General features: G+C 65.7%; 438 protein-coding genes, 4 tRNA genes, 12 pseudogenes and 1 riboswitch (2 of these 455 running past the window's edge). Of the genes and pseudogenes, 193 read left to right on the plus strand and 261 right to left on the minus strand.

Annotation, left to right across the window (positions count from 1 at the left end; genetic code table 11):
- The 3 genes in view from ACQY5A_RS19895 to ACQY5A_RS19905 are tightly spaced (at most 60 nt apart) and all read right to left on the minus strand, a layout consistent with a single transcriptional unit that may run on beyond the window.
- Positions 1–712: the 5' portion of an acyl-CoA dehydrogenase gene (locus ACQY5A_RS19895; protein WP_428342036.1), read on the minus strand. Its footprint begins 458 nt before the window's first position; the window shows 712 of its 1,170 coding nt (coding positions 1–712); the start codon lies at positions 710–712; its stop codon lies beyond the left edge, outside the window.
- Between the two features lie 35 nt (positions 713–747).
- The gene (purE, locus tag ACQY5A_RS19900; protein ID WP_428342037.1) at positions 748–1,260 is read right to left on the minus strand and encodes a 5-(carboxyamino)imidazole ribonucleotide mutase; all 513 of its coding nucleotides are present in this window, start codon (positions 1,258–1,260) and stop codon (positions 748–750) included.
- A gap of 60 nt (positions 1,261–1,320) precedes the next feature.
- Positions 1,321–2,493, minus strand: a complete 1,173-nt coding sequence (locus ACQY5A_RS19905) for a 5-(carboxyamino)imidazole ribonucleotide synthase (RefSeq protein ID WP_428343255.1) — start codon at positions 2,491–2,493, stop codon at positions 1,321–1,323.
- Between the two features lie 142 nt (positions 2,494–2,635).
- Between ACQY5A_RS19905 and ACQY5A_RS19910 the strand changes: the two genes are divergently transcribed.
- Positions 2,636–3,295: a GtrA family protein gene (locus ACQY5A_RS19910; protein ID WP_428342038.1), complete on the plus strand. Its 660-nt coding sequence runs from the start codon at positions 2,636–2,638 to the stop codon at positions 3,293–3,295.
- Here ACQY5A_RS19910 and ACQY5A_RS19915 read toward each other — a convergent pair.
- Entirely contained in the window at positions 3,250–3,768 is a 519-nt protein-coding gene (locus tag ACQY5A_RS19915) for a PH domain-containing protein (protein WP_428342039.1), read from the minus strand. The genes ACQY5A_RS19910 and ACQY5A_RS19915 overlap by 46 nt on opposite strands.
- Before the next feature lie 15 nt (positions 3,769–3,783).
- Positions 3,784–4,602, minus strand: coding sequence for a biotin--[acetyl-CoA-carboxylase] ligase (locus ACQY5A_RS19920; protein WP_428342040.1), 819 nt, complete (start codon positions 4,600–4,602; stop codon positions 3,784–3,786).
- Between the two features lie 110 nt (positions 4,603–4,712).
- Here ACQY5A_RS19920 and ACQY5A_RS19925 point away from each other — a divergent pair, with 110 nt between their 5' ends.
- The 8 genes from ACQY5A_RS19925 to ACQY5A_RS19960 all read left to right on the plus strand — a co-directional run bounded on the left by ACQY5A_RS19925 (position 4,713) and on the right by ACQY5A_RS19960 (position 11,654).
- Positions 4,713–6,359 carry an acyl-CoA carboxylase subunit beta gene (locus ACQY5A_RS19925; RefSeq protein WP_428342041.1) on the plus strand — a complete coding sequence of 549 codons (1,647 nt, stop codon included), beginning with the start codon at positions 4,713–4,715 and terminating at the stop codon, positions 6,357–6,359.
- Between the two features lie 59 nt (positions 6,360–6,418).
- Positions 6,419–6,682 carry an acyl-CoA carboxylase subunit epsilon gene (locus ACQY5A_RS19930; RefSeq protein WP_428342042.1) on the plus strand — a complete coding sequence of 88 codons (264 nt, stop codon included), beginning with the start codon at positions 6,419–6,421 and terminating at the stop codon, positions 6,680–6,682.
- A 4-nt stretch (positions 6,683–6,686) separates the two neighbouring features.
- The gene (locus tag ACQY5A_RS19935) at positions 6,687–7,331 is read left to right on the plus strand and encodes a Maf family protein (RefSeq protein WP_428342043.1); all 645 of its coding nucleotides are present in this window, start codon (positions 6,687–6,689) and stop codon (positions 7,329–7,331) included.
- Between the two features lie 58 nt (positions 7,332–7,389).
- The gene (locus ACQY5A_RS19940) at positions 7,390–8,280 is read left to right on the plus strand and encodes a sulfurtransferase (protein WP_428342044.1); all 891 of its coding nucleotides are present in this window, start codon (positions 7,390–7,392) and stop codon (positions 8,278–8,280) included.
- Positions 8,280–8,714 carry a SufE family protein gene (locus ACQY5A_RS19945; RefSeq protein ID WP_428342045.1) on the plus strand — a complete coding sequence of 145 codons (435 nt, stop codon included), beginning with the start codon at positions 8,280–8,282 and terminating at the stop codon, positions 8,712–8,714. The genes ACQY5A_RS19940 and ACQY5A_RS19945 overlap by 1 nt, the downstream gene beginning before the upstream one ends.
- A gap of 101 nt (positions 8,715–8,815) precedes the next feature.
- Positions 8,816–10,609 carry an acetyl/propionyl/methylcrotonyl-CoA carboxylase subunit alpha gene (locus tag ACQY5A_RS19950; protein WP_428342046.1) on the plus strand — a complete coding sequence of 598 codons (1,794 nt, stop codon included), beginning with the start codon at positions 8,816–8,818 and terminating at the stop codon, positions 10,607–10,609.
- Positions 10,610–10,637: 28 nt separating this feature from the next.
- Positions 10,638–10,973 (plus strand): hypothetical protein, encoded by a 336-nt coding sequence (locus tag ACQY5A_RS19955; protein WP_428342047.1) that lies wholly within the window; start codon positions 10,638–10,640, stop codon positions 10,971–10,973.
- A gap of 225 nt (positions 10,974–11,198) precedes the next feature.
- Positions 11,199–11,654, plus strand: coding sequence for an STAS domain-containing protein (locus ACQY5A_RS19960; protein ID WP_428342048.1), 456 nt, complete (start codon positions 11,199–11,201; stop codon positions 11,652–11,654).
- On the opposite strand, the gene ACQY5A_RS19965 is transcribed toward ACQY5A_RS19960, so the two are convergent.
- Positions 11,634–12,422 carry an RNA polymerase sigma factor SigF gene (locus ACQY5A_RS19965; RefSeq protein WP_428342049.1) on the minus strand — a complete coding sequence of 263 codons (789 nt, stop codon included), beginning with the start codon at positions 12,420–12,422 and terminating at the stop codon, positions 11,634–11,636. The two genes, ACQY5A_RS19960 and ACQY5A_RS19965, sit on opposite strands and share 21 nt — an antisense overlap.
- A complete protein-coding gene (locus ACQY5A_RS19970) occupies positions 12,419–12,838 on the minus strand; it encodes an ATP-binding protein (protein ID WP_428342050.1) in 420 nt (139 codons plus the stop codon). The genes ACQY5A_RS19965 and ACQY5A_RS19970 overlap by 4 nt, the downstream gene beginning before the upstream one ends.
- 83 nt (positions 12,839–12,921) lie before the next feature.
- Here ACQY5A_RS19970 and ACQY5A_RS19975 point away from each other — a divergent pair, with 83 nt between their 5' ends.
- Positions 12,922–13,068: a hypothetical protein gene (locus ACQY5A_RS19975; protein ID WP_428342051.1), complete on the plus strand. Its 147-nt coding sequence runs from the start codon at positions 12,922–12,924 to the stop codon at positions 13,066–13,068.
- Positions 13,069–13,184: 116 nt separating this feature from the next.
- Here the strand turns inward: ACQY5A_RS19975 and ACQY5A_RS19980 are convergent, their stop codons facing one another.
- A complete protein-coding gene (locus ACQY5A_RS19980) occupies positions 13,185–13,568 on the minus strand; it encodes a hypothetical protein (protein WP_428342052.1) in 384 nt (127 codons plus the stop codon).
- Between the two features lie 114 nt (positions 13,569–13,682).
- Entirely contained in the window at positions 13,683–13,817 is a 135-nt protein-coding gene (locus ACQY5A_RS19985) for a hypothetical protein (protein ID WP_428342053.1), read from the minus strand.
- 362 nt (positions 13,818–14,179) lie between these two features.
- On the opposite strand from ACQY5A_RS19985, the gene ACQY5A_RS19990 reads away from it, so the two are divergent.
- The 4 genes from ACQY5A_RS19990 (at position 14,180) to ACQY5A_RS20005 (ending at position 20,761) form a co-directional block, all read left to right on the plus strand.
- Positions 14,180–14,836: a TetR/AcrR family transcriptional regulator gene (locus tag ACQY5A_RS19990; RefSeq protein WP_428342054.1), complete on the plus strand. Its 657-nt coding sequence runs from the start codon at positions 14,180–14,182 to the stop codon at positions 14,834–14,836.
- Between the two features lie 69 nt (positions 14,837–14,905).
- Complete coding sequence (locus ACQY5A_RS19995) at positions 14,906–19,498, plus strand: ATP-dependent helicase (RefSeq protein WP_428343256.1); 4,593 nt, start codon at positions 14,906–14,908, stop codon at positions 19,496–19,498.
- Between the two features lie 3 nt (positions 19,499–19,501).
- Positions 19,502–20,257: an endonuclease VIII Nei2 gene (nei2, locus tag ACQY5A_RS20000; RefSeq protein WP_428342055.1), complete on the plus strand. Its 756-nt coding sequence runs from the start codon at positions 19,502–19,504 to the stop codon at positions 20,255–20,257.
- 201 nt (positions 20,258–20,458) lie between these two features.
- The gene (locus ACQY5A_RS20005; protein ID WP_428342056.1) at positions 20,459–20,761 is read left to right on the plus strand and encodes a DUF732 domain-containing protein; all 303 of its coding nucleotides are present in this window, start codon (positions 20,459–20,461) and stop codon (positions 20,759–20,761) included.
- A gap of 57 nt (positions 20,762–20,818) precedes the next feature.
- Here the strand turns inward: ACQY5A_RS20005 and ACQY5A_RS20010 are convergent, their stop codons facing one another.
- The 6 genes from ACQY5A_RS20010 to ACQY5A_RS20035 all read right to left on the minus strand — a co-directional run bounded on the left by ACQY5A_RS20010 (position 20,819) and on the right by ACQY5A_RS20035 (position 29,922).
- Positions 20,819–22,018 (minus strand): PPE family protein, encoded by a 1,200-nt coding sequence (locus ACQY5A_RS20010; protein ID WP_428342057.1) that lies wholly within the window; start codon positions 22,016–22,018, stop codon positions 20,819–20,821.
- An 89-nt stretch (positions 22,019–22,107) separates the two neighbouring features.
- The gene (gene pstS, locus ACQY5A_RS20015; RefSeq protein WP_428342058.1) at positions 22,108–23,220 is read right to left on the minus strand and encodes a phosphate ABC transporter substrate-binding protein PstS; all 1,113 of its coding nucleotides are present in this window, start codon (positions 23,218–23,220) and stop codon (positions 22,108–22,110) included.
- A gap of 555 nt (positions 23,221–23,775) precedes the next feature.
- Entirely contained in the window at positions 23,776–24,720 is a 945-nt protein-coding gene (locus ACQY5A_RS20020; protein WP_428342059.1) for a pseudouridine synthase, read from the minus strand.
- A gap of 89 nt (positions 24,721–24,809) precedes the next feature.
- Entirely contained in the window at positions 24,810–26,438 is a 1,629-nt protein-coding gene (locus ACQY5A_RS20025; RefSeq protein ID WP_428342060.1) for a hypothetical protein, read from the minus strand.
- Positions 26,439–26,643: 205 nt separating this feature from the next.
- Positions 26,644–28,401 carry a glycerol-3-phosphate dehydrogenase/oxidase gene (locus tag ACQY5A_RS20030; protein ID WP_428342061.1) on the minus strand — a complete coding sequence of 586 codons (1,758 nt, stop codon included), beginning with the start codon at positions 28,399–28,401 and terminating at the stop codon, positions 26,644–26,646.
- A 114-nt stretch (positions 28,402–28,515) separates the two neighbouring features.
- On the minus strand, positions 28,516–29,922 hold the full coding sequence (locus tag ACQY5A_RS20035) for an NAD(P)H-quinone dehydrogenase (RefSeq protein ID WP_428342062.1): 1,407 nt from the start codon (positions 29,920–29,922) through the stop codon (positions 28,516–28,518).
- A 64-nt stretch (positions 29,923–29,986) separates the two neighbouring features.
- On the opposite strand from ACQY5A_RS20035, the gene ACQY5A_RS20040 reads away from it, so the two are divergent.
- Entirely contained in the window at positions 29,987–30,469 is a 483-nt protein-coding gene (locus tag ACQY5A_RS20040; protein WP_428342063.1) for a gamma-glutamylcyclotransferase, read from the plus strand.
- A 62-nt stretch (positions 30,470–30,531) separates the two neighbouring features.
- Here the strand turns inward: ACQY5A_RS20040 and ACQY5A_RS20045 are convergent, their stop codons facing one another.
- From ACQY5A_RS20045 to ACQY5A_RS20055, 3 genes are read right to left on the minus strand one after another with little or no spacing between them, the layout of a single operon-like run.
- Entirely contained in the window at positions 30,532–31,704 is a 1,173-nt protein-coding gene (locus tag ACQY5A_RS20045; RefSeq protein ID WP_428342064.1) for a M20 family metallopeptidase, read from the minus strand.
- Positions 31,701–32,888 (minus strand): amidohydrolase, encoded by a 1,188-nt coding sequence (locus ACQY5A_RS20050; protein WP_428342065.1) that lies wholly within the window; start codon positions 32,886–32,888, stop codon positions 31,701–31,703. The genes ACQY5A_RS20045 and ACQY5A_RS20050 overlap by 4 nt, the downstream gene beginning before the upstream one ends.
- Positions 32,889–32,938: 50 nt before the next feature.
- Positions 32,939–33,577 (minus strand): TIGR03086 family metal-binding protein, encoded by a 639-nt coding sequence (locus ACQY5A_RS20055; protein ID WP_428342066.1) that lies wholly within the window; start codon positions 33,575–33,577, stop codon positions 32,939–32,941.
- An 87-nt stretch (positions 33,578–33,664) separates the two neighbouring features.
- Here ACQY5A_RS20055 and ACQY5A_RS20060 point away from each other — a divergent pair, with 87 nt between their 5' ends.
- The 3 genes from ACQY5A_RS20060 (at position 33,665) to ACQY5A_RS20070 (ending at position 36,587) form a co-directional block, all read left to right on the plus strand.
- The gene (locus tag ACQY5A_RS20060) at positions 33,665–34,060 is read left to right on the plus strand and encodes a MarR family winged helix-turn-helix transcriptional regulator (protein WP_428343257.1); all 396 of its coding nucleotides are present in this window, start codon (positions 33,665–33,667) and stop codon (positions 34,058–34,060) included.
- Between the two features lie 11 nt (positions 34,061–34,071).
- The gene (locus ACQY5A_RS20065) at positions 34,072–34,878 is read left to right on the plus strand and encodes a purine-nucleoside phosphorylase (RefSeq protein ID WP_428342067.1); all 807 of its coding nucleotides are present in this window, start codon (positions 34,072–34,074) and stop codon (positions 34,876–34,878) included.
- A gap of 128 nt (positions 34,879–35,006) precedes the next feature.
- Positions 35,007–36,587 (plus strand): phospho-sugar mutase, encoded by a 1,581-nt coding sequence (locus ACQY5A_RS20070; RefSeq protein WP_428342068.1) that lies wholly within the window; start codon positions 35,007–35,009, stop codon positions 36,585–36,587.
- Here ACQY5A_RS20070 and upp read toward each other — a convergent pair.
- Positions 36,584–37,207: a uracil phosphoribosyltransferase gene (gene upp / locus ACQY5A_RS20075; RefSeq protein ID WP_428342069.1), complete on the minus strand. Its 624-nt coding sequence runs from the start codon at positions 37,205–37,207 to the stop codon at positions 36,584–36,586. The genes ACQY5A_RS20070 and upp overlap by 4 nt on opposite strands.
- 114 nt (positions 37,208–37,321) lie before the next feature.
- The gene (locus ACQY5A_RS20080; protein WP_428342070.1) at positions 37,322–38,689 is read right to left on the minus strand and encodes a PE-PPE domain-containing protein; all 1,368 of its coding nucleotides are present in this window, start codon (positions 38,687–38,689) and stop codon (positions 37,322–37,324) included.
- Positions 38,690–38,929: 240 nt separating this feature from the next.
- On the opposite strand from ACQY5A_RS20080, the pseudogene ACQY5A_RS20085 reads away from it, so the two are divergent.
- Positions 38,930–39,750 (plus strand): annotated as a pseudogene (locus ACQY5A_RS20085) (alkaline phosphatase family protein).
- A gap of 37 nt (positions 39,751–39,787) precedes the next feature.
- Positions 39,788–41,056, plus strand: coding sequence for a protein export chaperone SatS (satS, locus tag ACQY5A_RS20090; protein WP_428342071.1), 1,269 nt, complete (start codon positions 39,788–39,790; stop codon positions 41,054–41,056).
- 16 nt (positions 41,057–41,072) lie between these two features.
- Here the strand turns inward: satS and ACQY5A_RS20095 are convergent, their stop codons facing one another.
- From ACQY5A_RS20095 to ACQY5A_RS20110, 4 genes are read right to left on the minus strand one after another with little or no spacing between them, the layout of a single operon-like run.
- A complete protein-coding gene (locus ACQY5A_RS20095; protein ID WP_428342072.1) occupies positions 41,073–41,903 on the minus strand; it encodes an oxidoreductase in 831 nt (276 codons plus the stop codon).
- 1 nt (position 41,904) lies between these two features.
- Positions 41,905–43,149 (minus strand): hypothetical protein, encoded by a 1,245-nt coding sequence (locus ACQY5A_RS20100; RefSeq protein ID WP_428342073.1) that lies wholly within the window; start codon positions 43,147–43,149, stop codon positions 41,905–41,907.
- On the minus strand, positions 43,149–44,327 hold the full coding sequence (locus tag ACQY5A_RS20105) for a sulfotransferase family protein (RefSeq protein WP_428342074.1): 1,179 nt from the start codon (positions 44,325–44,327) through the stop codon (positions 43,149–43,151). Before ACQY5A_RS20105 ends, ACQY5A_RS20100 begins: the two co-directional genes overlap by 1 nt.
- Before the next feature lie 4 nt (positions 44,328–44,331).
- The gene (locus ACQY5A_RS20110) at positions 44,332–44,775 is read right to left on the minus strand and encodes a nuclear transport factor 2 family protein (RefSeq protein ID WP_428342075.1); all 444 of its coding nucleotides are present in this window, start codon (positions 44,773–44,775) and stop codon (positions 44,332–44,334) included.
- A 70-nt stretch (positions 44,776–44,845) separates the two neighbouring features.
- Between ACQY5A_RS20110 and ACQY5A_RS20115 the strand changes: the two genes are divergently transcribed.
- Entirely contained in the window at positions 44,846–45,667 is an 822-nt protein-coding gene (locus tag ACQY5A_RS20115; protein WP_428342076.1) for a mycofactocin-coupled SDR family oxidoreductase, read from the plus strand.
- A 124-nt stretch (positions 45,668–45,791) separates the two neighbouring features.
- Here ACQY5A_RS20115 and ACQY5A_RS20120 read toward each other — a convergent pair whose 3' ends face one another.
- From ACQY5A_RS20120 to ACQY5A_RS20130, 3 genes are all read right to left on the minus strand, one after another.
- A complete protein-coding gene (locus ACQY5A_RS20120; RefSeq protein ID WP_428342077.1) occupies positions 45,792–46,880 on the minus strand; it encodes an adenosine deaminase in 1,089 nt (362 codons plus the stop codon).
- On the minus strand, positions 46,877–48,169 hold the full coding sequence (locus ACQY5A_RS20125) for a thymidine phosphorylase (RefSeq protein ID WP_428342078.1): 1,293 nt from the start codon (positions 48,167–48,169) through the stop codon (positions 46,877–46,879). The genes ACQY5A_RS20120 and ACQY5A_RS20125 overlap by 4 nt, the downstream gene beginning before the upstream one ends.
- Before the next feature lie 106 nt (positions 48,170–48,275).
- Positions 48,276–48,677 (minus strand): cytidine deaminase, encoded by a 402-nt coding sequence (locus ACQY5A_RS20130; protein ID WP_428343258.1) that lies wholly within the window; start codon positions 48,675–48,677, stop codon positions 48,276–48,278.
- A 302-nt stretch (positions 48,678–48,979) separates the two neighbouring features.
- Between ACQY5A_RS20130 and sdhC the strand changes: the two genes are divergently transcribed.
- The 7 genes and pseudogenes from sdhC to ACQY5A_RS20165 form a co-directional block, all read left to right on the plus strand.
- A complete protein-coding gene (sdhC, locus tag ACQY5A_RS20135) occupies positions 48,980–49,408 on the plus strand; it encodes a succinate dehydrogenase, cytochrome b556 subunit (protein ID WP_428342079.1) in 429 nt (142 codons plus the stop codon).
- Entirely contained in the window at positions 49,405–49,875 is a 471-nt protein-coding gene (locus tag ACQY5A_RS20140; RefSeq protein WP_428342080.1) for a succinate dehydrogenase hydrophobic membrane anchor subunit, read from the plus strand. Before sdhC ends, ACQY5A_RS20140 begins: the two co-directional genes overlap by 4 nt.
- Before the next feature lie 3 nt (positions 49,876–49,878).
- Entirely contained in the window at positions 49,879–51,633 is a 1,755-nt protein-coding gene (sdhA, locus tag ACQY5A_RS20145; protein WP_428342081.1) for a succinate dehydrogenase flavoprotein subunit, read from the plus strand.
- On the plus strand, positions 51,633–52,445 hold the full coding sequence (locus tag ACQY5A_RS20150; protein WP_428342082.1) for a succinate dehydrogenase iron-sulfur subunit: 813 nt from the start codon (positions 51,633–51,635) through the stop codon (positions 52,443–52,445). The genes sdhA and ACQY5A_RS20150 overlap by 1 nt, the downstream gene beginning before the upstream one ends.
- Before the next feature lie 245 nt (positions 52,446–52,690).
- Positions 52,691–52,990, plus strand: a complete 300-nt coding sequence (locus tag ACQY5A_RS20155; RefSeq protein ID WP_428342083.1) for a signal peptidase II — start codon at positions 52,691–52,693, stop codon at positions 52,988–52,990.
- Between the two features lie 15 nt (positions 52,991–53,005).
- A complete protein-coding gene (locus tag ACQY5A_RS20160; RefSeq protein WP_428342084.1) occupies positions 53,006–53,743 on the plus strand; it encodes a prolipoprotein diacylglyceryl transferase in 738 nt (245 codons plus the stop codon).
- Between the two features lie 27 nt (positions 53,744–53,770).
- A pseudogene (locus tag ACQY5A_RS20165) lies at positions 53,771–53,902 on the plus strand (retinol dehydrogenase); the annotation flags it as partial.
- 16 nt (positions 53,903–53,918) lie between these two features.
- Here ACQY5A_RS20165 and ACQY5A_RS20170 read toward each other — a convergent pair.
- Positions 53,919–53,981: pseudogene (locus ACQY5A_RS20170) on the minus strand (hypothetical protein); the annotation flags it as partial.
- Positions 53,982–54,100: 119 nt separating this feature from the next.
- Here ACQY5A_RS20170 and ACQY5A_RS20175 point away from each other — a divergent pair.
- The 6 genes from ACQY5A_RS20175 to ACQY5A_RS20200 all read left to right on the plus strand — a co-directional run bounded on the left by ACQY5A_RS20175 (position 54,101) and on the right by ACQY5A_RS20200 (position 60,642).
- Complete coding sequence (locus tag ACQY5A_RS20175) at positions 54,101–55,441, plus strand: aspartate aminotransferase family protein (RefSeq protein ID WP_428342085.1); 1,341 nt, start codon at positions 54,101–54,103, stop codon at positions 55,439–55,441.
- Positions 55,422–56,414 (plus strand): SMP-30/gluconolactonase/LRE family protein, encoded by a 993-nt coding sequence (locus ACQY5A_RS20180; protein ID WP_428342086.1) that lies wholly within the window; start codon positions 55,422–55,424, stop codon positions 56,412–56,414. Before ACQY5A_RS20175 ends, ACQY5A_RS20180 begins: the two co-directional genes overlap by 20 nt.
- Before the next feature lie 67 nt (positions 56,415–56,481).
- Positions 56,482–57,744, plus strand: a complete 1,263-nt coding sequence (locus ACQY5A_RS20185; RefSeq protein ID WP_428342087.1) for a D-alanyl-D-alanine carboxypeptidase family protein — start codon at positions 56,482–56,484, stop codon at positions 57,742–57,744.
- Between the two features lie 44 nt (positions 57,745–57,788).
- Complete coding sequence (locus ACQY5A_RS20190) at positions 57,789–59,192, plus strand: sugar porter family MFS transporter (protein ID WP_428342088.1); 1,404 nt, start codon at positions 57,789–57,791, stop codon at positions 59,190–59,192.
- A complete protein-coding gene (gene nagA, locus ACQY5A_RS20195; protein ID WP_428342089.1) occupies positions 59,183–60,340 on the plus strand; it encodes an N-acetylglucosamine-6-phosphate deacetylase in 1,158 nt (385 codons plus the stop codon). The genes ACQY5A_RS20190 and nagA overlap by 10 nt, the downstream gene beginning before the upstream one ends.
- Complete coding sequence (locus ACQY5A_RS20200) at positions 60,328–60,642, plus strand: DMT family transporter (RefSeq protein ID WP_428342090.1); 315 nt, start codon at positions 60,328–60,330, stop codon at positions 60,640–60,642. The genes nagA and ACQY5A_RS20200 overlap by 13 nt, the downstream gene beginning before the upstream one ends.
- Before the next feature lie 11 nt (positions 60,643–60,653).
- Here the strand turns inward: ACQY5A_RS20200 and yhjD are convergent, their stop codons facing one another.
- A complete protein-coding gene (yhjD, locus tag ACQY5A_RS20205; protein ID WP_428342091.1) occupies positions 60,654–61,703 on the minus strand; it encodes an inner membrane protein YhjD in 1,050 nt (349 codons plus the stop codon).
- A gap of 12 nt (positions 61,704–61,715) precedes the next feature.
- Positions 61,716–62,735, minus strand: coding sequence for a tryptophan--tRNA ligase (trpS, locus tag ACQY5A_RS20210; protein ID WP_428342092.1), 1,020 nt, complete (start codon positions 62,733–62,735; stop codon positions 61,716–61,718).
- Positions 62,736–62,933: 198 nt separating this feature from the next.
- On the opposite strand from trpS, the gene ACQY5A_RS20215 reads away from it, so the two are divergent.
- On the plus strand, positions 62,934–63,731 hold the full coding sequence (locus tag ACQY5A_RS20215) for an alpha/beta fold hydrolase (protein ID WP_428343259.1): 798 nt from the start codon (positions 62,934–62,936) through the stop codon (positions 63,729–63,731).
- 76 nt (positions 63,732–63,807) lie between these two features.
- Here the strand turns inward: ACQY5A_RS20215 and ACQY5A_RS20220 are convergent, their stop codons facing one another.
- Entirely contained in the window at positions 63,808–64,377 is a 570-nt protein-coding gene (locus tag ACQY5A_RS20220) for a PadR family transcriptional regulator (protein ID WP_428342093.1), read from the minus strand.
- A 117-nt stretch (positions 64,378–64,494) separates the two neighbouring features.
- Here ACQY5A_RS20220 and ACQY5A_RS20225 point away from each other — a divergent pair, with 117 nt between their 5' ends.
- Together ACQY5A_RS20225 and ACQY5A_RS20230 are read left to right on the plus strand one after the other, a co-directional pair.
- Positions 64,495–64,917: a nuclear transport factor 2 family protein gene (locus ACQY5A_RS20225; protein WP_428342094.1), complete on the plus strand. Its 423-nt coding sequence runs from the start codon at positions 64,495–64,497 to the stop codon at positions 64,915–64,917.
- 21 nt (positions 64,918–64,938) lie between these two features.
- Complete coding sequence (locus tag ACQY5A_RS20230) at positions 64,939–65,979, plus strand: LLM class F420-dependent oxidoreductase (protein ID WP_428342095.1); 1,041 nt, start codon at positions 64,939–64,941, stop codon at positions 65,977–65,979.
- A 4-nt stretch (positions 65,980–65,983) separates the two neighbouring features.
- Here the strand turns inward: ACQY5A_RS20230 and ACQY5A_RS20235 are convergent, their stop codons facing one another.
- Positions 65,984–68,221 (minus strand): NADP-dependent isocitrate dehydrogenase, encoded by a 2,238-nt coding sequence (locus ACQY5A_RS20235; protein ID WP_428342096.1) that lies wholly within the window; start codon positions 68,219–68,221, stop codon positions 65,984–65,986.
- Positions 68,222–68,361: 140 nt separating this feature from the next.
- Positions 68,362–68,480, plus strand: a riboswitch (SAM riboswitch).
- 100 nt (positions 68,481–68,580) lie between these two features.
- Between ACQY5A_RS20235 and ACQY5A_RS20240 the strand changes: the two genes are divergently transcribed.
- The 5 genes from ACQY5A_RS20240 to ACQY5A_RS20260 all read left to right on the plus strand — a co-directional run bounded on the left by ACQY5A_RS20240 (position 68,581) and on the right by ACQY5A_RS20260 (position 72,605).
- The gene (locus ACQY5A_RS20240; protein WP_428342097.1) at positions 68,581–69,951 is read left to right on the plus strand and encodes a bifunctional o-acetylhomoserine/o-acetylserine sulfhydrylase; all 1,371 of its coding nucleotides are present in this window, start codon (positions 68,581–68,583) and stop codon (positions 69,949–69,951) included.
- A gap of 11 nt (positions 69,952–69,962) precedes the next feature.
- Positions 69,963–71,120, plus strand: coding sequence for a homoserine O-acetyltransferase MetX (gene metX, locus ACQY5A_RS20245; protein ID WP_428342098.1), 1,158 nt, complete (start codon positions 69,963–69,965; stop codon positions 71,118–71,120).
- On the plus strand, positions 71,117–71,848 hold the full coding sequence (locus tag ACQY5A_RS20250) for a class I SAM-dependent methyltransferase (RefSeq protein WP_428342099.1): 732 nt from the start codon (positions 71,117–71,119) through the stop codon (positions 71,846–71,848). Before metX ends, ACQY5A_RS20250 begins: the two co-directional genes overlap by 4 nt.
- A gap of 134 nt (positions 71,849–71,982) precedes the next feature.
- The gene (locus ACQY5A_RS20255) at positions 71,983–72,228 is read left to right on the plus strand and encodes a type II toxin-antitoxin system Phd/YefM family antitoxin (RefSeq protein WP_428342100.1); all 246 of its coding nucleotides are present in this window, start codon (positions 71,983–71,985) and stop codon (positions 72,226–72,228) included.
- Positions 72,225–72,605, plus strand: coding sequence for a PIN domain-containing protein (locus ACQY5A_RS20260; RefSeq protein WP_428342101.1), 381 nt, complete (start codon positions 72,225–72,227; stop codon positions 72,603–72,605). The genes ACQY5A_RS20255 and ACQY5A_RS20260 overlap by 4 nt, the downstream gene beginning before the upstream one ends.
- A gap of 61 nt (positions 72,606–72,666) precedes the next feature.
- Here the strand turns inward: ACQY5A_RS20260 and ACQY5A_RS20265 are convergent, their stop codons facing one another.
- A complete protein-coding gene (locus ACQY5A_RS20265) occupies positions 72,667–74,097 on the minus strand; it encodes an FAD-binding protein (RefSeq protein WP_428342102.1) in 1,431 nt (476 codons plus the stop codon).
- A 160-nt stretch (positions 74,098–74,257) separates the two neighbouring features.
- Here ACQY5A_RS20265 and ACQY5A_RS20270 point away from each other — a divergent pair.
- Positions 74,258–74,638: pseudogene (locus ACQY5A_RS20270) on the plus strand (DUF732 domain-containing protein); the annotation flags it as partial.
- A 2-nt stretch (positions 74,639–74,640) separates the two neighbouring features.
- Here the strand turns inward: ACQY5A_RS20270 and ACQY5A_RS20275 are convergent.
- Positions 74,641–74,913 (minus strand): DUF3017 domain-containing protein, encoded by a 273-nt coding sequence (locus ACQY5A_RS20275; RefSeq protein WP_428342103.1) that lies wholly within the window; start codon positions 74,911–74,913, stop codon positions 74,641–74,643.
- 2 nt (positions 74,914–74,915) lie between these two features.
- A complete protein-coding gene (locus tag ACQY5A_RS20280; RefSeq protein ID WP_428343260.1) occupies positions 74,916–75,761 on the minus strand; it encodes a bifunctional methylenetetrahydrofolate dehydrogenase/methenyltetrahydrofolate cyclohydrolase in 846 nt (281 codons plus the stop codon).
- Positions 75,762–75,921: 160 nt separating this feature from the next.
- Here ACQY5A_RS20280 and ACQY5A_RS20285 point away from each other — a divergent pair, with 160 nt between their 5' ends.
- Entirely contained in the window at positions 75,922–77,115 is a 1,194-nt protein-coding gene (locus ACQY5A_RS20285; protein WP_428342104.1) for an NADH:flavin oxidoreductase, read from the plus strand.
- Positions 77,116–77,195: 80 nt separating this feature from the next.
- Positions 77,196–79,844 (plus strand): ATP-binding cassette domain-containing protein, encoded by a 2,649-nt coding sequence (locus tag ACQY5A_RS20290; RefSeq protein ID WP_428343261.1) that lies wholly within the window; start codon positions 77,196–77,198, stop codon positions 79,842–79,844.
- 4 nt (positions 79,845–79,848) lie between these two features.
- Here the strand turns inward: ACQY5A_RS20290 and ACQY5A_RS20295 are convergent, their stop codons facing one another.
- Genes ACQY5A_RS20295 through ACQY5A_RS20315 form a run of 5 tightly spaced genes read right to left on the minus strand, consistent with a single transcriptional unit; the run spans position 79,849 to position 84,653 of the window.
- Positions 79,849–80,406, minus strand: a complete 558-nt coding sequence (locus tag ACQY5A_RS20295; protein ID WP_428342105.1) for a pentapeptide repeat-containing protein — start codon at positions 80,404–80,406, stop codon at positions 79,849–79,851.
- Positions 80,406–81,008 carry a GTP-binding protein gene (locus tag ACQY5A_RS20300; protein ID WP_428342106.1) on the minus strand — a complete coding sequence of 201 codons (603 nt, stop codon included), beginning with the start codon at positions 81,006–81,008 and terminating at the stop codon, positions 80,406–80,408. The genes ACQY5A_RS20295 and ACQY5A_RS20300 overlap by 1 nt, the downstream gene beginning before the upstream one ends.
- Positions 80,989–81,372, minus strand: coding sequence for a DUF742 domain-containing protein (locus ACQY5A_RS20305; protein WP_428342107.1), 384 nt, complete (start codon positions 81,370–81,372; stop codon positions 80,989–80,991). Before ACQY5A_RS20305 ends, ACQY5A_RS20300 begins: the two co-directional genes overlap by 20 nt.
- A gap of 6 nt (positions 81,373–81,378) precedes the next feature.
- Positions 81,379–81,873: a roadblock/LC7 domain-containing protein gene (locus ACQY5A_RS20310; protein ID WP_428342108.1), complete on the minus strand. Its 495-nt coding sequence runs from the start codon at positions 81,871–81,873 to the stop codon at positions 81,379–81,381.
- Positions 81,870–84,653: an ATP-binding protein gene (locus ACQY5A_RS20315; RefSeq protein WP_428342109.1), complete on the minus strand. Its 2,784-nt coding sequence runs from the start codon at positions 84,651–84,653 to the stop codon at positions 81,870–81,872. Before ACQY5A_RS20315 ends, ACQY5A_RS20310 begins: the two co-directional genes overlap by 4 nt.
- Before the next feature lie 330 nt (positions 84,654–84,983).
- On the opposite strand from ACQY5A_RS20315, the gene ACQY5A_RS20320 reads away from it, so the two are divergent.
- A complete protein-coding gene (locus ACQY5A_RS20320; protein ID WP_428342110.1) occupies positions 84,984–85,448 on the plus strand; it encodes a tRNA (cytidine(34)-2'-O)-methyltransferase in 465 nt (154 codons plus the stop codon).
- A gap of 1 nt (position 85,449) precedes the next feature.
- On the opposite strand, the gene ACQY5A_RS20325 is transcribed toward ACQY5A_RS20320, so the two are convergent.
- Both ACQY5A_RS20325 and ACQY5A_RS20330 read right to left on the minus strand, forming a co-directional pair.
- Positions 85,450–86,094, minus strand: a complete 645-nt coding sequence (locus ACQY5A_RS20325; RefSeq protein ID WP_428342111.1) for a nitroreductase family protein — start codon at positions 86,092–86,094, stop codon at positions 85,450–85,452.
- Between the two features lie 109 nt (positions 86,095–86,203).
- On the minus strand, positions 86,204–89,485 hold the full coding sequence (locus tag ACQY5A_RS20330; protein ID WP_428342112.1) for an error-prone DNA polymerase: 3,282 nt from the start codon (positions 89,483–89,485) through the stop codon (positions 86,204–86,206).
- A gap of 222 nt (positions 89,486–89,707) precedes the next feature.
- On the opposite strand from ACQY5A_RS20330, the gene ACQY5A_RS20335 reads away from it, so the two are divergent.
- The 3 genes from ACQY5A_RS20335 to otsB all read left to right on the plus strand — a co-directional run bounded on the left by ACQY5A_RS20335 (position 89,708) and on the right by otsB (position 92,742).
- On the plus strand, positions 89,708–89,908 hold the full coding sequence (locus tag ACQY5A_RS20335) for a hypothetical protein (RefSeq protein WP_428342113.1): 201 nt from the start codon (positions 89,708–89,710) through the stop codon (positions 89,906–89,908).
- Between the two features lie 256 nt (positions 89,909–90,164).
- Positions 90,165–91,556, plus strand: coding sequence for a WS/DGAT/MGAT family O-acyltransferase (locus tag ACQY5A_RS20340; RefSeq protein WP_428342114.1), 1,392 nt, complete (start codon positions 90,165–90,167; stop codon positions 91,554–91,556).
- A 61-nt stretch (positions 91,557–91,617) separates the two neighbouring features.
- Positions 91,618–92,742, plus strand: a complete 1,125-nt coding sequence (gene otsB / locus ACQY5A_RS20345) for a trehalose-phosphatase (protein WP_428342115.1) — start codon at positions 91,618–91,620, stop codon at positions 92,740–92,742.
- Between the two features lies 1 nt (position 92,743).
- On the opposite strand, the gene ACQY5A_RS20350 is transcribed toward otsB, so the two are convergent.
- From ACQY5A_RS20350 to ACQY5A_RS20365, 4 genes are all read right to left on the minus strand, one after another.
- The gene (locus ACQY5A_RS20350; protein ID WP_428342116.1) at positions 92,744–92,938 is read right to left on the minus strand and encodes a hypothetical protein; all 195 of its coding nucleotides are present in this window, start codon (positions 92,936–92,938) and stop codon (positions 92,744–92,746) included.
- 3 nt (positions 92,939–92,941) lie between these two features.
- On the minus strand, positions 92,942–93,739 hold the full coding sequence (locus ACQY5A_RS20355; protein ID WP_428342117.1) for a helix-turn-helix domain-containing protein: 798 nt from the start codon (positions 93,737–93,739) through the stop codon (positions 92,942–92,944).
- Positions 93,740–93,832: 93 nt separating this feature from the next.
- Positions 93,833–94,093 carry a hypothetical protein gene (locus ACQY5A_RS20360; protein WP_428342118.1) on the minus strand — a complete coding sequence of 87 codons (261 nt, stop codon included), beginning with the start codon at positions 94,091–94,093 and terminating at the stop codon, positions 93,833–93,835.
- Positions 94,094–94,121: 28 nt separating this feature from the next.
- Complete coding sequence (locus ACQY5A_RS20365) at positions 94,122–94,994, minus strand: MaoC/PaaZ C-terminal domain-containing protein (protein ID WP_428342119.1); 873 nt, start codon at positions 94,992–94,994, stop codon at positions 94,122–94,124.
- 133 nt (positions 94,995–95,127) lie between these two features.
- Between ACQY5A_RS20365 and ACQY5A_RS20370 the strand changes: the two genes are divergently transcribed.
- The 6 genes from ACQY5A_RS20370 (at position 95,128) to ACQY5A_RS20395 (ending at position 103,034) form a co-directional block, all read left to right on the plus strand.
- Complete coding sequence (locus ACQY5A_RS20370) at positions 95,128–95,838, plus strand: histidine phosphatase family protein (protein WP_428342120.1); 711 nt, start codon at positions 95,128–95,130, stop codon at positions 95,836–95,838.
- 59 nt (positions 95,839–95,897) lie between these two features.
- Positions 95,898–96,518 carry a TetR/AcrR family transcriptional regulator gene (locus ACQY5A_RS20375; protein WP_428342121.1) on the plus strand — a complete coding sequence of 207 codons (621 nt, stop codon included), beginning with the start codon at positions 95,898–95,900 and terminating at the stop codon, positions 96,516–96,518.
- Positions 96,515–96,958 (plus strand): MmpS family transport accessory protein, encoded by a 444-nt coding sequence (locus ACQY5A_RS20380; RefSeq protein WP_428342122.1) that lies wholly within the window; start codon positions 96,515–96,517, stop codon positions 96,956–96,958. The genes ACQY5A_RS20375 and ACQY5A_RS20380 overlap by 4 nt, the downstream gene beginning before the upstream one ends.
- Entirely contained in the window at positions 96,955–99,852 is a 2,898-nt protein-coding gene (locus tag ACQY5A_RS20385) for an RND family transporter (protein ID WP_428342123.1), read from the plus strand. Before ACQY5A_RS20380 ends, ACQY5A_RS20385 begins: the two co-directional genes overlap by 4 nt.
- An 84-nt stretch (positions 99,853–99,936) precedes the next feature.
- Positions 99,937–102,699 carry a helix-turn-helix transcriptional regulator gene (locus ACQY5A_RS20390; RefSeq protein WP_428342124.1) on the plus strand — a complete coding sequence of 921 codons (2,763 nt, stop codon included), beginning with the start codon at positions 99,937–99,939 and terminating at the stop codon, positions 102,697–102,699.
- A gap of 47 nt (positions 102,700–102,746) precedes the next feature.
- Positions 102,747–103,034, plus strand: coding sequence for a hypothetical protein (locus tag ACQY5A_RS20395; RefSeq protein WP_428342125.1), 288 nt, complete (start codon positions 102,747–102,749; stop codon positions 103,032–103,034).
- Between the two features lie 116 nt (positions 103,035–103,150).
- On the opposite strand, the gene ACQY5A_RS20400 is transcribed toward ACQY5A_RS20395, so the two are convergent.
- Positions 103,151–103,471, minus strand: a complete 321-nt coding sequence (locus tag ACQY5A_RS20400) for a hypothetical protein (RefSeq protein WP_428342126.1) — start codon at positions 103,469–103,471, stop codon at positions 103,151–103,153.
- Positions 103,472–103,579: 108 nt separating this feature from the next.
- Between ACQY5A_RS20400 and ACQY5A_RS20405 the strand changes: the two genes are divergently transcribed.
- Both ACQY5A_RS20405 and ACQY5A_RS20410 read left to right on the plus strand, forming a co-directional pair.
- Entirely contained in the window at positions 103,580–103,813 is a 234-nt protein-coding gene (locus tag ACQY5A_RS20405; protein ID WP_428342127.1) for a toxin-antitoxin system HicB family antitoxin, read from the plus strand.
- A gap of 47 nt (positions 103,814–103,860) precedes the next feature.
- Positions 103,861–104,112, plus strand: coding sequence for a MazF family transcriptional regulator (locus ACQY5A_RS20410; RefSeq protein ID WP_428342128.1), 252 nt, complete (start codon positions 103,861–103,863; stop codon positions 104,110–104,112).
- Positions 104,113–104,211: 99 nt separating this feature from the next.
- Here the strand turns inward: ACQY5A_RS20410 and ACQY5A_RS20415 are convergent, their stop codons facing one another.
- From ACQY5A_RS20415 to ACQY5A_RS20425, 3 genes are all read right to left on the minus strand, one after another.
- On the minus strand, positions 104,212–105,768 hold the full coding sequence (locus ACQY5A_RS20415) for a hypothetical protein (RefSeq protein WP_428342129.1): 1,557 nt from the start codon (positions 105,766–105,768) through the stop codon (positions 104,212–104,214).
- 981 nt (positions 105,769–106,749) lie between these two features.
- Complete coding sequence (locus tag ACQY5A_RS20420) at positions 106,750–107,082, minus strand: hypothetical protein (RefSeq protein WP_428342130.1); 333 nt, start codon at positions 107,080–107,082, stop codon at positions 106,750–106,752.
- Positions 107,082–107,981 carry a metal-dependent hydrolase gene (locus ACQY5A_RS20425; protein WP_428342131.1) on the minus strand — a complete coding sequence of 300 codons (900 nt, stop codon included), beginning with the start codon at positions 107,979–107,981 and terminating at the stop codon, positions 107,082–107,084. Before ACQY5A_RS20425 ends, ACQY5A_RS20420 begins: the two co-directional genes overlap by 1 nt.
- A gap of 157 nt (positions 107,982–108,138) precedes the next feature.
- On the opposite strand from ACQY5A_RS20425, the gene ACQY5A_RS20430 reads away from it, so the two are divergent.
- Together ACQY5A_RS20430 and ACQY5A_RS20435 are read left to right on the plus strand one after the other, a co-directional pair.
- Positions 108,139–110,151: an SDR family oxidoreductase gene (locus ACQY5A_RS20430; protein WP_428342132.1), complete on the plus strand. Its 2,013-nt coding sequence runs from the start codon at positions 108,139–108,141 to the stop codon at positions 110,149–110,151.
- Between the two features lie 21 nt (positions 110,152–110,172).
- Complete coding sequence (locus tag ACQY5A_RS20435) at positions 110,173–111,210, plus strand: nucleoside hydrolase (RefSeq protein ID WP_428342133.1); 1,038 nt, start codon at positions 110,173–110,175, stop codon at positions 111,208–111,210.
- 259 nt (positions 111,211–111,469) lie between these two features.
- Here the strand turns inward: ACQY5A_RS20435 and ACQY5A_RS20440 are convergent, their stop codons facing one another.
- From ACQY5A_RS20440 to ACQY5A_RS20470, 7 genes are all read right to left on the minus strand, one after another.
- A complete protein-coding gene (locus ACQY5A_RS20440; protein WP_428342134.1) occupies positions 111,470–111,901 on the minus strand; it encodes a TA system VapC family ribonuclease toxin in 432 nt (143 codons plus the stop codon).
- Positions 111,891–112,118: a CopG family transcriptional regulator gene (locus ACQY5A_RS20445; protein WP_428342135.1), complete on the minus strand. Its 228-nt coding sequence runs from the start codon at positions 112,116–112,118 to the stop codon at positions 111,891–111,893. The genes ACQY5A_RS20440 and ACQY5A_RS20445 overlap by 11 nt, the downstream gene beginning before the upstream one ends.
- A 166-nt stretch (positions 112,119–112,284) precedes the next feature.
- Positions 112,285–113,832, minus strand: a complete 1,548-nt coding sequence (locus ACQY5A_RS20450; protein ID WP_428342136.1) for a DNA polymerase Y family protein — start codon at positions 113,830–113,832, stop codon at positions 112,285–112,287.
- Positions 113,833–113,864: 32 nt separating this feature from the next.
- Complete coding sequence (locus ACQY5A_RS20455; RefSeq protein WP_428342137.1) at positions 113,865–114,539, minus strand: hypothetical protein; 675 nt, start codon at positions 114,537–114,539, stop codon at positions 113,865–113,867.
- 226 nt (positions 114,540–114,765) lie between these two features.
- Positions 114,766–115,965: a cytochrome P450 gene (locus tag ACQY5A_RS20460; protein ID WP_428342138.1), complete on the minus strand. Its 1,200-nt coding sequence runs from the start codon at positions 115,963–115,965 to the stop codon at positions 114,766–114,768.
- On the minus strand, positions 115,962–116,579 hold the full coding sequence (locus ACQY5A_RS20465) for a TetR/AcrR family transcriptional regulator (RefSeq protein WP_428342139.1): 618 nt from the start codon (positions 116,577–116,579) through the stop codon (positions 115,962–115,964). Before ACQY5A_RS20465 ends, ACQY5A_RS20460 begins: the two co-directional genes overlap by 4 nt.
- A 28-nt stretch (positions 116,580–116,607) precedes the next feature.
- Positions 116,608–117,612: an NAD-dependent epimerase/dehydratase family protein gene (locus ACQY5A_RS20470; protein WP_428342140.1), complete on the minus strand. Its 1,005-nt coding sequence runs from the start codon at positions 117,610–117,612 to the stop codon at positions 116,608–116,610.
- 83 nt (positions 117,613–117,695) lie between these two features.
- Between ACQY5A_RS20470 and ACQY5A_RS20475 the strand changes: the two genes are divergently transcribed.
- On the plus strand, positions 117,696–118,505 hold the full coding sequence (locus ACQY5A_RS20475; protein ID WP_428342141.1) for an SDR family NAD(P)-dependent oxidoreductase: 810 nt from the start codon (positions 117,696–117,698) through the stop codon (positions 118,503–118,505).
- Positions 118,506–118,522: 17 nt separating this feature from the next.
- Here the strand turns inward: ACQY5A_RS20475 and ACQY5A_RS20480 are convergent, their stop codons facing one another.
- A complete protein-coding gene (locus ACQY5A_RS20480; RefSeq protein WP_428342142.1) occupies positions 118,523–119,311 on the minus strand; it encodes an SDR family NAD(P)-dependent oxidoreductase in 789 nt (262 codons plus the stop codon).
- A 57-nt stretch (positions 119,312–119,368) separates the two neighbouring features.
- Here ACQY5A_RS20480 and ACQY5A_RS20485 point away from each other — a divergent pair, with 57 nt between their 5' ends.
- On the plus strand, positions 119,369–119,929 hold the full coding sequence (locus tag ACQY5A_RS20485) for a carboxymuconolactone decarboxylase family protein (protein ID WP_428342143.1): 561 nt from the start codon (positions 119,369–119,371) through the stop codon (positions 119,927–119,929).
- 9 nt (positions 119,930–119,938) lie between these two features.
- Here ACQY5A_RS20485 and guaA read toward each other — a convergent pair whose 3' ends face one another.
- On the minus strand, positions 119,939–121,504 hold the full coding sequence (guaA, locus tag ACQY5A_RS20490) for a glutamine-hydrolyzing GMP synthase (protein ID WP_428342144.1): 1,566 nt from the start codon (positions 121,502–121,504) through the stop codon (positions 119,939–119,941).
- A 312-nt stretch (positions 121,505–121,816) separates the two neighbouring features.
- On the opposite strand from guaA, the gene ACQY5A_RS20495 reads away from it, so the two are divergent.
- The 3 genes from ACQY5A_RS20495 to ACQY5A_RS20505 all read left to right on the plus strand — a co-directional run bounded on the left by ACQY5A_RS20495 (position 121,817) and on the right by ACQY5A_RS20505 (position 125,981).
- The gene (locus ACQY5A_RS20495) at positions 121,817–122,707 is read left to right on the plus strand and encodes a TauD/TfdA dioxygenase family protein (RefSeq protein WP_428342145.1); all 891 of its coding nucleotides are present in this window, start codon (positions 121,817–121,819) and stop codon (positions 122,705–122,707) included.
- 154 nt (positions 122,708–122,861) lie between these two features.
- Positions 122,862–123,593: a beta-phosphoglucomutase family hydrolase gene (locus tag ACQY5A_RS20500; protein WP_428342146.1), complete on the plus strand. Its 732-nt coding sequence runs from the start codon at positions 122,862–122,864 to the stop codon at positions 123,591–123,593.
- A 9-nt stretch (positions 123,594–123,602) separates the two neighbouring features.
- A complete protein-coding gene (locus ACQY5A_RS20505) occupies positions 123,603–125,981 on the plus strand; it encodes a glycoside hydrolase family 65 protein (protein ID WP_428342147.1) in 2,379 nt (792 codons plus the stop codon).
- Here the strand turns inward: ACQY5A_RS20505 and ACQY5A_RS20510 are convergent.
- The 3 genes from ACQY5A_RS20510 to guaB form a co-directional block, all read right to left on the minus strand.
- The gene (locus tag ACQY5A_RS20510; protein ID WP_428342148.1) at positions 125,965–127,737 is read right to left on the minus strand and encodes an FAD-dependent oxidoreductase; all 1,773 of its coding nucleotides are present in this window, start codon (positions 127,735–127,737) and stop codon (positions 125,965–125,967) included. The genes ACQY5A_RS20505 and ACQY5A_RS20510 overlap by 17 nt on opposite strands.
- A gap of 84 nt (positions 127,738–127,821) precedes the next feature.
- Positions 127,822–128,949: a GuaB3 family IMP dehydrogenase-related protein gene (locus ACQY5A_RS20515; protein WP_428343262.1), complete on the minus strand. Its 1,128-nt coding sequence runs from the start codon at positions 128,947–128,949 to the stop codon at positions 127,822–127,824.
- A gap of 28 nt (positions 128,950–128,977) precedes the next feature.
- Positions 128,978–130,567 (minus strand): IMP dehydrogenase, encoded by a 1,590-nt coding sequence (gene guaB / locus ACQY5A_RS20520; RefSeq protein ID WP_428342149.1) that lies wholly within the window; start codon positions 130,565–130,567, stop codon positions 128,978–128,980.
- 167 nt (positions 130,568–130,734) lie between these two features.
- On the opposite strand from guaB, the gene ACQY5A_RS20525 reads away from it, so the two are divergent.
- Positions 130,735–131,142: a DUF5319 domain-containing protein gene (locus tag ACQY5A_RS20525; protein ID WP_428342150.1), complete on the plus strand. Its 408-nt coding sequence runs from the start codon at positions 130,735–130,737 to the stop codon at positions 131,140–131,142.
- A 43-nt stretch (positions 131,143–131,185) separates the two neighbouring features.
- On the opposite strand, the gene ACQY5A_RS20530 is transcribed toward ACQY5A_RS20525, so the two are convergent.
- Positions 131,186–131,998 (minus strand): hypothetical protein, encoded by an 813-nt coding sequence (locus tag ACQY5A_RS20530; RefSeq protein ID WP_428342151.1) that lies wholly within the window; start codon positions 131,996–131,998, stop codon positions 131,186–131,188.
- Between the two features lie 350 nt (positions 131,999–132,348).
- On the opposite strand from ACQY5A_RS20530, the gene ACQY5A_RS20535 reads away from it, so the two are divergent.
- Positions 132,349–132,657: a WhiB family transcriptional regulator gene (locus ACQY5A_RS20535; protein ID WP_428342152.1), complete on the plus strand. Its 309-nt coding sequence runs from the start codon at positions 132,349–132,351 to the stop codon at positions 132,655–132,657.
- Positions 132,658–132,682: 25 nt separating this feature from the next.
- On the opposite strand, the gene ACQY5A_RS20540 is transcribed toward ACQY5A_RS20535, so the two are convergent.
- The 12 genes from ACQY5A_RS20540 to ACQY5A_RS20595 form a co-directional block, all read right to left on the minus strand.
- The gene (locus ACQY5A_RS20540) at positions 132,683–133,903 is read right to left on the minus strand and encodes a CaiB/BaiF CoA transferase family protein (RefSeq protein ID WP_428342153.1); all 1,221 of its coding nucleotides are present in this window, start codon (positions 133,901–133,903) and stop codon (positions 132,683–132,685) included.
- A gap of 28 nt (positions 133,904–133,931) precedes the next feature.
- Complete coding sequence (locus tag ACQY5A_RS20545) at positions 133,932–134,939, minus strand: dihydrodipicolinate synthase family protein (RefSeq protein ID WP_428342154.1); 1,008 nt, start codon at positions 134,937–134,939, stop codon at positions 133,932–133,934.
- 15 nt (positions 134,940–134,954) lie between these two features.
- A complete protein-coding gene (locus ACQY5A_RS20550; protein ID WP_428342155.1) occupies positions 134,955–135,821 on the minus strand; it encodes a hypothetical protein in 867 nt (288 codons plus the stop codon).
- A gap of 90 nt (positions 135,822–135,911) precedes the next feature.
- Complete coding sequence (locus tag ACQY5A_RS20555) at positions 135,912–137,129, minus strand: cytochrome P450 (protein WP_428342156.1); 1,218 nt, start codon at positions 137,127–137,129, stop codon at positions 135,912–135,914.
- Positions 137,130–137,135: 6 nt separating this feature from the next.
- Complete coding sequence (locus tag ACQY5A_RS20560) at positions 137,136–138,134, minus strand: SDR family oxidoreductase (protein WP_428342157.1); 999 nt, start codon at positions 138,132–138,134, stop codon at positions 137,136–137,138.
- On the minus strand, positions 138,127–139,251 hold the full coding sequence (locus tag ACQY5A_RS20565; protein WP_428342158.1) for a spirocyclase AveC family protein: 1,125 nt from the start codon (positions 139,249–139,251) through the stop codon (positions 138,127–138,129). Before ACQY5A_RS20565 ends, ACQY5A_RS20560 begins: the two co-directional genes overlap by 8 nt.
- A 7-nt stretch (positions 139,252–139,258) precedes the next feature.
- Positions 139,259–140,377: an ABC transporter substrate-binding protein gene (locus ACQY5A_RS20570; protein ID WP_428342159.1), complete on the minus strand. Its 1,119-nt coding sequence runs from the start codon at positions 140,375–140,377 to the stop codon at positions 139,259–139,261.
- A 93-nt stretch (positions 140,378–140,470) separates the two neighbouring features.
- Positions 140,471–141,322 (minus strand): CbbQ/NirQ/NorQ/GpvN family protein, encoded by an 852-nt coding sequence (locus ACQY5A_RS20575; RefSeq protein WP_428342160.1) that lies wholly within the window; start codon positions 141,320–141,322, stop codon positions 140,471–140,473.
- A gap of 91 nt (positions 141,323–141,413) precedes the next feature.
- Entirely contained in the window at positions 141,414–143,111 is a 1,698-nt protein-coding gene (locus tag ACQY5A_RS20580; protein WP_428342161.1) for a nitric oxide reductase activation protein NorD, read from the minus strand.
- A gap of 241 nt (positions 143,112–143,352) precedes the next feature.
- Positions 143,353–143,631 carry a type II toxin-antitoxin system RelE family toxin gene (locus ACQY5A_RS20585; RefSeq protein ID WP_428342162.1) on the minus strand — a complete coding sequence of 93 codons (279 nt, stop codon included), beginning with the start codon at positions 143,629–143,631 and terminating at the stop codon, positions 143,353–143,355.
- On the minus strand, positions 143,628–143,885 hold the full coding sequence (locus ACQY5A_RS20590) for a hypothetical protein (RefSeq protein WP_428342163.1): 258 nt from the start codon (positions 143,883–143,885) through the stop codon (positions 143,628–143,630). The genes ACQY5A_RS20585 and ACQY5A_RS20590 overlap by 4 nt, the downstream gene beginning before the upstream one ends.
- Positions 143,886–143,960: 75 nt before the next feature.
- Positions 143,961–144,530 (minus strand): helix-turn-helix domain-containing protein, encoded by a 570-nt coding sequence (locus tag ACQY5A_RS20595; RefSeq protein ID WP_428342164.1) that lies wholly within the window; start codon positions 144,528–144,530, stop codon positions 143,961–143,963.
- 47 nt (positions 144,531–144,577) lie between these two features.
- On the opposite strand from ACQY5A_RS20595, the gene ACQY5A_RS20600 reads away from it, so the two are divergent.
- On the plus strand, positions 144,578–145,204 hold the full coding sequence (locus ACQY5A_RS20600) for a class I SAM-dependent methyltransferase (RefSeq protein ID WP_428342165.1): 627 nt from the start codon (positions 144,578–144,580) through the stop codon (positions 145,202–145,204).
- 85 nt (positions 145,205–145,289) lie between these two features.
- Here ACQY5A_RS20600 and groL read toward each other — a convergent pair whose 3' ends face one another.
- From groL to ACQY5A_RS20655, 11 genes and pseudogenes are all read right to left on the minus strand, one after another.
- Positions 145,290–146,906 (minus strand): chaperonin GroEL, encoded by a 1,617-nt coding sequence (gene groL, locus ACQY5A_RS20605; RefSeq protein WP_428342166.1) that lies wholly within the window; start codon positions 146,904–146,906, stop codon positions 145,290–145,292.
- An 87-nt stretch (positions 146,907–146,993) separates the two neighbouring features.
- Complete coding sequence (gene groES, locus ACQY5A_RS20610) at positions 146,994–147,296, minus strand: co-chaperone GroES (RefSeq protein WP_163779981.1); 303 nt, start codon at positions 147,294–147,296, stop codon at positions 146,994–146,996.
- Between the two features lie 178 nt (positions 147,297–147,474).
- Entirely contained in the window at positions 147,475–148,500 is a 1,026-nt protein-coding gene (gene tsaD, locus ACQY5A_RS20615) for a tRNA (adenosine(37)-N6)-threonylcarbamoyltransferase complex transferase subunit TsaD (RefSeq protein ID WP_428342167.1), read from the minus strand.
- On the minus strand, positions 148,497–148,949 hold the full coding sequence (rimI, locus tag ACQY5A_RS20620) for a ribosomal protein S18-alanine N-acetyltransferase (RefSeq protein ID WP_428342168.1): 453 nt from the start codon (positions 148,947–148,949) through the stop codon (positions 148,497–148,499). The genes tsaD and rimI overlap by 4 nt, the downstream gene beginning before the upstream one ends.
- A complete protein-coding gene (gene tsaB, locus ACQY5A_RS20625; protein ID WP_428342169.1) occupies positions 148,946–149,569 on the minus strand; it encodes a tRNA (adenosine(37)-N6)-threonylcarbamoyltransferase complex dimerization subunit type 1 TsaB in 624 nt (207 codons plus the stop codon). The genes rimI and tsaB overlap by 4 nt, the downstream gene beginning before the upstream one ends.
- Complete coding sequence (gene tsaE, locus ACQY5A_RS20630) at positions 149,566–150,012, minus strand: tRNA (adenosine(37)-N6)-threonylcarbamoyltransferase complex ATPase subunit type 1 TsaE (protein ID WP_428343263.1); 447 nt, start codon at positions 150,010–150,012, stop codon at positions 149,566–149,568. The genes tsaB and tsaE overlap by 4 nt, the downstream gene beginning before the upstream one ends.
- Before the next feature lie 67 nt (positions 150,013–150,079).
- Entirely contained in the window at positions 150,080–151,207 is a 1,128-nt protein-coding gene (locus ACQY5A_RS20635; protein WP_428342170.1) for an alpha/beta fold hydrolase, read from the minus strand.
- Positions 151,204–152,364 (minus strand): alanine racemase, encoded by a 1,161-nt coding sequence (alr, locus tag ACQY5A_RS20640; protein ID WP_428342171.1) that lies wholly within the window; start codon positions 152,362–152,364, stop codon positions 151,204–151,206. Before alr ends, ACQY5A_RS20635 begins: the two co-directional genes overlap by 4 nt.
- A gap of 103 nt (positions 152,365–152,467) precedes the next feature.
- Positions 152,468–153,847, minus strand: a complete 1,380-nt coding sequence (locus ACQY5A_RS20645) for a glutamate decarboxylase (protein WP_428342172.1) — start codon at positions 153,845–153,847, stop codon at positions 152,468–152,470.
- A gap of 23 nt (positions 153,848–153,870) precedes the next feature.
- Positions 153,871–155,292 carry an NAD(P)H-hydrate dehydratase gene (locus tag ACQY5A_RS20650; RefSeq protein ID WP_428342173.1) on the minus strand — a complete coding sequence of 474 codons (1,422 nt, stop codon included), beginning with the start codon at positions 155,290–155,292 and terminating at the stop codon, positions 153,871–153,873.
- Between the two features lie 61 nt (positions 155,293–155,353).
- Positions 155,354–155,797: pseudogene (locus tag ACQY5A_RS20655) on the minus strand (rhomboid-like protein); the annotation flags it as partial.
- Between the two features lie 88 nt (positions 155,798–155,885).
- Between ACQY5A_RS20655 and ACQY5A_RS20660 the strand changes: the two are divergent.
- Complete coding sequence (locus ACQY5A_RS20660) at positions 155,886–157,817, plus strand: flavin-containing monooxygenase (RefSeq protein WP_428342174.1); 1,932 nt, start codon at positions 155,886–155,888, stop codon at positions 157,815–157,817.
- 302 nt (positions 157,818–158,119) lie between these two features.
- Here the strand turns inward: ACQY5A_RS20660 and ACQY5A_RS20665 are convergent.
- The 5 genes and pseudogenes from ACQY5A_RS20665 to ACQY5A_RS20685 all read right to left on the minus strand — a co-directional run.
- A pseudogene (locus ACQY5A_RS20665) lies at positions 158,120–158,164 on the minus strand (hypothetical protein); the annotation flags it as partial.
- Positions 158,165–158,360: 196 nt separating this feature from the next.
- Entirely contained in the window at positions 158,361–158,756 is a 396-nt protein-coding gene (locus ACQY5A_RS20670; RefSeq protein ID WP_428342175.1) for a type II toxin-antitoxin system VapC family toxin, read from the minus strand.
- A gap of 5 nt (positions 158,757–158,761) precedes the next feature.
- A complete protein-coding gene (locus ACQY5A_RS20675; RefSeq protein WP_428342176.1) occupies positions 158,762–159,106 on the minus strand; it encodes a type II toxin-antitoxin system Phd/YefM family antitoxin in 345 nt (114 codons plus the stop codon).
- Positions 159,107–159,163: 57 nt separating this feature from the next.
- A complete protein-coding gene (glmS, locus tag ACQY5A_RS20680; protein ID WP_428342177.1) occupies positions 159,164–161,032 on the minus strand; it encodes a glutamine--fructose-6-phosphate transaminase (isomerizing) in 1,869 nt (622 codons plus the stop codon).
- 119 nt (positions 161,033–161,151) lie between these two features.
- Positions 161,152–161,439, minus strand: a complete 288-nt coding sequence (locus ACQY5A_RS20685) for a hypothetical protein (RefSeq protein ID WP_428342178.1) — start codon at positions 161,437–161,439, stop codon at positions 161,152–161,154.
- Between the two features lie 482 nt (positions 161,440–161,921).
- On the opposite strand from ACQY5A_RS20685, the gene ACQY5A_RS20690 reads away from it, so the two are divergent.
- Positions 161,922–162,764, plus strand: coding sequence for a hypothetical protein (locus ACQY5A_RS20690; RefSeq protein WP_428342179.1), 843 nt, complete (start codon positions 161,922–161,924; stop codon positions 162,762–162,764).
- A 1-nt stretch (position 162,765) separates the two neighbouring features.
- Here ACQY5A_RS20690 and ACQY5A_RS20695 read toward each other — a convergent pair whose 3' ends face one another.
- The 5 genes from ACQY5A_RS20695 to rplM form a co-directional block, all read right to left on the minus strand.
- Positions 162,766–164,103: a hypothetical protein gene (locus ACQY5A_RS20695; protein ID WP_428342180.1), complete on the minus strand. Its 1,338-nt coding sequence runs from the start codon at positions 164,101–164,103 to the stop codon at positions 162,766–162,768.
- 65 nt (positions 164,104–164,168) lie between these two features.
- Positions 164,169–164,471, minus strand: coding sequence for a type VII secretion target (locus ACQY5A_RS20700; RefSeq protein WP_428342181.1), 303 nt, complete (start codon positions 164,469–164,471; stop codon positions 164,169–164,171).
- Between the two features lie 38 nt (positions 164,472–164,509).
- Positions 164,510–165,847 (minus strand): phosphoglucosamine mutase, encoded by a 1,338-nt coding sequence (gene glmM, locus ACQY5A_RS20705; protein WP_428342182.1) that lies wholly within the window; start codon positions 165,845–165,847, stop codon positions 164,510–164,512.
- Between the two features lie 99 nt (positions 165,848–165,946).
- On the minus strand, positions 165,947–166,438 hold the full coding sequence (gene rpsI / locus ACQY5A_RS20710) for a 30S ribosomal protein S9 (protein ID WP_428342183.1): 492 nt from the start codon (positions 166,436–166,438) through the stop codon (positions 165,947–165,949).
- Complete coding sequence (rplM, locus tag ACQY5A_RS20715; protein WP_428342184.1) at positions 166,438–166,881, minus strand: 50S ribosomal protein L13; 444 nt, start codon at positions 166,879–166,881, stop codon at positions 166,438–166,440. Before rplM ends, rpsI begins: the two co-directional genes overlap by 1 nt.
- Positions 166,882–167,170: 289 nt before the next feature.
- On the opposite strand from rplM, the gene ACQY5A_RS20720 reads away from it, so the two are divergent.
- Positions 167,171–167,431: a hypothetical protein gene (locus tag ACQY5A_RS20720; RefSeq protein ID WP_428342185.1), complete on the plus strand. Its 261-nt coding sequence runs from the start codon at positions 167,171–167,173 to the stop codon at positions 167,429–167,431.
- Here the strand turns inward: ACQY5A_RS20720 and ACQY5A_RS20725 are convergent.
- The 5 genes from ACQY5A_RS20725 to eccCa form a co-directional block, all read right to left on the minus strand.
- Positions 167,428–167,817, minus strand: a complete 390-nt coding sequence (locus ACQY5A_RS20725) for a HicB family toxin-antitoxin system (protein WP_428342186.1) — start codon at positions 167,815–167,817, stop codon at positions 167,428–167,430. The genes ACQY5A_RS20720 and ACQY5A_RS20725 overlap by 4 nt on opposite strands.
- A 355-nt stretch (positions 167,818–168,172) precedes the next feature.
- Positions 168,173–168,478, minus strand: a complete 306-nt coding sequence (locus ACQY5A_RS20730) for a WXG100 family type VII secretion target (protein ID WP_428342187.1) — start codon at positions 168,476–168,478, stop codon at positions 168,173–168,175.
- Positions 168,479–168,490: 12 nt separating this feature from the next.
- Positions 168,491–168,790, minus strand: coding sequence for a WXG100 family type VII secretion target (locus ACQY5A_RS20735; RefSeq protein ID WP_428343264.1), 300 nt, complete (start codon positions 168,788–168,790; stop codon positions 168,491–168,493).
- A 114-nt stretch (positions 168,791–168,904) separates the two neighbouring features.
- Positions 168,905–170,122, minus strand: a complete 1,218-nt coding sequence (locus ACQY5A_RS20740; protein WP_428342188.1) for a type VII secretion-associated protein — start codon at positions 170,120–170,122, stop codon at positions 168,905–168,907.
- Positions 170,119–173,931, minus strand: a complete 3,813-nt coding sequence (gene eccCa / locus ACQY5A_RS20745; protein WP_428342189.1) for a type VII secretion protein EccCa — start codon at positions 173,929–173,931, stop codon at positions 170,119–170,121. The genes ACQY5A_RS20740 and eccCa overlap by 4 nt, the downstream gene beginning before the upstream one ends.
- Positions 173,932–174,053: 122 nt before the next feature.
- Here eccCa and eccD point away from each other — a divergent pair, with 122 nt between their 5' ends.
- Together eccD and mycP are read left to right on the plus strand one after the other, a co-directional pair.
- Positions 174,054–175,403: a type VII secretion integral membrane protein EccD gene (gene eccD / locus ACQY5A_RS20750; protein WP_428342190.1), complete on the plus strand. Its 1,350-nt coding sequence runs from the start codon at positions 174,054–174,056 to the stop codon at positions 175,401–175,403.
- 11 nt (positions 175,404–175,414) lie between these two features.
- Positions 175,415–176,773, plus strand: coding sequence for a type VII secretion-associated serine protease mycosin (gene mycP / locus ACQY5A_RS20755; protein WP_428343265.1), 1,359 nt, complete (start codon positions 175,415–175,417; stop codon positions 176,771–176,773).
- On the opposite strand, the gene eccB is transcribed toward mycP, so the two are convergent.
- The gene (eccB, locus tag ACQY5A_RS20760) at positions 176,729–178,135 is read right to left on the minus strand and encodes a type VII secretion protein EccB (RefSeq protein WP_428342191.1); all 1,407 of its coding nucleotides are present in this window, start codon (positions 178,133–178,135) and stop codon (positions 176,729–176,731) included. The genes mycP and eccB overlap by 45 nt on opposite strands.
- Positions 178,136–178,269: 134 nt before the next feature.
- Between eccB and ACQY5A_RS20765 the strand changes: the two genes are divergently transcribed.
- The 3 genes from ACQY5A_RS20765 (at position 178,270) to ACQY5A_RS20775 (ending at position 180,546) form a co-directional block, all read left to right on the plus strand.
- On the plus strand, positions 178,270–179,139 hold the full coding sequence (locus ACQY5A_RS20765; RefSeq protein WP_428343266.1) for a cutinase family protein: 870 nt from the start codon (positions 178,270–178,272) through the stop codon (positions 179,137–179,139).
- A 46-nt stretch (positions 179,140–179,185) separates the two neighbouring features.
- The gene (locus tag ACQY5A_RS20770; RefSeq protein ID WP_428343267.1) at positions 179,186–179,806 is read left to right on the plus strand and encodes a cutinase family protein; all 621 of its coding nucleotides are present in this window, start codon (positions 179,186–179,188) and stop codon (positions 179,804–179,806) included.
- A 71-nt stretch (positions 179,807–179,877) separates the two neighbouring features.
- Complete coding sequence (locus ACQY5A_RS20775; protein ID WP_428342192.1) at positions 179,878–180,546, plus strand: cutinase family protein; 669 nt, start codon at positions 179,878–179,880, stop codon at positions 180,544–180,546.
- Between the two features lie 8 nt (positions 180,547–180,554).
- Here ACQY5A_RS20775 and truA read toward each other — a convergent pair whose 3' ends face one another.
- The 8 genes from truA to infA form a co-directional block, all read right to left on the minus strand.
- Positions 180,555–181,427, minus strand: a complete 873-nt coding sequence (gene truA / locus ACQY5A_RS20780; RefSeq protein WP_428342193.1) for a tRNA pseudouridine(38-40) synthase TruA — start codon at positions 181,425–181,427, stop codon at positions 180,555–180,557.
- A 10-nt stretch (positions 181,428–181,437) separates the two neighbouring features.
- Positions 181,438–181,965, minus strand: a complete 528-nt coding sequence (gene rplQ, locus ACQY5A_RS20785) for a 50S ribosomal protein L17 (RefSeq protein WP_428342194.1) — start codon at positions 181,963–181,965, stop codon at positions 181,438–181,440.
- Between the two features lie 117 nt (positions 181,966–182,082).
- Positions 182,083–183,129 (minus strand): DNA-directed RNA polymerase subunit alpha, encoded by a 1,047-nt coding sequence (locus ACQY5A_RS20790; protein ID WP_428342195.1) that lies wholly within the window; start codon positions 183,127–183,129, stop codon positions 182,083–182,085.
- Positions 183,130–183,204: 75 nt separating this feature from the next.
- Positions 183,205–183,810, minus strand: a complete 606-nt coding sequence (gene rpsD / locus ACQY5A_RS20795) for a 30S ribosomal protein S4 (RefSeq protein WP_428342196.1) — start codon at positions 183,808–183,810, stop codon at positions 183,205–183,207.
- Positions 183,811–183,837: 27 nt separating this feature from the next.
- On the minus strand, positions 183,838–184,260 hold the full coding sequence (rpsK, locus tag ACQY5A_RS20800) for a 30S ribosomal protein S11 (RefSeq protein ID WP_428342197.1): 423 nt from the start codon (positions 184,258–184,260) through the stop codon (positions 183,838–183,840).
- A 4-nt stretch (positions 184,261–184,264) separates the two neighbouring features.
- Positions 184,265–184,639 carry a 30S ribosomal protein S13 gene (gene rpsM / locus ACQY5A_RS20805; protein WP_428342198.1) on the minus strand — a complete coding sequence of 125 codons (375 nt, stop codon included), beginning with the start codon at positions 184,637–184,639 and terminating at the stop codon, positions 184,265–184,267.
- A 192-nt stretch (positions 184,640–184,831) separates the two neighbouring features.
- Positions 184,832–184,945: a 50S ribosomal protein L36 gene (rpmJ, locus tag ACQY5A_RS20810; protein WP_003879483.1), complete on the minus strand. Its 114-nt coding sequence runs from the start codon at positions 184,943–184,945 to the stop codon at positions 184,832–184,834.
- A 49-nt stretch (positions 184,946–184,994) separates the two neighbouring features.
- Complete coding sequence (infA, locus tag ACQY5A_RS20815; protein WP_003418601.1) at positions 184,995–185,216, minus strand: translation initiation factor IF-1; 222 nt, start codon at positions 185,214–185,216, stop codon at positions 184,995–184,997.
- A gap of 252 nt (positions 185,217–185,468) precedes the next feature.
- On the opposite strand from infA, the gene ACQY5A_RS20820 reads away from it, so the two are divergent.
- The 7 genes from ACQY5A_RS20820 to ACQY5A_RS20850 all read left to right on the plus strand — a co-directional run bounded on the left by ACQY5A_RS20820 (position 185,469) and on the right by ACQY5A_RS20850 (position 192,472).
- Complete coding sequence (locus ACQY5A_RS20820) at positions 185,469–187,145, plus strand: FAD-dependent oxidoreductase (protein WP_428342199.1); 1,677 nt, start codon at positions 185,469–185,471, stop codon at positions 187,143–187,145.
- Between the two features lie 4 nt (positions 187,146–187,149).
- Positions 187,150–188,637: an ATP-binding protein gene (locus ACQY5A_RS20825; RefSeq protein WP_428342200.1), complete on the plus strand. Its 1,488-nt coding sequence runs from the start codon at positions 187,150–187,152 to the stop codon at positions 188,635–188,637.
- A gap of 179 nt (positions 188,638–188,816) precedes the next feature.
- Positions 188,817–189,668 (plus strand): LLM class F420-dependent oxidoreductase, encoded by an 852-nt coding sequence (locus tag ACQY5A_RS20830; RefSeq protein WP_428342201.1) that lies wholly within the window; start codon positions 188,817–188,819, stop codon positions 189,666–189,668.
- Positions 189,669–189,687: 19 nt separating this feature from the next.
- On the plus strand, positions 189,688–190,551 hold the full coding sequence (locus ACQY5A_RS20835; protein ID WP_428342202.1) for an LLM class F420-dependent oxidoreductase: 864 nt from the start codon (positions 189,688–189,690) through the stop codon (positions 190,549–190,551).
- A gap of 21 nt (positions 190,552–190,572) precedes the next feature.
- The gene (rfbB, locus tag ACQY5A_RS20840) at positions 190,573–191,568 is read left to right on the plus strand and encodes a dTDP-glucose 4,6-dehydratase (protein WP_428342203.1); all 996 of its coding nucleotides are present in this window, start codon (positions 190,573–190,575) and stop codon (positions 191,566–191,568) included.
- 1 nt (position 191,569) lies between these two features.
- Positions 191,570–192,172 carry a dTDP-4-dehydrorhamnose 3,5-epimerase gene (rfbC, locus tag ACQY5A_RS20845; RefSeq protein WP_428343268.1) on the plus strand — a complete coding sequence of 201 codons (603 nt, stop codon included), beginning with the start codon at positions 191,570–191,572 and terminating at the stop codon, positions 192,170–192,172.
- A 72-nt stretch (positions 192,173–192,244) separates the two neighbouring features.
- Positions 192,245–192,472: a deoxyribodipyrimidine photolyase gene (locus tag ACQY5A_RS20850; protein WP_428342204.1), complete on the plus strand. Its 228-nt coding sequence runs from the start codon at positions 192,245–192,247 to the stop codon at positions 192,470–192,472.
- 22 nt (positions 192,473–192,494) lie between these two features.
- On the opposite strand, the gene ACQY5A_RS20855 is transcribed toward ACQY5A_RS20850, so the two are convergent.
- The gene (locus tag ACQY5A_RS20855) at positions 192,495–193,919 is read right to left on the minus strand and encodes an HNH endonuclease signature motif containing protein (protein ID WP_428342205.1); all 1,425 of its coding nucleotides are present in this window, start codon (positions 193,917–193,919) and stop codon (positions 192,495–192,497) included.
- 134 nt (positions 193,920–194,053) lie between these two features.
- Here ACQY5A_RS20855 and ACQY5A_RS20860 point away from each other — a divergent pair.
- A pseudogene (locus ACQY5A_RS20860) lies at positions 194,054–195,330 on the plus strand (DDE-type integrase/transposase/recombinase).
- 242 nt (positions 195,331–195,572) lie between these two features.
- Here ACQY5A_RS20860 and ACQY5A_RS20865 read toward each other — a convergent pair.
- The 7 genes and pseudogenes from ACQY5A_RS20865 to ACQY5A_RS20895 all read right to left on the minus strand — a co-directional run bounded on the left by ACQY5A_RS20865 (position 195,573) and on the right by ACQY5A_RS20895 (position 200,328).
- Complete coding sequence (locus ACQY5A_RS20865) at positions 195,573–195,980, minus strand: hypothetical protein (RefSeq protein WP_428342206.1); 408 nt, start codon at positions 195,978–195,980, stop codon at positions 195,573–195,575.
- Positions 195,977–196,906: a metallophosphoesterase family protein gene (locus ACQY5A_RS20870; protein WP_428342207.1), complete on the minus strand. Its 930-nt coding sequence runs from the start codon at positions 196,904–196,906 to the stop codon at positions 195,977–195,979. Before ACQY5A_RS20870 ends, ACQY5A_RS20865 begins: the two co-directional genes overlap by 4 nt.
- Complete coding sequence (locus ACQY5A_RS20875) at positions 196,903–197,361, minus strand: cupredoxin domain-containing protein (RefSeq protein ID WP_428342208.1); 459 nt, start codon at positions 197,359–197,361, stop codon at positions 196,903–196,905. The genes ACQY5A_RS20870 and ACQY5A_RS20875 overlap by 4 nt, the downstream gene beginning before the upstream one ends.
- A gap of 69 nt (positions 197,362–197,430) precedes the next feature.
- Positions 197,431–198,128 (minus strand): annotated as a pseudogene (locus tag ACQY5A_RS20880) (Rieske (2Fe-2S) protein).
- Complete coding sequence (locus tag ACQY5A_RS20885) at positions 198,125–198,664, minus strand: RNA polymerase sigma factor (protein ID WP_428342209.1); 540 nt, start codon at positions 198,662–198,664, stop codon at positions 198,125–198,127. Before ACQY5A_RS20885 ends, ACQY5A_RS20880 begins: the two are co-directional and overlap by 4 nt.
- Before the next feature lie 88 nt (positions 198,665–198,752).
- Complete coding sequence (locus ACQY5A_RS20890) at positions 198,753–199,973, minus strand: tetratricopeptide repeat protein (RefSeq protein ID WP_428342210.1); 1,221 nt, start codon at positions 199,971–199,973, stop codon at positions 198,753–198,755.
- Between the two features lie 55 nt (positions 199,974–200,028).
- Positions 200,029–200,328 carry a PE family protein gene (locus ACQY5A_RS20895; protein ID WP_428342211.1) on the minus strand — a complete coding sequence of 100 codons (300 nt, stop codon included), beginning with the start codon at positions 200,326–200,328 and terminating at the stop codon, positions 200,029–200,031.
- 168 nt (positions 200,329–200,496) lie between these two features.
- Here ACQY5A_RS20895 and ACQY5A_RS20900 point away from each other — a divergent pair, with 168 nt between their 5' ends.
- The 8 genes and pseudogenes from ACQY5A_RS20900 to mmsB all read left to right on the plus strand — a co-directional run bounded on the left by ACQY5A_RS20900 (position 200,497) and on the right by mmsB (position 208,808).
- Positions 200,497–200,682 carry a hypothetical protein gene (locus ACQY5A_RS20900; protein ID WP_428342212.1) on the plus strand — a complete coding sequence of 62 codons (186 nt, stop codon included), beginning with the start codon at positions 200,497–200,499 and terminating at the stop codon, positions 200,680–200,682.
- Between the two features lie 288 nt (positions 200,683–200,970).
- On the plus strand, positions 200,971–202,296 hold the full coding sequence (locus tag ACQY5A_RS20905; protein WP_428342213.1) for a PPE family protein: 1,326 nt from the start codon (positions 200,971–200,973) through the stop codon (positions 202,294–202,296).
- A gap of 12 nt (positions 202,297–202,308) precedes the next feature.
- Entirely contained in the window at positions 202,309–203,718 is a 1,410-nt protein-coding gene (locus ACQY5A_RS20910) for a PPE family protein (RefSeq protein WP_428342214.1), read from the plus strand.
- A 9-nt stretch (positions 203,719–203,727) separates the two neighbouring features.
- A pseudogene (locus ACQY5A_RS20915) lies at positions 203,728–204,051 on the plus strand (DUF732 domain-containing protein); the annotation flags it as partial.
- Between the two features lie 383 nt (positions 204,052–204,434).
- Positions 204,435–205,172: an SDR family NAD(P)-dependent oxidoreductase gene (locus ACQY5A_RS20920; RefSeq protein WP_428342215.1), complete on the plus strand. Its 738-nt coding sequence runs from the start codon at positions 204,435–204,437 to the stop codon at positions 205,170–205,172.
- 38 nt (positions 205,173–205,210) lie between these two features.
- The gene (locus tag ACQY5A_RS20925) at positions 205,211–206,731 is read left to right on the plus strand and encodes a CoA-acylating methylmalonate-semialdehyde dehydrogenase (protein WP_428342216.1); all 1,521 of its coding nucleotides are present in this window, start codon (positions 205,211–205,213) and stop codon (positions 206,729–206,731) included.
- A gap of 2 nt (positions 206,732–206,733) precedes the next feature.
- Entirely contained in the window at positions 206,734–207,921 is a 1,188-nt protein-coding gene (locus ACQY5A_RS20930) for an acyl-CoA dehydrogenase family protein (RefSeq protein WP_428342217.1), read from the plus strand.
- Positions 207,922–207,935: 14 nt separating this feature from the next.
- Positions 207,936–208,808, plus strand: a complete 873-nt coding sequence (mmsB, locus tag ACQY5A_RS20935) for a 3-hydroxyisobutyrate dehydrogenase (protein WP_428342218.1) — start codon at positions 207,936–207,938, stop codon at positions 208,806–208,808.
- Here mmsB and ACQY5A_RS20940 read toward each other — a convergent pair.
- On the minus strand, positions 208,786–209,310 hold the full coding sequence (locus tag ACQY5A_RS20940) for an HAD family hydrolase (protein ID WP_428342219.1): 525 nt from the start codon (positions 209,308–209,310) through the stop codon (positions 208,786–208,788). The genes mmsB and ACQY5A_RS20940 overlap by 23 nt on opposite strands.
- A 93-nt stretch (positions 209,311–209,403) precedes the next feature.
- Between ACQY5A_RS20940 and ACQY5A_RS20945 the strand changes: the two genes are divergently transcribed.
- Both ACQY5A_RS20945 and ACQY5A_RS20950 read left to right on the plus strand, forming a co-directional pair.
- A complete protein-coding gene (locus tag ACQY5A_RS20945; protein ID WP_428342220.1) occupies positions 209,404–210,054 on the plus strand; it encodes a response regulator in 651 nt (216 codons plus the stop codon).
- On the plus strand, positions 210,051–211,274 hold the full coding sequence (locus ACQY5A_RS20950) for a GAF domain-containing protein (protein WP_428342221.1): 1,224 nt from the start codon (positions 210,051–210,053) through the stop codon (positions 211,272–211,274). Before ACQY5A_RS20945 ends, ACQY5A_RS20950 begins: the two co-directional genes overlap by 4 nt.
- Positions 211,275–211,292: 18 nt before the next feature.
- Here ACQY5A_RS20950 and ACQY5A_RS20955 read toward each other — a convergent pair whose 3' ends face one another.
- Genes ACQY5A_RS20955 through ACQY5A_RS20975 form a run of 5 tightly spaced genes read right to left on the minus strand, consistent with a single transcriptional unit; the run spans position 211,293 to position 216,283 of the window.
- Positions 211,293–211,799 (minus strand): MarR family transcriptional regulator, encoded by a 507-nt coding sequence (locus ACQY5A_RS20955; protein ID WP_428342222.1) that lies wholly within the window; start codon positions 211,797–211,799, stop codon positions 211,293–211,295.
- 36 nt (positions 211,800–211,835) lie between these two features.
- Positions 211,836–212,879, minus strand: coding sequence for an aminotransferase class I/II-fold pyridoxal phosphate-dependent enzyme (locus tag ACQY5A_RS20960; protein WP_428342223.1), 1,044 nt, complete (start codon positions 212,877–212,879; stop codon positions 211,836–211,838).
- The gene (locus tag ACQY5A_RS20965) at positions 212,879–213,901 is read right to left on the minus strand and encodes a 3-oxoacyl-ACP synthase III family protein (RefSeq protein ID WP_428342224.1); all 1,023 of its coding nucleotides are present in this window, start codon (positions 213,899–213,901) and stop codon (positions 212,879–212,881) included. Before ACQY5A_RS20965 ends, ACQY5A_RS20960 begins: the two co-directional genes overlap by 1 nt.
- The gene (locus tag ACQY5A_RS20970; protein WP_428342225.1) at positions 213,898–214,563 is read right to left on the minus strand and encodes an SRPBCC family protein; all 666 of its coding nucleotides are present in this window, start codon (positions 214,561–214,563) and stop codon (positions 213,898–213,900) included. The genes ACQY5A_RS20965 and ACQY5A_RS20970 overlap by 4 nt, the downstream gene beginning before the upstream one ends.
- Positions 214,544–216,283 carry a thiamine pyrophosphate-binding protein gene (locus ACQY5A_RS20975; RefSeq protein ID WP_428342226.1) on the minus strand — a complete coding sequence of 580 codons (1,740 nt, stop codon included), beginning with the start codon at positions 216,281–216,283 and terminating at the stop codon, positions 214,544–214,546. The genes ACQY5A_RS20970 and ACQY5A_RS20975 overlap by 20 nt, the downstream gene beginning before the upstream one ends.
- 12 nt (positions 216,284–216,295) lie before the next feature.
- Here ACQY5A_RS20975 and ACQY5A_RS20980 point away from each other — a divergent pair, with 12 nt between their 5' ends.
- Together ACQY5A_RS20980 and ACQY5A_RS20985 are read left to right on the plus strand one after the other, a co-directional pair.
- Entirely contained in the window at positions 216,296–217,546 is a 1,251-nt protein-coding gene (locus tag ACQY5A_RS20980) for a flavin-containing monooxygenase (RefSeq protein WP_428342227.1), read from the plus strand.
- Positions 217,504–218,844 (plus strand): FAD-binding oxidoreductase, encoded by a 1,341-nt coding sequence (locus ACQY5A_RS20985; RefSeq protein ID WP_428342228.1) that lies wholly within the window; start codon positions 217,504–217,506, stop codon positions 218,842–218,844. Before ACQY5A_RS20980 ends, ACQY5A_RS20985 begins: the two co-directional genes overlap by 43 nt.
- A gap of 4 nt (positions 218,845–218,848) precedes the next feature.
- On the opposite strand, the gene ACQY5A_RS20990 is transcribed toward ACQY5A_RS20985, so the two are convergent.
- The 7 genes from ACQY5A_RS20990 to secY form a co-directional block, all read right to left on the minus strand.
- On the minus strand, positions 218,849–219,592 hold the full coding sequence (locus tag ACQY5A_RS20990) for an anti-sigma factor family protein (protein ID WP_428342229.1): 744 nt from the start codon (positions 219,590–219,592) through the stop codon (positions 218,849–218,851).
- 82 nt (positions 219,593–219,674) lie between these two features.
- Positions 219,675–220,226, minus strand: a complete 552-nt coding sequence (locus ACQY5A_RS20995) for a sigma-70 family RNA polymerase sigma factor (RefSeq protein ID WP_428342230.1) — start codon at positions 220,224–220,226, stop codon at positions 219,675–219,677.
- A gap of 61 nt (positions 220,227–220,287) precedes the next feature.
- The gene (locus ACQY5A_RS21000) at positions 220,288–221,928 is read right to left on the minus strand and encodes a carotenoid oxygenase family protein (protein ID WP_428342231.1); all 1,641 of its coding nucleotides are present in this window, start codon (positions 221,926–221,928) and stop codon (positions 220,288–220,290) included.
- On the minus strand, positions 221,925–222,449 hold the full coding sequence (locus tag ACQY5A_RS21005; RefSeq protein WP_428342232.1) for a sigma-70 family RNA polymerase sigma factor: 525 nt from the start codon (positions 222,447–222,449) through the stop codon (positions 221,925–221,927). The genes ACQY5A_RS21000 and ACQY5A_RS21005 overlap by 4 nt, the downstream gene beginning before the upstream one ends.
- A 64-nt stretch (positions 222,450–222,513) precedes the next feature.
- On the minus strand, positions 222,514–223,314 hold the full coding sequence (gene map / locus ACQY5A_RS21010; protein WP_428342233.1) for a type I methionyl aminopeptidase: 801 nt from the start codon (positions 223,312–223,314) through the stop codon (positions 222,514–222,516).
- 2 nt (positions 223,315–223,316) lie between these two features.
- Positions 223,317–223,862 carry an adenylate kinase gene (locus ACQY5A_RS21015; RefSeq protein WP_428342234.1) on the minus strand — a complete coding sequence of 182 codons (546 nt, stop codon included), beginning with the start codon at positions 223,860–223,862 and terminating at the stop codon, positions 223,317–223,319.
- The gene (secY, locus tag ACQY5A_RS21020) at positions 223,859–225,184 is read right to left on the minus strand and encodes a preprotein translocase subunit SecY (RefSeq protein WP_428342235.1); all 1,326 of its coding nucleotides are present in this window, start codon (positions 225,182–225,184) and stop codon (positions 223,859–223,861) included. Before secY ends, ACQY5A_RS21015 begins: the two co-directional genes overlap by 4 nt.
- Before the next feature lie 313 nt (positions 225,185–225,497).
- On the opposite strand from secY, the gene ACQY5A_RS21025 reads away from it, so the two are divergent.
- The gene (locus ACQY5A_RS21025; RefSeq protein WP_428342236.1) at positions 225,498–226,412 is read left to right on the plus strand and encodes a class I SAM-dependent methyltransferase; all 915 of its coding nucleotides are present in this window, start codon (positions 225,498–225,500) and stop codon (positions 226,410–226,412) included.
- A 25-nt stretch (positions 226,413–226,437) separates the two neighbouring features.
- Positions 226,438–227,343 (plus strand): class I SAM-dependent methyltransferase, encoded by a 906-nt coding sequence (locus ACQY5A_RS21030; RefSeq protein ID WP_428343269.1) that lies wholly within the window; start codon positions 226,438–226,440, stop codon positions 227,341–227,343.
- On the opposite strand, the gene ACQY5A_RS21035 is transcribed toward ACQY5A_RS21030, so the two are convergent.
- Complete coding sequence (locus ACQY5A_RS21035; RefSeq protein WP_428342237.1) at positions 227,335–228,657, minus strand: xylulokinase; 1,323 nt, start codon at positions 228,655–228,657, stop codon at positions 227,335–227,337. The genes ACQY5A_RS21030 and ACQY5A_RS21035 overlap by 9 nt on opposite strands.
- Positions 228,658–228,687: 30 nt before the next feature.
- Between ACQY5A_RS21035 and ACQY5A_RS21040 the strand changes: the two genes are divergently transcribed.
- The 5 genes from ACQY5A_RS21040 to ACQY5A_RS21060 all read left to right on the plus strand — a co-directional run bounded on the left by ACQY5A_RS21040 (position 228,688) and on the right by ACQY5A_RS21060 (position 233,230).
- Entirely contained in the window at positions 228,688–229,659 is a 972-nt protein-coding gene (locus tag ACQY5A_RS21040; RefSeq protein ID WP_428342238.1) for an NAD(P)-dependent oxidoreductase, read from the plus strand.
- Positions 229,656–230,312 (plus strand): L-fuculose-phosphate aldolase, encoded by a 657-nt coding sequence (locus ACQY5A_RS21045; protein ID WP_428342239.1) that lies wholly within the window; start codon positions 229,656–229,658, stop codon positions 230,310–230,312. Before ACQY5A_RS21040 ends, ACQY5A_RS21045 begins: the two co-directional genes overlap by 4 nt.
- 154 nt (positions 230,313–230,466) lie before the next feature.
- On the plus strand, positions 230,467–231,405 hold the full coding sequence (locus tag ACQY5A_RS21050) for a class I SAM-dependent methyltransferase (RefSeq protein WP_428342240.1): 939 nt from the start codon (positions 230,467–230,469) through the stop codon (positions 231,403–231,405).
- Between the two features lie 11 nt (positions 231,406–231,416).
- Positions 231,417–232,319: a class I SAM-dependent methyltransferase gene (locus tag ACQY5A_RS21055; protein ID WP_428342241.1), complete on the plus strand. Its 903-nt coding sequence runs from the start codon at positions 231,417–231,419 to the stop codon at positions 232,317–232,319.
- Positions 232,316–233,230: a class I SAM-dependent methyltransferase gene (locus tag ACQY5A_RS21060; RefSeq protein WP_428342242.1), complete on the plus strand. Its 915-nt coding sequence runs from the start codon at positions 232,316–232,318 to the stop codon at positions 233,228–233,230. Before ACQY5A_RS21055 ends, ACQY5A_RS21060 begins: the two co-directional genes overlap by 4 nt.
- Positions 233,231–233,242: 12 nt before the next feature.
- On the opposite strand, the gene sppA is transcribed toward ACQY5A_RS21060, so the two are convergent.
- Positions 233,243–235,024 carry a signal peptide peptidase SppA gene (gene sppA / locus ACQY5A_RS21065; protein ID WP_428342243.1) on the minus strand — a complete coding sequence of 594 codons (1,782 nt, stop codon included), beginning with the start codon at positions 235,022–235,024 and terminating at the stop codon, positions 233,243–233,245.
- A gap of 38 nt (positions 235,025–235,062) precedes the next feature.
- On the opposite strand from sppA, the gene ACQY5A_RS21070 reads away from it, so the two are divergent.
- Positions 235,063–235,329 (plus strand): hypothetical protein, encoded by a 267-nt coding sequence (locus tag ACQY5A_RS21070; RefSeq protein ID WP_428342244.1) that lies wholly within the window; start codon positions 235,063–235,065, stop codon positions 235,327–235,329.
- A 127-nt stretch (positions 235,330–235,456) separates the two neighbouring features.
- A complete protein-coding gene (locus tag ACQY5A_RS21075; protein WP_428342245.1) occupies positions 235,457–236,689 on the plus strand; it encodes a serine hydrolase domain-containing protein in 1,233 nt (410 codons plus the stop codon).
- A gap of 8 nt (positions 236,690–236,697) precedes the next feature.
- Here ACQY5A_RS21075 and rplO read toward each other — a convergent pair whose 3' ends face one another.
- The 11 genes from rplO to ACQY5A_RS21130 all read right to left on the minus strand — a co-directional run bounded on the left by rplO (position 236,698) and on the right by ACQY5A_RS21130 (position 242,160).
- Positions 236,698–237,138: a 50S ribosomal protein L15 gene (gene rplO, locus ACQY5A_RS21080; RefSeq protein ID WP_428342246.1), complete on the minus strand. Its 441-nt coding sequence runs from the start codon at positions 237,136–237,138 to the stop codon at positions 236,698–236,700.
- Complete coding sequence (gene rpmD, locus ACQY5A_RS21085) at positions 237,135–237,332, minus strand: 50S ribosomal protein L30 (RefSeq protein WP_428342247.1); 198 nt, start codon at positions 237,330–237,332, stop codon at positions 237,135–237,137. Before rpmD ends, rplO begins: the two co-directional genes overlap by 4 nt.
- Positions 237,333–237,334: 2 nt before the next feature.
- On the minus strand, positions 237,335–238,012 hold the full coding sequence (rpsE, locus tag ACQY5A_RS21090; protein WP_428342248.1) for a 30S ribosomal protein S5: 678 nt from the start codon (positions 238,010–238,012) through the stop codon (positions 237,335–237,337).
- 49 nt (positions 238,013–238,061) lie between these two features.
- Positions 238,062–238,469 carry a 50S ribosomal protein L18 gene (gene rplR, locus ACQY5A_RS21095; protein WP_428342249.1) on the minus strand — a complete coding sequence of 136 codons (408 nt, stop codon included), beginning with the start codon at positions 238,467–238,469 and terminating at the stop codon, positions 238,062–238,064.
- Between the two features lie 2 nt (positions 238,470–238,471).
- On the minus strand, positions 238,472–239,011 hold the full coding sequence (gene rplF / locus ACQY5A_RS21100; protein WP_428342250.1) for a 50S ribosomal protein L6: 540 nt from the start codon (positions 239,009–239,011) through the stop codon (positions 238,472–238,474).
- A 12-nt stretch (positions 239,012–239,023) separates the two neighbouring features.
- Positions 239,024–239,422 (minus strand): 30S ribosomal protein S8, encoded by a 399-nt coding sequence (rpsH, locus tag ACQY5A_RS21105; RefSeq protein WP_428342251.1) that lies wholly within the window; start codon positions 239,420–239,422, stop codon positions 239,024–239,026.
- A 92-nt stretch (positions 239,423–239,514) separates the two neighbouring features.
- Positions 239,515–239,700, minus strand: a complete 186-nt coding sequence (locus ACQY5A_RS21110; protein WP_428342252.1) for a type Z 30S ribosomal protein S14 — start codon at positions 239,698–239,700, stop codon at positions 239,515–239,517.
- Positions 239,701–239,703: 3 nt separating this feature from the next.
- Positions 239,704–240,267, minus strand: coding sequence for a 50S ribosomal protein L5 (gene rplE, locus ACQY5A_RS21115; RefSeq protein WP_428342253.1), 564 nt, complete (start codon positions 240,265–240,267; stop codon positions 239,704–239,706).
- Positions 240,264–240,587, minus strand: a complete 324-nt coding sequence (gene rplX, locus ACQY5A_RS21120) for a 50S ribosomal protein L24 (protein ID WP_428342254.1) — start codon at positions 240,585–240,587, stop codon at positions 240,264–240,266. Before rplX ends, rplE begins: the two co-directional genes overlap by 4 nt.
- Positions 240,588–240,956 carry a 50S ribosomal protein L14 gene (gene rplN, locus ACQY5A_RS21125; RefSeq protein ID WP_428342255.1) on the minus strand — a complete coding sequence of 123 codons (369 nt, stop codon included), beginning with the start codon at positions 240,954–240,956 and terminating at the stop codon, positions 240,588–240,590. It lies immediately after the preceding gene.
- 286 nt (positions 240,957–241,242) lie between these two features.
- Positions 241,243–242,160, minus strand: a complete 918-nt coding sequence (locus ACQY5A_RS21130) for a DUF4436 domain-containing protein (protein ID WP_428342256.1) — start codon at positions 242,158–242,160, stop codon at positions 241,243–241,245.
- A gap of 339 nt (positions 242,161–242,499) precedes the next feature.
- On the opposite strand from ACQY5A_RS21130, the gene pstS (ACQY5A_RS21135) reads away from it, so the two are divergent.
- Positions 242,500–243,597 carry a phosphate ABC transporter substrate-binding protein PstS gene (gene pstS, locus ACQY5A_RS21135; protein WP_428342257.1) on the plus strand — a complete coding sequence of 366 codons (1,098 nt, stop codon included), beginning with the start codon at positions 242,500–242,502 and terminating at the stop codon, positions 243,595–243,597.
- On the opposite strand, the gene ACQY5A_RS21140 is transcribed toward pstS (ACQY5A_RS21135), so the two are convergent.
- The gene (locus ACQY5A_RS21140; protein ID WP_428342258.1) at positions 243,571–244,476 is read right to left on the minus strand and encodes a formylglycine-generating enzyme family protein; all 906 of its coding nucleotides are present in this window, start codon (positions 244,474–244,476) and stop codon (positions 243,571–243,573) included. The genes pstS (ACQY5A_RS21135) and ACQY5A_RS21140 overlap by 27 nt on opposite strands.
- A 92-nt stretch (positions 244,477–244,568) precedes the next feature.
- Positions 244,569–246,920 (minus strand): arylsulfatase, encoded by a 2,352-nt coding sequence (locus ACQY5A_RS21145; protein ID WP_428342259.1) that lies wholly within the window; start codon positions 246,918–246,920, stop codon positions 244,569–244,571.
- Positions 246,921–247,044: 124 nt separating this feature from the next.
- On the opposite strand from ACQY5A_RS21145, the gene ACQY5A_RS21150 reads away from it, so the two are divergent.
- Positions 247,045–247,935 (plus strand): bile acid:sodium symporter family protein, encoded by an 891-nt coding sequence (locus ACQY5A_RS21150; RefSeq protein ID WP_428342260.1) that lies wholly within the window; start codon positions 247,045–247,047, stop codon positions 247,933–247,935.
- Here ACQY5A_RS21150 and rpsQ read toward each other — a convergent pair.
- The 21 genes from rpsQ to mftA all read right to left on the minus strand — a co-directional run bounded on the left by rpsQ (position 247,928) and on the right by mftA (position 263,302).
- Positions 247,928–248,290 carry a 30S ribosomal protein S17 gene (gene rpsQ / locus ACQY5A_RS21155; RefSeq protein WP_428342261.1) on the minus strand — a complete coding sequence of 121 codons (363 nt, stop codon included), beginning with the start codon at positions 248,288–248,290 and terminating at the stop codon, positions 247,928–247,930. The genes ACQY5A_RS21150 and rpsQ overlap by 8 nt on opposite strands.
- A complete protein-coding gene (gene rpmC / locus ACQY5A_RS21160; RefSeq protein WP_428342262.1) occupies positions 248,290–248,523 on the minus strand; it encodes a 50S ribosomal protein L29 in 234 nt (77 codons plus the stop codon). The genes rpsQ and rpmC overlap by 1 nt, the downstream gene beginning before the upstream one ends.
- Positions 248,523–248,939 (minus strand): 50S ribosomal protein L16, encoded by a 417-nt coding sequence (gene rplP / locus ACQY5A_RS21165; RefSeq protein ID WP_285187325.1) that lies wholly within the window; start codon positions 248,937–248,939, stop codon positions 248,523–248,525. The genes rpmC and rplP overlap by 1 nt, the downstream gene beginning before the upstream one ends.
- 3 nt (positions 248,940–248,942) lie before the next feature.
- Positions 248,943–249,785 carry a 30S ribosomal protein S3 gene (rpsC, locus tag ACQY5A_RS21170; protein ID WP_428342263.1) on the minus strand — a complete coding sequence of 281 codons (843 nt, stop codon included), beginning with the start codon at positions 249,783–249,785 and terminating at the stop codon, positions 248,943–248,945.
- Entirely contained in the window at positions 249,785–250,384 is a 600-nt protein-coding gene (gene rplV / locus ACQY5A_RS21175; RefSeq protein ID WP_428342264.1) for a 50S ribosomal protein L22, read from the minus strand. The genes rpsC and rplV overlap by 1 nt, the downstream gene beginning before the upstream one ends.
- Positions 250,381–250,662 (minus strand): 30S ribosomal protein S19, encoded by a 282-nt coding sequence (gene rpsS, locus ACQY5A_RS21180; protein ID WP_008260806.1) that lies wholly within the window; start codon positions 250,660–250,662, stop codon positions 250,381–250,383. The genes rplV and rpsS overlap by 4 nt, the downstream gene beginning before the upstream one ends.
- 21 nt (positions 250,663–250,683) lie before the next feature.
- Positions 250,684–251,523, minus strand: coding sequence for a 50S ribosomal protein L2 (rplB, locus tag ACQY5A_RS21185; protein WP_428342265.1), 840 nt, complete (start codon positions 251,521–251,523; stop codon positions 250,684–250,686).
- Between the two features lie 25 nt (positions 251,524–251,548).
- Positions 251,549–251,851, minus strand: a complete 303-nt coding sequence (gene rplW / locus ACQY5A_RS21190; protein WP_428342266.1) for a 50S ribosomal protein L23 — start codon at positions 251,849–251,851, stop codon at positions 251,549–251,551.
- A complete protein-coding gene (gene rplD / locus ACQY5A_RS21195) occupies positions 251,851–252,525 on the minus strand; it encodes a 50S ribosomal protein L4 (protein WP_428342267.1) in 675 nt (224 codons plus the stop codon). The genes rplW and rplD overlap by 1 nt, the downstream gene beginning before the upstream one ends.
- A complete protein-coding gene (gene rplC, locus ACQY5A_RS21200; RefSeq protein ID WP_428342268.1) occupies positions 252,525–253,178 on the minus strand; it encodes a 50S ribosomal protein L3 in 654 nt (217 codons plus the stop codon). Before rplC ends, rplD begins: the two co-directional genes overlap by 1 nt.
- Positions 253,179–253,192: 14 nt before the next feature.
- On the minus strand, positions 253,193–253,498 hold the full coding sequence (gene rpsJ / locus ACQY5A_RS21205; RefSeq protein ID WP_003873519.1) for a 30S ribosomal protein S10: 306 nt from the start codon (positions 253,496–253,498) through the stop codon (positions 253,193–253,195).
- A gap of 484 nt (positions 253,499–253,982) precedes the next feature.
- Entirely contained in the window at positions 253,983–254,342 is a 360-nt protein-coding gene (locus tag ACQY5A_RS21210) for a nuclear transport factor 2 family protein (protein WP_428342269.1), read from the minus strand.
- A complete protein-coding gene (locus tag ACQY5A_RS21215; RefSeq protein WP_428343270.1) occupies positions 254,339–255,934 on the minus strand; it encodes a carboxylesterase/lipase family protein in 1,596 nt (531 codons plus the stop codon). The genes ACQY5A_RS21210 and ACQY5A_RS21215 overlap by 4 nt, the downstream gene beginning before the upstream one ends.
- 123 nt (positions 255,935–256,057) lie before the next feature.
- On the minus strand, positions 256,058–256,669 hold the full coding sequence (locus ACQY5A_RS21220; protein WP_428343271.1) for a TetR/AcrR family transcriptional regulator: 612 nt from the start codon (positions 256,667–256,669) through the stop codon (positions 256,058–256,060).
- A 92-nt stretch (positions 256,670–256,761) separates the two neighbouring features.
- Positions 256,762–258,207, minus strand: coding sequence for a mycofactocin dehydrogenase MftG (mftG, locus tag ACQY5A_RS21225; RefSeq protein WP_428343272.1), 1,446 nt, complete (start codon positions 258,205–258,207; stop codon positions 256,762–256,764).
- A 3-nt stretch (positions 258,208–258,210) separates the two neighbouring features.
- A complete protein-coding gene (mftF, locus tag ACQY5A_RS21230; RefSeq protein WP_428342270.1) occupies positions 258,211–259,623 on the minus strand; it encodes a mycofactocin biosynthesis glycosyltransferase MftF in 1,413 nt (470 codons plus the stop codon).
- Entirely contained in the window at positions 259,620–260,363 is a 744-nt protein-coding gene (gene mftE / locus ACQY5A_RS21235; RefSeq protein ID WP_428342271.1) for a mycofactocin biosynthesis peptidyl-dipeptidase MftE, read from the minus strand. Before mftE ends, mftF begins: the two co-directional genes overlap by 4 nt.
- Before the next feature lie 128 nt (positions 260,364–260,491).
- The gene (gene mftD, locus ACQY5A_RS21240; protein ID WP_428342272.1) at positions 260,492–261,691 is read right to left on the minus strand and encodes a pre-mycofactocin synthase MftD; all 1,200 of its coding nucleotides are present in this window, start codon (positions 261,689–261,691) and stop codon (positions 260,492–260,494) included.
- A 2-nt stretch (positions 261,692–261,693) separates the two neighbouring features.
- A complete protein-coding gene (mftC, locus tag ACQY5A_RS21245) occupies positions 261,694–262,878 on the minus strand; it encodes a mycofactocin radical SAM maturase (RefSeq protein ID WP_428342273.1) in 1,185 nt (394 codons plus the stop codon).
- Complete coding sequence (gene mftB, locus ACQY5A_RS21250; protein ID WP_428342274.1) at positions 262,875–263,204, minus strand: mycofactocin biosynthesis chaperone MftB; 330 nt, start codon at positions 263,202–263,204, stop codon at positions 262,875–262,877. The genes mftC and mftB overlap by 4 nt, the downstream gene beginning before the upstream one ends.
- 2 nt (positions 263,205–263,206) lie before the next feature.
- Positions 263,207–263,302, minus strand: coding sequence for a mycofactocin precursor MftA (gene mftA / locus ACQY5A_RS21255; protein WP_428342275.1), 96 nt, complete (start codon positions 263,300–263,302; stop codon positions 263,207–263,209).
- A 102-nt stretch (positions 263,303–263,404) separates the two neighbouring features.
- On the opposite strand from mftA, the gene mftR reads away from it, so the two are divergent.
- Together mftR and ACQY5A_RS21265 are read left to right on the plus strand one after the other, a co-directional pair.
- Positions 263,405–264,004 (plus strand): mycofactocin system transcriptional regulator, encoded by a 600-nt coding sequence (mftR, locus tag ACQY5A_RS21260; protein ID WP_428342276.1) that lies wholly within the window; start codon positions 263,405–263,407, stop codon positions 264,002–264,004.
- Complete coding sequence (locus ACQY5A_RS21265) at positions 264,001–265,044, plus strand: DUF2332 domain-containing protein (protein ID WP_428342277.1); 1,044 nt, start codon at positions 264,001–264,003, stop codon at positions 265,042–265,044. The genes mftR and ACQY5A_RS21265 overlap by 4 nt, the downstream gene beginning before the upstream one ends.
- 8 nt (positions 265,045–265,052) lie before the next feature.
- Here the strand turns inward: ACQY5A_RS21265 and ACQY5A_RS21270 are convergent, their stop codons facing one another.
- Positions 265,053–265,859, minus strand: coding sequence for an alpha/beta fold hydrolase (locus ACQY5A_RS21270; RefSeq protein ID WP_428342278.1), 807 nt, complete (start codon positions 265,857–265,859; stop codon positions 265,053–265,055).
- A 73-nt stretch (positions 265,860–265,932) separates the two neighbouring features.
- On the opposite strand from ACQY5A_RS21270, the gene ACQY5A_RS21275 reads away from it, so the two are divergent.
- Positions 265,933–266,286, plus strand: coding sequence for a DUF962 domain-containing protein (locus tag ACQY5A_RS21275; RefSeq protein WP_428342279.1), 354 nt, complete (start codon positions 265,933–265,935; stop codon positions 266,284–266,286).
- Entirely contained in the window at positions 266,283–266,855 is a 573-nt protein-coding gene (locus ACQY5A_RS21280) for a TetR/AcrR family transcriptional regulator (protein WP_428342280.1), read from the plus strand. The genes ACQY5A_RS21275 and ACQY5A_RS21280 overlap by 4 nt, the downstream gene beginning before the upstream one ends.
- A 1-nt stretch (position 266,856) precedes the next feature.
- Here the strand turns inward: ACQY5A_RS21280 and ACQY5A_RS21285 are convergent, their stop codons facing one another.
- Complete coding sequence (locus tag ACQY5A_RS21285) at positions 266,857–268,041, minus strand: NAD(P)/FAD-dependent oxidoreductase (protein ID WP_428342281.1); 1,185 nt, start codon at positions 268,039–268,041, stop codon at positions 266,857–266,859.
- Positions 268,042–268,079: 38 nt separating this feature from the next.
- Positions 268,080–268,532: an Lrp/AsnC family transcriptional regulator gene (locus ACQY5A_RS21290; RefSeq protein ID WP_428342282.1), complete on the minus strand. Its 453-nt coding sequence runs from the start codon at positions 268,530–268,532 to the stop codon at positions 268,080–268,082.
- Between the two features lie 113 nt (positions 268,533–268,645).
- Between ACQY5A_RS21290 and ddaH the strand changes: the two genes are divergently transcribed.
- Positions 268,646–269,497 carry a dimethylargininase gene (ddaH, locus tag ACQY5A_RS21295; RefSeq protein ID WP_428342283.1) on the plus strand — a complete coding sequence of 284 codons (852 nt, stop codon included), beginning with the start codon at positions 268,646–268,648 and terminating at the stop codon, positions 269,495–269,497.
- 30 nt (positions 269,498–269,527) lie between these two features.
- On the plus strand, positions 269,528–270,760 hold the full coding sequence (gene rocD / locus ACQY5A_RS21300) for an ornithine--oxo-acid transaminase (RefSeq protein WP_428342284.1): 1,233 nt from the start codon (positions 269,528–269,530) through the stop codon (positions 270,758–270,760).
- Here the strand turns inward: rocD and ACQY5A_RS21305 are convergent.
- The 7 genes from ACQY5A_RS21305 to ACQY5A_RS21335 form a co-directional block, all read right to left on the minus strand.
- The gene (locus ACQY5A_RS21305; RefSeq protein WP_428342285.1) at positions 270,757–271,584 is read right to left on the minus strand and encodes a mycofactocin-coupled SDR family oxidoreductase; all 828 of its coding nucleotides are present in this window, start codon (positions 271,582–271,584) and stop codon (positions 270,757–270,759) included. The two genes, rocD and ACQY5A_RS21305, sit on opposite strands and share 4 nt — an antisense overlap.
- An 83-nt stretch (positions 271,585–271,667) precedes the next feature.
- Entirely contained in the window at positions 271,668–272,513 is an 846-nt protein-coding gene (locus ACQY5A_RS21310; RefSeq protein WP_428343273.1) for an SHOCT domain-containing protein, read from the minus strand.
- Between the two features lie 175 nt (positions 272,514–272,688).
- Positions 272,689–273,879 (minus strand): elongation factor Tu, encoded by a 1,191-nt coding sequence (gene tuf / locus ACQY5A_RS21315; RefSeq protein ID WP_428342286.1) that lies wholly within the window; start codon positions 273,877–273,879, stop codon positions 272,689–272,691.
- A gap of 123 nt (positions 273,880–274,002) precedes the next feature.
- Entirely contained in the window at positions 274,003–276,108 is a 2,106-nt protein-coding gene (fusA, locus tag ACQY5A_RS21320) for an elongation factor G (protein ID WP_428342287.1), read from the minus strand.
- 74 nt (positions 276,109–276,182) lie between these two features.
- Entirely contained in the window at positions 276,183–276,653 is a 471-nt protein-coding gene (gene rpsG, locus ACQY5A_RS21325; RefSeq protein ID WP_428342288.1) for a 30S ribosomal protein S7, read from the minus strand.
- A complete protein-coding gene (gene rpsL, locus ACQY5A_RS21330; protein ID WP_285187242.1) occupies positions 276,653–277,027 on the minus strand; it encodes a 30S ribosomal protein S12 in 375 nt (124 codons plus the stop codon). The genes rpsG and rpsL overlap by 1 nt, the downstream gene beginning before the upstream one ends.
- 283 nt (positions 277,028–277,310) lie before the next feature.
- Positions 277,311–277,958: a TetR/AcrR family transcriptional regulator gene (locus ACQY5A_RS21335; protein WP_428343274.1), complete on the minus strand. Its 648-nt coding sequence runs from the start codon at positions 277,956–277,958 to the stop codon at positions 277,311–277,313.
- A 146-nt stretch (positions 277,959–278,104) separates the two neighbouring features.
- On the opposite strand from ACQY5A_RS21335, the gene ACQY5A_RS21340 reads away from it, so the two are divergent.
- The 3 genes from ACQY5A_RS21340 to ACQY5A_RS21350 are packed head-to-tail and all read left to right on the plus strand — an operon-like array spanning position 278,105 to position 280,120.
- On the plus strand, positions 278,105–278,482 hold the full coding sequence (locus ACQY5A_RS21340) for a DUF3060 domain-containing protein (RefSeq protein ID WP_428342289.1): 378 nt from the start codon (positions 278,105–278,107) through the stop codon (positions 278,480–278,482).
- 4 nt (positions 278,483–278,486) lie between these two features.
- A complete protein-coding gene (locus ACQY5A_RS21345; protein WP_428342290.1) occupies positions 278,487–278,936 on the plus strand; it encodes a DUF3060 domain-containing protein in 450 nt (149 codons plus the stop codon).
- A gap of 11 nt (positions 278,937–278,947) precedes the next feature.
- Positions 278,948–280,120, plus strand: a complete 1,173-nt coding sequence (locus ACQY5A_RS21350) for an FAD-dependent monooxygenase (protein ID WP_428342291.1) — start codon at positions 278,948–278,950, stop codon at positions 280,118–280,120.
- A gap of 9 nt (positions 280,121–280,129) precedes the next feature.
- Here ACQY5A_RS21350 and ACQY5A_RS21355 read toward each other — a convergent pair whose 3' ends face one another.
- The 10 genes from ACQY5A_RS21355 to ACQY5A_RS21400 form a co-directional block, all read right to left on the minus strand.
- Positions 280,130–280,897: a crotonase/enoyl-CoA hydratase family protein gene (locus ACQY5A_RS21355; protein ID WP_428342292.1), complete on the minus strand. Its 768-nt coding sequence runs from the start codon at positions 280,895–280,897 to the stop codon at positions 280,130–280,132.
- Positions 280,894–281,616, minus strand: coding sequence for a PaaX family transcriptional regulator C-terminal domain-containing protein (locus ACQY5A_RS21360; protein ID WP_428343275.1), 723 nt, complete (start codon positions 281,614–281,616; stop codon positions 280,894–280,896). Before ACQY5A_RS21360 ends, ACQY5A_RS21355 begins: the two co-directional genes overlap by 4 nt.
- A 16-nt stretch (positions 281,617–281,632) precedes the next feature.
- Entirely contained in the window at positions 281,633–282,571 is a 939-nt protein-coding gene (locus ACQY5A_RS21365; protein WP_428342293.1) for a crotonase/enoyl-CoA hydratase family protein, read from the minus strand.
- The gene (locus ACQY5A_RS21370; RefSeq protein WP_428342294.1) at positions 282,568–284,196 is read right to left on the minus strand and encodes an acyl-CoA dehydrogenase family protein; all 1,629 of its coding nucleotides are present in this window, start codon (positions 284,194–284,196) and stop codon (positions 282,568–282,570) included. The genes ACQY5A_RS21365 and ACQY5A_RS21370 overlap by 4 nt, the downstream gene beginning before the upstream one ends.
- A 47-nt stretch (positions 284,197–284,243) precedes the next feature.
- On the minus strand, positions 284,244–285,089 hold the full coding sequence (locus ACQY5A_RS21375; protein WP_428342295.1) for an alpha/beta hydrolase family esterase: 846 nt from the start codon (positions 285,087–285,089) through the stop codon (positions 284,244–284,246).
- 1 nt (position 285,090) lies between these two features.
- Entirely contained in the window at positions 285,091–285,849 is a 759-nt protein-coding gene (locus tag ACQY5A_RS21380) for a deoxyribonuclease IV (protein ID WP_428342296.1), read from the minus strand.
- Positions 285,850–286,071: 222 nt separating this feature from the next.
- A complete protein-coding gene (locus ACQY5A_RS21385; RefSeq protein ID WP_428342297.1) occupies positions 286,072–290,022 on the minus strand; it encodes a DNA-directed RNA polymerase subunit beta' in 3,951 nt (1,316 codons plus the stop codon).
- A 36-nt stretch (positions 290,023–290,058) separates the two neighbouring features.
- Positions 290,059–293,580 (minus strand): DNA-directed RNA polymerase subunit beta, encoded by a 3,522-nt coding sequence (locus ACQY5A_RS21390; RefSeq protein WP_428342298.1) that lies wholly within the window; start codon positions 293,578–293,580, stop codon positions 290,059–290,061.
- Positions 293,581–293,971: 391 nt separating this feature from the next.
- A complete protein-coding gene (locus ACQY5A_RS21395) occupies positions 293,972–295,078 on the minus strand; it encodes an ABC transporter ATP-binding protein (RefSeq protein WP_428342299.1) in 1,107 nt (368 codons plus the stop codon).
- Positions 295,079–295,165: 87 nt separating this feature from the next.
- The gene (locus tag ACQY5A_RS21400) at positions 295,166–296,680 is read right to left on the minus strand and encodes a carotenoid oxygenase family protein (RefSeq protein ID WP_428342300.1); all 1,515 of its coding nucleotides are present in this window, start codon (positions 296,678–296,680) and stop codon (positions 295,166–295,168) included.
- Between the two features lie 78 nt (positions 296,681–296,758).
- On the opposite strand from ACQY5A_RS21400, the gene ACQY5A_RS21405 reads away from it, so the two are divergent.
- Positions 296,759–297,430, plus strand: coding sequence for a TetR/AcrR family transcriptional regulator (locus ACQY5A_RS21405; protein WP_428342301.1), 672 nt, complete (start codon positions 296,759–296,761; stop codon positions 297,428–297,430).
- A 51-nt stretch (positions 297,431–297,481) separates the two neighbouring features.
- Here ACQY5A_RS21405 and rplL read toward each other — a convergent pair whose 3' ends face one another.
- From rplL to ACQY5A_RS21430, 5 genes are all read right to left on the minus strand, one after another.
- Positions 297,482–297,874: a 50S ribosomal protein L7/L12 gene (gene rplL, locus ACQY5A_RS21410; protein ID WP_428342302.1), complete on the minus strand. Its 393-nt coding sequence runs from the start codon at positions 297,872–297,874 to the stop codon at positions 297,482–297,484.
- Positions 297,875–297,904: 30 nt separating this feature from the next.
- Positions 297,905–298,534: a 50S ribosomal protein L10 gene (gene rplJ, locus ACQY5A_RS21415; protein WP_428342303.1), complete on the minus strand. Its 630-nt coding sequence runs from the start codon at positions 298,532–298,534 to the stop codon at positions 297,905–297,907.
- A 257-nt stretch (positions 298,535–298,791) separates the two neighbouring features.
- The gene (locus ACQY5A_RS21420) at positions 298,792–299,703 is read right to left on the minus strand and encodes an ROK family protein (RefSeq protein WP_428342304.1); all 912 of its coding nucleotides are present in this window, start codon (positions 299,701–299,703) and stop codon (positions 298,792–298,794) included.
- A gap of 6 nt (positions 299,704–299,709) precedes the next feature.
- Positions 299,710–300,339 (minus strand): DUF7158 domain-containing protein, encoded by a 630-nt coding sequence (locus ACQY5A_RS21425; RefSeq protein WP_428342305.1) that lies wholly within the window; start codon positions 300,337–300,339, stop codon positions 299,710–299,712.
- A complete protein-coding gene (locus ACQY5A_RS21430; protein ID WP_428342306.1) occupies positions 300,336–304,481 on the minus strand; it encodes an NEW3 domain-containing protein in 4,146 nt (1,381 codons plus the stop codon). The genes ACQY5A_RS21425 and ACQY5A_RS21430 overlap by 4 nt, the downstream gene beginning before the upstream one ends.
- A gap of 78 nt (positions 304,482–304,559) precedes the next feature.
- On the opposite strand from ACQY5A_RS21430, the gene ACQY5A_RS21435 reads away from it, so the two are divergent.
- From ACQY5A_RS21435 to ACQY5A_RS21470, 8 genes are all read left to right on the plus strand, one after another.
- Entirely contained in the window at positions 304,560–305,141 is a 582-nt protein-coding gene (locus ACQY5A_RS21435) for a DinB family protein (RefSeq protein ID WP_428343276.1), read from the plus strand.
- Positions 305,128–306,045, plus strand: a complete 918-nt coding sequence (locus tag ACQY5A_RS21440; RefSeq protein WP_428342307.1) for an alpha/beta fold hydrolase — start codon at positions 305,128–305,130, stop codon at positions 306,043–306,045. Before ACQY5A_RS21435 ends, ACQY5A_RS21440 begins: the two co-directional genes overlap by 14 nt.
- Positions 306,046–306,120: 75 nt before the next feature.
- Positions 306,121–307,470: an ABC1 kinase family protein gene (locus ACQY5A_RS21445; protein WP_428342308.1), complete on the plus strand. Its 1,350-nt coding sequence runs from the start codon at positions 306,121–306,123 to the stop codon at positions 307,468–307,470.
- A gap of 3 nt (positions 307,471–307,473) precedes the next feature.
- A complete protein-coding gene (locus ACQY5A_RS21450) occupies positions 307,474–308,376 on the plus strand; it encodes an alpha/beta fold hydrolase (protein ID WP_428342309.1) in 903 nt (300 codons plus the stop codon).
- 126 nt (positions 308,377–308,502) lie between these two features.
- Positions 308,503–309,366: a cyclopropane mycolic acid synthase family methyltransferase gene (locus ACQY5A_RS21455; RefSeq protein WP_428342310.1), complete on the plus strand. Its 864-nt coding sequence runs from the start codon at positions 308,503–308,505 to the stop codon at positions 309,364–309,366.
- 122 nt (positions 309,367–309,488) lie between these two features.
- Positions 309,489–310,385 carry a cyclopropane mycolic acid synthase family methyltransferase gene (locus ACQY5A_RS21460; RefSeq protein ID WP_428342311.1) on the plus strand — a complete coding sequence of 299 codons (897 nt, stop codon included), beginning with the start codon at positions 309,489–309,491 and terminating at the stop codon, positions 310,383–310,385.
- A 177-nt stretch (positions 310,386–310,562) separates the two neighbouring features.
- Entirely contained in the window at positions 310,563–311,261 is a 699-nt protein-coding gene (locus ACQY5A_RS21465; protein ID WP_428342312.1) for a YciI family protein, read from the plus strand.
- 7 nt (positions 311,262–311,268) lie between these two features.
- Entirely contained in the window at positions 311,269–312,492 is a 1,224-nt protein-coding gene (locus ACQY5A_RS21470; RefSeq protein ID WP_428342313.1) for an RNA polymerase sigma factor, read from the plus strand.
- A gap of 4 nt (positions 312,493–312,496) precedes the next feature.
- Here the strand turns inward: ACQY5A_RS21470 and ACQY5A_RS21475 are convergent, their stop codons facing one another.
- From ACQY5A_RS21475 to ACQY5A_RS21530, 12 genes are all read right to left on the minus strand, one after another.
- Positions 312,497–314,368: a fatty acyl-AMP ligase gene (locus tag ACQY5A_RS21475; RefSeq protein ID WP_428342314.1), complete on the minus strand. Its 1,872-nt coding sequence runs from the start codon at positions 314,366–314,368 to the stop codon at positions 312,497–312,499.
- 66 nt (positions 314,369–314,434) lie between these two features.
- A complete protein-coding gene (gene rplA / locus ACQY5A_RS21480) occupies positions 314,435–315,142 on the minus strand; it encodes a 50S ribosomal protein L1 (protein ID WP_428342315.1) in 708 nt (235 codons plus the stop codon).
- Positions 315,143–315,266: 124 nt separating this feature from the next.
- Positions 315,267–315,695, minus strand: a complete 429-nt coding sequence (gene rplK, locus ACQY5A_RS21485) for a 50S ribosomal protein L11 (RefSeq protein ID WP_428342317.1) — start codon at positions 315,693–315,695, stop codon at positions 315,267–315,269.
- Positions 315,696–315,763: 68 nt separating this feature from the next.
- Positions 315,764–316,498 carry a transcription termination/antitermination protein NusG gene (nusG, locus tag ACQY5A_RS21490; protein WP_428343277.1) on the minus strand — a complete coding sequence of 245 codons (735 nt, stop codon included), beginning with the start codon at positions 316,496–316,498 and terminating at the stop codon, positions 315,764–315,766.
- 122 nt (positions 316,499–316,620) lie between these two features.
- Positions 316,621–317,037, minus strand: coding sequence for a preprotein translocase subunit SecE (gene secE, locus ACQY5A_RS21495; RefSeq protein WP_428342318.1), 417 nt, complete (start codon positions 317,035–317,037; stop codon positions 316,621–316,623).
- 57 nt (positions 317,038–317,094) lie between these two features.
- Positions 317,095–317,167 (minus strand) — tRNA-Trp (locus tag ACQY5A_RS21500).
- 134 nt (positions 317,168–317,301) lie between these two features.
- Positions 317,302–317,802 carry a (3R)-hydroxyacyl-ACP dehydratase subunit HadC gene (gene hadC / locus ACQY5A_RS21505; RefSeq protein WP_428342319.1) on the minus strand — a complete coding sequence of 167 codons (501 nt, stop codon included), beginning with the start codon at positions 317,800–317,802 and terminating at the stop codon, positions 317,302–317,304.
- 2 nt (positions 317,803–317,804) lie between these two features.
- On the minus strand, positions 317,805–318,233 hold the full coding sequence (hadB, locus tag ACQY5A_RS21510) for a (3R)-hydroxyacyl-ACP dehydratase subunit HadB (protein WP_428342320.1): 429 nt from the start codon (positions 318,231–318,233) through the stop codon (positions 317,805–317,807).
- Positions 318,220–318,699, minus strand: a complete 480-nt coding sequence (gene hadA / locus ACQY5A_RS21515) for a (3R)-hydroxyacyl-ACP dehydratase subunit HadA (protein ID WP_428342321.1) — start codon at positions 318,697–318,699, stop codon at positions 318,220–318,222. The genes hadB and hadA overlap by 14 nt, the downstream gene beginning before the upstream one ends.
- A 51-nt stretch (positions 318,700–318,750) precedes the next feature.
- Positions 318,751–318,918, minus strand: a complete 168-nt coding sequence (rpmG, locus tag ACQY5A_RS21520; protein ID WP_428342322.1) for a 50S ribosomal protein L33 — start codon at positions 318,916–318,918, stop codon at positions 318,751–318,753.
- A 40-nt stretch (positions 318,919–318,958) separates the two neighbouring features.
- Positions 318,959–319,032: transfer RNA gene (locus ACQY5A_RS21525), tRNA-Met, on the minus strand.
- 53 nt (positions 319,033–319,085) lie between these two features.
- A tRNA-Thr gene (locus tag ACQY5A_RS21530) sits at positions 319,086–319,158 on the minus strand.
- 119 nt (positions 319,159–319,277) lie between these two features.
- Between ACQY5A_RS21530 and ACQY5A_RS21535 the strand changes: the two genes are divergently transcribed.
- From ACQY5A_RS21535 to ACQY5A_RS21545, 3 genes are all read left to right on the plus strand, one after another.
- Entirely contained in the window at positions 319,278–320,003 is a 726-nt protein-coding gene (locus tag ACQY5A_RS21535) for an MBL fold metallo-hydrolase (RefSeq protein ID WP_428342323.1), read from the plus strand.
- Positions 320,004–320,067: 64 nt separating this feature from the next.
- Complete coding sequence (locus ACQY5A_RS21540; protein ID WP_428342324.1) at positions 320,068–320,916, plus strand: hypothetical protein; 849 nt, start codon at positions 320,068–320,070, stop codon at positions 320,914–320,916.
- Positions 320,917–320,921: 5 nt separating this feature from the next.
- Positions 320,922–321,620: a crotonase/enoyl-CoA hydratase family protein gene (locus tag ACQY5A_RS21545; protein WP_428342325.1), complete on the plus strand. Its 699-nt coding sequence runs from the start codon at positions 320,922–320,924 to the stop codon at positions 321,618–321,620.
- Between the two features lie 4 nt (positions 321,621–321,624).
- Here the strand turns inward: ACQY5A_RS21545 and ACQY5A_RS21550 are convergent, their stop codons facing one another.
- The 4 genes from ACQY5A_RS21550 to ACQY5A_RS21565 all read right to left on the minus strand — a co-directional run bounded on the left by ACQY5A_RS21550 (position 321,625) and on the right by ACQY5A_RS21565 (position 325,293).
- Positions 321,625–322,644 carry a patatin-like phospholipase family protein gene (locus ACQY5A_RS21550; RefSeq protein ID WP_428342326.1) on the minus strand — a complete coding sequence of 340 codons (1,020 nt, stop codon included), beginning with the start codon at positions 322,642–322,644 and terminating at the stop codon, positions 321,625–321,627.
- The gene (locus ACQY5A_RS21555) at positions 322,641–323,981 is read right to left on the minus strand and encodes a DUF2254 domain-containing protein (RefSeq protein ID WP_428342327.1); all 1,341 of its coding nucleotides are present in this window, start codon (positions 323,979–323,981) and stop codon (positions 322,641–322,643) included. The genes ACQY5A_RS21550 and ACQY5A_RS21555 overlap by 4 nt, the downstream gene beginning before the upstream one ends.
- 52 nt (positions 323,982–324,033) lie before the next feature.
- Positions 324,034–324,501 (minus strand): cyanase, encoded by a 468-nt coding sequence (gene cynS / locus ACQY5A_RS21560; protein ID WP_428342328.1) that lies wholly within the window; start codon positions 324,499–324,501, stop codon positions 324,034–324,036.
- A gap of 234 nt (positions 324,502–324,735) precedes the next feature.
- Entirely contained in the window at positions 324,736–325,293 is a 558-nt protein-coding gene (locus tag ACQY5A_RS21565; protein WP_428342329.1) for a hypothetical protein, read from the minus strand.
- A gap of 256 nt (positions 325,294–325,549) precedes the next feature.
- On the opposite strand from ACQY5A_RS21565, the gene ACQY5A_RS21570 reads away from it, so the two are divergent.
- The gene (locus ACQY5A_RS21570; RefSeq protein ID WP_428342330.1) at positions 325,550–325,876 is read left to right on the plus strand and encodes a hypothetical protein; all 327 of its coding nucleotides are present in this window, start codon (positions 325,550–325,552) and stop codon (positions 325,874–325,876) included.
- 10 nt (positions 325,877–325,886) lie between these two features.
- Here the strand turns inward: ACQY5A_RS21570 and ACQY5A_RS21575 are convergent, their stop codons facing one another.
- Positions 325,887–326,339 (minus strand): universal stress protein, encoded by a 453-nt coding sequence (locus ACQY5A_RS21575; protein ID WP_428342331.1) that lies wholly within the window; start codon positions 326,337–326,339, stop codon positions 325,887–325,889.
- A 120-nt stretch (positions 326,340–326,459) separates the two neighbouring features.
- Here ACQY5A_RS21575 and ACQY5A_RS21580 point away from each other — a divergent pair, with 120 nt between their 5' ends.
- From ACQY5A_RS21580 to ACQY5A_RS21590, 3 genes are all read left to right on the plus strand, one after another.
- On the plus strand, positions 326,460–326,903 hold the full coding sequence (locus ACQY5A_RS21580; protein ID WP_428342332.1) for an SRPBCC family protein: 444 nt from the start codon (positions 326,460–326,462) through the stop codon (positions 326,901–326,903).
- Entirely contained in the window at positions 326,896–328,629 is a 1,734-nt protein-coding gene (locus ACQY5A_RS21585; RefSeq protein WP_428342333.1) for a sulfatase-like hydrolase/transferase, read from the plus strand. The genes ACQY5A_RS21580 and ACQY5A_RS21585 overlap by 8 nt, the downstream gene beginning before the upstream one ends.
- A gap of 137 nt (positions 328,630–328,766) precedes the next feature.
- On the plus strand, positions 328,767–329,564 hold the full coding sequence (locus ACQY5A_RS21590) for an SDR family NAD(P)-dependent oxidoreductase (RefSeq protein WP_428342334.1): 798 nt from the start codon (positions 328,767–328,769) through the stop codon (positions 329,562–329,564).
- A 60-nt stretch (positions 329,565–329,624) separates the two neighbouring features.
- On the opposite strand, the gene ACQY5A_RS21595 is transcribed toward ACQY5A_RS21590, so the two are convergent.
- The gene (locus ACQY5A_RS21595; protein ID WP_428342335.1) at positions 329,625–331,184 is read right to left on the minus strand and encodes a B12-binding domain-containing radical SAM protein; all 1,560 of its coding nucleotides are present in this window, start codon (positions 331,182–331,184) and stop codon (positions 329,625–329,627) included.
- Positions 331,185–331,345: 161 nt separating this feature from the next.
- Here ACQY5A_RS21595 and ACQY5A_RS21600 point away from each other — a divergent pair, with 161 nt between their 5' ends.
- Both ACQY5A_RS21600 and ACQY5A_RS21605 read left to right on the plus strand, forming a co-directional pair.
- Complete coding sequence (locus ACQY5A_RS21600; RefSeq protein ID WP_428342336.1) at positions 331,346–332,236, plus strand: SCO6745 family protein; 891 nt, start codon at positions 331,346–331,348, stop codon at positions 332,234–332,236.
- A 42-nt stretch (positions 332,237–332,278) separates the two neighbouring features.
- Positions 332,279–332,869 carry a DUF998 domain-containing protein gene (locus ACQY5A_RS21605; protein WP_428342337.1) on the plus strand — a complete coding sequence of 197 codons (591 nt, stop codon included), beginning with the start codon at positions 332,279–332,281 and terminating at the stop codon, positions 332,867–332,869.
- Here the strand turns inward: ACQY5A_RS21605 and ACQY5A_RS21610 are convergent.
- The gene (locus ACQY5A_RS21610; protein WP_428342338.1) at positions 332,823–333,191 is read right to left on the minus strand and encodes an STAS/SEC14 domain-containing protein; all 369 of its coding nucleotides are present in this window, start codon (positions 333,189–333,191) and stop codon (positions 332,823–332,825) included. The genes ACQY5A_RS21605 and ACQY5A_RS21610 overlap by 47 nt on opposite strands.
- Before the next feature lie 57 nt (positions 333,192–333,248).
- On the opposite strand from ACQY5A_RS21610, the gene ACQY5A_RS21615 reads away from it, so the two are divergent.
- Positions 333,249–334,094 (plus strand): NYN domain-containing protein, encoded by an 846-nt coding sequence (locus tag ACQY5A_RS21615; RefSeq protein WP_428342339.1) that lies wholly within the window; start codon positions 333,249–333,251, stop codon positions 334,092–334,094.
- A gap of 67 nt (positions 334,095–334,161) precedes the next feature.
- Here ACQY5A_RS21615 and ACQY5A_RS21620 read toward each other — a convergent pair whose 3' ends face one another.
- Entirely contained in the window at positions 334,162–335,109 is a 948-nt protein-coding gene (locus tag ACQY5A_RS21620; protein WP_428342340.1) for a class I SAM-dependent methyltransferase, read from the minus strand.
- Between the two features lie 45 nt (positions 335,110–335,154).
- Here ACQY5A_RS21620 and ACQY5A_RS21625 point away from each other — a divergent pair, with 45 nt between their 5' ends.
- Positions 335,155–335,868 carry a TVP38/TMEM64 family protein gene (locus ACQY5A_RS21625; protein WP_428342341.1) on the plus strand — a complete coding sequence of 238 codons (714 nt, stop codon included), beginning with the start codon at positions 335,155–335,157 and terminating at the stop codon, positions 335,866–335,868.
- A 6-nt stretch (positions 335,869–335,874) separates the two neighbouring features.
- Here ACQY5A_RS21625 and ACQY5A_RS21630 read toward each other — a convergent pair whose 3' ends face one another.
- The 4 genes from ACQY5A_RS21630 to ACQY5A_RS21645 form a co-directional block, all read right to left on the minus strand.
- A complete protein-coding gene (locus ACQY5A_RS21630; RefSeq protein WP_428342342.1) occupies positions 335,875–336,129 on the minus strand; it encodes a hypothetical protein in 255 nt (84 codons plus the stop codon).
- A gap of 134 nt (positions 336,130–336,263) precedes the next feature.
- Positions 336,264–336,815: a YceI family protein gene (locus tag ACQY5A_RS21635; protein ID WP_428342343.1), complete on the minus strand. Its 552-nt coding sequence runs from the start codon at positions 336,813–336,815 to the stop codon at positions 336,264–336,266.
- Positions 336,816–336,897: 82 nt separating this feature from the next.
- Positions 336,898–338,214, minus strand: coding sequence for a serine hydrolase domain-containing protein (locus ACQY5A_RS21640; RefSeq protein ID WP_428343278.1), 1,317 nt, complete (start codon positions 338,212–338,214; stop codon positions 336,898–336,900).
- A 40-nt stretch (positions 338,215–338,254) separates the two neighbouring features.
- Entirely contained in the window at positions 338,255–339,574 is a 1,320-nt protein-coding gene (locus ACQY5A_RS21645) for a lipase family protein (protein ID WP_428342344.1), read from the minus strand.
- A 145-nt stretch (positions 339,575–339,719) separates the two neighbouring features.
- Here ACQY5A_RS21645 and ACQY5A_RS21650 point away from each other — a divergent pair, with 145 nt between their 5' ends.
- Together ACQY5A_RS21650 and ACQY5A_RS21655 are read left to right on the plus strand one after the other, a co-directional pair.
- A complete protein-coding gene (locus tag ACQY5A_RS21650; protein WP_428342345.1) occupies positions 339,720–339,950 on the plus strand; it encodes a FitA-like ribbon-helix-helix domain-containing protein in 231 nt (76 codons plus the stop codon).
- Positions 339,877–340,344, plus strand: coding sequence for a type II toxin-antitoxin system VapC family toxin (locus ACQY5A_RS21655; protein ID WP_428342346.1), 468 nt, complete (start codon positions 339,877–339,879; stop codon positions 340,342–340,344). The genes ACQY5A_RS21650 and ACQY5A_RS21655 overlap by 74 nt, the downstream gene beginning before the upstream one ends.
- 6 nt (positions 340,345–340,350) lie before the next feature.
- On the opposite strand, the gene ACQY5A_RS21660 is transcribed toward ACQY5A_RS21655, so the two are convergent.
- Both ACQY5A_RS21660 and ACQY5A_RS21665 read right to left on the minus strand, forming a co-directional pair.
- Positions 340,351–341,277: an NlpC/P60 family protein gene (locus tag ACQY5A_RS21660; protein ID WP_428342347.1), complete on the minus strand. Its 927-nt coding sequence runs from the start codon at positions 341,275–341,277 to the stop codon at positions 340,351–340,353.
- Between the two features lie 214 nt (positions 341,278–341,491).
- Positions 341,492–343,048, minus strand: coding sequence for a PE-PPE domain-containing protein (locus ACQY5A_RS21665; RefSeq protein ID WP_428342348.1), 1,557 nt, complete (start codon positions 343,046–343,048; stop codon positions 341,492–341,494).
- Positions 343,049–343,151: 103 nt separating this feature from the next.
- Between ACQY5A_RS21665 and ACQY5A_RS21670 the strand changes: the two genes are divergently transcribed.
- A complete protein-coding gene (locus tag ACQY5A_RS21670) occupies positions 343,152–343,817 on the plus strand; it encodes a TetR/AcrR family transcriptional regulator (RefSeq protein WP_428342349.1) in 666 nt (221 codons plus the stop codon).
- Here ACQY5A_RS21670 and ACQY5A_RS21675 read toward each other — a convergent pair.
- Together ACQY5A_RS21675 and ACQY5A_RS21680 are read right to left on the minus strand one after the other, a co-directional pair.
- Entirely contained in the window at positions 343,803–344,762 is a 960-nt protein-coding gene (locus ACQY5A_RS21675; RefSeq protein ID WP_428342350.1) for an alpha/beta fold hydrolase, read from the minus strand. The two genes, ACQY5A_RS21670 and ACQY5A_RS21675, sit on opposite strands and share 15 nt — an antisense overlap.
- A gap of 88 nt (positions 344,763–344,850) precedes the next feature.
- On the minus strand, positions 344,851–345,612 hold the full coding sequence (locus ACQY5A_RS21680; protein ID WP_428342351.1) for a class I SAM-dependent methyltransferase: 762 nt from the start codon (positions 345,610–345,612) through the stop codon (positions 344,851–344,853).
- A gap of 104 nt (positions 345,613–345,716) precedes the next feature.
- Between ACQY5A_RS21680 and ACQY5A_RS21685 the strand changes: the two genes are divergently transcribed.
- The 5 genes and pseudogenes from ACQY5A_RS21685 to ACQY5A_RS21705 all read left to right on the plus strand — a co-directional run bounded on the left by ACQY5A_RS21685 (position 345,717) and on the right by ACQY5A_RS21705 (position 349,088).
- Positions 345,717–346,016, plus strand: a complete 300-nt coding sequence (locus ACQY5A_RS21685; protein WP_428342352.1) for a hypothetical protein — start codon at positions 345,717–345,719, stop codon at positions 346,014–346,016.
- 3 nt (positions 346,017–346,019) lie between these two features.
- On the plus strand, positions 346,020–347,204 hold the full coding sequence (locus ACQY5A_RS21690; RefSeq protein ID WP_428342353.1) for a colicin D domain-containing protein: 1,185 nt from the start codon (positions 346,020–346,022) through the stop codon (positions 347,202–347,204).
- The gene (locus ACQY5A_RS21695; protein ID WP_428342354.1) at positions 347,204–347,497 is read left to right on the plus strand and encodes a colicin immunity domain-containing protein; all 294 of its coding nucleotides are present in this window, start codon (positions 347,204–347,206) and stop codon (positions 347,495–347,497) included. The genes ACQY5A_RS21690 and ACQY5A_RS21695 overlap by 1 nt, the downstream gene beginning before the upstream one ends.
- Before the next feature lie 583 nt (positions 347,498–348,080).
- Positions 348,081–348,512 carry a TA system antitoxin ParD family protein gene (locus tag ACQY5A_RS21700; protein WP_428342355.1) on the plus strand — a complete coding sequence of 144 codons (432 nt, stop codon included), beginning with the start codon at positions 348,081–348,083 and terminating at the stop codon, positions 348,510–348,512.
- Positions 348,509–349,088: pseudogene (locus ACQY5A_RS21705) on the plus strand (zeta toxin family protein). Before ACQY5A_RS21700 ends, ACQY5A_RS21705 begins: the two are co-directional and overlap by 4 nt.
- Before the next feature lie 9 nt (positions 349,089–349,097).
- Here ACQY5A_RS21705 and ACQY5A_RS21710 read toward each other — a convergent pair.
- The gene (locus ACQY5A_RS21710) at positions 349,098–349,613 is read right to left on the minus strand and encodes a nitroreductase family protein (RefSeq protein ID WP_428342356.1); all 516 of its coding nucleotides are present in this window, start codon (positions 349,611–349,613) and stop codon (positions 349,098–349,100) included.
- 194 nt (positions 349,614–349,807) lie between these two features.
- Between ACQY5A_RS21710 and ACQY5A_RS21715 the strand changes: the two genes are divergently transcribed.
- The 3 genes from ACQY5A_RS21715 to ACQY5A_RS21725 are packed head-to-tail and all read left to right on the plus strand — an operon-like array spanning position 349,808 to position 352,368.
- Entirely contained in the window at positions 349,808–351,262 is a 1,455-nt protein-coding gene (locus tag ACQY5A_RS21715; protein WP_428342357.1) for an ADP-ribosylglycohydrolase family protein, read from the plus strand.
- 60 nt (positions 351,263–351,322) lie between these two features.
- Complete coding sequence (locus ACQY5A_RS21720) at positions 351,323–351,703, plus strand: hypothetical protein (RefSeq protein ID WP_428342358.1); 381 nt, start codon at positions 351,323–351,325, stop codon at positions 351,701–351,703.
- Positions 351,704–351,750: 47 nt separating this feature from the next.
- Entirely contained in the window at positions 351,751–352,368 is a 618-nt protein-coding gene (locus ACQY5A_RS21725) for a VWA domain-containing protein (RefSeq protein WP_428342359.1), read from the plus strand.
- 313 nt (positions 352,369–352,681) lie between these two features.
- Here ACQY5A_RS21725 and ACQY5A_RS21730 read toward each other — a convergent pair whose 3' ends face one another.
- The 4 genes from ACQY5A_RS21730 to ACQY5A_RS21745 are packed head-to-tail and all read right to left on the minus strand — an operon-like array spanning position 352,682 to position 357,838.
- Positions 352,682–354,022 carry a hypothetical protein gene (locus ACQY5A_RS21730; RefSeq protein WP_428342360.1) on the minus strand — a complete coding sequence of 447 codons (1,341 nt, stop codon included), beginning with the start codon at positions 354,020–354,022 and terminating at the stop codon, positions 352,682–352,684.
- Between the two features lie 2 nt (positions 354,023–354,024).
- Positions 354,025–355,791 carry an Hsp70 family protein gene (locus ACQY5A_RS21735; RefSeq protein WP_428342361.1) on the minus strand — a complete coding sequence of 589 codons (1,767 nt, stop codon included), beginning with the start codon at positions 355,789–355,791 and terminating at the stop codon, positions 354,025–354,027.
- The gene (locus ACQY5A_RS21740) at positions 355,788–356,960 is read right to left on the minus strand and encodes a hypothetical protein (RefSeq protein WP_428342362.1); all 1,173 of its coding nucleotides are present in this window, start codon (positions 356,958–356,960) and stop codon (positions 355,788–355,790) included. The genes ACQY5A_RS21735 and ACQY5A_RS21740 overlap by 4 nt, the downstream gene beginning before the upstream one ends.
- Positions 356,957–357,838, minus strand: a complete 882-nt coding sequence (locus ACQY5A_RS21745) for a hypothetical protein (protein ID WP_428342363.1) — start codon at positions 357,836–357,838, stop codon at positions 356,957–356,959. The genes ACQY5A_RS21740 and ACQY5A_RS21745 overlap by 4 nt, the downstream gene beginning before the upstream one ends.
- Positions 357,839–358,391: 553 nt before the next feature.
- On the opposite strand from ACQY5A_RS21745, the gene recC reads away from it, so the two are divergent.
- The 3 genes from recC to recD are packed head-to-tail and all read left to right on the plus strand — an operon-like array spanning position 358,392 to position 366,660.
- Positions 358,392–361,676, plus strand: a complete 3,285-nt coding sequence (recC, locus tag ACQY5A_RS21750) for an exodeoxyribonuclease V subunit gamma (protein ID WP_428342364.1) — start codon at positions 358,392–358,394, stop codon at positions 361,674–361,676.
- On the plus strand, positions 361,676–364,951 hold the full coding sequence (gene recB / locus ACQY5A_RS21755) for an exodeoxyribonuclease V subunit beta (protein WP_428343279.1): 3,276 nt from the start codon (positions 361,676–361,678) through the stop codon (positions 364,949–364,951). Before recC ends, recB begins: the two co-directional genes overlap by 1 nt.
- Positions 364,948–366,660: an exodeoxyribonuclease V subunit alpha gene (recD, locus tag ACQY5A_RS21760; protein ID WP_428342365.1), complete on the plus strand. Its 1,713-nt coding sequence runs from the start codon at positions 364,948–364,950 to the stop codon at positions 366,658–366,660. Before recB ends, recD begins: the two co-directional genes overlap by 4 nt.
- 124 nt (positions 366,661–366,784) lie before the next feature.
- Here recD and ACQY5A_RS21765 read toward each other — a convergent pair whose 3' ends face one another.
- Positions 366,785–367,240, minus strand: a complete 456-nt coding sequence (locus ACQY5A_RS21765) for a very short patch repair endonuclease (protein WP_428342366.1) — start codon at positions 367,238–367,240, stop codon at positions 366,785–366,787.
- A gap of 95 nt (positions 367,241–367,335) precedes the next feature.
- On the opposite strand from ACQY5A_RS21765, the gene ACQY5A_RS21770 reads away from it, so the two are divergent.
- On the plus strand, positions 367,336–368,331 hold the full coding sequence (locus ACQY5A_RS21770; RefSeq protein WP_428343280.1) for a DNA cytosine methyltransferase: 996 nt from the start codon (positions 367,336–367,338) through the stop codon (positions 368,329–368,331).
- A 288-nt stretch (positions 368,332–368,619) separates the two neighbouring features.
- Positions 368,620–369,579, plus strand: a complete 960-nt coding sequence (locus tag ACQY5A_RS21775; protein ID WP_428342367.1) for a NaeI family type II restriction endonuclease — start codon at positions 368,620–368,622, stop codon at positions 369,577–369,579.
- A 373-nt stretch (positions 369,580–369,952) separates the two neighbouring features.
- Here ACQY5A_RS21775 and ACQY5A_RS21780 read toward each other — a convergent pair whose 3' ends face one another.
- From ACQY5A_RS21780 to ACQY5A_RS21790, 3 genes are all read right to left on the minus strand, one after another.
- Positions 369,953–370,945 carry a PD-(D/E)XK nuclease family protein gene (locus ACQY5A_RS21780; protein ID WP_428342368.1) on the minus strand — a complete coding sequence of 331 codons (993 nt, stop codon included), beginning with the start codon at positions 370,943–370,945 and terminating at the stop codon, positions 369,953–369,955.
- Positions 370,942–376,362, minus strand: coding sequence for a DEAD/DEAH box helicase (locus ACQY5A_RS21785; protein ID WP_428342369.1), 5,421 nt, complete (start codon positions 376,360–376,362; stop codon positions 370,942–370,944). Before ACQY5A_RS21785 ends, ACQY5A_RS21780 begins: the two co-directional genes overlap by 4 nt.
- A 976-nt stretch (positions 376,363–377,338) precedes the next feature.
- A complete protein-coding gene (locus ACQY5A_RS21790; RefSeq protein WP_428342370.1) occupies positions 377,339–379,339 on the minus strand; it encodes a hypothetical protein in 2,001 nt (666 codons plus the stop codon).
- 795 nt (positions 379,340–380,134) lie between these two features.
- Here ACQY5A_RS21790 and ACQY5A_RS21795 point away from each other — a divergent pair.
- The 4 genes from ACQY5A_RS21795 to ACQY5A_RS21810 all read left to right on the plus strand — a co-directional run bounded on the left by ACQY5A_RS21795 (position 380,135) and on the right by ACQY5A_RS21810 (position 384,761).
- Positions 380,135–380,737, plus strand: a complete 603-nt coding sequence (locus tag ACQY5A_RS21795; RefSeq protein ID WP_428342371.1) for a hypothetical protein — start codon at positions 380,135–380,137, stop codon at positions 380,735–380,737.
- Positions 380,737–381,063, plus strand: a complete 327-nt coding sequence (locus ACQY5A_RS21800; protein ID WP_428342372.1) for a hypothetical protein — start codon at positions 380,737–380,739, stop codon at positions 381,061–381,063. The genes ACQY5A_RS21795 and ACQY5A_RS21800 overlap by 1 nt, the downstream gene beginning before the upstream one ends.
- Positions 381,064–381,139: 76 nt before the next feature.
- Entirely contained in the window at positions 381,140–382,795 is a 1,656-nt protein-coding gene (locus tag ACQY5A_RS21805) for an NERD domain-containing protein (protein ID WP_428342373.1), read from the plus strand.
- A gap of 292 nt (positions 382,796–383,087) precedes the next feature.
- On the plus strand, positions 383,088–384,761 hold the full coding sequence (locus tag ACQY5A_RS21810) for a GmrSD restriction endonuclease domain-containing protein (RefSeq protein ID WP_428342374.1): 1,674 nt from the start codon (positions 383,088–383,090) through the stop codon (positions 384,759–384,761).
- 188 nt (positions 384,762–384,949) lie between these two features.
- On the opposite strand, the gene ACQY5A_RS21815 is transcribed toward ACQY5A_RS21810, so the two are convergent.
- Positions 384,950–387,580, minus strand: coding sequence for a GH92 family glycosyl hydrolase (locus ACQY5A_RS21815; RefSeq protein ID WP_428342375.1), 2,631 nt, complete (start codon positions 387,578–387,580; stop codon positions 384,950–384,952).
- A 150-nt stretch (positions 387,581–387,730) separates the two neighbouring features.
- Between ACQY5A_RS21815 and ACQY5A_RS21820 the strand changes: the two genes are divergently transcribed.
- On the plus strand, positions 387,731–390,172 hold the full coding sequence (locus tag ACQY5A_RS21820) for an AAA family ATPase (protein WP_428342376.1): 2,442 nt from the start codon (positions 387,731–387,733) through the stop codon (positions 390,170–390,172).
- A complete protein-coding gene (locus ACQY5A_RS21825; RefSeq protein ID WP_428342377.1) occupies positions 390,169–390,519 on the plus strand; it encodes a hypothetical protein in 351 nt (116 codons plus the stop codon). The genes ACQY5A_RS21820 and ACQY5A_RS21825 overlap by 4 nt, the downstream gene beginning before the upstream one ends.
- 8 nt (positions 390,520–390,527) lie before the next feature.
- Here the strand turns inward: ACQY5A_RS21825 and ACQY5A_RS21830 are convergent.
- Positions 390,528–394,394: pseudogene (locus tag ACQY5A_RS21830) on the minus strand (DUF3320 domain-containing protein); the annotation flags it as partial.
- 111 nt (positions 394,395–394,505) lie between these two features.
- Here ACQY5A_RS21830 and ACQY5A_RS21835 point away from each other — a divergent pair.
- From ACQY5A_RS21835 to ACQY5A_RS21845, 3 genes are all read left to right on the plus strand, one after another.
- A complete protein-coding gene (locus ACQY5A_RS21835; RefSeq protein WP_428342378.1) occupies positions 394,506–394,901 on the plus strand; it encodes a hypothetical protein in 396 nt (131 codons plus the stop codon).
- The gene (locus ACQY5A_RS21840) at positions 394,898–395,857 is read left to right on the plus strand and encodes a DNA-processing protein DprA (protein WP_428342379.1); all 960 of its coding nucleotides are present in this window, start codon (positions 394,898–394,900) and stop codon (positions 395,855–395,857) included. Before ACQY5A_RS21835 ends, ACQY5A_RS21840 begins: the two co-directional genes overlap by 4 nt.
- A 69-nt stretch (positions 395,858–395,926) precedes the next feature.
- Entirely contained in the window at positions 395,927–397,384 is a 1,458-nt protein-coding gene (locus ACQY5A_RS21845; RefSeq protein ID WP_428342380.1) for a DUF1254 domain-containing protein, read from the plus strand.
- Between the two features lie 11 nt (positions 397,385–397,395).
- Here ACQY5A_RS21845 and ACQY5A_RS21850 read toward each other — a convergent pair whose 3' ends face one another.
- The gene (locus ACQY5A_RS21850; RefSeq protein WP_428342381.1) at positions 397,396–398,337 is read right to left on the minus strand and encodes a class I SAM-dependent methyltransferase; all 942 of its coding nucleotides are present in this window, start codon (positions 398,335–398,337) and stop codon (positions 397,396–397,398) included.
- Between the two features lie 224 nt (positions 398,338–398,561).
- Between ACQY5A_RS21850 and ACQY5A_RS21855 the strand changes: the two genes are divergently transcribed.
- The 4 genes from ACQY5A_RS21855 to ACQY5A_RS21870 all read left to right on the plus strand — a co-directional run bounded on the left by ACQY5A_RS21855 (position 398,562) and on the right by ACQY5A_RS21870 (position 403,649).
- Entirely contained in the window at positions 398,562–400,937 is a 2,376-nt protein-coding gene (locus ACQY5A_RS21855; protein ID WP_428342382.1) for a flippase-like domain-containing protein, read from the plus strand.
- Positions 400,938–401,141: 204 nt separating this feature from the next.
- A complete protein-coding gene (locus ACQY5A_RS21860) occupies positions 401,142–402,476 on the plus strand; it encodes a DEAD/DEAH box helicase (RefSeq protein WP_428342383.1) in 1,335 nt (444 codons plus the stop codon).
- A 50-nt stretch (positions 402,477–402,526) separates the two neighbouring features.
- On the plus strand, positions 402,527–403,042 hold the full coding sequence (locus ACQY5A_RS21865) for a hypothetical protein (protein ID WP_428342384.1): 516 nt from the start codon (positions 402,527–402,529) through the stop codon (positions 403,040–403,042).
- Positions 403,035–403,649, plus strand: a complete 615-nt coding sequence (locus ACQY5A_RS21870; protein ID WP_428342385.1) for an RES domain-containing protein — start codon at positions 403,035–403,037, stop codon at positions 403,647–403,649. Before ACQY5A_RS21865 ends, ACQY5A_RS21870 begins: the two co-directional genes overlap by 8 nt.
- On the opposite strand, the gene ACQY5A_RS21875 is transcribed toward ACQY5A_RS21870, so the two are convergent.
- Together ACQY5A_RS21875 and galT are read right to left on the minus strand one after the other, a co-directional pair.
- Positions 403,624–404,715, minus strand: coding sequence for a galactokinase (locus ACQY5A_RS21875; RefSeq protein WP_428342386.1), 1,092 nt, complete (start codon positions 404,713–404,715; stop codon positions 403,624–403,626). The genes ACQY5A_RS21870 and ACQY5A_RS21875 overlap by 26 nt on opposite strands.
- On the minus strand, positions 404,712–405,773 hold the full coding sequence (gene galT, locus ACQY5A_RS21880; RefSeq protein ID WP_428342387.1) for a galactose-1-phosphate uridylyltransferase: 1,062 nt from the start codon (positions 405,771–405,773) through the stop codon (positions 404,712–404,714). Before galT ends, ACQY5A_RS21875 begins: the two co-directional genes overlap by 4 nt.
- 147 nt (positions 405,774–405,920) lie before the next feature.
- On the opposite strand from galT, the gene ACQY5A_RS21885 reads away from it, so the two are divergent.
- Complete coding sequence (locus tag ACQY5A_RS21885) at positions 405,921–407,978, plus strand: FUSC family protein (protein WP_428343281.1); 2,058 nt, start codon at positions 405,921–405,923, stop codon at positions 407,976–407,978.
- Here ACQY5A_RS21885 and ACQY5A_RS21890 read toward each other — a convergent pair.
- Entirely contained in the window at positions 407,975–408,835 is an 861-nt protein-coding gene (locus tag ACQY5A_RS21890) for an alpha/beta fold hydrolase (RefSeq protein ID WP_428343282.1), read from the minus strand. The genes ACQY5A_RS21885 and ACQY5A_RS21890 overlap by 4 nt on opposite strands.
- Positions 408,825–409,562, minus strand: a complete 738-nt coding sequence (locus ACQY5A_RS21895; RefSeq protein WP_428342388.1) for a potassium channel family protein — start codon at positions 409,560–409,562, stop codon at positions 408,825–408,827. The genes ACQY5A_RS21890 and ACQY5A_RS21895 overlap by 11 nt, the downstream gene beginning before the upstream one ends.
- A gap of 266 nt (positions 409,563–409,828) precedes the next feature.
- Here ACQY5A_RS21895 and ACQY5A_RS21900 point away from each other — a divergent pair, with 266 nt between their 5' ends.
- From ACQY5A_RS21900 to ACQY5A_RS21910, 3 genes are all read left to right on the plus strand, one after another.
- Positions 409,829–409,972 carry a hypothetical protein gene (locus tag ACQY5A_RS21900; protein WP_428342389.1) on the plus strand — a complete coding sequence of 48 codons (144 nt, stop codon included), beginning with the start codon at positions 409,829–409,831 and terminating at the stop codon, positions 409,970–409,972.
- A gap of 375 nt (positions 409,973–410,347) precedes the next feature.
- On the plus strand, positions 410,348–411,982 hold the full coding sequence (locus ACQY5A_RS21905; RefSeq protein ID WP_428342390.1) for a fatty acyl-AMP ligase: 1,635 nt from the start codon (positions 410,348–410,350) through the stop codon (positions 411,980–411,982).
- A 15-nt stretch (positions 411,983–411,997) separates the two neighbouring features.
- Positions 411,998–412,807: a GAF and ANTAR domain-containing protein gene (locus ACQY5A_RS21910; protein ID WP_428342391.1), complete on the plus strand. Its 810-nt coding sequence runs from the start codon at positions 411,998–412,000 to the stop codon at positions 412,805–412,807.
- Here ACQY5A_RS21910 and ACQY5A_RS21915 read toward each other — a convergent pair.
- From ACQY5A_RS21915 to ACQY5A_RS21925, 3 genes are read right to left on the minus strand one after another with little or no spacing between them, the layout of a single operon-like run.
- Positions 412,798–413,547 carry a GAF and ANTAR domain-containing protein gene (locus tag ACQY5A_RS21915; RefSeq protein WP_428342392.1) on the minus strand — a complete coding sequence of 250 codons (750 nt, stop codon included), beginning with the start codon at positions 413,545–413,547 and terminating at the stop codon, positions 412,798–412,800. The two genes, ACQY5A_RS21910 and ACQY5A_RS21915, sit on opposite strands and share 10 nt — an antisense overlap.
- A gap of 18 nt (positions 413,548–413,565) precedes the next feature.
- Positions 413,566–414,273, minus strand: coding sequence for a GAF and ANTAR domain-containing protein (locus tag ACQY5A_RS21920; RefSeq protein ID WP_428342393.1), 708 nt, complete (start codon positions 414,271–414,273; stop codon positions 413,566–413,568).
- A 2-nt stretch (positions 414,274–414,275) separates the two neighbouring features.
- Positions 414,276–415,091 (minus strand): transglutaminase-like domain-containing protein, encoded by an 816-nt coding sequence (locus ACQY5A_RS21925; RefSeq protein ID WP_428342394.1) that lies wholly within the window; start codon positions 415,089–415,091, stop codon positions 414,276–414,278.
- 187 nt (positions 415,092–415,278) lie between these two features.
- On the opposite strand from ACQY5A_RS21925, the gene ACQY5A_RS21930 reads away from it, so the two are divergent.
- A complete protein-coding gene (locus ACQY5A_RS21930) occupies positions 415,279–415,722 on the plus strand; it encodes a DUF5994 family protein (protein WP_428342395.1) in 444 nt (147 codons plus the stop codon).
- Here ACQY5A_RS21930 and ACQY5A_RS21935 read toward each other — a convergent pair.
- Entirely contained in the window at positions 415,719–417,104 is a 1,386-nt protein-coding gene (locus ACQY5A_RS21935) for a wax ester/triacylglycerol synthase domain-containing protein (RefSeq protein WP_428342396.1), read from the minus strand. The two genes, ACQY5A_RS21930 and ACQY5A_RS21935, sit on opposite strands and share 4 nt — an antisense overlap.
- 216 nt (positions 417,105–417,320) lie before the next feature.
- Complete coding sequence (locus ACQY5A_RS21940) at positions 417,321–418,484, minus strand: hypothetical protein (RefSeq protein WP_428342397.1); 1,164 nt, start codon at positions 418,482–418,484, stop codon at positions 417,321–417,323.
- Between the two features lie 124 nt (positions 418,485–418,608).
- On the opposite strand from ACQY5A_RS21940, the gene ACQY5A_RS21945 reads away from it, so the two are divergent.
- Together ACQY5A_RS21945 and ACQY5A_RS21950 are read left to right on the plus strand one after the other, a co-directional pair.
- Positions 418,609–419,157: a TetR/AcrR family transcriptional regulator gene (locus ACQY5A_RS21945; RefSeq protein WP_428342398.1), complete on the plus strand. Its 549-nt coding sequence runs from the start codon at positions 418,609–418,611 to the stop codon at positions 419,155–419,157.
- A gap of 72 nt (positions 419,158–419,229) precedes the next feature.
- Complete coding sequence (locus ACQY5A_RS21950; RefSeq protein ID WP_428342399.1) at positions 419,230–420,279, plus strand: phosphotransferase family protein; 1,050 nt, start codon at positions 419,230–419,232, stop codon at positions 420,277–420,279.
- 26 nt (positions 420,280–420,305) lie between these two features.
- Here the strand turns inward: ACQY5A_RS21950 and ACQY5A_RS21955 are convergent, their stop codons facing one another.
- Complete coding sequence (locus ACQY5A_RS21955; RefSeq protein WP_428342400.1) at positions 420,306–421,118, minus strand: MBL fold metallo-hydrolase; 813 nt, start codon at positions 421,116–421,118, stop codon at positions 420,306–420,308.
- A 29-nt stretch (positions 421,119–421,147) separates the two neighbouring features.
- On the opposite strand from ACQY5A_RS21955, the gene ACQY5A_RS21960 reads away from it, so the two are divergent.
- Entirely contained in the window at positions 421,148–421,813 is a 666-nt protein-coding gene (locus tag ACQY5A_RS21960) for a nitroreductase family protein (RefSeq protein WP_428342401.1), read from the plus strand.
- Here ACQY5A_RS21960 and ACQY5A_RS21965 read toward each other — a convergent pair.
- The 3 genes from ACQY5A_RS21965 to ACQY5A_RS21975 all read right to left on the minus strand — a co-directional run bounded on the left by ACQY5A_RS21965 (position 421,810) and on the right by ACQY5A_RS21975 (position 425,447).
- Positions 421,810–424,710 carry an aminotransferase class I/II-fold pyridoxal phosphate-dependent enzyme gene (locus tag ACQY5A_RS21965; protein WP_428342402.1) on the minus strand — a complete coding sequence of 967 codons (2,901 nt, stop codon included), beginning with the start codon at positions 424,708–424,710 and terminating at the stop codon, positions 421,810–421,812. The genes ACQY5A_RS21960 and ACQY5A_RS21965 overlap by 4 nt on opposite strands.
- A gap of 195 nt (positions 424,711–424,905) precedes the next feature.
- Positions 424,906–425,199 carry a hypothetical protein gene (locus tag ACQY5A_RS21970; protein ID WP_428342403.1) on the minus strand — a complete coding sequence of 98 codons (294 nt, stop codon included), beginning with the start codon at positions 425,197–425,199 and terminating at the stop codon, positions 424,906–424,908.
- A gap of 113 nt (positions 425,200–425,312) precedes the next feature.
- Positions 425,313–425,447, minus strand: coding sequence for a hypothetical protein (locus ACQY5A_RS21975; RefSeq protein WP_428342404.1), 135 nt, complete (start codon positions 425,445–425,447; stop codon positions 425,313–425,315).
- A gap of 19 nt (positions 425,448–425,466) precedes the next feature.
- Between ACQY5A_RS21975 and ACQY5A_RS21980 the strand changes: the two genes are divergently transcribed.
- The 3 genes from ACQY5A_RS21980 (at position 425,467) to ACQY5A_RS21990 (ending at position 427,866) form a co-directional block, all read left to right on the plus strand.
- Complete coding sequence (locus tag ACQY5A_RS21980) at positions 425,467–426,099, plus strand: LuxR C-terminal-related transcriptional regulator (protein WP_428342405.1); 633 nt, start codon at positions 425,467–425,469, stop codon at positions 426,097–426,099.
- A 70-nt stretch (positions 426,100–426,169) separates the two neighbouring features.
- The gene (locus tag ACQY5A_RS21985; RefSeq protein WP_428342406.1) at positions 426,170–426,544 is read left to right on the plus strand and encodes a response regulator; all 375 of its coding nucleotides are present in this window, start codon (positions 426,170–426,172) and stop codon (positions 426,542–426,544) included.
- On the plus strand, positions 426,526–427,866 hold the full coding sequence (locus ACQY5A_RS21990) for a sensor histidine kinase (protein ID WP_428342407.1): 1,341 nt from the start codon (positions 426,526–426,528) through the stop codon (positions 427,864–427,866). Before ACQY5A_RS21985 ends, ACQY5A_RS21990 begins: the two co-directional genes overlap by 19 nt.
- Here the strand turns inward: ACQY5A_RS21990 and ACQY5A_RS21995 are convergent.
- Positions 427,854–428,513, minus strand: coding sequence for a DNA-binding response regulator (locus tag ACQY5A_RS21995; protein ID WP_428342408.1), 660 nt, complete (start codon positions 428,511–428,513; stop codon positions 427,854–427,856). The genes ACQY5A_RS21990 and ACQY5A_RS21995 overlap by 13 nt on opposite strands.
- A gap of 84 nt (positions 428,514–428,597) precedes the next feature.
- On the opposite strand from ACQY5A_RS21995, the gene ACQY5A_RS22000 reads away from it, so the two are divergent.
- Complete coding sequence (locus ACQY5A_RS22000) at positions 428,598–429,317, plus strand: TetR/AcrR family transcriptional regulator (protein WP_428342409.1); 720 nt, start codon at positions 428,598–428,600, stop codon at positions 429,315–429,317.
- 61 nt (positions 429,318–429,378) lie between these two features.
- Here ACQY5A_RS22000 and ACQY5A_RS22005 read toward each other — a convergent pair.
- A tRNA-Tyr gene (locus tag ACQY5A_RS22005) sits at positions 429,379–429,461 on the minus strand.
- Between the two features lie 81 nt (positions 429,462–429,542).
- Here ACQY5A_RS22005 and ACQY5A_RS22010 point away from each other — a divergent pair.
- The 3 genes from ACQY5A_RS22010 to ACQY5A_RS22020 are packed head-to-tail and all read left to right on the plus strand — an operon-like array spanning position 429,543 to position 432,631.
- Positions 429,543–430,034, plus strand: a complete 492-nt coding sequence (locus ACQY5A_RS22010) for a YajQ family cyclic di-GMP-binding protein (RefSeq protein ID WP_428342410.1) — start codon at positions 429,543–429,545, stop codon at positions 430,032–430,034.
- A gap of 42 nt (positions 430,035–430,076) precedes the next feature.
- Entirely contained in the window at positions 430,077–431,549 is a 1,473-nt protein-coding gene (locus ACQY5A_RS22015; protein WP_428342411.1) for a flavin-containing monooxygenase, read from the plus strand.
- A 59-nt stretch (positions 431,550–431,608) separates the two neighbouring features.
- Entirely contained in the window at positions 431,609–432,631 is a 1,023-nt protein-coding gene (locus ACQY5A_RS22020) for an NAD(P)H-dependent glycerol-3-phosphate dehydrogenase (RefSeq protein ID WP_428342412.1), read from the plus strand.
- Here the strand turns inward: ACQY5A_RS22020 and ACQY5A_RS22025 are convergent.
- The 3 genes from ACQY5A_RS22025 to grcC1 all read right to left on the minus strand — a co-directional run bounded on the left by ACQY5A_RS22025 (position 432,628) and on the right by grcC1 (position 435,101).
- A complete protein-coding gene (locus ACQY5A_RS22025; RefSeq protein WP_428342413.1) occupies positions 432,628–432,957 on the minus strand; it encodes a type II toxin-antitoxin system HicB family antitoxin in 330 nt (109 codons plus the stop codon). The genes ACQY5A_RS22020 and ACQY5A_RS22025 overlap by 4 nt on opposite strands.
- 204 nt (positions 432,958–433,161) lie before the next feature.
- Positions 433,162–434,025, minus strand: coding sequence for a zinc metalloprotease HtpX (htpX, locus tag ACQY5A_RS22030; RefSeq protein ID WP_428342414.1), 864 nt, complete (start codon positions 434,023–434,025; stop codon positions 433,162–433,164).
- A gap of 59 nt (positions 434,026–434,084) precedes the next feature.
- Positions 434,085–435,101, minus strand: a complete 1,017-nt coding sequence (gene grcC1, locus ACQY5A_RS22035) for a nonaprenyl/(2E,6E)-farnesyl/geranylgeranyl diphosphat synthase (protein WP_428342415.1) — start codon at positions 435,099–435,101, stop codon at positions 434,085–434,087.
- Positions 435,102–435,122: 21 nt separating this feature from the next.
- Here grcC1 and menJ point away from each other — a divergent pair, with 21 nt between their 5' ends.
- Positions 435,123–436,343 carry a menaquinone reductase gene (gene menJ / locus ACQY5A_RS22040; protein WP_428342416.1) on the plus strand — a complete coding sequence of 407 codons (1,221 nt, stop codon included), beginning with the start codon at positions 435,123–435,125 and terminating at the stop codon, positions 436,341–436,343.
- On the opposite strand, the gene ACQY5A_RS22045 is transcribed toward menJ, so the two are convergent.
- Both ACQY5A_RS22045 and ACQY5A_RS22050 read right to left on the minus strand, forming a co-directional pair.
- Positions 436,336–437,406 carry an LLM class flavin-dependent oxidoreductase gene (locus ACQY5A_RS22045; RefSeq protein ID WP_428342417.1) on the minus strand — a complete coding sequence of 357 codons (1,071 nt, stop codon included), beginning with the start codon at positions 437,404–437,406 and terminating at the stop codon, positions 436,336–436,338. The genes menJ and ACQY5A_RS22045 overlap by 8 nt on opposite strands.
- A 62-nt stretch (positions 437,407–437,468) precedes the next feature.
- Positions 437,469–438,161: a demethylmenaquinone methyltransferase gene (locus ACQY5A_RS22050; RefSeq protein ID WP_428342418.1), complete on the minus strand. Its 693-nt coding sequence runs from the start codon at positions 438,159–438,161 to the stop codon at positions 437,469–437,471.
- Positions 438,162–438,229: 68 nt separating this feature from the next.
- Here ACQY5A_RS22050 and ACQY5A_RS22055 point away from each other — a divergent pair, with 68 nt between their 5' ends.
- The gene (locus ACQY5A_RS22055; protein ID WP_428342419.1) at positions 438,230–439,054 is read left to right on the plus strand and encodes an SDR family oxidoreductase; all 825 of its coding nucleotides are present in this window, start codon (positions 438,230–438,232) and stop codon (positions 439,052–439,054) included.
- A gap of 4 nt (positions 439,055–439,058) precedes the next feature.
- Here ACQY5A_RS22055 and ACQY5A_RS22060 read toward each other — a convergent pair whose 3' ends face one another.
- The gene (locus ACQY5A_RS22060; protein WP_428342420.1) at positions 439,059–440,210 is read right to left on the minus strand and encodes a glycosyltransferase family 4 protein; all 1,152 of its coding nucleotides are present in this window, start codon (positions 440,208–440,210) and stop codon (positions 439,059–439,061) included.
- Positions 440,211–440,295: 85 nt separating this feature from the next.
- Here ACQY5A_RS22060 and ACQY5A_RS22065 point away from each other — a divergent pair, with 85 nt between their 5' ends.
- Positions 440,296–440,925, plus strand: coding sequence for a DsbA family protein (locus tag ACQY5A_RS22065; RefSeq protein WP_428342421.1), 630 nt, complete (start codon positions 440,296–440,298; stop codon positions 440,923–440,925).
- On the opposite strand, the gene ACQY5A_RS22070 is transcribed toward ACQY5A_RS22065, so the two are convergent.
- From ACQY5A_RS22070 to ACQY5A_RS22080, 3 genes are all read right to left on the minus strand, one after another.
- The gene (locus tag ACQY5A_RS22070; RefSeq protein ID WP_428343283.1) at positions 440,889–441,401 is read right to left on the minus strand and encodes a DUF3592 domain-containing protein; all 513 of its coding nucleotides are present in this window, start codon (positions 441,399–441,401) and stop codon (positions 440,889–440,891) included. The two genes, ACQY5A_RS22065 and ACQY5A_RS22070, sit on opposite strands and share 37 nt — an antisense overlap.
- A 26-nt stretch (positions 441,402–441,427) precedes the next feature.
- A complete protein-coding gene (menD, locus tag ACQY5A_RS22075; protein WP_428342422.1) occupies positions 441,428–443,065 on the minus strand; it encodes a 2-succinyl-5-enolpyruvyl-6-hydroxy-3-cyclohexene-1-carboxylic-acid synthase in 1,638 nt (545 codons plus the stop codon).
- Positions 443,066–443,164: 99 nt separating this feature from the next.
- The gene (locus ACQY5A_RS22080) at positions 443,165–443,953 is read right to left on the minus strand and encodes an alpha/beta fold hydrolase (RefSeq protein ID WP_428342423.1); all 789 of its coding nucleotides are present in this window, start codon (positions 443,951–443,953) and stop codon (positions 443,165–443,167) included.
- Positions 443,954–444,042: 89 nt separating this feature from the next.
- On the opposite strand from ACQY5A_RS22080, the gene ACQY5A_RS22085 reads away from it, so the two are divergent.
- Positions 444,043–444,870 carry an alpha/beta fold hydrolase gene (locus ACQY5A_RS22085; RefSeq protein WP_428342424.1) on the plus strand — a complete coding sequence of 276 codons (828 nt, stop codon included), beginning with the start codon at positions 444,043–444,045 and terminating at the stop codon, positions 444,868–444,870.
- Here the strand turns inward: ACQY5A_RS22085 and ACQY5A_RS22090 are convergent.
- Genes ACQY5A_RS22090 through ACQY5A_RS22105 form a run of 4 tightly spaced genes read right to left on the minus strand, consistent with a single transcriptional unit; the run spans position 444,867 to position 449,172 of the window.
- Positions 444,867–445,598 (minus strand): DJ-1/PfpI family protein, encoded by a 732-nt coding sequence (locus ACQY5A_RS22090; protein WP_428342425.1) that lies wholly within the window; start codon positions 445,596–445,598, stop codon positions 444,867–444,869. The genes ACQY5A_RS22085 and ACQY5A_RS22090 overlap by 4 nt on opposite strands.
- The gene (locus ACQY5A_RS22095; RefSeq protein WP_428342426.1) at positions 445,595–446,557 is read right to left on the minus strand and encodes a GlxA family transcriptional regulator; all 963 of its coding nucleotides are present in this window, start codon (positions 446,555–446,557) and stop codon (positions 445,595–445,597) included. The genes ACQY5A_RS22090 and ACQY5A_RS22095 overlap by 4 nt, the downstream gene beginning before the upstream one ends.
- 54 nt (positions 446,558–446,611) lie before the next feature.
- Positions 446,612–447,571, minus strand: a complete 960-nt coding sequence (locus tag ACQY5A_RS22100; RefSeq protein WP_428342427.1) for an o-succinylbenzoate synthase — start codon at positions 447,569–447,571, stop codon at positions 446,612–446,614.
- On the minus strand, positions 447,568–449,172 hold the full coding sequence (locus ACQY5A_RS22105; protein ID WP_428342428.1) for an amidohydrolase: 1,605 nt from the start codon (positions 449,170–449,172) through the stop codon (positions 447,568–447,570). The genes ACQY5A_RS22100 and ACQY5A_RS22105 overlap by 4 nt, the downstream gene beginning before the upstream one ends.
- Before the next feature lie 77 nt (positions 449,173–449,249).
- Here ACQY5A_RS22105 and fadD8 point away from each other — a divergent pair, with 77 nt between their 5' ends.
- The gene (fadD8, locus tag ACQY5A_RS22110) at positions 449,250–450,851 is read left to right on the plus strand and encodes a fatty-acid--CoA ligase FadD8 (RefSeq protein ID WP_428342429.1); all 1,602 of its coding nucleotides are present in this window, start codon (positions 449,250–449,252) and stop codon (positions 450,849–450,851) included.
- 108 nt (positions 450,852–450,959) lie between these two features.
- Here fadD8 and ACQY5A_RS22115 read toward each other — a convergent pair whose 3' ends face one another.
- On the minus strand, positions 450,960–451,511 hold the full coding sequence (locus ACQY5A_RS22115) for a TetR/AcrR family transcriptional regulator (protein ID WP_428342430.1): 552 nt from the start codon (positions 451,509–451,511) through the stop codon (positions 450,960–450,962).
- Positions 451,512–451,595: 84 nt separating this feature from the next.
- Between ACQY5A_RS22115 and ACQY5A_RS22120 the strand changes: the two genes are divergently transcribed.
- From ACQY5A_RS22120 to menE, 9 genes and pseudogenes are all read left to right on the plus strand, one after another.
- Entirely contained in the window at positions 451,596–452,522 is a 927-nt protein-coding gene (locus ACQY5A_RS22120) for an aldo/keto reductase (protein ID WP_428342431.1), read from the plus strand.
- A gap of 16 nt (positions 452,523–452,538) precedes the next feature.
- The gene (locus ACQY5A_RS22125) at positions 452,539–452,991 is read left to right on the plus strand and encodes a nitroreductase family deazaflavin-dependent oxidoreductase (RefSeq protein ID WP_428342432.1); all 453 of its coding nucleotides are present in this window, start codon (positions 452,539–452,541) and stop codon (positions 452,989–452,991) included.
- 2 nt (positions 452,992–452,993) lie between these two features.
- Positions 452,994–453,896: a 1,4-dihydroxy-2-naphthoyl-CoA synthase gene (locus tag ACQY5A_RS22130; protein WP_428342433.1), complete on the plus strand. Its 903-nt coding sequence runs from the start codon at positions 452,994–452,996 to the stop codon at positions 453,894–453,896.
- A gap of 99 nt (positions 453,897–453,995) precedes the next feature.
- Positions 453,996–454,868 (plus strand): annotated as a pseudogene (locus ACQY5A_RS22135) (SDR family oxidoreductase); the annotation flags it as partial.
- 121 nt (positions 454,869–454,989) lie between these two features.
- On the plus strand, positions 454,990–455,397 hold the full coding sequence (locus tag ACQY5A_RS22140) for a VOC family protein (RefSeq protein WP_428342434.1): 408 nt from the start codon (positions 454,990–454,992) through the stop codon (positions 455,395–455,397).
- 95 nt (positions 455,398–455,492) lie between these two features.
- Positions 455,493–456,731, plus strand: coding sequence for an anion permease (locus ACQY5A_RS22145; RefSeq protein WP_428342435.1), 1,239 nt, complete (start codon positions 455,493–455,495; stop codon positions 456,729–456,731).
- The gene (locus ACQY5A_RS22150; protein WP_428342436.1) at positions 456,728–457,021 is read left to right on the plus strand and encodes a hypothetical protein; all 294 of its coding nucleotides are present in this window, start codon (positions 456,728–456,730) and stop codon (positions 457,019–457,021) included. The genes ACQY5A_RS22145 and ACQY5A_RS22150 overlap by 4 nt, the downstream gene beginning before the upstream one ends.
- Before the next feature lie 60 nt (positions 457,022–457,081).
- Positions 457,082–457,384: a DUF3349 domain-containing protein gene (locus tag ACQY5A_RS22155; protein WP_428342437.1), complete on the plus strand. Its 303-nt coding sequence runs from the start codon at positions 457,082–457,084 to the stop codon at positions 457,382–457,384.
- Positions 457,385–457,443: 59 nt separating this feature from the next.
- Positions 457,444–457,807, plus strand: the 5' portion of a protein-coding gene (gene menE / locus ACQY5A_RS22160) for an o-succinylbenzoate--CoA ligase (RefSeq protein WP_428343284.1). The gene runs 728 nt beyond the window's last position; the window shows 364 of its 1,092 coding nt (coding positions 1–364); it begins with the start codon at positions 457,444–457,446; its stop codon lies beyond the right edge, outside the window.

Consider the following 457,807-nt stretch of genomic DNA (forward strand, 5'->3'; position numbering starts at 1 on the left):
CCGGCTCGCCGATCATCCGGTCGCCGGGAATCCGGCAGTTCTCGAAGTACAGCTCGGTGGTCGGCGAGCCCTTGATTCCGAGCTTCTTCTCTTTCGGGCCGATGGTGAAGCCTTCGTCATCGATGTGCACGATGAACGCCGAGATGCCGTTGGCGCCCTTGTCCGGGTCGGTCACCACCATCACCGTGTACCACGATGATTTGCCGCCGTTGGTGATCCAGGCTTTGGCCCCGTTGAGGATCCAGTCGTCGCCGTCGGCCTTCGCGCGCGTCTTCATGCCCGCCGCATCGCTGCCGGCTTCGCGCTCACTCAACGCGTAGGACGCCATCAACCCGTCCGAGGCCAGCGTCGGGAGCACCTGCTTCTTCAGCTCCTCGGAGCCGCGCAGAATCAGGCCCATCGTGCCCAGCTTGTTGACCGCCGGGATCAGCGAGGCGGACGCGTCGACCCGGGCCACTTCCTCGATCACGATGCACGCGGCCACCGAGTCGGCACCCTGGCCGCCGTACTCCTCGGGCACGTGCACGGCGTTGAAGCCGGACGCGTTGAGGGCTTTGAGTGCCTCGTCGGGGAAGCGCGACTGCTCGTCGACGTCGGCGGCGTGCGGCGCGATCTCTTTTTCCGCCAACGCGCGGATCGCGGCCCGCAGCTCGTTGTGCTCCTCAGGCAGCTGAAACATATCGAACGACGAATCTCCGGCCCACTGAGCCATCTCGGCCTCCTCTTTTTGTGCCCGACTGCGCGGTGCTACTCGTCGGTAACTTTACCTTGACGCTGTTTGAGAGCCGAATCCTTGACCAGCACCGCCTCCGCCAACTCTTTTTGGAAATCCACGATCCGGCTGCGTAGAGCGGCATCCGGCACCGCCAGGATGCGGACCGCGAGCAGGCCGGCGTTGCGGGCCCCGGCGATCGACACCGTGGCCACCGGCACCCCGGCCGGCATCTGCACGATCGACAGCAGCGAGTCCAGCCCGTCCAGCTTGGCCAGCGGCACCGGAACGCCGATCACCGGCAGCGGTGTCGCCGAGGCAACCATGCCGGGCAGGTGGGCCGCGCCACCGGCGCCGGCGATGATCACCTCGATGCCCCGGTCGGCGGCCTGCTGGGCGTAGTCGAGCATCCGCTGCGGGGTCCGGTGCGCGGAGTACACCCCGATCTCGTAGCCGATGTCGAACTCGGCCAGCGCATCGGCGGCGTCGGCCATCACCGACCAGTCGCTGTCGCTGCCCATGATCACGCCAACCCTGACGTGGGTCATTGGACGCCGCTCCTCCCGCGCTTTCGGATCGCACTGCGCTGTCTGTCGTCGCCGGCCGACTCACTCATCTGAATGCGGATCCCATCCGTCCGTCCATTCCCCATCTGACAACCAGTGTGCCGCGCGTTCGGCGCGTTCACGCAGGTTTGCCAACTCAGCCGGGTTGTGGCCGAGGAAATTGACGTGGCCGATCTTGCGGCCCGGTCGTTCGTCCTTGCCGTAGAGGTGAACCCGGGCGTCGGGCATCCGCGCGAACAGATGGTGCAGCCGTTCGTCGAGCGTCATCGCCGGGGTTTGCGCGGCACCCAGCACATTGGCCATCACGGTCAGCGGTGCGATGGCGTCGGTGGCGCCGAGCGGGTAGTCCAGCACCGCCCGCAGATGCTGCTCGAACTGGCTGGTGCGCGAGCCGTCCATGGTCCAGTGCCCGGAGTTGTGCGGACGCATCGCCAGCTCGTTGACCAGCAGCCCGCCGTCGACGGTTTCGAACAGCTCGACCGCCAGCACACCCACGACGCCGAGTTCGTCCGCCAGCCTCAACGCCAGCTGCTGAGCTGCGGCACCGACGTCGCCGGGCAGATCCGGTGCGGGCGCGATCACCGTCACGCAGATGCCGTCGCTTTGGACCGTCTCCACCACAGGCCAGGCCGCGCCCTGCCCGAACGGCGAGCGCGCCACCAGCGCCGAGAGTTCGCGACGCATCGCGACCCGCTCCTCGACCAATACGGCGACGCCGGAATCCAGATATCGACCCGCGATCTCGCGGGCCTGGGCCGCGTCTTCGGCCATCTGCACTCCGCGACCGTCATAGCCACCCCGGGCCGCCTTGACCACAACCGGCCCATCAGCGAAATCAACGATGCCGTCCAGGTCCTCGCCGCTCTCGACGACCACGTAGCGCGGCACCGGGGCGCTGAGCGCCTCCAGACGTCGCCGCATGACGATCTTGTCCTGAGCGTGCAGCAGGGCCTGCGGTGGCGGCGCAACGTTGACCCCCTCGGCGACGAGCTTTTCCAGCAGCTCAGAGGGCACATGCTCGTGATCGAAGGTCAGGGCGGCGGCACCGGCGGCCACTCGGCGCAAGGCGTCGAGATCGGTATGCGAGCCGATCACCACGTCGGGACTCACCTGCGCGGCGGGATCGGCTGCATCCTCGGCCAACACCCGCAGGCTCTGACCCAACGCGATCGCCGCCTGGTGGGTCATCCGGGCGAGCTGACCGCCGCCGACCATGGCTACCTTGGGCGAGGAGTTGGGGGTACTCGTCACAGCGACCAATGGTGTCATGGCCCCCAAGCAGGTGTGAACGGGCCATTCAGCGGCGCTGGCATAGTCACAGAGCACCCTTAACCACTAATACGTAGACTGCGACATTGTGTCCTTCGCCGATGCCACGATCGCCCGACTACCGGGGCCGATCCGCCCTTACGCCGAGCGCCATCACGAGCTGATCAAGTTCGCGATCGTCGGCGCGACCACGTTTGTCATCGACTCGGCGATCTTCTACACGCTGAAGCTGACGATTTTGGAGCCCAAGCCGGTGACCGCCAAGGTCATCGCCGGGATCGTCGCGGTCATCGCGTCCTACATCCTGAACCGGGAATGGAGCTTCCGCGACCGCGGCGGCCGTGAGCGCCACCATGAGGCCCTGCTGTTCTTCGCGTTCAGCGGCGTCGGGGTGATGCTGAGCATGGCTCCGCTGTGGGTCTCCAGCTACGTCCTGGACCTGCGGGTGCCCGCGGTGTCGTTGACCGCGGAGAACATCGCCGACTTCATCTCGGCGTACGTCATCGGCAATCTGCTGCAGATGGCGTTCCGGTTCTGGGCGTTCCGGCGCTGGGTGTTCCCCGACCAGGCCACGCGCGGTGCGGACAGCGCGCTGGAGTCGGCGCTCACCGCCGGCGGTATCGCCGAGGTGTTCGAGGACGTCCAGGAGAGCGGCAATGTCACGCTGATGCGGGCGTGGCGCACGCGCCGTACTCGGGTGAATCAGCTCGGTGATTCCTCGGAGCCGAGGGTGTCGAAGACTTCGTGATACAGCAGCGCGTGGACTTGCTCCACGCGCGGAATGTCGTGGAATTCCAACGGATCTTGTGACGCCGATTCGACGATCAAGGTGCCCGTGCGCAGTAGTCGATCGATCAGCCGGTGACGAAATTCGACGCTGTTGATCCGGGCCAGCGGGATGTCGATGCCGCTGCGGCTCAGCACACCGTGCCGATACATCACCCGCCGGTCGGTGATGACGAAATGGATTGTGAGCCAGTTCAGCAACGGCCACAACGTCAACCAGCCGATCAGCACCAGCCAGATCGCGCCGATCACCCAGTAGACGACCTGTTTGGCGTTCGGGTCCCACGTGGTGCCGTTGACCACCGCGCAGCCAAACGACGCCGCCGCGCTGGACAGAATCAGAACAACGACGGGCCAGAACAGCCGCTTCCAGTGCGGATGGCGGTGCAATACCACCTGCTCGTCGCCTGACAGCACGTTGTCGGGGTAGCCCACGCTGGCACTTTAGACTCACGCACGCAGGTGCGTGATGTCTCCGGCAGATATCGCCACAGTCTCGGCCCCGGTGTCGACGCACAGGCGGCCGGTCTCGTCGACGAATCGGGCGACCCCGACCACCTCCCGGTCGCCGGGCATGCTGGCGCGAACCCGAGAATTGAGAGTCAGGCTGTAGCGCTGATAGTCGGCGATCAGCGCCGCGTCGGCACCGCCCGCCGTGCGCCACGCATTGATGCGCAGCGCCAACTCACGAAGTATCTTGCGCGCCAATGTGTTTCGATCGGTGACCGATGAATCCAGCATCAGCAGCGAGGTGGCACGCGGGTCGGGCGCCTCGTCGGCGGTCAACGTCACATTGAGCCCGAGGCCCACCACGATCAGCGGTGTCGGCGCGGCCACCTCAGCCAGGATCCCGGCCAACTTGCCGCCGTCCACCAGCACGTCGTTCGGCCACTTCAGACCAGCCGCAACGTCCACCGTCGCCAGCGCGTCCGCGACGGCGACACCGACGGCCAGCGTCAGCCATCCCCAGCCCGGCCTCGGCACCGACGCGCCGGCCACTCCCACCGACAAGGCCACCTGTGTGCGCGGCGGCGCCGACCACTGCCGTCCGTGGCGACCTCGGCCGGCGTTTTGGTATTCGGCGAGCAAGACCGAGCCGTCGATGTCGGCCCCGCCTTCGGCCTGTGCAAGCAGATCGGCGTTGGTGGAACCGGTTTCGGCGACCACGTCGAGTTGGCGCCACGGCAGGCCCGGCCCGACCAGCCCGTCACGCAGGGCCGCGGCGTTGAGCGGTTGACGGGGCGGCTTTTCGACCGAGTGTGAGCTCAAGGCTTTCACTCTGCGCTGACGGCGTGATTTCCGCAAAAATTCCGCCGTGGACGCAGACTCGACGCTGTCGACGAGGATCACAATTTAAGGGACCGCTAAGATCGGGAGCCATGACGAGCACTTCCGAGTCCGACGCCCACGTTGAGGCCCGCGCCGAGCACGAGATCGACATTCACACCACCGCGGGCAAGCTCGCCGAATTGCGCAAGCGGAGCGAAGAGACGTTGCACCCGGTGGGAGAAGCCGCCGTGGAGAAAGTGCACGAAAAGGGCAAACTTACTGCGCGGGAGCGTATTCACGCCCTGCTTGACGAGGGATCGTTCGTCGAACTCGACGCGTTGGCCCGCCACCGCAGCACCAATTTCGGGCTGGAGCGCAACCGCCCGCTCGGCGACGGCGTCGTCACCGGCTACGGCACCATCGACGGCCGCGACGTCTGCATCTTCAGCCAGGACGCCACGGTGTTCGGTGGCAGCCTCGGCGAGGTCTACGGCGAGAAGATCGTCAAGGTGCAGGAGCTGGCCCTCAAGACCGGCCGGCCGCTGATCGGCATCAACGACGGCGCCGGCGCCCGCATCCAGGAGGGCGTGGTCTCGCTCGGCTTGTACAGCAAGATCTTCCGCAACAACATCCTGGCTTCCGGCGTCATCCCGCAGATCTCGCTGATCATGGGCGCCGCGGCGGGCGGCCACGTCTACTCGCCCGCCTTGACCGACTTCGTCGTGATGGTCGACCAGACCAGCCAGATGTTCATCACCGGTCCCGACGTGATCAAGACCGTCACCGGCGAAGACGTCACCATGGAAGAACTGGGCGGCGCCCACACCCACATGGCCAAATCGGGCACCGTGCACTATGTCGCCTCCGGGGAGCAGGACGCCCTGGACTATGTCCGCGATCTGCTGAGCTACCTGCCGCCGAACAACTTCACCGACGCCCCGAAGTTCGCGGTTCCTGTTCCCGAGGGTGCGATAGAGGACAACCTGACCGAGGAGGACCTCGAGCTCGACACGCTGATCCCGGATTCGGCCAACCAGCCATATGACATGCACGAGGTGATCCGGCGGATCCTCGACGACGACGAGTTCCTCGAGATCCAGGAGGGCTACGCCGGAAACATCGTCGTCGGCTTCGGACGCATCGAGGGACGCTCGGTAGGTATCGTCGCCAACCAGCCCACCCAGTTCGCCGGCTGCCTCGACATCAATGCCTCGGAAAAGGCCGCTCGCTTCGTGCGGACCTGCGACTGCTTCAACATTCCGGTAGTGATGCTGGTCGACGTGCCGGGCTTCCTGCCGGGAACCGGCCAGGAATACAACGGCATCATCCGCCGCGGCGCCAAGCTGCTGTACGCCTACGGCGAGGCCACCGTCCCCAAGATCACCGTCATCACCCGCAAGGCCTACGGCGGCGCGTACTGCGTGATGGGTTCCAAGGACATGGGTTGCGACGTCAACGTCGCGTGGCCGACGGCGCAGATCGCCGTGATGGGCGCCTCCGGCGCGGTCGGCTTCGTCTACCGCCAGAAGCTCAAGAAAGCCGCCAAGGACGGCGAGGACGTCGACGCGCTTCGGCTGGAATTGCAGCAGGAGTACGAGGACACCCTGGTCAATCCATACATCGCGGCCGAGCGGGGTTATGTCGACGCGGTGATCCCGCCGTCGCACACCCGCGGCTACATCGCGACCGCGCTGCGGCTGCTGGAGCGCAAGATCGCCCAAGTGCCGCCCAAGAAGCACGGGAACATCCCCCTGTGAGTCGAGTGAGCGGAACGAACGCAGTGAGTGACGGGAACGAGACGAACGATCCAGCCCCTGTGAGCGAGGACGCTGCGAGCGACGAGACCGCAACACCCGAGACCAACCAGCCGCACGCTCCGCACATCCAGGTGCTCAAGGGCTCGCCGACGCACGCGGAGGTGGCTGCGCTGGTCGCGGTGCTGAGCAGCGCCACGGGAGGTGCCGAACCGCCGACGCCGTTGTTCTCCCAGTGGGGAATGCCCGTCGACAAGTTGCGTTACTCGATCCACAGCTGGCAGCGCATGAGCCTGCAGCAACGGGCCCACATGCGGGGCAAGTGACCCGATGACCCGACTCGTCCTCGGGTCGGCGTCCGAAGGCCGGCGACGGGTGCTGCGGCAAGCCGGAGTCGAACCGTTGGTCGTGGTGTCCGGGATCGACGAGGACGCGATCGTCGCCGCATTGGGCGCCGATGCTGCACCCGGCGACGTGGTCCGCAGCCTCGCCGAGGCCAAGGCCGAGCACGTCGTCACCCTGCTCGATCCCGCCGACTCCGCGGATTGCGTTGTCGTTGGCTGTGATTCGATGCTCTACCTCGACAGCCGACTGCTCGGCAAACCCGCGTCGATCGATTCGGCGCGTCGGGAGTGGCAGTCGATGGGCGGTCGGTCCGGTCAGCTGCACACCGGCCACTGCCTGCTACGGCTGGCCGACGGCAAAGTCACGCATCGCGCGGCCGAATCCTTTCTCGCCACAGTTCATTTCGCCGCTCCGGCGCCGGCGGACCTGGAGGCGTATCTGGCCAGCGGCGAGTCGCTGGGGGTAGCCGGCGCGTTCACCATCGACGGGCTGGGCGGCTGGTTCGTCGACCGGATCGAGGGCGACCCGTCCAACGTCATCGGCCTGAGCCTGCCGCACACCCGGGCGCTGCTGCAGCGCGTGGGCGTGTCAATCGCCGATCTGTGGGCGGCCAACCCGGTCGAATCGTGAACTCCTCCCCGCGTCAACGCCGCAACGCCCGAAGCGGACCGGCGGGTAGGCTCGCGGTGTGCCTCTACCAGCAGATCCCAGCTCGACGCTGAGCGCCTACGCCCATCCGGAACGGCTGGTCACCTCCGACTGGCTGGCCGGCAATCTGGGCCGTCCCGGACTCGCCATCGTCGAGTCCGATGAAGACGTCCTGCTCTACGACGTCGGCCACATCCCCGGGGCCGTCAAAATCGACTGGCACACCGACCTGAACGATCCGCGGGTGCGCGACTACATCGACGGCAAGCAGTTCGCGAAACTCATGGACCGCAAAGGTATTTCGCGCGACGACACCGTGGTGATCTACGGCGACAAGAGCAACTGGTGGGCCGCCTACGCACTGTGGGTCTTCACCCTTTTCGGCCATCCGGACGTACGGCTGCTCAACGGCGGACGCGACCTGTGGATGCACGACGGGCGCGACACCACGCTGGACGTGCCGAGCCGCACCTCGTCGGGCTACCCCGTCGTTGAGCGCAACGACGCACCGATCCGCGCCTACAAAGACGACGTGCTGGGCGCCTTGGGCGCCGGGCCGCTGATCGACGTGCGCTCGCCCGACGAATACACCGGCAAACGCACCCACATGCCGGACTACCCCGAAGAGGGCGCGCTACGGGCCGGGCATATCCCGACGGCACAGTCGATCCCGTGGGCCAAGGCCGCCGACGACAGCGGGCGGTTTCGCAGCCGCGACGAGTTGGAGAAGCTGTACGGGTTCATCGAGCCGGACGACAAGACGATCGTCTACTGCCGCATCGGCGAACGGTCCAGCCACACCTGGTTCGTGTTGACGCATCTGCTGGGCATCCCCGGCGTGCGCAACTACGACGGTTCGTGGACCGAATGGGGTAACGCGGTGCGAGTACCGATTGTCGCCGGCGATACTCCGGGTGCAGTACCGGCCTGATGAGCATGCCCGCATCGCTGGCCGAGGTTGTCTCCGACTTTGCCGAACTCCAAGGCCAGGACAAGCTCAACCTTCTGTTGGAATTCGCCAACGACCTGCCGGCGCTGCCCACCGACCTCGAAGAGGCGGCCATGGAGCCCGTGGTCGAGTGCCAGTCGCCGCTGTTCTTACACGTCGACGCCGACGATCCAGCCCGCGTGCGGCTGTATTTCAGCGCCCCCGTCGAAGCTCCCACCACCCGTGGTTTCGCGTCGATCCTGGCCGCCGGCTTGGACGAGCAGTCCGCCGCCGACATCCTCGCGGTGCCCGAGGACTTCTATGCCGATCTGGGTCTGGCCGAGATGATCAGCCCGCTGCGGCTGCGCGGCATGTCGGCGATGCTCGCCCGAATCAAGCGCCGAGTGCGCGACGCCCCCGAGAACTCAGAGAAGTAGACACCGGGTCTCGTCGCTCTCGGCGCGCCGCATAAACTTCCCCCGAAACGACTTGTAAGAATTTCTCTTAGACATCACAGACGTGCTCACCAGGAGGCGAAGTGGCCAGTCACGCCAGCTCGACGATCTCGAAAGTTCTTGTCGCCAATCGCGGTGAGATCGCGGTGCGGGTCATCCGCGCGGCCAAGGACGCGGGACTGCCCAGCGTGGCCGTGTACGCCGAGCCAGACGCCGACGCCCCGCACGTGAAGCTGGCCGATGAGGCCTTCGCGCTGGGCGGCCAGACCTCAACCGAGTCCTACCTCGACTTCGCCAAGTTGCTGGAAGCAGCCGAAAAATCCGGCGCCAATGCGATCCACCCCGGGTACGGCTTCCTGTCGGAGAACGCCGACTTCGCTCAGGCCGTCCTCGACGCCGGCCTGATCTGGATCGGGCCCAGCCCGCAGTCGATCCGCGCCCTCGGCGACAAGGTCACCGCGCGACACATCGCCGCCAAGGCGCAGGCGCCCCTGGTGCCCGGCACCTCCGAGCCGGTCAAGGACGCCGACGAGGTGGTGGCCTTCGCCAAGGAGTACGGCGTGCCGGTCGCCATCAAGGCGGCGTTCGGCGGTGGTGGCCGCGGCATGAAGGTGGCGCGCACCATCGAGGAGATCCCCGAACTGTTCGAGTCAGCCACCCGCGAGGCCGTCGCCGCGTTCGGTCGCGGCGAGTGCTTCGTCGAGCGTTATCTGGACAAGCCGCGCCACGTCGAAGCTCAGGTGATCGCCGACACGCACGGCAACGTCGTGGTCGCCGGCACCCGCGACTGCTCGCTGCAGCGCCGCTTCCAGAAGCTGGTGGAGGAAGCGCCGGCACCGTTCCTCACCGACGCGCAGCGCAAAGAGATTCACGAATCCGCCAAGCGGATCTGCAAGGAAGCCGGCTACTACGGCGCCGGCACGGTGGAGTACCTGGTCGGCCAGGACGGGCTGATTTCTTTCCTCGAGGTCAACACCCGTCTGCAGGTCGAACACCCGGTGACCGAGGAGACCGCGGGCATCGACCTGGTGCTGCAGCAGTTCAAGATCGCCAACGGCGACAAGCTGGACATCACCGAGGACCCGACGCCCCGCGGGCACGCCATCGAGTTCCGGATCAACGGCGAGGACGCCGGACGCGGGTTTCTACCGGCCCCTGGCCCGGTCACGCGCTACGACATTCCCACCGGGCCCGGTGTGCGGCTGGACTCCGGCGTCGAGGCCGGCTCGGTGATCGGCGGCCAGTTCGACTCGATGCTGTCCAAGCTGATCGTGTACGGCGCCACCCGAGAAGAGGCGTTGGCGCGTTCGCGCCGGGCGCTGGACGAGTTCCATGTCGAGGGCCTGGCCACCGTCATCCCGTTCCACCGGGCGGTGGTGTCGGACCCGGCGTTCATCGGCGACGAGAACGGCTTCACGGTGCACACCCGCTGGATCGAGACAGAGTGGGACAACACCGTCGAGCCGTTCACCGGCGGCGAGGCAGGCGAAGAAGACGAAGCCCTGCCGCGGCAGAAGGTCGTCGTCGAGGTCGGCGGCCGACGGCTGGAGGTGTCGCTGCCAGGCGACTTGGCGCTGTCCAACGGCAGCGGCGGCGGTGGCGACGTGATCCGCAAGAAGCCCAAAGCGCGCAAGCGCGGTGCCGCCGGCGGCGGTGCGGCGTCCGGCGACGCGGTGACCGCTCCGATGCAGGGCACCGTGGTGAAGGTGGCTGTCGAAGAGGGACAAGAGGTTTCGACCGGCGACCTGGTGGTGGTCCTCGAGGCCATGAAGATGGAGAACCCGGTCACTGCGCACAAGGACGGCGTCATCACCGGCCTGGCCGTCGAACCCGGTGCCGCCATCACCCAGGGCACAGTGCTGGCCGAGATCAGATAGCGCTGGAGGCTTTCGGACGATCCGGCTCATGGATCCCATCGAGATCAACGCCGGGCAGTGGTATCTGCGCGGGCTTCGCGCCGACGATCGCATCGACGACCGGCCCGCGCTGGCCGAGCTCGGCGCGACCGATCCAGACCACGTTTCGCGCAGGGCTGCCGAATGGTCGGCGGACTCGCGTTACACGTGGGCGGTGTGCGAGCCCTCGACCGGTGAACTGTTGGCCGAGGTGACGCTGGATCCCGCAACCGGGGACATCGTCCGACGAGCACGCGCCGGCCACGAGGACGCGGCCGGCTCGGCTGCCGATTCCGTCCGGCGCTTCGCCACCGCAATCGTTGCGGCCAAACACAATTCACGTTAAATCTAAGTGCATCGACTTCGCTGACCTGGCAAGCTTAGAAACTTCGTTCTGCGTTGAAGGCGCGCAGTAGCCGGAGTAGTCTCGTAACGAGGTTGAGTTACCAGCCGCACGGAACAGCGTTAATCGACGTAGGGGGAGACTTGATCTCCCGGTCTCTCCTCGCGCGCGGCACCAATCCGCTGGACGTGATCCACAGAACGCTTTGTCGACTGATGGAGTCACTTGATGTCTGCTTTGCAACAACCCGAATCCGTTGCACCGGTTCGTGGAACGGACGGGGCAATTCCACCACCCGCGTGGCAAAACCATTCCGCCCGATTCAGCGCGGAATGGGACGTGGCCCGCGTGGTGATCACCGCCCAAGGTGAGCTCGACGCGTCCAACGCAGCCCAGCTCGCCGACTACTTCGATCTGTGCATCGCCCACTCCACCCCGCTGGTCCTGGACCTGAGCGGCCTGAAATTCTTTGGCACTGCCGGCTTTTCGGCGCTGCACCTGATCAATGTCAAATGCGCGGGCGCCAACCTGCGTTGGGCGGTAGTGCCGAGCAATGGGGTGACCCGGCTCTTGAGAATCTGCGACCCCGACCACACCCTGCCGCTGATCACGTCCGTGCACACGATGCCGGACGACGACGACGGCGACCCGGATCACGACCGGCTATTCCAACTCGTCCCGTAGCCGCGCGAGGGATTTCGCCAGCAACCGCGAGACATGCATCTGCGAGATGCCGACCCGCTCGGCGATCTGTGTCTGCGTCATCGAGTCGAAGAACCTGAGCACCAGCACGGTTCGCTCGCGTTCCGGTAGACCTTCCAGCAACGGTCGCAGTGCTTCGCGGTTCTCGATGCGCTCCAGGCCGGTGTCGACATCGCCGAGCGTGTCGGCGATGGCCCGGGCCTCCTCATCGCCGCTGCCGCCACCGCTGTCAATGGACAGCGTGTTGTAGGAGCTGCCCGCTACCAGGCCCTCGATGACTTCGGCGCGGTCCATCTCCAATTCTCGAGACAGTTCGGAGGCGGTTGGCGCGCGGCCCAGCTTCTGCGACAGGTCGGCGGTCGCCGTGCCGAGCCGTAGGTGCAGCTCCTTCAACCGTCGGGGAACCTTGACCGACCAGCTGTTGTCCCGGAAGTGCCGGCGCACCTCACCCATGATGGTGGGCACCGCAAACGACACGAAGTCGGAGCCGGTTTCGACGTCGAACCGGGCCACCGCGTTGACCAGTCCGACGCGCGCGACTTGAACCAGGTCGTCGCGGGGTTCGCCACGCCCTTCGAACCGGCGGGCGATGTGATCGGCCAGCGGGAGGCAGCGCGCGACGATCTTGTCGCGATGGCGCTGGAATTCCGCTGAATCGGCGTCAAGGGTCGCCAGTTCACGGAACATGTCGGGAACGTCGGCGTATTCGTTTGGACGAGATGACGAACCACCGCCAGCTCGCGGCGTCACCTGTGAGTGCCCGCCCTTCGGGTGGTCAGCGTGACACCGAAAACGCCTTGGCCGTTGTGGAATGTCTGGACGTCGTCAGCCAGTGATGTCAGGACGTGCCAGCTGAAGCTGCCGGGCGTGACCACGTCTTCGCTGGTGCACGTCGTGGATGCCTCAACCCGTAGTTCCTCACCGTGCGGGTCGATGACGATCTCGAGCGTGGCATCCGGCACGGCCGAGCGAATCAGGCGCGTACACACTTCGTCGACCGCGAGCCGCAGATCGGCGACCGCGTCGAAGTCCAGATCTTCGAAGGTTCCGACCGCGCCGACCAGCGTCCGCAATACCGCCAGATTCTCCAGCGTTGCTGCCACCCGCAGCTCGATGGCACGCTCGCCACGTTGCTGATCTTTCGCCGCCTTCGCAGCAACGGTCATCGGGCCTCCAAGCATAGTTTGACCGACAGTACCCTCGCGCTCGAGCTGATTAGTCATGACCGCCGCCGGGTAACCCCGGCGCCATGGATCCGAGCGAGACAGCGGAAAGCGAGCGATCGCGCCGCATTCGGCGGGTGGCACTGATCTCCGTCGTCACGCTGGTGATCCTCGTGTTGATCGCGGTGGGCATCTATGTTGTCGCATTCGTGATTTTGTCACCCAAGATCTGATGACCAGCGGTCCGTCCGCTGAACTGCTCATCGTGGCCCTGCTGATACCCATAATCGGCGCCCCATCAAACCAGGTTTCCGGTGCAGAAAGCCGTCGGATCTCCGACAGCGATGGCTCATCCGGCCAGTAACGGTCCGGCGATGGGAGCACCCGTCACAAGCGTGACGAACATCAAGACCATCAACAGCCAGCCGGCGCCCTGCCATGCCCACCAGGTTCCGTGGTCACGCCAGACGCGATACGTGCGAACGAACGCCCAGATGCCGGTAACTAGCAAGATCACCGGAGCACCGAGGGCGAGGACGGTAAGCTGCGGCGCTCCGCAAGCCGCGGTGTCGACGGACATCGCACCGGTGCAGGTGCTGTCCCACATCGCGGCCACGATCAGGAATCCGACCCCCGCCAGCGCGGCCAGCACGGCGAATCGCACGGCGTGGTGTACCTCGTTGTCTGCCTGCCCGAGGCGGTCACCCGTCGAGGAGTGCTGTTGTGTGGTCATCGGATTCCTCTATCGCCGTCAATCGCGCGTACTTGCGCTAGGTTGTTATACCCATCGACATACCGGCAATAAACCAGGTCAGGCGTTGTGCGTCACTCTGCGACCCGCGACGGGCTATACCGGATCACGAAGGTCGCGGCGGCTATCCCGATCACTAGGCAGCGTATTGACCTTGTGACTGACGGCCCGCACGACCGCCTCGCCAGAGCCGATCACCGCCAGCACCGCCGCTGCCACCAGCAGCAGCAAGGCAACGGCGTAGATGACCGTCTCGACGACGTCGACCAGGGCGCCGACCCGCTAGCTCAAGGCGTGGCGCACGGGTTCGGATTTGGCCTCCACAGCGCGTTGATTCTCAGACCCGCGAATCGCGCGCGGATCTCCCGTCAACGCGAATCGACGTTGCCCGTTGAGGGGCGAAGCGTCGCAGACAACTCCCCATTCGAAAATTCGCTGAGAGCCCAAAACCGCTGCTAGATCGGTATCTACATCGTCGCGGTAAGCACAGGTTGAGTCCCCGAAAATGGCTCGCGCACTGGCAAATGCAAGTTTGCAGGCGCTTCCCGGGCGTTGCGGGCCTGCGCATAGCATCGACAAGTACCATCTGGTCTATGCGAACGCCAAGGCGCCGGTTATCCCCGGAGGATCGCCGCGCCGAGCTGCTCGCGTTGGGTGCCGAGGTGTTCGGCCAGCGGCCGTACGACGAGGTCCGTATCGACGAAATCGCGGAGCGGGCTGGTGTCTCGCGGGCGCTGATGTACCACTACTTCCCGGACAAGCGCGCGTTTTTCGCCGCCGTCGTCAAGGGCCAGGCCGACCAGCTATTCGAGACCACCAACACCCCTCCTACCCCCGGTCAAAACCTGTTCGGGGAGGTGCGGGACGGCGTCCTCGCCTACATGCAGTACCACCAGGAACACCCCCATGCGGCCTGGGCGGCCTACGTCGGACTGGGCCGTTCCGATCCGGTCCTGCTCGGCATCGACGACGAGGCAAAAGACCGCCAGATGGAACACATCATGAGCCGCATCGTCGAGGTCGACGGGTCGGGCAGCCATCTGGAATCCAACGTTGAACGCGACCTCCGCATCGTCGTCCACGGCTGGCTCGCGCTGACCTTCGAGTTCTGCCGGCAGCGCATCATCCACCCGGAAACCGACGCGGACCACCTCAGCGATTCCTGCGCTCATTCGCTGCTCGATGCGATCACCCGGGTGAACAACATTCCCGAGCAGTTGGCCAAGGCGGTCGCGCCCGACCAGCGCTGACCGGCAACTGCGTAAGTTGTCGGTGCCCGCTGGCACGATGGCTGGGTGAGCATTGCACCCGACGATCCGTTGAAGGCGCTGGGGCTTTTCAGCGTCGTCACCCGCGACTGGTTCGCCGGGACGTTCGCCGCGCCGACCCCGGCGCAAGCCGACGCCTGGTCGGCCATCGCCGACGGTCGCAACACCCTGGTCATCGCCCCGACCGGATCGGGCAAGACGCTGGCCGCGTTCCTGTGGGCCATCGACGCGCTGGCCGGCGCGCCGCGCAGCGAGCGAGAGCCCGGCACCTGGGTGTTGTACGTGTCGCCGCTCAAGGCGCTGGCCGTCGACGTCGAGCGCAACCTGCGCACGCCGCTGGCCGGGATGGCCCGCGTCGCCGCGCAACGCGGCCTGCCCACGCCGGAGATCACCGTCGGCCTGCGATCCGGCGACACCCCACCGGCGCAACGTCGACAGCTGATCAGCAATCCCCCTGACGTGCTGATCACTACGCCCGAATCGCTGTTCCTGATGCTGACCTCGGCGGCGCGGGAGACCCTGGCCGGTGTCCAGACCGTCATCGTCGACGAGGTGCATGCCATCGCCGGCACCAAACGGGGGGCACACCTGGCGCTGTCCCTGGAGCGGCTCGACGAGATGCTCCCGAAACCGGCTCAGCGAATTGGACTTTCGGCCACCGTGCGTCCGGCCGAAGAGGTCGCCCGATTTCTCTCCGGCGCCGCTCCGACGACCATCGTGTCCCCACCCGCGGCAAAGACTTTCGAGCTCTCGGTGCAGGTGCCGATTCCCGACATGGCCAACCTGGAAAATGGCAGCATCTGGCCCGACGTGGAGGCGCAACTGGTCGATCTGGTCGAAACGCACAATTCGACGATTGTGTTCGCCAACTCACGCCGGCTGGCCGAGCGACTGACCGCTCGGCTCAACGAGATTCACGCCGAACGCACGGATGCCGACGGCCCGGTGATGCAGAGCGCGGAGCGCGATGAGAAGGAGCCGGGCAATCGAATCCGACCCGCTGAGGCCAATCTCAAAGTTGCCGGCGGCGCGCCGGCCCACGTGCTGGGCAGTGGCCAAACCTACGGGGCGCCAGCGCTGTTGGCCCGCGCCCACCACGGCTCGGTCAGCAAGGAACAGCGGGCCATCGTCGAAGAGGACCTGAAGTCCGGCCGACTCAAGGCGGTGGTCGCGACATCGAGCCTGGAGCTGGGCATCGACATGGGTGCCGTCGACCTCGTCATCCAAGTGGAGGCCCCGCCGTCGGTGGCCAGCGGCCTGCAACGGATCGGCCGCGCCGGACACCAGGTCGGCGAGGTCTCGCGCGGCGTGCTGTTCCCCAAGCACCGCACCGATCTGATCGGCTGCGCGGTAACAGTTCAACGCATGCTCGCGGGTCAGATCGAGACGATGCGGGTGCCGACCAACCCGCTCGACATCCTGGCTCAGCACACCGTGGCGGCGTCGGCGTTGGAGCCACTGGACGTCGACCGCTGGTTCGACACGGTCCGACGCAGTGCGCCGTTTGCGGCGTTGCCGCGCAGCGCATTCGAGGCCACCCTGGACCTGCTGTCCGGCAAGTACCCGTCGACCGAGTTCGCCGAACTGCGGCCACGCCTGGTGTATGACCGCGACACCGGAACCGTGACGGCGCGGCCCGGCGCGCAGCGGCTCGCGGTGACGTCCGGCGGAGCCATCCCGGATCGCGGCCTGTTCACCGTGTATCTGGCCACCGAATCCGAAACTCCCTCTCGGGTAGGCGAACTCGATGAGGAGATGGTCTACGAATCTCGGCCGGGCGATGTCATCGCGTTGGGCGCCACCAGCTGGCGGATCACCGAGATCACCCACGACCGGGTACTGGTGATTCCGGCGCCCGGCCAGCCGGCCCGGCTGCCGTTCTGGCGCGGCGACGACTCAGGACGTCCCGCCGAACTCGGCCGCGCGATCGGCGCTTTCACCGGTGAGCTGGCCGCGCTCGATCGGGGTCCGTTCGAGAGCCGTTGCGCTGAACTGGGATTCAACGCATACGCCACCGAAAACCTGTGGCGGCTGCTGGACGACCAGCGTGCCGCTACCACCGTGGTGCCGACCGACGCCACGCTGCTGGTCGAGCGGTTCCGCGACGAGCTGGGCGACTGGCGGGTGATCCTGCACTCCCCCTACGGATTGCGGGTGCATGGTCCGCTGGCCCTGGCGGTGAGTCGGCGGCTGCGCGAGCGCTACGGCATCGACGAAAAGCCGACCGCCTCCGACGACGGCATCGTGGTACGGCTGCCCGACACGGTGTCCGAGTCGGGGGCCGAGTCACCGCCGGGCGCCGAACTGTTCGTCTTCGACGCCGACGAGATCGATCCGGTCGTCACCGCCGAGGTGGGCGGTTCGGCGTTGTTCGCCTCCCGGTTCCGCGAGTGCGCCGCACGTGCGCTGCTGCTACCGCGGCGGCACCCGGGCAAGCGGTCCCCGCTGTGGCATCAGCGTCAGCGCGCCGCCCAGCTGCTCGATGTGGCCCGCAAGTACCCAGACTTCCCGATCGTGCTGGAAACGGTCCGTGAGTGCCTGCAGGACGTGTACGACGTGCCGACACTGGCCGGGCTGATGAACGACATCGCCTCCCGCAAGATCCGCATCGTGGAGACCGAGACGGCCACGCCGTCGCCCTTCGCGGCCTCGCTGCTGTTCGGCTACGTCGGGGCTTTCATGTATGAGGGCGACAGCCCGCTGGCCGAGCGCCGCGCGGCGGCGCTGTCGCTGGACCCCACGCTGCTGGCCGAGTTGCTAGGCCGGGTCGAACTGCGCGAACTGCTCGACCCGGATGTCGTCGCCGGCACCGGCCGGCAATTGCAGCATCTGACGCCCGACCGGGCCGCCCGCGACGCCGAGGCGGTCGCCGACCTGCTGCGCCTACTTGGGCCATTGACCTCCGACGAGGTGGCCGACCGCGCTGGCGGCGCCGATGTCGGCGGCTGGTTGGAGGCACTGTATGCCGCCAAGCGCGCGCTGCCGGTGTCGTTCGCCGGCGGCAGCTGGTGGGTGGCGATCGAGGACATCGGCCGACTGCGCGACGGCGTCGGGGTGGCGGTGCCGGTGGGCGTACCGGCCAGCTTCACCGGGGCGGTCGTCGACCCGCTGGGTGAGCTGGTCAGCCGATATGCGCGCACCCATGCGCCGTTCACCACCACCGACGTGGCGACCCGGTTCGGGCTGGGGCTGCGCGTTGCAGCCGATGTGCTGGGCCGCCTCGCCGCCGACGGGAAGCTGGTCCGCGGGGAGTTCTCCACCGACGCGCTCGGCGATGAGTGGTGCGACGCCGATGTACTGCGGATCCTGCGTCGCCGCTCGCTGGCGGCGCTGCGGGCCCAGGTCGAGCCGGTCAGCACCAGCGCCTACGCGCGGTTCCTGCCGGCCTGGCAGGGGGTGGGCGCCGGATCGGCGGCCAACGCCGGCCTGGACGGCCTGCTGGCGGTTATCGACCAACTCGCCGGCGTCCCGCTGCCGGCGTCCGCGATCGAATCGCTGGTGCTGGCGCCGCGGGTCCGCGACTACACCCCCGCGCTACTGGACGAGTTGCTCGCCTCCGGCGAGGTGATGTGGTCGGGTGCCGGCTCGATCTCCGGCAGCGACGGCTGGGTCGCTTTCCATGCCGCCGACACCGCGCCGCTGACGCTCGCCGTCGGATCGGAGATCGAGTTCACCGCGACCCATCGCGCGGTTCTGGACATGTTGGCCGGCGGCGGGGCGTTCTTCTTCCGGCAGCTGGGGCAGGAGGGTATCGGCGAGAACGAGCTCAAAACCGCGCTGTGGGAATTGATCTGGGCCGGCTGGGTCACCGGCGACACGTTCGCGCCGGTGCGCGCGATGTTGTCGGGTGCGCCGGGCCGTAAGCGTTCGGCGCCCGCGCACCGACAGGGCCGCGGCAAACGCACACCACGACTGAGCCGCTACAGCGTCGCGCACGCTCAGGCGCGGGCCGCCGACCCAACCGTCGCGGGCCGCTGGTCGGCGCTGCCGCCGGCCGAGCCCGATTCCACCACGCGCGCCCACCACCAGGCGGAGGTGCTGCTGAGCCGGCATGGGGTGCTGACCCGGGGCGCGGTCGGGGCCGAAGGGATCCCGGGCGGCTTCGCCATGCTCTACAAGGTGCTGACGGCTTTCGAGGACGCCGGCCGGTGCCAGCGCGGCTACTTCGTGGAATCGCTCGGCGGCGCTCAGTTCGCGGTGGCTTCCACCGTCGACCGGCTACGCAGCTACCTCGACGGTGTCGATCCCGAACGGCCCGAGTACCGCGCGGTGGTGCTGGCGGCCGCAGATCCGGCCAATCCCTATGGCGCGGCGCTGCCCTGGCCGTCGCGGTCGACCGAGGACGGACCGGCCCGACCGGGCCGCAAAGCGGGCGCGCTGGTTGTGCTGGTCGACGGCCAACTCGTGTGGTTCCTCGAGCGCGGCGGGCGGTCGATGCTCAGCTTCGCCGACGACAGTGCGGAGGCCAACCACGCCGCGGCAGTCGCGGTCGCCAATCTCGTCGCCGCCGGGCAGGTGAATTCGATCCTCATCGAGCGCATCAACAGCGCGACGGTCTTGGGTCCGCAGCTGCCCGGAACGGTGGCGACGGCCTTGACCGACGCCGGGTTCTCCCGGACTCCGCGCGGGCTGCGGCTGCGATAGCCGATGCCCGAAGGCGACACCATTTTCCGGACCGCAGACCGACTGCGCAACGTGTTGGTCGGCCACCCGCTGACCCGCTGCGACGTCCGGGTACCGCGGTATGCCACGGTCGACCTGAGCGGTCAGGTGGTCGACGAGGTACGCAGCCGCGGCAAGCATCTGTTCATCCGCGTCGGGCCGGCCAGCATTCACTCACACCTGAAGATGGACGGCGCGTGGCGGGTCACGCCGAAGAGCGGCCGACTCGACCACCGGGTTCGAATCATCCTGGAAACAACCGATATCCGCGCGATCGGCATTGATCTGGGCGTGCTGGAGATTCTGGAACGCGATCACGACGACGCCGCCGTTGACCACCTGGGACCCGACTTGCTCGGCGACGACTGGGATCCGAACATCGCCGCGGACAATCTGATCGCGAATCCGGATCGCCGCATCTCCGAAGCGCTACTCGACCAGCGCGTGATGGCCGGTGTCGGCAACGTCTTCTGCAACGAGTTGTGCTTCATCAGCGGACACCTGCCCACCGCGCCGGTGAGTGCTATCACCGACCCGCGCCGTCTGGTCGTTCGTGCTCGCGACATGTTGTGGGTCAACCGCTTCCGCCAGAATCGCTGCACCACCGGTGACACCCGGCCCGGACGGCAGCTGTGGGTATACGGACGCCGTGGCCAGAGTTGCCGTCGCTGCGGAACATCGATCAGCTACGACGACAGCGACGATCGGGTTGCGTATTGGTGCCCCGTCTGCCAACGCTGAACGCCCGGGGCATGTCTATTCGGTTAACGATCAGGGTTGGCTGCGTTGCCCGCAGTGCGCGCTGCAAAAGTCTGGGTACGGCATGCAATGATCGCAATGTCAGCGGCATTGCCTGCTGCCTCGATACTCGCGACTTCTGCTCAGCGGACCGGATGAGAAGGGACGACCACCCGAGTGCGCTTGATCAATGTGCGATTACTAGTGACCGGCCTGGTCCTTTTAGTCCTGGCGACTCTGTCTTTCGGTGTCATGGCGCCCAGCGCGCACGCTGACGCCGTCGACGCGAGTTTCTTGAAAGCGTTGGAGTCCAAGCAAATCACCTTCGCCTCCGGACAGGCGGCGGTCGTCGCCGGCCATCAGGTCTGCGATGCGCTCGACGGCGGCAGAGCCTCGAGCGACGTTGCCAATGACGTGATGCAGCAGAGTGGTCTCGACGGCTACCACGCCGGGTTCTTTGTCGGCGTGAGCATCGCCGCATTCTGTCCGCGGCACACCGGAGCCTGACGCCCGCCGCATCTGCTTCTGAGCTGTCGCAGGGGCTTTCGCGATAACGGCGAGCGCTCATCCCGCCGAGGGCGGGGGTTTCATCACGTTGCCCTTGAGCTCGGCACCGATCGAAATGTCTTCGTACTTCTGCGATTTGCGCTTGCGCCAGCCGCTGCCCGCCGAGATCGGGGGTGCCATCAGCGGCGGCATCATCGGCATTCCGGCGGCCTCGCCCGCGCCGAGCGGCGTTGCCGCCGAGGCGAGTTGAACGGGCGCCTGCGACGTCGCCAACAACGTCCCAGCGGCCGGCGGTGCCATCAGCCCACCCATCGGCACCGCGACACCGGTCGCCGCGGCCGCCGCGGGTGCGGAGAGCCCGGCAGCGCCCAGCGCTCCCAGTCCGCCCCCGCCGGCACCAAGCGCCCCCAGCGCTCCGGCCGCTCCGCCCAAGCCTCCACCGCCCAGCGCCTCTTCGCCCTCCGAGACGCCCGCGCCGACCTGAGCGCTGACGCCCTGCAACGCCTGCGCCGACTGGCTCTGCGCCAGGTAGCTGAGCAGGTTGATCGGAAATCCGGACGAGATGAACTGGTTGGCGTAGGTGTTCGCCTGTCCAACAAAGCCGACGTTGGGGTCAAAGGCAGGAGGGATGGCGTCGGCGGGGGTAGCCGCCGCGGCGGTCTTCGCCGCGGTCGAGCCTGCCGAGTTGGTGGCCGCCGCTGTCTGCGCACTGCTCTGGCTGGCCTGTGCCGACGGGTTCGTAGTCGAGCTGGGCGTGGTGAACTGCGGCAGGTTGGTGGCCTGCGTCGAGGCAGCCTGATAGCGGGTCATCGCCGCCGCGTTGTTCGCCCACATCTGCTGGTAGTTGGCCTCGGTGGCGGCGATGGCCGGCAAATTCCTGCCGAAGGTGTTGGTCGCGAGGAGTTGGGCCAGCTGCGTCCGGTTGGCCAGAACCGTCGCCGTCGGGACCACCGCTGCACTCGCGGAGTTGAACGCGACCGCCGCGGCCTGGGCCGACGCGGCGACCTGCTGGGCCTGCTGCGAGGTGGTGCGAAGCCAGGTCAGATATGGCGCGACCGAGGTTGACATCGCCGCCGCCGACGGGCCGTGCCAGCTCTCGGCCATCGACGACACCGCAGCCGTGTAGCTGTCCGCGGCGTCTTCCAGGTCGGCACCGAGCTGACGCCACGCCGCAGCGGCGTTAGCCAGCGATTCCGAACCGGGCCCCGAATGAATCAGTGCCGAAATCACTTCCGGAGGCAGCGTCGTGAACTCCATGATGGGAAAGATTTAGTACCGTGGGAAAACGCTTGGGACACCGGGTTGGCTACGGCGAAAATTGACCTGGAACATTGCGCTTCGTCCCCCTACGAGATCGCGTTGATGGAGTTCACCAGCCGGGGCTTGAACTCGTCGGGAATCGGGATGTAGCCGGCGCTGGTCAAGTCCTTTTGGCCTGGGCCGAGGGCGCTCTGCAGGAAGGCCCGCACGGCCTGGCCCACCTTGGGATCCGGGTACTTGGAGCACACGATCTCATATGTTGCCAGCACAATCGGATACGAGCCGGGCTGATTCGGCCGATAGAACGAAATGGTGTCGAGGGCGAGGTCATCGCCCTTCTTGATGAACCAGGCCTGAGAAATCGTCTTGCCCACCGATTCCGGGCTGATGGCCACCGGGTCCGGACCCGCCGAGGTGATGATGCTGGCCGCGTTCAGGTGTTCCGCCTGGGCGAACGACCACGCGAGGTAGGTGACCGAACCCTCGGTGTTCTTGACCTTTGCTGCGGCGCCGTCGTTGCCGACCGCGCCCTCACCGACTCCGCCGTTGAACTTCCGTCCGGCGGGGAACCCCCACGTGCCTTTGGAAGCGGTGTCGAGATATCGCTGGAAGTTGTCGGTGGTTCCGGACTCGTCGCTACGGAACACCACGTGGATCGGCTCGTTGGGGAGTTTCACGCCCAAGTTCTGCAGTCCGATCGCGCCGTCGTTCCACATGTTGATCTGGCCGTTGAAAATCTGGGCGGCGGTCAGGCCATCGAGGTTCAACGACGTCATACCGTTGACGTTGAACGCGATGGCGATTGGGCTGACGACCATGGGCAGGTTCCAGGTGGGCGAACCACACCGCTGCTGCGCCCGGTTGTACTCGTCGTGCGACAGCACCGAATCCGAGCCACCGAAATCGTTTTGGTTGTTCAAAAACTCGTTGATCCCGGCGCTGGAATCGTCTGCGGTGTAGTCCAGCGACTGTCCCGGGCAGGCGCTCGCGAAGGCCTTGACGAACTCGGTCATCGCGTTCTTCTGGGCCGTAGATCCGCTGGCCTTGAGGTCTGGCTTGCCGCCGCAGTTGACTTTCACCGGCGGGACACTCGTGCTGGTGCCTCCGCCCGAGGCGCTGTTGTGACTTCCGCATGCCGACAGGATCAGCACGCCGGTTACCAGCACACTCAGTGCGGCGCTAAATCGGTTGAGCTTCAATCCAATTCCTTCAGACGGTCAGCGGAGATAATCGCACCGGCGATTTGTACGCCACACTGCTGTGCGCTCCATGCATGTCGCATCGTAACAAGATTCGCACCGCGGTAATTATGTCCGGCTTCCGTCAAAGATGCGGGTTTCACGATTTCAGCCGGCGTTTGCCACCTGTTCATTGTCCTCGGTGGCGGCGCCCTAGAAAGTATTCACGCGTTGTTGACGTTCGCCTCCGGCCTCGATGGCAGCCAACACATATCGTGGAATATCAACCGTCGGCTTCCTGTTGCAGGTGAAGTGACCTACGTCGCATGCCCCAAACGAGGTGGGCTTGGTCACAAAAGCCGAATTATCCGAGCCAATGACGGCTCCCAAACGTTGACGTATTGCCCGCCACCCAAGCAAAGGACGGACCACCTTGTGGAAACGCTCCAAGACTTCGTCAGCGCACGCTTCGCTGACCTGACCGCCGCCACAGGCCTGACCGACTGGGCACGTCAAGTGCTCAACGCGGTCCGACCGGCGACGTCGTCGGTGCGCAGCGCGCCATCGACGATTGCCTCACCTCGGCCGGGACATGTCCTTGTCGGCCACGACCTGCCGCTCATCCACCCCGGCGTCGAGCGCTGCTGATATCGACGGCATTGCCAGCTGCCGCCGGCTGACGAACTCGCGCTGGGCGCCGGTGCGCGGATCGTCGAATTCGATGCGCTGCGCGACTAGCTGCAATGGCGTCGAGAAATCGTCGGCGGCAACGTCGATCACGTTGGGGTACAGCGGGTCCCCGTAGATCGGGATGCCCAGCGACGCCATGTGCACCCGGAGCTGATGGGTACGCCCGGTCCGCGGGGTGAGTCGGTACAACCCATCCGTCGTCACCAACTCCACCAAAGTCTCCGCATTAGGATCACCGGCTTCTTCGAGAGCCTGAAAGTTGCTGCGGTGCTTGATGATCCGGCTGCGTACTTCGCGCGGCAGCGTGAGGCGGGGTTCTACCGGCGCCGCGGCAAGATAGGTCTTACGCACCGATCCACGGGCAAACAGCGTCTGAAAGGCCCCGCGAACGGCGCGACGGGTCGTGAACAGCAGCACCCCGGCCGTCAGCCGATCCAACCGATGGGCCGGGCTGAGCTCGTCCAGCCCGAGTTGCCGGCGAAGCCGCACCAGCGCCGTCTGCGCAACGTGGCGGCCGCGCGGCATGGTGGCCAGGAAGTGCGGCTTGTCGGCGACGACGATGTCTTCGTCCTGGTAGAGCACCGGAATGTCGAAAGGCACCGGGACCTCGTCGCGCAGTTCGCGGTAGAGGTAGACGCACGCGCCGGCCGGCAGCACCGTCGTCTCGTCGACAACCGAGCCGTCAGCACATAACACCTCGCCGGCAACCACCTTCGTCCGTGCCTGTGTGCCGAATCGGTCGCACAGCTCGGCGGTTACCGATCCGCCACGCAACCGCACCCGCGCCGGTCCCAGCCCGTCGCGTAACGGCAGTGGGGCCGGGCGGCGCATGGGGCTCCTGACATCCGGGGACGCTGGCGGTCAAACTACTCCGCTGCATGCCCCGGTGGGAAGCCACCTGCGTTCGGGCTGCGGACCGCCTACAGGGAACCCAACAGAGCGGTGAACACCTGGTCCAAAGTGTCGGTTCCAAATCCGAGGTCGGTGACCAGCCCGCTAAGCGTCGTTGTCGTGCTGAGACCGAGGTCGCCGAGCAGCGTGTCCAGCGTGCCGGTGAGCCCCGCGTCAGAGAGCAGAGTGCTCAGTGTCGTCGTATCGCTCAGCCCGAAATCACCCAGCAGCGTGGCAACCGTCGCGCCGCCCAGCCCCACATCACCCAACAGCGTGCTCAGCGTCGTCGAATCGCCCAGCCCGAAATCACCCAACAGCGTGCTCAGCGGAGTCGAATCGCCCAGCCCGATGTCGGACAACAGCGTGCTCAGTGGCGTCGTGTCGCTCAGCCCCGCGGCGGACAACAGATCGGTGAGCGACGTGCTGCCGGGCAGACCGACACTGGTCAAAAGAGAGTCCAGCGTCGTCGTATCGCTCAAGCCGAAATCGGTCAACACCGTGTTCAGCGTCGTCGTGCCCGGCACTCCAACAAGGGCCAGCAGCTGATCGAGCGTCGTGGTGTCACTCACGTTCAACGTGCCCAGCAGGGTGCCGAGGGTCGTACTGTCGTTTACGTCGAACTTGTCCAGGAGCGCGCTCAGCGGTGAGCTGGTGCTCAGCCCTTCCAGGGTCAGCAGAGATGCGATGTCGGTATTTGGCGTTATCCCGAGCACCCCCGCAAGACTCCCCAGCTCGCTTTGGGTGAACCCGAGGTCGCCGAGCGTCACGGTGGTGGGTAGCCCGACATCAGTCAGCAGAGTGCCCACCGATGTGGTGTCGCTCAGGCCCACCAGGCCCAGCAGACTACTCAGCGGCGTGCTGTCGCTGAGACCGAAATCAGTCAGGAGCGAGCCCAGATGGGTTGTGGCGCCGTTCAACCCGATCTCTGACAACAGGCTGTCCAGCGACGTGGTGCCAGGGAGGCCCAAATCGGTGAGCAACGTGCCCAACTGCGTCGTAGCGCCGTTCAGCCCGATCTCTGACAACAGGCTGTCCAGCGTCGTAGTGCCTGGGAGGCCCAGATCGGTGAGCAGGGCGCCCAATTGCGTCGAGTCGCTCAAACCGAGAGCAGGCAACAGAGTGCCCAGGGTGGTCGAGTCGCTGAGACCCACGTCCGACAGCAGAGTGCTCAGCGGCGTCGTGCCGGGCAACCCCAAGCTGGTCAGCAGAGTGCTCAACGGCGTCGAGTCACTCAACCCCACGTCCGACAGCAGAGTGCTCAGCGGCGTCGTGGCGGGTACCCCCAAAGTGCCCAGCAGAGCGCTCAGGTTCGAGTTCCCAGACAATCCGAAGTCGGTCAGCAGGTCGCCCAAATTCGTGTTGCCAAGCCCGAGCTCGCTCAACAAATCGGGAACTGTGGTGCTGCCGACACCGAAATCATCGAACAGCTTCTGAAGGTCGGTGACGATGGTCTCGGGATCGGCGATCGTGGTCAGCCCGACGTCCCGGGTTTCTATCCGAGGAAGCGAAAGCCCGACCGGAACGCCGGCCGTCAGGGCGGCGCTCGCGATAGCGGTGCTGGCGGTTAATGCGCCGGCGCTCAACGCTAGCCAGCGCTGCCGGCTTGCCTCGCCCGAGCCGTGCTGCCGGCGATGCATACCCCTGAACAGATTCGACATTGGAGCCGTCCCTCGTAACGGGCGCATACAGCCTTGCTGAGAATCTCTCAGCAAGCGGAATTTATCCCGGTCTTCGGCTGGTGTCAATTACCAATTCAGGCGTGTGTGGAACTTTGCCGAACACGACCACGCGGAATGCACAACCTTGTGTAGACAGTGTTCGCAGGGCATCCATCCAGCCGATCGGACAGTTGCTCAAGTCAGGTCAATTTAACGGCACTGGCTCGAGGATCTCGGCACGGGCTTCCGGGGCGCTGGCCCGCAGCGCGTCGGCCGACGCGTCGTCGGGTTGAGTCTGGGACAGCACCTCGGCCTCCACGCGCGCTGTATACGTCTCGACCTCGCGGTCCACGTCGGCTGCGGTCCAGCCCAGGATGGGCGCGGCGATATCGGCCACCTCGCGGGCGCAATCGACACCGCGGTGCGAGTACTCGATGGCGATCCGGGTCCGCCGCGCGAGGATGTCCTCCAGGTGCAGAGCGCCCTCAGCCGCAACGGCGTAGGCCACCTCGACCCGCAGATAACCGGGCGCGGCCGCGATCGGGTTGAGCAGGTCGCGGTGGTCGGCAGCCATCGCCAGCACCTCGTCGATCAGCGATCCGTAGCGGTCCAGCAGGTGTCGAACCCGGTAGGAATGCAGCCCCTCCATCGCGCCGACGTGCTCGGTCTGGTTGATCAGGGCGAAATAACCGACGGCACCCAGCAGCGGCACCTTTTCCGTGATCGACTGCGCGATTCGGGCCGGAACATATTGCGCCGCAGCGTCTATCGCATCTGCCGCCATCACGCGATAGGTGGTGTACTTGCCGCCGGCGATGGCCACCAGGCCCGGTGCGGGCACCGCGACCGCGTGCTCGCGCGACAACGTCGACGTGTCCTCACTCTCGCCCGCCAGCAGCGGCCGCAGACCCGCGTATACCCCGTCGATGTCGTTGTGCGACAACGGAGTAGCTAGCACGGTATTGACAGTGGCCAGAATGTAGTCGATGTCGGCTTTGGTGGCGGCCGGGTGCGCGAGGTCCAATCCCCAGTCGGTGTCCGTGGTTCCGATGATCCAGTGGTTGCCCCAGGGAATCACGAACATCACCGACTTCTCGGTGCGCAGGATGATCGCGACGTCGCTGACGATCCGGTCGCGGGGCACGACGATGTGTACGCCCTTGGAGGCCCGCACCCGAAAACGCCCGCGCTGCTTGGACAATGCCTGGATCTCGTCGGTCCACACCCCGGTCGCGTTGACCACGACGTGGCCGCGGACGCTGGTGACGGCGCCGTCCTCGGAGTCGCGCACCCGAACCCCGGTGACGCGGTCACCTTCGCGGACCAGCGACACCACCTGGGTCGACGAGCGAACGACGGCGCCGTAGTGCGCCGCGGTGCGCACGACGGTCAGCGTGTGCCGGGCGTCGTCGACGACGGTGTCGTAGTAGCGGATACCGCCGATCAGCGCGCTGCGCTTCAAACCCGGCGACAACCGCAGCGCGCCGGCCCGGGTCAAATGCTTTTGCGCCGGAACAGATTTGGCGCCGCCGAGCTGGTCGTAAAGCAGCAGGCCGGCGGCGGTGTACGGGCGTTCCCACCACCGCTTGGTCAGCGGGTACAGGAACGGCAGCGGCTTGACCAGATGCGGCGCCAGCGTCGTCAACGACAGCTCGCGCTCGAAGAGCGCCTCACGGACCAATCCGAATTCGAGTTGCTCGAGGTAACGCAGCCCGCCGTGGAACATCTTCGAGGACCGGCTCGACGTGCCGGAGGCGAAATCGCGGGCTTCCACCAGCGCAACTTTCAGCCCGCGGGTGGCGGCGTCCAGTGCAGCGCCCGAACCCACCACTCCGCCGCCGATGACCACGACATCGAATTGCTCGCTACCGAGGCGATCCCAGGCGGTCGCGCGTTGTTCGGGTCCCAAAAACGAACCCTGCCGGGTGTGCTCGCTGGCCGGGACGCGAATCGGGTCGCTCACGGCGCGGTCTCCTGTCGGTTACTCGTCAGTAGATTCTTGACACCAAGGCTACCTGGCTCGATTGCCGCGCTCGTCCGCATCACCGCGCTCTGCATCGTCGCCGCGGCGGGCCGCTCAGTCCAGGTCGTCGTGCGCCATCAGCCGCCGCGCCGCCTCGGTGATAGAGCCGGACAGCGACGGATAGACGCTGAGGGTCTGGGCCAAGTGGTTCACCGTAAGCCGGGTCTGCACTGCCATCGCGATCGGCAGGATCAACTCCGACGCGATCGGCGCCACCACGACGCCCCCGATCACCACACCGGTGGCCGGGCGGCAGAACAGCTTCACGAAGCCGTGCCGTAGACCCGACATCTTGGCCCGCGCGTTGGTGCGCAGCGGCAACATGATGGTCCGAGCCTGCACCGATCCGTCGTCGATGGCGGATTGCGGAACGCCCACCGCGGCGAGCTCCGGCCGGGTGAACACCGCCGCGGCGACGGTGCGCAGCCGAATCGGGGTGACGGCCTCACCGAGGGCGTGCCACATCGCGATCCGGCCCTGCATCGCGGCGACCGAGGCCAGCGGCAGCAGCCCGGTGCAGTCGCCGGCGGCGTAGATATTGGACACCGAGGTCCGCGACACCCGGTCGACGGTCAGGTAGTTACCGGGCCCGAGTTCGATGCCGACCCGGTCCAGGCCCAGGCCGCCGGTGTTGGGCACCGAGCCGATCGTCATCAGCGCGTGGCTGCCTTCGACGGTGCGGCCGTCGGCGAGTTTGACCAGCACCCCGGTGTCGGTGCGGGTCACCGAGTCGGCGCGGGCGTTCTTGACCAGCTCGACCCCACGCTCGGCGAAGATCCGCTCCAGCACGGCGGCCGCGTCGGCGTCCTCGTACGGCAGGATCTGGTCGCGACTGGCGACCACCGTCACGTCGACACCCAGCTCGGTGTAGGCGTGCACGAATTCAGCGCCGGTGACCCCGGAACCGACCACGATCAGGTGTTCGGGCAGCGCGTCCAGGTCGTAGAGCTGACGCCACGTCAGGATGCGTTCGCCGTCGGGCCGCGCGGTCGGCAGCTCACGGGGGCTGGCACCGGTGGCGATCAGCACCACATCGGCGTCGTAGGTACTGGCGTCGCCGTCGGGCCCGCTGGCCCGCACCCGGTGGGTCGCTAGACCGGGGGTCGTATCGACCAGCTCGCCCTTGCCGGCGACCACCGCTACACCCGCGCTGAGCAGCTGCGCTTTGACGTCATCGGACTGGTCAGCAGCCAGCTTCTTGACGCGCTGGTGAATCTCGGGCAGCGAGATCTTGGCGGCTTCGATGTCGATGTCGAAACCCAGGTGCGGTCCGCGGCGCAGTTCGGTGCGCATTCCGGTCGACGCGATGAACGTCTTCGACGGCACACAGTCGAACAGCACCGCCGCGCCGCCGATGCCGTCGGAGTCGATCACGGTGACTTCGGCGCCGCGCGCAGCCCCGACGAGCGCCGACTCGTATCCGGCCGGTCCTCCCCCGATGATCACGATGCGGGTCGCCACCGCCTCAACCTAACGAACGTTGCGGATGCGCGCCGCGTCAGCGCACGCCGTCTAAGATTTCCCCGTGCCGCTCTACGCCGCCTACGGCTCAAACATGCATCCGGAGCAGATGCAGCAGCGTGCACCCCACTCGCCGATGGCCGGAACCGGCTGGTTGCACGGCTGGCGGCTGACGTTCGGCGGCGAAGACATCGGGTGGGAAGGCGCGCTGGCCACGGTCGTGGAGGATCCGACGACGAAGGTGTTCGTCGTGCTCTACGACATGACGCCGGCCGACGAGAGCAACCTAGACCGCTGGGAGGGCTCCGAACTCGGCGTGCACAAGAAGATCCGCTGCCGGGTGGAACGCGTCGCGTCGGACACCGATACCGATCCGGTGCTGGCATGGCTGTATGTCGTCGACGCCTGGGAGGGCGGTCTGCCGTCGGCGCGCTACATCGGCGTGATGGCCGATGCCGCCGAGATCGCCGGCGCGCCGAGCACATATGTGCATAAACTCCGCACTCGCCCGGCCCGCAATATCGGGCCGGGACACAGCGGCGATTAGCGCCGCCGCAGCTAGCCCGGGTGAGCGACCTGAGGCTTGGCAGTCCCTGCCAGCCGCGACGCTCAGCCGATCGCGGCGGACTGCTCGACGATGTTGACCATCAGCCGGACGCCGATTCCCAGGGCACGCTCGTCGAGGTCGAAGTTCGGCTGATGCAGGTCCAACTGCGGTCCTTGCCCCGACCACACGCCGAGCCGGGCCATCGCGCCCGGCACTTCCTCCAGATACCAGGAGAAATCCTCACCGCCGCCAGATTGCTTGGTGTCGGCCAGCGCGTCCGCCCCGAGCGCTTCGATGGCGTGGGCGAGGATCCGCGTCGACACTTCTTCGTTGACCACCGGCGGAACACCCCGGTTGTACTGCACGGTGTGTTCGATGTGGAGCGGAGCCAGCAACGCGGCCACCGCCTCACGGACGATGTCCTCCATACCCAGCCAGGCCTCGCGGCTGGCGGTACGAACCGTGCCGGCCAGCGTGCCGCTCTGCGGAATGGCGTTGGCGGCCGCCCCTCCGTTGACCGCACCCCACACCATCACCGTGCTGTGGCGGGGGTCGATGCGGCGCGACAAGATGCCGGGCACGCCGGTGATCAGGGTGCCCAGCCCGTAGACGAGATCGCCGGTGAGGTGGGGTCGTGAGGTGTGCCCGCCGGGCGAAGACAGGCTGATCTCGATCATGTCGGCGGCGGAGGTGATCGGGCCGGGCTTCACCGCGACCTTGCCGACCCGCAGCCGTGGGTCGCAGTGCAGCGCGAAGATCCGGCCGACCCCGGCCATCGCGCCCGCGGCGACCGTGTCGATCGCACCGCCGGGCATCAGCTCCTCTGCGGGCTGGAAGATCAGCCGGATCCCGATCGGCAATTCCGGTGCGCCGGCCAGGGCGAGCGCGGTACCCAGCAGGATCGAGGTGTGCGCGTCGTGGCCGCAGGCATGCGCGGCATTCGGCATCGTCGAGGCGTAGGGAGCGCCGGTCCGCTCGGCCATCGGCAGCGCGTCCATGTCGGCCCGCAGCGCAATCCGCGGCTCCTGGTCGGGACCGAAATCACACGTCAGCCCCGTTCCACCAGGCAGCACCTTCGGTTTGAGCCCCGCGTCGATCAACCGTTCGGCGACGAACTGCGTGGTGGCGAACTCCTGCCGACCCAGCTCGGGGTAGCGGTGGAGGTGCCGCCGCCAGCCGACCAGATCGTCGTGGTGCGCGGCCAGCCAGGAGTCCACGATCTCGGAGAGGCTCACGACACTGCCCGCCGCTCGGAGTGGGCGGCCAGCACTCGGTCGCGTTGTTCGGAAGACTCGGCCAGCCGAACGACTGTGCGTGCCAGCATGATTGCGCCGTCCAGCACCGCCTTGTCGGCAGTGGGCGCGGCGGCCGCCGCGGTGAAATCAGGCTGATGCAACGACGCGCCACCGGCGTCGATCGCGACCATCGGATGGATGCCGGGCATCAACTGGGTGACGTTGCCCATGTCGGTGCTCCCCAGCGGCAACGCCGCCTCCAGCGCCTGATCGACCGGTGCGCGACCGAGCCTGGTCATCTCGGCGCGGACGGTCTCGGCCATCCAGGCGTCCGGCTTGAGGGCGTCGTACATCGGCTCGGTCTGCTCGACGCTGTAATCACAGCCGGTTGCGACCGCGCCGGCCAGAAAGCAGTCGCCCACTTTGGCTTCCAGGTCCGCCAGCGAGAACGCATCGGCGGCGCGCATCGTGTACTGCAGCTCGGTCCGGCCGGGAATCACGTTGGCGACCTGGCCGCCCACGGTGACGATGCCGTGCACCTGCTGCCCCGGGGCCAGTTGCTGACGCAACAATCCGATCGCCACCTGCGAGACGGTGACGGCGTCCGCGGCGTTGACGCCCAGGAACGGCGCTGCTGAAGCGTGGGATTCCTTCCCGCGGTAGATCACCCGGACTGCGGAGAGCGTCAGCGAACGGGCGGCCGCGATGTCCACCGGACCGGGATGCACCATCACCGACACCGTCACGTCGTCGAACACGCCGGCGTTGAGCAGCAACACTTTTCCGCCACCGAACTCTTCGGCGGGGGTGCCCAGCAACGCCACCCGCAGCCCCAGCTCGTCAGCAAGGTCGGCGAGCGCGAGTGCGGCGCCCACCGCAGCCGCGGCAATGATGTTGTGGCCGCAGGCATGACCGATCTCGGGCAGCGCGTCGTATTCGGCGCATACGCCGACGGTCAGCGGCCCGCTGCCGAAGTCGGCGCGAAACGCGGTGTCCAAACCGCCCGCCGCCGAGGTGATCTCGAATCCGCGCTCAGCCACCAACTGTTGCGCCTTCGCGCAACTGCGATGCTCGGCGAATGCGAGCTCCGGCTCGGCATGGATCGCGTGCGACAGCTCGACGAGGTCAGTGCTGCGCCGCCGCACCGTGTCGTCGACACGATCCAGCGCCGGGGTCGAAGCCATCGACGCAGTATCTCACCGCCGATCACCGGCGGGCACAACGAGCCTCACGACTAGCGGCGATCGCCCGCCACGACGGGTGGCGTCCACTGCGGGGAGCGGCCGAGGTGGGCCAGGATGCGGTCGAGGTCGCCGGATTGACCGGGCGATTTGACCACCGGGCCGAACACCGCGCCCTCGGCGGTACGGAAATCGCCGTCGGGCACCACGAACGCCATCGGCAGCGCGGCGACCACCACGTCGTCCGGGAGCTCGTAGGACCGGCCCAGGGTGCGGGCCACGTCCCAGCCGTGCACCACGTAGTCCACGTGGTGGAAGCCGATCGCCATCGCCCCCGGGAAAGCCGCGACGGGCCCGAGTTCCGGCAACGCGAACGGCGCATCGAGCACGTCGGCGCCTGCAAACGCGTCAAGCACCTCGGTGGCGGCCTCGGCGTAAGTCCCGGCGGGATCGGCGGCCACCGCGGCGGCAACGGTGTCAGTCCGCCAGACCGCCTCGTCGTCGCCGTGCCCGCGCGCGGCAGCGGCGAAGCCGCGGTGTTGGACCGTCATGTGGGCGAGGAGGTCAGCGAGAGTCCAGCCGGCGCATGGCGTCGCCAGTGCCAGGTCGTCGGCGGTGACCAGCGAGACAACGTCTACCGAGGCCTGCACCGCGATCCGATGGAGCGGACGGATGTCACGATTTGTATGCATTAGCTTATAGTAAGTGGACGCATACTATATGTCCAGCCTTATCATCACCGGGTGGTGCGGAAGGCGACGCGACGCGACCTCGCGGAGATGCTGGCGGTGTTGGCCCGCCGCACGGTAGCCGCCGAGCAGCCGGTCCTGGATGCGCACGGCTTGTCGATGTGGGGCTACGTCGTTCTCAGCGCGCTGGATCACTCACCGATTCGCACCCAGGCGGCACTCGCCGAGGCGATCGGCGCCGACAAAACCCGCATCATTCCCACCCTCGACGAGTTGCAGCAGCACGGCTACATCGAGCGGATGCCCGACCCCGACGACCGCCGCGCGCGCCTCCTGGCGATCACCGAAGCGGGCCGCTCCGTCAAAGACGCCGTGCAGGTGGACATCCAGCGCGGCGAGGAGCGCTGGCTCGGTCAGCTATCCGGAAACGAGCGCGACGTGTTCCTGCGCGCGCTGAACCGACTCAGCGTCCGCGGTCCCGATTAAGCTGGGAGACTGTGAATGACGGCCGGCCCGACGCGAATGCGCTCGCGCACACGGCGGCACAGTTCATCGGCGAACGCATCGGGATCGCCGACCATGATGTGGCGATCGTGTTGGGGTCCGGCTGGGCTCCGGCCGTTTCCGAGCTGGGCCGGCCGATCGCGACGCTGCCGATGGCCGACGTGCCCGGATTCAGCCCGCCGTCCGCGGCCGGCCACACCGGCCACGTGCTGTCGGTGGGCGTCGGAGAGCACCGCGTGCTCGTGCTCGCCGGCCGTGTGCACGCCTACGAAGGACACGATCTGCGGCACGTCGTCCATCCCGTGCGCACCGCGTGCGCGGCCGGTGCACGCGTCGTGGTGCTCACCAATGCCGCCGGGGCGGTGCGCGAGGACTTCACGGTCGGCCAGCCGGTCATGATCAGCGACCACCTGAACCTAACTGCGCGATCACCGCTGGTCGGGGCCCAATTCGTCGACATGGTCGATGCCTACGCCGCGCGACTGCGAGCGCTGGCTCAGCAGGTCGACCCGGGGCTGGCCGAAGGCGTGTACGCCGGGCTGCCCGGCCCGCATTACGAGACGCCGGCCGAGATCCGGATGTTGCGCACGCTGGGCGCCGACCTGGTCGGCATGTCCACCGTCCACGAGGCGATCGCGGCGCGGGCCGCCGGTGCCGAGGTGCTCGGCGTCTCGCTGGTCACCAACATGGCCGCCGGGATCACCGGCGAGCCGCTCAGCCACGTCGAGGTGCTCGAGACCGGCGCCGCGTCGGCGGCTCGGATGGGTGCGCTGCTGGCCGACGTGGTCGCACGGCTGTAGCGGGAGCGGCGCCATGACCGCGCCGGCGACGATGCAGAGCTAAAGCGATGAGGAGGAGCGGCGCCATGACCGCGGCGGCGACCTGGACTCGCGCCGCATGAGCGGCGCCAATGAGGAGGTGCGGCGCCATGACACCGGAGGACTGGATCGCGCACGATCCCGACCCGATGACGGCCGCCGAACTCGCCCGCTGCGACGCGGCAGAGCTGGCGGCGAAGTTCGCCCGCCCGCTGTCGTTCGGCACCGCCGGGCTGCGTGGCCCGGTTCGCGGCGGCCCGGATGCGATGAACCTCGCCGTGGTGCTGCGCGCCAGTTGGGCGGTGGCCACCGTGCTCACCGGCCGCGGGCTGACCAACTCGTCGGTGATCGTAGGCCGCGACGCGCGGCACGGATCAGCGTCGTTCGCCACCGCGACCGCTGAAGTGTTTGCCGCCGAAGGCTTATCGGTGACATTGCTGCCGCATCCGGTACCCACGCCGGTGCTCGCGTTCGCGGTCCGGCAGACCGGCGCGGCGGCCGGCATCCAGATCACGGCGTCACACAATCCCCCTGCCGACAATGGCTACAAGGTGTACCTGGACGGCGGAATGCAGATCGTCTCCCCCACCGACCGCGAGATCGAAACCGCAATCGCCGCAGCCCCGTTCGCCGACCAGATCGCCAGATCCCCGGTCACCGCCGACGACCCCGCACTGGTGCAGCGCTACATCGCCCGCGCCGCCCGGGTACGGCGCTCGTCGTCGAGTCCGGTCCGAGTGGCCCTGACCCCGCTGCACGGCGTGGGCGGCGAGGTCGCCGTCGAAACGCTGCGCCGCGCCGGCTTCACCGATGTGCACACCGTCGCCACCCAGTTCACCCCCGACCCCGACTTCCCCACCGTGACGTTCCCCAACCCCGAAGAACCGGGGGCCACCGATGCACTGCTGGCGTTGGCCACCGAGGCCGACGCCGATGTGGCCATCGCCCTGGACCCGGACGCGGACCGGTGCGCCGTCGGCATACCGACGCCGACCGGCTGGCGGATGTTGTCGGGAGACGAAACCGGTTGGCTGTTGGGCGATTACATCTTGTCGCAGATCGACCCAGCCGATCGCACCAGCAGCGTGGTGGCCAGCACGGTGGTGTCGTCACGAATGCTCTCGATGATCGCCGCACACTGGGGCGCGCGGCACGTCGAGACCCTGACCGGTTTCAAATGGCTGGCCCGCGCCGATGCCGACCTGCCGGGCAGCACGCTGGTGTACGCCTACGAAGAAGCCATCGGACACTGTGTCGACCCGGCGGCGGTTCGGGACAAGGACGGCATCAGCGCCGCGGTGCTGGTCTGCGATCTGGTCGCGACACTCAGGGATGCCAACCGATCGGTTGGCGATGCGCTGGACGACCTGGCGCACCGCTTCGGTGTGCACGCCGGCGCCGCGGTGTCGCGTTCGGTCTCCGATGCCGGCGAAGCGGCCGCGCTGATGCGCCGCTTTCGGGCCGCGCCCCCCACCCGCCTTGCCGGGTTCGACGTCACGACAACAGATCTGATCCCACAGACCGATGCGCTGATCTTCGCCGGCGGCGATGCCGACACGAGGGCCCGGGTGGTGGTCCGGCCATCGGGTACCGAGCCGAAGGTCAAGTTCTACATCGAGGCCACCTCGGGCGACCGTCATCGTGCCACCGCGCTCCGTGACGAACTGACCGCAGCCGTGCGGGACCTTTAGCGCGGCCCGAATTGGCGGTCGCCGGCGTCGCCGAGACCCGGAACGATGTACGCGTCACCGTTGAGCCCGTCATCCACGGCCGCGGTGAACAGGCGCGCGTGGGGCGCTGTTTTCTCCAGCGCCGCAACGCCTCCCGGTGCCGCCACTACACACAGCACGGTGATGTCGTCGGCGCCGCGGCGTTGCAGCAGCCCAACGGCATGCGTCATCGAACCGCCGGTGGCCAGCATCGGGTCGAGCACGATCACCGGCCGGCCGCGCAGGTCGGCGGGCAGCGACTCCAAATACGGTGTGGGCCGGGCGGTTTCCTCGTCGCGGGCGACGCCGATAAAGCCCACCAACGCCTCCGGTAACAGCATGTGCGCCTGCTCGACCATGCCCAGCCCGGCGCGCAATACCGCCACCAGCAGCGGGGGTGTCACCAGCCGCGTGCCGGACGTCTCGGTCAATGGTGTTCGCACAGTGACGCTTTCGTGCGGTGCATCACGGGTGGCCTCGTAAACCAGCATCGACGTCAGCTCACCCAACGCGGCGCGGAACGCCGCGCTGCCGGTGTTCTCGTCGCGCAGCGCGGTCAACCGGACTGCGGCCAACGGGTGGTCAACAATACGCACGTCCATCAGGCGATCCCACCAGTCTCAGCAGTCCCTCGGCAAGGGATAGTGCGTGTCTCGAATTGTGACCATTGCGATATCACCATGCCCGGTCGCTGGCACGGATGTGACGTCAGTGCCTCAGGCCCCGAAGGAGTTGAAGAGGTCGAACCCGTATCCCACCAGGTCGATCAGCGGCTGCGCGGAGATCATCGGTGACCCGTCGAAAAGGACGTCTGGAGCCAACGACGGAATGCTTGCCGAGAGGGTGGTCAACTCGGCGAGCAGCGCGACGTCGAGTTGGTTGGTGTAGTCGTAGCCCGCCAGCAGCGAGTCGACGAACGACGTCGGCAGCGCCGGCTGGCCGGCGTCTTTCAGCAGGTCGTTGATTGGGTCGATGAAGGATTGCACCCCGGCATATTCCATCCCGGCGAGCATCTGCAGCGGGTCCATCCTCGGGATGAACCCAGCAACACCGGATTCGACCAGTTGACCCGTCGCGTCGACCTGCCACGGGCCTATCGCATCGGTGCCGTTGACACCGACGAACGGGTCGCCCGGGTTGCCGTAGGCCCAGTTGTTCGTCAACGTCGCGTATGGGCTGAAGCTGTCGTAGAAGAACCGCCCGGCCTGCCCGCCGTCGTACAGAAACGCCAGCGTCGGAAGCGGCGCGGGAATGGCATAGAAGTTGGTGTCGCCGATGGTCCCCAGATCGATGATGTTGGTGGTGTCCAGGTTCACCAGCGGATCAGGGTCCGGATAGTACGGGTGCACCGTCTCGATGCCGATCAGCGCGTTGATGTCGGCAGAGATATTGCTCGGGTCCAGCGGGAAGTTCGCGTAGCCGTCGTACTCGGCCGTATAGACGTCGGTGTCGATGCCGCTCGTCGGCGTCGGGGCCAGGTCCAGCGGAATGTTGAGGAACGGAACGTGCTGACCGTCAGCGAATTGGAAGCGGTCGAGAATGCCGCCGATCGCGCTGTTCGGATCGCCGAGCAGGGTCACGTGAAGGTTGTCCAGATTCGGGTTCGGGTTGTTGGGGTCGAGAAGCTGATTCATCCAGACGGTCGCAACGGTCGCGCTCTGCGAGTAGCCGAGCACTGAAACCGGGCCATGAGCCAGCGCGTCAGTCGGCGCGCCGTCCAGTGCGGTGACGCCGGCGTTGACCGAGTCGCCGAAAGTCAGTGGAGCCTCGGTGGGATTGCAGATGATCGGGCAGAACTGCTCGGGCGTGGGGAGGCCCTGATAGCCATACCCGTCGAAGGTCGGCTGGCCGGGAAACAGCGGCGTTTGCGGCTGCAGGTAAAGCTGCTTGACGGCGTCGATGTAGCCGGAGTCGGGCATCGGGTTGCCGGTACCGCCCATGATGAAGCCCTCGCCGGCGACCAACGACACCTCGGCCATCAACGCCCGCACCCCGGACTGAAAAGCCGGCGTCATGGCAACCCCGGTGGCACAGGCGGCCGCCATCAGAAGTGCGCTCGCGCGCGTCTGCACCGCAACAGTCATCGAAAGACCTCTCTGCCCGCGGGTGGCACCCCCGACCCCGCGGCGTGGCTGAATCGTAATGCAACACGGCGAACTCACAGTTATTTTTCATCGGATAGCCAGCCGACACGTGTAGAGCGGCGCCCACGGTCGCGGCGACACCGGTCATATACTCCGGCCATGCAACGCCGATCTGGGCGCAGCGGCAGGCAAAATCCGCTGTTAAGCGTCTTCGGAGTACTGGCCATCGCGACCGGTCTGATGTTGTGGTCAGTCTCTGTTCAACGGCCGTCTGACAGGCCGATCGACATGACAGCCGCGGCGGTTCCGACCCCCGCTCACCTCGTCATCGTGGTCGAAGAGAACCGCTCGCAGTCCAACATCATCGGCAACCGGGCGGCCCCCTTCATCAACCAGCTGGCCGCCAACGGCGCGATGATGTCGCAATCCTTCGCCGAGGTGCATCCCAGCGAACCCAACTACTACGCGTTGTTCGCCGGCAACACGTTGGTGAAGGAAACGTCTGTCCGGTCAATGCGGGCAACGCACCCAACCTCGGCTCGCAACTTCTCGGGGCCGGCTACACGTTTGCCGGCTTCGCGGAGAGCCTGCCCGCGCCGGGCTCGGAAGACTGCCGGGCCGGTAAATACGCGCGCAAGCATGTGCCCTGGGCCAGCTTCACCAATATCCCCGGGTCGCGGTCAATTCCGTTCTCGGCGTTCCCGGCTCCGGCCAATTACGCCAGCCTGCCGACCGTCTCGATGGTCATCCCCAACCTGGACAACGACATGCACGACGGGTCGATCGCACAGGGCGACCAGTGGCTCTATCAGAACCTGTCGCAGTACGCCTCGTGGGCGCGGACCAACAACAGCCTGCTGATCCTGACCTGGGACGAGGACGACAACACCTCGCGCAATCAGATTCCGACGGTGCTCTACGGCGCAAACGTCCGGCCCGGCAACTACGACGAGCCGATCAGCCACTACAACGTGCTGTCCACGATCGAGCAGATGTACGGGCTGCCCAAGCTAGGCCTCGCGACCAGAGCGCCCGCAATCATCGACATCTGGGGTGCCTGACCCGATCCGGTGAGTGGTCGTCGCTATTGTGAGCCGCATGGCTGCTGACCTCGTGCCTATCCGCTTGAGCCTGACCGACGGCGATCGCTACACGGTGTGGGCACCCCGTTGGCGCGACTCCGGGGACGAGTGGGAGGCGTTTCTGGGCCGCGACGATGACCTCTACACCTTCGAGACGGCGGCTGATCTCGTCGCGTTCGTGCGCACCAACTCCGACAACGACCTGGTCGACCACCCGGCGTGGCCCGACCTGACCGAGGCCAACGCCCACAAGCTGGAGCCCGCCGACGACAAACACTTCGATCTGGTCGCGGTCGAGGACGTGGTGTCGGACAAGCCGACTGCGGAGTCGCTCGCAACGCTGGCCAACGCCTTGACGATCGTCTCGTCAATCGGGTCGGTGTGCGAGCTGCCCGCGGTGATGAAGTTCTTCAACGGCAACCCGACGCTGGGAACGCTGAGCGGCGGCATCGACCACTTCACCGGCAAGGCCGGGCTCAGGCGCTGGCACGCCATCGCCGACGTCGTCGGGCGCGGCTGGGATGAGGTGCTCAAGGCCGTCGACGAGATCGTCAGCGTCCCCGACGTGGACGGCACGGCGTCGAAAGCCGCCGAGGCCGAGTTGGCCGAACCGTTCGAAGAAGAGGTGCCCGAAACCGAGCCAGAGACCACCGACGAAACCGAACCCGAGCCCGGGGCCGCAGTCGAGGAGGACGCCGAGACCGACGCGGCGGACGACGTGGTGGTGCTCGGCGGCGACGAGGACTTCTGGACCAAGGTCGGCATCGACCCGATCCGGATCATGACGGGCACGAGCACGCTCTACACCCTGCGCTGTTATTTCGATGACCGCCCTATCTTCTTGGGCCGCAACGGAAGAATCAGCGTGTTCAGCTCGGAGCGCGCGCTGGCCCGCTACCTCGCCGACGAGCACGACCATGACCTGTCCGACCTGAGCACCTATGACGACATCCGCACGGCGGCCACCGACGGCTCGCTGCAGGTCAACGTCACCGACGACAACGTCTACGTGCTCAGCGGTCTGGCCGACGACTTCGCCGGCGGCCCGGAGGCGGTGGACCATGAACAACTCGACCTGGCCGTCGAGTTCCTCCGCGATCTCGGCGAGTACTCCGAGGACGCATCCGTGGTCAAGGCGCTCGACATCGATGAGCCGCTTGGCACCCTGATCGCCTACGTCCTCGACCCCGACTCGACCAGCAAGCCGCCCGCGCCGTACGCCGATGCCGTGCACGCCTGGGAAGAGCTCGAGCAGTTTGTCGACACGCGCCTGCGGCGCGAATAACGCCGCGGCCGACGCGTCACGAGCCCGGGAAGTTCACGTCCTTGGTCACGGCTTTCCATTCCTCGATGGACGACGACACCGCGGTGATCTTGTCGCGCATCGCCTTGAGGACATCGCGGCCCAACAGCAGGTGCAGCGGCGGATCGTCGAGTCCGGTCACCATCAGCACCGCCTCGGCAACCTTTTTGGGGTCGCCCGGCAGGTGGTCGGCGAACTGTTTAATCAGGTCCTTGCGAGCCGCCACGTCGGTGTAATCGGCGATCGGAGTGGCTGACTCCTTCATCGATCGCGTCGCCCAGTCGGTGCGAAAAGCTCCCGGCTCGATCGCGGTGACTTTGATGCCCAACGGCCGAACCTCGGTGGCCAGCGCTTCGGTCACCGCCTCGAGCGCGAACTTGGTCGACGAGTAGTACGCGTTGGGCGGATTGGCCACCAGGCCTGTCATCGAGGAGATGTTCACGATGTGGCCCGAGCCCCGCGCCCGCATCGCCGGCAACACCGCCTTGATCATGTTCACCGCGCCGAAGTAGTTGACGTCGAACAGCTTTCGGACCTCGGTATCCTCGCCTTCTTCAACAGCCGACAGATAACCGTGCCCGGCGTTGTTGACCAGAACGTCGACGCCACCGAACGCGTTCTCGGCCGCCGACACCGCGGCGGCGATCTGGCCGGCGTCGGTGACATCGAGGGCGACGGCCAGCGCGCGGTCCCCGAATTCATCGGCGAAGTCCTGCACCGCCTCGGGCCGTCGCGCGGTGACCACCGCGCTGTGGCCGGCTTCGAGGACCGCGCGGGCGATCTCGCGTCCGAAACCGGTCGAGCATCCGGTGATCAGCCACCGCGCCACCTCAGGCCGTCCCTTCCGGTAGCCGCCGCAGGTAGGCCGCACGCCGATCGGTGAGTTCGGCCTTGCGCTGCTCGGGAGTCACCTGAGGCAGGTCCGGCACTTCGGTGTCGAGCCGGTCCAGCTTGACGACCCGGCCGTGGGCGCCGAGGTCTTCGCTCGGGCCGGCCTCGCCGAACTCGGCCATCCGCAGCGTCAGGATGGCTTCGTGCAGCCCGTCGGAGTCGATCCAGTTGGCCACTCCGGGATCGCTCGGGGACATGACGAAGGTGTAGCTGCCGTCCCCGTTGGTGACCGACTGCGCCTTGTTCAAACTGCTGGTGCGGTCGACGATGTCCAGCGTGGTGCCCCAGATGTTGCTCAGCGGCACGGTGAAGTATTCGGCGCCGCCGTCATGGACGTCGACTACGAAGGCCTCGTCCGGGGCGAGCTCGAAGCGGCCCATGACGTAGACCTGGTTGCGCATCGCACCGACCTTGTCTGCCGACCACGCGAGGTTGAAGTGGTTGGGCGGCATCTTGTAGACGCCGTGGCTGAGCTTGCCGGTGAAGTTGGCGAAGTACTCCATCATCGCCGCCGTCGCGTCGGCCTGCTCGTCGCGCGTACGCGCCGGTGTCGCGCGTGGTCCGCCGATCCGTTGCACCTCAAAGTAATTGGGGTCGTCGCGGCTCCAGTCCAGTAGTACGTCGCGGACGTAGAACTCGTGTGCTGCGGAGGTGGTCTGCACGTGGTTGGGCCGCCCGTTGGCGGCATCGGCGTCGACGGTAATGGTGAAGCTGCCGTCGGAGTCCGCCCGCATAGTTCGGCCGTTGAGCACGTCCACGGTGCCCATCTGGGCATCCCAGAGCGTGAAGTAGTTCTCGGTCATCCGGTGCTCGCCGACCCGGCCGTGGATCTCGTAGCGCTCGTCCCCCGATATCGGGATTACCCGATAGACACTGTCGGGATTGTCGATGCCCCAACGTGATCCGGGGATCCGGTGGCCCTCCACCGGATGCGCCAGCCGCGTGATGCAACTGACCTTGGGCCGCAGCTTGTCCTGGTTGGACGACCAGATCGCCGCCGAGAACATCACCTCGGCGAATGCGTCCTCGAACCGCTCGCGCATCGGCGGCGTCGCTTTCGCCCGTCCCAGCCAGGTCTCGGCCACGGACTGATACGCCGCTTTGACGACTGGGTGCTCGATCAGCTCGAGTGCCGCCACTTCCTGCTCGTGCTGAGCCGCCGTCGCGACGGGGTTTGATGCCATTAGCTCTCCTCACTCCCGACGTACTGGTCGAAACGCTTGTTGTACTGGGTGAACCGCTCATCGACCTGCTCGGGTCGCAGGCCGTAATCCGCCAACTCGTACGGCGGGCGCGCCGCTTCGCGGGGCCGTTCCTCGAGCCAACGTCGCATTGCCGTTTCTGCGTCGACGGTAAATGCCAGCCCGATGGCGTCGTAGACCCGGGCCACTTGGCCGATCGGGTCGGCAACCGCATCGTCGAAGCCGATGTCGGTGACCCGGGCAGACTCGTCGGACCAACTATCCCGCACCGCCATCGCGCGATCATTGGTCCAGCCCATCCGCTGCAACCACTGCGCGCCGACCTGATCGGCGTCGACCGTGTCGGAATGCATCGCGTGCAGCGTGGCGTTCAGGCTGGCTCCCGAGGCGATCGTGACGCGCGGGTCGCGATGCATGTGCACGATGTGCAGGTCGGGAAACTGTGCGCGCAGCTGACCGAGATAGCCGAGATGGGCCGGTGACTTGAGCACCCAGCGCTGGGCGTCGACTCCACAGCGGCGTTTCTGCCACTGCAGGAACTGCAGCATGCGGTGCAGATGGCGGAAGGCGGGCGCGAAATCCTGTGTGTCGAGCCAAGATCGGTAGTTCGGGAGGTGCGCGCCGGACTCCGGGACGTGCGACAGAAATGCGTCGGCCAGGAAAACGATCTCCTCCTCGGCCTCCCGCGCATACATCGGATGAATGGCGAACAAGTCGGGCGCCAGTTCACGGGATTTGGCTTCGCGTCGTTCGCTGACGGCGATACGCGGATCGACGCCGACGAACGGGTAGTCCAGGCGAGGCGCCGCTTCGACGACTTCCCAGCCGTACGCGCACTGGAAGCGCGGGTCCGCGGCCAGCAGCCGCTGCAGCAGCGTGGTTCCGCTGCGCATCATCCCGACCACCACGACCGGCGCCGCCACCCGCTCCTCGAGAATGTCCGGGTGCCGGCGGATCCACTCTTGGGCGCGCAGTCGCATCCGCAGGCTGTGCACGATGCCCGCGCGCAGAATGAGCACCCCGATGGCGTTGAGGTCGGCGGTCGCGTAGTCGGCCAGCAGCACCTCCAGCGGATGCTCGAAATCGCCTGGCCCCCAGTCGCTCAGAGATTCCTTGCGCTGGGCGTCGGCGAATACGGCAGTCAGATCAAAGGGGTCCACGAGATCAGAACTTTAGATGCTGGCTGACATCGCCGAGCTGGTCGACGAACATGATGCGGCTGTCGAACCACCACACGCCGTCCAGCCGGTGGAACGTGTCTTTGTAGTGGCCGGTCACAATCACCTGTAACGGCAAGTCGGGGGTGGCCTGGGTGACGCAGTAGTAGGACCTGCCGCGAGCGGTGCCCTCGGCCTCGTCGATCCAGAGTTGCACGTTGCTGGTGTGGTGCCTGGTCTTCGGAGTGCCGTCCTCGTAGATCCGGGTGGCCATCTCATAAATCCGCCGCACTCCGGCGGCTCCCTCGAACACCGTTTCCGGCGGCCCGTTCTCGACACCGCAGATCCGCCCGTGCGCGAATAGTTCGGCTACACCATCCAAGTCACCGGCATCGAGGATCTCGGCGTAGTGGTAGATCAAGTTGGTGATTTCCCGTCCGCTGTCGGTCACCCGGAAATCCTGGCAGAACCGCCCCGGGTCGCAGGCCTTTTGGGTCGAATCGGGCGGTACGTTTCCTCCCATGGGTGAACTAGACAACTCGGTCGCGGTCATCACCGGCGCGGCGCGCGGCCAGGGGCGCAGCCATGCCGTCGCCCTCGCCGAGCAGGGGGCCGACATCATCGCGATAGACATCTGCGCCGATGTCGAGACCATTCCCTACCCGATGGCCACGAAATCCGACCTGGACACAACCGCCGAGCTGGTTCGGGCAACCGGCCGGAAGGTGGTGCCCGTGATCGCCGACGTCCGTGATCTTGCCGCGCTGGAGGCCGGGGTGCAGTCGGGAATCGATGCGCTCGGCGAGATCGACATCGTCATCGCGAACGCCGGAGTCGTGGCTATCGGCGACACCCAGACTCGTGCCCAACCGCTCTTCGACACGATCGTCGACACCAACCTCAAGGGCGTGTGGCACACGTTGTTGGCGACGGTGCCCTCGATCGTCCGCAGGGGCACCGGCGGGTCCGTCGTTCTGGTCAGCTCGTCGCAAGGCCTGGTGGGCCGCGGCGGTGACGGCAGCACCGCGATGTTCGCCTACGCCGCGTCCAAACACGGCGTGGTCGGGCTGATGCGGTCGGCGGCAAACGCGTACGCGCCGAACAAGATTCGGGTCAACTCCGTCCATCCCAGCGGCGTTGCGACACCGATGATCCTCAACGACTTCGTGATCAACCGGATGTTGGAGAACCCCAACCCGGCCGTCTCGCAGATGCTGCTGCCCGACGTGCCGTTGGTCGAGCCGCACGACGTCTCCGAGGCGGTGCTGTGGCTCGTCAGCCCGCGGTCGCGCTACGTGACGGGCATAACGGTTCCCGTCGACGCCGGTCACGTCGTCATGTAGCAGCGGCCTAATCCACCAGACAGGCATTGCGAGGCTAACGACGCGCGCCCAGTGTGCATCCTGCGACGCCCAATCGGCTTGTCGCGTAGTCAGATTCACACTCGGCGCCCGAACCGGCGCCGTCTCAACCCACCAGAACGGCGTAGCGCGGCTTGATCACCTCGTCGATGATCGCCAGTCGCTCGTCGAACGGGATGAACGCGGACTTCATCGCGTTGACCGTGAACCGCAGCAGATCGCTCCACCCGTAGCCGAAAGCGTCGACGAGAAGCGCCATCTCACGCGTCATCGTGGTGTCGCTCATCAGCCGGTTGTCGGTGTTGACGGTGACCCGGAAGCGGGTGCGGGCCAGCAGGTCGAACGGGTGCTCGGCGATGCTGGCGGCCGCTCCGGTCTGCACGTTGGAGCTCGGACACATTTCCAAGGGAATTCGCTTGTCCCGCAGGATCGATGCGAGCCGGCCGAGCCGCACCTCGCCGTCTTCGGCGACATCGATGTCGTCGACGATGCGCACCCCGTGGCCCAGCCGGTCCGCGCCGCAGTACGCGATCGCCTCCTGGATGGACGGCAGACCGAACGCCTCCCCCGCATGGATTGTGAAGCGGGCATTGTTGTTTCGCATGTATTCGAAGGCATCCAGGTGCCGGGTCGGCGGATAGCCGGCTTCCGCGCCGGCGATGTCGAATCCGACTACGCCCTTGTCCCGGAATCGGATGGCCAACTCGGCGATCTCCCGGGACACCGCTGCGTGCCGCATCGCCGTGACCAGGCAGCGCACCACGATGGGACGCCCGGCGGCGGCCGCCGCCCGCTCTCCGTCGGCGAATCCCGCGAGCACCGCATCGACCACCGCGTCGAACGACAGGCCCCCATTGATGTGCAGTTCGGGGGCAAAGCGGACCTCGGCGTAGACCACCGAGTCCGCAGACAGGTCTTCGACGCTTTCGTAGGCAACGCGGTGCAGCGACTCCGGCGTCTGCATCACCGCGACCGTGTGCGAGAACGGTTCGAGGTAACGCTCCAGCGAGCCGCTGTGCGAGGCGGTCCGAAACCACTTGGCGAGTGTGTCGACGTCGTTCGCGGGCAGGCCGTCGTATCCGATCTGACCGGCGATGTCGAGCACGGTCGCCGGGCGCAGACCCCCGTCGAGATGATCATGCAGCAGCGCCTTCGGCGCCTTCTTGATCGTGTCGATGTTCAGCGGCGTGGTCATGGGGTGATCCGATCGATGATCAGGGGCCTTTCGGCCGGGGGCGAATCGGCGACTGTGAAGCCCGCATCCAATTCGGTCAACGCGCCGGGAAGGAGCTCCGGGGTGTCGGTGTACAAGGTGAACAACGTGTCACCGGCCGCCACCGGGCTGCCCGAACGGCGATGGATCTGGATCCCGGCGCCGGCCTGGACCTGTTCGCCCGGACGGGATCTGCCCGCTCCGAGCCGCCATACCGCCAGCCCCACTGCCTTTGCGTCGATGTCACCCATTGTGCCGTTCCGGTTGCTGGTGACGGTTTCGGAGTACCGACCAACCGGCAAGGGGACGGACAAGTCCCCGCCCTGAGCGGCGATCAATGCCCGGAACCGGTCCATCGCCGTCCCGTCGCGCAACGTCTGCGCGGGGTCGCGCCGGTCGATGCCCGCGATGTCGAGCATCTCGCGAGCCAGCCCGACGGTGAGGCTCACCACGTCCGGCGGACCGCCGCCCGCCAACACCTCCAGCGCTTCGGCGACTTCGAGCGCGTTGCCGACGGCCGCGCCCAATGGGCGATTCATGTCGGTCAGCACCGCACAGGTCGGCAGCCCATGCGCGGCGCCCAGCGCGACCATGGTCTCGGACAGGTCGCGGCATCTCGCTTCCGAGCGCATCAGTGCGCCGGAGCCCACCTTGACGTCGAGCACCAGGGCGCCAGTCCCCTCCGCGATCTTCTTGCTCATCACCGAGCTGGCGATCAGCGGCATGGATTCGACCGTGGCGGTGATGTCGCGCAGCGCATAGAGTTTCGCGTCGGCAGGCGCCAGCTGCCCGGCCGCGAAGATGGCCGCGCCGACATTGCAAAGTTGTTGCCGCACTTGCGTATTGGTCAGCGATCCGGTGAATCCCGCGATCGACTCCAGCTTGTCCAGAGTGCCACCGGTGTGGCCGAGCCCGCGGCCGGAGGCCTGTGGCACCGCGCCTCCACACGCGGCGATCACCGACACCAGCGGCAGGGTGATCTTGTCGCCCACCCCGCCGGTCGAGTGTTTGTCGACGGTGCGCATGGGGCGGCCGTCGCGCCGCAAGTCGGTGAAGTCCAACCGGTCGCCGGAGGCGACCATGGCCGCCGTCCAGCGCGCGGTCTCGCAGTAGTCCATGCCGCGCAGGAACACTGCCATCAGCAGCGCCGACATCTGCTCGTCGGCGACCTGCCCGCGGGTGTACGCGTCGATGACCCAGTCGATCGCGCCGTCGGACAGCCGGCCCCCGTCGCGCTTGGTTCGGATTACCGTCGGCGCGTCATAATTCATGGCGACACTCCTCGACCCCGGCTGCGCCGGCATCTTCGTCATCGTCGCGATTCATGGCGACACTCCTCGACCCCGGCTGCGCCGGCATCTTCGTCATCGTCGCGATTCATTCGCGGCCTCGATACGCGGTAAGGTCCTGCGGGCCAAAGGCTTCCGGCAGCAGGTCGCCGAGCCGCCGGGGGGCGTCGGCATGATCGATCAGCAGTTCCGGTCCGCCGTGTTCCAGCAACACCTGACGGCAACGGCCACACGGCATCAGCGGCGCGCCCCTGCCGTCGACGCAGGACAGCGCGAGCAACCGGCCGCCGCCGGTCGAATGCAAAGCGCACACCACCGCGCACTCCGCGCAGAGACCTAGGCCATATGAGACATTCTCCACATTGCAGCCGGTGACCACCCGGCGATCGTCGACCAGCGCAGCCGCGCCCACCGGGAAACCAGAGTAGGGCGCATAGGCCCCACGCGCTGCACCAATCGCACTGTCGCGCAGCGATTTCCAGTCGATCACGTCAGCCACAGTCCCAATTCCACGCGCTGCTGCAATGCATCCGAACCACCCCGTCCGCTGTTGCCTAATTCACATGGCCAGCCTAGATTCTGTGCGGGCTAAAGCGTCGGTGGACACGAAGCGCGTCATTCGGTCGCAAGAATGGCGGCCGGGCAGACATTTGAGACTAAATTAGGCCATGAGCAGGCGTGGCGATCGCAAGGCCGGCGAAACCGGTCGCAGCGGGTTGCCACTGGAGAGCGTGGCGATCGCAAGGCCGGCGAAACCGGTCGCAGCGGGTCGCCACAGGAGAGCAGGCGCCGATGACGACGACATCCGCGAACGCGGCTACGCCGGAGGGGTCTTCGAGAGTCCGGCGGTTGCGGCGCACCCTCTATCGCGGCGATCCGGGCATGTGGTCCTGGGTACTGCACCGGATCACGGGCGCCACCGTCTTCTTCTTCCTGTTCATCCACGTGCTCGACACCGCCCTGGTCCGGATCAGCCCGCAGGCCTACGACGAAGTCATCTCGACCTATAAGACGCCAATCGTGGGCCTGATGGAGCTCGGATTGGTCGCCGCAGTGCTCTATCACGCGCTCAACGGCATCCGCGTCATCCTGATCGACTTCTGGGGGCAGGGGCCTCGCTATCAGCGGCAGATGCTATGGACGATCGGCATCGCCTGGGTGCTGGTGGTCGTGCCCGCCGCGGTGGTGGTCACCATCCACATGATCGGACACTTCCGATGAGCTCACCAGATCTGCAGTTGGGTAGGGGCGAGGTCGCGCCGGTGCGGCAGCGCAGCCACGACCGTCCGGCCAGCCTGGACAATCCGCGGTCCCCACGCCGGCGCGGCGGCATGCCGAACTTCGAGAAGTACGCCTGGTTGTTCATGCGGTTCTCCGGCATCGTGCTGGTGTTTTTGGCACTGGGCCATCTATTCGTGATGCTGATGTGGGAGGACGGCGTCTACCGCATCGACTTCAACTACGTTGCGCAGCGCTGGCATTCGCCGTTCTGGCAGACGTGGGATCTGTTGCTGCTCTGGCTGGCACAGCTACACGGCGGCAACGGGCTACGCACCATCATCGACGACTACAGCCGCAAGGACTCCACCCGTTTCTGGTTGAACAGCCTGCTCGTCTTGTCGATGACGTTCACGCTGGTGCTCGGGACCTATGTGCTGTTGACGTTCGACCCCAATATCGGAGGTTGACCGGTGATTAGCGAACACCGATACGACGTGGTGATCGTCGGTGCCGGCGGCGCCGGGATGCGGGCGGCCGTGGAAGCCGGACCCCGAGTGCGCACAGCGGTTTTGACCAAGCTCTACCCGACCCGTAGCCACACCGGTGCCGCACAGGGCGGCATGTGCGCGGCGCTGGCCAACGTCGAGGACGACAACTGGGAGTGGCACACCTTTGACACCGTCAAGGGCGGTGACTACCTCGCCGACCAGGACGCGGTCGAGGTGATGTGCAAGGAAGCGATCGACGCGGTGCTCGACCTGGAGAAGATGGGGATGCCGTTCAACCGCACCCCCGAGGGCCGCATCGATCAACGCCGTTTCGGTGGGCACACCCGCGACCACGGCAAGGCGCCCGTGCGCCGATCCTGTTACGCCGCGGACCGAACCGGCCACATGATCCTGCAGACGCTCTACCAGAACTGCGTCAAGCACGACGTCGAGTTCTTCAACGAGTTCTACGCCCTCGACCTGGTGCTCAGCGACACCCCGGACGGCCGGGTGGCCACCGGCGTGGTCGCGTACGAACTGGCCACCGGCGACATTCACGTCTTTCACGCCAAGGCCGTCGTGCTCGCGACTGGCGGCTCGGGCCGGATGTACAAGACCACGTCCAACGCCCACACGTTGACCGGCGACGGCATCGGCATCGTGTTTCGTAAGGGACTTCCGTTGGAGGACATGGAATTTCACCAGTTTCACCCAACCGGTCTGGCCGGCCTGGGCATTTTGATCTCCGAGGCCGTGCGCGGCGAGGGCGGCCGGCTGCTCAACGGCGACGGCGAGCGTTTCATGGAGCGCTATGCGCCGACGATCGTCGACCTTGCACCCCGCGACATCGTTGCCCGCTCGATGGTGCGCGAAGTGCTGGAGGGTCGCGGTGCCGGTCCGCATAAGGACTACGTGTACATCGACGTGCGGCATCTCGGCGCCGACGTGCTGGCCGCCAGGCTGCCGGACATCACCGAGTTCGCCCGCACCTACCTCGGGGTGGATCCGGTCAAGGAGCTGGTTCCGGTCTACCCGACCTGCCACTACGTGATGGGCGGCATTCCGACCACGATCACCGGACAGGTGTTGCGGGACAACGCCATCACCGTACCCGGGCTGTACGCCGCGGGCGAATGTGCCTGCGTGTCGGTACACGGCGCCAACCGGCTCGGCACCAATTCACTGTTGGACATCAACGTCTTTGGCCGTCGAGCCGGAATCGCCGCGGCGGCTTTCGCGAAAGGCCACGACTTCGTCGACATGCCAGCCGACCCGGCGGCGATGGTGGTTGGCTGGGTCGGCGACATTCTGTCTGAGCACGGCAACGAGCGGGTCGCCGACATCCGCGGGGCACTGCAGCAGACGATGGACAACAATGCCGCGGTGTTCCGCACCGAAGAGACGCTCAAGCAGGCGCTCACCGACATCCACGCGCTCAAAGAGCGGTATTCCCGAATTTCAGTGCAAGACAGAGGAAAACGTTTCAACAGCGACCTTCTGGAAGCGATCGAGCTCGGCTTCCTGCTGGAGCTCTCCGAGGTCACCGTCGTCGGTGCGTTGAACCGCAAGGAATCTCGCGGCGGGCACGCTCGCGAGGACTACCCTAACCGCGACGACGTCAACTACATGCGTCACACGATGGCCTATAAACAGGGCAGCGATCTGCTCAGCGACATCCGGCTGGACTTCAAACCGGTGGTGCAGACCCGTTACGAACCCAAGGAGCGGAAGTACTGATGAGCTCGGACGTGGACACCCACGCCGCCCCGGCCGGTGACCCGCCGCTGCCGGCGATCCCTGGGGGCTCGGTGATGGTGACGCTACGGATCGCCCGATTCAATCCGGAAAACCCGGAGCAGTACGCCGATTCCGGTGGCTGGCAGAGCTTCCGGGTGCCGTGCCTGCCGACCGACCGGGTGCTCAACCTGCTGATCTACGTCAAGAGCTACCTGGACGGCACGCTGACCTTCCGGCGGTCCTGCGCGCACGGTGTGTGCGGATCCGACGCCGTGCGGATCAACGGGAAGAACCGGCTGGCGTGCAAGGTGCTGATGCGCGATCTGCTGCCGACGCCGAAAAAGAGCAAGCCCGGTAAGCCCCTGACGATCACGATCGAGCCGATCCGCGGACTGCCCGTGGAAAAAGACCTGATCGTCGACATGGAACCGTTCTTCGACGCCTACCGCGCTGTCAAGCCGTACCTGGTCACCAGCGGCAATCCCCCCACGCGGGAACGGATTCAGAGCCAGACCGACCGCGCCCGCTACGACGACACGACCAAGTGCATCCTGTGCGCGGCGTGCACCACCAGCTGTCCGGTGTTCTGGAACGAGGGCAGCTACTTCGGCCCCGCCGCCATCGTCAACGCGCATCGGTTCATCTTCGACAGTCGTGACGAGGCCGCCGCCGAACGCCTCGACATCCTCAATGAGGTCAACGGTGTCTGGCGCTGCCGCACCACGTTCAACTGCACCGACGCCTGTCCGCGAGGCATCGACGTGACCAAGGCGATCCAAGAGGTCAAGCGCGCATTGATGTTCACCCGCTGACGGCGGTGGTCCGCTGAGCGGACCACACGCGTGGTGGTTCGTCCCGTGCGCCCCGACCACTGCGCGGCGGGCCTGGTGTTTGACGCCGCGCCGCAGGCATACACCGCATCGCCGGAACCAAGGCACGGGCGCGCACGGCCATCGAGCAGATCTGGCGCGGTGATCCTGACCGCCGCCGAGTGACGAAAGAACTTGTCCTGAGCAAACCGGGTTTCGGGCAACGGCGACGTGGCATAGTGCGCCTGGTGTTCACTGAGCGCCCACAGCTCACCCGCGGGACTTCACTAGGCATCGAGGTGCTGCTGTGTTGTACGGCAGCGGCGGGCGGGGTCGGCGCTGTGCTGTGTGCCCCCGCGTTGCAGCACAACCTCTTTGGCACGGCCGGGCTCGCTGCCGCCCAGTCGGAAGCGTTCGGGAACCTCGCCGACCGGGTAATCCATTGCGCTGTGGTGGATTTCATCGCCATTGGCCGGTGGCCGGTGTTCAACCTCGCCGACGTGGCAATCGCCGGAGGGGTGGCAGTTGCCGGTGCATCCTTGGTCTGAGTCGCGGTAAGCCGCATGCGCAGAATCCTTTTCAACGTTCGCGGCATGCCGGTGTGGAGCTATCCGGCGCTGTTGTACCTCGGATTGGTCTGCGGCTTCTACGTAATGTACGCGGTTGCGCCCGAGGTGGGATTGCCACGCGCGCCTGCCGCCGACGCGATGCTGGTGCTGTTCGTGCCGGCCATCATCGGTGCCCGCATCTGGTTCGTGCTCGACCACTGGTCGATCTACTGGCACGACAAGCGGCGCATCTGGCGCCGATCTGACAGCGGCATGACGCTCTACGGCGGCCTGGTCCTCGCGCTGGCTCTGTCGCCGCTGGTGATCAAGGCTTTCGGACTCCGATTCGCGGCGTTCTGGGACGCTGCCACGTTCACCATCCTGGCGGGAATGACCTTCACCAGGGTGGGCTGCCTGCTCAACGGCTGCTGCTCGGGCCGACGTACCGGCGGCCGGTTCGGGCTGTGGCTCCCCGATCACCAGGGCAGCTGGCAGAGGCGCTATCCGGTCCAGTTGTTCGAACTCGTCGGCGCGCTGCTGCTGCTGGGCGCGGCGGCGGCACTCCTTGCGGTCGGTCCTCCCCGCGGGACCATCTTCGCGTTCGCGCTGCTGGGCTACGTCGCCATTCGCTTGGCCATCGACCCGTTGCGGGAGCGCCCGACCGGTGGCGGCGCGGGTCGCGCGACGGCGCTGGCCGCGTTCGTCGGCTGTTCGCTGCTGGCAGCCGGCCTGGGCTGGTTTGTCTCGAGGTGACGAGGCGCGGGCAGGCATCCTGAACCCGTGTACCTCGGCCTCGTCGTCAACCCCTTCGCCCAGAAGAACCGTGGGGCCGCGACTGACCGCGCCGCACGCTTGCGGCGTCTCGTCGGCCCGTGGGGCGAGGTGCACGAAACCAAGTCGGTCCACGCGCTCCCCGGATCGTCGATCGGCTCTCCTGCACGATGTCCTCGGCATCTGCCACCGTGCCGGTCAGCCGATAGGCGACCGACATGAGATGTGGGCGCAGCGCCTCGAAGTCGCTCACCTGTCTCGTGGAGGTCGCTGCCCGAGCGCAACGCCGCGGACATTTGGGGCGCCAAGAAGCGCAGGGGCGTTACGCTCGCGGACACCATGACCGAGAACCTCTGGCTGCACTTCGCCAGACACGGGCCGGGCATCACGGCACCGATCATCACCCGCGGCGACGGCGTGACGATCTTTGACGATGCCGGCAAAAGCTATCTCGACGGGCTGTCAGGTCTGTTCACGGTGCAGGTCGGTCACGGCCGCGCCGAACTCGCCCAGGCCGCCGCCCGGCAGGCCGAGACGCTGGCGTTCTTCCCGCTGTGGGGATACGCCACCCCGACCGCGATCGAGCTCTCCGAGCGGCTCGCAGGCTACGCCCCGGGTGATCTCAACCGGGTCTTCTTCACCAGCGGCGGCACCGAGGCGGTCGAGACCGCGTGGAAGGTCGCCAAGCAGTACTTCAAGCTGACCGGCAAACCGGGTAAGCACAAGGTCATTTCGCGGGCGGTCGCCTATCACGGCACCACGCAGGGCGCGCTGGCCATCACTGGCCTGCCGAAGTACAAGGCGCCCTTCGAACCGGTCACGCCCGGCGGTTTCCGGGTGCCCAACACCAACTTCTATCGCGCCCCCGAACCGGTCAGCACCGACATCAAGGCTTTCGGCCGGTGGGCCGCCGACCGCATCGCCGAGGCGATCGAATTCGAAGGACCCGACACCGTCGCCGCGGTGTTCCTCGAGCCCGTGCAGAACGCCGGCGGCTCGATCCCGCCACCACCCGGATACTTCGAACGGGTACGCGAGATCTGCGACCATTACGACGTACTGCTGGTGTCCGACGAGGTGATCTGCGCGTTCGGCCGGATCGGATCGATGTTCGCCTGCAGCGATTTCGGCTACGTGCCCGACATGATCACCTGCGCCAAGGGAATGACGTCGGGGTACTCGCCGCTGGGGGCGATGATCGCCGGCGAGCGGCTGTTCGAGCCGTTCAACGACGGCGCGACGATGTTTCCGCACGGCTACACGTTCGGCGGCCATCCGGTCTCCACCGCGGTCGCGCTGGCCAACCTCGACATCTTCGAACGCGAAGGGCTCAACGACCGCGTCCGACAACTGTCGCCCGCGCTGCGCGCCACCCTGGAAAAGCTCTACGACCTGCCGATCGTCGGCGACGTCCGCGGCGAGGGGTACTTCTTCGGCATCGAGCTGGTGAAAGACAAAGCGACCAAACAGACCTTCGACGCGGACGAGAAGCGCGCGCTGTTGAGCCGGGTATCCGCTGAGCTGTTCGCGGCCGGGTTGTATTGTCGCACCGACGATCGCGGCGACTCGGTCATCCAGCTGGCGCCGCCGCTGATCAGCGGCCAACCCGAGTTCGACACCATCGAAGCGATCGTGCGCCAGGTGCTCACAGAGGTGTCCGATGGCCAAGCCGCCCATTGACCCGATCCGGTGGCAGCCACCGCCGTCGCGGCCGCTTCCGGAACCCGATTTCACTGCGACACTGCACATCATCGACGTGCCCGGCACCGCCGCCGAGGACGTCGTCGCCGATGCCGACGGCAACATCTTCACTGGGGTCGAGGACGGTCGCATCGTTCGGGTCAGCCCCGACGGCAATTCCGTGCAGGTGGTCGCCGACACCGGCGGGCGACCGCTGGGCCTGGCGGTCGCGCGCGACGGCCGTCTGCTGATCTGCGACAGCCACCGCGGGCTGCTGCGTTACGACCCGGCCGGCGGGACGATCGAGACGTTGGTCGCCGAGATCGATGGCCGCCCGCTGACCTTCTGCTCGAATGTCGTCGAATCATCGGCCGGCACAATCTTTTTCACCGAGTCGACGAGCCGCTTCTACTACGAGTATTACAAGGGCTCGATCATCGAGGGACGCTCGAGCGGGTCGCTGTTCCGGCGCGATCCCGACGGCACGGTCACCGAGCTGGCCGACGGGCTCTCATTCGCCAACGGCGTCACGCTGACCGCCGACGAGTCCGCGGTGGTGTTCGCCGAGAGCGCCGGATGCCGGGTGTCGAAGTACTGGCTGACCGGAGACCGGGCCGGCACCATCACCCCGCTGGTCACCGAGCTGCCGGGCTATCCCGACAACATCTCCACCGGCCTAGACGGCCGGATCTGGGTGGCGCTGGTCTCGGATCGCAACGCGCTCAACGAGTGGCTGGGCCCGCGTGCGCCGATCATCCGCAGCCTGATGTGGAGACTCCTGCCCTACCGGTGGCTGCCCGATCCCACGTCGACGGTGTGGGTCGTTGGGTTCGACGCGGACGACGGACACGTGGTGGCCCAGCTGCACACCCAGCACGCGGATTTCGGTTTGGCCACCGGCGTAGTGGAAACATCAGGGCGGCTGTGGCTCGGCCGCATCGCCGGGCCCGGCATCTGTTACCTGGATTTGTAACATCCGTAACACCAGTCACAGCGCGGCTCACCGAAATCGGGCCGCCGATCGCCTACTCTGCTCACACATGCACTGCCTACGGCCGTTCTTCCGCTCAGCATCATGCCTGGCAGCGGCCAGTTTCATGCTGAGCACCCCCGCGTTGCTCGGCTTGCCGGCGGCCCGGTCCGAGCCCGGGCCCGGGCCCGGACCGGGCGTCGTGCACGACACGTGCCCCTACAAGGTCGCGACTCCGGCGGCGGTGGACTCGTCGGAAGTCCCGCAGGCCGGTGAGCCACCGTTGCCGCTGCCGGTACCGCCGTCGCCGATCGGCGGTAACGCACTCAGCGGTTGCGGCGTGGTCGCCGCGGCCGGCACTCCCCCGGTTCCCGGCGACATCTCGGCCGAGGCCTGGGTGGTGGCCGACCTGGACAGCGGCGCGATCGTCGCCGCTCGCGACCCGCATGGTCGGCACCGTCCGGCCAGCATCATCAAGGTGCTGGTGGCAATGGCATCGCTGCGCGAGCTCAACCTCAACAAGACCGTCAACGGCACGCCGGAGGATGCCGCCGCGGAGGGCACCCGGGTCGGCGTTGCCCCGGGCGGAACTTACACCGTGAACCAGTTGCTGCACGGCCTGCTGATGCACTCCGGCAACGACGCCGCGCACTCACTGGCGACGCAACTGGGCGGCATGCCGACCACGCTGGACAAGATCAACGCCCTGGCGGCCAAACTCGGAGGCAAGGACACCCGGGCCGCGACACCGTCGGGTCTGGACGGGCCGGGCATGAGCACCTCCGCATACGACATCGGGTTGTTCTACCGGTATGCCTGGGAGAACTCGACTTTCGCCGACATCGTGCACACCGAGATGTTCGACTTCCCCGGCCACGCCGACAGCCCCGGCTACCAGCTGGAGAACGACAACCAGCTGCTCTACCACTACCCGGGCGCGCTCGGCGGCAAGACCGGCTACACCGACGACGCCGGCCAGACGTTCGTCGGCGCCGCGAACCGCGACGGGCGCCGACTGATGGCGGTGTTGCTGCACGGCACCCGGCTGCCGATCCCGCCGTGGCAGCAGGCGGCGCACTTGCTGGACTACGGTTTCGCGACCTCGCCGGGAACCCGGGTGGGGACCTTGATCGAACCTGACCCGGCGCTGCTCGCACCGTCCGGCAAATCCGGCCCGGGTGACAACGGCGGCGGACCCGCCGCGGATGCGGCCGCGCTGCTACCCAGCGTTGACGCGTTGCCGGTTAGGGTCGGTGTCGCGGTCATCGGTACGGTCGTCGTGTTCGGCTTGATTATGGTGGCGCGCTCGATGAACCGACGGCCGCAGCACTAAGCAGCGGCCCGGAGACGGGGGCGGCCCACTCCGGAGGGGAGCTTGTGAGCCGCATCGGCGAATCACTGCGAACACGACGACAACTGCTGATCGGCGTGACCGCTGCGACTCTCGGCATCATCTGCGGCTACGACTTGTCCAACATCGCCGGCGCGCTGCTGTTCATCAGCAACGATTTCAACCTGACTATCCGCAAGCAGGAGCTGCTGACGACGATGGTGGTGATCGGGGAGATTTGCGGCGCGCTGAGCGGCGGATTCCTGGCCAACGCGATCGGCCGCAAACGCTCGATGATGACGGTCGCGGGCGGTTACGCGGTGTTCTCGCTGCTGGGCGCCGCGGCGGCGTCCATGCCGTGGCTGATGGCGGCACGCATGTTGCTCGGTATGACCATCGGCTTGTCCGCCACCGTGACGCCGGTGTACATCGCCGAGTCGGCGCCCACCCGACTGCGCGGCTCCCTGCTGGTCACCTACCAGGTGGCAACCATCCTGGGGATCATCGGCGGCTACCTGTCGGCCTTTGCGCTGGCCGACTCGGGCAGCTGGCGGTGGATGCTCGGATTGGCGGCGATTCCGGCGCTGCTGGTCCTTCTGTTGCTGGCCACCATGCCGGACACCGCGCGCTGGTATTTGTTCAAGAACCGCGTCGACGACGCCCGCAAGGCGCTGCTGCGAGTCGAGCCGAACCGGGACGTCGAGGCCGAACTCGTCGAGATCTCCGAAGCGATGCGCGAAGAGCGCGGCGGGTCGTTGCTCGAGATGCTGCGCCTGCCGTACCTGCGGGCCACCGCCTTCGTCGTCGGCCTCGGGTTCTTCGCCGAGCTGAGCGGCATCAACGGGATCATCTACTACAGCCCGCTGCTGTTCCAGGCCATGGGATTTGAGGGTAACTTCTCGTTGCTGGTGCTGCCCGCGCTCATCCAGATCGCTTCGCTGGTCGCCGTTCTGACCTCGCTGGTTCTCGTCGACCGGATCGGTCGACGGCCGATTCTGCTGTCCGGCATCGGCGCGATGATCTGCGGTGACCTGGTGCTGATCGGCGTGTTCGCGGCCAAGTCAGACGCGGTCTCCGGGCTCGGCTACGCCGGGCTGTTGATGTTCACCATGGGCTTCACCTTCGGCTTCGGGGCGCTGGTCTGGGTCTACGCCGGCGAAAGTTTCCCGGCACACCTGCGGTCGCTGGGCTCCAGCGCGATGCTCACCGCCAACCTGAGCGCCAACGCGCTGGTCGAAGCGGTCTTCCTGACGATGCTGAACACGCTGGGCGGCGCGGGGATGTTCACCGTGTTCGCTCTGCTCGCGACCCTGGGTTTCTTTCTGGTCTACCGGTTCGCCCCGGAGACCAAAGGACGCCAACTCGAGGACATCCGCCATTTCTGGGAGAGCGGTGGCCGCTGGCCCGACGAAACCCCCAGCACCGCAACGAATGTGCCGGCATGCCGCTGATCGCGGCCGGCACTGTGGTACTCGAAGAAGGCATCTGCCGTCCGGGCTGGGTCCACACCTCCGGCACCGCGATCGCGGGTTGCGGCGCCGGCGCGCCGCCCCGATCCCCCGACCTCGATCTGCCCGACGCGGTGCTCGTCCCCGGATTTGTCGACATCCACGTGCACGGCGGCGGCGGGGCGTCCTACCTCGGCGGAGACGACTCAGAGGTGCTGCGCGCAGCCGGTTTTCACCGCGGATACGGCACCACCACGACGCTGGCCAGCCTGGTCACCGCGTCCCCGTCCGACCTGCTGGCGGCGGTGCACGGACTCGCCAGGGCCACCCGCGACGGCGTGATCGCCGGCATCCATCTCGAGGGGCCGTGGCTGAGCACCGCGCACTGCGGCGCCCACGACCACACCCAGATGCGTGACGCGACGCCCGAGGAGATCGACGCGCTGCTGACCGCCGGCGACGGGGCGATCCGGATGGTCACCCTGGCACCCGAACGCCCCGGTAGCGACGACGCGATCACCCGCCTCGTGGACGCCGGAGTGGTTGTGGCGGTGGGACATACGGACGCGACGTACGAGCAGACCCGGCACGCCATCGACCTGGGCGCCACCGTCGGTACTCATCTGTTCAATGCGATGCGGCCACTGCATCACCGCGAGCCGGGCCCTGCATTGGCGCTCCTGGAGGATCCACGAGTGACCGTCGAGCTGATCGCCGACGGTGTCCACGTCCATCCCGCGGTGGTGCACACGACGATCCAGGCCGCCGGGGCCGGCCGGGTGGCGCTGGTCACCGATGCCACCGCCGCGGCGGGCGCAGCGGACGGCAAGTATCGGCTCGGCTCGGTGCCGATCGACGTGATCGAGGGTGTGGCGCGCGTGCAGGGCACCTCCACCATCGCCGGTAGCACTGCGACCATGGACCAGCTGTTCCGCGCGGCGGCCGGTCTCGGCTCGGATCGCGATGCCGCGCTGATCGCGGCGGTGCTCCTGACGTCCACAACTCCGGCGCGGGCGCTCGGCATCGACGATGCCGGCGACCTGCGGGTCGGTGGGGATGCCAATCTTATTGTCCTGGAGCAGGATTTGAGGGTGCAGGCCGTCATGACCGGCGGCAGCTGGGGGGCAGGAGGTGTGCGATGGCCTGGCTGATTTTGGTGGCGTCCGGGGTTCTAGAGGCGGTGTGGGCGACCGCGATGGACCGGTCCGACGGATTTTCCCGGCTGATTCCGTCGCTGATTTTCGCTGTGTCGCTGCTCTTTTCGATGGCGGGGCTGGCCTTCGCCATGCGCAGCCTTCCGACCGGGACCAGCTATGCGGTCTGGGTCGGTATCGGCGCGGTGCTCACCGTCGGTTACGCGATGCTGACCGGCGAGGAGACGGCCTCGGCGGTCAAGGTGCTGCTGATCGCCGGTGTCGTCGGCTGCATCGCGGGATTGAAACTGGCGAGCTAGGTGTCTGCGGCCTATTCCTCGTCGTCGCGCCGGATGAGCCGCAAAAAGCCAAGAGCCCCAATGGCGCCCACGGCAACGGCAGCCAGTGCCTGTCGCGCCTTGAGACCGTCGGCCGACGGCACCCTGGGGAGGATGACGGCGGGCTCCGGCGCCTGGTCCGGCACAGTCGGCACCGCCACCGGCGGGCTCGGTCGCGGCGTCGACGTCGCCGCCCAGGCGGTCGCGAAAAGCAGCAGCCGCGCCGTCACGTAAGCGAACACCATCAGACCCAGCACCGGCCCGAAGGTGGCCCCGGCCGGACTGTGCAACACCGACTTCAGGTAAATCGACCCGACCAGCTTGAACACCTCGAAGCCGATCGCCGCAAGCAACGCCGCCCGAACGGCGCTGGAGAAGTTGACCGGATCCCTCGGCAGCCGCGCGATCATCCAACCGAACACCAGCCACGACAACAGCAATGACACCAGCACTGAGGCCGATCGCAGGATGGCATCCAGCACCGGAAGGTCGTGTACACCCAGTATCCGCAACAGCCTGGCCATCGGCCCCGCTCCGGCCAGCGCGCTGAGCGCCAGCGTGGCGAAGATGGCCACGAACGACGACACCATCGCGAAGAGATCTGAGAATTTGGTGCGGATGAACCCCTGCGAACCGTCGGTCTGCCGCGACAACTCGGTCAGCGCGACCCGCAGGTTGCTCATCCAGTTCAGCCCGACCCACAACGCGACGGCCAACCCGATCACACCGACCGACGCGCGCGCGTCGATCGCCGAGTTCATCAGGTCGAGCATCTGTTGTCCCAGAGCGCCGGGCACTGCGTGCCTGACCTTGTTGTCGATCGCGGTCAGCACGGCGGGCCGTCGGGACAGCAGAAATCCGGCGACGCTGAAACCGACCATCAGCAAAGGGAACAACGCGAAAATCGTGTAGTACGTCAGCCCGGCCGCGAAGAAATTGCCCTGACACTCGTCGAACCAGTCGTTGGCCCGCATCGCGTGGTCGAACCATGCGTACCGCGCCCGCAGTCGATCGAGGATCCCTGGTTTGGCCGGCTCGCTCATAACACTCGGCAGCTACGGACGTCTCGGGAGCAGCCCGAGCCGGTCATAGACCCGGTCGACGGTTTTGGCGGCCACATCGTCGGCGCGCGCCGCCCCGGCGGCCAGCACTGCCTCCAGTTCGGTTGGATCGGCCAGCAATTCGTCGACCCGGGTCTTGATCGGCGTCACGAATTCGACAACCGCCTCGGCGGTGTCCTTCTTCAGGTCGCCGTAGCCGCGTCCGGCATACCCGTCGACCAGCTTCGTGATGTCGACCCCGGTGACCGCGGATTGAATGCTCAGTAGGTTCGAGACGCCGGCCTTTGCTTCCGGGTCGAAGCGGATCTCGCGCTCGCTGTCGGTCACCGCGGAGCGAATCTTCTTGGCGGACAACGCTGGAGCGTCGAGTAAGCCGATCAGGCCCGCGTCGGTGGCCGCGGACTTGCTCATCTTCGACGTCGGGTCTTGCAGGTCGTAGATCTTCGCGGTGGCCTTGGGAATCAGGACCTCGGGAACCACGAGGGTGTCCGGGTAGCGGCTGTTGAACCGCTGCGCGACGTCGCGGGCCAACTCCAGATGCTGACGCTGGTCTTCGCCGACCGGCACCAACTCGGCGTCGTAGGCCAGCACGTCGGCGGCCTGCAGCACGGGATAGGTGAACAGGCCGACGGTGGTCGCGTCGCTTCCCTGCCGCGTCGACTTGTCCTTGAACTGCGTCATCCGTGACGCCTGACCGAAGCCGGTGAAACAGCCCAGCACCCAGGCCAGCTGCGTGTGCGCGGGAACATGGCTCTGCACGAAGATCGTGCTGCGGGCGGGGTCGACCCCGAGCGCCAGGTATTGGGCGGCGGTGACCAGGGTGCGCCGGCGCAGCGTGTCCGGATCCTGCGGAATGGTGATGGCGTGCAGGTCGACGACGCAGAAGAACGCGTCGTGGCCATCTTGCAACTGGGCCCACTGGGTGACGGCGCCCAGCGCATTTCCGAGGTGGAGCGAGTCGGAAGTCGGCTGCACACCGGAGAAAACCCGGCTGGATCCAGGGGCGTTGCTCATCGCCGCCGCTCCTCGTGTCTCTCCCGGATCGCGCTGCTTTGTTGATCGTCGTCGGCGGAGCTCATGGTCCCGCAATCTTTCCATGCGAACGCCGCCGCTTCTTGCGGTACCGGCGGTAACGGCTTTAGTGTCGGGCCTGTGACTCCTAGTCCGGGCGCCAACCGCGCGCCCATCCATCTCGGATCTGGCGAACCCGTCTTGCTGCTGCATCCGTTCCTGATCTCCCAGCTGGTGTGGGAGACCGTCGCCTCGCAACTGGCCGACACCGGCTCCTACGAAGTGTTCGCCCCGACGATGGCCGGCCACAACGGCGGCCCCAAGTCCGGTACCTGGTTTCTGAGCTCCTCGGTACTGGCCGACCACGTCGAGCGTCAGCTCGACCAATTGGGTTGGGAGACAGCCCATATCGTCGGTAACTCGCTCGGCGGCTGGGTGGCGTTCGAACTGGAACGCCGCGGACGGGCGCGTTCCGTCACCGGCATCGCGCCCGCCGGCGGATGGACCCGCTGGACGCCGGCCAAGTTCGAGGTGGTCGCCAAGTTCGTCTCGGGTATGCCGTTCTGGATGTTCGCTCGCCTCCTGGGACCCCGCGCGCTGCGGCTGCCCTACACCCGCCAGCTGTCCACGCTGCCGGTCAGTGGGACGCCCGACGGCGTCAGCGACGAACAGCTGGCAGCCATCGTCGATGACGTCGCACACTGTCCTGCGTACTTCCAGCTGCTGGTCAAAGCGCTCCTGCAGCCCGGACTACGCGAGTTGGCACAGACCGCAGTTCCCGCCCATCTGGTGCTGTGCGGAAAGGACCGGGTGTTCCCCGCGCCCCGATCGCACCGCTACTTTCAGGCTCACCTGCCGGCCAGTACCCGGATCACGACAATCGACGGCGTCGGGCACATCCCGATGTTCGAGGCGCCCGGCCGGGTCACCGAAGTGATCTCCGGTTTCATTGCCGAGCACAGCTCGCAGCAGCGGGCCGTCGACCCACCGGCCAGCTAGCGCCCGATGCAGCCGTCGGGCCGAACCAGCACTGCGGCCGATCCGACGTCGATCGGGCCCGCCCGGTGCTCGCCCACTACTTGACCGACCCGGCACCCTGACGTTGCTCGACGATCGCCAGCGCCCGCTTGGCCCATCGAACGTTCTCTTCCTCGTAGGAGATGCCGCGCATCAGCGTCAGGTACGGACCCACCCGCAGCGCCGTGGCGAGGAACTCCTCTTCGCTGCGGCCATCGAGAATCCGGCTGCGCAGCCGCTCGTAGCGCTGCACCTTCGCTTCGGCCCGGTCGCGGCGTTCGCCGATCAGGTGGAGAACCGCCGCGGCGTCGCCGACATCGACGGCCTGGACCTTGATCAGCAGCTCGTCGCGGATCGCCGACACCTTCGCCGGCCGGCCGGTGAACTCGCGGATCGCCGCGTAACCGGCTTCGGTCAGCGAGAATATCCGCTTGTTGGGCCGGCGCTCCTGCTCAACGATGCGAGCCTGGATCAGTCCCTCGTCGGCGAGACGTTCCAGCTCCCGGTAGAGCTGCTGCGGTGTGGCCATCCAGAAGTTGGCCACCGACGCGTCGAAGCCCTTGGCCAGGTCGTAGCCTGAGGACTCCCCCTCGAGGAGAGCGGCCAGCACGGCGTCATGCAACGACATTCGATGATCATACCCGAGTTATAGTCAACAAATTGATTAATCGCCTATCGACATTCCGCGCCGAAGGCTCTAATGTCGAATACACCTACTCAACAAGTTGACCATTCGAGGTATCTGATGCATCCCTTCCGGAAGGCGGTCGAAGACCACGACGAGGCGGCCATCCAGGCCTTGCTGGCCAATGACGTCGTGTTCACCAGCCCGGTGGCGTTCAAGCCCTACGCCGACAAGCCGATCACTGCGGCAATCCTGCGCGGCGTGCTGCGGGTCTTCGAAGACTTTCGCTACATCCGCGAAATCCACGACGGCAACAGCGGTCACCACGCGCTCGAGTTCGAGGCCGGGATCGCGGGTGCCCCCGGCGTGACCGTCAACGGCTGCGACTTCATCCACGTCAATGACGACGGCCTCATCGATGACTTTAAGGTGATGGTGCGACCGCTCTCCGGTGCCCAGGCCTTGTCCGAAGCGATGGCCGCACAGTTTCCGAGAATCCAGCAGGAAGCCGTCGAACTGGCCGACCAGTTCGCTCGGGCTTAGAGCAGCAGGGAGCAGCCAGGCATGCGAATCGGATTAGGGATCAATTACGCGGGCGGCTTCAAAGAGGTGGCCGCCGAAGTGGCCGACCTGGAACGCGCCGGCTTGGACATCGTCTTTGTCCCCGAGGCGTATTCGTATGACGCGGTGAGCGCGCTCGGCTATCTGGCGGCCAGTACCGAACGGGTCGAGCTGGCCTCGGGCATCCTGCAGCTCTACACCCGCACACCCACCCTGACCGCGATGACCGCCGCCGGGCTGGACTACGTCTCCGACGGCCGCTACACCCTGGGCCTGGGCGCGTCGGGCCCTCAGGTGATCGAGGGTTTTCACGGCGTTCGTTACGACGCACCGATTGCGCGCACCCGCGAGGTCATCGAGATCTGCCGTCAGGTGTGGCGGCGCGAGAAGCTGCAATATCAGGGCGAGCACTACGAGATCCCGTTGCCCGCCGGCAAGGGCACCGGCCTGGGCAAGCCGTTGAAGCTGATCAACAAGCCTGTGCGGGAACGCATCCCGATCTTGATTGCCGCACTGGGACCCAAGAACGTCGAGCTGGCCGCCGAGCTCGCCGAAGGATGGCAACCCATCTTCTTCCTGCCGGAAAAGGCGCAGGACGTCTGGGGTGAGGCGCTGGCCGCCGGCCAAGCCAAGCGCGACCCGGTTCTAGGCAATCTCGAGGTCTACGCCGGCCCCACCCTGGCTATCGGCGAAAACGTCGAGCCGCTCAGGGAAATCGTGAAGCCCCATCTCGCGCTCTACATCGGCGGCATGGGCGCCAAGGGGAAGAACTTCTACCACACGCTGGCCACCCGCTACCGCTACGGGGCGCAGGCCGACCGCATCCAGGAGCTCTACCTGTCCGGCGAGAAGGAAGCGGCTGCCAAGGCGGTCCCGGACGAGCTGGTGCGCGACATCTCGCTGATCGGGACGCCCGGATTTGTCAAGGAACGGATAGCCGCTTTCCGCGAGGCCGGTGTGACCACCCTGAACGTCGTGCCCGTAGCCGCGACCGCCCACGAGCGGGTCAAGCTGATCGAGACGCTCCGCGGCCTGGTGGACTGACCCCTCAGTCGCCGGCAGCGGACAATGCGTCGTTGAGCGTCTTGCTCGGCCGCATCACCGCGATCGTCTTCTCGTCGTCGAGCCGGTAGTAGCCGCCGATGTCGACGGATTCGCCTTGCGCCTTCGCGAGTTCGGTGATGATCGTGTCCTCGTCCTTGCCCAGCTCGTCGGCCAGTGCGGCGAAGTGCTTGCGCAACTCTTCGTCGTCGCTCTGCTTCGCGAGTTCCTGCGCCCAATACAGCGCCAGGTAGAACTGGCTCCCCCGGTTGTCGAGCTCACCGGTCTTACGGGACGGACCCTTGTTGTTGTCCAACAGTTTGCCGATCGCGTCGTCGAGCGTCGTGCCCAGGATCTTGGCCCGCTCATTGCCGGTCTTGATCCCGATGTCTTCGAAACATGCCCCCAGGGCCAGGAATTCGCCGAGCGAATCCCACCGCAGGTGGTTCTCCTCGACCAGCTGGTGGACATGCTTGGGCGCCGAGCCGCCCGCACCGGTCTCATACATTCCCCCGCCGGCCATCAACGGCACGATGGACAGCATCTTGGCGCTGGTGCCCAGCTCCAGGATCGGGAACAGGTCAGTCAGGTAGTCACGCAAGATGTTTCCGGTGGCGGCGATGGTGTCCTGCCCGCGCATCGCACGCTCGATCGTGTGCCGCATGGCGCGTTCCTGCGACATGGTCTGGATGTCGAGACCCTCGGTGTCGTAGTCGGACAGGTAGGCGTTGACCTTCTTGCGCAGTTCGTTCTCGTGCGGACGCTCCTGGTCCAGCCAGAACACCACCGGCATACCCGAGTTCTTCGCCCGGGTGACGGCCAGCTTGACCCAGTCGCGGATCGCCGCGTCGGTCACGATGGGCATCCGCCAGATGTCGCCCTCTTCAACGTTTTGCGTAAGCAGTACTTCGCCGGTCTCGAGGTCGACGATGTCGGCGACCCCGTCCTCGGGGATCTCGAACGTCTTGTCGTGCGAGCCGTACTCTTCGGCCTGCTGCGCCATCAAGCCGACGTTGGGCACGGTGCCCATCGTGGTCGGGTCGAACTGACCGTGGGTCTTACAGAAGTTGATGATCTCCTGGTAGATGCGGGAGAATGTGGACTCCGGGTTGACGGCCTTGGTGTCCTTCTGTCGTCCGTCGGCGCCGTACATCTTGCCGCCGGCGCGGATCATCGCCGGCATCGACGCGTCCACGATCACGTCGCTGGGTGAGTGAAAGTTGGTGATGCCCTTCGCCGAATCCACCATCGCCAGCTCGGGCCGGTGCTCGTGGCAGGCATGCAGGTCGCGAATGACCTCGTCATGCAGCGACGCGGGCAGCGTCTCGATCTTGTTGTACAGATCAACCAGTCCGTTGTTGACGTTGATGCCGAGCTCGTCGAACAACTCCTGGTGCTTGGCGAAGGCGTCCCGGTAGAAGATCTTGACCGCGTGGCCGAAGACGATGGGGTGACTGACCTTCATCATCGTCGCCTTGACGTGCAGCGAGAACATCACGCCGGTCTCGTAGGCGTCCTCGATCTCCGCCTCGTAGAAGTCGCAGAGCGCCTTGACGCTCATGAACATGCTGTCGATGACGTCGCCGTCGCGCAGCGACACCTTCGGCTTGAGCACAATCGTCTTGCCGCTCTTGGTTTTCAACTCCATCTTCACGTCGCGCGCGCGGTCCAGTGTCAGCGACTTCTCGCCGTGGTAGAAGTCGCCGTGCTTCATGGTCGCGACGTGCGTGCGCGATGCCTGCGACCACTCCCCCATGCTGTGCGGGTGCTTGCGGGCGTATTCCTTGACCGCATTCGGCGCGCGGCGGTCGGAATTGCCCTGTCGTAGAACGGGGTTCACTGCACTGCCGAGGCATTTGGCGTAGCGGTCGCGAGTTTCCTTGTCCTCGTCGGTTTTCGGGTGCTGCGGGTAGTCGGGGATCTTGAATCCTTTGCCCTGCAGCTCCTTGACCGCCTCCACCAGCTGCGGCACCGAGGCACTGATGTTGGGCAGCTTGATGATGTTGGTGTCGGACTCTTTGGTCAGCCGGCCCAGCTCGGCCAGGTTGTCGGGCACGCGCTGCTCGTCGGTCAGGTAGTCGGTGAACTCGGCGAGGATCCGCGCGGCCACCGAAATGTCACTGGTCTGGACCGTGATGCCGGCGGGTTCGGCGAACGCGCGCACGATCGGCAGGAAAGCATAGGTCGCCAGCAGCGGCGCCTCGTCGGTCAGCGTGTAGACGATGGTCGGCTGGTCGGCGCTCACGGTGTGTCTCCCGGTATCGGTTAGATCCTGACGGGCTTCGCGGTGAATCTGGTTGTCACGTTATCAAGGGTGTTTCCGCTGTTGTCGACCTCGATCCGGCGGTTGGCACCCGTTCGACTTGATGAGCTAAGCTTTGTTTCGGTCATGAGCGCCAGCGTCAAGCCCCGGCTTGCTGGCCGGCAACCCTCCAACCGCGGTGGGGTGCTCCGGGTGAAGACCAGGTTTCGTAGCCACAGTGGCTACGCGGCAAGCGCGGGTCCGCCGTGATGGGCCCCCCGGAGTAGACAGGGAAACTTGATGCGCACCTACGTGGGCCGGCCCATCGTTCGTCGCTGACGCTTCCCGGAAAGCAATCGATCGTGAGTTCCGACAACACCCCCGACGCCGATCCGACCGCACACTGGTCGTTCGAGACCAAGCAGATCCACGTCGGTCAGCAACCCTGCCCGACCACCGGCGCCCGCGCGCTGCCGATCTACCAGACCACGTCCTATGTCTTCGACGACACCTCGCACGCGGCGGCGCTGTTCGGCCTGGAAGTCCCGGGCAACATCTACACCCGCATCGGCAACCCGACCACCGATGTCGTAGAACAGCGCATCGCAGCTCTGGAGGGCGGGGTGGCCGCGCTGTTCCTGTCCTCAGGGCAGGCCGCCGAGACATTCGCGATCCTCAACCTGGCCGCCGCCGGTGATCACATTGTGTCCAGCCCCAGGCTCTATGGCGGCACCTACAACCTGTTCCATTACACGCTGCCCAAGCTCGGCATCGACGTCAGCTTCGTCGACGACCCTGATGATCTGGACTCGTGGCGGGGCGCAGTGCGTCCCAACACCAAGGCGCTCTTCGGCGAGACGATCTCCAACCCGCAAATCGACATCCTGGACATCCCCGGTGTTGCGGCGGTGGCCCACGAGCACGGTGTGCCGTTGATCGTCGACAACACCGTCGCCACCCCGTATTTGATCCAGCCGATCGCCCTGGGCGCCGACATCGTGGTGCACTCGGCCACCAAGTACCTCGGTGGCCACGGCGCCGCGATCGCCGGTGTGATCGTCGACGGCGGCACGTTCGACTGGACGCAGGGCCGCGGCTTCCCTGGGTTTACTAAGCCGGACCCCAGCTACCACGGGGTGGTGTACGCCGAGCTGGGGCCGCCCGCGTTCGCCCTCAAAGCGCGGGTGCAGTTGCTGCGTGACCTGGGCTCGGCGGCGTCGCCGTTCAACGCGTTCCTGGTCGCCCAGGGTTTGGAGACGCTGAGCCTGCGGGTCGAGCGGCACGTCGCCAACGCGCAGCGGGTCGCCGAATACCTGGAGGGCCACGACGACGTGTTGTCGGTGAACTACGCCGGGTTGCCGAGCTCGCCGTGGCACGAGCGGGCAAAGCAGCTGGCGCCCAGGGGAACCGGGGCCGTGTTGTCCTTCGAGCTGGCCGGCGGTGTCGACGCCGGCCAGGCGTTCGTCAACGCGCTGAAGCTGCACAGCCACGTCGCCAACATCGGTGACGTGCGCTCGCTGGTGATTCACCCGGCGTCGACGACCCACGCCCAGCTCAGCGCGGCCGAGCAGCTGTCGGCCGGGGTGAGCCCCGGTTTGGTGCGCCTTGCGGTGGGTATCGAAGGAATCGACGACATTCTGGCCGACCTCGAGATCGGTTTCACCGCCGCTCGCCCATACGGCGGCATCCCAGCCTCCGCAGCCGGCGACCCGCACGCCGTGGCGGCGTTCTGAGGAGTCGGCAGGTGACAATCTCGGACATGCCGACACAGACGCTGCCCGCCGAAGGCGAGGTCGGCATCGTCGACGTAGGCGCGCTGACGCTGGAGAGCGGTGTCGTGCTCGATGACGTGAGCATCGCCGTCCAGCGCTGGGGCGAGCTGTCGCCGACGCGCGACAACGTCGTCGTCGTCCTGCACGCGCTGACCGGCGACTCGCACATCACCGGACCTGCCGGGCCCGGACATCCCACGCCGGGCTGGTGGGACGGGATCGCGGGGCCCGGCGCTCCGATCGACACCAACCGGTGGTGCGCGGTCGCGACCAACGTGCTGGGCGGCTGCCGCGGCTCGACCGGGCCGAGCTCGACCGCGTCTGACGGAAAGCCCTGGGGCTCAAAGTTTCCGCTGGTGTCGATCCGCGATCAGGTCGAGGCTGACATCGCGACGCTGGCTGCGTTGGGCATCACCGAAGTCGCCGCCGTGCTCGGCGGGTCGATGGGTGGCGCGCGGGCACTGGAATGGATGGTCGGCCACCCCGACCGGGTGGGCGCGGGCCTGCTGCTGGCCGTGGGTGCGCGTGCCACCGCCGACCAGATCGGCACCCAGTGCACCCAGATCGCGGCGATCCAGGCCGACCCCAACTGGCAGGGCGGGGACTACTACGGCACCGGGCTTTCTCCGGACGCCGGCCTGGGGATCGCCCGCCGCTTCGCCCATCTGACTTACCGCGGCGAAGCCGAGCTGGATACCCGCTTCGCCAATAGAGCTCAGGATGCGGAAGATCCAGCAGATCCCTCGGATCCGGCGTCCGGCGGCCGGTACGCGGTGCAGAGCTACCTGCAGCACCAGGGCGGCAAGCTGGTGTCGCGGTTCGACGCCGGCAGCTATGTGGTGCTGACCGAGTCGCTGTCCAGTCATGACGTCGGCCGGGGCCGCGGTGGTGTCGAGGCCGCGCTGCGCGGCTGCCCGGTGCCGGCGGTGGTCGGTGGGATCACCTCCGACCGGCTCTACCCGCTACGCCTGCAGGCTGAACTGGCCGGTCTGTTGCCCGGCTGCGAGGGGCTCGAGGTGGTCGACTCGATCTACGGGCACGACGGCTTTCTGGTCGAGACCGATTCGGTCGGCGAATTGGTGCGACAGACGCTGGATCTGGCCGCGGCGAAGGGTGCGTGTTCGCGGTGACTCAGTCTTCACAGGCCCGCTCATTGTCGTTTGGCTCTGAAGCGACCGCATACGAGCGCGGCCGTCCGTCGTATCCGCCGGAGGCGATCGACTGGCTGCTGCCGCCCGACGCTCGCGATGTGCTGGACCTCGGCGCCGGGACCGGAAAGCTGACCAGCCGCCTGGTGGAACGCGGGCTGGACGTGGTCGCCGTCGACCCCATCGCTGAGATGCTGGAGATGCTGCGCGTCTCACTGCCGAATACTCCGGCGCTGCTGGGTACGGCGGAAGATATTCCGTTGGCGGACAACAGTGTTGACGCTGTTCTTGTCGCGCAGGCGTGGCATTGGTTCAATCCGGCGCGCGCGATTCCCGAGTTGGCCCGGGTGCTGCGGCCCGGCGGTCGGCTGGGATTGGTGTGGAACACCCGCGACGAGCGATCCGGGTGGGTGCGCGAACTAGGCCGCATCATCGGCCACGACGGCGACCCAATGCGCGACCACGTCACACTGCCCGAGCCGTTCACCGATGTGCAGCGACACCAAGTCGAGTGGACGAATTACCTGACGCCGCAAGCGTTGATCGACTTGGTCGCATCCCGCAGCTACTGCATCACCTCGCCGACGCAGGTTCGCACCAAGACCCTGGATCAGGTGCGCGAGTTGCTGGCCACCCATTCCGCTCTGGCCAATCGGGGAGGTCTTGCGCTGCCGTACGTCACGGTGGGAGTGCGGGCGAAGCTGTCCTGACCTCGACGTTGCGCATGGCGAACGTCGAGTTGTTGCGCATATTCTCGGGCGATTTTGCACAACGAGTCGACGTTCGACGTCCAGGGTTCCAGTACTCGTCCGCCCGAAGGTAGCAGAACTGCTACCCTGGGGTTGTGGACTCGATACCGCAGAAGGAACTGCGCAACCAGGTCGCCGAAGTGCTGCGCCGCGTGGAGGCGGGCGAAACCCTGACCGTGACGGTGGCCGGTAGGCCCGTCGCTGAACTATCCCCTGCCGCCCGCCGCCGCTGGGTCACCGGCAGCGCACTCGATGCCGTCTGGCGCGGTCCGTCGCCGCGCGGGTTCAACGAAGACCTGGGGCGCCTCGGCGCCGGCGTCGTTGATCCCTTTGCCCGATGAGAGCGATCCTGGATACGTCGGTGCTGATCGCAGAAAATGCTCCCCCCGCAGGGCTCGAAGCGGCGATTAGTGTCGCGTCTCTCACCGAGCTGCATTTCGGGGTGCTTGTCGCGACCGACGATGACGAACGCGCGCTTCGGACCGACCGGCTCGCCGCCGTCGAGGCGGCATTCGACCCGCTGCCCATCACCCCGGAGATCGCGCGCGCGTGGGGTCGGCTCGCGGCCGCGGTCACCAACCGTGGCGGCAACCCACGCCGCCGACAGATCGACCTCGCCATCGCCGCCACCGCTGTCGCCGAGCGCGTGCCATTGCTCACCTACGATGTCGCCGACCTACATATCATCGGCGACCTGATCGACGCGCGCCGCCCCTGAACTTCAGGCTCTAGCCGAGGCGCTGACACTTCGCCCGAGCGGCCGCTGACCTGGGCGACGGTCACACCGGCAGCCCGGAGAACATCACCCGCGCCGGGTCATACTTCTGCCGAACGGCGCTCAGCTGAGCAAGGTTCGGGCCGAAGTAGCGCGACACCGGCTGGTTTGCCTCGAGGTAATTCGCATATCCACCAACCGAATACGGCTGCACAGCCCGGTGCGCTGCACCCAGCCAGCCGAGCGCAGCCGATGGGTCGCCGGGTGTTTCGACATACCACTGCACCAACGATGACTGCCGGCGCCACGGGAAGGCCGACGCCCCTGTCGGCACATCGGCCAAGGCCCCGTCGAGCGCGTGCATGATGGCCAACATGCGGCCCGCGCCGCGCGGGAACGCGTCGACCGCCGCGGCGATCCCCTGTGCGGCCGCCGGCGTGATCGTCGTGAAAACGTCTGAGCCACCAACGTATCCGAGTGGCGACGGATGGAGATTCCCGACGGCAAGGTAGTTCGTCAGGTCCAAGTAGTTGAACGTATGGCTGTCCGTTGCGGTGGGCTGCAGGCCGACGGCCGCGGTGATGGCGGACGCAATGCTGCCACCCGATCCGGCCGGGCACGTGGCCAAGATGCGGCAGTGCGTGCCCATCGGGTCGACGGTGGCATCGGCCACCGCCCAACAACTTCGATCGGCGGCGCGCAGCCAGTTCTGCCACCCCACCAGTACCTGGGCGAACGACTGCGCGGGGAAGTTGAGATTCACTGCGTCGACATCGGCGGTCGGGAAAGTGGCGAAGGTCAGCGAGGTGGTGACGCCGAAATTGCCGCCACCGCCGCCGCGCAACGCCCAGAACAGGTCGGGCTGCGAACTAGCCGACGCGGTGACGGCCTGACCGCTGGGCAGCACCACGGTGGCCGACCGCAATGCATCCGACATCAGGCCGGCGTGCCGGGAATGCGCACCGAGGCCACCACCCAGGGCGTGACCCGCCGCACCCACCGATGGGCAGGTCCCGGTCGGGATACCGCGGCCCGCGGCCGCCAGGACCTGGTGCATCGCATACAGACTCGTCGCCGGCGTCACCGTGACCAGTCCGGTCGCGGCGTCGTAATTGACGTCACCGGGCAGTTGCCTCAGATCGAGCACCATCGTGCCGTTCGCGGTGGACGCCCCAACGTAGGAGTGCCCTCCGCCGCGCGGAGCGACCTTGAGATTGTTGGCGGCGGCGAACGTCATCGCCTTTTGCACATCGCCGGCCGATGTCGGGACGACGACCGCCGCCGGTGTCATGCCGTTGTAGTTGGTGTTGAAAACTGCTTTGGCCGAACCGAATTGCGGAGAGTCCGGCCGGATGACCTGCCCACCGATGGACAGTCCATCCCAGCCCGACGCTATCGGCGCGCCGCCGGCCCGCCCTGAGCCGACGAATGCGCCCGCGGCCAACGCCCCTACGGCGCCGCGCAGAAATGTCTGACGCGAGATGTCACCCGTCATGCCCGAATTGTCCTGTACGCGAACCCGAGACACGCCGCGATATCGCACTCTCGACCGCGTGTCGTCCCAAACGTGCGCGAACCTTAACCCCCCCGTGTTCTGAACGTGACTGCGGTCGACCAAAGTTCGATACGGACACATCAGACATCAGGGGGTGGGTATGGGCCGCAAGTGGATTCCGGCGCTGAGCAACCAACCGCTGGCCGTGCAAGCGCTGATCGGTGTCGGCTGCCTTTTGACAGTGGCCACCGCATTCTCGATACCGGGCGGCGCTGATCCCAGCGACGACAACTTCATCGACGCGCTCAGCCACGCGGGTATCGAGTACGGCGAGCCCGGAAACGCGATGGCCGTCGGTCAGTCCATCTGCCCGATGCTCGCAGCACCTGGCGGCAGCTTCGCCGCCGCGGCGTCCGGCGTCGCGCATCGCGGCATGTCACCGCAGGCCGCCCGGATGTTCACCACGATCGCGATCCGGACCTACTGCCCGGATCAGATGGCAAACCTGATGGGTGGCAACGGCGTAACGGGAGTCCCAGGCGTCTAGCGCGTTCCCAGTGGGTCGATCGTCCAGGCGATGTAGACCATCGCCGCGGCGACCGACGCCATCATGGTGAAGTCAATTGCCTTGCGGCGCACCACCAGTAGCCCGGCGCGGTCGTCGGTGAGCGCCAACCGCAGCACCGCGGCCAGGCCCACTGCAATACCGATCAACAGCGCGCCGCGGCGCCAGAAGTTGGCCGCCGCCAAGCTGAACGCCACCACGAAAATCAGCATGATCCAGACGATCGGCCACTGCGGTCGGAGTCGGCGCATGCTCAGCGTCCTTCGGCCAACTCGACGACGTTGGTCAACAGGAACGCGCGGGTCAACGGCCCGACGCCGCCGGGATTCGGCGACACCTTCCCGGCCACCTCCCACACATCGGGATGCACGTCGCCGGTGAGTTTCCCGTCGACCCGGCTGACACCCACGTCGATCACGGCCGCGCTCGGGCGCACCATGTCGGCGGTCAGCATGTGCGGCACGCCGACTCCGGCGACGATGATGTCGGCCTGCTTCGTCAGGGCAGCCAAATCACGAGTTCCGGTGTGGCACAAAGTCACCGTCGCATTCTCGGAGCGACGGGTCAGCAGCAGGCCGAGCGGTCGACCCACCGTCACACCGCGGCCGATGACCACTACATGCGCCCCGGCGATCTCGACGTCGAAGCGCCGCAGCAGATGCACGATGCCGCGCGGGGTGCAGGGCAGCGGGGCCGACTCCATCAACACCAGCCGGCCCAAGTTGGTCGGGTGCAGCCCGTCGGCGTCCTTGGCCGGATCGACGCGCTCCAGCGCCGCGTTCTCGTCCAGATGCTTCGGTAATGGCAACTGCACGATGTAACCGGTGCACTCGGGGTTGGCGTTGAGTTCGTCGATGGTCTCGCTGAGCTTGGCCTGACTGATGTCGGCGGGCAGGTCGCGGCGCAGCGACGTGATGCCCACCCTGGCGCAGTCGGCGTGCTTGCCGCGGACGTAGGCCTGCGAACCCGGGTCGTCGCCCACCAGGACCGTGCCCAGGCCCGGCGTCTTGCCCGCCGCGGTCAGCGCGGCCACCCGCTCCGTAAGGTCGACGAAGATCTCGTCACGTGTGATTTTGCCGTCCAACGTGATTGCACCCACGTCATCCAGTTTGGCATGTGAGCGCACAACGACGCTCAGCCCGATTGATGGCGACCCGCTGCGTTCGGCTCCGCCGACCTTGCGATCGCCACCGAGCCCGATTGATGGCGACCCGCTGCGTTCGGCTCCGCCGACCTTGCGATCGCCATAGGCTTCTGGCATGTCCGAAGCCCCGGACGTGCTGGCACCGGCAAAGCTCGGACCCATCACGCTGCGCAATCGCATCATCAAATCCGCCACCTTCGAGGCGCGCACACCCGGCGCCCTGGTCAGCGACGACCTGATCGATTACCACCGGTTGCCGGCCGCCGGCGGAGTCGGCATGACCACGGTGGCCTACTGCGCCGTCTCCCAGGGCGGTCGCACCGAGGGCAACGGGATCTGGATGCGCCCGGAAGCGGTGCCTGGATTCCGCAAGCTCACCGATGCGATCCATGCCGAAGGCGCAGCGGTCTGCGCCCAGATCGGACACGCGGGCCCGGTCGCCAACGCCCGCTCCAACAAGGCCACCGCCCTGGCGCCGGTGCGGTTCTTCAACCCGATCGGCATGCGGTTCGCCAGGAAGGCCAGCCGCCAAGACATCGACGATGTGACCGTCGCGCACGCCAACGCGGCCAAGCTGGCCGTCGACGCCGGATTCGACGCCGTCGAAGTGCATTTGGGCCACAACTATCTGGCCAGCGCGTTCCTCAGCCCGCTGATCAACCGCCGCAGCGACGAGTTCGGCGGGTCGCTGGAGAACCGCGCCAAGGTTGCTCGCGGAATGGTCCTTGCCGTCAAGCGCGCCGTCGGCGACCAGATCGCGGTGACCGCCAAGCTCAACATGTCCGACGGTGTACGCGGCGGCATCTCGGTCGACGAAGCGATCACCACCGCCAAGTGGTTGCAGGACGACGGCGCACTCGACGCGATCGAACTCACCGCGGGCAGTTCGCTGGTCAACCCGATGTACCTGTTCCACGGCGACGCCCCGCTCAAGGAGTTCGCCGGCGCGTTCAAGCCGCCGCTGAGCTGGGGCATGCGGATGACGGGCAAGAAGTTCCTCCGCGAATACCCGTACCGCGAAGCGTATCTGCTGCGCCACGCCAAGCAGTTCCGCGCCGAGCTGACGATGCCGCTGATCCTGCTGGGCGGCATCACCAATCGCGAGACGATGGATCTGGCGATGGCCGAAGGCTTCCAGTTCGTCGCGATGGGCCGGGCACTGCTGGCCGAGCCCGACCTGATCAACCGGATCGCCCGCGACGGCGCCGCCGTGCGGTCGGCGTGTACGCACTGCAACCGGTGCATGCCGACGATCTACACCCGCACCCAGTGCGTGGTCACCGGAGCCCCCGACCTGTTGGCGCACTGACCCGCTCGTGTCGGTTCGAGGGGATCGAACGGCCACCCGATACAGTCGGTGCAGTGAGCCAAGCAGCTAAAGTTGGGGCGATGAGTCATGCCGCACCGCCCGCGCTGACCGTCCGGTACGACGGTGCACAACGCACATTCGCCGCAGGTCACGACGTCGTGGTCGGCCGAGATCTGCGCGCCGACATGCGCATCACGCATCCGCTGATCTCCCGGGCGCACCTGTTGCTGCGCTTCGACCAAGGCCGCTGGCTGGCCATCGACAACGGCTCGCTGAACGGGACCTACGTCCACGGGCGCCGGGTTCCGGTGATCGATCTTCACGACGGCCAGACGCTCAATATCGGCAACCCCGATGGACCGCTGCTGAGCTTCGAGGTCGGACGCCACGACGGCATCGCTGGTCGGCCGCCGCAGACCGCGTCGATGCCGATCGCCAGGTCCGGTCCGTCCGCGCGGCCGGCACCTGCGCCGCAGCAGCCGCCCCGCCCACTGGCGGGACCGCGACAACAAGGGCCTCCCGGCCATGGTCCCGGCCAGGGACCGTCGCGCCCCTATCCTGGCGCGCCGCCGCAACAACCATTCCCGGGGCCGCGCCCGCCCGCCTACCCGGCGGGCCCGCAGCATCAGGCACCGCCAGTCCGCCAACCCGCGCCGGTGGCGTCGGCTCCCCCGGTGAACCCTGCGCCGAGGACCCAGATGGGGCCGGCGCCGGCGATGAGCACGCCGCCCGAATCGGGCAACCTGGCCACCAAGATGATTCAGGCGATCCTGCCCGGATCGCTGTCACCGGACAAGCCGGCCGGGTCAGCGACGATCGGTCGCGCCAACGACAACGACATCGTCATCCAGGATGTCTTGGCGTCGCGCCATCACGCGTTCTTGGTTCAGTCGCCGCTCGGCACCGAGATCCGGGACGCCCGCACTATCAATGGCACCTTCGTCAACGGGGTACGCGTCGGCTCGGCGGTGCTCAACCAGGGCGACGTGGTCACGATCGGAAACATCGACCTGGTCTTCACCGACGGCACCTTGGTCCGCCGCACCGAGGCCGCCACCCGCACCGGCGGCCTGGAGGTCAACGGCGTTCAATTCAGGATCGATGGCAAAGAACTGCTGAGCAACATCTCGCTGACGGCCCGCCCCGGCACACTGACCGCGATCATCGGCGGCTCGGGTGCGGGCAAGACCACGCTGTCGCGTCTGATCGCCGGCTACACCCGGCCCAGCGCCGGAAACGTCACCTTCGAGGGCCACGACATCCACGCCGAGTACGCGACGATGCGCAGCCGGATCGGGATGGTGCCGCAGGACGATGTGGTGCACCGCCAGCTGACGGTCAACCAGGCGCTGGGTTATGCCGCCGAGTTGCGGCTGCCGCCGGATACCAACAAAGAGGAACGCGCCCAGGTCGTCGCGCAGGTACTCGAGGAACTCGACCTGACCAAGCATGCCGACACCCGGGTGGACAAGCTGTCGGGTGGTCAGCGCAAGCGTGCATCGGTCGCGCTCGAGCTGCTGACCCAGCCCTCGCTGCTGCTGCTCGACGAGCCGACCTCGGGTCTCGACCCTGCGCTGGACCGTCAGGTGATGCTGATGCTGCGCCAGCTCGCCGACGCCGGCCGTGTCGTGCTGGTGGTCACCCACTCGGTGTCCTACCTGGACGTCTGCGATCAGATCCTGCTGATGGCCCCCGGCGGAAAAATGGCGTTCAACGGGCCGCCCAGTCAGGTGGGCGAGGCGCTGGGCACTACGAACTGGGCCGATATCTTCGCCAACGTCGGCGCCGACCCGGACGAGGCGAACCGCCGCTTCATGGAGCGCGGCGGCAGGTCGGAGTCCAAGGCACCCGACCGGGAAAGCCCGGCGGATCTCGGCGAACCCGTCCACTCCGACCTGCTGCGCCAGCTTTCCACGATCGCGCGTCGTCAGATTCGGCTGGTCATCTCCGACCGCGGCTACTCGGTGTTCCTGGCGGCGCTACCCTTCATCGTCGGTTTGGTGGTGCTGGCCGTCCCGGGCGCCAAACCCGGGCTCGGTTTCGCCAACCCCACCGGCGATGCGCCCACCCAGCCGCAGTACATCATGGTCTTCCTCAATTTCGGTGCCGTCTTCATGGGCGTCGCACTGACCATCCGAGATCTGATCGGCGAACGCCCCATCTTCAAACGAGAACAGGCAGTGGGCCTGTCGACGACGGCCTATCTGCTGGCCAAGGTCAGCGTATTCTGCGCGTTCGCAGTGGCTCAGGCGTTGGTCGCAACCCTGATCGTCAGGTTCGGCAAGGGCGCACCCACGGCGCACCCCCAGTTCTTCGACAACTCCACTTTCTCGCTGTTCGTCACCGTCGCCGGCACCTGTGTGGCCTCGGCGATCCTCGGCCTGGTGCTGTCGGCGTTCGCGCAGACCAATGAGCAGATCATGCCGCTTCTGGTGGTGTCGGTGCTGCTGCAGTTGGTGCTCTCCGGCGGAATCATCCCGATGGTGGATAAGGACGGGCACAGTAAAGCCCTCGACTACGCATCCTGGGCGACGCCCGCACGGTGGGGTTATGCAGGCGGGTCATCATCGATTGACCTGCCGTCGCTGGTGAAGGTTCCGCAGATCCACACCAAGGACCCGCTCTGGCAGCATTCGGACCACATCTTTCTGCTGGACATGTTCATGCTTATCATGCTGTCGCTGATCTACGCCGGCGTCGTGCGTTGGAAGATCCGGCTCAAGCGCTAGCGCGTCACTGATCAGCCCCGCCGTCCAGCCGTAATCCGTGGGCCGCGGCATAGGCGAGCGCCTGCTCGATATCGATACGCGCGCGGGTCAACGACGCCGTCGTCCACAGCGACGGGTCGACGGTGGCGCCGCGCAGATCGGCGTCGTCCAAACGGGTTCCGGTGGTGCGGGCGCCGGACAGGTCCGCCCCGCGCAACACGGTTTTGCGCAGGTCCGCTTCCACCAGGTTGGCCTCGCGAAGGCGACAGCCGCTCAAGTCGATGCCGCGCAGGTCATTTCCGCCGAGCACGGTCAGCGTGAAGTCCACCTCGTCGAGGATCAACGGTCGAAACCGGCACCGCGTGAAGACCGAGCCCAGCATGGTGCACTGACGAAACGTGCTGTGCCACAGCGTGGTCAAGTTAAAAGTGCAGTTGCGGAACGCCGACCCCAGATGCTCGGACTCAGCGAGATTGACGCCGCTGAAATCGCATTCGCTGAACACCACCCGCTCGGTGCGCAGGCGAGAAAGATCGTCGTCGCGGAAGTCACGGCCAACGAATTCGCAATCGGTCCAATCCACTACGCGGTGGGCGACAAGCTCGCCAGCGCGTATTCGCTCACCGCGATCAAAGCGTTGGTCGCCGATCGGCGGTCGCGGGCGTCGACGCTGATCACCGGGACGTGCGCGGGCAGCGTCAGCGCTTTACGTACCTCGGCGGCCGGATACCTTGGCGAGCCGTCGAATTCGTTGACAGCGATCAGGAACGGCAGGTTGCGATGCTCGAAGAAATCGACCGCGGCGAAGCAGTCCTGCAGCCGCCGGCAGTCCACCAGGATGACCGCACCGATGGCGCCGCGCACCAAGTCATCCCACATGAACCAGAATCGGCGCTGACCCGGTGTTCCGAACAGATAGAGCACCAGATCCTCGTCGAGGGTGATCCGGCCGAAATCCATTGCGACCGTGGTGGTCCGCTTGTCCGGGGTGGCGTCGACCATGTCGATGCCGGCGGAGGCGTCGGTGACCATCGCTTCGGTCCGCAGCGGCATGATCTCCGACACCGCGCCGACGAACGTTGTCTTGCCGACCCCGAACCCACCGGCGACGACGATCTTCGTGGACGCCGTGTCGCGCGACTTCGTATACGGAGCGGCCCCCGCGTCAGAGCGCTCGTAGGCCACGGAGCGTCCTTCCTATGAGTTCGCGGCGATCATCCCGGGTGGAGCGTTCGGTCAATGTCCGATTGACTTGAAGGTAACCCGAAGTCACCAGATCACCGACCAACACGCGCGTGACACCGAGCGGCAAATTCAGCCGAGCCGATAATTCGGCCACCGATGGAGTCTTGACGCACAACTGGACAATTCTGCCCCGCACATCGTTGGGCGGCCACCGGTGGAACATCGCCGATTGCAACGCCTGCAGCGGCGCTTCCAGCGGGATGTCGACGCTCGCCTTGGTCCGGCCTGCCGTCAGAGTGTAGGGGCGAACCAGGCTCGCCTCAGGAGGCGGCGGTTCGATTCCCGGTCGTTCGCGGTTGTCCATGGCGACTCACGAGGGCGAGGCGGTCGGCGACGATGCGGGCCGGTGACCGGCCCGAGGAGAAGCCGACCAATCGGACTCAGCACGACGGGACGATTGCACGACATTGCCCACCCGTTCGACGAGGACGGCCATCTCGTATCCGATCTGCCCGATGTCGCACGACGTCGAGGCCAGCGTCGCCAGATGGGATCCGTCGCCGACCTGCATCAGCAACAGGTAGCCGTTCTGCATCTCCACCACCGACTGCAGCACCTGGCCGCCGTCGAACAGCTGCGCGGCGCCGTTGGCCAAGCTGGCCAGACCTGAGGACACCGCGGCGAGCTGGTCGGCCCGCTCCTTCGGCAGACGCTCGCTGGCCGCGATCAGCAGCCCGTCGACGGATACCAGGATGGCGTGGGACACCCCACGGACTTCGCGGGCGAAATTCGACACCAGCCAGTCCAGTGAGTCGTCGGGGCGGGCAGGCGGACTGGGCTTTCCGGATGGAAAGGCAGAGGTCATTCGCGATCGGTTCCTTGGTCGTTGTCCCGGGCGTGCGCGCGACCTGCGCGGACGCCGCCGAAATGACTGCTGATCGAGGTGCGGATGGCCTCGGGGTCTCGCACCGGCGCCTGATGCGCGGGACGACGCCCTGATCCACCGTTGGGGGCCGTCCCATTATCGTCACCGCCGGCCCGGTGGTGCGCGTTTCCGTTCTGGTCAGCACCGCCGGGCACCAACCGGGCACCGGGTTCGCGCACCGGCAGGCCCTGTTCGGTGTGCGCTTGCACGGGGGTGTTCTCCACCTCTTCGGCGGCGGACCAGCCGCGGTCCCACACCGACTGCCAATCCAGATCCGGGCTGTGCGCCAGCTCGCGCGGGTCGACCAGCCATTCGGAGAGCATCCGCTGGTAGATCAGATCGTCCTCGGGCGGCTCCGTAGCCGGCGCGGCAACGTCGGCGACCCAGACGTCATCGGCCTCGGGGGGCTCGGAGTCGGCGGGCTGGGCCTCGGCGGACGGGGCTGTAGCTGCCGGGAGCGGCACGGGCGGTTCGGCTTTAGGGCGCTGGCGGTTCTCTTTGCCGAACCGGACCCGCGAGCCAAAGAACGACGACGTGTTCGAAACTGGTTGCGCGACAGGTTGTTCCGGGGTCGGCTCACCGGCTTCCTCCGGCGCGGCGGCCGGCGCGCCGGTGATGCCACTGCCGCCGGGCCTGCGCCGGGGCAGCAAGCTGATCGAGGAATCGGTCGAATCCGCGCCTTCGAGGTCGGCGTCGTCTTCCAGCGGCGCAAGGTCGGCCACGTAATCGGGCGTGGCGACCGGCGGCCCGGATGGTGCCGTGAAAGCCACCGGTTCCGCCTGGCGTGGCGCCGTTTGGCCGGCGTTCGCGCTTGCCAGCACGGTCGACGGCAGGTACACCTCCGCGGTGCTGCCCGACCGCGCGTCCTCCAGAGAGGAGCCGCGCAGCCGCACCCGGACCCTATGGCGATCGGCCAGCCGGGCGACCACGAACAGGCCCATGTGGCGGGCGCTGTCGGGGCTGACCTCTCCCCCGGCGCGCAGGCGCATGTTGGCGATGCGGCGGTCGCCGTCGGTCATGCCCAGCCCGGCATCGACGATCTGCAGTTGAACCGCTCCGTCGCTGCGGAATCCCGCCGACACCCGGACCGGTGACGAGGGCGGCGAGTAACGCAGCGCGTTGTCGATCAACTCCGCGAGCAGGTGAACGATATCGCCGGAGACCGCTCCGGCGATCGCGCAGTCCGGCACCATCGACGTCTCGACACGACGGTATTCCTCCACCTCGGAGGTCGCCGCGTGGATGACCGACGACAGCGGCACCGTCGTGCGCTGGTCGCCCCGCGAGCTCGGCGCGCCCGCCAGCACCAGCAGGTTCGCGCCATTACGGCGCATTCGCGCGGCCAGGTGGTCGAGTCGGAACAGGCTGTCGAGCCGTTCGGGATCTTCTTCGTTGCGCTCGAGCTGGTCGATCAGCGAGAGCTGCTGGTCGACCAGTGAACGGTTGCGCCGCGACATCGTCTCGAACATGTCGTTGACCAAATGCCGCAACCGGGTTTCGTCGCCGGCCAAAAGCAGTGCTTGCGTGTGCAATTCGTCGACCGCGTGCGCGACCTGACCGATCTCCTCGGTGGTGTGCACCGGCAGCGGTTCGGGCGGCGACTCGTCACCGGCCCGCACCCGGCTGATCTCCCGCTCGAGGTCCTCGTGCGCCACCTTCAACGCGCCGTCGCGCAACACGCGCAGCGGCCTGATCAGCGAGCGGGCGACCAGGAACACGATGACCAGCGCGGCAATGATGGCGCTCAGCACCAGCACGGTGTCGCGGATTGCCGCATTGCGGCGGTCGCGGGCCTGGTCCTCGACGGCCTTGATCACCTTCGCGGTGATGTCCTTGATGATCTGCGAAGCGATCCCGTCGGTGGTCTGCACCGATTTCAGCAGCGCCGGGTTGTTGACCAGCTTCTGCCCCGGATCCGACATCAGGCCCATCCGGGTCACCATCTGCTGCTGCAGGGACTTGGCCTCCGGTGAGCCGACGCCGAGCACCTCGGCCATCCCGAATAGCGTCGACGGCTCGGTACCGGTGAGGGTGATCATCGACGTGCGCAGCTCGGGTTCGGGCAGATCAGCGCCGCGAGCGCTCAGCAATTGCTGCATCATCATCTGGCCGCGGGCCCCGACCGCCCGGCTCAGGCCCTGCGCCTCGGCCCGGATCCGCTCGTCGTCGACGCGCACCGAGGCGTCAATTGCATTCTCAGCGGTCAACAGGATGGGCGCGTAGGAGATGACCCGGGGCCGTAGTGCGAGGGTGTTCGACGCGACTTTGTCCAGCAACGCCTGCCCGCCGTCCAGCATCGCGTCGACGCCGTCGCTCACGTCGGGCGCAACGTTGGTTCCGCGCAGGCGGGCCTCGAGCTCACTTTTGCGGGCGTCGTAGTTCTTCTTCGCCCCGTCGGCATCGCCACCGGTCGAGGTCGCGAGCAACGCGACATCGAGCGCCGACATGTACTTGGTGATCGCCGGAACCATCTCGGCCCGATCTGCCGCCAACCGAAGCCGGTCGGCATCGCTCAATGCACCCGCAATGCGAAATCCCCCGAAAATCATCGCCAGCACCAAAGGCAGCGCAACAATGGCGACGACTTTCCACCGGACCGGCCAATTCCGCAGCGACCACGACGCCGGCCGTTTCGTCGAGACGGATTCGGCGCCGTCGCTGCCGGCGGGCCGATTTTCGTCCGGCGAACTCGCCCGCGGGACGCGGGCAAACATCGTCACCGGAACAGCGCGGTGTTAGCGTCCGCTCCGCTGAATCGCAGTGTTAGCGCGTCGTTCATGAGACTTCCTGCTAATTGCGCTCACCCCGAGCGACGGGCAAGCGATATACGCCTGGCAATTCAGCGAGTATGCCAGGCTGCGGCTGGAGTGACCACAATTCTTACTGAACAGACAGAGTTCACCAACGCCCTTACGACCAGGCCTGGTATCGCCGAGCAAATTAGGTAAACACGCTTACCGCCTGTCGCGCTGGGCCGGACCGCGGGAGATCGTCAGCGCGTGCGCCGTTGGCACATCGGGAAAAAGGCGCATTTCCGGTTACGGTGTGTTGTGTTCAGGCTGCTGTTTTACTCACCGCGAATCGCGCCCAATACGGGTAATGCAATCCGCACCGCGGCGGCCACCGGAGCAGAACTGCATCTCGTCGAACCGTTGGGTTTCGACCTCTCTGAGCCCAAGCTGCGTCGGGCCGGCCTGGACTACCACGACCTCGCCTCGGTGACCGTTCATCCGTCGTTGGATGACGCGTGGACAGCGCTCGCACCGCAGCGGGTGTTCGCGTTCACCGCCCACGCGACGCAACTGTTCACCGATGTCAGCTATCAGCCCGGGGATGTGTTGATGTTCGGCCCGGAGCCCACCGGTCTGGACGCGGCGACACTGGCCGACCCACACATCACCGCACCTGTGCGTATCCCGATGCTCGACGGCCGGCGGTCGCTCAACTTGGCCAATGCCGCCGCGGTCGCCGTCTACGAAGCGTGGCGCCAGCAGAATTTCACCGGCGCGGTCTGATCTACCAGGTGTCCCAGTGCGTCAGCTGCTCAGCCGGTAGCCGCTTGGCCGGCTTGAAATCGGTGCCCTTGGTGTAAGCGATCGGGAAAAGCCCGGCCTGGCTGTACTTCTCGTAGGGGATGCCCAATATCTCGGCCACCTTTTCCTCGCCGCCGCGGATCAGGTGCAGCGTCGTCCAGCAGGTGCCCAGCCCTCGCGAGCGCAACGCCAGACAAAAGCTCCAGATCGCCGGGTGCAGCGACGCCCAGAATCCCGCCCCGCCCATCGGCTGCTTGTCCTCGCGGCCTTCGATGCACGGGATCAACAGCGCCGGCGCTTCATGGATGTGCTCGGCCAGGTAGGACGCGGAATCGCGGACCGCGCCCATCCGCTCGCCACGGGTGTCGCCCTCGCCGTATTCCGCTGCCGGTGACTTCAGGTAGCCGCGGGCGTTGTCCAGGTAGATCTCGCCAATCGCCTTCTTCTTCTGGTCGTCCTCCACGAAAACCCACTGCCAGCCCTGCGAATTGGAGCCGGTGGGCGCTTGCAACGCCAAGTCGAGGCATTCCATCAGCAGGTCGTGCGAGACCGGCTTGTCGAAGTCGAGACGCTTGCGGACCGAACGGGTGGTGGTGAGGAGTTCGTCGACAGAAAGGTTAAGGGCCATGAGCGCGAGATTACTCGCGCCGCGCGCTGGCTCCGGCCGGCCGCGAATGTGCATGTCACGACGCTTACTGGCGTGTCACGTCGGGTCATTCACGTTCGGCGCACAACGGTCACCGGAAGTCGCGGGACTTCGATCCGATCTTCAACGTGAGCTTGCCGATCCGCTCCGCCATCACAGTGACTGCGCCACTGGCATTTTGGACCTGGCCGCGGATCAGCAGCGCCGACGATGTCTGCGCCACCTTGCGGTGCCGCGCCCACACCCCCGGTGTGCAGAGCACGTTGACCATCCCGGTCTCGTCCTCGAGGTTGACGAACGTCACGCCCCGAGCCGTGCCCGGTCGCTGCCGATGCGTGACCGCTCCGGCGATCAGCACCCGCTCACCGTCGGGCACCGACAGCAGCGCGTTGGCAGGTATCACCCCCATCGCGTCGAGATCCGACCGCAGGAATTGAGTCGGGTAGCTGTCCGGCGAGACGCCGGTGGCCCACACGTCGGCGGCGGCCAGCTCTACCTCGCTCATCCCCGGCAACGACGGAACATGCGACGACGAGCCGACTCCAGGCAATCGATCCGGTCGCTGGGTGGCGGCCGCGCCGGCCGCCCACAGCGCCTCGCGCCGCGACATCTTGAAACAGCGCAGCGCGCCTGCGGTGGCCAACGCCTCGGTCTGCGGCACGGAAAGCTGAACCCGGCTCGTCATGTCCAGCAGAGAATCGAAGGGGCCGTGCACCTTTCGTTCTTCGACCAGCTTGTCGGCCAGATCCTCGCCGATCTGACGGACGCTGCCCAGCCCCAGCCGCACCTCGGTGCCGGCGTTCTCCAGCGTGGCGTGCACCGTGCTGGCGGCCACGCATGGACCGTGCACCGTCACCCCATGCCTACGGGCGTCGGCCACCAGCGACTGCGGCGAATAGAAGCCCATCGGCTGCGCACGCAGCAGCGCAGCGCAAAACGCCGCGGGGTGATGCAGCTTGAACCACGACGAATAGAAGACCAGCGACGCGAAACTCAGCGAATGACTCTCCGGGAAACCGAAATTGGCGAAGGCTTCCAGCTTTTCAAAGACCCGGTCGATCACCTCGTCGTCAGCGCCGTGCATGCTCCGCATGCCGTCGTAAAACCGGCCGCGCAGCCGCTGCATGCGTTCGGTCGATCGCTTGGATCCCATGGCACGGCGCAGTTGATCGGCCTCGGCGCCGGTGAAACCGGCGCAATCCACCGCGAGTTGCATCAGCTGTTCCTGAAACAGCGGCACTCCCAACGTCTTGCGCAATGCCGGCTCCATCGACGGGTGGTCGTAGACGACCGGGTCGAGGCCGTTACGCCGCCGGATGTACGGGTGGACCGATCCGCCCTGGATCGGCCCGGGGCGGATCAACGCCACCTCGACCACCAGGTCGTAGAACAACCGGGGCTTGAGCCGCGGCAGGGTCGCCATCTGTGCGCGGGACTCCACCTGGAACACCCCGACGGAATCTGCGCGCTGCAACATCTCGTACACCGCCGGTTCGGACAGGTCCAGCGCGGCCAGGTCGACCTCGATGCCTTTGTGCTCACCCACCAGGTCGATGGCGTAATGCAGCGCCGAGAGCATGCCAAGGCCAAGCAGGTCGAATTTCACCAAACCGATTGCCGCGCAATCGTCTTTGTCCCACTGCAACACGCTCCGATTTTCCATCCGGGCCCACTCGACCGGGCAGACGTCGGCGATCGGGCGATCGCAGATCACCATGCCGCCGGAATGGATTCCCATGTGCCGGGGCAGGTTCTGGATCTGGTCGGCCAGCGCGATCACCTGCTCGGGTATGCCGTCGATGTCCGACGGACGTCCACTCCAGTGGCTGATCTGTTTGCTCCAGGCGTCCTGCTGCCCTTGCGAGAACCCCAGGGCACGAGCCATGTCGCGCACCGCGATACGGCTGCGGTAGGTGATCACGTTGGCGACCTGGGCGGCGTAGTCGCGGCCGTACTTGTCGTAGACGTACTGGATGACGTTTTCGCGCAGATCCGATTCGATGTCGATGTCGATGTCGGGCGGCCCGTCGCGGACCGGCGACAGGAAGCGCTCGAACAGCAACTCGTTGGCCACCGGGTCGACCGCGGTGACGCCGAGCGCGTAGCAGACTGCCGAGTTGGCCGCCGATCCCCTGCCTTGGCACAGGATGTTGTTCTCCCGGCAGAACCGGGTGATGTCGTAGACCACCAGGAAGTATCCCGGAAACTTCAGTTGCGCAATGATTTCCAGCTCACGCTCGATCTGGGCATACGCCTGACGAGCCTGTGACCGCCGGCCGTAGCGGCGCTGGGCTCCGGCCATCGTCAGCTCCCGCAGCCAGCTGTCTTCGGTGTGCCCGGGTGGGACATCAAACGGCGGCAACTGCGGGGCGATCAGCGCCAGGCCGAAGGCGCACTGCTCGCCGAGATCGGCAGCGGCGGTCACCGCGCTGGGGTGCTGCGCGAACAGCCGCGCCATTTCCTCACCCGAGCGCAGATGCGAACCGCCCAGCGGGGCAAGCCAGCCGGCCGCCTCGTCCAGCGACTGCCTGGCACGTATGGCGCCCATTGCCATCGCCAGCTGCCGCCGCGACGGCGCAGCGAAGTGCGCTCCGGTGGTCGCCACGATGTTGAGCCCGAACCGCTGGGCCAACGCGGCCATGTCGGCATTGATGTCGTCATCGACCGGGCAGCCGTGGTGGGTCAGCTCGACGCTGACCCGATCCGAGCCGAACCGGTCCACCAGATCGGCCAACGCCGCCGAGGCCGCATCCGGTCCGCCGGTGGCCAGCGCGGAGCGTACGTGGCCTTTGCGGCAGCCGGTCAATATGTGCCAGTGGCCACCCGCCGCCTCGGTGAGCGCGTCGAAGTCGAAACGCAGCTTGCCTTTCTCACCGCCGGCCAGATGCGCGACCGCCAGCTGCCGCGACAGCCGACGATAACCTTCCGGCCCGCGAGCCAGCACCAGCAGATGCGGGCCCGCCGGATCGGGATCGTCGGTCCTGGCACCAGATCCCAACGACAACTCGGCGCCGAACACCGTCCGCATGTCCAACTCCACCGCCGCCTCGGCGAACCGCACCGCTCCGTAGAGGCCGTTGTGGTCGGTCAGTGCGATGGCCCGCAAACCCAGCCGCACCGCCTCTTCGACCAACTCCTCCGGCGCGCTGGCCCCGTCGAGAAAGCTGTACGCCGAATGCGCATGCAGCTCGGCGTACGGGATGGACGAGCGAGCCGGCCGGTCTTCGTCCGGCGGCTGGTAGGCGATCCGTTTGCGCGACCAGGGCGCCTCGTCCGCCGGAGTCCATACCGTTGGCGTGCCGGAGCGACGCGGTTTGCCGGAGAGCACCCGCTCCATCTCCGACCAGCCCGGCGGCCCGTTGCTCCACCCCATCGACCCAGTGTATCGAATATATGTTCGAATCGCTCTCTACTGCCTGTAGCGAGTAACGGTGAGGTTGGCAGGATCGGCCAGCCAATCAAAGACCCGGTCCGGCGATACGGCGATCGTTCGCTGAACGTGAAGCTGGACCACGAGTCGTACCCCTATCCATGCCTGTTACGTTGTCGCGCAACACTACTCCCAGCGCGACTCAATCACGCCTACGATCCCACTATGAGAAGCGCTTTCATCATCACATTCGCAGTCGGGTTGATCGTCGCAGCGCTCGGTCTGATCTGGGCCCTGCAGGGATTCGGAGTGCTCGGCGGCAGCCAGATGAGTAACACCACCACCTGGTCCATCACCGGTCCGATCACGGTGCTGATCGGACTCATAGTTGCACTAGTCAGTTGGCGGAAGCTCTCGTCGAAATAGTGTACGAGCAGCACAGTCTTGAATTGTGCTGAGCTAGAACATATTTGATCGACCTCAAGAAAACTCTCAGAAAATCTCAGGCGATGAGAGTTTTGCAGCCTTGTTCGGCACACGACTAACACTGCGACGCGTTTTCCAACTGCGTTGCCACACAACCGACTCCAGTTGTTTACACAATTTAATATCGACGCCACCTCTGACCAGTGGTCACCGCCGATACTCGAACGTAATCCAAGAAAGAACGCGGTGATGGCTCATGGAGCACCTCAACACGCTCGATGCAGGCTTCCTCATGGCCGAGGATTCCGACCGTAACGTCAGCTTGGCGATCGGCGGGATCGCCATCATCGACGGCGCGGCGCCCAGGTACGAAAAGTTCAAAGCTGTTCTGGCGGAGCGTGTTCAATCGATTCCTCGTTTCACGCAGATGCTGCGCACCCAGCCTTTCGATGTCGGTGCGCCGCACTGGGTCGACGATCCGGCATTCGACATCAGCCGCCACGTGCGGCGGATAGCAGTCCCGCGGCCGGGCGATGACACCGAACTTTTCCGGGTTATCGCCGACGTGCTGGAGCGCCGACTACATCGCGACCGCCCGCTGTGGGAGTGCTGGGTCATTGAAGGCCTCAAGGGCAATCGATGGGCGATCCTGATGAAGGTCCACCACTGCATGGCCGACGGGATCTCCGCGATTCGCATCCTTGCCCGCCTGTGCGACGACATCGACGGCGATGTGTTCGCACGCCCCGTCGCGAAGCGGACGGGACGGCGCCCGCACCTGACCCCGGTACCCGAGGGCGCCTCGCGCTCCAACCCGCTGAGCGACCTCTGGCGGACCGCCACCGGAATCACCAACACGGTGACCCGAACGGTCGGCGGCGCGACCGAGATCGCGGCCGGTCTGCTGCGCCCGACCGCCGGATCGTCGCTGGTCGGTCCCGTCACGTCGATGCGGCGCTACCGTGCGGTCCGCGTCCCACTCGCCGATATCGAGCAGGTCTGCCGCAAGTTCGACGTCACCATCAACGACGTCGCGCTGGCCGCGATCACCGACGGCTATCGATCAGTACTGCTGCACCGCGGCGAAGAACCCAAGGCCGATTCGTTGCGCACCCTGGTGCCGGTGTCGGAGCGTGCGCCCGACGCTGCGGACAAACCGGGCAATCGAATCTCGATCATGCTGCCCTACCTTCCGGTCGACGAGGACGACCCGATCCAGCAGTTGCGCGCCGTGCACAGCCGACTGACCCGGACCAAACAAGGCGGACAGCGCCAAGCCGGCAACATGGTGGTATCGATCACCGGATACATCCCATTCATGTTCTCCTCGTGGCTGATTCGACTGCTTACCCGCCTGCCGCAACGCGGCATTGTGACACTGGCAACCAATGTCCCGGGTCCGCACCGGCGCCTGGAGATGATGGGCCACACCGTCAGTCGGCTGCTGCCCATCCCGCCGATCGCCCTGCAGCTGCGCACCGGAGTCGCGGTGATGAGCTACGCCGACGATCTGGTGTTCGGTATCACCGCCGACTACGACGCGGGCACCGACATCGACAAGCTGGCCGACGGCATCAAAATCGGGGTGGCCCGGTTGGACATGCTCAGCCAGGACTCCATCTTGCTGTTCGACAAAAAATCGGTCTGACGCTCACCGACTAACCTGACTACCGGCGCCGCGACGGCGGGCCGGGAAGGCGGGACGGCGAATGTCGGTCATCATCGACCCGCGCCGCGTGGACGCCGTGCTGTTCGACGTCGACGACGGACCCGGCGCCACGATCGCGGCACAGCTACGGGACGCAGGCCTGCGCCTCGCTCGATCCGGCGCTTCCGCGTTGATCGAGACGGCCGACGCCTTGGCGGTGCGGCCGGGTCGCTGCGCCGTCGTCACGTCGACCGAGCAGGGCGTGGCGGACGCGCGGGCCGGCGGATTCGCACTGATCGTCGCGGTCGATTCGGCCGGGACACTGCGCAGTCGCAGCGCCGACGCAGTGGTCAAGAACCTGACCGACATCGACGTCCGGACCGGGGATCGCCGGATGTCCGAACTGGCCGACGGCTCAGCGGTGCTGGACCTGGCGTCCGACCGACAGCCCGCGGTGTTCTTCGATTTCGACGGGACGCTGTCCGAGATCGTCAACGAACCCGACTCCGCGCGGCTGGCCGACGGCGCGGCCGACGCGCTGACCTCGCTGAGCGCCCAGTGTCCCGTGGCGATCCTCAGCGGTCGGGACCTGGCCGACGTGCGGCAGCGGATCGGGCTGCCCGGACTCTGGTACGCGGGCAGTCATGGGTTCGAGCTGACCGGACCCGATGGTAAGCACCACCAGAACGCCGAGGCAGCCGCCAGCATCCCGGTGTTGGCGGAGGTGGCGGCCGCGCTGGCCGATCAGATCGGTGACATTCCAGGTGTCGCCGTGGAGCACAAGCGATTCGGTGTGGCCGTGCACTACCGCAATGCCGCGCGTGACCGCGTCGGCGAGGTTGCCGCCGCGGTCCGAACCACCGGGCAGCGAACCGCGCTGCGCGTGACAACCGGTCGTGAAGTCATCGAGCTACGTCCAGATGTCGACTGGGACAAGGGAAAAACATTGCGCTGGGTACTCGACTACATCCGTGACAACGAAGGGTCGACATCGTTGCTGCCGATCTACCTCGGCGACGACATCACCGACGAGGACGCGTTCGACGCGGTGGCCGACGATGGCATCGCGATCCTGGTCCGCCACAGCGACGACGGGAACCGCCCCACGGCAGCACGTTACGCGCTGGACGACCCGGACCGGGTGCGCGAGTTCACCGAGCTGCTCGCCCGCCGGCTCGCCGAGTAGATCACAGGACCGCTTGAGACTGAATGGTTTTGGCGGCCAGCTTGCCGTGTAGCACGTCTCCGCCGGTCGTCAAGCTCGGCGCCCAATCTAGGCTCAGCACAACCTCTTCCGGGCTGGCCGCGTCCGCGGTGATGCCCAGCGTTACGGCCAGCGGGACCAGTCCGTGGATCATCTCCGTGGCGGCAGTGTCGGTCATCGGTCACTTCCCCAATGCGTGCAGGGCCTCCGCGGTATCCGCATCGGCTGGATAAAACGATTCGATCGCCACTTCGGCGACGGTGACATCCAGCGGGGCACCGACCACCGCGGTCATGGAAAAGAACGCCAGCTCTTTTCCGTTGTGCCGCAACCGCAGTGGCACCGCGACATCGGTTGGCTGGGGGCGCTCGGTCTCGCCCCCCGGGTAGCCCGACAGTTCGGCGAGCAGCTCGGCCAGTCGCGGGTCGCGCGTCGCCCGGACTTGGCGGCGCAGCCGCTCGAGGACATGCGCGCGCCGCTCCGCCAGATTGACGATGCGCGACGCCATTCCGTCGGGGTGCAGCGAAACGCGCAGCGCGTTGATCGGTGGTGTCAATAGTGCGGGATCGCATCCCTCGATGAGCACCGTGACAGCGGCGTTGCCGTCCAGCATGTCCCACCATCGGTTGATCACCAGCGCCGGGTACGGCTCGTGGCCGGAGAGGATTTGGCGCAACGCGGCGCGCAGCCTGGTCAGCTCCGGCTCGTCGAGCGAATGTTCGGGATAGGCAGGCGCGTATCCGCCCGCCAACAACAGCGCGTTGCGTTCGCGCAGCGGCACATCGAGTTGTTCGCTGAGTCGCAGGATCAGCCCGGGGGTCGGTTGCGATCGTCCGGTCTCCTTAAAGCTGAGGTGCCGAGCCGAGATCTCGGCCTGAATCGACAGGTCGAGCTGGCTGATTCGACGTCGCTCGCGCCACTCGCGCAGCAGTTGACCGACCGCCGGTGTTGCCCGTGAGCTCCGGGTCAGGGTCGTCATCGCCCCGATGCTATCTGCGGCTCATCGGCAGCACGATTACCTGTCAGGTCAAGGCTGCGGTGCCGAAACGGCATTCAGAACCGCGCGATGCGGTCAGTCGTCTTTGTCGTCTGACTTCTTTTTGTCGTCTGAGTTCTTATCATCTGACTTCTTATCGTCCGACTTCTTGTCGTCGTCCGACTTCTTTTCGTCGCCGGTGCCCAGCTCGAGGGTTGCCCAGTGGCTCGGGGAGACGAACACCGTCCAGTCCCCCTCGTCGCGGCCCAGCTTGACGACCCCGTTATCGACTTCCCACTTGGTGCTGTCGTCGTAATCCGTCGATTGACCGTCGCTATAGGTGAGTTTGAATGCCATGCCCCCGACTGCCACGCTGGCCGCCCGATTAAACCTCGGCGTACTCGACTGCGCCGTCTTCGAGCACCAGCCGCGCGTTACTGCCGTCGGGCAAAGCCGCCTCGGTGCGGAACACCGCTTTGCCCGGCTCGGTGCGCCAGATCAGCGTGGTCAGCGTCTCGCCGGGAAATACTGGCTTGGTGAAGCGGGCGTCGATCGCCGTGATGGCGCCGGCGTTGCCGTTGCCCAGCTCGGCGATCAGCGCACGACCGGAGAACCCATAGGTGCACAGGCCGTGCATGATCGGCTCGGGGAAGCCGGCCAGTTCCTTGGCGAACCACGGGTCGCTGTGCAGCGGATTACGGTCACCCGAAAGCCGGTAGATCAGCGGCTGGTCCTTCCGGGTGGTCTGCGCGACCCGGGCATCGGGTTCGCGGTCGGGGATCTTCGGCGCGACGGGGCGCTCGCCCGACTGTCCCCCGAAACCGCCCTCGCCGCGGATCACCAGCGTGGTCAGCGTTTCGGCGAGTAGCGTGCCGGTGTCGGGATCGCTGCCGCGTCCGCGCAACATGATGATCGCGTTCTTGCCCTCGCCCTTGTCCTGGATGTCGGCCACCTCGGTGACCACCGAGAGTTTGCCCGCAGGCGGCAGCGGTGCATGCAGCCGAATGCCTTGGGAACCGTGTAGCAGCATCGCCCAGTTGAACGATCCGACCTTGGCGGCCGCACCGAACGCCGGGCAGCAGATCACCGCGTAGGTCGGCAGCACTTGCTGGTCGATGTCGTGACTGTTCTCGGTGGTGAACCTCAGATCGTCGAGGCCGGCGCCGACTCCGAGTGCGTAGAGCAACGTGTCGCGGTCGGTCCACTCGAACAGCATGGGCTCGGTGGTCGCACCGACGGCATTGGGGTCGATCGCCATTCGGGTCTCCTTTTGGATCGGCCGGTGATCTTTATTGGCCTCGCTATTCCATCACTCGCTCGCTTGTGTGATTTATTGACCCAACCCTGGCAAACGCGCCACGCCGGAGGCCTCGGCAAGGCAGGCTATCGCCATGCGCACTCGCACCCGCACCGTCATCTGGAAGGCCGCTGCCGTCCTCGCCGCCGTCATCACCGTCGGCGCCTGCTCGGGATCACCGCAGGTGCGCAGCATCACGCTGACCTTCATCCGGCATGCCGAGTCGCAAAGCAACGCCGAGCACATGATCAACACCGACATCCCCGGCCCGAGCCTCACCGAGGAGGGCCAGGGTCAAGCCGAACAGCTCGCTCATCAGCTGACGCGCAACAACTTCGACGGCATCTACGCCTCTAACATGGTGCGCACCCAGCAGACCGCTGAGCCACTGGCCCACGCGCTGGGAAAGCACGTCGAAATCCTGCCCGGACTGCGCGAAATCGATGCCGGCCGCTACAACAACTCTCCGGTCAAGCGCTCCGACCTGACCTATCTGGTCGCGCCATCGCTGTGGCTGAACGGCGACGTCCAGGATGCCGTGCCCGGCTCGATCAGCGGTCACGAATTCAACGACCAGTTCAGCGCGGCTGTTCAGAAGATCTACGACAGCGGTAACAGCAAGCCGGTGGCGTTCGCCCACGCCGAGTCGATCATGTACTGGACGTTGATGAACGTGACGAACCCAAAGGACAGCCTGGCGACCAGCCACCCGCTGCCTAACCTCGGCCGCGTGGTGATCACCGGCAGCCCGGCCGGAGGGTGGACGTTGATCGACTGGGACGGGATCCGGGACTTCAGCTACTGAGCTGAGCGAACTGGCCTCAGCGGTACGGTACTGGACAGTACTGCCCTGTTGGCCTTAGGGTGAGCGCTGTGACGCAGACTGCCCGTCCCGGAGCGGAGTGCTCGCCCTGGTCGCCGCGGGAAACCGAGCTGCTCGACGTCACGCTGCAGCTGCTGCAGGAGCATGGTTATGAACGGTTGACCATCGATGCGGTGGCGGCCAAGGCGCGCGCCAGCAAGGCGACCGTGTACCGGCGCTGGCCGTCGAAAGCCGAGCTGGTATTGGCCGCCTTCATCGAGGGCGTCCGCCAGGTCGCGGTGCATCCCCAGACCGGCACGCTGCGCGGCGATCTACTGCAGATCGGGGAAGCGTGCCGCGAGCAGGCCGCCGCCCAGGCCGCCACGATCCGCGCCGTGCTCGTCGAAACGTCGCGACACCCCGCCCTCAACGAAGCGCTGCAGCATCAGTTCCTCGATCACCGCAAGGCCCTCATGCAGAACGTGCTGCGGGACGCCGCCGATCGCGGCGAGATCGATGCCACGGTGATCGGCGACGAACTCTGGGATCTCTTGCCCGGTTATTTGATCTTCCGAATCGTCATGCCGAGCTCGCCCCCGACCCGAGCCACCGTGCAGGCTCTCGTCGACGACGTGCTTATTCCAAGCCTTACCCGGCCACCTTCACCAAAGGCGAACGGATGAGCCGTATTTCACGCCTGGTCCGGCGGCGCTGGATGGTTTTGGTCGCTGTCGTCGTAGTGACTCTCGCGGGATTCGGCGTCTATCGACTGCACGACGCCTTCGGCTCGGACAGCAACGCCGCGCACGGCGGCGGCGGCGCCTCGAACGAGATCGTGCCGTTCAGTCCCAAAAGCGTTGTCTATGAAGTGTTCGGCGCTCCCGGCGCCACCGCGACCATCAACTATCAAGACGTCCATGCCGCGCCGCAACGGGTTGACAACGCCCCGCTGCCCTGGTCGTACACGATCACCACCACCGATCCCGCAGTCGTTGCCAACGTGGTCGCCCAGGGCAACGGCAACACGCTGGGCTGCCGCATCACCGTCAACGGCGTCGTCAAAGACGAGAGGACCGTGAACCAATTGAGCGCGTACACCTTCTGCCTGGACAAGTCCGGATGAGCAATCACAGCGTCCGCCGGCCGCGCGTCCCGCACCTCATCCACCGCGTTGCGGTACCAATCCTGTTGTTCTGGATCGCCTTAGCTGCGGTGCCGAATATCCTTGTGCCGCAATTGGAAGAGGTCGGCCGACTGCACAACGTCGGCCTCAGCTCCCCCGATGCGCCGTCGTATCAGGCGTTCAAACACATCGGAAAAGTGTTCCACGAGTTCGACACCGATAGTTCGGCGATGATCGTGCTCGAGGGTGACAAGCCGCTTGGCGCCGACGCACACAAGTTCTACGACGAGCTGCTTCACAAGTTGGAGCAGGACACCAAGCACGTCCAGCACATCCAGGATTTCTGGGGCGACTCCCTGACCGCGGCGGGCTCACAGAGCACCGACGGCAAGGCCGCCTACGTACAGCTTTATCTCGCCGGAGCTCAGGGCGAGGCGATGGCCAACGAGTCCGTCGACGCCGTCCGCGCCACTGTCGACCAGATGAAGCCACCGCCAGGCGTCAAGGCCTACCTCACCGGCGCGGCCCCGCTGATCGCCGACCAGTTCACCGAGGGCAGCAAGGGCTCCAACAAGGTCACCGCGCTGACCGTCGCAGTGATCGCGGTGATGTTGTTCGTCGTCTACCGATCGTTCGCCACCACGGCCATGGTCCTGGCAACGGTCCTCATCGAAATGGCAGCGGCGCGTGGATTTGTCGCATTCCTGGGAAATATCGGGGTCTTGGGGCTGTCCACCTACGCGACCAATCTGCTCACGCTATTGGTCATTGCCGCAGGAACGGATTACGCGATATTTTTCGTCGGCCGTTACCAAGAGGCCCGCTCGGCCGGCGAAGAGCGCGAAGATGCGTACTACAGCATGTACAGCGGGACCGCTCATGTCGTGCTGGGTTCGGGCTTGACGGTCGCTAGCGCGGTGGCGTGCCTCGGCTTCACCCGGCTGCCCTATTTCCAGAGTTTGGGCTTACCCGCCGCGATCGGCATCCTGGTCGCGCTGACGGCCTCGCTCACGTTGGGTCCGGCGGTGCTAGTGGTCGCTAGCCATTTCGGTCTCTTCGACCCCAAACGTGTGCTGCAAACCCGAGGCTGGCGCCGGATCGGCACCGCGATCGTCCGGTGGCCCGGTCCCATCCTGGTGGTGTCCATCGCCGTCGCCTTCATCGGCCTATTAGCCTTGCCCGGATATAAAACCAGCTACGACACCCGCCCCTACATTCCGATGACCGCCGCGGCCAACGTCGGATACACCGCGGCCGAACGGCACTTCTCCCGCTCCCGACTCGAACCCGAGCTGCTGATGATCGAGGCCGACCACGACCTGCGCAATCCGGCTGACATGCTCGTCCTGGACAAGGTGGCCAAAGGCGTTGTCCACATACCCGGCATCGCCCTGGTGCAGTCCATCACCCGGCCGCTGGGATCCCCGCTGGACCACAGCTCGATCGCCTTCCAGATCAGCCAGCAAAGCGTCGGATCGGTGCAGAACCTGAAGTACCAATCGGACCGCGCGCAGGATTTGCTCCGGCAGTCCCAAGAATTCGACAAAACCATCGGCATCTTGCAGCAGCAATTTGTCCTACAACAGCAACTCGCCGGCGCCACGCACGAAGAGACCCAGAAGTTCAACGAGACCCTGGCGATCATTACCGAAATACGGGACAAGCTGGCGAATTTCGACGACTTCTTCCGGCCGATCCACAGCTACTTCTACTTCGAAAAGCACTGCTATGACATTCCAGCGTGCTTCGCCCTCCGCAACACCTTCGAGGCGATTGACAGCATCGACGAACTCACCGAGAAATTCGAAGATCTGGTCGTCAGCCTGGACAAGCTCGATAAGATCCAGCCGCAACTCGTCGGGCTGATACCGCCGCAAATCGCCAGCCAGGAAGTCAACCGCGAGCTGACGTTGAAGAACTTCGCCACCAACCTCGGGATCGCCAATCAATCGGCCACCGCGAACGACAATCCTGCTTCGCTGGGGCAGGCCTTCGACAAGTCCAAGAACGACGACTTGTTCTACCTGCCTCCGGAAGCATTCGACAATCCCGACTTCAAACGCGGTCTCAAGCTTTTTATGTCGCCTGACGGCAAAGCGGCTCGGATGATCATCACCCACGAAGGCGACCCGGCAGAGCCCGCCGCCATCTCCCACGTCGAACCGATCAAGCTCGCCGCGCACGAGGCCGTGAAGAACACCCCCCTGTCGGGCGCGCACTTCTATCTCGGCGGCACCGCCTCGACCTACAAAGATATCCAGGACATGGCGAACTACGACATATTGATCGTCGCCATCGCCTCACTGAGCCTGATCCTGTTGATCATGATGCTCATCACCCGAAGCCTGGTTGCCGCCATCGTGATCGTGGGCACGGTCGCGCTGTCTCTGGGCGCGTCGTTCGGCCTGTCCGTGCTGCTCTGGCAGTACATCCTCGGCATCGAATTGTATTGGGTGGTACTGGCTTTGGCGGTCATCCTGCTGCTGGCCGTCGGGTCCGACTACAACCTGCTACTGATCTCCCGGTTCAAGGAAGAGATTCACGCCGGACTCAAGACCGGCATCATCCGGGCAATGGCGGGCTCCGGGTCGGTGGTGACCGCCGCCGGTCTGGTGTTCGCGGTGACGATGTGTGGGTTCGTCTTCAGCGGTCTGCAGACACTCGGTCAGATCGGCACCACCATCGGTCTCGGTCTGCTGTTCGACACGCTGATCGTGCGTTCGTTCATGACACCGTCGATCGCGACGTTGCTCGGCCGGTGGTTCTGGTGGCCGCAACGGGTGCGCCCACGCCCGGCCAGCTCGATGCTGCAGCCCTACGGATCGCGTCCGGCCGTTCGTCAGCTGCTGCTGTGGGACGACGAAGACGAGGCGGTCGCCCCGAACGCGCGGTAATCGCGGCCGCAGCATAGGCCGCCCCTGGCCGACGGGACGGAGTTTGCTGTGGACTTGCAACCCGAATGCTGAGATTCTTCAGTCATGCCCGCCCACCTACAGAGCTCGGTGCAGGGGCGGGCGGCTTCGAATTTCCTGGACACCGCGACCATTGAGCCCGCAGCGTTGGTGGTGGAGGGTGAGGCGGGGATCGGTAAGACCACATTGTGGCTGGCCGCAATCGAGCAGGCACGGGACCGCGGATTCCGGGTGCTCTCGGCGCGGGCAGCAGCCGCGGAGTCGGTGCTGGCCTATGCCGCGTTGGGTGACCTGCTCGGCGGGGTGACCGACGACACCTTGGCGGGGCTGCCGGCGCCACAGCGCCTGGCGATCGACCGGGTTCTGTTGCGGGCGCAAACAGCGGGCGGTGCGACGGATCAGCATGCGGTGGCGGCGGCCTTTCTCTCGATCGTGACGGGCCTGGCCGCGCAGTCGCCGGTGCTGCTGGCCATCGACGACGTGCAGTGGCTCGATTCCTCCAGCGTGCAGGCGGTGGCGTTCGCGGCGCGACGGCTGGCGGGACCGGTCGGGGTGCTGGGCGCCGCACGCACCGATCCCGGCAGCACCGGTGCCGCCTGGCTGCAGTTGCCGAACCCCGACGCGGTGCGCCGCGTCGGGGTGACTCCGCTGAGCGTGGGTGCTTTGCATACCGTCCTGGGCGAGCGCCTTGGCCGTACGTTTTCGCGGCCGACGATGGTACGGATCCATGACGTCTCGGGCGGGAACCCGTTCTATGCCCTGGAGTTGGCGCGGGCCATCGACGGTCGGGGCGAAGCGGCAGCCGACATGCTCCTGCCCGGCACGCTGGCTGAGTTGGTCCGCGCCCGGATCGGCAGTCTGGGCAACGAGGTTCAGGACCTGTTGCTGGCGGTGGCCTGTCTGGCGGAACCGACGGTGGACCTGGTGGCGCGCGCGACCGGCGGCGACACCGCCGGCGTGGTGGCCGGGCTGGAGGCCGCCGAGAGCGCCGGGATCCTCGGATTCGAGGGTCCGCGGCTGCGGTTCGCGCACCCGTTGTTGGCCCGGGGTGTCTACACCGAGGCGTCCCCCGCGCACCGGCGCGCCATGCATCGGCGCCTCGCCGGCATCGTCGAGCACCCGGAACTGGCGGCCCGGCACCTGGCGCTGAGCGCCACCGGAACCGACCCGGACACGGTGCGGGCCCTGGATGTGGCGGCGAAGTCGGCGCGGGATCGGGGCGCGCCGGCGGCCGCGGCGGAGCTGGTCGAGCTGGCGATCGCACTCGGCGGGGACACCCCGAAACATCGGATCCGGTTGGCGGGCTATCTTTTTCACGCTGGCGATCTCGGGCGGGCCCGCCGGATGCTCGAAGACATCATTGACAGGTTGGAGCCGGGTGTGCTGCGCGCCGGGGTGTTGCACTTGCTGGCTGCGGTGCGGCTATCCAATGACAGCTTCGTAGCGGCCTGCGCGGCGTTGCAGCGCGCTCTAAGCGAGGTCGGCGACAATCTCGGCCTGCGGCTGGAGATGTTGGTCATGCTGTCGTGGGTGCAGGTCCACGCCGGTCACCCTGAGGCCGCAGCGGCCAATATCGCCGACGCCGTGGCCGGTGCGCAACAGCTCGGGGTGCCTCGGTTGCTGAGCCAGGCGCTCAGTTTGCGGGCATTCGTCGGCTTTCTGCGTGGCGAGGGCCTCGATGCGCCCGCCCTGCGCCAGGCGCTGGAGTTAGACGATCAGCAGGCTGGCGTGACCGTGGCGTACTGGCCGAAAATGCAGAACGCCCAGCTCGCGGGTTGGGCCGGGCAACTCGATCACGCCCGGCAGGAGATGGCGTCGATCTGGGAGCTCTGCACGGCGCGGGGCCGGGAAAGTGAACTGGATTATGTCGCGTTCTATTTCGCCCTGATCGAGATCTGGCGCGGCGACTTCACTGCTGCCACAGTCATTGCGGCCGACGCGGTGGACAGGGCACGCCAACTCGACAGCGACCTCTCACTTGCCGCTGTCCTGACCGTGCGGGCCCTACTGGCCGCCTACACCGGTCGGGTGGACGACGCCCGCGCCGACGCCGTGACGGCGCGGGCGGCCAGCGCCCTCGGCGGTGCGCCCCTGATGGCGATGTGGTCGGTGGCGGCGGCGGGCTTCGCCGAGGTGTCGTTGGGTCGCTATGACGCGGCCCTGACGGGGTTGGCACCGGCGCTGTCGGCGCTGGACGCCGCGCCGGAGGCCACCGAGATCTTCGTCGCCCCGTTTCTGCCCGATGCGATCGAAGCGCTGATCGGGGTGGGTCGGCTCACCGACGCCGAGCCGCTCATCGAGCGGCTGCAACGCAACGGCGCCCGCCTGGACCGCCCGTGGATGCTGGCGACCGGCGCCCGCTGCCGTGCCATGCTGCTGGCCGCCCGCGGCGACGCCGGCGCGGCGGGTCGTGTTGCCCAGCAGGCGATGTGCGCGCACGAGCGGCTGCCGATGCCGTTCGAACGGGCCCGCACCCAACTGCTGGTCGGCCAGCTCCAACGCCGGCAACGCCAGAAGAACGCCGCCGCAGCCACCCTGCGGGAGGCCTTGGTGACCTTCGAGGAATTGGGCACCCCACTGTGGGCTGCGCGGGCAAGCACCGAACTGGCCCGCATCCACAGCACCACCACCACCAAATCCGGCGTGCTCACCGCGTCCGAACACCGCGTCGCCGAACTCGCCGCCACCGGGATGACCAACCGCGACGTCGCCGCCGCGCTGTTCATCACCCCGAAAACCGTCGAAGCCAACCTCGCCCGCATCTACCGCAAACTCGGCATCCGCTCACGCGCCGAACTCGGCCGACACATGAGCCAACCCGGATCATAGGGAAACACCCGATTGCTCCGGGCTCCGCGCCGCCTAGCATGTAGTCGGTGAGCATTCCCGTCACCCGGGTGCCGTGCTATCTCGCCGAGTGGTATCAGCGCGAGGTCACCGAGGACGACTTGGACCGCACCGCGGCCACCCTGGACGCATCGGCCGCATCGGTGTCCGCCCAAGGATCCCCGGTGCGACTACTGACCATGGTGTCGGTGCCCGCCGACGAGGTGCTGTTCGGCGTCTTCGCCGCTAACTCACGGCAGATCGTCGCCCAGGCCTGCCAACGGGCGGGTCTCCCCGCCCAACGGCTCAGCGCCGCGTTCAACACCCAGCTCGCGTAGGTCAACCCCAGGGAAACACCCGATTCCTTGGTCCTTTGCGTAGCGGCGGAGATCAGAACATGCCCGGAACACCGAATGCGCTGAGGAGGCTGTCAGCCAGCGGGTCTAGCGCAGCGTCAAAGCCACCAGGCGCGAGCGCCGTATCCAAGGCCCGCAGCCAGGGTGCCAACGAAATCACTAGGAACGCCAGCGGTGGTAAACGCGTTCGGGTCGACCGCTTGGGCCAGGTCGGTGAACGCGTCAGCGTCCGTCGGCGGGACCGGTCCGTCAACGGCTGGATCCAGCCGGCCAGCCTGGGTGGGATTCATCGCCGCCAAACTGCTGTCAGCGCTCGCCGCGAGACTCACTATCGACGGGCCCGTGTTTGCCGGCAACGCGTCCTGGAACGGGTCGCGAGTGTGGTGTGGTCCGCCGAGGCGGCGGCCCGCGATGGACACTCTTCGCCCCGTTTTGTGGAGCAGAGAGATCTCAATCGACCTGACACCACCCTCGCCGCCGATGTACTACCAGCATTTAATGGAAGGGCCGAATGCTATCTTTTAGTGATGGCAAGAACGGTGACTCTGCGGCTCTCGGACAGCGCTTACGAAGCGGTGAAACGGTATGCCAAGGCCGACCAGATATCGATGAACGCCTGGATCGAGACAGCGCTCGACGCCGAGGACATGCGGCGACGATGCGAAGCCCACGACCACTGGATGCGACAACACCCCGATGTTGGCGCGTTCAGCGAAGCGTGGGCCGATCGCAATCTTGATGAGTTGACCAAGCGACGTTGACACCGCCACGCCGAGCCGATATCTGGGCCACGGGCACAGGAGTCGACGTGCTTGTCGTCTCCTCGACCGTCTACAACGAGATCCCGAGTGAGCCGACCATTATCGTTGTGCCGATATTCGCGCGCGACCCCGACACCGGATTCGGTGTGCCATTGGACGCCGAGGTGTGGGCCGCCCCTGGTTTGGTCACCAGCTTGCGCAAGACGGCCCTCACCGAGTTTCGCCGTCGCGTCGACGTCCAGGCCCTGACCGATGCGAACAATATGCTCTTCAGGATTCTCGCCACACCGGATCGATAGCGAGCCAGCACGGCTCTCGTTCCCACGTCGTGTCACGCCGACAGCCCGTTGCCCGGTCGCGGCATGCGCGAACGGGCAACGGGATCTCAAGCGCTGCGATCAGAACATGCCGTGAACACCGAATGCGGTGATGATGCTGTCAGCCAGCGGGTCCAGCGAAGCGTCGAAGCCACCAGGCGCGAACAACGTATCGAGACCCGCAGCCAGGGTGCCAATGAAGTCACTAGGAACGGCAGCGGCGGTAAATGCGTTCGGGTCGAACGCCTGGGCCAGGTCGGTGAACGCGTCAGCGTCCGTCGGTGGAACCACGTCAACGCCCGGATCCAACTGGGCGGCAAGGGTGGGGAACTCCGCATCAAGAGTCGTACCGTTGGTAAGCCCCGCATCTGAGAACGCGTCAGCGTCGGTGGGATCACCCGCCGGAAGTCCTGCGTCAACGGCTGAATCGAACTGGCCAGCAAGGGTGGGATTCGCCGTCGCCAAGGCGGTGTCAGCAGCCGTGGCTTGGGCCATTTGGGTAGCACTCGCGGTTGCCGGCAGCGAGTCCAGGAACGGGTCGGGCTCGGTGTCGACAGGTGGCGTAACCATTCCGTCAACGGTCGGGTCCAACTGCGCGGCAAGGGTGGGGTACGTCGCATCAAGAGTCGTACCGTTGGTAAGCCCCGCATCTGAGAACGCGTCAGCGTCGGTGGGATCACCCGCCGGGAGACCTGCGTCAATAGCTGAATCGAACTGGCCAGCAAGGGTGGGATTCGCCGTCGCCAAGGCGGTGTCATTAACCGTGGCGAGACTGACTATCGACGGGTCCGAGCTTTGCAACGGCGTCAGCGAGTCCAGGAACGGGTCGGGCTCGGTATCGGGCGGCGGCTGCGCGCTGTCGACCTGCGCGTCCAAGTTGCCCGTCAAGGTGGGAATGTTGTTGGGATTAAGGGTGGGATCGTTGGTATACAGCTTGTTGTCAAGAAGTATGGCTAGGGCGACTTGGGTGGTCGGCGCGTTCGCCGGTAGGAGGTCTTCGAATGGGTCGTTGTCGCCAGGAGGGATCAACGACCCATCAAACAACTGATCATCATTTAAGGCAGCGGTTGGGTCTTGCGCCGCCAAGGAGGCGTCAGCAGCTGACGCTTGGCCGAGTTCGGCAGCCGTCGCGTTTGGGCCGAGCAGGTCAGTGAACGGGTCAGGCTCCGTGTCGGTGGCCGACACAGGAGCGGTCGCTCCGGAGTCGATTCCCGCCTCTATATTTGTTTCAACGGAAACGGACGAGGAGATGTCGCCGTTTAGGGCTTCGGCGAGTTGGAGGGCAGTCGCGTTTGCCGGCAGCAGGTCCTCGAACGGGTCGACGTCCCCAGCAACAGCCGGCAGGGTCGAATAGACGTCATAGGTGTTATCAAGCAGCGTGGCAACGTCTGTATGCGACGTCGTTACGAATGTCATGTCCGCGGCCTGAGCGGTGGCGAGGTCAGTCGCGCTCGCGTTTGCCCCGAGCAAGTCAGTGAACGGGTCCGGTTCGGTATCAGCGACGTCGGCGGAAGCGGTGCCCATCGAGATAAACGCGGCTGCCATGGCGCCACCGACGGCGATGCCCAACCCGCTGCCGGTCACGCCCCGTCGGCGGCGCCCATCAGCGGTCCGGTGATAGCGAGACTTATTGCTCATCTGTTTTCCTCTCCCTGGACCGCACCCCAACCGGTTGCGGATTTAGTGCCGAGCAGACCAAACGCTAGGCGGCGGGACCCCTGGAGGAATCGGGTGTTTCCCTATGATTCTTAGAACTGGCTTAGCGCGATGTATGAAAAAGACCACAAAACTGTAATTTTTGCGGAGTATTCACTTACGTCCCGCTGGCTGATGTGGCTAGGCGCGCCGCGATGGGCGGTGGACACCCACAGTCGAGCGCTGATAGTGCTTGGCGTAGCCGACGCTCATCAACGGGCAGCTGCTGGAGAACCTCGAACCCCCGCACCGCGGGGGCAGCGCCGACTGTGGAGGGTGACGGATGCCTTACACAGTGAGGCCCTCGATGGGTGCAAGTCCTCCGGCGTCTGGCCCCGGGCTCACGGTGCGCAGCTGTACTTCGGCATCCCGGACCGTGGCCAGTAGAGCGGGCCGGTGCCATAGGCGAGCGTCGAGTTCGAGGTAGCGGACACCGACCCACCCGTCAAGTGGGAGCCCCGATCAGACAGGGGGGCGGAATAGGTTCACCAACGAATCAAAGACGCCCCCCGCTAGAAATGGGCCAAGCGCGGCGTCGATCGGGGCGCCAGCGGCTCCGAAACGTTGCTCGAATGGGTCGGCGTCGGCGGCAATTTGGTCAGCGATCAGGTCAAGCACGGTAGCTAGATTCGAGTCCGGCGACAGGACGATGCTGTTGAGGAATGTGTCAACCGGGTCCGACCCCATGTGATTCGGGGAGAGGTCCGCAAACGGGTCAGCGTCCGGCGGCGTAACCGGTCCGTCAACGGCCGGGTCCAACTGCGCGGCAAGGGTGGGGAGGTCCGCGTCAAGGGTCGTACCGTGGGTAAGCCCGGGCCGCTGGTAGTGACGGTCGCCCCGACCGGCAGGGCGTCATGCACCTCGATCGAGCCACCACCGCCATCGGGAATCCGCCGCACCGCGATCCGATATGCATCGGTGACCTCAGGGTCGCCGCACAGCGAGTATTGCCGCGTCAGTCCGCTCGGCAGATGGATGTCCAGATGCGAGCCCCGCACGCCACGGCACCAGTCGGCTGGCGTCGGGAGCAGTGAGAGTCAGGGCCACCACGTGTTGGTCGTGGGCGAGCACCTGGCGGTCCGCGACCGTCAGCGTCACAGTGCGGCCTAGTTCGCGTGGCGCCGCCATCTGCCGGATGTTTCCCGTCATCGTCCACACGCCGGACACGGCCGCGTCGATCAGACCGATAAATAAGTCGTGGCGGGACCGCCCGGACGTGCTTGGTGGCAGCCGCCGGTAGCGCTCGCGCAGCGACATCAAATATGCGCCGCGCGAGCGGCAGGGGACCGGGCCAGGTAGGCGACCGCCTGCGCCGTCGATCCCATCTGTTCGGGGGTGAAGCCGGGCCGGAAGTAAGCCAGCGTGTTGGAGCCAAAAAGCTTGCGGTACTTGGGGAGCAGACCCAACTTGGAATCGCGGGCGCGCAATCGCTGCGTTTTCCACCACCCGATGTCCACGTTCGGATCGGCCTTCATCAAGAACGAGGCGCCGCGCTGGAAGAACGAATAGATACCGATCATCGCCATCACCATGGCGCCGATGCGGTCGACATAACTGTCGTGGAAGTAGACCGCAACATCGTGGGCAACGCTGCGGTGCTCGACCTCCTCGCTGCCATGCCAGCGAAACACATCGGCCATTGTCGAATCGGCGCCGTAGTCGTCCCAGGTGCAGTTGAGTGCGAAGTCACCCATCACCGCGGTGTAATGCTCGAGGGCCGCGATGAACCACAGCCGGTCACACAAGTGGTTCATCCGACGCTTGGGATCCTCCGATGTTGATGGGGACAGCACCTTGGTGAAGACGTACTCCATCTGGTCGAGCATCAGCGTGGGATCTATGCCCCGTTGCTCCATGAATTCGTGCAACAGCCGCTCATGGACCTCGGCGTGAGCACCTTCCTGGCCGATGAAGCCCCGCATGTCCTCGGCCAGCTTCGGATCTTTAACCAGAGGAAGCGCCTCGTTGTACGTGGCGACGAACCAGCGCTCAGCCGCAGGCAGGATCAGGTTGAGCAGGCCGATCACGTTCGAGGCGACGGGGTGGCCGGGAATCCAGTGCAGCGGCACATCAGTGACGTCGAAGCGCACCTTGCGGGCTTGGATCTGAACCGGACCTGGATCTACCTCGTGCGCCAAACGGTCTGGTCGTGTCATCGCAGACCTCCCTCCCCCGAGCCTGGCCGAGTAATGCCGACGGAGTCAGTCTAAGGGCCGCCGTCAGCGTTGCGGGCCACTCACGGCGCCGCTTGTCCGCCGACGATCCCGTCACACTGCGTTGACGTGCAGCGCTACCAGGCGCACCATGACTGGCATGCGTTATGTCGTTACCGGCGGTACCGGGTTTATTGGGCGCCGTGTGGTGTCCCGTCTGCTAGACGCCCGACCGGACGCCGAAGTGTGGGTCCTGGTCCGCCGCGCCTCGCTCGGTCGCTTCGAGAGCCTGGCCGCCGACTGGGGAGACCGGGCTAAGCCGCTGGTCGGCGAGCTGACTGAGCCGGGGCTCGGCCTCACGGACGAGGCGATCGCCGAACTCGGAGACGTCGGCCACGTCGTGCACTGCGCGGCGATCTACGACATCACCGTCGCCGAATCCGAGCAACGCGCCGCCAATGTGGAGGGCACCAGGGCGGTCATCGACGTGGCGCGACGGCTCGATGCGACGCTGCATCACGTGTCGTCGATCGCGGTGGCCGGCGACTTCCACGGCGAGTACACCGAGGACGACTTCGACATCGGCCAACAGCTCCCGACGCCGTATCACCAGACGAAATTCGAAGCCGAATTGCTGGTGCGCTCGACATCGGGGCTGCGACACCGGATCTACCGACCGGCGGTGGTGGTCGGCGATTCGCGCACCGGCGAAATGGACAAGATCGACGGGCCGTACTACTTCTTTGGCACGCTGGCCAAAGTGGCCGTACTGCCTCGGCTGACGCCAATGATGTTGCCCGACGTCGCCCGCACCAATATCGTGCCGGTTGATTACGTCGCCGACGCCCTGGTCGCGCTGATCCACGCCGACGGACGCGACGGCCAAACCTTCCACCTGACCTCGCCGAAAACCATTGGGCTGCGCGGCATTTACCGCGGAGTCGCCGCCGCAGCGGGTTTACCGCCGCTGCGTGGGTCGCTGCCCCGGTCGGTGGCGGCACCGGTGCTCAAAGTGCGTGGCCGGCCCAAGGTGTGGCGCAACATGCTCGCCACCCAGCTGGGCATCCCCAGCGAGGTGCTCGACGTGGTGGACCTTGCCCCGACATTCATTTCCGAGCAGACGCAGAAAGCATTGCGCGGCACCGGAATCGAAGTTCCGGAGTTCGGCAGCTACGCGTCGACGCTGTGGCGCTACTGGGCCGAGCACCTCGATCCCGACCGGGCCCGACGCGACGACCCGGAAGGCGCGCTGGTCGGTCGGCACGTGATCATCACCGGAGCGTCCAGCGGTATCGGCCGGGCATCGGCGATCGCGATTGCCGAACGGGGTGCGACGGTATTCGCACTGGCCCGCAACATCGACGCACTCGACGATCTGGTCGCCGAGATTCGCGCCAACGGCGGCCAGGCCTACGCCTTCACCTGCGACGTCACCGATTCCGGATCGGTGGAACACACCGTCAAAGACATCCTGGGCCGTTTCGATCACGTCGACTACCTGGTCAACAACGCGGGGCGGTCGATCCGCCGATCGGTGGTCCACCAAACCGACCGGCTGCACGACTATGAACGCGTCATGGCGGTCAACTACTTCGGCGCGGTGCGGATGGTGCTGGCGCTGCTGCCGCACTGGCGTGAGCGGCGGTTCGGTCACGTCGTCAACGTCTCCAGCGCCGGGGTGCAGGCACGCAGCCCCAAGTACAGCGCTTACCTGCCGACCAAGGCCGCGCTCGACGCGTTCTCCGAAGTGGTCGCGACCGAAACACTTTCTGATCACGTCACATTCACCAACATCCACATGCCGTTGGTGGCCACCCCGATGATCAAACCGTCCCGGCGGCTCAATCCGGTCCCACCGATCACCGCCGAGCACGCCGCCGCGATGGTGGTGCGCGGGTTGATCGACAAGCCGTTACGGATCGACACCCCGTTGGGCACCCTGTCCGAGGCCGGTCACTACTTCACCCCCAAGCTGTCGCGTCGGATCCTGCATCAGGTGTATCTCGGCTACCCGGATTCGGCCGCAGCGCGCGGGGATGCCGCGACGGAAACCGTTGCGCGGCAACGGTCGTCGCGTCGCCCGAAGCGCCCGGCACGTGCGGCGTTGGCCCGGGCGCGGGTGCCCGGCGCGGTCAAGCGGGCCGTTCGTCTGGTTCCCGGCGTGCACTGGTAACTTCCCGGTATCGTCTCCGCAGTGGCCGTCGCACCAGTCTTCGCCGATGTCGACACCGGCGTCGACGACGCCATCGCGCTGATCTACCTGCTGGCCAGTCCGGACGCCCGCCTGGTCGGCATTGCGTCGACAGCCGGAAACGTTGGTGTGGACCATGTCTGCGACAACAACCTGGGCCTGCTGGACCTGTGCCGCGTCGAGGGCGTGTCGGTGTCGCGAGGCGCGGAGCAGCCGCTGAACTCCGTCGCAGCCGCCGACAGCCCAGTCCACGGATCACGAGGCTTGGGATATGCCGAACTGCCGCCGACCGATCGGCAACTCGACGGCGATGACGCCGCGACGGCGTGGGTGCGTGCGGCCCACGCGCATCCGGGCGAGCTGATCGGGCTGGCGACCGGACCGCTGACCAATCTGGCGCTGGCGCTGCGCAAGGAGCCGGAGCTGCCAACACTGTTGCGCCGCTTGGTGATCATGGGCGGCGTGTACGACTACCGCGGCAACACCAACACCGTCGCAGAGTGGAACATCGCCTTCGACCCAGAGGCGGCAGCCGAAGTCTTCGCCGCCTGGTCACCGACGGAAACTGTTGAGCCGCTCAGCCTTCCGATCCTGTGCGGGCTGGATGTAACCCGCAAGATTGTGCTCACGCCCGACATCTTGACCAGGCTGGCGATCGCCGCGGGCGCGACGACCGCCGAGATGAGCGTCAACGACAAGCCGGGCACCCGGTCGTCGTCGTCCAATGCCGTGATTCGGGTGATCGAAGATGCGACCCGCTTCTACCTGGAGTCGTACCACCGCCTGGGACACGGTTATCAGGCGCACTTGCACGATCCGCTGGCCGCCGCCGTCGCACTGGATCCCCACCTCGTCGCCACCCAGCAGGCCACCGTGGACGTCGAACTGACCGGTACCCTGACCCGCGGCATGACGGTCACCGACTGGCCGGGCCGTTGGGGACGAAAGCCCAACGCGCTGATCGGTGTTGACGCCGATCCGACCGTCTTTTTCGACCGGTTCATCGAGCGGGTGGGGCCGTTCGCCGGCCGGTTGGGCTGAAAGTTCTTTGCCACTCCGACTGTGAACTGGCTGGGGTTTTCGCGATTTTTTTGGCAGCGGGTGCCACGTTCGGCGTGACGGCTAACGGCTAGACGCGATCGGGCGGTTCCATCGGCACCGGGATGAGGTCGGCACCGCGTTGTGGTGACGCTGGGTGGTGACTCGTTCGACCATCACACAGTCACGTTGCGTGAGCGCGAGGCAATGACCCAGGACCGGGTCGGTTTTGATGCGGTCGCCGTTTGTCTGGCGCCGCAGCTCAGACACGCCCGAGGGGATTTGTCCAGCGCAGGCCGGGAAATCGCATGAAATCTGTGTCTGCGGAGGCTATTTCGACTCCATGTTCGACCGCGAGGGCGGCCAGTTGCGCATCTGGGACTAGGTTGCCGGTGATCTGGACCTGGGCGCATAGCCTGGCGTAAACCCGAGCGGTGATCTCCGTTGCGGGTGGAATCCACACCACCGGCACGGCGAGCCAGTCTTCGACGTATCGCCAGGCGTCGGCGGCAGGCAGTGGATTCTCGGTGACTCGCGGATGTGTGACGATGCGGAGGAACGCGCCGATGGTCTGCCAGGGCAGCCCGACGCGGCTATCGCCGTCGAGTGTTTCTTCTAGCCAGGCGGCGGCCGCTGAGTTATGGGCACTGTTCTCGTCCACTGCATACAGCAGCAGGTTCGCGTCAACGATCATCGCCGAGCAGGTCAAGCACGTCGGCGACATTTGTGACGTCGACCTTGAGGCCGATTTTCGAGGTGCGATGCTGATACTTGACCGTCTTGGAGGTGGCCTCTTTAGTCATGCCTCGCCGAGCCAGAAGGTTTAGAGCCTCACTGACGCCCAACCCTTCGCGGCGAAGACGCTCGATTTCGGCGGCTACATCGCTGTCGATCACAACGGTTGTCCGCATACTTCCCATAGTACCGCGGAGTAGCATCACAATGCGCGAGCAACGGCATTGCCGTGCTATACGTCTGATGGCCATGTGGCTGCCGTGTGAGGCTGTCGCAATGAACATTCTCGGCCAGGCCCGGCTAGGCCGCCTCAGATGGCCAACGACGGCTTCGCGAGCGCCGTTACTCGTAAATTCCCTCCAGATACCACCTCCTTTGCCGGTAGCACAGCAGCAGCGCGGCACCGGGATCGGACGCCCGCTCACCTTCGGCGAGCACCTGCACGCGGGCAGTTCGGCCCCCTGCGCGATCCGGGTCCCACCAGCGTTCATCGACCGGCCAGGGCCCAGCCCACCAGCGCAGCCGGTCGTCGCGGCCGCGGGCGGTCAGCCGGGCCGGGTCGGCGGAGAACAGCCCCCGGCTGGTCACCCGAATCGAATTGCCCTCGACATCAAGCAGTTCCACCGGATCGTCGAGTAGCACCGTCGGCGATGGTTCCGGCAGCTGACCGGGCCATGGCCGATTCGGGTCGGCGAGCGGCACCGGCTCGTCGCCCAGCGATGTCAACGTGATGCGTTCGGCCGGCCCACGGCCGCCGGACAGCATCGGTACCTGCACCGCCTCCGGACCCAGCAGACCCTGCACCCGGACCAGCGCTCGTCGGGCCCGCATCTGGCCTTCTTCACCGAGCCCGCCCCACAGCGGCAACTGCAGCGCCCCCGCCGAGACCACCTCCACCGCCTGCAGCCGCAACTGCACCACCGGTGCGGTGGGCCGATCCACCACGATCCGAGTGTTCAACCAGCCGTCCAGCTGCCAACGCACCCGATCGGCGGTGGCATCCTCGGTCAACGGTTCGGCGCATCGCCAAACCCGGCTCAGCTCTTCACCATTCGCGGTGACGGCATGGACGCCCAGCCGGGTGCATCCCACCCCGGCGGCCAGCAATGTCTGATGCAGCGCGCTGGCCAACGAGCGGCCGGCAAACGCCGCGGCGTCGACCCGGTCGATCGGCGGATCACACTGCAGCACCGCATCGAGCTCGGCCGGCAGCTCGCGCCCGGACGGTCCGCGTTCCGGCTCACCGCGGGCGAACTGGTGTGCGCTCACCGCGTCGGCGCCGAACCGGGAGGCGACATCCGTGCGCGACAGCGCGGCGAACTGACCGACCGTACGAATTCCCATTCGCCACAACAGATCCGCCAGATCTGACCGCCCCGGGCCGGACAGGCTGGGCTCGGTGGCGAGTTGCCGAATCGACAGCGCCGACAAAAAACGCGCGTCCTCCTCTGGCGTCACGATGCGGCCCGCGCGGGCGGCGAAGACCGCTGTCGACAGCCGATCGGCGATTCCGACCTGACACTCGGCGCCGGCCGCCGCCACCGCGTCGGTCAGCCGCTCGGCGACCTGCTGCTCGGATCCGAAAAAACGGGCCGCCCCGCGGACCGGCATGACCACCAGGCCCGGGCGCAGCACCTCGGCGCGAGGCACCAGGTCGTCTACCGCCGCGACAACTCCTTCGAAGTAGCGGGCGTCGCGGTCGGGATCGGCGGCGACGACGTGCAGTTGCGGGCAGCGGGCCGACGCTTCGCGCCGTCGCAGCCCTCGCCGCACACCTACCGAGCGGGCCGCCGACGAACAGGCGATCACTCGATTGGCCAGCGTGACAGCGACCGGTGACGTCGCGGGAAGCCCCGCTGCCGCCGCGGCGGCGACAGCGGGCCAGTCCATGCACCACACCGCCAATACCCGGGAGTCCACACTCACCCCGTTCGAGCTCGTCTGATCGCCCGACCCGCGGCGCACACCTCGAGGCGCACCTTGCTGATCCGCCCGAAACCGGGCTGCTCCGAGGTAGTTTCGTAACCGCAGACCCGAGCCTTGAGCCGTATCGACGCGCCCTGCCAGTCGCCGTCGGTGACCAGCAGCGTGCAGCCTTTCTGCTGAGCCCGGGCCACCACGGCCCGGGCTCGGGTCAGTGGCACCGAGCGTCCTTTCAGCGCCAGCACGATCAGGTCCATTCCGTCCATCAGCACCGCGGCGACCTCCACCGGGTCGGTCCCGGGATCCGGGATCACCGCGAGCCGGTTCAGGTCGGCTCCCATTTCGACCGCGGCCAACAGGCCCACATCCGGCTGGCCGACGATGGCCGCGTTTCCACCGGCAGCGGTCACCGCGGCCACCATGCTCAGCGACAGCGACCGGGCACCATAAAGGACCGCAACCGTCCCCTTCGGCAACGCATCCGGCAACACATCCGTCAGCAACTTCGGAACCGGGAGCCGGGCTTGCGAATCCGGAAGCAGGTCGTCCGTTTCAGCGTGGCCACGCTGAGCGGAGCCGATCTTCCCTGATACCGCCGCCATCTGCCGTCGCAGCTGTTTCAGCTGCTCAGCACGGTTGTGATGCGACTCCTCGGAAGCAAGCATCGCCGTCATCAACTACTCCTGCGGTACGGGTGTGACTACTGAGGTTCGAATGTATGTTCGAACGCTATTAGTCAATACCCACCCACCGACATCGTCAAGCGAATGCTTGCCGCAGGCGCCGGCCAGCTAACTCAGCTCACTGGCTGGAGTGTGACAGCGCGAGAGTGCAGCTGCCGAGATATTGCCCGACTAGACGTCTCGCTGAGCGCACTTTCGGCGGCGCCGCCACGATAACTCAGCTCAGCACCCGCACCGGGACGTTGTTCCAGCCGATGACGTTGGTCATCGCCACCCGCTGCAGCCCGTCCTGGACGATCGTGTAGCGCGGCATGTGATCCAGCAGCTTGTCCAACGCGATGGTGCTCTCCATTCGGGCCAGCGCGGCACCCAAACAGCTGTGCGTCCCATACCCCAGCCCCAGGTTCTGCGCCTGGCTGCGATCCCGGTTGATGTCGAAGGTGTCCGCGTCGGCGAAGGCTCTCTCGTCCCGGTTGGCCGAACCCAGACACAGCAGGACCGGATTTCCGGCAGGAATTGTGGTGCCATGCAGCTCAACGTCTTTCATGCTGTATCGCACCAGATACTGCGCGGGTGCCTCCCATCGCAGCAACTCCTCCACCGCGGCAGGTATCCGGCTGCGGTCATCGAGCAGCATCTGCCATTGATCTGGATGCTCGGCGAACGTGACCACTGCATTGCCCACCAATTTGGTGACCGTCTCGGCGCCTGCCCCGCCCAACATCGATGCGAAGGCGGCGATCTCGACGTCATCGAGCTTGGTCGCCACGCCTCCGCGCTCGACTTCGACGGCGATCAGATCGCTGATCATGTCGTCCTGCGGATCGGCCCGCCGTTCCTGAATGATGTTGTAGTAGAGCAGCCCGGTCTCGACACCGGCCTGAACACCTTCCTCGGGGGTCGCGACGTTGCCGTACTCCCGCTCCAGCATCTTGTCCAAGAGAAGACGGACCTTCTGGCGAAGCTCCGCAGGCACGCCGAGCATCCGGGTGATCACTTCTACCGGAAACAACGCCGAAAAGTCTTGCACGACATCGAACTCGGCGGGATTCGCCGCGGCGAGAAATTTATCGATCTGTTCGACGACCAATTGCCGCTGGCGCTCGACTGCGCGCGGGGTGAACACCTTGTTCACCAGGTTGCGCATCCGGCGATGCTCGGGCGGATCCATCATGATGATCAACGGCGGCACGGGATTTCCGGACTGCACCATCTCGAGATCGACTCCGCGCGACGACGAGAAGGTTTCGGAATCTTTGATGGCCGCAACGACATCGGCGTGCCGGGTCAGCGCATAGAAGTCGTAATTCTCGCTGTAGTAGACCGGCTCCTCGTCGCGCATTCGACGGTAGGTGGCATAGGGGGTGTCGAAGAAGTCGTTGGAAAACGGATCAAAGACAACTTTGGACGTGGTCAACGCCTTCTCCTACGTTTCGACTGGGGGCCAGCCATCCTGGATCGACCGTTCGGAAGACCGGCCGTAGCTCGGATCTCGCGACGCGCCGCCGCTGGATCCTTCTCGCGGAACATGTAGTGACTCATGGCAACTCGTGCGATCGCGCCGGCAAGGTCGCGGGCGTTCGCCGCGGCGTCGAGGGCACCCTCACGGACGCATTGCGCGAGTACGACCGACAGCCTGCCGCTGATCATCGGTAATGCCCTGGCCATCTGGTCCTGCGCGAAACCCGGATCCAGATCGAGCTGACGCCCGGGCGGCTGATCCTCGAGAAAAGACGCCACCACGTCGACCGCGGCTTCCAGTCGCGCGGCGCCGGTGACCCCGCTTGTCGCCTGTTCCATCGCCGCGTCGAAGCGGCGGCGTTCATGCTCTCCCAAGGCTTCGATCAGATCTTCCTTGGAGACGAAATACCGATAGATGGTCGGCCGTGACACCCCGGCCAGAGTTGCCACATCGGCCAACGACAACTTCCGCACGCCCGACCGAAGTACCAGCTGCCGGGCCGCCTCCAGTATCCGGTCGGCCAGATCGGGGCGCTCTGAACCGAATCCGCTCGGCTCGGCGATCGACACGACGGCAACCATTGCTTCTCAGTGGATTTCAGACGGCGACCGGATCGAGCCGGCCGAGTCCACGCAGCCATGGGATCAGCAGGCGCAGTCCGTCATCGAAGGACATAGGGTCGTAACCCAGGCGCGTGGTGGTGAGGTTTTCTTTCGATCTGGGCTTGCGAACGTCCTTGGCCGCGGCCTCCGCGATCGCCATCAAGGTGGGCCCGAACTCGGCTTTCAACGCCTCGGGATCCGACCGGTAATCGAGATCCTCGACGCGATGGCCGATTCCGGCGATCTCACAGGCCCGATTGATTCCGCCGGCTGTGCTGATGGTGTCCTGCGGCTGGCCGACCAACAGATAGCGCTCCCCAGCCGCGCCGCGGTCCAGCGCGGCAATCGAACCCTTCGCGACATCCCTGCCGGCCACCCATGTCACCGGGAATGCAAGGTAGCGCTTGATTTTTCCGCGCATACCGGCCAACAACACCCGGTTGAAACTGGTGCGATGCAAGGCCCGTTGCGCCACCAGGCCGGGACCGAAGATCGCGCCAGGGTGGCAGGTCAACACATCCTCACCCGCGGCGGCACGCCGGTGGGCGTCGCGGAACGCAGCAAGCTTGGTGACGGTATACGGATCATTCGGCGGGTTTTCGAGCAAAGGTGCCTCTTCGAACGGCAGCTCGGTACTCAGATTGACGAACGTGGCCGTGCTCAAGGCGACGACCCGTCGCATGCCGTGACGCTTCGCCGCGTCGAGCACGTTAGTGGTGCCCACCATGTTGACGGCCTTGAAGTCCTCGAGATCCTGGCTGGCCCCGCCCAGCAGCGCCGCGCAATGGATGGCCGCCTCGGCCCCCTTGGCCGCGCGCAACACATCGTCGGCATCGCTGATGTCGCCCTTGATCAATTCGACGCCGATCCCGGCCAGCGCCGTGGCCTCGTCCGGGTCGCGGACCAGCGCGCGGACGTTGTCACCGCGCTCGACGAGCTGTTCACAAACGTTGCCACCGGTCTGGCCGGTGGCGCCTGTGACGAAGATGGTACTGGCCATGGCCTGAGCCTCTCTGCGACTACATATCGAACACGAATAGTAAACCTTGTAATCCGTGAAGTGCAAGGATAGCCTTTTATTTCATGGCAATCGATCCGGCGAACATTCTATTGACCGACCGCGTAGCAGTGGTCACCGGTGGTGGCGCCGGCATCGGACGCGGTATCGCCGCGGGGTTGAAGGTATTCGGGGCCAAGGTGTCGATCTGGGAACGCAACCCCGAATCGTGTGCATCGGCCGCCGAGGAGATCGGCGCATTGGGCATCACCACCGACGTCCGCGACAGCGCCGAGGTTGACACCGCACTCGCGCAGACCGCCGCCGAACTCGGACCGGTCACGATCCTGGTCAACAACGCCGGCGGAGTCTTCTGGTCAGGGATCCTCGAAACCAGCGAGAACGGCTGGGACGCGCTGTACAAGTCCAATTTGCGTCACGTCTACCTGTGCACCCAGCGGGTGGCCCGCTGCCTCGTCGAGCAGAAGCTGACCGGCAGCATCATCAGCGTCACGTCGATCGAAGGCGTCCGTGCCGCGCCGGGTTACGCGACTTACGCCGCGGCCAAAGCAGGGGTGATCAACTACACCAAGACCGCTGCCCTCGAACTCGCGCCGCACGGCATCCGGGTCAACGCCCTGGCCCCCGACATCACCTTGACCGAAGGCATCACGAGCATCGCGCCACCGGGTTCCGAAGAGCGGTTCGGCCTCACGGTTCCAATCGGGCGTGCGGGTCACGTCGACGAGATGGCCGGCGCAGCAGTGTTTCTCGCATCTGACATGTCCAGCTATATCACCGGGCAGACGATCCACGTTGACGGCGGCACCCAGGCCGCAAGCGGCTGGTACCACCATCCGGAGACCGGTGCCTACGCGCTCGGCCCCAGCTCGTGACCGCAGCCCGAGCGCCTTTAATCCCCGGTGTCCATCATGACGTGTGCGGACATTCCGCCGTCGATCGCGATCATCTGGCCGGTGATGTAGCGAGACTGCTCGGAGGCCAGGAAGACGACGAGATCGGCGACGTCTTGCGGCTGTCCGAGGTACGGCGTCAGCGTGGCGTAACCGAGGCGACCGATGATGTCCTCGGGCAGATGGGCGCGTACGGCGTCGGTCAGGATCAATCCGGGCACGATGGTGTTCGCCCGCACGCCGCGCTTGCCCTCACTGGTCGCGACATACATCGTCAAGGTGTGCACGCCGGACTTCGAGACGCCGTAGGCCAAGCGGGTCCGGTCGCCCGAGAGTGCCGCTCCCGACGACATGTTGACGATGGAACCGCCACCGCTGCTTCGCATTTCGGGTACCGCATGCTTGCACATCAGCAGCTGGCTCCCGAGGTTGACGTCCAAAGACCGCTGCCACACGTCCAAGTCCATCTCGCTGACGGTGGTATCCCGCGACAGGAAGCTGCTGGTGGTCAGCGCCGCGTTGTTGTGCAGCACATCGAGGCGGCCGAACTCCGCCACGGTGGATTGCACGACATGTTCGGCGGTCCGCTCCTGGGCGAGGTCACCGCCAAGGGCGATCGCCCGAGCCCCGGCACGCCGAATCTCGTCGACGACCTCTGCGGCCTTCGCCTCGTCGATGTCGACGACCGCGACCGCAGCGCCTTCGCGCGCCAATTCGCGCGCCGCTGCCGCGCCGATCCCGCCGGCACCTCCGGTGACGATCGCAACCTTTCCGGCAAGTCTGGACATCGAGTCCTCCTCGGGCCGGTCCTTTTCGGTGACGATAAAGAAAGTTAGCCTGATTCGATGCCTCGTATTGCGCCAATCCCAATGCAAGAGCTCAGCTCACGTTCCCGCGAAATCGTGGAGGCCGGCGTCGCGGCCAGGCTTTACGCGACCCCGGTCCCCCTGCAGATCTTCGCGTATCGCAGCGCGCAACTCGAGCAGGTCAACGTGGCCCGGTCCCACCTCGGTGCAGGCACCCTGCTCGGCGGCCGGATCTTGGAGCTGCTGCGCATCCGCAGCGCCCAGCTCGGCGAATGCGAACCCTGCAGCCAGTCGCGCAAACACGAATCGATCACCGACGAGGACGTCGCGTGCCTACTCGCGCCGGGCCACGGCGCGCTGACGCCGCAGGAGCAGATGGCCGTCGAGTTCATCGACCTGCTTTCCGCGGATCATCACGCGATGGACGACGAGTTCTATCAGCGGTTGGGGGAGCACTTCAGTGCCGCGCAGATCGTCGAGCTCGGGTTCACCTGCGCCGGGGTGATGGGGCTGCACCGCTTCCTGCACACCCTCGACGTCTACGGCGACTCGGCACCCGTCATCGACTACTCCCCCGACCAGGTCGATTCGGCGAGGTGAACTGTCCAGCTACTCCCACTCGATGGTGCCGGGCGGCTTGCTGGTCACGTCCAGCACCACCCGGTTGACCGCGGCCACCTCGTTGGTGATCCGGGTCGAAATCCGCTCCAGCACTTCGTAAGGCACCCGGGTCCAGTCGGCGGTCATGGCGTCCTCGCTGGACACCGGACGCAGCACGATCGGATGCCCATACGTCCGGCCGTCGCCCTGCACTCCCACCGAACGGACGTCGGCGAGCAGCACCACCGGGCACTGCCAGATCTGCTGATCCTGACCGGCCGAGGTCAACTCCTCGCGGGCGATCGAGTCGGCCCGCCGCAGCGTTTCCAGCCGCGCCGCGGTGACCTCTCCAACGATGCGGATGGCCAGACCCGGCCCCGGAAAGGGCTGGCGCGCAACAATGTCCTCGGGCAGACCCAACTCGCGACCGACCGCGCGCACCTCGTCTTTGAACAACAGCCGCAGCGGCTCGACGAGCTTGAACTTCAGGTCGTCGGGCAGGCCGCCGACGTTGTGGTGGCTCTTGATGTTCGCGGCGCCCGTTCCGCCACCGGACTCGACGACGTCGGGGTACAGCGTTCCCTGCACCAGGAATTCAGTGCCCTTTTCGGGGCTATGGCCCTCTACAGCATCTCGCACAGCACCCTCGAATGCCCGGATGAATTGCCGTCCGATGATCTTGCGCTTGCCTTCGGGGTTGGTGACCCCAGACAGCGCCTCGAGGAACGTTGCTTCGGCGTCGACGGTCACCAGGTTGGCGCCGGTGGCGGCGACGAAGTCGCGCTGGACCTGCGCGCGTTCACCGGCGCGCAGCAGTCCGTGGTCGACGAACACACACGTCAACCGGTCGCCGATGGCGCGTTGCACCAGTGCCGCGGCGACAGCCGAATCCACCCCGCCGGACAGCCCGCAGATCGCGTGGCCGTCGCCGACCTGACTGCGCACCTGCTCGACCAACGCCTCGGCGATGCCGGCCGGGGTCCAATCCGGAGCGATACCGGCGAACTCGTGCAGGAATCGGGTGAGCACCTGCTGTCCGTGCGGGCTGTGCAAGACCTCGGGGTGGTACTGCACGCCGGCCAACCGTCGCGCGCGGTTCTCGAACCCGGCCACCGGGGATCCCGCGCTGGTGGCTACCACCTCGAAACCCTCCGGCGCGGACGTGACCGCGTCGCCGTGGCTCATCCACACCGGTTGCGTGACTGGCAGGTCCGAATGTAGTTCGCCGCCAACGATATTCAGCTCTGTCCGGCCGTACTCGCTGGTGCCGGTGCGCGCGACCGTTGCGCCGAGCGCCTGGGCCATCGCCTGGAATCCGTAGCAGATGCCGAAGACCGGGACGCCCAGGTCGAACAACGCCGGGTCGAGTTGCGGCGCGCCATCGGCGTACACACTGGCCGGGCCGCCGGAAAGCACCACCGCCAGTGGATCGCGGGCCTTGATCTCGTCGACCGCGGCGGTATGCGGGATCACCTCCGAGAACACCCGCGCCTCGCGCACCCGGCGGGCGATCAACTGAGCGTATTGCGCGCCGTAATCGACCACCAGCACAGGACGGGGCGATGCTGACTCCACGGGCTCAGTCTAGAGGCGAGCAGCAGCACCTTCGCCGCCACCGACCGCGGAAAGTCAGGACCCGTCCGGGGTGGGGGTCGGTGCACGTGTGCGGCGGCTTGGGTGCGGTTCTCGACACCGAGCTTGGCGAGGACGGCACTGACGTGGTGGCCGGATGGGAGAGCACCCTGCACTCCCGGACGCAGGGCCGTCAGTTGTCGTTTGGCGCGCCGCACCGCGCCCGGCATCCAGCTTGCGGACGGTGTAGTCATACGTCTACACTCGCTGTCAACCACTGTAGTCCATCGACTACATATCAGGAGAGGATGAATCATGGCAGTGACCGTGACCCAGCTGGGCAGCCGCATCGGCGCCCGCGTCGACGGTGTCCGGCTATCCGGCGATCTCGACGCCGACGCCGTCGCAGACATCCGAGCGGCCTTGCTGCGCCACAAGGTGATCTTCTTTCGCGACCAAGACCACCTCGACGACGCCGGGCAGCACGCCTTCGCCGCGCGCCTCGGCACGCCCATCGCCCACCCGGCGGTGCAGCAGCTGAACATGCCGATCATCACGCCGATCGACTCCGAGTACGGCAAGGCCAATCGTTGGCATACCGACGTCACCTTCGTCGCGAACTATCCCGCGGCCTCGGTCCTGCGGGCCGTCACACTGCCCAGCTACGGCGGGTCGACGCTGTGGGCCTCCACCGCTGCGGCCTACCAGGCGCTGCCCGAATCGCTGAAACACCTCACTGAGAACCTCTGGGCACTGCACAGCAACCGGTTCGACTACGTCGCCGCACCCGACGCGCAGACCGACGATCAAAAGCCGCATCGTGCCCGGTTCGAAAAGATCGACTTTCGCACCGAACACCCCGTCGTGCGGGTCCATCCCGAGACCGGCGAACGCTCCCTGGTGGCCGGCGACTTCGTCCGCGGGTTCGTCGGGCTTGACAATTACGAGTCGCACACGCTTCTGGAGCTGTTGCAACGGCGAATCACCATGCCCGAGAACACTGTTCGATGGAATTGGGCGCCCGGCGATGTCGCGATCTGGGACAACCGCGCGACCCAGCACCGCGCCGTCGACGACTACGACGACCAGTACCGGCTGATGAATCGCGTCACCGTGCAAGGCGATGTCCCCGTCGACGTGCACGGCCGACGCAGCCGCGTGATCAGTGGCGCACCCCTGCAGGCGGTGGAGCCCGCCGCGAGCTGAGCCTCAGCATCGATCGCCGGTCTGACGGCGCGCCACAATGTCGGCGCCGAACGACACGGAAACATTCGGTCGGCCGGAACGGATGGCGAACCGGGTTCGGGCATGGTGAGGTAATACCGACCACGGCCGAAATAATCCGGGAGGGGGGTCCGTCATGCTCGGTTTACCCAACGAGGTGCATGCATGCCTGTTCGATCTCGACGGTGTGCTGACCGACACCGCGAGCGTCCACACCAAAGCCTGGAAGGTCATGTTCGACTCGTTCCTCGAGCAACATGCCAAACAGAGCGGTGAGAAGTTCGTCCCGTTCGACGCGGACAAGGATTACCTGAACTACGTCGACGGCAAGAAGCGCGAAGACGGTGTGCGTTCGTTTCTGGCCAGCCGCGGCATCGAGCTGCCCGACGGCGACCCCGACGACGGCCCCGACAAGGACACCGTTTACGGGTTGGGTACTCGCAAAAACGATGCCTTCCAACAGACCTTGCACTCCGACGGGGTCAAGGTGTTCGAGGGTTCGCGCCGCTACCTGGAGAAGGTGACCGCGGCGGGTCTGGCCACCGCGGTGGTGTCGTCGAGCGCGAATACCCGTGAGGTGCTGGAGATCACCGGGCTGGAGAAGTTCATTCAGCAGCGTGTCGACGGCGTGACGCTACGCGAGGAACACATCGCTGGAAAGCCGGCACCGGACTCCTACCTGCGCGCCGCCGAACTGCTGAACGTAGAACCCGCCGCGGCGGCGGTCTTCGAGGATGCCCTGTCTGGCGTCGAATCCGGCCGGGCGGGCAACTTCTATGTGGTCGGGGTTGACCGCGTGGGCCACGCCGACGAATTACGCAGCCACGGAGCCGATGTGGTGGTTACTGACCTCGGCGAACTACTTTAGGAGGCCGTGATGATCCCCGACGACACGCTGCCCGTCGAACCATGGCAAGTCCGCGAACCCAAGTTGAACCTCGACGTGCTGGCCCAGTCGGAGTCACTGTTCGCACTGTCCAACGGGCACATCGGAATTCGTGGCAACTTGGATGAAGGCGAGCCGCACGGTCTGCCCGGCACCTATCTCAACTCGTTCTACGAGGTGCGCCCGCTGCCCTACGCCGAAGCGGGCTACGGCTACCCGGAGGCCGGCCAGACCGTCGTCGACGTCACCAACGGCAAGATCCTGCGTCTGCTGGTCGACGACGAACCGTTCGACGTTCGCTACGGCAAGCTGATCAGCCACGAACGGATTCTCGACCTCCGGGCCGGCACGCTGACCCGCGACGCGCACTGGCAGTCCCCGGTCGGCAAGCAGGTCAGGGTGACCTCGACCCGGCTGGTGTCACTGTCACAGCGCAGCGTCGTCGCGATCGAGTACATCGTCGAGGCTGTCGACCAATTCGTCCGTGTCACAGTGCAATCAGAGTTGGTCGCCAACGAAGAACTGCCGGCGACGTCGGGCGATCCGCGCGTTTCCGCCATCTTGGACAACCCGCTGGAGGCCGTCCAGCACGAGGAACACGAATACGGTGCGTTAATGATGCACCGGACGCGCGCCAGTGCGTTGATGATGGCCGCATCGATGGACCACGAGATCGAGGTCGAGGGCCGCCACGAGGTCAGCACCGACGCAAGCGACGACCTCGCTCGCACCACCGTGATCTGCGGGCTGCGGCCAGGACAGAAACTACGCATCGTCAAATACATCGCCTACGGCTGGTCGAGTCAAAGGTCCCGGCCCGCGCTGCGCGACCAGGCCGCCGCCGCGTTGCACAGCGCGCGCTACAGCGGCTGGAAGGGTCTGGTGGACGCCCAGCGCAAAATACTGGACGACTACTGGGACGGCGCCGACGTCGAGGTCGAAGGCGACCCGATCTGTCAGCAGGCGGTCCGGTTCGGGCTTTTCCACCTGCTGCAGGCCAGCGCGCGGGCCGAGGGCCGCGGCATCGCCAGCAAGGGCTTGACCGGCACCGGCTACGACGGACACATCTTCTGGGACACCGACGGGTTCGTCCTTCCGGTGTTGACGTACACCCTGCCGCACGCCGCCGCTGACGCATTGCGTTGGCGCGCTTCGACATTGGATCTGGCGAAGGAGCGCGCCGCCCAGCTGGACCTCAAAGGCGCCGCGTACCCCTGGCGGACGATTCGCGGTCAGGAGTGTTCGGCCTACTGGCCGGCCGGAACTGCCGCGTGGCACATCAACGCCGACATCGCCATGGCCTTCGAGCGCTATCGGGTTGTCACCGGCGACGATTCGCTGGAGAAAGACGTCGGACTCGAGGTGCTGATCGAGACCGCGCGACTGTGGCATTCACTCGGACACCACGACCGCCACGGCGTGTGGCACTTGGACGGGGTCACCGGGCCCGACGAGTACACCGCGATCGTGCGGGACAACGTCTTCACCAACATGATGGCGGCCCACAACTTACGGGTTGCGGCTGACGCGTGCGCCCGGCACTCGGAGCGCGCTCACGACCTGGGTGTGAGCACCGACGAGACCGCCGCATGGCGGGACGCCGCTGACGCCGCGCACATTCCGTTCGACGAAGAACTCGGCGTGCACCCGCAGTCCGACGGGTTCACCACTTACGCCGAGTGGGATTTCGACACCAGAAACAAATACCCGCTGCTACTGCATGAGCCTTACGCGTTGCTGTATTCGGCCCAGGTGGTCAAGCAGACCGATTTGGTGCTTGCGATGTATTGGCAGAGCCACAAGTTCAGCGACGAACAGAAAGCGCGCAACGTCGATTACTACGAGCGCCGCACGGTGCGCGACTCGTCGTTGTCTGCCTGCACCCAGGCGGTGATGTGCGCGAACGTCGGGCATGTGGAACTGGCGCACGACTACACCTACGAGGCGGCGCTGGTCGATCTGCGCGATCTGCACCACAACACCAAAGACGGATTGCACATGGCGTCGCTGGCCGGCGCCTGGACCGCTCTGGTCGCCGGCTTCGGCGGCCTGCGGGACGACGAAGGGGTGCTCGCGCTCAACCCGTATCTGCCCGACGCCATCTCACGCTTGCGGTTCCGGTTGCGCTGGCGCGACTTTCGGCTGACCGTGGATGTCATCCACGACGAGGTCACCTACACATTGCGCGATGGACCCGAGGATCAACAGCTGACCATCTCGCACGCCGGCGAGGAACTCGAACTCAGCACAGCCGAACCGACGACGGTCGCGATCACCAAGCGCGAGCCGCTATTGCCCGCGCCGCAGCAGCCACCGGGACGCGCTCCCCTGCACCGGAACGCGTACCGGTCGGTCAACCAGCTGAGCTGACCGAGCCGGGGCTCTGCTCCTGAGCTACCGCGCTGATCGATTCGATAGGTAGCCAGCGCAGCGCGCCGGGCGCCCAATCCGGCACCACCGGGTGAGCCGGTGCGATCGGGTCGAGCCGACGGTATGCCTCACCCTGCCGGGGGCGGATGTCGTTCTCCCCCTTGTTCGGCCACAGCGACGCCGCCCGCTCAGCCTGTGCGGTGATGGACAGCGACGGGTTCACCCCGAGGTTCGCCGAAATCGCGGCGCCGTCCACGATGGACAGCGTCGGGTAGCCGTAGGCCCGGTGGTACGGGTCGATGACGCCGGCGTCGCGGCTGTCGCCGATCGCCGCGCCGCCGAGGAAGTGCGCGGTGAGCGGGATGTTGAACAGCTCGCCCCAGGTTCCGCCGGCGACGCCGTCGATCTTCTCCGCGATGCGACGGGTGGCCTCGTTGCCGGCCGGGATCCAACTCGGGTTCGGCACCCCGTGGCCCTGCTTGCTGACGTAGCGGCGGCGACCCAGCTTGCCGCGCTTGGTGTAGGTGGTGATCGAGTTGTCCAGGTTCTGCATCACCAGCGAGATCATCGTGCGCTCGCTCCAGCGCCGCGGGTTTAGCAGACGCAGCGTGCCACGCGGGTCGTCGCCCGCGTTGTTGAACAACTGCCGCCACCGCGGCACGTCGCTACCGCCCGGGCCGGGGCCGTCGGTCATCAGCGTCTGCAGCAGACCCATCGCGTTGGAGCCCTTGCCGTACCGGCACGGTTCGATGTGAGTGTCCGACGACGGGTGGATGGACGACGTGATCGCCACCCCGTGGGTCAGGTTCAGGTCGGGGCTGACCTTCAACCGGCCCGCGCCGACGATGGACTCGGAGTTGGTCCGGGTCAGCTCACCCAGCCGTTCGGAGAGCTCGGGCAGCTTGCCCTTGTCGCGCATCTTGAACAGCAGATGCTGCGTTCCCCAGGTTCCGGCGGCCAGCACCAGGTGCTTGGCGGTAAAGGTGCGCTTCTTGCGACGCAGCGCACGGCCGGTGCGAGCCGTGCGAACCTCCCAGATCCCGTCCTCGCGCTGTTCGAAGTTGGTGACGGTCGTCATCGGAATGACTTCTGCACCTTGGGATTCCGCGAGGCCGAGGTAGTTCTTCAACAACGTGTTCTTGGCCCCGAAGCGGCATCCCGTCATGCAGCTCCCGCATTCCAGGCAGCCGGTGCGCTCCGGGCCTGCGCCGCCGAAGTACGGGTCGGGCACCGTCTCGCCGGGCGTCTTGGTGCCGTCGGGTCCGAAGAACACCCCGACGGGGGTGGGGACGAAGGTGTCGCCGCAGCCCATGTCCTCGGCGACCTCTTTGAGTATTCGGTCGGCGTCGGTGAAGGTCGGGTTGGTGACCACGCCGAGCATTCGCTTGGCCTGCTCGTAGTGCGGCATCAACTCCGATTGCCAATCGGTGATGTGCGACCACTGCTTGTCGGCAAAGAACGGCTTCGACGGCACGTACAGCGTGTTCGCGTAGTTCAGCGATCCGCCGCCGACTCCCGCACCGGCCAGGATCATCACGTTGCGCAGCAGATGGATGCGCTGGATGCCGTACATGCCGAGCTTGGGAGCCCACAGGAATTTGCGCAGGTTCCAGGAGGTCTTGGCCATATCCTCGTCGGCGAAGCGCCGACCGGCCTCGAGTACGCCGACGCGGTAGCCCTTTTCGGTCAACCGCAGCGCAGTGACGCTGCCACCAAAACCCGAACCGATGATCAGGACGTCGTAGTCAGGTTCCACGTCCCCAGCCTAGCCCAGCGAGCAGACGCAGAATCGCACAAAAGCAGCTGCGCTGACGCGACTCTCTGTCTGCTCGCGGGTGGCTCAGCTGCCGACGGTGAGGCCGACCTTCTGGAATTCCTTGAGGTCGCAGTAGCCGGACTTGGCCATCGAGCGGCGCAGACCGCCGACCAGATTCAGCGAGCCGAACGGATCGTCGGACGGCCCGTTGAGTACCTGGTTCAGGGACAGCCGCTCGCCGGCCGCGATCTGCAGCAGGGCACCCCGCGGCAGTGACGGGTGGGCCGCCGCGGACGGCCAGAACCAGCCCTCGCCCTGCGCCTCGACGGCTTCGGCGAGCGGGGTGCCCAGCACCACCGCGTCGGCGCCACAGGCGATGGCCTTGGCGAGATCTCCGGAGGTGTGGATGTCGCCATCGGCGAGCACGTGCACGTAACGGCCGCCGGTCTCGTCGAGGTATTCGCGGCGGGCCGCGGCGGCGTCGGCGATCGCGGTGGCCATCGGCACGCTGATGCCGAGAACTTCGTCGCTGGTGGTCACTCCGCTGGTCGAGCCGTAACCGACGATGACTCCCGCCGCGCCGGTGCGCATCAGGTGCAGTGCGCTGCGGTGGTCGATCACCCCGCCCGCCACGACCGGGACGTCGAGCTCGGAGATGAAGGTCTTAAGGTTCAGCGGCTCGCCGTGACTGTCGACACGTTCGGCGGAGACGATGGTGCCCTGGATGACCAGCAGGTCGATGCCGGCCGACAGCAGCACCGGCGTCAGCGCCTGGGCGTTCTGCGGGCTCACCCGAACCGCGGTGGTGACCCCGGCGTCGCGGATGCGGGCCACCGCGGCACCCAACAGCTCCTGGTCCAGCGGCGCGGAGTGGAACTGCTGGAGCAGCCGGACGGCCGCCGACGGTTCGGGTTCTTTGGCGGCCGCTTCGATCACTTGGGCGACCTTGGCTTCGACGTCGGCGTGGCGGCCGATCAGACCTTCGCCGTTGAGCACAGCGAGGCCGCCGAGCCGGCCGAGTTCGATCGCGAACTCCGGCGACACCAGAGCGTCGGTCGGATGAGCCACGATGGGGATCTCGAAGCGGTAGGCGTCGAGCTGCCAGGCCGTTGTGACGTCCAGCGACGAGCGGGTGCGTCGCGACGGCACAATGTTGATTTCAGCGAGTTCGTAGGTGCGTCGGGCTGTTCGGCCCATGCCGATCTCGACCATGTCACGCATGAGCGGTCCTTCGATCAGTTCACCGAGCGTAGTAGTTGGGTGCTTCGGCGGTCATCGTGATGTCGTGCGGATGGCTTTCCTTCAAGCCCGCCGCGGTGATGCGGACAAACTGCGCCCGCTGCAGTGCCTCGATGGTCTCGGCACCGGTGTAGCCCATCGCGGCACGCAGGCCGCCGGTCAGCTGGTGGATCACCGACGACAGCGGGCCGCGGAACGGTACCCGGCCTTCGATACCCTCAGGCACCAGCTTGTCCTCCGAGAGCGCGTCGTCCTGGAAGTAGCGGTCCTTCGAATACGACTTCGCCTCACCCCGACCCTGCATGGCGCCCAGCGAGCCCATGCCGCGGTAGCTCTTGTACTGCTTGCCGTTGACGAAGATCAGGTCGCCGGGCGCTTCGCCGGTGCCGGCCAGCAGCGACCCCAGCATCGTGGTGGACGCGCCCGCCGCGAGTGCCTTGGCGATGTCGCCGGAGTACTGCAGGCCACCGTCGGCGATCACCGGCACTCCAGCCGGACGGCACACCGCGACCGCCTCGAGAATCGCGGTGATCTGCGGCGCGCCGACACCGGCGACCACCCGGGTGGTGCAGATCGACCCGGGACCGACGCCGACTTTGACCGCGTCCGCGCCGGCCTCGACCAGCGCGGCGGCCGCGGACCGGGTGGCGACGTTGCCGCCGACCACCTCGACCCGGTTGCCGACCTCATTCTTGAGTTGGCGGACCATGTCGAGCACCAGCCGGTTGTGCGCGTGCGCGGTGTCGACCACCAGGATGTCGGCGCCCGCATCGGCCAGCGTCATCGCGCGCACCCAGGCGTCGTCACCGACACCGACGGCGGCGGCGACCAGCAACCGGCCGTCCTTGTCCTTGGTTGCCAGCGGATGTTGCTCGGTCTTGACGAAGTCTTTGACGGTGATCAGCCCGGTCAGCCGGCCGTGTCCGTCGACGATCGGCAGCTTTTCGATCTTGTGCCGGCGCAGCAGGCCCAGGGCCGCGTTAGCGCTGACGCCCTCTTGGGCGGTGATCAGCGGGGCCTTGGTCATCACCTCGACGACGTGCTTGGACTGGTCGACCTCGAACCGCATGTCGCGGTTGGTGATGATGCCGACCAGCTGACCCGCATCGTCGATGACCGGCAGCCCGGAGATGCGGAACCGGGCGCACATCGCGTCCACCTCGGCCAGCGTGTGGTCCGGTTTGCAGGTGACCGGATCGGTGACCATGCCGGCTTCCGAGCGCTTGACGGTTTCGACTTGTCCGGCCTGCTCGGAGATCGGCAGGTTGCGGTGCAGTACCCCGAGACCGCCGGCGCGGGCCATCGCGATCGCCATCCGGGACTCGGTCACGGTGTCCATCGCCGAGCTGACCAGCGGCACCTTGAGCCGGATGTTCTTGGTGAGCTGGCTCGACGTGTCGGCGGTGGCCGGCACCACGTCGGAGGCGGCAGGCAGGAGCAGAACGTCGTCGAACGTCAGTCCCAGCATCGCGATCTTCTGCGGATCGTCGCCGCCGGTTGGTACCGGATCTTCTGGGAAACCACCCACCCGGGGGTACGAGGCGACGATCAGGTCGCCACTGTTTTCGAGACGGGACAAGCCAGATGACATTGCCGGGGCCCTCCCATACGCGCGCGGAGTGAGAAACCCATCCTATCGGCTCCCCCGACCTCGGCTCGCGACGCGCGCCGACGACGCCCGCCGTAAGACTGCGACATGGGGGCTGCGCTGCAGGGTAGCGCTGGCGTGATAGCGGCGAGGCTGCGTAATGTGGACTCGTGCGCGACCACCTTCCGCCTGGGCTGCCGCCTGACCCTTTTGCCGACGACCCCAGTGATCCGTCGGCGGCGTTGGATGCCGTCGAGCCCGGTCAGCCGCTGGATGCCCAGGAGCGGATGGCAGTCGAGGCCGACTTGGCCGATCTCGCGGTGTATGAAGCCCTGTTGGCGCACAAAGGTATTCGCGGTTTGGTGGTGTGTTGCGACGAATGTCAGCAGGACCACTACCACGACTGGGACATGCTGCGGGCCAACCTGCTTCAGTTGTTGGTCGACGGCACCGTGCGGCCGCACGAGCCCGCCTACGACCCTGAGCCCGATGCCTACGTGACCTGGGATTATTGCCGGGGATACGCGGATGCTTCGCTCAACGAGGCGACCTCGGACACTTTCAGATCACGGGAATAGCCCGGCTCGCCGCTGAGTGGCAGCAATAGCGAACCGGCAGATTTCAAGGCCGTCGCCAGGTTCCGCCCCAGTGCTCGACACGGCCCGCGCAGTCGTCGCGGACCCCACGCAGGTCGGCGGTCCGTTCGTCCGTGTCAGCGAGGTCGACGAGCAGGCAGGCCAGCGCCCAGCGCAGCGGCACCAGACCCAGACTTTCAGTGAGTTCCAAGGCCGCCTCGGCGACGTCTCGCGCCCGCCCGAGCGCACCGGCGCTGCACAGCGCCGCGGCCAGCACCACCTGACTCTTCGCGCAATGCCGGGCCGCGCCGTCCATGGTGGTCGCGGCCAACTCCACCGCGGCCTCGGCGTGACGCACCGCCACGGCGCCGTCGGCGCTGACCATCGCCAGCTCGGCAGCCACCCACGCCCGCCGCACCGCCAGCCGCTGCGGAGCCCGCGTCGCGAACGGCTCCGCCCGCGCCAGCAGCGTCGCCGCGGCGGCCAGCCGCCCGACACCGAGCGCGTCGGCCGCGAGTCCCGTCAACGCATCGCCGGCCGCCTCGGGGTCATCGCCCGCCAGGGCCCAGGCGCGACCGTCCCAGCCGCGGGCCAGACCGTGCCAGCCCAGCTGGCGCAGAAACGAAGCACGTGCGCTGTGGGCAAGCGACGCCAGCCGGCCCGACGGTCTGGCTCGAGTGAGGGCCGCCAGGTCGGCGTACGCGCTGCCGTAGCGACCCTGTCCTGCGGCGGCGATCGCGCGCAACCACTGCTGATGCGGTGTGGTCGGTACGGGCAGCGGCCAGCGGCCCGGCTCGTCCCCGAATGCGGCAGCCAGTACGTCTGATTCGCCGGAAAACTCGTAAGAGATATGTATCACGGTCCGTTATCCGTTAAGACTTCATGGTTTCTGAGTTACACCGGTATTAAATCCAACGAGTACCGAATTTGATGTGCATGCCGTCCGATTGGGCCGCGAACTGCGACATTTCCGGGTTGCGAGCGGCCAACATGCACTCCTCGACTCTTGCGAGGCCATCACCTCTATGAACGCAGCGTAAATTCCCAAGCCGCAGTTCGGCATTCGCCTGACTTTAGCCTGTTGACGGCAATTCCCTAGCGCCCCTACGTTTAGTTCCGACGAGTAGTCACCGACGACCCGCTCGATTCAGTTGACGACCAACTAGATCGCGAACTGGCCTGATTAAGGGCGTGTAGAGAGGGACTTCAATGCCGCAACCGGAGCAACTACCAGGTCCCAACGCAGACATTTGGGACTGGCAATTACAAGGCCTTTGCCGCGGCGTGGACTCGTCGGTGTTCTTCCACCCGGACGGCGAACGTGGCCGGGCCCGGCTACAGCGCGAGCGTCGCGCCAAGGAGATGTGCCGCAGCTGCCCGGTGATGGCTCAGTGCCGTGCGCACGCCCTCGACGTGGGCGAGCCGTACGGGATCTGGGGCGGCCTGTCGGAAGCCGAACGCGAACTGCTACTCAAGCGCGACATCGGCCGATCACGCGGTATCCGCCGCAGCGCCTGAACGTACTTTCAGGACGGGTCGGCGCTTAGAGGATCGACCCGTCCTGCTTGTATTGCTCGATTTTGTCCCAGTCCACCCCGGCGTCGAGCAGGATTTCCTCAGTGTGCTGCCCGTGCTCGGGCGCACCGGTCGGCTGCACATGATGGCCGTCGAATTGCACCGGGTTGGTCGGCAGGATGTAGGGCTTCCCGTTCATCGCCTTGACCTCGGGAATGTATCCATTGGCGATGACGGCGGGATCTTCATGCAGCTCGCTGGTCTTCTGCAGCACGGCCCAGGCGCCTGACAGCGGCTTGAGGATCTCCCGCCATTGGTCGACGGTCTTCGAGGCGAATTCGGCGTCCATGATGTCGATGAGCTCGCCGCGGTTCGTGAAGCGCGCATGACCGTCGGCGAACCGTTCGTCGGTGATCAGGTCGGTGCGGCCGATGACCGTCATGAACTCGGGGTAGAACTTGTCACCCTGCAACATCATCAGCGTGATGAAGCGGTCGTCCTTGGTCTTGTAATTGCCCACCAATGGGTTGGGCATGTCGCGGTGGGTGAACGTCGGAATCGGGTCGCCGCCGTAGAGGTTCGCCGCGGTCACCTGCGGGGTCATCGCCCACGCCGCCAGGCCGAGCAGCGAGACGTCCACGATCGAGGTCTCACCGGTCGCCTTGCGTTTGTAGAGCGCGGCGGCGATCCCGCCGGCGATAGTCAGCCCGCCCATCAGGTCGCCGAATGCGGGGGTCTGCATCACCGGCTCGGGAAGCTCGCGGGTCAGCGCATCGGCGATCCCACCGCGCGACCAGAAGGACACGCCGTCATAGCCGGGCCGGTCGGCGTCGGGACCCTCTGGGCCGTAACCGGATCCGCGGACATAGACGATGTCGGGGTTGACGGCGCGGATCTGCTCGAGCCCGATGCCGAAACGATCGCGTCGACTCGGTAGATAGCTGGTGAGGAACACGTCGCTACTCTTGGCGAGTTCGTGAACGACCTCCTGCCCGCCCGGTGTCAGCAGGTCGATGCCGATGGATTTCTTTCCGCGGTTGGGCATTTCGATCATGTAGTTGACAGCGGTAGGACCGCCGGGAATGAGGCCCATCGTGACCAGCCCGCGCTGCGGATCGCCACCTTCGCGTGGTTCGACCTTGATCACGTCAGCGCCCCACTCGGCCAGCACCGCGCCGGCTGCGGGGACGAATGTCCATGCCGCAACCTCTAATACGCGGATGCCACTCAGTGGTTTGGCGTCAGTCATGCAATTCTCCGATCTTGTCGACGAGCAGTTAGTTGTCGATGATTCCGAACCGGCGATAGGCCGCGCGGATATCGGTGCGCGCCTGCTCGGGCAACTTCGCTTGGGGCGGGCGGGATTCCGGGTAGGACCCAATCGGCAGCCCGACCACCGACGCGGCGTATTTGAACGCGCCGCCCCAGTGAGTGAAGTAGTCGGGCCGCCCGGGGTAACGGGTGAACCAGCCGCGCATGTCGAGCTCGAACTGGTCGAGCCCGGACTCCTTCGCGAAATCCATTGCCTCGACCAACTTGTCGTTCCACACCAGATCCCAATACTGCGACAGTGCAGGCTTCTTCGGCGTATCGAACAGGTAGCCGGTGGTACCGAGCTGGCCTGGGCCGACGATTCCGGATCGCAGCCAACCGGCTCGGTACACCGTCGTATCGCATTCCCAGATAACCAGATCCGGCGCAAGCTCGTGCAGCATGCGGCTCTGATGTGGACGGAACGAGCCTTCTTTGGTGGCGCACACCGCGGGGATCTCCTCGACGATCCGAGCGCCCTCCTGCGCAGAGAGGACGTACCCCGAACTGGGTGAGTTGAACATTCCCAGCGCGATGTCGGTGCGGTCGGCGATGTAGGAGAAAAAGCTCAAAACACCTTCCCCGCCATGCAATTCCATCATTGGAGTCTGGATGTAGACGATGTCGGCGCCGGAGTCCTGGGCGTGTTGCGTCAACTCCAGGCAGTCTTTGGCGGACAGCGCCGCGGTGCAGGACTGGACCACCACCTCGGGGTTGATCCTCCGAGCCTCCTCGATGGCGACTTCCAGCAGCTTCTTTCGCTCTGCGATGGTCAGCGACCAGAATTCCGCGACGCCGCTGGTGACCCAGAGCATCGGGTGGTGCAGCGCGCCGACGCAGTGCCGGACCAGCGTGCGGTAGGCATCCCAGTCGATGTCGTCGCCGTCGCGTCCGCTGAACGGCGTGTAGAGCGAGTCGCCGATGCCGTGCAACGAGTTACCCGCCCACTGACGAGCGTCCCTGGCGTTAGCCACCATTCACTCCCTGAACTAGCCGACGATCTCGAAGATCGCGGCCGCTGATGTCACGGCTTTCTCGGCGTTGCCTTCGTCGTGCAGCAGCATGCGCACCCCGACCTTGCCAGACCCGCCCACGTGCGCGGTGCCCTCCACCCGGAACGGGCCGACCTTGCCGCGCGACATGAACATCACATGCCAGCTCACCGCTTGCAGCTTGCGGGTTCCGACGGCGTCGGCGGCCAGGTCTATCGCCGCGGTTTCCAGCAGCACATGCTGCGGGCCGATGTGCAGGGCGGCGTCCGGCGATGCCAGCTCCTCGCTCAGGGCCGGCAGCTGCCAACGTCCGTCGGCACGCTTGCACGCGCCGAAAGCCTGCCACAGCGGCGGCAGCTCGGGTGAGTCCTCGATCACCAGCTCGGTTCCCGAAACATCCATCTTGCCAAGGCCTTCGGGTGGAATGCCGATGATCGCGCCTTGGCCTTCGTTGAAAGCGATGACCCGGTCGGGGTTGTCGGCGTCGACGATCTTGCATCGCCCGTAGCCCATCATCCGGCCCTGGTGGACGTTGCCGGAGTCGACGATCTCCACCCTCGTCACGTCGTAGCCGGGATCGACGATCTGCACCGAGGCGATCACCGGGTTGGGAACGGCGACCATGTCGGTCTGGCAGCCCTCGGGCGAGGCGATGGCCAACGGCGCCACCATGATTCCGCCCGCCTCGTTACGCATATCGCGACGGATGACGACGGTGTCGTCGCTCTCGCCGAGGTTCATCGACGAGTGATTGCGCCCGATGTAGCGATAGCTCAGCAGCCCCGTCCAGCGCCGGTGCAGCTCGACCCGGTACGCGTCGGCGTCACCGGAGAATTCCCTGATGTCTCGTAACGGCCCGGTCAATCGCGTCGTTCCTCCTGAGCGGAAAGTTGAGCAGACGCCCAGTTAGGACTTTACGGCCGCCCCCGCCGATGTAAAGGCGATATCGGCGATCTACTGCGGATCGAAAAGCACCGGTACCGAGGTCGGCGACCGGAACACCTGCCCGCGGACGTGCGGGTCGTCGGCCTCGGGGTCGAGCCTCAGGCTGGGCAGTCGGTCGAGCAGCAGGTTGATGGCGGTGCGCATTTCCAGCCGAGCCAGGTGCATGCCGAGGCAGACGTGGACGCCGTGTCCCCAGCCCAGATTCGCCTTGGCCTGCCGGTGAATGTTGAAGGTGTCGGGATCGGAGTAGCGGTCCTCTTGCCGGTTCGCCGCGCCCAGCATCGGCATCACCGTGCAGCCCGCCGGAATCTTGACCCCGCCGAGTTCGGTGTCGCGCGTCGCTACCCGGGTGATGGTCAGCAGCGGAGGCTCCCACCGCACACCCTCCTCGATCGCCTGCGGAATCAGCGAGCGGTCCGCGCGGATCGCTTCCAGCTGCTCCGGGTCGGACAACAGACCGAGGAGCAGGCTGCCCAGCGACCGGTAGGTCGTCTCGACGCCGGCGGGCAGCAGCAGCCGAAGGAACGAGAAGATCTCCTCGTTGGTGAGCTTCTCGCCGTCGATCTCGGCGGCGCCGAGCGCGCTGATCAGATCGTCCTTGGGCTCCGCTCGACGGGCCTCCAGGATCGGCTCGAAGTATTCGCAGAGCGCGGCCGAGGCCGCCAGCCCGCGTTCGGGATTCATCAGCCAGCTCAGCAGCGAGATCGACCAGCGCTGAAACTGCGGGTAGTCCTTTTCCGGCAGGCCCAGCAGCCCGGCGATGATCTGGCTGGGGTAGTCGAAGGTGAATTCCTTGACCAGGTCCGCCTTGCCCTTAGCCGCGAAGTTGTCGATCAACCCGTTCGCCACCCGCCCGACCAGCTCGTCCTGCCACTTCGCCAAAGCCTTCTGGGAGAACGCCTTCGACACCAGTGAGCGCAGCCGACCGTGGATCGGTTCGTCCATGCCGAGCATCACGCCCGCACCGAGCACCGGACCGAACGCCGCGATGACGGCCGCCGAAGAGAACGTCTCGTTGTCGCGCAGCATCTGCTGGACGTCTTCGTGGCGGTACACGATGAACATCGGTAGCGACTCGTCGTGCGGCAGCGCTCCCGAGATGTCGAGTCGCTGCACCGGCTCCTCGCGACGCAGCCGCGCCAGCTGGGTATACGGATCGCGCACATCCCCGGAGATCGCGTCGTCGAACGCGCCGAAGTCGTCGAGGTCGTCGAAAAGTTGTTCCATTACTACCTACTCCTCAGTGTCTTCGCGACGCTTGGCCGCCAACGTCACCAGGCGTTGCATCACTGGCGCCGGAATGACTTTCGTCGCCGACAGCAAAGCCATTTGGGCCCTTTGGCCCCAAGTCAACGGCCACGCGCCGTCCCGCATCGATCCCTGTCTGGGTATGCCGAGCACGATCCGCGACATGTGGTGCATGCCGATGGCCGGAAGAATCCGGCTGGATATCAACAACATCGACGCGTCCGGTCCCACACCGCGACGCCTGAACGATCCGGTGTCGGCGAGTGCCTTGACCACTCCGTCGGTGAACTTCTCCGGGGGACGGGCGAGTTTCATCGCGGCCCGCCCACGACTGTTCATGGTGCTGTGTTGCCGGGCGTACGGACCGGCGAAATCGCGATCGTCGGTGGTACCCGCATCGGTGATGATCTCAGTGTCGTAGGTGCCGGCCACCAACACGGTGACGCCCAATCCGAACGGCGCGATCTCGACCGCCATCGACTCACCCCAGCGCTCCAGCGCCCCTTTGGCCGCGGAGTACGGGGCGGTGGCCGGTTGACCGCGCACCCCGGCCGCGCTGGACACCAGCACGATGCGCCCTTCGCCCGCTGCCCGCATCGACGGCAGCAGAGCTTGAGTGAGCGCCACCGGCCCGAGGACGCTGGTGGCGAAAAGCCGCTGCCACAACGCCATATCGGTCTCTTCCACCATTCCGGCGGCCGAGACGCCGGCGTTGTGCACGATCGCGAACGGTGTGCCGACGGCTTCGCCGATCGTCTTGGCGGCAGCCGTCACCGATGCGTGGTCGATCAGGTCGAGTTGAACGCCGATCAACCGATCGTCGTCGGCAGCGGCCCCGGTCTCGTCGCGCAGCGCCGCCATGCCTTGTTCGGGCGTGCGCATGGCCGCGACCACGCGCCACCCCTCGCGGTACAGGCGCGCCGCCGTTGCGAAGCCGAGCCCGCGGGACGCGCCGGTGATGACGACGCTACGCAGCTCAGCCATTCTTGCTCGCACAGGCGCCCTGGCCGGGTGGCGGTGCGTCGACGTGCGGCCGGCCATTCGGCTCTCCGCTGGCCCACGTCGACCAGATACCTACCGAGTACGGCCCCTGTGCTCCGGCTTTCTCGTAAAAGCCCTGCGGGTCATACACTTTGGCTTCCGGGTAGGGCCACGGACAGGCTACCGATGTAGCGGCGTGGCTGACCTTGATGACCCAGAACCAGGCACCGTAGGCGAAGTAGGACACGTTGATGATGGCGAACATCACCAGGAACGTGCCCAGCACCGGTCGGGTCGGGAACAACTTCGCTTTGGCGGCAAGCTTTTCCGCCACGGACTTACCGGTGTCGTCGCGGTAGCAGAGAATCGCGGCCGGCACCATCACGAAGCACACCGAGAACGATTCCCAGATCAGCGGGAACTGGAATGTGGTGCCGCTGAATACCGAGCCCCACGGAATCACCTGCGAGTAAATGTACATGCCGGTGTGCACCAGCTGGATCTCCAACCAGGCGTCGAAGACGAAGCCGATCACCAGAGCCAGCAGACCCAAGCTGACCAGAGGATGGCGCGCCACGTAACTCATCGGCCCGTATTTAGCCTGCAGCTTGCGCAGGATCCAGACCGCCGGGAAGTAGGGGCCGAAATAGAACATCGCGTAGCCGAAGACCACGAACGGTTCGACCGTCGGCGACAGCGACACCAACGGCCAGGACTCCGGCCAGTGGATCAGGTCGGGGTTGTAGACGGCGAATGGCGACCAGTTCATGACCGGGTCCTGCCACACGATCAACGTGGTGCACAGGAACATCAGCATCACCGGGCTGCCCGGGTTACGCCGCCAGCCCAAGGTGAACACGATCAGCAGGGTGATCAGCGCGACGCATGTGGCTACGTCGAGGAAGCCGATGTAGTCCAGGCCGAAGATGAACTTCACCGGGCGCGGACGGCCGTGCACGTTTGGGGTCGCGACGCGCGGGTCGAGCACCCAACGGCGGTTCGCGATGAAGAACAGCGCGAAGGCGGCCAGCGCGGCCCCGGCGATCCAGCCCCCCCATTTCCGTTGCGGCGCAGCTGGTTGTGTACCCGCCGCAAGCGGTGTGGATTGCTCGGTGCTCATTTCTTCCTCACCCTTCTTCCCCGAAGCGGTCGACGAGGTGGGAGTTGACGCCGTCGGCGTCGAGCGTGCGAGCCACCAGGTAGCCCGCGCCCATCCAGGCGCGACGCGTCCACTTGCCGAAAGACACGCGGGTGCCGGGGGCGCCGGACGCGGCGGGCAGCATTTTCACCCGCTCCAGCGCCTCCTTGACACCGCGCGGGCTGAGCGGATGGGCGTCGGTGAATGCCCGCACGAGTGTGGCGGCAACGTCGCGATTCACCACGGTGACGCAGAATTCGGGGCGGCTGCCGTTGAACTTCTTCGCGTAGCTGTCGAGGAAGTCCTGCCCGATCTGATTCGCCTCGTCGTACTGATCGACCCCGGTCCACCCCATGAACGCGTTCCACATGATCGGGTTGACCCAGGCGTTCTGCCATGCGGTGGTGGTGAAGCGCGGCGGGTCCCAGCCGATAGCCTCCAGCGCGGGGTTGATGAACACGATTCCGAATCCGAATCCCAGATGCACGATCGCCTCGGACTTCGCCTCGTGCAGCGTCTGCACCGCGGCGTTGATGTCCTGAGCCGTTTGGGCGATTGCAATTTCCGCCACGATCCGAATGCCCTTGCGGCGACACGCACTTCGCAAGTTCTTCAGATAGCTCTCGCCAATGAGGCTTTGCTCGACCAGAACACCGATCTCGGTGAGTCCTCGTTTGGCGATGAGGTCCGCGATGAAGATCGGCTCGTCGGTCATCGATCCCTGCGGGAAAGCGAACGTCCACTCGCCCAGCCAGTCGTCGGTGCCGGTCACGCTGATGGCCGGCACCTTGAACCGTTCCTCGATGGCTTCGCGCAACGGCACGCAGTTGTCGGTGATGTTGGGGCCGAAGACCACGAGGCAGCCCTCGTCGACCAGTTCGCCGTACGCGTCGATGACCGCTTTGACCGAACCCTTGGGCAGACCCTCCACCTCGCGATAGATCATCTGTACGGGACGGTCCATCAGACCCTGCTGGACCGCTTCCTCGAATATCAGGTCGAAAGTCTGAGTGAAGGAGGCGAAAAGCTCCTCGGGGAACCCCGGCGGGAGCTTGAAGTCCATCAGATAGCCGATCTTGATCGGCTCAGCAGTGCTTTCGTAGGACATGGGACCTCCACTTGGACGCGCTCACCGCGTTCAGCCGCCCGGCTTTGGCAAACCTAATATTTGTTCAGACCCTAGCGGCGCTGCTGATCCGCGTCAATCACCCGATCGGGCAGGCTCGCTCAGGTAGACGTTGATCATTTCTTTGAGGCTGCGGGTCACCGCGACGTCGTCGGTGAGAGGGCCGGCGATGGCCGCTTCGGCCGCCGCGTACATCGAGAGGCCCTCGGCAACCAGCCGGCCGGCCGCGATGAGCACCCGGGTCGATGCCACCTCGCGCAGTCCCCCGGATTCGAGACGGCGGATGGCCTGGCCGAACCGGACCAGCTCGGCCGCCGTCGCGGCGTCCACACCGGACTCATGCGCAACGATGCCCTCTTCGACTTCGCTTGCCGGAAAACCGAATTCGATGGCGATCATCCGCTGCCGGGTGGAGTCCTTGAGGTCCTTGAGCACGCTCTGGTAGCCGGGGTTGTAGGAGACAACGAGGCCGAATCCCGGCGCCGCGTCCAGCGTGACACCGAGTCGCTCGATCGGTAGCTGGCGCCGGTAGTCCGCGAGTGGATGCAGTACGACTGTGGTGTCCTGACGGGCCTCCACCACCTCGTCGAGGTAACAGATCGCGCCCTCGCGCACGGCACAAGTCAGCGGGCCGTCGACCCACTCCGTCTCGCCGCCACGCAGCAGATACCGGCCGACCAGGTCGGCAGTGGTCAGGTCGTCGTGGCAGGCCACGGTGATCAGCGGTCGGCCCAGGTCATGGGCCATCGCCTCGACGAAGCGGGTTTTGCCGCAGCCGGTCGGGCCCTTCAGCAGGATCGACAACCCTTGGTGGTAGGCAGCCTTGAAGACGGTTTCTTCGTTGCCGATTGCCGTATAGAAGGGCCGCATCTTGCCGGCAGTCGGCGATGCCCCGTTCGGGTGCGCGAGCGCGGGCTCGTTGGCCATTACTACCCTTCCGCCAGCCGCTGCGTTGCGGTCCATGGAGCGTAAACGGAACAGATGTTAGTTTCAACAACGCTGACGGAGCGACCGGTCGTCATGACACGCGCCGCTTCACCTCGGATGAGCGAATCGCCGAACGGAAAAGCGGCCCAACGACTCTCGTGAGTTCGTCTGGGCGGGCAATGCCGGCGTGTGCAGTACTTCCGAATACCCGGCGCAGCGAAGCGACGTCGGTCCCTGCCCCTACCGTCAGGCAGACGCAGCCGGTACCGCGGCGGCGCGCCTCGGTGAGTGCGCGGCGTGAATCCGCCGCGCCATAGGCGCGCTCGTAACCGTGGTCGTAGGCCAGTCCGTCGGACAGCACCACCAGGAGTCGGCGCGACGTTCCGCCCCGCGCCTCCAACACCGCCGAGCCGTGCCGGATCGCCGCGCCGAGCCGAGAGTAGGCGCCGGGCTCCAAACTGTTCAATTGTCTGAGCACAATGCTGTCGAGGTGATCGTCGAATCTCTTGACCGGCACCATGCTCACCGCGGAACGGCCCTGCGAGAAGTACGCATACAGCGCCACCCGATCACCCAGGTCGTGCAGAGCGACCATCAGGTTGGCGACCACGGTGCGCTGCTGCTGGTGCACAGTCCGCCCCATCGTGCCGGCCTCTGCCGTCGAACCCGAGATGTCCAGCAGCAATAGCACCGACAAGTCGCGTCGCCGGCGCAGGCTATCGAGATACACCGCCTCGTCGGGCACCGATCCGGCGATCGCGTCGACACGCGCTTCGACCACGGCGTCGATGTCGATGTCGTCGCCTTGTGTCTGTCGGTGCCGGCGGTGCAAGCCCATTCCGAGCCGGGCCAACGGGCGTCGCAGACCGATGGCCCCGTCGATCGTCGGACTCGCCGATGCCTTTGCCGCCGAATCGATTTCGACTACGGTGCACCAATCAGCCCGGTAGCTCCTGCGGTTGACATCCCACTCGGGATACGTCACACCGCGGGCGCTCAGATCGGCTGCGTGGTCGATGACATCCTCGCTCGCCGCGGTCGCCAGCGACGACACCGCATAGGCGCCGCGCTTCCCGGAATTGGTGCGATGCGTCGGGTTGTCCGCACCGGGCGGTCCTCCTCCGCTTTCGGTCTTCCGTGCCGACGACAGCATCTTCTTCAGCCATTTGCCGATGGATCCGCCGCCGCCCACCGGGCTGGTGAACAGGTCCGGGGCGTCGGTGTCGTCGACCTCGCCGTCGTCGAGCTCGTCCAATTCCTGACGCTGGGTGCCGCGCGGAATATGCGCGGGCGTCTCCTGCTCGGTTTGTTTCGCCGCACGTGCGCTTACCGCCAGCACCTTGGTGGCGCGGATGACGCCGAATTCCGGCGGCGGGTCGTCGACCGCTTGTTTTCCGGACGCCAGGCTCAGCGATTCCGCCGGCGAGTTGCTGCGACGGGCGATGTCCGCGTCACCGAGCGATGCCAGCACCCGGGGCAACACGTCAGCATTGGCGGCCAGTGCGCGATGCCCTTCGATCGTCAAATATCGCTTGGCCCAACGCGAACGGCGGGCCAGTGGACAGATAAACTCAGGGTCGAGGCTGCCCGCGGCGATCATCGACGCTTGTACGGCGATGGCCTCCAGGTTCACCCGGAAGGGCGCCGAGGTGTCGATGAAGACGGTCTGGCCATCCGTCCACGGCGAATCGCCGGGCGGCCCTCCATCGACTGTCACGAGTCGTCCGGCGAAGGCGGTGGCAAACATGCCGAAATGCTGCAACCGGTCGGCATCAGTGCCGTCCGCCACCCGCTACCTCCGCCATCTACTCTGACCAAATATCTGTTCCAGGGTAGCGGCCCGGCTTGATCGGCGTCAACAAGAATCTGGGTGGATGACAGCGGCGATCGATGTTGTGACCAGATATTTGGTTCCCGAATCGTAGGAGGCAGTTGGTGCCGGCTTGCCGGTGTCGTCGACTTCTTCGGTGGCGATCGGCGTTGTCCAGATTTTTCGGTGCGCTAGCTGCGAAACTTGTTGGCGCGTGGCCTCAGTGGAGTCGATATGCACTGGCCCGGTGGCGGATGTCGAGGACGATGACCGTGTGTTGGACATCGTCGATCTCGTACAGCACTCGCCAGTGGCGCGCCAGGCGTGCGCTGCGGATGCCTTCGAGTTCCTCGCCCAGCGGTTCGCCTACGCGGTACGGGTTGGCGAGCAAAGGGCCGGTGATGAACTCGACTGCTGCGGTGGCGACGTCGCGGGGCAGTCGATCCGCGATGGCCCTGCGCGCTGGAGGTGCTGTTCCAAGTTGGTAGGCCTCCGTCACGATGCGTGGTGGCGCTTCAACAGCGCCCGCGCCGCATCGGTGCCGTACACGACATCGCCTGAACGCACCGCCTCTCTCGCCTCGGCGAGGGCCCGCAGCGCCTCGGGCTCGGCCTTGATCTCTGCGGTCTCGCGCTGGGCAAGATAAATCTCGACGGCGTGCACGACCGCCTGATGCATACTGCGGTGATCTTCTTCGGCGGCCACGCGCAGTTCGGCGTCCAACTCAGCTGGAAGACGCAATGTCATTGCCATACCATTATGGTAGCAAATGACACCAAGATGGTGCATAACGCCGCATTTGGCGACGCGCAGTAGCCTTCCTCGGAATCAGCTGTGCAGATGTAGCCGTTCGCCGTGTGGACCGAACATCATGATCGCCTCCACCGGACCGTCGACGACGCCGAACCAGTGCGGCGTCCATGTCGAGAACTCCACGGCTTCACCGGGATTGATGGTGAAATCGCGCTTACCGAGGACCAGTCGCAACCGGCCTGACAGCACATAGATCCATTCCTGACCTTCATGCACCGGTAGCTCGGCGGGCAGCTTGCGACGGCGGGAACTGACCCGGATCTTGAACGCATGCAGCCCGCCGGCGGGGCCCTGCCGAGTGAGTGGCCAGTACGTGATGCCGTGGCGGGTCTGCGAGCTCCCGCGCACGCGCGGGTCTTCGGCCGTTGGTTCGCGGACCAACTCGTCGGTGCTGACAGACAGCGCCGCGGCCAGTCGCGGCAGATGATCCAGCGCGAGTCGGCGTTTCCCCGACTCCAGACGGCTCAGCGTGGAGACATCGATCCGCGCTGCTTGCGCGACGTCCTCGAGCGTCAGCCCGCGTTGCACGCGAAGCTCGCGCAGCCGACGCCGTACCAGCACATCGACGCTGTCTTTTGCCTCCATGGCAAGAAACCTTGCCACGATGCGTTCGCCGCGGGCAAGGTGACGTCATGGCAATGTCTGAGGCACAACAAAGCTGGGAAGAGCACTACGGCGAACGCGATCGGGTGTGGAGTGGCCGGGTGAACGTCATGCTGGCCGAGCTGGTGGAGCCGATGATGCCGGGGCGTGCGCTCGACCTCGGGTGCGGTGAGGGCGCCGACGCGATGTGGCTCGCCGAGCACGGCTGGCGCGTGACGGGGGTGGACGTCTCGGAGACCGCCCTGGGCCGGGCGTCGGCCGATGCAGCGGCCCGCAATCTGGCCGATCGCATCGACTTTCAGCGCCACGACCTGACGGAGAGTTTTCCGGCTGGCGCGTTCGACCTGGTGTCGGCGCAGTTTTTGCATTCGGCAGTCCCGCTGGATCGCACGCGGCTGTTGCGACGGGCGGCCGAGGCCGTCGCCGCGAGCGGCACGCTGTTAGTGGTGGATCATGGCGCTGCACCGCCGTGGGCGTCGAAGCTGGATCACCGTCGCCATGAGTTCCCGACCGCGGACGAAGTGGTGTCGTCGTTGAATCTCGATGAGTCTCAATGGGATCGGATCAGGGTCGGCGCGGTCGAGCGCGACGCGGTCGGACCGGAGGGGCAGCAGGCGGTCCTCACTGACAACGTGATGGTCTTGCGGCGGTGTTGACTAACGGCCCGGCGACCGAAAGATCATGCGCCGTAATGGATGAAGGGGCACGCCAATGTGCTGCGTGCCCCTTCCCTACCCGCTGTTAGTGAGCGTGGCCGTGGTGATGACCGTGCTCGTCCTCGTTGGCCGGCTTGTCTACGATGGCCGTTTCGGTGCTCAGCACCATGCGTGCCACCGATGCCGCGTTGAGCACCGCCGACCGGGTGACCTTGACCGGGTCGATGACACCGTCGGCGCCCAGGTCGCCGTATTCCAGCGTCGCCGCGTTCAGCCCATGGCCGGCCGCCAGCTCGCTGACCCTGCTGACCGCGACCGCTCCGTCGAGACCGGCATTGGTCGCGATCCAGAACAGCGGAGCGCTCAGCGCCCGGGAGAACACCTCGACGCCGCCGGCCTCGTCCCCCGACAGGGATGCCTGCAACTCGGTGAGCGCCTTACGGGCGTGCACCAGTGCGGACCCGCCGCCGGCGACGATGCCTTCTTCCACCGCGGCTTTGGCCGCGGCGACCGCGTCCTCGACACTTTCTTTACGCTTCTTGAGCGCCGTCTCGGTCGCGGCACCGACTTTGATCACCGCAACGCCACCGGACAACTTGGCCAACCGTTCCTGCAGCTTTTCGCGATCCCAGTCAGAGTCGGTCGACTCGATCTCGGCACGCAGCTGCTGGGCCCGGCCGTCGATGGCATCGGCGCCGCCGCCACCCTCGACGATCACGGTGTCGTCCTTGCTGACCACCACGCGACGAGCCGAACCGAGCACGTCGAGGCCGACCTCGCGCAACGAGAGCCCAACGTCGGGGTTGACCACCTGGCCGCCGGTGACGATGGCGAGGTCCTCGAGGAATGCCTTGCGGCGGTCGCCGAAGAACGGCGCCTTGACCGCGACGGCCTTCAACGTCTTGCGGATCGCGTTGACCACCAGCGTCGACAGCGGCTCGCCTTCGACGTCTTCGGCGATCACCAGCAGCGGCTTACCGGCCTCGGCGACCTTCTCCAGCAGCGGCAGGAGGTCTGGCAGCGAGCTGATCTTGTCGCGGTGCAACAGAATCAGGACGTCTTCCAACACAGCCTGCTGGGCGTCGAAGTCGGTGACGAAGTAAGCCGACAGGAAGCCCTTGTCGAAGCCGACGCCCTCGGTGAATTCCAGCTCGGTGTTCAGGGTCGAGGACTCCTCGACGCTGACCACGCCGTCGTGACCGACCTTCGACATCGCCTCGCCGACCAGCGCACCGATCTCCTCGTCACGCGAGGACACGGTGGCGACCTGCGCGATGCCGGTCTGGCCGGATACCGGGGTGGCTGATGCCAGCAGCGCCGCCGACACCGTGTCCGCGGCCTTGCTGATGCCCTGCCCCAATGCGATCGGGTTGGCGCCGGCCGCCACATTACGCAAACCGTGCTTGATGATGGCCTGCGCCAGGACGGTTGCGGTGGTGGTGCCGTCGCCGGCGATGTCGTTGGTCTTGGTGGCCACCGACTTGACCAGCTGGGCGCCCAGGTTCTCGAAGGGGTCTTCCAGGTCGATCTCACGGGCGACGGTGACGCCGTCGTTGGTGATGGACGGCCCGCCAAAGGCCTTGGCCAGCACCACATTCCGGCCACGCGGGCCTAGCGTCACGCGGACGGCGCCGGCGAGCTTGTCCACGCCGGCTTCCATTGCCCGGCGAGCGGTCTCGTTGAACTCAATCTGCTTGCTCACGTATATTCCTGCCTCTTACGACTCAAACGAGTGCCGCCCCGGAACTCACCCGTCGAAACGGGAAGCTCCGGGGCGGAACACGAGTGCTTACTTGTTGACGACAGCCAGCACGTCACGGGCCGAGAGGATCAGGTACTCCTCGCCGCCGTACTTGATCTCGGTGCCGCCGTACTTGCTGTAGATGACGGTGTCGCCTTCGGACACGTCCAGGGGAATCCGCTTCGAGCCGTCCTCATCCCACCGGCCGGGGCCGACGGCGACGACTTTGCCCTCTTGGGGCTTTTCCTTAGCGGTGTCGGGAATGACCAGACCGGATGCGGTCGTGGTCTCGGCCTCGTTGGCCTGTACGAGGATCTTGTCCTCGAGTGGCTTGATGTTCACGCTCGCCACGATTGGAGCCCTCCACTTTAGTTGGTAGCAGGTCCGGAGCGGCTGCCCCGATTTACCTAGGTGTTCGGCTTTCGTCCGCGCCTGAGCGTCGTCGTCGCGGGAGCCGACGCCGGGCTTGGTCGATTGCCACCTAGCACTCTATACATGCGAGTGCTAGCACTCAAGGGTGGGCCGTGCTTTAAGCGACTTGGCCTGTGACCACCGGCAGGCCGGGGTCACTGGCCACATCCAGCGGGGACGGCGACGCACCGGCAGCCACCAGGTGCGCGACGAAGGCGGCGATCATTGCCCCGTTGTCGGTGCACAGCCGCAACCGCGGGATGCGCAACGCCAGGCCGGCCGCCTCGCAGCGCTGCCCGGCCAGCTCCCGCAGCCGCGAATTGGCCGCCACACCGCCCGCAACCAGCAGCGTGGACACCCCCAACTCGGTGGCCGCGCGGACCGCTTTCATGGTCAGGACATCGGCCACCGACTCCTGGAATCCGGCGGCGACATCGGCGGTCGAAGCGTCCGGGTGGCTTTCGACGTAGCGCGCGACCGCGGTCTTGAGGCCGGAGAAGCTGAAGGAGTACGGCTCGTCGCGCGGGCCGGTCATGCCGCGGGGGAAGACGATCGCCTGCCGGTCGCCGGTCCGCGCCAGGTCGTCGAGCAGCTTGCCGCCCGGGTAGCCCAGGCCCAGCAACCGGGCCACCTTGTCGTAGGCCTCACCCGCGGCGTCGTCGACGGTGCTGCCCAGTTCGACGATCGGCTGTCCGAGCGAGCGCACGTGCAGCAGGTGGGTGTGGCCTCCGGACACCAGCAGCGCCACGCTTTCGGGTAGCCGGCCGTGCTCGTAGACGTCGGCCGCCAGGTGGCCGCCCAAATGGTTGACCGCATAGAACGGTACGTCCCATGCCGCCGAATAGGCTTTGGCCGCAGACACTCCCACCAACAGCGCGCCGGCCAGGCCGGGCCCGATGGTGGCCGCGACGACGTCGGGCTTCTGCAGGCCGGCGCTGGCCAGAGAGCGGCGCATCGCCGGCCCGAGCGCCTCCAGGTGTGCCCGCGAAGCGACCTCGGGCACCACGCCGCCGTACCGGATGTGCTCGTCGACGCTGGAGGCCACCTCGTCGGCCAACAGCGTCACGGTTCCGTCATCGTTGAGCCGTGCAATACCGACACCTGTTTCGTCACAGGATGTTTCGATTGCCAAGATCGTGGTCACGGGGCCTCCCGCCGCATCGTATACGCGTCGGCTCCGCTGATCCGGTAATACCGTTTGCGCAGGCCCACCTCGGCGAAACCCACGCTGCGGTACAACGCGATCGCTGTCGCGTTGTCGGTGCGCACCTCCAGATGCACGACGGAATCTCCGGCGATGTTGAGCAACTCGTCGAGCATTCGCCGGCCGATGCCGCGGCCCTGAAATGCGGGGTCGACGCCGATGGTGTGGATTTCGTATTCGAACGGCGGCGTGCGACCCAACCGCGAGATCCCGCCGTAGCCGATCAGCGTGTCGCCCTCGCGGGCCGCCACGTAGTGGTTGTGGCCGGCGGCAAGCTCGCGGATGAAGGCGATGGTGGGCCATGGGTCGTCGCCGGGAAACAGCAGAGCTTCCAGTTCGGCGCAGCGGGCGGCGTCGGATTCGGTCAGCCCGTCGATGGTCAGGGTCATTGGGCGGCCCGCTCGGCCAGCGTCTTGGCATCCGGTCGCCGCAGGTACAACGGCACCAGCGCGGCCGGCGGCTGCGACCAATCGGCCACCGCGGCAACGAGGCCCACCGAATTGGGATACAGCGGTTCCACGCATGGCAGCCCGAACAGCGCCGCGTGGTCCGGCGAGCCGGCGACCGACCGCGCCCGCCCGGGGTCGACGTCGGCCGGTGCGCTGACCGCCGGCCCCTCGATCCGCACGCCGTCGCGGTAGCGGGCCCAGTAGATCTCGCGGCGACGGGCGTCGGTGACGACCAGGACCTCGCCGCTGGTCTGCCCACCGATGGCATCGAGGCTGCAGACCCCGTGTACCGGAATGCCCAGCGCGTGACCGTAAGCCGACGCGGTCGCCATCCCGACCCGCAGCCCGGTGAACGGGCCTGGGCCGCAGCCGACCACCACCGCTTCCAGCTCGGCCATCGACCGACCGGCATCGGCCAACGCGACCAACACATTCGGGGTGATCCGCTCGGCATGTGCACGGGCGTCGATGCTGACCTGCTCGGCCAGCAGCCCTCCATCGGCGACCACTCCGGCGGTCACCGCGGGGGTCGACGTGTCGATGGCCAACACCAGCTTCATGGGCAGTTCCATCGCCACGTTGCAGTCCGGGTGTCGGAGTTACTGATTCGCTCGAGCCGGACGTCGAGATGGCGGTCCGACAACCGCTCGGCGAGGCCTTCGCCCCACTCCACCACGACGACGGCATCGTCGAGTTCAGTGTCGAGGTCCAGACTCTCCAGCTCGTCGAGTAGGTCGGCGCCGGTGTGGTCGAGTAGGCGGTAGACGTCGACATGGATCAGCGCCGGGCCGCCGCTCCGCCGTGCCGGATGCACGCGCGCCAACACAAACGTTGGCGAGGTCACCGGCCCGTCCACGTCCATCGCCGCGGCAATTCCCTTGGCCAGCACTGTTTTTCCGGCACCAAGCGGGCCGGACAGCACGACGACGTCACCGGCCCGCAATTGGCCGCCCAGCTGCGAGCCCAGCGCGACCGTGTCTTCGACATTCGGCAGCGTCGCGATGCCTTGTGGCGATCGCGAGCGCGGCGAAGCCGGGCGCGGCGGGTCGCCACCGACGTTGAAGCTGCCGTCAGTCACGGCGCAGCACCCGATCGCGCAGACGCTGGCTCAAGATTGCGAATCTTCCCGGACTCGCGTGCTTGACCAGCCGCACCAACCCGTCGTTGACCGAATCCGGCTTGTCCAGCAGGACCAAATGTCCTGCGCGAGCAACGATCACCAACTCGGATTCCGGCAACACCTCCGCCATCTTCCTCGAGTACTTCGCCGGTGTGACCAGATCGCGGTCGCCGCAGACGATCAGCGTCGGAATCTTGGCCAGCGTCGGCAGGGCCGCCGTCTCGTCGTGCACCTGCAGGGCGTGCAAAAACTCCACCATGGTCGGCACCGGGGTGTCGAGCATCATCTTCTCGGAGAACGCCACGATGGTGGGGCTGACGCGCATATCGGAGTACGACGCGGCCCGCAGAATCGGCCCGATCAGCGAACGCGCGGCGGTGCGGCCCCGTTGCACCAGCTTAGGCGCCGACCGCACCGCCCGCAGAACAGCTTCCAGCGCAGGGTTGTTCAAAATTTCGCCCAGCGGCGACTCGGCGACGCCTTCGGCCGCCGACGAGATCAATGCCGCCCCGCTGATCCGGCCGCCGTAGTGCTGCGGGAACTGCCGGGCGTGCGCGAGCACCGTCATCCCGCCCATCGAATGGCCGACCAACACGATCGACCCGCGCGGCGCGATCACCTGCAGCACGGTCTCCAGGTCCTTGCCCAGCTGGGTGAGCGTATAGGTCTCCGGAGGCGCTTCGCCGGACCGGCCGTGGCCACGCTGGTCGTAGAAGATCATCCGGACCTCGGAACCCCACTCCTCGGACAGCCGCATCCGCTGAAAGTGGAAGGAGCCCATCCGAAGACAGAAACCGTGGGCGAACACGACGGTCAACGCCGCGTCGGTGGGCCCGACTTCGCGGACCGCGAGATGGACGCCGTCGGGCATGGTCACCAGATAGCTGCGATCGCCATCGAGCGTCTCGAAATCTTCGTACTTGAACGGGTCGTCGACGACAGCGCGTCGGTTGAGCATTGAGCGGGCCACGGTCGCCCCGGCGATGGTGCCTAGCGCACCGACTCCGGCGGCACCGGCCAGCCATCGTCCACGCCCCCGCCTGCCGACATGAAAGACGTCAAAATGGTCGTCGCTCAATGCTTCTCAGCCTCGCGATAGGTTCGGATGATGCGTCCGCGCGGACTGGTCACCACCTCGTAGTGGATGGTGTCCAGCAGGTCGGCCCACTCCTGGGCAGTCGACTCGCCCCCAGTGCCCGGCCCGAACAGGATCGCCTCGTCGCCGTCGGCGACATCGACTGCTCCGGGGCCGAGGTCGACCAGGAACTGGTCCATGCAGACCCGGCCCACACCGGGGCGTCGCCGACCGTTGATCTGAACTTCCAGGCGGCCACCCAGCGACCGGAAGACACCGTCCGCGTAGCCGATCGGCATCAGGGCCACCGTGGTGTCCTGCTCGGCGATCCAGGTGTGCCCATACGACACACCCTCACCGGCCTGGATCGACTTCACCAGCGCAACAGTGCATTTCACCGTCATTGCCGGCATCAGGCCCATGTCACCGAGAGTGGGCACCGGGCTGAGGCCGTAGAGCGCGATCCCGGGCCGGACCATGTCGAAGGCCAGTTCCGGGCGCGTCATGGTGGCCGACGAGTTCGACAGGTGCGCCACCTCGAACGGCACGTTGTGATCGCGGGTCAGCGCCAAGATGTCGGTAAACCGTTGCGCTTGAAGATCATTGATCGGATTGTTGGGCTGGTCGGCGTACACCATGTGCGACATCAGGCCACGCACCCGGATGGCGTCCTCGGCGATCGCGCGGCCCAGCGCCGTCAGCATCGTCGGATACTGCGCGAGCGGGACGCCGTTGCGGTTCAGGCCGGTGTCCACCTTCAGCGTCACCGCAGCCGTACGCCCGGTGCGCCGGACCGCGTCCAGCAACTCGTCGAGCTGTCGCAGCGACGACACCGCGATCTGCACGTCGGCCAGCAGCGCCGGACCGAAGTCGATCCCGGGCGGATGCAGCCACGCCAACAAGGGCGCGTTGAGGCCCGCGGCCCGTAGCGTCAGCGCCTCGTCCACGGTGGCCACACCCAACTCGGCAGCACCCGCGGCCAGCGCAGCCTTGGCAACCTCGACAGCACCGTGGCCGTAGCCGTCGGCCTTGACGACAGCCATCACCTGCGCGCGTCCGGCGTGCTCGCGCAGCACCCGCACGTTGTGCTGGATGGCACCCAGATCCACGACGGCCTCAGCGAGGACGCCCGGCGTCAGGGAAATCGGCGTTACGGCCACGGTCGCCATTGTCCCAGAAGGTCGCAAAGCGCCCGCGAGCGTCGACTTGTTGCGGGTTTCCGGCGGGACTGGCCCAACGAGTCGACGCTCGGCCCCAAGAGCGTCAGTGGGCGAAGTGCTCGGCCCGGTAGTGCCCGCCCGGCTTGATCTTGTCCAGGGAGGCCAGTGCCGTACGAGCGTCGTCGTGCAGCGCGCGGGCCAGGTCGGCGGAGAGTCCTTCGCGGACCACGATCCGCAGCACCGAGATGTCGGTGGCGTTGTCCGGCATGGTGTAGGCCGGCACCTGCCAACCGAAGCCCCGCAGCTCGTGGGACACGTCGAACTCGGTGTAGCCCAGGCCGCGGGCCAGCCGGAAGGCGACGACGGGGATCGCCGAACCGTCCGAGATCACCTCACAGTGGTCGGCCTCGTGCAACTGTTGTCCCAGCCAGCGTGCGGTCGACGACAGAGCCTGCATGACCTGGGTGTAGCCCTCGCGGCCCAGTCGCAGGAAGTTGTAGTACTGACCGATCACCTGATTTCCGGCGCGGGAGAAGTTCAAGGTAAAGGTCGGCATGTCGCCACCGAGGTAGTTGACGTGGAAGACCAGTTCCTCGGGCAGGTACTCCTTGCTGCGCCACACCACGAACCCGATGCCAGGGTAGGTCAGCCCGTATTTGTGCCCGCTGACGTTGATCGACACCACCCGGGGCAGCCGGAAGTCCCATTTGACTTCGGGGTGCAGGAACGGCACCACGAAGCCGCCGCTGGCGGCGTCGACGTGCACCGGGACGTCCACCCCGCCGTCCGTGGCCAGCTTGTCGAGGGCCGCGCAGATCTCGGCGATCGGCTCGAGTTCGCCGGTGTAGGTGGTGCCCAGGATCCCGACCACCCCGATGGTGTTCTCGTCGACGGCGTCGATGACCTGTTCGGGAGTGATGACGTAACGCCCCTCCTCCATTGGCAGGTAGCGCGGTTCGACGTCGAAGTAGCGGCAGAACTTCTCCCACACCACCTGGACGTTGGAGCCCATCACCAGGTTGGGGGTGCGCTTCGGCCAATCTTTGCCGACCTTCGCGCGCCAGCGCCATTTCAGGGCCAGCCCGCCCAACATCACCGCTTCGCTGGAACCGATCGTCGACACCCCGATGGCGCTGGACGGGTCGTCATCGCGCAGACCGTCGGCGTGGAACAGGTCGGCCACCATGCAGACGCAGCGTTGCTCGATCGCTGCGGTCAACGGGTATTCGTCCTTGTCGATCATGTTCTTGTCGAACGTCTCGGCCATCAGCCGGTCCGCCTGAGGATCCATCCAGGTGGTCACGAACGTCGCCAGGTTCAGCCGCGAGCTGCCGTCGAGCATCAGCTCGTCATGAATGAAGCGGTAGGCGGCGTCGGGGTCCATCGACTCCTCGGGCAATCGCAACGCCGGGACCGGGGTGGTGAACATGCGCCCGGTGTAGGCGGGCGCGATCACATGGGCGGGCACGGATGGACGGCTCACGAGAAGATCCTTTCGGTTGACGGCTACAGGCTTGCTACGGCGGTACGGATGTGGCCGAGGATGCGTGACGCCGAGGTCGGCGCATCACCGGGCCCCGGGTCGGCAGCGGACAACGCCGCCGCGCGGGCATGCACGAACGCGGCGGCCGCCGCGGCCTGGACGGGAGGCAGGCCCGCGGCCAGCAGCGCGCCGATCATCCCGGACAGCACATCCCCGGACCCGGCGGTGGCTGCCCAGGACTGTCCGGCCGGGTTGAGGTAGACCGGGCCGCCCGGATCGGCGACGACGGTGACGTTGCCCTTCAACAGCACGGTCGCGCCCAGCGCGTCGGCGAGTTTGCGGGTGGCGCCGATGCGGTCGTCGCCGGGCGGGGCGCCGGCCAGCCGGGCGAACTCACCGGCGTGCGGGGTCAGCACGGTCGGCGCGCGCCGGGAGGCCAGCATGTCGGGGTGGGCGGCCAGGATCGTCAGCCCGTCGGCGTCGACCAGCACCGGCAGGTCGGCCTCCATCGCGAACCACAGTGCGGCAGCTCCGGTTACGTCGGTGCCCAGCCCCGGTCCGACGACCCAGGCCTGCACCCGCCCGGCAGCGGCCGGGGTGGGCGACGCGACCACCTCGGGCCAATGAGTGAGCACCTCGCCGTGCGCACTGCCGGAGTAGCGGACCATCCCCGACGTCGCCGCGACGGCAGCGCCGGTGCACAACACCGCGGCGCCCGGGTAGGTCGACGAGCCGGCCATCACACCGGTGACGCCCTGGGTGTACTTGTCGTCGTGCGGCCCCGGTACCGGCCAGCGGTCCGCCACGTCGGCCGCGTCGAAGCCGACGACGTTGGTGTCGGGCAGGTCGAGGCCGATGTCGATCAGTTGCACTCGCCCGCAGTCGCCCAGCGCGTGGGCCGGCTTGAGGCCGCCGAACGTGACGGTCAGCGCGGCGTGCACGGCCGGGCCGCTGATCGCGCCGGTCGCGCCGTCGATGCCGCTGGGTATGTCGACGGCCACCACCGGAATACGGGCATCGTCGACGGCTGCAAACACGTCGGCCGCGTCCGGCCGCAGGGGGCCCGAGCCGGAGATGCCGACGACCCCGTCGATCACCAGATCGGTGGTCGCGCCGACGCTGTCGAGGACGTGGCCGCCGGCTTTGCGGAACGCGGCCAGGCCTTTTTGGTGGGTGCGCTCCGGCTTGAGCAGGATCGCGTCGGCGGCCACGCCGCGGCGGCGCAGGTAGGTCGCGGCCCACAACGCGTCGCCGCCGTTGTCGCCGGATCCGACGACCGCACACACCCGCCGTCCGGCGACTCCTCCGGTGCGAGCGATCAATTCGGCAAGGATCGCGGTCGCCAATCCGTAGGCCGCGCGGGCCATCAGACCGCCATCAGGGAGGCTCGCCAACAGCGGCGCTTCGGCCTCGCGGATCGCGTCAGCCGAGTAGTAGTACCGCATTGTGCCCAGATTACGTGCCGAGCAGCGCGGGTACAGCCGATTGGGTTCAGCGGCGTGAGCGCTAGGCCGCAATAGCCGACCGTCGCCGGGCCGTCGGGTAGAACATCAAACCGATGAAGATGGCCGAAAAATGGTCGATCGCAGTGAAGTTCGCGGCGGCGATCGGCAACCGCCAGAGATGACGATCAGCACGGCGAGGTAGCCCCACCGCCACGGCGTGGCGATGCGATAGGCGAGAACCGCGATCACCCCGACGAGAAAATAGCAGACTCTGATGTCGGTGGTGTGGACCAGGCGCGGCGACGCGTAGTGCAACTCGATCGCCAGGTACAGCCAACCCACGCTGAGGTAGGTGGCGCCGACACGGGCGGTCAACCCGACTGTGAGCCAACGCTTTTGACCCAGCCAACACTCGGCCGGCCTGGGAACACCGTAACAGCACCAGATACGGCGTCCAGGCGCGGCCGTCGATCCAGAGCAGGCTTTCGAAGAGCACCCCGAGCGGGACCGTCGCCGACCCTTGATCCGGTGCGGCGCCGCGCGTATCGTTGAACCCCAATTACGAAACCCCGCGTAGCGAAAGGATCTCCTTGGTGCGCAGCCGTTACGCGGGCCAACCTTTCACCACCTCCACCACCGACATTGCCGCCGCGCTCGAGCAAGTCAGCATTCCCACGCTGCTCTTGTCACTGGTGCACATCACCGGCGACCCCCGCTTCGTGCGTGACTTCAAGCCCGCCGGGATCTTCCTCAACGAAGTCCAAGGCTTCATGTCCGAGGAAGACAAGGCCCGCGCCCGGGCGGAAGCACTATCGGTCATCGCCGACCACCGCGACCGCGGCTGCCCCGAGCCCGCTGCGCTGCCACCGGAGCTCATCAGGGAAATGATGGACTGGGCGGTCTGCGAGAGCGTTCCCGACGACTACCTGCCGCTGCTCTTCGAGGAAATGGACCTCGAGGGTGTCGATCCACGCCGGCCCGCCCCGCTGGATTCCGATCACGCCGCCCAGGTGCCGGTGGTCGTCATCGGGTGCGGTGAGTCGGGAATTCTGGCCGGTATTCGGTTGCGGCAGGCCAACATTCCGTTCACCATCCTGGAGAAGAACGACGGCCCTGGCGGAACATGGTGGGAGAACGACTACCCGGGCGCGCGAGTCGATGTCGCCAACCACTTCTACTGCTACAGCTTCGAACCCAGCAACGACTGGTCGCATTTCTTCGCCGAACAGGCGGAGCTGCAGAGCTACTTCAGTCACGTGATGGACAAGCATCACCTGAACGACCACGTGCGCTGGCAGAGCGAGGTCGTCGCGGTCGAATGGGACGACGAAGACGGTCTGTGGACGATCACCACGCGCGAAGACGACGAAGGCCTCATCACCCTGCAGGCGCGCGCCGTCATCACCGCGGTCGGTCAGCTCAACCGCCCACATGTACCAGAGTTCCCCGGCGCGAACTCTTTTCGCGGGCAAGCATTTCATTCGGCGGCGTGGGACCGCTCGGTCGATCTCACCGGCAAGCGCGTTGCGCTGATCGGCGCCGGCGCCAGCGGTTTCCAGATCGCGCCGGCCGTCGCCGACGACGTCGAGCATCTCACCGTTTTTCAGCGCACCGCGCAGTGGATGTTCCCCAACGCGATGTACCACGACAAGGTCGGCGACGGGGTGCGTTGGGCGATGGATCATCTGCCGTTCTACGGGCGCTGGTATCGATTCCTGGTGCTGTGGCCGGGATCGGACAAGGGCCTCGACGCTGCGCGGGTCGACCCGTCGTATGCGAACCAGGACTACGCGGTCAGCGAGATCAATGCCATTGCACGGCTGATGTTCACCGAGTGGATCACCGGCCAGGTCGACGGCGACCAGGAGTTGCTCGCCAAGGTGCTACCGGACTACCCAGCCACCGGCAAGCGAACGTTGCAGGACGACGGCACCTGGTTGCGCACGCTGCGCCGCGACAACGTCGACCTGGTGCGCACCCCGATCCAGCAGATCACCGCAGATGCCGTCGTGACCGACGACGGTCAACACCACGACGTCGACATCATCGTGTACGCCACCGGTTTTCGGCACACCGATGTGTTGTGGCCGATGGCGATCACCGGCCGCGACGGCGCCGACCTGCACAGCGTCTGGGGCATCAAGCCATTCGCTTACCTAGGCATCACGGTGCCGCAGTTTCCCAACTTCTTCGTCCTCTACGGGCCGGGCGCACACCTGGCCCACGGCGGCAGCCTGATCTTCAACTCCGAACTGCAGATGCGCTACGTCAACAGCTGCCTGGCGAAACTGGCTGAGGCAGGCGTGCATTCGATCGAACCCACCGCCGAGGCGGCGGCGGACTGGCACCAACGCACCCAGCACGAGATCAAGCAGATGGTGTGGGCGCACCCGTTGGTCAAGCACTCGTATTTCAAAAACGCCGACGGCGAGATCCACACGGTCAGCCCGTGGCGGCTCAACGAATACTGGGCGGTGACCCGCGATCCTGACTGGTCGAAGTTCACAATTCGAAGCAGCACATGATCAAGCGGAATGCCACTGCGCGAGGTATGCATCGACCTCGCCCTGCGGCCATGCTCGGGTCGAGTTGTTGACCCGAACGAAGAATAGGTACTCGCCCTTGCTGGTCTTCGACCAGACCCCCTCGTCGGAGCGGGCCACGTCGACACGACAGATCTCGTACTCTGGCCGAGAGCGTGAATTAGGTGAGTTGTCAGCCAGTTGACGAATCCGTCGCCATTTGACGGCTTTACACACGCGTAGTCGGGGTCGAGGCCGAGCACCACTCCTGCGTTGTCGATTCCGATCAGCAGAGTCCCGCCGTCGGCGTTAGAACAGCCTGCAACGGTTTTGACGACGGCATCTTCCATCGCCTTGTTCTTGCGGTTCTCTTTTACGTCCCAGCGCGCTGTGGACTTGAACTCGACAGCGAAATACTCGTCATTCGCGATCAGCTCCTCGACAGTGCGCAGCGGAGCGCTCGCGCCCTCACGGCTCGTTAGTCAGCGTTTCTTGACCGCGCCGATCCGATCGACGAATCGCTGCACTCGCGCTGCAGGCGCACCGTCAGCGCGTCACACCGGGCGATGCGACCGGCAACCCGCGCGATTGCGCCACATTCGCCATCCGGCGGTCGTACGTGATGAAGGTGATCAGGTCCGGGCCTAGTGTCTCGGCGGTCGCCACATGGATCGCATCGAGTGTCTTGAGTCCGCCCGGTAAATTGGCGGCCCGGTCTCGGATGTCGTCCGTTACGGCAAGCTCGCCGTAGTCACCCAGTAGTTGGGCCATCAAATTTGGGAAGCTGCCAACACGATCGCAGGTGCGGACCGTCTCGATCAGCCCGACAGTGCTCGTCGCCATCGCAGCGTCTTCATGGTCCCGGAGATACGCGCATAGGGACGCAACGTTTGAACGTTTAAGCACGTAGGTGATGATCGCTGACGCATCCAGGTAGAGCACTACGCCTATTCCCCGGCTCCCTTGCCGCGCCGCGCCGCCTCTTCCTTGAGCTCGCGTTCCCATTCCCGTTCGCCATAGCGATCTTCAAAGAGCAACTGCAGAGGGTCGACGTCGGTGTCTACGTCGAATCGGGTAAAGGTGTCAAGGTCGCTTGCCGTCTTGCCGGACCGCCTAAGCGCGCCCGAGGCCTCCAGCTCCTCGATCCGGCTCCGCTCTTTCTGCTTTCCGGGAACCAGCGTGGCGATGACCTCGCCGTGGCGGGTGATTTCAATCGTCTCGCCTTTCTCAGCCCGGGCGAACATGGCGCTGGGGTTGTATGAGAACGCGCGCACCGAAACCGTCGTCATCATGCACCCCGCCGAGTTGTGCCTACACGTACCCACAACAGCATAGCTCGGTCACCCGAGCTACTCGACGGTGACCGACTTGGCCAGGTTGCGCGGCTTGTCGACGTCGTAGCCGCGGGCCTGAGCCACCGACGCGGCGAACACCTGCATCGGGATGGTCGACAGCAGTGGCTGCAAAAGCGTTGACACTGCTGGAATCTCGAACAGGTGGTCTGCGTAGGGACGTACCGTGTCGTCGCCCTCCTCGGCGATCACGATCGTGATCGCGCCACGCGTCTGGATTTCGCGGATGTTGGACAGCAGCTTGCCGTGCAACATCGCCGAACTCTTCGGTGACGGCATCACGACGATCACCGGCAGGTTGTCTTCGATCAGCGCGATCGGGCCGTGCTTGAGCTCGCCGGCGGCGAAGCCCTCGGCATGCATGTAGGCCAGTTCCTTGAGCTTCAGCGCACCTTCCAGTGCGACCGGGTAGCCGACATGGCGGCCGAGGAACAGGATCGTTGATGCCTGGGCGAATCGGCGGGCCAACTCGGTGACCGGCCCGATGTCGGCGATCACGCGCGCCACCAGATCGGGCATGGCCTCTAGATCGCGGTATTCGCGTTCCACCTCGTCGGGGTACTTGGTGCCGCGAGCCTGCGCCAGCGCCAGGCCGACCAGGTAATTGGCGGTGACCTGCGCCAGGAACGTCTTGGTGGACGCCACGCCGATCTCCGGGCCGGCCCGGGTGTAGAGCACCGCGTCGCATTCGCGGGGAATCTGCGAGCCGTTGGTGTTGCAGATGGCCAGCACCTTGGCCTTCTGCTCCTTGGCGTGACGGACGGCTTCCAAGGTGTCGGCGGTCTCCCCCGACTGCGAGATGGCGATCACCAGCGTGCTGCGGTCCAGAACCGGGTCGCGGTAACGGAATTCGCTGGCCAGCTCGACTTCGACGGGCAGCCGGGTCCAGTGCTCGATGGCGTACTTGGCCAGCAGCCCCGAGTGATACGCGGTACCGCACGCGACGATGAACACCTTGTCGATCTCGCGCAGTTCCTGGTCAGAGAGCCGCTGCTCGTCGAGCACGATGCGGCCGTCGACGAAATGCCCCAGCAGGGTGTCGGCAACCGCGGTGGGCTGCTCGGCGATCTCTTTGAGCATGAAGTATTCGTAGCCAGCCTTTTCGGCGGCGTCGACGTCCCAGTCGATGTGGAACTGCCGGGCGCTGTCGGTCACGTCGTTGCCATGGAAGTCGGTGACCCGGAAGCTGTCGGCGGTGATCGCTACGACTTGATCCTGTCCGAGCTCGACCGCCTCGCGGGTGTGCCCGATGAATGCGGCGACATCGGAGCCGACGAACATCTCGCCCCTGCCGATGCCGACCACCAACGGTGTGGAGCGGCGTGCCGCGATGATCGTGCCGGGCTCGTCGGCGTTGGCGAACACCAGCGTGAAGTGCCCCTCGAGGCGGCGCAACACGGCAAGCACGGAGGCGGTGAAATCGCCCGCGGTCTCGCCGTGGTGGTAGTTGCTGGCGACCAGGTGGACGGCGACTTCGGTGTCAGTGTCACTGGCGAACTCGACGCCGGCGTTTTCGAGTTCGTGGCGCAGCGGCGCGTAGTTCTCGATGATGCCGTTGTGGACGACGGCGATCTTGCCCGCCGCGTCGCGGTGCGGGTGGGCGTTGCGGTCGGTGGGGCGTCCGTGCGTCGCCCAGCGGGTGTGGCCCACACCGGTCGTGCCGCGAAGGGCCGCGGGGTCGGCCTCGGCGAGCGCGCTCTCCAGGTTTGCCAACCCGCCGGCCCGGCGCCGGACCGTCAGGTCGCCCTCCCCGTCGACCAGCGCGATACCGGCCGAGTCGTAACCCCGGTACTCCATCCGGCGCAACGCGTCGACGACGACATCGAGGGCAGGCTGGTGCCCGACATAGCCGACGATTCCGCACATAGCCCTTCAGGGTAGTGCAGTCGGACGGTTGCCGACCTCTTCCAACGCGGTGCAGCCGCCCCCGATCGGGACGGCTGCACCGTTCTGACCTGCGTAAGGTCGGTTATCTGTCGATTCGCCTACCGGCCGCGGTCGTAGTCACCCGGACCGCGCATGTCGTGGTCACCGGGGCCGCCCCTGTCGAAGCCACCCCGGTCGCCTCGGTCGAAGCCACCCCGGTCGCCCCTGTCGAAGCCACCCCGGTCGTTGTCGTTGCGCCAGTCACCCTGACCGTGCCAGTGATCCCGGTCGTGCGGGTCCCCGTCGCCGTAGAAGTCATCGTGACAGCGGCCCTGGTCCCAGTTGTTGCCCCACGCTGGGTCGTAGAACTGGCCGGGACACCAGTGGTAGTCGGGAAGCGGGGCCATCGGCATGGCCTCAGCGACGCTCGCTGCGCCAACGCCGGCAAGTCCCAGACCCGCGGCGATAGCGGTCGCAGCTGCAATTTGTTTGATGTTTATCACCGACTCCTGGTACCACCCACACGCCCTGAGCTAAACCTTTAGCTGGCAAAACTTGTTATGAGTTGCTGTGAATAAGCTTGGTATTGAATAGGTTTCAATACCAAGCGAAACCCGCGTTGACGTTGACGTAAGTGCTCTGGTCTGGGACCGGGCGACCAGATGAATCCGTGAGCCATCGACCAGCAGCTGAAGCAGTCGTCCCGACCGAGGCGGCTGAACGCGATCCGCTTCAGATTCATGTCGCATGCCCCACCACGTCGTTCGGCGGGCAAAACGCCGTCCGCGGGCGTGTTAGCTGCAGATGTGCTGTCAATGGGCTTGATATTGACTGATTAACCTGGCCGCAGGGCGACGGCGCGGGTTTCGGGGTGCGCTACCGTCATCGGGTGGCAAAGACCGGCAAGCTCGTTGGCGCCCTGAGCCGTCGCGGCCCGCACCGGGTGTTGCGCGGTGACTTAGCCTTCGCCGGCCTGCCGGGTTTTGTCTACACGCCCGAGGCGGGTTTGCACTTACCTGCGGTGGTGTTCGGCCACGATTGGCTCACCGGCGCCGCCCGGTATTCGGGTTTGCTGGAGCACCTCGCGTCCTGGGGCATCGTCGCGACGGCTCCCGACACCGAGCGCGGAGTGGCGCCGTCGGTATTGAACCTCGCCTTCGACCTGGGCACCGCGCTGGACATCGCCGCCGGGGTGCGGCTGGGGCCAGGCAAGATCAGCGTGCATCCCGACAAGCTCGGTGTGATCGGCCACGGCTTCGGCGCCTCGGCAGCCGTGTTCGCCGCCGCCGGGATGAAGACCAAGCCCAAAGCGGTGGCCGCGGTGTTCCCGACGGTCACCACCCCGTCGGCCGATCAGCCGGCCGCGGCGCTGCGGGTACCAGGTGTGGTGTTCAGCGCACCGGGTTCGGCAAAGACACTGCGCTCCAACGCTATTGAACTCTGGCAGGCTTGGGACGCCGCGACGCTGCGCATCGTCAACAAAGCCCAAGCTGACGGGCTTGCCGAAGGACGCCGGTTGGCCACGGCGCTCGGCCTTGGCGGCCCGGATCGCAAGACACAGAAGATCATTCGGGCGCTGCTGACGGGTTATCTGCTCTACACGCTCACCGGCGACACGACGTATCGCGACTTCGCCGACCCTGACGTCCAGCTGCCGAAGACCTTGCCCATCGGCGAGGAAGCCGCACGATTGACGCCGGAAGAGAAGTTCGTCGCGCTGATCAAGGGCTGAGTCACTGGCCCACTTGTGGCAGCTGGTCCTCGGCGATCTCGCAGGGTGTTGACCCGTCGTCCGCCGGTGCCGTTGCCGGTGCGGACTGCTCGGCGGGCAACGGCGTATCCGCCGGCGGGTCGACCTGTTGCGCGGCCGGCTCGCCGACGACTTCGGCTGCGGCGGTTGGATTTTCGACCACCGGCGGCTCGGGCACGGCTTCCCCGGTGCTGGGCGGCCCGTCCGCGTCTGGCTTGTCGGTGTCTGCATTGTCGGCGTCATCATCGACCAGCGGATCGTCGGTATCGTCGACGTCGACAGGGTCATCTCCGGCGTCGGGACTTCCGCCCAAGCCGCCGGCCAACGAGCCCAGCAGGCTGCCGATACTGTCGACGATGCTTCCGACCACACTCCCGATGCCGCCTGTCATACCACCCAGCCCGCCGAGACCACCTGCGCCGGCGGACAACCCGGCAGCGTCGCCGAGTGGATCGGCCGGTTCCGGCGGCATCGAGGCAGCGGCGTCGGGTTCATCCGCTGAAGGCGCTTCGGGTATCGACGGCGATGGACTCGCAGCAGCCGCCGGAACGGTCGGCAATGGGCCGGCGGGCAGCGTTACCGCCGCCGGCGTCGCGTCACACTCGTCGTACGCCGGTTTCCAACTCGGTCCAAGATCGCCGGGGATGTCGAAACACACGTCACCGGTCGATGCAAGCGAATGGATGGCGGTGTCGTAGGACGACGCCACCGAGGCATTCGCCGAGCACATCGCGGCGAGCCAGTCATTGCGAATATCGTTGTCCACGTACGGAATGACCTGACGGTGCACCACCACTTCGGCCGCCGACCGGTCCCCCGAACCTGCCGTGACGGCATGCGCGGCGGCCAGCCATGCCGAGCGCTCCGCCGCCCGACGTTCGTCGATCGCGACTGTGGTCGCGACCTTGCCGTCGACTGCTTGCCACACGTCATCACGCAGTGTCGCGCAGTGCTCGGCGGCGGCGCGACCATGCGAGGCGACCTGCGCCGCGACGTCGCAGTGCCGCTGTAGGAATCGCATCGCCGACTCGGCGCCCGAACCTCGCCACGCCGCCGCCAGCTCGGTGACCTGCGTGCGCTGCATCCACAGCGCCTCCTCGATCGCGCTGACCGCGGCACGGAGTTCGGCGGCATCCCCGTCGAGCACCCGCAGGTCGAGTCCGGCTTCGGTGTCGTACCAGTCCCCCACCTGCGACGGATGCGCGGTCAGATCGGGCTGCTGATAACCCACCGACTGACAGGCCCGCACGTAGGTCTGGGTGTGCTCGACCGCCTGCCTGCCTTCGGCCAGCCGCGCGGCCACGTCATAGCTATCGGCCAATTGTGCCGCTCCTCCTCATAGGCACCGCCCCTGCGGCGCATGGTCAGGTCGCCGGCACGCCGCCATCAGGCGATCCGCGCGGCGGCCAGCTGATCGGCCTCCTCATAGCGATCCGCACTCGCCCGCAGCGCCGCCGCCACCTCCATGCTGGCCCGCGCCCACTGGGTCAGCTCAGCACCGAGGCGATGCAGGGCGAACCGCAATGCGTCGCCCTGGCCGATGTAAGCACGGCCGGAGGTGGTGCCGTCGAAGGCCAACCTGCCGAAATGGGTGCGCACCGCGCCGTCGATCAGATGTGCCGCGTCGTCAAATCGATTCGCGACGGCATGAACAGCTGCAGCGTCGACAAATGCGTCTCGTTGTGCCATAACAGTTTCGACGCAACGAGTCGCGCGAAGGTTCCGCTCTAGCGGGTGGCGCGCACCATGTCGGCGACGTGGGCGGCCAGCCGGTGCGCAACGTGCTCGTCGTCGGCTTCCACCATCACCCGGATCATCTGTTCGGTTCCCGAGGGTCGCAACAGGATTCGACCGGTGTCGCCGAGTTCGTCTTCGACCTGCTGCACCGCGGTTTGCACTGAGGGCGCGGCAACGGCGGCGGCCTTGTCGGAGACGTCGACGTTGATCAGCACCTGCGGCAGAGTGTGCATCGCGGAGGCCAAGCCGGCCAGCGAGGTCCCGGTCTGCGCCATCCGCGACATCAGCCGCAGGCCGGTCAGGATGCCGTCGCCGGTTGTGGACAGAGTGGGCAACACGATGTGTCCGGACTGCTCGCCGCCGAGGCTGAACTTTCCAGATCGCAGCTCTTCCAACACATATCGGTCACCGACCGCGGTGGTTCGGACCTTGACCCCGGCGGCGCGCATCGCCAGGTGCAACCCGAGGTTACTCATCACGGTCGCGACCAGAGTGTTGCCGGCCAGTTCGCCGGCTTCCTGCATGGCCAGCGCCAGGATCACCATGATGGCGTCGCCGTCGATGACCTCGCCGGCCGCATCGATGGCCAGGCAGCGGTCGGCGTCGCCGTCGTGCGCCAGCCCGAGATCGGCGCGGTGTTCCAGGACCGCCGAGCGCAGCACGTCCAGATGCGTCGAGCCGCAGCGGTCGTTGATGTTGAGGCCGTTGGGTTCGGCGTTGATTGCGATCACGCGCGCACCCGCGGCGCGGTAGGCCCGCGGCCCGGCGGTCGAGGCGGCGCCGTGAGCGCAGTCGACCACCACGGTCAGACCATGAAGCGGGACGGTGCTGGCTTTGCCGACCTGACGCAGGTAGCGGTCCAGCGCATCCTCGGCGTCGATCACGCGGCCGATGTCGGAGCCGACGGGACGCAGCCCGGGTCCGGACGCGACCAGATCCTCGATCTGGTCTTCGGTCGCGTCGTCGAGTTTGTGGCCGCCCGGCCCGAAGATCTTGATCCCATTGTCGGGCATCGGGTTGTGCGACGCGGAGATCATCACGCCGAAGTCGGCGTCGTATTCGTGCGTCAGGTAGGCCACGGCCGGGGTCGGCAGCACGCCGCAACGCAGCGCATGCACACCTTCGCTGGTGAGGCCCGCGATCACCGCGGCTTCCAGCATTTCGCCGCTGGCGCGGGGATCGCGGCCGATCACTGCGACTCGTCGTCTACCGCTGCCCGGCCTGGTCAGCCGGCGAGCAGCGGCGGCGCCGAGCGCCAACGCGAGCTCGGCGGTGAGTTCGCGATTGGCAACCCCGCGGACGCCATCAGTGCCGAATAGTCGACCCATGCGGTCAAACCTCTCACAGTTGGTGACCGCGCACACAAACGACAAAAGGATTCGCCGGAGTGCCACCCAACTGGTACGCGGCCGTGATCGCCGCCTGGATCAGCGCTTGCTGTACTGCGGCGCCTTGCGGGCCTTCTTGAGGCCGTACTTCTTGCGCTCAGTTGCACGCGGGTCACGCGTCAGGAAGCCGGCCTTCTTGAGCGCGGGCCGGTCATCAGGCTGGACGATGATCAGCGCCCGGGCGATGGCCAGACGCAGCGCGCCGGCCTGGCCGGACGGCCCGCCGCCGTCGAGGTGGGCGAAGACGTCGAAGGCGTCCACCCGGTCGACGATGACCAGCGGGGCCTTGATCAGTTGCTGGTGCACCTTGTTCGGGAAGTAGGCCTCCAGGCTGCGGCCGTCGAGGTCGAACTTGCCGGTGCCAGGGACCAGGCGAACCCGGACCACGGCTTCCTTGCGACGGCCGACGGTTTGGATCGGGCGATCGATGACGACGGCGTCCCCGCGCGCGGCCGGGGTTGCGGCGGGCTCGACGGTCTCAGTGGCCGCTTCGACGACGGTTTCAGTCTCAGTTGCTGCGGTCTCGGTCATTACTGGGCCACCTGCTTGATCTCGAACGGAGTCGGCTGCTGAGCGCCGTGCGGATGCTGCGGACCGGCGTAGACGTGCAGCTTCTTCTTGATCTGCCGGCCGAGCTTGTTTTTGGGGATCATGCCGACGATTGCCTTCTCGACGACCCGATCGGGGTGCTTTTCCAGCAGCTCGCCGATCGTGCGGCTGCGCAGACCGCCGGGGTAACCCGAGTGGCGGTAGGCCAGCTTCTTTTGCAGTTTGTCGCCGCCGATGGCGACCTTGTCGGCGTTGACGATGATGACGAAGTCACCGCCGTCGGTGTTGGGCGTGAATGTCGGCTTGTGCTTACCGCGCAGCAGAGTTGCTGCCGCGACGGCCAGGCGACCGAGCACCACGTCCTGGGCGTCGATGACGTACCACGTCCGCGTGGTGTCACCCGCCTTCGGCGCGTAGGTGGACACAGCGCTACCTTCTCTTTCTCGGGTGGATCCCGGTGACCCGGGTGCCGGTCAGACGTTTGCGGCTTTGAGATGTTCTCGGCGACCGACATTGACCCGAGTCCCGGCGTACCGCACGCCAACGGAGCAGCTTACCGGCGGATATCCGCGCAGGTCAAAACGCGACCTGGAGAGCTCGCGGGCAGCGCTGACGCCCCCGGAATGCGAATCCCCGAACCTGATATGCGCGCCATAACTTGGCACAGCACAAGGTACATAAAATCGCGGTGACTTTAATTCCGAGTAGGTCAAGATGCCAAACGACGAGACTATTGGGCCGCAGCAGGCTGACCGCGCGATCGTCGACAAGCTCTGGAGCAAGCGCGCGGAGCTTCTGTGGGGCCTCGTCGTCGCGATCTTGTCGCTGACCTTCGTCGACCCGGTGGTGTTGATCGGTCTCGCGTTGGTGCTCGCGACGATCGTCGCGGCCTGGGCGGGGTTTTATGAGCTCATGGACCGCGCAAAGCAAGACGATGCGCAACACACGCCGTGGCAAGGCCACCACGCCGCTTAAGAGTTGGCCAGTTGGCTGACGCGTTGAGGCGAAATGTCGAGAAGTGCAGCGATATCGCGAACGGGTACGCCTTGCGTGACCAGCCAATGTGCATATTCTCGCGCCTGATCGACGCTCGTTCGCTCTAGCTCGATGGCCTGCGCGCGCAGGTCCTTGATCTCGCGGGCAGGTTCGAGGAGTTCACGGTTAGCCGGCGCTTTGACTCGAACGCTGACGACTTCAACGATGACTTCCCCCAGCGGAATCCCGCGATCGAGTGCAATGTATTCGCGAGCCATCGTGGGCGCCTCGGAAAGCCGGCGGGCCTGAGTCAGGCCCTTGACCTCGGGGATGTGGACCATCCACCAGCGGCCTTCGCGCGTGATGTCGACCTTGTACTCATGCATCAGGAATCCTCTTTGCTGCGTTCTATCGCCTTATTCACTTGATGGACGACGCCTGCCGAGATCATGCGATGTCCTGTCGCTACGACCACGTACGCACCAGACTCTCGGTGGCTCCATTTGGTGTGACTGCCCCTACCGTCGGATTCACGAACCCCGCATTGCGCAACCGCTTCACGACCGAACGCGAGGGTTGATCACTCACCACGAGAATAGTCCACCTAGCTTGACTGTTTCTAGTCAACTTTCCTAGACGATGATGTTCGCAGGTCGGCTGCCCGCGCCTTCAGCCGCCGAAGTGAACTGCGCGGTCCCGCCGGTCTCTCCTACCGACGGAACCGCGCAGAGCTTTATGGGATCAGCGTCCCGGCTGGGTCCACACGCCGGCCGCCCGATGGTCCGCCGCAGCAACATCGTCGGCGCCATCCCTTACTGCGTTTCCCAAGTCGACCAAGATTTCATTGAGCGCGGTGGCGGCCTGATGCCACTTGACCTGCTCGATTCGGTACGCGGTTGCAGCTTCGCGGGTCCACATTTCTTGCAGCGGCGCGACCTGCGCCCTCAATTCCTGCAGTGCGGCGTTGAACCGCGCCGACGCGGTGTGGATCTCTCGGCGAACAGACCCTTCGATCTCGTTGAAGTTGTACGACAGTCGCGTATCCATTGGCGGCCGGCCTCACAAATTTCCGGCGGCAGCGCCGATATGCAACGCATGGCTGTCGGCCGCTTCCCGTAGCGCAACTTCGTTGTAGCGAATGGTCTCCGCGATGCTGTGCAGAGCTTGGTGCAGCCTCATCGACTCCGTGTTCCACCGTTGCACGACATCTTTGAATCGGGCCGCTGCAGTGCCACCCCACACGGATTGCGGCACACCGCTCACGCGGCCGATGAACGCCTGCAGCGCCGCGCGGATCTCCTCATTGCGGGTATCGATCACCGCAGCGACCGAGCGCATGAGATCGAAATCGGTGCTCAGTGCATTGCCGCCCGTCGGTGCGCTCACTGGTTCCTCTTCCCGCCGATGACCGCGGGCCCGCCCGCGCTGACAACAAGTAAGACTCAAGCCTGCGTGGGCTGGTTCCCACCAGATTCAGTTCACAGCCCGTGCCGATCGGACTGCCACATCACATTCCGGACGCACCATGTCGTCGCGACCGCTGCGGCTTTGGCAGCCGACGCTGATCCGTACCGCTTTGTCGACCCAGACCGTCCAACGGATGTCATGGGCCGCCCGAACCTCTCGATAGGTCACTGCCGGATGTCCTGCACTCCGGTCCGACGGGTTGAAGTCGACGAATACGCCGGCCGGCGCTGCGTCAACCGCACTTTTGAGGAACTCCGCCGTCGCGTCAAGACTGGACAGGGCGACCCGCGACTGGGTCACGTGCAAGGCCACCTCAGGATCTGTCGGCGATGTGATCTGCAACCGGGCGGAACCCGGGCCGGCGACAATGCGTCGCATCGTCCATCCGGTGGGGACCTCAACTGCAAGGTGCCCTTCCATCACCAACGTCGTCGGCAGGTCCTCGTGAGTGGGCGGCTCGGTGTGACGTTGCAGTGCAACAACACTGGTGATGAATGCAATGACAAGCACCAGCATTGTGAGCACCCGTCGACTGCGATGCGCTCCAGCATGTGCACCGGGATCGGTGTCGAGGCGTTGCTGGTCTTCCGATGTGAGCGCTCCAGCGAGCCGTGTCATTCGAGTGTCGTCTGCGAGTATGACGTTCATTCCGCAAGCGTCCCGCAGCCTTTCGGCTATGGACGCCGCCAGTGTCGCGGCGCCGGGCACCGTTAACGGTGCGTCGATGACCACGGTCTCCGTGGTATCGGAGGGCGGCGTTAGGACCGAACGCGCGACTGCCTCGGCGACCTCGACCTGGTCTCGACGACGGGTCTCGGCCGCAGTTGTGGTGCCCGTGAGAACAACGAAGTGTTCGGCGATTTCCACGACTAGGGTGGCACGCTCAGACTTGGATAGCGATGCGTGGGCAAGTAGCCACGACCGCGGCCGAAGCTCGCTGGCGCCAACAAGAGTCCGCGCGGCCGCGCTGACGACGCCGACGCGCGCCGGTGACCACCAAGACGGGTGAACGACGATCACATGCTCGGCAGTGCCGCAGTCGATCGACTCCAAGACGTCTTCCCATATCGACGCAACGGCGACGGGTCGAAGGTGGACCAACGCGACATGGTCGTCGATGCTCTCGAACGCGGCCCGTTCCGCCTCTAGGTCGACGACTGTGTCTCCGCCGCAACATAATCGACGCACCGACCTCGGTCCGACCTCGATGACATGCGACCTCACGGTTCCGGTATCCAACCGACCTGGATCGACTGTGGGCCGCCACGACGAGTGATCAATACACCGCGTCCGGGCGGTAGCTGAGACGGGCGCACCGGCCCGACAGTCAATCCCTCCTCCGGACTTGCACTCATCAGCAACGTCATGCAACCCGCATCGCGCATGCCGGCAAGCAGTGGCTCGAACATCGCTCGTGCCGCGCCGCGGGTGCTGCGCGCCACTAGAAGATGCAATCCCAGGTCTCGGCTGTACGGAAGCATCTCCAGCAATGGCGCCAGCGGGCTACCCCCGGTCGTGGCGAGCAGGTCGTAATCGTCGACCACGACGTAGATTTCCGGCCCCGACCACCACGACCTGCTGCGTAGTTGCATGGGCGTGGCATTCGGAGGAGGCATCCGCCGGCGCAGCATTTCGGTCAGCCGCGGCATCGATTCGCCGATCGCGTCGGCGGACGCCGTATAACCACCGAGCCGCCCGGCTTCAGGCTCGACGGTGCCGAGCAGAGAGCGCCGTGGGTCGACAATGAACAGCTGAACTGCGGGCCTTTTTCTCAGCAGCTCACGGCAGAAGACCCGAAGTGTCGCAGTCTTCCCGCACTCGTTCTCGCCCAGGACCAGAAGATGCAACTGATACGTGAAATCGATCGCCAACGGCTCGAGTTCGTTCTCGTCAATGCCGACGATAAGCCCGGTGTCGGTGGTGCCAACCCGCTCGATCACCTGGTTGTGCTCGATCTGCAGCGGTAACACCGCAATCGGAGGGGCGGTCCAGCCGTCGTGGCGCTGCCGCAGCATCTCCCCCAACCGTGAACCGGCCTCTGTGAGGTCCGAAGTGGAGTCATTGCCGTCGAGCCTTGGTAGAGCGATCAGCATGTGGAGGCCTTCAGGGGTCAGTCCGCGACCGGGTTCACCTTCTGGAACCTGCTGAGCGCAAGAGCGATTCAACTCGGAATCCGCCGGGTCCCCAAGGCGCAACTCGATCCTCGTCCCGATCTGATCCCTCAGCGCCGGCCGGATCTCGGCCCAGCGCGAGGCAGAGACCACGACATGCACGCCATAGGAGAGTCCCTCGCCGGCGAGCGCCGTGACCGAGGCTTCCGCCGTGTCGAGTTCCCTTTGTAGGCTGAGCCAGCCGTCGACAATCAAAAAGAGGTCGCCGAACCGATCGCACAACGGGTCCCGGTTCACCTTGAGCTGTCGGTAACGCTCGATCGATTCGATACCGTGCTCGCGGAACAATGCTTCGCGCGAACGGATGACAGCAGCGAGCCGGGCGAGCGTGCGGCGCACACGCTGCGGGTCGGCCCGTCCGGCGACCGACCCGACGTGCGGCCAGTCGCGCAGCGAAGCCAACATGCCGCCACCGAAATCGAGACAATAGAACTGCACCATTCGCGGATCGTGACTTACCGCCAGCGCGGTGATCAGTGTGCGCAACGCTGTCGACTTGCCAGACCGCGGTGCGCCGACAAGAGCGATATTGCCTGCAGCACCGGACAAATCGATCATCAGGGGCGTGCGTCGCTGCTCGAACGGCCGGTCGACGACGCCGATGGGTGCGGTCAACGCCCCGACCGGGACGGCATCCTGCAGGACGGTGTTCAGTGCGGGCGCCGATCCCAGTGGTGGCAGCCATACCTCGTGTGCTCGTGGGCCGCCGCTGGATACCCGTCCGATGATCGCTTGCAACACTGTGGGGCGCGTAGCCGGATCCCTCTCGACGCTACGGACACACTCGACTGGCCCGGTGGATTCGCAGGTGAACAGGCGGACAGGAGTCGGTCCCGTATCGCGTTGCGGCAGCATGAGCCTGGCGGCGTCGGAACGCTCCGCGAATTGACCGGAGACGAAAGCGGTCTGGAACCGCACCGGCGCATCCGTGCCCACCCGCAGGTAGGCAGCTCCCGGCGTGCCCGGTAGCTCGTAGGCCTCCGACGTGCCGAGCACTATTCGTGACTCGTTGACCGACAATGTTTTCAGGCAGACCCGATACGACAGGTGCGACTCCAGACCCCGCAGTCTGCCTTCGTCAAGACGCTGACTTGCCAGCAGCAGATGCACACCCAGCGAACGCCCCAGCCGGCCGATCGCGACGAAGACATCCGCGAAATCCGGCTGCTGGCTCAATAATTCGGAGAACTCGTCGACGATGATGAACAACGTCGGTAACGGGCCGAATCGCGGGTCCTCCCGTCGCCGGCGTTGGTACGCAGCGATCCCGTCGAGGTTGCCCGCCGCGCGCAGCACCTCTTGACGGCGATTCATCTCGCCCATCAACGCGTCGCGCATTCGACCGACCAGCGCCGCCTTGTCGGACAGGTTCGTGATGACAGCAGCCACGTGCGGCGCGGGCTCGAGCCCGGAGAACGTTGCCCCACCCTTGAAGTCGACCAGCACCAGGTTGAGTTCGTCCGACGAATGACCGACGATCATGCCCAAGGCGACCGTGCGAAGGAATTCCGATTTCCCCGAGCCCGTTGCCCCGATGCAAAGTCCGTGCGGCCCCATGCCGTCGGCGGCGGCCTCGTTGATGTCCAGCTCTACCGGCGTCCCGTCTGCCCTGGTGCCCACCGGCACGCGAAGACTTCTGATCCCCCGTCGAGCAACCGGCGAGTACGCAACGACATCATCGATGCCGACCAAGTCTAGCCACGTCTTCTCGTTGAGCGCTGTGTTCATGCGGGTCGCTCGGTAGCCTGCCAATCGTTGCGCGCACACCAGCGCCGCGGCATAACTCAGCTGATCAGGAAGTGCGGCAACGCCTTCACCCGACACATTGACGACCACCGGTCCGTCGTTGCGGCGTTCGACCGTCAGCATGATCACGCCGTCTGCGGCCCATTCCGGGTCCTCGCATTCACCGTCGACGACAACGACGACCTGCGGGGCGGTTGGGCCATTCCACCGTCCCATCACGTGGCTGATCTCTTCACGGGTGGCCGCCACGGACTCGTACACCATCCGGGACGGCCCGCAGTCGTCAAAAGCGTAGGGATGTCGGTTGTGCGGCAACCATTTCAACCACTCCCAATTCGGTCGGTTGCGGTCGGTCACCGCTGCGGCGATCAGGACCGTTGTCGGACTGTGCATGACGGCCACGTGGCAGATCATGGCGCGCAGAAGTGCCCGCGCCTGCTCTGGGTCGCCGACGACTCTCACGGCCGCAGAATCGCGCAGCGCGATCACGACCGGCGCGTTCGACACCATTGAATGTGTTTTCAGAAAGCGTTGCAACGCAGACGCACCCACCGGATCGATGCGGTTCACCGAGTCCGTGGTGGGCGCAACCAAGCGCGCGGAAAGCGGCTGGGATCCTGTGCCGATCCGCACCTGGCAAAATTCTGCGTCCGCCTGTCGTCGCTCCCACATCCGACGACCCCCTACCAGGGTCCACAGCGTGTCAGGTTCGGGATGGTGCCATACGATTGAAAGGTGCTGTGCTGCAGCGATCTTGAGAGTCTCGGCGCGCGCCATCGACAGATGGTCGAGAAAGTCTGCACGCCGGACATTGATCTCGCTCTGGCGCCGATCCACGCCCGAAAATACCGTCGCGACCGCAGACACAAGCATCATGACCGGAAACATCAAAAACGCCGGATTGCGCGCCACCGCTGACCGCGTGAAGTAGGCCGCCGCCATTGCCACCACCGTCGCGACGGCAGTAAGGATCGGCAGCAGGCGGAACAGATGATTCGGCTGCGGGTGACCGACCTCCGGCGGCGCGGCGACGGCGATGTCGCGGGTCTCGCATACCGGCGGCGGCAATCGCTCGAGTACCGGATACTCCACGGTCGCCTCGCTATCGAACGGCATCCAGCCCTCCATGCCTTGGGCACGGTAGACACGGAGGACACCTGCGGCAAGTCGCCTGTGGATCAACGCATACGGCGTGTCCACGCACTGGCTAGCGTCCGTGTAGGCGAATGGAGGTCGGCGTGCGACAAGCAGCGGGGGCGCCCGGAGACATCAGGCGATTATCGATTCACGCCGAATCCGCCCGCGTCGACGTGGTGGTGTCAGCCACGGTTGCCGTCGGGCTGTTGATCCCGGCGATCGTCGATGCGCTCGCGGGCGGCAGCGACGTCGACGCTGGCCGGACCGCTGTGAGGTACCAATTGTCCACCTTGGCCGGCACGCCGTTGCCAACGTCGAAGACGTTGCGAGAAATGAAGATTCGGGATGGAACGGCACTAACCCTGATCCATTCGTCGGCAGCATTCGTGGCGCCGACCTCTGACGACACGGCGGAGGCGGTATCAGCTGCGGTCGCCGCCACTGAGCTTCGCTGGAACCGGCGGGCAGCTCAGCTGGTCAGCGCTCTCGTCGCGAGCTGCTGGGCCGGCGTCGGCGCGGTTGTGCTGCTTCGAACCGCGCTCGATGGCGACGGGACACACCGCGCGATCTGTGTCGGCATCGCCGCAACGATCAGCTTCCTCTCCCTCCTGGCAGCGGTCGTCGCGTGTCGCGTGTTCAGCACGGGCGGCGCAGGTCTGACGCTGGGCTTGACGGCCACTGGATTCGCAGCGCTAGCCGGACTGCTTGCCGTTCCCGGCGGCCCGGGCGCACCGAACGCGCTCTTCGCAGCGGCTGCCACGGCCACCTCCGCTGCGATAGTCCGCATGATCGCCTGTCGCGCAATACTATTCGATATTCTGACATGCTTTGCAGCGACATGCCTGGCGGCTGCCATCGTAGGCGTGGTCACGGCAGAGCCGATGTCGATCATCGGCGCGGGGCTCGCGGCAATATCGTTGGCGATGATCGAAGCATCGCCCCAGGCATCGGCCATGCTTGCGCGCTTAACACCTGACGCGCCAGATCACCTGAACGAGAGAGCAATTCGGGCGCACGACTGGCTCGTCAGCTTCGTTGCGGCGTTCTCGGCCTCGGCCACGTTGGGAGCCGTGGGCGCCCTACTTCGATATTCCGCACCCAGCGTTGTGTTAGCCGCCGTCGTAGGCAGCGTCCTGATGTTGCGGGCCCGCACCCATCCCGACATCGCTTTAGCCGTGCCGACAGTTATCTGCGGAGCGGTTACACTCAGCGCTGCGCTCGTCGGGTGTGCAGCCCGATATCCACATCATGCGCTGTACATCGCGGTGCTGGCGGCCACCCTCGGGTGCCTCGCGCTGTATGTCGGCTTCGTCGGCGTTGCGGCGACGGGGTCTCCGTTCTGGCGGCGCGGGCTCGAACTGGTGGAATACCTCGCCTTCGCGACAGTGGTGCCCCTGACATTTTGGGTGGGCGGTCTGTTCGGCGCGGTTCGCAGCGTGAATTTGACGTGACGTCAGCGCGATTGGCCGTCGGGCGATGCGTGACGGCTGCAGCGGTAGCCGTGTTGCCACCTTGCCTCGCACCGCCGGCGCGGGCTGTGTCGCCGCCGGCGATTGACGACAGCCGGCTCCCGCAGTCTGCGCCGGCACGTCCACCTCAACCAACGGTGCAGCGCGAGATCTGCGCGATACCGTCCCTCGATCGAAAGGCCAATGCACCCAACGATGCCACCCAGCTGTCCGGGCTCGACTTACAACAGGTTTGGAAACTCACCCGCGGTGTGGGTCAACGCGTCGCCGTCATCGACACCGGCGTTGCACCACACCCGCGACTACCGCACGTGAGGCCCGGCGGTGACTATGTGTCCAACGGCGATGGCACGCAGGACTGCGACGGACACGGCACCGGCGTGGCTGGGATCATCGCCGCCACAGCGGATCCCCACCACGCCGACGACTTCCGCGGCGTCGCTCCGGAGGCAAGTCTGATCAGCATTCGACAGTCCAGCACCAGGTTCGGCGTCGCCGCCGATTCGGCAACACCGGGATACGGAGACGTTGACACGATGGCACGTGCCGTAAGAACCGCCGCTGACTTGGACGCCTCCGTGATCAACATATCTTCGGTCGCCTGCACCCCCGCCGACACAGTGCTCGACGACGGCGCACTCGGCGCGGCGTTGTCCTACGCGGTCGACACCAAGAACGTCGTCGTGGTGGCCGCAGCGGGGAATACCGGCGCCGGACAGTGCCCTGCGCAGCAGGCCGACGCGACCTGGGCATCTGCGACGGTCGTCGCGAGCCCGGCATGGTACGACGACTACGTGCTGACCGTGGGCTCGGTGAACGCGCGCGGCGAGCCATCGTCCTTCAGTCTCGCCGGACCGTGGGTCGACGTCGCCGCACCGGGTGAGGAGGTGATATCGCTCAGCTCGTCCGGTGATGGGTTGGCCAATGCGGTTGTGGCGAAGCAAGGTTCGAGTCCTCTGGCCGGTACGAGTTACGCCGCGCCCGTGGTCAGTGGGCTGGTGGCGCTGGTCCGATCCCGTTTCCCGACGTGGACGGCCCGTCAGGTGATGCAACGCATCAAGGCCACCGCGCATCATCCTGCCGACGGATCGGATCCGCGCGTCGGCGCCGGAGTGGTGGACTGCCTCGCCGCGGTCAGCACCGACAGCCCGACGGCCCCAGTTCCGCCGCGGACCCCGACGTCGACACCCGTCGCCGAACCCGCGCTTCCCCCGGCGCCGGATCACCGAGCGCAGCGTGTCGCTTTCACCGGCTCCGCGCTCTGTGGCGTCTTCCTGGCGGCCACCCTGTGCGTCTGCGCAATGCGGCTACGGCGACCGACTTCCGGAAGCCGGAACGTCCTGAGCGACTGAGGCATTGGCTCGACTCAACTCAGGCCCGGCAGGCAGCGCTGCCAACACGGACCAGGGTGCTGCTACCAACCCGGCCGGCAGGCCGAGGTCGTGGGCGGCATCGTCGTCGTGAACGGCGAAGCGGACGCCGGTGTCCGAGATCAGGTAGCGGGTGCCGGCCCGAACGTTGGCGCCCGACAAGCTGGTGGCGCGGACGTACGCTACGCGCCCCGGCGGCAGATAGACGGCGTCGACGGCAGGCCCCTCCGCGTCGGCCTGCACCAAGCGAACCGGCGCCTGTCCGGCCGAAATGGGTAGGCCGCCAACCGAGAACGAGACCGAGACTCTGCCCGATGCCGCATGTAACCAACTGACACAGACCGTCGTGCCGTCGGCAACCGTCAGCGTCTGCACCCGATCGGGGTAGTCGGCCACCGGCAGACGCGTCACCGACTTCGTGGTCTGGATGACGTCGGGTGCAATCGACAACACGGTGCGGGTGCCTTGCGAGTCGGCGAACCGCATGAGATCGGCGGCTACCTGCCCGACGCGCTGAACCCCTTCCCGCAACACGACGTAATACTCATCGCCGCCGCGCGTGCGGGCCACTCGCAGGACGCTGCCGACCGGAAATGCGGGAAGTGAGTCTGGCCCGCGTCTGCCGACGTCGGGAATCCGTGGCGTGACGATCGGCGGCGACTCGGGGATGAGGTTGAGCAGCACCGGTGATACCGGCTGCGGCGTCTGGCCGTCGAGCCTCAGCGCGCGCGCAACCGCAGCGTCATCCGGATTTACCACAGCTCGGTGACCATCGAATAAGACATAGGTCGATCCCCCGGAGGATGGCCGGACCAGCATGGTCTGCTCGCGCTGAAGAACACCGGATGGCGGTTCCCCACCGATGATCACCGTCGTACCGTCGCGGCTGTCGCAGACGGTCCACCGCGATTCGTCCTCGCCGAGCGGCGGTCCGAGAAGCTGCGGTGCACCAGGGATCCCGAGCAGCGGGCCCCTCTTGGTGCGACTGAATGCCGACGCGGCCATCGCCTGGGGGTCCGCGTTCGTCTTCGCGATCAACCTGGCAGACGCCAGATTCAACACCGGATGCAGCGTCTCGCCCAACCGGACGTAGAGCGCCCCAGACTGCCTTTCCATCACGATCGGTGCCGTCTCCGCGCCGGGTTGCGGACGCACCAGCGCAAGCACCAGGCATCCGGCCAGCACGACGATCGCGAGGACCAGGCCTGCCGTCAGCGACTGCGCGGGCGCGCGCATCGAGTCAGTGACAGCGCGAACATCTCTGCCCAGAAGCGCACACTCGATACGCCGCCGCAGGAATCGATGCCCGCTGATCTCCAGCCTGGTGGTCGGTTGCCATGCCATCCCGCTTCACGCTAAGCAGCGGCCGCGCAGGACGCGCTCCACGATCCACAGCCAACCCCTAAGACCGTTGATGTGACCGAAATGCCAAATATCCGTAGAATCACCTGGTGAGCATTAGCCGCAAGCGCCGTACCATGTCCCGTCGTGCCTGGTCACGCTGTTTCAGCCTGACCGCTGCCGCATTGCTGGGGGCGGGTGTACTGCTCGTCGCACCCGCTGCGGCCCCCTCCGCTAAGGCCGACAACTGCCCCGATGTTGCGCTGACCTTCGCCCGCGGCACCGACGAGCCGCAGGGCCTCGGACGCGTCGGCCAGGCCCTCGCGGACGGCATCAAGCAGACCACCGGCAAGAACGTCGACGCCTACCCGGTGAACTACCGCGCGACCCTGCTGCAGATCCACGGCAACGACGGCGCCAAAGACGCGATCAAGCACATCAAGGAGATGGCCGACAAATGCCCGGCCACCCCCCAGGTGCTCGGCGGCTACTCCCAGGGTGCATCGGTGGTCGACATCGTCACCGGCACTCAGATCGGGGGCGTCGGCTGGGGTGATTCACTGCCGCCGCAATACGCCACCCACGTCATCGCGGTGACCACTTTCGGTAACCCGGCCGATCGCAGCGGTGGCTCGATCGCCGCGCAGAGCGCGATGTTCGGCGCGAAGGCGATCGACTACTGCAACCCCGAGGACCCGATCTGCCACGCCGGCCAGGGCAACGAGTGGAAGGGCCACACCGACGGCTACGTGCCCGTCTACAGCAGCCAGGCCGCCAGCTTCGTGGCGACCCGGCTGCTGTCGGTGCTCCCCCAGACCGGACCCGACGGTTCGCCGCTGGGCCTGCCGCCCGGACCCGGCCCGCTAGCTGGACAGAGCCCGGTTTCCGGTCAGAGCCCGCTACCGGGTCAAAGCCCGCTGCCCGGACAGGGTCCGCTTCCCGGACCACCCCCCGCCGGCCCGGCCCCGTCTGTGGTCAGCCAGACCCAACCCATCGCGTTTCGCTGATTCTGTGACGACAATCCGGGCCGCGTCCGCCGCCGGCCTGTTGGTCATGGTGTTGACGCTCGCGCCGACCTTGGCCCCGGCGATACTTCCGACCGCATCCGCTGCCTGCCACGACGTCGAGGTGGTATTCGCCCGGGGGCGCCAGGAGTCACCCGGCCCGGGTGTTCTCGGCAACGCCTTTGTCAATGCATTGCGGTCCCGAGTCAGCAAAAATGTCGGCCTCTACGCGGTGAATTACCCGGCCGACACCGAGGTCGCCATCGGCGCCAACGACATGAGCGCACACGTCGGGTCGATCATCAACAGCTGCCCGAACACACGTGTGGTCCTGGGCGGCTACTCGCTCGGCGCCGCGGTCACCGACGTCGTTATGGCCGCTCCCGGCGCGATGTTCGGCTTCAACAACCCGCTGCCGCCGGGCGCTGACCAGCACATCGCCGCAATCGCACTCTTCGGCAACGGCACCAAGTGGGTAGGCCCGATCGCGAACTTCAATCCGATCTACGCCGATCGGACCATCGACCTGTGCCACGGCGCCGACCCGATCTGCAACCCGGCCGACCCGCACACCTGGCAGGACAACTGGAACCAGCACATGGCCGCCGGCTACATCAAGGACGGCATGGTCAATCAGGCCGCCGACTTCGTGGCCGGCAAACTCGCCTGACCCACATTTGCTGATAGAACGCACAGGTCGGTATCAGCGGGCGACTAGTTTTACCCGCTAATTTCTTTGTCATGCGATCTGGGCTGCTCCGGCTGGCATCAGTGGCGTTGTTCGCTGCCGCGTTGCTGGCCGCCCCGGCACTCGCGCCCCGACCCGTGTCGTCGATTCCGGCCGCATCGGCGGCCTGCCCCGACGTCGAAGTCGACTTCGCCCGCGGCCGCGAAGAAGCACCGGGCGTCGGCGCGGTCGGCCAGGCCTTCATCAACGCCCTGCAGCACAAGGTCCCGGGCAAGACGATCGGCGCCTACGGGGTCAACTACCCCGCGGACGTCAGCGTCACCAAGGGCTCCAACGACATGAGCGCCCACGCGCAGTCCATGGCGGCCAGTTGCCCGAACACCCGGCAGGTGCTCGGCGGCTACTCGCTGGGCGCCGCCGCGGCCGACGTCGTGATCGCGATGAACCAGCCGGGATTCGGCTTCACCAATCCGCTACCGCCGCCGGTCGATCAGCACATCGCCGCGGTCGCGCTGTTCGGTAACGCCACGCAGAAAGTGGTCGGCGCCGTCCCCGGCCCCAGCCCGGCGTTCGCGGGCAAGGTCATTGACCAGTGCGCGGCCGGCGACCCAATCTGCACCGGCGGCATCCAGGACCTGCACTGGCACTCGCATCTGCAGCCGTCCTACATCGACGGCGGGCTGGTGGATCAGGCCGCCAACTTCGTCGCCGGCAGGCTATAGCTGGTAGCTCAATCCCGGGTGCGAAGGTCACGGGTGATCAACGTGCGGGCCTGCAACTCGGCATCCGGCGGATAGTCCACTCGGACCAACGTCAAACCCCGTGCCGGTGCCGCGGCGTAATCACTGGAACGCCTTGTGTCGGTGAGCAACTCAGCACACCACTCGGCGGTGCGCCGATGTTCGCCGACCGTTAACAGCGCGCCGACCAGCGACCGCACCATCGACCAGCAGAACGCGTCGGCGGTGACGTGCGCGGTGATCAGATCGCCGTCGCCCTCCCAGTCGAATCGCTGCAGGTCGCGGATCGTCGTCGCCCCTTCGCGGTGGCGGCAGAACGCCGCGAAGTCGTTGAGCCCCAACAGCTTGCGCGATGCCGATGCCATCGCGTCGACATCGAGCGGCCGCGGCCAGCTGGTGATGTAGCGAGCCTGTTGCGGATCCACCCCGTAGTCGGCGGTGGACATTCGGTACACATAGTGTCGGCGCAGCGCCGAGAACCGCGAGTCGAAACCCGTTGGCGCACGGATGATCCGGCGCACCCGCACGTCGGCGGGCAGCAGCCTGCCCAGCCGACGGACGAGTGGTTGAAACTCCGGTAGGTTCGGCCGCGGCGTGCGCGGATAGATGTTGGGCAGTGCGTCGACGGGAACGTCGACGTGGGCGACCTGGCCAGTGGCATGGACGCCGGTGTCGGTGCGACCGGCGGCGCGCAGCCGCAGCGGGCTGCGGAACACCGTCGACAGCGACTCTTCGAGGACACCGGCGACGGTGCGCTGACCGGACTGACTGGCCCAACCCGCGAATGCCGTTCCGTCGTAAGCGATATCGAGCCGAAGACGAACGAACCCGCCATCGGTGTCGATGGCGGGCACGTCGTTCAACGTTGTATCGCTACTCTGCGCTGTCGGCCTCGAGGGCTTCGGACTCCTCGACGACCTCGGTCTCCGCGGTCTCCGCGACAGCTTCCGGCTCGGTGGCTTCCGGCTCAACAGCGTCCGGTGCCGCGGCGGCAGCCTTCGAGGCGCCGGCGCGACGTGCGCGGTTGGCTTCGGAGGTCACCGTCTTCTCCTGCACCAGCTCGATGACCGCCATCGGGGCGTTGTCGCCCTTGCGGTTCTCGACCTTGATGATGCGGGTGTAGCCACCGTTGCGGTCCGAGAAGAACGGCCCGATCTCAGCGAAAAGGTTGTGCACGACGTCCTTGTCGCGGATCTTCTTGAGCACCTCACGCCGATTGTGCAGCGTGCCCTTCTTGGCGTGGGTGATCAGCTTTTCGGCGTAGGGCCGAAGTGCCCGCGCCTTGGGCTCGGTCGTCTTGATCCGGCCGTGCTCGAACAGCGCCGTCGCCAAGTTGGCCAGGATCGCCTTCTGGTGTGCAGACGACCCGCCGAGGCGAGGACCCTTAGTGGGCTTGGGCATTGCGACTTCTCCTCAATGGGGCCGGCCCCCGTATCAGGTAGGACCGGGACGGACTTCTCTCAAATGTGTCCGATTCCTCAGCGGCCGCTGCACGGCCGCATCGTCACCGGACGGCCGTTAAAGCTGTTCGGTTTCGGCGTAGTCCTGGTCGTCGTAGGCGGCGGCCTCAGCGGACCATGTGCCGGTGGCGACGTCGTAGCCGGCGACCTCCGACGGGTCGAAGCTGGCCGGGCTGTCCTTGAGCGACAGACCCAACTGGTGCAGCTTGACCTTCACCTCGTCGATGGACTTCTGACCGAAGTTGCGGATGTCGAGCAGGTCGGACTCGGTGCGCGAGACCAACTCGCCGACGGTGTGCACGCCCTCGCGCTTGAGGCAGTTGTACGAGCGCACGGTCAGGTCCAGGTCATCGATCGGCAGTGCGAACGACGCGATGTGGTCGGCCTCGGCAGGCGACGGGCCGATCTCGATGCCCTCGGCCTCGACGTTGAGTTCGCGTGCCAGACCGAACAATTCGACCAGCGTCTTACCCGCGGACGCCAGGGCGTCACGGGGGCCGATCGAGCTCTTGGTCTCGACGTCGAGGATCAGCTTGTCGAAGTCGGTGCGCTGCTCGACACGGGTCGCGTCGACCTTGTAGGTCACCTTGAGCACCGGCGAGTAGATGGAATCGACTGGGATACGGCCGATTTCAGCACCCGAGGCCTTGTTCTGCACGGCCGGGACGTAACCACGGCCACGCTCGACGACGAGTTCGATCTCGAGCTTGCCCTTGTCGTTCAGTGTCGCGATGTGCATCTCGGGGTTGTGCACGGTGACGCCGGAGGGCGGCACGATGTCTCCCGCGGTGACCTCGCCCGGGCCCTGCTTGCGCAGGTACATGGTGACCGGCTCGTCCTCTTCGGAGGAGACCACCAGGCTCTTGAGGTTCAGGATGATGTCGGTGACGTCTTCCTTGACGCCCGGCACGGTGGTGAACTCGTGCAGCACACCGTCGATGCGGATGCTGGTGACGGCTGCGCCCGGAATCGAGGACAGCAGCGTGCGCCGCAGCGAGTTACCAAGCGTGTAGCCGAAACCCGGCTCCAGCGGCTCGATGACGAACTGCGAACGGCTGTCGCTGAGGACCTCTTCGGACAGAGTTGGTCGCTGTGAAATCAGCATGGTGTTCTTCTATCTCCTTCTCGGCACCCGCTATTTGATGCCGTTCAGTCCTACGCCGGCGGCGTAGGGGTCTAGCTACTTCGAGTAGTACTCGACGATCAGCTGCTCGGTGAGCGGCACTTCGATCTGAGCGCGCTCGGGAAGCTGGTGGACCAGGATGCGCTGCTGCTCGCCGACGACCTGGATCCAGCTGGGGATCGGACGGTCGCCGGAGGTCTCACGGGCGATCTGGAACGGCACGGTGTTCAGCGACTTGCCCTTGATATCGATGATGTCGTACTGCGACACCCGGTAGCTGGGGATGGTCACCTTGACGCCGTTGACCGTGAAGTGGCCGTGGCTGACCAGCTGACGGGCCATCCGACGGGTCCGGGCAATGCCCGAGCGGTACACGACGTTGTCCAGGCGGCTTTCCAGAATCTGCAGCAGCTCGTCACCAGTCTTGCCGGGACGGCCGGCCGCTTCTGCGTAGTAGCGGCGGAACTGCTTCTCCATCACGCCGTAGGTGAAGCGGGCCTTCTGCTTCTCCTGCAGCTGCTGGCGGTACTCGCTCTCCTTGATCCGCGCGCGGCCGTGCTGGCCGGGCGGGTAGGGGCGCTTCTCGAAGGACTGATCCCCGCCGACGAGGTCAACGCCGAGACGGCGTGACTTACGGGTCATGGGTCCGGTGTAACGAGCCATTGTGTGTCTACCTTCTCCTGTTCCCGACTAGACCCGGCGCCGCTTGGGCGGACGGCAGCCGTTGTGCGGCTGGGGGGTGACGTCAGAGATCGCGCCGACCTCGAGGCCAGCGGCCTGCAGCGACCGGATCGCGGTCTCGCGGCCCGAGCCCGGGCCCTTGACGAACACGTCGACCTTTTTCACGCCGTGCTCCTGGGCCTTGCGGGCCGCGTTCTCCGCGGCCAGCTGTGCGGCGAACGGTGTCGACTTACGCGACCCCTTGAAGCCGACGTGGCCGGACGACGCCCACGCCAGGACATTGCCCTGCAGGTCGGTGATCGTCACGATCGTGTTGTTGAACGTGCTCTTGATGTGCGCAGCGCCGTGCGGAACGTTCTTCTTTTCCCGCCGCCGGGTCTTCTGACCCTTCTTCGCGGACGCAGACTGCCCAGGCTTTTTGGTTGGTGGCATTGACTTACCTGGCCTTCTTCTTGCCGGCGATGGTGCGCTTAGGGCCCTTACGGGTACGCGCGTTGGTCTTGGTGCGCTGACCGCGCACGGGCAGGCCGCGGCGGTGCCGAAGGCCCTGGTAACAGCCGATCTCGATCTTGCGGCGGATGTCGGCCTGCACCTCACGGCGCAGGTCACCCTCGACCTTGAGGTTGGCTTCGATGTATTCGCGCAGATGGGTCACCTGATCGTCGGTGAGGTCCTTGGTGCGCAGATCTTTGTCGATCCCGGTGGCTGCCAGGATTTCGTTGGAGCGGGTCCGGCCAACGCCGAAAATGTACGTCAACGCGACCTCCATGCGCTTATCGCGCGGGAGGTCGACGCCCACTAGTCGAGCCATGGGTGGCATTCCTTCTCTATGCGGAGGTCTAAATCCCAGCCCGTTCCCTGGCCCTGAAAACAACTCAGAACTCCGGGGTCCGGCCTCCGTTCCGGACGTAGCTGAGCTAGCTCATCGTGAAAAGATGTCAGCCGCTCAGTGGTGCTGGGAGGTTCTTGTGCATTCAGTTGTGTGCCAGCAGGCCCGGACGAATTAGCCCTGGCGCTGCTTGTGGCGCGGATCAGAGCAGATCACCATGACTCGTCCATGCCGGCGGATCACCCTGCACTTGTCGCAGATCGGCTTGACGCTCGGGTTCACCTTCACGGCTGTTCAGATCCTGTTCTGTCTTCTCGTCGGTTGTCGTGTTCGGGCTCTACTTGTAGCGGTACACGATGCGGCCCCGGGAAAGGTCGTAGGGAGACAACTCCACCACCACCCGGTCCTCGGGCAGAATGCGGATGTAGTGCTGCCGCATCTTGCCGCTGATGTGGGCAAGCACCTTGTGGCCGTTCTCCAGCTCAATGCGGAACATCGCATTGGGCAGGGGCTCGACCACGCGGCCCTCGACCTCGATGGCGCCGTCCTTCTTGGCCATGACTTCTCTTCGAATCCTCGTCTTTTAGTTTCGTTGCATATGTGCCCGACGCAGCGCGGCACGCATTGGCCCTACAACGTGAGCCAGTGACAGGAAATTCCTAAGACAGGGCACGCGAGAAACCAGCGCGATGAAGCACCGTTGCTCCACGATACCCGCTCATTCGTGCTGGCCAAAATCGCTATTAGCGAATTCGGCGACCGCCACGGTCGGCCCCACGTGCCAACCCTGACAGGCGCATAATTGTCGCTGATGACTAGCCCCACACATGCCGACAACGCCTCCCGCAAACCGGTGATGCTGACCGTGGACGACGACCCCGCGGTGTCGCGTGCCGTTGCCCGGGATTTGCGGCGCCGTTACGGGGACGCCCACCGCATCGTGCGGGCCGAATCGGGTCCGGACGCGCTGGAAACCCTCAAGCAGTACAAACTGCGGGGCGAGACGGTCGCGATGCTGGTCGCGGACTATCGGATGCCGCAGATGACCGGCATCGAATTCCTCGAAGCGGCGATGGACCTCTACCCCGCCGCCAAGCGGGTGCTGCTGACCGCCTACGCCGACACCCACGCGGCCATCGACGCCATCAACGTCGTCGACCTGGACCACTACCTGCTCAAGCCGTGGGATCCGCCCGAGGAGAAGCTGTACCCCGTCATCGATGAGCTGCTGGAGGTGTGGAGGCGCGCCCCTGAGCGGCCCATCCCGCACACCAAGGTGATCGGTCACCGCTTCTCGGCGCGATCCTTGGAGGTCCGCGACTTCCTGGCCCGCAACGGACTGCACTACAACTGGTTCTCCTCCGACGAGCCGGTCGGCGAGCAATTGCTGCAGGCGGCGGGTGTGGACAGCAAGCGGCTCCCGGTCGTCGTCACCGAACACGGCGACCCGCTCGTCGAGCCCAGCGACTCCGAACTGGCCGACACGCTGGGCCTCACGACGACGCCGTCGCAAGACTTCTACGACCTGATCGTGGTCGGCGGCGGCCCCGCAGGGCTGGCCGCCGCCGTCTACGGCGCCTCCGAAGGTCTGCGCACGGTGCTGATCGAGACCACGGCGACGGGCGGTCAGGCCGGCCAGAGCTCAAAGATCGAGAACTATCTGGGCTTTCCCGACGGAGTCTCCGGCGACCAGCTGGCTACCAGAGCCCGCCGCCAGGCGGAGAAGTTCGGCGCCGAACTCATCACTGCCCGCACGGCCACCGCCTTGGAGATCAACGGACCAAAACGCACGATCCGCTTCGACGACGGCGGCTCGATCGACGCGCACGCGATCGTCGTCGCCACCGGCGTCGCCTACAACGAGCTGTCGGCGGAGGGCTGCGACAACCTCAAAGGCCGTGGCGTGCATTACGGAGCCGCGGTGTCGATCGCCGCGGAGTGCGAGGGCGAAGAGGTCTACGTGATCGGCGGGGCGAACTCGGCGGGCCAAGCCGCGATGTACCTGTCCCGCGAGGCGAAATCGGTGACGATCGTGGTGCGGGGGCCGTCGCTGGAGGCGTCGATGTCGCACTACCTGATCCAGCAGATCGAGCAGCGACCCAACATCACCGTCCGCACCTGCACCGAGGTGCATTGCGCCGTCGGCAGCGACTACCTCGAACGACTGACCCTGATCGACAACAAGACCGGCCAGACCGAAGACGTGACCTGCGCCCGGATGTTCATCTTCATCGGCGCCGCACCGCGCACCGAGTGGCTCAAGGATGTCCTCGCCCGCGACGACCACGGCTTCATCCTCACCGGCCCGGACCTGCGCAACGTGTGCGGCTGGACGCTGGATCGTCCACCACACCACCTGGAAACCAGCGTGCCGGGTGTGTTCGTGGCCGGCGACGTGCGCTCCGAATCCGCAAAACGCGTCGCGGCCGCGGTTGGCGAAGGGTCGATGGCCGTGATGCTGGTGCACCGTTACCTGGCTGAGGCGTAGCGTCATGAGCATCGAAAAGTCCTGCAACGCAGACGAATTGCGTACCCTGTTTCTGTTCGAGCATCTCAACGACGCGCAGCTGGCGACGTTGTGCGCGGACGGGGAGATCGAGCACTACGAGCCCGGACCGCTTTGCGTCGAAGGCGAACCCGCGACGTGCTTCTACGTGCTGATCGAAGGCGAGCTGGCGATGTCCAAGCTTTCCGGCGGCTCGGACATCGAGACCAACCGGACCTCGCATCGTGGCGTGTATTGCGGTGCGTGGCAAGCGTTTACCGGCGAGAAGCAGCAGCTCTACACGACGTCGGTGAACGTGACCAAGCCGTCGCGGTTCTTCGTCATGGACGCCCCGGCATTCGCCGCGTTCATGAAGGATCAGTTCCCGATGGCGGTTCACCTGCTCGACGGTATCGCGGTCGGCACCGAGCGAACCCGTCGCCTGATCGACAATCGCGAGAAGCTGCTGGCGCTGGGCCAGTTGTCGGCCGGCCTGACCCATCAGCTGAACAACCCGGCGGCGGCGATCTCGCGGGCCGCACAGGAGTTGCGCGGCCGGATCTCCAACATGCGCTCCAAACTGGCGATGCTGGCCGACGGCACTATCAGCCCGAAAAGCCTGAATGCCTTGGTGTGGCTGCAAGATGCCGTCGCCGAGCAGGTCGCCAAGTCGGCTTCCCAGCATCTGAGCGCGATCGAGACGTCGGACCGCGAAGACGCCGTCGGCGACTGGCTGGACGGCCACGGCATCGACGGGGGCTGGGAGATCGCGGCGACGTTCGTCGAGGGCGGCGTCGACACCGATTGGCTGGAGCGCATCGCCGCAACGGCCGACGAACTGGAAGAGGCGACGGCGCTGGGACAGGCGATCCGATGGATCAGCTACACCATCGAGAGCGAGCTACTGATGAACCAGCTCGTGGAAGCGAGTCAACGCATTTCTGCTCTGGTCGCCGACGCCAAGCAGTACTCGCAGTTGGATCGGGCACCCTTCCAGGTGGCCGACGTGCACGATCTGCTGAAGAGCACGCTGACGATGTTCGCGGACCGGCTGGGCAAGGACAGCACCTGCCATATCAAGGTGGCCAAGGAGTTCGATCACACCCTGCCGCAAATTCCTTGCTACCCAGGTGATCTCAACCAGGTATGGACGAACATCATCGACAACGCGATCGCCGCAATGGGCAGCGCGGGTGGCACATTGACGATCCGCACCTGCCGCGAGGCCAACGAGATGCTGCGCGTCGAGATCTGTGACACCGGTCCGGGTATCCCCGAGTACGTTCTTGAGCGCATCTTCGAACCGTTCTTCACCACCAAACCGGTGGGCGAAGGAACCGGTCTGGGTCTGGACCTGGCATGGAAGATCATCGTCAACAAGCACCATGGCGATCTTCGCGTGGAGTCCGCACCCGGAAACACACAGTTCATCGTGCTGCTGCCGCTGGAGATGCCGCCCGTCGTGGATGTGACACTGCCGGAAGACGGCGACTGAGCACCGAAAGTTGCGCTGCCGTTACCCCCGCACCTTCATTCCCCGCGCGGACGGCGAGCTCGGGTCTTGAAAGCCCGCAGCGCCAAGGTGTTCGGTGACGGTGGCGCCGAACGCGGCCGCCAGGGCCGTGCTGCGGTAAACCCGGAATAGCTGCGCCCCGGCGGTAGGTTGGAGCAACCATGACCGATTCAGCTGCAAGCAAGCCCAATCTCGACCGGTTCGGATCGTTCGGACGCGGCGTCACGCCTGCCCAAGCCAGAGACATCGAAGCCCTGGGTTACGGGTCCGTCTGGGTCGGCGGTTCGCCGCCCGCCGAGCTGGCGTGGGTGGAACCCATCCTCGAAGCGACCACGACGCTGCAGGTGGCCACCGGCATCGTCAACATCTGGTCGGACGCGGCCCAGCCGGTCGCAGAGTCGTTCCATCGCGTCGATCGGGCCTACCCGGGGCGCTTTCTGCTCGGTATCGGCGTCGGCCATCCCGAGGCGATTGCCGAATACCGTAAGCCGTATGACGCCCTGGTGGAATACCTCGATCAGCTCGACGAATATGGCGTACCCGCCAACCGCCGGGTGGTCGCGGCACTCGGCCCGCAGGTGCTGAAGCTGTCCGCGCGGCGCAGCGCAGGCGCCCACCCGTACCTGACCACCCCCGAGCACACCGCACAGGCACGCGAGCTGATGGGCCCGTCGGCATTTCTGGCGCCGGAGCACAAGGTGGTGCTGACCACTGATGCGGAGCAGGCGCGAGCCGTCGCCCGCAAGACGCTCCCGGTCTACTTCAACCTTGCCAACTACCGCAATAACTGGAAGCGGCTGGGGTTCTCGGCGGAAGAGGTAACCTTCCCGGGCAGTGACCGCCTACTCGATGCGCTGGTGGCGTATGGCACGCCGGAGGCGATCGCGGCGCGGCTGAACGAGCACCTGGACGCCGGCGCCGACCACGTGCCTGTGCAGGTTTTGACCAAAGATGAAAACCTGGTGTCTGCGTTGGCCGAACTCGCGGGCCCGCTTGGACTGACGCCGGCCTGACGAACCAGAAGGGATGTAGATGACCGAGGGCGTTTCGCTCATACCCGACCTGGGTCGATACGGGGTCTGGCTTCCCGGTCGATCGATCAGCGGAGGCGTGGCTCAGCAGATCGAAGCGCTGGGCTACGGCGCTGTCTGGGTCGGCGGCTCCCCCGACGCCGACCTCAGCTGGGTGGAACCGGCGCTGGCGGAGACAACCACGTTGCACTTGGCAACCGGGATCATCAATACCTGGTCGTCGCCCGCGGCCCAGGTGGCCGAATCGTTCCATCGCATCGAAAAGGCATACCCGGGAAGGTTTTTGCTGGGCGTCGGGGTGGGGCATCCCGAACACACCGACGTCTACAAGAAGCCCTACGACGCTCTGGTCTCCTATCTCGACGAACTCGACAGCGCGTCAGTGCCGACCAGTCGACGGGTGCTCGCGGCGCTGGGGCCCAAGGTGCTGGCTCTCTCCGCGGAGCGCAGCGCCGGCGCCCACCCGTACCTGACCACGCCGGAGCACACCGCGCACGCTCGCGAGCTGATCGGCAACTCGGTGTTCCTGGCACCCGAGCACAAGGTCGTCCTGACCGAAAACGCCAACGAAGCTCGCGAAATCGGTCGACGCACGGTCGAGTTCTACCTCGACCTGAGTAACTACGTGAACAACTGGCGCCGGCTCGGCTTCACCGATTCCGATGTGCACAAACCCGGCAGCGACAAGCTGATTGACGCCGTCGTCGCCCACGGGACCGCCGAGCAGATCGCGGCGCGCCTCAATGAGCACCTGGAGGCCGGTGCCGACCACGTGGCGATCCAGGTGCTCGGAGGACCCGACGGCAAGCTGTTGAGTGTGCTGCAGGAGCTGGCCGGACCGCTGGGGTTGACGCCCCCGAGCTGACCGCCGGGCTAGGGTTTGCACATGCGGCTGCTGGTTACCGGTGGCGCTGGTTTCATCGGCGCCAATTTCGTGCACGCCACCGTGCGTGACCACCCGGGCGACGCGGTGACGGTCCTGGACGCCATGACCTATGCGGGCAGCCGCGAATCCCTGGCTCCGGTCGACGGTCGGATCACGCTGGTCCAGGGCGACATCACCGACGCGGACCTGGTGTCTCAGTTGGTCGCCGGCTCGGATGCGGTGGTGCACTTCGCGGCCGAGACTCATGTCGACAATGCCTTGGCCGACCCGGCGCCGTTCTTACAGGCCAACGTCATCGGCACGTTCACCATTCTGGAGGCGGTGCGCCGGCATGGGGTGCGGCTGCATCACGTCTCCACCGACGAGGTCTACGGCGACCTGGAACTCGACGACACGCAGCGGTTCACCGCCGCCACGCCCTACAACCCGTCGAGCCCGTACTCGTCGACAAAGGCCGCCTCCGACATGCTGGTGCGGGCCTGGGTGCGGTCCTTTCGTGTGCACGCGACGATCTCCAACTGCTCCAACAACTATGGGCCGTACCAACATGTGGAAAAGTTCATCCCGCGCCAGATCACCAACGTGCTGACCGGACGACGCCCGAAGCTCTACGGCGCCGGGGCCAACGTCAGGGACTGGATCCACGTAGAGGATCACAACGTCGCGGTCCGGCGCATCCTCGACGACGGCCGTGCCGGCCACACCTATCTGATCGGCGCAGACGGCGAACGCGACAACCTCTCGGTGCTGCGTACCCTGTTGGAACTGATGGACCGCGATCCCAACGACTTCGATCACGTGGTCGACCGCGCCGGCCACGACCTCCGCTATGCTATCGACCCGTCTGCGTTGCGCAACGAATTAGGTTGGGCGCCAAAGTATACCGACTTCACCGAGGGCTTGCGCGCCACCATCGACTGGTATCGCGGCAACGAATCGTGGTGGCAGCCACTCAAAGATGCCGTTGAGGCTCGTTACGAACAGCGGGGTCAGTGACATCGACGTCCGTGAACTCGATATTGCCGGCGCGTGGGAGATCACGCCGAAGGTGCATGCCGATTCGCGTGGACTGTTCTTCGAGTGGCTCACCGACTGGGGCTTCACCGACATCGCCGGCCATCGGCTGGATGTCCGGCAAGCCAATTGTTCGGTCTCGGCGGCCGGCGTGCTGCGCGGTCTGCATTTCGCTCAGTTGCCACCGAGCCAGGCCAAATACGTGACGTGCCTGTCCGGCTCGGTGTTCGACGTCGTGGTCGACATCCGAGTGGGCTCGCCGACGTTCGGCCGCTGGGATGCCGTGGTGCTTGATCACCGCAGCCACAGGTCGGTGTACATTTCCGAGGGGCTGGCGCACGGTTTCCTTGCACTGCAGGATCATTCGACGGTGATGTACCTATGCTCCACGGCGTACCGCCCGGACCGCGAGCACACCATCTCCCCCACCGATCCCGCGTTGGGCATCGACTGGCCGAGCGGCCACGACCTGGTGATCTCCGACCGCGACGCGGCCGCGCCGACCCTGGACGAGGTGCACGCCGCAGGTCTGCTCCCGACTTGGGAAGAGGCTCAGGCGTTTATCGCGGGCCTCAAAGGCGATTGAACCCCGGCTGTTCGGGGTACCTCCACCCGGGGTTTCAGACGGAAGACCCCCTTCAGCGTTGAGGAGATCAATATGCTTCATCAACTTTTGCTGGCCAGCTATAGCCAGCCGGAAGCCGCGGGATTCATTCTGCGCAGCATCCACTTAATCTTTCTGACGATCGGCGGCGTGATCGCGGCAATCATCTCCGCGGTCATCGCAGGGACCAAGGGCCGCAACCCAATAGGTTGGGGCATCCTCGGGTTCTTCTTCAGCATCCTCACGCTGATCGTAGTGATTGTGATCCCGTCCAAGAAGTAGACATGGATCCTCAAGCCCAATCCTAAAACGGCGGGGGTTCATCGTCCCCCGAAGACGACAGATGTGTGGCGGCCTCGTATGTCCGTTGCCTGCCCAGGCGGTTGCGCCGGCGTTCGGCGGCAATGTATTTGGCCCGGTTCTGAGCGCGGGTACGCCGGCGTCTGGGCATCTTCACGGCCCGGTTCGCGCATTGCGAGCGCTCGGAGATCCGCACCGGCGCAACCCTCATCGGCGTCGGAGCGCAAAGACTGGGGAACAACAGGGCGCTGCCGGGGATAGTGATGTAGGTCTGCCCCGCCGGTGAGGTCCAGATCAGCGTTCCGTCAGGGAGCTGCTGGTCACGCCAGCCCCAGAAGGTTTTCATCAAATGATGAAGGCGGCACAGGGCTTTGAGGTTCGACGCGTGGGTGGGGCCACCGTCGCCGTGTGGCGTCGTGTGGTCGAGATCGCAACCCACGGCCGGTTCGTCGCAACCCGGGAACCGACAAGTCAGATCACGACAGCGAACGAAGTCAGCCAGCTTCTGGGACGGCATGTAACTGCATTCCGGGGGCGCGTCGGCGGGATGAACCAAGGGTCGCAGCTTGGCCGATTTCGCGAGCTCGGCGATCAGTTCGGCGGGCAGGAGCGCGTCGCTGCCGATCATCGAACCCAAAGTGGATGCGCTGCCGTCAAGGGTGGCCGCATTGGCGATCACGTGGATCACTACCGGGCCCGGCGCAGGTCTGGCCCCAGCCGGACAGTGGTTTTGCCCGCAGCGACATTGGAGTCGATCGGCGCCCATGGCCAGCGCACCCATTGCGTCCGCGCGGCGCTGATTGCGAGTGCGCGGATCATCGGCACATACGGTCGCCGCGAGGGCGTCTAAGCGGGCGTCAACCGCGTGGGCATCGGTCGTGAGCAGGCGTCCGAAGATCTCGGTGAGACCGTCGGCGTCACCCCAGATCGACAGCTCCCGATCGCCGCGGCGCTCGCGGCGGCGGCGCACCGCATCGCGATCGGCGCGCGCGACCACTTGGTCGACGTATCCACCGATGCGGCCCTGCGTGACCCCACGCCAGCGGGTGACTTTGACCGCCAGCGACGCATCGACACCGCCCAGCACGTCGGGATCGGCGATCAGATCGGTGCGGTAGACGATCGTCTGGAACGTGCGGTAGTCGATGTCGCCGGCCATCAACACCTCGCCTACCCGCGGCAGCCGTAGCCGCATCGCCCGGGAGTACTCCAGATAGCTGGTCGCCAATCCCTGGGTTATTCCAAGTGCCGCAGCCACTTCCACGGTGATCGCCTCTTGGGTGTCGGTACACCAGGTTTCGCGCTCGCCGAAGTGCCGCAACCACAACACGTCAAGCTCACCGATCACCGCCAACCGCTCACCCGCGGCTCGGTTCTCCGCCCGCGCCGCGGCACGCAACCGCTCCAAAACGACTGAAGAATCGAACATACATTCGATGGTACTCGGCCCGCCGACAAGAATCCCCTGTCATCTCCCAAGACATCGGTGACAGTTCTGCATCAGGACTTCGGTGACAGTTCGGGTGGTCTTGGTGGTGACACTTCTGCCCCAGGGTTTGGGCGGTGGCTGTCAATGAACCTATCGATCCTCGTGTGCGCCTCGCGATCTCGCAGTGGCCTGATGACGTACCCCGCGGGGCGGTCTCGACGTTCTGCGCCGAGCACGGCATTTCCCGAAAATCGTTCTACGAGTTGCGCAAACGTGCCAAGTCCGACGGACCGTCTGCGGTGCTCGAACCCAGGACCCGCCGCCCGAAGTCGAGTCAGTCGACGGTCAGCGATGAGGTCAAGGCGCAGGCCGTGGCAGTGCGTGCAGCTCTGGAGGCTTCCGGCCTGGACCATGGGCCGATCAGCGTGCACGACAAGATGCGCTCTATGGGCTTGGAACAGGTCCCTTCCACGGCGTCGCTGGCACGTATCTTCCGCGCGGCCGGCGTGGCTCGTCGTGAGCCGAAAAAGAAGCCCCGATCGGCGTGGCGGCGGTTCGTCTATCCGGCGCCGAATGCGTGCTGGCAGCTCGACGGCACCGAGTACGTCCTGACCGGTGGGCGCACGTGCGTAATCTTGCAGCTCATCGACGACCACTCCCGCTACGCCGTTGCCTCCCACGTGGCCTGGGGTGAGACCGCCGAAGCCGCGATCGCCGTCTTTGACAAGGCGGTGGCCGCCCACGGGGTGCCCCAACGGCTCCTGAGCGACAACGGGGCTGCCCTAAACCCGTCCCGCCGGGGCTACATCGGTCAACTCGTCGAACACGCACGTGCACTCGGGGTCGAAGCGATCACCGGCAAGCCCTATAAGCCGACCACTCAGGGAAAGAACGAACGCTTCCACCAGACGCTGTTCCGTTATCTGGACAAGCAGCCACTGGCCGACACGCTGGCCGGACTCCAAGCTCAGGTTGACGCGTTCGACCACATCTACAACACCGAACGCCCCACCAGGGGCTCCCTGGGCGCGTCACACCGCTGACCGCATGGGAAGCTACGCCGAAAGCCGACGCGCCACGCCCCAAACACGTTCGGGCGCTGTTCGACCGGCCCTCACCACTCCCGCGGCCCGCGCCACGAGCGTTGGTGGACCTGCCCGACGGCGCCCGCGTAAGAAGGGTGACCACCGCAGGCACCATCGGGCTGGACTCGGTCACCTACATGGTCGACGTGCAACGCGCCTTCGAGCGGGTCCTGGTCGTCACCGACGGCGACAAGATCATCGTGACCGATACTCAAGGCGAGGTCCTTGCCGAGCACACTCGACCCACACCCGGCACCAAATACGTCGGCAACGGACGACCCCGCGGCCAACGTCCCAAACCCGGGAAACCGTCACCGAAGTCCTGACACACAAACTGTCACCGATGTCCTGATGCAGAACTGTCACCGATGTCCTGAGACATCACACCGACAAGAATCCCCTGCCGCCGCAAAATACGCAGATCGACCTATTCCGCCGCGAGTTACCAGCGGAGAGGCTTTCGATATGGCAGAGCCAGCGACGCGGACTATGTGGAACGGCCTCGCCACGGCGTTTCTCGTAGCGCTCCTCGGGATCTGCGCCGTGAACTGCTTCTACGTCGGCCTCGTCAGCGGGTTTGGCCTGCTCGGCTGGGGCTCGGTTCGCCTCTGGAAGGCTGGGCGCGACGGCCGAGTGCATCAGCCGCCCAGAGTCCGACCGTCAGCAGCTCGGCGGCGACACTGATCGCCGCGTGCGGCGACGGCTGCCATCCCGCTTCGGAGAAGCCGAGAAGCCCGACGGTGCGTGACGACGCGAAGGCCACAAGTGCACCACCAGCCAGCGCCGCCGCAGCCCACCGCAGCCACCACCGACCACCGATGAGGATGAGCAGCGCGAGAGCGAACGAGATGCCGGCCTGGATCAGGAACGCCGTGCCAATCATCGGAATGTGGTGGTAGCCGTGGACATAAAGGTATGCGTGGCTCACGCCGCTGACGGCGATCGCGGCTGCCAGCGCAATTCGCATCACATTCATTGCAATGTCTTCTCTTTCAGTGCGAGCACATTCTGGCCTCGGTTGTAGCTGACCTCACGGACGCCCAGCGCGTCGTGCAGTTTGCCGGCCGGCACGGTGACCGGTTTGGGCGCCGGGCCGTCCCCGGGATGAGGTAGCGGGTAGGCGGTGGTCGTTCCGCTGTGGAATGTCACATTGCCCTCGGTCTTGGAGAACACTTGGTGCACATGGCCGTTGAGGCATGTCACCGACGAGAAGCGACGCAGGTAGCTCAGCGCCTGGGCGGCGTCGTCGGTACCCCATCCCCAGTCCGGGTACATGGCGAACAGCGGAATGTGACTGAACACGATGATGGGCGTGTCGCTGGGCAGCGGCGCGACATCTTGAGCGACGAAGTCCAACTGCTCGACACCAAGGTGCCCAAGCTTTTTCAGGTTCAACGTGTTGACCAACGCGATCACGTGCACGCCGGCGATATCGAAGCTGTACCAGCCGTCGCCCCGCGTTCCGGCGCCGAACGCGCTGCGGTACTTCTGCCCCGCGTCGTCGATCGAGTCATGCTCACCCGGAACGGTGAACACATGTTGGGTACGCAATCCCGACATCATCTGCTTGACCTGATCGAATTGACCGGGCGTGGCCAGATGAGTGAGATCGCCGGTGTGGATCACGAAATCCGGTGTGTAGCCGAGGTTGTTGATCTGGTCGATCGCCGCAGTGAACGAGCCCGCTACGTTCGGGTTGGCTTTACCCAGAAAGCCGATGTGACTGTCACTGACTTGAGCGAATCTCAGAGTGGGCCGGCCCTGAATGCGCGCGGCGTCCGCGGTGCTGGCGATGTGGGAGACGACTTCTCCACCCACTACAGCCAGGCCGACGGCGGCGCCGAACCATGCACTGTGCCGGATCAGCTGACGCCGGTTCATCGAATGCGGCTGGTCCGTCATGGTGTCACCACCACGGTGGCGTGCATGAACGGGTGAATCGAGCAGACGTAGTCGAACGTGCCCGCTTTCGCGAACGTGAAGGAAAACGTTGCCTGCGAACCCATTCCGGGCGAGTGGAACGAACCGTCGTTAGCGACGACGGTGTGCGGTTCCTCATCTTTGTTGGTCCAGGTGACCGTGCTACCGACCGGGACGGTCAGCTTCGCCGGAGCAAAAGCGAAGTTGTCGATGTAGATTGCGTCGCCCGAAGCCCGAGCCGCCGGCCCCGTCGCCGGGGCGGCCGGCTCGGCGGGCATGCTCGGCATCGAGTGCGTGCCGCCCATTCCCGGCATTCCGGGCGTCGTCGCCGCCGGGCCGAACGTCACCGACGGCGCCTTGACCGACGGAGGTGACGAGCACCCCGCCACCATCAACACCAATACCAAAACGCGTGCGCCCCAGGGTCGTCCGCGCATAACCGTGCACCTCCATCGTCGGCGGGAAAGTATGCCTCGCCAAGAGATAGGGCTGCGGGTTACACGTCGTCAAGCCGACTGGTTCGGCGAAGCCGGGACGAACACTTCGATGACGCCCCCCTGCTCGCGAATCATCAACGTGGGCAATGGCTTCGGGGTTATCGGAAGTTGATGGGTCAGCACCTGGCCTGCGGGCGCGAACGACGTCGAATGGCACGGGCAGCGCAGCCGGTCGTCGGGCGCGTCGAACCACAGTCGGCAGCCTTGATGGGTGCACACCCCCGACACGGCTCCGGTTTGCCGTCGACGCGGCGCACGAACCCGATGACGGACCCGACATCGAACGGCTTCATGCCGCCGTCGGTCACGTCCGCACTGGCTGCGACGCGCATCCAGCGCCCGCTATTAGGGGAGAGCTCTTGGGGTTTGTTGCCGCTGTCCGCGACCTGACCGCTGTCGATCAACGCCCGATCGATGGACACCGCCGCCACCGCGGCCGCCGCAGCCGCCGACGTGCCGACGATGACGGTGCGACGCGTCGCACTCAACGTCACCGCAGGCGGTGTGGCGCCGTCCTGTTGGCCCGCGAGCCGACGGTGCAGACCGGTCAGAAACTCCTCACCTGGAGCGTCGCTGCCCTCCCGCGCGGCCTGCAGATCAATGGCCGTCCGTATTTGCGCGGCCTCGAAGTCATCGGGCCGGAACGGCTTTGGGCGCCGGCCACGCAGCAGGTCATCGATGTACCTGCGCAACGCACGCGTGTTCATGATCCGCCCTCTTCGTTGACCTGCGCGGCCAGCCGCAGCGCCCGATGCTGAAGCACCTTGGCATTGGCGACACTAACCCCTAGTTCGGCTGCCGACTCCTTGATCGAACGCCCCTGCAGGAAACGGAGTTCCAGGATCCATCGATAGTTGTCCGGCAACTGCCCGAGCACGCCGGCCACCCGCTCGGGCGCGGTGCTGATCGCCTGCTCGCTCTCGGGCGGCTGCTCGATGTCGTCAATCGACGTGATCTTGCGCCCCAGGGTCTCGCGCCAGTGCGCAGCCAGCACGGTGCGCGCGGTGGCCCGCAGATAGCCGCGGACCTCACCGACACTGGCGGTCAACCGCATTGGTCGCAGCGCCGCGAGGAAGACCTCAGCGGTGAGATCCTCGGCATCGGCCCGGTTGCCGACCCGCGCGTAGATGGTGCGGTACACCCAGGTGGCGTTGTCTTGATAAACCGCCTCCCAGTTCGAGTAACCGTCACCGGGCACCAACCGCAAGGGCCGCGGGGCGGCGGAGTCGCCGTGTGCCGTCACATCCTGCCTGCCTGTTGAGAGCCTGGCTCCGCTGATGATTTTGCCTGCCAGTGGTCCATAGCGTCTCGGGTTACACGACAGCGGCGAATTAGGGCTTTCTGCGGCGAAACAGGAAGGTCAGGCTGCGCCGCCGATTCTCGAATCCCGGCGCGAAGGTGAACTCGTCGGTCTTGTGAAACAGGTGGCCTTCGAACAGGACGGCCCGGTTCGCGCGATGCGGGATGACTTGTGACTCGGCGTTGCGCTCGTCGAGGTAATTCCGCACTCGCTCGCCGCCAGAGTTGTACTCGTCGAAGCTCCAGTCGCTTGGTGCGGCCGCGTCCCAAATCACCAGGCCGCCTGACTCCGGATCGAGGTTCGCCGAGTCCGGAGTGATCCAGAGATTCAACGAGAAGTCGGCATCATCACCGTGAATGTCGGTTCCGGGCAGGTTGGCGTTGTAGACGAATCCCCACCATGCCGCGAACTGGTAGCCGTCGAATGCGTCGCCGAGCGCCGCGATGGTCTCCTCGGCGATGGCGAACAGCGACGTGCTGGCGAATCCGTCCTGGGCAAACCCGCCGACGTAGCCGAATTTGTACGGGTGGCGCCAGACGGTGGATTCCAGGCAGAACGTTCGCACCTGCTCCAGCGCCTCGGACGTCAGGAAGTCGTCGATCACATGAACCTTTTCACCGGCCAGGACGCCCTGCTGGATCGATCCGTAGTCGACGGCAGTGTTCACGTATCGGGGAAGCCGCTCCTCGGAGACGCGGACATACGGCGGGTCGGCCAGGAGCTGATTGCCCTTGCCGGGTACCGAAACCCACGGCGCTTCGCCGTCCGCCTCATCAATGACGTTCAACAGGCCGCGACGAAGAACATCGAGTTGCTCGGCCATGGCCCCGGCACTCTCGCCGTTTGCCGCCAGGATGTACTCGAGTTGCTCGATGTTGTGCAGCGCGAAGTGCGCCGGGATGGAGAACTGCGCGGGCGGCGCCTGCTGCTGTTCGCGGCAGAGAGCGGCCAGAGTGACGTACTCCGCCAAGGCAGAATCCAGTTGCCCAAGAGAAAGATTCGCTTTTCCCAGCAAGTCACGGGCCGGCGCCGACGACGGGTCTTTCTCCACCGCCGCAGTGGCATAGCGCAACGCGCTCTCGTTGCGCCCGATCTCCAGACACGAAGTCGCCAGCAGGTACAGCGCTTCGAGAGTGGGACTTTCCGCGACGACGCCCTCGAGGATCTCCGCCGCCGACTCGAAATTCCCGGCCTGCATCAGACGTTCGGCTTGGCTCACGGTGGTCGCAGCGTGCGGCACGTGTGGTCCCATCGAAAAGACTGTCGGCCGGACACCATCGCGGTGCCCGGCCGACAAGAGTCGTGATTTAGCCAGCGGCTGCGGCGTTCGCGGCTTCGGTAGCCGCGTAGGACCCAGCGCTGGTACCGAGCGTGTTGACGAACTGCTCGTGGATGGCGGCGGCTTGCGCGGCGACGGCCTGGTACAGCTGTGCGTGCGCGGCGAACTGGGCAGCGGTCAGAGCCGACACCTCGTCGGCCGCGGCGGGCACTACCCCGGTGGTCGGCGCGGCCGCGGCAGCGTTCTGGGCGCTGAACGACGAGCCGATGCCGCCGAGGGCCGTTGCCGCCGAGCTCAGTGCCTCGGGTTGGGTGGTCACGAATGACATGTGGATGTCTCCTCAGGTGCGAACTCCGCGGAAACGCGAAGTGGTAACCGTGGCTTGTGACGAAACTGTAGAACCAACTATGCCGGACGACGCTGCGATGGGTCGAGAACCGGTCGCAGTGACGACCGCCACAGGGCCGTTGCGAGCCGTCAGAAAACCCTCTGTGGCGTGCGGAAACGCCAGCTCGTCGGGATGCCGGGCCAGGCTCGTATTCGCGGTGGCGAGGAAAGAATCTCCCCGCACATAAACGCCGGCGATCTGCGGGTGGCCGAGTCCGGCATTTTGGATGTCCAGATTTTTAATCTTCGCTACCGGCCGTTCACCTCGACCGGGTGGCTCGGGGGCCACCGGTGAGCTGTGCATTCTTGCAGCTCACGGGCCTTTTCAGGCCTGCTTCGGGATTTCGCAACCAATCCTGACGCGCGTACGAAACAACGTCGCACGGGCGGCCGAGGGTCGTTTGCGCGAGCCGGGCTTCCGCGAACGTCGATAACCTTCCATCTGCGAAAAGATCCAGGTAGCTGCCAGCCAGTACGCACGGTATTGCCAGCTGTCGAGGGGGCGCTTCGTAAAGCCGATCACCGCGCGGCGCTGGGCAAGCGCCGCGTCTTGCCGACCACATACCCGGAGCGAGGGACACGGATGGTTTTCGATTTCGGAGCGCAACCGCCGGAGATCAACTCCGGCAAGATCTACACGGGCCCGGGTTCGGCGCCGCTGCTGGCGGCCGCGACCGCCTGGAATGCGTTGGCGAGCGAGCTGCAAAGCACCGCGGCCGGATACGCATCCACCATCACCGAGCTGGGCTCGAGCTGGACGGGACCGTCGTCGACGGCTGCGACCAGCGCGGCGGCGCCCTTCACATCATGGCTGTCCACCACCGCAGCTCAGGCCGAGCAGACCGCGGCTCAGGCGCAGGCCGCGGCGGCCGGCTACGAGGCCGCATTCGCTGCCAGCATCCCGCCGCCGGTGATCGCGTCGAACCGGGCGCTGCTGGCCGCGCTGGTCGCCACGAACTTCCTGGGTGTCAACACCCCGGCGATCGCCGCGACCGAGGCGACCTACGCCGAGTTCTGGGCCCAGGACGCCGGCGCGATGTACGCGTACGCGGGGGCCGCCACCACCGCGAGTCAGCTGACGCCGTTCGCCGACGCGCCGGCCACCACTACCGACAGCGGCCAGGCGACTCAGGCGGCGTCGACGGCGCAATCAGCCGCCGCATCTTCCGCCGACTCGACCAGCGACATCTTGGCGTTCCTGACTCAGCTGAACACCCAGCTGACGGCGCTGAACACCGACATCACCGGCTTCGGAACGCAGTTGACAGCTGCTGAGACCGCGTTCATCGGCTCACTGGGGATCACGGGGACGCTGCCGACATCCGTGACGGGCGGGTTGAGCAGCATCGGGGGGCTGTTCACTGCGTTGAACGGCAGCATCAGCACTTTCCTCGCCGGGCCGTTCACCCCGCTGGGGTTCACCTCCGGGTTCATCAGGAGCTTCTACCAGGCCGCGGTCAGTATCCCGAACCTCGGAGTCGGTATTCAGGGCATCGGGCCCCTGATCCACCCGACGCCGATCACCGGGGCGCTGTCCCCGTTGCTGCACAGCGGGCTCCTGAGCGGCTCCTACAGCGGTGCAGGCAGCGCCGAGACGCTGGCGTCGGTCGGCCGGGCCGGCTACATCGGTTCGCTGTCGGTTCCGCAGAACTGGGCGGCCGCGACGCCGGCCATCCGAACGGTCGCCGCCGAGATGGAAGCCTCCGCGGTCGACGCCGCTCCCGAGATGGGGCTGGCACAACCCGGCATGTTCGGCCAGACGGCGCTGTCGAGCCTGGCCGGTCGGGCGATCGGTGGTTCGGCTACTCGAGCCGCCGTCGGGCAGGGTTTCCGCGTGCCGGGCGCCGTCGCCGTCGACGAGATCGCCACCACCGCCACCATCATCGTCATCCCGCCGAGCGCGGAATAAGGAAGGCTGACAATGGTTTTTGATTTCGCAGCGCAGCCGCCGGAGCTCATCTCCGCGAAGATCTACTCGGGTCCGGGAGCGGAGTCCTTGACAGCTGCCGCGGCGGCGTGGGACGCCCTGGCCGGCGAGTTGCAGTCCACCGCAACCCAGTTCGAGTCGACGATCGCCGGCCTGGTCGGCGGCGACTGGACCGGTCCGTCAGCGGAGGCGGCCGCAGCGGCCGCCGCGCCCTTCGTGTCGTGGTTGGGGACGACGGCAGGACAGGCCGAGCAGACCGCCGGTCAGGCCAAGGCCGCCGCCAGCGCCTACGAGACCGCTTTGGCAGCCACCGTGCCACCGGCCGAGATCCTGGCCAACCGGACTCAGCTGTTGCAACTGGTGCCGGTCAACCTCTTCGGTCAGTACAACGCGGCGATCGCAGCGCTGGAGGCCGAGTACGCGCAGTTCTGGGCCCAGGACGTCGCGGCCATCACGGGGTACGCGGGTTCGTCGCAGGCGGCCACCACCGGATTGGGCTCCTTCACCGAGGCGCCACGAACCACCAACGACAACGGGACGGCAGCACAGGCGGCCTCGACCGCGCAGGCGGCCGCGGCGGACCCGCTGGATCCTACGGGCATCCTCGCCCAACTCGAGACCGACGTGAACTCGTTCTCGAAAGCCCTGACCAGCTTCAACAGCACCTACACGAACTTCTTCACCAATGGCCTCGGCCTTCTTCCGGGCGGCTCGAACCTGTCGTCGGCGTACCAAGGCGTGTTGAGTTTCGCGAACAGCGTGGGCAGTCAGGCGACCTACACCAACGTCGTCAACAGCACGACCAGCCTCGGCATCTCCCAGTTCAAGAACTTCTTCATCTACCAGCCCTGGAGCCACGGCATCGGCCTGGGATCGCTCGGCGCCGGGCTGTCTTCGCCGGGACATCTCGGCGGCCTGGGGGTCGGGGCCAGGGCGGCATCAGCGGCGCTCGGCAGCGCGCACACGGTGGGCAAGTTGTCGGTGCCGCCCAGCTGGGCCGGTGCCACCCCCGCGATCCGGCTTGCGGCTACGTCGTTGCCGGACGGAGCCTTTGCCGCGACAGCAGCGCCCACGCTCGGAGTTCCGCTGAGCGCGCTCAACCAGGCCAGCCTCGGCAGCCTGGCCGGTGGCGCGCTGGGCAGCCCGGCGTCGCGTGTGGTCACGTCGACCGGCGTGCGGGCCAAGGTGACTGCGCCCGCGCGGTCCAAGGGGCCGATCCCGCTCGACAAGGTCATCGCGAAGCTGCAGGAGTCGCCTGACGACGTCCAGCACTGGAACGTCGACGAGGCCGGACTCGACGACCTGGTCGCGAAGCTCTCGACCAAGCCCGGCATCCACGCCGTGCATCTGACCGACGGCAAGGCGACCGCGGCGGTCGCGAAGGCCGCCACCGAAACCGGATAAGGGGAATCGATGAAATCGCTGTTCGCTGTTCTAGGCGTATCACTGGGACTGATGCTTGCCGTGCCGGTGCACGCCGAACCTGGCGTGGACGAGGCGGCCAGCGACGAGGACAATCCCACTTTCCTCGCTGACTTGAACAAGGTGGGCATCGGCTTCTCCGACCCGGCGCAGGCTGTCAGCGCCGGGCAGGCGGTGTGCGGGGCACTCCACAACGGTATGGGTGGCCTGCACCTCATCCAGCACCTGCAGGAAAGCAACCCCTCCCTCACTGAGAGCGGCGCCGCTCAATTCGCGACCATCTCGGCGAAGGCGTACTGCCCGAAGCAGCTCGAAGAAGAAAAAGAGCCTGGCCACAAATACCTGAAAGGCAACGCCCCGGGCAAAGGCACCGGAGAAGGCGAGACGACCGTGCTCAAAGGCCCCGGCGGCGGCGGTGGTGGCGGCGACTAGGGCTCGGGCCTTGGTCGCCTCGACGAAGTAACCGCGCGGTGCGTTGGGGTACATCAGCCGGAACCGGCGGGTGTGCCCGACGTCTCGTCCAGCCGCTGCCCTCGACCAGCGCCGCCGGTGCCTCGCTGCTGAAAACCCATGGTGTACCCAGCTTTTCCAGGTATCCATCGTGGCCGCCGAGTACGGCGCCTCCAACAGCGCGGTTCCGACGACGTCGTAGAGCAGCACGGTTGCGAACCTCCGCGGCACGCGGCCAAGCTGGTGTCATGACGAATACATTGATCACAGGCGGCAACAAGGGCCTCGGGTACGAGACCGCGCGCCGACTCATCGACAGCGGCCATCAGGTCTACATCGGTGCGCGCGACCCGGAGCGCGGCCGGCGGGCCGCCACGGAACTCGGCGCACACTTCATCGATCTGGACGTGGCCGACGACGCATCAGTCGCCGCCGCCGCGGACGACGTCGCCCAGCAGGCTGGTCACCTCGACGTGCTGATCAACAACGCCGGCATCGTGGGCCCGCGCAAAGCGGTCGCGGATCTCACCGGACCGGACGCTCAGGAAGTCTTCAACACCAACGTCTTCAGCATCGTTCGGACGACCAACGCGTTCCTGCCTTTGCTGGAGAAGTCGCCAGCACCGGTGATCGTGAATGTGTCCAGCGGCCTAGGTTCTTTCGCGGTGGTGCACGACCCATCTCGCGTCGAGTACACCGTCCCGGGCGCGCTTTACCAGGCATCCAAGTCCGCGGTGACCATGTTGTCCGTGCAATACGCGCGGCAGCTTCCTAACTTCCGCGTCAACGTCGTCGACCCCGGCTACACCGCAACCGACCTCAACGCCAACAGCGGGCCGCAGACCGTGACCGAGGGCACCGACGCAATCGTGGCCATGGCGACCATCGGCGCGGACGGGCCGACCGGCACCTTTACCGACCGGAATGGTCGTGGTGGCTTGGTAGTCGCTTGCCAGCACCCCACGGCGGTTACTAGGATGTCCTAGTAAACCCACTTGCCTCTTATCCACCGTCCGAGGGACCCATGACTCAGAAGATTCCGCATTTCATCGACGGACGCCGCAGCAACCTCGCATCGACCCGGACCGCGGATGTGCTCAACCCGAGCACCGGCGAGGTGCAGGCGCAGGTACTGCTGGCGTCGGCTGCCGACGTCGACACCGCGGTGGCCTCCGCCAAGAAGGCGCACAAGGAGTGGGCGGCGTTCAACCCACAGCGCCGGGCCCGCGTGATGATGAAATTCGTCGAGCTGGTCAACGCCAACATGGACGAGTTGGCTGAACTGCTTTCCCTGGAACACGGCAAGACGGTCCCAGACTCCAAGGGCGACATACAGCGCGGCATCGAGGTCATCGAGTTCGCCATCGGTATCCCGCATCTGCTCAAGGGTGAGTTCACCGAGGGCGCCGGCACCGGTATCGACGTCTACTCGATCCGCCAGCCGCTCGGCGTGGTCGCGGGTATCACGCCGTTCAACTTCCCCGCGATGATCCCGCTGTGGAAAGCCGGCCCCGCGCTGGCGTGTGGAAATGCCTTCATTCTCAAGCCTTCTGAGCGCGACCCATCGGTGCCGGTGCGCCTGGCCGAGCTATTCCTCGAGGCCGGCCTGCCGCCGGGTGTGTTCCAGGTGGTCCACGGCGACAAGGAAGCCGTCGACGCCATCCTGCACCACCCCGACATCCAGGCTGTCGGCTTCGTCGGCAGCTCCGACATCGCGCAATACATCTACGAGACGGCGGCCGCCAACGGCAAACGGTCACAGTGCTTCGGCGGCGCGAAGAACCACATGGTTATCCTTCCCGACGCCGACCTGGACCAGGCGGTCGACGCGCTGATCGGCGCCGGCTACGGCAGCGCCGGGGAACGCTGCATGGCGATCAGCGTCGCCGTTCCCGTCGGCGAAGAGACGGCAAACCGGTTGCGCAACAGGCTCGTCGAGCGCATCAACCAACTGCGCGTCGGACACAGCCTCGACCCGAAAGCCGACTACGGCCCGCTGGTCACCGAGGCCGCGCTCAAGCGGGTGCGCGACTACATCGGCCAGGGCGTCGAGGCGGGCGCCGACCTGGTGGTCGACGGCCGCGAGCGCACCACCGACGAATTGACCTTCGATGACAACAGCCTGGAGAAGGGCTTCTTCATCGGCCCGACGCTGTTCGACAACGTCACCACCGACATGTCGATCTACACCGACGAGATCTTCGGTCCGGTGCTGTGCATCGTGCGGGCCAACGACTACGAAGAGGCACTGCGGTTGCCCACCGAACACGAATACGGCAACGGAGTGGCGATTTTCACCCGCGACGGCGACGCCGCCCGCGACTTCGTTTCCCGCGTGCAGGTAGGCATGGTCGGTGTCAACGTGCCGATCCCAGTGCCGGTGGCCTACCACACCTTTGGCGGGTGGAAGCGGTCCGGCTTCGGTGATCTCAACCAGCACGGCCCCGCGTCGATCCAGTTCTACACCAAGGTCAAGACCGTCACCGAACGCTGGCCGTCGGGCATCAAAGACGGAGCCGAATTCAGCATCCCGACAATGAGTTAGCGATGCCGTTCTTTGATCTGGACGACGACGAGCGGGTCATCACCGAGACGGCCGCCGCGTTCGCCGCCAAGAAATTGGCCCCGTACGCACTGGAATGGGATGCCGCACAGCACTTTCCGGTTGACGAACTGCGTGAGGCGGCCAGCCTGGGGATGGCAGCGATCTATTGTCGCGACGACGTGGGCGGCAGCGGGCTGCGCCGGCTGGACGGGGTGCGGATCTTCGAGCAGCTGGCCATGGCCGACCCGACGACGGCGGCATTCCTGTCGATCCACAACATGTGCGCCTGGATGGTCGACGCGTTCGGCACCGACGCGCAACGCAAGGACTGGGTGCCGCGGCTGGCCTCGATGGAGGCCATCGCCAGCTACTGCCTGACCGAACCCGGCGCCGGTTCGGACGCGGCCGCGCTGAGCACGAAGGCGGTCAAGCAGGGCTCCGAAAAAGGCGCAGACTACCTGCTCGACGGAGTCAAGCAGTTCATTTCGGGTGCCGGCACCTCCGACGTGTACGTGGTGATGGCGAGGACCGGCGGCAGCGACAAGCCGGGTCCGCGCGGGATCTCGGCGTTCATCGTCGAAAAGGGCGCGGAGGGGCTGAGTTTCGGCGCCCACGAAGAGAAGATGGGCTGGCACGCACAGCCGACCGCCCAGGTCATTCTCGACGGGGTGCGGGTGCCGGCCGACGCGATGCTGGGTGGCACCGACGGCGAGGGCGGCGGCTTCGGCGTCGCGATGAACGGCCTCAACGGTGGCCGGATCAACATCGCGGCGTGCTCGCTGGGCGGAGCGCAGGCCGCCTACTACAAAGCCGGGACCTATGTCGCGCATCGCGAGGCGTTCGGCGCTGCCCTGCTCGACGAGCCCACCATCCGGTTCACCCTGGCCGACATGGCCACGGCGCTGGAGACGTCGCGGCTGATGCTGTGGCGGGCGGCCGCGGCGCTGGACAGCGGTGACGACGACAAAGTGGAACTGTGCGCGATGGCCAAACGGTATGTCACCGACTCGTGTTTCGAGGTCGCGGACAAGGCCCTGCAACTGCACGGCGGCTACGGCTACCTTCGTGAGTACGGTCTGGAGAAGATCGTGCGCGATCTGAGGGTGCATCGCATTCTCGAGGGAACCAACGAAATCATGCGGGTGGTCATCGGCCGAGCCGAAGCCGCCCGGGTCCGCGCCAGCGCCTAGGAGGGCCAGAGCAGATGTCAACCGTGGCGTTTTTGGGGCTCGGCCACATGGGTGGTCCGATGTCGACGAACCTGGTTGCCGCCGGCCACACCGTGCGGGGTTTCGACCCGGTGCCCGCGGCGGTCGAAGCCGCGATCGGCAACGGTGTCGCGGTGTTCGACAGCGGCCCCGAAGCCGTGACCGGAGCGGACGTCGTCATCACGATGCTGCCGCACGGCGATGCGGTGAAACGTTCCTATGCAGAGCTCCTGCCCGCCGCCGACGGCGACACGGTATTCATCGACAGCTCAACCATTTCCGTCGACGACGCCCGCGAGGTGCACGCGTTGGCGACTTCGCACGGCGTGGCCCAGCTCGACGCACCGGTCTCCGGTGGGGTCAAGGGTGCGGCCGCGGGGACGCTGGCCTTCATGGTCGGCGGCGAGAGCGCTGCCCTGGAGCGCACCCGCCCGGTACTGGAACCGATGGCGGGCAAGATCATTCACTGCGGCGATGCCGGCGCCGGACAGGCCGCCAAGGTCTGCAACAACATGGTGCTCGCCGTACACCAGATCGCGATCGGCGAAGCGTTCGTGCTCGCCGAAAAGCTCGGGCTCTCAGCGCAAGCGCTGTTCGACGTGATCACCGGCGCGACCGGAAACTGTTGGGCCGTGCATACCAACTGCCCGGTGCCCGGCCCGGTCCCCACGTCACCGGCCAACAACGACTTCAAGCCCGGTTTCGCGACCGCGCTGATGAACAAGGACCTCGGCCTCGCGATGGACGCGGTCACCTCGACCGGTGCGACCGCGCCGCTGGGCAGCCACGCCGCCGACCTCTACGCCAAATTCGCAACTACCAACGCCGACAAGGACTTCAGCGCGATCATCGAAACGCTGCGCGGCTAGGAGTCTGCTGAATCCACCAGCGGCGGTGCGCCTGCTGGCAACTGGCCGCCGACAACTCGTCGACGACCACAGCCGGCAACCCAGCGGCGGCCGACGCATCCGCGCCAACGGGACCGGTGACGGCCAAAGCACCGCGTGCCGTTATTCCCATCTCCCACAACGCCAGCCGGTACAACTCGCCGGTGCGGACCAGCCCGGTGTCGGGTTGGGGTAAATCATCGACGGTCACGATGGTCTCGACCAGCCCGTCACCGAGAAGTTGGCGCACCATCGTCTCCACCTGCATCCGCGGCCCGGCACTCACCACGCTCACCCAGATACCGGCGACGAACAGACTCATCACCGAGTCGATCAGGTCGGTTCGGGCCGTCGCATCGCTCTCGCGTTCGACGTGAGCCAGCACGGAATCGGCATTGAAGATCACCGCACGCAATTCGTCGGTCGGCAATTCCCGGTCCCACCAGAACGTCCGGGCCGGACGAGTCTGCACCTTGGCTCGCACGCCAGACAGGGTGCCCCGAATCGGGCCGGCCTAGCCTCCCCCATTAGGGGGATTCCGGGGATCAACCGCTTGTCTCCTCCTAGGGTGTTTGCCATGCCGGTACGTCTGGTGCTCGTCGATGACCACGAAATGGTCATCGAGGGCCTCAAAGCGATGCTGACCTCCTTCAAGGACCGAGTCCAGGTGGTCGGCCAGGCTGTGGGCGTCGAGCGCGCCGTCGAGGTCGTCGATGAGCTGCAGCCCGACGTCGTGCTGTGCGATGTGCGCATGCAGGGCTCCAGCGGCCTGGACCTGTGCAAGATGCTGCGCGAGCGGGAGGCCGACCGCACCGTCGTGATGCTGTCGGTCTACGACGACGAGCAATACCTCTTTCAGGCACTGCGGGTGGGGGCCAGCGGCTATCTACTGAAAAGCATCAACAGCGACGAGCTGGTGCGTCAGCTGGAAATGGCGCATCGCGGCGAAACCGTCATCGACCCAGGGATGGCGGCGCGCGCGGCCGACACCGCGGCCCGGATGCAGCGGGACGAGTTCTGGCCGGGCGCTCGGCAAGGGCTGACCCAGCGCGAGAGCGAGATTCTCTCCTGCATGGTCAACGGGCTGTCCAACCGCGGGATCGCCAACAAACTGGTCATCGGCGAAGAGACGGTCAAGAGCCACCTGCGGTCGATCTACCGCAAGCTCGGCGTCAACGACCGCACCGGCGCGGTGGCAACCGCTCTGCGCGAAGGGATCTACCATTGACCGCGTCGCCCCGCGGGCCGAACGCCGTTCGCGATCTGGTTGACACCGATCGTGAATTGGCGTTGCTGCGCGAACTCATTCAGGCCGCGTCGAGCGGACCCGGGGTGGAGCCGCTGGCCGCCGCCGCGGCGCGGATGATCACCGCGGCCACCGGGGCCGACGTGTGTTTCGTGCATGTGCTCGACGACAGCGACCGGTCGCTGACCCTGGCCGGAGCGACGCCGCCGTTCGACGCCTCAGTCGGAAAAATACGGCTGCCGTTGGGATCCGGCATTTCCGGCTGGGTGGCCCGGCACCGCGAACCCGTCGTCATCACCGACGACAAAGAGGCCGACCCCCGTTACCTACCGATCCAGTCCCTGCGTGGACGCGACTTCACCTCGATGGTGTCGATGCCGATGGAAACCGATCCCGGCGGTCTGGTCGGCGTGCTCAACGTGCACACGGTCGCCCGGCGCGAATTCACCGACGGCGACGTCGAGCTGCTGCGGGTCATCGGCCGTCTCATTGCCGGGGCCATGCACCAAGCCCGGTTGCACCGACAGTTGGTGGCCAGGGAGCGGGCACACGAGCTGTTCGTCGAGCAGGTGATCGAGGCCCAGGAGATCGAACGCCGCCGGGTCGCCGGCGATATCCACGACGGCATCTCGCAGCGCCTGATCACGTTGTCCTACCGGCTCGACGCCGCCGCGCGGGCGCTCGGCAGCGACCCCGCCGAAGCCTCGAACCAACTCGCCGAAGCCCGCACCATGGTCGGCCTGACGTTGGACGAAGCCCGGGTGGCGATCAGCGGCCTACGGCCGCCGGTGCTCGACGACCTGGGTCTGGCCGGCGGGCTGGCCAGCCTCGCCCGGTCCATACCGCACCTGGACGCCGAACTCGACCTGGCCGATGTCCGGCTGCCCGAACACATCGAGATCGCCTTGTACCGGATCGCCCAAGAAGGCCTGCAGAACATCGTCAAGCACGCGAACGCCTCGGTGGCGCGGCTGAGGTTCGCCGTCGACTCAGACGACATCGCGCGACTCGAAATCGCGGACAATGGAATAGGTTTCGACACTTTCGAGAATCCACTCGGCAGCGACGAGATGGGCGGCTACGGAGTGCTGTCCATGGCCGAACGTGCCGAGTTGGTCGGCGGCAGGCTGAACATTCGATCCCGGCCCGGCTCCGGGACGACGGTCACCGCGACGATTCCGGTGCCGTCGCCGATCGACTAACAGCTCGAGCAGTCGCGCTCAGAAGTCGCCCGCGCTGTGCCGCAATGTCTCGATGGACGACACCAGTGCCTGCGACTCACGCGCGGAGATCCCGATGTCGGCGAACACCTGCTCGTTGAGGGTGACCGTGGCGTCCTCGACGGTCGAGCGGCCCAGATCGGTGATCTGCACCAGCGTGGTTCGCCCGTCGGTCGGATGCGGGACCCGTTGCACCAGTTTGTTGGCCTCGAGTCGGCGGATGGCGTGGGTGACGCTGGTGACGTGCACCTGCAACCGGTCGGAGGCCTTGGTGATCGGCAACGCGCCGCTGCGGCTGAACGCGAGTAGGCGCAACAGCTCGAACCGGGAGAAACTCAAATCGTAAGGCCGCAAAGCATTTTCAACGCGGGCCAACAGGATCTGGTGGGCCCGCATCACCGACGTCACCGCCACCATGCCCTCGGCGACGCCGCCCCAGCCGGCGCGTTCCCAATTCGCGCGCGCGACGGCGATCGGGTCGCGATTGTCGGGATGAGAAGCGGCCACGCCCCTTTTCTTACCAGCAACCGGCCGTCAGCAGCCCTAGGCGAGCGACTTTTCCACCGCGGACAGCACCGCGAGCGTCGACGGTGATTCGCCGACGGTGATCCGCGCACCGCCGTCGGGGTAGCAACGGACCTGCAGCCCGACCTCGGCGAACACCTCCCGCCAGGGCCGCCGCGACTTCGGCAGGTAGACGAAGTTAGCGTGCGAATCCATGCTGTACACACCCATCGCCATCAGCCGCAGCCGCAGATGGTTGCGCTCGGTGACGATCCGGCGAATGCGTTGAGCAAGTTGCTTTTCGGCGTCGTAGGAGGTGGCAACGGCAGCCACGCTGACGTTGCTCATGCCGAACGGCAACTGCATGGTCGACAGCTTCGCGGCCAATTCGGGTGCGGCGAATCCATAGCCGATCCGCAATCCGGCAAGTCCGTACGCTTTGGAGAAAGTACGCAGCACAACAACATTCGGGTAACGACGGACCAGAGCAGGCCCGTCGATCCGGTACCGGGCCGCGACGAACTCGATGTATGCCTCGTCGAGCAGCACGATGGTGTCCGAGGGAATCTGGTTCAAGAACCACTCGACGGAGAACAGCGGCTCCAACGTTCCAGTGGGATTGTGCGGGCGACACAACACGACCACTTTCGCGTCCGCGGCGGCGTCGGCCATTGCCAACAGGTCCTGATAGCCGTACTGGTCGAGCGGAATGGTGACCGGTGTCAGCCGGGCCATCTCCGCGAAGATCGGATAGCCGTCGAATGTCGGTGTGCTCAGCACGATTCGGTCGCCGGCTTGGGTGACCGCGTGCAGGACCTGCATCGCCACCCCGGAGGCCCCCGCTCCGAGCACCACCTGGTCGTCGTGCAACCCGACCCGGTCCGCAATCATCCGTCGCAACTGGCCGGGCAGGAATTCCGGGTAGCGGTTCGCCGCGTCGAGGCAATGCACCAGTGCCGATCGCACTGCGGGCAGTGGCGGGAAAGGGCTTTCGTTGAGCGACAACGCGAACGAGTCGATCCCCCGCGGGAGTGAGGCGACGACTTCGGCTGCCACCGAAGTACCCAACGCCGGCTCGGCCATCAGTTGCGACCCCCCCAGCGCACCGCCGCGGCGCCGGCGAAGTCTCCGGCGTGCGCGAACGCGGCCATCATGATCATCTCGCCGGTCTCGAGCTGCCCGGTCGAGATGGCGCGATCCAGGTTGACCGGGATGCCGGCACCGAACAGGTTGCCGCACTCGTCAAAGGTGTCGCAGTGGCGTTCCTCGGGCACCTCGAGCGCCTCCCGCCAATTGCGCAGGAACACCCGGTTGGGCTGATTGGTGACGAGGAGGTCGATGTCTTTGGGCTTGAGCCCGATTCGGTCGCACACCGCGTATGCCACCTCGGGGACCTGACGGTTCCCGCGGGCCAGCACCTTGGCGATCTTGGTCTCGGTGAACCCGATGGACCCCTCGCCGGGACCCGGCTCCCAGTACTTGCGGGGCGGATCCATCGCAATCGTCATGTCGCCGGCGTACTCGCCGTAGGTGCGGCATTCGATGTCGAGAATCGGTGACTGGTCCGACAGGGTCACCAGGCCCACCGCCGCGCCGTCGCCGGGAACCGCTGACTGCGCCTTGCGGCGTACTCCTGGTTGGTTGAAGACCTGCCCGGCCGTATTCTGTGCGATCGCGATCAGCGCGGTGTGCCCTTCACCGGATGCGAGCAGCCGACGGGCCACGTTGAGCGACAGGACGAATGCCGCGCATCCGCCGTTGTGCAGATCGAGCACCCAGTTCGGACGCATACCGAGCCGATGCGCCATTCCCCCGCCGGCGCCATAGAACGGCACGTCCGGCAACTGCGTGTGGGTGATCAAAATGTCGATGTTTTCGATGACATCGCGACCGTGCCGCTCGATCAGTCCCTGCGCCGCACGCTCGACCATGTCGATCGCGGTCTCGTCCGGTCCGACGTGATGACGAAACGAGGGCGCGCGGAACATGAGACTGTCGCGTAATTCGTCCGATCCGGCGAACTCGGCGTAGTAGTCCGCGCCGATCGGCTCGCCGGGCAGATAACTGGCGACGTCGATGAGGCTGACGTCAGGATGGTTCGTCATTTCATCCACCTCGGGGTGACCGGCAGGCCGTGGCGGTGGCGGTATTCGGCGATGCTCTTGAGGTTGTTCAACTCAAGGGCATGACCCGGACCGAACAGGTCCCAGAAGTCGCCCACCCAACCGGTGCGTTCCGCCGGGGCGGTCTCGGGATAGGGGTTGCTCTCGTAGAACGGATGACGGCAATTCGTCCATAGCACAACAGAACCCGGTTTGCCGAGCACCACCTGCGCGTCGAGGACCCGCATCACGTAGATCATCCACAGGTGCTTGCCCTGGTCCCAGGCGCAGTGGTAGTCGATGGTGCGGGCTTGGGAGTTGGCGAAGGTACGGGTGTAGATCGTGGTGTCCGGCAGCAACCTGTCGTAGGCCGCCCACAGTCCCGGCTCGTCGGTCGGGGTGAAGTCACGCAGGGTGTAGGTCCACTCCTCCAGGCTGCGGGTGTCCGAAAGATATTCGTACAGTTCGTCCGGTGGGCAGTCGACGTAGTCGTTGACCGTGCAGTACTTCCCGAACACGTCCTCGTGCGGATACGCCGAACGTAACTGCGTGAAAAAGGTGGCGGCGGTGTCCTCGAGCGGCGTGGTCTCGATCCGGACCACGCCGGGAATCGGCTCGGTGGTGCCGGTGTGGGTGGCGATGTCGTCAAGCGCTGGCAGCGACATGGGCGTGATCCTCCTGTGCGAGTGAAACATGGTGATGAGTTGGGCGTTTGGTTACCGGCTCTCCGAGAAAGGGAGCAAAGGGCGGGATCTCGTCAGCGGCACATTCCACGCTGACCACCGACGGGCCGTCGGTGTCGAGCGAGGCACGCACTGCCGCAGCCAATCCCGCGCTATCGCTGACGTCGGTTGACACCAGCTTGGGGAACATCGCGGCCAGGCCGGCACCGAGATGACTGGGCGAGAACCGGTTGTAGCTGTATGAGTCGTCGTAGTAGAGCTGCTCGCGCGTCACACACATGGCGTGCGCGTTATTGTTGAGCAGCACAAACGTCACCGGAAGCCGGTAGTGCACTGCGGTGTGCACCTCCATGCCGTGCATGAAGAACGCGCCGTCCCCGGCGATCACCACCACTCGGCGGTTCGGGCCGTGAGCTTTCCTGCGGGCGAACGCCATTCCGATTCCGGCTCCGAAGCTGTAGCCCATGCCGCCCATGCCCAGGGCGACCGCGAACCGGCCGCGACGGCGCACCGGGAGGTAGTGAACGGCTGCCGCGCCGGTGTTTCCGGCGTCCACCACGATGTCGACACCGGCCGGCAGCACGTCATCCAGCTCGTTCATCGCGTCGCGGTAGCGGACTCCGGGACCTTCGAAGGGCGGCGGGGTGAGTTCGGTGTGGGTGATCCGGTCGGGCACCCGAAGCCCGGCGGGCCGGCCCGCGCCGACCAGGGCGTCGGTCAACATCCGCAGCGACGTCCGTAGATCGTCGGTGTAAACGTGGGTGCAGGCGAGGTACGGCGGCATCGACCCGATGGACATCGTCGGCGCCGCGGCCAGCGCCTCGTCGAGACCGGCCCGCGCCGTCACCGCTAGCCGGGTGCCCACCACCAGGCACAGCCCGCTTTCGCGGACGGCCTGGGCCACACCCGGGTGGCCCATCACACCGGTCACTCCCAGTGCCGACGACGCTCCGAAGCCGGGCGTGCCCGCGACGTCCTTCGCGTCCGGCACGCACGCAACGCGCGCACGGAGCACCCCTCGAAGCTCCGCGAGCTCGGCGCGCGCGTCGTCGCGGGCAACCTGCTCGCCGGCGATGATCGTGACCGGTCCGATGACTCGACGCAGCGCACGCACGATCGGGTGCAGATCGCCGACCGACCGGTGCCGGCCGGTGTCCAGCGAGCAGGCCCGGTTGATGACGGTCTGCTGAATGTCTTTGGGCAGCAGCAACACTGCCGGACCACCGGTGTGCGCCACGGCAATTGCGGCAGGCAGCACGGAGACGATGTCCGCGGCGTTGGACACTCGTTTGCAATACACCGATGTCTGGGAGAACAACGCCTCGGCGTTGATCGAGCCGTTACGTCCGCTGGTGTCCTGAAAGCTACCCCGGCCATCCATCGTCGTTGCCGGCTGACCGACCAGCGCCAACACCGGGATCCGGCTGGCGAACGATTCACCAAGGGCTGGAACGAGATTCAGCGCTCCCCCACCGGAGGTCGCGGCGACCACTCCCAGGCCGGCGCCGCTGCGGCTGTATCCGTCGGCCATCGTCGCGGCCGAGAACTCGTGCTTGGCCAGCACGGCCGTGATGTCCGGCCGGAAATAGGCTGCATCGTAGAGATCCTCGATGTTGGCACCGTCGACGCCGAAGATGTATTCGACTCCGGTTTCCGCAAGGTGTCCGACGATGTGGTCGACCACCCGGTGCTTTCTTGACATATCAGGGACACGATGTACATCACTCTTCGGTTCAACCCATCTGCCGGTGAACCGGCTGGCGGCGGCATACGTGTCATCGGAGTGCAGGACGTCATTGTGGTCGGAGCCGGGCCTGCCGGCTTGGCCGTCGCGCGTGAGCTCGGGCACCGCCACGCGATCTCGGCATTGGTCGTCGAGAAGGCCAGCGCGCCCGCGATCTCGTGGCGCAACCGCTACGACAATTTTCGGCTGAACACCAACGGGTTCATGTCGCACCTTCCCGGGCAGCGCATCCCGCTGCACGCCGGCCGTTGGCCGGGCAAAGACGACATGGTCTCCTACTTCGACAGCTATGTGCGGCGGCAGAACATCACGCTCGCACTGGGCTGCGAGGTGAACCGGATCGACCGCGTGGACGGATGCTGGCGGGCCGAGACGTCGACGGGCAACGTGCACGCGCCCGCCATAGTGCTGGCCACCGGCCGCTACCGCACGCCCGCCATCCCGCCGTGGCCCGGCCTCGACCGATTCACCGGCGAACTGGTGCACTCGGTGGACTTTCGCAACGCGTGGCCGTTCCGCGGCCGCGACGTGCTGGTGGTCGGTGCCGGCAATTCGGCCGCCGACATCGCGGTGCAGCTGGCCGGGGATGGCGCCCGCAAGGTCTGGCTGGCGGTGCGCACCCCGCCGCACCTGGTTTGCCGCGCCATCGGACCGATACCGTCCGACGTCTTCCTCGAGCTGTTCGCTCGCGTGCCCGCGCGGATGGTCGACCCGGTCATCGCGCGGCTCAATCGGCTACTGCTGGGCGACCTTTCGCCCTACGGCTTCGGTCGGCCACCGCTCGGGCTCAAGGCCACGGTGGAAACCCGCGGTCGAATTCCCACCCTCGCCGACGAGTTGGTCAGCGTCGTGCGAGCCGGCCGGATCGACGTGGTCGCCGCCGTTACCGCGCTCGAGGCGCACCGAGTGATCCTGGCCGACGACACCGCGATCGCACCCGACGCGATCATCGTGGCCACCGGCTTCGAACCTGACCTCGACGGTCTGGTCGGTCATCTCGGCGTTCTCGACGATCACGGCAATCCCCGCGGCGGCTTCGCCTCGGACCTGGGTGACGGGATGTTCGCGATCGGTCACGGCATCCCGCCCAACGGCCCACTGCGGGCGATCCGGCTGGCGGCGACGCCGTTGGCCGCCCGGATCGCGGACCACCTGGTGGCCATGACGAAGGGGAATCAATGGCATTACTCACCGCAAAGCGATTCTTCTACCGCGGTGTAGACGGATACGAGTCAGCCCGTCGCGACACGGTGTGGAACGGCATTTTGCCGCAACGCTTTCCCGATGTCATCGTGCAAGCCTGCGACGCCGACGACGTCGTCGCTGCGATCCGCTATGCGCGCGCGCAGGGCTACCGGGTCGGCATTCGCTCCGGCGGACACAGCTGGGCAGCAAGTCATTTGCGTGACGGCGGCATGCTGCTCGACGTCAGCCGGCTCGACCACTGCCGCATCGACACCGACGCGATGAGCGCCCACGTCGGTCCGGGCGTGGTCGCCAGCACCTTTGCCACCCACCTCGACGCCCAAGGCCTGTTCTTCCCGTCGGGCCACTGCGAAGGCATCCGCCTCGGCGGGTATCTGCTGCAGGGCGGGTACGGGTGGAACAGCAAAGTGGTCGGGCCGGCCTGCGAGAGTGTGCTCGGGTTGGAGGTCGTCACCGCCGAGGGCGACAAGATCTACTGCGACCCCGACCATCATCCCGACCTGTATTGGGCGGCCCGCGGCAGCGGACCCGGATTCTTCGGCGTAGTCACGTCTTTCACGTTGCGACTGCATCCGCGACCGGCCGTGCTGGGCACCTGCTTGTACATATATCCGATCGAGGTCGTCGACGAGGTGTTCAACTGGGGCCGGTCGATCAGCGGCGACGTCGACGACCGGGTCGAACTGCAGATCCTCACGTCGCGCAATGCACCGGAAGTCGGACCCGACGTGGCGACCATCGCGATCGCATCGCCGGTGTTCGCCGACTCCGACGACGAGGCCGCGAAAGCCCTTGCGATCCTTGGCACCTGCCCGGTCATCGACCGGGCGATCGCCAACCTTCCTTTCATGCCGACGACATTGGCGAACTGGTATGCGGCGGTGATGATGAAATACCCTCAGGGGCAACGCTATAGCGTCGACAACATGTTCACCTCGGCTCCGGCAGAAGACTTGCTGCCGGGCATCCGCACCATCATCGACACCTTGCCGCCACACCCATCGCATTTTGTCTTCGCCGGCTGGAAGCCGTCGGCGGACCGCGCCGAGATGGTCTACGGGGTGGAAGACGAGATCTACTTCGGGCTCTACACCGCCTGGGACGATTCGGCCGACGACGAACGGTACGGCGACTGGGCCCGGTCCAACATGGCCGCGATGTCGCATCTGGCCACCGGTATCTCGCTGGCCGACGAGAACCTAGCCCGGCGGCCGGCCACGTTCATCGCCGAGTCGAACATGGCCCGCCTGGACCGGGTCCGGGCCGCCTACGACCCGGATGGGATGTTCCACAGCTGGATGGAAAGCCGCTAGCGCTTCAGAGAGAGCGTTGCAGCAGCACGTCGCCGTTATCGGCGGATACCACCTGCACCTGGGCGATCTGGTCGACCGGTGTCGACGTGCTGCCGCCCAGCTTCGCCGTGTGCCCCGGGTCGGCGACCCAGGTGGCCAGCTGAGTGTGGCTGCCGTCGCGACCCACCACGACCATCGCGAGCCGGTCGTGGTGAGCGTTCACCGGAGCCAGGCAGACGCAGTTGAGGTCGATGTAGGTGCCCCAGTGCTGGCTGCTGAGCGACACCGTGGAGGCCAGTGCGTGCGTGCCGACCTGATCCATCGTCAGCGCCGACACGGTCGCCTGTGGAGGCGATGACGTCGGGTGAAGACCTGATACGCCGAGGAACAGGCCGACCGACAGCAGCACGGCTGCAGCAGCCCCCGTCGACCAGGTCACCATCTGGCTGCGGCGCCGGCGGCGGCGAACCTCGGTCATCAACGACGGCAGCAGATTCGGCGACGGCTCGGGCGCCGCGGCGTGGCCGTCGGCATCCATCGTGGTGACGGTGTCGCGGTCGAGTTTGGACAGCAGCGCCGGTATGCCGCTGAGTTCGTTGACGGACTGGCTGCAACTCGGGCAGACGCTCAGGTGCGCCTCGAACTCGCGGCGATCGGCGGGCGACAACGATCCGAGGATGTAGGCCGCATCCCAGGTTGCGTAGTCGTGGCTGTCACCGGTGGGCACGTCGCGGTCACCGGTCGGGCCGAAACCCCCGAGAACGCTCATCGTGTCTCTCCAGCAGCTGTCATACACAGGTATTCGGGGCCGACAGCCCCCCGGACGGTCCCGCCTATTGTCATTCGGGTCCTCATCGCGTCACTCCCATTTCCTGCAGAGTGAGTCGAAGAGCCCGTACCGCATAGTGTAACCGCGACTTGACGGTACCTTCTGCGATGTCCAGGTCAGCGGCTATTTGTGCGGTGCTCCAACCGCGGTAGTAGGACCGCTCGACAACGGCTCGATGGTCAACCGACATCTGCGCCATCGCGTCCGCGATCAGCAGCCGGTCCAGCGCCGAATCGACCTCGTCCGGAGTGGAGCGTTCCGGCACCCCCGAGTCGTCCAGTGAGCCAACGATGTTGCGGAACTTCGGGCTCCGTCGTTCGTCGATGATCAAGTTGCGCGCGACGGTGAAAAGCCATGCGCGCGAAGAGCGTTCGGTGTCACCGATCACCTCGGGATGCTGCCAGGCCCGCAGCAGCGTCTCCTGGACGACGTCCTCGGCACGGCTCGCGTCGCTGGTCAGCCGAAGTGCATAGCGCCACAACGGTCCGGCGTGCTCGTCGTAGAGCGCCTTCATCAACGCGGCCTCGTTACCACTGGCACCGGTGAGTCGACTCACTCGATCACCTCCTGACATGTGATACGAGTTGCGCCCCTTTCCAGTTCATCCGGGGAATACAGCATCATCATCATCGCGCTCAGTCCGGGATCCAGTTGCCGTGGAAGCCGTGTGGCACGCGGCGTGGCATCCGGATCCGGGCCACGGGTTCGGCCGCGAAGTCCGAGGCGTCGATGATCACCAGGTCACTGCTGTCGGTGTCGGCGTCGTAGACGTACGTCAGGTACCAACCGGAGAGTTCGTCGGGCCGCCCGGCCGCGGGTGCGAACACCGCCTCACTGGGCGCCCCCGCCGATCCAGGCCGACCCCGACCGAACCGATGCTCGATTGCGGTGTCGCCCTGCAGGTCGTAGCGGACCAGCGCCCCGCTGCCGACCGCAACGGAGTAGCGCGCGGCGGCGCCGGCCAGCCGATCGTCGACGCGCGGGAATTCCACGCCGCGGTCGTCGAGCTGACGCTCCTCGACCAGTCCGGTGTCCAGGTCGATCGTCCAGCGCCACAGGGCCGCGTCGCTGCCGAAGTCACTGTTTCGGCGCCACATTTCGTCGTACCGGAGCACCTCGAGAACGATGTCGTTCCCGCCGGCTGACGCGTTGTCGTAGGCGTTGGCGATGTGGAAGACGAAGCACGGATCGATGTTGAACCAACGCAACTGACCGTAGGGGTCGTCGCGGCGCAGCACGCCGAGCCGGGCCTGGTACCGGTCGTCCCAGCGGTACGGCAAGTCCCGCTGATAGGGACGCGTGAGCGCGATTCCCAGGTTGAACAACAGCGGAAGATCCAGGAAGACAACGTATTGCGCAGTCAACGCGAAGTCGTGCATCAACGTCAGCGCGGGCACCTCGATGGGCCGGCTGACAGTCAGCCGACCGTCGGCATCGGCACGGTGATAGTTGACATGAGGTTCAAAGATGTTGCCGCACCCGAAGAAATGCAGTTCACCGGTGCTGGGGCAGATCTTCGGATGTGCCGTCATCGAGTCCGTCAGCGTGCCGCCGAAGTCGTAGACGCCCAAGGTCTTCAGGTCGTTGCTGATCTCGTAGGGCAGCGAGAACTCCATCAAGGCCAAGGTCTTTCCGGCATGCCGGACGACGTGGGTGTTGGCGATGCTGGAGTGCAGATTTCGGCTGCCGTCATCGTTGTACGGCGGGAAGGGGTCGTCAAAGCTCTCGGTACGCACCCAGCGATTGCGGTACCAGGCGGCTCGACCGTTCTCCAATCGGACGCCGTGGACCATGCCGTCGCCGACACACCAATGACCTTCTCCCGAACGGGGATTGGGGCCATTACGCAGGTACCAGCCGTTCAATTCGGCTGGAATACTTCCCTCGACCGCCAGATCGAATTCGGTCAGCTCGTCGTACACCGGTGCGTAGTTTCCGTTGCGAAAGACCGGGAAGACCGTCTCCGCTTCCACGGTCGGCGCGGCCAACAGCTGCACGCTGTCCGACGCTGCGGCCAGTCGCTGGTCGGCCTTCGCCATCAGCGACGGCAGCAGGTCGGGGCACGGCGGCACCGATGCGTCGTCGCCGGCCAACGAGAGCAGCGGCGCGACGACGGCCAGCTCGGCGACCGCCTCCCGACACGACGCGCAACCGGCCAAGTGCTGTTCGTATTCAGCACGGTCGCGGTCTGAAAGTGCGCCCAGCACGTACGCGGCGTCCCACGTCTCGTACTCGTGGGCTCCCGGCGGCATGCTCCCGTTCCTGTCGTCCGTCATTGCGTCACACCCATCTCCACCAGTGCCTGGCGAAGTCCTTGCAGCGCATAGTGCAACCTCGACTTCACTGTGCCCTCGGCGATGCCGAGATCGGCGGCGATCTGCGCCGTGGTCCAGCCGTGGTAGTAGGACCGGCTCACCACCTTCCGATGATCTTCGGACAGCTGTGCCAGCGCGTCGCCGATCAGTGCCCGGTTCAGCGCCCCACTCGCCTCGTCGGGGCCTGCCTGTTCTGGCAGGCCTTGGCGGTCCGACGGGATGACCTCGTGGCGGAATGTCGCGCTGCGCCGGTCGTCGATGACCATGTTTCTGGCAACCGTGAAAAGCCACGCACGCGGGGACTGACCGTTGCGCAGGACGTGCGGGTGCTGCCACGCCCGCAGCAAAGTTTCTTGCACGACATCCTCGGCATGGGCATGATCACCGGTCAACCGCCAGGCGTAGCGCCACAAAGCAGCGGCATGCTGATCGCACAGCCGCTCCAAAGCGTTGGCATCACCGCCGGTGTCCGGTGTGTCCATCACCAGCCTCTCGGTGATGACACGGTGTGGGTGCCCGTTTGGTTCACCTCCGCCCGAGACGACGTCAGCCGAGGGTCAGAATGCGGGGCCCGTGTTCGGTGGCAGCCACGGTGTGCTCCCAATGTGCGGCGCGCGAGCCGTCGGTGGTGGTGACGGTCCACTCATCGTCGAGGATCACGGTCCTGCGCGTTCCCAGGGTCAGCATCGGCTCGATCGCCAGCACCGATCCGACGGCCAGCAGCGGCCCGCGTCCGGGGGCGCCTTCGTTGGGCAGAAACGGGTCCATGTGCATCTGCCTGCCGATTCCGTGCCCGCCATAGCCCTCGACGATGCCGAATTGCCGTCCGCAGCGGGCCGCGGCCACGTGTGTGGCGGTTTCGATGGCGTGCGAGACGTCGGTCAGGCGGTTACCGGGGATCATCGCGGCGATCCCGGCTTCCATGGATTCCTTGGTGGCCTGCGAGAGAAGTTCGTCGGCTGGGATGAGGGCGCCGACACCGAAGGTGATCGCGGCGTCGCCGTGCCAGCCGTCCAGAATTGCGCCGCAGTCGACGGAAACCAGATCACCGGCGGCGAGTTCGTCGGCAGCCGAGGGGATGCCGTGCACGACGCGATCGTTGACCGATGAGCAGATCGAAGCCGGGTAGCCGTGATAGCCGAGAAACGACGGTATGGCCCCGGCGTCGCGAATCACCGACTCGGCGATCTGGTCGAGGTCGCGCGTCGTCGCTCCGGGAACCGCGGCTTCACGCGCCGCCGACAACGCCGCAGCGACCACGGCGCCGGCTGCGGCCATCGCGTCGAGTTCAGCGGCGCTGCGTTGCGGCACCACCTTGCGACTGCGCAGGCCGGCCAGGCCGATCACCGTTAACGCCCGAGAGCTTGGAGCGCGCGAGCGAATACCTCGTCGACCGTGCCGACGGCCTCCACGGTCTTCAGCTCGTGGCTGTAGTACTCGATCAGCGGCGCGGTCTCGTCGCGGTAGACGTTCATCCGGTTGCGGATGACCTCGTCGGTGTCATCGGCGCGTCCGCGCGACTTGAGCCGCTCGAACAACGCGTCTTCGGGCACCCGGAGCTCCAACACCGTGTCGAGTTGGATCCCGCGGCGTTCGAGCATGTCGTGCAGCGCCTTGGCCTGCGCCACCGAACGCGGGTAGCCGTCCAGGATGAAGCCGGCGTCGGCGTCGGGGTTGCTCAGCCGGTCGTCGACGAGTTCGTTGGTCAGTTCGGACGGCACCAGATCTCCGGCGTCCAGGTAACTCTTGGCTTTGAGCCCTAATTCGGTGCCGTTGCGGATGTTTTCGCGGAACAGGTCCCCGGTGGACAGATGCGGCAACTCGAGCTTCTCGGCCAGCTTGACGGCTTGCGTGCCCTTACCGGCTCCGGGCGGCCCGAGCAACACGACTCTCACTTGAGGAACCCTTCGTAGTTGCGTTGCATGAGCTGACTTTCGATCTGCTTCACCGTATCCAGCGCGACACCGATGGCGATCAGCACCGCAGTACCACCGAACGGCAGGTTCTGGACCGACCCGCTGTTACCGATCTGAAGGAACAGGTTCGGCAGCACCGCGATGACACCTAGATAGATCGAACCAGGCAAAGTGATCCGGCTCAACACGTAGCGCAGGTAATCGGCGGTCGGCTTGCCCGGGCGGATACCGGGAATGAACCCACCGAACTTCTTCATCTCGTCGGCACGCTCGTCAGGGTTGAACGTGATCGAGACGTAGAAGTACGTGAAGAAGATGATCAGGCTGAAGTAGACGCCGATGTAGACCGGGCTACCCGGGTTCGACAAGTAATTGCTGACGAACTTGTCCCACCAGCTGTTGCCGAGTCCGCCGCTGCCGCTACGGATCAGCTGAGTGATCAGGTGCGGAATGTAGATCAGCGACGACGCGAAAATCACCGGGATAACACCGGCCTGGTTGACCTTCAGCGGCAGGTACGTCGACGTGCCCCCGTACATCCGCCGGCCCACCATGCGCTTGGCGTACTGCACCGGAATACGGCGCTGGCCCTGCTCGACGAACACCACGCCGACGACGATGATCAGCGCGGCCACACAGACGGTGGCCAGCACGACGCCGCCGCGGCTGTCCAGGATGCTCTTGCCTTCGCCGGGTATTCGGGCGGCGATACCGGCGAAGATCAGCAACGACATGCCGTTGCCGATGCCGCGCTCGGTAACCAGCTCGCCCATCCACATCACCAGCGCCGCGCCGGCCGTCATCACCAGCACGATGACGATCAGGGTGAAGATGCTCTGGTTGGCGATGATCTCCAGGCTGCAGCCCTGCAACAGCCCGCCGTTCGCGGCCAGCGCCACGATGCTGGTGGCCTGCAGCACGGCGAGCGCGATCGCCAGGTAGCGCGTGTACTGGGTCATCTTGGCCTGGCCGGACTGGCCTTCTTTACGCAGTTCCTCGAAGCGAGGGATGACCACGGTGAGCAGCTGCACGATGATGCTCGCGGTGATGTAGGGCATCACGCCGACCGCGAACACGGTCAACTGCAGGAGCGCCCCACCGGAGAACAAGTTGATCAGAGAGTAGATCTGCGCGGAGTCTCCGCCGCTGATCTGCGCGAGACACTTTTGCACGTTGGGATAGTTGACGCCGGGAGACGGCACCGTCGCGCCCAGCCGGTACAGCACCACGATGCCCAGCGTGACCAAAATTTTGCGTCTGAGGTCGGCTGTTCGCAGCGATGAGATGAAAGCCGAAAGCACTCTTCCTCCTGCGCAGCCGAGTTCTGGTCGCGGCATGCCTATTGGCTGGCGTATCCAGCACTGACCTGTCCTGCATGGTCTTGCGTCGCGCGCCGAGCACATGCAGGCAGAACGTGTCCGGGCGCGCGTCAGACAGTCTACGAGACTAACAGCGCATGACTCGCCCGCCCGCAAGTAGGTGGTATGCGGCGGCTGTCCGCCGACGCCCGTGCTCGCAGCGCGCACACAGCAAAAAGGCGTAAGGTTTCACTGGCTCTTTACCTTGGCTAAATATCAAAAGGCTACAGCTGAGTGTGGACACAGAAGGGTGATCATGACGCGCAGCGATACCGACAGTTGGGATCTTGCCTCCAGTGTGGGCGCCACCGCGACGATGGTCGCGGCGGCCCGGGCGCTGGCCACCGAGGACACCGACCCCATCATCAATGATCCGTTCGCCGGCCCGCTGGTCCGGGCGGTGGGCATCGACTTCTTCACCCGCGTGGTCGACGGGGCCATCGAACCCGGTGACGCCGGTGTCGATGGCACGGCTGAACTGCAGACCGAAACCGACTCACTGGCGGTCCGGACGCGGTTCTTCGACGAGTTCTTCACGGATGCGGCCGCGGCAGGCATCGAACAGTCGGTGATCCTGGCCGCCGGCCTGGACTCGCGGGCCTACCGGCTGACCTGGCCGGCCGGCAGCATCGTCTACGAGGTCGACCAACCCCAGGTCGTCGCATTCAAGACCGAGACCATGGCGTCGTTGGGTGCCGAGCCGACGGCGCAGCGCCGAACGGTCAGCATCGATCTGCGCGAGGACTGGCCGGCCGCATTGCGGATGAGCGGTTTCGACGACACCAAACCGTCGGCGTGGAGCGCCGAGGGGCTGTTGATGTATCTGCCGCCAGAAGCCCAGGACCGACTTTTCGACCACATCACCGCGCTCAGCGCGCCGGGCAGCCGGATCGCCACCGAGTACCACCCCGACAACGGTTCGACGATGGCCGAGCGCGGCAAGGCGATGAGTGACCGGTGGGCGAACATCGGCTGCGACGTCGACTTGTCCGGCTTGTTCTACGAGGGCGACCGCAACAATGTCGCCGACTATCTCAACGAACGCGGCTGGGACGTGTTCGCCCGCAACCGCCGGGACCTGTTCGGCGAATACGGCCGCGTCTACCCGGAGCACGACGACAAGCTCGCGGCATTCCGGAACATCGTGTCCGTCATCGCAACCCGCCGATAGGAGGCTCCGGATGACCGCAAGCGACATTGGACGACACGACGGGGACAGCTGGGATCTGGCGTCCAGCGTGGGCGCCACCGCCACGGCGGTGGCCGCTCGGCGCGCAATGGCATCCAGAGGACCTGACCCGCTGATCGACGATCCGTTCGCCGAGCCGTTGGTCAACGCGGTCGGCGTCGAGGCCTTCATCAAGATGATGAACGGCGAGATCGAGCTGGCCGACGAGGATCCTGCCTTCACGCCGCGGCGGCTGGCCGAGGGTATGGCGGTCCGGACGCGATTCTTCGACACCTTCTTCACCGAGGCCGCCGCCGCGGGCGTGCGCCAAGCGGTCATTCTGGCCGCCGGACTCGACACCCGCGCCTACCGGCTGCCATGGCCGGCGGGCACCACCGTCTACGAGGTCGACCAGCCGCAGGTCATCGAATTCAAGACCCGCACCCTGGCCGACCTCGGTGCGAACCCAACCGCGGACCGCAAAACGGTGGCCGTCGACCTGCGTGACGACTGGGTGGGCGCGTTGCGCGACAACGGGTTCAACTCCGAGCGGCCGACGGCGTGGATCGCCGAAGGGCTGCTGGGCTACCTGCCCCCGGACGCGCAGGACCGGCTGTTCGACACCATCACCACGGTCAGCTTCAGCGGCAGCCGAATCGGCACCGGATACGTACCGGACATGCACGATCGAATCGCCAAGCGCGGCAAGCAGATCAGCGAGCGCTGGCGCCGGCTCGGGCTCAACCTGAACTGGTCCGAGCTGGTGTACGACGGCGAGCGTAACGACGCCGTGCAGTACCTGACCGAGCGCGGTTGGCAAACAGCTGTGCACACCACGCCAGAGTTGTACGCCGCCAACGGTTTCGAGTTTCCGGACGCCAACTCGCTGGAGGGTTTGGGCGACATCCGCTACGTCTCGGCCGAGCTACCGTAGCGACGCCAGCTCGAGGAACCGGTGATAGCGCTCCTGCACCGGCTGCAGCCACGCTGGGCTGGGCTCAAGCATGCGCTCGGTGGCGGCCCAGCGGGCGGCATCGGTGAACGCCGATTCCCGGCCAACTGCCATCCGGCCCAGGAAAGCCGCGCCCAGCGCCGCGCCCTCGGCCACCCCGGACAGGTGCAGCCGTCGGCCGGTGGCATCGGCGATGGCCTGCATCCACGGCTGCACGCGGGTGCCGCCACCGGCGACCACAATCCGCGACACGTCCGCCCCGCTGAGGTCGATCAGTTGGCGCACAACGAATCCCGACGCCTCGTATGCGGCCCGTCGCAACGCGGCCGCATCGTGGCTGAGATCCACGCCGTCGAGCACGCCGCGCCGGTCGGGGTCGTGCAACGGTGTGCGCTCGCCGCGCAGATAGGGCGACCACACCGGCACCCGTCGCGGGTCGGCCGCGGCGGGGTCGCCCGGCCTCAGCACCCGATCGACCCAGCCGAGGAACAGGCCGCCGGCGTTGCTCGCCCCGCCGATCTGGCTCTTTCCGGTCATGGTCGGAATCGTCCACAAACCCGGCACCTGCCGGGCCTCGGGAATGGTCACCCACACGATCAACGTGGTGCCGCACAGCACGAGCACGTCGCCGTCCTGATCGGCGCCGGAGACCATCTGCTCACACACCGCGTCGATCGCCCCGACCGCCAGCACCGCGCTGCCCACCTGGCCGGCGGCCGCGCCCGGCGCCGCCACCTGCGGCATCTGATCACCCGTCGCGCCACGATCCGCGCAGGCTGCCGCATCCCAGCCGACGCCGTCGAACAACGGCGATGCCGTGAACGCGGTGGGAACGTCGACCACCGCGGTGCCGGCCAGCGCATGGTTGGCCACCGCAGGGGCCGGCCAGTACCCCGCCGCATCCGGTGCGTGCGCGGCAGTCCAGCGCAGGAACTCGGCGGCCTCGCCCACCGGGAACGGCCCGTCGGTATCAGCATCAGCCACCCGACCGCGGCTGTCGCCGTACAGCAGCCCTGGTGTGATTGGCCGGCCGGCGGCGTCGACGGCGGTCAGCGACGGGACCATCGCCGTCACCGCGACCGCCAGCGCATCGGGTCGGGCCAACTGCTCGAGCGCCGTCAACGGGCCCAGCCGCCACGCCTCGTCGGCGTTGTGCTCCAAGCGATCCGGCGCCGGCACCCGCAGCTCGTGCGGAATGCGCGTCCGCGCGACCACCCGGCCGTCCTCGTCGGCCGCCACCGCTTTGACCGCGGTGCTGCCGATGTCGATGCCGATTGTGACCGCTTTGCGTGACACGCGGGTCACCGTACGCCAGCATGGGCAACCATGACCCGTGCTTTGGTGACGGCACCGCTGCGTGGCGACGGATTCGAGAAACTGCGCCGGTTAGCCGACATGGTCTACGACCCGTGGATCGACCAAAGCCCGTTGCGGATCTACAGCGCCGAACAGCTGGCCGAGCGAATCTCCGCAGTGGGCGCGGATATCGTTGTGGTGGAAAGCGATTCGGTCAGCGGACCGGTTCTCGATCTGGGCCTGCGAGCGATCGCGTCCACCCGCGGCGATCCCAACAACGTCGACGTCGCGGGCGCGACCGCGGCCGGTATCCCGGTGCTGAACACCCCGGGCCGCAACGCCGACGCGGTCGCCGAGATGACGCTGGCGCTGCTGTTCGCCGCCACCCGGCAGGTGCTTGGCGCCGATGCAGACGTCCGCGCCGGAGAAGTGTTCCGCGACGGAACCATCCCGTATCAGCGCTTCCGCGCCTGGGAGCTGGCCGGGCGGACGATCGGGCTGATCGGCCTCGGCGCTGTCGGACACGCGATCCGGTGGCGAGTGAGCGGGCTCGGCATGCGGGTCATCGCCTACGACCCGTACAACGACGAGGCCCAGCACAGCCTCGACGAGCTGCTGGCCGAGTCCGACATCGTCTCCCTGCATGCGCCGGTGACCGCCGACACCGCCGGGATGATCGGCGCCGAACAGTTCGCGGCCATGCGCGACGACGTCGTCTTCCTCAACAGCGCCCGGGCCCAGCTCCACGACACCGACGCACTGGTCGACGCGCTGCGCAGCGGCAAGGTCGCCGCCGCCGGGCTGGACCACTTCGTCGGGGAATGGCTGCCGACCGACCACCCGCTGATCGCGATGCCCAATGTGGTGCTCACGCCGCATATCGGCGGCGCGACGTGGAACACTGAGGCCCGGCAGGCGCAGATGGTGGCCGACGACCTGGAGGCGCTGTTGTCCGGCGGGACGCCTGCCCACATCGTCAATCCGGAGGTGCTAGGACCGTGACGTTCGTAGCCGACACCGAGAACGCGGTCCTGGCGGCGGCCAAGGACATGCTGCGCCGCGGGCTGGTCGAGGGCACCGCCGGCAACATCTCGGCCCGCCGCGAAGACGGCAACCTGGTGATCACCCCGTCCTCGGTCGACTACGCCGACATGACACTGGGCGACCTGGTGGTGGTCGACCCGGACGGCGCGGTGGTGCACGCCGCCGACGGCCGATCGCCCTCGACGGAGATGAAGCTGCACCTGGCCTGCTACCAGGCGTTCGACGACATCGCCAGCGTCATCCACAGTCACCCGGTGTGGGCCACCATGTTCGCGATCGCCCACCAGCCGATCCCGGCCTGTATCGACGAGTTCGCGGTCTACTGCGGCGGCGACATCCGCTGCAGCGACTACGCCGCATCGGGCACACCCGAGCTGGGCAGCAACGCGGTGAAAGCGCTGGAAGGCCGCGCTGCCGCGCTGATCGCCAACCACGGCCTGGTGGCGGTCGGCCCCCGGCCGGACAAGGTCCTGCACGTTACCGCGCTGGTGGAACGGACCGCCCAGATCGTTTGGGGCGCAGGAGCTCTCGGTGGGTCCGTTCCGATCCCCGAAGACATCAACACCAATTTCGCCGGCGTCTACAGGTACCTGCGCGCCAACCCGCTGTAGTCGCGCGAGCACGGCCGTGAACCAGGCGACGCAACACGCCGTAATTGCGTCGCGGCGTTCACGTTCGAGCTCAACGGTGCCTGTCTAGACCCCGGTGGTAGCCTCGTTATATTGGCTAAGTAATAACCTGGTTGACCACGGCGAAGGGGTGGCTATGGCACGCACAGACGACGACACCTGGGACCTCGCATCGAGCGTCGGCGCCACCGCCACGATGGTCGCGTCGGCCCGCGCGATGGCCAGCAAGGCCGACCACCCACTGATCAACGACCCGTACGCCGAGCCGCTGGTTCGCGCGGTGGGGCTCGGGCTGTTCACCAAGCTGGCCAGCGGCGAGCTGTCCCCCGCCGACCTCGAGGACGACAGCGATGGTGCGCCGGGTGGCGTGCAGCGGATGACCGACAACATGGCGGTCCGCACGAAATTCTTCGATGAGTTCTTCGTCGATGCGACCAATTCGGGTATCAAGCAGGCGGTGATCCTGGCGTCCGGGCTGGACGCGCGGGCCTACCGGTTGCCCTGGCCCGACGGCACCACCGTCTACGAAATCGATCAGCAGAAGGTGATCGATTTCAAGTCCCGCACCCTGGCCGAGTTGGGCGCCCAGCCCACCGCACACCGCCGCGCGGTCGCCGTCGATCTGCGCGACGACTGGCCGGCCGCGCTGAAGGCCGCGGGCTTCGACCCCGGCCAGCCCAGCGCGTGGAGCGCCGAGGGCTTGCTGGGCTATCTGCCTCCCGATGCGCAGGACCGGTTGCTGGACACCATCACCGAGCTCAGCTCACCGGGCAGCAGGATCGCCACCGAAAGCGGACCGGCCCGCGCACCGGGGCACGAGGAGCGAATCAAAGACCGGATGCGGACCGTCTCGCAGCGCTGGAAAAAGCACGGACTCGACCTCGACATGACCGAGTTGGTCTACTTCGGCGACCGCAACGAGGCGGCCGTCTATCTCACCGATCACGGCTGGGAAATGGGCGGCAGCACGATCCGAGAGATGTTCGCTGCCAACGGGCTTCCGCCGATCGACGAAGACGACCTGCCGTTCGCCGACCGTCTGTATGTCAGCGGCACGCTGACCGACAAGAAATAGGAGCCCACTAGATGGCGCGTACCGAAGACGACAGCTGGGATCTGGCCTCCAGCGTGGGCGCCACGGCGACCATGGTGGCGACTTCGCGCGCGATGGCCTCGCGCGGCCCCGAGCCGCTGCTCGACGACCCCTACGCCGAGCCGCTGGTGCGCGCGGTGGGACTGGCGCCGTTTGTCCGCATTCTCGACGGGGACGTCAGCATGGAGTCGGACCCGCTGCTGAATCGCAAAACCCGGACCGAGCAAATGACGGTACGCACCAGATTTTTCGACGACTTCTTCACCGGCGCGGCCGAATCCGGCGTCCGGCAGGCAGTGATCCTGGCCTCGGGCCTCGACACCCGGGGATACCGGTTGCCGTGGGGTGACGGGGTGGTCGTCTACGAGATCGATCAGCCTCAGGTCATCGAATTCAAAACTCGCACATTGGCCGACATCGGTGCCGCACCGACCGCCGAACTGCGGACCGTCGCCATCGATCTGCGTGAAGACTGGCCGGCCGCACTGCGCGCCGCGGGTTTCGACGCCCGCCAGCCGACCGCGTGGAGCGCCGAGGGACTGCTGCCCTACCTGCCGGCCGATGCCCAGGATCGATTGTTCGACAACATCACCGCGCTCAGCGCAGCGGGCAGCCGGCTTGCCACCGAGCACGTCGCTGACCCGAATGCCTTCACTGGCGAACGCTTGCAAAAGATCAGCGACCGCTGGCGCAGCTTCGGTTTCGACCTCAACGCGGCCGACCTGTTCTACGTCGGCGATCGCGCCGTCGTCGCCGATTATCTGACCGAGCATGGTTGGCAGGTGAACGCACATCCGGCCAGAGAGCTTTACGCCCGCAACGGCTTTGAATTCCCCGAGGAATCGGCCATGGCGGTGTTTGGAGAGTTCAGCTACGTCGACGCGACGCTGATATGACACGCACCGACGACGACAGCTGGGATCTGGCTTCCAGCGTGGGCGCCACCGCGACCATGGTCGCCGCGGGCCGCGCGATGGCGACCAAAGATGCCCGGGCCCTGATCAACGATCCGTTCGCCGAGCCGCTGGTCCGGGCCGTCGGGCTGGAGTTCTTCGTCAAGATGATCGACGGCGATGTCGACGCGTCGCTGTTCCCGAACTCGTCGCCGGAGCGCATGGCCGCGATCGTTGACGGAATGGGCTTGCGCACCAAGTACTTCGACGAATACCTACTGAACTCGGCCGCCTCGGGTGTGCGTCAGGTGGTGATCCTGGCGTCCGGTCTGGACGCCCGCGCCTACCGGTTGGACTGGCCCGCCGACACCATGGTCTACGAGATCGATCAACCGCAGGTGATCGAGTTCAAGACCCGCACGCTGGCCGACCTCGGCGCCGAGCCCACCGCCACGCGCCGCACCGTCGCGATCGACCTGCGTGGCGACTGGCCGGCCGCATTACGAGACGCCGGCCTGGACACCGACGCACCGACGGCCTGGCTGGCCGAGGGCCTGCTGATCTACCTGCCACCGGAAGCGCAGGACCGGCTCTTCGACAACATCACCGCGTTGAGTGCACCCGGCAGCACGGTCGCGACCGAATACGTGCCGGGCATCATCGATTTCGACGCTGACAAGGCGCGCGAGATGTCCGCTCCGCTGCGCGCACAGGGCGTCGACATCGACATGCCCTCGCTGATCTACGTCGGCCACCGCAGCCACGTGGTCGAATACCTGCGCGGCAAATCGTGGGAGGTCACCGACACAACCCGGGCGGATCTCTTCCTCAGCAACGGGCGCGAGGTTCCCACGCCGGAGAACGACGACCCGCTCGGCGAGATCATCTACATCAGCGGAACGCTCGCGGGCTAGAAGCGGTACTGCCTAATAGCGAGACTGGCCCACCCACAGCACGCTGGCACCGGTCAGCGACCGCTCGGCCTGCTCGACCAGGCCCACCACCGACTGAATGATCAACCCGCCCAACGCATCCGGAATCGACGCAGCCGCGGGCTGGGACGAAGCGCGTGGCCGCAGCAGCTCCCACACCGACGAGCCCGGATAGCCGACCAAGCGAACCTTGGCGTCTTCGTCCAGCCCCGCCAGCACTTTTGCCTTGCGTACCGCGGTCCGCAGGCCGCCGAGTTCATCCACCAGGCCGTGGTCGAGGGCATCGGCGCCGGTCCAGACCCGGCCCCGGGCAACCGCGTCGACGGCCTCGACCGTCAAGTTGCGGCCGTGGGCAACCCGCTCGACGAAGTCGGTGTAGAACAGGTCTGCCTCGGCCTCGACCTGCGCCTGCTGCTCGGGGGTGAACGGCGCGTTGATCGACCACGCATCGGCATTGGCGTTGGTGCGCACCGCATCTGACCCGACGCCCAACCGGTCCTTGAGATCGCGGGCGACCAGCTTGCCGGTCACCACACCGATCGACCCGGTGATCGTCCCAGGGTTGGCCACGATCGCGTCAGCACTCATCGAGACGTAGTAACCGCCGGAGGCCGCGACCGCACCCATCGACGCCACCACGGGCTTGCCCCGCTCGCGGGCCTTGACGACTTCCCGCCAGATGGTTTCCGACGCGGTCACCGAACCGCCCGGCGAGTCGACCCGCAACACGATCGCCGACACCGAATCATCGTGCGCCGCTTCCCGCAGCGCCGCGGCAATGGTGTCGCCGCCGGCGTTGGACGAGCCGAACGGCAACCGCGACCCGCCCCGGCCGCTGACGATCGGCCCGGCGACGGTCACCACGGCGATCGTCGACTTGGGTCTGCGACCCGGTATCGACGGTCCACCCGGTCCGGTGGCGCGTGCGTAACGGCTGACAAACAGTCGCGGCGGGGCGTCATCGTCGTCAGCGTCACCGGAAGCCGGTGAAAAACCTTCGGCGTCAACGAGTTCCGCGATTCGCGCATACGCCTCGTCGCGGAAGCCGACCCGATCGATCAGCCCCGATTCGACGGCCACGTCGCGCAGCAGCGGCGCACGGTCGGCCAGACCGTCGAGCGCGTCCTGACTCATCGTGCGTGACTCGGCGATCGCCTGCCAGACCTGTCCGCGCAGGCTCTCCAGCAGCCGGGTATCGGCCTCCCGGTGGGCGTCGGTATAGCCGTCCTGGGTGAAAAGATTTGCCGCCGACTTGTATTCGCCTCGTGCGACGAACTGCGCTTCGATACCGGCCTTGTCCAGCGCGTCCCGCAGGAACAGGGCGTTGGTCGCGAATCCGATCAGCCCGACGGTTCCGGACGGCTGCATCCACACCTCGCCGAACGCCGACGCCAGGTAGTACGACAGCGTGCCCGGATAGGTCTCGGCCCAGGCCAGCGATCGCTTCACCGCGGTGAAAGCCGCGATGGCCTCGCGCAGTTCCTGGACCGGCCCCGCCGAGGCGGCCGGGAGCTCTACCCGGGCGATCAGGCCGGCGACGCGCGGGTCCTCGGCGGCCCGGTACAGCGCCGAGACGGCTTCGCGCAGCACCAGGGGGCGCCCGCCGCCGGTGACGATCGCCAACGGATCCAGCCCGCTGGTTTCCGGGGGTGCCACCCGCAGGTCGAGTTCGAGTACGCAGCCGCCGGGAACACCGTGGTGGCGGGCGGTATCCACCCGGCGGGCCAACGCGCGGACATCGTCGAGACCCGGCGGATCGGGCAGGAAAGAGAACATGTGACGAGCCTACCGATGGCCCGCCGTACCGTGATGGGGTGGCAGCCACGGCCGGCTGGACGTCGGTCCGGCACGGCGATGCGTTTCTGGCTGCGGGCTCGTCGACCACGGCGATCTTCACCGAGGCCGTGCGCAACGTGCGGCAGGAGTTCGCCGACCACGGCAGGGACCGCGCGCGGTTCCCGATCGGAAAGCCGCGTCTACCTGATGGTCGACGACGACCGGCGCGGGCGCGCAAAAGCCCTGCGGCAGAAGTTATTCCGCAGCTGAGTCGCAGCGGCCCCATCCTTCACTGTCCGACGTGACTTTCTTTGTCGATGTGTGACCATGGGCGATATCACTGACCTGGTGATATCGCACATGACCACATTTTCGAAAAAGGGCGCCACCCAACTGACGGTGCTGATGTGACTCGAGGTGTATAACCACTAAATGGTCCTGAAGGTCGCGGTATCGCCGGACCTGATCGGCGGGGACGTCGACGAGGGTTATGGCAAGGTCGCCGATGCATTCCGCGTCAACTTCGCCGCCGGTCACGAAGTCGGCGCCGCCGTTGCCGTCTATCACAATGGTGTGAAAGTGGTCGACCTGTGGGGCGGTTACCGCGATGGAATCGCCAAGTCGCCGTGGCAGCACGACACTATGGTCAACATGTTCTCGACAACCAAAGGTGTTGCCGCCCTTGCCGTTGCGTTGGCAGTGTCGCGCGGGCTGTTCGGCTACGACGACAAGGTTGTCAACCACTGGCCGGAGTTCGCCCAGGCCGATAAGGCTGATGTGACCGTCCGGCAGCTGCTCGGCCACCAGGCCGGATTGTGCGCGCTGAAACCAGTGCCAACGGTGCAGGATGTCACCGACCCGGCGCGGCTTTCGCCGATCCTCGCGGCCCAGAAGCCGGCGTGGCCACCAGGGACCCGGCACGGGTACCACGGGATCACTCTGGGCTGGTACGAATCCGAGCTGATCCGTCGCACCGACCCGAACGGCCGCACGCTGGGCCGCTTTTTCGCCGACGAGATTGCCGGGCCGCTTGGGCTAGACCTGCACATCGGACTTCCAGAGGAAGTGAGCCGCGAACGGGTGGCTCACGTGTACAGCTTCTCGCGCGCGGAAGCCCTACTGCACCTCAACGTGATACCACCCGCACTGGTGGCCGCGTCATTCAATCCGGTCGGCCTGCTCGCCCGTGCCGCCGCTCTGCCCCGCGGCGTTGTGCCATGGGCCGGCGACTACAACCGCGACGACGTCCGCGCAATCGAGATCCCATCGGCCAACGGGATCGGGACAGCCGGGGCCGTCGCGCAGCTCTACGGCGCTGCCGCGACCGGAGATGCCGCGCTGGGCCTGACGCCGACCGTGGTCAACGAGCTCATGGCCGAGCCGACCGCACCGAGCCGCGGATCGCGGGACAAAGTCCTGCGCGTTGACACCGTCTTTTCGTTGGGACTGTCAAAGCCGGGGCCGTTGTGCATGTTCGGTTCGTCCGACACGGCGTTCGGCACACCGGGACTCGGCGGCTCGTTCGGCTTCGCCGACCCCGACACCGGAATCGGATTCAGCTATGTGATGAACCGGATGGGTTTTCACCTGTGCAGCGACCCACGCGAACTGGCCTTACGGCAGGCCTTGTTCCGCGACGTGCTCGGCGCACGGCCGCAGCAGTAGCGAGCTGTCTAGAGCTCGGTCGCCGAACCGCCGGCCGCGGTGATCTTCTCCCGCGCGCTGCCGCTGAACTTGTGTGCGGTGACGTTTACCTTGGCGTCCAGCTTTCCGTCGCCGAGAACCTTGACGAGCTTGTTCTTGCGAACCGCTCCCTTGGCTACCAGCTCGTCCAGCCCGACCGAACCGCCTTGGGGGAAAAGACGATTGAGGTCGCCGACGTTGACGACTTCGTACTCGGTCCGGAACCGGTTTCGGAAACCTTTCAGCTTGGGCAGCCGCATGTGAATCGGCATCTGCCCACCCTCGAAGGTGGCCGGCACATTTTTACGCGCCTTCGTACCCTTGGTTCCTCGACCGGCGGTCTTACCCTTGGAGCCCTCACCGCGGCCCACCCGGGTGCGCTTGGTCTTGGATCCGGGTGCGGGGTGCAGGTCGTGCAGTTTGATCGTCATTTGGCGCTACCTCCTTCGACCGGCTCGACCTCGATGAGGTGATGGACGGCCGCGATCAACCCGCGGGTCTGCGGGTTGTCGTCACGGATGACCGAGTGGCGAATCCGCCGAAGTCCCAGTGTGCGAAGGCTTTCCCGCTGCTTCCAGCGAGCGCCGATCACGCCACGGGTCTGAGTGATCTTGAGTTGAGCCATCGTTACGCGCTTCCTTCACGGGCAGCGCTGGCGGCCAGCGCCTCACTTTCGCGGCGGGCGCGCAGCATGCCGGCCGGAGCCACATCCTCCAGCGGCAGTCCACGTCGCGCGGCGACCTCTTCGGGACGCTGCAGCATTTTGAGCGCAGCAACCGTGGCATGCACGACGTTGATCGCGTTGTCGCTGCCCAGCGATTTGGACAGGATGTCGCGCACGCCGGCACATTCCAGCACCGCACGCACCGCACCCCCGGCGATCACACCGGTACCGGGGCTGGCCGGGCGCAGCAGCACCACGCCCGCAGCGGCCTCACCCTGCACCGGGTGGATGATCGTCCCGCCGATCATCGGCACCCGGAAGAATCCCTTGCGGGCCTCCTCGACGCCCTTGGCGATCGCGGCCGGAACCTCTTTGGCCTTGCCGTAACCGACACCGACCATGCCGTTGCCGTCACCGACAATGACCAGGGCGGTGAAGCTGAAGCGCCGGCCACCCTTGACCACCTTGGAGACGCGGTTGATCGTGACGACGCGCTCCAGGTAGTTGCTCTTGTCGCCGTCGCGGTCACGACCGCCACGGCCACCGCCACCGTCCCGGCGACCCCGGTTGTCACGCGAGTCGCGACGGTCGTCACGGCCCTCGTTCGTCGGGCCGGCCGTTGCAGCCGGTTGTTCCGCCATTATGCGGTCCTTCCGCTCAGGTTTGATTCCCCAAAATCGTTGAATAACATCAGAATTTCAATCCACCTTCACGGGCAGCGTCGGCCAGAGCGGCGATCCGCCCGCCGTAGGTGTAGCCGCCACGGTCGAACACGACTGCGTCGACACCGGCCGCCTTGGCCCGCTCTGCGATCAACTGACCGACCCGCACGCTGTGGGCCTTCTTGTCGCCGTCCACACCGCGCACATCCGCCTCGATGGAGGAGGCGGCGGCCAGGGTCGTGCCGGTCAAGTCGTCGACCAACTGCACGTGGATGTGCCGCGACGAGCGGTGCACCACCAGGCGCGGACGCTCCGCGGTGCCCGCGATCTTCTTACGCAGCCGCGCGTGACGACGCAGCCGCTGCTTGCGGCGAACGGCGGACGCGCTCTGCGCATGCGGCTTCTGCGCGGTGCCTGCAGCTTGTGTTTGCGCCATGACTACTTACCTGTCTTTCCGACCTTGCGGCGGATCTGCTCACCTTCGTAGCGGATGCCCTTGCCCTTATAGGGATCGCTCTTACGAAGACGGCGGACGTTCGCCGCGACCTGGCCGACCTTTTGCTTGTCGATGCCCGAGATCGAGAACTTGGTGGGTGTCTCGACTGCGAAGGTCACGCCCTCGGGCGCGGTGATCAGCACCGGGTGGCTGTAGCCCAGGGCGAACTCGAGGTTGCTTCCCTTGGCCTGCACGCGATAGCCGACCCCGAAGATCTCCAGCTTGATGGTGTAGCCCTCTGTCACACCGGTGACCAGGTTGGACACCAGGGTGCGGGACAGCCCGTGCAACGAGCGGTTGTGCCGATCGTCGTCGGGACGGGTGACCACGATGGCGCCATCGTCGTTGCGCGCCACAGTGATCGGCTCGGCGACCTGTAGATCCAGGGTGCCCTTGGGTCCCTTCACCGAGACCTGCTGGCCATCGATGGAGACCTCGACCCCGGACGGGATCACAATCGGTTGCTTTCCAATACGCGACATGTCAGTTCCCCCTCACCACACGTACGCAAGGACTTCGCCGCCGACGCCCTGTCTGGCGGCCTGACGGTCAGTGAGCAAGCCCGAGGAGGTCGAGATGATCGCCACGCCCAGACCGCCGAGCACGCGCGGCAGGCCGGTCGACTTGGCGTACACCCGCAGACCGGGCTTGGACACCCGGCGCAGGCCGGCGATGCTGCGTTCCCGGCTGGGACCGTACTTGAGCTGAACGGTCAGCGCCTTACCAACCCGCGCGTCCTCGGTGTGGTAGTCGGTGATATAGCCCTCGCGCTTGAGGATCTCGGCGATGTTCGCCTTGATCTTCGAGTGCGGCAGCGTCACCTCGTCGTGGTACGCCGAATTGGCGTTGCGCAGACGCGTCAAGAAGTCTGCGATCGGGTCGGTCATAGTCATCGAGCGGTGTTGCCTTCCTCGCAGTGGTTCCCAGTCGGGGCCTGCTGCGCACCTTTTCTCTGAGTTGGTCTGGTGTGTTGTTGTGGCCGGGGTTACCAGCTGCTCTTCGACACGCCGGGCAGTTCGCCCGCATGTGCCATCTCGCGCAGGCAGATCCTGCACAGCCCGAACTTGCGGAAAACCGCGTGCGGGCGGCCGCACTTGTTGCAGCGGGTGTACGCGCGAACCTTGAACTTCGGCTTGCGCTGGCTCTTTTCGATCAGTGCTTTTTTCGCCATCGGTCACTTCTCCTTGAACGGAAAGCCAAGGCCGCGCAGCAGCGCTCGGCCCTCGTCGTCGTTGGTCGCCGAGGTGACGACGGTGATGTCCATGCCGCGGGGCCGGTCGATGTTGTCCACGTCGATCTCGTGGAACACCGACTGCTCGTTGAGCCCGAAGGTGTAATTGCCGGAGCCGTCGAACTGCTTGGGCGACAGACCGCGGAAGTCGCGGATACGCGGCAACGCGATCGACACCAGCCGGTCGAGGAACTCCCACATCCGGTCGCCGCGCAGGGTCACCCGCGCTCCGATCGGCATGCCCTCACGCAGTTTGAATTGCGCGATCGACTTACGGGCCTTGCGGATTTCCGGCCGCTGACCGGTGATCAACGCCAGGTCCGAGACCGCTCCGTTGATCAGTTTCGCGTCGCGGGCGGCGTCGCCGACGCCCATGTTGACCACGACCTTCACCACACCCGGGATCTGCATGACGTTGGCGTAGGCGAATTCTTTGTTCAGCGCCTCGCGGATCTCTTCGCGGTAGCGCGTCTTGAGCCGGGGCTGAACCTTCTCGGTCGTTGTCATGCGTTGATGTCCTTGCCATTACGCTTCGAGATACGAACCCGCTTGCCCGATTCCTCGTCGACCCGGTAACCGATCCGGGTGGGCGTGCCATCGGAGTCGACCACCATCACGTTCGAGACGTGGATGGGCGCTTCCTGCGTGACGATGCCGCCGGACTGGGCGCCGCGCTCGTTGGTCGAGACCGCGGTGTGCTTCTTGATCCGGTTGACGCCCTGCACGAGCACCTTGTTGCGGGTCGGGTACGCCTGGATCACTTTGCCTTTGGCGCCCTTGTCTTTACCCGAGATGACGAGGACGGTGTCGCCCTTGTGCACCTTCATTTACAGCACCTCCGGAGCCAGCGAGACGATCTTCATGAAGCGCTTCTCCCGCAGTTCGCGGCCGACCGGCCCGAAGATGCGGGTTCCACGCGGGTCGTTGTCGGGCTTGATGATCACGGCCGCGTTCTCGTCGAACCTGATGTAGCTGCCGTCGGCGCGGCGGCGCTCTTTGACGGTGCGAACGATGACGGCCTTGACGACCTCACCCTTCTTGACGTTGCCACCAGGGATGGCGTCCTTGACGGTCGCCACGATGACGTCCCCGATGCCGGCATAACGCCTACCCGAGCCACCGAGCACGCGGATGCACAAGATCTCCTTGGCACCGGTGTTGTCGGCTACCTTCAGCCGCGATTCCTGCTGAATCACTCGATCTCCTGACCTGGTTCACATATGCACGCCCACGCGTGGATGGGCCGGAGGACGCTGAATTGCATGGTCCACCAGACCTTCGTGCATGGTCTTTGTCGTCGAAAGGCACGCGGGGCTGACGGTAAAGATCGAAATGCCAGCCGAGGTCTGCCCACGGCAACCCCTAGAGTCTAGGGGAAGACCTGCTCAGAGCCAAATTCCTGGTCATCGCGGTGCCGAACCCACGCCCGGCACATCTGTCGGCCGTCCCGGCTGCGGCCCACCGATCACGAGTCGTGCGGGGTCAATCCCCTTGCCGGATATAGGAGTAGATGTACAGCGCCATCGCCGTTGCCAGCGCGAGTAGCACCCACTGCACCAGCGCTTGGTCGATCATCGAACCCGGCGGGGGCGCGCCGGGCAGAATATTTCGCAACGGAACGATCGCGAACAGGTTCGCCGCGTACCACGTTGCGAACGGCGGCACGAACTTTCGCCTACCCATCGCCATCGGAATGGCCACCACCAGCGCCAGGGTCGGCAGGCTGATCAGCACCAGAATGATGCCCAGGTCAAAGATCAGCGGCCCCTTGGCGCGGTGCAGGGTCACCACCACATTGCTGGTGTTGTGGCTGGTGGCCTCGCTGGTATCACTGTTTCGCGTGACCGTTGCGTCCCAACCGTCCATCGCTCCGGTGACCTGAACGAGGGCGGGCAGCCGCTTGCGTTCCGCACCTTCCCCGACGAAGACGTCCGCCGAAATCGGCTCGGTGCGATAGGAATCGAACGGCCAGTTGCCGGGATCGCCGTGCGCTTGGATCATGGTGCTGACCTGCGCCGGCGCCTTGCCTTTCGGGTATTTGATATCGCCGAGGTCATTCGGCGGGTACAACCGCACGGCGATGTCGGTGTTCAGCTCGTCGAAGCGCTTGTCCTCGAGTGACTCACCTGGATAGATGAGCACGTTGACCGTAAGGCGGTTCGTCGTGGACTTGAGCTCTTCGAGCCGGATCTGCACGACGGTCTCGTCGGCGCCGGCCTGGCTCAGGTCCAGCGGCGGCAGCGGGCCTTCGGACTTCTGCAGTAAATGGACGCCGAACAGCGACAAGCCGTAGGCAGCGAGGACGGCCATCAGGATGGCCACCCCGATGACGACGCGCGGCCGCTGCCGTTGCGGCTCCGGTGGTGCCGTCGAGGTCGCCGACGGCGTCTGAACGCTCATTGCTGGCCGCCGTCGGAAAAAATCGGGACCGCTTGCCTGAAGCGGACGCGGGTGGGGCGGTGGACGTCAGCCTGTCGGGGCAACACGGTCGTCACGTTAGCGAACCGAGGTGCCGAAAGCGCGGCGAAAGAATGATGATGGGCAGGGCGCCCGAATCTCGTCACCCGCTGGCCACCAGACAGTAACGCGCAGTTCAGGAAGGCTAACGGAAAACATGAATTCGCCCATGGGACGGGACAGTTCGCCCCTCGACCCGCTAATCTGACGTCGGTCATCGTGCTCGAAGGTGAGCCGTATTTCACAACAAGGTGTATCGAAGTCCGGGGTGAGGCAATCAACATGAAGCACAGACGACTAGCCGCTGCCGTCAGTTTGCTGGCCGCGGGTGCCACAGTGCTGTCGGGATGCGAGGTTCCGCACACCAGCATGGCCTACGCAAGCGTGGTGGTGAACTGTGGCGGCAAGTCGACGATTACCGCCAGCGGTTCCACCGCGCAGGCCAACGCGATGAAGCGGTTCGTCAGCGCCTACAGCAAGTCATGCCCCGGGCACAGCCTGAACTACACGGCCAACGGCTCCGGCGCCGGAATCACCGACTTCCTCGCCGGCAAGGGCGATTTCGCCGGCTCGGACACTCCGCTCGGTGACGACCAGGTTGACGCCGCCAAGCAGCGTTGCGGCGGCGCCGAGGCCTGGAACCTCCCGGTGGTGTTCGGTCCGCTGGCCATCACCTACAACCTTCCGGTCGACTTCCTGGTGCTCGATGCGCAGACGCTGGCCGGGATCTTCAACGGCAGCATCAAGCGCTGGGACGACCCGTCGATCACCGCACTGAACGCATCGATGCCGTCCGAGGACATCAAGGTCGTCTACCGCAGCGACAAATCCGGCAGCACCGCCAACTTCCAGGCCTACCTGCAGGCCGCCGCCGGCGGCGACTGGACCCAGGGCACCGGCAAGGAATTCAAGGGCGGCGTCGGAACCGGCGCCAAGGGCAACGACGGCACCTCGTCGACGGTGAAGAACACCGAGGGCTCGATCACCTACAACGAGCTGTCCTTCGCCATGGAGGAAGGCCTGTTCGCCGCGGAGATCAAGACCCCGGCCAGCCGCAAGACGAGGCGACCCGTGCGCATCGGCACCGACTCCGTCGGCAAGACCATCGCCGGAGCCAAGATCGTCGGCAAGGGCAACAACCTGGTGCTCGACCTCTCGTCGTTCTACAACCCGAGCCAGGACGACGTCTATCCGATCGTGATGGCGACCTACGAGATCGTCTGCTCGAAATACCCTGACTCGCAGACGGGTCTGGCGGTCAAGGCCGCTCTGCAGGCGACGCTCGGCCCCGGCCAGATCGACCTGGACAAGAACGGCTACATCCCGCTGCCGCCCGACTTCCAGGCGAAGGTGTCAGCCGCGGTTGAAGCGATCGGCTGAGCCGGCGAGTAGATCGCTCACACAGCGGAATCCGATGTGGGTGGTCGCGGTGTCCTGCGACTGCGGCGAGCGCGCCGCCGGCCGGTAGCGGTGGCAGTACTCGGGGGCACACAGGTGCGAACCGCCCTTGAGTGTCTGCATGATGGTCGGGTCAGCGGTTCCTGTTGGCGCACAACAGCTCTTGGGCGGCTGATCGAGTCGGTGGTGGGCGGAGAACTCGGTGCTCGTCCACTCCCAGACGTTGCCGATCATGTCGACGAGACCGAACCCGTTCGGCGGAAACGCGGCCACCGGCGAGGTGCCGGGCCAGCCATCGTTGCGGTAGGGAAAGCTGCCCTGCCAGGTGTTGGCCATCGGCTTGCCGTCCGGCTTCTCCCGCTCGCCCCACGCGTAGGTTGTGGCGGACCCACCGCGCGCGGCGTACTCCCATTCGGCTTCGGTCGGCAGTCGCCGGTCGGCCCAGCGCGCATACGCGGCCGCGTCGGGATAGGCCACCTGCACCACCGGATGGTCCGCCCGGTCGGCGACGTCGCTGCCCGGCCCCAACGGATGGCGCCAGCTGGCACCCGGTACCCAGATCCACCATTGCCGCCAGTCCCGCAGGTCGACCGGGCCGGATGTGGGACGGAATACCATTGCGCCAGGCTGTAATTCGGCCGGATCGGCGCCCGGGTAGAGCGCCGGATCGATGGCCTGCTCGGCGACCGTGACATAGCTTGTCGCGGCGACGAATTCGGCGAATTGAGCGTTGGTCACCGGATGGCGCTCGATGGCGAAGGGGTCGACGCTGACCGTGTGAATCGGCGCTTCCTCGGGGTAGAAACTGGTCGAGCCCATCCGAAACGATCCAGGTGGCAGGTCGACCAGCTCGGTAGGCATGAGTTCAGGGTATGACGACAGCGAAGTCCTGCATCAGCACGGTTTTCGCCGCGGCGAACGCCGGTGCGTCTTCTAGCACTCTTGACAGCCTCTCAGTCACGCGAAAAGGCTAGCGCCAATTCCTTTTCCACGTCTTGATATGGCCGCCCGGTTAGGTCGACGGTCACCTGCGCGATGGTGCCGCCGGTGAACGCGAACGGTGCTTTGTAGCGGCTGGACACCGGCGAGCCACCGTTGCGCCCGACGGTGAGGCCGGCGCCGGCCAGACCGAAGGTCCCCGGATGCGCCTGCACATCGGCAAGCGCGCCGACCGTCGCGTCGTCGATGAACAAGGTGATCTCACCAAGCGGTGTATGACTGTGCTCCACGGTGCCGGTGCGGTTGTAGCGAACGCCGAACATGTGCCGGCCCAGGGGCACCGCCTGCGACGACGCGACCTCCTGCTGACGCTCGCCGAGGAAGTTGTAGACGTAACGCAGCCGTCCGTCCTGGATGAACAGCACGTGTCCGCCATGACCTCCGCCCTGCTTGAACAGCACACCTTCGGCGCCGGTGGTGTCGACGGTGACGTCGGCGAGCACGGCGAACGAGCGACCCCGAATCTCGGCCGCGGCGCCTATCCCGACATCGGCAGAGCCGGGATAGTAGGTGTAGCTGCTCCGATCGCCGGCCAGCAGCGGCCGCGGCCGTGTCAGCGTCTCGAATATATTGAGGTCAGCCAAGGGCAGGCCGTTGTATTTGGCGGCCTCGGAGAACCACAGTGCCTTCAGTTCTTCGAGCTTGTCCGGGTGTTCGCCGGCCAGGTCGTGACATTGACTGCGGTCGGCCTCGATGTGGAACAGTTCCCACCGGTCGGCGTCGAAATGCGACCAGCCGGCCGGTGACGCGGCGTGGACGGTGTTGGCGAACCAGCCGTCGTGCCAGATGCCGCGGGTACCCAACATGGTGTAGAACTGAGTCTTCTTCGGTGTGTCGGCTGACGAATCCTGCAGCGCTGCTTTGAAACTCACCCCGTCCAGCGGCTTCTGCGGTACACCCCGTACGGTTGCCGGCGGCTCGATGTTCAACAGGTCATAGACCGTCGGGGTGATGTCGGAGACGTTGACGTAGTTGTCCCGGACCTCGCCGTGGGCCGCAATTCCGTTGGGCCACGACACGATTGCGGTGTCCGCGATCCCACCCTCATGCGAGGCGTACCTCTTGAAGAGCTTGTAAGGCGTGTTGAAGGCCATCGCCCACCCGATCGGGTAGTGGTTGTAGGTCTCCGGGCCGCCGAGGTGGTCGAAGAGCTTCATGCTTTCTTCGACGGTGTCGATGTAGCCGTTGAAGAACTTCCCCTCGTTCACCGATCCGTTCGGCCCGCCCTCACCGCTGGCACCGTTGTCGGAGATCACCACGATGATGGTGTTGTCCAACTGATCCGATTCCTCGAGATAGTCCAGGATTCGGCCGATCTGGGCGTCGGTGTAGCTCAGGAAACCGGCGAACACCTCCGCCATCCGGCTGAACAGTTTGTTCTCTTCGTCGTTCAGCGAGTCCCAGGGGCGCACGGTGTCCTGCACCGGCCACGGCTCGCCGTTGGGCCCCTTGGTGTCGAGGTAGGGGTTGACCGGCGACAGTTCGGTGTCCGCCGGGACGATCCCCATTGCTTTCTGCTTTTCCAGGACGACCTCGCGATACCGTTCGTAGCCCATATCGAACGTGCCGGCGTAGCGGTCGGCCCACTCCGTGAAGACATGGTGCGGCGCGTGGCCCGCACCGGGGCACACGTAGCTGAACCACGGCTTGTCCGGCGCGATCACCTTGGCGTCGCGAATGAACTGAATGGACTTGTCCGCGAGGTCTTTCGACAGATGGTAGCCGTCTTCCGGGGTGCCGGGCGGGTTCACCGGGTGGTTGTCGTACACCAGGTCCGGATACCACTGGTCGGTCTCGCCGCCCATGAACCCGTAGAAGCGTTCGAACCCGCGTGATGTCGGCCAGTGCCGTTTTGTCGCGGCCAGATTCGACTCTTCCAGCGGGGTCAGGTGCCACTTGCCGACGCAATAGGTGTTGTAACCCTGTTCGACCAATGCCTCTGACAGCAGCGCGGTTTCGAAGGGGATCCGGCCGTTGCAGTTGGGAAAACCGTCGGTGAACTCTTCGATGGTGGCCATACCCACGGTGGTGGCGTTGCGACCGGTCAGCAACGACGCCCGGGTCGGAGAACACAAGGCGGTGGTGTGGAACTGCGACAGCCGCACGCCCCGTTCGGCGATACGCGACATCGCCGGCATCTCCACCAGACCACCGAAACAGTCCCAGGTCGCAATCCCGGTGTCGTCCCACACCAGATACAACACGTTGGGCGCACCCTCCGGCGCGGTCGGTGCAGCGAATGGGCCCCAATCTGGTTCCGAATCACGGATATCCAGTTCGATCTTCCCGTTGAACTCGGTAGCCATTGCCGGCCTCACTCTCGTAGCGGCCCCCGGGTCATGCAGATTACACCGCTGCGGCGAACTGGCGGCCAACATCGCGACGGGCTGCCCACGCCGTACAGTTGGGTCCCCAGCGCTATGGAGAAATATGGACAACCGGTATCTGCCGTTGGTCGTCGGAGCGGTCATGCTCGCTCTCGGGTTGACGCTCACCATCGGCGACTTCTGCCGAGCAGCAACGGTGCGCCGGCCACTGGCGATCGCGCTGGTGTGTCAGTCGCTGGTGTTGCCCGCCCTGTGCTGGGCGATCGCGGAGTCGCTGCACCTGGCGCCCAACCTGGCGGTCGGTCTGATGCTGATGGCGGCTACCCCCGGCGGAATGCTGGCCAACGTGGTCAGTCATCTCGCCCGCGGCGACCTGGCGCTCAACCTGACGGTGACCGCCATCAACGCAGTGCTGTCGATCTTCGCCATACCGGCAATATTGGCGTTCTCGCTGACCTGGTTCCTCGGCGAAGGACGTTTCATCCCACTGCAATTCGACAAGTTTTTCGGCGTGTTCGCGATGGTGCTGGTGCCCGTCGCGATCGGCGTGGCGATACGTCACCGCTTTCCGGATTTCGCCCGGCGACTGCAGAAGTTCGTCAGGGTCGCCGCGGCGGTGCTCTTGATTCTCGCCGTCGTCGGCGGCATGGCCAGCGGCAAGTCGACGTTGTGGAAGGATTTCGGCGTCCTCAGCGCAGCGGTCGCAGCCTTCTGCGCGATCAGCCTGACCGTCGGATACCTGGTGTCGCGCCGGATGCGGCTGGCGCCGCCGCAGGCAATCGCCATCAGCCTGGAGATCGGATTGCACAATGCCGTGGTTGCGATCGGCATCGCCTTGAGCCCACAGTTACTGAACAATGCCGAAATAGCCATGCCCGCAACCGTTTACGGGATCATCGGGCCGCTGATCGCGCTGACGTTTGTCTTCGCGGTGCGCCGACTGGACCCTGCCTACCGTGAGCTGTCCAGCTCACGGGCAGGTGAGGTTACTTAGCCTTCTCCAGGATTTCGACGAGCCGCCAGCGCTTGGTGGCCGACAGCGGACGAGTCTCCATCAACGAAACCCGGTCGCCGGTGCCGGCGTCGCCGTGCTCGTCGTGCACCTTGACCTTCTTGGTGGTGCGGATGATCTTGCCGTACTTCGGGTGGCGCATACGGTCTTCCAGCTCGACCACGATGGTCTTTTCCATCTTGTCGCTGACCACGTAGCCGATGCGGGTCTTGCGGCGACCGCGCGGCTTGGGGGTGGCCGGAGTGTGCTTGGGCCCCTTGGCGCCGGCGTCTTTCGCCGCAGCCTTGGGCGCGGCCTTGGCCGCCTTCGCGGGGGCTGCTTTCTTCGCCTCTGCCATTACGATTCCTCACCATCGGGGCCTGCGGCAAGGCCCAGTTCGCGTTCACGCAGCACGGTGTAGATCCGCGCGATTTCCTGCCGGACCACACGGAGCCGACGGTTGTTGGCGAGCTGACCGGTCGCCATCTGGAAGCGCAAGTTGAACAGCTCTTCCTTGAATTCGCGCAACTTCTCGATCAGCTCTTTGTCGTCGAGCTCGCGCAGTTCGCCCGGCGAAGTTCCCACTGCCATCAGAACTGATCCTCTCGGGTGATGATGCGTGCCTTGATCGGCAGCTTGTGGATCGCCCGGGTAAGCGCTTCCCGGGCGGTCTGTTCGTTGGGGAAGCTGAGCTCGAAGAGCACCCGACCCGGCTTGACGTTGGCGATCCACCACTCCGGCGAGCCCTTACCTGAACCCATTCGGGTCTCGGCGGGCTTCTTGGTCAGCGGGCGGTCCGGGAAGATGTTGATCCATACTTTGCCGCCACGCTTGATGTGCCGGTTGATGGCGATACGAGCGGACTCGATCTGCCGGTTGGTGATGTAGGCATGCTCGAGTGCCTGGATGCCGTAGTCACCGAAGCTCACCGACGTGCCACCGCTGGCGATCCCGCGCTGACGCGGGTGGTGCTGCTTGCGGTGCTTGACTCTGCGGGGAATCAACATGATCTAGCTCTCCGTACTCTGCGCCTCGACCGCGGGCGCTTCGGCCGGCACAGCGACCGGCGAGGCGGTTGCCTCCTCGGCGCTGGACGCGGCGCGACCGGCCTCGGTGCTGGTCGCCGTCGTGCCCGCGGAACCGCTACGACGCGGGCGGGTGCCCGACGGACGTTCACGGCGCGGACGCTCGGCGCCGGCCGACGGCGCAACCAGTTCGCGCTTGCCGCCGACGATGTCGCCCTTGTAAATCCATACCTTCACGCCGATGCGGCCAAAGGTGGTCTTGGCCTCATACAGGCCGTAGTCGATGTCGGCACGCAGCGTGTGCAGCGGCACCCGACCTTCGCGGTAGAACTCCGAGCGGCTCATCTCCGCCCCGCCGAGACGACCGGAGCACTGCACCCGGATGCCTTTGACGTTGGGCTGGCGCATCGCTGACTGGATGGCCTTACGCATCGCGCGGCGGAACGCCACGCGGTTGCTCAGCTGCTCGGCCACACCTTGAGCAACCAATTGTGCTGTCGACTCAGGGTTTTTCACCTCGAGGATGTTGAGCTGAACCTGCTTGCCGGTCAGCTTCTCCAGGTCGGCGCGGATGCGGTCGGCTTCGGTGCCACGGCGACCGATGACGATGCCGGGACGGGCGGTGTGGATGTCCACCCGGACCCGATCGCGGGTGCGCTCGATCTCGACGTCGGCGATGCCGGCGCGCTCCAAGCCGGTCGACAGCAGCTTGCGGATCGCCACGTCTTCCTTGATGTAGTCCGCGTACTGCTTGTCCGCGTACCACCGGGACTTCCAGTCGGTCGTGATGCCGAGCCGGAAGCCGTGCGGATTGATTTTCTGGCCCACTATTGCGAGCCTCCCTTCGCGTCCGAAGTCGCTTCAGTCTCACTGGACTTCGCGGCGGGTGTCTTTGCTTCCGATGTCTTCTTGGGAGACGCCTTCTTGGCGGGCGCCTTCTCGGCCGTTGCTTTCTTGACCGGAGCCTTGGCGGCGGATGTCTTCTTGGCGGGTGCGGTACCCGCGGCCTTGCTGGCCTGGGCGCGACGTGCGCGGGTCGCGCTCGCGGACTGCGAGCCCCGCCCGTCTTTGGTCGGCCGGCTCTCCACGATCACGGTGATGTGGCTGGTGCGCTTGCGGATCCGGAACGCGCGGCCCTGGGCGCGCGGACGGATCCGCTTGGCGGTGGGGCCACCGTCGGCGTAGACCGTGGCCACCACGAGCGTCGACGGGTCGAGCCCATTGTTGTTCTGCGCGTTGGCCGCAGCGCTCGCGATGACCTTGGCCACCGGCTCGCTTGCGGCCTGCGGCGCCCAGCGCAAGATGTCCAGCGCTTCGGCCACCGACTTGCCGCGTACCAGGTCGATCACCCGGCGCGCCTTGGTCGGCGACACCCGCACGAACCGCGCCACGGCGGCCGCCGAAGGATATTCAGTAGCCGTGCTCATCGCCGCTTGGCCTTCCGGTCGTCTTTGATGTGTCCCTTGAAGGTGCGCGTCGGTGCGAACTCACCCAGTTTGTGGCCCACCATCGATTCGGTGACGAACACCGGCACGTGTTTGCGACCGTCGTGGACGGCGAACGTGTGGCCGATGAAGTCGGGAATGATGGTCGAACGACGGGACCAGGTCTTGATGACCTGCTTGGTGTTCTTCTCGTTCTGCGTGTCGACCTTCTTGAGCAGATGGCCGTCGACGAACGGACCCTTCTTGAGGCTGCGTGGCATATCTGTTGCTCCTGGCTGCGGCTAACGAGATTTCTTGCCGGTGCGCCGGCGTCGGACGATGAGCTTGTCGCTGGGCTTGTTGGCCTTACGGGTACGGCCTTCGGGCTTACCCCACGGGCTGACCGGGTGACGACCACCGGACGTCTTACCCTCACCACCACCGTGCGGGTGGTCGACCGGGTTCATCACGACACCACGGACGGTCGGGCGCTTGCCCTTCCACCGCATCCGGCCGGCCTTGCCCCAGTTGATGTTGGCCTGCTCGGCGTTACCCACTTCGCCCACCGTGGCGCGGCAGCGCACGTCGACGCGACGGATTTCACCGCTGGGCATACGCAGCGAGGCATACGTGCCTTCCTTGCCCAGCAGCTGAATGCTCGCGCCCGCGGAGCGAGCCATCTTGGCCCCACCGCCCGGCCGCAGCTCCACAGCGTGGACCAAGGTACCGGCCGGGATGTTGCGCAACGGCAGGTTGTTGCCCGGCTTGATGTCGGCGTTGGCGCCCGACTCCACCACGTCGCCCTGGGAAAGTCCCTGCGGCGCAATGATGTAGCGCTTCTCGCCGTCCAAGAAGTGCAGCAGCGCGATGTTCGCGGTGCGGTTCGGGTCGTACTCGATGTGCGCAACCTTCGCGTTGACGCCGTCTTTGTCGTTGCGGCGGAAGTCGATCACCCGGTAGGCCCGCTTGTGGCCGCCACCCTTGTGGCGCGTGGTGATGCGACCGTGCGCGTTACGTCCACCTTTGCCGTGCAACGGCTTGATCAGCGACTTCTCCGGAGTCGAACGAGTGATCTCGGCGAAATCGGAGACGCTGGCACCGCGGCGACCCGGAGTCGTCGGCTTGTACTTGCGAATTCCCATGTCTGTTAAGTCCCTCTATCCTCGACTACGCCGGAGCGCCGAACAGTTCGATCGGCTTGCTGCCGGGCGCCAACGTCACGATGGCGCGCTTGGTGCTCTTCCGTTGTCCGTACCCGCTCCGGGTGCGCTTGCGCTTGCCCTGGCGGTTCGCGGTGTTCACCGCGGCCACCTTGACCGAAAAGATCTTCTCGACCGCGATCTTGATCTGCGTCTTGTTCGAGTCGGGGTGCACCAGGAACGTGTACACGTTGTCATCGATCAGGCCGTAGGACTTCTCCGAGATGACCGGGGCCAGGATGATGTCGCGGGGATCAGTGACGGTCGCCATCAGGCCGAAACCTCCTCAGCGGTCTTGGAATTCGAAGCGATGAAGGCGTTGAGCGCCTCCACCGAGAACACCACGTCGTCGGCGTGCAGCACGTCGTAGGTGTTGAGCTGGTCCGGCGCGATGATGTGCACACCCGGAAGGTTGCGCACGCTCTTGAGGCCGGCCTCGTCGCTACGTCCGATGACCACCAGCACCTGCTTGCGCTCGGTCAGCGAGGCCAGGAAAACCTTGGCGCTCTTGGTCGACGGTGTTTGTCCCGTCACCAGTTCGGTGATCGCGTGGATACGGCCGTTGCGGGCCCGGTCCGACAACGCGCCCCGCAGTGCTGCGGCGATCATCTTCTTCGGGGTGCGCTGGCTGTAGTCGCGAGGCTGGGGACCGTGCACCACACCACCGCCGGTGAACTGCGGCGCGCGGGTCGAGCCCTGCCGGGCGCGGCCAGTGCCCTTCTGCCGGTACGGCTTACGGCCACCACCGCGAACCTCGCCGCGGGTCTTGGTCGAGTGCGTGCCCTGGCGTTTGGCGGCCAACTGGGCCGTGACCACCTGGTGCAGCAGTGCAATGTTCGCGGGTGCGTCGAACAGCTCGGCCGGCAGCTCAACGGAGCCTTCGGTTTTACCGGCCGGCGTCTTGACGTCGATCTTGAGGGCTTTTCCAGCCTTTTCGGCAGCCATTACTTCTCACCTCGTTTGATCGCGCTGCGAACCACGACGAGTCCGCCGGTGCGTCCGGGCACCGCGCCTTTGATCAGCAGAACGCCGTTCTGGGCATCGACCAAGTGCACCAGCAGGTTCTGGGTGGTCACCCGGTCGTGGCCCATGCGGCCGGCCATCCGGGTGCCCTTGAACACACGGGCCGGAGTGGCGCAACCGCCGATGGAGCCCGGCCGGCGGTGGACCGCCTGGGCACCGTGGCTGGCGCCCTGGCCCTTGAAGCCGTGACGCTTCATGGTTCCGGCGAAGCCCTTGCCCTTTGAGGTACCGGTCACGTCGACATAGGTTCCGGCAGCGAAGATCTCGGCCGTCAGCTCTTGCCCGACCTCGTAGTCGGCAGCAGCGCCCTCGTCGTCGAGACGGAACTCCGCCAGGTGCCGGCGCGGGTTGACCCCGGCGGCGGCGTACTGACCCGCCAGCGGCTTGTTGATCTTGCGGGGACTGATTTCGCCGTAGGCCAACTGCACCGCGCTGTACCCGTCAACCTCCGGAGTACGGATGCGGGTCACGACGTTCGGCCCGGCTTTGACCACCGTCACCGGGACGACGCGGTTGTTCTCGTCGAACACCTGCGTCATACCGAGCTTGGTGCCCAGAATGCCCTTTCTCGCCATTGCTCGCAGCTCTCCTACTGGATGTTGACGTCGACGCTGGCAGGCAGATCGATGCGCATCAGCGCGTCAACGGTTTTCGGGGTGGGGTCAAGGATGTCGATCAAGCGCTTGTGAGTGCGCATCTCGAAGTGCTCCCGCGAGTCTTTGTACTTGTGCGGTGAGCGAATAACGCAGTACACGTTCTTCTCAGTGGGCAACGGCACCGGGCCCACCACGCTGGCGCCCGTTCGGACAACCGTCTCGACGATCTTGCGCGCCGAGGCATCAATGGCCTCGTGGTCGTAGGCCTTGAGCCTGATGCGGATCTTCTGTCCCGCCACGCTTCCTCACTCTCCAGGTCGAGACCCGGTTTCCTGCCGGGCGCCATAGCTTGATCGGTCTGGCCGATCAGGCCGCGCGCCCGGTTGTTGCGCCGCTGTTTACCTGTCTTGGTCCACCGGCCCCCGCGGTCGGGTGTGTCACCCTCACGCAGCCTGGTCCGCGACCGAAAATGGTCACGCTCCAGATTGGGACCGGACGCGCCCGTGTGGGCGCTGGTCGTATGCCAGGCCAGGCGCGAACCTGGCTCAAGGCAACCCGAACAGTATGCCCTAGATCGCGGTGTCGGCCAAATCTCTCCGACTGGGCCGATGGCCGCGTGACTCTGCGTCCAGGGCGGCAAAGTCCGAGTAGGTGACGCCCTCAGCGCAGAATGAACGCCCAGGCATCCTTACTTCAGAGTAAGGTATCCTGCCGTCACGCGTCCGACCTGGACTTATGCCGCCGTCAGCTGTTCTCCCAGGCTAGGCGGCCCAGGCCGACCGGCTAGCTGCCCGACAGATACGTCCCGTGGCCGCGGCGCACCAGCGGGCCGTCGAACTCCAACACCTCGCACACGAGGTTGCCGCGCTGGTTGCGGTAATTGATCACCAGGACCGACGCGCCGCCGTACACGCCGACGATGTCGAAGCGCAGGTCGGGCACGACCGCCAATGCGGCGCACCAGTATTCGCGCAGCGCCGCTTTGCCGTGTACCACTCCTGCTGAGTCGGGCACTATTGCGGCCGCGACCGGTGAGGTGAACACGACATCGTCGTGGAAATGCGCGAGTACGGCGTCCACATCGCGACGGTTCCAGGCCGCTGCCCACTCGCGCGCGAAGCCGTGCGGCTCAGGGATGCTCACGACTGGCCCTTCAGCGTCGACCAGAACGGGCACTGATGTGCCGCTTCGAAGTCCGTGACGGCCTGACTTCCGCCGGGCCGCAACGACATCCAGAAGTTGTGGTCGGGGTTACCGTCTTGGGAGGGCCAGTCGGGCAGGCCGGCGGCCTTCGGTGCGCCGTTGGTGACGAAGTGGCTCCAATAGCTCATCATCTGGTCGGACAGAACCTGTTGCGCCAGGTCCAGCGGCGGCGTGCCGCCCATGCTGAACAGGTACCGCAGCTCGAGGGAGTGGCTGGCGCCGACCGGGAACGGCGCGTGTCGCAGGAAGTCCGGCTCCGGGGCGTTCGGGTCGTCGAACTCGTAGGCGTAGACCGGCGCATTGCGGCTCAGTGAATCGGCCATTCTGTCTGCGGCGCAAGCGAACACACCGTCGGTGGCCGCAGCCGAATAGGCAAGCGAGACGTCGCCGCCATAGCGATCGGGCGGGTAACGCGCCAGCACGGGCCCGCCGTCCGCGCCGAAGGTATCACCGAGTACGCGCGGATATTCGGCAGCGCTGATCCCCCGATGCACCCTTGAGGCCCGCAGGGCCGCGAACAGCGTGTACTCGTCGTGGTTGACCCCAATCAGCACCGGAACACGGGCCGCCCGATCGGCAGCGAATCCAGCGATTGGATTGTCCGGCAGCGCAGGCGTTCCGGTCACCGGGCCGGACAGCGCATTGGAGTCCCCCAGGAAGTAATACCAGGGCGGACGTTCGAGCCGGGTCGCCGGCAGAGCCCGCAGACACCGGGCGGTGGTGGCCGGGTTGCGGCAGCCCGCCGCGACCGCGTAGTCCAGGCTCTGCCGTTGCCCGAAGTCCACATCGGCTTGCGCTTGGCACGGCGCGCTCTGAATGATCGCCGCGCGGAACAGTCCCGCCGACCCCGGCGCGACCAGGTGATCGCACACCGACATTCCGCCGGCGGATTCGCCGGCGATGGTGACCTTGTTCGGGTCGCCACCGAACGCGGCGATGTTGTCGCGGACCCAGCGCAGCGCGGCCTGCTGATCGGCGAGACCGTAGTTGCCGACCGTGCCCGGCGGACCGAGTGACGGGTGAGCCAAAAAGCCCAGCGCACCCAACCGGTAGTTGATCGTGACGACGACGATGTGGCCTTTGGCCGCCAGCCAGCGGGAGTGATAGATGTCGCCGCTGCCGTTGACGAACCCCCCACCGTGGATCCACACCATCACCGGACGTTTTTCGACGTGTTGTCCGCGGGGCGGAGTCCAGACGTTGAGCGTCAGACAATTTTCGCTGGTGGGCTTGCCGACCCCCGGCTTGAGCCCGGTGTCTTGCATACATTGCGGGCCGGCCTTGGTGGCGTCCAGCATGCCCGACCAGTGCGCCGCCGGCCGCGGCTGTTGCCATCGCAACGGCCCCACCGGAGGCGCTGCGTACGGAATGTTTTGGAACACAGAGTAATCCGCGGCGACCTGGCCGCGCACCGAGCCCATCGCGGTATGCACGACGCCGGCATCCAGCGGGCCCGCGTAGGCCGGTTCAGCCTTGCGCGGCCTGACGGCGGCGTCCTGCCCGCACGCCGCCGCGAGCAGGGCCGTCGTCATCAGGACGGCCCACGCTCGTCGGCGACGAAGCGATCGGATCGGCACGGAATAACAGCCTACGGATTACCGGAAAGGGGTCGTCGATTAATCCGGGATCACGGAGTTTTGCTGAACCGCATACTTTCAGGCACCTGCCGATTCGTGAGCAGTCTGGTTGAGCGCGTCGATCTGGGTGCGCTGCACATGCAGAAAGCCGTCCACCGCGGCCTCCGCGCAATCGCGGTAGTCGAAGTCCGGCAGCGTCGACAGCCGGCCGAGCACTGCCGGGCCCATCAGCAGAGCAATCGCCCGGGTGCGGTCGATATCGCCTAGTTCGGCTGCGTCCGGGCTGTCGAAGATCGCGTCGAACGGGGCCGCGTATTGCTGGGCGATGCGCTCACGCAAGGTGCTGACCGCAGCGCTGTCGGAGGGGCGGCTGCGATCTGATTCCGGCAACTGCTCAAGGTCACGCCCGAGGGCCAGCCAGCTCATCGCCATCACCATGCCGGGGCGCTCGGCAATCGACTGTCCGAATGCCAGCACCACCGCGACCAGCCGATCACGCAGGGTGCCTTCTTCCGCCGGCATCGGCGGCGGCGGTATAAGGCCGTTGAATGCCGTTGCCAACAAGTCATTTCCGCTCGGGAAGTGGCGATACAAGGTGGCACGGGCCACGTTGGCTCCACGCGTCACGGCATCGACGGTCACCGCGCTCGGGCCACCCGCTCGCAGCAGGGCGGTGGCGGCCTCGAGCAACCGGGCCCGGGATCGCGCCGGGCGCGGATCGGTCTTGTCGGCGATGTGGACCACCTCCTCGTGTCCAACTCCACCAGCCTACGCAAACGCGGTCAGCCGACGAACTCCGCCGCCCGATGCCCCAGCATGGCAATGGTGGCGTGTGGGCCCCGGCGGGTGATCGCCGGCAGCACCGACCCGTCGATCACCCACAACCCGTCGATACCGTGCACGCGGCACTGGTGATCGACGACGGCGATCGGGTCGCCGGCGGGCCCCATCGGGGCAGTGCCACACAGATGCTGTGACGTCGACCAGACCGGTTCGCCGACTTGGGTTGTCGGACCGGCTATTTCGCGCGCCAGAGCACAGCCGGCCCGTAGTGCGGCGATGTCGGCCGGCTCGCTGTCGTAGCGCTGCTCGATGATCGGCGGTACGAGTGGGTCGGCCGAGGCGAGCGTGACCCGTCCGCGGGACAGTGGTCGCATCAGCGCCACTCCGAGGTGCGGCCAGTCCGGGTGACCTGGCGTTCCATCGCCGACCATCGCCACGAAGCCACCGGTATACGGTCGGATTTCGACATCATCGGGCGTGCTGAGCACCACCTCGAGCGCGGGTCGCTCCGGGGCGACCGCCCAAGTGGTCGGTAGCACCCATTCCGGATGGTCGCTGCAGCCCATCCCGACCGGCAGCGCGGCGAGCACGTCGACTCCTGCGGCGCGCAGTACCGTCGCGTCGCCCACCCCGGAAAGCATGAGGAGATGGGCGGATTCGATCGCGCCGGCGCTGAGCACGATGTGATCGGCGGTCATGGCGATTGGCCCGCCTGGGCCGATCGCGTCCACGCCGATGACGCGTCCGCGCGAGATACGCAGACGCACCGCGCGGGTCTGGGTCAGCAGCGAGAGATTGCCGCGGTCCAGCGCGGGCAGCAGATAGGCCGCCCCGGGGCCGATTCTCTTACCGTCGACGATGTTGAGCGGCACGGCGCCGACGCCGGATGGCAGTGCGTCATGGTCGGGCAGATCGTTGAGATCCGGCAGCCAGCCGAAACCGTGACGTCGAGCCGCATCGACGAATGTTGCTGTGCTGCCGACGATTTCCGGTGTCCGGCGGATCTGGATCGGGCCCGAGTCGCCGTGCGCGGGACCGGTGAAATCCAGGTCGGTTTCGATCGCGCGAAAGTGATCGACAACATCGGTCCACGCCCAGCCGGGTATTTTGAAGCCGTCGAAGTCGCACCGCAGACCACGGCAGAAGTACCCGCCGTTGACAGCGCCCGAGCCGCCGATTGTGGACCCACGCACGATCGACATCTGGCGGGGCGGCCGGTCGGTGAGCTGCGCCTGATAGCGCTGCACGAGCGGGCTGGCCGCGCCGATCGGCAGCCGTAGTCCGTTGGCGGTCTCGGCGCGCAGGGCCGGGTCGCTCAGGCCGGGCCCGGCCTCCAGGACGGTCACCAGGCGGCCCGGTTCAGCCGAAAGCCGGTTTGCCACAACAGATCCAGCGCTTCCGGCGCCGACGATGAGCACATCGCTGTGCAGCGCCGCTGCGGTCAGGGCTCAGACTCGAATCTGGGGCTTGAGCGGGCCGACGTTGCGCTCCCGCAGCACGCCGTACCAAAGTCCCAGACCGTAGGCCAGGTCGTCGATCCGCTTGAGCAGCAGGTAGGTCAGCAGTCCGATCGGCTGGGCGTCGTCGTCCGCGGTTTGCCGGCGACTGGCCCAGTCCACCACCCCGTCCACGACGGCGGCGACCAGGACGACACGACGGCACGAGCGGAACAGGATGGCAGCCAGCAGTGCGACCGGCCAGTAGTGCCGACAGATCGCCGACGCCAATTGCAGAGCCGCCGACCACAGGCTGCGGGCGGCCACTGTCACGACGTCCCATATCTGGGTCTCGGCGCCTTGCATGTTTTTCGCAACCCGGCGGCCGGTGAGCCCAGCAACGAACAGCGAAGCCAGGTAACCGAAGCTCGAGCCGAACGCCATCAGGATCCAGGCCGTCAACGCCCAGCCGGAGATCATCAGCGGCGCGATCTTGTCCGGGTGCCGAACCGACAGCGGAGCGGCCGAACCACCGTAAAAGGCTTTACGCGCAACCCAATCCCGCAATTCGGTCCGATGATCATGCGCCACTTGGGCAATCGGCTCGTAGCGGAGTCGCGCGCCGGCCTCGACCAGACGCCAGCACAAGTCGACATCTTCACCGGAACGCAGCGTTTCGTCGAAGCCACCGATATCGCGCAATGTCGCAGTGCGGCAGATGATTGCGGCGCTGGGCACATAGGAGACGCTGCTGTACGGAATTACCGGAGCTTCCCGGTGCCCGAGATCCAACGACGAACGCACCGCCTCGTAGCGGGCGACCAGATGATCGGTCTGCGCGAGCCCGACGATCCGTGGGGCGGCCAGGGCCACGGTCGGGTCGCAGAAGTGCCCGAGCAGCGCCTCCAGCCAGCCACGGCGCGGGACCACATCGGAGTCCAGGAACGCCACGTAGCCCGTCTTGCAGGCGGCGAGGCCGGTATTGCGGGCCGCCGCCGGGCCCTTGCTCTGCGCGTGCCGCAGAATCTCGATGTCGGTGTGCGCCCCGGCGAAGTCTTCGCTGCGAATCGGGGTCGACGACCCGTCGTCCACGATGAGTATGTGCAGGCCACGCAGCGAGGTAATTAGCCGTCGCAATCCAGAGACGTTGTCGCGCACCGGGATAACGATAGTCACATCGCGATGTGACGGACCGCCCGCGGGGCGTGGATGAGCTACCGTCGCGTCGAGCAGCGTCCGGGCCAGCTCGGCGCTCACCGCGTCGCGGACCTTCAACCGGCCGTCGGCAAGCATGTCCTGGGCGGCGGGCGCCAGCCGCAATATCCGGGTGGGCGATCCACCCAGCAAAGCCGAACCCTGGCCCAGCACTCTGACCCGGCGGTCGACCTGCACAGCAAACCCGTCGGGCAATCGCGTCTGAATCATCTGAGCATCCCGTCGGCTGCGGGCGTCCAGCGCAGGATCCGGCGCAGGCAGTCGTCGATCATCTCGGTCAGCATCCGCTGACCCTCGCCTGCTGTGGCGGTGGTCGGGTCGCCCAGCACGCCGACCTCGCTGACCGCGGCGACTCCCCCGCTGCGCATCGACGGCAGCAGCGCGGACAACGGCGCGCTGTTGCCCGCGCGCCACCGGTCGGTCCGGACGGCCGTCGGCGAAATATGCAGTAATAGTGAAGTTTCGGCGTGCCCGGCGTGGGCGTCGGCGCCAGCCACGACACACGGGCACCACGCGGTGTCCCGCCCCTCGCGCCGCAGTTGCGCGACGGCCTCGCTTAGCGCCGCGATGTTGCCGCCGTGGCCGTTGACGAACAGCAGGCGCTGCGCCCAGCAGGTCGCTGATCTGCCGTACTCCACCAGCAGCGCGGCCAGGACGTCGGTGCCGATGGAGATCGTTCCGGGGAAACTTTGGTGCTCACCGCTGGCGCCGTAGGCGATCGCGGGGGCGGCCAACCAGGTCAGGTCGCGGTCCTCCGACAGGCCTGTCGTGACGGCGCCGGCGACCGCTGTCGCGATCCGGGTGTCGGTGTCCAGAGGCAGGTGCGGGCCGTGCTGTTCGGTGGAGCCAACGGGTACTGCGAGCCCTACCGGCATGCTTTGCAGTTGGCTCGACGTAGAGCCCCCGAGGTCGGGCTGGACTACCACTCGGTGATGGTAAGACGAATTCACCTGTCGTGCATCGGTTGTTGGCGCTCTCGAAAAAACTTTTCCGGCCGACCGTTCACCAGAACCGGTCATCACCGCCACGCCTGCCACGTGAGTATCAACATACCCGCTGGTCTCGGGCCTGCGGCGGGTTACGCCCCGCCCGCCACGGGCGAGGCCGCCCCGAGCGTTCGGGTGAAGCCATCGGGCACCAGGACGTCGTCGCGGTTGAGGTCGTGGACCGAAGCGCGTCCGAGCCCCATCAAGGCTGAGTCGATTCCGCTGTGCAGAATATCGAGCACGTTTTCGACGCCCGGCTGCCCGGCGGCGGCCAGACCCCAGAGATAAGCGCGACCGATCATCACGGCGCGGGCGCCCAGCGCCAGCGCCTTGACGACATCACTGCCTCGCCGGATGCCGCCGTCCAGCAAAACCTCGACCTGGTCGCCGACCGCGTCCGCGACGGCGGGCAGCGCGCGAATCGACGCCGGTGTCCCGTCCAGGTTGTTGCCGCCGTGGTTGGACACCGAGATCGCCGAAACACCGGCGTCCACAGCCCTTTTCGCATCGTCAAGCCGCATCACGCCCTTGAGCATGAACGGGCCGCCCCACAGTTCGCGCAGCCAGGCGATGTCGGCCCAGGTCGGCGGGGGGGTCGACATCCACTCCCCGTAGGCAGCAAAAAACGGGGGACCGAGCTCGCCGCGGCCGGCCAGGTTGGGAACCCGCAGGTCCGGCGGACGGAATGTCTTGCCGAACCTCCACAGCCAGCCGGGCCGGACGATCACCTCCGGCGACATCCGCAGCATGGTGCGCAGGTTCATCTGCTCGGGAATCTTCGGGCTGCCCCAGTCGCGGCCGTGCGAGAACGACCAGTCGGTGGTCACGATCAGTCCGACCGCGCCGGCCTGCCGGGCCCGCTCGACGCGCTGCGCGATGACGTCACGCCCGCCCGACCAGTAGACCTGGAAGAACAGCTTCGGGTTGCCGGCGATCACGTCCTCGATCGGCTTGCTGGCAAACGACGACAATCCCATCGCTGTGCCCCGTGCGGCGGCGGCCCGCGCCACGGCCACCTCGCCGTCCGGGTCGACTGCCTGCACGCCCGTCGGCGAGATGATCACCGGCAGCGAAATATTCTGCCCCATAACGGTTGTCGACAGATCACGCTTCTCGAGCGCGCCGACCACATGCGGCGCGAAACCCAGCTCCCCGAACGCCTCGACGTTGTCGCTGACGGTCAGCCCTTTCTCGCTGGCGGCCACCAGCGCGGAATAGGACGACTTAGGCAGCCGCTTCTTCGCGCGCTGCTGGGCGATGGCAACAGTCTCGAACCAGAGGTCACGAGCCACGGCTAGACCGGGCTCTCGTTGCAGATTTTCTGCGGCGGCGTCCGGACCGGCATCGTCAGCGTCAGAGGCACGGGCCCGCTGTTACGCCGACCGTGCGAGTGGTCGCCGGCCGGACGCGGCTTGTCGCGCTCCTGGGCCAGTGCCGGCGCACCATAGCCCTGGACGCATTCCGGGTCGGGGCCGTCGAGCGGCAGGCCGGTGAAGAACTTGGCCGCCATGCAGCCGCCACGACAACTGTCGTAGTGCCCGCAGCTGCCACAGGCGCCTGCGGACTGCGGCTCGCGCAGCTCGTTGAACAGCGGGGCATCCTTCCAGACCTTGTCAAACCCGCCGTCGGACAACACGTTTCCGGCCAGGAAGCGGTCGTGAATGGCGAACGGGCAGGCGTAGACATCGCCGATCGGGTCGATCAGGCACACCACCCGTCCGGCACCGCACATGTTCAGCCCGGCCAGTGCGCCCGGTTGGCCCAGACCGGACAGGTGGAAGAAAGAGTCGCCGGTCAGCACCCGGTCACCGTTGCCGACCAGCCAGTCATAGAGCTGGACCTGCTGCTCGGAGGTTGGATGCAGCTCGTCCCAGACGTCGGCGCCACGCCCGGAAGGCCGCAGCCGGGTGATCCGCAGGGTGGCACCGTATCGGCTTGCCAGCGCGGCGAATTCGTCGAGCTGGTCGACGTTGTGGCGGGTCACCACCACCGAGATCTTGGCATCGGCGAACCCGGCGGCGGCCAGGTTCTCCAGGGCCCGGATGGCCATCGCGAACGAGCCGGGGCCGCGGACCGCGTCGTTGACCTCGGCCGTCGCGCCGTCCAGCGAGATCTGCACGTCGACGTAGTCGCTGGCCGCCAGCCGGTCAGCCACCTCGGGGGTGATGCGCACACCGTTGGTGGAGAACTTCACACCGACATGGTGAGCGGTCGCGTAGTCGACCAACTCCCAAAAATCGGGCCGCACAGTCGGTTCCCCACCACCGATGTTGACGTAGAACACCTGCATGCGTTCCAGCTCATCGATGATGTCTTTGCAGTCGCGGGTGGACAGCTCACGCGGATCGCGCTTGCCCGACGACGACAGGCAGTGCACGCACGCCAGGTTGCACGCGTAGGTCAGCTCCCAGGTCAGGCAGATGGGCGCGTCCAACCCGTGTTCGAACTGCTCTATGAGCCGTGGCACGGTCGATGTCATGTGCGCCGCTCCCCCTCATCGATATCGCTCGGTATCAACATGTTGGAGCCGGCCAGCACGCCGAGTGCATGCAAATACGGACCTTGCTGTGAATCCTCGACGCCGGCCGCCCGGAGTGCGGCACGGACGTCGGGGTGGTCGGCCAACGATTGCACCACCGTGAGGATGGTGCGGTTCTTCAGGAACGAGAGCTTGCGAGTTCCGAAGTGGTACAACAGCGCACCGAAGCTTTCGGGCCGCACGGCGACTTGCGGGTGCAATCGCCAGGCGTGGTCGGGATCGAAGTCGCCACGTCGGCCATCGAGCCCCTTCGCGGGGGCGGTCACGGTCAGTAGACCCCGCACATCCCGTCGATGGACACCTCTTCGACCAGTGCCTCGGTGACGAGCTCGGTTTCTGCGTCGGTCTGCTGGTTCGGCTCCATGACGTTGCCTTTCGTTCGGGCGGGGCTCGACAAGTCGCGTCGATGTGATCAGAATCTCAGACAGAATATGGCATCGAGTGCCGGAACGGAAGGGTGGGGACGATGGCGCAACAGCAGCCGCGGGTCGGCCGCCGCCGGTCCACCACGCGTGAACACATCTCCGGCGTCGCGATCGGGCTGTTCGCCGACCGCGGGTTCTCGGAGGTGAGCGTCGACGACGTCGCTGCGGCCGCAGGTATCGCACGCCGGACCGTGTTTCGCTACTACGCGTCAAAGAACGCCATTCCCTGGGGGGACTTCGACGCTCACCTGCAACACCTGAGCGAGCTGCTGAACGAGGTCGACCCGGACATGCCGCTCGGCGACGCGCTGCGGACCGCATTGCTGTCGTTCAACACTTTCGACGAATCCGAGACGGTCCGGCATCGGCAACGGATGCGGGTGATCCTGCAAACAGCGGAGCTGCAGGCATATTCGATGACGATGTATGCCGGATGGCGCGAGGTGATCGCGGGGTTTGTGGCACATCGGACCGGTGCCAAAACCTCCGACCTGCGACCGCAGACCGTCGCGTGGATGATGCTCGGCGTCGCATTGAGCGCCTACGAGCACTGGCTGGACGACGAGTCGGTCTCGCTGCCGCAAGCCCTGGGCGACGCTTTCGACGTCGTCCGCGCCGGCCTGAAGGATAGTCAGCCATGAGCCGACTGCTGCAGACCATCCAGGTGCAGGGTCAGGTCTGCGCGGGCATGGGTTCGGCGATGTACGGCGATCTGTTGGAATTGGTGGCCGGCGACGTCAAGGCCGACGGTGTGTTCGCCCAGATCTTCGCCGGACACGAAAATGATTCTGGCCGTATGGCTTTGCCGCTCCGGCTGCTGGGCGGGCTGCACCGGTTGGCCCTCGAGGGACGCGCACCGGCGCTACGCCACTGGTATCCCAGCGTTGGCGGATCGTGGGACGCCGAGGCCGCGTGGCCCGACATCGGGCAGGCCGCCGCCGAACACGCCGAATACCTGCGCGCTGCTCTCGACCAGCCGCCGCAGACCAACGAGGTCGGTCGCTCGGCCGCGCTAATCGGCGGTCTGCTGACGTTGTCCGACCGATTCGGTGTGCCGGTGCGGCTTTTCGAGATCGGCTGTAGCGCGGGGCTGAATTTGCGCGTCGACCACTACCGCTACCGCTATCCCGGCGGCGAGTGGGGTCCACCGGATTCGCCGGTCACCATCGACGATGCGTGGCGAGGCGCACTACCTCCCACGGCTGCCGCACTGAACATCGTCGAACGTCACGGCTACGACATCGCGCCGCTGGACGCCACCGGCACCGACGGTGAGCTGACGCTGCTGAGTTATGTGTGGCCCGACCAACAGGCCCGCCTCGACCGGTTGCGCGGCGCGATCAGCGTTGCCCGCCGGGTTCCGGCAGAGCTGCATCGCCGCAATGCCACCGAGGCCGTGGCCGGCCTAAAGCTCGCGGGCGGAGCGCTCACCGTGTTGTGGCATTCGATTATGTGGCAATACCTTTCGCTGCCCGAGCAGTCGACCATCGAGGCCTCGATCGAGCAGATCGGCGCGCGGGCGCGATCCGAATCGCCGTTCGCTCACCTGACGCTGGAACCGCACCGGCGAACACCTGACGCGGAGGTGGAGTTCGTGGTGCGGGCCCGTTGCTGGCCTGCGGGCGACGACCGACTGCTGGCCGCGTGTTCGCCGCACGGGCCGCCGGTCGTCTGGGAGTAGTTGCGGGACTACTGCACGCTGCCGCGACTGGCGGCCAGAAACGGCTCGGCGATGGCCAGGAACCCGCCGGGATCCGATGAGAACGCGACGTGGCCTGTCGGCAGGGTTTCCAGTCGCGCCCCCGGTATCGCGGCCGCCGTGGCCCGGCCGAGTCGCAGCGGGATCGCGGTGTCTTTCGATCCCCAGATCACCAGGCATGGCGCGGTGATCCGGTCGGCATGCGAGCGCAGGTCGTACTCGGGTGCCGCGAAACTGCGCCACATGGCGGCGGTCAGCGCGACCCCCTCTGGGGTGTTCGCTCGTGCCAGCGCGCGCTCTTGCACGGCGTGATCGTTGTCGCTCGTTGCACTCATATAGCTACGAATGAAGCGCGGCAGGGCGCGCTTCATCACCGCGGGCATGCCCAGTGCGCGGCAGTAGAGATTGGTCATCGGGCTCGCGATGAACCCGCCGCTGTTGACCAAGATCATTCGTGAGACCCGTTGCGGCTCAGCGATAGCCAGGTGAGCGGCGGCAAATCCACCCACGGAGTTTCCGACAAGTGTCACCCGTTCAAGGTGAAGGGCGGCAACAACATCGGCAAGAACACCCGCGAACGAGGCGGCGGTCGGCTGATAGTTCGACTCCGGCGCCGGCGACTCGCCGTGACCGGGCCAGTCGAGGGCGATCACCCGATGGTCGCGAGACAGCGTTGCCACGATTGGGTCGAAATCCCGACGATCGTGCAACGTGGCGTGCAGCAACACCACGGGCGGGCCGTCTCCGACGTCGTCGCATGCGACCTCTCCCACCCGCGTCTGAACCATCGTCGTCATCGGATTTCCTTTCATTGACCGACCGGTCAGTCAACTGTATCATCGCGGATACCCCAACTCAAGGAGTCACCTCATGACCGCTCCCGCCGCCAGTGCCCCGTTCGCCGACAAGATGGCCTACTACCGGGACCGCCACTCCAGTCGCGGAGTCCGGATCACGCATCTGCTCGGCACGCCGGTGATCGCGACCGGAATTCCGTTGCTATGGGCCAAGCCCCGGGTGGGAGTGCCGATGTTCGTCGGAGGATGGCTGGTCCAAATCGCGGGGCACGCACTGTTCGAACACAACCTGCCTTCGACTGACAAAGGCTGGATCACCTACCAATTGACCGGACTGATCCACGTCTGCGAGCAGTACGGCGAACTGCTTGCGCGACGTAGTCAGCGCAAAGCCGCACGCACGCCGGCGGTTAGAGTGCCTGCATGACCTCGACGCCGCCCGTCACGCCCAAAGGCGGCCGCAAAGAGGCCATGGCCCGAACCCGGAAAGCGTTGATCGACGCGGGACTGCGACTGGCCGAGCGGACCGGCCTGGCCAATCTGAGCGTCAACCTCATCGTCGCCGACGCCGGGGTGGCCAAAGGAACGTTCTTCCACCATTTCGGCGACCGCGACTCGTATCTCCTTGCGCTGCACCGGGAATTCCATGAGCGGCTGGCCGGCCAGATCCAGGCCGCGACCGACGGCATGCCGCCGGGGCGGGCCCGGCTGATCGCCGTCGCGAACACCTACCTCGACGGCTGCCTGCGCGACCGCGGGGTGCGCGCCCTGCTGCTGGAGGCGCGCGCGGAGCGGGCGATCACCGACGAGATCAGCCGGCGCAACCACGCGAGCGCCGAGGTGTGCCGATCCGACTTTGCCGCGCTGAAAAACCCGCATCCCTACGAGAGCGCCCAATTGTGGGTCGGCCTGGTCGCTGAGGCCGCGCTCATCGAACACCAAGCCGGCAAAGCGCTTCCCGCACTGCGCACGGCGGTTGCGCAGTTCTCCAGCTGACCTAGCCCAGGACTTCGGAGATCGGCACGGCGGCAGCGATTTTGGCGCGAGCTTTCATCACCTTGCCGGGCATGCCGCCGCCGACGACGCCGGCGACCGCGCCGTCCCGCTCGTAGTAGGCGAGAAACTTGCGACCGTCGTCCTCGACGATGTGCACGGTGTCGGTGGCGACGGGCTCGCCCAGGCACTGGATCTTGACGTCGTACTGATCGCTCCAGAAATACGGGACGACGACGTTCGACGGTGCGTCCTGTCCGAGCATCGCGGGCACCACAGCGCGGGCCTGCTCGGCGACGTTGCTCCAATGTTCCACGCGCACTTGGTGTCCCTTCGGGTCGCGCCACGACGCGACGTCGCCGAGAGCCCAGACGTTCGGCGCACTGGTCCGGCCGGCGGCATCGCAGATGACCCCGTTGTCGACCTCGATACCGCTGCCGTCGAGCCAGTCGGTGGCCGGCCGCGAGCCGATGCCCACCACGACCAGATCGGCGCTGAGCTCGGTGCCGTCGGTCAGCTCCACCGTCTCGACATGCTTACTGCCCCGCACCTCGGCTACTCCGACACCGGTGCGCACGTCGACACCTTCATCGCGGTGCAGCCGGGCCACGAGTCCGCCGATCTGCTCGCCGAGCACCGCTGCCAGCGGCGCGGGCTGCGGCTCGACCAGCACCACATTGACTCCCAGTCCGCGCAGGCTGGCCGCCACCTCGCAACCGATGAACCCGGCACCGACCACCACGGCGCGGTGCGCTTCCGATGCGTGCCGGCGCAGGGCCAGGCTTTCGTCGAAGGAACGCAGCACCCGGATTCCCTCCAGATCGGGAAACGCCGGAATGCGCCGTGGCACCAACCCTGTCGCGATGACGAGTTCGTCGTAGCTCAGCGTCGATCCGTCATCCAGTGTCACGGTCTGCGCACCGGTGTCGATGCCGGTGGCCGCCGATCCCAGCCGCAGCGTGATGTTCTTCTCGTCGTAGAACTCGCGCGGCTTTAGCGTGACGTCGTCGACTTCGCTGCGCAGGACCTCTTTGGACAACGGTGGCCGGTCATAGGGCAGGTGCACCTCGTCGCTGACGATGGTGATCGAACCGGTGAAGTCAGCCCGGCGCAATTGCTCGGCGGTCCGGGCCGCGGAAAGTCCTCCGCCGACGATCAGAATGCCGTTGTCCCCAGAGCTAGTGGTCATTGGAGAGTTCATACACGATTGCGGCAGTGAGTATTTGCTCACCCCTGCGCGCGTGACCTGTCGATCAGATTCGACAACACGACGATGCTTTCGCTGCGTTCGATGTCGGCGCTGGTGCGGATTCGCTCTAAGGCGTCTTCCAGGTGTTGCATGTCGCGCGCCAACACCCGCAGGATGGCGTCGGCGGTGCCGGTTACCGTTGCGGCACTGATGACTTCGGGGATATCGGCCCAGGCGCGCCGGAGTTCATCGGGTGAAATCCGGCCGTGGCAGAAGACTTGGACGTACGCCTCGGTGTTCCAGCCGACGGCATTGCGGTCGATGACGGTGGTGAACCCACGAATCACGCCGCTGTCAAGCATCCGGTCGACCCGCCGCTTGACCGCCGGGGCGGACAACCGCACGCGCTCCCCGATCTCGGCGAAGGTCGCCCGCGCGTGCTGAGCCAGCTCGGCCAGGATCTGCTCATCGATCCCGTCCAACCGATCCATAGCCCCTCCAACCACAACAGACATTCACTTTATGGCATTGCGCGCAATAAAAGCGCGGTATACACGCAACAGTCATCGATGTATTGCGCGAACGACTCCCCTACCGTTGATTTATGACGATCTTCGCCGAGTCGGGAACCGCAACCCGCCGTCGCGCCGCCGAACGAAAGGCCAGCCTTCGGCACTACGTCATGACGGCGCCACGGTTCTTCGCCGTGGACTACGCGATCAATCCGTGGATGGACACCAGCACTCCCGTCGATCCGGCGGTCGCGCTGTCGCAATGGCAGCGCCTGCAGGACGTCTATCTGCAACTGGGGCACAGCGTCGACCTGGTCGCCCCGATGCCCGGTCTGCCCGACATGGTGTACGCCGCCAACGGTGCGCTGATCATCGACGGCACGGCGCTGGTTGCCCGCTTCAAATATGCACAGCGCCAACAGGAGTCAGCGGCCTACGGGGCGTGGTTGCAGTCGCAGGGGTTCGACCCCGTTTATGCGCAACACGTCAACGAAGGCCAGGGTGATCTGCTACCCGTCGGAGACATCATTTTGGCCGGATACGGATTTCGAACCGCGTTGCGGGCGCACAGCGAAATCGCCGGGATCTTCAACCGGCGAGTGATCAGCCTCGAGCTGATCGATCCGCGCTTCTACCATCTCGACACCGCGCTGACTGTTCTCGACAACACGACCATCGCCTACTACCCGCCGGCATTCTCATACGTGTCGCGCGCGCACCTGGAGACATTGTTCCCCGATGCGATCGTGGTCGAAAGCGCCGACGCGTACGTGTTCGGCCTCAACGCCGTCTCCGATGGGCGTAACGTGATACTCCCGGCCGCTGCTACCGGCTTCGCCCAACAGCTGAGCGACGCCGGATTCGAACCGATCGGCCTCGACATGCCTGAATTGCTCAAGGGCGGTGGCTCCGTCAAATGCTGTACGCTGGAGGTGTATTCGTGAGACATGCCGGCACCGACGCCAAGTTCAGCGATGACACTGCTGGATAACCTGACCGGTCGCGGTGCGCTGACCGAGTCGGCTATCGCGATCGACGAGCGCTCCTGCGCGCACAACTATTCGCCGCTGCCGGTGGTCGCCGCCAGCGCCGAAGGGTCGTGGATCACCGACGTCGAAGGACGCCGCTACCTGGACTGCCTGGCCGCATATTCGGCGGTGAATTTCGGGCATCGCAACCCGGAGATCATTGCGACCGCCCATGCCCAACTCGACGTCCTCACCTTGGTCAGCCGAGCATTTCACGCCGAAGGACTGGGCCCGTTCTGCGCAGCGCTGGCGGCATTGTGCTCGAAGGACACCGTGCTGCCGATGAACAGCGGCGCCGAGGCGGTCGAAAGCGCGCTCAAGGTGGCCCGCAAATGGGGCACCGACGTCAAAGGCGTACCCGTCGACCAGGCCAATATTGTGGTTGCCGACAACAATTTTCACGGCCGGACCATCACCATCGTCAGCTTCTCCTCGGATGAGACTGCGCGCGCCGGCTTCGGGCCGTTCACACCGGGCTTTCGTTCGGTGCCGTTCGGGGATGTCACCGCGCTGGGCGATGCGATCGACGACAACACCGTCGCCGTCTTGCTGGAGCCGATACAGGGCGAAGCCGGCGTCATCGTTCCGCCGGACGACTACCTGCCGGCCGTACGCGAGATCTGCACGGCCCGACACGTTCTCATGATCGCCGACGAAATCCAGTCCGGCCTGGCCCGCACCGGCCGCACCTTCGCCTGCGACCACTGGGACGTGGTGCCCGACATCTATCTGCTCGGCAAGGCGCTGGGCGGCGGCGTGGTGCCGCTGTCCGCGGTGGTGGCCGATCGCGACATTCTCGGGGTGCTGCATCCCGGCGAGCACGGCTCGACGTTCGGCGGCAACCCGTTTGCGACGGCGATCGGACACACCGTGGTGTCGATGCTGGCTCGAGGCGAGTTCCAGGAACGCGCAACCCGGCTGGGGGCGCGGCTGCACTGGCGGCTGCAAGCACTGATCGGCCAGGGCGTGGTTGCGGTGCGCGGACGCGGATTGTGGGCCGGTGTCGACATCGACCCGGCACTCGGCAGCGGAAAGCAGCTCAGCCTGCGACTGGCCGAACGCGGTGTCCTGGTCAAGGACACCCACGGATCGACGCTGCGGTTCGCCCCGCCGTTGGTGATCACGATGACCGAAATCGACTGGGCCATCGATCGATTCGCCGAGACGCTGGCGAGCTAGTACTTCAGTACGCCCTTGTCGACCGGGATCTGCGCTCCGGTCAGCGTGCCGGAGCCGTCTCCGGCCAGCCACGCAATGACGTCGGATACCTCGGCGGCGCCCATGAATCCGTTGGGCTGCAGCAGCATTGGACCGAAGCTGTGGATGTAGTGCGGATGCTTGCCGAATACCTGCATCATCAGCTCCGGCTCGATCATCGGGGTATCGACCGAGTAGGGATGGATCGAGTTGACCCGAATGCCGTACTCGCTCAGCTCGATTGCCAGCGAGTTGGTCAAACCGGTGAGCCCGTGCTTGGACGCCGAGTAGTGCCCGTTGCCCGGAGTGGCCTTCAGCCCGGCCGACGAGCTGACCACCACGATGGACCCGCCGTTGCCGGCGTCGATCATCGCGGGAATCGCCGCACGCAGGGTGTGGAAGGTGCCGGTCAGGTTGACGTCGATCACGGTATTCCACTGCTCGTCGGACAACTCCCAGATCCGTCCCCAGCTGAGCACACCCGCGTTGGCGATCAGGATGTCGAGGCGGCCGAATTGTTCGACGCCGTCGGCGACGAGTTGGCGCACCGCGGCGTCGTCACGAATGTCGATTTGTCGGGCCAAGATCTTGCGCCCCTCGGCTTCGACCGCCCGGACCGTCTCCGTCAAATCCTCGGGGGTGGCCGCGGCGTAGGTGATGCTGTCGGACACCGGCGCGCAGATGTCCAAGGCGATGATGTCCGCTCCCTCGCGGGCCAGCCGGGCCGCGTGGGCGCGCCCTTGGCCGCGCGCGGCCCCGGTGATGAATGCCACCCGTCCCTGCACAGCTCCTGACGTGCCCGACACCCGCAGCCCCTTTCGCCAACTGCCGATCAGGCTAGCAGCGAAACTGAAACGTGTTCTAATCGGCCGCCGAAGCCGGCTTGCGGTCAGAGATCGGCGATGATTTTCTGCCGGCCCGCGGCGTACTCGGCATCCGAAATCGCGCCACTGGAGTGCAGTTTTTGCAGTTCGTCGAGCCGCTCGGCGACCGGTTGCTGCGGCGGCGCGGGCACCCCACCGGCCGACGCGGGCTGGTGCGCCTCGGCGGCCCGCCGGACCACCGCCACCACCTGCTGGCGCACCGCCGGGTAGTTGCGGATGTCGACGGTGCCACCGAACGGCAGGTTGTTGGCCTTGTAGATCTGCATGATCTCCATCAGCGGTCCGGCCTGACCGCTCAGGTCGTAGGTCTTGTTGTCCTCGCTGACGGTGATCTGCGCAGGCACCACACCCGCGACCAATGCGCTTGCTTGCCAATCGATCTCGTACTCACGGGTGTTCGGGTCGACCAGGACGACGAGTTTGCGCGACGTGACGATCGCCTGCTTGGAGATGTCGACGGTGACCCGCTTTTGATCGGCGAAGTCGAACCCGGGCCCGGTGATACGCAGGTCCAGCTTGACCACCGGACGTTCATTGATCCGCACCCCGGTTTCCGCCAGACCCTGGATCTGCGCTGTGGCAAGCACGCCGGTCTGCTGCAGGGCGGCCATTTTGGCCGAGGATTGCGCGCCGCGGTTGGCCAGCCAAATCGCGACCAGCACGTCGGCGACGGTGATCAGCAGCCCGGCCCAGAGCAACCACGACGTGCTCTGGGAGACGATCGAGTCCGCTTCGCTGCCAAAAGAACCCAGCATGCTGGGCAGCGCGAAGTACGTGACGAGAAAGATCGGGCCGACCAGACCCCCGCAGACCAAAACGATGAGTTGAGCTTTGAGATAGCGCGCAAACATGGCAAATCCCGTCGTCGGCAGGTCGATGACGCGGGACAACGCATCGCTACGCGCATGAGCATACTGGGTAAAAGTGAAACGGCGCCCACCCTTTCGGGTGAGCGCCGCTTGGCTGTGCACTCGGTCGAACTTCTTCGCCTCCTCCGCGGGGCAGCGCCCCACATCGTCGACGAAGTTATTTGATGATCTTGGTGACCCGGCCGGCGCCGACGGTGCGGCCACCTTCACGGATCGCGAACCGCAGACCGTCATCCATGGCGACGGGCTGGATCAGCTTCACGACGATCTCGGTGTTGTCACCGGGCATCACCATTTCGGTGCCCTCCGGCAACGTCACCACTCCGGTCACGTCGGTGGTGCGGAAGTAGAACTGCGGACGGTAGTTGTTGAAGAACGGCGTGTGCCGGCCACCCTCGTCCTTGGACAGGATGTAGACGCTGCCCTCGAAGTCGGTGTGCGGCGTGGTGGTGCCGGGTTTCACGACGACCTGGCCGCGCTCGACGTCCTCACGCTTGATACCACGCAGCAGCAGCCCGACGTTGTCGCCGGCCTGACCCTGGTCGAGCAGCTTGCGGAACATCTCGACACCGGTGACCGTGGTCTTGGTGCTGGCCGGCTTGATGCCGACGATCTCGACTTCCTCGTTGACGTTGATCACGCCACGCTCGACACGGCCGGTCACCACGGTGCCACGACCGGTGATGGTGAACACGTCCTCGACGGGCATCAGGAACGGCATCTCGGTCTCGCGGACCGGGTCCGGGATCGACTCGTCGACCGCGTCCATCAGCTTCTCCACCGACTCGACCCACTTCGGGTCGCCCTCGAGCGCCTTGAGCGCCGACACCTGGATCACCGGGGCGTCCTCGTCGAATTCCTGGGCGGCCAGCAGCTCGCGAACCTCGAGCTCCACGAGCTCCAGCAGCTCCTCGTCGTCGACCATGTCGGCCTTGTTCAGCGCGACCAGGATGTAGGGCACGCCGACCTGGCGGGCCAGCAGCACGTGCTCACGAGTCTGCGGCATCGGGCCGTCGGTCGCGGCGACCACCAGGATCGCGCCGTCCATCTGGGCGGCACCGGTGATCATGTTCTTGATGTAGTCAGCGTGACCCGGGGCGTCGACGTGTGCGTAGTGACGCTTCTCGGTCTGGTACTCCACGTGGGAGATGTTGATCGTGATACCGCGCTGACGCTCTTCGGGCGCGTTGTCGATCTGGTCGAACGCACGCGACTCGTTGAGTGCCGGGTATTTGTCATGCAGAACTTTCGTGATAGCCGCGGTCAACGTGGTCTTGCCGTGGTCAACGTGACCAATGGTCCCGATGTTGACGTGCGGCTTCGTCCGCTCGAACTTCGCCTTCGCCACTTCTGTGTCCTCCTGGACTAGTTGGTGCTTGTTACTGGATCTGTTTGTGCTTGTAGGAGTGTTGTTATTTCCGTTGCGCCGCGGTTCTGACCGGGCAAGGTTACTCCGTCACCTTTGGCTAGCTCACTCGCCGGTTGCCTTCGCGATGATCTCCTTCGACACGTTCGCCGGAACTTCGGCGTACGAGTCGAACACCATGGAGTAATTCGCCCGGCCCTGAGTCTTCGACCGAAGGTCGCCGACGTAGCCGAACATCTCCGACAGCGGCACGTGGGCTTTGACCACGCGCGCGCCGCTGCGTTCCTCCATGGCCTGAATCTGGCCACGGCGGGAGTTCAGGTCGCCGATCACGTCACCCATGTAGTCCTCGGGCGTGGTGACCTCGACAGCCATGATGGGCTCCAGGATGACCGGCTGTGCTTGCGCGGCAGCCTTTTTCATCACCTGCGAACCGGCGATCTTGAACGCCATCTCCGAGGAGTCGACGTCGTGGTACGCGCCATCGAGCAGCGTCAGCTTGACGTTCACCAGCGGGTAGCCGGCGAGCACGCCGTACTGCATGGCGTCCTGGGCTCCGGCGTCCACCGACGGGATGTACTCCCGCGGGATGCGACCACCGGTGACCTTGTTCTCGAACTCGTAGGTCGCGCCGTCCTCGCCGCTGAACGGCGCGAGGCTGACCAGGACTTTGGCGAACTGGCCCGAGCCACCGGTCTGCTTCTTGTGGGTGAACTCGACCTTGTCGACCGTGCGCTTGATGGTCTCCTTGTAGGCCACCTGCGGCTTACCGACGTTGGCCTCGACCTTGAATTCGCGGCGCATCCGGTCCACCAGGATGTCCAGGTGCAACTCGCCCATGCCGCCGATCACGGTCTGGCCGGTCTCGTTGTCCTGGTGCACCTTGAAGGTGGGGTCTTCTTCGGCGAGCTTCTGGATGGAGAGGCTCAGCTTCTCCTGGTCGCTCTTGGTCTTGGGCTCGATAGCGACCTCGATGACCGGGTCCGGGAACGTCATCGACTCCAGTACGACCTGGTTGTTGGGGTCGCTCAGGGTGTCACCGGTGGTGGTGTCCTTCAGCCCGATCACGGCGTAGATGTGACCGGCCGACGCGGTCTCCACCGGGTTCTCCTTATTGGAGTGCATCTGGAACAGCTTGCCCAGCCGCTCCTTCTTGCCCTTGGTGGAGTTGATGACCTGGCTACCGGAGTCGACCTTGCCCGAGTACACCCGGACGTAGGTCAGCTTGCCGAAGAACGGGTGGGTGGCGACCTTGAACGCCAGCGCGGAGAACGGTTCGTCGGTCGAGGGCTTACGGATGACCTCCACGTCCTCCTTGCCAGGGGCATGGCCCACGGCCGGCGGAACGTCCAACGGCGAAGGCAGGTAGTCGATGACCGCGTCCAGCATCGGCTGCACGCCCTTGTTCTTGAAGGCGCTACCGCACAGCACCAGGTAGGCCTCGGAGCTGATGGTGAGCTTGCGCAGGGCGCCCTTGATCTCGTCGATCGTGAGGGCCTCGCCGCCGAAGTGCTTCTCCAGCAGCGTCTCGTCGGTCTCCGCTACGGCCTCGAGCAGCTTGTTGCGGTACTCGTCGGCCTTCTCCTGCAGTTCGGCCGGGATGTCGATGGTCTCGTAGGTCTCGCCGAGCTTGGTCTCGCCCCGCCACACCTTGGCCTTCATCTCGACCAGGTCGACGATGCCCTCGAAGTCGCCCTCGGAGCCGACGGGCAGCTGGATCGGGATGACGTTGGCGCCGAGGCGGTCTTCCATCGTCTTCACGGAGAAGTAGAAGTCGGCGCCGACCTTGTCCATCTTGTTGACGAAGCAGATGCGCGGGACGTCGTACTTGTCGGCCTGCCGCCACACCTGCTCGGACTGCGGCTCGACACCTTCCTTGCCGTCGAACACCGCAACGGCGCCGTCCAGCACCCGCAGGCTGCGCTCCACCTCGACGGTGAAATCAACATGGCCAGGCGTGTCAATGATGTTGATCTGGTTGTCGTTCCAGAAGCAGGTGGTTGCCGCGGAGGTGATGGTGATCCCCCGCTCCTGCTCCTGCTCCATCCAGTCCATGGTGGCGGCGCCGTCGTGCACCTCACCGATCTTGTAGCTGATACCGGTGTAGTAGAGGATGCGCTCGGTCGTCGTCGTCTTGCCGGCGTCGATGTGCGCCATGATGCCGATGTTGCGGACCTTGGTCAGGTCGGTCAGCACGTCCTTCTGTGCCACGGGAGTTTTCCCACTCTTTCGATTGCTCGGTTATTTCGCTGTTTCACTTCGACCCGGCACGCTCGCCGGATGTCTCACCAGCGATAGTGCGCGAAGGCCCGGTTCGCCTCGGCCATCTTGTGGACGTCCTCGCGTCGCTTGACGGCGGCGCCCAGACCGTTGCTGGCGTCCAGCAGCTCGTTGGCGAGCCGCTCGACCATGGTCTTTTCGCGGCGCTGCTTCGAGAAGCCGACCAGCCAGCGCAGGGCCAGCGTGGTCGAACGCTCGGGACGGACCTCGACGGGCACCTGGTAGGTCGCACCACCGACGCGGCGGCTGCGGACCTCGAGGGCCGGCTTGACGTTGTCGAGTGCACGCTTGAGCGTGATGACCGGGTCGGTGCCGGTCTTGTCGCGAGCCTGCTCGAGCGCTCCATAAACAATGCGCTCAGCCAGCGATTTCTTCCCGTCCAGCAGAACTTTGTTGACCAACTGCGTCACCAGCTGCGACCCGTACACCGGGTCGTTGACCAGCGGCCGCTTCGGCGCGGGGCCTTTGCGCGGCATTAGCTCTTCTCCTTCTTGGCGCCGTAACGGCTGCGGGCCTGCTTACGGGACTTGACACCTTGGGTGTCGAGCGAACCGCGGATGATCTTGTAGCGCACACCGGGCAGGTCCTTCACACGACCGCCACGCACCAGCACCATCGAGTGCTCCTGGAGGTTGTGGCCCTCGCCCGGGATGTAAGCGGTGACCTCGACCCCCGTGGTCAGCTTGACGCGAGCGACCTTGCGAAGCGCCGAGTTCGGCTTCTTCGGAGTCGTGGTGTACACGCGGGTGCACACCCCGCGGCGCTGCGGGCTGCCCTTGAGGGCCGCGGTCTTGACCTTGGCGACCTTGTCGCGGCGACCCTTGCGGACCAGCTGCTGAATGGTTGGCATCTACCGGCTTTCTACTTCTTCGTTTTGCTGCTGTCTGATTCTGATGCTTCTAAAGTCTCTGTAGTGCAGTTATGTCCTTCAGCGGTCCCCCGCATCCGGGTGTGTCGCGCGCGCCCGCCGCAGAATTAATCCGTTGCGTAGTTGGCATGCGAATCGGCCCGGCGTGCGCGTCTTAGGTGAAGCGCCTAAAACCGCCAGGCACGAGGCTCCACAATACCCGCCGCGAGTCGGGCAGGTCAAAGCGGCGACATCGACGTCCGATGGTGCACTTCACCGGGCAACGTCACGGGGCGTCGTGGGCCGCGGATCCGCTGCGCAGCGCTATGCCCGCCGCCAGCCGGAGCACCATGTCGGAGAACACCGAATCGGTGTCGATGTCGTCCATCACGCCCGTCATTTCCAACAACACGAATCCGTGCATCGCCGACCAGAATTCCAGTGCCGCATAGAAAGCTTGCTCGAGGTCGAGTCCGTACGACGTCAACACCGCGATCACCGGCGCCGCGGCAGCACGGGTCGCGGCGGTGTACTCCGGGTCGTCGCCGGCGCCCAGCGGCATCCGGGTGAAGGCCGAGTACCGGCCGGGGTGGTGGTGGGCGTAGCTGCGGTAGGCGCTGGCCATCACCAGCACGGCGTCGTCGCGGAGGCGTCCCTCACCGACCCGGTTGAGCATGGTGATGATGTCGTCGATGACGCGGATCCGCACCGTGCGGCGCAGGTCCTCCAGGCTGTCGACGTGGTTGTACAGCGACGGACCTTTGGTTCCCAGCTGAGTTGCCAGGGCGTTGATGGTCAGGGCGTCCCAGCCTTCGCGATCCAGGAAGGTGAGCGCCGCCGCGACGATGATCTCGCGGCTCAGCCGGGCCCCGCGGGTCCCGGACCTCGCCCCCGCGCCAGACCGACCGGCCGGTGACTCCGGCGCAGCAGCCATGGCGATCACCCCTCGGTTGCGTTCACCGGGTTTGGCTACGGACTGTTGTTCGCGCTTCCCCGGAACGACGAACTCTAGTCTGCCGGTCACTGCAGCACGTACGCTCTTTCCGAGCAGATCGCGCGCCGTGGCGAGAGGAACTTGCGATGAATTGGTCGATCCCCTGCCGGGCTGTAGCGGCCAGCGCAATCGCGATCGCATTCACCTCCCACACCGGCGCCCCGAGCGGGCACGCCAAGAACGGTGACACCCACATCACCGGCATGGGTGTCGAGCAGACCATCGACTGCAACGGCGCGACGCTGTTGGTCGACGGCACCAGGAACACCGTCAACGCGCTCGGAACGTGCCGGGCCGTGACGGTAATGGGCTCGGGCCACACCATCGTTGCGGACAGCGTCATCCACGACATCACCGTCTACGGCTCAGGCGAGTCGGTCTTCTACAAGAACGGCGAGCCGTTCGTCTGGGACCGCGGCCGCGAACTCGGCATGGTCAATCGTGTCAGCCACGTGGAAAGTTAGCCGTATGCGCGCGAACAACTCTCGACGTCTGGCCTGCGGTCTGGCAATCACCGCGGTGGCGGCATTCGGGGTGGCCGGCTGCGGACGGGGCAACAACAACGGCACGGTTCCGTCGAGTGGCGCGCCCAGCTCGTCGACGCCGACACCGTCGACGACCAGCACGGGTGCCCAGTTCGATATCGGGAACACGATCAACTACGGATCACTGGGCACCACAACCACTCTCGATTGCGGTGACGGCAAATCGCTCAACGTGGGCGGGTCGAACAATACGCTGACGGTCAAGGGATCCTGCGGGACGGTCAGCATCGGCGGCGCGGACAACAAGATCACCATCGACAAAATCGACAAGCAGCTCAACGTCGTCGGGTTCAACAACACCATCAGCTATAAAGACGGTGCGCCCAAGGTCGAGAACCTTGGTAGCGGCAACACCATCAACAAGGCCGGTTAGCCATAGCGGCAATGCCTTTCGACATTCTGATCAGCGGCGGCGGTATCGCTGGGCCGAGCCTGGCCTTCTGGCTCACCAGGCACGGCCACGACGTGACGATCATCGAGCAGGCTCCCGAGTTGCGCACCGGCGGGCAGGCCGTCGACTTCCGGGGTCCCGCGCTCACGGTGCTCGACAAGATGGGTCTGCTCGACGAGGTCAAAGCGGCAGCCACCAGCATGGGCCCGCTCGCACTTGTCGACGGCCGGGGTCGAGAAATTGGGCGATTGCCCGCCGAGGTCGTCAGTGGGGAGGTCGAGATTCACTGGGGCACGTTGACCCACATCCTGTATGAAGCCGTCCGCGACGACGTGAATTACCGCTTCGGCGTGCGGATCAGCGCACTCGACGATGACGGACAGCGGGTCGACGTGACCTTCAGCGACGGATCCACCAGCCGCTACGATCTCGTCATCGGGGCCGATGGCCTGCATTCGGGCCTGCGCCGGCTGGTGTTCGGCCCCGAAGATCGGTACGTCGCACAGTTGGGTCAGTGTTTCGGCTTCTTCGACGTGGAAAACCTTGTGGGGCTTGACCATTGCGGTATGGCGTACATCGACGCGGGTCGAACCGTGGCGCTGCAGGGCATCGACCCCGACGGGCCGGCGCGAGCCAGCTTCTTTCTCAGCGACCCGCACCTGGAATTCGACTATCGCGACACCGAGGGCAACAAGCGGCTGTTTGCGCAGCGATACGCGGGGATGGGATGGGAAGTACCGCACCTGATCGCGGGCCTCGCCGCAGCGCCCGAGGTGTATTTCGATTCCATCGCCCAGGTCCATCTGGACTCGTACGCACGGGGACGGGTCTGCCTGACCGGTGATGCCGCCTGGTGCGCGTCACCTCGGTCGGGCATGGGCACCACCCTTGCCATGGTCGGCGCGTACCTGCTGTCGCACGAGTTACGCGCGGCCGGTACTGATTACGCGGCGGCATTCGACCGGTACCAGCGGCTGATGGAGCCTTTCGTCGCGCGATGTCAGAAGAGCGCCATCGACGCGCTGAAAACCGAGAGCTTCGGCTCGGGCCGGCTCGCCCCGCTACGCAACATCGCTCTGCGGATGCTGCGCATTCCCTTGGTCAGCAAGCTGGTTGCCCGGCAGTCGCTGGCGGTCGCGCGGTCGTTCACGCTGCCGGATTACTGAGCCGCCGAGTTACTGAGCTGCGGCGCCGTGGCGACCGGCACCGGCGGCGAACCGCCCGGCGCCTTCGTTCGCTTCGGCGGCCACCCGGGAGATGCTGGCGAATTCGTAGTCCAGCGCCTCGGCTTCGGGCAGCCCCCACTGGTGTAACGCCGACAGTCGATCCGACCTCATGCACTGCTGAGGCAACGCGGCCAGTTCGGCGGCCAGTTGCTCGGCCGCGTCGCGCGCCTGACCTTTGGGCACAACCCGATTGGCCAGCCCGATCGCCAGCGCCTCAGCGGCATCGACCGCGCGGCCGGTGAGGATCATGTCCATCGCCCGGCTCTGCCCAATCAGTCGAGGGAGGCGGATCGTGCCGCCGTCGATCAGCGGTACCCCCCAGCGGCGGCAGAACACCCCGAACACGGCATCCTCTTCGGCGACCCGTAGATCGCACCACAACGCGAGCTCCAATCCCCCGGCGACCGCGTAGCCGCTGACCGCCGCGATCACCGGTTTCGATAGCACCATCCGACTCGGCCCCATCGGGCCGGGACCGGTGCGATGCACGGCGTTGGCATCCGGCGTACCGAATGCCTTCAAATCAGCTCCGGCGCAGAAGGTTCCGTGGTCTCCCCAGAGCACGGCCACCGACGCGGACTCGTCGTGGTCGAATTCCTCGAACGCCTTGAACAATGCTGCTGCGGTAGGCCCGTTGACCGCGTTGCGCGCCTCAGGCCGGTCGAGAATCACGGTGGTCACCGGGCCCTGGCGTTCTACGCGTACCGGATCGTTCAAGTCGCCTCCACTAATCGGATGTCGTCGCGCCGCTCGAGCAGCTCGGCGGCGAAGTCGTTGTAGGTCGCGCGCAACCGCATGCCCGGCCACTGCGCGGGCAGCAACTCCCCAGGCAGCACTGGATCGGTGAGCAGGTGACGCACCATCGCGGCGGCCGTGACGAATCGTCCTGGCACGTCGGCTGCGCCGGCCATGTCGGCAAGCAGCCGTTCTCCGGTGCGCGCCCATGACGGCAGGTCCCACAGTTGGCCGGCCAGCTCGGCGGGCTCGTCATCGCGGGCGTGCACGATCCGCACCCGGGACCGGACGTCGGAGTCCAGGTCACGCTCGAGATTGTCCGGCCGCATCCACACTCCTTCGCGTAACTCGCCGAACCGCTTGTGGTGCAACGTGGTTCGTAATGCCGCCCGGGTCCGGGCGTCGGTGCCGACGCTGGTGACGACCAGCGTGGTCCAAGTTCCGTGCCAGGGCAGCAGTTTTGGCCGCATGGCATCGTCCTGCCGGCGCTGACGAGCCAGCAGGCGATCGGAGAGTCGGTAGCCGTCGGCGGAGCGCACCAGATCGCCGGCGCTGACCATTCGGGTCAAGGCAACCCGCAGCGTGGCCTCTTTGATGTCGAAGTCGTCAGTGAGCCGGATCAAATCGGCGGCGCTCGCCCAGGCCGGATGGGCACCGAGCATCACGCTCAGCACCACCGACCGAGCGGTCATGCGGGCCAGCGACTTTGGCATGAGGTCAGACCTGCGAAGCTCGCCGGCCGTAATCGCCGAACGGCTCGTCACGATGTTTGACCGCATCGCGGAAGCCATGCTCGACTGCGTCCGCGACGAATGCATGCCCTTCGGGGGTGTGCCGCGCAACCCCGTCGAACACCGTGCTGACCATCCTGCTGGTGGCCACACCCTGTTGCAGCAGAGCGGAATTGAGGGCGAGCTTGACCATGATCAGTTGGTTGACCGGGACGGCGGCGATCCGCTCCACCAGACGCTCGGTACGCTCGTCGAGGTCCTTCGGATCCGGCGCCTCGACCGCCAGACCCCACTCGGCCGCCTGCGCGCCGGTGATGCAATCGCCGGTCAGCAGAAGGCGTTTGGCGCGCTGGTCGCCCAACCGGTGCGCCCACATGCCGGCCGCCGGTACGCCCCAGACGCGGGTCGGCGGGTAGCCGATCTTGGCGTCGGCCGCGGCGATCACCTGATCGGCATGTAGCGCGATGTCGGTGCCACCGGCCACGCAGTAGCCGTGGATCTTGACCACCGTCGGCTTGTCTGCGTAGAGCAGGCTGGAGAACCCGCGGACGAAGCGACTCATCATCTGGTAGTCGATCATCGGATCCCACGGCTGATTCGGTAAGTGGTTGACCGCCTGGGTCTTACCGTCCAGCGAGGTGCCGTGATACGCGCCGGTGCCACCGGCCGAACCGGTGCGATCGGCATAAGCGCTGAGATCGAAACCCGCGCAGAAGCCTTCGCCGCGACCCGAGATCAGGATGACGTGCACTGCCGGATCAAGGTCGGCACGCTCCACCAGGGCCGAGAGCTCCAGCGGGGTATCGGCGATGATCGCGTTGCCCTTGTCGGGCCGATTGAAGGTGATTCGCGCAACCCGATCGGTGACCTCGTAGGTCATCGTCTTCAAATTGTCGAAGTCGACCGGCCTTATGGCGTGTGTCATCCCTTTACTAGAGCACGCTCGATGATCGGCGCGAGATCCAACCCGGCGGGCAGGGTTCCGAATGCCCCGCCCCACTGGCCTTCCAGTCGGGTGGCCAGGAACGCCTCCGCGACGGCCGGATGGCCGTGCCGGACCAGCAGCGAACCCTGCAGGGCTAGGCAGATGTCCTCGGCGACCTTGCGGGCCCGGTACTGAATCGTCTCCAGGTCGGCCAGCTGCGGGCGCAGTTGCTCGACATGGCGATCCAACCGGACGTCCTGCCCGGTGCTCTTGCCGAGCTCGTCGAACAGCACCTCGACGCACTCCGGACGAGTTGCCATGGCGCGCAACGTGTCCAGTGCGCTCACATTGCCGGAGCCTTCCCAGATACCCATCAACGGGGCCTCACGGTAGAGCCGCGGCATGCCGGACTCCTCGACATAGCCGTTGCCGCCCAGGCATTCCATCGCCTCGGCGGCGTGCGGTGTGGCGCGCTTGCACACCCAGTACTTGCTGGCGGCCAGGCCGATCCGACGCAGCAGGGTCTCGGTTTCGTCGCCGCGCACTGCGCTGTCGGTGGCGCCGGCCATCCGCATCGCGACCATCGTGGCGGCCTCAGCCTCGACGGCCAGGTCGGCCAGCACGTTGCGCATCAGCGGCTGATCGATCAGGTACTCGCCAAATGCTTTGCGGTGCTGGGCGTGGTGGACGGCCTGGGTGAGTCCGGTGCGCATGCTGGTGGCGCTGCCCAGCGTGCAGTCCAGCCGGGTGAGGTTGACCATCTCGATAATGGTCGGAACACCACGACCCTCCTCGCCGACCAGCCATGCGGTGGCGCCGTCGTACTCGACCTCACTGGAGGCGTTGGCGTTGTTGCCGAGCTTGTCCTTGAGCCGCTGCAGCCGCATCCGGTTGAGGCTGCCGTCGGGCAGCACGCGAGGCAGGAAGAAACAGGACAGTCCACCCGGCGCTTGAGCCAGCACCAGGAAGACATCGCACATCGGTGCCGAGGTGAACCACTTGTGACCGGTCAGCCGGTAGGTGCCGTCGCCATTGGGAGCGGCCTCGGTGTTGCCGGCGCGGACGTCGGAGCCGCCCTGCTTTTCCGTCATCGACATGCCGGCGGTAATCCCGAGTTTGGTTGTCGCAAGCTTCAATTCGGGGTCGTAAACGCGGCTGGTCAGCAGCGGCTCGTAGATGTCGGACAGCTCGGCGTTGAACCGCAGCGCCGGGACGACCGCATAGGTCATCGAAATCGGGCACACGTGGCCGGGCTCGGCGGTCCATACGCTGGTCTTGGCTGCGCGCACCACGTGCGCGCCCGGCCGGTCGTCCGCCCACGGCGCGGCGTGCATTCCGTGTTCGATCGCCACGCTCATCAGCTCGTGATAGGCGGGGTCGAACTCGACCTCGTCGATCCGGTTGCCGTACCGGTCGTGAGTGCGCAGGATCGGGCGGTTGCGCTGGGCAAGCTCACCCCAGCGCTGTGTCTGCCGCGCGCCGGAGATCGCGCCGACCGCGGTCACCTCGTCGAGACCCCATTGGCCGCCCTCGCGAATCAGCGCCTCGATGAGAACCGGCGACGAGGCCGGGTTGTGCTCCTCCAAGGGCGGCACCTGGTTACTGACGACATGGGTATCTGGCATGCCACCAATGTTACATTTTTTCTACAACCGCACAAGAGGTGTAATGCTCAGCGGTGATGGCCGGCGAAGAACTCCCACAGCTTGGCGGTGGCGAAGTCGGGCCAGTGGTGTCCGCCGTCGGCGACGGTGACCAGCGCCACGCCCCGCCCGTCGGCGCATCCTGCGGTCGAGGTGGTGACCTGGCCGTCGGTCGTCTCGGTGGGCGTTTGGCATTGATCGATCTTGCGCCACAACGCATTCAGCTCCGGCACCGGCGGGCCGTTGATGCGAGCGAAACCGTGGCCCGGCCCGCCACCGTAGGGAACCATCGGGTCGGCTGTGCCGTGAACCGCCATCACCGACACCGGACGCGGCGACCTGCACGGGTCCAGTTGGGTGCCGGCCACCGGGCCGATCGCGGCGAACAGCGTGGTGTCGCACGCCAAGGTGTAGGACAAGATGGCGCCGTTGCTCATGCCGGTCGCGTACACGCGAGAGGTGTCGATGCCGATGTTCTTGGCGACGTTTGCGACGACGGCGCTGATGAAGCCGACGTCGTTGATGTTTTCCTCGGCAGGCCGGCCGCAGCAGCCGCCGCCGTTGACGTTCCAGGCCCGCTTCACACCGTCGGGATAGACCGCGACGAATTTCGCCGAGTCAGCCAATTGATCCCAACCGTAAGATCTTTCGGCTTGCTCGGCGCTGCCGAACCCGCCGTGCAACACCACGACCAGGCTGGCCGATGCCGGCAGTCCGGAGGGCTTGTGCAGTCGATAGACCCGGTCGCGCCCGCCCACGCCGATAGTGTGGATGCTCGTACCGTCGACAAATCCCGACGGCGGCTTCGGATGCAGGACCGCGCATCCGGCGAGAACCAGCACGACGCTCAGCAGCATCGCAATTCGATGACGCATCTCAGGCGCTCGTCTTCTCCCGCAGGAAAGCGATGTCGTCTTTGCGGCCCTCTTCGGCCGTCTCGCAGATCACCGGCGCGTCGGCGGCCTTGACGACGGCCACCAGCAACTCGGGATCGATCTGCCCGGTACCGAAATTGGCATGCCGGTCGCGGCCGGAGCCCGCGGAGTCCTTCGAGTCGTTGCAGTGCACCAGGTCGATGCGCCCGGTGATGCCCGTGATCCGGTCCACCGCGTCGACGAGCGCTTCTCCTGCGGCCCAGGCGTGGCAGGTGTCGAGGCAGAAACCGACACCGGCGTCGCCGATGTGGTCCCACAACCGGGCGATAATGTCGAAGTGGCGGGCCATCGCATGGTCGCCGCCGGCGGTGTTCTCCAGGTAGACAGGGACTTTCGTCTCCAACTGGTCGAGCGCCTTGCGCCAGCGCTTGAAACCCTCGTCGAGATCCTCGTCGTCGGTGACGTGCCCGCCGTGCACGATGATCGCGGCTGCACCGATGTCGGCCGCGGCGTCGCAGGTCTGCTGCAGGATCTTGCGCGACGGGATCCGCACCCGGTTGTTCGCCGAGGCGACGTTGATCAGATACGGCGCGTGCACGTAGATCGGCAGGGCCGCGGCCTTGAGCTCCGCGGCGTCGTCGCGCGGCTTGGGGGCCTTCCAGCTCTGCGGGTTGCCGAGGAAGATCTGGACGACGTCGGCGTTCTCGGCCGCGGCGGTGGCCAGCGGATCTTGCGGACTGATGTGTGAACCGATGAGCACGTCGGCCAGTCTAGTGAGCCGGCCGGACGGCGACGAGCGCCCGGTCAGCCGGGCGCTCGTCGCCCGGCGTGCGGCTGGCCGGGCGCTCGGCGCACCCGGGCGGCCCGAGGCACGAAAAAGCCCCGGGAAGCCCGGGGCTTTTTCGTTGTGCGCCGATAGCGGGGACTATCGAAGTCTTGTCCGACTCCTCAGCGGCTCGTACCGAGCCGCATCGTCGTCGAACTACCGGTAGTCAGAGTATCCGTAATCGTCCAGCGGAACCGCAGCTCCAGTCGCCTGACCGAAGTCCGGGCTGTAGTACTGATCCTCGTAGGACGGGATCGTGTACGCCGCAGCGCGGGCTTCCTCGGTCGGCTGCACCTGGATGTTGCGGTACCGGTTGATGCCGGTACCGGCCGGGATCAGCTTTCCGATGATCACGTTCTCCTTCAGACCCTGCAGCTTGTCGCTGCGGCAGTTGATCGCCGCATCGGTCAGCACACGCGTGGTCTCCTGGAACGACGCCGCCGACAGCCACGAGTCGGTGGCCAGCGACGCCTTCGTGATGCCCATCAGCACCGGACGTCCGGCCGCGGGCTCGGTGCCCTCGGCCACCACGCGGCGGTTCGACGCCTCGAACTCGGCACGGTCGATCAGCGAACCGGGCAGGAACTCCGTCGAACCCGAGTCGATGATCGTCACCCGGCGCAGCATCTGCCGGACGATCACCTCGATGTGCTTGTCGTGGATCGACACACCCTGTGCGCGATAGACCTCCTGGACCTCTTTGGTCAGGTGGATCTGCACCTCGCGGGGGCCCTGCACGCGCAGCACCTCATGCGGGTCGGCGGAGCCTTCCATCAGCTGCTGACCCACCTCGACGTGGTCGCCGTCGGTGAGCAGCCGCTCGGAACCGTCCTCGTGCTTGAAGACGCGCAGCCGCTGACGCTTCGAGAGCTTGTCGTAGACAACCTCTTCGCCACCGTCGTCCGGGACGATGGTGATCTTGTAGAAGCGCTCGCCGTCCTCCAGGCGCACCCGTCCGGTGACATCGGCGATCGGTGCCTTACCGCGCGGCACGCGGGCCTCGAACAGCTCCTGCACACGGGGCAGACCGCCGGTGATGTCCTCACCGACACCACCCTGGTGGAAGGTACGCATGGTCAGCTGCGTGCCGGGCTCACCAATCGACTGCGCCGCAACGATACCCACGGCCTCACCGATATCGACCAGCTTGCCGGTGGCCATCGAACGGCCGTAGCACGTCGCACACACGCCGGTGCCGGTGGTGCAGGTCAGCACGGAGCGGACCTTCACCTGCGTGATGCCGGCCGCCAGCAGCGCCTCGATCTGCGGGTCACCCAGGTCCTCACCGCGGGCGGCCACGACGTTGCCCGCCTCGTCGACCGCGTCGGTACCCAAAGTCCGTGCGTAGGCCGAGGTTTCGATGTGCGGGTCGCGGATCAGCGTCCCGTCGGGCTGACGCTCGGCCAGCTCGACCATGATGCCACGCTCGGTACCACAGTCGGTCTCGCGAACGATGACGTCCTGGCTCACGTCGACCAGACGACGGGTCAGGTAACCCGAGTCGGCGGTACGCAATGCGGTGTCCGCCAGACCCTTCCGCGCGCCGTGGGTGTTGATGAAGTACTCCAACACCGTCAGGCCTTCGCGGAACGACGACTTGATCGGGCGCGGGATGAACTCACCCTTGGGGTTGGTCACCAGACCCTTCATGCCGGCCAGCGTTCGCGTCTGGGTGAAGTTACCCGTGGCCCCCGATTCGACGATCGTGATGATCGGGTTGTCGGCCGGGTAGTGATCACGAAGAGCCTCACCGACCTCGTCGGTGGCTTCCTTCCAGATCTCCACCAAGGCCTCGTTGCGCTCGTCCTTGTTCAAAGCACCACGCTGGAACTGCTTTTCGACCTTGTCGGCGCGCCCTTCGTAGGCGTCCAGGATCTCGGCCTTGTTCGGCGGCACCAGCACGTCGGCCATCGACACGGTGACACCCGAACGCGTGGCCCAGTGGAAGCCGGCGTCCTTGAGCTTGTCGACGGTCTGCGCGACCACGATCATCGGGTAGCGCTCGGCCAGATCGTTGATGATCGCAGCCTGCACCTTCTTGTGCATCTGCTTGTCGACGAACGGGTACCCGACCGGCAACAGCTCGTTGAAGATCACCCGGCCCAGCGTCGTCTCGGCAATCCAGGCATCGCCTGGCTGCCAACCGTTTTGACCGAACCGTTCGGCCTCGATCTCGACCGGCGGACGCAACTGGGTCAGCCGGACCTTTATCTTGGCGCGCACGCTCAGAGCGCCGCGGTCCAACGCCATGATGGCTTCGGACGGTGAGGAGTACACCCCAGACTCCGGCTGATCCTTGGCGGCAGGCGTGTACTCGCCTGTGTCACCGGCGATCTCGGTGGTCAGGAAGTACAACCCGGTCACCATGTCCAGTCGCGGCATGGCCAGCGGGCGACCCGAGGCCGGCGACAGGATGTTGTTCGACGACAGCATCAGGATGCGGGCCTCGGCCTGCGCCTCGGCACTCAGCGGCAAGTGCACGGCCATCTGGTCACCGTCGAAGTCGGCGTTGAACGCCTCACACACCAACGGGTGCAGCTGAATAGCCTTGCCCTCCACCAGCTGTGGCTCGAAAGCCTGGATACCCAACCGGTGCAGAGTCGGTGCACGGTTCAGCAGCACCGGGTGCTCGGCGATGACCTCTTCGAGGACATCCCACACCTGCGGACGCTGACGCTCGACCATGCGCTTAGCGCTCTTGATGTTCTGCGCGTGGTTGAGGTCGACCAGTCGCTTCATCACGAACGGCTTGAACAGCTCGAGAGCCATCAGCTTGGGCAGACCACACTGGTGCAGCTTGAGCTGCGGGCCGACCACGATGACCGAACGGCCCGAGTAGTCGACACGCTTACCGAGCAGGTTCTGACGGAACCGACCCTGCTTACCCTTGAGCAGATCCGACAGCGACTTGAGCGGGCGGTTGCCCGGCCCGGTAACCGGACGGCCGCGGCGGCCGTTGTCGAACAGTGCGTCGACCGACTCCTGCAGCATCCGCTTTTCGTTGTTGACGATGATCTCGGGCGCGCCGAGGTCGATCAGCCTCTTGAGGCGGTTGTTGCGGTTGATCACGCGGCGGTACAGGTCGTTGAGGTCGGAGGTCGCGAAACGGCCACCGTCGAGCTGAACCATCGGACGCAGCTCCGGCGGGATCACCGGAACGGCGTTGAGCACCATGCCCATCGGCGAGTTGCGGTTCGTTGCGAAAGCAGCAACGACCTTCAGCCGCTTGAGCGCGCGAAGCTTTTTCTGCCCTTTACCGTTCTTGATGACGTCGCGCAGGATCTCGGCTTCGGCGTCGATGTCGAAGGTCTCGATCAGCTTCTGGATCGACTCGGCACCCATGGCGCCGTTGAAATACTCGCCGTAGCGGTCGATGAGCTCGCGGTACAGGTTCTCGTCGACGATCAGCTGCTTGGGAGCCAGCTTGGTGAAGGTGGTCCAGATTTCCTCCAGCCGGTCCAGCTCGCGCTGGGTCCGGTCACGGAGCTGACGCATCTCACGCTCGCCACCGTCGCGAACCTTGCGCCGCGCATCGGCTTTGGCGCCCTCGGCCTCCAACTCGGCCAGGTCGGCTTCCAGCTTCTGTGCACGCGCTTCGAGGTCGGCATCGCGCTGGTCCTCGATCGCCTTGCGCTCGACGACCATCTCGGCTTCGAGCGTCGACAGCTCGTTGTGCCGCATCTCGGTGTCGACCGCGGTGATCACGTACGCGGCGAAGTAGATGATCTTCTCGAGATCCTTCGGCGCCAGGTCGAGCAGGTAGCCCAACCGCGACGGCACACCCTTGAAGTACCAGATGTGCGTGACCGGTGCGGCCAACTCGATGTGGCCCATCCGCTCACGACGCACTTTGGCGCGAGTCACCTCGACGCCACAGCGCTCACAGATGATGCCCTTGAAGCGGACGCGCTTGTACTTGCCGCAGTAGCACTCCCAGTCGCGAGTCGGTCCGAAGATTTTCTCGCAGAACAGGCCGTCCTTCTCCGGCTTCAAGGTGCGGTAGTTGATCGTCTCCGGCTTCTTGACTTCGCCGAAGGACCAGTTACGGATGTCCTCCGCCGTGGCCAGGCCAATACGGAGTTCATCGAAGAAGTTGACGTCTAACACGTAACTCCCTTTCCCCTTGCGGGACTAGAAAACAATTTAAGCAAGATCTTCCACAGAGGCAGATTCGTTGCGAGACAAGTTGATTCCCAGGTTCGCGGCAGCGCGCTCCAGGTCCTCGTCGTCGCCGTCGCGCATCTCGATCGCCGCACCATCGCTGGAGAGCACCTCGACGTTGAGGCACAGCGACTGCAGCTCTTTGAGCAGCACCTTGAACGACTCGGGAATACCCGGCTCGGGGATGTTCTCGCCCTTGACGATCGCCTCGTACACCTTGACCCGGCCGACAGTGTCGTCCGACTTGATGGTCAACAGCTCCTGCAGCGTGTACGCGGCACCGTAGGCCTGCATGGCCCAGCACTCCATCTCACCGAATCGCTGACCACCGAACTGCGCCTTACCACCCAACGGCTGCTGGGTGATCATCGAGTACGGGCCGGTGGAGCGAGCGTGAATCTTGTCGTCCACCAAGTGGTGCAGCTTCATGATGTACATGTAGCCGACGGTGATCGGGTACGGGAACGGCTCACCACTACGACCGTCGAACAGGACAGCCTTGCCGTCGTGGTTGACCAGCACGTCGCCGTCGCGGTTGGGCAGCGTCGAGGCCAGCAGGCCCGTCAGCTCCTCTTCCTTGGCGCCGTCGAAAACTGGCGTCGCGACGATCGCGTCCGGCTCGGAGGAGAGCAGGTCCTCCGGCAGGTTCGCCGCCCACTCGGGAGCACCTTCGATGCTCCAGCCGGCCTTGGCCACCCACCCGAGGTGGGTTTCCAGGATCTGGCCGATGTTCATCCGTCGCGGCACACCGTGCGTGTTCAGGATGATGTCGACTGGAGTTCCGTCCGGAAGGAACGGCATGTCCTCGGCGGGCAGGATCTTGCCGATGACGCCCTTGTTGCCGTGGCGTCCGGCCAGCTTGTCACCGTCGGAGATCTTGCGCTTCTGGGCGACGTAGACACGGACCAGCTCGTTGACACCGGCCGGCAGCTCGTCGTCGTCCTCGCGCGAGAACACCCGAATACCGATCACCTTGCCGGACTCACCGTGCGGCACCTTCAGCGACGTGTCGCGGACCTCGCGCGCCTTCTCACCGAAAATCGCGCGAAGCAGCCGCTCCTCCGGGGTCAGCTCGGTCTCACCCTTCGGGGTGACCTTGCCGACCAGGATGTCGCCGTCGCGGACCTCGGCGCCGATGCGGACAATGCCGCGCTCGTCGAGGTCAGCCAGCACCTCGTCGGAGACGTTCGGGATGTCCCGCGTGATCTCCTCGGCGCCCAGCTTGGTGTCGCGGGCGTCGATCTCGTGCTCCTCGATGTGAATCGAGGTGAGCACGTCCTCCTCAACCAGGCGGTTGGACAGGATGATCGCGTCCTCGTAGTTGTGGCCCTCCCACGGCATGATCGCAACCAGCAGGTTCTTGCCGAGCGCCATCTCACCGTTGTCGGTACACGGCCCGTCGGCGATGACCTGGCCGGACTCGACCCGCTCACCGGAGTCCACAATCGGACGCTGGTTGGCGCAGGTGCCGTGGTTGGACCGGGCGAACTTGCGCATCCGGTAGGTGTGCCGGGTGCCGTCGTCGGCCATCACGGTGATGTAGTCGGCGGACACCTCCTCGATCACACCGGCCTTGTCGGCGACGACGACATCGCCGGCGTCGATCGCGGCGCGCAGCTCCATGCCGGTACCCACCAGCGGTGCCTCACTACGCACCAGCGGAACCGCCTGGCGCTGCATGTTGGCACCCATCAGGGCGCGGTTGGCGTCGTCGTGCTCGAGGAACGGAATCATCGCGGTGGCCACCGAGACCATCTGCCGCGGCGAGACGTCCATGTAGTCGACCTCGGCTGAGGACACGTACTCGACCTCGCCGCCCTTGCGTCGAACCAGCACGCGGTCCTCGAGGAACTGGCCGCCCTCGTCGATCGGCGAGTTGGCCTGGGCGACGACGTGACGGTCTTCCTCGTCGGCGGTCAGGTACTGGATCTCGTCGGAGACCACACCGTCGTTCACCTTGCGATATGGCGTCTCGATGAAACCGAACGGGTTGACCCGCGCGTACACCGACAGCGAGCCGATCAGACCGATGTTCGGGCCCTCCGGCGTCTCGATCGGACACATCCGGCCGTAGTGGCTGGGGTGCACGTCACGAACTTCAAGACCGGCGCGCTCACGAGACAGACCACCCGGGCCCAGCGCCGACAGGCGGCGCTTGTGGGTCAGACCCGACAGCGGGTTGTTCTGGTCCATGAATTGCGAGAGCTGGCTGGTGCCGAAGAACTCCTTGATCGCGGCGACCACCGGTCGGATGTTGATCAGGGTCTGCGGCGTGATCGCCTCGACGTCCTGAGTCGTCATCCGCTCGCGGACCACACGCTCCATCCGGGACATACCGACCCGGATCTGGTTCTGGATCAGCTCGCCGACCGTGCGCAGACGACGGTTACCGAAGTGGTCGATGTCGTCGGTCTCCACGGGCACCTCGACGCCGCCGGGGACGGTCATAAACGCGGTCTGGCCAGTCTGAGCGGCTTCGTGCAGGCGCACTAAATACTCGACGGTCGCGACGACGTCTTCCTCGGTCAGCGTGGTCGCGGACTTCTCGGCCGGTGTGGCGCTCAGGCCCAGCTTCTTGTTGATCTTATAGCGACCAACGCGGGCCAGGTCGTAGCGCTTCTCCTTGAAGAACAGGTTCTCCAGCAGGGTCTGCGCGGACTCCTTGGTCGGCGGCTCGCCCGGACGCAGCCGGCGGTAGATCTCCAGCAGCGCCTCGTCGGGACCAGAGGTGGGGTCGCGCTCGAGGGTCTGCATCATGATCTCGGAGAAGCCGAAGCGCTCGCGGATCTGCTCGTTGCTCCAACCCAGAGCCTTGAGCAGCACGGTGACGGCCTGGCGGCGCTTGCGGTCGATGCGGACACCGACGGTGTCGCGCTTGTCGATGTCGAACTCCAGCCACGCACCGCGGCTCGGGATCACCTTGACGCTGTGCAGCACCTTCTCGGTGGACTTGTCGATGGTGTCGTCGAAGTACACGCCGGGCGAGCGGACCAGCTGGCTGACCACCACCCGCTCGGTGCCGTTGATGATGAACGTGCCCTTCTCGGTCATCATCGGGAAGTCACCCATGAACACCGTCTGGCTCTTGATCTCGCCGGTGTTGTTGTTGATGAACTCCGCGGTGACGAACAGCGGGGCCGCGTACGTCATGTCCTTGTCTTTGCATTCATCGACGGGGGCCTTGACCTCGTCGAATCGTGGGTCGGAGAAGGACAGCGACATCGAGCCCGAGAAATCCTCGATCGGCGAGAGCTCGTAGAGGACCTCTTCGAGGCCACCGGTCGGGTTCTCGTCGCCACGTCCCGCGGCAATTTCGCGCCAGCGGGGAGCACCGATCAACCACTCGAAAGAGTCCGTCTGCACGTCGAGCAAGCCCGGAACCTCGAGCGGTTCACGCAGCTTGGCGAACGAAACGCGATCAGGAGCCCCGGGTACGGAACTGTTGAGAGATGTGGAACCTGAAGAATTGAGTGGGGTTTTCTTGCTCTGGCGGGAGACTGCCAAGATGCATTCCTTCCAGCACCTCACGCGACTATAGATTCCGGAGGCCACCGGAGCCGTTCGCCGCTATGACTTTGTCGGGTCGGCTGGCGAACGATCTGTCCGTAACTCACGCACAGAGCTAATTCGCTGTATCAGCGGTAGCTCAAGCTAGGACCACGGGTTAGGTGGCGATGTGAGGTGGGCAGGAGGCAGCCAGCGCAACGTCCAACGATAGCGCAGGACGGCGCATTCCTCAACTACCCTGCTCGGGCCTCGTTTATCCTGCCCGGGAAGGCGGCGCTGGCTGGCGATTCGATTTCCCGTGCAGACATTCTGCCCAACAGAGTGACCCCTTCGGCGGTTTCCGTCAAGAGGTGACGCACCTTGTTTGTGGATCAAACTCCTTCCGGACTCAGAACCCGCGCTGAGTGGGAATCGATGCGGTGTCGGCGTCGTCGCGGTGCCGGGAGTGGTCGTCGGCGTCGTCGCGGTGCCGGGAACGGTCGTCGTCGTAGTCTCTGCTCTTCGCGTTTTCCCGCTCGTCATTCTCGAACGACTCGAGGATGGCTTCCTGGGCGTCCTTCGGCAGCAGGTGCAGGTTTTCCCGCACCCGGGCCTGCCGACGGGCTGCTCCCTTGCGCTCCGGCATGCCGGGGGTGGCGGAGATCTGCGGCGGCACGCCCTCGACCTCATCGGTGCCACCGTCGTGGTGGCCGGCCTCGATGTGGGCCTGCTCCTCGGCCATGGTCGCCTCGTCTTTTTCCTCCGACATACCGATCGGGCCGATACGGCGACCGTTGAGGAACTGTTTGACGACCGGCTCATCGCTGGTCAGCAGCACCTCGCGGGGGCCGAACATGACCAGCTTGCGGCGGAACAGCATGCCCATGTTGTCGGGCACCGTGCGGGCGATGTTGATGTTGTGCGTCACGATCAGGATCGTGCAGTCGATCTGGGCGTTGATGTCGATCAGCAACTGGCTCAGGTACGCGGTACGGACCGGGTCCAGACCGGAGTCGGGCTCGTCACACAGAATGATCTGCGGGTCCAGCACCAGCGAACGGGCCAGGCCGGCACGCTTGCGCATACCACCGGAGATCTCACCGGGGAACTTCTTCTCATCCCCGCCCAGACCCACCATCTCCAGCTTCTCCATGACGACGTCACGGATCTCGCCTTCCTTCTTCTTCGTGTGCTCGCGCAACGGGAACGCAGTGTTGTCATACAGGTTCATCGACCCGAATAGGGCGCCGTCCTGGAACATGACGCCAAACAGGGTGCGGATGTCGTACAAGTCTTTGGCCGAACATTCGGTGATGTCCGTGCCGTCGACGACGATCGAGCCACGCTCGGGACGCAGCAGACCGATCAGCGACTTCAGGAAGACGGATTTACCCGTACCTGACGGGCCCAGCAGAACGCTGACCTCGCCCTCGGGGACTTCCATCGTGACGTCTTCCCAGATTCGCTGGGAACCGAAGGACTTGGTCAATCCCTCAACCGAGATACCGATACCCACGCGAACCCTCCCGCTGATGTTGCTGATAGCAGCCCAAGCCCAGCTTGTGGCTTGAGTCACTGTAGCGCACAGGTAGGTCAGATTTGATCAGTCCTGCGGCGCCCAGTTTCCGTGAAATCCCATCGGTACGCGCTGCGGCAGATGGACCGTCGCCACCGACTCGCAGGTTTGCGCATCGAGCAGCAGCAGTTGGCCTTCGTCATGTCCGCGGTGGTACCCGTAACCGATCAGGATTCCGTCATCCTCAGACAAGCTAACCGAATCGGCGGCCGGGCGCGGGACGAATGACATCTCGCCGATCAGCAACTCGGGATCCAGCGGGGCGATCATGCTCGACCCGGTCGCGAAGTCGTGCTTGTAGAGCGCCGACGACATTTTGGATCTGCCTGAGTTCACGAAGCCGCCGTCAATGCCAACGGTGTAGCCGAAGCGATGCCGGCTACCGAGCAGCGTCTCGTTGATCCGGGGGAATTCCTGCGAGCGATCGTCGCGGCATTCGGTGCTCACCGTGCCGGTAACCAGGTTGACCGTCCACCGGTCCAGGGTGGGCGTGACGCCACCGGGTCCGCGCCGGTCGCGGTCGAACATCCGCTCGTACCGCACCACGTCGAGCACCAGAACTTCGTGGCCGTCGCGCAGCTCGGAGTAGGCGTTGAGCGGGTGGTACACGTAGCAAGGCTCGATCTCGAACCACCGCACGTCGTTGTTGTTTCCCTCACGGGGCATCACCCCGATGCGGGCCGGGTATTTCGGATTCCAGGCGTAGGGCATCTGGTAAGCCGGTTTTTCATTGCGGTTGAACAGCGCCGCGATTGGACCCGGCACCGGAACCTGCCCGACGACCGCCTCGGCTACCAAGCGGGCCGGATGCCGCATCCACCTGGGCATCTTCTTCGGCAACACCTGCATCGGATCCAGCGTCACCGGCAGGTCGTAGAGCACTACATATTTGTCGGTCAGCGAGAAGTCGTGCATCATCGGCGACCCCGAGACCTCGATGTCGACCGTGCGTCGCGCGTAGCCGTCAGTGTCGATCACCGAGTACTGCACGTGTTTGCCGCGCGCAAAGGAGTACGACACCGCATGCAGTTCACCGGTGTTCGGGTCGCGATGCGGATGAGCGGCGTACCCACCCGAGAGCGTGCCGTCGAAATCGCACGCCCCGACGGTGTCGAGTTCATCGGTGAGCTCGTAGTTGGCCACGCCGCCTTCGACGAGAGCCAGCGTCTTGCCGGCGTGAGCCAGCACGTTGGTGTTGGCGCCGAGCGATTGCAGCCCAGCGCGCAGGTTGCGGGCGCTGGCGGCAGGCTCTCCCAGAGCGCTGCGGACGGCAGCGCTGCGGACCCAGCGGTTGCGATACCAGCCGGCCTTGCCGCCCTGCAGCGAAACGCCGTGGACCATGCCGTCGCCGGTGAACCAGTGGTAGGTGGCCGGATCGACTTCGGCGACCGGGTTTGGCCCGTTGCGGAGATAACGCCCGTCCAGGAATTCGGGGATGTGACCGGTGACCGCCAGATCGGTCGCGGTCACCTCGGCGCTGACCGGAGCAAGGAAATCATCGAGGTACGGGTTCGCCGGCGGGGTGGTGACGGCACTACTCACTGCTGACTCCTAGCTCGGATAACATTGATATTCCATTGTTATACCGGTCGAGTGCACTATATGTCAAGATGTTGGGCGATGACTCCCCCGGCCGAACGCAACGTGCGCGACGAGTTGCTGCGCGTTGCCGTCGACATCCTGAACCAGGACGGCCCGGACGGATTGCAGACCCGCAAGATCGCCAGCGCCGCCGGCACGTCGACGATGGCGGTGTACACCTACTTCAGCGGCATGCCCGGACTGATTGCTGCGGTCGCCGACGAGGGTTACCGGCAGTTCGATGCCGCCCTGACGATGCCGTCCACGTCGGATCCGGTCGCCGATCTGATGGCGACTGGAATCGCCTACCGCCGCTATGCGATCGAACGTCCGCACATGTACCGCTTGATGTTCGGCAGCACCAGCGCCCACGGCATCAACGCGCCGGCACACAACGTGCTCACCCTGACGCTGGCCGAGATCAACGACCACTACCCCAGCTTCGCCCACGTCGTCCGGGGCGTGCACCGATCGATGCAGGCCGGGCGGATCAGCGGCGAACCCGACGACGATGCTTCTGTGGTGGCCACTGCCGCGCAGTTCTGGGCGGCGATCCACGGCTTCGTCATGCTCGAGCTCGCCGGATCCTATGGCGCGCAGGGCAGTGCTGTCGTGCCGGTGCTGGCCGGTTTGACGACGAATCTGCTTGTCGCGCTGGGTGATTCACCGGAGCTGGTCCGAGAGTCGCAGCAGGCGTCGGTCCAGCGCTAGATACGCGAAACCCCCGGAACCTGTTGGGCTCCGGGGGTTTTCGTTAATCGACTACTTGACGGTGACGGTGGCGCCGGCAGCCTCGAGCTTGGTCTTGGCCTCCTCGGCAGCCTCCTTCGGCGCCTTCTCCAGAACCGGCTTGGGCGCGCCGTCGACGAGGTCCTTGGCTTCTTTCAGGCCCAGGCCCGAGACGATCTCGCGGACAACCTTGATGACGCCGATCTTCTTGTCACCGGCGGCCTCGAGGATGACGTCGAATTCCGACTGCTCCTCGGCGGCCTCGGCGGGCGCGCCACCGGCGGCGGGGCCGGCGGCGGCAACGGCGACCGGGGCGGCCGCGGTGACCTCGAAGGTCTCTTCGAACTTCTTCACGAACTCCGAGAGCTCCAGCAAGGTGAGTTCCTTGAAGGCGTCGAGCAGTTCGTCAGTGGAGAGCTTGGACATGGTGTGGGTCCTTCCTGGGTGTTTCGGGGTTTATTCGGTGGTTTCGGCCGGAGCCGCAGGTGCTTCGGTCGGCTCGGCCTCGGCCGCGGGGACCTCGGCTGCCTCGGCGGCGGGTGCCGCTGCTTCGGCCGGGGCCGCAGGTTCTTCCGCGGCCCGCTTTTCTTGCAGCGCGAAGGCGAGCCTGGCGAACTGCGAGGCGGGCGCGTTGAACAGCCCGGCCGCCTTGGACAGGTTGGCCTTCATCGCTCCGGCCAGCTTGGCCAGCAGAACCTCCCGCGATTCCAGGTCGGCGATGCGGTCCACTTCGGCGACGGTCAGCGCGCGACCGTCCATGTAGCCGCCCTTGATGACCAACGCCTTATGGTCCTTGGCGAACTTCTTGATCGCCTTGGCAGCGTCAACGGCCTCGCCGCTGACGAACGCGATCGCGGTCGGCCCGACGAACAGCTCGTCGAGGCCTTCGACGCCGGCATCCGATGCGGCCCGCTTGATCAGCGTGTTCTTGGCGACCGAGTAGGTCGCGGAACCCGCCAGCGAGCGACGCAGCTCGGCCAGGTTTGCGACCGTCAGACCGCGATACTCGGTGATCACGGTCGCCGTTGAGCTCTTGAACTGCTCAGCGATGTCTGCAACGGCGGTGGCCTTGTCAGCCTGTGCCATGCATTCCTCCTTGGGTTCTCGGCCCAGAAACGACGAACGCCCCGACGCGGGAAGCGGCGGGGCGTGACGTTTCCGTTGGCTCGCGCCAAACGAAGGTCTGCCTCGTCCTCCTGCGTGGGCCGTCCGGCAGTTCCCGGACCTTCAACCGATTGCTCGGTGACCGACGGTCTTCGGTGGATCGCCGCCCACCATACCGTGGGCTGCCGCGATCAGCCAAAACGGCCAGTCTCAGCCGTCACAGTTTTCGGCTTAGTGGCTCACGTGACGGATGAGACCAGCGCGGCCGCACCGATCAGGCCGGCGTCGCCGCCGAGGGCGGCCGGCACCACCTGGAGGCCGCGGATGAAGCTCAGCCCCGCGTAGTCGGCCAGCGCCGCGCGTAACGGGTCGAAGAGGATCGGGCCCGACCTGGCCACTCCCCCGCCGATGACGACGAGGTCGAGGTCGCACACCGCGCCGACGGAGGCGATCATCGCGGCCAGTGCGATGGCGCTACGACGAAACGCCGTCAGCGCCAACGGGTCACCGGCTTCGGCCGCAAGGCCCAGCGCGGCGGCGTCGGCGCCGGGTGGCCCGGCCCAGCCGTTGGCCAGCGCCCATCGCGTCATCCACGGTCCGGACGCGACGGTCTCGACGCAGCCGCGGCCACCACACGGGCACGGCTGCCCGTCGAGTTCGACAACGACGTGGCCTACGTGGCCGGCGTTGCCGGTCCGGCCCTGATATGGCTTGCCGTCCAGCACCAGCCCGCCGCCCACCCCGGTCGACACCACCATGCCGAGGACAAAGGGGGCGCCGCGGCCGGCGCCGCGCCAATGCTCGCCCAACGCCATGCACACGCCGTCGCCGGCCAGCCGCACCGGCACATCGGGCATCGCGGCCGCCACCCGGTCGCGCAGCGGAAACCCGCGCCACGAAACGATATTGACCGGGCTGACTGTCCCCGCAGCCAGGTCGACGGGGCCGGCGGAACCGACGCCGACCGCGCGGATGGCGCCGTGGGCCACTTGGGCCGCGTCCCCGATCATTCGATCGACGACGCTCCAGACATGTTCTGCTTGGCGATCTTTCGGTGTCGGCTCGACAGCCCGGTGCACCAGCTCACCGGCCGGGTCGACGAGTCCGACGGCGATCTTGGTGCCGCCGATATCAAGAGCCAGGGTCAGCATCGGGACTCAGTGCCGGTGGGTGTTGTCGGGTTGGCGGGGGTCGCCGGGATGCTCGTAGCCGGGTGAGAGCCGCACCAGCTCGGCCCGGCGCCGATCCAGCCACAACCGGAAGGCCCGCCGCCGGGCGACCGCCCTCAGGTGCTCGGCGATCATCGGGCGGACCTCGGCAAGCGGCGGGACGCTCACTGCCGGGGCGCGCCAGCCGTGGTCATCCGATCGGGAGCCAGTGAACCGCAACGGGTTTCGTTCGTAGTAGGCGGCGACGTCGTCATCGCTGACGTTGACGTCGGCGGTGACGCACCCGAACAGCGCCCGCGCCCGGGGGTCCGCCAGCGCCGCGGCGGCGATGCTGCCGATCTCCAGTCGGGCCGTGATGTCGGGCAGCAGGTCGTCCTCGGCCGCGGCGTCGTCCGTGCTCAGACCGCGGGCCGCGAAATCGGCGCCCACCACGCGTTCGGTCACGATCAGCTGCGTCAGCCAGCGCCTCAGTTGCCTGCCTTCGCCGGTACCGGCGAACGGCAGCGCGGAGGCCAGCGGGCCGTCACGCAGTCGCGCCTCGCGGGCATCGAGTTCGTGGACCGGTATTGGAACACCGCCGACGACCGCGACCGGGCCGTGACGATGGGCATGCGTCATTGCACAATCACCTTCACTGCGGGCGAATAGACCAGCCGACCGGCGCAACCGATCCGGATCAGCGCCCACCACTGGCCGGGTTCGGCCCAGGCCGGCGGGCTCACCGCGAAGCCGACCTCGACGGTGCCCCGGGCCGGCACCACCGCGCCCAGCGCTGCGGGGCCGGCCCACTCCCACGTCCCCCACGGGCTGATCAGGTGCGCCTCCAGGCTCAGATCGCCACCCGCCTGGCTGCCGACGGTCGCGGTCAGCCGAGCCGAATCACCGGCCGCCACAGCGATATCGGCGGGCTCCTCGGCGAAATAGACCAGCCCGCCGTCGTCGGCCCCACCGACGGAAACCAGCGCGACGTCTTCGACCACCTGCCGCCACGACGCCGGGACGCCGGCATCGGCGAGCGCCAGCTGCGCCCGAACCGGATACACGCCGGGCTCGAGGTTCGCGGGCGTCGTCACCACGACATCGGCTTCCCGATGCTCACCGGCCGGCAACGTGAACGGCAGCGACGCGGGATCCGCCGACCAGCCGGGCGGGCAGACCAGCGACACCGTCCCGGCCAGCGGCGCGTCGGTGCTGTCGCTGGCCAGCGTCAGGCGCATCGGAAACGTCGAGCCCGCCACCGCGGTGAGTTGATGCGGGTCCAGGTGTGCGACGACGGGCAAGCCGCCCAGCGGCGCCGGCCCACGGTTGTGCAACCAGTAGCGCGCACACAGCGGCTGCGCGATCTCGGCATCCGGTGCCAGTACTGCGCTTTCGGCGTCCAGCAGACGGGGCAGGTCGAATCGCGCCAGTGCGGTGCCGATCTGGTGACCGTGCAAGGTGGTGAGGTGGTGGCGGCCCAGCGGCCGCTCCAACAGGTCGGCGGCCCGCAGATCTGACACCGTCCCCAACGGCGAGCTCACCGCGACATCGGTCTCGCCGCCGCGGGTTTCGACCAACCGGAGCGCGACGTGGCCGGTGTCGACGCGCTCGGCGCTGCCATGAGCCAACGGGTTGCCGGCCGCTTTCAGGGCGCCCAGCTGCACCACGCCGGCCGGGTCTACCCGCAACAGCGAGCCGGTAGCGGGTAGCCCCGTTAGCGAACCCGACGCCGTCACGGGCAGCAATGGATGCGAGAACTCAGCGCTGCGCTCCGGAATGTCGGCGTGCCGCCAGTCGCCGCCGCCGGACACCAACGCGTAGTCGAAACCGTGTGTCCAGTGCTGCAATTGGAAGTTGGAGCCGTCGGGCGCGGTGCGCCGCGGCTCGTCGATCCAGATACCGGATGGCCACCCCGTGCAGGACCGCATCAGCGCGGTGTGCAGCGTGCCGTCGGTTTCGACGGCGAAGCTGGGCACCCCGCGGTTGCACAGCGCGACGGTCCGGGATTCGAAGTCCGCCAACCCCGACGGCGTGTGTTGCTCGACGACGATCTCGGCGTCGGCGAGGTCGTCGGTCACCGCGGCGATCGCTGCGGCGAGGTGCGCGTTGTCGCGGCCGACGATCACCAGCACCGGTAGCGCCCGCGCATCGCGCAGGTCGGCGTCGGGAAGCCAGCCGTCCGCCAACGGCGCGGCGGCGGGCACCCAGACCGTGGCGTGACCGGTCTCGGCGAGCTGACGCTCGACCTCGCGGGCATACGCCGGGTCCGCGGCTGCCAACACCGCCTCGGTGAAGGCGTTTCGGCCCAACGTGATCCGGGTGTCGGGCAGGTTGGAGTCGACGCCGAGCAGCCCGTAGCGTGGCCGGTCGGCGCTGCTGCAGGTCGCGGTGACCCCGGCCCGCACCAGCGCGACCACCAGGTCGCGGGCCAGCTGGCCGGCCGCCGCCTCGGTCGGCGCGATCACCTCGGCCACCGACACCGCACACACGCCGTCACCGACGCGCACCCGCGCCGCCGACGACAAGCCGAACCAGCCGTAGGCCGGGTTGTCCAGCGTCCAGGGATGATCGGCGGTGTCTATCGACCTGGAGTCGTTGTGCAGCAACGCAAAACCACGACCGATGACGGCGTCGCCGACCTCGCTGACCGGCATGGCGCCCGGCACCGGGCACGGCCAGCGCAGCCGCAGCAGTCGGTCTTCCCCGACGAAGTCGTCGATGGTGGTGGCGCAGTCGACCCGGTCGACGCCACGCCAGAGCGTCAGGGTCTGGGTGTAGCGCAGCACGTCGCCGATCCGGCCGCGCACGACCAGCCGCCGGCCCAGCGGGCTGCGGTAGGCCTGCACCTGCGCTGCCGTTTCCGACGAGCCGACCACAGGCCCCTTGGGCAGCAGATGCCAGGGGCCTTCGCCGCCGGTCGGATGCGCCGGATATTCCTCGTAGACGGCCAGCTCGTTACCCACCCGGCCGTCGGCGATCAGCTGCCTACCGTCGCGCACCAGCGACGTCACACCGCCGCCGCGGGCGGGGTCGACGGCCAGGCGGTAGTGCTCGTTGGCGATTTCGTTGCCCGCCAACGACTCCCAACCACTTTCGGTGCCGGCGGCCACCACGCTGTACGCCCGCCACCCCAGCGACGGCACGTCGCGGGCCAGCCAGCTGACCGACCTGCCGCCGTGCTCGACCACCGCGGGCAACTCGGCGCCATCGTGATCCAGCACCCGAACGTGTGCGCCGACCGGATCGGCGAACCGGGCGGTGACGACATCGGTCCGGTTGTGCGCCAACGTATTCCAGACAACCAATTCGCCGTCGACCGCGCTGGACAGCAGCTCGAGCGAGTTGTCCCGGGCCGCCCGGCCCAGCTCCCAGGCGTCGCGCCATCCAGTCAGCAGGTCGAGGTAGACCTGGTCGGACTCCGAGCCGGTGATCGCGTCGTGATGGGCGCCGTACGCCAGCTGCACCCACGCCTTGGCCAACGCGGCCTGCGGGTACTCGGCACCGGCCACCAAACCGGCGAACACCGCGAACTTCTCGGCGTCCAGCACCGCGTCTTCGGCGGCGCGGTTGGCCTGCTTGGTGTCGATGAACGACACGTCCTTGCCGGTGTAGATCGGGTTCATGTCCCGGGTCTGCGGCGACGGCGACTCGCCGCGGTCAGCCAACTCGGCCCGCACCGCGGCGAAGAACTCACGCGGTAGCGCGCAGACGAACCGGGGCCAGGTGTACCGCGAGGCCCAGTCGCGGTGAATCTCGGTGACCCACTTGTTCGGTGGCGTGTAGTCGGTGCCGACCGGCAGCAACACGTTGCGGGTCAGCGCGACTTTCTTCAGTTCCGCGAATAGCTCGAACGCGGCCTGCTCGGCTTCGGCGACGGTGGTCGACTCGTCCATCCACCAGCCGGCCGAATAATGCGCGGGCATGTAGTGGGTGAGCAGGCCGCGGCCGGACGGCGAGATCCATTCGAACTCGCTGCTGAACTGCATCCCAGATACGCCGCCCTCGCTGTGCATCGGACCCCACTGGTGGTGCGGCCCGCGGGCCCACGAACTCGAGGTCAGCCCGGCGTCGGCGGCCATCCCGGGAAACTGCGGATCGTGGCCGAACACGTCGAGCTGCCACGCGGTTTCCGGGTCGCCGCCGAGCACGTCACGCTGAAAGCCGATGCCGTGCACAAAGTTTCGGATCGTCGTCTCGGGGCTGGTGAGATTGGTGTTCGGCTCGTTGTAGGTGCCGCCCATGATCTCCACCCGGCCGTCGCGCATCAGCCGGCGAAGGTCGGCGCGATCCTCGGGATGGGTGTCCCAATAGGGCTTGAGGTAGTCCACTTCGGCAAGGACGAACTTGTATTCGGGCTCGCGCCGGGCCATCTCTAAATGGGCGTGGACCAACTCGAAAGCGTTGGTCTGACGGGCTTTTCCGGGCGGGTCCTCGGTCCAGAGGCTGGTGTAGGCGCCCTGGGTGTTCCACCACACCGGGTCGTAGTGAAAGTGGCTGATCATGAACATCGTCCAGCCGGGCTCGGCGACCACGAAGTCCAACGGCGTCGACCTCGACGCGACCTGGACGTGCGCGGCGCGGCGCTGCCCGGCGACCGGGTCGGTGACGCTCACCGGCACCTCGACCACCCCGCGGCCGACCGCTGAACCTCTGAGCCCGTCGCCGTCGACGCGAACCCGCACCGGCTCGGTGGCCCCGTCCAACGTCACCCGAACCAGCTGTACCGGCGCATCCGCCGGGCCCACGAAAAGTTCCGTCGACTCCGCCGAAATGACCTGCATTCCTGCACCCTACGGCCGGATGACAGGCTTAGGCGTAAGCAACGGAAAGGTTCGGCCATGCCTGCTCTCGCTTCGCCCATCGCCGACGAACGCAGCGCACTGCGCGAGTATCTCGCCTACCACCAGAGCGCGTTCTTCGCGGTGGCTTACGGACTCACCGACGAACAGGCCCGACAGACACCCACGGTCAGTGAGTTGTCGATCGGCGGGCTGATCAAGCACGTCACCGATATGCAGCGCACCTGGATGTCACGGGTCGCGGCCGCACCGGATGCGCCGCCCAAAGACCCGCGCTCGTTCGACGAGGTCGCCAAGCATTTCGCCGACCAGCACGTCATGCGTGGCGACGAGACGCTGGACGGCCTGCTCGAAGCGTTCACAGCACAGAACGCCGAAACGCTTCGGCTGGCGGAGACGGCCGATCTGGGCACGAAAGTGCCAGTGCCACAAGATATCCCGTGGTTCCCAAAGGGCATCAAAGACTGGTCGGTGCGCTGGGTGATCCTGCACGTGATCAACGAGCTGACCCGGCACTCCGGCCACGCCGACATCATCCGCGAAAGCATCGACGGCGCCACCATGTACGAACTGCTCGCCGGGCTGGAGGGCTGGTCGATCGAGGGCTGGGTCCAGCCCTGGGCCAAAGATGCAGACTCGTAGCGGCCTGGCGCGTCGCGACACCGACGACGGTGTCGTCGAGCTGTATTACGAAGACCTCGGCGACGCAGGAAGCCCGGCCGTCCTGTTGATCATGGGCCTGGGCGCCCAGCTGCCGATGTGGCCGGACGGCTTCTGCGCCCAACTCGTCGACGCCGGATATCGGGTGATCCGCTTCGACCATCGCGACACCGGCCTGTCGGCCAAGATGCACGGCAAGCGCGCCGCGGGCTCGGTGCACCGGCGGGTCGCCCGGTACGCGTTCGGCCGTGGCAGCCAGGTGCCCTACACGCTGGTCGACATGACGCACGACGTGGTCGCGCTGCTCGACCAGCTCGTTATCGGCCGGGCACACATCGTCGGCGCGTCGATGGGCGGGATGATCGCGCAGATCCTGGCCGCCACCGAGCCGGACCGGGTCGCCTCGCTGGCCATCGTGATGTCCACCACCGGCAAGCCGTTCTCCCGGCTGCCGGCCTGGCGGGTGATCAGGCTGGCGTTCAACGCGCCGGCCGACGACGCGACCGAGGAGGAGAAGCTCGCGTTCGAGGTCCGCAACGTCGCGGTGTTCAACGGCCCGAACTTCTTGCCGCCCGAAGCAGAGCTGCGCCGTCGGGTGCAGCACCTCGCGGAGCGGTCCACCTACCCGCCGGGCATGCTGCGTCAGTTCGACGCGGTGCTGGGCACCGGCAGCCTGCTGGGCTTCAGCAAGACGATCACCGCGCCGACGGTGGTGTTGCACGGCTCGGAGGACCCGATGCTGCGGCCCGGCAACGGCCGGGCCGTCGCAGCAGCCATTCCCGGCGCCCGCTATGTGGTGATCGACGGCATGGGCCACGACCTCCCCCAACCGGTGTGGCGGCCGGTCGTGGAGACGTTGACCGAGAACTTCTCACGCCGAACGTGACGGTTCGAGGCCCGCCGCCGAGCCTCTGACCTGCGTGATTCGGTACCGACCTGGGCCATTTGAGAGACTGCAGCAATGAGTTCCAACAACCACCGCGGGGTTGCCAGGCTTGACCGGGTGCCGCTGCCGGTCGAGGCGGCGCGCATCGGCGTGACCGGTTGGCAGCTCACCCGCACCGCGGGCCGCATCCTGACCAAGCTGCCGGGCAAAGGCTCGGTGCAGCAAAAGGTCATCAAGCAGCTCCCCCAGACTTTCGCCGACCTGGGCCCGACCTACGTCAAGTTCGGCCAGATCATCGCGTCCAGCCCGGGCGCCTTCGGTGAGCAGCTGTCGCGGGAGTTCCGCAGCTTGCTCGACCGCGTGCCGCCGGCCGACAAGGACCAGGTGCACAAGCTCTGCAAAGAGGAGCTCGGCGGCGACCCGGCAGACCTGTTCGCCAGCTTCGACGAGCACCCCTTCGCCTCCGCGTCGATCGCCCAGGTGCACTACGCCACCCTGCACAGCGGCGAGGAAGTCGTCGTCAAGATCCAGCGGCCGGGTATCCGCCGCCGGGTGGCCGCCGACCTGCAGATCCTCAAGCGTTTCGCGCAGGCCGTCGAGGTGGCCAAGCTGGGCCGCCGGCTGTCCGCCCAGGACGTCGTGGCGGACTTCTCCGACAACTTGGCCGAGGAGCTGAGCTTCCGCCTCGAGGCGCAGTCGATGGAGGCCTGGGTCTCCCATCTGCAATCGTCGCCGCTCGGCAAGAACATCCGGGTCCCCCAGGTGTACTGGGACCTGACGTCGGAGCGGGTGCTGACGATGGAACGGGTGCAGGGCATCCGCATCGACGACGTCGCAGCCATCCGCAAGGCCGGCTTCGACGGCACCGCGCTGGTCAAGGCGCTGCTGTTCAGCCTGTTCGAGGGCGGCCTGCGGCACGGCCTGTTCCACGGCGACCTGCACGCCGGCAACCTCTACGTCGACGACGAGGGCCGGATCGTGTTCTTCGATTTCGGCATCATGGGCCGCATCGATCCGCGGACCCGCTGGCTGCTCCGCGAGTTGGTGCACGCGCTGCTGGTGAAGAAGGACCACGCCGCGGCCGGCAAAATCGTCGTGTTGATGGGCGCCGTCGGCACCATGCGGCCGGAAGCCGAGGCCGCCAAGGACCTGGAGCGCTTCGCCACCCCGCTGACCATGTCGACGCTGGGCGAGCTGTCCTACGCCGACATCGGCAAGCAGCTGTCCACGCTGGCCGACGCCTACGACGTCAAGCTGCCACGTGAGCTGGTGCTGATCGGCAAGCAGTTCCTCTACGTCGAGCGCTACATGAAGCTGCTGGCTCCGGCGTGGCAGATGATGTCCGACCCGCAGCTCACCGGATACTTCGCCAACTTCATGGTCGAAGTCGCCCGCGAGCACAACGAATCCGATTTAGAGGTCTAGCGCATGCAAATCCGCACCGGCACAGCACGTTCCGGCGATTTGGACATCTACTACGAGGACATGGGGGAACCGAGCGACCCGGCCGTCCTGCTGATCATGGGCCTGGGTTCGCAGCTGCTGCTGTGGCGCGACGGGTTCTGCGAGAAGCTGATTGCCCAAGGCCTGCGGGTGATCCGGTACGACAACCGCGACGTCGGGCTGTCCAGTAAGACCGAGCGACGCAGCAACGACGGATCGATGCTGCTCAACATGCTCAAGTTCTTCGTGGGCATTCCCGGCACAGCGGACTACCGGCTCGAGGACATGGCCGACGACGCCGCCGCGATACTCGATCACCTCGAGATCGACCGCGCCCACATCGTCGGCGCGTCGATGGGCGGCATGATCGCCCAGATCTTCGGGGCCCGGTTCACGCAGCGCACCCGCTCGCTGGCGGTGATCTTCTCCAGCAACAACCGGCCGTTCCTGCCACCGCCGCATCCGAGCGCCCTGCTCGCCGTGCTGCGAGGCCCGTCGCCCAACTCGCCGATCGACGTGATCGCCGACTATTCGGTGAAGGTCTGGCGGATCATCGGCAGCCCGCGCTACCCGGCTCCCGAGCAGCGGCTGCGCGAGGAAGCCATCCAGGGCTACGAGCGCTGCTACTACCCGTGGGGAACGGCCCGGCACTTCGACGCGATCCTCGCCAGCGGCAGCCTGGCCCGCTACGACCGGCAGATCACCGCGCCGACGGTCGTGCTGCACGGCAAAGCGGACAAACTGCAGCGGCCGTTCGGCGGCAAGGTGGTCGCCCGCACGATCCCCGGCGCCCGCCTGCGGTTGTTCGACGGCATGGGCCACGACCTGCCCGAAGAGCTGTGGGACGACATCATCGGCGAGCTGACCACAACGTTTACCGAGGCCTGAGCGGCAGTTTCGCGGATTCGGTCTGACCAGGCCGATCGACTAGCATGACTCGAGGATCGCCGGGGGGCGGGCAGTTCACCCAGTGCGGGTCGACGCCACGAAATATCCAGAAAGGCGCGTTGTGCGATGGCCGAAAAGCTCAGGCCACATTTCGAAGACGTACAGGCACACTACGACCTGTCCGACGAGTTCTTTGCGCTCTTCCTCGACCCGAGCCAGACCTACAGCTGCGCCTACTTCGAGAAAGACGACTACACGCTCGAGCAGGCGCAGCAGGCCAAGGTCGACCTGGCCCTGGGCAAGCTCGGCCTGCAACCCGGGATGACGCTGCTGGACGTCGGCTGCGGCTGGGGCAGCACGATGCGCCGCGCCGTCGAGAAGTACGACGTGAACGTCATCGGCCTAACGCTGTCGAAGAACCAGGCCGGCCACGTCCAGAAGACGCTGGACGCCATGGACAGCCCCCGCACCAAGGAAGTCCGCTTGGCCGGCTGGGAGGAATTCCACGAGCCGGTCGACCGGATCGTGTCGATCGGCGCGTTCGAGCACTTCGGCCACGACCGGTACGACGACTTCTTCACGATGGCCAACGAGGCCCTGCCCGACGACGGCGTGATGCTGCTGCACACGATCACCGGCCTGACCCCGGCGCAGATGACCGAACGCGGCATGCCGTTGACGTTCGAGCTGGCCAGATTCATGAAGTTCATCGTCGACGAGATCTTCCCCGGCGGCCGGTTGCCGTCGATCGAGATGGTGGACGACCGCTCCTCGAAGGGCGGCTTTACGCTGACCCGCCGGCAGTCACTGCAGCCGCATTACGCGAGGACGCTGGACTGCTGGTCCGCTGCGCTGGAGGCCCACAAGGACGAGGCCATCGAAATCCAGTCGCAGGAAATGTACGACCGCTACATGCACTATCTGACCGGGTGCGCTAAGGGATTTCGGGTCGGTTATATCGACGTCAACCAGTTCACCCTGGAGAAGTAATCACCACACGCACAATGAACAGCGACGTTATTGCGATGGCGGACGGTAACGCCGGGGTACTGTGCTCTCGCGACCTGGGTGCGGTTATTTCCCAGGCAGTAGGAAAGGGTTAAAGAACGCCGATGACTGAAAATCCAGTCGATCCGTTTGACAAGCGGACGCGTCCTGAGGACATCCAGGCGCACTACGACCTGTCCGACGACTTCTTCGGGCTGTTCCAGGACCCGACCCGGACCTACAGCAGCGCCTACTTCACCCGTGACGACCAGTCGCTGGAGGAAGCCCAGATCGCCAAGGTCGATCTGAACCTCGACAAGCTGGACCTCAAGCCGGGCATGACGCTGCTGGACATCGGCTGCGGGTGGGGCACCACGATGAAGCGAGCCGTGGAGAAGTACGACGTCAACGTGATCGGTCTGACGTTGTCCAACAACCAGCACGCCCGCGCTCAGCAGGTCTTGGACGATCTGGACACCGACCGCACACGCAAGGTCCTGCTGCGCGGCTGGGAGGACTTCAGCGATCCCGTCGACCGGATCGTGTCCATCGAGGCGTTCGAGCACTTCGGCTTCGAGAACTACGACCGCTACTTCAAGAACGCGTTCAGCATCATGCCCGAAGACGGGCGGATGACCGTGCAGAGCAGCGTGGCCTATCACCCGTACGACCTGAACGCTCGCGGCAAGAAAATCACTTTCGAGACGGCGCGGTTCATCAAGTTCATCCTCACCGAGATCTTCCCCGGCGGTCGGCTGCCGTCCACCGGCATGATGGTCGAGCACGGCGAGAAGGCGGGTTTTGTTGTGCCCGAACCGCTTTCGCTGCGGGAGAGCTACATCAAGACGCTGACGATCTGGGGTGACGCGCTCGAGGCCAACAAGGACAAGGCCATCGAGATCCAGTCCGAAGAGGTTTACGACCGGTACATGAGGTACCTGCGCGGCTGCCAGCACTACTTCGCCGACGAGGTCATCGACGTCAGCCTGGTCACCTACCTGAAGCCGGGCGCCGCCGCCTAGTTTTTGCCGTCGAGTGGCTAGTTATGACACGCCATAGCCCGAAATGCGTGTCATAACTAGCCACTCGGCCGCTTCACCCAGAATTTTTCTGCGGCGCTGTCGGATTCCGGCCGCGCCGTTCGTCGAACGGGTAGAGAGTGGAACACCGGGTTCTGCTCACTACCGGAGGTGACGACGATGCAGTACCTCGCTTTGCTTATCAGCCCAGAGCGCGATCTCACGCCTGACGAGCGCGCCGCCGAGATGGCGGCCTACGAGAGTTTCCACGCCAAGGTTCTCCCCTCGATCCGCTCCGGTGACGCGCTGTTGCCCGCGGCAACCGCTGTGCGTATCGACGGCGGTCCGGACGCGCCGACGATCACCGACGGCCCGTTCGCCGAGGGCGCCGAAGTCGCCGGCGGCTATTACGTGTTCGAGGCGGAAAACCTCGACGATGCACTGGAACTGGCTCGGGGTATCCCGGCCGCCCGCCACGGCGCCATCGAAATTCGGCCGGTTTTTCACACCATCGATGCCGAGTGGTCACGCTCGGACGCCCAGTGGCTGGCTCTGCTGCTGGAGCCGCCCGCGAACGTCAACACCCCGGGGACACCGGAGTGGCAGGCCGAGTCGGACCGGCATGCCGAATTCGCCGCCGCAGCACGCGATCACATCGTCTCGGGGGCGGCATTGCACGAACCGGCGACGGCAACGACGGTGCGCGTCCGCGACGGCGAGGTGTTGCTCACCGACGGTCCGTTCGCCGAAAGCGCCGAGATTGCGACCGGGTTCTATCTGCTGACCGCCGCCGATCGCGACGAGGCGGTGAAGCTGGCGTCGATGATTCCCGCTTCTGGTGTGGAGGTGCGGCAGCTGGCCAAGGTGTCGGCCATTTAGCCCACGAATGGTCAACCTGGACGGCGTTTTTCGGCGGGAGTGGGGTCCGGCAGTGGCCGCGCTGGCCCGGTGGTCGGGTGATCTGACCGTCGCCGAGGACGCCGTCCAGGAGGCCTTCGCCGAGGCACTGCGGGCGTGGCCGCACGACGGCATACCGGACAACCCCGGTGCATGGGTGCTCACCGTGGCGCGAAACCGCGCCCGCGACCGGTTGCGTCGCGAGTCGGTACGCCCGAGGAAGGAGTCAGCTGCTTTGGAAGGGTATGTGGAGCAGATGCAGCGCCGAACCGATGTGGACGTTCACCCGGTCCGCGACGACGAGTTGCGGATGATGTTCACCTGCGCGCATCCGGCGCTCGACCGGTTGTCTCAGTTGGCGCTGACGTTGCGGCTGGTGTCCGGGCTGACCGTCGCCGAGATAGCCCGCGCGCTACTGCAGACGGAAGCGGCTGTCGGGCAGCGCATTACCCGGGCCAAAGCCAAGGTCCGGCACGCGAACATCCCGCTGCGGGTGCCGCCCGCCGAGCTGCTTCCGCAGCGCACGACACATGTGCTCAGCTGCATCTACTCGGTGTTCACCGAGGGCTACTGGTCGACCGCCGGGCCGTCGGCCATCCGCGACGAGTTGTGCGACGAGGGCGTCCGGCTGGCGACCGAGCTGTGCGCGCTGATGCCCCGCGAGCTCGAAGCCCACGCGCTGGCAGCGCTTGTGCTGCTGCATGATTCGCGACGAGCCACCCGTGTCGACGCCGACGGCGCATTGGTCCCACTCGAGGAGCAGGACCGTAGCCGGTGGGACCGCGGCAGGATCGCGCGCGGCCTGGACCGGCTGCGGCTGGCCCACGGGTCGACCGGGCCTTACCTGCCGCAGGCGGTGATCGCCGCGCTGCATGCGACCGCGCCGTCATGGGAGCAGACCGACTGGCGCACGATTTGCGCGGCCTACGACAAGCTGGCGGCGATGACGGATTCTCCGGTGGTGCGGGCGAACCGGGCCCTGGCGGTAGGTTTCCGCGACGGCCCGGACGCCGGGCTGGCGGCACTGGAGCAGGTTGCACACGACCCGAGGCTGGCACGATCCAACCTCGTCGCGTCGGTACGCGCCGACCTGCTACGCCGGGCGGGACGGCGAGACGATGCCCTCACCTGGTACCGAGAAGCGTTGATGTCCAACGGTTCCGACCCGGGTCGCGACTATCTGCGCCGCCGGATCGTGGAGTGCGGTGGATGAGCCATCAAGAGTGGTTGCGGGCGCCCAAGTCTCCCTTGAGATACAGCGCCCGGGCCGCCTGACGCGCGAGCTTGCCGCTGGTGGTCCGCGGGATGACGCCCGCCGCGACCAGCAGCACATCGGCCAGCGGCAGGCTGTGGCGTCGGGATACCGCCGCGCGGATGTCATCGATCACCGGCTGCAGGTCGCCCCGGCCGGCCCCTGGCGCCCGTTCGGCGGCGATCACGACGCGTTCGCCGACCTCATCGGCAGCGGCGCCCGGTACCTCGTTGGCCGGCACCGAAAACGCTGCGACATAACCCGATCGGACTTTCGGCGATGCCTCGGCCGTGGTGGCCTCGACGTCCTGCGGGTAATGGTTGCGGCCGTCGACGATGATCAGATCTTTGATCCGCCCGGTGATGTAGAGCTCCCCGTCGAGGTAGACGCCGAGATCACCGGTCCGCAGCCAGGTGGCATCGCTCGGGGTTCCGTCGGCATGGCTGCCGACCGGCAGTCGGCATTGCAGCTTGTTGCCGAACACCCGCTCGGTTTCCTCGGGGCGTCCCCAATAGCCTTGGCCGATGTTGTTGCCGTGCAACCAGATTTCGCCGACCTCCCCGTCGGCGAGTTCCGCCTCGGCATCGCCGTCGACGATGACACCCCACTGGCTGCGGGCGATCCGGCCGCAGGACACCTGCGAGACGGCGTTCGGGGTGTCGCGCGGGACCTGAACAGCGCGCCCCGCGCCCAACTGTTCCCGGTCCAGGTACACCACGGTCGCCGCGGCGGAGAGGTCGATGGTCGAGACGAACAGCGTCGCCTCGGCCATTCCGTAGGACGGCTTGATCGACGTGTTCGGCAGCCCGTACGGGGCGAACGCCGTGTTGAACTTCTCGATCGAGGCGATCCGCACCGGCTCGGAGCCGTTGATCAGCGACACCACGTTGGTCAGGTCGAGCTCTTCGCCGGCGTCGGGACGCCCGCGGTCCACGGCCAGCTCGAACGCGAAGTTCGGGGCCGCCGCGAAGGTCGGGCCGTGCTGGGATTCGGCGGCCAGTTGTCGGATCCAGCGCTGCGGCCTGCGGACGAACGAGACCGGCGACATGAGCGTGACCTGCGTTCCGAATACCGCGACGCAGACGATCATCAGCAGGCCCATGTCGTGGTACAGCGGGAGCCAGCTGACGCTGCGGATGTCCCAGTCGATTCCGGTCGAGATCACCATCTGCAGCACGTTGGTGCCGATGGCGCGGTGGGTGATCTCCACACCAACCGGAGACCGGGTGGACCCCGAGGTGTACTGCAGGTAGGCGATGTCGTCGGTATCCAGGTGAACCGGAGCGAAGGTGGCGCCCACCGAGTCGGGAACCTCGTCGATCGCGATCACCCGCGGTCTGCTCTCGCGCGGCAGCGTGCGGACAAACTCCACCACTGCCGCGGCCGCGCCGGAGGTGGTCAATACCACCGACGGCTTGGCGTCGCCCAGGACCGCGTCGAGGCGCTCGGCGTGCCCCGGAAACTCCGGCGCAAACAACGGCACGGCGATGTCGCCGGCCTTGATCGCGGCAAAGAAGCCGACGATGTAGTCGATGCCCTGCGGCGCCAGGATCGCCACCCGATCGCCCTTGGTGGTGATCTGCTGCAGCCGAGCACCGATGGCCCGCAGCCGGGTACCCAGCTCGCCCCAGGTCAGCTCGATCATCGTGCCGTTGGCGTCGTGGGCGTAATCGAGGAAGCGATACGCGACGGCAGCACCGATGTCATCGATGTGGCGGTCCAGAAAGGTCACCAAGTTGACCCCTCCTGGCAGGACGATCTCGCCGTCCGCGTCCAGGTAGTCAGTCAACTCCGGCCGGCTCAGCCGACTGCCGTCGCTTTCCCAAGCACCAAGCATGAGGAGATTCTAAGAGATAACAGTTCTGTTGACCGCTACCAACCGCCGGTGGACAGCACCAGGCACTTACGCGTCGGAGAAGTTGCGGGTGACCGCCGGGTCGACCGGGATGCCCGGGCCGGTGGTCGTGGAGACCGTGATCTTCTTCAGGTAGCGCCCCTTGGACGATGACGGCTTGTGCCGCAGCACCTCGTCGAGCGCCGCGCCGTAGTTCTCCACCAGCTGCTTGGAGTCGAAGGACGCCTTGCCGATGACGAAGTGCAGGTTGGCCTGTTTGTCGACGCGGAAGTTGATCTTTCCGCCTTTGATCTCCGAAACAGCCTTGGTGATGTCCGGGGTGACGGTGCCGGTCTTGGGGTTCGGCATCAGGCCACGCGGGCCGAGGATGCGGGCGATCCGGCCGACCTTGGCCATCTGGTCGGGGGTCGCGATCGCCGCGTCGAAGTCAAGGAAGCCGCCCTGAATCTTTTCGATCAGGTCGTCGCTGCCAACCACATCGGCGCCGGCGGCGGTCGCCTCTTCGGCCTTTTCGCCGACGGCGAAGACCGCGACGCGCGCTGTCTTACCGGTGCCGTGCGGGAGGTTGACCGTGCCGCGGACCATCTGGTCGGCCTTGCGCGGGTCCACGCCGAGCCGGATGGCGACCTCGACGGTCGCGTCCTGCTTGGTCGACGACGTCTCCTTGGCCAACTTGGTGGCCTCGAGCGGAGAGTAGAGGTTGTCGTGGTCGATCTTCTCGGCCGCGGCGCGATATGCCTTGCTGTTCTTGCTCATTCGTTCAACCAATCTTCAGTGTCGGGTTGTGGTCGGCGGGCCGAAGCTGGCCCTCCCACGGGCACTACATTTGTCGGACTCCTCAACGGGACCACCCGCATCGTCGTCCGATGGGAAACCGTCCTTAGACGACAGTGATCCCCATCGACCGGGCGGTCCCGGCGATGATCTTGGCGGCTGCGTCGATGTCGTTGGCGTTGAGATCGGCCTTCTTCGTCTCGGCGATCTCGCGGACCTGGTCCCAGGTGACCTTGGCGACCTTCTCCTTGTGCGGCTCGGGCGAGCCCTTGGCCACCTTGGCGGCCTTGAGCAGCAGGCGGGCGGCCGGCGGCGTCTTCAGCGCGAAGGTGAAGCTGCGGTCCTCGTACACGGTGATCTCCACCGGGACGACGTTGCCGCGCTGGCTGTCCGTCGCCGCGTTGTACGCCTTGCAGAATTCCATGATGTTGACGCCGTGCTGGCCTAGTGCCGGACCGACGGGCGGAGCCGGGTTGGCCTCGCCGGCCTTGATCTGCAGCTTGATCAGCCCGGCGACCTTCTTCTTCGGGGCCATGAGTGTTGGTGTTCCTTCCTAGTTGCCGGACTCCTCAGCGGGACCACCCGCATCGTCGCCGAGCGGTTCTAAATCTTTGAGACCTGGGTGAAGCCCAGTTCCACAGGTGTTTCGCGGCCGAAGATGGACACCAGCACCTTGAGCTTCTGTTGTTCGGCGTTGACCTCGTTGATCGTCGCCGGCAGCGTGGCGAACGGCCCGTCCATGACGGTGACCGACTCGCCGACCTCGTAGTCCACCTCGACCACGGGACGTTCCAGACCGCCTTCGCCGACCGCGGCCGAGGTGCTCGAGGCACCCTTGGCGGGCTTCTTGGCGGCACCCTGCGGAAGCAGGAACTTGACCACGTCGTCGAGCCGCAGCGCCGACGGACGCGACGTGGCGCCGACGAACCCGGTGACGCCTGGGGTGTTGCGCACCGCCGACCACGAGTCGTCGGTCAAATCCATCCGCACCAGGATGTAGCCGGGCAGCACCTTGCGGTTGACCTGCTTGCGCTGACCGTTCTTGATCTCGGTGACCTCTTCGGTGGGCACTTCCACCTGGAAGATGTAGTCGCCGACATCCAGGTTCTGCACCCGGGTCTCGAGGTTGGCTTTCACCTTGTTCTCGTATCCCGCATAGGAGTGGATGACGTACCAGTCGCCGGGCTTGGCGCGCAGGTCGGCCTTCAGCGCGACGGCCGGGTCGACATCTTCGTCCTCAACCGGCTCCTCGGGCGCTGCGGTCGCTTCGGCGGCGTCGTCAGCCGCGTCGGGAGCCTGGCCCGCCTCTGAAACCGCTTCGGCCGTCGACTGATCCAACGACTCGGCGGTCCTGCTCGCAATCGTGGTCGTCGGATCCGCGGCCGCGATGCGCGCGTCGGACACTTCAGAGGGCGTCTGGCCCTCGAACGAAGTCACTTGTTCTGTCCTCTCATCACGTCTCAGCCGAACACCAGCAGCACTAGCTTGGCCAAGCCCAGATCCACCAGGCCGATCAACGTCACCATGAACACCAGGAACGCCAACACCACGGAGGTGTAGGAGCCCATCTGCTTGCGGTTGGGCCAGATGACCTTGCGCAGCTCGGCGACAACCTGCTTGAGGTAGGTGAGGACGAAGACGAATGGGTTGCTGGACTGATCGCCGGGAGACTTGGCTTTCTTCGGCTTCTTGGCTTTCTTGGGGGCGTCGTCGGAGTCGCTGTCGGTGAGTTCGACGGCGCCGGATGTTTCGGGCCGCTGACGGGACCGCTTGCCGGTGGGCCGCTGCGGCGTCACCACGGCGGTACGACCGCCTTGCGAGTCGCCGGGTTCGCCGCCGTCGGCTGCGGCGTCGGCATCGACACGTTCGTCGCTCACCGCATACTCCTTCGTTCAATCGTGTGCGTGGTGTTCACCTTCCAGTGTCCACCATTGCAGGGGCGACAGGACTTGAACCTGCAACCTGCGGTTTTGGAGACCGCTGCTCTGCCAATTGAGCTACGCCCCTATCGCTGGTTGGCAGGCCAACCTGCGCGTGTCGGGGCTCTCCACGACGCGCGCGCTCTCCACTGAAGGAAAACACGCTGGTAATGGGAAAACCCCGAGGTCCGAGTGTACATCGGAGCAAGTGTCAGGTACTAATCATGCCGTCCTGACGACCTGGCCGGTCTCCTTGTCCCATCTGAGGTTGATCGAGTTGTCGCCCTCGTGGCCCATCATCGTGGTGTAGGACTCCATGACGAGTTCGCCGGCGTCATTGGTCAGAGTGTTTCTGGTGACGACGATGTCGGCACCGAATCGCTCGACAACCGAGTCGACTTCCATTCGGGCGTGCAGCACGTCACCGGCCAGGATCGGCTTGTGAAAGACGAATCGCTGGTCGACCTGGACCATTTGCAGCGTCTCGTAGCCGGTGTCGACCTTGCGCATGAAGTCAGCCTGCACCAACTTCCCGAGGATGGTGACGAACGTCAACGGCGCGACCAGGTCGTCGTATCCGAGTTCGGCTGCCGCCGTTTCGTCCAGGCTGGCCGGATCGTTGGCCTTGACCGACCTGGTGAATTCGCGGACCTTCTCCCGGCCCACAACGTAGCTGTCCTCGTAGACCCACACCATCCCGCGGATATCGGAGTTGATCGCCACAGCTACGCCAACTTGGCCGACGCGATCGCGCGACCGAAGATCTTCTTGCCATCGGTGGTCGCGGTCAGCGCGATCGTCACCGATTTGCTGTCGGGATCGACCGACTTGACCCTGCCGCTGATGACGATCTCGGCACCCTTGCCGTCGTTGGGGACGGGGACAACCGCGGTGAACCGCACGTTGTACTCCGTGACTGCCCCGGGGTCGCCGACCCATGAGGTGACGAAGCCGCCGCCCAGACCCATGGTCAGCATGCCGTGCGCGATCGCGGTGTCGAGCCCGACCACCTTGGCGATCTCGTCGTCCCAGTGGATGGGGTTCAGGTCGCCGGAGACACCCGCATAGTTCACCAAATCCTGACGGGTCAGCGGGTAGATCTTCTCGGGAAGTTGATCGCCCACCGTCACCGAATCGAACTCACGCAGTGGCATCTCGGAAACCCTCTTCTCCGTCTTCACCTGCACGACCCGCCAAGGTCGTGTAGGTCTCCTGAATAACCTCACCTGCGCCGTTGGTGATGGTCTGTTTGGTCATGACGATGTCGGTGCCGTGGGCTCGACGTACCGACTCGATCTCAACATCGCAGTACAAGCGGTCCCCCACCTTGATGGGGGCGAAAAATGAAAGCGACTGATCGACCTGGACGACCTGGGCATCGTGAGTGGCGATGTTTGCCCACTCGAAGAACGCTGCCACGGCCTTGTAGCCGAACACCGAGATGAAGGTCAGTGGTGCCACCAACCCGTCATAGCCTAGTTCAGCGGCGGCGTGGTCCTCGAAGAACGGCGCGTCGTCATTTTTGACAGCGACGGCGTACTCGCGAATCTTTTCCCGCTCGACGAGGTAATAGTCGGGATAGCGGAACCGCTTACCGATGGCGTTCTTGCCCAGCGACATGGCTTTTGAATGTACCTAGTGCATCTGTGTAGATAGCTGACGGGTGTGTTGTCAGCGGGTTTCGCGGTGCGCCCGGTGCTCGCCGCAGTTGGGGCAGAACTTCTTGAGCTCCAACCGGTCGGGGTCGTTGCGGCGGTTCTTCTTGGTGATGTAGTTGCGGTGCTTGCACACCTCGCAGGCCAAAGTGATCTTGGGCCGTACGTCAGTACTTGAGGCCACGTCGGTTCTCTTTTCGGGTTCTCGTTCGTTGTTGTTCTTGTAGCGATGGCCGGACTCGAACCGGCGACCTAACGATTATGAGTCGTTCGCTCTAACCGACTGAGCTACACCGCCTCGGAGCTGCACTGCCTTCGTTCTGGGCCGCCTAACCTGCTCGGCGTCCGCCGAGCCCCCTAACGGAATCGAACCGTTGACCTTTTCCTTACCATGGAAACGCTCTACCGACTGAGCTAAGGGGGCCGCACCCGATAGCGACCGGTAGGTCATGCGTCGGGCCTAAAAAAGGGTACAGCCTGCGCCGCAAGGGCACCAAAACGGTGAGGTTCACCCCGCGCCGCGAGCCCGCTTAGGCTGTTCGAATGCCCGACACTGACCAGCAAGACCGGTTGTACTTTCGCCAACTGCTCTCCGGCCGCGATTTCGCCCAGGGCGACGGCATCGCCGAGCAGATGCGTAACTTCGCCTATCTGATCGGCGACCGGCAGACCGGCGACTGCGTCGTGGTCGACCCCGCCTACGCGGCCGGCGACCTGGTCGACACGCTGGAAGCCGACGGCATGCACCTGTCCGGCGTACTCGTCACCCACCACCACCCCGACCACGTCGGCGGGGAGATGATGGGCTTCGAGTTGAAGGGTCTGGCCGAGCTGCTCGAGCGGATCAGCGTCCCGGTTCACGTCAATTCGCAAGAGGCACTGTTCGTTTCGCGCATCACCGGGATTCCGATGAGCGATCTCACCACGCACGAGCACGGCGACAAGGTCGGCATCGGCGATATCGAGATCGAACTGCTGCACACCCCGGGCCACACGCCGGGCAGCCAATGCTTCCTGCTCGACGACCGGTTGATCGCCGGCGACACCCTTTTCCTCGAGGGTTGCGGTCGCACTGATTTTCCCGGCGGGGATTCCGACGAGATATTTCGCAGCCTGCAAAAACTTGCACAGTTATCGGGTGATCCGACAGTATTTCCCGGACACTGGTATTCGGCCGAACCAAGCGCCTCGTTGTCGGAGGTCAAGCGTTCAAATTACGTTTACCGCGTCGCTAATCTGGAACAGTGGCGAACGCTGATGGGCGGATAACCGTGTGGCCAGGGGGACTACAGCGGAATTTCACGCGACCAAGCGCGTGATTTAGGCGAAAGCGATGGGATCTTCGATGGATTGGATCCGCGATCGATGGCATGAGGTGGCGGGCGCCGGGTCGACGACCTGGTTGGCGTGGGCCGTTTGGGCTTTACTCGCACTCGGAGTTGCCGGCCTCATCTTCGCCAATGCGCAAATCCGCCGCAATCGTCGACAGGCGTCCGAAGAATCCCGCCCGCACGTCGGCATGTTCATGGAGCCACACGCCGCCGACTGGCACGTGATCGAACTAGTCGTCCGGAATTTCGGAAAAACCTCCGCCTACGACGTCTCGTTCACGTTTCCGCAACCACCGACCGTTGCCGAATACGAAAACGCCACCGACGGCTATGCCGACGTCATCGAACTGCAACTCCCCCGCCACTTGCCGGTGCTGGCCCCCGGACAGGAATGGCGCACGGTGTGGGATTCGGCGCTCGACCGCACCGAGCTCGGCGCGGGCATCGAGTCACGCTTCCCCGGCACCGTGACCTACTACGACCGGATCGAGATTCCACGTGGCTGGAAGTTTTGGCAGCGCCGCCGGCGAGCGCTGGAGACCAAGGTGGTGCTCGACTGGGCGTCATTGCCACCGGTGCAGCGGATCGAGTTGATGACCAATCACGACCTGGCCAAGCGGGAAAAGCAGAAGCTGGAGCTGCTACGCAGCCTGCTGACCTACTTCCACTACGCCACCAAGGAAACCCGGGTGGATGTGTTTCGCGCCGAGATCGAACGGATCAACCGCGCCGTGGACGAGACCAAGGACCGCTGGCGCACCCGGCAGATCGAGGCGCCCCCGACCGACGTCAGCCTGCGCTGGGGTAACGCCGAAGAGGAACTCGGCAAGCACCGGGGCGAACGGGTCTAGCGGCGATGAGCGACGGCCCGGTTAGTTACCGCCTCGAGGAGTCCATCGCGTTCATCACCATGGACGACGGCAAGGTCAACGTTCTCGGGCCGACCATGCAGCAGGCGCTGCAGGACGCGCTCGACCACGCCGACCGCGACGACGTCGGCGCCGTCGTGATCGCGGGAAACCACAAGGTTTTCAGCGCCGGGTTCGACCTCAAGGTCCTGACCTCCGGTGACGTCCAGCCCGCGGTCGACATGCTCAAGGGTGGCTTCGAGCTGTCGCACCGGCTGCTGTCGTATCCCAAGCCGGTGGTGATGGCCTGCACCGGACACGCCATCGCGATGGGTGCATTCTTGCTCGCCAGCGGCGACCATCGAATTGCGGCCCCCGCGTACAACATTCAGGCCAACGAGGTCGCCATCGGCATGACGATCCCGTATTCGGCACTGGAAGTGATGAAGCTTCGATTGACGCGGTCGGCGTATCAGCAATCGGCCACATTGGCGAAGACGTTCTTCGGTGAGACCGCGGTGGCCTCCGGCTGGGTCGACGAGATCGTGTTGCCCGACATGGTGCTCAGCCGGGCCGAGGAAGCCGCGCGCGAATTCGCGACTTTGAAGCGGCACGCCCATGTCGGCACGAAGCTGCGGACCCGGGCCGAAGCCCTGGCAGGCATTCGCGCCGGAATCGACAACATGGCAGCCGAATTCGAGGTTTAGCTACCTAGCTCGCCGGCCGGCGGAACCGCTCGACGTACTCGTCCCAGTTCCAATCGGACAGAAATTCTTGCGCCGCTTGGTAGCCGCTTTGGTAGAGCTCCTTCTTCTGCTTGTCGCCGATGTTGAAGTCGAGGAAGCCGACCTTTGAGGAGTCGACGCGGATCGCCCGCGAGCTGACCCAGGGCTGGTTCAGGTAGGCCTGGTCTCGGCCGACGATCATTGTGGTGATCAGCGCTTCGATCAGGGGCGGGCCGCCGAAGAGCCAATTCACCGGCGCCAGAGCAGGGATCACCTTGTCGTTGCCCTGCGGAAGGTTGGGTAACAGCGTGACGCCAAAGGTGGGCCAGCGCGGCAGCTTGCCGTCGCGGCGGTCGAACGAGTCGATCGGGAAATTCGACAGCATGCCGCCATCGACCAGTGTGGAACTCAGGCCTTCAGCACTGGTCAGCTTGGTGGTCTTGAAGAAGAACGGAATCGACATCGAGGAGCGAACCGCGTCGGCGACCAGTTGCTCGTCGGGGTCGAGACCGTAGATCCTGCGGTAGTCCCACGGCAGCCGGACCAGTTGCCCGCTGGTCACGTCGGACGCGGTGACCACCAACCGGTAGCGCTGCTCGGGTGGGACGTTGTCGTTCTTGATGGCCAAATCGCCGAAGGTGCGCACGCCCAGGTTGGCCAGCTCGGAGCGGATCCACTCGTGCGCGTAATCGCCTTTGTAGATACCGGTTTCGCTGAGCACACCCCAGGCGGGTCCGAGCAGCGGGATGCCGGTGACGCGCGTCGGATCGAGGAATTTCTTGTACGGCAGCGTCATGGTGAGCTGCTCGACCTGCTCGGGGGTCAGTTCGTCGGCGCCGGCCGCCAGGATCGCGCCGACGACCGAGCCGGCCGAGGTGCCCGAGACCCGCTGGATCGCGTATCCGGCTTCCAGCAGCGCGACGGCTGCGCCGGCCAAGCCGATGCCCTTGACGCCGCCGCCGGAGAGGACGAGATCCGCCTTGAGGCCGGTGGGATCGGTGGTCACGTCCCAACGGTAGCCGTTGGGGCGATCAGCGCCATGACCGCCTCGTAGCGCTGGCTCACGTCCTCGCGGTCCGCCGGGTCGGCGACCGTGGCGAGGTTCGAGCGCTGGATCGCCTCGGCTTGCCGGATGAGCGGGGTGCGCCGTTTCCTGTCGGGGACTTGTTCGATGACCTTGGTGATCGCGTCGAGCTGCCGAATCATCAGGGCCGGCATGCCAATTGACGCCTGGCGGATGGTGTCGAAGCTGCGCTCGACCAGTCGGTCGAAGTCGGGCTGGAACGCGATGACGCGGATGTTGCCGTCGTCGTCGCGCCGGACCCGCTGCGGATGCCAGAGCGGGGCGATCCGGCATAGACAGTCGGCGATCCAGTCGACGCAGGTCATGCCGGTGAAGGTGTCGTTGACCGCCGGGGACAATGCTCGCAGCGCAATCTCGACCAGTTGGTCGAGGCCGAACGAGACATCTTGCGGAAGTGTGCGATACGCGCCCGCGACGTGGCCCAGTGCCAAGCGCTCCGCCACAGATTCAGCGGCACCCGGTGGCCACACTCTCGCGATCACCTGGCCGGCGACCATGAAATGCCCTGGGCGGTAGGGTAACTGAACGACCGCGTCGGCCTTCGCGGCGATTTTCACCAGGATGTCGTGGCGGATGACTTGGAGGTAACCGCTGCGCGGTGTGCGGATCGGGGCGCCGTCCTCTGCCAGTCGCTGCAAAAGCTCGTCGTGGGACGGGCCGCGGGCCGCGGGCCACCCGTCAGCGCTTTCCATCGCGGTGACCTCGCTGACCAGCGTCGTGGCAATGTTGGCGATCACCACGGGAAGCTGAATCATCGTCGCGATGTGATTGAGGAAATAGATCAGCACCGCCACGTCGAACAGCGTGAAGAGCAGGGTGACGGTGATCGACAGATGCGGCACGAAGTCGCCGTGCGGCCCACCGCCGACCGAGACGAGCGCAATAATCGCGTAGCAGAAGCTCGCCACGAATGTGCCGAGAGACATCTGGGTCCCGGGGTCACGCACGAAGTTGCGCAGCATCCGCGGACCGAACTGCGTCGAGGCCAGCGTCAACGCCACGATGGTGATCGAGAAGACGATGCCGACCACGGTGATGATCGCCGCCGCGACAGTGGCAAGCAGGACGCGCGCGACATCGGCGGTGCCGCTGATCACCCAGGGCGGGAACTGGATCAACCCGTCGTAGGCGGCGCGGTCGAGGCTGTAGGTGACGACGAAAAGCACAACCACGGCGAAGGTTGCGACCACGGGGACGAGCCACAGGTTGGTCCGGAGGGCTTCGCGTCGCCAATCGGCCTCGAAGTACGGACCGCGCATTTAATGACACTAGGACTGTTGGAGCTTTGGCGCCTGGGTCTTGACAGATTCCTTACGGCTGGGCCGAAACCCAGTCGTAAGGAAGGAATTTCCCGTCGAACGTGACGACGACCCGGTCGCCGGACGGATGCGGCTTTTTCTGCATGTCGACGCTGAAGTTGATGGCGCTCATGATGCCGTCGCCGAAGTTCTCGTGGATGAGTTCCTTGAGCGCCGGCCCGTAGACCTGCAGGGCTTCGTAGAAGCGGTAGATCGTCGGGTCGGTGGGCACAGCGGTCGGTAGGCCGCCGCGGTACGGCACAGCGGCCAAGATTGCTATTGCCGACTCGTCGAGCCCGAGTATGTCGACGAGCACCTTGCCGATGTCGGGCGGGATCGGATGCTGGCCCAGCAATGCTGCGGTGGTCCATATGACCGGGCGGTCGACCGCGTCGGCCAGCTCCTGCCAGGTCAGGCCCTTCTGGAGCCGAGCGAGCACGATTTGTTCGGTGATCTCATGTCGTGTCACGGATACCAGCATTGCCGACGGCGTTCTCGCGTTCTAGTCCAACCCGCTGCCCCGGGCGCCCCGCACCATTTGTCACACCCGTACCGTCACCTGGGTGCCACTCTTTTTTGGAATCGTGGTCGCATGCGATATCAGCGCACCGGGTGATAGCGCCCGTGGTGCGAAAACGAAAAAAGACAGCCAATCAACTGAGCTACCGACTGCAGCAGAACCTCGTTCGATGAGACTCTGCTGCAGCGGCCAAGATCAAGCAGCTGAGAGCGAAGGTACCTTCGAGCGTGTCCGCCCAGCCAGTTTGCTACCTAGCCCGGTCAGGATCTCCCGCGGCCGTTGTTGCTCACCCTGCTGTGCGCCTAGCACGACGACGGTGCCGGTCAGAACGGGAAGCACCCACTGCAGGTACTTGAGCTGACGCTGCGCACTCGCGACATCGTCAGGCGTCTCCGAGGACGGTTCGGTTGCACCGTGAGCGGCGTGGCCGTCACCCTCGGCGGTCTTTGCGCCGAGCGCCCCGCTGTATGCGGTAGCGCCCAAAGCGGCACCGGTGGCGAGGATCTTTGTGACCGTGTTCGCCGTGACGCCGGCCTGGTGCTTGGCGCGCCTGCGGTTCGAGTACAAGATCGCGCCGCCGCCAATTAGATGGGCGGCTATCGCCGCGGCGTTGACCGGGCTCCATTTGGCCCAGCCGACCGAGGCGACCCGGGCGCGATCCTTGGAGTCGCGCACGGAAGCTGCGGCGCCATTGACGCCGATCGCACCCATGAGTGCGCCGCCAAACCAGGCAGCGGCACCGAGATCATGCATAGAGCGGACAACAGTATTTCGATTCGACATGAAAACCCTTCTCAACAGAATTGAGCCCGGGCAGATTGCGGGCCAATAAACTTCGGAATGTTCAACGCGACTGACATGGCGCTGTCCGGAGGGGATACACCGATGCCGGTGATCCCAAACGTCTCAACCGCAACGCTTCCGGCTGAAGTCGGCGATGGCCGCCTGCAGCAGCTGGTCGACCGAACGACCGGACGAAAGCTCACCTCCGACTGGGCCGACGATGTCGATGCGTGCCTGGCTCGATCAGTCGCAGCAGTCGATCGACGTTCTCGTCACCGCGCGAAATAACATCGCCGCTGCTGCGTCTCAGCGGGATATACGAGCCACGGGGGTGGCCTGCCAGACTGCTACCGACGCGGTTGCGGATCTCCGCGAGCACCTGCCGAGTCCTGAGGCAGCGGTCAATCAGTCTCTGCAGCAGGCTATTAGCAGCTACACCATCGGGCTTCCCGGCTGCTTCTCCGCGTCCCTAACTGTCGACGGCGAAGGGATGCAGCGCGCGGCAGGCAACATCCGTCACGGCGACGCGGCCATGCAGTCAGCCCTCGTCTAGCGACGAGCGGTCAGCCGGCGGTGTGAGCGATCAGGACGTCGATCTTGGCCCGCGTGGCGACAGCTCCTGGGATCGAGAACACCCGCCCGATGATCGCGGCTCCCGTGTCCAGTCCGACGTTGCCGACCACCAGCAGATCGGCGCCCACTTCCTCGGCGAGGTTCACCAGCGCATGAACCGGTGCGCCCTTGACCGGCCGATCCTCGATCTTGGTCGCTCCCGCCGCCTTCGCGCGGTCGTGGGCATCGTGCAGCAGCGAGTACACCGGCCCCCGACCGGTGACCTTGTAGGCCTCCTGCCCGAGCGCATCGGCCGCGCGGGGGTCGTCCTTCTCGGGCAGGTAGCCCGTCGCGATGATCAGCCTGGCGTCGGATTCGGCCGCGATCTTGCCCGCGCGCTCGACCGCGCGCAGTGACGACTCCGAGCCATCGGTGCCGACCACCACAGTCTTGTAAGTCGTCATGAGCCCTCCGCAGCGTTCGTTGGCAGCGTTCCCTGGGAAACCGTAACGGCTGCTCAACATCGGGTCCTACGGTTTGCGCAGAAATCTGTCCGGCCCCGCTTTATTGCGTACCGTGATGCGGTGGCCGACATTGACCGCAGCCGAACCATCGTGGCCGACCCGCAGGCCGTTTGGGATGTACTCGCCGACTTCGGCTCGATCAGTTCCTGGGCCGACAACGTCGACCACTCCTGCATCCTCATTCAGGGCACCGAGCAGGTCGGCACTACGCGGCGCGTGCAGATCGGCCGCAACGCCCTGGTGGAAACGATCACCGAGTTCGAACCGTTGCGCGCGATTGCCTACGACGTCGACGGCTTGCCCAAGCGGATACGCCGGTTCGCCAACCGTTGGAGTCTGCGGGCAAGCGCCGGCGGCACGCTTGTCACACTGACCAGCACCGTCGAAATCGGTTCTGGCGCTGTGAGAAAGCTCGCCGAGCAGGGCCTGTGCCGTGTTCAGATTCGACAATCCGACATCATGCTCGCCGGTCTTGCGCACCGATTGGAGAAGGCCCATGACTAGTCGGCCCGACGTCGTCATCCTGATGACCGACGAGGAGCGCGCCGTCCCGCCGTACGAGTCACCCGAAGTGCGCGGGTGGCGCGATCGAACTCTGCACGGCCGCAAGTGGTTCGACGATCATGGGGTCAGCTTCACCCGCCATTACACCGGCTCGCTGGCGTGTGCGCCCAGTCGCCCAACGATTTTCACCGGTCACTACCCCGATCTGCATGGCGTCACCCAGACCGACGGGCTGGGCAAGATGCCCGACGATTCGCGGATGCGCTGGCTGCGCCAAGGCGAGGTGCCCACCATGGGCAACTGGTTCCGCGCCGCGGGGTACGACACCCACTACGACGGCAAGTGGCACATTTCGCATGCCGATCTGCACGAGGCCGAGGGCGCCGTCGTCGCGACCAACGATGCGGACGGCGCCGTCGACCATGACGCGGTTCGGCGCTATCTCGACGCTGATCCGCTTGAGCCGTTCGGCTTTTCGGGCTGGGTCGGCCCGGAGCCGCACGGAGCCCTGCCAGGCAACGCCGGTCTGCGCCGCGACCCGTTGGTCGCCGACCGCGTCGTGACGTGGCTGATCGACCGGTACGCCCGGCGTCGCGCCGGCGAGCCCGCCGCGCAGCGCCCGTTCCTCTTGGTGGCCAGCTTCGTCAATCCGCACGACATCGTGCTGTTCCCGGGCTGGGTGCGCCGCAGCCCGATCAAGCCGTCGCCGGTGGATCCGCCACATGTAGCGGCGGCGCCCACCGCCGACGAGGACCTGGCCTCCAAGCCGGCCGCGCAGATCGCGTTCCGGGAGGCCTACGCCACCGGCTACGGGCCGGCGCCGGTGATCGAGCGGGCCTACCGCGGGAACGCGCAGCGCTACCGCGACCTGTACTACCGGTTGCATGCCGAGGTCGACGGGCCGATCGACCGGGTACGCCGCGCGGTCACCGAGGGCGGCTCGGACAATGCGGTGCTGGTGCGCACCTCCGATCACGGCGATTTGCTTGGGGCACATGGTGGTTTGCACCAGAAGTGGTTCAACCTGTACGACGAGGCGACCCGGGTGCCGTTCGTGATCGCCCGGATCGGCTCGGACGCGACGTCGCCGCGGGAGGTGACGGCGCCGACGTCGCATGTCGATCTGCTGCCGACGCTGCTGGCCGCGGCGGGTGTGGACGTCGATCTGACTGCGGATGACCTGGCCGAGTCGTTCTCCGAGGTGCATCCGCTGCCCGGCAAGAACTTGATGCCGGTGGTGGACGGCGGGCCGGCCGACGACGGTCGGGCCGTCTACATCATGACCCGCGACAATATGCTCGAGGGAGACACCGGTGCCTCGGCGGTGGCCCGTCGGCTGAGGCAAACGACGAATCCGCCTGCGCCGATTCGCATTCGGGTGCCCGCACATGTCGGGTCGAACTTCGAGGGTCTGGTGATGCGCGTCGACTATCATCTGTGGAAGCTGGTGCGCACCTTCGACGATCCGGCGACGTGGACCGAACCGGGCGTTCGTCATCTCGCGGCGAACGGGCTTGGCGGCGAGGCATATCGGATGAGCCCGCTCGACGATCAGTGGGAGCTCTACGACCTCACCGACGATCCCGTCGAGGCCGTCAACCGGTGGACCGACCCAAATCTGCACGAACTACGTCAGCAGCTACGGACCCAGCTGAAGCATGCCCGGGCCGACGCGATTCCGGAGCGAAACCGGCCGTGGCCCTACGCCTCTCGACGCGAGGATTAGCCCTTCGCGGTGATGAGTTTGGCGGCCATCTTGCTCCTCTACAACGCGGGATTGGTCCAGTCCGTGCACTGTTGCTGATACGCCTCGGCGAAGACCGCCATTGTCTGGTTGTTCGACTCCCATTAGGCTCGTGCCACATGACACTCCCACCACCGTCGACCGGTTCGGTCGCCGTGATCACCGGCGCATCCTCTGGCATCGGTGAACAATTCGCCCGTCAACTCGTGGCCCGGGGCTACCGCGTCGTGGTCACCGCCCGCCGGGAAGACCGGCTCCAAGCATTGTGTGCTGAATTAGGCGGCGACCAACACGCCGTCGCGGTTGGCACCGACCTTGCCGTCCCGGAGGACCGAGACCGGCTGGCCGCCCGCATCGACGAGCTGAACGTTCAGGTCGACATCCTGGTCAACAATGCGGGCCTGGGCATCTACACCAAGTTCGGCGCCGAAGGCCGCGACAAGGAGCTGCAGATGCTGCGCGTCGACGTCGAGGCGGTGGCCGACCTCACGTTGCGCTACCTACCGGGCATGGTCGAACGGCGCCGCGGCGCGATCATCAACCTGTCGTCGGTGTCGGGATTTCAGCCCGCCCCGTACAACGCCAACTACGCCGCGTCCAAGGCGTATGTGCTGTTGCTGTCCGAGGCGGTCAACGCCGAAGTCGCCGACAGCGGGGTGACGGTCACCGCGGTCTGCCCGGGCCCGGTGCCGACGGAGTTCCAGGCCACCAATGACGCCCAAGATCTGGTCGACAAGCTGCCGGGATTCACCCATGTGTCGGCCGAGCGGGTGGTTGCCGACGCGCTGAAGGCCGCCGAGCATGGTCGCGGTTCGGTGGTACCGGGCGGACCGCAGGTCCGGTTGACGCTGGGGTCGACCCGGTTAGTGCCGACCCCGTTGGTGTTGCCAGTTCTCAAGCGGATGTTTAAGCGTTAGTCAAGGTTTCCGCCGGCGACTGCGACCGCCGAGGTCACACCAGCCGCGGCACGAAAGACACTAGAACGTGTTGACCAGCTTTTGCGGTTCAGCCATCTGGTGGGACATGGTGTAGTGGTGGTAGTGCATCGCGCACTTGATCACGCAGATGAACAACAGGCTTGGGTCGGGCCGACGACGGACCATAGTGGCCAGCTGGCGGCGATAGATCCGCCGCAATTCCGGGTCGGGAACGTTCTTCATCAGCCGGAGAAACAGACCGGCCGCCAGCACACCATCGAGCGATTGCGACTGCAGCTTCCGCCACGGGTGTTTGCGCCAATAGGCATGACGAGTGCGCCCCCAATCGAATTTCCTTGTGAGGAACAAGTTTTGGAGTCGCTCGAAGTAGAAGTCGGGATCGTAGAGTTCCTGCATCAGGCCGACGTACCCGTCACGCAACTCTTCGCGCGTCATGCCGAGCGGAATGACATTGGTGCCAAACGGCTGTTCGTCGTCGAGATCAAGGCGGCCTTCGTTCTTCAGGCGAGCGTGCAGCGGCGTCTTAGGGATCGCCGAGAGCATGCCGACCATGGCGTGCATGATGTCGGTCTGGCGGAGGAACTCGTGCTGCGCCTTGAAGATCCGGGCGTCGTCGTGGTCGAAGCCCACGATCATGCCGCACCAGACTTCGATGCCGGAGTCTTGCACTGTGCGAACGCGATCCACGATGGAACCGGCCTTCTTGACGTTTTGATACTTCTTCGTCTCGCGCAGCGATTCTTCATTGGGGCTCTCGATGCCGATGAAGACGGTCACGATGTTGGCGGCGTCCATCAACTGCATCATCTCTTCGTCTTCGGCGAGGTTGAGCGACGCCTCGGTGAAGAACGTGAACGGGTAACCCTCGGCGGTTTGCCACGCGGCGAGGTCGCGCAGCAGTTCCTTCGCCGCGATCTTGTTGCCGATCAGGTTGTCGTCGACGATGAAGGCCATTTTCAAATGTTGCTTGCGCATGGCTTCCAACTCCGCGATCACCTGCGCACTCGTTTTCAGCCTGGGACGCCGACCGAACGTGACGATGATGTCGCAGAACTCGCACTGGAATGGACAGCCGCGGCTGAATTGGACACTCCCGAAGAGGTATTCCTTGGACTTCAACAAGTCGTAGCGCGGCACCGGCACCTGCGTCATGTCGGTCGGCTCGGCTTGCTGGTAGCGGTGCTGATGTCGTCCCTCGGCCCATTCTTCGAGAAACTGTGGCCAGGTCGTTTCCGCCTCGCCGACGAAGATCGCGTCGGCCAAGCCCTCGAAATAATCTTCCTGGACGCTCACCCACGGCCCGCCGACGATCGTAAAGACGCCGCGGGTTTTCAGTTCGCGGAGAATTTCGAGCATTCGAGCCCGCTGGACGGTCATGCCGGTGAGCCCCACGATGTCGGCCTTCGCCAATCGGTCGTAGTCGATCGGCTCGACGTTCTCATCGACGCAGGTCACGGAATGGCCGGCGGGCGTCAACGCCGCGAGCAGCGGCAGGCAAGCGGTCGGTATGTTGCACTTCTTGCCGAGCAGCGGAAGTGCATGCTCCAGACCCCAATAAGACACATCGAAGCGAGGGTTGATCAGGACGATATCGGCCATAGTGGGCTTCCTTCCGGTATCCCCCACGGACCACGCGCTCTGCAAACACATTTGCACACGCAGCGCCGTCGCGCGTGAGTACCGGACTACCTAAGACCATGTCCTGCCACTTCAGACCCGGTCGGCTTGGTGAAGGTCCGAGCGGCTGGTTGACTACAACCATGCATAGGGAACCAAAGCTTGCGAGACGCTTTCTGGATCGGTTCGAGCCGATCCATGGGGTGACGTACTTCGCGCCTGAGGTGCGCGAGGCGTTGGACAGATTGGGCTACAAGGGCTACTGGATGGGTTACTTCGCGGCGCGTTCGGCGCCGCTGGGCGCCGTGCCGCCGGAGGTGGTAACGGCGATCTTCTACAACTTCGCCCCTAGCCGCATCGCCAAGGCGTTGCCGGCGGCGTGGGAGATCGCCGGCCCGGACGAGGCATTGCGGGTCCGGTTGGACACCGCGGTGGCGGTGCTGCGCCGCTACGGTCTCTCGTCTGATGAAAACGTCACTACCGCAGCGGAATTGGCGGGCAAGGTGGCGCGCAGCGCGCCGGTGAGTGGGCGGCCGCTGTTCGCCGCGAACCGTTCCTTGCCGTGGCCGGACGAGCCGCTGGCCGCGCTGTGGCACGCCACCACGCTATTGCGCGAGCATCGCGGCGACGCGCACACGGCGGTGTTGAGCGCTGCGGGTGTCACGGGCCGGGAATCCAATGTGCTGCACGCCGCGTCGGGGGCGATCGGGCGCGACTACATCGCCCGCACCCGCGACTACGACGACGAGGAATGGCAGGCGTGCGAGCAAGCGCTGGCCGCGCGCGGATTGCTGGGTGAAGACGGGGCGCTGACCGCGGCCGGTCAGGAACTGAAGGACCACATCGAATCCACCACCGACGCGCTTGCGGTCTCGGTGCTCGACGTATTGAGCGACGACGAGGTGGAGACGCTCTTTCGCTCGCTGACGCCGATCACGCGAGTGGTGGTCGAGGCCGGCGATGTTCCCGCGAAGACGCCGATGGCACTGCGTCGCAACGAATTAGACGACGACAGCGCACATCTGGGCGGCTAGCGACCCAGCGATTTGTAGAAGACGATCCCGTTGCCCTTGTCAATGACACATTCGCGTCGCGCTGCCGTTGCCTGGCTGTCGGCCGGGCTGAGCTATCTGACTCTGGAAGCTGTTGCGGCAGGGGCTTTTCAGCCGACGTACAGCTACGCGCACAACTTCATCAGCGATCTGGGCGTGCCGCTGCACTCCCCGTTGGCGTGGCTGATGAATACGGCTTTCGCTGTCCAGGGCACGCTGTTTCTGGCCGGCGCCATCCTCAGCCGCGGGCCGCGACCGTTCCTTGCGTTCGCCGCGGCGAACGCCGTTGGCAATGTGTTAATCGCGTTATTTCACAGTGGATCAGCCGCACACGCCGTCGGCGCGGTGTTGGCGATCGTCGGCGGCAACGCGGCCATTCTTGCGGCCTCGTCGATGATCGGCGGACGGCACCGTGGGGTGTCGTTGACGCTCGGTGGATTCGGACTTGTGAGTTTCGCGGTGTTCGTCTTCGCGTTGCAGAACCCCGGCCTTGGTCCACTCGGAGTGTGGGAGCGATGCAGCGTTTATTCAATTACCGCGTGGGAGTTAGTCACCGGCGGGTGGCTGCTCAGCCGGCGGCCCACTCCTTCGCCCCATCGAGCTCGTCAAGCTTGAAGACGGCGAGTTCGCCGGGGATCAGCCACGCCAGCGCATGCAGGGTCAGGGAAACCCACTGCTCATCGGAGACCACCGCAATGCGTTTGAACGCCGAATGATGCGGCCAGACGGTGGTGAATGCCAGCTTCAGATCCTCCAACAGGCCGCCGGGCCCGAAGCCCTCGTAGTCAGGCGCGATGACTTCGACGATCCTGATCTCGTCGGTATTCATCATCTCCTCGATGGTGGGCTTGATCTCGCGCAGCTCATCGCCGCCGAGCCGGCCCGACACGCGAACTCCAGTCACTCCCTCAGGCATATCCGGCAGTAGTTCGATCATGCGACCCACTATGCGCAATTGGTGCTCGACAAGCCACCGATGGTCAAGACTGGACCGATGACAGATGCCGACGCGGACCGGGTTGCGGTGTACCTCGACTTCGACAACATTGTGATCTCGCGCTACGACCAGGTCAACGGGCGCAGCTCGTTCCAGAAGGACAAGGCCAAGGGTCTGGACAAGCACGCGGATCGGCTGGAGCGGGCCACCGTCGACGTCGGCGCCATCATCGACTTCGCCTCGTCGTTCGGCACGCTGGTGCTCACCCGCGCATACGCCGACTGGTCGGCCGAGGTCAATGTCGGCTACCGTGAGCAATTGGTAGGCCGCGCAGTCGATTTGGTGCAATTGTTCCCCGCGGCGGCCTACGGCAAGAACGGCGCTGACATCCGCCTGGCCGTCGACGCGGTCGAGGACATGTTCCGGCTGCCGGACCTGACCCATGTGGTGATCGTGGCCGGCGATTCCGACTACATCGCGTTGGCGCAGCGCTGCAAACGGTTGGGGCGATATGTGGTGGGGGTCGGTGTCGCGGGTTCGTCGAGCAAGGCGCTGGCGGCGGCGTGCGACGACTTCGTCATCTACGACGCGCTGCCCGGGGTCGAGGTGCCCGAGCCGGCGCCGAAAGCGCGCAGCACCAAGCCCGCCGACGAGGAGCCGCCCGCACCGGATCCGCAGCCCGCCGCGACCGCGTTGCTGACCCGCGCGCTGCGGATCGGCACCGAGAAGGACGACGTCGACTGGCTGCACAACTCGGCGGTCAAGGCTCAGATGAAGCGGATGGACCCGTCGTTCAGCGAAAAGTCCTTGGGATTCCGGTCTTTCAGCGACTTTCTCCGGTCGCGCGCGGACGTGGTCGAGCTCGACGAGAGTTCGACGACGCGGTTGGTCCGGCTGCGTTGAAGCAATGCACAAAATATCTGTGTAATCATGTAAACACTCGCTCCCAGAGAGGAGCATTGGCGCGCTGTCACAGGGAATTTCGCTGCGCGGAGATACACCAGTGCGTCGGCGAGGCCTCTTCGAGGCCCTCCGGCGACGGGCGTCCGTAGCTGGCCATGAGTTCGTCCGAGGGTGTCGCGGTGACGTCCCAGCCGTGACGTCTGAGCCAGTCGCCGACGTCTTCACGCTCTTCGAAGTACCACAGCTCGTCGGTGGTCGGGACCATCAGCGACGAGCCGGAGCTGGCCACCAGCTCCCGGACCCGGTCCATCCGCTCGCGGCGCTGCGCGCGAAGCTCGGGGACGGCGAACTCCGGCCCGAGCCCTTCAACGGCGACGCGGCTGCCGGGTGCGGTGAGGTCTTGGATGCGTTCGAACAGCAGGTCCTGGGCCGCAGCCGGCAGGTACATCAGTAGGCCCTCGATCGACCAGACACTCGGGGCTGTCGGGTCAAACCCGGCCTGCTGCAACGCCGTTGGCCAGTCTTGGCGGAGGTCGACTTTTACCTCGACCCGATTGGCCTTCGGTTCGGCACCGTGCTGGTGCAGGGTCTGCCGTTTGAAGTCCAGCACCCGGTCCTGGTCGAGCTCGTAGACCGTGGTGCCGTCCGGCCAGGGCAGCCGCCACGACCGGGCGTCCAGGCCGGCCGCCAGGATGATGGCCTGCCGGATGCCGGCGTTGGCGGCGTCGATGAATGAGGTGTCGAAAAACCTTGTCCGGGTGGCGAAATAGCTGACCAGCGCCTGCATCCGCTGCGGCATGTCCGGCTCGGCCTCGATGACCTCGGCGGGTAGCTCGGGGCTGCCGTACCAATCCCATACACCGGACCCGACGCGGTCGAGGAAGACCCGCGCGAACGGGTCGCTGATCAACGGGTCGGCGCTCTCGGTGTCCGCGGCGCGTGCGGCCGCCACACCGAGTGCCGTCGCGCCGACACTTTCGGTGATTTCCCAGCTGTCGTCATCAGTTCTCGCCACGCCTCGACCTTACCGAGGCCGCGATACGGAAGAATCACAGCCATCATGACCTCTTCGTCTCGGCGGCCCCACATCATCCGGCTTGCGGTGTTCGCCGCCTTTTTGGTCGTGATGTTTTATTTGTTGGCCATCAAGCACGTGGTGAACATCGAAGACGTGCGGCACTGGGTCAAGGCGACCGGGCCGCTGGCGCCGTTCACCTACATCGTGTTGTCGGCGGTGCTGGGTGCGATCTTCGTGCCGGGCCCGATTCTGGCGGCGACCAGCGGGCTGCTGTTCGGTCCTCTTCTGGGTGTGTTTGTCACGCTGGGCGCGACGGTGGGGACGGCGGTGGTGGCGGCGTTCCTGGGCCGTCGAGCCGGGCGCGAGAGCGCGCGGTCGCTGCTGGGCGCTGCGCGTGCCGACCGGCTCGATGAGCTGATCCAGCGCCGCGGGTTGTGGGCGGTGGTCGGTCAACGTTTCATCCCCGGACTCTCGGATGCGTTGGCGTCGTATGCGTTTGGGGCGTTCGGAGTTCCGCTGTGGCAGATGGCCGTTGGCGCGTTCATCGGATCGGTGCCGCGAGCGTTCGTCTACACCGCGCTGGGGGCGTCGCTGGGTAACAGGTCGCCGGCGTTGGCGTATGCGGCGATCGGGGTATGGTGCGTGACCGCTGTGGCCGGGGCCTTCGCTGCGCGGCAGGGGTTTCGGAAGTGGCGTTCGCACGGTTCCGACGAACCGAGCGACTCGCCCGCCGCCGAGGAGTCGGCGGCCGACTAGTTCCCGCTACGGATGAAGGTCGGCGTAGTCGATGCCCGCGTTCACCTGATCGATCGCGCGGTGGACCAGGTCTATCGCCTGATCGCGATGACCGCCTTTGTCTGGGTCGGCCGTCTGCAACTCAAACAGGGTCTCGTTCAGGTGCTGTCGGGCATTGATCATGTGCGGCTGGTAGGCATATGCGGCTCCCGCGCCGATGAGGCTGAAGCTGGCCGCCGTGATCACGCCGCCAACCGCGAGTCGAAGCTTCGAGATCTGCATGTCGTCCTCCTTGCGAAGTTTGGTCCAACATTCGGGACGATACCTCGCGGAGGTATGTGAATCGTAGATCCCCCAATCACGCCCGCCTCGCCCAAGAGGCGGGCACTCGACGTGCCCGCCTCTGAGCGAATTGGTCAGCTCTGCTTGAGGGCCTCGATCGCGAGCGTGATCGTCACCTTGTCGCCGACGATGGCGCCACCGCCGTCGAGCAGCAGTTCGCCACCGACGCCGAACTCTTTGCGGCTCAGCACAACCGAGGCGTCGAAGCCGGCGACCTCGCCGTGGCCCATGCCGGGGCTGACGCCGTTGAACGCCAGGGCCAAGGTGACCGGCTTGGTCACACCCTTGAGGGTGAAGTCGCCGTCGAGCAGGTAGTTGCCGCCGTCGGCGCGCACCGCGGTGGAGACGAACGTCGCGGTCGGGAATTGAGCGGCGTCGAAGAAGTCGGGGGCCTTGATGTGCGCCTCGCGCTGCTCGTTGCCGGTGTCGATGGAATTGACGTCGACCTCGGCGCGCACGGACGGGGTGCCGTCTTCGCCGATCGTGATCGCGCCGCTGAACTGGTCGAAGCGGCCGTAGGTCGTGCCGACGACCAGGTGGCGGACGGCGAAGTTGACTGATGAGTGGACTTGGTCGATCGCCCATACTCCGGCGGTGAGCTGGTCGGTGTCAGTGGCTGCGGTCATGGTGTTTGCTCCCTTGGGTTCGGACTTGCGTACAACACCCAAGGCTAACCGGACCGCGGTCCGAATTATTCCGGCGGCAACTTCAGAGCCGCAGGGCCTCGGCTGCCGCAGTGGCCACGTCACCGCGCAGACCTGAGATGGGTGGACTGCCGCGCAGATGAATCGAGTTCGTGAGCAGAACGACGTAGGTATCCGAGCCCGGGTCCAACCAGAGCGACGTTCCGGTGAAGCCGGTGGCGCCAAAGCTGCCGACGGGAAAGATCAGACCGCGCGGCTTGGAGAAGTCCGTGTCGATGTCCCAGCCGAAACCGAAAAGCTCCTGCCCCTCGATTGCCGGATAGTGCGGAGCGAGCAGCGGGTCCGTGGTGTTCGGCACCGTTGCGGCGGCTTTGCGGACGGCATCGTTGGCTGCTTCGACCTGCCCTGGTTTGTGTCCGGGCTGCTGAGGTGTCGTCATCACCGCCAGAGTCGATTGTCGCAGCGGAAAACTGCTGGGATGGTTGGCAAGCCGATCGAGCAGGGCCTGCGCATAGAGGCCGACGTCGTGCGCCGTCGAGAAAACGCCGGCGTGCCCGGCCATTCCTCCCATCCGCCGCGCCGTCGGGTCATGCACGGTGCCCCGAAGCAGACGACCAAAATCCGGGTTCTTGCCCGGGTCTGCGCTGCTCTCGTCGTCGATGGCCGTCGGCGCGATGCGCGGTAACAGACTGGCCGGCGGCAGGTAGCGGGTTTCGGTCATCCCCAGTGGCGCAAAGATGTTCTCCCGGGCGTATTCGTCTTCTGTGTCGCCAGTGAGCTTTTCGACCATTGCGCCGAGCAGGATGTAGTTGATGTCGGCGTAGCGGAAGACCTCACCGGGCGCCGACTGCAGCGGCATGGTGACCGCACGGCGAATGCCTTCCGCTTTGTCCGCCGTGTCCAAGCCCCACGGGTCTTTGAGGTCGACGTCGATCGGTTCGCCGGAGGTGTGGGTCAGCAGCATACGAACGGTAACCCGTTGCCGCTCTGCGTCGTTGGCCGCGTTGAAGTCGGGCAAGTAGCTTTGCACGGGCTCATCGAGTGCGACCTTGCCTTGTTCGTAGAGTTGCATGACGGCGGTCGCGGTGGCGAGAGGCTTGGTCAACGACGCGATGTCGAAGATCGTGTCTTCGGTCATCGGCTCGGCGGGTGCGGGCGATCCGTCCAATCCCTGTTCGCCGGCGAGTTTGCGCGACCCGTAGGCCTGGTGGAACACGACCTTGCCGCCATGTCCGATCACCACCACGCCGCCCGGCAGTTTCTCGGCCGCGATCGCATCGTTCATCAGCCTGGAGATCGGCGCGAATTCTGTTGCGGCCGAGTGCGTTCCCCCGCGGCTCACGACATACCTGGCCGAGGACGCCGTCACGAGCATCAGCATCGCGATCCCGACAGCGATGGTTGTCCGCACGTCGCCGGCTTCAGATGGCGGAGCTGGGTGTGGGCGGATCCGGAATCGGCGTGAGTGGGTTGCCTTCTCGAATCGATGGACAGTTCTGCGGGGCGGGCAGGCCGGCGAAGCGCTCTTTGATCCACTTGATCGAGTGGTGCAGCCAGATGGGGACGCTCCAGATGTGGCTGAGCGCCTCGTACTCCTCGTAGTAGACCGGTACACCTCTCGCGCAGTAGTCGCGAGCGAGGGTGCGCACATCTCCGGCGATCATCACGCCGTCACCGGGGCCGATGCCTGGCTTGTTCCCCGGGGTGCCCTCCAGTGCGCCGTCGGCGCCCTGCCCGATGAGCAGCGGGATCGTCGGCGTGCCGCCGGTACCCATGATCAGCTTGTTGGCGCACCGGACGTAGAGCGACAAGTCCTCGGGGGCCGGGTAGTCGGGGCTTACCAGATCGCTCCACTTGAGGCGGGGGTACTGACCCAGCACGTTGACGATCGACGCGGTCTGCATCTCGCGAAAGATCCTGGCGCCGTCGGGGCTCAGGTACTGCGCCAGCTCGGTCTCGATCTCGAACGCGCGCGCGATGCCGACCAGCGCCATCGCCAAGACGCCGGCCCAGAAGCCGGATTCCTCCACGTAATGCAGGTTGTGCGCCGGGTCGACCAGCACACCACCCATCGCGGCGCCGATCAGGTGCTTGTCGGCGTCGGGTGCGTAGGTGGGGGCCAGCTCGGCGGCCCATTCGGTGGCGATCGCACCGCCGGAGTATCCGAGCATCGCCACCTTCGCGTCGTTCGGGATGGTCGACGAATTGAGCGTGGCGCGAATCGAATCGAGCGTATTCATTCCGTACTCAGGACCCGCGGCGAAGTCGGCCCGCTGGCCTTCGGTGTCGGGCACGATGACCGTGTACCCCTCGGCGAGGAACGGGCCGAACACCGCCGCTTCGACACTGGTGATGACGCCGCCGAGCCGGAGTCCACCCCACAGTGCGTAGGACGGTTCGTCGTTGCGGTTCAATGAGTCGTAGGCGGACTGATACGAGATCACCCTTCCGGCGTGAAAAGTAAAGGGCGGCTTGATAATCGAGGTGACGTTGACGGTCGGTTTGCCGGTCTGGCTGGTCGACCGGTAGAGCAGTTGCGTCGTCTCGAGCAACGTCGGGAGGCCAAACAGGTGGTAATGAAAGCGACGCGTGTTCAACACCGTTCCGGGTGTGATGTTGTCCAGTGGCGTGGAACCGGTATAGGAGTAGAACGGATCATCGTGCGGCTGCGGCGATCCCACAGCGAGGCCGGGCGCGTTGCCGGCGCCCGGATGCCAAATCGGTAGCGGCGGTGTGGTCATGTCGTCCCCTGACCCATCGGCAGGATGTAGCGCATAAGGATGAACCTACTCACTAAAGGCGTTGCGCTCGCGAGCAGCGCCACGATCGCGGGGGCCGGATGCCCAGCGCCTTGTACTATGGCGCCAGTAGCGCCATAATGGCGCCATGCCGAGTGTGCAGATCAAAGACGTTCCTGAAGACACCCACCGAGTCCTGCGCGAGCGAGCGGCGCGTGCGCATCAGTCCCTACAGGAATATCTTCGAAGCCGTCTGATCGCCGACGCGGATCAGCCCACTCTGGACGAGGTTCTCGGCCGCGTCAATGAACACCGTGGTGGCCGCGTATCTTTCAAGACTGCTGTCGATCACGTTCGGGCAGAACGTGATCGTCGTTGACGCGAGTGTGTTGGCCGTTGCGCTGGGCGATGACGGAACAGACGGCGCGCACGCGAGGGAACGTTTAGCAGGCGAGACGTTGTCCGCGCCCGAACTCGTCGACCTCGAGGTGGTCGCTGTCTGGCGCCGCCACGTTGCAGCCAAACTGATGCCTGCCCGAAGGGCCGCGAGTGCGTTAGCCGACCTTGCAGATTTGCCTGTGCGTCGGTCATCACACCAGCCATTTCTGCACCGCATATGGGAACTGCGACATGCCATCACGCCCTACGATGCCGTCTACATTGCGCTGGCCGAAGTTCTGGATGCCGTACTGCTCACCGCGGATGCACGTCTCTCAGGTGCATCGGGCTTCCAGTGCAGGGTCGAGGTCATAAATGGGGGCCGCGGCTATTGACGACCCCTATCGCCGCGGTTGGTCGAGGTAGCGGCGCGCGCCCCAGTAATCCGCGTCCAGTCGAACCGCGGTGATGCGCACCGGTGCCGTCTTATCGAATGCCTCGATCATGTCGCCGTTCCCGAAATACATTGCCACGTGATAGATCGCGTCGGGATTGTCAGGATCCTTGCTGCGGTGCGAATAGAAGAGCAGATCGCCGGGTTGCAACGCGGATTTCTCTATCGCACGGCCTCGGCTGTCGGCGGCTTGCGGGCCGGCATCGCGCGGCAGGGTGATGCCGTGGAGCTGGTAGATGGTGGAGGTGAAGCCGGAGCAATCGAGGCCGAACCCGGCGCGGCCGCCCCACAGGTAAGGGACGTTCACGAACAGGGCGGCGTGCCGGGCCAAGTCGGCTCCGCTGGGATGCGATATTTCCGTGGGCTTTTCGTAGATCACGACCAATCGAGCATCCAACCACTCCGGGCCGTGGCCCGGGGTGGCCACCTGAATGGCCTTATCGGTGCGGCCGAGGACGGGCAGTCGCGTGTTGGCGCTGATCTCGAGATCCTGATCGGAGAGTCCGGAGTCGCGGTACAGCCAGGTGGTGATGCCGCGATCGGCCTGTGCGAAGGCAGCGTGTTCCTTCTGTGCGCTGTAGTCCGGGTCGGTTGTCAACTGCGCCTTGGGAATCCAGCCGGGGTAACCCTGGGCGTCCTTCGGTGTGGGCTGGTCGGGCACCCGTACCTCGTCCCAGTCGCCCTGCTCCCGCACCACCACCACGCGGTCGCCGAACAGTGCCTGAGTTTGGTCGAGATTGTCCGAGGTGAGCGCTTCCTGCTGGGCCGGCGTCATGGCGGCCAGCCAGCCCCGAATATCGACCGGGTTTGTCAGGGCAGGATGGTCGACCGGACGCGGACTCTGCGGCGTGGTCCACACCGTGGCAACCGACACGGCGACATAGGCGTTTCGAATCCCTGGCGACGCAGACGCCTCAGCGGTGACGGGTAGTGCCGTCAGTCCAATCGATAAAACGCAAGCAAGCGCTGTTCGGGTCGCCGCGCCGGTCATGTGCGTCGACGTTATCGGAGCCGCGTCGGTGAGCCCGGTTGGCGCGCGGCGACTGTTCGGCCGCTGTCGAGACCGCAAGACAGGCGCCCGAACCTGGTCAGAGGCCTGGGATCAGGTCCACCAGATTGATGAGCGTGCCCGCGGCCGCCTCCAGCACCGGCGCGGCGGCACCGTATCCGAATGCGAACGGGACCAGCGCCAGATCCGCCGCGATTGGATCACCCACCGCGGCAAGCAGATTCCCGGCCTCGAGTTGATCAGTGAACAGGTTCAGGTCGTAGGCGGGCAGGCTGGTCAGCAGCGCGTTGACGGTGTCGGCGACGGGCACCAGCGTGGCGTAGTCCGCCGACAGAGTGGCGCTCAGATCATCGAGGAGGTCGGTCGGTGACGAGAGCAGGTTCGCCGTAGAAATCGGGAAGTTGGAGAAATCGCTCAACGCGGTTTGCGCCACGCCGAGCAGCGACGGGATGGTCAGCAGCTGCTGCAGGTCTGTGGCGTCGGTGAAACCAATCGTGTGCGCGATGCTGATCAGCTGGTTGGTCAGCGGATTGTCCAGGATCGACGAAATGATTTGGTAATCAGCAGGATCCTGCAGGTCATTGACGGCTGCGGTGATGCCTTGCGGGATCCCGTTGACCAACGCGGTGAACACATCGCTCAGGCTGACGTCAGTCGGGAACAAGCCCATCGGGCTGGCCAGGTCGGCGTCGCCAGGGCTCCAGCCGTCGGTGATGCTGCCGTAGCCGTAATTGACCAACACGGACAGGTCGGGCTGCAGCAGATCCGCGAGCGGATTGCCGATGACGGGGATGAACCGCAGCACGTCCAGCAGCGGCAGATCCTCGGGAACCATGTAGTAGTTGGTCAGCGTGTCGGCCACCGACGTCGGAAGTTGGATGGCGTCGGCGAGCTGGCCGGGTTCCGGGTTGAGGTAGGTGATGTGGTCGAACAAGATACCCAGGAACGCGTTGAGGTCGGACAGGAAATCGATTGGGTACTTGGGAAAGTCGGCGAAGCCGTCGTATTCGTTGGTGTAGATGTCGGTTGGAAAGAGGTCGGCCGGTGTAGCGCCGTCGAACGTGATGCCCAGGCTCGGCACCGACGGGTCGCTGCCGACAGGGAGATCGAAACGTTCCAGCAGGCCGCCGTCGGGGTTGCTGGCGTCGCCCACCAGGATGAAGTGCAGGTCATCGCTGGGCACACCCTGGGCGGCGAGTTCCGGCATCGTCAGCCCGGAGAAATCCGCGCTCTGCGACCAACCGAACACCACCACCGGGTTGGCGGCGTCGACTCCCCCACCAGCGATTTGGCCCTGAATCGCGGAGTCCAGTATCTGCTCCTCCTGCGCGAAGGAGGTGTCGACGGGCAACGTGTGGACGCCGGTGACCGGATACAGGCCCTCGGGCGTAAACGGAGCTTGCACGGTGCCATCGAAGCCACGCGGCGCCAAGTACAACTGCTCGACGGCTTGTTGGTAGCCGGCGCTCGCGACCGGCGTCCCGCTGGTTCCGAAGATCAACGCCGTCCCGTCGCCTAGCCGCGAATCGGCATCGTCGACGCCGGCCAGGCGGACATCCGCGTGGCGCGCCAGAGATGGGACTGCGACGAGGGCAGCGGCGAATGCGAAGGTGACGATGGCTGCACGACCCGGCATGGCGTCTCCCTGCTTGCATAACTGTGACCGAAATTACAACACGGCGACCGGTTAGAAACAAGGGCTCTTGCTCATCAGGTTGTTCCGGCTAAAATTCCACATCATGGCAGCACCCACGCAGCCCCGGCCGCGCACGATCCGCGGTATGGACGCCCAGCAGCGGCGCGCGCAACGGCGCGAACAGCTCCTCGCGGCGGCCTTCGAGTTGTTCGCCCGCGACGGATACGCCAACACCTCGATCGAGCAGATCTGCCAGACCGCGTACGTGGGAAACAAGGCGTTCTACGACCTGTTCGACAGCAAAGAAGACTGCTATATCGCGCTGCTGCGTCAGGTTTCCGAACAGATCGAAGAGCAAGTGGCGCAAGCGATGCGCGAATCGCGCGACGCTCGCGAAGACGAAACCGTGCGCCGACTGTTGTCGGCGTTCGCGCACATCCTGGTCGACGATCCACGCGTGGCAATGGTGACGTTCGGTGTGGCCGCCGGTATTTCACCGGCGGTTGAGGCTCAGCGACGAGAGAACCGGCGTTGGGCGGCGGCGTTCATCGAAGCGTTCTGGCGTCGCAACCAGTCCGGCGACGAGCGGGAGAACGGGACCGACTATCGCGCGCTGGCGGTTGCCACCGTTGGCGGCCTGTTCGAGACCGTCACCGACTGGATGCATGAGGCGGATCCTCCTCGGGCGCGGACATTCGACGACCTGATCCGCGATCTGACAACGTTCATGTCCGTGGTCGAGGCCGGACTTCGGCTACGGGAAGACTGACCGAAGGCTGTTGCCGCCCAAAAGCTTCGCACGCATGTGCGCGAGCACGTCTTCGGTCATCGCGAAGCCACCCAGGTGGCTCTCGGAGCGCACGGTGAGTTCGCCATCCTGCAGGCGTGTGATGGCCGTGTGCACGCCGGCGATCGGAACGACGTGGTCGGTGACGCCGTGCCACCACCGCACCGGTGCCTTCACGTCGGCGAGCTGAAAGCCCCAGTCACGGCCCAAGAGTCGCGCATCGTCGACCATCGCCAGGCAGCGACCGCGGAAGGCGTTGACCATGTCGTCGACGAAGATCGCCTCGACTTCCGGATCGTTCAACACTTTCCGGTCGACCTCGGGCCACATGCGCATGTAGACGCGATAGGCGTAGTGCGCGAACGGTATCAGCGGCGCCAGCAGGATGGTGGCGATCACTGCCAGCGGGCGGCGCAGCTGCGTGAGGACAGGGCCGAAGCGTCGGGCGATCTCGGTGGCGCCGGCGCGGGTGGCCTCGGGTCCGACTGCGGGGACGGTGCCGTCGAGAACACCGACGGCTGCCACCAGATCGACCATCGGAGGCAGCGCGCCGCAGGCCAGTGCGTAGGGACCGCCACCGGACATGCCGACAACACCGAGCTTCTCGGCGTCGAGCGCGTCGGCCACTTGGGCCATGTCGGCAACCCAGTCGCTCACCGAGGTGTAGCGGTGCGAATCAGACAGCCCGGTGCCCGGTCGCTCGATGACGATCACGCGCAGGCCGAGTTGCTCGGCAGCGCGGCGCCCCTTGGCCAGGAATTGGCGCCGCGCGCCGAGGGTGCCGTGAAACCACAGCACCACCGGGCCGGTGGGGTCACCGAATTCTGCGTAGCCGAGTCGGCGGCCGTCGGCGAGGTGGAATTGCCCTTCCGCTCGCGGCTTTTCGACGCGCGGGACCCCGGGAGGATGCCGCAGTGGGTTGTCCATCGAGCTTCAGAGTAGGCGACCATCTGGCCCGGGTTTGATCATCAAATGACGAGTTAGACGCAGTGTTCGGCAGGAGTTCCCGCGTGATTCATCGCGGCTTTGTCGCGGTGACAAGGTGCGTCGAAATCCACGGTCCGCCGTACCACATCCGCCATCCGACGCTTTTGCGTTCGACCTGCCAGCCTTGGGCTCGCAAATGGTCGGCGTGCTGTTTGGTCTCCCACAGGTCGGCAATAGCGAGGCGGCCGCCGGGTTCTAGAACGCGAATCGCCTCGTTGAGAGCTGCGCGCCGTCCGTCGTGGCCCGGGATGTTGTGGATGGCGAGGCTGCTGACGATCACGTCAAAGCTGTTGTCCTCGAACGGAAGTGAGGTCATGTCGCCGGTGTGCAGTTCGATCCGGTCATTGACGCCTTCGACTTCCGCGTTCGCGAGAGTGGCCGAGGGCGAGTTGTCGGTTTGGTCGGCTCGCCAAAGGTCGACGCCGACCGCTTTGCCTTTGGGCAGTCGCTTGGCCGTGGCCAGCAGCACCGCGCCCCGGCCACATCCCATGTCGAGCACGGTTTCGTCACCTTGGAGTACGAGTTCGTCGAGGATTCGCTGCCAGACGTGAAACTTGCCGGCTTTGGTCGCGTAGATATAGAGCGCGGTGCTGGCGGCGATGCCGAGCGACGATGCGGCGGTCAATACTGCGGTTAGTAATTTACCGCGGTTAATGCTGACCCCAGACCAGACGGCGAGGGCAGCGGATCCGGCAGCGATGCTTATCGCCTGTCCGCGCGCGGAGATCGTGTGGAACGACCCGTCGATTCCGTAGTCGCCCTTGTGGTCTCGCGGCATCGCATGCGTCATTGCAGCATCTTCCTTCGTTTCCAGCCTTAATCGATGAACCCACACTATTCAGCGCACCTCACCGTGACTGGTTACGGGTGCGTCGTGTGCCTAAACTTCGGCTCGTGGGACAGGAATTGCGCGTCGACACCGCTGGTGTGCACGCCATGGCGACCCGCTGGGGCGCCGTAACGGGCGACCTGCGCGAGGTGGCAGCGCCGACCGGACTGGGATTGTCGTGCCAGGCCAGCGCGGCGGCAGTCGATGCCGCCCACGTCGACGTCGCGGCGTTCACCTCCGCGCTGGCATCCCGGGTGGGTGATCGCGCGACCGGCGTCGTCGGAGACACCACCAGCTACCTCGCCCAGGAAGCTGCTTCGACAGCCGCGGTGGCTGCTGTGTTCCCGCCCACGATCAGCGAGTAGGCAATGGCGGCCGTCGCGGGGACTCCTAACCTGTCAGCCCTCTTGGCGTGGCCCACTGACCACCTCACCGAAGCGGCCAGTCACTGGGAATCGGTCGGCGACCGCAGCTACGGGGTGGCCCACGGGGTGTGGAGCGACGCGCTGACTGTCGACTGGGACGGTGAGGCTGCCGACGCGCTACGCACCGACACCCACGCCGACCTGATGACCACCAGCGGAGTTGTCGATCAGTTGCAGGAAGCCGCGACAGTCGCGCGCCAAGGAGCTTCAGAGCTGACCGCGTCCCGCTCTCAGCTGCGCTACGCCGTGGAAGATGCTCGCTCTGCGGGATTTGAAGTGGGCGAAGACCTTTCGGTCACCGACCGGATGTCCGGCGGGTCAGCTGCGCAACGAGCCGCTCGGCAGGCCGCCGCTGAGGCCCATGCCGGCAATATCGGTGGTCGCGCGGCGCAGCTCGTCAGCGCCGACGCCCAGGTGGCGAGCAGAGTTACCGCTGCGGTGGCCGGCGTCGGGTCTACTTTTCCGCAGACTCCGTCGACGAACGGTCAGATTAGCGCCGTCGACAGCCGGACGTTCAAGCAGGATCCTTCGTTTCCGGTCAGCCCGAACGACATGACCAAGACAGAGGCACTCGCTGCATGGGAGGCCATTAATGCTGAGCAACGTGCATGGAACGCTCGATGCGGCGTTGAAAACGTCGGGCCGCTCCCGCCCGCGCAGTACAACGCCTGCCTTGCCTCACAGAGTTCAATTTCGGAGCGAAAGGCGGCGATCAGAGACCGGCTACGGCAGCTTGGCGTACCTGTAGAGGGCGAAGGACCTTCTTCTCCGGGCGAGAACACAGGCGGCGGGGCGCCACCACCAAAGATCGACAAAGTTCCGTTGCAAACTGACAGTGGGCAGATAGAAGCGAAGTACAAGCACGCCGAAGACTTCGGCGTGACAGATCCACGCGGGCGCGCTGGCTTCGACAAATTCGAGAACGCACTGAAGGCGGTCGTCGATGATCCTTCGACAGTGCACATTCAAGGTACTTATCGCGGCCAACCTGCGATCCTCAACTACAATCCAGACTCTGGAGTGTGCGTGATCCAATCTCCGGGCGGGCAATTCGTATCGGGATTTAAGCTGAGTCCGGGACAGGTTCAGAATGTGTTAGGTAGAGGCTCACTGGGTGGTGGCGATTGATGTCGTTGGACAGCACAGCTACGGCGCGGATGGTCGCGAAGTACCGAGACCTTATCTCTGACTTCACCAGTAACCGACTGTCTGCGCAAAGCTTCGAGTCGAGATATCTGCAAATTTTCAAAACCGACACAGATCAAGTCCCGAGCAATGAGTTCGATCTGCTTGAGAAGCTGTTCTTCGCTGTCGATGATTACGTTGCTGATCCTGAATTGCGCGAGAAGGTCGGCGGTCTGGACGATGATCAACTACGCGACCGTGCCGAAGAGGCTTACTCACAGCTGTACGGCAGCTGAGCACACTAGCGATGCTTTCGACAAGCCAATCACCTAACGGGTTTCGATCGGATTGAGCGGGCCGCCTTGCTTAGCAAACGAATAGATAGGCAATGAACCCAGTGCCGTATAGCTGATCTGCCCGGGGCGCTCGCACGGCGGCAAGGAGTCGTCAATGCTTTCAGATCGCGAGTTGCTCGCGGAAGTGGACAACTTGAACGATGTCGAGCTGGCCAACAGCCGGAACAGATCGAGGATTCATGAACAACGTTTTGGATGCCCTCCCGGCGGACGCACGCGCCGTGATCGTGGACGAATTGGACCGGAGTGACCCACCCCTTCTCGCCGAGCTCCACGGTGCACAAGAGCCGACTACCGAACAAAGTGACGCAGTCAATCTCCTGTTGGAGAGAGCGATCATCGAAAGCCTGGTACCAGATTGGACTTCCAACGAGCACGGCTTGGCGGTCGAACCCGCTGTGACGACTTACTTCGAAGTGTGGCCACGATACCGGTGAGAGCGGTAGCCCTACACCAACGGGCGTGGCTCAGTAATGCAGCACTTTGCTACATTTGTAGCAGAATGCTACGCAAAGGAGGGAACATGACGAACATCGCTGATCGGGTGACGCGCGTCGCGGCCGACCTTATGGACAGCGCGACCGCTGAAGGCGCGCGACAAAGCCGCTCGGCTAAGCAGCAACTCGACCACTGGGCACGGGTGGGACGCGCGGTGTCGAGCCAACAGACCGCGGCCCGTAGGCGAGTCGAGGCCGCGCTGAACGGCGATCTGGAACTCCGCGAACTCAACGCAGAGGAGGGCATCGTGTTCAATGCCGAGATCGCGGCGTCCGTTCAAGAGAAACTTGCGGAATCGAACTACGGGAAGCTGTTGGCCGAGCGAAGCATAACGACGGTGGCTCTCGACGAACACGGTGACATCATCGAGCATCGTCCTGACGGATCCTCAGTTCCGCTGGGCACGAAACGTCGGGTGCCACGCCGCCGGAAAGCGAGCGCCACGCCCACCCGATGAGGCGTCTAGATCTCGTCGTCGGCCCCAACGGAGCCGGTAAGTCAACTTTCGTCGAACTGACGCTGGCACCGCTGTTGTCCGGCAGCGCCTTCGTCAACGCAGATGAGATCGCCAAACAGCGATGGCCCGACGATCCCACCTCGCATTCGTATGAGGCCGCGCAGGTGGCGGCAAAGACAAGAGCCAAGCTGATTGAGCTGGGCACATCCTTCATCGCCGAGACTGTGTTCTCCCATCCCTCAAAGCTGGAACTGATCACTTCCGCCCGTGCGGCGGATTACACGATCGTTTTGCACGTGCTGCTCATTCCCGTGGGGCTGGCGGTCGAGCGGGTGCGGCACCGAGTCAAAGCCGGCGGACACGAAGTGCCCGAGACCAAAATTCGCGCCACGCTTCCAACGTCTTTGGGGCCTCGTCGCTGCTGCGATAGCCCGCTGCGATTCCGCGACAGCGTACGACAACAGCAGGCTCGAAGGACCGCGCATCGTGGCCCAGGTGGACCATGGCTTCCTCACCGGCTCGCCAGCCTGGCCTTCATGGACGCCTGAGGTCCTGCAGTCGGCCTTCTCGGCATAGCGGCACTGCTCACCAATGCTCTTGGTGCACAACCTCTTCGAACGGCCGGCGGTTTGGCTTGCGGATCGGCTTGAGCGGACGGTCAGCCGGATAACCAACCCCGAGCAGGTAGGCCACCTCGTAGCCCTCGGGAACACCGAGAATGGCGCGGGCTTTGTCTTGCTCCCCCACCGACGAGTGCCCAGTGCCGATGCCGAGGTCGGTGGCAGCGATCATCATCGCCATGGTCGCTTGTCCGACGTCGTACTGGTCGGTGACCCTGCGGCGCTCATCCGGCGGTTCAGGAATGACGAGGGCAATCGCAGCCGCAGCTCCGGCGATGTGCCCAGCGCCCCGCCACACCGTGGACAGCTCCTGCAGGTGTTCTTTGCCGGTGACGATGACGAAGTCCCAGGCCTGGCGGTTCTTCGCCGATGGCGCCCGCCACCCCGCCTCGGCGATGCGGTTCAGGTCCTTCTCTGCGACGAGCTGCTCGGTGTACTCCCGCACGTTGCGTCGAGCCGTGATCGCATCCCACGCTTCCATCGCATTCCTTCCGTCTGAGGTTCGTTCGCCATAGTGCCACCGGTTGCTTAGTGCAATCGCCGACGAAGTTGTCATACCCAGCAGCCACAATGAAGACGTGGAAGGTTACGACATCATCGGCGACATACATGAATGCGCACCTGACGACGACTAACCCCGCCATCCACTCATACTCATAACCGAGGGGGTAAGACATGACTTTGACTGCTGCACAACGTGATCGGGCCTGCGGCGCGCTGCTCGCCACGGCGGCCGGCGACGCCCTCGGCGCCGGATACGAGTTCGACCCACCGATGCCTTCCGACGCTATCATCGACATGATCGGCGGCGGGCTGGGCGCGTTCGAGCAAGGCGAGTGGACCGACGACACCTCGATGGCGATCGCGATCGCGGAGATCGCAGCCAACGGAGCGGACCTGCGCGACGAGCAGGCTCAGGACCATCTGGCCGATCGTTGGAGCTTCTGGGCGCAGACGGCCAAGGACATCGGTGTGCAGACCAGTTCGGTGCTGTCCGCCGCGGAGGCGCGAGGCATCTCCGCGCACACCGTCCGCGCCGAGTCTGAGGCTCTGCACAAGAGCAACGGCCGCACGGCGGGTAACGGATCGTTGATGCGGACCGCGCCGGTGGCGCTCGCCTACCTCGATGATGAGGACGCGCTGGTCGAAGCGGCCCGCACCGTCAGCGAATTGACGCACTTCGATCCGGAAGCCGGCGACGCGTGCGTGCTGTGGTGCGTTGCGATCCGCTACGCCATCCTCACCGGCGAGATCGACGTACGCCGCGGCCTGGACTGGATTCCCGCCGACCGGCGCGCGCTGTGGTCGTCTCGATTGGACGAAGCCGAGGCGTCGCAGCCGTCGGCGTTCGCCGACAAGAACGGCTGGGTGGTCGCTGGCCTGCAGGCCGCCTGGTCGGCGATCGTCAATACGCCGGTGCCCATGGATGATCCGGCATCAGAGGTATTCCGTGCCGACCATCTGCGGCTCGCGCTGGAGACAGCCGTGCGGGGCGGCAACGACACCGACACCGTCGCGGCCATCGCCGGTGGCCTGCTCGGTGCGGCGTACGGGGCATCCGCAGTGCCTGCGCGCTGGCGGTTGATGTTGCACGGCTGGCCGGGGCTAGATACCCGTGGCCTGATCGCGCTGGCCGACAAGATCATCGCGAAGGGTCAGCCCGACCGGTTCGACTACACCTATGGCGGATATCCCGAGTCCCGTCAGCTGGTCCAACATCCCTACGACGACGGGCTCTGGATCGGCGGTGTGACTGCGCTGCAGAAGCTGCCGGAGGAAGTCGACGCAATCGTTTCACTTTGCCGCGTCAACGATGCGCAGTTGCCAGAGGGCGCGACCCATCTGGATGTGCGGCTCATCGATTACGTCGGCGAAAACGAGAATCTCGATTTTGTGCTGCTCGACACCGTGCGTGCGGTGGAGCAGTTGCGCGCCGATGGCAGGACGGTGTTCCTGCATTGCGTGCAGGCCTACAGCCGCACGCCCACCATCTCGGCGCTCTACGGTGCCCGGAAGCGGGATGTCGACATCGAGACTGCGTTGCGTGACGTGGTCGAGGTGCTGCCCGGAGCCCGCGCGAACCCGGACTTCCGCGCGGCGCTGCGGCGGTTGCACCCGAAGGGTGGGTGATCGATGCGATGGTTATCCGCAGTTGTTGCGGCATCCGCAGATTATGCGGTACAGTGACGTGTGTCCGATCAATACAAGCTGATTCGCTCATTCCTTGACCAAGCGGAATCTTCCAAGTCCACAGCCGAAGTGCTGCAACATCTTCGGTCCATCCTCAACGAGGTCGGCCAGCTACTCGACGAGCAACTGGCCAATGCCGTCGTCGACGACGAACTGTCGATCGCGGCGGCCGGCAAGCACGCCGGCCTCACCGAAAATGCGGTGGGGCCACGGCTAGCCAACACGGCCAGACTGGGCCCATATTCCACGTCGGCCGGCCGCGTGAAGGCCGAAGACGTCAAACGCGCCCGCCAAGACAAGTACGCCCGCCAACCGCTGCCGCAGGCAGCAGCCGCTGAGCCGATGCGATTCAAACCGCGCCGAAAAGCCAATCCCTCCTAGCGATCTCGAAAGGACTACTCATGTCAAACCCGAAACTCACCCAACTGGTGTTTCTGCTCGACCGGTCCGGATCGATGCAATCGATCGCCTCCGATGTCGTCGGCGGATTCGAGGCATTCGTTGCCGAGCAGCGCACGGGCGAAGGCTTGTGCACCGCGACGCTGGCGCAGTTCGACAACGAGTACGAAGTGGTCTACCGCGGCATTGCCATCGGACAGGTGCCCCCGCTGGCGCTGTTTCCGCGCGGCATGACAGCACTACACGACTCCATGGGCAAGCTCATCACCGATACCGCCGCCGAAATCAACGCCCTGCCCGAGGACAACAAACCGGGCACGGTCATCGTGGCAATCATGACCGACGGTCTGGAGAATGCCAGCCGGGAATGGCGGCAGGCAGATATCAAAGCGCTTGTGGAGCAACAAACTAACGACCACGGATGGGAGTTTCTCTACATGGGCGCCGATCAGGACGCCGTCGAGGTGGGCAAGGGTCTGGGTGTCAAAGAAGGGCTGGCCGTCACTTACGCCAGGGGCAAATCTCGCGACACGATGCTGACCGTGTCCGAAAATATCCGCGGCTACCGCAACGCCAGGATGGAGGACGCGTGCGCAGTCATGCCCGAGTTCACGGACACGCAGCGCAAACGCTTGGCGGATGAGTGAGCCAAGCGCGGCAATTGCGCCTCAAATCCCGAGGCTGCCGACGGAATCGCAGCGACGAGGACTTCTGCGGTCCGGCCGCACCGAGACAGACTGACGCAGGGTACAACCCTCGAACGCACGGCCTGCGCCAGTCAGTCAGCGTCACTCCGCGCTCGTGGGCAAACTTCCTGGGCCGTGCGTTGCGAACTGTCGCAAATTTCACGCGGTGAAACCTTTTGTTAAACAACATGGTCGGTCAGCGCCTGGATGGTGGTCGGAGCTAACGGGTGTCGGACTCCGATGATCCACGCCGGGGGTGTACCTTTACACCCGCTCAGAAAGATCGAAGTCGCTCGATATGGCGACGCTGCTGTTTGTCGTTCTGCTTTATATCGACACTGACAAGTACGCGCTTGCCATCCGGTTTGTAATAGATCCGACCCATGTCCTCACTACCGGGAATCCCCGTGGCCAACTTGGAGACCTCGCGCCAACCGCGCGCGCTTTCAAGATCCTTACCTACGACCTCACCCATATCGATTTGAACGAGACTTCGCATCACTGCCGTAGGCGCCTCGAGGTTGGCTAAGACTTCAACGCTATCTAAAACAAACGTGAGTCGCGCGAAGACTGAGTCAAGGAAACCTGAAACGCCGCGCCGCGGAGCGATACGTGCTGTCGTCGTTCGACGCCGTTCCCGCTCTTGCTCTCCCAGCTCTTCCAGCCGCCCCTGCAAACCCAGAATGGTTGACTCCAAGGTCAAGATTCTCGAGTCGCCTTGCTCGGTCCGTTCACGGAAAGCTGACAATTGGTCGCGCAGCTCGGCGTTTTCGGCAAATGCAAATTCGAGCAACTCCTCGGTCTCGGACTGCTGCGCCAATAGAGCTTTCGTGTCGGCCGACTGCTCCGGCGCCCGACTCAGTTCAGCAATCTGATCGTGCAATGACTTCTGGTGTTCAAGAGCCCGATCGAGGTCTCCTGACAACTTGGACTCTCGCGAGGTGGCTGCCGTGAGCCGTTCTTGTAGGAGCGCTGCTTGGCTTTCGGAGGCGTCGAGACGTTCACGAAGACCGACAACCTGTTCCAGGAGTCTTTCGACCTGTGCCTCGAGATCCTCCAGGGGAGTCGGTGCCGCCGGACGCGAAACCACAGGCGCCATAACGTCAGCCGCTGCAGGACGCGAAAACGCGTTATCGACCAGGGACATCACCTCGGCGTGAGTTCCTTTGAAACGTACCCGCGCGAACCAGTCGTAGAACTTGTCGTCGCTCGCTGGGCGATGGCTAACGTCCCAGCGCTGGACCGAAAGACCCGCTATCTCTAAGGCGTCCACGACACCCGACGCGACGCGCTCGGATGCGTTGAACACCACGTAGTGTCCGAACTGATTGGTTTCGACGTTCCACTCGCCATCGAATCCCGCAAATTGTTGCGGCACGGCCTGGCGAGCGGCGTATGGAATCGCGGTGCCTGCCAAGAGGAATCGGTTGCAGTCCTCCACTTCCCACGAAGGGCCGGAGATGTCGACAAAGTTGTCGGCGAACAATGGATAGACCGCGCCGGCATAGACGACGCCCGCATATCCATCAGGGGTCAGCCGCACAGGTCGCCGAATTGCCTCGTCGACAGTCAGCGCGCCGTCAACGACGCGCACAACAGTCTGCTGCGCCGCCATGTCTAGGCCTCCGAAGCGCACCTACATGCGGGGTCTCCCCACGCAAGTCCACAGACGGAACACGGCTTGTAGTAAAGGTTTTCGATCAATTGTTCCTCGGTGGCCTGGATACGTCCGGGAAGTCTCGCCAAAGCTCCTCGCTTGTGTTTTTCAAACACATCCCCGGGTATGAGTTTCGGGTCCGCGCGGTCGGCAACATTGGCGCGCACTACGAGGCCTCCGGTTGCTCGCGCAGGGTCGGAGTCGTCGGTGACGTCAACCGGACCAAGGTCATCGCTGCCCGGCAGCCCGATGCCGAATTCGAGGTCAAAGTACGATGCTTCGGCGTGATCGTCTTGGCGAGTCGATTCGGCATTGATGGACAGAATCAGGTCGTCGTTAATTTCCAAGGCGAGCTCCAGTCGTTCGGCGAGCGGCGGCGCGTTCTTGTCAACGTTCACGGTGAACATGCCCAGCGAGGTCCTTGGATCGCTGGCCTGCGGTTGCTCGTGAAGATCAGTTGGGGCAACGATCGAAAACTTCGCAGACCCGTCGGTAGGGTCCGTGCAGAAGAGGTGAAATTGGTCAGAATGCACGAGTCCCAAGGTCGGCATATGCGTGCCCCGACGGAGGAGCGGAAGCCGGTAACCGCGTGCCATCTCCAATTCGATCTGCTTCGCAAGCACAAGCCGCTGTTTGTCATGAGCGATCCAAGCCGCTCCTTCGGAGATCAGTGTTGCACTGTTGTCTGGGATGACTACCTTTTGCGGACCAAAGAGTTCGTGTAGTTGGCTGCGGATACTCGGCATGGCGGCCATACCGCCAGCCATTACGCAGAGCGAAACCTCCGCGGCTGCCATATCCACGCTCTTCAAGAGGGACTCGACTTCGTGAATACCCGCAGCGACTAGTGGCCGGGTGATCTCCTCAAGCTCCTGGCGGTTCAGCGGATACTGAAGCGTGGTGCCGGACTCGGGAAAATAATTCGGTCTGTAAAACGTGACGCTGGCCCGCTCCGACAGCGCTATCTTGTTTTCTTCTGCGTCCTCCCGGAGTCGAAGCCGAGCTTCGCGGATTGGATGATCTGTCTCCGCAATCCCGTGCTTGTTCGAGAACCTAGCGACTACCTCGTCGCGAATCACCTCATCGAACTTGTCGCCGCCCACCTGATCGGTCCCGCCGTTCCGAAGCTGCACAACGTGACCTGGCTCGATTCGACACAGCGTCAGGTCAAGCGTGCCGCCGCCCCAGTCCACAACAAGCACGTTGCGGCGCATTAGAGCGCGAATCGCACTGTCGGGATCTTGCCCGCCGCGTAGGTACCCGTAGAGCGCCGCGAACGGCTCATGGACGAAGTGGACAACTGAGATACCAGCTCTTTGGAATGCTTGACGCAAAGCTGCGCGGCGAGGTCCATTCATGTTGACCGGAATGGTCACCACCGCTCGGTCTAAGTCTCCTAGCGCGTTTCGCTCCCGACTGCGTTTGGACTCAGCACGCACATGTCCAATAACGTCGGCCACAATGTCTACCGGGCTGCGCTTCACACCGCCAACGCTGATGTCCTCGCGTCCGAGGTACATCTTCGGTGACCGCACGGTATTACCGAACACACCGAGGCCTACTTCCTCCAATGCGTCCCTGGCCTCGCGACCGACGATGACCTCTTCGCCTTCGTACCGGACGACGGACGGATGTGGACGACCCCGGTCGAGTATGGGGAGTGCCTCATCGCCAACGACGACAGAGACCAGGCTGTTGGTGGTCCCGAAGTCGAACCCGACGATCACTGCGTTTCTCCTTCGAGCTCCGTGAGCCGCTTTACTTCTGAGTCGATCTTGGTCAGCGCGCGGTCGACGAATTCTTCTGCGACATCCGGGCTGCCGTTCCGCAAGGCGTGCAGCCCATCGGTCAAAAGATTTATTTGTGGTGCTAGCTGCCGGATGACCTGCGCGCGCAGGATCTCGTAGTCATGGGCGGCGTGGGTGCTCTCCACGAACCGGCGGCTCTGTTCAGTCTCTAGGAGCTGCCTAAGCTCAGCTGCCTGAGACTGCAGTTCGCGGGAACGCGACTTCTCACTCTCGAGGGCAGCATTCATCGACCTAGTTCTTTCTTCTGCCATCTCAGCGCGACGCACCTGCGCCGCCGCCCGCTCGTGGGCACCCTCCGTCGCTTGCTGTTGTTGGAGAAGACGGGATCTAAAGTGGCGAGCGAGTTGACTAAGAGGTTCAGTCTTGGCGGTAGCTAGCAACGCCGCCGCACTCGGAGCGCGCAGACTCGGCCCGTCCCATACGAATGCGCTCATGTCTTCGATGAACCGCTCAATTGTCCAGCCGTCCCTTAGAACTCGAAAGAGCTCGAACGCGGTTACAGCATTCACGCGAATCTGCTCGCGCTTGGCAGCGCGTCGTTCTAACCTCTGCTCTTGACTGACAATATCGGAGGTGAAAATTCTTGCGACGCTACTAATCTCGCGGGCAGTTAGCGTAGGCTCGACCCGCGGATCAACCAACTGCGCTATTGAGCCCTCGAAGACTTTGTGAACGGCGAGGGCAACCAATAACAGCTCAAGTATGCGCTCGCGGGTATGAGGCGCGATCTGAAGATCGGCAATATCCGCCAGCAGGTTCGGCGGCACGGCGAGTAACGGGTCCTCCGCAGCTAACGTTCGGACCAAATCCTTCTCCTGCTGCAACGAGTCGGGGTCCGCGACGAGGTAGGTCAAATCGCGCGATAGATTTAGCTGGCGCCCGGCTACCGCCTCGCGGTATGCGTACTGAAAGAGTGCAGCAACAGTTTCGGGTCGCTCAACCTTCTTTTTCTTCTTAGAGTTGGCGTCAGGTTTGGATTGAGCCAGATTCGTTTCCGTCAAATGCGCCGAGGGTGCGGGCGCTTCGCTCTTTGCTTTGCCCAACTCGCTATCCGGCGCGGTGTCTTCTGTCCGACCATCGGTGGTCACCTTCGCGAATCTCCCCGGAGTCGATGCTGGAAGCCTGAGAACCAGCTTTCCGTCGTGTGGCCATGGCGGAGCTTCTCAGCGTGCTGGGCCGCACCCGCAAGATTACCGGCGGCAAAGTAATGCTCGGCGGCAATCAAGTGCAGTTTGAGCGCGTCGGGTTGTCGCTGCATACCGATGCTTGCAACCAAGGTGGCGACGTCTCGAGCCGGCGCGGTGCCGTCAAGAGGCAGAGCGCTCCAAGCTAGCACCTCCTCAATCACAGAGTCACTCAGAGCGAAATCCAAACTCGTATGAGGAGAGAGGGCGAGGCTACCCCGTTCCCAGATCTCGCCACGCAGCATCGCCTGAAAGCGCATGGATACTTCGGCCACGCGTTGACTCTTAGTCTTGGTCATCGCGCGTTGAAATTGGTTGTAGTGAAATGCGACGATGCCACAGATGGCTTCTGCCGGTGGCCGGTCGAAGGCGCCGAGGATGTCCACGGCGCCGTTGAACCTGTCTTCGTAGCGCGTCCCCGCGCCGCCGACAACGGCCAAGCGCTCCGCGTCTTTTTCCCGCGCGAAGACCCCATAGAGATAGTCCGCGAGACCGGAGTAATAACGCCCCCCAGTCGAATATCGCTTTGAGCGCATGATGAAGTCGTCAATCGTTCGGGGGCTGAGTTCGGTGCCGCCGATTAGATGCTGTAGCGCTGCGTCGACTCCGTCGAGATCGTCAGCCTCCGCGAGAGTGAACTCGAAGTGGAAGTCGAGCTTGACGTTTCCGTTGCCCAAAGTGATGTCGATGACGCCGTTCCGCTGCGCCGCCAACAACTCGACCGCGTCCGAAACCGATATAGAGTGGCCGTTAATCCACACAGCGTCAGCGTTTTTGATCACCCAGTCGCTGTTCGCGGTTTTGTACGTGATCGTCAGCCTACCTCGGCCACACTCCCGGCCCTGAAGGACTAGTACCGGCCGCTCGGTCGGATGCCCCTCGAACGTGTGAATTCGGAGGTCAGCCTCAGTCGAAAAATTGACTCGGCAGATCGGACACGGGAAGTTGGGCGGACGGGGCTGTCGCGGCTCGCCGCTCCTCTGTTCTATCGGCTCGTGAAAGTCGAGATAGCCGGTGTGCCAGAATCCCATCAAATGCCTGCCTTGCAGCCAAGTGCGTCAGTACTCAATGTCCGCCAACGGCGAACATACTCTGACACGCCGACAACGATGTACTCATCGCGGCACAAGTTTGTCGACCGCCAGTCGTCCGCCTCCGCGCGGCCAAGTCCCATGTTCGTTGTGCGCGTTGGCGACTGCCGCGACTAACTTTGCGCCAGTAGCGGTCATTCGACCGGTCATCACCAGCTCCGTTTCTGCTGCAGATTAGTACGTTCGTACGACAAACTGCCGAACCGGTCGTCGGCATCCGCATCCCGTTCTAGGGTGGATTTTAATGGCACTCCACGTCCACCGTGCCGAGCGCACCGACCTGCTGGCCGACGGCCTCGGCGCACTGCTGGCTAACCCACTGCCAGACCCGTTCGCCGAGGAACTCGTCCTTGTGCCGGCCCGCGGGGTCGAGCGCTGGCTGAGCCAGCGACTGTCGCATGTCCTGGGGGCCGGCGGCAAGGGCGATGGGGTCTGCGCCGGGGTGGCGTTTCGCAGCCCGGCCTCGTTGATCGCCGAGATCACCGGGACCGTCGACGACGATCCGTGGTCACCGGACTCGATGACGTGGCCGCTGATCGAGACGATCGACGGCTCGCTCGATCAACCGTGGTGCACCACCCTGGCGAAGCACTTGGGTCATTTTGATACCGGCGAAGAACCCGAGTTACGAAGGGGCCGAAGGTATTCAGTGGCACGACGGCTGGCCGGACTATTCGCTTCCTACGCCCGCCAACGTCCGCAACTGCTTATTGAGTGGCTCGACGGCAACACAGCCGGAGTCGATCCCGATCTGCGTTGGCAGCCCGAGCTGTGGCGCGCGTTAGTCGATCGCATCGACGCAGATCCCCCACACATCCGCCAGCAGAAAACCGTGTCGCGGCTGCAAGAAGGACCGAGCGACCTGCCAGCCCGTCTATCACTGTTTGGGCACACCCGCCTGGCCTGCACCGACATCGAGCTACTGCGGGCGTTGTCGACCCATCACGATCTGCATCTGTGGTTGCCCCACCCCAGCGACGCGTTGTGGCGGAAGCTCGGCGGCCAGCACGGGGCTATCCCGCGTCGCGAGGACACCAGCCACCGCGAGGTCGACCATCCGCTGCTGGCCACCCTCGGCCGCGACCTGCGCGAATTGCAGCGCAGCCTGCCGGCCGATGTGCAGACCAACGAATACCTGCCCATTCGGGATCGCTCAGAGATCCTGCTGGGATGGCTGCAGTCCGACATCGCCGCCAATGCCGTTCGGCCACAAGGACGTACGCTCGCTGCAGACGACCGCTCAGTGCAGGTGCACAGCTGCCATGGACCGGCCCGTCAGGTCGATGTGCTGCGTGAGGTGCTGCTCGGTCTGCTGCAAGACGACCCGACGTTGGAGCCGCGCGACATCTTGGTGATGTGCCCGGACATCGAGACGTATGCGCCGCTGATCGTCGCCGACTTCGGACTCGGCGACGTGGTGCACGGCGCGCATCCCGCTCACCGGCTGCGGGTCAAGCTCGCCGACCGGTCGCTGATTCAGACCAACCCCCTGCTTGCCCTGGCCGCGCAACTGCTGGCGTTGGCTGACGGCCGGGTGACGGCCAGCGAGGTGCTCAACATCGCGGAGACCGCGCCGGTGCGAGCCCGATTCGGCTTCACCGATGACGACCTGGAGTCGATCACTCGCTGGGTGCGGCAGGCGAACATCCGGTGGGGATTCGACCGAGAACATCGCCAGCCGTACCACGTCGACTTCGTCCACAACACATGGCGTTTCGGTATCGACCGAATTTTAGCCGGGGTCGCGATGTCTGACGATGCCCACGCCTGGATCGACACCACGCTGCCCCTCGACGACGTCGGCAGCAACCGCGTCGAGTTGGCCGGCCAGCTCGCCGAGTTCGTCTGCCGTCTCGAACGTGCGGCCGACGCGCTGTCCGGCACGCGGCCGCTACGCGAGTGGCTCAGCGCTCTGGCCGACGGCGTCAGTGCGTTGACGCGGATCAGCGACTCCGACGCCTGCCAGACACGACAGGTGGAACGCGAGTTCGCGGAAGTGTTGGAGCAGGCCGGTTCTCGCGGCGACACGACGCTGCGGCTGCCCGATATCCGGGCGCTGCTCGACCAGCACCTAGCGGGTCGGCCGACCCGGGCCAACTTCCGCACCGGAACACTGACCGTGTGCACGATGGTGCCGATGCGATCGGTACCGCACCGGGTGGTCTGCCTGGTCGGCCTCGACGACGGCGTCTTCCCCCGCCTCGGCGTCGTCGACGGCGACGACGTGCTGGCCCGCGACCCGATGACCGGCGAACGCGACATCCGTTCGGAGGAACGGCAATTGCTGCTCGACGCGGTCGGCGCGGCTACCGAAAAGCTGGTCATCACCTATACCGGCGCCAATCAGTACTCGGGGCAGCCCCGTCCGCCCGCGGTGCCGCTGGACGAACTGCTGGACACGCTCGACGTGACCACTAGGGAAAAGATCCGGCAGCGCATCGTCGTCGAACATCCGTTGCAGCCGTTCGACATTCGCAATGTCATCCCCGGCGAGCTGGTGCCGAAAGTCCCGTTCAGCTTCGACCCGACGGCACTGCGCGCAGCACGGGCCAGCTCCGGCGACCGCAAGGAGCAACCGTTATTCATTTCCGGACCGCTGCCGTCTCCACCTGCCGACGACGTCATCCTCGCGGACTTGATCGGCTTCTTCAAAGACCCGGTGAAAGGCTTCTTCCGGGCGTTGGAATTCACATTGCCGCGTGACGTCGACGGCGTCCAAGACGCGATGCCGGTGGACCTCGACAACCTCGAAGAGTGGTCGGTCGGCGACCGGATACTTGGCGACGTCCTGCGCGGCATGACCGCCGACCAAGCACGCCAAGCGGAATGGCGCCGCGGCACACTGCCGCCGGGACAGCTGGGGTGGCGCAAGGCAACCGAGATTCGCGACCAGGCCAACCTGCTGGCGACCGAGGCGCAGCAATATCGCACGACGGATCCCACGCCGTACGACGTCGACATCGAGCTCGGTGGCGGCCGGCGCCTCAGCGGAACCCTCCCGGCGGTGTATGGCCACCGCCTGGTATCGGTGACCTACTCGAAGTTGGACGGCAAGCATCTGCTGGCATCGTGGATTCCGTTGCTGGCGTTGTTCGCTCGTGAATCCCGACAGGACTGGTCGGCCGCGTGCATCGGGCGACCAAAGCGAGGCATCACCCCACTAGTCGAAGAGTTGGGCCGACCAGATGGTGATGCTGTCGAGGTGTTGCGCGAGCTGGTGGCGATTTACGACGCGGGCCGCCGCGAACCGCTCCCCCTGCCCGTCAAGACTTCGTACGCGTGGGCGGTCGCACGGCATGAAGGCGACGACCCGGTACAGGCCGCGGATTATCGCTGGCGGAGCAATCTGTACCCGGGGGAAGACGCGTCGCCGGCGCATGTGCGCGCCTGGGGCAAGGATGCGCGGCTGTCTGACCTGATGACACCGCTGCGCGCGGGTGAGGAATTCGACAGCGAAGACACCCGACTCGGGGCCTATGCGTGCCGGCTCTGGCTGCCGATGCTGCGCGCCGAGAGGATCCCCACGTGATGGAGCCCTTCGAGCTGCTCGGTGCGCTGCCCGCCGAAAAGTCCACTACCGTGCTGCAAGCCAGCGCGGGCACCGGTAAGACCTTCGCGTTGGCCGGTTTGGTGACGCGCTATCTCGCCGAGGGCAAGGCCACGCTGGATCAGATGCTTCTCATCACGTTCAGCCGATCGGCCAGCCAGGAGCTGCGCGAGCGGGTGCGCCGCCAAATCGTCGACGCTGTAATCGCTTTCGACGACCCCTCGACGGTCGGCGAGAACCAGCTGGTGGCGTACTTGCGAGCCGCCCCTGACGACGAACGCAATGCCCGCAAGCAGCGACTGCGCGATGCGTTGGCCGGTTTCGACGCGGCGACGATCGCCACCACGCACCAGTTCTGCCAGCTGGTGCTGAAGTCGCTCGGCGTGGCAGGCGATACCGCCTCCAACGTCACCCTGCTAGAAAGTCTCGACGACCTCACGACCGAGATCGTCGACGATCTGTACCTCGCCCACTTCGGCCAGGAACGCGACGATCCCGTGCTGCAGTACGAGCCTGCGCTGAAGCTGGCCCGCGAGGTGGTCAACAACACCGCAGCCGAGTTGCGGCCCCGCGACCCGGACCCCGGTTCGGAGGCCGCCGCTCGTGTCGATTTCGCGAAAGACGTTCTGGCCGAACTGGAGAACCGCAAGCGGCGGCTCGGCGTGCTGAGCTACGACGACCTGCTGAGCCGCCTGGCTGCCGCGCTCGACACCGACGACTCTCCCGCGCGAGCGCGCATGCGCCACCGCTGGCCCATCGTCATGGTCGACGAGTTCCAGGACACCGATCAGATCCAGTGGCAGGTGATCGACCGCGCGTTCAGCGGGCACGCCACGGTGATCCTGATCGGTGATCCGAAGCAGGCCATCTATGCGTTTCGCGGCGGCGACGTCGTGACGTATCTGGCGGCCGCGGCGACGGCGGATGAGCAGAAGACGTTGGCCACCAACTGGCGCAGTGACTCCGCGCTGCTGGACCGGCTGCAGGTGATGCTGCGTGGCGCCCAGCTCGGTGATGCCGCCATCGTGGTGGATGACGTCGAGGCGCACCACCGCGGTCATCGACTGGTGGGCGCGCCGCGTAACGATCCGTTTCGGTTGCGGGTCGTTGCGCGATCGGCGTTGGGCCGCAGGGGGGTTCAGAATCCGCCCATCGGGGCGATACGGGAGCACATCAGCGCTGACCTCGCCGCCGATATCCGCGCGCTGCTGGCCAGCGGGGCGACGTTCGACGGTCAGCCGTTGCGGGCCCGTGACATCGCGGTGATCGTCGAGCGGCATCGAGACGCCGAGGTGTGCTTTCAGGCGCTGTGCGGCGCGGGCATCCCGTTGGTGTACACCGGCAATACCGACGTGTTCACCTCCGACGCCGCGGAAGACTGGCTCTGTCTACTCGAGGCCTTTGACCAACCGCACCGCCCTGGGATGGTCCGCGCGGCCGCGGCGACGGTGTTCTTCGGTGAGACCGCGGAAACCCTGGTGGCCGGGGGTGATTCACTCACGGATCGGGTTGCCGACACGTTGCGCGAATGGGCCGCCCACGCCAGGGAACGCGGAGTCGCCGCAGTATTCGAAGCCGCGCAATTGCGCGGCATGGGTGATCGGGTGCTGTCCTGGGAGGACGGCGAGCGACAGATGACCGATCTCGCGCACGTCACCCAGCTGCTGCAGGATGTCGCGCACCACGAACGGTTGGGTTTGCCGGGGCTGCGCGATTGGCTGCGCAAGCAACGCGAAGAGCGCAGCGGCGCAACCGAACGCAACCGTCGGCTGGACAGCGACGCCACTGCGGTGCAGGTGATAACGGTGTATGCAGCCAAGGGACTGCAATTCCCGGTCGTGTATGTGCCGTTCGCGTTCAACCGCAATATCCAGGACTACGACCTCGTGGTTTTTCATGACGAGGGCGAACGCTGCGTGTATATCGGCGGCAAGCACGGCCCCGGTGTCGCGGCCGCCAAGCAGCAGGGCCGCCGCGAGGACGCCAGCGACGTCAGCCGGCTGAGCTATGTCGCGATGACGCGCGCACAGTCGCAGGTGGTGCTGTGGTGGGCCCCGGCCTACGACGAGCCCAACGGCGGTTTGTCGCGGCTGTTGCGTGGCCGTCGCCCTGGTGAGCCACAGGTGCCCGACCGCTGCGATCGCCCGAAGATCACCGACGACGACGCGATGGCCCGGTTCCAGGAATGGGAGGCGGCCGGCGGTCCGGTCATCGAGGCCTCGGTGGTGGCCGCAGCACCACCAGTATCTGCCAAACCGGGGCTATCTGACTTGGAGATGCGGCACTTTCACCGCAGCATCGACACCGGGTGGCGGCGCTCCTCTTACTCCGGTCTCATCCGTGTCGCCGAGACGGTCGGGGTCACCAGCGAGCCGGGAGTCACCGAACTGGATGACGAGACCGGCGATATCTCGTTGATCGAGAATGCATCCGGGCCTTTGGTGGTATCCCCGATGGCGTCGCTGCCGCGTGGCGCGACGTTCGGATCTCTGGTGCACGCGGTGCTGGAGAACGCCGATCCGTCTGCCGCGGACTTTGCTTCGGAGCTCGAAACTCATGCACGACGAGAGCTGAACTGGTGGTCGGTGGATGTGACGGCCGCCGAACTGGCCTCGGCGTTGGTGCCGATGAACGAGACATCACTGGGCCCACTGGCGGACGGTTTGACGCTACGACAGATCAGTCTGGCAGATCGGTTGCGGGAGTTGGACTTCGAGATCCCGCTGGCCGGCGGTGATCTGCGTAGTGCGGCGCCGAACGTGTCAGTGTCCGATGTCGGCGAGTTGCTGCGCTCGCACCTGCCTGCCGATGATCCTGTATCGCCGTACGTTGATCGGTTGACCTCCGCCGCGTTGGGCAACCAGTCGCTCCGCGGATACCTGTCGGGCTCGATCGATGCGGTGCTACGGCTGCCCGGCCAGCGCTACCTGGTGGTCGACTACAAGACCAACTACCTCGGTGACAATGCAGCCGACTACAACCATGCACGTCTAGCCGAGGCGATGCTGCACTCCGACTACCCACTGCAGGCATTGCTATATGCCGTTGTGCTGCATCGCTTCCTGCGGTGGCGCGTACCGAATTACGACCCGGCTCACCACCTCGGCGGAGTGCTGTATCTGTTCGTGCGAGGCATGTGCGGCCCTGACACCCCACTGATCGACGGGCAGCCATGCGGAGTGTTCAGCTGGCAGCCACCGGCCGCGTTGGTGGTCGCGCTCTCGGATCTTCTCGACGAGGGAAGGCAGGCAGCGTGACGGTCACCGATGTGGATCTTGCCGTGGGCGCGAGCGGCTTGCTGCAGACGTTCAACGAGGCTGGCGTGCTGGATGTTTCGGACGTTCGCGTAGCCGACCGGATCTGCCTCCTCGGCAAAGAGGCCGACGAACGCGTAGCGCTCGCGGTCGCACTGCTGGTGCGCGGACTTCGCGGCGGATCGGTCTGCGTCGAGCTGGCGACCATCGCTTCCGACATAGGCGTCGACGACGTGCCATGGCCCGAGTCGGCGGGCTGGCTCGCGGCGGTACGAGACAGTGCGCTGCTTGACCAGGTTCTGCATCTCTACGACGAGCGACTGCTCTATCTCGACCGGTATTGGCGTGAGGAGAAGCAGGTCTGCGACGACTTGTTGGCGCTGCGGATATCCAAGTCGACCGGCAATTTGCCCACCTCAGAGCGACTTTTCCCGGCCGGTTTCGAAGAGCAGCGCGAAGCCGCGGAAATCGCTCTGGCACAAGCAGTAACTGTTTTAACCGGTGGCCCCGGAACCGGTAAGACCACCACCATTGCGCGGCTACTGGCATTGCTCGCTGAGGAAGCGCAGCTGTCCGCCGCGCCTCGGCCACGGATCGCGTTGGCGGCACCGACTGGCAAGGCTGCAGCCCGATTGCAGGAGGCGGTGCAGCACGAGGTCGCTGAGTTGGGCGAGTCCGACCGGGCGCGGCTCGGTGCGCTGCGGGCAATGACGCTGCATCGGCTGCTAGGCAGCCGACCCGACACGTCGTCGCGGTTTCGGCACGATCGCGGAAACCGGTTGCCGCACGATGTGATTGTTGTCGACGAGACGTCGATGGTTTCGCTAACGATGATGGCGCGGCTGCTTGAGGCGGTGCGCCCAGATTCGCGGCTGATCCTGGTTGGCGACGCCGATCAGCTGGCGTCGGTGGAAGCCGGTGCCGTACTGGCCGACTTAGTCGACGGCATTTCTGCGCGCACCGATATGCGGGTGGCGACGCTGAAAACGTCGCACCGATTCGGCGAGTCGATCGGCATTCTCGCCGAAGCGATCCGGGTCGGCGATGCGGATCGTGCGTTGGAGCTACTACACGCCGGCGGCGAGCATATCGAATTCATTGAAGCCGATGATGCGTCTGAGGCTCTGCGCTCGGTCTTGTTGCCGCACGCGATACGACTCCGCGACGCCGCGCAGTTCGGCGCCGACGATGTCGCGCTCGCGACGCTCGATGCGCATCGACTGTTGTGCGCACATCGGGAAGGACCGTTCGGGGTGCGCCACTGGAATCGGCAAGTCGAGCAATGGCTTTCCGAAGTGACTGGTCAGCCGCCGTGGTCGGAATGGTATCCCGGTCGCCCGCTCCTGGTAACCGCGAACGACCACGGACTGCACGTATACAACGGCGATACCGGTGTGGCCGTCGCCCGCGCCGATGGGCTTCGGGCCGTCATCGCGGGCGCCAGCGGACCGCTGGATTTCGCGACCAGCCGACTCTCTGACGTCGAGACCATGCACGCGATGACGATCCACAAGTCTCAAGGCAGCCAGGCCGAGGAAGTGACAGTGCTTATGCCAGGCAAGGATTCGCGGTTGCTGACGCGAGAGTTGTTCTACACGGCGATGACTCGGGCAAAGAGGAAGGTGCGAGTGGTGGGGTCGGAGGCCTCGGTGGCGGCGGCGATCGCACGACGGGCGGTTCGGGCGACAGGGTTGCGACTTCGCTTGCGGTAGTGACAGACACTCGATACTGGTTGCCCCTAGGCCGCATTCCGGGGCACTCCGGTGCGCCTCCGAATTATCATCCAATACTAAAATGGGTGCGCGGTTAGTGATGCGGCTGCTCGAACTTGGGCGGTCAAAGCGTTTCGAGTGCATGCTTGATAGTCGCGACAACCGATCCTTGCTCTTCGTGTTCCCAGAATCGCAGGACCATCCATCCGGCAGATTGCAGCGCGGTCGTCTGACCGCGGTCTCGCCTGACATTGCCCTCCAGCTTTGGGGACCAGTACTCGCTGTTCGCGCTGGGTTGTCGACCGTGTTCTGGACAGCAGTGCCAGAAGCAGCCATCCACGAATACGGCGACGCGGCGTTTTGTGAATGCGATGTCTGGGCGGATGAGCTTTTCATCAATCCGGATCGGGTGATCCTTGCGGAACCGGTAACCCAGCCGGTGGAGTGCCGAACGTAGCCTGACCTCGGGCTTTGTATCCCGTCGCCGGATCGCGGTCATATTCCGAGAACGGCCGGGAGTCGTGACATACGTAGGTCGCGGATTCGCCGTCGGCGCGCCGACGCCGCTCGGAATCCCCATGCAGATACCGTACGTCCGACGGGTTTGCCGACCTGGCCGGTGCAGCGGTAAAGTTAACTTTCGAACATGTGTTCGAAAGACTGCGAAAGGTGGAAATGGTCGACCGATTGAGCTGCCTGGAGATCTGCGCCGGTGCCGGTGGCCAGTCCCTCGGCCTTGACCAAGCCGGCTTCTCTCACGAGCTGGCGGTCGAGATTGAGCCCGAGCCTTGCCAAACCCTGCGTATTAATCGGCCGCTGTGGAATATCCATGAAGGCGATGTACACGAGATTGATGGCACCGACTACCGCGGCATTGACCTGCTAGCAGGCGGTGTTCCATGTCCTCCGTTCTCGATTGCGGGCAAGCAGCTCGGCGAAGACGATGAGCGGGACCTTTTCCCCGAAGCACTTCGCCTTGTCGAGGAAGCTAAGCCTAAGGCTGTCATGCTCGAAAACGTCCGAGGTCTTTCGAGCGTGAGGTTCCAGACTTATCGCAACTCCATACGGTCGCGGCTGACCGAACTAGGTTACGAATCGGACTGGCAAGTGTTGAATTCCTGTGAATTCGGGGTTCCACAGTTGCGGCCGCGATTCATTCTGGTCGCTACCAAACCTGAGTACTTTAAGCACTTCAAGTGGCCAGGTGCGAAGAGAACGCCTCCGACGGTCGGCGAGGTGCTTTACCCTCTGATGGCGCGTGACGGATGGCTAGGTGCCGAGGCGTGGGCTGGGAAGGCCGATGGTGTCGGGCCGACCCTCGTTGGAGGATCGCGCAAGCATGGCGGCCCGGACCTCGGGCCCACGCGAGCGCGCGCGGCATGGCTAGAACTTGGTGTGGATGGTAAGGGACTCGCCAACTTCGGTCCGGACGAGTTGACTCCGGTTGATCACACGCCACGTTTGACGCTGGAGATGGCGGCAGTATTGCAAGGTTTTCCGCAGGACTGGAAATTCCACGGACGAAAGACCGCTGCATATCGCCAGATTGGCAACGCTTTTCCGCCGCCAGTCGCAGAAGCCGTCGGAAAAGCGATCGCGAAAGCGTTGCGCGGCGTAGCGACTCGCCGCCGCCCAGAGCGTCCCCATTTGGCGGTCGTTCGCTCGGCCTAGGTGTTCGCCGGCACGGCAAGTTTCAGGATCGAGCCGTGCAATAAGGTCCTTCGGGTGTTTGCGAAGCTGCGAGCAGCGCACGAACTGTGCTTCTTCACTAATATTGACAACTCAATTCGGAAATGCGGCTCGGCATTTACAAATCAGCTTACCGGTTAATGAGAACTCGCCCGAGCCGCGCCACAGCCATTTGGGCACAACGGCACCAGCGGCAGGTGCTCTATTGCAACCTGTAGCGAATGATTAATATGGGTGTCGGTCGTGCCGTCGTTGGCAAGGAGTGCAGCCGTGATCCCGCCGCTCGATATTTCGTGGCCGCCCGCGGCGGATCCTGAGCTGGACAGTGTGGAAGCTGAGCTTTACCGGTTAGATCCCAGCGGGGATCGCATTGGTGCCGTGCTCCGCAACACATTCGATCAGCTCTACGACGGCCAGCACACGGGCCGATGGAACTTTAACGACCTGCACAAGACCGAGAAGACTCATATGGGCACGTTGGTCGAAATCAACCTACACCGGGAGTTTGGATTCGAGGACGGCAAGGAGACGGACTATCGGATCGCAGGGACGCAGGTTGACTGTAAGTACTCGATGAAGCCATTCGGGTGGATGCTGCCACCAGAAGTGATCGATGAGATCGTGCTGTTGATCACGGCAAATGATCAAGCCGCGACTTGGCGGGCCGGCATCATGCGCGTCGCGCCCGAAACTACGCGAGGTACGCAGAATAGGGACGCGAAAACGACGCTCGCATCGCTGGGGCGCGAGCGGATTCGCTGGTTGTGGCCGGAACACCCTGGCCTGCCCCCGAACCTGTTCTATCAACTCGACGCAGCGACCCGAGATGCCATTTTTGGGGCGCGGTCCAGCCGTGGTGACCGACACGGCCAGGTGCGAGTCAACGAGCTATTCCGTCGGGTGCATGGCCGCATCGTGCGCCGCGCGGAGCTGGCAACCGTCGCCCAGCAGGACGACTTCATGAAGCGTGCCCGTGGTAACGGGGGCGCAAGGACAGCCCTACGCCCCGAGGGGATCTTGGTCCTCGGTCACCAGGACAACGATCCGCTCGTCGCCCACGCCCTCGGGTTACCCCTGCCAAGCAAAGGTGAGTTAGTTGCCACACGGGTGGTGCCCGCGCATTCTGATCGGACGGACCCTGTCGCTGTGATCGATGATCAGCGCTGGGCGCTGGCGCGTCCCGGAGATCCGGTCGTGCCCGCGCCCGACGTAGGTAGGAGGAGGACATAGCAGTCGGCGTGCATATTCCCTTGCCCGCACTCCGCAGCCCGCTCCAATGAGTCGCGCCCGCCATCCGCCGTCGGGCGGGTATCTTGTTGCAGGTCGCGGCCGTCAAGTCAAGTTTGCGGCGGCGGCCGCACTGGTGGCGTATGCCCAGTTAGACGCTGAATCCGTCGGACGCCGTAAGACGCAAAGCAGGTACGTACTTCTTCAAATTTCTTAAAAGATGGTTCGCCAGAGCAGGTTAATCGCCAGCCGCGGCACATGTGGCTGGCCTAAGGCTGGTTGTGGTCAAACCCTGCGAACCGGCAGATGGAGTTGCCGCTCGATGAGGGCGTCGCCGATCGGGCTACATGAGTGTCCGTGCTTGAAGTCGCACGGTTCACAGGTTCATGGGCTCAACTGCCGAGGTCACGTTGGCATGCCACACGTTTGGTTCGTCCTCAAGTTGCTTAACCCGCAGGGCGGCTACCCAATCTCCGGCAACGACGTTGGGGACAGCGGACAGGCCAGTCACGAGTTGTCGGCCTTCAGGGGTCTGCAATACGACACTTACGTGCCCATTGGCCGACACGGTACATCGTTCCAGAGTGCCTGTTAGAGCGTCGGTGATTGAGCGCGCCTCGACGGCGGCCCAGTGCGCTGGGCACGCGCGCCGAAGAGGGCACCAGCGGCAGGTTTCAGGGGAGGCGACTGCGGGAGGAATTGCTGCGGCGACCGCCGCCTTACGTTTTTCTTCGAGGGTTTTGACAATGTCCTCGGCCGCCTGCGCAGTAAGTTCGCTGTCGTCGATTAGGCCGGTATCTAGGCTCAGTATGCTCACTGTCGCCGGTCGTTGCCATTTGCCTGTGGCGAGCACTGAGTAGACAGCCAATTGCAGGTGAGCAGCGGGTGGCATTGGCCGGGTGCGAATGTAGCCCTGCCCGGTTTTCAGGTCAAAGATGTGGATGACATCATCGCCGATGGCCACAAGATCCATGCCGCCCCGCAAGCGCCGGTGATCGTCGCTGACGAACAGCTCCGGCACTACTTCTTGGCAGCGTGCTGCGTTGAGGCTATGGGCAAGTTCGCGTCCGCGCACGGCCAGTTTTGAAGCAATGATTCTGGCCGCACCCACGCCTTGGCTGTTGGACTCTGTTAGAGCGTGGAAGCGTTGCTGTAACAACTCGCCCGGATTAGCTTTGCGCCAATCGGATTCAAGTACCCATTGTTCGAGGGCTTTGTGTGCCTGAATCCCCAGTGTGGCAGCAGACCACCCACCTCCGGTCGCCGACCGCCGCGAATTCGGGCCTGTTCTGGTCTCTGTTACCCATCGCAGTGCGCACGCGGCAAGCAGGTGAGCCTTACTGGCGTCGATCCACGGCAGTGCGTTCACCAGGAAACGCTGACCTGGCTGGCTAGCGCCGAGTCGATCAGGCTGAGCGCGTTGCGCGGCGTCCGGTCGAGTACGAGGGAGTCGACAACGACGATGGCATCGGGTGTCTCCGCGCCGTAGACCTGACCAGCGGTGTCGGATAGCCGGGCAGTGACGACACCGTCATTGCCGTCCTCATAGGCCTCCAATGGATGCCTAACGATGACCGCAGCGGCGCGTGCCCCACGGGTGATCATCGTGTAGGCACCGGCGGACGTCTGGGTTACCGGCGCTGCGCCATATGCCTGGGCCCAGGCAGTTAGCAGCTCGTTGCCGTAATCGGGGGAAACCGCCAGGCCCTGACCCAGCGACACCCGAAACAGATCGCGGGCCAGTCGCCAGTCCAGCAGGGCGTGGTAGGACATGTTGGCGTAGTCGCGCAGGCACTTGTAGCAGGAGGCAGAGCAGTTCTTGCCATGGTCGTCGTTTTCCCAATCGGAAATGAGGGTCTCAATCCGCGCGACGAACGCGGGAAACTCGCGCGCGCTTGCAAGGTGGGTGCTAAAGCCCGCACCGTTTTCGAGGGTGTCTGCGAGGAACGTCCACACGGCACGCTCGCTGCCGCGCCGGCCAATATGCACCTCCGCTGAGAATTCTTGAGGCTGCACATCTAGGTGTGCAGCGGCGGCAGTTCTGATGAGAAAGGCCAGCGAATACCACGCCGCTCGACGCCCGTCAGTAAGATCGGGAACGCGGGTGTCTGGCTGGTAGGCGCGGACGAGATTCGCGCGGATACCAGCAACCGGGTCCGCCTGGACGAGGCCGCCAAAAAAAGCGATGTCTGTGTGCTGGGCCGCTCCAAGCGCCACTTCGAGCACTGCGGATTCAAGGTGACGTTCGTCGATCACTCCTGGCCAGTCCAGCGCTTCCACAGCGTAGTAGCCAGGCCAGTACGCCTGATTGTTTTGGGTGCCGGGCTTAGCCTTTCTGAAGCGGAAATTCTTGCCGCCGTTGTCGTTGAGTACCAGGCGCATGCCGGAACCGCTCCGAGCCTCCATCTGTTGATGAGTCGTGCTGGGAAGCTTGATGGGGTCTCCGAGAGCTCTTACCGAACCGGCCCGGCTGGCCCAGGAAAAAGTGCCGTCGAAGTCTTCGCCTCGCCGGCTTCCGAAACCAAGAGGTTCGCGGACATCGATGCGGCCATAAAGCGTGGGGTCGGCTCCGCACTGGGGGCACACTGCGAGAGGGTCGTGGGGGATCGCCGTGTTGGCGTCGTCGACATGGAGGCACGCGCGGCATCGATCTAATTCTCGCGGCGGGCCCATGGGTTCGGCGACCGGGACGGGCCTGAAGCCGCCGCGCTGAAACGCGACTATCGCGGCAGACCGGTAAGTGCTGCCGTCACGCACGGTTTCCGCCCCTGGCGCGAACGCCGAAATGGCGAGTGACAGATCCCGATCGACTGTATTGGCAGGAGGCCAGGGATAGCTGCTGAAAGGCTTGTTGAGGTACATATACCGCACTCGCGTTGGGAATCCGAACATCGGCAGCATGCCGCGGTGGGCAAGACGTTCACTTAGCTCATCGGGGCCATGCGGATCTTGGGCTATGGTTCCCACCTTGTCGAGAAGTGTCTTCAGGAACGACGTGGGGTCGGGCGGGGTCACGGAGGTTCCTGCAGCAAGTGTGGACGCTGTGCGCGCGATTTCCGGGTGGTTTGCTGTTAGCCATGGCTCAATGAGTCTGCGATTAGCTGGCCACTCCGCGCATGGACCGAAATCGCCGTGGGGATTGAGGGTAGGGGCGTCGCCGGTTGCCGATCTGCTGGCGAGGAAGGCCCGCCGCAGAATCTCGGACCGCAGAACCCGCGAGTAGATCTCCTCACGATTGAAAGTCAGGTATGGCGCTGGGGTTTCGTCATTAGCGATGGCGTGGGGGCGTTCGAAGTAATACTCATCGTGAGAACGGCCCCTGCACACGGTGAGCGCGTAGGCAACGTTGGTTTCGCGGCGGCCCGCACGGCCGACGCGCTGCTGGTAGTTGAACCGAGTGGGGGGCATGTTGGCCATGGCGATTGCGTTGAGGTCGCCGATGTCGATTCCCGCCTCGAGGGTGGTCGTGACAGATAAGAGGTCAAGTTCGTCGGCTAACTTGACCGCGTCACTGTTGAGGAAGACACCCTGGAATCGCATCTGGCGGCTCTGTGCATCCGACCGGTCGGTTTGTCCCGTGAGTTCAGCGGTGCTGAAACGGAATCGGCCGTTTTTCGTCTGGGCTTTCCACGCGTAGTAGTCGTCGGTGCTTGCTGTGTAGGGCTCTGCCTGGGGTGGCAGCGGCTTCCGGCAACGTGTGCAGATGCCCGCGCCGAAAACCAGATGCCGGCGATGACACTTTGTGCAAATCCATTGTTGTGCAGGCGGTCTGACCGCGAGGTCGTTGGGCTTCACCACCCAGTCTGAGGTGACCGTTGAGCCCCACACCCGTCGGCAATCGTCCTCGATCGTGTTGGGGTCGCCGAGCGCTGTCCAGAATTGCGTGAGGAAGGCTGGGCGATGCGGTCCGGCCGGCCTATAGATGCCATCGAGCCGTTTGCGCAGGATCAGAAGCCGCAAGCTCGCCCGGGCAATTCCGATGTCGCCGGGGGTGTCGTCGCTGGCTGAGTCCGTAAGCTTAGCGATCCATCCTAAGCCAAGACTCTCAAGGTCGCGTCCGGCGCCTCCAGCAAGTGCGCGGTAGAGCTCTCCACGGCCATTGCCTTCAATTCCGCGCCGAAGCGAGTCCTGTTCTGAGGTCAGGTTTCCGCGCGCGGAGATGGGTTGCACTGAGAAGTCGAACACTGATGTCCAAGGTTCATCTGCCGCGGTCGTGGAGTAGCGCGGATAGGGGCCGCCGGGGTTGACGCCCATGGCCAGCAGCTGCTGCTGGACGCGCAGGTGGATCTGGGGGATGGCGGGAAGGCGTGTCAATGCGGCGATCAGCGGCGCTTCCTTGTCTGGGTCGCCACCACTTTCCCAGATGTCACGCAGCCGGACTCCGTCTGCGCCGGCCCTTTCCCGCAGCTCAGCGGCCGCGGCCTTTTCGTCCTCGCCGCCTTTGGAGCGGGTGTACCAGTCTCGTGCGCGCCAAACGGTGGCGCCGTCGAAAGGCTTCATAGAGTACATCTGTTCGACGAACACCGCGCGGATTAGGTCCTGATAGTGGCGGATTCCGAGGCCTGCGGACAGTTTCGCGGCGTCCTGGCGCGAATCTGAGAAGAGGATGAGCTTGCGGTCCTTCTCCCCGAGTGCGTCGGCGAGTTCGCCAACGAGAACCTGGTTGATTTTCTCAAAGCCGGTGCGCAAACCGCGAATTGGCGAGCGGTAGCGATCAGGATCCTCTTTTTTAAGAAATTTGAGTTCCCAGTCGGCGCCGCACGACGCACAGATCGTCGGAAATGCTGTCGATACGGTGGGGTCAACCTCGAATTTCCCCCTCCTCAAGTTGGGCGTCAGCTGAAAGACCCAGCCGGTAGGGGGATCTCCGGCGCGGGCGCCCAGGATGCTCAGATCGCCGGTCTTTGTCTTGAGATCCGCCTTGCGGTAACTGGACTTGAGAGCATTTATGCCCCACTCGGTTTCGACAGGGCGGCGGTCAGCGCGCGGCCAGTAGACGATGTAGTTCGTCGGTAAGCGCTCGATCTTGGCCTGATCGGGCAACCGGGCAAGGTCACCGACGTCAGCGAGGAGGGAGTGGACGGCCCCGGGCGATCTCACCGCGTCAGTGGAGCTAAATCCACCCAGATATACGTCTCCGCAGTCCTGGCAGTAGTGAAGTTCTAGAACACGAGCTCCGCAGCTGCAGCGCGTCTGCGGCTCGGCGTAGAGCCGGCCCACGGTCCGGTCCGCATCAGCGTAGGTTCCTTCGGCAGTGACCGCGGCGCAGGCGGGATCGGTGCAGGCCCAGATTCCTGGGACGTTTCTAAAGAAAAAATGCGTACGCATCCGCAGCGGGGCAGGACCAGTCGCGCTCCTCAGCGCCGCTGCCCGCAGCAAATTGCGGGTTGCGGTGTCGCGGTCCGCTGCTTCGGGAAACAGCCTTTCAGAGAGTTCTTCGCGCGTTGCCGCTGGCGCGGGCTCGGGGTTGCCCCGATGAAATGCGGACAGCAGCGCTTCCTCAGCTCCCGTGGTAGTAAATATCTCATCAGCGGCAGTCGTATCGGCGGCAGGCTGCTCAAACTGCCTGACGTATGTATCCAGTGTCACAGTTTGCGCAGGCACTGGAAGGTACTTGCCGTCAACAAAAGTGAACGCCTTATCCTTCGCGAACAGTTGCTGTAAAAAAGCCGCGTCGCGCGGGCTGCGCAGCGATGCAGAACCGGTCAGGATCTGCAGGCGCTCCGGGGCGGATGCGAGGCCGAGCCTTTCCCCCAGCAGGCGAATCATGTATCCGACTTCGCTTCCGGCGGTCCCGCGGTAGAGGTGGCTTTCATCGACGATGAGCGAAACGACGGCGCTGGGGTCGTCGTTAAGCCACGCGGCAGTCTTCTCGAACAGGGTTTGCTCATGGTCCCGCATGAGCATCACGTGCAGCATGGAGTAGTTGGTAATGAGGATATCGGGGGGATGGGCGAGGATGTCCCATCGCGAGATCATTTCGGCCCCGAGGGGGCGAGGCAGGAAGAACGATTTCTTCTCGCTTTCTGTGCGCGCCGCCGCGTAGAGCGAGGACGTGTCGCGCATGTACTCACGCAAGGTATTCAAGGCGGTCTTGTTTAACGGATCGCCAAGGACAGGAGTGGTACCGGTGTAGCGCCCGAAATAGAAGCGGTGCCCCTGTCGGTTCGCATCGAGCCATTGGTGAATGTCGTCGCTGTCGAGCGATTTGCGCAGCCGCACGAGTTGGTCATCAGCAAGAGCGTTCATCGGATAGAGCACGAAAGCCCGGACTGCCTGCGGCCGCCCGGCCTCAGCCTGCCGAAGTGGCAGAAACGGGTCACCAGCGCGGGCCCACCAGTCGTTGATGGCCCTCGTATTTGCCTGCCACCTTTGGGACTCCTTAAGAAGCCGGGCGATCACGGGCAAAAAGAGCGTCTCGGTCTTTCCCGATCCTGTGCCTGGGATGGCAGCTAAGTCTTCGCCGCGCAACGCGGCTTCCAGAGCCTTTTCCTGATGCCAGTACATCGAGGGAATATTTTTGAACATCCCAAGTGATATGAAATCTGCCAATTCTGGTTCGGCGCCGACGGTTTGGCATGAATCGGCAAGCGAGTGCCCGGTCGATTCATACCGGGGCCGCGCTTCGTATAGAGGTGGCTGCCACACGCCTCCGGCGCGGTCAAGCCGAGCCCGGCGCTCTTCGTTGAGCTTGTCGTTAGCGAGGCGAAAGGGCGTGTTGTAGTAGCGGAAGTAGGTTTCCTGAAGGCTCTCGAATAGCTCGATGGGGTCTGGTGTTGCCGTCATGAGTGTGTCCCTAACATCTCTAGATCCTGTCCGAGGCTGTCGGCGATTTTGCGGCCTGTTTCCGTCGGGATCCCCCGGTATTTCACTACTGTGATGCCCCGGGCCGGCCTCAGCCCTGTCGCCATCGTCGCAACCCTGTCGTGCATGGCAGGCAAACCGACTTTTGTGGGGACCAGCAGTGTGCCAGCGACGGCCGCTCCCACGTCTGGCTGCCATTTAAGCACGCTATTTCTAGCGACCGCCAGCCCGGCGTACAGCACGGCACTTCGCGGCCCGCCCAGCCATCCTTCAGAAGTTAGGAGCCCAAATCGCTTGCCGGAACGGCTATCCCACCGATGCACCGCCCCCTCCACGGGAACAGGTGCGATGTCCCACATAGAATCGTTCGCGACGCCTGGCACCGTCCACAGGTTCGCGGGGTTCATGACGTGAAGAGTTCCTCCTTCGTCGCCGACTGGGCTGGCGATGTCAGCTAACAGGCTTGCGACTTTCCCCAGCGTTACTGATAGAGCTATTGAGCTGCAACTAGTGAAGATCAAATCTGGTTCGACGGTTCTCAACTCGTCCGCGGCGTCGCGAACTGCTGTCTCGCTTCCAGGTTGCAAATACACCGAGCGAGGAAGGGGCAGCGCTGACCCGGGCGAAGGATTGGTGGACCACGTGTCGCAATTAGCCTCTAGACGATCAAGCGCGCGCGCGAGTCGGCCAGACCGTCCCCCGGTCATCAGTAGCAGCCCGTCTAACGCCGGAAGTCTGGTCAGTGTCGGCGGAGTGATCGACCAGCGGTTGCGGGATCCGGACACGTCCAGGCAGCCAAGCGCGGAAACGTCATCGATCCAGCTGAACTCAGCTCCTCGGTGCCTCTGCAACGGGATGCTGGCCGCAGAGGCGAACCACAAGAGTTTGTCGGTGAGCGCCGCGATCGTTCCGGAGCGCTCCCCAGTCGCCCACAGCAGTAAGGCGTCGCCGTCATCAATCACCATTGTGCCTTTGATTGCGCGACGAATGCGCGCCATTCGGGGGAGCTCGAGGACTCGGCCGCCTGAGCGATGATCATCCGCCACAGGGATACATCCGTGTTCGGGGAAGCGTCGGAGAATGCCCTGCTGCGCGTCCCCCCGACGGATTCGACGAGTGTGCGGGTAGCGCCAACCTGAACCATCCAGTATTCGGTGGGGCGAACGCTTACCGAGAAAGTTAGCGGTTCGGACGGACCGCCGACGAGGGTCCACAGATCGGTGCGTGCCGGCTCAGTGACCTTTCGGATGTGACCCTTGGGGCCAAGGAGATATGTCGCCATCATCTGTCGGCGGGCAATCGCGAAGATATCCCAGGGATCTGGCCGCGGACGTCCGTCGGGGTTGATTATGAGCCCACCTCGAACCCTAATCGCGTCAGTCTCGCCCGAGGCGTCCAGGGCAACTCCTTGCGGGGTGAGCTTCCGTGCGATGACTTGAGCGTCGGGTCGGCCAAGTGTTTTCTCTGGTTCGTCGGTGACTTCAAAATGCAAGGTGGTTTCGTCGGCAGAGATGCCGTACCAGCCAGGTTCCAGACCGAACGGTTTCAGGGGAAACGAAAGGCCGCTTCGCCGAAATGTGGTGACGCTTCCGTCAAGGGCTACGTCGACCATCTGACCAGGGTTGCCGGCAGGCAGTACCAAATCAGCTGCCCCACCGATGACGTACACGCGTTTGCCCAGGGCATTAGAGATTTTGAGACCGTCAACTAGGGCTAGGCGGGGCCGCTGCTGGGACTCGAAGACAAGGCCCTTCAGCGCCGCCTTCGACAGCGCTGCTTCTAGGACGTTGCTTTTGGTGAAGAAAATGCCGAAGGCGCCCCGGATTTTTGGCGAACCAGGCACCAGTCGGATCATGTTGAAGGAACCGTTATACGAGGAAGTGACGAACTCCTGCGCGGTTTGGGCCCATAAGTCGGAGTTCCAGATAAGCGCGTGTTCTTGGTTAAGCCGGAAATCCGTGACTTCCGCCCAACGCTGAAGCGCGGAATCGAATCGCATCACGATGACGGGAGCTGCAGGATGTATTTGAGCTCCGCCGGCATCACGAAAGCCCTTGAGCAGGTCGGCCTGCTGAAACGGCGACACCGATAGCTCGTCGGGATCCTCGGGTGGCCCGATCAGCCATTCCAGCTGTGCAACGTGGCCGTCTTCCCAGGCAGATAGTCGGCATCGCGGAAGTACACGTCCGGTTCGGTCGCGCACCCGGCCATCCCAATCGCGGGCGGCCTGTCGCAGGAGTTCCTGGAAAAGTTGCCCGACCTTGCCAGTGACTGTCGCGACCGTCTTCTGGAAGGGCTTTGTGAAGCCACGATATGGCTTCATCCACTCTCTCAGGTCCCGGAGCAGTTCGCTTCCTGCCGGCTGATCATCGCCAGGTTCAAGGCCCGCCCTCTCCCAGAAAAGCGTGAGTGCATCCTGGTCTGAGCGCCGGATCAGGGCTTGGGACAAGGGATATCCGATATACGCCGGATACGGAGTTTCAACGATTGTTGAGGTCCTTCCGCCCGGGCCGATGATCCATTGATGCAGATCGCGCCACGCGGCGGCGACATCTGGAAAGTGTGCTTCAAGCGCTTTTCGCCAAGTGGCCTGATTACCGTCAGGAGCAAGAAGCTGAGTCAGGCGGGTGTAGTAATCCTGCGACGACACACCGGCGGAAGCTTGCATGTCCGTGGCAGCCAGCACGGTTACTGCCAAAAGCGGAAGCGTCGGTGGTTGATCCGTCGCGTCCGGCGTCCATCCGGCCGCCCGCGCTAGCATGACTCCATACGGCGAATCAGCTGCCTGCAACTCCGCTGCGACGACGCTCACCAAACGGGCACGTGCACCGTCACCATCAATTCCTGTCAGCTCGACGTCATCAACGAAGAAGATTACTGGGTCTTCTACTAGGTTCGGCCTGAGAAAACGTCGGGCCAGCGCGAGCTGCCACCCATCCCAGGTGTGGAGATTAGGCAAGCCACCCTCCGTTAAGGATCGCAACAATGCGAAGGAACTCTACTCAGGCCGACCAACATATTGAGCACTTTTCAGGGGCATTAGGCAGCAGCGGCTGATGAGCTCGAGGTCCTTTGATGCCGCCGTAAGCTTGTTGGCACGGTCCGCCCCCTCCGCGCTACCAGGCGCACTCACAATCGGGCAATGCATCCTAATTGCGAGCCGTCATTCGCCTGCGCGCCGAAGGATCGCTGTCGCGGTAGACCGCCAGCGTTGCCGACACAAAGTTTGGATGATACGGGCAAATGACATGTGGGCCGCTCTTGCTACAGCACCCGCCGCACCGCCGCAACCATCGCCGCGCCATGAAATTGCCGAACCCGCTACGGGCAATGCATCCCGCGACATCCGGGAGCAGCAACGCTTACCCGCGCACTTCACCGATAACAACGCGGCTCACAGGCTGCTGCCGTGACCGTGCCAGCCCGCAGCCCAAAGCGGATATTTGAAGCGAACGCTAGCGGCATCACAGGTTCCTACCAATGTGGCGGCCGGCAGCTGGTGAAGATTTCGCCTTATCAGCTAGACCGCAGAAAGCCATTGCCTCTCGGAAAGTTCTGCCGCGGAAGCCCATTCGAATTCTCGTTGGTGCCGCGAGCTGTGAACTACCAACGTCGCGGAAGGAGGCCGCCGCACCGGTGGTGGCTGGGCCCAGAGACGGGGCGTCTTGGTGCCTGATCAGTTGATCGAACTCGGGGTCTTAGCGCCCGTCTGTTTGCCGCGAAAGGCGCTGTGAAGTCACCTAGGATCTCGGGCGTGAAAGGCGTTGACGCAACCGTCGAGATCATTGCCGAATTGAATCGACTGAGCGTAACCAGCACTGTTGCAAGCGAAGCTCCACGCTCCACCGCGCTTTACCGTTACCTCGCGGATGGCATGAAAGCGGAGACAAATGACGAATTTCTCGCCGTCACCTACGACCTAATTCTTCGACTGGGGGTTTGGTGGTCAGCAGAGGCTTACGCCCGGCTGCCGCTACTAACTCCGTGGTGCGTACGAGACCGATCCTGTCGATACGACCACGGCCCCGAGTCGTGGGGCGCACCGCGAATTGACGGCTACCTGCGTGATGACAACTCGATCATCAAGAAATTGCCGCTCTCATCCGCTATTTCTGCACCCCAGGGACATCCATACGACGGCCAAAGACCCTGGCGGGGCTTCACTGCGTGTCATATCTGGCGCGACTTGCCAGGGGCACAAGTGGCCGGAGAAGACCCATGGTTGTACTCCTTCGTGCCGAACCTGGTCTGGTTACCATCCTGGCTCGCGCCGCTGACTGACCGCCAAGGTTCGGTGATCCAGCAGATATTGCAGCGGACGAGCACGCTTTGTTCCGAGATGTTGCGATTCCGGTGATGTTGAAGCCTTACACCGAAGGCGCCTGGTCGCGGCTACAACCACCGCCCGTGATCGGCCGGATTCTTCCATTAGACCAATTGGCACTCTTTCAGCCTGATGACAGTTTTTTCGGCCGGCGCATCGCCTACCTCGATAAGTTCGTCGCCGGCTGCACTTCGGTGTTGAGTACCGGACGGCTGGCAACGAAGCTCATTTGCTCGCGATACACCGTTGGGCTCCCACTATTGGACCCGTTGGCAGTTAGCGCATTCAGAGAAGCGATGAGCGATTATCGAGAGGCAGTCGTCGCTGCTCGGGCTTCGGCAGCGATGGCAAACGAGTGATCTTGTTGGCCGTCACGGCAATGTCACCGATCCAACCGTCGCGAAATTTTGATGGCATTTCGAAAGGCTCCACGACGTGACAATCATCCAGGAAGAAACGCCCCGCCTAGCCAACGAAGCTGAGCGCAAGGTCTACCGGTCCCTTCAGGAGCAACTCCAAGCAAACGACCTGGTGATTCCCGGCCAGCGTGTCACCGACCATCTAAAGGACCACGAGGTCGACTTCGTCGTCGCGATCGAGGGTGCCGGCATCGTCTGCGTCGAGGTCAAAGGCGGTGACGTCTGGCACGACGGTGAAACATGGTGGCAGAAGCGAGGAGGCCAAGAACATAAGATCGATCCGGTCCGCCAGGCCCGCGATGCCTGTTATGCCTTGCGTGAATTCGTCGAGGCGGATGCGCGCTGGAGTCAGGGTCGGCTGCGCTGGGACCACGTAGTGGTCCTACCTAACACCGAGATAGCCGACGATTTCGCCCTACCGGAGTGCCCGCGATGGAAGGTCATCGACCGCAACGAGCTCCCGACGCTCCTCGACAAGCTCAAATACGTGATCTATAGGCACGAGCTAGAACGCCCACTACTGAGCCGGCAGGGCATCAAGCAACTCTCAACGGCCTTGAGCGGCAGAGGTTTACCGCAACGAAGTGTCGTCGCGCGTGCGCTGGCCAGCCAGGACGCCGCGGACGCACTGACTGAACATCAGGCCGTCATTCTCGACGCCATCCAATTGCTGAACCGGGTCGAGATACGCGGCGGAGCCGGTAGCGGCAAGACCTTCCTCGCTGTGGAACAGGCCCGTCGGCTTTCCGCGAAGGGCCAGCGCGTGGCCCTACTGTGCTATTCACACGGTCTGGCCTCCTACCTGGAGCGCATCACCGCCACCTGGCGGCGGCATCACCTGGCGTACGTCGGCGAGTTCCACGCACTCGGCCTACGGTGGGGAGCACCCAAAGGACCCGACGAGTCCTTACGCACCGAGAAGACCGTCCAATTCTGGGAACACGACTTGCCGCTTCAAATGGCTGATCTGGCAACACAACTCGATCCTGACCACCGATTTGACTCGATCGTCGTCGACGAGGCCCAAGACTTCGCCGACGCATGGTGGGATCCGCTCCTCGCGGCCCTCAAAGATGACGAGACCGGCGGCCTCTACGTCTTCACGGACGAGGGTCAGCGCGTGTTCAATCGGCACGGCTCTCCGCCCGTGCCACTCGTACCACTGGTCCTCGACCACAACCTTCGCAACACCCGCCAGATCGCGAACGCGTTCCAACCGCTCGTCGACCACCCCATGCGCTTCCTCGGCGGCGAAGGGCCCGCCGTGAAGTTCGTCGCCTGCTCGCAACATGATGCGATGAACGCCGGCGACGACGAGGTCGAGCTGCTCCTCGAGGAAGGATGGCGCCCGGAAGACGTCGCGCTGCTGACCACCGGCACCCGCCACCCCGAACAGAAGGAACGCCAAGCCGCCGGCAACGCTGCGTACTGGGACAGCTTCTGGGATGCCGACCAGGTTTTCTACGGCCACGTTCTGGGCTTCAAGGGACTCGAACGCCGCGCAGTCGTGCTCGTCGTCAACGAGAAGTCCGCGCTCGAACGGTCCCGCGAACGCCTCTACGTCGGCCTGTCCCGTGCGCGCGACCAACTAGTCGTATGTGCCGACCCGGACTTCATCCGAGAAGTCGGAGGACCAGATCTCGCCCACCGGTTGCACCTTCCATCGGACTAGGCGCCAGTTGTCGCTCAGCGGTGGGTCGTAATGGCCTCAGCGATTTCCGATTTGTTGCGGCGACACTCTAGGTTCCGCGCCTACTTACACAGCCTCGACGATCTCAGGTGGTCGGTCGCTGCATTCGGCGCTGAGCTGCTTCAGGATTTTCGGCATTTCTTGATGCTCTAAAACGTTCACCCTCAGCGGCCCGCATCAGCCGGCGTTCGCGACGGTTTCAGCGAAAGTTGATCGTCTCAGGTCGGCGGGAACACGCAAGGCGCGCGCATCGCTGGCGCTATCATCAGCCAGCATGGTGATCGCCCAGCCGAGCCACAACAACTATCCGGACCTTCTCAGTCAGATAGAGAATGGCACGATCAAGATCCCCCAATTTCAGCGCGACTTCGTCTGGACCAGAGCCAAGTCGGCTGCATTGCTCGACAGCATTGTTAAGGGCTACCCGGTCGGCACCTTCATCTTTTGGCATACCAATGAGCAGCTCCGCACCGTCCGCAGCATCGGCAACAAAAAGTTCAAGGACAAGCCCGGCGGCGACTATTTCGATTACGTGCTCGACGGCCAACAACGCCTAACCAGTCTCTACGCCGCGGTTAAGGGCGTCGCGGTCGCCCGGGCCAACGGCAAGGTTGATGATTTCTCGCAGATGTGGATCAACCTGGACGCCGACGAACACGACGATATCGTGACCATCGATCGGTCGGACGAGGACAAGACGTATATCGCGCTGACCGAACTTCTCAGCGGACAGCTGCTCACCCTGGGCACGAAGTTCAACATTGAATACCACCCCAAGCTCCAGCGCTACGTGAACGCCTTCACCACCTACAGCTTTCCCGTCGTCTCGGTTAGGGATGCCGAAATCGACGTTGCCACAGAAATATTCACCAGAATCAACGTTGGCGGCAAGCCCCTCACTCCTTTCGAGATCGTCGTCGCCAAGACTTACGACGAGAGACGCAAGTTCGACCTGGCCAACAAATACGGCCTGCTGAAGGCGAAGCTCAATAAACATGACTACGACATTGCAGATATGACGCCGCTTCAGCTGATCGCACTGCTGGCGAAAGGCGATTGCCGACGTCAGGCGATTCTCAAACTCGATAAGGCGACCGTCCTGAGGCTCTGGGATCCAGTCGAGGACGCCATCGAACAGTCCGTTGACTACTTCAAGGCGGTCTGCGGCGTGCGGGTGTCGCAGCTACTTCCGTACGGCGGCCTGGCGATTCCGTTCGCGTACTTCTTCCACAAGAACGCGGGCAAGAAACCCACCGCGGACCAGGCCCGCCTGCTCACCGACTTCTTCTGGCGGTGCGGCATTGGTGGCAGGTACTCATCCAGCTTCGAAAGCAGGGCGGCGGCTGATCTCGCAAAGATCGACAAGATCCTCAAAGGCGAGGCACCCACCTACGATTGGCCCACTCAAGTCGACCCCGAGTTTCTGCTTGCCAACGGTCGCTTCGCGCCATCGCGAGCGTTTGTAAAGGCGATCCTATGCATCTACGCCTCGTTTCAACCTCGCTCCTTCGATAACAATGGGATTGTCGCCATTGCCAACGACGCGCTCAAGCGCGCAAACAGCCGCAACTACCATCACTTCTTCCCACTCGCTTACCTCAAGAAAATCGGCGTGTCCGATTCGAGGGCAAATAACCTCTTCAACATCACGATGATCGACGCCCATCTGAACAAGAACCAGATCAGGGCTCGCCCGCCACTGAAGTACATGCAGGAGTTTGAGAAGTCAAACCCAGACATGTCCCAGACACTGAAGTCTCACCTGATGCCAGAAAGCATTTGGGCGGACATCCAAAACGACGATTACGAGCATTTCCTCGTGCGACGAGCAGAACGAATCAGCAAGGAGCTCAGAAAGCGCATCATTCCGCAGGAGGTCGACTCTCTGGCTCAAGCGGTTGACGACGACACAGATGGCGATGACGAGGTAGTCCTCGACCCCGAATAGGAGTTCCCCTTCGGGACCGCAACGGCCGCTGCGGACTGCGACTCATTTAGCGCAGGCCGTGTCGCGGCGGTTGGTGCACTGCCCACACCTAGAACTGAGCCGCGGGCTGGCCACCAACGTGTTCGACCAAACTCGATGACGCAGAGGCTCAACACCGCCGGTTCCCGAGCCGGCCCAGCCCTATCCGGTCAGCCACCCTCCCCCGCCGCAACCAACAACATGAACGTCCGCTCCCCCTCGCCGGCCTTGGTCGTCAACACCAGCGGGTAGTACCCATCCCGCACCGAGTCCGCCACCTTGACCGTCACCGTCGACGTCCCGGACCCGTCGTCACCGAACTTTCCCTCCACCGACTCCACGGAAATGCCTCTTTCAGAAGACCTTCCGCTGATCTCGTAATCATCAGGCCCGTCGACCATCCGCTGCACGTTGACAGTCACGTCCGTCGACGTCCCGGCATCCACCGCCACCAAGGCCGGCGACACGTTGACCGTCAACGGCAGACTCCCCGCACCAAACGACAGCGGCGCCGAATCAATAGCGGTCCCCCACGACTTGTTCGGCTTCGACGCAAGCGAGAACTGCAGCTCACCGCCACCAGCAAGCATCGACTCCGGCAGATACGTCTTGTCGGTCGACCGCCCGTCGACATGCAGCCCATTGATGTACTGCAGCCGGTGATGCCCAGACGCTCCGGGTGCCGAGATCCGAATGAATTTGTCTGCGGGAAGCGCGATTTCGACCTTGTCGAACAACGGCGCGTTCACCGTCAGCGTCGACGTCCCCGGGATGCTCGGATACAACCCAAGTGCGGACCAGACATACCACGCCGACATCGCGCCCAGGTCGTCATTACCGGGCTCGCCGTCAGGCGTGGGACTGAAGAGCGTGCCGCGTATCCGGTCAACCAATTCCTGTGTCTTCCAAGGCTGCCCGATGTAGTTGTACAGCCACGGCACCGAAAAGTTCGGTTCGTTGCCGGCCCACAGATACGGCTCCACCGGGCCGACATTCAGCTGCTCAGTGAACTTATCGAGCCGCTTCGAAACGGCATCGCGCCCACCTAAAGCGGTCACCAGGCCGGCAATATTCTGCGGCACGTACCAGACGTACTGTTCGGCGTTGCCCTCGTCAAACCCGATCTGGCTGAAGCAGCCCTTACCGGGCGGAAACACCGCAGGCCCCTGGGGAAAGAAACCTAACGCATTGCGCGGCGAGATGGAATGCGTGGTCGGATTGAACAGGTTCTGCCAGTACTGCGCCCGGTCCTGAAACTCTGTGGCACTGGCGGAATCACCTAAAGCCGAGGCGAATTGGGAGATGGCGAAGTCGTCGACCGACCACTCCAGCGAAATCGATGCCGCCGGGAAGGAACCGTGGCAGTTAGACGACGGCAACGGTAGGTACCCGCGTTGTCGATACGTCCCGATCTGTGGCCGCTCGACGTACCCGCGCCGCCCGATTCCGCCTTCCTTCGCGGCGTCGAGCATGAAGTGCAGCGCCCGGTCGACGTCAAAGTCCTTGGCGCCGAACGCATAGAAGTTCGCGATCAACGGCACCACGCTGTCGCCGGTCATCTCCGCGGTCGCGGTGTTGGCCAACGCCCATCGCGGGAACGACCCGCTCTGCTCGGCGTCGTTGACCAGCGACTGCGCCATGTCGCTGGCCTCCCGCGGGAACACCATGGCCTGCAGCGCCGCCACCCCGCGGTAGGTGTCCCAGTCGGAGTAGTTGGCGTACTGCGTGTGTCCGGGCGCCACGGTATGGATGTCGCCGTCGAACCCGATGTAGCGACCGTCGACATCGTTGAATGTGTTGGGGTTCAACAGCGAATGGTAGAGCGCGCTGTAGAACGTGAGGATGTCGTCTTCGGTGTAGCCGGCAACCCTGATGCGCGACAGCGCATCGTTCCACTGCTTGGACGCGGCAGTGCGCGCGTCGTCAAAGTTCACCGCGGCCTCGTCGAGGTTCTTGCGCGCCCCGTCAATGTCCACGTAGGACAACGCGGTTCGCACCTCGAGGTCCGAGCCGGCCGGGAACTCGACGTATCCCCCGGTGGACCCCTGGTAACTCGAATAGGCGCTGCGGCCGTCGGGGAATACCGAGAAGCCGTCCCAGGTGCCGAACGACGTGAACGGCTTGTTGAACTTCATCGCGAAGTACACCGTGTAGACGTTGTCCTTGCCGCAGAACCCGCCGCTGGTCGCCTGTCCGGTGATCGTGGTGTTGTCGTCTTCGATGCGGATCTTGGCCGCCGATGTGCCGCCCAGCGACCCGCCGGGCCGGACGAAGAACCGCGCCGCGCGATCGTTCGGGTAGTGGAAGCGGCCCACGCCGGTGCGGTTGGTGGCGGTGAGTTCGGCCGTCACGCCCGCCGACGGCAGTCGCACCGTGTAGTAGCCGGGCACGCCGCGCTCGTGTTTGTCGTGGGCGATTTCCTCCGAGGCGTTCCACGGCTCCGAGCCGATCGAGCTGGTCGTCGGCAGCATCGAGATGTCACCGAACGCCGGGCACCCCACCGAGGCGTGCGTCATGCTAAACCCGGTCGCGCGGTCGTTGGAGTGGCTGTAGCCCGCGTAGTTGCCGACGGTGTCCGGCGAGTACTGCACCATCCCGAACGGCACCGACGGGCCCGGGAAGTTGTTGATCTCCCCCACCGTCTTGCCGCCGTTGCCCGTGCCGATCAGGGTGTCGACGTGCTCGACCGGATTGGCCACCATGGGCGGGGGCTCATACGACGTCGGCGTGGCGCTGACCAGCATGGCGCTGACCAGCACAGCCGCCGCGATAAACGCCACGGCACCCCGACGTGACCGCATAGTCGAATTCTGCTCCTCAGCTGGTACTTCGTGTGGGAGGCCGATCGGAGGGGCGGCGTCTAGCCGGAAAAGCGCTGTGGCTGGCCGTGGCGATCTTTAGCATGCAACAAGGGGAACCCCGGAGCCACTGGCAAATTGATGGGTGAGGCGATGAGCGACGACCACCTGAAGAACTACGTACTGCAGCGGGCCGATGACGACGACAAACTGAGCGAGGACGCCAGGCTCGCGGTGCTGGCCGCGCTGGGGAGTGCTGGTGAACTGGCTGAGGTGCTGGGCGAGCAAGCCACGTCGCAGGGTCTGATCGACACGTTGACCGCTCCTGTTGAAACGGCCGAACAGCCCCTTGGCGCTTTTCTCAGTTCGATTGCTGTGCAGGGTTTTCGAGGTATCGGACCGAAAGTGACGGTTCCGCTGCAACCCGGTCCCGGGCTGATCGTGATCGCCGGCCGCAACGGGTCGGGCAAGTCGACTCTTGCCGAGGCTCTGGAAGTCGCGCTGACCCGCACCAACTCGCGTTGGAAAGACAAAGCCGCCGTGTGGTCGCAGAACTGGCGCAATCTGCATTCCGGTGAACCCGCGCAAATACGCATCGGCATTGCCGAAGAGAGCCCTGGCACCAGCACAATCGGGGTGGACTGGCCAGCCGGTCCCGATGTCGCGGTTACACAACTTAAGACCTGGGTTCAGCGCGCCGGTCAAAAGCAGGAAGACACGAGCGTTCTCGGTTGGGACGCTGCGCTGGATTTGCATCGGCCGTTGTTGAGTTACGACGAACTGAGCGGGATCTTGGAAGGCCGGCCCAGTGACTTCTATGACCAGCTCTACAAGTTGCTGGGCTTGGAGCAGCTGACCGAGGCAATCGCGCGACTCGAAGCTGAAGTACGGTCGCTCAAGCTGCCCGAATCCGACCTCAAAAAAACCCGTGACGTATTGAAGCCCGTTCTGCAGGAGCACGAAGATCCTCGCGCAGTCCAAGCATTCGCGGCGATCACCAAAAGGAAAGTGGACCTGGCGGCGGTCCGGCCGCTGATCACCGAAGGAGCCGCGTCTAGCGTGCCCGCCGCTTGGCGCGAGGCCGAACGGCTGGCCGCGCCCGCAGCTGACGAGGTCGCTGCTGCGTGCGACGCACTGCGGTCGGCTAAGGCGAGGGAGAACGGTGAAGTCGCGCGTTCCGACACGCTCGCCGCCGACCGCGGCAAGCTACTGGAACTCAGCCTGACGTTTCACGATCAGCACGGCGAGCAGCTCTGCCCCGTCTGCGGCGAAGGCATGCTCAACCAACAATGGGCAGCCGCCGCTCACGACGCCCTCCAGAGGGACCAGCAGGCCGTGCAAGCGCTGACCTCGGCCCGCGCGGAACTCCAACGGGCCCGCGCGGCACTCGTTGCGCTCGTGCGGTCAGTACCGCAGCCACCGGACGACGACGAACTCAACACACTGAGCGGAGCGCGTGAGGCATACGAACAGCTTCTCAAGCTGCCGGCTGACGGCGATCTTGCACTGGCAGATCATGTCGAACAAGCGATGCCCGCTGTGGCGCAGTCCTATTTTGCCGCCCGCCAACAAGCTGACGAGCTGATTCAGTCACGCAAGGACGCCTGGACCCCAGTCGCGCTGCAGCTAGCTGATTGGTTGTCGAAGGCCGAGCTGGCGGCGACAGCCGCGCCCAAGCTCGCAATCGCCGATGGGGCGTTGAAATGGCTGCAAGCCAACGCACGCGAACTACGCAACGAGCGGATCGCACCGCTGGCAGGCCACGCTAAGGACATTTGGGCAACTCTCCGGCAGGAGAGCAACGTCGACCTAGGAGCCATTCGCCTCGAGGGTCAAAAGACCACTCGCCGCGTGGAACTCAGGGCCGAAGTCGACGGCGTCGAGAGCGAAGCGTTCGGTGTCATGAGCCAGGGTGAGCTACAGGCACTGGCGCTCGCGATATTCATTCCCCGTGCGGCGTCGGACGAAAGCCCTTTCCGCTTCTTGGTACTCGATGACCCTATCCAAGCGATGGACCCCTCCAAGATCGATGGATTTCTCCAAGTGCTGACCACACTCGCGGAGAGCCGGCAGGTGGTCGTGCTGACACACGACGACCGATTGCCCGCGGCTATCCGACGTTCGCGAGCGCCGGCGCGGATCGTTGAGCTTCATCGCGGGCTCAACTCGAGTGTTTCAGTGGCCGAATCGACCACGCCTGCCAAGCGGCTACTGGACGACGCTTTTACGATCGGCGCCGACGAAGCGGTGCCCGACGCCATCAAGAGCGCGGCAATTCCGGTGTTGTGCCGCGAGGCCTTGGAGCAGACCGCCTGGGACGTCTACGTCCTCAAGGCGCTCGCTAAAGGGACGCCTTACGAAGAACTCGAACTCGAGTGGGACGGCGCCGAAGGAACCAGGAAACGCCTCGCTCTCGCACTCTCGCTGAATGCCGGCGACAACGATGCCGTCGAGAAGTGGCGCGGCGAGAATCCGGCGAGGAAAATCGCCTTCGCGGTTGCCACCAAGGGCATTCATGCCGGCGTCGACAATTTCAAGAACGTGGTCAACGATGCGCGTAGGGCCACCCGCGAACTCGCGCAATCGCTGTCATGACCGATCGCGCCGCCCTCCTCGACTACGCCGCCGACATACTCGACGACAAGGTAGCTCTCGGTGCCCGGGGCACCCGCACCGCCGCGTTACTCGCACGACGGGCGTTCGAGGACTGGCTCGACGAGCAGAGCTCGACATGGTCAGGGACCGGTTACTACGGACCAAGTACAAAGTCAAAACTTGTTGTCCTAGAGGCTCTTCAAGGTGTCGAGCTGGGCCAGTCGGTGAAACGAGCATGGCAGAGGCTCAGTGTCGCGTGCCATCACCACTCGTACGAATTGCAGCCACCGGCGACTGAGGTACGGGACCTGTTAGAACTAGTCCGCAGCCTGGACAATGCCAAGTAAGCGCGCGCTTAACCGCTCCCGCCGTCGATGACCACTCCGCTGCCCGACCGGCGTAGCAGGCCCTTCTCGAGCGCTCGCCCCAATGCGGCTTGCAATCGTTGATCAATCAAATCTGTGATCCTTTTTCCGCCAAGTAGATTGAGCGCATCGCGCTTCAACTCTTCGTCTGCACTTCCGCCGGACTGCTGCGCGACGACGATCATCGCGTTCCCAATCTCGACGAGCGAGACCTCGTCGAGAGGACGACTTGTGCCGGGCTCGGGGCAACGCACCACCCGCCATGTTTCAGGATCGGTGTTTGACGGCCAGAAAAACGAATCATCAGGTGGGCGCCGGAACTCTGGGCCCACCAGCCGTTGAATTTTTTTCCGACGATCAGTGCTGACCCGGCTCAAACCGAATGAGCTGCTGACCAGTCTGGCCAGCCGATCACGATGAATCGGACCCTCAGCCTCGATCACCTCAGCGATAGCAGCCTCGACTCGGGGGGAGGCCGACGGCATCGACGGCGTTATCTGGTCGAGTGCACTGATATCACCCAGTGTCCGCGGAACATATTCACGGAACGCACGAGCCATCGGATGCAGCTTGGGCCGAGGAATACTCACGGGTGCCGCGGCGATTTTCGCGAATACCGGCGTACTCGAGACGGTCTCGACTCGTTTCACAGGATCCGGCGCCCGGCGCGCAGGGTCCGGCTCGACCTCCCCACGCATCAGCCGCTGTTTCGCCTCGTCCACGGTCTGACGGATTCGGGCGATGATCTGCTGCCGGTCTTGCAACCAGCCAGGCAACCAAATGCGTTCCACCGCAGGCCAGTGCATCAGGTTCTGCAGCACATCGACCGGTAGGCCATCACGGTCGGCGACTGTCTTACGTGCCCGCCAATTCGGCCCGTCGAGTAAAGCGGCGACCAGCGGTTGCTCCGGCGCATCGGGATTGGCCACCACGATGTCGACACGGAAATCGGACAGTCCCACGTCCGTCTTCACCGGCAGGCCCTCGGCACGCAGCGCCTCGGCGATGTCATCCCGGTGGCGGTCGATCACGGAGAGACGTTTACCGCCTTGGATGATCTCCTCCACGCCACGAGCGGCCAACTCGAGGTATGCCCTGAGGTGCTTGGTACCGACCTGGGTAGTCTCCTCAGCTCTGAGTGCCTCCGGGTCGAAACTCGCGTACAGCACGACCTCACGGCGCGCACGCGTAATTGCGACGTTGAGCCGGCGCTCACCGCCCGGCTTCGACAGCGGCCCGAAGTTCAGTGGCACTACCCCTTTGTCGTTGGCGCTGAACGCAACTGAGAACAAGATGGTGTCCCGCTCATCGCCCTGCACGTTTTCCAGATTCTTGACGAACACGCCGTCGGGCTCGTCCAGCGCTTGGAGCACACGTTCGTCGCCGGTATCGCGCAGGAGATTCTCAATGAAATCACGCTGCTGGGCATTGAAGGTGATAACTCCCAATGACGGCGCCACATCGGGCGATGCGAGAAAGCGGTTACGGATGTCTGCCACGATTCGTTCGGCTTCCACGCGATTGGTACGCAGCGTCTTGCCGCGTCCAACCCGTTCAAATACGCCGTTGACACGAACCAGCGAGACGCCATGTCCCGCAGGGGCGGAGCCGTTTCGACCCAGCGGCGCCGGAAATGAGGCAAGTCGCCCTTCGTAGTACTGCTGATTACTGAATGCGATGAGCGACTCGTCTTGACTGCGATAATGCCAGGACAGCCACTGCCGCGGGACCTGCGCTTGGACGCACTCGGTCAAGATGGATTCCTCGTCGTAGACGACATCCGGGTTGTACTCGTCGTCGTCCTCAAGGCTTGCGCCGGCCTCGGCGAAGCTCGTCGGTGGCATCTGCTTGCTATCGCCAACCACGACAACGGAATTCGACCGTCCCATCGCACCCACTGCATCAGCGACCCTGACTTGCGAAGCTTCGTCGAAGACCACAATGTCGAAGATCCCAGGTCGCGCAGGAAAGAAGCGCGCGATCGAATCGGGACTCATCAGCGTGCACGGCAGAATCTGCGTGATCAACTCACCGAAATTCTCGATCAGGGCCCGAACGCCCATTCCGCCGCGCCGACGCTCCAACTGCCTACGCAGGCCGCCGATTTGGCCGCTGGCCGCGTTGGCGTAGAAAGTTCTGTTATTCACCAGACGTGCCGGGATGGCTCTGGGCAGTTCGCGTCTAATCGCGCGGGTGCTGTCGGCGAACCGGCGAATCGTGGTGGCCTGAGAGTTCGCGTCGAAATTGTCCAGTGCGCTGGCTTGAAGGCGCTCAGCGACCGAGGCGATAGCGGTCCCGCGATCGAAGGCCAGGGCGGCATCTTCCGCGACCACCTCGCCGTTTAGGATGGCGATTCGAGTGGGGTTCATACCCGCGCCGCGCAGCGGCTCGACGTGCCGAATCAAGTCGACCCAACACTCAATGCTGTCGGGGGTTTGCAGCCGACGCTTCGGCCGAGTCGCCCACCACCGCGCGATGAAAGAGGCGCCGTCGCCCCATACACGTTGTTGCCCAACCGAGGACGGCGCCACCTCATCTAGTGAACTCCAGGCCCCGGCGAGGCGAGCCAGTTGTGGGGCCAACGTTCCGACCGGCGTCTGCGTGTAGTACTGACGCAAATCACGAACGTGCGGATCGTGCGGCGTCGCGCACAACGCGTCGGCGGCCCGAGTGGCCGACGTGAGCCCATCCTTGAGTTGACGGCCGTCCTCCTCGACAAGAGGATTCCAGCCGTCGCGCACCAGGGTGACGGGCAGACCGGCAACGCTGGAACGTAGGTCACGAACTACTTCGTGCGTCTGCGCTATTTCGCCGGTTGCCGACGAGAGCGATTTAAGATCAACAGTTTTCGGGTCAACAGCCAGTACACTGGAGAGGCGTTTTAGCACAGCCCTGCGCCGTTTCTTTCGGCCGAAAAAACCAGACTCATCGGCGGCGAGGGCCGCGGCGTGGATCTCGGGGATGTCGAGGTCCATTGCAGCCGGTGTCGCCATCGCCAACCATCCAGGCGGCAGCTTCGACGTCTCCGCCAACGACCGTTGCACCGCCTTTGCCAGACTTTGGCCGGCATCACTGTGCAGCGTGTCGAGTCCACTGAGCGGATATCGTGGTGCCGTTGCGAGTGTCGCCCAGTCAGCCACTGCGGACGGTGATTCCGTTCGCCCGGCTTCATCCAGCTCGACACCTGCTTGCAGCAGGTCTTCGAGAGCCTTATCGAATTCCACCGCCGCGGTGTGGATCTTGTCGGCATCGAGGTTGGTTGTGGAGGGTTCGATGAACGCCCATGGATGGTCCCGACCAGGACGCGCTAGGTCGGTCTTTTCCGGTAAGCCGCGAAGAAGGCGCCCGATCGTATCGAACGTCTCCGGAGTGCCGCGGGCGACGAGTTCGTGAGGCACATCCAGCGGCGACACCGCTTGATCGGCTGCCAACTCCGCGGACCTCGCGGTGTACAAGGACTGCCCGGCAGCGTTGGGCGCATGAAGCCGATCTGCATAGCGGGCAAGACTTCTTCGGGCAGTCTCGGCGATCTCCTTTTGCACACGCGACAGGTCCGCGTCCTCACCGACCCGAAGATCCAGGGCCTCTTTGATCTGCGCGCGAACGACGGCTGGCCGAGCTGATTTGTCATGCAAATTGAGCGAAAGCTCGCCAAGACCAACTGCTTCCAATCGCTTCTTCACGACATCGAGCGCGGCCCTCTTCTCGGCAACGAACAGCACCCGTCGTCCCGAGGCCATAGCATGCGCCAGCAGGTTGGTGATCGTCTGCGACTTACCCGTCCCGGGCGGCCCCTCCAGGACGAATGTCCGACCGCTCGCCGCTTCTCTATCGAGCCCCGCAGGCAGTGGGCCGGAGATCGGTCGGGCAGGATCAGCCAGCCTATCGAACCAGGGCGGGCGGTCTGCTACTTGTCAGACCCTGGCTGGGGCGACGAACTCCTTGATGCAAAGCGCGCGGGCCGACGCGTGAGCGACGAGCTCGTCGTTGCTGCCGCTGAGGTCCTCGAGGATTGGCTGCCCGGGTTCGACGGCACCGTCGTTTATGTGCCGAGCCTGGATACCAATCGCATTCTGGTGGCGGACTTCGCCCGTCGATTAACCGACCTCATCGGTGCTCGTTTGTCCGACTGCGTCAAAAAGGTGCACCGCAATGAGCCCCAGAAGCTGATGGAGAACAGCGCCACGCAGCTCCGCAATGTCAATGATGCTTTTCAAATCCACGGCCATGCACCCACCGGGCCGGTGATCCTCGTTGACGACATCGTCGACTCCCGGTGGACAATCACAGTGTTGGGCGAGCTGTTGATGGCGGCGGGTAGTGGGCCGATCTACCCTTTCGCGTTGGCCAAGGTAAAGGGATGACGATGCTGGACGAAGCCGAGCTAGCGGCGGTGGCGCTTACCAGCCGCCTCGTCGATTCGCCCGCTAAGCCGTTGTCCGCGCGGGAGTTCTGGGGCCTTCGGCAACGTGTCGAACCATCGGCCCTGCGGGGAAGGTCCGCGCACCACATCGCCGCGGAGTTGGCTGCCTCAGAGCAAGAGGGCGAGCGGATTGCGAGGCTTTTCGATCGGGCGGCTGCTTTAGCAGTCGCGCTCGAGAATTTGGATCACGCTGGAATCTGGACTATTACCCGACTCGGTCAGCTGTATCCGCGACGACTGAGCGCCCGGCTGGGCAAGGCTGCTCCCGTCGTGCTGCACGGCGTAGGGGACGGCAAGCTTCTGGACACCGACGGAGTGGGGGTAGTCGGCTCCCGGAATGTCTCCGAAGAAGGCTCGCAAGTGGCCCGTGAGATCGCCCGCTTGGCAGCAACGTTGGCATTGCCTGTGATCTCCGGTGCGGCACGCGGCGTCGATCGTGATGCGATGAACAGCGCCTTCGACGTTCGCGGCGGAGTGGTAGGCGTGCTGGCAGATTCCATCGAGCGCACCGTCACGCGGCCCAGTACCCGCCGCGCCGTCCTCGACGGCCGGATCTGTCTGATCACTCCTTATGCGCCCAGCGCGCCGTGGACGGCCGGGAATGCAATGGGAAGGAACAAGCTCATCTACGGGCTCTCCCGGTGCACAGTCGTGGTAGCCAGCGAGCAGGAACACGGCGGCACGTGGAAAGGCGCAACCGAAGCACTGAAGAACTCTTATGGCCGCGTTGCCGCTTGGCTCGGGCCTGGCAGCGGCGCCGGCAATCGCGCGCTCGTCGAACGAGGGGCACTGGAACTCCGCGAGCCTGCTGGCCTCGCCGAGCTCCTCCGCGATGCTCACCCGGCCGAGGAGGTGAAGGATCAGACGGCCGACGACCAGCTGAAGCTCGACCTGTAGCGCCATCCCGCCCAGCCCGCAAATGTGGACGGCCGCGCGCCGCGCCAGACAGCGTGGAAGTATCCGGGTATGCCCTCAACCGTCAAACGGGTCGGCGTGCTGCTGGCCACCCTGATGATGATCACGTCGTGCGGCGGCAACGACCACCCGGCCGAACCGGTGAAAACATCTGCGGCGCCTGGCTTGTCACAGTCCGAGGCCACCGACATCGGGACCGAGGCCTACGCCTACGCCTATCCGCTGGTCACGATGGAGTACACCCGGCGCGAATTCACCAACGTCCCCGCGGGCGAGGACGTGAAAGCCCCGATGGGCCAGTTCGCCCGCCAGCGCACCTACCCTAACGCCGCCTTCCGCGCCGCCACCGCCCCGAACACCGACACCCTGTACACGCAGGCTTGGTTCGACGTGTCGAAGGAACCGTGGATCGTCACCGTCCCGGACATGGGCGACCGCTACTTCCTGCTGCCGATGATGGACGCCTGGACCAACGTCTTCGCCTCGCCGGGCACCCGCAACGGCGGCGGCAAGGCGCGGACGTTCGCGATCACCGGCCCCGGTTGGCACGGCAGCTTGCCGCCGAACGTGCTGAACTACCAGTCGCCGACGGCGTTGGTGTGGCTGCTCGGACGCATCTACTGCTCGGGCACCCCGGAGGATTACGACGCGGTGCACAAGTTGCAGGATCAGATCACCGCGACGCCGCTGTCGTCGTTCGGCAAGCAATTCCTGCCGCTGCTGCCACCACTCACTGCGTCCGTCGACATGGTGACGTCGGTGCGCCACCAAGTGAATTCCCTTGGCGCGCCGGAGTATTTCAAGCTGTTCGCCCGGCTGCTCAAGACCAACCCGCCGACCGAGGCCGACGCGCCGATCGTCGCGAAGCTCGCCCGCATCGGCATCGTCCCCGGGCAGGACTTCGACCCGGCCAAGCTGCCGGCCGCCGCGAACACCGGCTTGGCGATGTCGCCAAAGCTCGGTCAGGACAACATCAACGGCTGGCGCGAAGAAGGCGTCGTGGCCGGCGATTTCGTCGCCAAAAACGGCTGGGCCTACACCATCAAGGCGGGCAACTACGGGACCAACTACCGCCAGCGGGCATACGTGACCCAGGTCGGCGTCGGCGCCAACCTGCCCGAAGACGCTGTCTACCCCACCTCGGACGCGACGGATATCAAGCAAAAGTACAGCGGCGCAACCAAATACCTGATGCACTTCGACAAAGGCCAGCTGCCGCCGGCGAAGGGCTTCTGGTCGCTGACCATGTACAACGGCGACTACTACTTCGTCGACAACCCGCTGAACCGCTACAGCCTGAGCCCGCGTGACAAGCTGGTGCCCAACCCCGACGGCTCGACCGACATCTACATTCAGGCCGAATCACCCGGCCCGGATAAGGAATCCAACTGGTTGCCCGCGCCGAAGGAGCGGTTCAGCCTGATGCTGCGGCTGTACTGGCCCAACGAAAAGAAGCCGTCGATCCTGGACGGGACGTGGCACATCCCGCCGGTCAAGCCAATGCCCTAAACGTGTGCGCCCTAAACCCTTTGGGCGTTGACGAATTCGTTGCCCGGCACCATGTCCTTGACTTCCGGTGCGGCGCTGCGGCCGAAGTCGGCCATCAGCTCGGCGGCTGGGGTCACGGTGACATTCCAGCCGTGCCGGCCGAACCACTCGCCGACCCGTTCGCGCTCCTCGAAGTAGAACAGTTCTTCGGTCCGCGGAATGTCGCGATCAGGATCTGCCTTGGCCATCAAGTCGCGCACCCGATCCATCCGCGCACGACGCTTGGCGCGAATCTCCTCGTCGAGGAACGTCGGCCCCAACGCCTCCACCGCGACCCGGCTACCGGGAGCGGCCAGCTCGTTGATGCGCTCGAACAGCAGATCCTGCGCCGCGGACGGTAGATACGGCATCAGCCCCTCGGCTGACCACACGCTCGGCCGCGACGGGTCAAAACCGGCCTCCTGCAACGCCTTCGGCCAGTCGTGGCGGAGATCCACCGCGACCTCGACCCGGTTGGCGGCCGGCTGCGCGCCGTGCTCGGTCAGCGTCTTCAGCTTGAAGTCCAGCACCCGGTCCTGATCCAGCTCGTAGACCGTCACGCCGTCCGGCCACGGCAACCGCCATGACCGCGCGTCCAAGCCGGCCGCCAGGATCACGGCCTGCGTGATTCCCGAGTTGGTGGCGGTTTGGAAGAACGAGTCGAAAAACTTGGTCCGCGACGCCATGTAGCCGACCATCGCCTGCATCTGCAGCGGCAACTCGGGCTCGGCTTCGACGATCTCCGGCGGCAGAGCGGAACCCGCGTGCCAGTTCCATACCCCGTCGCCGGCGGCGTCGAGGAACACACGCGCGAACGGGTCGTGGATCAGCGGGTTGTCGCTCTCGGTTTCGGCTGCGCGCGCCGACGCCACGCCCAGTGCGGTAGCCCCCACGCTCTCGGTGATTTCCCAGGTGTCGTTGTCAGTTCTCGCCATGGGTCCGAAAATACGTGGGGCGGCTTGGTAGTGGCTGTGTGATATCGCATGTGGTCACGTTTCCGGAGACGGCCACATGGTCGGACTCTGGTGCGCGGGTGACGGCTGTGACTCGGCACGGCCTCTAACCAGCCACATCGGCCCCGCAATCCGGGTAAAGGCTGAGGTCACCGGTTATGTTGTCGGCGGAACGCTGACAGAAGCAGGCCGGAGGTGTGGGGACCATGCAGGTCGATGGTCGCGACGTCAGGGTTTCCGGCAGCCTGCTGCAGCCCCTGACTCGCCGCACCAACGACATGCTGCGGGTCGCGCTGTCGGGGGCGCTCCTGGCGGTGGTGATCACCAGTTCGCTGGTCACCCGCACCCGGTGGGACGGGCTGGAGATGTCCATCTCCCGCATCATCGGGTTGCTGACGCCGACTCAGTCCGACGTGGTCTACCTGGTCTACGGCCTCGCGGTCTTGGCGTTGCCGTTCATGATCCTGTTCGGCCTGATCCTGGCCCAGCAGTGGCGGCTGCTGATCCCCTACGCGGCGGCCGCGTTGATCGCGGTCCTCGCGTTGTCGATCACCGGCACCGGCTTGGCGGCCCCGCGATGGCATTTCGACCTCAACGACCGGTTGCGCACCGTCCTATCGCAATTCCTCGACGACCCGCGCTGGATCGGCATGCTCGCCGCGGTGCTCACGGTGTCCGGCCCATGGCTGCCGGCGCGCTGGCGGCACTGGTGGTGGGGCCTGCTACTTGCGTTCATCCCGATCCACCTGGTCGTCAGCGCCATCGTGCCGGCCCGATCGCTGCTGGGTTTGGCGGTCGGCTGGTTCGTCGGCGCGCTGGTGATCCTGGTCAGCGGCACCCCCGCTCTGGAAGTGCCGCTGGACGACGCGGTGCGCGCGATGGCCAAACGCGGGTTTGCGGTCACCGGGCTGCGAGTGGTCCGCCCCGCCGGATCGGGGCCGCTCATTCTTGCCGCCGTCACCGAGGAGCCCGAAGAGAACGCCGTCGTCGAGATGTACGGACCTCATCAACGCAGCGGCGGCGCACTACGGCAGGTGTGGCGAATCCTGCGGCTGCGCGAGAACGAGACCGCCCCGCTGCAGGCGTCGATGCGCCGCGCCGTCGAGCATCGCGCCCTGATGGCCATCGCGATCGGTGACCTCGGCATCGCCAATACCGAGACGATCGCCGTCGGCACCCTGGACCGGGGCTGGACGTTGTACGCGCACAAGCGGATTCGTGGTGCCCCGCTAAAGGACTGCCACGCGTCGACGCCGGTCGCCGAAGTGTGGGAGTCGCTGCACAAGTTGCAGGAGCACCAGATCTCGCACGGCGACCTACGCGACAAGGAGATCACCGTCAGTCACGGCGCGGTGTTCTTCGGCGGCTTCGGCAGTGCGGAATACGGCGCCACCGAGAACCAGCTCCAGGCCGACATCGCCCAGCTGTTGGTGACGACGACGGCGCTGTACGGAGCGGACGAGGCGGTGGCGGCGGCGATCGAGGTGCTCGGCCGCGACACCGTGTTGACCGCGTCGCGCCGGCTCACCAAAACCGCTGTGCCGAAACACATCCGCGACTCGGTCGTCGACGCGAAGGCCGTCATCTCCCGCAGCCGCGCGGCGGTCATGCGCCAAACCGGTACGGAGAAGATCAAACCCGAGTCGGTCACCCGGTTCAGCCGCAGCCAGTTGGTCCAGTTGGTGTTGCTGGTCGCGCTGGTCTATGTCGCCTACCCGTTCATCAGCACGGTGCCGACGTTCTTCAATGCGCTGTCCCGCGCCAACTGGTGGTGGGCCGTGCTGGGCCTGGCCATTTCAGCGTCGACGTACGTGGGAGCCGCGGCCGCGCTGTGGGCCAGCGCCGACAAGTCGGTGAATTTCTGGCGGCTGTCGATCGCACAAGTGGCCAACACTTTTGCCGCGACCACCACCCCGGCCGGCGTAGGCGGGCTCGCGCTGAGCACCCGCATCCTGCAGAAGAGCGGGCTCAGCACGACGCGCGCCACCACCGCCGTCGCGTTGCAGCAGTCGATGCAGGTGATCATGCACATCGTGTTGCTGATCTTCTTCACCACCGCCGCGGGCGCGGGCACCGATCTGTCCCACTTCGTTCCGAAGTCGACCGTCCTGTACCTGATCGCCGGTGTGGCGCTGGGCATTTCCGGTGTCTTCTTGCTGGTGCCCAACCTGCGACGTTGGCTGTCGACGTCGGTGACCCCCAAACTCAAGGAGATCATCACCGACATCATCGAGGTGGCCCGCGAACCCCGACGGATGGCGTTGATCGTCTTGGGTTGCACCGGAACGACTCTCGGCGCGGCGCTGGCGTTGTGGTCCAGCGTCGAAGCGTTCGGCGGTCACGCGACATTCGTCACCGTCACCGTCGTGACGATGGTCGGCGGCACCCTGGCCTCGGCCGCGCCCACTCCCGGCGGCGTCGGCGCCGTCGAAGCGGCCCTGATCGGTGGGCTCGCCGCCTTCGGCCTGCCCGCAGCGGTCAGCGTGCCCTCGGTGCTGCTGTATCGGGTCCTGACCTGCTGGTTACCGGTGTTCATCGGCTGGCCGGTAATGCAATGGTTGACCCGCAACGACATGGTCTAGCTCACACCATGACCAGAATTATCTGTTCGTGAGCTAGGCTGGGCTCAACGTTGGCATACGCCGACACGTCGTGGACTGCTCCGACATTCCCACTCAAGCTTTCTCGCGGCGATCGATTTTGCCCACCGGCAATCTCGCCACCTAGTGCTGAACGTCTCCTGATGACGCTGGCACACCTCGATGCCTGAAAGGCACCACACAATAATGACTTCCTTCTCTGAGCTCAGCGTGCCCGCGCGGTTGGTTACCAACCTCTCCGCGCGTGGCATTACCGAGCCCTTTCCCATCCAGGTGAAAACCCTGCCCGAAACGATGGCCGGCCGTGACGTGCTCGGCCGCGGGAAGACCGGCAGCGGTAAAACGCTGGCCTTCTCCATTCCGCTGGTGACTCGTCTCGAGTCGACCAAGCGGCGGCCGTCCACCCCGACCGGTCTGGTGCTCGCACCGACCCGTGAACTGGCGACCCAGATCTCGGCAACACTCGAGCCGCTGGCCGCCAGCTACGGCCTGAAAGTCACCACGATCTTCGGTGGCGTCTCGCAGGTCCGCCAGGTGTCCGCGCTGCGGGGCGGCATCGACATCGTCGTCGCATGCCCGGGCCGGCTAGAAGACCTGATGCGCCAACGGCTGATCAGCCTGGACGCCGTCCAGATCACCGTTCTCGACGAGGCCGACCACATGGCCGACCTCGGCTTCCTGCCCGGCGTCACCCGCATCCTCGCGGCGACACCCGCGGGCGGTCAGCGGATGCTGTTCTCCGCCACCCTGGACAACGGCGTCGACAAGCTGGTCAAGCGCTTCCTGCGCAACCACGTCATGCACTCCGTCGACGAGATCAACGCGCCGAGCCCGGAGATGACGCACCACGTCTTCCACGTCGCCAGCGCCGGCGCGAAGACCGAACTGGTGCACCGCCTGGCGTCTGGCACCGGTCGGCGCATCCTATTCATGCGCACCAAGCATCAGGCCCGCAAGCTGGCCCGTCAGCTCACCGACGCCGGTGTGCCGTCAGTTGACTTGCACGGCAACCTCTCTCAGCCTGCCCGCGACCGTAACCTGGCCGCGTTCACGTCTGGGGAAGCGCGCGTGCTGGTCGCCACCGACATCGCTGCCCGCGGAGTGCACGTCGACGACGTGCAGTTGGTCGTCCACGTCGACCCGCCCGCCGAGCACAAGGCGTACCTGCACCGCTCCGGGCGCACCGCCCGCGCCGGCAGCTCGGGTGACGTGGTCACCGTCGTGCTGCCCGAGCAGCGCCGCGACACCAACGATCTGCTGCGCCGGGCCGGTATCGCTGTTCGTCCGCAGCAGGTCACCGCGACCTCAGAGCCGGTCGTCGAGCTGGTCGGCGACATCGCGCCCTACCAGGCGCCGAAACCGGTGCAGGCACAACCTGCCCAGCAGCGGTCACAACAGCCACGGCGCCGCCCGAACCGCGGCGGCGAGCGCGCCAAGGCAGCTAACGGCGGCCAGCGCGCGGGTGGACACGGACGTCGCAGCAGTGCCGGCGCAGGAGCGTCGCGCCGGTCCTCCTACTAGGACCTGTTTCGATTGTTTCAATCGGCTGGGGCGGCTGGTAGCTTGGACTCATGTCCACTGCCGTCGCCCCACTGGTTCGTCAGGTCGTCGAACGGGCTCGCACCGAGCCCGGTTTCGCTGAGGTGCTCGACGCTATCCTCGGGGCACCCACCACGCCGCAAGGCACCCTGGAGCGGGTCGCAGCCCGCAGCCTGAACGACGAACGCCGCAGCGCGTTGGTACGTGAATTCGTCGAGGGCGCACTGGCCACACCGAAGGTGCAGCAGCGGCTTGCCTTGCAGTCTCCGCAGGCCGTGCACCGGCTCCGCAGCCGGGGCAAGCTACTGGGCTCGGCTGTCGGCAACCAAACCTATTTTCCCGCTTGGCAATTCGATACCGACCGGGTCCGCACCGATTTGCCGCGAATCCTCGAGCTACTCAACGAGTTCACCACCGACCCGCTGGCCGCCGACCGGATCATGCGGCTGACGCACGACGACCTCGGCGGCTCGTCGATCGCCGAGGCACTGCGCCGCCCCAAGACTGCTGACGCCGCGTGGCGGATGCTCGCCAGCATCGGTGCCTGACCTTCCCGCCGGCTACCGCACGCCGCTGCCCGACGCCCGACCGGTCGGCCTGCGACGACGAAGGGTCGACGCCGGAACCGAACTGTGGCGAGTCGAAGCGTTGGCGCCCTCCGCGTGGACCTGGGCCGGCTTCCTGACCGCCCGCTATCGCTTCGACCCCGAGTCGGGCGCATTCCGAACCCGTTACGCCGCAAGCGGTCTGGTGGGCGCCTTCCGCGAGCGATACCGCCCGACCGGGCTGATGATTCCCGCCGACCACGCCGAGCATCGGCTGGTGCGACTGGTCGCCGCCCGACACTTGAGCGTCTTCGACCTGCGCACCGAAGCCAATCTCGATGTGCTGGGTGTCGACGACCAGATCAGCACCGGCCAGCACCACGACGTGTGGGCCACCTGCCAACGGCTCGCCGATGCCGTGCGGCGCTGGTGGCCGGAGCTCGACGCGGTGGTGTACCGCCCGCGGACCACGCCGGAGACGTCGATCAACCACGCGTTCTTCGCCCTCGAGGCGTTCACCGTCGAGTCGTGGCCGCTGGCCGAGCGCACCGATGTGCTCACCGAGCTGGTCCTGCGGCACGACTTCACCGTCGGCTGGGAGCTACCGTGACGGCATGGACCCGATCACCCAATGCGCCGTCTGCGGCGTAAGTCTGGGTGATGACCGGCTGATTATAGGCGGCGACTTCCACCGCTTCACGCACAGCGTCGACGCGGTCGGCCGGCACCAACGCGATCACACAGCCGCCGAATCCCCCACCGGTCATCCGAGCACCCAACGCGCCGGCCGTTACTGCAGTGTCGGCGATCAGGTCGATGTGCGGGGTGGTGATGGCGAAGTCGTCGCGCATCGACGCATGCGAAGCGGTGAAGATCCGCCCCGCCTCCACATAGTCCAAATCCCCTAGCGCCGCAACGAAATCCAGTACCCGCTCGTTCTCGGTCAGCACGTGACGCGCACGACGGGCATCGACGGGATCGCGGACCTTGTCGAGGGCAGAGATATCGTGGACTTCCCGCAGCGACACCACGCCCACGTCGGCCGCGGCCCGCTCGCAGGACAACCGCCGCGCCGCATACTCGCCGTCGACGTGGCCGTGTCGCTCGCGCGAGTCGATCAGCAGCAACTCGACTCCCGATGACGACGGGTCGAAGTCAACCGGCAGCACGGTCAGGTCGCGAAAGTCGATCAGCAGCGCCGTCCCCGCCGAGCCGAACAGCGACGAAATTTGATCGAGTAAACCCGTTGGTGCACCGACGTATTCGTTCTCTGCGCGCTGGGCCAGCCGCGCCTGATCCATCCGGTCGATCTGCGGGCACAGTGCGCCCAAAATGGCGCATTCCAGCGCCGCCGACGACGACAAGCCCGAGCCCACCGGCACGTCGCTGGATACCGACATCGTCCCGCCCGGCACCGGGTGCCCAGCCTCGCGCAAGGCCCACACCACGCCCGCCACATAAGCCGCCCACCCAGTCACCTCACCGGGCTTGGTGGTCAACGGAATTCGCACCGAGCCGTCAGCCAGGTCGCTGGAAACGGTCAGATCGGCGGCATCGGACGGTTCGAAAGCCACAGACGTGCGCTGCGGCAGCGCGATCGGTAACGACCAACCCAGGTTGTAGTCGGTGTGCTCGCCGATCAGGTTGATTCGCCCGGGCGCGGAGTACGTGATCACGCGAGGTCCCACAGGCGCTGGGCCACGGCTTCGGGCACCACGTCGGTGATGAACGCGTCCATCGCCGATTCAGAGGCGGCCAGGTATTTCAGCGCGGTAGCGCTGCGACGGATCGACATCAGCTCGACGTGGAAGTAGCCGTCACGCAACTCAGGAGTGTCCGAGTACTGGTGCAGTGCCGAAATATACGGCAGCGGGCCGGAATACATCCGGTCGAAGCGCCGCAAGACATCAAGATAAATCGAGGCGAAGCCGTCAAGTTCAGCGGACGAAAGGTCAAGAAGGTTGTGCACGAACCTATTTGGATAGATGTGCACCTCGACCGGCCAGCGCGCGGCGAACGGCACGAACGCGGTGAACAGGTCGGTGCGGGCCACGATCCGGCTGCCGTCGGCGACCTCCGCAGCCAGTAGAGCGGCAAACAGGTTGCCGCCCTTGTGCAACGCAGCCTGCTCCATCATCGCCGCGGTCCGCGGCGTCACAAAGGAGTAACCGTAGATCTGGCCGTGCGGATGCGCCAGCGTGACGCCGATCTCCTCGCCGCGGTTCTCGAAGCAGAACACCTGCTGCACCCCCGGCATCGCGAGCAACGCGGCAGTCCGGTCCCGCCACGCGTCGACGACCAATCGGGCATGCGGCAGCGGCAACCCCGAAAACGAACCAAAATGGTCGCCGGAGAAGCAGATCACCTCGCATCGTCCGACCCCGGGCACGGGAACGAAGCCGTCCGGCAAAGAGGCAAACGCCCCCGCCCCGGACAACGACGGGAAACGGTTTTCGAAGACCACCACGTCGTAGTCGGGGGCGGGCACCTCGCTGGTCAACCCGGTCGGCCCGGGGCAGAGCGGACACTGATCGGCCGGCGGCTTGTAGGTGCGGTCCTGTCGGCGCGCGGCGATGATCACCCACTGCCCGGTGGCCCGATCGAACCGCAATTGCGACTGCCCGGGCTCGAATGGCGGCAGCGGCCGACGGTCAGAAACCGGGGCCACCGACCGCCCGGGCAGTGAGAAGAACAACAGCTCGCGGCCATCGGCCAACGTCGTTCGCGTGCTCATCGCGTCCCATCTTGGTCGCTGTGCCAGAGTCGAGTGCAAGAGACACGCGAGAGAGGCTGGCCACGGGTGGTGGGTGACGCAACCGCGCGGTACCGGCGGGCGCGTAACTGGGCGATCGGATCTGACCCCGGGCTGCTACGGCTGCGGATGGCGATCCGCACGACCGGCGCGCTGGGCATCTCGCTGCTGGTGCTGTTCCTACTGACCAAGGCCACCGGTCAGCCGCTGACGGTGGCGCTGCTCGGGGCGGTGATCACGATGATCTCGGCGCGCTCGGTGAACGAGCCGGATCCGCGCCAACGACGCATCACGTTGGCTCTGCTGCCGCTGCCCACCACGGTGGCCATCACCGCGGCCGCCCTGCTGTCGCCGCATCCGGTGAACGGCGACGTGATGTTCGTCGTGGTGGTGTTCATCGCGGTCTACGCGCGACGGTTCGGCCCGCGCGGCACGGCGCTGGGCATGGTCACCTTCATGTCGTACTTCTTCTCGCTGTACCTGCAGGCCAAGTTCGCCGAGCTGCCGTGGCTGATCGGATCGACCATCGTGGGCACGCTCTGCAGCTACCTGTGGAGTGCCTTCATCCTGCCTGACCGACCGGAAAGCGTTCTGCGCGAGAGTATTCGGTCACTGCGGGCGCGGATGGCGATCGTCGTCGACACCACCGCCGACACCGTGCGGCTCGGCAACCCCGACGAACGCCGGCAGCGTCGACTGCGGATCCGGACCCGACGGCTCAACGAGACCGCCTTGGCGGTCCAGGCGCTCATCGAAGACCAGGTCAATCCGAGTGCGCTGTGGCCGGGCGTCAGCGGCGAGGACCTCGCGCTGTGGCTGTTCGACGCCGAGCTGACCGTCGAACGCCTCGCGACCGCGGGCACCCGGGCGGCCCTGGCCGACCTGCCGGTCGCCACGCGTGCCGCGTTGGCCGACACTGTCGCCCTGTTGGCGCGCGCGATCCGCACACCCCACACCGACGCGCTCCGGCAGACCGCGCACGTCGCTCAGCAGCTCGACCGGAATCCCGATGACGTACCGGTGCGGCGCCTCGCGTTGGCCGTCGTCGACACCGCCAAGGCCACCGCCGAAGTGCGTAAGCAGGTCGAGGGGGTCGCGACCGAAACGACGCGACCCGACGGCCCGGCGCTGCCCGAGACGCAGCTGCGGCCGGGCATGCTGCCGACCACCCGGCAGGCCATCCAAGTGGCGGTCGCCGCGGCGTTGGCCATCGTCGTCGGCGAGATCGTGTCGCCGTCGCACTGGTATTGGGCGGCGATCGCCGCGTTCGTGATTTTCGCCGGCACCAACTCGTGGGCCGAAACCCTCGACAAGGGTTGGCAGCGGCTGCTCGGCACGGTGCTCGGGGTGCCGATGGGCGTGCTGGTCGCCACGCTGGTGTCGGGCAACCGCATCGCCTCGCTGGTGATGATCTTCGTATGTCTGTTCTGCGCTTTCTATTTCATGAAGGTCACCTACAGCCTGATGACCTTCTGGATCAGCACCATGCTGGCGTTGATGTACGGCCTGCTCGGCGAATTCACCTATGGGCTCTTGCTGTTGCGGATCGAGGAGACGGCGGTGGGTGCGGTGATCGGGATCGCTGCCGCGGTGTTGGTGTTGCCGATCAACACCAGGGCGAAAATCCGCGGCGACGCCCACTCGTTCTTCCTCACGCTGGCCGATCTCGTCGAGGCGTCGGTCGCCAGCCTGCTGGGCACTCCCGCGCCCGCCCGGTTGACCGAGACGGCGCGTCAACTCGGCCGCGACTTGGCGCAATTCCGGATCACCGCCAAGCCGATGAGCACCGGGGTCGCCGGACTGCCTGGACGCCGGACGATGCGGCACAGCCAACGGATGCTCACCGCGTGTGACCGTTATGCGCGAATGCTGGCCCGCAGCAGCGAGATCCACATCCAGACCTCGCCGGAACTGGCCGATGCGATCAGATCGACCGTCGGCCAGATCCGCCGCAACATCGACATGCTGATCACCTCGCTGGAGTTCAACCAGGCCGCGGCGGTCTTTCCGTCCACCGACTACATCGATGCCGCCGAGACCCTCGCCCGCCAGCACGTCGATCGGCCGCTGGCGCCAGACCATCGGCGGCTGATGAACGCCCTGCATGCGCTCCGCCAACTCGACCGCGTCATCATCAACGCCGCAACCGATCTCGGCGCCGAGAACGGCGTGCTGTCCTCCGTCTAAGATTGGCGGACAAGGAAATCCAGCACCGCGTCGGCGAACAGATCGTTGCGATCGCCGGCCACCATGTGTCCCGCGCCCTGGACGTCGACGAACTCGACCTGCGGGAAACGGGCCAGGAATTCGTCGGCGCGGTCCTGGCTGACCAGATCGCTCACCTGACCGCGCACCAACAGCATCGGGACGCCGCCGGCCAGGATCGCAGCGACGGCCGCGTTCATCCGGCCGACGTCGGTCAGCTCGTGGGGTGGCAGAGATGCGCTCTCGCTGATGAACGTTGGGTCCCAGTGCCAATACCACCGGTCGCCGCGAAGGCGCAGGTTGGTGCGCAGGCCGTTGAGGTCTGACGGCCGCGGCCGGTGCGGGTTGTATTCGGCGATCATGTCCGCGACTTCGTCGAGCGAGGAGAACCCGCTCTCCATCCTGCCGGCCATGAAGTCGTGAATACGGTTCGCGCCGGACTGGTCCATGTTCGGAACGATGTCAACCAGCACCACCGCCCGCGCAATGCCGGGCGAAATCTCCCCCGCCAGAAGCATTGTGGTGAACCCACCCAGGGATGCACCAACGAGCACCGGCCGGGCAGGCAGCTGGCGCAGCACCTCGGCCACGTCGCCGGCGAAGCTGGCCAGCCGGTAATCGCCCTCTTCCGACCAGTCCGACTCACCGTGGCCGCGGAAATCCACCGTCACCGCTTGCCAACCGCGCTCGGCCACCGCGGCCGCCGCCCTGCCCCACGAGCGGCGGGTCTGCCCGCCGCCGTGCAGGAACACCACGGCCGGCTTCGCCGGATCACCGAGTCGGTCCGCGACGATGCGGGTGCCGCCGACGCCGGCGGTGGTGAAGGTTTCAGGAGCGATGGTCACTGCTCTTCTCTCCCTGCAGTTCTCGTCCCAACGCCCGGATTTCGCTGCGAAGCTCCTCGATGTGCCCGACGGTCGCCGCTTGGAGAAGGGTCTCTTCTTCGGCCACCCGCTGGATGATCCACGACGCCAACGCGGCGGTCACGACGCCGACCAGGCTGATACCACCAATCATCAACAGCACGGCGATAACTCGGCCGGCGTTGGTGATCGGATAGACGTCTCCGTAGCCGACCGTGGTCACTGTGGTGATCGACCACCAGATCGCCTTACCGAACGAATCGATCTTGGTGCCGGGCAGATAGCGCTCTTTGTCGAAGACGGCCAACGCTGAGGTGTAAATCAACAGCAGCACACCCGATGCGGTGTAGACGACGATACGACCACGGAAGGCATCTCCCACCGCCTTCTGCAGCACCTCGATCAGAACCAGCATGCGCAACAACCGAAGTGGCCGAAGCAGGGGCAGCGTGATGATCGCGAAGTCGAGCAGGTGCCGGCAAAACCAGTGCCAACGATCGGCGGCAAGGCCCAGTCGGACAAAGTAGTCCGCGAAGAACAAGCCCCAGATGGCCCAGTCGATGGCCCAAATAATATGCGCTTCCCGGCCATGCGGTTCGGCAAGCACCTGCCTGGAAAACAGCACCAGAAATACGACGGCGGCGCCGGCCAGCGGCCACTCGGTATATCGCTCAAACCGCTGCAGCCTGGTTTCGCTGTCCATGCGCGAAGTATCGCCGGTGCGCTGAGCCCTCGTTCGCAGATCTAGAAAATCATCTGGTCCGCCGCGTTGGACCGCTCCAGCATGCCGAACGTCTATTCACCGTCCCAGCGATAGCGCGGCGTTGTCGCTGCTGCCGTTGCGCAGACAGAAGGCCTGGGTCTGCGTTCGCGGGCGCGGATGCCCGTCGGCACGACGCCCTGGACCGGTCAGTTGCAACCTCATCGTTACCGGACGCACAAAGGCGGGCACTGGCCGGCCTACTGGACGTGCTGTGGAGTCCGACCACCTACGAACGCCTGGTCGGCGGGTGGAACCTCGAGAACACCGAAGCCGTCGATGCGGTCCAGTGGCTGATCGCCAAAGTCGTTGCAGCGCTGGAGAATAACGAATCGCCGACTCTATTTCAGTAGCTGGTGCCGAAATTCAGTCACCCACTGATGACCGGCAATGACCGTGTCGCTGCCGTCAAATGCGGTATTTATGCCTAAAATTGCTTGTCAGTCGACGAACTGCTTGATTTGGCAAACAGTTTCATACGGAGTGCAAGCCGGGGGTAACACCCCAGCCGATTTACTGATGACTAGGCGTTCGGGCAGGTAACCTCATTCCCGGTTGACACTGCAGCCTCTCGGAAACGTCACGGTGGCGATCTGATTTTCCCCGCCGAAGTGCGCTCGCGCGCCGACGTAGCCGCCTGTCAGGTTCTGCTTCAGCGCTGGGGGTCCCCTTTTGGGTACCGATCCAATTATTTCCGGCGCGATCGCGCCGGAGCCAGGGGATGTGTCGTGAGCCGATTTACCCAGACCATGTTCCACAACGCCCAGAGCAGTAGTAAGGGCATGAACACCGGGGAGCCCGACTCCCCAGTCCGCCATACCTGGGGTCAGGTGCATGAGCGGAGCCGCCGCGTTGCGGGCGGTCTTGCCGCCGCCGGCGTGGGCCACGGCGACGCGGTCGCTGTGCTGGCCGGGGCGCCCGTCGAGATCGCACCGACCGCGCAGGGCATCTGGATGCGCGGCGCAAGCGTGACGATGCTGCATCAGCCCACGTTGCGCACCGATCTGCAACGCTGGGCCGACGAGACATTGGCCGTGATCGAGATGATCGGCACCAATGCGGTGGTGGTCTCCGACCCGTTCATGGCCGCCGCGCCGCTGCTTTCCGGGCTGGGCGTGCAGGTCCTGACGGCCGAACAGTTACTCGACGGCCGGCCGATCGACCCCGTCGACACCGACGACGACGACGTTGCGCTGCTGCAACTGACGTCCGGCTCGACCGGATCCCCCAAGGCGGTCCGGATCAGCCATCGCAATGTCGTCTCGAATGCGGAGGCGATGTTCGTCGGCGCAGACGTCGACGTCGAATCCGATGTCATCGTGAGCTGGCTGCCATGCTTCCACGACATGGGCATGACCGGCTACCTGACGGTCCCGATGTACTTCGGAGTCGAGCTGGTCAAGGTCACGCCGATGGACTTCCTGCGGGACACCCTGCTCTGGGCCCGACTGATTGACAAGTACCGGGGCACCATGACCGCGGCGCCCAACTTCGCCTACACGATGTTCGCCAAACGGCTGCGTAGGCAGGCTCAACCTGGCCAATTCGACCTGTCTTCGCTGCGGTGGGCGCTCTCCGGCGCGGAGCAGGTGGACCCGGCCGACGTCGAGGATCTGTGCGAGGCCGCCGCCCCGTTCGGGTTGCGTCCGGAAGCCGTGGTGCCCGCATACGGCATGGCCGAGACGACGGTGGCGGTGTCGTTCACCGAATGCGGCCGCGGGTTGACCGTCGACGAGGTCGACGCCGACCTGCTCGCCGTGCTGCACCGGGCCGTCCCGGCGACCAGGGGTAAAACCCGGCGACTGGCCTCCCTTGGTCGCCCGTTGAAGGGGCTGGAGATCCAGATCGTCGACCAGGACGGCGCGCTGCAGCCGGCTCGCTGCGTCGGCGTCATCCACGTGCGTGGCGAACCGGTGACGCTGGGATACACGACGACTGCCGGTTTCGTATCTGCGCAAGATCACGAGGGGTGGTACGACACCGGCGATCTGGGCTATCTCACCGAGACCGGCGACGTGGTGGTGTGCGGGCGGGTCAAGGACGTGATCATCATGGCCGGGCGCAACATCTACCCGACGGACATCGAGCGTGCCGCGACGCGCGTTCACGGCGTCCGGCCTGGCTGTACGGTCGCAGTCCGCCTGAAGGCGGGCCACCCACGGGAGACTTTCGCGGTGGCGGTCGAGGCTAATTGCTGGGCCGACCCGGACGAGGTGCGGCGCGTCGAGCGTCAGGTTGCCCACGAAGTGGTCGCCGAGGTCGACGTGCGGCCCCGCAACGTCGTCGTGCTCGAACCCGGAACGATTCCGAAAACACCGTCGGGAAAACTGCGTCGCGCCCACGCATTGGCGCTTGTCACCTAGATTTGTTTCCCGACTATGTCCGACTTTGACGCCCAGCTCGGTCGCAAACCACCGGAGCAGACCGAATTGTCCACTGCCCAGAAGGAAGCGGACGAGGGAGACCTGCGCGTCGGGCTGTGCAGCCTGTCCGAGATGGTGGCCGGCGCATTCGGCGTGTTCGAACTGCTGGGCAGGGTCGCTGGGTTTGCCGCTGATGCCATTCCCGGCGTCGACGGCGCCGGGGTCGCATTAATCGATTCGATCAAGGGCGTCCCGACACTGCAAACCACTTCCGCCACAGCCGAATTCGTTCACAAGATCGACACCGTGCAGTACGACGAGCTGCATGAGGGGCCGTGTATCACGTGCATGGAGACGCGGCGGCCCACCGTCAGCGGATCGCTCGGCGCCGACGGCCGCTGGCCGCGCTTCGGCGGCCGGGTCGCCCGGATGGGCGTGCATTCCGCCCTGTCGCTGCCGCTGATCGTTGGTGCACACGTGGTCGGCGCGATCAACTGTTATGCGATCGGCCAGGACGTGTTCGGCGAACACGCTGTCCGGTTGGGGTCGCGGTTCGCCGCGCCGGCGGCCGTGTCTCTTTACAATGCCGACCTGCTGGCCGGGGCCCGAGCCCGCGCGGCAAAGCTGGAGCAAGCGCTCGATCACCGTGCGGTGATCGATCAGGCGGTCGGCATCATCCGCAGCCGGTCGGGTGGCAGCGCAGAGGATGCGTTCAGCCGGCTCGTTCAGATGAGTCAGAACGGCAACGTCAAGCTGCGGGACGTGGCGGCGCAACTAGTCGAGGACGCCGTGCGACGCGCGCAAGCGCGGCGCATTCAATCGTGAGCTAGCTGGGTCATCTTCCGCACCAGATCCGGACGCGCGCCGGGATTGGACATCAACTCTCGTGCGATGTCGGTCAGGTGTTCACCTCGGGCACGCGCGTACTTACGCAACAGTGCGAAGGCCTCGTCGACGGAGATACCGAGTCGTTCGCGCAAAAAGCCCTTGGCCTGCTCGACGACGATGCGGTTGGTCAGCGCCGAACGCAGCTGCGGTAGCACCGTCGCAGGTGTGGGCGGGTGTTCCTGAAGTATCGCCACGCACGCGACATGCGCCAGCGTCTGGCCCACCAGCAGGTCCGACTCACTGAGCCGGCCGGTGTGGTTGCCGAAGAGGCCGAGCGAGCCCAAGACGATTCCGGCGGCCCGCATCGGCACCGCGTGCACCGAGACGATGCCCGCCCCGATTGCGGCGGGGACGAACCGCGGCCACCGTGGGGACTCGGTGTGCAGATCCGCCACCGAGATCGGCTGGCCGCCGGCGTAGCACTCGACGCAAGGACCTTCGTCGACCTGCAGCTGGAAAAGCTCCAGCTCACGGGTCTGCGTGGATGTCGCGGCCAGCAGCCGCAGCTGACCCAGCGGATCGGCGAGCAGGAATGCCGCCGCCCCGACGTCCAGCAGGTCCGCGCAGCGCTCGGTGAGTTCGGTCAGTAGGTCAACGACGTCGAAGTCGTCGAGCAGGCTGTCGACGAGCGATACCACCGCTTCGAGTACGCGAGCTTCACGAGGGGTGTCGGTCATGTTGCCCTCCTCATCGGGCTAGTCGGCATCAAGACGCAGCCTCCGATCCAGGATGTCGCGCGCGACATCGGTGGCGCTGCGGTTGGTCGCGTAGGCGTGAGCGCGCAGGCGCACCAACGCCTCGGCCGGGTCCATTTCGAGTTGAGCGACCAGCATGCCGGTGGCCTGGCTGACCTCCGTGCGGCTCAACGCATTGAAGTCGGCCCAGGAACTGCTGCTCGCGTCGTTGACAGCGGCCCGTAGATCGGAGGCCATCAGGTCGAGCAGCGGGGCCCCGGCCAATTCGGCCGCGGCGACAGCGCCGGCCAACTCGGCGACGGGCAACTCGCCAGGCTGAATGCGGAAAAGGTCAAGGGCGCCAACGAATTCGCCGGCCAATACAACCGGGACGGCGAAGACGCCGCGAATCTTGTATTCGAGCAACGCTGGACTGTACAGCGGCCACCGAACATTGCCGGGTGTGGCGAGGTCGGCGATCAGGACCGGACCGCGCGTCGCGACGGAGTCCAGGCAGGGACCTTCGCCGATGGTGAATTGCAGTTCGTCGTAGGCCCGTGCGGCCGCATCGCTGGATCCGAACGTTCCGCTGGCGACCCCCGAGAAGACGAGCGAAATGGCCGCCGCATCAATGCCGAACAGCGTGACGCAGGCCTCGCACAAGGAATCTGCCGCGGCGAGGCCTCGCCGGCCGTCGATGGCCGCGCGAAGCTGTGCGTCGATTGCCACCGTCAGCCGATCGACACGAGTTGATCGATCGAGTCGATGGGCAGGTCGCCGTTCACGATGGCCGTGACCGACAACTTGTGCAGGAATATCGCCCCGCGGTGATTGTCCAGGAACGCGATGTCGGCGGCGTCGCGCCCGGTCGCAATGCGAATCAGCGTCTGCCTCGGCGCCAGCAGGGTGCCGTCGACAACCCGCCACTGCCCGCCGACGAAAGCCTCGGCGACGGCATGGAAATCCATCGGATACAAACCGGGTGCGTAGACCGAAACCGCGCGGGCCGGCACCTTGACTGCCCGCAGCAAGGCCACCACCAGGTGTGCGAAGTCGCGGCACACCCCGGCGCCGGCTAGCAGTGTCTCCACCGCCCCGTCGATCGGATCGCTCGATCCCGGAACGTAATTCAGTCGAGTGCCGACCCACAGCGACACTCTCTCCAACAGCGTCGTCGAGTCGACGTAATTGCCGAATTCCCGCCCGGCAAAACCGTAGAGCTTGTCGGCCTCGGCATACCGGCTTGGGCGCAGATACATCGACAGGTCGGCTTCGGTCACCGGCGCCGGATCGGTCCGGCCGACGATCGTCGCGGCATAGTCGACGGTCAGGTAACCCACCGGTACTTCGAGTTTGTGGATGCGGTTGCCGTGGGTTCCGCTGATCTCCAGCGCTTGGACGGGCTTACCGTCTAATACGAACGACAGTCGTTCTGACACAGTAGTATTCGGGTGGGGAGCGACGGCTATCTGGAATTCCAGCGTCGTCGGGTCGGTGATCTCGACCTCGAGTTCGGCGGCCACCTCTCGTTCGAGCTGGCGCTCCATCAGCGATTCCTTGTCCTCGAATGTGATTCCGCGCAGGATCGCCGCTGGCCGAGCACGGTCCCCTCCCGACAGTACACGCGCGGTGTAGCGTCGAGGGGGTTGGCGATTTTCGCACGCAACCAGTTGAGATTGTGTCGTCGCCAACCTGAGTTATCTGGTCGATTCGCGGCCAAGACAGGAGCGTCGCATGACGCTACGTGCAACTGGTAGCGCGCCAGGTTCCACCCACAACGGACCGCAGCACACCCCCCGCCTGCGCCTCAAGCCGAAGGCACCCAGCACGGGTCATGTCGACGGCGCATGGTGGCCGCACAGCGATGATCTTCAGATCGAACTCCCAGATTTATTGGCGGTGCTGTCAGTACGACTCGGCCCGATCGACCGCGTCACCTACAACTTCGCGGATTGGGCGGCTGCGCCGGCCAAATTCTTGATCGGCGGTGAGACGGTTCGACTCAGCGGCTATTACCAACAACAAGGCAATACCCTCGAAGTCATCGGCAACAATCGCAGCAAGCTCGTTCTGCTGGTGGTACCCACTCGCACCGAAGCAGAACACGCGCACGAGATGATGATGTCGGCGGCGACGCCGAAGAACGCGTCCACGGTCGACGGTCTACTGCACAACTAACCGCGAGCCTGCCCCCGCTTGCTGGTCATCTCGGTGACGACCGAGCGGCCTTGCCCGCGAGGCGATTCATGTGCGGCCGCGACCAAAGTGCCGAGCGCACTGACGATTCCGCTCGCGATCTCATCGACCGCGGGCACATTGTCGGGGCACACGCAGACACTGAGATGCATCTCCTCACCGTGGATGGTCGGCGTGATGGTCAACCCACAACCCTCTTCCACCGGCGTCACCGTGTGCATACCGACGACTTCGGCGCCGGCACAATACGCGGACGGTGAGTCTGAAGGCACTGACGAGACACTGCCGTGCGAGACCGGTGTCAGCAGTTGCCGCAAATTCAGCTTTCTCGCAATGCGCACGCCGGCGTCCATCAGTGTCGATGGAATCAATGACGCGATAGCTCTGACATCCTCTGTGAGATAGTCGTTTTCGTCGTCGCGAGAATGTGCCGTGTTCATACTCTCGGTGGCAGTGTGCAGATTTGTCAGCACCTCGATGGGGTCGCCGAGCTGCACCGGGACGCGAATCTGGCCCACTGACTGCGCGAGCGGCATCCACATCACCAACGGATCGTCGGGCACGGTGTCGTGGCGCTGGAGCCACGCTCGCAGCGACAACGTGCAGGCCGCCAACAGCACATTGGTGGCGTCGCCGCCGAAGGCGTTGCTGACCGCGTCCAGGTCGGCCTGCCACACCGAGGCGAACGCGACGGCCCGCCGTTCGGTCAGGGGCGCGGTGAACGGGTTTCGTGACAGCTTTCTGCGCGTCGACGATGCCGCCGGAGGCGCTGAATCCTGTTCGGCGACAAGGTGTGTCCCGCCCAATTGGTCTCGCACCGCGCGCAGCAGGCCGGTCACCGTTCCGGCAACCAGCAGTAGGCTTTTGAATTGGAATTTGAGCAGTTCGGCGATCAGCTCGGCTGCCAATTCACCCGGCTCGGGCAGCTCTGGACTCGGTTGCCTGGGCTGATCGTCGCTGCCAATGTCACGTGGATCTGAGCGCAGCAGCTGCGACCAGATGGCTGCTGTGCCGACTCCACAGTCGCTCAGCACCGGCGACAGCCGCACCACCAATGCCCATCGGCCGGCCGAGAGCCCGTCGATACTCCATGCCTCCCAAGGTATTTCGGACCGATCGCGTGATCCTTCGCTCAGATCCGCGATCAGGTCGGCGAATTCGCGATGACCGCCGGGCACCTGAACCGTGGCACGGTGAATTTGTTCAGACGGGTCGTAGTTGTTGATCTCAGCCCAAAATGGCGGGCCCACGCCAAGCGGCCGGTCCACCAACGTGCTGCGAAAGCGAGTCAGATTCGGCAGTGACGAGGCCACCAGGTGCTGGAGCCGCTCGTGGCTGACGTGGCCGGTCGGCTCCATGACCACGAACGACAGGGTCGGTGCGTGGACCGTCGACCTCTGCATGAGAAGTCGTACGGTCTCGACTGCCGACGACCGGACAGTTGACAATATATGTGCGGGCACACCAACCAACCTCATAGACGGCAGCCCCGCTTCGGGGCCCGGTTGGCAGGTCGCCAAGACGCGGACAACACTACGCCGGTCCGGGCTAGATAGACACCCGCGAAGCCGGAACTGCTTTCACAGGAAAGAGTTCTCCGCGGTGAGCCCGCGCTCTGGGAAGGCGCCCATGGCGAAGGTCTCGGCATTGCCCAGCCCGGTGCCGCCGCCGACGGGATCGTCGATGCGTACCAGTACATCTCGCAACTGGTGCAATTCTCGCGCAACTTCCGGCTTGTCGCATTCGGTGATGTGACTGCCTTCGACCTTGAGGTCGCCCACCCATTGGCCGTACACCCAGTCGTTCCATCCGTAGTACCCGGCGGTGCCGAGGTGAAAGCCACCGGGCCCGGCCGCGGTGATCGTCAGCGGGCGCTTGGATCCGTCGGTGTCGACCAGGGTGATGGTTCCGTGGGTGAACCGCCGGTTGCCGTCCTCGAAGTGCATGTCCTGTTCCACCGACGGGAAGCGGTGCGAGGTGCCGTCAGGATGCTGTTGCTCAGCCTGGCAACGTATTTCGGTGAAGCCGTCGCCACGCTCCTCCTGATACATGACGAACAGCGAATAGGCCGATCCGTCCGGGCGGGTCAGTGTCATCGGCAGCCAGGTCATGAACATCTGCTTGATCTTGCGACTCGCCCGCGGCAGTCCGGGTATCGGCTTGCCGATCCCGGGCCGCAAACCCCAGGAGTGGTCGCGGATCGAAATCCATTGGTCGTCGGTGATTTCGGTGCGCTCACCCTCGATCTCGACCCAGCCGGACGCCACCCCGATCTGGTGATAACGCAGGATGTTGTGGGTCACCCGGTACCCGTCTGGGCTGCGGTCGGGCCACGGATCTTCCAGCGCCGCGTCGAACCGTCCGCGCATAACGACGTCGAAGGCGATCGGCTGGTGCTCGTTCGGGTCCAGGCTGACGCGGATGGCTCGCAGCGGCTCGACCACCTGATAGTGGACCGGCCCCACCTCGGTGCCCGCCGGAGCCGAGGACAGCCGCCGGCCCGCGCGCACGGTCCATTGTTCGGTGCCGCGACACACACCGGCGGCACCGTCGAAGACGCCGCGATTGGTGTACTTGCCTATTCCGAGGACGACCTGCAGCGAGTTGTCGCGCGCATGGGCGATCGTCCAGATCTTTTCCGTCCACGACGGATCTGACTGACTGACGGTGGCGAATGTGTCAACGATCTGGTGGGTGAGCAGTTCGTCCTCGGGTACCAGGGCGCCGTAATTCGTTGACAGCAAATCGTTTACCTTCCCAATGGGGGATCAGCCAGGAAAGAATTTGGTCACCGTCGCTACCTTCCCATCGATCAGGGCCAGCGGTAGGCTCAGTGTGACATTTGACCCCCTAGATGTAAAGGACGCGATGGTGGCTTCCGCGCCTGCCGGCGATGCCGAGCTGTCGACGCGCCGACGGATTCTTGCCGCCACATTCGTCGTGCTCGCACGCGATGGCCGCAGGCGGCTGCAGCTGTCCGACGTCGCCGCTCAGGCCAAGGTGTCGCGCCCCACGCTGTACCGCTATTTCGGCTCGAAGGAGGGACTGCTCGAGGCGTTCGGCCTCTACGAGCAGGACAATTTCGACGCCGGCATCGCCATCGCGATCGCGGGTTTGAGCGGGGCCGATCGGCTCGACGCCGCGTTGCGGTTCGTGGTCGACTTTCAGAGCAGCTATTCGCTGGGCTCACTGGCCGAAGTCGAGCCCGAATATGTTCTGCAGCAGATGAAGCGGGTGCTGCCGATCATGCGTGACCGCATCGCGCGGATCATCGGCGGCGACCAGGCCCACGTCGCTGCATCGGCTGTGGTGCGAATTGCGATGTGCCACTACGTCATCAGCGACGACACCCCGGGAGGTTTCCTCGCCGAACTGCGGCACGCGGCGGGGCTGAGCCGCGCCGCGTTAGACGCCTAGCCAGTCGCCGATCTTCGCCGCAACCAGAGTCGACCATTTACATCTGACCTGTCGTATGTAAATCTGGGTGGCGTGGCGGGAATCGCGCTCGTTCAACGCGACCTCACGGACACCAGAGCCCGGCTCGAGACGTGGTTCAGCCACCGATTCGACGCTGACGCCGCGGTGTCCGAGCTGAAAGCGGCCAACCGCGCGGCCGGCTGGTCAAGCGAAAGCTTGGTGTTCTCCGCCGAGATCGCCGGACGCGCCAGCGAGTACGTGCTGCGGATCCCGCCCGCCGGCGGCGGCATCTACCCGGATTACGACCTGGACGCGCAGACCCGGACCCAGGAGTTCCTGCACGAGCATGAGATCGCGACGCCGTCGCCGATCCTCTACGAGCCCGACGAGTCATGGATCGCCTCCAAGTTTCTGGTGATGCCCCGCATCGTCGGGCACACCCCGTCGGACACCACCTATGCCACGCGTGGCTGGTTGCACGACGCGGGCCCGCAGGTGCAGCGTCGCGCACACGACTCGTTCCTGGAGACACTCGCCGCACTGCAGCGCGTCCCGGCCGACGAGGCGACATGGCTCCACCGGCTTACGGGCACAGGCGTTTCCGCGGAGCTGGCCTGGTGGCAGGACTACGCGGCCTGGGGTACTGACAACCAGATCCCGGACGTCATGACCGAGACGTTCGATTGGCTGCACCGCCATCAGCCCGAAGAGTCCGGCGATCTCGCAGTGTGCTGGAACGACGCCCGGCTGTCCAACGCCATCTTCGACGACGCCGGGCAGATCGTCGGCGTGCTTGATTGGGAGCAAGCGTGCCTGTGTCCGGCTGAAACCGATTTCGCGTGGTGGCTGGCCACCCGTCGACAAATGTTGGAAGTCAACGGCATTGACGCCGATCCCGAGCTGCCCGGATTCGACAGCCGCGAGCAGGTCATCCGCCACTTCGAGGACATGATTGGACGCGAGCTGGTTGCGCTGGACTGGTACGAGATCTTCGCGATGGCGCGGATGGGCTGCTGCATCATGCGCACCCAGGCCCTGCTGCGCAGCATCGGCCAGGGCGACCACTTCCTCACCCGCGCACCGATTCTGCCGGCGTGGACCGTCGCCGCCGTGCGCGCTTAGCAGGTTTCTCACGCTGCTTTGACGTACTACAGCCAGGGCGGCACTATCCACTCGCCGTACGGGCCGACCGCGAGCCGATCGAGAATGCCGGCGTCGTCGAACGCCACCCCGACTTCGCCGACTCCCTCGCTGAAATGTGCCCACCCGTCGACGTGCGCGGGGATGACGAGCCGGGCGCCCAACACTTCGGCGGCCGCCGCGACGCGTTGACCCGTCATCGTCAGCGGACGCCCACGCTCCTTGGCCGTAACCCGGGCCGCGCCGGCGAAGATCACCGCCACATCGACCGGGCCGACCCGCTCGGCGATCTCGCGCACCGCCGCGATCGAGGCGTTGTCGCCGCTGAGGTACACCGTGGGCAGACCGGCGCCGGAGAGCACGAAACCCGTCACCTCGCAGTTGACGTGACCGTCGGCGTCGCGCTGACCATCAGCAGGGCCGTGTACGGCCGGAACCGCTTGCACCGTGACCGCTTTGGCCCCATCGACGGCGGGCAGCTCGAAGCTTTCGAACGGCTTGATGCCGACGGCAGGCTGGCCGAGCCTCGCGGCGGCGCCCGGATTCGTCAACAGCAGCGGGGCGGCGAACGCAACCCGCCGGCCCTCGTCGTCGAAGTTGTCCGGGTGATTGTCGTGGCTGACGAGTACCGCATCGATCGAACCCAGCGCGTCGGGTTGAATCGCCGGCCCGACCAACTTCTTCAGGTAGTCGTGTGGGCCGGGCTCGTCGAACGTCGGGTCGATCAGGAATCGTCGGCCACCGAGGTCGACGACGGTGGTCGGGCCGCCCAGAACGCTGAATGCGACGTCACGCCGTCGGGCGTCTACTCGAGTGCTCACGCCTTGGACTGTAGATGCACTATGGATGGGTGGACATCTACGACGTCATGCGCACCACCGCGGCGGTTCGCACCTATACCGACGATCCCCTGCCCGATGAGGTGCTGGCTCGCATTCTCGACAATGCGCGATTCGCACCCAGCGGGGGCAACCGCCAGGGCGCCCACATCGTGGTGATCCGCGACGGGGCGACGCGGGAAGCGCTCGCCGAGCTGACCAAGACCGGCGCGCGCCGATATGCGGCCCAGTTGGCCAACGGTGAAAGCCCGTGGAACCCGCTGCATCCGCCGGGGCCGACGCCGGATGAGATCGCGGCCACCGACGTGCCCGCTCAATTCACCGCTCCCCTGCACGATGCCGCCGTGGTGCTGGTGGTCTGCGTCGACCTCGAAGTGGTCGCCGCGATGGACCAGGACCTCGACCGGATCGGCGTGATCAGCGGCGCGTCGGTCTACCCGTTGGTGTGGAACATTCTGCTGGCCGCCCGCAACGAAGGCTTCGGCGGCACCATTACCACCATGGCGGTGGCAGAGGAGCCCGGGATCCGCGAATTGCTGCGAATCCCAGACTCATACGCGGTCGCCGCCGTCCTACCGTTGGGCAAACCGCGCCACCAGAAGACCAAACTCAAGCGCGCCAGCGTTGCCGACCTCGCCACTCGGGAGAGGTTCGACGGCGAGGCGTTCGGCAGCTAGTCGGCGATCACCGCGTCGCCGGGCTGCTGCTGGCCGAGCAGCTCGTCCTGGCCGACCTCCGGAAGCGACGAGTCGTGGCCGTTTCCACCGCGCTTGACCGGCTTCTTCTTCGGCGCCTTCGAGCTGTCCGCCGCGACGTGGTGACCGTTGGACGGCAAACCCGCTGCCGCGGCGACCATTTCGATCGCCTTTTCGGTGTACACCCGGTAGCCGAAGTTCGGCTCGTAGCCGTGGATCTCCTTGGTGTCCAGGTCGCGCATGAACTGCAGGATCTCGCGGCTGACCACCTGGCCGGGCACCAGCACCGGAAAGCCCGGGGGGTAGGGCGTCACGTAGGTTGCCGACACCACATCGATTCCGGCATCCAGCTTTTCGTCGATCTGCTCACCCATCAGGTATTCGCAGTTGCTGTCGTCGTAGGACAGGTAAAACGCGCGGCGGACATCGCCCTCTGGCGTGGGCTCGGACCCGCTGTGGTCCCGGAACGCCGGGTGGAATCCGCTGAAATTGCACAGCGGCACCGGACGGTCGGTCAGCCCGTACACCGCCTGCTCGAAGTGGGCGCGCTCACCCAGGCTCATCTCGGAGATCGACTGATCGAGTTCGGCGGCGATGCTGACCAACACTTCGACCAGGAACGCGACCGAGCTACGCGTGGTGCCGATGTTCGTCATGAACAGCACGCTGTTGCGGGAGGTCTTGTTGATCTGAATGCCGTAGCGGTCCATCAACTGTTCGCGTTTGAACGTGTCACCGTCATAGCCGGTTCGGCCGATGGACAACGTGATTCGCGACGGGTCGAGCACGAACTCGTCCTCGCGCCAGGCCGCCATCATGTTGCGCAGACCCGAACGTAGCGGCTGGTCGATCGCGGTCGGACGGAACCGGTCCGGGATGAGGTGCGACGTGCCAAGGCAATTCATGTACTTGCTCAGCAGCGGGTGATTGTCGATCGCGTCCCGCAACTGCATGGCGTTCTCGATCTGGCGCTGCACCAACTCGGCGCCCTCCAGGGCAACCTGACGACGGCCCAGGTCCAGCGAGGCAAGGATCTGGTAGTTGGGCGAGGTCGAGGTGTGCGCCATGTATGCCTCGTGGAACGGCACCGCGACCTTCTGATCGAAGTCCTGATCGTAGACGTGAATCATCGACCCCTGCCGCAGCGCGGTCAGCGTCTTGTGCGTGGACTGCGACGCGTAGACCCGCACCCGCGCCCGCGCCGGGTCGGGCATCAGGCGACTGTCGAGAAGGTCCTCGTCGCTGGGCTTTTGGGTATTCTGGTCGGCCAGATACTTCTCGAACTGCGCCTTGTACTCCGGGCTCTGCAGCCGTTCGCGCACCGCCGCCGCGGAGGCCATCGCGGTGCGGGTGCGATACACCGGGTGGAACCGGGCGAAGGCGAACCACGCCTCGTCCCAGAGGAACACCAGGTCGGGTTTGATCGCGAGGCATTCCTCCATCACCCGCTCGACGTCGTAGACGATCCCGTCGAAGGTGCAGTTCGTCAACGACATCATCTTGACGCGATCGAGCTTGCCGGCCCGCTTGAGCGCCAACAGCTTTGACTTGATCTCGCGCAGCGGCACCGCGCCGTACATCGAGTAGTCGTTCAGCGGATAGGCCTCGAGGTACACGACATTCGCGCCGGCCATCATCATGCCGTAGTGGTGCGACTGGTGGCAGTTACGGTCCAGCAGCACGATGTCGCCGGGCGCCACCACCGCCTGGGTGATGATCTTGTTGGCGGTCGACGTTCCGTTGGTGACGAAATAGGTGTGCCGTGAGCCATAAGCTTTCGACGCGAGCTGTTGGGACTCACGAAGCGGACCCGTCGGCTCCAGCAGCGAGTCCAGACCACCGCACGTCGCCGACGTCTCGGCCATGAATACTTCCAGGCCGTAGAAGCCGACCATGTCTTTGATCCAGTGCGAGTTGACAATCGACTTGCCTTGCGAGATCGGCAGCGCGTGGAAGACACCGGTGGGCCGGTGGCTGTACTGTTTGAGCGCGCTGAAGAACGGTGTGCGGTACCGCGCGGCGACCCCGTGCAATATCGACAGGTGCAGTTCGAGCATGCCTTCGCGGGCATGGAACACCCGGCGGAAGTACTGACCCAGCCGGCCGGCGATGTCCTCCACGTCGATCTCGGTCATCAAGTACAGGTCGAGTTCGGGCCGCAGCTTGCTCAGCGATGTCGCCAGAATCTGCGCGCGCTCCTCGGGCGAGTAATGGTCGGCCAATTCATGCGACACCCCGTCATCGACGAACTCCGACAGCGAGGACAGATCGCGGGTCGATTGGTGCGAGAAGCGCCGCCGGATCACCACCGCCTGCAGGTTCACGTTGAGCCGCGCAGCGATCAGCGCCTCGTCACCACTGGCCACCACGACAAGTTCGTAGACGAATTCATCGTCCGGGCGGCGCCACTTGCGGACCTCGTTACGCAGCGCACGTTCCTGGGCGTCGGTCATCTTCTCGACGACGAGCACCTCGAAGTACGGGCGTTCGCGCTCTGCCTCGGTCTGACCCTCGAGTTGCCGCGGGTCGGACGGGAACATGTCCAGTTCGTCGGCGCCGGCGTTCTCGACGTCGCCGGTGCGGTACGACTCCTGGGTCAGCGCCCGGTTGATCCGCGCAACCACCTGGGAGAACTTCTCGTAGCTGCCACCGGTGAAAAGCCTTTGCACGCGGGCGAATTGCGGCGAGCCCGGATATGCCCAGTAGGGTTCCAGAGTGCTCAACCGGCCCAGCAAGTCTTGGCAGGACGCCACACACTTCTCTTTCAGCTTTCCTGCGGTGTCCGGACGGGTCAGCCGATCGGCCGCTTCCTCCAACCGGCACCAGGAGTCACTGCGGACTTGCCACAGACTGTTGTAAGCGCGCAGGTGTTCTGTCATGGCGGCCGCTTCCCGATGTGTCGAGCCCGATGCGTCGAGTCAAGGTTCGCAGACCCGACGCGCGCCCTGGTGGCCAGAAGACAAACACTCGGCGTCCGTCGCGTGTCCGCCGCGCCGGGTTGCGGGGCAGGGCCCGCCCGAGCTCGTTGCGAGGGACATCGAGTCGGGCGAGCCCTGCCAGTCATGGGAACGCAGCTACAGGCGGTCCATCTCGCGGGCCATCCGTGACCGCTCCAGGTAGCCGAGATCCGTCGGGTAGTGCGGTCGGGGCGGCGGCAGCCGCAGCGAGGTCGCAGCGGTACGCACCGCACCGATGAACCGATGCGGCAGCGACGCCCGGCGCGGCGAGGTCGCCGCACTGGTACCGAACAGCACCTCCTGCTCGGTGATCAGAACGGGCGCCCTCGACGTTTCGTTCGTGCTCGCGGTCAGCGGCTCGACATCGCCGATTTCGCTGTGCGTCTCGGATGCCGTTGTCAATTGCGACATTTCGCCTCCTTCTATCAATGTGCCGTCCCTTGGCAGACGTGCCTGATAGACATCGAGTTTCGTCCGGAGGCAGATCGGCCACCAGAAGGCGGACACCACATCTGTGGTGGTGCCTACACCCGGGTGTCTGCATCGGTGCAGCGCGGCAGCAGAATGCCCGAGACGGCTTCCAGCCGCGATATCGGTTGGCTATCCTCATCATCGAGGAAGGACGGCGGTGCGATGAGTGGTCCAATTTCGGTCGTCATTGCCGAAGACAGTCTCCTGGTGCGAGACAGTGTCCATCGGGCGTTGTCTACTGATCCCGATATGAATGTCGTTGGAGTTGCCGATGATTACGACTCCGCCGTCGGACTCATCGAGAGGCATCACCCGACCATGTTGCTCACCGACGTTCGGATGCCACCCACGTCGACCGATGAGGGCATTCGCCTGGCCCGCTGGATGCGGACGGCGCACCCGGACATCGGCGTGATCGTCCTGTCCCAGTACGCCGATCCGCGCTACGCGACCGGCCTGCTGGATGGCGGCACCGCATCACGCGGCTATCTCCTGAAGGAACGCGTCTCGCATTTCGACCAACTCAGCGACGCCGTGCACCAAGTCGCCGCCGGCGGGACGGTGCTCGATCCGCTGGTGGTCGAGGCCCTGCTGGCTCAGCCAAGCTCGGCCGCGACGCTGAGCCGGTTGACCCCCAGAGAACGGGAGGTGCTGGCCGAACTGGCCACCGGGCTCAGCAACCGCACCGTGGCCAAGCGGCTGGTTCTCACTCAGCGGGCGGTGGAGAAACACATCAATTCGATCTTCGCCAAGCTCGGCCTGACCGTCGACGACTCGGTTGATCGGCGGGTCAAGGCCGTGTTGATGTTCCTCGACAACAACTCCGCACCCGAGACGTGATGTGCGCACCATGGAAAGTGTGGTGTGTACACCCCTGGCGGGCTGTGGCTTCGCGCCGCATCATCCGAAGATGGCAGACGAACGGGTACGTGTCTGGGTCGTCGACGATCAGGCTGGTTTCCGGCTCGCCACAGCTGAAACCGTTTCTGCCACAGCGGGCTTTGCTCTAGCCGGCGATTACGAGACCGGTGAATCCGCGATCGACCTCATTCCGGAGGGCAGTGCGGGGATCGTGCTGATGGACATCCACATGCCCGGAATGGGTGGCATCGAGGCCACCCGCCGACTCCGCGTCGCCCATCCAGATCTGATCGTCCTACTGACGTCGACCTATGACGTCGAGGATCTTCCGCCGGAGGTCGCAGATTGCGGTGCTGCGGCCTACTTACACAAAGAAGACCTGAGCCCTGAGCTGCTGACCCGGACATGGCGAACACACCACTGAACTCCGCGGCAGCGGCCGAATCGGTGCCCTACTGGCGGGCGCCGCAAGTGCTGTTGAACGCGGCGGTCCGATCGTCGTCGTTGCTGCCTCACGACCTCGTCAACCGCTTCACAGTCGAACGCTTTCAGCTGTTCCTCACCGGCTATCTGGCCATGTACGGCGGTGCCGGCGTGCTGCTGCCGCTGTGGGAATACCTGTGGGTGCTGCGATCCGCCTGGTTCCTGGCCATCGCCGCGATCTGCACCGGCCAGTGCCTGGTGCTGGCAGTTGCGTTGGCGTTGGCGCGTCGCCGCAGACATGCACAGTCGATCACCGTTGCCTGCATCGGTAACTGGGCCGCCGTCCTGCTCATCACGTTGGTCGCGCCGCACCTGCTGCCGGTGATGGTGCTAGCCGCCCTGGTGCCCGTCGTATTCGCCCAGCCCTACATCCGTTGGCAGCGGGGACTGGTTTTCGCGGGGATCACGGCAGGCTGCGTGTTGGCCCTGGCGGTGCTGGCCCGCTTCCAGCATTTCGTGCACCTGGCCGTGGAACCGCCTCGCTGGATCGAAAACGCATTCATCCTGGTGGCATTGCCGATGCACGCCTTTCACCTGCTGGTGATCGCGTTCAACAACGCCGGCGCTCTGGCGGTGTCCGAGCAGATGCTCGCTGAGCGGGCCGCCGAGGTCGAGGCGTCACGACGCCGGCTGGTCACCGCCGCCGACGAGGAACGGCGCCGCCTCGAGCGTGATCTGCACGACGGCGCCCAACAGCATCTCGTCGCGTTGGCGGTGCTCATCCAGCTCGCCCGCAGCGCTGAGCACACCAAGTCTGCGCCGCTGCTCGCCGAAGCGTCCGGCCTGTTGGAAAACGCAATCGCGGAGATCCGCAGGCTCGCCCACGGCATCTACCCGCCGTCGCTCGTCAGCGGGGGTCTGCCGCACGCCCTGTCTTCGGTGGCCGCTCATTCCCCGGTTGCGCTCCATCTCGACCTACCGGACCTGCAGCGCTATCCGGCTCCGGTCGAAGCCGCGCTGTATTTCTGTTGCAGTGAAGCGCTGCAGAATGCCGCCAAGCACGGCGGCCCGGGCACCGCGGTCACCATCGCCGCCCGTGCCGACACCGAAACGCTCACCCTCACGATCAGCGACACCGGCCGCGGGTTCGAGCCGGCCACCAGCGGCACCGGGCTGGCCAACATGACCGACCGAGTGTCAGCGATCGGCGGGATACTGACGATCGATACCGCGCCGGGACGCGGCACGCGCATCATCGCCGTCGTAGAGACTGCGGCACAACCGAATTCAGTGACATCCGTTGCAAACGGTCAGACGTCGTGAATGCCGATCAGACCGTCCTGGATGGCGCGGGCGAACAACGCCGCCTTCGACGGGGCGGGACGGTCGATCTCACTGTAGCGGCGCCGAATCCTCTGTAGATGGGTCCTGACGGTGCTGGGCGCGATATGCAGTTTCTTGCTGACCGAGTCCTTATTGTCGGTGAGCAACCATTCGATGAGGACCCGTCGTTCTTGCGCGGTGAGTTCCGGGCGCCCGAATTGCTTTGCCTCCTGCTCGGCGGCCGCGGCGAGTGGTCCGCGAGATTCCGTGCCGAGTTGAGCCGCGGTGATTGCCTCGATGAGGTGTCGCGGCGACTCAGACTTCACGATGTAGTTGGCCGCGCCGGCGTCCAGGCAGCTCAGGATGATCTCGGCGGACGCGATGCGTGAGTATGCCACCACCCGATGCATGAGTTCGCATAGCTGGTGCAGGCCAGCGTAATCGGGCCGTTGCTCGCCGCGCTCGGGGTCGTAGATGATCACTTCGGTTGCGGTCGACTGGCGCTGATGCTCGGTCAGGAATTCAGGAACCGAACGGTAGGCATGCACGGCGCCGGTCAGGATGGACGCCTCCGCGACCCAATTCCGGACACCGGTGTGAATAATCGGCTGGTCGTCGATCACGACCAGCGGGACGATGCGGTCCATCCGACCCCTTGAATAGGACATCCGATATCTGGTACGCCGAGTACCGGGTGCGAGATTAGCGGGACAACCCGTACCATGTAAAGCATGGGTCCTGGCGCGCCCGATGAGGCCGCATCCCCGCCCGTGGACGGGCGCGCCGCGCGCTGGTCGGGTCAGCGGGAGAAGCGACGGGCCGAATTCGTCGAGGCCGCGCTGGACGCGATCGCCCAGTACGGCCCGCAGGCGTCCATCGAGCAGGTCGCCGACCACGTCGGGGTCACCCGGACAAAGCTCTACCGGTACTTCGACAGTGCGGCCGACCTGCACCGCAGTGTCGCCCGGCGGGCCAGCGACATGCTCACCGTCAAGCAAACCCTGATCTGGGACGGGCCGCTCAGCCCGATGCAGGTGGTCAGAAGCACGGTGTCGATGCATGTGCGGTGGCGCATGGAGCACCCAAACCTGTACGAGTACCTGACCTGCCACCCGCTCAGCGACGATGACGACGGCGTCTCCGCGATCGACCAGGTGAACAAGACCGTCGCTGCGAATCTCGGCGGAGTGATCGCGGCGTTCTACCGCACCCTCGGGCTAGACGAGCGACCAGCATTGCCACTCAGCATCGGGGCGGTCGGGTTCGTCGAGTCCGCGGTGACGCACTGGCTCAAGGATCCCGCAGCTCTGCCCCGACGGGAATTCGTCGCCCAACTCGCCGAGTGGATGTGGTCGCTGCTGAGTTGCACAATGCTCAAAGGCGGGATCAACATCGACCCGCACGAACCCATTGCTCCGCTGAACCCCATCGTGGAATCTCCGGTGGCATAAGGATCGCGCCCGGCCCGCAGCTGAAAACTGTTGCTGCGGAACCGATTAACCGCTGACTCGGTGGCAGATCCAGGATTCGAACCTGGGTAGGCGTTAGCCGACGGATTTACAGTCCGCTCCCATTGGCCGCTCGGGCAATCTGCCGGTGTATTACGGGTAGCTAGCCTACAACGAAGATGTACTGAGATAACAAACGGCCAACACCGATGGAAGGAGACGTATCCGATGGCGGATTCATCGTTTGACGTCGTGAGCAAACTCGATCGCCAAGAGGTCGACAACGCTCTCAACCAAGCTGCCAAGGAACTCGGCACCCGATTCGACTTCCGCGGCACCGACACCAAGATCGCCTGGAAGGGCGACGAGGCGATCGAGCTGACCAGCTCCACCGAGGAGCGGGTCAAGGCGGCCGTCGACGTGTTCAAGGAGAAGCTGATCCGGCGCGACATCAGCCTCAAGGCGTTCGACGCCGGCGAGCCGCAAGCGTCCGGCAAGACCTACAAGGTCACCGGCACCCTCAAAGAGGGCATTACCAGCGAAACCGCCAAGAAGATCACCAAACTGATCCGCGACGATGGACCCAAGAGCGTCAAAACCCAGATACAGGGCGAAGAGGTCAGGGTGAGCAGCAAAAAACGCGACGACCTGCAGGAGGTTCAGGCGCTGCTGAAGAAGTCCGATCTCGACGTCGCGCTGCAGTTCGTCAACTACCGGTAACGTGATCGCTGCCACATCGCCGCCGGAGAAGCGAGGTTTGTGATGAGCGTGACCGACGTCGACGTCGTCATCATCGGTGCGGGCATCTCCGGCCTGGGAGCCGCGTATCGCATCACCGAGCGCAATCCGGGCACCAGCTACGTCATCCTGGAGCGCCGCGAGCAACTCGGCGGCACCTGGGACTTGTTCCGCTACCCGGGGGTGCGCTCCGACAGCAGCATCTTCACCTTGTGCTTTCCCTGGGAGCCGTGGACGGAGAAGGAACGGGTGGCCGATGGGTCCGACATCCGCGGGTACCTGAAGGACACTGCGCACAAGTACGGCATCGACGAGCACATCGTGTTCAACTCCCACGTCTGCGGCGCGGACTGGGATTCCTCGACCGACACCTGGACCGTCACCGCAGAGCAGAACGGCACCGAAAGGACCTACCGCGGCCGCTTCGTGTTCTTCGGGTCCGGCTATTACAACTACGACGAGGGCTACACCCCCGACTTCCCGGGCTTGAAGGAGTTCGACGGCATCATCGTCCACCCGCAGCACTGGCCCGAAGACCTCGATTACCGGGGCAAGAAGATCGTGGTCATCGGAAGCGGTGCAACCGCGATGTCGCTAATTCCGTCGCTGGCCCAGCGGGCGTCGAAGGTGACCATGCTGCAGCGCTCCCCCACCTACCTGTTCTCGGCGGCCAAGAGCAGTGGGGCGACGAACTTTGTGCGAAAGATTCTGCCGCGCAGACTTTCTCATTCGTATGCCCGGCAAAGCAATGCGTTGATGGAAGGCGTGATTTGGTTCTTGGCCCGGACTGTCCCGGGTTTTGTGAAGTGGTGGATCCGCCAGATCGCGGTGCACTCATTGCCTGAGGGTTACGACGTCGACACGCACTTCAAGCCGCGCTACAACCCGTGGGATCAGCGACTGTGCCTGATTCCCGACGCCGACCTGTATGTCGCGATCGGCGACGGCCGCGCCGAGGTGGTGACCGATCACATCGACCACTTCGATTCCACCGGAATCGCTTTGAAATCCGGCGGACACCTGGACGCCGACGTGATCGTGACCGCGACCGGTCTGCAACTGCAGGCGTTGGGCGGGGTGGCGGTGTCGATGGACGGCGCCGAGGTCAAGCCGCAGGACCGGTTCGTCTACAAGGCCCACATGCTAGAGGAAGTGCCCAATCTGTTCTGGTGCGTCGGCTATACGAACGCCTCATGGACGCTGCGCGCCGACATGACCGCCCGCGCGACGGCAAAGTTGTTGGACCACATGGCCTCTCACGGCTACACCCACGCCTACCCACATCTGGCCGGCGAGCCGATGCCGGAGAAGTCCGCCTGGGACATCCAGGCCGGCTACGTGCTGCGTGCCCCGCACGCGCTGCCGAAGTCGGGGATCAAGCGGCCGTGGAACGTTCGGCAGAACTACTACGCCGACGCCATCGACTACCGGTTCGACCGGATCACCGAGGCGATGGTGTTCGGTCGCGTCGAGCAGAAAACCGCGCTGGCCGGATAACCCCGCTCGATCTGGCCAACCGCCGGTAAAGATCAGCCGTCGGCAATACGCTGGTCGCCATGGCAGCTACGCGCGATCCCAAGGTCGTTGTTCTGGGCGGGGGCTCCTGGGGCACCACCGTCGCATCGGTCTGCGCACGCCGCGGGCCGACGCTGCAATGGGTGCGTTCGGAGGAGACCGCCAAGGACATCAACGAGAACCACCGCAACACCAAATACCTTGGCGAAGAACACGTCCTGTCCGAGAGCCTGCGCGCCACTACCGACTTCGCCGAGGCCGCGCAGTGCGCCGATGTGGTCGTGATGGGAGTGCCGTCGCACGGATTCCGTGGCGTGCTCACCGAGTTGGCGTCCGAACTGCGGCCGTGGGTGCCGGTGGTGTCGTTGGTCAAAGGCCTCGAGCAGGGCACCAACATGCGGATGTCGCAGATCGTCGACGAAGTGCTGCCCGGCCACCCGGCCGGCATCCTGGCCGGGCCCAACATCGCCCGCGAGGTCGCCGAGGGTTACGCCGCCGCGGCGGTGCTGGCGATGCCCGACCAGCACCTGGCCGCGCAGCTCGGTCACCTGTTCCGTACCAAGCGTTTTCGCGTCTACACGATCGACGATGTGTTGGGCGTGGAGATGGCCGGTGCGTTGAAGAACGTCTACGCAATCGCGGTCGGGATGGGCTACTCGCTCGGGATCGGTGAGAACACCCGCGCGATGGTGATCTCGCGCTCGGTGCGCGAGATGTCGAAGCTGGGCGAGGCGATGGGCGGACAGCGTGACACCTTCGCCGGTCTGGCCGGCATGGGCGATCTGATCGTCACGTGCACCAGCCAGCGCAGCCGGAACCGGCACGTCGGCGAGCAGCTCGGCTCGGGCAAATCCATCGACGAGATCATCTCGTCGATGAACCAGGTCGCCGAGGGGGTCAAGGCCGCCAGCGTGATCATGGAGTTCGCCGACAAGTACGGGCTGAACATGCCGATCGCGCGCGAGGTCGACGGCGTGGTCAACCACGGCGCGACGGTCGAAGACGCCTATCGCGGGCTGGCCGCGGAGACGCCCGGGCACGAAGTGCACGGCTCCGGTTTCTAGAACAAGCTGATGGGCGGCCGGTCCGCCAGCTTCGAGACCACCCACTGATTCAGCGACACGTTCTGCTCGGCGGCTTCGACGGTGAGCCGCGAGTGCAACATCGGCGAGGTTCGCACCAGAAACGTGCCGCTGAATTTCCGATCGGTGAGCGGTGGCGGGATATCGCCCTCGCGCTCGTCGACGTACTCGTCGACCGCTCGATCGATGGCCGCGATCGCGTCGGTGAGCGTCGGCGCATGTTCGGACAGCCACGGCAGTTCCAGGCATCGAGCGACGTATTCGCCGAATTCCGAGGACCATTCGGCGCGGTAGGTGTAGCGATTCACCTCTTGGGTGATACCAGTCAGGCGTCCGATTCGGGATTCGGCCTGTGGACAGTCACACAGACCCCATCTGCACCGACACCAGGGTGTGCGCCGTTTTTGGAAATCAACTCATATGCGATATCAGTCGGGGCAGTGATATCACATACGAGTCGTTTTCCAGATTCACCACACGCCTCGCTCAGGGGACTGCTGGGGCGGATGTGACTAACGGCCGGCCATCTCTTCGAGACGGCGAATCCGCTCTTCGATCGGCGGGTGCGTGGAGAACAGCGACCCGATCTTTTCGCCGGCGCGGAACGGGCTGGCGATCATCAGATGCGCCTGCGCAGCCAACTGTGGCTCAGGCGGCAGCGGCGCGACCTGCACACCGCCGGAGATCTTGCGCAGCGCCGAGGCCAGCGCCAGCGGGTCGCCGGTCAGCATCGCGCCGGACTCGTCGGCCTGGTACTCCCGCGAACGGGACACCGCCAGCTTCACCACCGTCGCGGCGATTGGGCCCAGTAACGAAACCAGCAGCAGCGCAAAGGGATTGCCGCCCTCACGATCGTTGCCACTCATCGACCCGAAGATGAAGGCCATGTTCGCCACGGCGCTGATCACCGACGCCAACGCGCCGGCCACGCACGAGATCAGGATGTCGCGGTTGTAGACGTGCGACAGCTCATGCCCCAGCACCGCGCGCAGCTCACGCTCATTCAGGATGCCGAGAATGCCGGTGGTGCAGCACACCGCGGCGTTGCGGGGGTTGCGGCCCGTGGCGAACGCGTTGGGCGCGGCGGTGTCGCTGATGTAGAGCCGCGGCATCGGCTGGTGCGCGGCGGTGGCCAGCTCGCGCACGATCCGGTAGATCGCCGGCTCCTGCACCTCCGACACCGGCTGCGCATGCATTGCCCGCAGCGCCAGCTTGTCGCTGTTGAAGTAGGTGTACACGTTCATGCCGACGGCGAACAGCACGGCCACGAACATCACGCCCCGGCCGAACAAACTGCCCACGAACACGATCAGCGCCGACATACCAACCAGCAACGCGAACGTTTTCGCCGTGTTGTGATGCGGATGCCAGGTCATCAGAGTCCTCCTACGGTCACCTGATCTAACGCCGAGGAGCCGCCGCAGAGTTCCGCTTATCAGCCGTGTCGCTGAATCGTGTAATCGACCAGCGTCGCAAGCGCGTTCCGTCCGGGGCTTTCGGGCAGCGCGGCCAGTTCTTCGCGGGCCTGCGCCGCGAACTGGGCAACGGTCTCCTTGGCCTTGGCCATGCCCGGCGAGGTCCGCAGCAACCCCAGCGCCTCGGCGAGCACCGCGTCGTCCTCGATCGGCCCGGTCAGCAGTTCGCGCAGCCGATCGGCGTCGGGTCCGGTGTCGTGCAGCGCGTAGAGCACCGGAAGGGTGTGCACGCCCTCGCGCAGATCGGTGCCTGGCAGCTTGCCGGACTCGTCGGGATCGCTGTCGATGTCGATGATGTCGTCGGAAATCTGAAACGCCGTGCCGACCAGATCACCCAGTCGGCTCAGCCGCTCGGTCTGCTCCTCGTCGGCGCCGGAGAACATCGCCCCGAACCGGCCGGCCGCGCCGATCAAGCAGGCCGTCTTCTCATGGACGACCTTGAGGTAGTGCGCGATCGGGTCAGCCTTGTCTACGGCCCCCTGGGTTTCGCGCATCTGCCCGGTCACCAACTGGGCGAAGGTCTCGGCGATGATTCGCACGGCGTTCGGGCCCAGCCGCGACACCAGCCGCGACGCGGTCGCGAACAGGTAGTCGCCGGCCAAGATCGCGACGTTGTTGCTCCACCGCAGGTTGGCGCTGGGGGCACCGCGTCGCACCTGCGCCTCGTCCATCACGTCGTCGTGGTACAGCGTGGCCAGATGCACGAGTTCGATGACTGCACCGGCGATGGCAACCTCATCACTGTCCGGATTCGGGCCCAGCTGGGCGGACAGCACCGCGAAAAGCGGCCGGAATCGTTTGCCACCGGCCTCGAACAGATGCAACACGGCGTCCGTCATCAGGTCGTCTGACCCGCGCAGCTCGGCTTCCATCAGTTGCTCGATGCGAGCGACACCGTCACGCACGTCGGTGGCGAATTCGGCGTCCCCGAAGGCACTGAGATCGATGCCCGCCACAACCGTTTCCGGAGTCCTCACTCAACCAACATACTGGTGAACATGGACTTCCATGCCGACGTGGTGGTAGTGGGCGCCGGACCGGCCGGCTCGGCAGCCGCGGCGTGGGCGGCGCGCGCCGGTCGCGACGTGCTGGTGATCGACTCGGCCAACTTTCCCCGGGACAAGGCCTGCGGCGACGGTCTGACGCCGCGGGCGGTCGCCGAACTGGAACGCCTGGGGCTCAGCGAATGGCTCGACGCGCGGATCCGGCACCGAGGCCTGCGGATGAGCGGGTTCGGCGGCGAGGTCGAAGTGCCATGGCCGGGCCCGTCGTTCCCGTCGACCGGCAGCGCAGTGGCCCGCGTCGAGTTGGACGACCGGATTCGCAAAGTCGCCGAGGAATCCGGCGCCCGCATGCGGCTCGGCGTCAAAGCTGTCGGCGTCCATCACAATGCATCGACCCGGGTGGTGTCGGTGACGTTGTCCGACGGCAGCCAGGTCGGCTGCCGTGAGCTGATCGTCGCCGACGGCGCCCGCTCGACCCTGGGCCGCGTCCTGGGCCGGCGCTGGCATCAGGAGACGGTGTACGGGATCGCCGCCCGTGGCTACCTGGCCACGGCCCGCAGCGACGACCCCTGGCTCACTTCGCATTTGGAGCTGCGATCGCCCGACGGCGCGGTGCTGCCCGGCTACGGCTGGATCTTCCCGCTGGGCAACGGCGAAGTGAACATCGGCGTGGGTGCGCTGTCGACGACCAAGCGGCCGGCCGAGCTGGCCCTGCGGCCGCTGATGTCGTACTACACCGACCTGCGCCGCGACGAGTGGGGCTTCGAGGGCCAACCCCGTGCCATATCGTCAGCGCTGCTGCCGATGGGTGGAGCGGTATCCGGTGTGGCAGGCCGCAACTGGATGCTGATCGGCGACGCGGCGGCGTGTGTCAACCCGCTCAACGGCGAGGGCATCGACTACGGGCTGGAGACCGGCCGGCTGGCCGCGGAGATGCTCGGGTCGGGCGACTTCTCCGCCGCCTGGCCGAACGTGCTCCAATCCCATTACGGGCGGGGGTTTTCCGTCGCCCGCCGACTGGGCCTGTTGCTGACGTTCCCACGGTTCCTGCCCGCGGCCGGCCCGCTCGGGATGCGCTCGACGACGCTGATGGGCATCGCGGTGCGGGTGATGGGCAACCTGGTCACCGACGAGGACGCCGACTGGGTGGCGCGGGCGTGGCGGGGCAGCGGGCGGATCTCCCGGTTGCTGGATCGCCGAAGGCCGTTCAGCTGACGGCGTTGCGCAGCAACGGAAGAACCTGCTCGCCGATCCTGGACACCTCGGACAGATACGGGGTGTCCGACAGCACGAAGTGTTTCACCCCGAGGTCGGCGTACTTCTGCAGGGCAGCCGCGACTTCCTCGGCCGACCCGACCAGCCACGTCGTCCCGGCTCCCTCGCCGCCGTATTTGCTCGGCGCGGTGTAGAGGCAGGAATCGAGCACTTCGCCGCGGCCGGCCAGCTCGCTCAGCCGTCGCTGTCCTTCCGCTGACTTGGCGTTGTGCAGCAACAACACCGAGGGTTTGCCGGCCAGTTCAGCGACCTTCTGCTCAGCGTCCCGCCACGCCTCTGCGGAGGTGTCGCGGACCAGCGTCGTGATGCGCAGCCCGTACTCCAGCGGCGCGTGTTCGCGCCCGAGTTTCTCGGACAACGCCGTGAGCCGTTCGATACGCTCGGCGATCCCGTCGAGTGGCTCACCCCAAAACAGTTGCACGTCAGCCTCTTCGACGGCCACCTCTTCCGCCGCGGCCGAGGCGCCACCGAAGTAGAGCGTGGGATGCAAGCCTTCCTCGGCGCCGAACGGGCGCGGCTGCAACGTCGAGTGTTCGACAGAGAAGTAATCGCCGTCGTAGGTCACGTCCTCTTCGGTCCACAACCGACGGACCAGCTGCAGGAATTCGCGGGTCCGGTCGTAGCGGCTCGACTTGTCCAGGTCGACATCGCCGTAGGCCAGGACGTCGTCGGCGCCGGTGACCACGTTCACCAGCAGCCGGCCCTGACTGAGCTGGTCGAGCGTGGAGGCGGCGCTGGCGAAATGCGCGGGATGCCAGTAGCCGGGCCGAATCGCGACCAGCGGTGCGAACGTCGTCGTCCGGGCGGCGATCGCGGTCGCGATCGTGAACGAGTCCGCCCGTCCCCAGCCCGCGCCGATCAGCGCACCACCCCAGCCGTTGCGCTCCGCGCGCTGCGCGAGCTCGACCGAATACTCCAGGCTGCCCCAGCCGTCGACGGTGTCGTCGCCCCGGTGACCGGACAGCACTGTATTCGGGATGTACCAAAGAAATTCGCGGCTCACCGGGCCCGATAGTGGCAGACCGGAGCGCACCGGGCCATACCGAGAATCAAGGCGAATGAAAGTCAGCGCGGCGCTTTGTAGGCGGCATGGAGCGCGACGATGCCGCCGGTGAGGTTGCGCCAGCGCACCGCCGACCAGCCGGCCCGGGTTATCTGATGGGCCAGGTCGGCCTGGTCCGGCCAGGCTCTGATCGACTCGGCAAGGTAGACATAGGCTTCCGGATTGCTCGACACCGCCCGCGCGACCCGCGGCAGAGCCTTCATCAGGTATTCCTTGTACACGGTGGCGAACATCCCATTGGTGGGGGTGGAGAACTCGCACACCACCAACCGGCCGCCGGGCCGCGTCACCCGGGCCAGCTCGGACAGAGCGGTCTCGCGCTCGGCGACGTTGCGCAGCCCGAAGCTGATCGTGACCGCGTCGAACACGTTGTCGGCGAACGGTAACCGGGTGGCGTCGCCGGCGACCTTGGGCACCTTGCGGGCCGCGCCTGCGCCGAGCATGCCGACCGAGAAGTCCGCCGCCACACACCACGCCCCGGAGCGGGCCATCTCCACCGTCGACACCGCCGTACCGGCGGCCAGATCAAGCACCTTCTCGCCCGACCCGACGCCCAGCGCCTTGGACGTGGCGCGCCGCCAGTACTGGTCCTGGCCCAACGACAGCACGGTGTTGGTGATGTCGTAGCGGCGCGCGACGCCGTCGAACATCGATGCCACCTCACGGGGGTCTTTGTCCAGCGTGGCGCGGTTCACGCCTCGAACTTACCGGGCCAATCAGGCCATGCGGGAATGAGCTGCCAACCTGTGCGTTAGAGACCAGCATGGCTGAAAAAGTTTGGTTCATCACCGGTACTTCACGTGGCTTCGGACGAGAGTGGGCGATTGCCGCGCTGGAACGGGGCGACAAAGTCGCCGCGACCGCGCGCGACACCGCGTCACTGGACGATCTCGTCGCCAAATACGACGACGCGATTCTCCCGCTGAAGCTGGACGTCACCGATCGCGCCGCTGACTTCGCCGCCGTCAAGCAGGCCCACGACCATTTCGGGCGCCTCGACATCGTCGTCAACAACGCCGGCTACGGCCAGTTCGGCTTCATCGAAGAGTTGTCCGAGGCCGACGCGCGGGATCAGATCGAGACGAACGTCTTCGGCGCGCTGTGGGTCACCCAGGCCGCGTTGCCGTACCTGCGTGCGCAGGGCAGCGGCCACATCATCCAGGTGTCGTCGATCGGCGGCATCACAGCTTTCCCCAACGTCGGCATCTACCACGCATCCAAGTGGGCGCTGGAAGGCTTCTCCCAGTCGTTGGCGCAGGAGGTCGCGCCGTTCGGCGTACACGTCACGCTGATCGAGCCGGCCGGTTTCTCCACCGACTGGTCCGGGTCGTCGTCACGGACCGCCGAGCAGCTGCCGGACTATGCCGAGTTGCACGCCGAGAACGAGAGGGTCCGCAAGACTCGTTGGGCCGCACCCGGTGACCCGACGGCGTCCGCCGCGGCCGTGCTCAAGGTCGTCGACGCGGATGAGCCGCCGCTGCGGGTGTTCTTTGGTGACGCGCCGTTGGGATTAGCCAAGGCCGACTACGAGCAGCGACTGCGCACCTGGGAGCAATGGCAGCCCGTCGCCGAGTTGGCGCAGGGCTGAGAGGTCACTGACCCTGCGCGTGTTGCCGGCGCATGCGTGCGCGGGCAACGGGCGATAGGACGGCCTCGTAGTGGCCGAGCAACTCGTCGCAGATGGCGGGCCAGCTGCGTTTGAGGATGCTGCGGCGAGCGGCCACCGAGTACCGCTCGCGGTCTTCGAGCAGATGCGCGACAGCGTTGGGCAGTTGCGCCTCGAATTCCTTGACCCCCAACAGCAGTCCGGTTCGCCACGGCGTCACCAGGTCGCGGGGTCCGCCTGCGTCAGGAGCGATCACCGGCAACCCGGACGCCAGCGCCTCTTGGACGACTTGGCAGAACGTCTCGTGCTCACCGGCGTGGACGAAGACGTCCATACTGGCGTACGCCTTCGCCAGCTCTTCGCCATACAGCGCACCGGTGAAAACGGCTGTGGGCATTGCCGATTGCAGCTTCGCGCGGTCAACTCCGTCGCCGACGATGACGACCTGTACGTCGCCGGTGGCGGCGAGCGAGGTGAGCCGTTCGACATGCTTCTCCGGCGCGAGTCGACCGACGAATCCGACGATCGGCTTGCCGTCCGGCGACCAGTGCTGTCGCAACGCCTCGTCGCGGCCCGACGGCGCGTAGCCGATCATGTCGACGCCGCGCGCCCACTTGTGCACCCGCGGAATACCGTGACTGACAAGTGATTCCATGGTCGCGGTGGACGGAGCCAGCGTCCGGTCGGCGAGCTTGTGCAGGTGCCGGAACCAGGCCCAGGCCGCTTTCTCGGTGACGCCGATGCCGTAGCTGGCGGCGAACCCGGGCACGTCGGTCTGGTACACCGCGACCGTCGGCACCCCGAGGCGCCGGGCCGCTTTCACCCCGCCCCAACCGAGCAGGGCGGGCGAGGCCAAATGCACCACATCGGGCTCGAATCCGCGCAGCACGCGCAGAATTCGTGGCAGCGGCAGACCCAACGGCAGCGTCGTCACCTTCGGGAACATCCACGACTGCACCCGATGCACCCGGATACCGTCATAGAGACGATCTGCGGGTTCCTCGCCGTGCGGGGTGTCGGGCGCAATGACAAGCGCTTCATGGCCGGTACGTCGGAGGTGCTCGAGTGTTCGGATGACGGAATTACTCACGCCGTTGACCTGCGGGAGAAAAGATTCCGCGACAATCGCTACTCGCACACCATCACGGTGGCAGCGTCGACTGTCGATATGGTTACCGACTGGCGTACGCGACACGAACTCTGACCCAAAGGGGACTCTGACAATGCGGTTCTACCTGCACGTATGGGCCACGGTGCTGGGATTGGTGATGTTGGCCACCGGCAACGCGCACGCCGACGTTCCACGAACCTTCGACGCCAACGGCGTGCTGGTCGGATCGTGGATCGCCCCAGTGCAGTTGGAGGTCTTCTGCGAACCGCAATGCCCCCACTGCGCGGAGTTCGAAGCGGCCGACGGTGATCGGGTGGCCGCCGCGCTCGCCGGCGGCCGGTTGGCCATCACGTATCGGTGGCTGACCTTCCTGGACGGCCGGCATCACAACGACGTGTCCGCCCGTCTGGTCAACGCGCTGTTTCTGGCCGCAGACCCGGCCACGTCGCCGACGGCGTATCAGGCTTTCGTGCAAGACCTCTACCGCCACCAGAGTTCCGACGGCCCGACGGTCGACGCCGTCGTGACGATGGCCCGCGAAAGTGGACTGCCCGACCTGGTGGCCGACCGGATCGCGGCCGGCGACAGCGTGGTGGACACCGTCGCGGTCAACGACGCGAACAAGGCCCGCCTCAAAGAGGAGAACCCGGCTAACCCGGGTACCCCGACGATCTACAACCTGAACACCAGAAGCGTTGTCGACACTCAAGATCCGGGCTGGCTGGACGCGCTGACCAGCTGACGGTCCAGCCGCTTGTCCATCCACGCCAGACCGCTCAGCGCTGCCGCCCCGATCAGCCAGCCGACCACGGCGATGGAACCGGCCGGGATGATCGCCAGCTTGGCGGTACGGTGTTGCACGCGAACCAGATTGGGGTTCAGCTTGTCGTACTCGACGTAAATCCGCATGCCCGTTGCCAATTGGGATGGATACAGCACTCCGAGCTCGGGCCGGTAGGTGACCCGGTCCGGCGTGACGAACTCGATGGTCGAGCGGCGCGGACCCGCGTCGAGCACTTCGGCCTCGGCTACACCCATATCGTTGTGAATCGCAATGTCATTGCGTACCGCGCCGGCTACCAACAGCAGCGACTGCAGTGTGGCCAGCGTGACGAGGATCAGCACGAAGATCCGGGCCAGCCGCACCGCACGGTGCCCGGGAGTGTTCGGGAATTCGCCGCTGCGACCGTGAATGAGTATGCGCCACCAGGCTTTCAGCGCCGCGAGAGCGCCGGCCGGTCGATTCACAGGGCAGCCTTGATCGCGGCGTGCAGTCCGCGCAGCGACGATCGGTCCGCTTTGACCTCCAGCACCCGCATCCCGCCGGCTGGTTCATCGAGGGCGGCACCCAGCTGGTCGAGCTCGATCTGCCGGCTGTCGATGTGATAGGCGCGGCACAGCGCGCCGACGTCGACGTCGTGCGGGGTGCCGAACACCCGGGCGGAGACGTCGGAGAACCGTGGGTCGCCCTGCTCGAGCAGTTCGAAGATGCCGCCGCCGTTGTCGTTGGACACCACGATGGTCAGGTCCGCGGGAACCGGCTCGGTCGGCCCGATCAGCAGGCCGGAGCTGTCGTGAACGAAGGTCAGGTCGCCGATCAGCGCCACCGTGCGGCCTCCGGTCGGGTCGTGCGCGAGCGCCGCCCCGATCGCGGTCGACACCGTCCCGTCGATGCCGGCCACGCCGCGATTGGATCGCACCGTGATACCGCGCGGGTTCAGGCCGACCAGTGCGACGTCGCGCACCGGGTTGGACGCGCCGAGGACCAGCTGATCGCCGGGGCGCAGCGCATCGGTCACCGCGGCGGCCACGTGCAGGCCCGTGGTCAGCGGGTGCGCCGCGAGCTGCTCGCGCACCGCGGCGACGGCGTGGCCGTTGAGCTCGGCGCAGCGGGTCAGCCAATCGGGGTTCGGCGTGCCGGTGGTGACGGCGCGGGTGCCGGTGGCCTGCGAGTTGCCCGAGACGTCGGGCCAGCGCGGCCCGGTGGTCAGCGCGTAGACCGGCACCGACGGGTCGGCCAGCAGCGCCGACACCGGCCGGTGCAGGGTGGGCCGCCCCAGCATGATCACCTGCTGGGGGTGCAGGTGCGATAGCGCCAACGGATGCAGCGGGTATGGGGGGGGACGGCCAGAAAATGAAGTGGGCTCGGCGACCGTCGGCAGCGCGGCCAGCTCGGGCCGCACACCGGCGCCGTGGCCGGCGATGACGATCGTGTCGAGGCTCAGGTCGATGTCCAGCGGCTGGTCGAAGCTGACCACCGGGGTGTAGGTCCATGGCTTGCCGTCGGGGCGGCCCGGCGGGACGGGCCCGGGCTCGAGGTCGGGCACCAGCGGCTCACGCAGCGGGATGTCGAAATGCACCGGTCCGGCGTTGGCGCTGCGCGCGCCGGTCGCGGCCACCACGACGCGGCAGGTGGCCGATCGCCACGTCGCGTTGAGGGCGTCCATCCGCTCCGGGACATCTTCGGCCAGGCCGAGGCTGATCGTGGCGCGGACCTGGGTGCCGAAGTAGCCCAGCTGTTCCATGGTCTGGTTGGCGCCGGTGCCGAGCATTTCGTAGGGCCGGTTGGCCGACAGCACGATCAGCGGCACCCGCGCGTAGTTGGCCTCCACCACGGCAGGCCCGAGGTTGGCCACCGCGGTGCCCGACGTCATCGCGACGCAGACCGGGGTGCCTGCGGCGATCGCCAGCCCGACGGCCAGGAATCCGGCGGTGCGCTCGTCGATGCGGACGTGCAGCCGCACCCGGCCGGCCCGGTCGGCGTCCTGCAGCGCGAACGCCAGCGGGGCGTTGCGCGAGCCCGGGCACAGCACCACGTCGCGGACACCGCCGCGGATCAGTTCGTCGACGACCACGCGGGCCTGCGCCGTCGAGGGATTCACCAGTTCAGCCTACGTGGGGCGCCTTCGGGGGCCGAGCAGACGCAAAATCGCATGACACAGCGACGCGCGAGACGATTCTGCGTCTGCTCGCGGCACAGGTCAGAACCCCATGCTGGCGAAGAACTTCAGCGCCGCGGCGTTGACCACCTCGGGCCGCTCCAAGAAGCCCAGATGCCCGGTGTCGGCGACCAGCTGGTACCTGGCGCCGGGAATGGCGTCGGCGACCTCTTTGCTCAGGTGCGGCGGCGTCACCACGTCGTCGGCGAAACCGAGCACCAGCGTCGGCGTGGTGATCCCCTGGTAGGAGGGCAGGTGGTTGCCCTGCGGCGAAACCCAGCCCTGCCGGATGATTCCCGGCGTGATCTTGATCGGCCAGATGGTGAACATGCTGATCCACTCGGCGACCGCTTCGTCGTTGCTGAGCGTTTTAGGCGAAAAGCTCTCCAGCAGGCGGATTTTGGCGTCGTACGCGGTCGGGATCTGCACGCCGGAGGCGGCGAGCTCGTCCTCGGCGGTCCGGAAGAACTCGCGCGCCTTGTCCAGCCGGCCGCGGGTGGCCATCAGCACCGTCTGGGTCACCAGCTCGGGCCGCGCCAGCATCAGCTCCTGGGCGATGAAGGAACCCATCGACACCGCCACGATGCGCACCGGCCCGACGCCGAGCGACTCGATCAGCGCCGCAGTGTCGGCGACCATGGTTTCGGTGGTGAAACCGTCGGCGCTCGCTGTCGCGCCGACCCCGCGGTTGTCGAAGGTGATGACGCGGTAGCCGGCGTCCAGAAACGCCGGGACCTGATTGAGATGCCAGGTGCGTCCCAGTCCACCGCGTCCGGCGATGAAGAGGACGGGTTCCCCCGTCCCGTTATCGTCATAAGCCAGGTTGATCACGTCGACGAACCTACGCGACTCCGGGCGTTGGCAGCATTTGGCAGCTCGCTGCATCGAGCTGGCAGCGGGTTCTGGCATTGACTGTCGACATGACACAGCTAGCCCTCACACCGGCCACCATCGAATACCGTGAATACGGTCCGCAGGATTCGGCGCATCCGCCGGTGGTGTTCGTCCACGGCGTCCTGGTGAACGGCGAACTGTGGCGTGCGGTGGCCGAAAGGCTGGGTCGGCTGGGATACCGCTGCATCGTGCCGACCTTGCCGTTGGGCTCGCACACCATCCCGGTCAGCGACGCCGGCGTGCTGTCGCTGCACGGCGTCGCCGGGATCGTCAACGATGCGATCGCCGCGCTTGACCTGTCCGAGGTGACGCTGGTCGGCAGCGACACCGGCGGCGGCATCTGCCAGCTTGCCGTCGACGCCAACTCCGACCGGATCGGCCGCCTGGTGCTGACCAATTGCGACGCTTTCGAGCAATGCCCGCCGTTCCCGTTCAGCGCGGTGTTCGGCGTGCTCCGCGGCCCGATCTCGATCAAGGCGATGTTGGAGCCGATGCGGCTTCGGCCGCTGCGGGACTCGGCGCTCGGATTCGGCCTGCTACTCAGCCGGCCGGACGAGCAGGTGACGGCCGACTGGATTGCGCCGTGCCTGAACGACAGTCGCATCCGCCGCGACCTGGCGGCGCTGCTGCGTCAGATCGCCAAGACCGATCTCACCGAAGTGGCGACCCGCCTGCACCGGTTCGACAAGCCGGTCACGCTGGTCTGGGGTCAGGGCGACCGGGTGTTCACCCCGAAGCTGGGCAGGCGACTGGCCGCGGCGTTCAGCAACGCCAAGCTGATCGAGGTGCCGGGCGCGCGCACCTTCGTCTCGATGGACGAACCCGACGCGGTGGTCGACGCGATCGCCGGCTAGCGACGGGCTTTGCTCCGGGCTGCCGTCAGCGCGCGGTTCCACAACAGTCGCGTCCCGGCGTTGAGCTGAGCCGGTTTGGCGATATCGCGGGCCATCAGGGCGGTGGCGACCGCCTTGGTCTTCGCGGATGCCTTCGACATGTGGCCGCTGTCGAACGGCGGCTGCGGGTCGTACTCCATCGACAGCTGAATGACCTTCGCCCGTTCCTCACCGCCGATCTGGCCGGCCAGCCAGAGCGCCAAGTCGATTCCCGCCGACACCCCTGCACTGGTGATTATCTTTTTTCCGTGGCGCTCCGCTGCTACCACCCGTTCATCGCCAACGGGCTTGGCGCCCAGGGCTTTCAGCATGCTCAGGGCCGCCCAGTGTGAGGTGGCGCGTTGACCGTCGAGCAGCCCCGCGGCCGCGAGGACTACCGAACCCGAGCACACCGACGTCGTCCAGGTCGCGGTCCGATGCGTGGTGCGCACCCAGTCCAGCAGCTTCTCGTCGCGGGCGTGTTCGACGGTGGTCATCCCGCCGGGCACCAGAATCACATCCGGCGAAAGGGTTTCGGCGAACGAGTGGGTGGCGCCGATGACCAGGACGCCGGAGTCGGCGGTGATCGGGCCCGGTTCGTGCCACACGAAGCGGACCTCGGTGTCGGGCAGCCAGCGCAGCACTTCGTAGGGCCCGATGAAGTCCAGCGCGGTGAAACCTGGATAGACGACGATCGCGATCTGGGTCATGCGAATGTCTTTCTGTACTGGTCGGGTGAGACACCGACCCGTCGGATAAAGTTGCGGCGCATGGTTTCCGCGGTGCCGAAGCCGCAACGTGCGGCGATCGCGACCACAGTATCGTCGGTCTGCTCGAGCTGTCGGCGGGCCGCCTCGGTGCGAACCCGCTCGACGTAAGCGCCGGGTGCCTCGCCGACTTCGTCGGTGAATACCCGGGTGAAATGCCGGGGGCTCATCGCGGCGACGCGAGCCAGTTCGTCGATACTGTGCGCGCCACCGGGTTCGGCTTCGACGGCGTCCTGGACGGCGCGGATCGGCTCGCGTTTGGCGCGGGTCACCCAGACCGGCGCGGCGAATTGCGTCTGCCCGCCGGGCCGCCGCAGGTGCATCACCAGATAGCGGGCGACGGTTTGAGCCACCTCGGTTCCGTGGTCCTCTTCGACCAGCGCCAGCGCCAAGTCGATGCCCGCGCAGACGCCCGCAGCCGTCCACACCGTCGGTGAGCTACGCACGAAGATCGGGTCGGGGTCGACATCGATCGCCGGGAATTCCCGCGCCAACTCGTCGGTGTGAGCCCAGTGCGTGGTCGCCCGGCAACCGTCGAGCAGGCCTGCCTGCGCCGCCAGGAAGGCGCCGGTGCACACGGTGACGACGCGACGGGCCAGCGGCGCCGCGGCGGCGATCCAATCGATCAGCCGCGGATCACGCTTGTCGGGGCGGGTGCCCTGACCGCCCGGCAACACCAATGTGTCGACCTGCTCCGGGGGGTCAGGCAGCGTGGCGGTGCCGAAGGTCAACCCGGCCCCGGTGGACACCGGCTGCCCGTCGAGGGATGCCAACACCGGCTCATAGCCCTTTTTACCCTGGGCGGCCAACGCCGTCGACGCCCCGGCGAACACATCGAACGGCCCGACCAGATCCAGCGCTTGCACGCCCGGAAAGCCGACAATCAGGACTTTTCGCGTCATACGGCTAGTGTTGGCGATCAGCCCCCATGTCGTCTACGCCATGCACCCCACAAATCAGGACAGCAGCGGATAGCAGGCCCGGATCCGGTCGATCCACCACTGCCGGCGCTCCGGCGACGCGGCCAGGGCCTGCAGTCGCGCCGGGTCGGGTGTTACCGGCCCGACCGGCAGGTAGCCGTCTTTCGACTCGACCAGGTCGGCGATGTCCTCGACGAACAGCCGGCCGGTGCCCAGCCCGCAGGCGTGGTTCAACGTCGGCAGCGCCGCGGCGGCGGACAGCCCGACCGCGATGCCGACCGCGGAGTCCAGCGCGCTGGAGACCACGACGGGGATATCGATCTGCGCCGCGATCGCCAGCAATGCCGAAATACCGCCCAGCGGAGCGACTTTGACGACAGCGATGTCGGCCGCGCCGGCGCGGACCACGGCCAGCGGGTCGCCGGCCTTGCGGATGCTTTCGTCGGCGGCCACCGGCACGTCGATTCGCCGGCGCAACTGCGCGAGTTCGTCGACGGTGGCGCAGGGCTGTTCGAGGTATTCCAGCGGGCCGGACACTGTCAGCGCCGCTGCTGCTTCAAAGGCCTCGGCCACGGTCCAGGCGCCGTTGGCGTCGACCCGCACGGTGGGCACCTGCGCCCGGACCGCGTCGACCCGGGCGACGTCGTCGCCGAGGCTCTGGCCGGGCTCGGCGACCTTCACCTTGGCCGTGCGCGCGCCGGGAAAGCGGGCCAGGATCTCCGGCACCTGCGCGGCGGGGACGGCGGGGACGGTGGCGTTGATATCGACACGGTTGCGCAGCGGCGGCGGGGCCGGCCGGTAGGCCGAGTCGAGGGCGGCGGCCAGCCAGTGCGCGGCCTCGGCGTCGCCGTATTCGAGGAACGCGCCGAATTCGCCCCACCCGGCGGGGCCGTCGATCAGCGCCAGCTCGCGGGTGGTGATGCCCCGGAAGCGCACCCGCATCGGCAGCGAGACGACGTGCAGGCGGTCGAGAACGTCGGGCAGCGTGGGGGTCACGAGGTGTAGACCGGGCGACCGGCCAGGAACGTCGCGCGCACCTGCAGGTTGGCGATGTCCGCCGGCGGCACCGCACGCGGATCGGCGGACAGCACCACCAGGTCGGCGTATTTGCCGACCTCGAGCGAACCGATGATGTCGTCGCTGAACAGCTGCCAGGCCGCGTCGATGGTCTGCGCCCGGATGGCCTGCTCGACGGTCAGCCGCTCCTCGGGACCGAGCACCCGACCGCTGGGCGCCATGCGGGTGACGGCGACGCTGATGTTGCGCAGCGGCTCCTCGGGCGTCACCGGCGGATCGTTGTGCAGCGAGATGCGCATGCCGGTGGCCACCGCGGAACCTGCTGGCATCCAACGGGATCCACGCTCCTCGCCGAACAGCCCGTCGACGATGACGTCGCCCCAGTAGTGGATCTGGTCGACGAAGATGCTGCAGGTGACGCCGAGGTCGGCGGCGCGCCGCAGCTGCTCGGGCCGAATCGCACCGACGTGCTCGAGGCGCAGCCGGTGGTCGTGGCGCGGATTGCGTTGCAGCGCTTGCTCGTACACGTCGAGGATGGTGTCCACGCCGGCGTCGCCCTGTACGTGGCAGGCCATCGGCCAGCCCAGCGGGTGGTAGGCGCCGACGATCTCGGTCAGCTGTTCGGCGGTGTAGTTGGCGTGGCCACAGGAGCCCGGCGTCACGCCGATAGTCCGGGTGGCCGCGGTGTCGAGGTACGGGAACGACAGCGCGATGTTGCCGATCCACGGCGAGCCGTCCACCCAGATCTTGATGCCGACCTGCCGCAGCATGTCGTCGCCCTCGCCGGGCGTGGCGTCGGTCGTCATCTGCGGGTTGGACATCTCATAGGTCCGCAGCCGCACGGTGAGCATGTCGTGCAGACCGTCGACGAGGGGTCGCAGCGAGGGATCGAAGGCCATCTCCGAGCATGTGGTCAGCCCGGCCCGGTTGAGCCGGGCGCACTCGGCCAGCAGCATCGCCGGATAGTCGCTCGGCGAGATGGCCCCGTTGAGCAGCGGGAACACCGCGCCGGATTCCTCCGCGCTGCCGTCCAGGTCGCCGTTGGCGTCGCGGCCGTACTTGGCGCCCTTGGGGTCGGCCGTGTCGCGATCGAGCCCGGCCCGCTGCGCGGCGCGCGAATTGAAGTAGGCCTTGTGGCCGGAGTTGTGGATGATCACCAGCGGATCGTCGGGCGCGACCTCGTCCAGCCAGCCCAGCGTCGGCTCCGGCAGGCCGTCCTGCAGCAGCGGATCCCAGCCGTTGAGGTAGGCGCCGTCCGAGCCGCGGCGGGCCACCTCGCGGCGAACCGCGTCGACCACCTCGCCCGCGTCGCGCAGGGTGACCGGCCGGATGTCGACCAGCCGATCGGACAGCGCGATCGCCTCCATCAGCGGATGACCATGCGCCTCAACGAAACCCGGCATCGCGCAGCCGTCACCAAGGTTGATGGTCTCGGTGTCCGGGCCGATGAACTCGCCCACGTCGGCCCGGCTGCCGACCGCGACGATCCGGCCGCCCGCGATGGCCAGCGCCTCGGCGGTGGGCTGGGTGTCGTCAACGGTCAGGACGGTTCCGGTGATGACGACATCTGCGGCGGCCATGGGGTCGAATCCTAATGATGGTCGGGGTATCCGAGGGGGTGGCAGACACAAATTGCAACACGTTCTAGTCTGGCCGTATGAGTGACGACCTGTTGCGCAATCCCACCCACAACGGCCACCTGCTCGTCGGCGCACTCAAGCGCCACAAGAACCGGCCAGTGCTGTTCCTCGGCGACACCACGCTCACCGGCGGTCAGCTGGCCGAGCGGATCAGCCAGTACATCCAGGCGTTCGACGCGCTGGGCGCCGGCAGCGGCGTCACCGTCGGCCTGCTCGCCCTCAATCGCCCCGAGGTGCTGATGATCCTGGGCGCCAGCCAGACTCAGGGCTACCGGCGCACCGCCCTGCACCCGATGGGCTCACTCGACGACCACGCTTACGTGCTCTCCGATGCCGGTGCCACCGCGCTGATCATCGATCCCAACCCGATGTTCATCGAGCGCGCGCTGGGCCTGCTGGACAAAGTCGATTCGCTGAAGCAGATCCTGACGATCGGCCCGGTCCCCGAAGAAGTCAAGCATGTGGCAGTCGACCTGAACGCCGAGGCCGCCAAGTACTCGCCGCAGCCGATCACCGTCGCCGACCTGCCACCCGGTCACGTCGGCGGCCTGACCTACACCGGCGGGACCACGGGCAAGCCCAAGGGAGTCATCGGCACCACCGGAAACATCGCCACGATGACGTCGATCCAGCTCGCCGAATGGGAGTGGCCCGAGCACCCGCGGTTCCTGATGTGCACGCCGCTGTCGCACGCCGGCGCCGCGTTCTTCACGCCGACGGTGGTCAAGGGCGGCGAGATGGTGGTGCTGAGCAAGTTCGACCCGGCCGAAGTGCTGAAAGTCGTTGAAGAGCAGAAGATTACGGCGACGATGCTGGTCCCGTCGATGCTGTACGCGTTGATGGACCACCCGGATTCGCACACCCGCGACCTGTCGTCGCTGGAGACCGTGTACTACGGCGCCTCGGCGATGAATCCGGTACGACTGGCCGAGGCGATCCGCCGGTTCGGCCCGATCTTCGCTCAGTACTACGGGCAGTCCGAGGCCCCGATGGCGATCACCTACCTCGCCAAGACCGACCACGACGAGAAGCGGCTGACGTCGTGCGGGCGCCCGACGTTGTTCGCCCGCGTGGCGCTGCTCGGCGAGGACGGCACGCCCGTTCCACAAGGCGAGCCGGGCGAAATCTGCGTCAGCGGGCCACTGTTGGCCGGTGGGTACTGGCATCTGCCGGAGGCCACCGCCGACACCTTCAAGGACGGCTGGTTGCACACCGGCGACATGGCCCGCGAAGACGACGACGGCTTCTACTTCATCGTCGACCGGGTCAAGGACATGATCGTCACCGGCGGCTTCAACGTGTTCCCCCGCGAGGTGGAAGATGTTGTGGCTGAGCACCCTTCGATCGCACAGGTGTGTGTGGTCGGCGCGCCGGACGACAAGTGGGGCGAGGCCGTCACCGCCGTGGTGGTGTTGCGCGACGACGCGGCCCGCGACGACGCCGCGATCGAAACCATGACGGCGGAGATTCAGGCCGCGGTGAAGGAGCGCAAGGGTCCGGTGCAGTCACCCAAACGCGTGGTGATCGTCGACGCGCTCCCGTTGACCGGGCTGGGTAAGCCGGACAAGAAGGCCGTGCGTGCGCGGTTCTGGGAAGGCGCCGGCCGAGCGGTCGGCTGAGCGGGCGGCTGACACGCCGCTCGAGCGCCCGGCCAGCGGGGCTTTCGCATCCCAGCGCCCGCTATGCCGGGCCGTCGGCAGCCGTCCGGGGGGCGGCGATTCATTCCCTTACCGAGCTGACGCGCCAGCCACCAACAGATCGAGCAATCGGCCGGTCTGCTCGGGCGAGCCGCTGGCCAAAAAGATGCCGATCAGGCTGGACACCACATCGTCGGCCTGTACGTCGGAGCGAAGGCTGCCGTCGTCGGCGCCGGCCCGCAGCAGCAAGTCGACTGCGCCGCCGATCCTCGCGCGAGTGTCGTTGGGTTGCATGGCGCCGGAGTCGAACATCGCATGCAGCGATTCGGCCATGCCTCGCTTGGCTGCCACGAAACTCGCGTAGCGGTCCATCCAGCGACGCAGGGCCGTCTTGGGCGGATGCCGCTTGAGCAATGTCGTCGCGGCCTCGGCCACCTCGGCGAGCTCGGTCCGGTAGATCGCCTCGACCAGCGCCTGCCGATTGGCGAAATGGCGGTACAGCGTGCCGATGCCGACCCCGGCGTCGCGGGCGATCGATTCCAGCGACACCGGCTTGCCATCCGCGGCGGCGAATGCCGCGGTCGCGACCTCGAGCAGCCTCTCGCGATTGCGCCGCGCGTCGGCGCGAACGGTCCCGGCCAAAGCGGAGCCTCCTCCGTTTCTGCTACTCTCGATTCAAACGGAGGAACCTCCGCATTTTCACCAGTGTCTCACGATGGGAGCACCATGACAGAGAACCCCGGCGGCATCGGCCGCATCGACACGAGCTCGGTGGCTCGGGTCGGCTACGGCGCCATGCAACTCTTCGAGCCGGCGTCCGACGACGCGACCGCGGTGCTGCGTCGCGCAATCGAGTTGGGCGTCAACCACATTGACACCGCGTCGTTCTACGGCCCCGGCGAGGTGAACCGCCGCATCCACGCAGCGCTGGCGCCCTACCCCGACGATCTCGTCATCGTCAGCAAGGTCGGCGCGCGCTACACCGGCAGCGAACCGGTGCCGCTGGCCGCCGCGCAAAAGCCCGCCGAACTGCGCGCCGCCGTCGAAGACGACCTGAGCCAACTGGGTCTCGACCAGATACCGGTGGTCAACCTGCGCCGCATGGACCTCGGTCCGGGCGTGCAGGCCGAAGATGACCAGGTCGTCGACCTCGACGACCAGTTGGCTGAGATGATCGCGTTGCGCGACGAGGGCAAGATCGGCGGCATCGGGATCAGCAGTGTGCCGCTGGAGATCCTGCGGCGCGCGTTGCCTGCGGGCATCGTCTGCGTCCAGAACGCCTACAGCCTGCTCGACCGTTCTCAAGAGGCGATGCTCGACGTCTGTAAGGCCGAAGACATCGGGTGGGTGCCGTATTTCCCGCTCGGCTCGGCGTTCCCCGGCTTTCCGAAGGTGGCCGACAATCCGGTGGTACTCGAGATCGCCGGCGAGCTCGACGTGCTGCCGACACAGGTCGGGCTGGCCTGGCTGCTGGCTCACGGGCCGAATGTGCTGCTGATCGCGGGTACGAAATCGATCGGCCATCTCGAGGAGAACGTGGGTGCGGGCGATGTCGTGCTCAGCGCCGACCAGATCGCGCGCCTGGACGCCGTCACCGCGCCGGGAGCCGACCCGTTCCCGCACGGCATCGAGAGGTTCGTCGAGCAGAGCTGACGAGTACCGTCGCCGTATGACCAAATCGGTGCAGCCCCCGTGGTGGCTCAAACCGGCGAACAAGGTGTTCATCGGAATGTCGCGGCTGGGCCTGAGTTTCGGCGGCGAGAGCCCGGTGGTGCTGACGGTGCCCGGCCGTAGGTCGGGCCGCGAACGGTCGACTCCCGTCACACCGATGACCGTCGGCAGCCAGGAATATGTGGTCGCCGGATTTCCCGGCGCGGACTGGGTGGCCAATGTTCGCGCCGCCGGCGAAGTGACGGTGGCGCGTGGCCGCAAGGTGCGCCGCGTCCGAATGGTCGAGTTGTCCGCTGACGATTCCCGTCCGCTGCTTCGGGTGTTCCCCGAAAAGGTGCCCACCGGGGTCGGCTTCATGAAACGGGCCGGCCTGGTCACCGACGGACGGCCGGAGGAATTCGAGGCGCTGGCCGGCCGCATCGCGGTCTTTCGACTGGACGGAATCCAATAACCTTGTCTGACAATCCTTTTCACGCCGACCAGTGGAAGCCGGTCGACGGGTTCGCCGAGCTGACCGACGTCACCTATCACCGCCACGTCACCGATGCGACCGTGCGCGTGGCTTTCAACCGGCCCGAGGTGCGCAACGCGTTCCGCCCGCACACCGTCGATGAGCTCTACCGCGTGCTCGATCACGCCCGGATGTGGCCCGACGTCGGGGTGGTGCTGCTGACCGGCAACGGCCCGTCCCCAAAGGACGGCGGTTGGGCGTTCTGCTCCGGCGGAGATCAGCGCATCCGCGGGCGCAGCGGCTACCAATACGCAAGCGGAGACACCGGCGATACTGTTGACGCCGCAAGGGCTGGAAGGCTGCACATCCTGGAAGTGCAGCGACTGATCCGGTTCATGCCGAAGGTGGTGATCTGCCTGGTCAATGGGTGGGCCGCCGGCGGCGGGCACAGCCTGCACGTGGTCTGCGACCTGACTCTGGCCAGCCGTGAGCATGCCCGGTTCAAGCAGACCGACGCCGACGTCGGCAGCTTCGACGGCGGGTATGGCAGCGCGTACCTGGCCAAACAGGTCGGCCAGAAGTTCGCCCGCGAGGTCTTTTTCCTGGGCCGGCCATACACCGCCGAGCAGATGCATCGGATGGGCGCGGTCAACGCCGTCGTCGATCATGGCGAGCTGGAGACCGACGCCATCCAGTGGGCGGCCGAGATCAACGCGAAATCGCCTCAGGCGCAACGGATGCTGAAGTACGCCTTCAACCTGCTCGACGACGGGCTGGTCGGCCAGCAACTGTTCGCCGGTGAGGCCACCCGGCTCGCTTACATGACCGACGAGGCCGTCGAGGGTCGCGACGCATTCCTGGAGAAGCGGCCGCCTGACTGGAGCCCGTTCCCGCGTTACTTCTAGCCAACGGGTTCGTCTGAGATCGACGCTGGCGCGAAGAAGCGGGAGCGCACCACACTGGCGTCGATCTCGGCGCCGACTGCCGCCGCCTAGACTTCCGACGTGCGTTGGAACCCGCTTCGACTACTGGCCGAGCAGATCACGCTGACTTCGATGCGGCCACCGCTGGCGCCACGCCTGCTGCCCCGGCCCGGCGCCACCCGCATCGACCTGGCCGGCAAGCGCGTGGTGCTCACCGGTGCCTCGTCCGGGATCGGCGAATGCGCCGCCGAGCAGTTCGCCCGCCGCGGCGCCACCGTGGTCGCGGTAGCCCGCCGCAAGGATCTGCTGGACGAGGTGGTCGGCCGGATCGCCGCCGACGGCGGCGACGCGATCGCCATCCCGTGCGACCTGTCCGACCTGGACGCGGTCGACGCGCTGGTCGCCGACGTCGAGGAGCGGCTCGGCGGGGTGGACATTCTGATCAACAACGCCGGCCGGTCCATCCGGCGGCCGCTGGCCGAGTCGCTGGAACGCTGGCACGACGTCGACCGGACCATGGTGCTCAACTACTACTCGCCGCTGCGACTGATCCGCGGCATCGCGCCCGGGATGCTGGAGCGCGGCGACGGGCACATCATCAACGTCGCGACCTGGGGTGTGTTCAGTGAGCCGTCGCCGCTGTTCGCGGTCTACAACGCCTCGAAGGCCGCGCTGTCGGCGGTGAGCCGGGTGATCGAAACCGAGTGGGCGACAAAGGGTGTGCATTCGACCACGCTGTACTACCCGCTGGTGGCCACCCCGATGATCGCGCCGACCAAGGAGTATCGGGGGCTGCCCGCGCTGACCTCCGAGGAGGCGGCGGGCTGGATGATCACCGCGGCGCGCACCCGCCCCGTGCGGATCGCGCCCCGGATGGCGATCGCCGCGCAGGCCATCGACACCGTCGTGCCGGGCTTGGCCACGACGGCGATCCGGCGGCAGCGGCTTCAGCCGACGACGATGCAGAGCGCGAAGCGCGATGAGGTGGGGGTACCCCCAGCCGCGGAGCGGCGAGGGGGCGAGTCGGCTCATCGGATCCAGCCCAACAATCCCGACGCGTGATAGACACGAAGGCATGGAGATTCTCGCCAGCCGGATGCTGTTTCGGCCGGCGGACTACCAGCGGTCGCTGAGCTTCTACCGGGACCAGATCGGCCTGGCGATCTTCCGCGACTACGGCGCGGGCACGGTGTTCTTTGCCGGGCAGTCGCTGATCGAGCTGGCCAACCACGGCGCCGACGAGAATTCCGCCCGGCCCTTTCCCGGCGCGCTGTGGCTTCAGGTTCGCGACGTGCGCGCGACACAGGCCGAACTGGAGAGCCGAGGCGTCGCTATCGCCCGCGAGGCCCGCCAGGAGCCATGGGGTCTGCACGAGATGCATGTGGTCGATCCGGACGGCGTGCTGTTGATCTTCGTCCAGATCCCGCCGGAGCATCCGCTGCGCCGCGATACCCGCGGTGAACGCGATGAGCTGAGAGGTTAACCCCAGAAGAACATCTGTCGACTAGTGCGATATACCTTCGATTTGCGACTCCGTTCTTTCGACAACTGCACCCCCCTGCCTACAGAATTAGCCCCGTGAATCTTCAGCTGTTCCTTCTGATCATCGTCGTGATCACTGCCCTCGCATTCGATTTCACGAACGGCTTCCACGACACCGGAAACGCCATGGCGACGTCGATCGCCAGCGGCGCACTCAAGCCGAAGCAGGCGGTGACGCTGTCGGCGGTGTTGAACCTCGCCGGGGCGTTCTTGTCCACCGCCGTCGCCGGGACGATCGCCAAGGATCTGGTGAACGGACACCTCGTCACGCTTCAGCTGGTGTTCGCCGGCCTGGTCGGCGGGATCGTCTGGAACCTGCTGACCTGGCTGCTGGGCATCCCCTCGAGCTCGTCGCACGCCCTGGTCGGTGGCATCGTCGGCGCCATGATCGCGGCGGCCGGCGCGCATGGGGTGCTCTGGACCGGCGTGGTCTCCCGCGTGCTGATTCCGGCCCTGGTGTCGGTCTTCCTCGCCGGGATCGTCGGCGCGGTGGGCACCTGGCTGGTTTACCGGATCAATCGCGGTGTCCCGGAGGAGCGCAGCGAAACCGCGTTCCGCCGCGGCCAGATCTTCTCGGCGTCGCTCGTCTCGCTGGCACACGGCACCAACGACGCCCAGAAAACGATGGGCGTGATCTTCCTGGCGCTGATCTCCTATGGCGCGGTCAGCCGCACCCAAGCCCTCCCGCCGTTCTGGGTGATCTTTGCCTGTGCCTGCGCGATGGCACTGGGCACCTACACCGGCGGCTGGCGGATCATCCGCACCATGGGCAAAGGCCTCGTCGAGATCAAGTCGCCGCAAGGCATGGCGGCTGAATCCTCCTCGGCGGTCATCATTCTGCTGTCCGCCCAGTTCGGCTACGCACTGTCCACCACTCAGGTGGTGACCGGATCGGTACTCGGCAGCGGCGTCGGAAAGCCCGGCGCCGAGGTTCGCTGGAGCGTCGCGGGCCGGATGGCAACCGCCTGGCTGATCACGCTGCCCGCGGCCGGCCTGGTCGGGGCCGTCACGTACTGGGTGACCCACGGGATCGGCGGCTACGGCGGCGCGATCGTCGGCTTCCTCCTGCTCGCAGCGGCGGCGGGCGCGATCTACGTGCAGTCGCGCAAGACCAAGGTCGACCACAACAACGTCAACGCCGAGTGGAAGGGTGACCTGACCGCCGGGCTCGACGAGGATGGCAAGCCCGGCATCGCGGGCGCTCCCTTCCGCAACGGCGAAGTCTCCGACGCCACCGCCCACACCGCCGAGGCCAAGAAAGCAGGCACGCTATGAGCCACTGGTTCAACTACCAGGCCTCGCTGAAGATCCTGATCTTCGGCCTAGTCCTCGGCAGCGGCCTGCCCGCGTTGTTCGCCATCGCGGTGCGGGTGGGCTCCGCCGGTGCCGGTGTCCAGGGTTCCACCGGAGCGGCCGTCGCCCACAAGAACCCGGCCCTGACCGCTGTCAGCTACGCGCTGTACGCATTGGCACTGACCGCAGTCGTCATCGGCGTGCTGTACGTCGCTCGCGAGTTCATCGGAGCCCATACCGGTCTTTACATCCTCGGAGCCAAGCCCGCGTAGCATCGGAATCTCATTCCGTTTGTAGGCGTAGCGACCGTTCAGCGGGGGAAACAAGACACCGTGAACCGATTTCTGACCTCAGTAGTCGCGTGGCTGCGCGCCGGCTACCCAGAAGGCATCCCGCCGACCGACTACTTCCCGGTGCTCGCCTTGTTGTCTCGTCGGCTGAGCAACGACGAGGTCAAGGTGGTGGCCGGCGACCTGATGCAGCGAGGCGACTTCGACCACGTCGATATCGGCGTGCTGATCACCCAACTGACCGACGAGTTGCCCACTCCGGAGGATGTCGACCGGGTGCGCGAGCGGCTGGCCGCCAAGGGTTGGCCGCTGGAAGACGCCCGCGACGGCGAGGAAACCATATAGCCGTCCTTCGGGCTTTCGCCGTGGCGCAAGGCTCCTCGGCCGGCCCGCTGCTGGCCGCCCTGGACGATGTCCTGCGCGGCCGGTCCCCCGCGCTGCTGCCCGTGCCGGACGGGATCGACCGCTCAGCGCTGGAAGCACTGCGGGTGGACGACGACATCGACGACGACGTTGCTTTAGTGGCGACGACGTCGGGAACCACCGGCCCACCCAAGGGCGCGTTGCTCACCGCCGCCGCGCTGACCGCCAGCGCGACGGCCACCCACGACCGGCTGGGCGGGCCCGGTCGCTGGCTGCTGGCCCTGCCGTCGTATCACATCGCCGGAATCCAGGTGTTGGTACGCAGCCTGCTGGCCGGCCACACACCCGTCGAGCTGGATGTGTCGACCGGCTTCGACGTCCGCCAATTGCCTTCTGCCGTCCACG

The sequence above is a fragment of the Mycobacterium sp. genome, assembly GCF_965277065.1.
Classification (GTDB): Bacteria; Actinomycetota; Actinomycetes; order Mycobacteriales; family Mycobacteriaceae; genus Mycobacterium.

Coding starts and splice junctions, on each gene's coding strand:
- purE (WP_428342037.1), bottom strand. CDS start 1,260: ATGACCCACGTCAGGGTTGGCGTGATCATGGGCAGCGACAGCGACTGG.
- ACQY5A_RS19905 (WP_428343255.1), bottom strand. CDS start 2,493: ATGGTCGGCGGCGGTCAGCTCGCCCGGATGACCCACCAGGCGGCGATC.
- ACQY5A_RS19925 (WP_428342041.1), top strand. CDS start 4,713: ATGACGAGCACTTCCGAGTCCGACGCCCACGTTGAGGCCCGCGCCGAG.
- ACQY5A_RS19935 (WP_428342043.1), top strand. CDS start 6,687: ATGACCCGACTCGTCCTCGGGTCGGCGTCCGAAGGCCGGCGACGGGTG.
- ACQY5A_RS19945 (WP_428342045.1), top strand. CDS start 8,280: ATGAGCATGCCCGCATCGCTGGCCGAGGTTGTCTCCGACTTTGCCGAA.
- ACQY5A_RS19955 (WP_428342047.1), top strand. CDS start 10,638: ATGGATCCCATCGAGATCAACGCCGGGCAGTGGTATCTGCGCGGGCTT.
- ACQY5A_RS19960 (WP_428342048.1), top strand. CDS start 11,199: ATGTCTGCTTTGCAACAACCCGAATCCGTTGCACCGGTTCGTGGAACG.
- ACQY5A_RS19970 (WP_428342050.1), bottom strand. CDS start 12,838: ATGACCGTTGCTGCGAAGGCGGCGAAAGATCAGCAACGTGGCGAGCGT.
- ACQY5A_RS19975 (WP_428342051.1), top strand. CDS start 12,922: ATGGATCCGAGCGAGACAGCGGAAAGCGAGCGATCGCGCCGCATTCGG.
- ACQY5A_RS19980 (WP_428342052.1), bottom strand. CDS start 13,568: ATGACCACACAACAGCACTCCTCGACGGGTGACCGCCTCGGGCAGGCA.
- ACQY5A_RS19990 (WP_428342054.1), top strand. CDS start 14,180: ATGCGAACGCCAAGGCGCCGGTTATCCCCGGAGGATCGCCGCGCCGAG.
- nei2 (WP_428342055.1), top strand. CDS start 19,502: ATGCCCGAAGGCGACACCATTTTCCGGACCGCAGACCGACTGCGCAAC.
- ACQY5A_RS20010 (WP_428342057.1), bottom strand. CDS start 22,018: ATGGAGTTCACGACGCTGCCTCCGGAAGTGATTTCGGCACTGATTCAT.
- ACQY5A_RS20020 (WP_428342059.1), bottom strand. CDS start 24,720: ATGCGCCGCCCGGCCCCACTGCCGTTACGCGACGGGCTGGGACCGGCG.
- ACQY5A_RS20025 (WP_428342060.1), bottom strand. CDS start 26,438: ATGTCGAATCTGTTCAGGGGTATGCATCGCCGGCAGCACGGCTCGGGC.
- ACQY5A_RS20050 (WP_428342065.1), bottom strand. CDS start 32,888: ATGGCTTCGACCCCGGCGCTGGATCGTGTCGACGACACGGTGCGGCGG.
- ACQY5A_RS20055 (WP_428342066.1), bottom strand. CDS start 33,577: ATGCATACAAATCGTGACATCCGTCCGCTCCATCGGATCGCGGTGCAG.
- ACQY5A_RS20060 (WP_428343257.1), top strand. CDS start 33,665: ATGCTGGCGGTGTTGGCCCGCCGCACGGTAGCCGCCGAGCAGCCGGTC.
- ACQY5A_RS20070 (WP_428342068.1), top strand. CDS start 35,007: ATGACACCGGAGGACTGGATCGCGCACGATCCCGACCCGATGACGGCC.
- upp (WP_428342069.1), bottom strand. CDS start 37,207: ATGGACGTGCGTATTGTTGACCACCCGTTGGCCGCAGTCCGGTTGACC.
- ACQY5A_RS20080 (WP_428342070.1), bottom strand. CDS start 38,689: ATGACTGTTGCGGTGCAGACGCGCGCGAGCGCACTTCTGATGGCGGCC.
- satS (WP_428342071.1), top strand. CDS start 39,788: ATGGCTGCTGACCTCGTGCCTATCCGCTTGAGCCTGACCGACGGCGAT.
- ACQY5A_RS20100 (WP_428342073.1), bottom strand. CDS start 43,149: ATGGCATCAAACCCCGTCGCGACGGCGGCTCAGCACGAGCAGGAAGTG.
- ACQY5A_RS20115 (WP_428342076.1), top strand. CDS start 44,846: ATGGGTGAACTAGACAACTCGGTCGCGGTCATCACCGGCGCGGCGCGC.
- ACQY5A_RS20120 (WP_428342077.1), bottom strand. CDS start 46,880: ATGACCACGCCGCTGAACATCGACACGATCAAGAAGGCGCCGAAGGCG.
- ACQY5A_RS20125 (WP_428342078.1), bottom strand. CDS start 48,169: ATGAATTATGACGCGCCGACGGTAATCCGAACCAAGCGCGACGGGGGC.
- sdhC (WP_428342079.1), top strand. CDS start 48,980: ATGACGACGACATCCGCGAACGCGGCTACGCCGGAGGGGTCTTCGAGA.
- ACQY5A_RS20140 (WP_428342080.1), top strand. CDS start 49,405: ATGAGCTCACCAGATCTGCAGTTGGGTAGGGGCGAGGTCGCGCCGGTG.
- ACQY5A_RS20150 (WP_428342082.1), top strand. CDS start 51,633: ATGAGCTCGGACGTGGACACCCACGCCGCCCCGGCCGGTGACCCGCCG.
- ACQY5A_RS20160 (WP_428342084.1), top strand. CDS start 53,006: ATGCGCAGAATCCTTTTCAACGTTCGCGGCATGCCGGTGTGGAGCTAT.
- ACQY5A_RS20175 (WP_428342085.1), top strand. CDS start 54,101: ATGACCGAGAACCTCTGGCTGCACTTCGCCAGACACGGGCCGGGCATC.
- ACQY5A_RS20180 (WP_428342086.1), top strand. CDS start 55,422: ATGGCCAAGCCGCCCATTGACCCGATCCGGTGGCAGCCACCGCCGTCG.
- ACQY5A_RS20185 (WP_428342087.1), top strand. CDS start 56,482: ATGCACTGCCTACGGCCGTTCTTCCGCTCAGCATCATGCCTGGCAGCG.
- nagA (WP_428342089.1), top strand. CDS start 59,183: ATGCCGCTGATCGCGGCCGGCACTGTGGTACTCGAAGAAGGCATCTGC.
- ACQY5A_RS20200 (WP_428342090.1), top strand. CDS start 60,328: ATGGCCTGGCTGATTTTGGTGGCGTCCGGGGTTCTAGAGGCGGTGTGG.
- yhjD (WP_428342091.1), bottom strand. CDS start 61,703: ATGAGCGAGCCGGCCAAACCAGGGATCCTCGATCGACTGCGGGCGCGG.
- trpS (WP_428342092.1), bottom strand. CDS start 62,735: ATGAGCAACGCCCCTGGATCCAGCCGGGTTTTCTCCGGTGTGCAGCCG.
- ACQY5A_RS20220 (WP_428342093.1), bottom strand. CDS start 64,377: ATGTCGTTGCATGACGCCGTGCTGGCCGCTCTCCTCGAGGGGGAGTCC.
- ACQY5A_RS20225 (WP_428342094.1), top strand. CDS start 64,495: ATGCATCCCTTCCGGAAGGCGGTCGAAGACCACGACGAGGCGGCCATC.
- ACQY5A_RS20230 (WP_428342095.1), top strand. CDS start 64,939: ATGCGAATCGGATTAGGGATCAATTACGCGGGCGGCTTCAAAGAGGTG.
- ACQY5A_RS20260 (WP_428342101.1), top strand. CDS start 72,225: ATGAGAGCGATCCTGGATACGTCGGTGCTGATCGCAGAAAATGCTCCC.
- ACQY5A_RS20265 (WP_428342102.1), bottom strand. CDS start 74,097: ATGACGGGTGACATCTCGCGTCAGACATTTCTGCGCGGCGCCGTAGGG.
- ACQY5A_RS20275 (WP_428342103.1), bottom strand. CDS start 74,913: ATGCGCCGACTCCGACCGCAGTGGCCGATCGTCTGGATCATGCTGATT.
- ACQY5A_RS20285 (WP_428342104.1), top strand. CDS start 75,922: ATGTCCGAAGCCCCGGACGTGCTGGCACCGGCAAAGCTCGGACCCATC.
- ACQY5A_RS20290 (WP_428343261.1), top strand. CDS start 77,196: ATGAGTCATGCCGCACCGCCCGCGCTGACCGTCCGGTACGACGGTGCA.
- ACQY5A_RS20305 (WP_428342107.1), bottom strand. CDS start 81,372: ATGGACAACCGCGAACGACCGGGAATCGAACCGCCGCCTCCTGAGGCG.
- ACQY5A_RS20310 (WP_428342108.1), bottom strand. CDS start 81,873: ATGACCTCTGCCTTTCCATCCGGAAAGCCCAGTCCGCCTGCCCGCCCC.
- ACQY5A_RS20325 (WP_428342111.1), bottom strand. CDS start 86,094: ATGGCCCTTAACCTTTCTGTCGACGAACTCCTCACCACCACCCGTTCG.
- ACQY5A_RS20330 (WP_428342112.1), bottom strand. CDS start 89,485: ATGGGGTGGAGCAACGGGCCGCCGGGCTGGTCGGAGATGGAGCGGGTG.
- ACQY5A_RS20335 (WP_428342113.1), top strand. CDS start 89,708: ATGAGAAGCGCTTTCATCATCACATTCGCAGTCGGGTTGATCGTCGCA.
- ACQY5A_RS20340 (WP_428342114.1), top strand. CDS start 90,165: ATGGAGCACCTCAACACGCTCGATGCAGGCTTCCTCATGGCCGAGGAT.
- otsB (WP_428342115.1), top strand. CDS start 91,618: ATGTCGGTCATCATCGACCCGCGCCGCGTGGACGCCGTGCTGTTCGAC.
- ACQY5A_RS20350 (WP_428342116.1), bottom strand. CDS start 92,938: ATGACCGACACTGCCGCCACGGAGATGATCCACGGACTGGTCCCGCTG.
- ACQY5A_RS20355 (WP_428342117.1), bottom strand. CDS start 93,739: ATGACGACCCTGACCCGGAGCTCACGGGCAACACCGGCGGTCGGTCAA.
- ACQY5A_RS20360 (WP_428342118.1), bottom strand. CDS start 94,093: ATGGCATTCAAACTCACCTATAGCGACGGTCAATCGACGGATTACGAC.
- ACQY5A_RS20365 (WP_428342119.1), bottom strand. CDS start 94,994: ATGGCGATCGACCCCAATGCCGTCGGTGCGACCACCGAGCCCATGCTG.
- ACQY5A_RS20370 (WP_428342120.1), top strand. CDS start 95,128: ATGCGCACTCGCACCCGCACCGTCATCTGGAAGGCCGCTGCCGTCCTC.
- ACQY5A_RS20380 (WP_428342122.1), top strand. CDS start 96,515: ATGAGCCGTATTTCACGCCTGGTCCGGCGGCGCTGGATGGTTTTGGTC.
- ACQY5A_RS20385 (WP_428342123.1), top strand. CDS start 96,955: ATGAGCAATCACAGCGTCCGCCGGCCGCGCGTCCCGCACCTCATCCAC.
- ACQY5A_RS20390 (WP_428342124.1), top strand. CDS start 99,937: ATGCCCGCCCACCTACAGAGCTCGGTGCAGGGGCGGGCGGCTTCGAAT.
- ACQY5A_RS20405 (WP_428342127.1), top strand. CDS start 103,580: ATGGCAAGAACGGTGACTCTGCGGCTCTCGGACAGCGCTTACGAAGCG.
- ACQY5A_RS20415 (WP_428342129.1), bottom strand. CDS start 105,768: ATGAGCAATAAGTCTCGCTATCACCGGACCGCTGATGGGCGCCGCCGA.
- ACQY5A_RS20420 (WP_428342130.1), bottom strand. CDS start 107,082: ATGTCGCTGCGCGAGCGCTACCGGCGGCTGCCACCAAGCACGTCCGGG.
- ACQY5A_RS20425 (WP_428342131.1), bottom strand. CDS start 107,981: ATGACACGACCAGACCGTTTGGCGCACGAGGTAGATCCAGGTCCGGTT.
- ACQY5A_RS20430 (WP_428342132.1), top strand. CDS start 108,139: ATGCGTTATGTCGTTACCGGCGGTACCGGGTTTATTGGGCGCCGTGTG.
- ACQY5A_RS20440 (WP_428342134.1), bottom strand. CDS start 111,901: ATGATCGTTGACGCGAACCTGCTGCTGTATGCAGTGGACGAGAACAGT.
- ACQY5A_RS20445 (WP_428342135.1), bottom strand. CDS start 112,118: ATGCGGACAACCGTTGTGATCGACAGCGATGTAGCCGCCGAAATCGAG.
- ACQY5A_RS20450 (WP_428342136.1), bottom strand. CDS start 113,832: ATGGACTGGCCCGCTGTCGCCGCCGCGGCGGCAGCGGGGCTTCCCGCG.
- ACQY5A_RS20455 (WP_428342137.1), bottom strand. CDS start 114,539: ATGACGGCGATGCTTGCTTCCGAGGAGTCGCATCACAACCGTGCTGAG.
- ACQY5A_RS20470 (WP_428342140.1), bottom strand. CDS start 117,612: ATGGCCAGTACCATCTTCGTCACAGGCGCCACCGGCCAGACCGGTGGC.
- ACQY5A_RS20475 (WP_428342141.1), top strand. CDS start 117,696: ATGGCAATCGATCCGGCGAACATTCTATTGACCGACCGCGTAGCAGTG.
- ACQY5A_RS20480 (WP_428342142.1), bottom strand. CDS start 119,311: ATGTCCAGACTTGCCGGAAAGGTTGCGATCGTCACCGGAGGTGCCGGC.
- ACQY5A_RS20485 (WP_428342143.1), top strand. CDS start 119,369: ATGCCTCGTATTGCGCCAATCCCAATGCAAGAGCTCAGCTCACGTTCC.
- ACQY5A_RS20495 (WP_428342145.1), top strand. CDS start 121,817: ATGGCAGTGACCGTGACCCAGCTGGGCAGCCGCATCGGCGCCCGCGTC.
- ACQY5A_RS20500 (WP_428342146.1), top strand. CDS start 122,862: ATGCTCGGTTTACCCAACGAGGTGCATGCATGCCTGTTCGATCTCGAC.
- ACQY5A_RS20505 (WP_428342147.1), top strand. CDS start 123,603: ATGATCCCCGACGACACGCTGCCCGTCGAACCATGGCAAGTCCGCGAA.
- ACQY5A_RS20515 (WP_428343262.1), bottom strand. CDS start 128,949: ATGGTCGAGATCGGCATGGGCCGAACAGCCCGACGCACCTACGAACTC.
- guaB (WP_428342149.1), bottom strand. CDS start 130,567: ATGTCATCTGGCTTGTCCCGTCTCGAAAACAGTGGCGACCTGATCGTC.
- ACQY5A_RS20535 (WP_428342152.1), top strand. CDS start 132,349: ATGCCGCAACCGGAGCAACTACCAGGTCCCAACGCAGACATTTGGGAC.
- ACQY5A_RS20540 (WP_428342153.1), bottom strand. CDS start 133,903: ATGACTGACGCCAAACCACTGAGTGGCATCCGCGTATTAGAGGTTGCG.
- ACQY5A_RS20555 (WP_428342156.1), bottom strand. CDS start 137,129: ATGGAACAACTTTTCGACGACCTCGACGACTTCGGCGCGTTCGACGAC.
- ACQY5A_RS20560 (WP_428342157.1), bottom strand. CDS start 138,134: ATGGCTGAGCTGCGTAGCGTCGTCATCACCGGCGCGTCCCGCGGGCTC.
- ACQY5A_RS20565 (WP_428342158.1), bottom strand. CDS start 139,251: ATGAGCACCGAGCAATCCACACCGCTTGCGGCGGGTACACAACCAGCT.
- ACQY5A_RS20570 (WP_428342159.1), bottom strand. CDS start 140,377: ATGTCCTACGAAAGCACTGCTGAGCCGATCAAGATCGGCTATCTGATG.
- ACQY5A_RS20575 (WP_428342160.1), bottom strand. CDS start 141,322: ATGGCCAACGAGCCCGCGCTCGCGCACCCGAACGGGGCATCGCCGACT.
- ACQY5A_RS20590 (WP_428342163.1), bottom strand. CDS start 143,885: ATGGCAATGACATTGCGTCTTCCAGCTGAGTTGGACGCCGAACTGCGC.
- ACQY5A_RS20595 (WP_428342164.1), bottom strand. CDS start 144,530: ATGGAGGCAAAAGACAGCGTCGATGTGCTGGTACGGCGTCGGCTGCGC.
- ACQY5A_RS20600 (WP_428342165.1), top strand. CDS start 144,578: ATGGCAATGTCTGAGGCACAACAAAGCTGGGAAGAGCACTACGGCGAA.
- rimI (WP_428342168.1), bottom strand. CDS start 148,949: ATGACCCTGACCATCGACGGGCTGACCGAATCCGACGCCGCCCGCTGC.
- tsaB (WP_428342169.1), bottom strand. CDS start 149,569: ATGAAGCTGGTGTTGGCCATCGACACGTCGACCCCCGCGGTGACCGCC.
- ACQY5A_RS20650 (WP_428342173.1), bottom strand. CDS start 155,292: ATGCGGTACTACTACTCGGCTGACGCGATCCGCGAGGCCGAAGCGCCG.
- ACQY5A_RS20675 (WP_428342176.1), bottom strand. CDS start 159,106: ATGATGACGACGGTTTCGGTGCGCGCGTTCTCATACAACCCCAGCGCC.
- glmS (WP_428342177.1), bottom strand. CDS start 161,032: ATGTGCGGAATCGTCGGCTATGTCGGGCACCAGCCTGCCCTCGATGTC.
- ACQY5A_RS20685 (WP_428342178.1), bottom strand. CDS start 161,439: ATGGCCCCGCTTCCCGACTACCACTGGTGTCCCGGCCAGTTCTACGAC.
- ACQY5A_RS20700 (WP_428342181.1), bottom strand. CDS start 164,471: ATGGCACAACGAGACGCATTTGTCGACGCTGCAGCTGTTCATGCCGTC.
- glmM (WP_428342182.1), bottom strand. CDS start 165,847: ATGGGTCGACTATTCGGCACTGATGGCGTCCGCGGGGTTGCCAATCGC.
- rpsI (WP_428342183.1), bottom strand. CDS start 166,438: ATGACCGAGACCGCAGCAACTGAGACTGAAACCGTCGTCGAAGCGGCC.
- ACQY5A_RS20720 (WP_428342185.1), top strand. CDS start 167,171: ATGCCAAACGACGAGACTATTGGGCCGCAGCAGGCTGACCGCGCGATC.
- ACQY5A_RS20725 (WP_428342186.1), bottom strand. CDS start 167,817: ATGCATGAGTACAAGGTCGACATCACGCGCGAAGGCCGCTGGTGGATG.
- ACQY5A_RS20730 (WP_428342187.1), bottom strand. CDS start 168,478: ATGGATACGCGACTGTCGTACAACTTCAACGAGATCGAAGGGTCTGTT.
- eccCa (WP_428342189.1), bottom strand. CDS start 173,931: ATGCCGTTCGATAGCGAGGCGACCGTGGAGTATCCGGTACTCGAGCGA.
- eccB (WP_428342191.1), bottom strand. CDS start 178,135: ATGGCATGGCAACCGACCACCAGGCTGGAGATCAGCGGGCATCGATTC.
- ACQY5A_RS20765 (WP_428343266.1), top strand. CDS start 178,270: ATGTCCCGTCGTGCCTGGTCACGCTGTTTCAGCCTGACCGCTGCCGCA.
- ACQY5A_RS20770 (WP_428343267.1), top strand. CDS start 179,186: ATGGTGTTGACGCTCGCGCCGACCTTGGCCCCGGCGATACTTCCGACC.
- ACQY5A_RS20775 (WP_428342192.1), top strand. CDS start 179,878: ATGCGATCTGGGCTGCTCCGGCTGGCATCAGTGGCGTTGTTCGCTGCC.
- rplQ (WP_428342194.1), bottom strand. CDS start 181,965: ATGCCCAAGCCCACTAAGGGTCCTCGCCTCGGCGGGTCGTCTGCACAC.
- ACQY5A_RS20790 (WP_428342195.1), bottom strand. CDS start 183,129: ATGCTGATTTCACAGCGACCAACTCTGTCCGAAGAGGTCCTCAGCGAC.
- rpsD (WP_428342196.1), bottom strand. CDS start 183,810: ATGGCTCGTTACACCGGACCCATGACCCGTAAGTCACGCCGTCTCGGC.
- rpsK (WP_428342197.1), bottom strand. CDS start 184,260: ATGCCACCAACCAAAAAGCCTGGGCAGTCTGCGTCCGCGAAGAAGGGT.
- rpsM (WP_428342198.1), bottom strand. CDS start 184,639: ATGGCTCGACTAGTGGGCGTCGACCTCCCGCGCGATAAGCGCATGGAG.
- infA (WP_003418601.1), bottom strand. CDS start 185,216: ATGGCCAAGAAGGACGGCGCCATCGAGGTCGAGGGCCGCGTGGTCGAG.
- ACQY5A_RS20820 (WP_428342199.1), top strand. CDS start 185,469: ATGACTAGCCCCACACATGCCGACAACGCCTCCCGCAAACCGGTGATG.
- ACQY5A_RS20825 (WP_428342200.1), top strand. CDS start 187,150: ATGAGCATCGAAAAGTCCTGCAACGCAGACGAATTGCGTACCCTGTTT.
- ACQY5A_RS20830 (WP_428342201.1), top strand. CDS start 188,817: ATGACCGATTCAGCTGCAAGCAAGCCCAATCTCGACCGGTTCGGATCG.
- ACQY5A_RS20835 (WP_428342202.1), top strand. CDS start 189,688: ATGACCGAGGGCGTTTCGCTCATACCCGACCTGGGTCGATACGGGGTC.
- rfbB (WP_428342203.1), top strand. CDS start 190,573: ATGCGGCTGCTGGTTACCGGTGGCGCTGGTTTCATCGGCGCCAATTTC.
- ACQY5A_RS20850 (WP_428342204.1), top strand. CDS start 192,245: ATGCTTCATCAACTTTTGCTGGCCAGCTATAGCCAGCCGGAAGCCGCG.
- ACQY5A_RS20855 (WP_428342205.1), bottom strand. CDS start 193,919: ATGTTCGATTCTTCAGTCGTTTTGGAGCGGTTGCGTGCCGCGGCGCGG.
- ACQY5A_RS20865 (WP_428342206.1), bottom strand. CDS start 195,980: ATGAATGTGATGCGAATTGCGCTGGCAGCCGCGATCGCCGTCAGCGGC.
- ACQY5A_RS20870 (WP_428342207.1), bottom strand. CDS start 196,906: ATGACGGACCAGCCGCATTCGATGAACCGGCGTCAGCTGATCCGGCAC.
- ACQY5A_RS20875 (WP_428342208.1), bottom strand. CDS start 197,361: ATGCGCGGACGACCCTGGGGCGCACGCGTTTTGGTATTGGTGTTGATG.
- ACQY5A_RS20890 (WP_428342210.1), bottom strand. CDS start 199,973: ATGGGACCACACGTGCCGCACGCTGCGACCACCGTGAGCCAAGCCGAA.
- ACQY5A_RS20895 (WP_428342211.1), bottom strand. CDS start 200,328: ATGTCATTCGTGACCACCCAACCCGAGGCACTGAGCTCGGCGGCAACG.
- ACQY5A_RS20905 (WP_428342213.1), top strand. CDS start 200,971: ATGGTTTTCGATTTCGGAGCGCAACCGCCGGAGATCAACTCCGGCAAG.
- ACQY5A_RS20910 (WP_428342214.1), top strand. CDS start 202,309: ATGGTTTTTGATTTCGCAGCGCAGCCGCCGGAGCTCATCTCCGCGAAG.
- ACQY5A_RS20920 (WP_428342215.1), top strand. CDS start 204,435: ATGACGAATACATTGATCACAGGCGGCAACAAGGGCCTCGGGTACGAG.
- ACQY5A_RS20925 (WP_428342216.1), top strand. CDS start 205,211: ATGACTCAGAAGATTCCGCATTTCATCGACGGACGCCGCAGCAACCTC.
- ACQY5A_RS20930 (WP_428342217.1), top strand. CDS start 206,734: ATGCCGTTCTTTGATCTGGACGACGACGAGCGGGTCATCACCGAGACG.
- mmsB (WP_428342218.1), top strand. CDS start 207,936: ATGTCAACCGTGGCGTTTTTGGGGCTCGGCCACATGGGTGGTCCGATG.
- ACQY5A_RS20945 (WP_428342220.1), top strand. CDS start 209,404: ATGCCGGTACGTCTGGTGCTCGTCGATGACCACGAAATGGTCATCGAG.
- ACQY5A_RS20960 (WP_428342223.1), bottom strand. CDS start 212,879: ATGGCCGAGCCGGCGTTGGGTACTTCGGTGGCAGCCGAAGTCGTCGCC.
- ACQY5A_RS20965 (WP_428342224.1), bottom strand. CDS start 213,901: ATGACGAACCATCCTGACGTCAGCCTCATCGACGTCGCCAGTTATCTG.
- ACQY5A_RS20970 (WP_428342225.1), bottom strand. CDS start 214,563: ATGTCGCTGCCAGCGCTTGACGACATCGCCACCCACACCGGCACCACC.
- ACQY5A_RS20975 (WP_428342226.1), bottom strand. CDS start 216,283: ATGTCAAGAAAGCACCGGGTGGTCGACCACATCGTCGGACACCTTGCG.
- ACQY5A_RS20980 (WP_428342227.1), top strand. CDS start 216,296: ATGTACATCACTCTTCGGTTCAACCCATCTGCCGGTGAACCGGCTGGC.
- ACQY5A_RS20985 (WP_428342228.1), top strand. CDS start 217,504: ATGGCATTACTCACCGCAAAGCGATTCTTCTACCGCGGTGTAGACGGA.
- ACQY5A_RS20990 (WP_428342229.1), bottom strand. CDS start 219,592: ATGAGCGTTCTCGGGGGTTTCGGCCCGACCGGTGACCGCGACGTGCCC.
- ACQY5A_RS20995 (WP_428342230.1), bottom strand. CDS start 220,226: ATGTCAGGAGGTGATCGAGTGAGTCGACTCACCGGTGCCAGTGGTAAC.
- ACQY5A_RS21000 (WP_428342231.1), bottom strand. CDS start 221,928: ATGACGGACGACAGGAACGGGAGCATGCCGCCGGGAGCCCACGAGTAC.
- ACQY5A_RS21005 (WP_428342232.1), bottom strand. CDS start 222,449: ATGGACACACCGGACACCGGCGGTGATGCCAACGCTTTGGAGCGGCTG.
- ACQY5A_RS21025 (WP_428342236.1), top strand. CDS start 225,498: ATGACGCGCAGCGATACCGACAGTTGGGATCTTGCCTCCAGTGTGGGC.
- ACQY5A_RS21040 (WP_428342238.1), top strand. CDS start 228,688: ATGACCCGTGCTTTGGTGACGGCACCGCTGCGTGGCGACGGATTCGAG.
- ACQY5A_RS21050 (WP_428342240.1), top strand. CDS start 230,467: ATGGCACGCACAGACGACGACACCTGGGACCTCGCATCGAGCGTCGGC.
- ACQY5A_RS21055 (WP_428342241.1), top strand. CDS start 231,417: ATGGCGCGTACCGAAGACGACAGCTGGGATCTGGCCTCCAGCGTGGGC.
- ACQY5A_RS21060 (WP_428342242.1), top strand. CDS start 232,316: ATGACACGCACCGACGACGACAGCTGGGATCTGGCTTCCAGCGTGGGC.
- sppA (WP_428342243.1), bottom strand. CDS start 235,024: ATGTTCTCTTTCCTGCCCGATCCGCCGGGTCTCGACGATGTCCGCGCG.
- ACQY5A_RS21075 (WP_428342245.1), top strand. CDS start 235,457: ATGGTCCTGAAGGTCGCGGTATCGCCGGACCTGATCGGCGGGGACGTC.
- rplO (WP_428342246.1), bottom strand. CDS start 237,138: ATGACGATCAAACTGCACGACCTGCACCCCGCACCCGGATCCAAGACC.
- rpmD (WP_428342247.1), bottom strand. CDS start 237,332: ATGGCTCAACTCAAGATCACTCAGACCCGTGGCGTGATCGGCGCTCGC.
- rpsE (WP_428342248.1), bottom strand. CDS start 238,012: ATGGCGGAACAACCGGCTGCAACGGCCGGCCCGACGAACGAGGGCCGT.
- rplR (WP_428342249.1), bottom strand. CDS start 238,469: ATGGCGCAAACACAAGCTGCAGGCACCGCGCAGAAGCCGCATGCGCAG.
- rplF (WP_428342250.1), bottom strand. CDS start 239,011: ATGTCGCGTATTGGAAAGCAACCGATTGTGATCCCGTCCGGGGTCGAG.
- rpsH (WP_428342251.1), bottom strand. CDS start 239,422: ATGACTATGACCGACCCGATCGCAGACTTCTTGACGCGTCTGCGCAAC.
- ACQY5A_RS21110 (WP_428342252.1), bottom strand. CDS start 239,700: ATGGCGAAAAAAGCACTGATCGAAAAGAGCCAGCGCAAGCCGAAGTTC.
- rplE (WP_428342253.1), bottom strand. CDS start 240,267: ATGACAACGACCGAGAAGGTTCAGCCCCGGCTCAAGACGCGCTACCGC.
- rplX (WP_428342254.1), bottom strand. CDS start 240,587: ATGAAGGTGCACAAGGGCGACACCGTCCTCGTCATCTCGGGTAAAGAC.
- ACQY5A_RS21130 (WP_428342256.1), bottom strand. CDS start 242,160: ATGAGCGTTCAGACGCCGTCGGCGACCTCGACGGCACCACCGGAGCCG.
- pstS (WP_428342257.1), top strand. CDS start 242,500: ATGAAGCACAGACGACTAGCCGCTGCCGTCAGTTTGCTGGCCGCGGGT.
- ACQY5A_RS21140 (WP_428342258.1), bottom strand. CDS start 244,476: ATGCCTACCGAGCTGGTCGACCTGCCACCTGGATCGTTTCGGATGGGC.
- ACQY5A_RS21145 (WP_428342259.1), bottom strand. CDS start 246,920: ATGGCTACCGAGTTCAACGGGAAGATCGAACTGGATATCCGTGATTCG.
- ACQY5A_RS21150 (WP_428342260.1), top strand. CDS start 247,045: ATGGACAACCGGTATCTGCCGTTGGTCGTCGGAGCGGTCATGCTCGCT.
- rpsQ (WP_428342261.1), bottom strand. CDS start 248,290: ATGGCAGAGGCGAAGAAAGCAGCCCCCGCGAAGGCGGCCAAGGCCGCG.
- rpmC (WP_428342262.1), bottom strand. CDS start 248,523: ATGGCAGTGGGAACTTCGCCGGGCGAACTGCGCGAGCTCGACGACAAA.
- rplP (WP_285187325.1), bottom strand. CDS start 248,939: ATGTTGATTCCCCGCAGAGTCAAGCACCGCAAGCAGCACCACCCGCGT.
- rplV (WP_428342264.1), bottom strand. CDS start 250,384: ATGAGCACGGCTACTGAATATCCTTCGGCGGCCGCCGTGGCGCGGTTC.
- rpsS (WP_008260806.1), bottom strand. CDS start 250,662: ATGCCACGCAGCCTCAAGAAGGGTCCGTTCGTCGACGGCCATCTGCTC.
- rplB (WP_428342265.1), bottom strand. CDS start 251,523: ATGGGAATTCGCAAGTACAAGCCGACGACTCCGGGTCGCCGCGGTGCC.
- rplW (WP_428342266.1), bottom strand. CDS start 251,851: ATGGCGACCGTCACTGATCCCCGCGACATCATCCTGGCCCCGGTCATC.
- rplD (WP_428342267.1), bottom strand. CDS start 252,525: ATGGCTGCCGAAAAGGCTGGAAAAGCCCTCAAGATCGACGTCAAGACG.
- rplC (WP_428342268.1), bottom strand. CDS start 253,178: ATGGCGAGAAAGGGCATTCTGGGCACCAAGCTCGGTATGACGCAGGTG.
- ACQY5A_RS21215 (WP_428343270.1), bottom strand. CDS start 255,934: ATGACGACGGCCCTGCTCGCGGCGGCGTGCGGGCAGGACGCCGCCGTC.
- mftF (WP_428342270.1), bottom strand. CDS start 259,623: ATGATTCAGACGCGATTGCCCGACGGGTTTGCTGTGCAGGTCGACCGC.
- mftC (WP_428342273.1), bottom strand. CDS start 262,878: ATGACATCGACCGTGCCACGGCTCATAGAGCAGTTCGAACACGGGTTG.
- mftA (WP_428342275.1), bottom strand. CDS start 263,302: ATGGAGCCGAACCAGCAGACCGACGCAGAAACCGAGCTCGTCACCGAG.
- mftR (WP_428342276.1), top strand. CDS start 263,405: ATGGCGCAACAGCAGCCGCGGGTCGGCCGCCGCCGGTCCACCACGCGT.
- ACQY5A_RS21265 (WP_428342277.1), top strand. CDS start 264,001: ATGAGCCGACTGCTGCAGACCATCCAGGTGCAGGGTCAGGTCTGCGCG.
- ACQY5A_RS21270 (WP_428342278.1), bottom strand. CDS start 265,859: ATGACGACGATGGTTCAGACGCGGGTGGGAGAGGTCGCATGCGACGAC.
- ACQY5A_RS21275 (WP_428342279.1), top strand. CDS start 265,933: ATGACCGCTCCCGCCGCCAGTGCCCCGTTCGCCGACAAGATGGCCTAC.
- ACQY5A_RS21280 (WP_428342280.1), top strand. CDS start 266,283: ATGACCTCGACGCCGCCCGTCACGCCCAAAGGCGGCCGCAAAGAGGCC.
- ACQY5A_RS21285 (WP_428342281.1), bottom strand. CDS start 268,041: ATGACCACTAGCTCTGGGGACAACGGCATTCTGATCGTCGGCGGAGGA.
- ACQY5A_RS21290 (WP_428342282.1), bottom strand. CDS start 268,532: ATGGATCGGTTGGACGGGATCGATGAGCAGATCCTGGCCGAGCTGGCT.
- ddaH (WP_428342283.1), top strand. CDS start 268,646: ATGACGATCTTCGCCGAGTCGGGAACCGCAACCCGCCGTCGCGCCGCC.
- rocD (WP_428342284.1), top strand. CDS start 269,528: ATGACACTGCTGGATAACCTGACCGGTCGCGGTGCGCTGACCGAGTCG.
- ACQY5A_RS21310 (WP_428343273.1), bottom strand. CDS start 272,513: ATGTTTGCGCGCTATCTCAAAGCTCAACTCATCGTTTTGGTCTGCGGG.
- rpsG (WP_428342288.1), bottom strand. CDS start 276,653: ATGCCGCGCAAAGGCCCCGCGCCGAAGCGGCCGCTGGTCAACGACCCG.
- rpsL (WP_285187242.1), bottom strand. CDS start 277,027: ATGCCAACCATTCAGCAGCTGGTCCGCAAGGGTCGCCGCGACAAGGTC.
- ACQY5A_RS21335 (WP_428343274.1), bottom strand. CDS start 277,958: ATGGCTGCTGCGCCGGAGTCACCGGCCGGTCGGTCTGGCGCGGGGGCG.
- ACQY5A_RS21340 (WP_428342289.1), top strand. CDS start 278,105: ATGAATTGGTCGATCCCCTGCCGGGCTGTAGCGGCCAGCGCAATCGCG.
- ACQY5A_RS21345 (WP_428342290.1), top strand. CDS start 278,487: ATGCGCGCGAACAACTCTCGACGTCTGGCCTGCGGTCTGGCAATCACC.
- ACQY5A_RS21350 (WP_428342291.1), top strand. CDS start 278,948: ATGCCTTTCGACATTCTGATCAGCGGCGGCGGTATCGCTGGGCCGAGC.
- ACQY5A_RS21365 (WP_428342293.1), bottom strand. CDS start 282,571: ATGACACACGCCATAAGGCCGGTCGACTTCGACAATTTGAAGACGATG.
- ACQY5A_RS21370 (WP_428342294.1), bottom strand. CDS start 284,196: ATGCCAGATACCCATGTCGTCAGTAACCAGGTGCCGCCCTTGGAGGAG.
- ACQY5A_RS21375 (WP_428342295.1), bottom strand. CDS start 285,089: ATGCGTCATCGAATTGCGATGCTGCTGAGCGTCGTGCTGGTTCTCGCC.
- ACQY5A_RS21405 (WP_428342301.1), top strand. CDS start 296,759: ATGACTCCCCCGGCCGAACGCAACGTGCGCGACGAGTTGCTGCGCGTT.
- rplL (WP_428342302.1), bottom strand. CDS start 297,874: ATGTCCAAGCTCTCCACTGACGAACTGCTCGACGCCTTCAAGGAACTC.
- rplJ (WP_428342303.1), bottom strand. CDS start 298,534: ATGGCACAGGCTGACAAGGCCACCGCCGTTGCAGACATCGCTGAGCAG.
- ACQY5A_RS21420 (WP_428342304.1), bottom strand. CDS start 299,703: ATGCTGACCCTGGCTCTTGATATCGGCGGCACCAAGATCGCCGTCGGA.
- ACQY5A_RS21425 (WP_428342305.1), bottom strand. CDS start 300,339: ATGACGCATGCCCATCGTCACGGCCCGGTCGCGGTCGTCGGCGGTGTT.
- ACQY5A_RS21430 (WP_428342306.1), bottom strand. CDS start 304,481: ATGCAGGTCATTTCGGCGGAGTCGACGGAACTTTTCGTGGGCCCGGCG.
- ACQY5A_RS21440 (WP_428342307.1), top strand. CDS start 305,128: ATGCAGACTCGTAGCGGCCTGGCGCGTCGCGACACCGACGACGGTGTC.
- ACQY5A_RS21445 (WP_428342308.1), top strand. CDS start 306,121: ATGAGTTCCAACAACCACCGCGGGGTTGCCAGGCTTGACCGGGTGCCG.
- ACQY5A_RS21450 (WP_428342309.1), top strand. CDS start 307,474: ATGCAAATCCGCACCGGCACAGCACGTTCCGGCGATTTGGACATCTAC.
- ACQY5A_RS21455 (WP_428342310.1), top strand. CDS start 308,503: ATGGCCGAAAAGCTCAGGCCACATTTCGAAGACGTACAGGCACACTAC.
- ACQY5A_RS21460 (WP_428342311.1), top strand. CDS start 309,489: ATGACTGAAAATCCAGTCGATCCGTTTGACAAGCGGACGCGTCCTGAG.
- ACQY5A_RS21465 (WP_428342312.1), top strand. CDS start 310,563: ATGCAGTACCTCGCTTTGCTTATCAGCCCAGAGCGCGATCTCACGCCT.
- ACQY5A_RS21470 (WP_428342313.1), top strand. CDS start 311,269: ATGGTCAACCTGGACGGCGTTTTTCGGCGGGAGTGGGGTCCGGCAGTG.
- ACQY5A_RS21475 (WP_428342314.1), bottom strand. CDS start 314,368: ATGCTTGGTGCTTGGGAAAGCGACGGCAGTCGGCTGAGCCGGCCGGAG.
- rplA (WP_428342315.1), bottom strand. CDS start 315,142: ATGAGCAAGAACAGCAAGGCATATCGCGCCGCGGCCGAGAAGATCGAC.
- rplK (WP_428342317.1), bottom strand. CDS start 315,695: ATGGCCCCGAAGAAGAAGGTCGCCGGGCTGATCAAGCTGCAGATCAAG.
- hadB (WP_428342320.1), bottom strand. CDS start 318,233: ATGCCACTGCGTGAGTTCGATTCGGTGACGGTGGGCGATCAACTTCCC.
- hadA (WP_428342321.1), bottom strand. CDS start 318,699: ATGTCGCTGGGCAAGAACGCCATCGGTAAGCGGTTCCGCTATCCCGAC.
- ACQY5A_RS21535 (WP_428342323.1), top strand. CDS start 319,278: ATGCCCGACACTGACCAGCAAGACCGGTTGTACTTTCGCCAACTGCTC.
- ACQY5A_RS21540 (WP_428342324.1), top strand. CDS start 320,068: ATGGGATCTTCGATGGATTGGATCCGCGATCGATGGCATGAGGTGGCG.
- ACQY5A_RS21545 (WP_428342325.1), top strand. CDS start 320,922: ATGAGCGACGGCCCGGTTAGTTACCGCCTCGAGGAGTCCATCGCGTTC.
- ACQY5A_RS21555 (WP_428342327.1), bottom strand. CDS start 323,981: ATGCGCGGTCCGTACTTCGAGGCCGATTGGCGACGCGAAGCCCTCCGG.
- cynS (WP_428342328.1), bottom strand. CDS start 324,501: ATGCTGGTATCCGTGACACGACATGAGATCACCGAACAAATCGTGCTC.
- ACQY5A_RS21565 (WP_428342329.1), bottom strand. CDS start 325,293: ATGCATGATCTCGGTGCCGCTGCCTGGTTTGGCGGCGCACTCATGGGT.
- ACQY5A_RS21570 (WP_428342330.1), top strand. CDS start 325,550: ATGCGTGCCTGGCTCGATCAGTCGCAGCAGTCGATCGACGTTCTCGTC.
- ACQY5A_RS21575 (WP_428342331.1), bottom strand. CDS start 326,339: ATGACGACTTACAAGACTGTGGTGGTCGGCACCGATGGCTCGGAGTCG.
- ACQY5A_RS21585 (WP_428342333.1), top strand. CDS start 326,896: ATGACTAGTCGGCCCGACGTCGTCATCCTGATGACCGACGAGGAGCGC.
- ACQY5A_RS21590 (WP_428342334.1), top strand. CDS start 328,767: ATGACACTCCCACCACCGTCGACCGGTTCGGTCGCCGTGATCACCGGC.
- ACQY5A_RS21595 (WP_428342335.1), bottom strand. CDS start 331,184: ATGGCCGATATCGTCCTGATCAACCCTCGCTTCGATGTGTCTTATTGG.
- ACQY5A_RS21600 (WP_428342336.1), top strand. CDS start 331,346: ATGCATAGGGAACCAAAGCTTGCGAGACGCTTTCTGGATCGGTTCGAG.
- ACQY5A_RS21605 (WP_428342337.1), top strand. CDS start 332,279: ATGACACATTCGCGTCGCGCTGCCGTTGCCTGGCTGTCGGCCGGGCTG.
- ACQY5A_RS21610 (WP_428342338.1), bottom strand. CDS start 333,191: ATGATCGAACTACTGCCGGATATGCCTGAGGGAGTGACTGGAGTTCGC.
- ACQY5A_RS21615 (WP_428342339.1), top strand. CDS start 333,249: ATGACAGATGCCGACGCGGACCGGGTTGCGGTGTACCTCGACTTCGAC.
- ACQY5A_RS21625 (WP_428342341.1), top strand. CDS start 335,155: ATGACCTCTTCGTCTCGGCGGCCCCACATCATCCGGCTTGCGGTGTTC.
- ACQY5A_RS21630 (WP_428342342.1), bottom strand. CDS start 336,129: ATGCAGATCTCGAAGCTTCGACTCGCGGTTGGCGGCGTGATCACGGCG.
- ACQY5A_RS21635 (WP_428342343.1), bottom strand. CDS start 336,815: ATGACCGCAGCCACTGACACCGACCAGCTCACCGCCGGAGTATGGGCG.
- ACQY5A_RS21640 (WP_428343278.1), bottom strand. CDS start 338,214: ATGCTGATGCTCGTGACGGCGTCCTCGGCCAGGTATGTCGTGAGCCGC.
- ACQY5A_RS21645 (WP_428342344.1), bottom strand. CDS start 339,574: ATGACCACACCGCCGCTACCGATTTGGCATCCGGGCGCCGGCAACGCG.
- ACQY5A_RS21650 (WP_428342345.1), top strand. CDS start 339,720: ATGCCGAGTGTGCAGATCAAAGACGTTCCTGAAGACACCCACCGAGTC.
- ACQY5A_RS21655 (WP_428342346.1), top strand. CDS start 339,877: ATGAACACCGTGGTGGCCGCGTATCTTTCAAGACTGCTGTCGATCACG.
- ACQY5A_RS21665 (WP_428342348.1), bottom strand. CDS start 343,048: ATGCCGGGTCGTGCAGCCATCGTCACCTTCGCATTCGCCGCTGCCCTC.
- ACQY5A_RS21670 (WP_428342349.1), top strand. CDS start 343,152: ATGGCAGCACCCACGCAGCCCCGGCCGCGCACGATCCGCGGTATGGAC.
- ACQY5A_RS21675 (WP_428342350.1), bottom strand. CDS start 344,762: ATGGACAACCCACTGCGGCATCCTCCCGGGGTCCCGCGCGTCGAAAAG.
- ACQY5A_RS21680 (WP_428342351.1), bottom strand. CDS start 345,612: ATGACGCATGCGATGCCGCGAGACCACAAGGGCGACTACGGAATCGAC.
- ACQY5A_RS21690 (WP_428342353.1), top strand. CDS start 346,020: ATGGCGGCCGTCGCGGGGACTCCTAACCTGTCAGCCCTCTTGGCGTGG.
- ACQY5A_RS21695 (WP_428342354.1), top strand. CDS start 347,204: ATGTCGTTGGACAGCACAGCTACGGCGCGGATGGTCGCGAAGTACCGA.
- ACQY5A_RS21700 (WP_428342355.1), top strand. CDS start 348,081: ATGACGAACATCGCTGATCGGGTGACGCGCGTCGCGGCCGACCTTATG.
- ACQY5A_RS21710 (WP_428342356.1), bottom strand. CDS start 349,613: ATGGAAGCGTGGGATGCGATCACGGCTCGACGCAACGTGCGGGAGTAC.
- ACQY5A_RS21715 (WP_428342357.1), top strand. CDS start 349,808: ATGACTTTGACTGCTGCACAACGTGATCGGGCCTGCGGCGCGCTGCTC.
- ACQY5A_RS21730 (WP_428342360.1), bottom strand. CDS start 354,022: ATGGCGGCGCAGCAGACTGTTGTGCGCGTCGTTGACGGCGCGCTGACT.
- recC (WP_428342364.1), top strand. CDS start 358,392: ATGGCACTCCACGTCCACCGTGCCGAGCGCACCGACCTGCTGGCCGAC.
- recB (WP_428343279.1), top strand. CDS start 361,676: ATGGAGCCCTTCGAGCTGCTCGGTGCGCTGCCCGCCGAAAAGTCCACT.
- ACQY5A_RS21765 (WP_428342366.1), bottom strand. CDS start 367,240: ATGGGGATTCCGAGCGGCGTCGGCGCGCCGACGGCGAATCCGCGACCT.
- ACQY5A_RS21770 (WP_428343280.1), top strand. CDS start 367,336: ATGGTCGACCGATTGAGCTGCCTGGAGATCTGCGCCGGTGCCGGTGGC.
- ACQY5A_RS21785 (WP_428342369.1), bottom strand. CDS start 376,362: ATGACGGCAACACCAGACCCCATCGAGCTATTCGAGAGCCTTCAGGAA.
- ACQY5A_RS21800 (WP_428342372.1), top strand. CDS start 380,737: ATGTTGAAGCCTTACACCGAAGGCGCCTGGTCGCGGCTACAACCACCG.
- ACQY5A_RS21810 (WP_428342374.1), top strand. CDS start 383,088: ATGGTGATCGCCCAGCCGAGCCACAACAACTATCCGGACCTTCTCAGT.
- ACQY5A_RS21815 (WP_428342375.1), bottom strand. CDS start 387,580: ATGCGGTCACGTCGGGGTGCCGTGGCGTTTATCGCGGCGGCTGTGCTG.
- ACQY5A_RS21820 (WP_428342376.1), top strand. CDS start 387,731: ATGAGCGACGACCACCTGAAGAACTACGTACTGCAGCGGGCCGATGAC.
- ACQY5A_RS21825 (WP_428342377.1), top strand. CDS start 390,169: ATGACCGATCGCGCCGCCCTCCTCGACTACGCCGCCGACATACTCGAC.
- ACQY5A_RS21840 (WP_428342379.1), top strand. CDS start 394,898: ATGACGATGCTGGACGAAGCCGAGCTAGCGGCGGTGGCGCTTACCAGC.
- ACQY5A_RS21845 (WP_428342380.1), top strand. CDS start 395,927: ATGCCCTCAACCGTCAAACGGGTCGGCGTGCTGCTGGCCACCCTGATG.
- ACQY5A_RS21850 (WP_428342381.1), bottom strand. CDS start 398,337: ATGGCGAGAACTGACAACGACACCTGGGAAATCACCGAGAGCGTGGGG.
- ACQY5A_RS21855 (WP_428342382.1), top strand. CDS start 398,562: ATGCAGGTCGATGGTCGCGACGTCAGGGTTTCCGGCAGCCTGCTGCAG.
- ACQY5A_RS21860 (WP_428342383.1), top strand. CDS start 401,142: ATGACTTCCTTCTCTGAGCTCAGCGTGCCCGCGCGGTTGGTTACCAAC.
- ACQY5A_RS21865 (WP_428342384.1), top strand. CDS start 402,527: ATGTCCACTGCCGTCGCCCCACTGGTTCGTCAGGTCGTCGAACGGGCT.
- galT (WP_428342387.1), bottom strand. CDS start 405,773: ATGAGCACGCGAACGACGTTGGCCGATGGCCGCGAGCTGTTGTTCTTC.
- ACQY5A_RS21885 (WP_428343281.1), top strand. CDS start 405,921: ATGGCGATCCGCACGACCGGCGCGCTGGGCATCTCGCTGCTGGTGCTG.
- ACQY5A_RS21895 (WP_428342388.1), bottom strand. CDS start 409,562: ATGGACAGCGAAACCAGGCTGCAGCGGTTTGAGCGATATACCGAGTGG.
- ACQY5A_RS21910 (WP_428342391.1), top strand. CDS start 411,998: ATGTCCGACTTTGACGCCCAGCTCGGTCGCAAACCACCGGAGCAGACC.
- ACQY5A_RS21915 (WP_428342392.1), bottom strand. CDS start 413,547: ATGACCGACACCCCTCGTGAAGCTCGCGTACTCGAAGCGGTGGTATCG.
- ACQY5A_RS21925 (WP_428342394.1), bottom strand. CDS start 415,091: ATGGAGCGCCAGCTCGAACGAGAGGTGGCCGCCGAACTCGAGGTCGAG.
- ACQY5A_RS21930 (WP_428342395.1), top strand. CDS start 415,279: ATGACGCTACGTGCAACTGGTAGCGCGCCAGGTTCCACCCACAACGGA.
- ACQY5A_RS21945 (WP_428342398.1), top strand. CDS start 418,609: ATGGTGGCTTCCGCGCCTGCCGGCGATGCCGAGCTGTCGACGCGCCGA.
- ACQY5A_RS21965 (WP_428342402.1), bottom strand. CDS start 424,710: ATGACAGAACACCTGCGCGCTTACAACAGTCTGTGGCAAGTCCGCAGT.
- ACQY5A_RS21970 (WP_428342403.1), bottom strand. CDS start 425,199: ATGTCGCAATTGACAACGGCATCCGAGACGCACAGCGAAATCGGCGAT.
- ACQY5A_RS21975 (WP_428342404.1), bottom strand. CDS start 425,447: ATGACGACCGAAATTGGACCACTCATCGCACCGCCGTCCTTCCTCGAT.
- ACQY5A_RS21985 (WP_428342406.1), top strand. CDS start 426,170: ATGGCAGACGAACGGGTACGTGTCTGGGTCGTCGACGATCAGGCTGGT.
- ACQY5A_RS21990 (WP_428342407.1), top strand. CDS start 426,526: ATGGCGAACACACCACTGAACTCCGCGGCAGCGGCCGAATCGGTGCCC.
- ACQY5A_RS21995 (WP_428342408.1), bottom strand. CDS start 428,513: ATGGACCGCATCGTCCCGCTGGTCGTGATCGACGACCAGCCGATTATT.
- ACQY5A_RS22000 (WP_428342409.1), top strand. CDS start 428,598: ATGGGTCCTGGCGCGCCCGATGAGGCCGCATCCCCGCCCGTGGACGGG.
- ACQY5A_RS22010 (WP_428342410.1), top strand. CDS start 429,543: ATGGCGGATTCATCGTTTGACGTCGTGAGCAAACTCGATCGCCAAGAG.
- ACQY5A_RS22015 (WP_428342411.1), top strand. CDS start 430,077: ATGAGCGTGACCGACGTCGACGTCGTCATCATCGGTGCGGGCATCTCC.
- ACQY5A_RS22020 (WP_428342412.1), top strand. CDS start 431,609: ATGGCAGCTACGCGCGATCCCAAGGTCGTTGTTCTGGGCGGGGGCTCC.
- htpX (WP_428342414.1), bottom strand. CDS start 434,025: ATGACCTGGCATCCGCATCACAACACGGCGAAAACGTTCGCGTTGCTG.
- menJ (WP_428342416.1), top strand. CDS start 435,123: ATGGACTTCCATGCCGACGTGGTGGTAGTGGGCGCCGGACCGGCCGGC.
- ACQY5A_RS22055 (WP_428342419.1), top strand. CDS start 438,230: ATGGCTGAAAAAGTTTGGTTCATCACCGGTACTTCACGTGGCTTCGGA.
- ACQY5A_RS22065 (WP_428342421.1), top strand. CDS start 440,296: ATGCGGTTCTACCTGCACGTATGGGCCACGGTGCTGGGATTGGTGATG.
- ACQY5A_RS22085 (WP_428342424.1), top strand. CDS start 444,043: ATGACACAGCTAGCCCTCACACCGGCCACCATCGAATACCGTGAATAC.
- ACQY5A_RS22090 (WP_428342425.1), bottom strand. CDS start 445,598: ATGACCCAGATCGCGATCGTCGTCTATCCAGGTTTCACCGCGCTGGAC.
- ACQY5A_RS22095 (WP_428342426.1), bottom strand. CDS start 446,557: ATGACGCGAAAAGTCCTGATTGTCGGCTTTCCGGGCGTGCAAGCGCTG.
- ACQY5A_RS22105 (WP_428342428.1), bottom strand. CDS start 449,172: ATGGCCGCCGCAGATGTCGTCATCACCGGAACCGTCCTGACCGTTGAC.
- fadD8 (WP_428342429.1), top strand. CDS start 449,250: ATGAGTGACGACCTGTTGCGCAATCCCACCCACAACGGCCACCTGCTC.
- ACQY5A_RS22120 (WP_428342431.1), top strand. CDS start 451,596: ATGACAGAGAACCCCGGCGGCATCGGCCGCATCGACACGAGCTCGGTG.
- ACQY5A_RS22125 (WP_428342432.1), top strand. CDS start 452,539: ATGACCAAATCGGTGCAGCCCCCGTGGTGGCTCAAACCGGCGAACAAG.
- ACQY5A_RS22140 (WP_428342434.1), top strand. CDS start 454,990: ATGGAGATTCTCGCCAGCCGGATGCTGTTTCGGCCGGCGGACTACCAG.
- ACQY5A_RS22150 (WP_428342436.1), top strand. CDS start 456,728: ATGAGCCACTGGTTCAACTACCAGGCCTCGCTGAAGATCCTGATCTTC.